This window comes from Mesorhizobium sp. B2-7-3, from assembly GCF_006440715.1.
GTDB classification, from domain to species: Bacteria; Pseudomonadota; Alphaproteobacteria; order Rhizobiales; family Rhizobiaceae; genus Mesorhizobium; species Mesorhizobium australicum.
The window spans coordinates 444386-782614 of record NZ_VFTY01000001.1 but is presented as its reverse complement, the minus strand read 5'-3'; the positions used below and the strand labels follow the sequence as shown (position 1 = coordinate 782614).

The following is a 338229-nucleotide window of genomic DNA, read 5'->3' as shown; positions in this document are numbered from 1 at the left end:
CTTGCTCTCCTTGCAAAGGGCCGAAAGTGTAACCCATCTATCCGGAATGAACTGTCACCCATCTCTCGGGAAGGGCAAAATAGAAAATGCCGGCGGCATCGGCTACCGCCAATTCGCGGGTTCGTCCCCATCCTCGGCGATAATGATCGCCGACAGGCGCTGACATGCGTGCGGCGGGACGCGACCGGCTGTCGCGGGTCGGAAAATAAGAAGCGATGCCGAGGAACCAAAGCATGTCCCTCAAGTTCGATATCCGTTTCCAGGGGAGATCGAGTTCAGCATGCAAGGTCGAGGGCCAATCAAGGCAGCACTTCGAGCACAGGCCGATGAGGTGCGCATCCGCATCGGCATCCTCCAGCAGGAGCTGACCACCAACCGCAAAAGCATGGGAGGCACATTGCGGTTGGGGTACGAGATAAAGTCGAGGAAAGTCCTTCTGGCGCGTCTGGAAAGGGTATTGGCGCAGTACTCGCCGGGCTGCCTGCTTGACGACGTCCCGACGCTGCGGCGCTCCGAGACAGGCCCCCGATCGCAAGGCTCCCATTGCAGCCTCTGACGCTGCAGCCGTTCGAGACAACGCCCAACCCAGACGAATGGTCAGGGCCTGACGGCGCTCCCGGCAGACACCTGTGCCGCACGGCAGCCTTCGCCGACGCGCTCGCGGGAACCTGCGTTACCGTGGAAAGTTCCTGCTGATGGCAAATCACCCCATTACCGGCGCGCTCACCTCGATCGGCACGTGGACCTCTCGTCCGGCAGCATTCCTGGCCCTGCTGGCCTATGCGATCTTCTGGATCGTTTTCGACCGGCAAAGCTTGAATTGGCATGGCGCGGCCACGCTCCTCACCTGGGCCATGACGCTCTTCATTCAGCGGGCTGAACATCGCGATACCCAGGCCATTCATGCCAAGTTGGACGAAATGCTGAGATCAAACAGTTCGGCTTCGACCATCACCCGCATCGACGATGAAGAGCCCGAGGACATCGAAAAACATCGCGATCGCAAGCAGCAGGGCGACTAACATGCGCGCTGCCGGTCTCGTGGCGTTCCTGAGGGGCGCGAAGCCAACGCGGTTGGATCGAAAATTCAGCCCGCTGCTCAAGGGATTAAGCTATGTGGCCGTTGCGGTTGTCGCCGGTCTGGCCACGTTGGCGGCCATAAACCTGACCCCTGAACCGCGGGTTTTGCGGACGATTGTCCCGCATCGCTTCGACGCATCGGATCCGCAGTTCGCGAGGTCGATGAGCAGCTACTCGCTGGGACAGATGTCAAACGCGAACGCGGTGCAGACCCTTGTGAACGGCGACGAGATTTTTCCTTCGATGCTCCGGGCAATCGGCGCGGCCCGGTCCACCATCGATTTTGAGACCTATATCTATTGGTCTGGGGCCGTTGGATACGAATTCGCACAAGCCTTGGCGGCCAAGGCGCGGCAAGGTGTGGAGGTCCGCGTGCTTGTCGACTGGGTCGGCAGCCTGCCTTTCGACGAAAACCTGATCCACATCATGACAGGAGCCGGCGTGAGGTTCCAGCGCTACCGGCCGATCCATTGGTATACGTTGGACCGTATGAACAACCGGACCCATCGCAAACTGCTCATTGTCGACGGACGAGTGGCCTTTACGGGCGGCGTCGGCATCGCCGACAAATGGCAGGGAGACGCCCGCAATCCGGATGAATGGCGCGAAACGCACTATCGGATCGAAGGGACCGCCGTACCTGCTTTCCAGGCAGCCTTTGCCGAAAATTGGTTGGAGACGACCGGTGAGACATTGCAGGGTCGGAAGTTCTACCCTCCGCCCGAACCGGCAGGGTCGCTCGGCGCCCAGCTGATACTTTCTTCGCAGCCAAATGGCTCGGAGAACATGGAATTGATGATGCTGGCCGCGATAGCCGCCGCGAGGGATCACCTGCGAATCGGAATGGCCTATTTCGTCCCCGACGACATCGCCCTCCAGCAGATCCTGGACGCCAGGAAGCGAGGCGTGTCTGTCGATGTGATCGTTCCGAACGCGCTCACCGACGTGCCTTTGGTTCGGAAGGGCTCGCGCTATTTCTGGGGCGACTTGCTTAGAGCTGGAGTGCGTATCTACGAGTTTCAACCCACCATGTATCATCCCAAGCTGCTGATCGTTGACGACATCTGGACGAGCTTTGGTTCCACCAATCTGGACGAACGCTCCTTGCGGCTGAACGATGAAGCCAGTCTGAACGTCTACGGCAGGGATTTCGCGAACACGCAGATCGACCTGTTCAACCAAGACCTTGGGAGATCCCGGCAAGTTACCCTGGCCGAATGGGAAGCGCGTCCCCTGCGGGAAAAAATTTCGGACTGGCTGGCCAGCAGGCTGCGCTCCCAACTTTGATGCCCTGGCTTTTACTGCTCATTCGACCAGCCTGATCAGCCCTACCGCTCGCCATCAAGCTTTCAATCAGGCTGTTGCGCGGCGATCGCGGCCAGGAAAACCGCGCCGAACTCCTTGAGCTTGGCCCCTCCCACGCCATTCACTTCGGCAAAGGCGTCGAGGTCGCGCGGGCGGCGGTCGGCCATGTCGATGAGCGTGCGGTCGGAAAACACCACATAGGCCGGGACCTGTCGCTCCTTGGCGAGCCGTAGCCGCAGCGACTTGAGCGCCGCCAGCAGCGAAGCATCGACGCCCTCGGCTCCGGCGGCGGCGCCTTCCCCGGAACGCTTCCTGCCGCGCGCCAGAGGGTCCCGCGTCTCGACGCGATACTGGAATGCAATCTCGCCACGGCCGAGCGCGCGGCCGCTTTCGGAGATGGCGAGACCGCCATGGCCCTCGGGATCCGGCATCAGGAACCCGCCGGCCACCAGTTGCCGGACCAGCGACAGCCACACTGTCTTTCTGTGCGCGGCGCCGGTGCCGAAACTGCTGAGTGTTTGATGAGCTCTCGCCAGCACCTTCTCGGTCTCGTGGCCAAGCAGGATATCGATGACATGGGCCGCGCCGAAGCGCTCGCCGCTCTCTGTGACCGCCGCCAGGATCTTCCGCGCTTCGGCACTGCCATCGGCGCGCGGCGCCTGGTCGAGGCAGTTGTCGCAATTGCCGCAGGCCTGGGCCTCTTCGCCGAAATAGCCGAGCAGCACCTGGCGGCGGCATTGCGCCGTCTCGCAATAGCCGATCAGCGTGTCGAGCCGGCGGTGTGACCGCCTCTTGTGCTCTGACGAGGCATCCTCGTCGTCGATGAACAGCCGGCGCATGCGGATGTCGCCAAGGCCGTAAAGCATATGCGCCTCGGCCTCGCGTCCGTCGCGGCCGGCACGGCCGATTTCCTGATAATAGGCTTCCAGGCTGCCCGGCATATCGGTGTGGAAGACAAAGGCGACATCAGGCTTGTCGATGCCCATGCCGAACGCGATGGTTGCCACCATGACGACGCCGGACAAGGTCATGAAGGCGTTTTGATTGGCTTCACGCGCCTCCTTGCTCATGCCGGCGTGGTAAGCGAGCGCGGTGACGCCGTTGCGCTTCAGAAAGGCCGCGATCTCTTCCGTTTTCTTGCGCGACAAGCAATAGATGATGCCGCTCTTGCCCGCATGGCGCTCGATGAAGCCGAGCAGCTGGCGCTTGCTGTCCTGCTTGGGCGCGATGGCCAGCTTGATGTTGGGCCGGTCGAAACCGAGCACCAGCGTTTCGACCTGCTCAGCGAACAGGCGGGCGGCGATGTCGGTACGCGTGCTCTCATCGGCAGTCGCCGTCACCGCGATGATCGGCACATTGGCAAAGATACCGCGCAACCGGGACAGATCCTCATATTCGGGCCGGAACGCCGGACCCCATTGCGAGATGCAATGCGCCTCGTCGATGGCGATCAGGCTGACGTGGAGCCTGGAAAGGGCGTCCAGCATGCGCTCGGTCATCAGCCGCTCCGGCGCCAGATAGAGCAGCCGCGTCTGGCCAGATGCCACACGGCGCCAGGCCGCGACATTGGCCTCGCGGTCGAGCGAGGAATTGATCGTATCGGCCGCCACGCCGGCAAGCCGCAGCGCCGCGACCTGGTCCTGCATCAGAGCCACCAGCGGCGAGACGACGAGGGTGAGCCCGCCCAGAACCAGCGCCGGAACCTGGTAGCAGAGCGATTTGCCCGCGCCCGTCGGCATGACGGCCAGCACATGGCGCCCGCTAAGCAGTGTATCCATCACGTCGGCCTGGCCGGGGCGAAAATCGTCGAAGCCGAACACCTCCTTCAGGACGCGCCGCTTGGGATCCCCGGCCCTGATGCCCGCCGCCTGAGCCGGCATCAGACAGTCACCTGGCGGCAAGCGATTTTTCGCGTACGGGAGAGATCGGGGAAGACGGTCAAGGGCAACTCCTTGTGAGGCCTTGGAGTAGCTCACCGCTCATCCCATCACAACAGCCCTCTCAATGCCCTCGGCAACACCGCCGGCGACGCCTTCCCCAGCGGCACACGCACCCCTGATGGATTCCGCCGCGTTGCGATGTAAGCTTGCCCTCGCCGATACGCCACGGAGGGCGCGATGCTGCAGGTGAGACAGGATTTGCTGGGCGAGCGGTTCCGGCTGCAGCGCGCCGCCTTCAAGGCACAACCCTTTCCCGACCTTGGCGTCCGCAAGGACCGGCTGAGGCGCCTGCTGGCGCTGACCGAGCGGCACGAGACCGAAATCTGCGCTGCGATCGATGCCGACTTCGGCGGCCGCTCGGCGCATGAGACCCGCCTGGCCGAACTGTTCGTCGTGCGCGCCGGCATTCGCCATGCGCTCGCCCATGTCGGCGGCTGGATGCGGGAGCGCCGCGTTGCCACCACCTTGCCGTTTCTGCCAGGCAGGAACCGCCTCGTGCCGCAGCCGCTCGGCGTCGTCGGTATCGTGTCTCCCTGGAATTATCCTTTTCAGCTCGCCGTCGCGCCGGTTACGGCCGCGCTTGCCGCCGGCAACCGCGTGCTGGTCAAGCCTTCCGAACTGACGCCGGCTTTTTCCGGGCTGCTGACCAGGCTGGCTGGCGAACATTTCGCCCCGGATGAACTCAGCGTCATCGCCGGCGATGCCGATACGGGGAAAGCCTTCGTCTCGATGCCGTTCGATCATCTGCTGTTCACCGGTTCGACGGCGGTCGGACGCCAGGTTGCGATCGCCGCCGCCGCCAACCTGACCCCGGTCACGCTCGAACTCGGCGGGAAGTCGCCGGCGATCCTCGACCCCTCCTGCGATCTTGACACCGCGGTTGCCAGCGTCGCCTATGGCAAGCTGTTGAATGCCGGGCAGACCTGCATCGCGCCGGACTATTTGCTGGTGCCGAAGGGACAAGCAGGTACGGTCGCCGCGAAGCTCGCAATCGCCATGGCGCGGCTCTACCCCTCGCTGCGCGACAACCCCGACTATACCGCCATCATCAGCGATCGGCATTACCAGCGTCTGCGCGCCATGATCGCGGAAGCGCGCGACACGGGTGCCGATGTCACCGAGATCAACCCGGTCGGCGAGGACCTCGGCAATGCGGGCCGGAAGCTTCCGCCGACCCTGGTCAGCAACGCAGGCTCGGACCTGAAGCTGATGCGCGAGGAGATTTTCGGCCCGGTGCTGCCGATCGTCGAATACGCCACGCTCGACGACGCGATCGCTTATGTGAACCAGGCCGACCGGCCGCTGGCGCTCTACTGGTTCGGCAACGACGGCGGCAACCGCCAGCGCATCCTGCGCGAGACGGTCGCCGGCGGCGTCACCATCAACGACTGCATGCTGCATCTGGTGCAGGAGAACCAGCCCTTCGGCGGCGTCGGCGCCAGCGGCATGGGCGCCTATCACGGCGAATGGGGTTTCCGCACCTTCAGCAAGGAGAAACCGGTCTTCCTGCAGTCGCGCTTGAGCGCAGGGAGCCTTCTGCGGCCGCCCTACGGCAAGACGTTCGAACGGCTTTTCGGCCTGCTCAGGCGCATCACCTGACGCGCATTAAGTCTATCTTCACCATGATGCGGCAGCTTTCGCACTCTGCGGTGATGTTTTGAGTACCGCGGCGCCATTGGCGCCCAGGCAACAACCCGCGCTTCCCTGGAGGCGCGGGTTTTTCGTTGGCCGAGAAATCGTCGGCGACCCGGTCAGGCGAGGAAATCGGCGCGGTGCGGCGTAAAACTGTCGACCAGCCGCCCCGCCTCGAGCGCCTTGACGCCGTGCACCAGGCCGGACGGCACGATGAAGCTGCCGCCGGTCTCGACGATTTCGGTCCGGCCGCCGATGGTCACCTCAAAACGGCCTTCGGCGACATAGCTCGCCTGCACATGCGGATGCGAGTGCAAGGCGCCGACACCACCCTTGTCGAAACCGAATTCGACCATCATCAGTTCGTCGGTGGAGAGGAGAACCCGCCGGCGATTGCCGTCGGGGGTCGGCGTCCAGGCACCCTGGCCGGCATGCGCGAAAATCTTCGGCTCGGTCATCGTCTTCTCCTCATCGCGCCAGCCATCCCCCATCCACCGGCACCACCGCGCCATGCATATAGTTCGAGGCCGGCGCCAGCAGGAAGACGGCAGCATCGCCAATGTCTCCGGGCTCGCCCCAGCGGCCGGCGGGAATGCGCCCGAGGATGGCCGCGCTGCGGTCGGGATCGGCGCGCAGCGCCTGCGTGTTGTTGGTGTCGATATAGCCCGGCGCTATGCCATTGACGTTGATGCCCTTCGCCCCCCACTCGCAGGCGAGCAGTCTGGTGATGCCGAGCACGCCATGCTTGGACGCCGTGTAGGACGCGACGCGGATGCCGCCCTGGAAACTCAGCACCGAGGCGATGTTGACGATCTTGCCCTGGCGACCACCGGCAAGGAGGCGCCGCGCAAAGGACTGACACAGCAGGAAGACGGACTTCAAATTGACGTCGATCACGTCGTCCCAGTCGGCTTCGCCGAGATCGACGGCATCGGCGCGCCGGATGATGCCGGCATTGTTGACCAGCCCGTCGATCGGACCGTTTTGGTCCCAGACGCGGTCCAGCATCGGTCCGACTGCTGCCGTGTCGGCAAGATCGATGCTCACCGCCTCGAATTGGCCGCCCACCGCGCTGACCTTGCTCGCGGTGTCGCCCATCGATGAGCGGCCGACGCCGATCACGGCGCCACCGGCGCGCGCGACCGAGATGGCAATGCCTTGGCCGATGCCGGTGTTGGCGCCGGTCACCAGGATGCGCTTGCCGGCCAGGCTGAAGGCGGAGAGGTCGCTCACCGCAGCATGTCCATCGCCACCGGATCGACATCGGTATAGTCGACATTGTCGCCGGCCATCGCCCAGATGAAGGCATAGTTGGACGTGCCGGCGCCTGAGTGGATCGACCAGCCCGGCGACAGCACCGCCTCCTCGTTGCGCATGACGATGTGACGTGTCTCGTCCGGCTCGCCCATGAAGTGGAAGACGCGGGCCGCCTCGGGCAGGTCGAAATAGAGGTAGGCCTCCATGCGCCGGTCGTGCACATGGCATGGCATGGTGTTCCAGATCGAGCCCGGCGCCAGCTGCGTCATGCCGACGACGAGCTGGCAGGTTTTTGTTCCCCCGGCATGAATGAACTGGAAGATCGAGCGCTCGTTGCAGGCCTCCTTGCTGCCGAGATCGAGGCGCTTGGCGTCATCGAGGCGGATCAGCCGGCTGGGATGAGCCTGATGCGCCGGGGCGCTGAGCAGATAGAACTTGGCGGGGTCGTTCCTATCAGCAGAAGCGAAGGAAACCGTGTCGGTGCCCAAGCCGAGATAGAGCATGTCGCGCGCCCGCAGGTCGAAGGACTGGCCGCCGGCTTCGATCGTGCCGGCACCGCCGATGTTGACGGCGATCAATTCGCGCCGGTCGAGAAACCCCTTGGTGCCGGTCGGCTTGATCGCTTCCAGTGGCAATGCCGTTGCCGCAGGCACGGCGCCGCCGACGATCATGCGGTCGTAGTGCGTGTAGGTCAGGCTGATGCGCCCGGGCTGGAAGAGATCCTCGATATGGAAATTATGGCGCAGCTCATCCGTTCCCATGGCGGCGGCGGCCGCCGGGTCTATGGCGAAGCGCGATGTGTAGTCGGTGTGGTTCTGGCTCATTTCTGTCCTGGCTTTCGGTGGATCATTCGCCCGCGGCCGCCTTGACCGAGCTGGCGTAGTAGGCCTGCCGCGCCTGCAGCCGCTCGCGGTAACGCTGCTGGCTGGCGCCGAGATGGGTGCGCATCGCCTCGCGCGCGGCTTCGGCATCGCCCGCCGTGATCGCGTTCAGGATCACCAGATGCTCGCGCTGCAGCCCGCGCTGGTAGCTGTCGGACTGCGCCAGTTCGGTCGACCAGGGCGAGGTCACGTCGCACGGAATGGCGCGCCGGCCGAGCACGTCGAGCATCTCGACATAGAAGGGGTTATTGGTGGCGCTGGCGATGGCGCGATGGAAGGCGAGGTCGGCCGGACCGGTCGGCTGGCTGTCGAGCAGCAGCCGCTCGAACTCGAAGAAGGCTTCCTGGATCGCCGCCTCCTGCGCGGCGTTGCGACGGATGGCAGCGAGCCCAGCCGATTCGATCTCGATCGCCAGCCGCACCTCGAGCACGTTGAGCGCGACCGAATCCTTGGCTCCCATGTCGGCGGCGAGCGCCCCGAACATGGTCGAAATATGCTCTGTGACGAACACCCCGGCGCCCTGCCGCGGCTCGACCAGACCGTCGGCGGCAAGCTTGGCCAGCGCCTCGCGGATGACGGTTCGGCTGACGCCGAAGGTTTCGGTCAGCTGGCCCTCGGTCGGCAGCTTGTGGCCGGGCGGGATCTCGCCCGCCTGCAACTGCTTGCGGATCGCCCCCACGACGGTTTCCGACAGCTTGGGTTTTCTCTCGACCCTGAGGTCGTTTGCGGTATCGGACACCTCGGTGACCTCCTAGTGCAATTCCACGAAAAGTGCGTAGCGGCTTTCCGCCTGGAATTGCGTAAACACAAAGAGTTAGAGCGGTTCAACGATTCTAACGATCGCCGAACCGCTCTAATGGAACAGGCCCGGCAGCCACAATGAGATTTCCGGCACGTAGGTGACAAGCATCAGCACGGCGAAGGCGGCGCCGTAGAATGGCCAGATCGAGCGCATCGCGGTCCAGATCGGAATGCGCCCGATGGCGCAGCTGACGAACAGAACAGCGCCGACCGGTGGCGTGCAAAGCCCGATGCCGAGATTGAGGATGAGGATCACGCCAAAATGCACGGGATCGACCCCGTAGGCCATGACCACAGGCAGGAAGATCGGCGTCGTGATGATGATCAGCGGCGACATGTCCATGAAGGTGCCGAGAATGAGCAGGACGACGTTGATCAGCAGCAGGATCACCAGCTTGTTGTCGGACACCGACTGCAGAAAGGCGACCAGTGCCGCCGGCACCCTGAGATAGGCGAGCAACCAGCCGAAGGCCGCCGCGCAGCCGATGATCATCAGCACCATGGCCGTGGTGCGCACCGAGGCCGTCGTCGCCGCGACGAAGTCGCCCCAGCTCATCGAGCGGTAGATGATCAGCGTCACCAGGAAGGCGTAGACGATGGCGATGCAGGAGCTCTCGGTCGCGGTGAAGACACCGGACCTGACGCCGCCGAAGATGATGGCTATCAGGATGAGCCCGGGAATGGCCGCGACAAGCAGCTGCAAGGCCCGGCCGAAGCCGGCGAAGGGCTCCGTCGGATATCCCCGGCGGCTGGCGACCCAATAGGCCGTTATCATCAGCGAAAGCGCCAGCAGCAGACCCGGCAGCACGCCAGCCGTGAACAGGTCGGCGATCGAGATACGGCCGCCGGCGGAGATCGAATAGATGATCATGTTGTGGGACGGTGGAATGAGAAGCGCGATGATGGCCCCGACCGAGGTGATGTTGACGGCATAGTCGACGCCGTAGCCGCGCGCCTTCATCTGCGGGATCATCAGGCCGCCGACCGCCGACGCATCCGCCACCGCCGAGCCGGAGATGCCACCGAACATGGTCGATGCGGCGATGTTGACCTGCCCCAGGCCGCCGCGCAAATGACCGACCAGGGAGCCTGCCAGCGCGACCAGCCGCGCGGCGATACCACCGCGCACCATCAGGTCTCCGGCGAAGATGAAGAACGGGATGGCCATCAGCGAAAAGACGCTGACGCCGGAATTCAGCCGCTGGAACACCACGACCGGCGGCAAGCCAAGCGTGAGGATCGTGGCAAAGCTGGCAACGCCGAGACAGAAGGCGATCGGCGTGCCGATGACCAGCAGGAACACGAAGGTGCCGAAGAGGACGATCAGGGCCATGGTTCACGGCTCCTCGCCGGTTGCATGTATGTCGGCGTCGACGGGCAGGCCGGCAAAGCGCCCGGCCAGCCGTTCCAGCGAAAACAGGCAGACCAGCGCCCCACCCAGGATGACCGGCAGGAAGCTGACGCCGCCCGGCAGGGCAAGTGACGGCATGACCGTGTTCCAGGTCAGCCTGGCCAATTGCACGCCATAGACGATCATGCCGGCGCCGAAGGCCAGCACGACAAGGTCGGAAATGCTGCGCAGTACCGCCTTGGCCGAAACAGGCAGGACATAGAGCAGCACGTCGAAGCCGAGATGGGTGCGTTCGCGCACGCCGACGGCGGCGCCGAGAAAAATGAACCAGCCCATCAGCAGAACCGAGAAGGATTCCGTCCAGCTCGGCGAACGGTTCAGCACATAACGCGAGAAGACCTGCCAGAAGATGATGATCGTCATCAGCGTCAGGCCGGCGCCGCTGATCCAAAGCGCCAGCCTGGCAAGCCCTGACAGGACCCGCTCCGCACCCAGCCAGAATCCTCGCATGGCCGACACGTCCGAAGGCAGCGCGGGGGCCTCCGCGCTGCTCGATCCATTGCCCTTGCTGTTCATTTCTCGGCCTGTATGCGGGCGGCCAGGTCCTTCAGTTCGGGCGTCGACAAGTACTTGTCGTAGACGGGCTTCATCGCGTCGATCAGCGGCTGTTTGTCGATCTCGCTGACCTTGACGCCCGCGGCCTCGACGATGCCGCGCGACTTCTTCTCCTGCGCGTCCCACAGTTCGCGCATCTTGACGACGCTGTCCTTGGCTGCCTGGCGCACGATCGCCTGGTCTTCCGGCGAGAGCTTGTCCCAGCTTGCCTTCGACATGACCAGCACTTCCGGCACGATCTGGTGTTCGTCCATCGTGTAATGCTTGGCCACTTCGTAGTGCTTGGCGGATTCGAAGCTCGGCCAGTTGTTTTCGGCGCCGTCGATGACGCCGGTCTGCAGCGCCGAATAGACTTCGCCATAGGCCATCGGCGTGGCGTTGGCGCCAAGCGCGTTGACCATGTCGACGAACACATCGGACTGGATGACGCGGAACTTCATGCCTTTCATGTCCGCCATCGAGGTAATGTCCTTCTTGGTGTTGTAGAAGGACCGAGCACCGGAATCGTAGAAGGCGAGGCCGACGAGATCATGCGCCTCGAACGCCTTCAGGATCTGGTCGCCGACAGCGCCGTCCATGACGTGGCGCATGTGCTCGACGGAGCGGAACATGTAGGGCAGCGACGGCACGGCGGTCTCCGGCACGATGCCGTTGAACGGTCCCATCGAGACGCGGTCGAGGTCGATGACGCCGGCCTGGGTCTGCTCGATTGTGTCCTTTTCCTCGCCGAGCTGCGCCGAGTGATAGACCTCGATCGAATAGCGGCCGGCGGTGCGCTGCTTGATCAGGTCGCCCATGTACTTGACCGCCTCGACGGTCGGGTAGCCGTCCGGATGGGTATCCGAGGATCGCAGCACGGTTTCGGCGTTGGCAGCGCCGATCAGCAGCGAACCGATGGCGAATGTCGCCGCCGCCGTCAATTTCGAAAAATGCAACATGACTTCCTCCCTTTGAAAATCGAAACGCCCGGCTCAGAGCCGGTACGCATTCTTGGCAAGCGTGTAGGCAAGCTCCTTCGCGAGTTCATGCGCCTCGTCCTCACGCAGCCTGTGCTCGGCGACGAGACGCGCCAGGAACGCACAGTCGACCCGCCGCGCCACGTCGTGGCGGGCCGGTATCGACGGAAAGGCGCGCGTGTCGTCGTTGAAGCCGACCGTGTTGTAGAAGCCGGCGGTCTCGGTGGTCATCTCGCGGAACCGGCGCATGCCTTCCGGGCTGTCGTGGAACCACCAGGCCGGCCCGAGCTTCAGCGCTGGATAGACGCCGGCCAGCGGCGCCAGTTCGCGCGCGTAGCTGGTTTCATCCAGCGTGAACAGGATGACGGTCAGGTCGCGCTCCAGCCCGACGCAGTCCAGTAATGGCTTCAATGCGGTCACATAGTCGGTCCGGGTCGGGATATCGAAACCCTTGTCCCTGCCGAATTTCTGGAAAGCGGAAGCCGAATGATTGCGCATGGAGCCGGGATGGATCTGCATGACCAGCCCGTCGTCCCGGCTCATCTTGGCCATCTCGGTCAGCATCTGCGCGCGAAACAATTTTCGCTCGCGCTCATCCTGCGAGCCGGCGCGAACCCGGTTGAACAGCTCCTGCGCCGCCGCATCGGAAAGATTGGCGGTCTCCGCCGTGGGATGACCGTGATCCGACGAAGTAGCGCCGAAGCTCTTGAAAAAGGCGCGCCGCTGGCGATGTGCGTCGAGATAACCGGCCCAGGTCCCGGTGTCGCAGCCGGTGATCTCGCCGAGCCGATCGAGATTGGCCGAAAAGCCTTCGAATTCGGGATCGACGACGGCGTCCGGCCGATAGGCGGTGACGACACGGCCCTCCCAGCCGCTGTCGCGGATCATCTGGTGCCATTTGAGATCGTCGAGCGCGCCTTCGGTGGTCGCGATGACCTCGATGTTGAAGCGCTCGAACAGCGCGCGAGGGCGGAAGTTCTCCCACTGCAGCAGCGTTGCGATCGTATCGTAGTGGCGGTCGGCGGTCGCGGCGCTCAACGGCTCTTCGATGCCGAACAGATGCGCAAGGACATGGTCGAACCACAACCGGGTCGGCGTGCCGCGGAAGAGATAATAGTGTTCGGCGAACAGCCGCCAGATAGCTCTGCCGTCGGTCTCGACGGGCGCACCATCAAGGGTCGGCACGCCGAGAGCCTCCAGCCGCACGCCCTGACTGAACAGCATGCGAAAAATATAGTGGTCCGGCACGATGAGCAGTTGCGCGGGATCGGGGAACGGCTCGTTCAGCGCATACCAGCGCGGGTCGGTATGGCCGTGCGGGCTGATGATGGGCAGGTCCTTGATGCCGGCATAGAGAGCGCGGGCGATCGAGAGCGGACGCGCCTCGGCTGAAAACAGCAAATCCGCATTGGTCAGTCCCACGGCCATCCTCCGGCTCCATGGGTAGGATCGGTCAGAAATAATGTCAACATACAAAAATCAGATTGTTGTATGATGACTCCTAGGCAAAGCAGAGCATTGTCGGCGGACGCCGTCAGTGTTACCCCGCAAACCGTTCCACGAGATGAGTGCCCACCGATGACAGACCGCCGCCTTTCCAACCGCACGGCGCAGGCATTGCCGGCCAAGGTCGCCGCGCCTCGATATGATCGTGGCGCAATCACGCCGGGCATCGTGCATCTGGGCGTCGGCGCCTTTCACCGCGCCCACCAGGCCGCTTATATCGATGAATGCCTGGCGGCCGGAGAAACGGACTGGGGCATATCAGGCGTGTCGCTGCGCAGCGCGGAAACGCGCGACGCGCTGGCGCCGCAGGACGGGCTCTACACCTTGGCTGTGCGCGGCAGCGGCGGCGAGAAGCTGCATGTCATCGGCTCGATCGGCTCGCTGCTGGTGGCGCCGGAAGACCCGGAAGCGGTGCTGGCGGTGCTGGCCGATCCGCGTACCCGCATCGTGACGCTGACGATCACCGAGAAAGCCTATTTGCGGGCGGCCGGCGGCGGATTGGACGCAGCGCATGCCGACATCGTCCACGACCTGGCCAATCCGCGAACACCGAAGACGGCGCATGGTTTTCTGACCGAAGCGCTCGCCCGGAGGCGGGGCGCTGGCACCCCGCCCTTTACCGTGCTTTGTTGCGATAACCTGCCGGCCAACGGCGCCACCTTGCACCGGCTGCTGATCGAATTCGCCACGCTGCGCGATGGCAGTGCCAGTTCGGCGGGCAATGCCGGAATGGCCGACCACATCGCCAGTCACGTCGCATTTCCCTCAAGCATGGTCGACCGCATTGTGCCAGCCACGACCGACGCCGACAGGGCGCGGATAGCGGGCGAACTTGGTATTGAGGACGCCTGGCCCGTGATGACGGAACCCTTCCGCCAGTGGGTGATCGAGGACGATTTCCCCATGGGCCGTCCCACCTGGGAAAAATTCGGCGTCACCATGGTTGGGGATGTCGCTCCCTTCGAGGACATGAAGCTGAGGCTGCTCAACGGCGCGCATTCGGGCATCGCCTATCTCGGCCTGCTCTGCGGCCACGCGACGGTCGACAGTGCCTTCGCCGATCCGGCGATCCGGCGGTTCGTCGACGCGCTATGGCAAGAGGCCATAACAACATTGCCGGACGATGCCGGCCTCGACCCATCAGCCTATACCGCCGAGCTTGCCGAGCGTTTTTCGAACACGGCACTTGCCCACCGCACGGCGCAGATCGCCAATGACGGCAGCCAGAAACTGCCGCAGCGCATTATCGCCTCGGCTGTCGAGTGCCTCGAAGCCGGCACCGAGCTGGTCCATCTCACGCTGGTGGTGGCTGCCTGGATCGCCGCCTGCGCGGCGCGCGGAAAGACGTTGCCGGAAGGCCATTTCACCGATCCGCTCGATGCGCCGATGACCGCGCTTTTGGACCAGCAGCTGCCGGCGAACGAAACCGCGACGGCGGTGTTTGACATGGCCGGCTTCGCCCGGGATCACGCCGAGCGCCAGACGCTGATCGAACTCGTGGCCGTCCATCTCGTCCACCTGCGACGAGACGGTCCGACGCTGGCCTTCGCCGCGCTCGGCATAGAAGCCGAAGGACAGTAATGCGCGAGCGGTACAGAACCTTGATGTCGGCGGCGCAGAGCCCCCTCTGTCCTGCCGATGTCGCGCAACTCCGGCACCGCCGCCACATCAACTCTCACGCCATAATGTCCCGACAAACAAAAAAGCGGGGCAATGCCCCGCTTTCAATCCGTTGTCCCGCGACGCGTTTCAGGCCGGCAGGATCGCGCCTTCCAGCGTGGTGAGCTGGCTAAGGAATTGTTCGGCCTTGCTGCGCGCCTGGTCGTCCTTGGCGTCGGCAGCATCTTCCCTGGCTTCCTGGATGCGGCGGGCGAGATCGGCGCGGTCGACATCCTTCACCGCGACAGCCGATTCCGCCAGCAGCGTGCAGCCGGCCGGGACGATGTCGGCGAAGCCGCCGAACACGACATAGCGTTCTTCGCTGCCCGAGGCGCTCTTCACCGTGACGACACCCGGCTTGATCGTGGTCATGACCGGTGCGTGATGAGCCATGACGGTCATCTCGCCTTCGGCGCCTGGAATAACGACGGATTCGACCTCGGCGGAAACCAGCAGGCGTTCCGGGGAAACCAGTTCGAACTTGAAAGCTTCAGCCATGTCAATTTAGTGAGTAGGGAATAGTGAGTAGGAAGTAGGGCGAGAGACAACTATCCGACTCGCCCAGCTGCTATTCACTACTGACTACTGACTACTCCCTATTCGCTTTATTTACGCCGCTTCTGCCGCGAGGCGCTGTGCCTTCTCGACCGCTTCCTCGATGCCGCCGACCATGTAGAAGGCGGCTTCCGGCAGGTGGTCGTAATCGCCGTTGCAAAGGCCCTTGAAGCCCTTGATGGTGTCGGCGAGGTCGACCAGCTTGCCCGGCGCGCCGGTGAACACTTCGGCGACGAAGAAGGGCTGCGACAGGAAGCGCTCGATCTTGCGGGCGCGGGCCACGGTCTGCTTGTCCTCTTCCGAGAGCTCGTCCATGCCCAGGATGGCGATGATGTCCTGCAGCGACTTGTAGCGCTGGAGGATCGACTGCACCTGGCGGGCGACGCCATAATGCTCGTCGCCGACGACCAGCGGGTCGAGCATGCGCGAGGTCGAGTCCAGCGGATCGACGGCCGGATAGATGCCCTTCTCGGCGATCGAACGGTTGAGGGTCGTCGTCGCGTCAAGGTGAGCGAACGAGGTCGCCGGCGCCGGATCGGTCAAGTCGTCGGCCGGCACGTAGATCGCCTGCACCGAGGTGATCGAGCCCTTGGTGGTGGTGGTGATGCGTTCCTGCAGCGCGCCCATGTCGGTGGCGAGCGTCGGCTGGTAGCCCACGGCCGACGGGATGCGGCCGAGCAGAGCCGACACTTCGGAACCCGCCTGCGTGAAGCGGAAGATGTTGTCGACGAAGAACAGCACGTCCTGGCCCTGGTCGCGGAAATATTCGGCGACCGTCAGGCCGGTCAGGCCGACACGGGCGCGCGCGCCCGGCGGCTCGTTCATCTGGCCGTACACCAGCGCTGCCTTGGAGCCTTCACCGCCGCCCTTCTTGTTGACGCCGGATTCGATGAACTCGTGATAGAGATCGTTGCCTTCGCGGGTGCGCTCGCCGACGCCGGCGAACACCGAATAGCCGCCATGTGCCTTCGCGATGTTGTTGATCAGTTCCTGGATCAGCACGGTCTTGCCGACGCCGGCGCCGCCGAACAGGCCGATCTTGCCGCCCTTGGCGTAAGGCGCCAAGAGGTCGAGCACCTTGATGCCGGTGATCAGGATCTGGGCTTCCGTCGACTGCTCGACATAGGTCGGAGCCGGCTGATGGATCGAGCGCATTTCGATTGCGTCGACCGGGCCTTCTTCGTCGACCGGCTCGCCGATGACGTTGATGATGCGGCCGAGCATGCCCGGGCCGACCGGCACGGTGATCGGAGCGCCGGTGTCGCGCACTTCCTGGCCGCGCACCAGGCCTTCGGTGGAGTCCATCGCGATGCAGCGCACGGTGTTTTCACCCAGATGCTGGGCCACTTCGAGCACCAGGCGGTTGCCGACATTGGTCGTCTCGAGCGCATTCAGGATCGCCGGCAGGTGATCGCCGAACTGCACGTCGACAACGGCGCCGATGACCTGGCGAACCTTGCCGACAACGCCGGTGGCTTTCGTGGCCACGGCCTGCGTCTTGGCGGCCACGGCCTTGGCCGGCGCCGCTGCTGCCTTGGCCGGAGCAGCCTTTGCCGCCGCTGCCGGAGCCCTGGCCGCTTTCACGGGGGCTGCTGCCTTGGCGGCTGCCGCCTTCGGAGTTGCCTTCTGGGGGGTCGCTGCTTTCGCCATCGTCTTTACCCTTTTCGTCCTTTGTTTCTCACGCGGTCCGGTTCGCGGGACAGTCACCCGCGGACCGCGCCTAGAGCGCCTCGGCGCCCGAAATGATTTCGATCAGTTCCTTGGTGATCTGCGCCTGCCGCTGGCGGTTGTAGGTGATCGACAGCTTGTTGATCATCTCGCCGGCGTTGCGCGTCGCATTGTCCATGGCGCTCATCTTGGCGCCCATTTCGCCGGCAGCGTTTTCGAGCAGCGCCCGGAAAACCTGCACGGAGATGTTGCGCGGGATGAGGTCGGAGAGGATTTCGCCCGGCTCCGGCTCATATTCATAGACGGCGCTGCCGCCATCCACCGCCGCGGCTGGAGCCGAAGCGGCGCTGGCCGGGATGATCTGCTGCGCGGTCGGGATCTGGCTGATCACCGACCTGAACTGCGAATAGAACAGCGTGCAGATGTCGAAGGCGCCCTCGTTGAAGAGATGGATGACCTTCTTGGCGATCGCGTCGGCATTGACGAAGCCGAGCGTCTTGACCTCGCGCAGATCGACACGGTCGATGATCATCGATGCATAGTCGCGGCGCAGGATGTCGAAGCCCTTCTTGCCGACGCAGATGATCTTGACCTGCTTGCCGTCGGCCAGAAGCCGGCGGATGTGATCGCGGGCAAGACGGGCGATCTGCGAATTGAAGCCGCCGCACAGGCCGCGCTCGGCGGTGCAGACCACGAGCAGATGCACGGCGTCCTTGCCGGTGCCCGTCATCAGCGCCGGGGCATCGCCGCCACCGCCGATCGCCTGGGTGATGTTGGCCAGCACGGAACCCATGCGCTCCGAATAGGGGCGCGCCGCTTCCGCCGCCTCTTGCGCACGGCGCAGCTTCGCCGCGGCGACCATCTGCATCGCCTTGGTGATCTTCTGCGTCGCCTTGACCGAGGCGATACGGTTACGAAGGTCTTTTAATGAAGGCATGCTTCAAACCTGATCCCGTCTTGTCTCATCCGGACTGGCGCTTCGCTTAGGCGAAGGTCTTGGCGAAGGCGTCGATCTCGGCCTTGAGCTTGGCGCGCAGATCGTCCGAAAGCGCCTTTTCCTTGCGGATGGCGTCGAGAACGTCCTTGCCCGCCGCACGCATGTGGCTGAGCAGGCCGTGCTCGAACTTGCCGACCTGGTTGACCGGCAGCTTGTCGAGATAGCCGTTGACGCCGGCAAAGATCACCGCGACCTGCTCTTCCGTCTTCAGCGGCGAGAACTGCGGCTGCTTCAGGAGTTCGGTCAGGCGCGATCCGCGGTTGAGCAGGCGCTGCGTGGCGGCGTCGAGATCCGAGCCGAACTGCGCGAAGGCAGCCATTTCGCGGTACTGCGCGAGCTCGCCCTTGATCGAGCCGGCGACCTGCTTCATCGCCTTGATCTGCGCGGCCGAGCCCACGCGGCTGACCGACAGGCCGACGTTGACGGCCGGACGGATGCCCTGGAAGAACAGGTTGGTTTCGAGGAAGATCTGGCCGTCGGTGATCGAGATCACGTTGGTCGGGATATAGGCCGACACGTCGTTGGCCTGCGTCTCGATGATCGGCAGGGCGGTCAGCGATCCGCCGCCCAGATCGTCGTTGAGCTTGGCAGCGCGCTCGAGCAGGCGCGAGTGCAGGTAGAAGACGTCGCCGGGATAGGCTTCGCGGCCCGGCGGGCGGCGCAGCAACAGCGACATCTGGCGATAGGCGACAGCCTGCTTCGACAGATCGTCATAGCTGATCAGCGCATGCATGCCGTTGTCGCGGAAATATTCGCCCATGGTGCAGCCGGCGAACGGCGCCAGGAACTGCATCGGCGCCGGGTCGGAAGCGGTGGCGGCGATGATGATCGAGTATTCGAGCGCGCCGCGCTCTTCCAGAACCTTGACGAACTGCGCGACGGTCGAACGCTTCTGGCCGACGGCGACGTAGACGCAGTAGAGCTTTTCCTTTTCCGGGCCGTTGTCGTGCACCGACTTCTGGTTGAGCATTGTGTCGAGGATGATGGCGGTCTTGCCGGTCTGGCGGTCACCGATGACCAGCTCGCGCTGGCCGCGGCCGACCGGGATCAGCGCGTCGATGGCCTTGAGGCCGGTCGACATCGGCTCGTTGACCGATTTGCGCGGAATGATGCCCGGCGCCTTGACGTCGACACGCTTGCGTTCGGTCGCCTTGATCGGGCCCTTGCCGTCGATCGGGTTGCCGAGCGCGTCGACGACGCGGCCGAGCAGGCCGGGGCCGACGGGAACGTCGACGATGGCGCCGGTGCGCTTGACGATGTCGCCTTCCTTGATGTCGCGGTCGGCACCGAAGATGACGACGCCGACATTGTCGGCTTCGAGGTTGAGCGCCATGCCGCGGATGCCGCCGGGGAACTCGACCATTTCGCCGGCCTGCACATTGTCGAGGCCATAGACGCGGGCGATACCGTCACCGACGGACAGCACCTGTCCGACTTCGGAGACCTCGGCCTCCTTGCCGAAATTCTTGATCTGGTCTTTCAGAATTGCGGAAATTTCCGCGGCGCGGATGTCCATCAGCCGACCTCTTTCAGTGCAAGCTTGAGCGAATTGAGTTTGGTTTTGAGCGACGTATCGATCTGGCGCGAGCCCATCTTGACCACCAGCCCGCCGAGCAGCGACGGATCGACGGTGACGGAAATGGTCACGTCCTTGCCGGCAACGCCCTTCAGCGCCGCCTTGAGTTCGGTCTGCTGGGCTGCGGTCAGCTCATGAGCCGACGTCACCTCTGCGGCAGCCTCGCCACGGTGTTCAGCGGCGATCTGGCGGAACGCCTTGATCATGCCGGGCACCGCGAACAGGCGGCGGTTCTTGGCGACGACGCGCAGGAAATTGCCGGTCAGGCCGGTGATGCCGGCCTTGTCGGCGATCGCGCCGATGGCCTTGGCCTGGTCCTCGCTGGAGAATACCGGGCTGTTGATCAGCCGGGTCAGGTCGGCACTGCCCGCGAGCATGGCCTCGAAACTGGTGAGGTCGGCCTCGACCTTGGCCACGGAATTTGCCTGCGATGCCAGTTCGAACAGCGAACCGGCATAGCGTTCTGCGACACCTGAGATTGGCGATGACGATTGAGCCACGGACCGTCTTTTCTCTTGTCTGACAGGCCGCAGATTGTTGGCGCGAGCAAAAACTCTGGCTAAATCTTTGACCTTACTGCATTTTTTCAAGCACGGAGGCGCGGCTTCCGCTATCCCCGGCCGAAAGTCGATTGCCGTCTAGCACAGGCATTTTAAGACCGCAATGCGTCGTTCCGCATGGTTTTCAGGCACTATTGTCGCATCCGGCGAAAGATCAGCGTCCTGCGCGCCTGAATACCCCAGGATTCAGGGCACAAAGCCGAAGGCAAAGGCGAGCGGCAAGGCCGCGAGCGCCAATTCCACCACAATGGAAACCCAATTGAAAGGTGTATTGGCGCCATCCGACATCATCGACAGCAGCCGGCCGAAGGCGGTGAACAGCCACGAAAATCCGAGCGCCATGTAGACCAGCGGCTGCGCGAGCAGGATGCAGCACAGGCCGACTCCGAGATAAAAGCCCGACATGCGGCCGCGCCCCTCGGCGATCGCCGCCGCCTTCTCGGGTTTCGCCTGCAGGCGCAGGATACGGAACGCCAGCCCCGGCGCCAGGAAAAACAGAAGACCGAGCAGCACTGTGAAGACCGCGCTCGACCAGGCCAGCCATTCGCCCTGGCTCGTCGGCCATGGAAGCGCAAAATCCATCGTGTCCCTCGAAATGCCTGTTTTGAAAATCGCTGACATTCTAGCGAAGGAAAGAACCGGCGCCAGATGGCTTCAGCCACTTTAGGAGACGCGCATCAACCGAGTGCGAATTCCACCGCCGCCCCGGCATGGATGCGCGTCGTGTCGAAAACCGGGATGTCGAAATCATCCTGGCCGATGAGCATGGTGATCTCGGTGCAGCCCATGATCAGGCTGTCGGCGGCTTCGTCGCGGCGCAAGCGGTTTGCCTCGGCGACATAGGCCGCCTTCGAGGCTTCGGTGACGATGCCCTGACAGAGTTCCTCGTAGATAACGCGATGCACCATGTCGCGCCCGGCCGAATCCGGCACCACTGGCGACAGGCCATATTTGTCGGCGAGCCGGCCCTTGTAGAAGTCCTGCTCCATGGTGAACCGCGTTGCCAGCAGCGCCGGCCGCCGCAGGCCGGCCTGCCTGACCGTGGCCGCGGTGGCGTCGGCGATATGGATCAGCGGGATCGACACAGCCGCCTGCACCTGGTCGGCCAGTCTGTGCATGGTGTTGGTGCACAGAAGCAGGCCCTCCGCACCGCCGGCCTCAAGTTTGTGCGCGGCATCGATCAGCAGCGCACCGGCACCGTCCCAGTCGCCATCATGCTGCCGTTCGGCGATCTCGGCGAAATCGAACGACCAGAGCAGCAGCTTCGCCGAATGCAGACCGCCCAGCCGCTCACGCACGATCTCGTTGAGCAGGCGGTAGTAGATGGCGGTCGATTCCCAGCTCATACCGCCGAGCAGGCCTAAGGTTTTCATGAGATCTTCCGTTTCTCTCGTCGAGGCAGCTGTAGCTGAATTTGTGTTCCTACAAAAAGCTCTGCGGGTCGATGTCGACTTGCACCCGAACCGAGCCGCGCTGTTTCGGCCCGTTGGCCAGCATGGTGCGGATGAACCCCTGCATGTCGGCGCGCCGTTCGCCCTGGATCAGCAGGCGGAAGCGATGACGACCGCCGAGCAACGATAATGGCGCTTCCGCCGGCCCGAGCACGAACAGATCCGGCGCCTCCGGTGCGGAGCGGCGCAGGCCGCGTGCATGGCCTTCCGCTTCCGCCCGCGTCACCGCGCTGACGATGACGCCTGCCAGCCGGCCGAAGGGCGGCAAGGCAGCGCGTTCGCGCTCTGAAATCTCGCGCTGGTAGAAAGACTCGGCATCGCCGGAGACGATCGCCCGCATCACCGGATGGTCGGGCTGGAAGGTCTGCAGCAGGCCAAGGCTCTTCTTGCCGGTGCGGCCGGCACGGCCGGTCACCTGGCTGAGCAGCTGGAAGGTGCGCTCGGCGGCGCGCGGATCGCCATTGGCAAGGCCCAGATCGGCATCGACGACGCCGACCAGCGTCATGTTCGGGAAATTATGACCCTTGGCGACCAGTTGCGTGCCGATGACGATATCGGCCTCGCCGTTGGCGATAGCCTCCAGTTCCAGCCGCAACCGTCGTACACCCCCCATTATATCCGACGACAGCACGATGGTACGCGCGTCCGGGAAATGCGTGACGACCTCTTCGGCGATGCGCTCGACCCCCGGCCCGCAAGCGACCAGGTGGTCGAGCGTGCCGCATTCGGGGCAGGCTTCCGGACGGCGCTCATTGTGACCGCAATGATGACACACCAACTGGCCGCGAAAGCGGTGCTCGACCAGCCAGGCCGAGCACACCGGGCAGCCGAAACGGTGGCCGCAGACCCGGCACAGCGTCAGCGGCGCATAGCCGCGCCGGTTGAGGAACAGCAGCGACTGTTCCTGCTTCTCCAGCGTCTTGCGCATATGGTCGATCAGCACCGGCGACAGGAAGCCGCCACGGGCCGGCGGCGCGCGGCGCATGTCGATCGACTTGAGATCGGGAAGTGCCGCCTCGGCGAAGCGGGCGGAAAGAACAGCCCTGGCATAGCGGCCCTGGCTTGCGTTGACCCGGCTCTCGACCGACGGCGTCGCCGACGCCAGCACCACCGGAAAGCTGCCAATATGCCCGCGCACGACAGCCATGTCGCGCGCATTGTAGAAGACACGGTCTTCCTGCTTGTAGGCCGGGTCGTGCTCCTCGTCGACCACGATCAGGCCAAGTTCCTTGAACGGCAGGAACAGCGCCGAGCGTGCGCCGGCGACGACACGCACGCCCCCTTCCGCCACTTGCCGCCAGACTTTTTCGCGCATCCTGGGCGGCAGATCGGAATGCCATTCCCCCGGCTTGGCACCGAAGCGCTGCTGGAAGCGTTCGAGGAAAGCATGGGTCAGCGCGATTTCGGGCAGCAGGATCAGCACCTGTTTTCCCTGATCGAGCGCGGCCGCCACCGCCTCGAAATAGACCTCCGTCTTGCCGGACCCGGTGACGCCGTCGAGCAGCGCTACATTGAACGCACCGGCCGCGACATTGGCGCGCAGCATCGACGCGGCGTCGTTCTGGTCCGGCATCAGATCCGGCACGGCATAGCTTGGGTCGGGTGCGGCCACCACCGGGCGCGGCGGGATCATCACCGTTTCGAACACGCCTTGCGCTTTCAGCCCCTCGATCACCGTCGCCGACACGCCGGCGGCGTGCGCCAGCCCCGAGCGCGTCCAGGCCAGCCCTCCTTCGGCCGTCTCCAGCACCCGCGTCCTCGCATCCGTCATCCGATCCGGCATGACGAGCGTCCGCTGCAGCCCTTCGATCCAAGGTTCGGGATCGAAAGCTTCCGGCGCACGCAACAGCATTCGCGCCACCATGCCCGGCGCCGACAGCGTGTATTGCGCCACCCAGTCGACGAAGCGGCGCATGGCGCGGTCGATCGGCGGACAGTCGAAAACCTGTTCGATCGGGCGCAATTTCCTGGCATCGACCTGCTCGATCACGCCGTCCCAGACGATACCCGCGACCTGGCGCGGCCCGAGCGGCACGCGCACGATCGAACCCGGCACCACCCGCATGCCGGCCGGCACGGCATAGGTGTAGGGGCGTTCGGCCGGCATCGGCACCAGCACCGGTGCGGCTGCGGCAAAGGGCGAATCTTCGATCATGAGGCGTGACCTTGCCCCGACTTTGCTCTAGATCAAAGGGCAACGCTGAACGTGCCTTCGCAGGCACCACGAAATCGTCAGGAGACCGCCATGAAATTTTTTGCCGACACAGCCGATATCAAGGAAATCCGTGAACTGATCGATCTGGGGTTGCTCGACGGCGTCACCACCAACCCGTCGCTGATCCTGAAATCGGGCGGCAAAATCGCCGAGGTCACCAAGCAGATCTGCGACATCGTCGAAGGCCCGGTTTCCGCGGAAGTCGTGGCGACCGAATACAAGCAGATGATGGCCGAGGCCGAGGTGTTGGCCAAGATCGCGCCGAATGTCGCCATCAAGGTGCCGTTGACGCTGGACGGATTGAAGGCCTGCAAGACGATCCGCACCGAGATGAACCGCATGGTCAACGTCACGCTGTGCTTCTCGGCCAACCAGGCGCTGCTCGCCGCCAAGGCAGGCGCCTCCTTCATCTCGCCCTTCGTCGGCCGCATCGACGATACCGGTTCTGACGGCATGGAAGTGATCCAGGAGATCCGTCAGATCTACGACAATTACGATTTCCAGACCGAGATCCTGACCGCTTCCGTGCGCACAGTGAACCACGTGAAGCAGGCGGCGCTCATCGGCGCCGATATCGTCACCGCGCCACCCGCGACCCTGAAGGCGCTGGTCAATCACCCGCTGACCGACAAGGGCCTTGCCGCCTTCCTCGCCGACTGGGCAAAGACCGGCCAGAAAATCGGCTGAGCGAGCTTATGCCCGATACGAAAAAAGGCCGGGCAACCGGCCTTTTTTATGCGTTGCGGATCAAGGGGCCGATCGATCCGTGCCGTCATCCCCAGGGATGGTTACCGGTGGGCGCTTGCCCGCCATGATCTCGCGCTTGCCGACATGGTTCGGTGCGCCGACCAGACCCTCCTTCTCCATCCGCTCGACCAGTGAAGCGGCGCGGTTGTAGCCGATGCCAAGGCGGCGCTGGATGTAGGACGTCGAACATTTCTTGTCGCGCAACACCACCTTGACCGCCTCGTCATAGCTGGAATCGCCGTCCTCGGCGGCAACGGCTCCCTTGTCGAAGACCGCTCCCTGGTCGTCTTCCTCTTCCTCTTCATCCTCGTCGGCCGTTACGGTCTCCAGATATTCGGGGCGGCCCTGCGCCTTCAGATGCGCCACGACATGCTCGACCTCGGCGTCGGACACAAAGGGGCCGTGCACGCGGGCGATGCGCCCGCCGCCCATCATGTGCAGCATGTCGCCCTGGCCGAGCAGCTGCTCGGCACCCTGCTCGCCCAAAATGGTGCGGCTGTCGATCTTGGAGGTGACCTGGAAGGAGATGCGGGTCGGGAAGTTGGCCTTGATCGTGCCGGTGATCACGTCGACTGAAGGCCGCTGCGTTGCCATGATCAGGTGGATCCCGGCGGCGCGCGCCATCTGCGCCAGGCGCTGGATGGCGCCTTCGATCTCCTTGCCGGCGACCATCATCAGGTCGGCCATCTCGTCGACGATGACGACGATGTAGGGCATCGGCGCGAGGTCGATCTCCTGCTGTTCGAACAGCGGCTCGCCGGTGCCCTTCTCGAAGCCGGCCTGCACGGTCATGACGACCGTCTCGCCCTTGTCGCGGGCAGTGGCGGCGCGCTCATTGTAGCCGTCGATGTTGCGCACGCCGAGCCGCGCCATCTTGCGATAGCGGTCTTCCATCTCGCGCACCGCCCATTTGAGCGCGGTAACCGCCTTCTTGGGATCGGTGACGACGGGCGTCAGAAGGTGCGGGATACCGTCGTAAACTGACAGCTCGAGCATCTTCGGGTCGACCATGATCAGCCGGCATTCTTCCGGCTTCAACCGGTAGAGCAGCGACAGGATCATGGTGTTGATGGCGACCGACTTGCCGGACCCGGTGGTGCCGGCGACGAGCAGATGCGGCATTTTCGCCAGCTCGGCGATGACAGGTTCGCCGCCGATCGTCTTGCCAAGGCAAAGCGCCAGCTTGCAGCTGGTCTTGCGGAAGCCCTGCGATTCGATCAGTTCACGGAAATAGACGGTCTCGCGTGTCTCGTTCGGCAGCTCGATGCCGATGACGTTACGGCCGGGCACCACGGCGACGCGCGCCGAGACCGCCGACATGGAGCGGGCGATATCGTCGGCAAGACCAATCACGCGGGAGGATTTGACGCCCGGCGCCGGCTCGAACTCATAGAGGGTAACGACCGGGCCGGGGCGAACATGGATGATTTCGCCGCGCACGCCGAAATCCTCCAGCACGCTTTCCAGGAGATCGGCATTCTGCTCAAGCCGCTCCTGCGACATGTAGAAGCCCTGCCCTTCCGGCGGCTGCTGCAGCAGCTCCTCCGAGGGAAGCGCGTAGCCTTCGCCCGTCACCGGCTGCACAACCTTTCCGGCCATGGGCAGCGACGGCGAACGCACGGCGGGAACGGTTTCCTCCACGCGTTGCAAAAGTGGCGCCGGGGCGGCGCTGGCTGCGGCAGGCGCCGTCGCGGCCGTTGTCCGACCCAGCCGGGCGGCTCTGCCCGCCGGGACGGCCGGCTCGACCACCACCTTGTTGGAGTTGGCCGGAAAGACGTCCGGCAGGGCAGGTGGAACCTGGCCAGGAAGGCATTCGATGACACGGAACAAGGCGGTGACATCGGCCACCGCCGGTCCGGAGACATCGGCCCGCGCGGTGGCAACCGGCGGAGCCGGGACCGGTGCACGCGGGACCGGGCTGACTTGGCGGGCCGGCGTCACGTCGACCAGAAGCGGCGCCAAGCCCTCGAAGAAGGCGTGATCCGAAAGATAGGGCCGCCGGGCTTTTTCAGCGGGGGCTGCTTTGACCGGCGCGCCATTCCCGCCAACGGGCGCCGGGCGCGTGGCCGCCCGTGCCGTTGCTGGCACCTTTAGAGCCGCCGGCGCAACGCCTTGCGCCATCTCCCCGCTACGCGCCGGCTGAGCGGGCCCGGCCGGTGCCGGTCCGCGATGCATGACGGCCCCAGGACCGACCTCCTGCGTCGGGAGCGCCTGCCGTGCGTCCTGCTCGGCAACGTCGTCCTGCGGTTGGCGGTGCTTTGGCTCATAGTCCGGCGTGCGTGTAAAACGCACATTGGGTGCAAGGAAAAAATACTCTTGCCAGGCCGGGCTTTCGGTGTCGCCACCATGCGGGAAAGAAGCGCCGGACTGGCGGACATCGACCTTGCCGCGCGGGCCGCCGGAACGCTCTCCTTGGGGGTCATCGGGCGCAGCTGTGTGCAACGAATTGATCCGAGAAAAACGCCTGGCTTCCATGCTCAAGACTCACTGTGAAACGACTGCCGAGCAATAGGGAGCGAGTGGTTAACAGTTGCTTCCCGTCAGCGTCGCTGGAGCGATCGAGACGCATCTTTCGCGGCGAAGCGCTGGGCTGGAAAGCGGGGCGAACCTTGGTCACGGGAAAAACCCGCGGACAGCATTCACATGGCGCCAAAAGCCCAGCTGCCGGCGCGTTTCCGTCGCCCGGACACAGGATCGGGACATCGAGAGAATGAAAGAGGGCGTTCGGCCCTCTTTGAGACGGCGAACGCGCTAGCTGGCCGCCTTGCCGTGCCGGGCCAGATCCTGGGCGATCGACAGCTGCAGGGCTTCAGCCAGTTCGCGCGCGGCGCGGTTCTCGGCGTCGATCTGCGCCCGGTAGGAGGCAAACTCCTGACGCGGCCTGTCGAAGGACGAGGTGATCGCCCGCTTGCCGACGGCGATCACCGCGCCGGTTTTCACATCGGTCAGCGTGTAGCCCGCGGTCAACGTCACCGAACCGGCGGTCGGCTCGTCCTGATCGGTTCCATTCTGTACCAGCGCCGAGGATTCAACGCCTTCGCTCACGCCGAGGTCGAGGGAATAAAGCGGCGAGGCGGGCTCGCCTGCGCCGCGCCCGAACCCGAAGATCAGATTGTTACGCACCTGCTGGGCATAGCGCGTCCGGACCGGCTTGACGGCGATCGATGCCATCTCGGCATTGGCGGTCGAGCCCGTCGACAACGGCGCGCTCGAATAGAGCGGCCGCACCTGACAGGCCGAAATGAGCGCCAGCGAACCGACGAGGCCGGCAAGCGCGATGCGGCGCAGCAGACGGCCCAGCTCTGTCTTTTCCCGATCAGGCAACGACATTGACGATCCTCTGCGGCACGATGATCACCTTGCGCGGAGCCTTACCTTCAAGTGCTTTCTGCACGAAGTCGAGAGCCAAGACCGCTTTTTCGACCGCACCTTGGTCCGCGTCGCGGGCAATTGTCAAATCCCCCCGCTTCTTGCCGTTGACCTGCACCGGATAGGTGACTTCGTTGTCGACGACCAGTGCCGGATCGAAGACCGGCCACGGCCGTTCGGCCACCAGATCGACGCCGCCCAGCGTCTCCCAGCACTCTTCGGCCAAGTGCGGCATCACGGGCGCGATCAGATGCACCATGATATCAATCGCCTCGCGGCAGGCGCTTTTCAGCGCCGGAACGGCCTTGCCTTCCGCCACTTCGTTAAGCGGGGCCGTCAGCACGTTGGCAAGTTCATAGATGCGAGCAATGGCGCGGTTGAAGGCGAGCTTCTCGATGTCTTCGCCAACCGCCTTCAGGATCTTGTGCGCGGCCTTGGAAACCGCCCCGGCCTCGCCATCATTGGCCGCCTCGGGCGCAACCCCTGCCAGCGTCTCGGCCGCCGTCGACACCAACCGCCAGATGCGCTGCATGAAGCGATGCGCGCCGGCGGCACCGTCGTCGGTCCACTCGACATCGCGCTCGGGCGGCGAATCCGACAGCATGAACCAGCGCGCCGTGTCGGCGCCGTAGCCATCGGTGATGTCTTCCGGGCTCACCGTGTTCTTCTTCGACTTCGACATCTTCTCGAGCGGGCCGATGGTGACCGCCTCGCCGGTGGCGACGTCGATGGCGCGGCGCTTGCCGTCGACGTCATCCAGACGAACCTCGGTCGGCGCCAGCCAGCGCCCATTTGACGCCGAGCCGACACGGTAGGTTTCGTGAACCACCATGCCTTGCGTGAACAGGCCTTTGAACGGCTCGGCCAGGGCAACATGGCCGGTCTCGCGCATGGCGCGGGTGAAGAAGCGCGAATAGAGCAGATGCAGGATCGCATGCTCGATGCCGCCGATATATTGGTCGACCGCCAGCCACTCGTTCGCTGCCTTGGGATCGGTCGGCTCATGCGCCCACGGCGCGGTGAAGCGGGCGAAATACCAGGACGAATCGACGAACGTGTCCATCGTGTCGGTTTCGCGCCGCGCGTCCTTGCCGCATTGCGGACACTTCACATGCCGCCAGGTCGGGTGACGGTCGAGCGGATTGCCTGGCCGGTCGAAATCGACATCGTCGGGCAGCTTGACCGGCAGATCGGCCTTCGGCACCGGCACCACACCGCAATCCTCGCAATGAATCATCGGGATCGGGCAGCCCCAGTAGCGCTGGCGCGAAATGCCCCAGTCGCGCAGGCGGAAATTCACCTTGCGCTCGGCCATTGGCCGGTTGCCGATGGTCTTTTGCTCCAGCAGCCTGGCGACTTCATCGAAAGCGCTGTCCGGCGTCATGCCGTCGAGGAACCGCGAATTGATCATCGCGCCATCGTCGACATAGGCCTCGTCGACGATCTGGAACGTCTTGGGATCGGCGCCGTCAGGCATCACCACCGGCACCACCGGCAGGCCGTATTTGTTGGCGAAGTCGAGGTCGCGCTGGTCATGCGCCGGACAGCCGAAGATGGCGCCGGTGCCGTACTCCATCAGCACGAAATTGGCGACGTAGACAGGCAGCGTCCAGCTGTCGTCGAAGGGATGGACGACGCGGATGCCGGTGTCGAAGCCCTTCTTCTCGGCCGTCTCGAGCGCCGCCACCGAAGTGCCCATATGGCGCACTTCGTCGATGAACTTCGCCAGGGCCGGATTGGTCTCCGCGGCCTTCTTGGCCAGCGGATGATCGGCGGCGATTGCCATGAACGAGGCGCCGAAAATGGTGTCCGGCCTTGTCGTGTAGACTTCCAGCTCATGCTCGCCGGCGATTTCCGAGGCCAGCGGCCAGCGGATCAGCAGGCCTTCCGAACGGCCGATCCAGTTCTGCTGCATCAGCTTCACTTTTTCGGGCCACTCGTCGAGACCGTCCAATGAATCCAGCAAATCCTGGGCAAAGTCGGTGATCTTGAAGAACCATTGCGTCAGCTCGCGCTGTTCAACTAGCGCACCGGAGCGCCAGCCGCGCCCGTCGATGACCTGCTCGTTGGCGAGCACCGTCATGTCCTCCGGATCCCAGTTGACCTTGGAGGATTTGCGCGTCACCAGCCCCTTCTCGACGAAGTCGAGGAACAGCATCTGCTGGCGGTGGTAGTAATCGACGTCGCAGGTGGCGAATTCGCGCGCCCAGTCCAGCGACAGGCCCATTACCTTGAGCTGCTCGCGCATGGCGGCGATGTTCTGGTAGGTCCATTCCTTGGGATGCACCTTGTTCTGCATCGCGGCGTTCTCAGCCGGCATGCCGAAGGCATCCCAGCCCATCGGATGCAGCACGTTGAAACCCTTGGCGCGCTTGTAGCGGGCCACCACGTCGCCCATCGTGTAATTGCGGGTATGGCCGATATGGATGCGCCCCGACGGATAGGGGAACATTTCCAGCACGTAGTATTTCGGACGCGGATCGTCATTGTGCGCTTCGAAAAGCTTCTTCTCGGCCCAGACCTTCTGCCATTTGGGTTCTGACGCGCGCGGGTTGTATCGTTCGGTTGCCATGGGACGTTTTTCACTTAAAAGCATACGGACTGCGGGCAAGAGCCCGGCAGTTCATGAAATGTGGTCCGGGTGTTCACCATGGTTTGGCAAACCCGTCAACCATATGGGCACCGCGGCTGACAAAAACGCGGGTCAAAACAGCGGGATTTGCATATGGGCGACACCGTTCAGCAGTTTTTCGCGGTCAAGGCGAAGATCGCCGCCGCCGAGCGGGAGGCCGGCCGTAAAGCCGGCGCGGTGACGCTGGTGGCAGTCTCCAAGACCTTCGACGCCGCCGACATAGGCCCGGTCATCGAGGCCGGCCAGCGCGTCTTCGGCGAAAACCGCGTGCAGGAAGCGCAAGGCAAATGGCCTGACCTGAAGGAAGCTTTCCCTGGCATCGAACTGCACCTGATCGGCCCGCTGCAGTCGAACAAGGCGAGGGAAGCGGTGGCGCTGTTCGAGGTCATCGAGACGGTCGACCGCGACAAGATCGCCGCGGAGCTCGCCAAGGAAATTGTCCGGCAAGGCCGTGCGCCAAAACTCTATGTCCAGGTGAACACCGGTTCCGAACCGCAGAAAGCCGGGATCGAACCGAGCGAGGCGGTCGCCTTCGTCAGACGCTGCCGGGAAGTGCACGGCCTCGGCATCGAAGGCCTGATGTGCATCCCGCCGGCGGACGAGAACCCCGGCCCCCACTTCGCCTTGTTGGAGAAACTCGGCAAGGAAGCCGGGGTCGCCAAACTGTCGATGGGCATGTCCGGCGACTTCGAGACCGCGATCGCCTTTGGCGCCACCAGCGTCAGGGTCGGTTCGGCGATTTTTGGAAGCCGGTAGTCCGAATTTCCAGCTTGCCGTGCATATCGCTGGGCCTGATCCACAAGCACCATTATACCAGTGCTTGAAACGAAACGTGCCGTTCCTATTTGCCTTGATGTCACCGCACATCCTCCTGGAGTCTCACGATGCGTTACAATCAGCTTGGAAACACGGGGCTATTCGTCTCCGAACTTTGCCTCGGCACCATGACCTTCGGCGCCGCCGGCCAGAACGCCCAATGGGGCCTGATCGCCAGCCTCGACCAGAAGGGCGTCAACGAGATCGTCGGCCGCTCGATCGCCGCCGGCGTCAACTTCTTCGACAAGGCCGACGTCTATTCCGTCGGCGAGTCCGAACGCCTGCTTGGTCAGTCGCTTAGGGATCTCGGTGTTACCCGGTCAAACGTGGTCATCGCCACCAAGGTCCACGGCGCCATGGGTGAGGGACCAAACCAGCGCGGCTCCTCGCGCGGCCATATCATGGATTCGGTCGACGCCAGCTTGGAGCGGCTGCAGCTCGACCATATCGATCTCTATCAGTTGCACGGCACCGATGCGGTGACGCCGATCGACGAGACGCTGCGGGCACTTGATGATCTCGTCTCCAGCGGAAAGGTCCGCTATGTCGGCGTCTCCAACTGGCAGGCTTGGCGCATCGCCAAGGCGCTCGGCATCGCCGACCGCAAGGGCTTTGCCCGCTTCGAGACCGTCCAGTCCTATTATTCGATCGCCGGCCGCGACCTCGAACGCGAGATCGTGCCGCTGATCAACGAGGAGAAGCTCGGCCTGATGGTGTGGTCGCCGATGGCTGGCGGGCTGCTGTCCGGCAAATATGGGCCCGGCGCGCCGGGCAATGGCGAGGGCCGCCGCGCGTCCTTCAACTTCCCGCCGGTCAACGAGGACCGCGCCTGGGCGGCGGTCGCCGTCATGCGGGAGGTCGCCGAGAAGCATGATGTCGGCGTCGCGACCGTGGCGCTCGGCTATGTCCTGGCCAAGCCTTTCGTGATGAGCGTGATCATCGGCGCCAGCCGCATGGACCAGCTCGAGCAGAACCTTGCCGCCACCAGCCTCAAGCTCGATGCCGACGATCTCGCCAGGCTTGACGAAGTGAGCGCACTACCCGCCGAATATCCCGGCTGGATGGTCGAACGCCAGGGCGCCGGCCGTCGTCCGGCGCCTTTCGTGCCGAAGGCATAGCGCGTACCGCTGGCAAGCCGGTCCTTCTACGCCGCGCGTCTCATCGACGCGCGGCTTCGATTACAGCCGAACGGTCTCGGCAAGAAAGTCGAGAAAGGCCCGCACACGTGCCGGCAGGTGTTTGCCCTGGCCGACATAGACAGCATGCGTCGGCTCTTCGTCGCCGGGGTTGAAATCTTCCAGCAGCGGCACCAGCCTGCCGGCGGCGATGTCGGGCTCGACATGCCAGCGCGCCAGTCGGGCAATGCCGGCCCCGGCGACGGTCGTTTGGCGCATCGCCTCGCCATCGGTCAATGCCAGGTTTCCGACAACCGGGGTGATCACCGGCGCGCCTGCCGTATCGATAAAAGGCCAGCCGTCGATATGCCGCGCGAAACTGAAGGCGAGCATGTTGTGACGCCCGAGATCGGACAGCGTGCGCGGCGTGCCATGTGCTTCGAGATAGGAAGGTGCCGCGACCACCACCATTCGGCTTTGACCGAGCTTGCGCGCCACCAGCCTCGATTCGCGCAGCGGCCCGGCGCGGATCGCGACATCGGCCCGCTCTTCCAGCAGGTCGACCACGCTGTCGGTCAGCACAGCCTCGACGAAAATTTCGGGATAGCGCTCCAGAAAGCGCGGCAGCAGTTCCATTAGCCGGTGTTGGCCGAACGGCACGTAGCTGTTAACTCTCAGCCTGCCGCGCGGCGCGGCTCCTGCCGCCGCTTCACGCTCGGCCTTATCCATGTCGGCGAGCACGCGCACGCCGCTGTCGTAGAACGCCGTCCCTTCCGGCGTGAGCTGGAGCTTGCGCGTCGAGCGGCTGACAAGCCGCGCCCCAAGCCGGGTTTCGAGCCGTGCTATCAGCTTGCTCACCGCCGATGGCGTCATCCGCAGCCGCCGCGCCGCGGCCGAAAAACTACCCGCCTCGACGACGCGCACGAAGACTTCGATCTCGCCGGAACGGTTGATGTCGGGCCTGGCCATCTGTGAATCTATTTCACAAGAAGTATGCCTTGGGCAAGTCTGGTTCACAACATCGCGGATCATGATCTTCAGGGCCGGGGCGCGGACTGAGCGTCCTTCGCCGACAGATGGGACCATCGCCATGCCTCTTGCTCTTTATGCCCTCGCCGCCGGTGCTTTTGGCATCGGTGTTACCGAATTCGTCATCATGGGCCTGCTTATCGATGTCAGCAAAGACCTCGGCGTGTCGATCTCCGCCGCCGGCCAATTGATCTCTGCTTATGCGCTCGGTGTCGTCATCGGTGCACCCTTGTTGACCATTGCCACGGGCAACTGGCCGCGCAAAACCGTGCTGCTGGCGCTGATGGCGATCTTCACGATTGGCAACCTCGCTTGTGCGCTGGCGCCCGATTACTGGACGCTGATGGGTGCCCGCATCATCACCGCCTTCGCCCACGGCACCTTCTTTGGCGTCGGCTCGGTCGTCGCCACTGGTCTGGTCGCGCCCAACAGGAAGGCTTCGGCGATCGCGCTGATGTTCACCGGCCTGACCATCGCCAACATCTTAGGCGTGCCCTTCGGCACCTGGCTCGGCCAAGCCTTTAGCTGGCGTGCGACCTTCTGGGCGGTGACCGCCGTCGGCCTGGCGGCCTTCGCCGTCATCCTCGCCCTGGTGCCGCGCGGCCAGGCAGCGCCCGAGAAGAGCGATCTGCGCGCCGATCTCGCCGTTCTGCGCCGCACGCCCGTCCTGCTCGGCCTCGCCACCACGGTGCTCGGCTATGCCGGCGTCTTCGCCGTCTTCACCTACATCGCCCCGTTGCTCACCGAGATCAGCGGCTTCAGCGAAGCCGCTGTATCGCCGATCCTGCTCGTCTTTGGCGGCGGCCTCATCGCCGGCAATCTCGCCGGCGGCAAGATCGCCGATCGCTGGCTGGTGCCGGCGGTGCTCGGCAGCCTCGTGGTGCTGGCGCTGGTGCTTGCCACGATGAGCTTCGCCATCCACAGCCAGGTCATGGCCGTGATCTATGTCGGCCTGCTCGGCGCCGCCGCCTTCGCCACAGTGGCGCCGCTGCAGATGTGGGTGCTGGAAAAGGCGCAAGGCGCCGGCCAGAGCCTGGCCTCATCGTTCAACATCGCCGCCTTCAATCTCGGCAATGCGGCCGGCGCCTGGCTTGGCGGCGCGGTCATCGCCCATGGCCTTGGACTGGGTTCGCTCACCTGGGTCGCCGCCCTGCTGCCGCTCGCGGCGCTCGCCGTGGCCGGACTGGCGCTCCGCCTTGATGGTGGCACCACATCAGGTGCGCCTGTCTCCGTCCGGTCGTGACGCCAGCCGACACCCGAATCCTCTCGACCTCTTCACAAAACACCAGGAGCAAGAAAATGGACTATCGACGTCTCGGCGCATCGGGCCTGAAGGTCCCGGCGCTTTCATTCGGCGCGGGCACCTTCGGCGGCTCCGGCCCGCTGTTCGGCGCCTGGGGCAACAGCGACGCGCAGGAAGCGCGGCGGCTGATCGACATCTGTCTCGAGGCCGGCGTCAACCTGTTCGACACGGCGGACGTCTATTCGAACGGCGCCTCGGAGGAGGTGCTCGGCGAAGCGATCAAGGGCCGTCGCGACGCGGTGCTGATCTCGACCAAGACGGCGCTGCCGATGGGCGACGGGCCGGGCGACTACGGCTCCTCGCGCTCGCGGCTGATCAAGTCGGTCGACGCCGCGCTGAAGCGCCTCGGCACCGATTATATCGACCTGCTGCAACTGCACGCCTTCGATGCCGGCACGCCGATCGATGAGGTGCTGTCGACGCTGGATGACCTCGTTCGCTCGGGCAAGCTGCGCTATGTCGGCGCCTCCAACTTCTCCGGCTGGCAAGTGATGAAGTCGCTCGGCTTGGCGGAGAAGCACGGCTATCCCCGCTACGCCGCGCATCAGGTCTACTATTCGCTGCTCGGCCGCGATTACGAATGGGAACTGATGCCGCTTGGCCTCGACCAGGGCGTCGGCGCGCTGGTCTGGAGCCCGCTCGGCTGGGGCCGCCTGACCGGCAAGATCCGCCGTGGCCAGCCTCTGCCGGAAAAGAGCAGGCTGCACGAGACGGCTGATTTCGGGCCGCCGGTCGGGGACGAGCATCTCTATCGGGTCATGGATGAGCTCGACGCGGTGGCGCAGGAAACCGGCAAGACCGTGCCGCAGATCGCCATCAACTGGCTGCTGCGGCGTCCGACCGTTTCCTCCGTCATCATCGGCGCCCGCAATGAAGAGCAGCTGCGGCAGAACCTTGGCGCCGTCGGCTGGGCGCTGACGCCGGAGCAGGTGAAGAAGCTCGACGCCGCAAGCGAAGTCACCGCGCCTTACCCGTACTTCCCCTATCGCCGTCAGGAAGGCTTCGCCCGGCTGAACCCGCCGGCGGTTTGAGCCGCGCTGGCGTTGAAGCTGCCAATCTCCCCCGCAAAAGGGGGGAGATCAGCTGTATCACCGCTCAATGCAGCACGAACTCCCCATCCACCTTGCGCCATTCATTCGGCGCGATCAGCTTCTGGTGCGTGTAGAGCACCGAATGCAGCGGCCCGTCGAGCTTGGCTTTCCAGAATTCGATGAACCGGATCAGCACCGGAAACTTCGGAGCGATGTCGTAGTCCTGCCAGACGAAGCTCTGCAGGAGATGCGGGTGGTCGGGGAAATGATAAAGAATCTTGGCCGTGGTCAGGCCGTAGCCTTTGAGCATCAGGTCCATTTCAAGATGGTCGTGCATTATGGTCCCCTTGGGCGGTCCCCTGGTTGATTCTCCTTTCCTCCCAGCTGCCAATTGTGCGCGCCGTTACTTAACTGTCTATTGATTTTTGTTGATCTCAAAGGGAAGTTTTCGCGTAAAAACATGCGGTTAGCAGCGAACCACGTCGAGTGCTGACAGTTCCGGAAAGCGCCCCTGCGGCATCCCGCCGCGCGAATCCAACGTCTAATGTTGCCGTCGCGACGGAACTGGTAATAATGCCGCCGAATTCGCGGCTGCGTCGCCGCGATCCCGCGGGCGTTTCAAGCCGGCGGACTGTTCGGGAGGAAAGCCAAGAAATGTCCGAGGTTCATGTCCATCGCGTCCAGCCGGCGTGGAAGAAGAACGCCCTGATCGACAATGACACCTACCTCAAATGGTATGCCGACAGCGTGAAGAACCCGGACAAGTTCTGGGGCAAGCACGGCAAGCGCATCGACTGGTTCAAGCCCTTCTCCAAGGTCAAGAACACCTCCTTCGACGGCAAGGTCTCGATCAAGTGGTTCGAGGATGGCCAGACCAATGTCTCGTACAATTGCATCGACCGCCACCTGAAGAAGCGCGGCGACCAGACCGCCATCATCTGGGAAGGCGACAACCCCTACGACGACAAGAAAATCACCTACAACGAACTCTACGGGCACGTCTGCCGGCTCGCCAATGTGATGAAGAAGCACGGCGTCAAGAAAGGCGACCGCGTCACCATCTACATGCCGATGATCCCGGAGGCGGCCTACGCGATGCTGGCCTGCACGCGTATCGGCGCTATCCATTCGGTCGTCTTCGGCGGCTTTTCGCCGGACGCCTTGGCCGGCCGCATCGTCGATTGCGAATCGACCTTCGTCATCACCGCCGATGAGGGTCTGCGCGGCGGCAAGCCCATTCAGCTCAAGGAAAACACCGACAAGGCGATCGACATCGCCGCCAAGCACCATGTCAAGGTCAAGACCGTTGTGGTCGTGCGCCGCACCGGCGGCAAGATCGGCTGGGCGCCGGGACGCGATGTCTGGTATCACGACGAAGTCGCGACGGTTAAGTCTGATTGCAAGCCGGAGAAGATGAAGGCGGAGGATCCGCTGTTCATCCTCTACACGTCGGGCTCGACCGGCAAGCCGAAAGGCGTGCTGCATACCACCGCCGGCTACCTCGTCTATGTGTCGATGACGCACCAATATGTCTTCGACTATCATGACGGCGACATCTATTGGTGCACCGCAGATGTCGGCTGGGTGACCGGCCACAGCTACATCGTCTACGGGCCGCTCGCCAACGGCGCCACCACGCTGATGTTCGAGGGCGTGCCGAACTACCCCTCTCAGTCGCGCTTCTGGGAAGTCATTGACAAGCACAAGGTCAACATCTTCTACACCGCGCCGACGGCGCTGCGCGCGCTAATGGGTGCCGGCGACGCGCATGTGAAGAAGACCTCTCGCAAGTCGCTGCGCGTGCTGGGCTCGGTCGGCGAGCCGATCAACCCGGAAGCATGGGAGTGGTATTTCAACGTCGTCGGCGACGGCAGGGTCCCGATCGTCGATACATGGTGGCAGACCGAGACCGGCGGCATCCTGATCACGCCGCTGCCGGGCGCCACCGACCTCAAGGCGGGTTCGGCGACACGGCCCTTCTTCGGCATCAAGCCGCAGCTGGTCGATAGCGAGGGCAAGGTGGTGGACGGTGCGGCCGACGGCAACCTCTGCATCACCGATTCCTGGCCCGGCCAGATGCGCACCGTCTATGGCGATCACGACCGTTTCGTGCAGACCTATTTCTCCGCCTACAAAGGAAAATACTTCACCGGTGACGGCTGCCGCCGCGACGCCGATGGCTACTACTGGATCACCGGCCGCGTCGACGACGTCATCAACGTCTCCGGCCACCGCATGGGCACGGCCGAGGTCGAATCGGCCCTGGTCAGCCATGACAAGGTTTCCGAGGCCGCCGTCGTCGGCTATCCCCATGATATCAAGGGCCAAGGCATCTATTGCTACGTCACCCTGATGGCCGGCGGGCAGCCGAGCGAGGATCTGCGCAAGGAGCTTGTCGCCCATGTCCGCAAGGAGATTGGCGCCATCGCCACGCCGGACAAGATCCAGTTCGCGCCCGGCCTGCCCAAGACGCGTTCGGGCAAGATCATGCGGCGCATCCTGCGCAAGATCGCCGAGGATGATTTTTCCGCGCTCGGCGACACCTCGACGCTTGCCGATCCGGCCGTGGTCGACGACCTCGTTGCCAACAGGCAGAACAAGAAGGGCTGATGCGGGAAGACGCGGTATTGGGCACCGTCACTCAGTTGTGGCGCTATCCGGCAAGTTCGCTCGCCGGCGAGCGCCGGGACACCATCCTGGTTGGACCGGCTGGGATCGAGGGCGACCGCCTGTTCGGCCTTGTCGATGCTTCGGACAATGAGATCGCCCGGCCCGATCGTGACGCCAAGTGGAACAAGGTGCCGCGCATCCGCACCCGGCTGAGCCGCGACAGCGAACTGGAAATCGCCGTCCCCGATGGCGACTGGCTCGCCGCCCCCGGCGCCGAATGCGACCGCGTCGTGTCGGCCTATCTCGGCTTCCGCGCCTCGATCCGGCCGTTCCGCGGGGAGAACGCGGCCGGCTATGCCGGGCCGCTGACCGCGGAGCGCTACCGCAAGGCACCGATCCATCTCCTGACCACCGCCTCGCTGGCACGGCTGGAGGCGCTCCATCCGGAGGGGGTCGCCGATCCGCGCCGCTTCCGTCCCAACATCGTCGTCGACATGGCCTCGGTCGACGGCTCGTTTCCTGAAACCGAATGGATCGGCAAGAAGCTCGCCATCGGCGACCTCGTCCTGACCATCTCCGAGCCGTGCCGCCGCTGCGGCTTCACCATCATCTCCCAGGACGGTTTCGACGATGATCCGGGCATCCTGCGCAATCTGGTCCGCCACAACGCCCACAATCTCGGCGTCTACTGCACCGTCGACCGGCCGGGTCGTGTCGAGACCGGCGCGCCGATGCGGTTCGTCTGACCTTCCGGCCCAAGCCTATCGATAAAGATCCGCCCGCGTCGGTGGCAGGCCGCTCGGGCCTCGCGCGCGTTTGGTGGCGACAGTCTGGAATATCTGCGCCGAGGCGCGTTCGAAGGTGATGGAGCACCCGCTCAGGTAAAGCAGCCACAGCCGCGCCTTGGCTTCGCCGACCTCGGCGATCGCCTCGTCGAACCGCGCCTGCAGACGCTCGGCCCAAAGCCTGCAGGTGCGGGCATAGTGCTCGCGCAAATTCTCGACGTCATAGACGAGGAAGCCGTGTGCTTCGAGATTGCCTGATGTCATGCCGATCGTGTCGAGTTCGCCACCCGGGAAGATGTATTTGATCAGCGCCTTGTATTCCGGCCCCTTGCGCAGGGTCTTCTTGATGTCGCCCTTGCTGCGCCTTGTGATGGCGTGATGCAGATAGATGCCGCCCGGTTTCAGCAGCCGGTGGACAGCGGAGAAATAAGCGGCATGGTTTGCCAGGCCCAGATGCTCGAACATGCCGATGGACGATATCTTGTCGAAGGTGCCGGTGAGCTCCGCATAGGACTTTATCTCGATGGTGATCTTGTCCTCCAGACCCTCGGCGCGAATGCGCTCGCGCGCTAGTGAGGTCTGGGCTTGCGACAGCGAGACGCCGTGTCCGACGACACCATAGTTTTTCGCGGCGTGGATCAGCATCGCGCCCCAGCCGCAGCCGATGTCGAGCAATCTTTCGCCGGGCTTCAGCCGAAGCTTGCGGCAGATATGGTCGAGCTTGTCGACCTGCGCTTCGTCGATGCCGTTTGCGAAATCCTGGAAATACCCGCAGCTATAGACCATGCGCTCGTCGAGAAAGAGCCCGTAAAAGGCGTTCGAGATATCATAGTGATGCTGGATCGCCTCCTTGCTGGAGCCGCTGACGAACGGGTTGCGCCCGGCGAGATCAACTCGCGACGCCATCTGCTTTCTCGAAAACAGCACCGCCGGCAAGTCACGCAGAAGCGCCCGTTTCGGCAATGCCTTCAGCTTCGACCGCAGCTTGCCCGTCGAAGGCAGGGCATAGAAATCGAACAGCGATCCGTCCTCGATGTCGACTGCCTTGGAAATCCACATCTCGATAAGAGTCGACAGGGACGGTCGGCGAACGATCTGCCAGACAATATCGTGGTCGTTGATGATCAGCACGGGGCCGGTGGCGGGGCCGATCCGCTCGCCGGTCCACAGCCTGACCGCGAAGCCGGGCTTGATCGCCTCGACTACCGTTCGAACGATGCGCGCAGCTCTTTCGGTGGCGTCCATGCCCTTCCCCGCAGTCGATGACGCGATGTTGTCTTTTTGGGCCGCGGATCGCAAGCACGTCACGCTTTTTCCACCCGGCATCTTGTCATTTGCTGCAACGCACCCCATCATGAGTGTGTGTTCAACAAATCGAAAGGAGGTGATCCGATGTCGAGTGATTTCGTTTTCCAGAACGTGGGCTCAGCGGATTGCACTTTCGGGAAGCAGTCTTCCCGTTAAGGCGCGAGATGCGCGGTCGGTGACGTAAGCGTCACCACCATTGAGCCGCGCCATGGACGGAAACACGGAAGGCCGCCGGCTTCGAAAGAAGCGGCGGCCTTTTCCTTTTTACGGTCTATTGGGTCAGTACGACCTTTTCGGTGTTGCGGATGATTTCCTGAAAGGCATTATCCAATTCCAGCCCGGTGGACACCTCGAAATAATGTCTCTCGGCGGCGGAGGCGTCTTTCGAAGAACAATCCTTTAGCACCGCCTTTGCCTGATCCCTCTCGGTTGCCGACATATCCTTTTCGTTGAGGTCGAAGCCGATGGTGAAAATCTCGATGTCGTCATTTTTCATATTGTCGCACAGCGTTTCAGCATTGCCGCGCGCAAGATTGCCCTGGCTGTTGTATCTCCCAGCAACACCCGCGAAGGCGGTATTGAACTGGCCATCGGTCATCAGGATCGCAACCTTGGCGACCTTCTTCGCATCGGCGTTCGAAGCGCCGTTGCCGAGACCGGCATTCTCGATCGCAGCGCGCCATTGCGGCGACAGCATGTAATAGGTCCACTGAATGGCGATCGCGCCGGCCGTATAACCATCGGCCTGGAAGTCGTCGATCGAATCAAGCAATGCCTCCGAATCCGCGGTCAGCGGGATCACTTGCGCGTCAGGACACTTGTTCATTCCCTGGTCGCTGAGATGATCGTCCCGATTCACCAGGGCATAATATTTCTTGCCGTTCCTGTCTGTGCGAACCGTGTCAGGGCCATCGGCGCTCAAGTCGGCATCGCCGTTCTTATTCTTGCGCTCTGTGGCGCAATTATCCGGGTGTGGCATGGCCGCCCCAACTATGGAGACGTAGTCGCTGAAGGTCGGCAGCAGATTTTTGCCCGTCTTGGCAACGAGAAGCGAACTGCCGGCGACGGGTGGTAGTTCGGAACTCCCTTGCTTCTCGGCATAGACGTTTTCGGCCAGTTTTCCGGCGTTCACGCCAGATGCGTAGGGCACAATCGCGACACGGACGCGGGGGTTCTTCGGGTCTTGGTTCTCGAGCATCGTCTTGACGGCGTTCGTCGCAGCGACTTTCAGATCGCCGATCTTGTTGACGTTGCCCCGCTTGGCCATCGATCCCGTTATGTCGAGCATCATGGCCACCTCTATCTGCTTGTCGGAATAGAGCGCTTTGGTGGAAGCGCCGACGCGCTGCATGTCACCGGTGCTGAACAACGGGAAATAGAGGCCGACATCGACGTGGGCATCCGCCTGGACCGTGTTGGCGGTCCTGTCGACGATCAGCTTGTCGAGCACGATCTGGCCAGCGTGCAGAATGCCCCCCGTGCCGTTGGCGTCGAGAAAGGCCTGCACGGATTTGTTTGCGTCGGCCTCCTTGATGGCGCCGGTGGTCAGGTCACGTGCCGTCGATGTCACTGCCGCGTCGATCACGCCCTGCAGGCTCGATCTGGCGTTGTAGAGCTGCGTGATATTGACCGAGAAGCCTGCGGCCAGCGCCAAGACCGAGGCAGCAAAGCCGAACAGGACCGCGAAATTTCCACTGCGGTCTCTGGCGAAGCCGCCGACCGCGTGAACAAGACCCCCGTAATTCCGCATCCAACAGCCTCCACTTGCCTCGGCCTCGTCGCCGCATCGGGGGCAATGCAGGATTCCAGCCGGAACGGGAGGCGACCCGATCCGCGATCGGGAATTCACCAGCAGAACATTGCTTTTATTGGATTTTCACGGGGTAAGAAGGTGAACGGTCGGTAAACGTCAGCGTGTATCCGCGCGCACCTTTACCGGACGCTTACCATGCCCATAGCGAAGTGCTGGTCCGGTGTCTGGCGACGTCTTGTTGCGGCACAGCATCTCTGTGCCGAAGCGGGCCAACTGTCCCAGGATTGCGAAGCATGTCGAGGCACAAACCCGGCCAGGTGTGTTGAGATTCATGTCAGGCCAAGCCATTTGCAGCCCGGCCTCACCTGAATATCAACGCAGTTAGGCCAGCATCCGCGCGCTGACCGTCCTGTCGATGCCGTGATAGGGTGGATTGAACAGCCTGCCTTCCTGTTCGTAGGTCCATACCTTGAACAAGCTCAGCCGGTGCGGGCCGAAACTGTGCAGCAAGGGAACGTCGGTGGCGTCGCGGCCGCGCGCAATGACGACGCGACCGGTCCTCGGCCGGTTGTGGCGCGGGTCGAACGTATACCACTTGCCGTCCAGGAAGGCTTCCATCCAGGCCGAGAAATCCATCGGCGCGGGATCCGCCGGCACGCCGATATCGCCGAGGTAGCCGTTCACGTAGCGCGCCGGAATGTTCATGCAGCGGCAGAGCGTGATCGCCAGATGGGCAAAGTCTCGGCACACCCCGACACGTTCCTCGTGCGCTTGCGCGGCGGTGCGGGTCGAACGGGCATAGCCGTAGCCGAAGGACAGGCGGTTATGGACATAGTCGACGATCGCCTGCACCCGCGCCCAGCCGGAAGGAAGATGGCCGAAGAGCTGCCAGGCAAGGTTACTCAGATGATCCGTCTCGCAATAGCGGCTGCCCAGGAGATAGAACAGCACCTCGTCAGGCAGCTCGGCGACGGGCATTTCCCGGGCCAGCGTATTGACCTCATCCGTCTCGCCGCTGTCCTCCACGACCGCGTCATAAAGGATGCGAAAGCCGCCGGCCGGCGCCGTGAAGCGGCGGCAGGCATTGCCGTGCAGGTCATGATAGAGTCTGGTCGGCACCGAAGGCGAGGTCAGGACACGCGTCTGCCGCTTGATGTCGGCCTGCCTGTCCTTGTGAATCTCGAGCAGCGAAATCACCGGAGTGGCCTCGGCGCATTCGATGGCAATCTCATAGCCGAGGCGTATCAGCATGGGCGTCGTCCCTTGGTTCGCGTGGTGGGAATTGTACGTTTGAAACGTTGCAAGGTGACGGTGGTTCCCTGGATCGCGCCCCAAATGCGCTCGCGCGCCTTTCCATGTCACCGCCTTGGCGTTACGGTTGCGTCCTCCCTCGACCCCTCCCCCGCACTTCAAGGAAAATCATGTTTGCTGGCAGAAAATTCGCCGCCTTCCTCTTCGATATGGACGGCACGCTCATCAATTCCATCGCCTCGGCGGAGCGGGTCTGGGGCGATTGGGCGCAGCGCCACGGCCTCGATGTCGCGGCCTTCCTGCCGACGATCCACGGCGTACGGGCGATCGAGACCATCACCGCCCTGGCGCTTCCGGGCGTCGACCCGAGACACGAAGCGGATCTGCTGCTGAAGGCCGAGGCCGACGATCTCGACGGCATCGTCCAGATCGCCGGCGCCGTGGCATTCCTCAAATCCCTGCCGCCGGAGCGCTGGGCGATCGTAACCTCGGCGCCACGCTCGTTGGCGCTTGCACGCATGAAGGTCGCCGGCATTCCCGTCCCCGCGGTCCTCGTCGCGGCGGAGGACGTTTCCCGCGGCAAGCCGGCGCCAGATTGCTTCCAGCTCGGCGCAAGACGCCTTGGCTTCGACGCGCGCGATTGCCTGGTGTTCGAGGACGCCCCGGCCGGCATCGCGGCGGCGGAGGCGGCGGGCGCTTCGGTCATGGTGATCAACGCCACGCACCAGCACCCCCTGGCAACACAGCACGCCGCGATATCAGGTTATGACGCAATCGGCATCACCGTCGACGAGCGAGGCTGGGTTGCGCTCGAGCCGCAGCGCAACGCTGCTTGAGATCAGTCGCTAGAAATCACTGGTCAGGCCTTTGACCTCCCAGTCACCATAGCGGCCGGGCTCCTTGCCGCCACGGCCGCCGATCTCCCGCGGAAGTGCTGCTTCCTTGCGGCGGTAGTCCTGCCGCCTTGCCTCGGCTTCCTGCAGCGCGCGGCGGGCGGCGGGCGTCAGCTCCCGTGGCGGCGTGCCATCGTCCGGGCCGGGCGGCGTTTTACTGGTTTCGTCGTTCATGCGATATTTCCAGTGGATTGAAACGGGAACGGGCGTTTCCCATCATATAGCGATGACCTCACGAGGATCGAGCCTTTTTCACCACCATCCGGACAGGAGCAGACGATGAATACCATTCGCACCGCCATGCTTCTCGCCGCCATGACGGCGCTGTTCATGGGCGTCGGCTTTTTGATCGGCGGTTCGGGCGGCATGATGATCGCGTTGGTCATTGCCGCCGGCACCAATTTGTTCAGCTACTGGAACGCCGACAAGATGGTGCTGTCGATGAATCGCGCCGTCGAGGTCGACGAGAAAAACGCGCCGGAATATTACGCCATCGTCCAGGCGCTGGCCAAGCAGGCCGGCCTGCCGATGCCCAGGACCTATCTGATCGACAATCCGCAACCGAATGCCTTTGCCACCGGACGCAATCCGCAGAACGCGGCGGTCGCCGCCTCCACCGGCCTGCTGCAGCGGCTGACCCATGAGGAGGTCGCCGCCGTGATGGCGCATGAGCTCGCCCATGTCCAGCACCGCGACACGCTGACCATGACCATCGTGGCCACCTTTGCCGGCGCCATCTCGATGCTCGGCAATTTCGCCTTTTTCCTCGGCGGCAGCCGCGAAAACAACAATCCATTCGGCTTTGTCGGCGTGCTGGCGGCGATGATCGTGGCGCCCTTCGCCGCCATGATCGTGCAGATGGCGGTCAGCCGTACTCGCGAGTACGAGGCCGACCGGCGCGGCGCCGAAATCTGTGGACACCCGCTGTGGCTGGCCTCCGCGCTTGACAAGATCGCCAGCGGGGCCGAACGCATTCCCAATCCCGATGCCGAGCGCAATCCGGCGATGGCGCATCTCTTCATCATCAACCCCCTGCATGGCGAGCGCATGGACAGTCTGTTCTCCACCCATCCGAGCACCGACAACCGCATTGCCGCGCTGCAGGCGATGGCACAGCGGATGGGCGAAGGCGCTCCGCCAGCCACGCAGCGCCAAGCGCCGATGTCAACGCAGGCTGACGAGCCGGAGATGACCGGACCGTGGGGCAAGCCAACCGCGCCAGAACCGGCGACCGGGCCGGCCAGCCCAAAATCCAATCCGTGGGGTCGCAATCCGACCGGGCCCAAGGGCCGGTGGTCGTGAGTGTCGCGGGCAGGGCACCTCGACGCACGGTTCCAGGCGATCAGGATCACAATGCCGGCGGCGAATTCGTTGCCGGCCTTGCCGCGCGCAAGGCGGCGGCACGGCTGCTGGCCGCCGTCATCGACGCCCGCACGCCGCTCGACGGCCTGACCGATCACGAGAACGGCCATCCGCAATACAAGGCGCTCGATCTGCGCGACCGTGGCCTGGTACGCGCCATACTGGTCACCGCGCTGCGCTACCGCATGACCATAGCGGGGCTCCTGGCGCGGCGCCTGGAAAAGCTGCTGCCGCCCAACGCGACCGCCTTGTCGCATATCCTGCATGTGGCGGCGGCGCAGATCCTGTTCCTCGATATTCCCGACAGCGCCGCCGTCGACCTCGCGGTGACCCACGCCAAGTCCGATCCTCGCACGCAGCGCTTTTCCGGCCTGGTCAACGGTGTGCTGCGCACGCTCGCGCGGGCCAAGGAATCCGAGCTTCCGGCCGCGCTTGCCGCCACCGACGAAGCGCCGAAATGGTTTTCCGACCGGCTGAAGGCCGCCTATGGCGCCGAGAAGGCCCGGCAGATCCTGGCTGCCCACCGCCACGAGGCGCCGGTTGATTTCTCGGTCAAGGCCGATCCCGAACTCTGGGCCGAAAAGCTTGGCGGCATTGTCCTGCCGACGGGCACGGTTCGGGTGGAGAAGCTTGCCGGCGCTGTCACCGAATTGCCGGGCTTCGCGGAGGGTGCATGGTGGGTCCAGGACGCGGCCGCCAGCTTGCCGGCAAGACTGTTCGGCGATGTCAGCGGATTGCGCGTCGCCGATCTCTGCGCCGCGCCCGGCGGCAAGACCGCGCAGCTCATTCTCGCCGGTGCCAAGGTCACCGCCGTCGACACTTCGAAGAACCGGCTGGCGCGGTTGACGCAGAACCTTGCCCGCCTCGGCCTCTCCGCCGAAATCGTCCAGGCCGATCTGCTCAAATACGAGCCGGCGGAGTTGTTCGACGCCGTGCTTCTCGACGCGCCATGTTCCTCGACCGGCACCGTTCGGCGACATCCCGACGTGCCGTGGACCAAGACGGCGGCGGACGTCGAAAAACTCGCCGACCTGCAACGCAGGCTGCTCGCCCGCGCCGTGATGCTGGTCAGGCCCGGCGGCCAGATCGTCTTTTCCAATTGTTCGCTCGATCCGCGGGAAGGCGAGGAACTCTATCGCGCCTTCCTGGTCGACAATCCGGGGGTGACCACCGATCCGATCCGGCCGAATGAATTTGCCTGTCTCGACCCGTTCCTCACATCCGATGGCACGCTGCGCACCACGCCCGCCGACATGGTGCTGGGCGCACCCGAGATTTCCGGTCTCGACGGCTTCTACGCGGCCCGCATGCGACGCGCAGGCTAAAGCAATCCCAGGAAAAGCGTGTAACGGTTTTCCGTCCGGAATTGCGTGAAGACAAAGAGTTAGAGCGGGCGGCGATTCCATCGAACGCTGAACGCTCTAAAGCATGTCATCAAGGCTCCAATGATTGCCCCAGCGGGCATCGATTTCGTCGTCGACATTCTGGTAGCGGATATCCGTCGACAGCCGGATCAGCCCATCGAGGCTCTGGTTGGTCGTCGAGGCATGGATCATGTAGGGCGAGTGAAGGACGATGTCGCCCGCTTCGAAATCCGCCATCAGCCAGCGCGTGTCGAACCGCTCCGCCATATCGGGCAGGTCCTTCGACACCCAGCCGCCCTCACTCATGTTGCGATTATAGGCACTGATGCGCTCCTGCGGACTGAGAGCGGAATTGTCCTTGTTGAACTGTCTCTCCAGGGCGGCGCCGACGGCGTGTGATCCCTCCAGGTAGACCAGGCCGCCCATGTCGATGGTCGTGTCGCCGATCGGTATCCAGGTCGTCACCACCCGGTCGGTGCCTCCGCGCAGATAGACGAGATCGTAATGCGCCGGCGTCGCGGTGGCCGTTCCAGGCAAGGTGAAGCGCATGATCTTGCGTTTGTGCAGATAGGATAGGCCGCCCACGAAAGCGTCCATCAAGCGCGACAGGCGCGGCTGCGCGCAAAAGCCTTCATAGCCGGTTGACCGGACCACCGACATCAGCCGGCGCTCGGCGAGCTGACGGTCGATGGCACGATCCGAAGCGATGCCGAGCGAGGGATCCGTCCCGGGTTCCAAAAGCCCGCTCTCGGCAAGATGGGAAAGCACCCAGCCACGAAAATCGATCACTTCCCTGCGGGGCAAAAGGCCCTTCAGCCAGACATAGCCTTGGGTCGCATAAAGATGCCGGATGGCTTCAATGCCGACGGACGGGTCGGTCGCGGAAAGGTATCCGAGCCTGTTCGGCATTGTCGACAGCAGCTTGCCGTCAGCTGTGAGGGCAACCGGCGGGGTGTCCGGAAATGCCTGCTCATCCGTTGATACCGACATTTCAATCACCTGGATCGGTTCGACCTTGGCCGGAGAATACCTTATCATTCGGAGCGCTCCTATGGATAGGAAACCGACCTCCATTTGCTCATGCCGTTTCAGCCGCGCATCCTGTTGGCCAGGCAATTGCTGGCGGCGACCGATTCGATCGAACGGTCGCGACGAGGGTCGGTATCGGCGATGCCCTCCGCGTCCCGCGGCCCTTTCTGGACCACGAAAACTGCTGGCCCAGCGCGTTTGGCCGCCGCCGCAAGAGGACATAAGTCGCAGGAAAACCGGCTGTATGGCCCGGAAAAGACGTGACTTTTTTTAGGGCGACCCGGCCACGGCCCCGTTGCGCGCCTTACCGAGGCGAAATCCGCCTTCGCATAAGTTCTTGAATCATATAAGCTTGTGCTTGGGATAGAGGACGATCAGGAGGGGTTTTGGCACTTGCTGCCGGCAACACGACGCGTCTGTGGACGCTGGTCGCGAAGGAGTTCTGGCGCAAGACGCGCCGGCGCCTGCGCGCCGGGCCGATCTATCGCTGGCGCTATTCGGGCCGCACGCCCGAACGTGTCCTGATCGCACCGCCGGACCTGCGCCTCGCCGATCCGCAGATCGCGCTCGAGATCTACTACGGCCGTTATCCCCTGTCCGGCCACCTGGTCGAGACCGGCGGCAAATCCCCTTTCCAGATCAATGTCCCCAATCACGGTTGGCAGAAAACGCTGCATGGCTTCCGCTGGCTGCGCCATATGCGCGCCGCCGGCACCGAGCTTGCCGCCGCCAACGCCCGTGCCCTGGTTTCGGACTGGATCGCCATGCATGGCAATCATATTTCGGGCGTTGCCTGGGAGCCAGGCACGACCGCCAAACGCATCATTGCCTGGCTGCAGCACTCCTCCATCGTGCTGCAGGGTGCCGAGTTCCCCTTCTACCGCGCTTTCCTGAAATCGCTGGCCATGCAGATCCGCTATCTCAGGTCGATGGCGCGCGAAATGCCCGACGGCAAGGACCGGCTGCGCGCCCGCATCGCGCTGGCCTTCGCGGCGCTGTCCCTGCCGGCGCCGGCTTCGGCGCTGCGCGGCGCCACCCGCAACCTCGCGGGGGAACTCAATCGCCAGATCCTTGCCGACGGCGGTCACATCTCGCGCAATCCAATGGCGGTGCTGGAAATCCTCGCCGACCTCCTGCCGCTGCGCCAGACCTATGCCAACCAGGCCGAAGCGCCGCCGCAGGCGCTGATCGGTGCCATCGACCGCATGCTGCCGGCATTGCGTTTCTTCCGCCACCAGGACGGCAGCCTCGCCCGGTTCAACGGCATGGGCGCCACCATCCATGACCGCATCGCCACCATCCTGCGCCATGACGACACCGCCGGCGCACCGCTGCTGCATGCGCCGCATTCGGGCTATGAGCGGCTGGCGATGGGCGGCACCACCGTCATAGCCGATACCGGCCTGCCGCCACCGGTCGACGTGTCCAATGCAGCGCATGCCGGCTGCCTTGCCTTTGAACTGTCGTCGGGCCGCCAGCACTACATCGTCAATGCCGGCATCGACACCTACGGCGCCGCCGAGTTCCGGCCGCTGGCCCGCGCCACCGCCGCGCATTCGACGGCCACCATCAACGACACGTCTTCGGCGCGTTTCACCCACGCGCTGCGGGTAAACGACCAGTTGGGTTCACCGTTGATCGGCGGCCCGCAGCAAGTGCAGTGCAAGCGCATCGACCAGAAGGGCGTCCACGGCTTCATCGCCCGTCATGACGGCTATCTCCAGCGTTTCGGCTTCCTGCATGAGCGCGAGCTGAAACTCTCCTCGGACGGCAATGTGCTGGTGGGCCGGGACCGGTTCCAGCGGCCGGGCAGCACAGCGATCCGCAACAATGGCCGCGATTTCATCACGGTGCGCTTTCACATCCACCCCGACATCAATCTGCTGCAGGACGAGCAGGAGCGGCTGGTCCTGACCGGCGATCAGGCCGATACCTGGGTGTTCACCTCCAGCGAAGTGGTGCCCGAAGTTGAGGAATCGATCTATTTCGCCGGTCTTGGCGGTCCGCGCCGCAGCCGCCAGATCGTGCTCGCCTTCAAGGCGTCCGAAATTGCCGACGTCCACTGGCAGCTGACCCGCACAAAGATCGCCGGTTATTCCGAAAACAATTGAGCTTGCGGCGGCAATGGCATGCCGCGAAAAGCCAACGCTTGATTTCCGAGCCTCATGTGCTACGGCGCGGGCACGCTCCTCCAGACATGAAAGGCCGCCAGCCATGGCCGTTCCTGCCAAAAACATTCCCGCCCCGGACCTCGTTCCGGTCCGCCGTGCGCTGCTCTCCGTCTTCGACAAGACGGGCTTGATCGACTTTGCCAGGGCACTGGCCGCGGCCGGCGTCGAGCTGGTCTCCACCGGCGGCACGGCAAAAGCGATCGCCGAGGCCGGCATGGCGGTGCGCGACGTCTCCGAGCTCACCGGCTTCCCCGAGATCATGGATGGCCGCGTCAAGACGCTGCACCCGTCCGTGCATGGCGCGCTGCTTGGCGTGCGCGACGACCCCGAGCACGCATTGGCGATGCGCAAATACGGCATCGAGCCGATCGATCTCGTCGTCTCCAATCTTTACCCGTTCGAGGAAGTCCGCCGCTCCGGCGCCGACTACGCGGCGATCGTCGAGAACATCGACATTGGCGGCCCGGCGATGATCCGCGCCTCGGCCAAGAACCACGCCTATGTCGCCATCGTCACCGACCCCGGCGACTACGCCGCGGTGCTCAACGCGCTGGAGATGAACATCGGCTCTCTGTCGTTGGATTTCCGCAAGAAGCTGGCGGCGAAGGCCTTCGCCCGCACCGCTACCTACGATGCGGCGATCTCGGGCTGGTTCGCCGAGGCGCTGGAAATCGAGCATCCAACCTGGCGCGCTTTCGGCGGCAGGCTGGCCGAGGTGATGCGCTACGGCGAGAACCCGCACCAGGGCGCCGGCTTCTACGTCAATGGCGACAAACGGCCGGGCGTCGCCACGGCGCGGCAGTTGCAGGGCAAGCAGCTATCCTACAACAACATCAACGACACCGACGCCGCCTTCGAACTGGCCGGCGAATTCGATCCCAATCGCTCGGCCGCCGTCGCCATCATCAAGCACGCCAATCCGTGCGGCGTAGCCGAAGGCACATCGCTGAAAGCGGCCTACGCCAAGGCGCTCGCCTGCGACCCGGTCTCGGCCTTCGGCGGCATCGTCGCCTTGAACCGCACCCTTGACGCCGAGGCGGCCGAGGAAATCGTGAAAACCTTCACCGAGGTGATCATCGCGCCCGACGCGACCGACGAGGCTGCTGCAATCATAGCTGCCAAGAAGAATTTGCGCCTGCTGGTCACCAGCGGCCTGCCGGACCCGCGCACGGCCGGCACGACGGTCAAGTCGGTTTCAGGCGGCCTGCTGGTCCAAGGCCGCGACAATGCCGTGGTCGACGACCTCGAACTGAAGGTGGTGACGAAGCGCGCGCCGACGCCTAGTGAAATGGCCGATCTCAAATTCGCCTTCCGCGTCGCCAAGCACGTCAAGTCGAACGCCATCGTCTACGCCAAGGACGGCGCCACGGTCGGCATCGGCGCCGGCCAGATGAGCCGGGTCGATTCCTCGCGCATCGCCGCGCGAAAGGCGATCGACGCGGCGGAGGCGGCAGGCATGGCCGAGCCGTTGACCAAGGGCTCGGTGGTCGCGTCGGATGCCTTCTTCCCCTTCGCCGACGGCCTGCTGTCGGCCATCGAAGCCGGTGCCACCGCCGTGATCCAGCCGGGCGGTTCGATGCGCGACGACGATGTCATCGCCGCCGCCGACGAACATGGCATTGCCATGGTGTTCACAGGCATTAGGCATTTCAGGCACTAACCTGCCGCTCGGCGGCCAGTGGGGTGAATTATCGAAGCATCTACTCCGGCCGATCCGCCGGATACGGTGTGCGAACCAGGATCGCCATGCCAATGGCCAGGAACAAAATAATCGCCGCCATGCCAAGCCGGGCCGAGCCGCTGGTTGCGGTAATCGTCGCCACCATGAACGGCGCCAGGAAACTGGTCGCCCGACCGGCCAGCGCATAGATGCCGAAATAGCGACCGGATTCGGCTGCGGTCACGCTGCGCGCCATGTAGGAGCGCGACGAGGCCTGCACCGGCCCGAAGGCCAGGCCGATCAGCAGGCCGTAAATGATGTAGGCCTTTTCGGCCGCCGTACCGAACAGGCCGCCTGAATCGGCGGTCGAAAGCTGGATCAGGCCGAGCAGCGTGAACCCAGGGCCGGTCGAGACCACGCCGATAGTGGCGATGGACAGCATGACCAGCGAAATCATCACCACCGCCTTGGAGCCCAGCGCGGTGTCCAGGCGGGCGGCGACCCAGCAGCCGAAGATGGCGACGATATTGAGGATGATGCCGAACATCCCGATCTCGGTGATCGACCAGTGGAACATGCCCGCCGCGAAGGTGCCGCCCAGCGCCAGCAAGGCATTGACGCCATCCTGATAGATCATGCGGGCGACGAGAAAGCGGAAGATGCCGCCGCGCTTGCGCACCTCGGCCAGTGTCGATTTCAGCTCCGACAGGCCTTCGCGCACCGCCGGCCCGATCGGGATGCCCTTGATGGCGTCGGGCGTAAAGAAAAACATCGGCAGGATGAACAGGAAATACCAGCCCGCCGACAGCGGCCCGGTGGCGCGAGCATCCTCGCCCAGTTGCGGATCGAGCCCGAACAGCGGGGTGATGCCGATGATCGTCTTGCCGGTCTCCGGCGAGCCGGCTAGGCAGGTGACGACGAAGATCAGTGCGATCATGCCGCCGAGATAACCGAGGCCCCAGGCCATGTTGGAGATGCGGCCGATCTCGCTCTTTGGCACCAGCCGCGGCATCATGGAATCGTTGAAGACAGTGGAGAACTCCGCCGCCACCGACGCCAGCGAGAACAGCGCCACGACCAGGAACAGGTTGGAACCCGGCGCGGCGAACCAGAGCAAGGTGAGACTGGTGATCTTGATCGCCGCGAAAAACGCGATCCACGGCTTGCGCGGCCCGGTCTGGTCGGCGATCGATCCGAGGATCGGCGATAGCACCGCGATGACCAGCCCGGCCGCGGCGATGCCATAACCCCAGACGGCCTGGCCAGTGGTTGGATCGCCCGCCATGCGCGAAACGAAATAGGGGCCGAAGATGAAGGTGGTGACGACCGTGAAGAACGGCTGCGCCGCCCAGTCGAAGAACATCCAACCCCAGATGCCGCGCCCGGATGCCCGCTGCACTGTCTCTACCGCCATAGTGATTCCCCCGGCGTCCGCTCCGCCCATTTCGGGCGCCATGTCTGCATGTTTCGAATGATCATGCAAACGGACAACCGCTGGCTCACATGCCCGTCAGATCGCTCATCAGCCCCGACGCAACCGACAGCCGCGACACGGTGATGTCGCCGCCCTCCGTCAACGCCTGCAGCCGTTCGCGGATGCGCGCCACCCGCTCGCCACCAGCTTCGAGCCAGGCCGCCACCGGATCGGCCGCCTCGGCATGGCCGGTAAGCGCGGCGATAGCGATACCGCGCCGCGCCGCGCCGATCGTGTCGGTGGCGCGGGACAGAGCGAGCTGGTCATAATAGTCCGATGGCGTGATCGAGCGCGCGGCATCCTCGACGCGCGGGATGCGGAAGGCATCGCTGACGGCGAAGAACGCCTTGGCCGCCGCGACGATATCGGCGCCGGCGATGCGGGCCGTCAGCGCGACGTCGGGGATGAGTTCCGCCGCCTCGCTCATCGCCAGCTGCTCGGCCAGCTTTTCCGGTGCGCCCGCCTTGAACAGCCCGTGCCGCTTCTCCTCGATCCGCTCGCGCGAAAAAGCCGGCAGCAGCGAAACGAGCTTGGGCTCCAGCGCCTTGCGCGCATCCTGCAGTTCGGCGATGCGCTGGCCGAGCGGTGCCGTGCCGGCATCGTTCTTCAGATACCAGCCGCTGCTCATGTAGATAAGCCGGCTCACCATCTGATAGAGATCGAGTTGCACCTGGCCGTCGATCTGGTTGTCGAGCGCGTCGATCTCGCGATAGAGCGCGGGCAGCGCAAAGCCATCGCGCACCACGGCGAAGGTGCGCACTACATCTGCTGCGGTGCGCCCCGTCGCCTCCTGAAGCCGGTTGACGAAGGACGGCCCGCCGCGATTGACCAGATCGTTGGCGACGACGCGCGCGATGATCTCGCGGCGCAGCCGGTGGCCGTGGATCTCGGAAGCGTATTTCTTCGCCATCCGGTCCGGGAAATAGCCCATCAGGTCGCGGTCGAAATGCGCATCGTCAGGCACGTCGCTGGCGACGATGTCGGAAAACAGCACGATCTTGGCATAGGCGAGCAGCACGCCGAGCTCGGCCCGGGTCAACGGCTCGCCGCGCGCCTCGCGCTCGGCAAGGGCTGACGGCGACGGCAGTGTTTCCACGACACGATCGAGCAGGCCGCGTGCCTCCAGCGCCGTCATGAAGCGGCTCTGATGCGCGATGTCGGCGAGGCCGCGCTTGCGGGCGATCGAAAGCGCCAGCGTCTGCTGGTAGTTGTTGGACAGCACCAGCCCGCCGACCTCGTCGGTCATCTCGGCCAGCAGCTTGTTGCGCGCCGGCCGCGTCAGCGATCCCTTGCGCATTGCCGACGCCAGCGCGATCTTGATGTTGACCTCGACGTCGGAGCAGTTGACGCCGCCCGAATTGTCGATCGCGTCGGAGTTGCAGCGGCCGCCATTCATGCCGAACTCGATGCGCGCCCGCTGCGTCACACCCAGGTTGGCACCCTCGCCGATCACCTTGGCGCGCACCTCGAGCGCCGTGATGCGGATGGCATCGTTGGCACGGTCGCCGACCTCGGCATTGGTCTCGGTCGATGCCCTGAGATACGTGCCGATGCCGCCGAACCACAAGAGGTCGACCGGCGCCTTGAGGATGGCGGTCATGATCTCGACCGGCGTGGCGGTCGTCTTGGCAAGTCCGATCGCCGCCGCCGCGGCAGCCGGCAAGGTGATCGATTTCTGGCTGCGCGAAACGATGACGCCGCCATCCGACAGCTTGGTCTTGTCATAGTCCTGCCAACTCGAACGCGGCAGCGCGAACATGCGCTCGCGCTCTGCCATCGAGGCCGCCATGTCGGGATCGGGATCGATGAAGATGTCGCGATGGTCGAAAGCGGCGATCAGCCGCGTTTTCGGCGACAACAGCATGCCATTGCCGAACACGTCGCCCGACATGTCGCCGACGCCCACGACAGAGAAGGGCGAGGTCTGGATGTCGCGGTTCATCTCGCGGAAATGCCGCTTGACCGCTTCCCAGGCGCCCTTGGCGGTGATGCCCATCTTCTTGTGGTCGTAGCCGGCCGAACCGCCGCTGGCGAAGGCATCGTCGAGCCAGAAGCCGTGCTTTTCGGAGATGGCGTTGGCGGTGTCGGAGAAGGTTGCCGTGCCCTTGTCGGCGGCGACGACGAAATAAGGATCGTCCTGGTCGCGGCGCACGACACCTGCCGGTGGAATGACGCCGTCCAGGCCGATATTGTCCGTGATCGAGAGCAGGCTGGAAACGAAGTTCTTGTAAGCCGATGTGCCGGCCTCGAAGATCGCGTCGCGTCCGGCGCTCATCGGCAGTTTCTTGGGATAGAAGCCACCCTTGGCGCCGACCGGCACGATGACGGCGTTCTTGACCTGTTGCGCCTTGACCAGGCCGAGCACCTCGGTGCGATAGTCCTGGGCGCGGTCGGACCAGCGCAAGCCGCCACGCGCAACCGGGCCGAAGCGCAGGTGCAGGCCTTCGACCTCCGAGCCGTAGACGAAAATTTCGCGCCATGGCCGCGGCGCCGGCAATCCCTCGACCGCCTGCGACTCGAGCTTGATCGCCAGCGACTGGCCTTTCTCTTTCGTATCGGCAACGAAATGATTGGTGCGCAGCGAGGCTTCGATCAAATTGAGGTAGCGGCGGATGATGGTGTCGTCGTCAATGTTAGGCACATCCTCCAGCGCATCCTTGATCTTGGCCTTGAGGTGCTTTGCCGCCACCACGCCTTCGGTTTCGGCCGTCGGGCCGAGCCGGGCGATGAACAGCGCGTGCAGGCCGCGCGCGATCTCGGGATAGCGGTTGAGTGCGGCGGCGATGAAATCCTGGCTCTGCGGGATGCCGACCTGCTGCAGGTAACGGCCATAGGCACGCAGGATGGTGATCTCGCCCGACCACAGGCCGGCGGTCTGGGCGAGGCCGTTATAGCCGTCATTGTCGACGTCGCCCCGCCACACCGACAGGAAGGCGTCCTCGAACAGCGCGCCGCCGTCGGCGAGGTCGATCGGCTTGCCGTAGCTGTTCTCCAGTTCCATGTCGTGGATGAAGACCAAGCCCGACTGGTCGTCGCCGACTTCGAAAGTCCGCTCGCTGATGACGCGGAAGCCGATGTTCTCCAGCACCGGAACGCGCCGCGACAGTGCCACCGGGCTGCCATGGTGATAGATCTTCAGCGCCGCCTGGTGCGGCTTCTGCTCGGCATGGCGGTAATAATCGATGGCGATCGGATTGCCGGCGCTGATCTTGGCGATTCGTCCGGCATCGGCCAGCGCCACGCCAGCGCTGAACGTATCCCGGTAGCTCTCTGGCAGCCGCGCGGCGATGGCTTTCAACGCCGGGTCGCTGCCGCTGGCTTCGGCCGCATCGGCAAGCGCATCTTCCCAGGTGCGCACGATGTCGCGGATCGCCGCCTCTATCGTCGCCTGCTCGACCTTCGGCGTCTTGCCGCCGGAGCGGCCGATGATGAAGTGCACGCGCGCCAGCCCGCCTTCCGGGAAAGCCGGGTAATAGGCCGACAGCCGGCCCTCGAACGCGGTTTTCAGATAGGTGCCGATCTTCTCGCGCACGACGCTGTCGTAGCGGTCGCGAGGCACGAAGACGAGGATCGAGACGAAACGGTCGAACTGGTCGACGCGCACCAGCGCCCGCACGCGGGGCCGCTCGACCAGGCCCAGAATGGCAGCGGCATGCTTGCGCAGGATCGGCACCGGAACCTGGAACAGCTCGTCGCGCGGATAGCTTTCCAGCACGTTGATCAGCGCCTTGCCGGAGTGGTCGTGGCGGTCGAACCCCGACTTGGCGATGATGGTTTCGGCCTTGGACCTGAGATACGGGATCTTCATCACCGAGCGCGTGTATGCGGTCGAGGTGAACAGGCCGACGATGCGCAGTTCGCCCGCCAACGCACCTTTGGCGCTGTAGGTCTTGACGCCGATGTAATCGAGATAGATGCGCCGGTGCACCAGCGACTTGGCATTGGCCTTGGTGACGATCAGCGGCTCCGGTCCGTGCAGGAAAGCGCGGATTTCCGGCGTCGTCGTCACCGCCTCGGTGCCGCGTCTCAGCACCAGCACGTCCGGGTCGGTCAGGATGCCGAGGCCGGGTTTTTCTGCCCGCTCCAGATTGCCGCTTTCCTCGCCGCCGGTGTATTTGAATTCACGCATGCCAAGGAAAGTGAAATTGTCGTCGCGCAGCCACTCCAGGAAGGCGATCGCCTCGGCGACGCTCTTTTTGTCGAGCGGCACCGCCGAATAGCGGAATTCGGAGATGGCCTGATCGAGCCGGGCCAGCATCGGCCGCCAGTCGTTGACGGCGGCATGGACCTGGCCGAGCATCTTGCGCAGCCGCTCGGCCAGGCCATTTGCTTGTTCGGGCGTCAGCCGGGGAATATGGACATGGATCACGCTGAGCCGGTCGTGGCTGCCGTCATCCCTGGCGAAATTGCCATCGCCGAGGATTTCGTCGACACCCGTCTTGCCATGGCGGACCGTAATCACCGGATGGGTGACCAGGGTCGGTTCGCCGGCGGTTTCTGTAACCTCGCCGAGGATGGAATCGAACAGGAATGGCATGTTGTCGTTGACCACCGTGATGACGGTCACCGGACGGCCTTCGCGAACCACGCCCGAATCGGCGTCGACGGCGACGACGCACTCACCCTTTTTGTGGGCGGCGACCGCCTGGCCGGCGAGATCGGCGGCACGCTCGAGGTCGGCCACGTCATAGGCGGCGATATCCTCCGCCGGCGCGCGGGCGAGCAGGTAATCGGCGAGCCTGGCCGGTCTGTCATCGGCCTTTGCCGCAGGTGCCTTCTTCTTCGACTTAGCTGCGGATTTTACGCTGGCCATGACGCTTCTTCCCTCCCGTCGCATGCTTTTACGACTATGGTAGCAGATGACCACTGTTTGGCGACAAAGGTTTGACGGCTTGCCAAGAATTCTCGGAATTCGGCGGCAAGGCTTCGCATGACGAGGAGAAATGACACGATGACCGGCAAAATCACCGCGCTAGACCTGGCCGCCGGAGAGCTGAGCGAGCCGACAAAAGCCTATTTCGCCAAATGCGAGGAAAAGCTCGGCCTCGTCCCCAACGTGCTCAAGGCCTATGCCTTCGACGACAAGAAGCTGCGCGCCTTCACCGACATGTACAATGATTTGATGCTGGGCGAGTCCGGCCTGTCGAAGCTGGAACGCGAGATGATCGCGGTCGCCGTCTCCTCCATCAACCACTGCTACTACTGCTTGACCGCGCATGGCGCGGCGGTGCGCCAGCTCTCGGGCGATCCCCTGCTTGGTGAGATGATGGTGATGAATTTCCGCGCCGCCGACCTTTCGCCGAAGCAAACGGCAATGCTCGAATTCGCCGTCAAGCTGACCGAGGAGCCGGCCAGGATCGTCGAGGCCGATCGCGCGGCCCTGCGCCAGGCCGGCTTCAGCGATCGCGACATCTGGGATATCGCCTCGACCGCGGCCTTCTTCAACATGTCGAACCGTGTCGCGGCCGCGATCGACATGCGGCCGAACGACGAATACCACGCCATGGCGCGATAGGGCCACGCGCGTTCCACCATCGGTCCTACTTCGCATCAAGCGTTGACAGGCGAATGCCGCCGGCTAGTTTTCCGGGAAACAAAATTTCCGAGGGGTGAACTTGATGCCCGAGGCCAACGCTTCGTGAATGGGAGTCCCCCTATGCTTGATGCAATTGCCAAACCCAGGATTTTTCTCCGCGCCCTGACCATGACGCTGGCGCTTGCCGCTCCACCCGCCCACGCCTTCGAGGCGGTGACAGCCTACCAGCCCATTTTCGAGACAGCCGCGGCCAAGACGATAACGCTGACTGGCCATGACCTGACCGTCGAACAGATCATCGACATCGCCCGCAACGGCGCCAAGGTCGAGCTCAGCCCCGAGGCGCTGCAACGTTCGGCGGACGCTTATGGCCTGCTGCTCGAAGGTGCTGCCGAAGGTGTCACCATCTACTGGTTCAACCGTGGCGCCGGCGACCAGCGCGAGACGGTGATCTTCTCGGGCGATCCGACGACGCCGGAAAACAGTAAGCTGCTCAAGGATCAGCAGCTCGCCCGCTTCAAGGGCGGCGTCAACAGAGGCTACGGGCCGGAGCTGCAGGAAGAAGCGCTGGTACGCGCCATCATGGCGACCCGCGCCAACACCATGTCCTACGAGGCTGCCAGCCCGCAGCTGACGCATATGCTGGTCGACATGCTGAACAAGCGGGTGACGCCGGTCGTGCAATCGCGCGGCACGCTCGGCGAAGGCGACCTCGCGACGCTGGGCAATATCGGCGCGGCCATGGTCGGCGAAGGCGAAGCCTATCTCGATGGCGTCCGCATGCCGGCCACACAGGCCCTTTCGCAGGCCGGTCTGAAGCCTCTCGAGCCTTTCGCCGCCGACCAGGCCGCGCTGATCAGCACCAACGCCTACGCACAGGCACAGGCCGTGCTTTTGCTGGAGGACGCGCGAAAATTGCTGGAGTGGACCGACCTCAGCTACGCCATGGGGCTGAACGGCATGAATTCCAGCGTGACGCCGATTTCCGCACCCGTGCAATCCATGCGGCCTTACCCATGGCTGACATGGGATGCCGCGCGGGTCATGGACATGATCAAGGGCAGCTATCTCTTCGACGAGGATCAGGCCCGCATCATCCAGGATCCGGAAAGCATGCGCGCCTCCAGCCAGCGTCAGGGCTCGGCCTGGCAGGCCTGGGCGGATCTGCGCCAATCCGTGCTGCTCTCCATCAATTCGTCGGATCACAATCCGGCCGTGCTGCCGGGCCTGACGCCGCAGAGCTCGCCTGAGCTGAGCACGCCGCAATTCATGAAATATTATATCAAGGGCGGGCCGCTGAGCGGCGGCAAGTCCGGCTATATCTTCTCCAACGCCAACTGGGATCCCTATCCCATGGCCAATCAGGTCGAGGCTTTCACCATCTCTCTCACCAATCTCGGTGTCGCGGTGGCGCAGCGCATCGAGCGCTTCCGCAATCCCTTCTTTACCGTGATCAAGCCGATCGATGTGCTGAAGCCCGACGAGCGCAAGGACATCCCGACCTTCGATGGCTATTTGCCGACCGATCTCTGGCAGGAACTGGCCGACCTCGGCACGCCGGTGACGCCGAATGGCCAGGCGATCGTCGCCACCGTCGAGGACCTGGAAGGGCAGACCCGCATCAAGACGCAACGCGCCCGCGAAGCGGTCGACATATCCTTCCATCTCTTGGCGCAAGACCTGTTGACGGCAAGCTATTGGATGGAAATCCGCAAGGCGCAGAACCCGCAGCGGAAATTCGGCGAGGCGCCAACCGCGGCGCTCGAGGCGCTGCGCCAGGTGATCCCCTGGCATCAGGCGGCATCGGAACGGCAAAAGCGGCCGCTCGGCATGGTTGCCTACGATTTCATGCAGGAGAACCCGGCCTCGAAATTCTATTCCGGCGGACCGCAGGCGCCAAAGGCGGCCGCCATGCCTGCGGCCGGCGTCTTGCCCAAATAGCCTTACCGCGCCGCGATGGCCGCCGCCGCACCGGCCATCGTCGTGGCGCTGACGCGGTTGGCGATCTTCATGGCGCGCTTGCTCCTGAGGAGCTTGCGCGCCTGCGAGGCGGCGAGCACCCAGGCGAGATCGATGGCGATCAGCACCACCGCCATGGTCGCCGTCAGTTCGACCCAGCCGACGAGACTGACCGAAGCGAGGTCGATGATGGTCGGCAACAGCGCCAGGTAAAACATCATGATCTTGGGATTGCCGAGCGTGACGGCCATGCCGGCGAAAAAAAGCTTGCCGGCCGAATCCTCACGCGGCATCTCGCCCTCCTTGGCGTCGACAGGCGCCGTCCACATTTTCCAGGCGAGATAGGCAAGGTAGAGAACGCCGGCCCATTTCACGACGACGAAAGCGAGATGGAAGGTCTGCGCCACCACGGCCAGCCCAAACACCGCCAGCGACAGCCAGATGCCTTCGCCGATCCACATGGCAAGCAGGAACGGAAACACATCGCGAAACCCCTTCGAGATAACGCGCGCGACAAGCGCCGCGATCGATGGGCCAGGCGAACCGGCGGCCACGAACAAGGCGGCGGCGAAAATCAGCAGCGAGGCGAGGTGCATGGCGAGGGTCTCCGCGTCAGGGCTTCACCAACCACAATAACCCGACTGCTGCGTCTCTGGCAAAGGCAAGACAATATGGGCCATGGGCGCCGACCCCTACGGCGTGACTTGCGGAGCCCCTTGCAGCCCCAGCGTCACGCCGCTAGAAGGGCCGCCGCGAAACAATTTCGAGCTTCACTTTGCCCCAGTAACCACCGGTCTCGTCAACTCCCCCGACACACCTGCATGGCGCTGCATCAGCGGTGCCTGTTTGTTTTTTTTATGTGTTCCTCTGGGCGGCGGTTCGAGACCGGTTTGGCACTGCTGAACCGCTGTCGCTCGGCTTACCGCCAGCGACACCTGATGTCACAATCTCCGCAGCCACCCGCCACGCCGCGCCCGCATGGGCATCTCGATAGCGCCGACCGGATGAACTTCCCAACGGGAAGGACTTACCGGCATGTCTTGCGCCCTGCGCGTCCACTGGACGATCGCGCCTGAAATCGCACCACGACCCCTGATCAACTGCAATCGCTGTGGCTTCGTGAAAGCCTACCGCTGCAGCGAGAAATTCCGCGTCAACGCCAACGGCAAGCGCATCGACGTGTGGCTGATCTATCGCTGCGTCGACTGCGACAATTCCTGGAATTTCGGCATTTTCGAGCGCTGCAACCGGCGCGATATCGCGCCGGCACTGCTGGCGGCGCTCGAAAGCAATGATCCGGCACTGGTCCGGAGCCATGCCTTCGACATCGTCGCCCTGCGCAACCAGGTGGGACGCGTCGAAGAGTTCCCTGACGCCGTCGTGCGCAAGCAGGTGATCGGCAGGATTAAGCAAGGCGCGACGGTGCTGGATCTTCGGCTTGGTCTGGAAATACCGGTTTCGTTGAGGCTCGACCGGCTGCTTGCCAACGAACTCGGCATCTCGCGGTCGCGCCTTCGGGCGCTGGACGAGCGGAGGCTGCTGACCATCGAGCCGGATGGAGCAAAGGCCCTGCGCAAACCGGTCCGAGAGGGAGCGACAATCCGCATCGATCTCGCCAGCGAGCCCGACCGGCGGACCATCATCTCGGCCGCTGGTGGATGAACGAAAGAGGGCGGAGAACAAGTGCTCCGCCCTCTCAAACTCTCGGAAAGGGAAACTTTACGCCGCGCCGACCGCCTTCGACGACTTCTCGAAACGCTTGCGCTCGTTCGGGTCGAGATAGAGTTTGCGTAGGCGAATGGTCTTCGGCGTCACCTCGACCAGTTCGTCGTCCTGGATCCAGGCCAGCGCGCGCTCCAGCGTCATGCGGATCGGCGGGGTGAGCTTGACCGCCTCGTCCTTGCCGGCGGCGCGGATGTTGGTCAGCTTCTTGCCCTTCAGCACGTTCACTTCGAGATCGTTGTCCCGGCTGTGGATACCGATGATCATGCCCTGATAGACCTTGACGCCGGGATCGATGACCATCGGACCGCGATCTTCAAGGTTCCACATGGCGTAAGCCACCGACTCGCCCTGTTCGTTGGAGATCAGCACGCCGTTGGTGCGGCCAGGCAACTCGCCCTTGTAGGGCTCGTAGGCATGGAACAGCCGGTTCATCACGGCGGTGCCGCGCGTATCGGTCAACAGTTCCGACTGGTAGCCGATCAGGCCGCGCGTCGGCGCATGGAAGACGATGCGCTGGCGGTTGCCGCCCGAGGGACGCAGCTCGACCATTTCGGCCTTGCGTTCCGACATCTTCTGCACGACGACACCGGCATGCTCCTCGTCGACGTCGATGACGACTTCCTCGACCGGCTCCAGCAATTCGCCATTCTCGCCCTTCTGCATGACGACGCGCGGACGCGAGACGGCGATCTCGAAACCTTCGCGGCGCATGGTCTCGATCAGGACGGCGAGCTGCAATTCGCCGCGGCCGGAAACGAAGAACGAATCCTTGTCGGGCGATTCTTCGATTTTCAGCGCGACATTGCCTTCGGCCTCGCGCAGCAGACGGTCACGGATGACGCGACTGGTCACCTTGTCGCCTTCGGTGCCGGCCAACGGGCTGTCGTTGACGAGGAAGGACATGGTCACGGTCGGCGGATCGATAGGCTGTGCATGCAGCGCCTCGGTCACCGCCAGGTCGCAGAACGTGTCGGCGACGGTGCCCTTGGACAGGCCGGCGATGGCGACGATGTCACCCGCCTGCGCTTCTTCGATCGGCTGACGCTCAAGGCCGCGGAAAGCGAGAATCTTTGAAATGCGGCCGGTCTCGATCTGGGTGCCGTCATTGTGCAGCACCTTGACCGCCTGGTTAGACTTCAGCGTGCCGCTCTCGATGCGGCCGGTGATGATGCGGCCGAGGAACGGGTTTGCTTCCAGGATGGTGCCGATCATCCGGAACGGGCCGGGATGAACGGTCGGCGCCGGCACATGCTTGATGACGAGGTCGAACAGCGGCGCAAGCTGCTGGTCCTTCGGGCCTTCCGGATTTTCCGACACCCAGCCGTCGCGGCCCGAACCATAAAGGATCGGGAAGTCGAGCTGCTCGTCGGTGGCGTCGAGCGCGGCGAACAGGTCGAACACCTCGTTGACCACCTCGACATGGCGCGCGTCCGGCCGGTCGATCTTGTTGATGACGACGATCGGTCTCAAGCCGACCTTGAGCGCCTTGCCGACGACGAACTTGGTCTGCGGCATCGGCCCTTCGGCGGCGTCGACCAGCACGATGGCGGAATCCACCATCGACAGGATGCGCTCGACCTCACCACCGAAATCGGCGTGGCCGGGCGTGTCGACGATGTTGATGCGCGTCTCCTTCCAGTCGACCGAGGTCGCCTTGGCCAGGATGGTGATGCCGCGTTCCTTTTCGAGATCGTTGGAATCCATGGCGCGCTCGGCGACGCGCTGGTTGTCGCGGAAGGAGCCGGACTGTTTCAAAAGCTGGTCGACCAGGGTGGTCTTTCCATGGTCGACGTGCGCGATGATCGCGATATTACGGAGGTTCATGATTCTGGTCTCGGAAGCGTTGCAGGCAGCAGGCCAAGGGCGCTGCCTCTTTCGGTTGCGCGGCTCATACAGGGTTTTTCGCAGTTGCGAAAGGGGACGCGCGACACCAAATACTCATCAAATCTTAAGCATCTGCGTGTGAAATGATTTTGTTAACCAAGGCGGGAACCTTTTCAGGGCCCGGACAGTTCGAACGTGATGACCGATAGACTCAATCGATTTTGGCCACTTATCGCGTCCGCCGCCTTTGCGATGCTGCTGGCGGCCAACGCAGCGCAGTCGGCCGCGACGCTGAAGGAAACGCGGCCTGCCCTGCCGACCGATGCGCCTTCCGCGCAACAGGCCTTTGCCGACGCGCCCGACGGCGTCGACCCCGTGGTGACCGGGCCGGTCAGTGCCGCCTTCAAGCAGAGACAGGCGAGCGCCAACTGCGACGCGGCGGTCTGGCCCAACATTCCAATGGTCTGCTACCCCGACTGACCGTTCGCGCCCGTTCTTACACGCTGAGGTGTGTTGAGATTCAGGTCAGGCCGGGCCGAAAATAATGGTTTTCGAGAATCCGAGCGGAGCGTACATTTTGTACGTGAGCTCCGTTCTACTGCGACGCAGTAGAACGGAGAAGCGCAGGAATCCGCCGTTTGCAGGCCGGCCTCACCTGAATTATCGACGCGCCTCAAGCCGCCTGCGGTTCGGGATCGAAGGCCGGCCGGCTGGTGTTGATCAGGAGCGAAATACAAGCCGCCGCGATCGCCGTCATGCCGGCAATCAGGAACGCCAGTTCGTAGTTGCCCTGCAGTTCGCGCATGGTGCCGCCGAAGGCAGCAGCGGTGGCGGCACCCACCTGATGGCCGGCCACGATCCAGCCGAACACGATCGGCCCGCTGCGGTCGCCGAAGGCTTCGTTGGCGAGCCTTAAAGTCGGCGGCACGGTGGCGATCCAGTCGAGGCCATAGAGCACCGCGAAGATGATCAGGCTGGTTGCCGAGAAACCTGAATAGGGCAAATAGATCAGCGACAGGCCACGGATGGCATAGTAGACGCCGAGCAGCTTGCGCGGATCGTAGCGGTCGGTGAGCCAACCGGACAGCGTGGTGCCGATCAGGTCGAAAATGCCCATCATCGACAACAGGCCGGCGGCCTGCACCTCGCCGATGCCCATGTCGCCGCAGAAGGCGATCAGATGGGTGCCGACCAGCCCGTTGGTGGTGAAGCCACAGACGAAGAAGGTGGCGAACAGGTACCAGAAAACCCGCGTGCCAGCGGCGCGGCGCAGCGTGCTGAGCGTATGCGCCAGGAAATTGCCCTGTGACGCGGGCGAAGTCGGCGGCACATCATCCGCCTCGGCGCCATAACGCACCATGCCAATCGAGGCCGGGCGCTCCGGCACCAGCAACCAGACCAGAGGGATCAACGCCGCGGTGGCGATCGCGACAGCGATGACGACAGGCTGCCAGCCGCCTGTCTGGGCGAGCGAGGCGATCAGCGGCAGGAAAATCAGCATGCCGGTGGCGCTGGAGGCCGACATCAGCCCCATGACAAGACCGCGATTGGTCTTGAACCAGCGGTTGACGATGGTGGCGCCAAGGACGCTGGCGACAGCGCCGGATCCGATGCCGGAAAAAACGCCCCAGGTGATGAACAGATGCCATGGCTTGGTCATCAGCAGGCTGAGCGTGGTCGAAGCCGACATCACCACCAGCGACGCCAGCAGCGTGCGGCGCAGCCCGATGCGTTCCATGAGCGCCGCGGCGAACGGACCGGTCAGCCCATAGAGCAGGATGCCGACGCCCGCGGCCAGCGAAATGACGTCGCGCCGCCAGCCGAAGCTGTTTTCGAGCGGCAGCATCATGACGGAAGGCGCCGAGCGCAGGCCGGCCGCGATCAGCAGGCAGAGGAAGATGACGCCCACCACCACGAAAGCGTAGCGCTGGCCAAAGGGACGGGATTGAGCTATCATGTTACTGACCGGTACGTTGCAAGATGGGAGCATGTATACGTACCGATCGGTAACATTGTCAATCGAGTCCCATGATGCCAAGCGACAAAAATATTGAACTGACCATCAGCGACGGTCATGCGTCGGCGCCACCGAAGGCCGCCAAGAAGATCCTCGACGTGGCCTATGACCTGTTCTACCGGCGCGGTATCCGGGCGATCGGCGTCGACGAAATCGTCAAGCGTGCCGGCGTCACCAAGCCCAGCCTCTATCGCAGCTTTCCCTCCAAGGACGAGCTGGCCGCTTCCTACCTCAGGCAATACGATCGTGAATATTGGGAGCGTTTCGACGAGGCCGTCGCCGCCAATCCCGGCGACCCGCGCGCTCAGATCAAGGCTTTCCTGACCCGCATCGGCAAGCGAACGCAGGTGGCGGACTATCGCGGCTGCGGCATGACCAATGCGGCGGTCGAATATCCCGACCACAGCCATCCGGCTCGCGTCGTCAGCGAGGCCAACAAGCAGGAATTGCGCCGCCGCCTGCGCGCCATGGCGGCTGCGATGGGCGCGCAAGACCCCGACACGCTGGGCGACGGGTTGCTGCTGCTTATCGAAGGCGCCTATATCAGCGGCCAACTGTTCGGCCTCGGCGGACCCGCGCAGTCGGTTGCCCGCAACGCCGACCTGCTGATCGAAGCCAGCTTGAAGAAATAGCGATTGGCGATACGCTGGGACGACCTCCAACTGAGATCTCCGCCATGCGCAGCCTGTTGATCCCGCTCACCTTCGCCGGCCTTTGCCAGGCGGCACAGGCCGGCGACATATCCAGCACCTACACCGACCTCGACTGGAAGAAGGACTGCGTGACCTATGCGCAGGCCGGGCAGGGCGACGGCGACTGGGCCGACCTCGCCTGCTCCGGCTATCGCGGCTATCCCGTGCTGGTCGGATATGACGACGCCCGCGAATCGCTGTTCTATGGTTTTCCGCCCGGCGGCGACATGACGTCCACCTGGGAAAGTTTTTCCGCCTTGAATTCGTCCGGAGCCAAGGTCGAGTGGCGCGTCGAAACCAATGGCGACAAAGCCGTGCCGTTCGCGGTCATCCACCGCCGCTCGATCAGCAATGGCGAGGACGAGACCAAGAAGACCGAGGTGCTGCTCGTCGCCAAGGTCGCCCAGATGGACGCCCGGGACGGCTGCACCGTCGGCCTGGTGTTGGCCACCGGCAACCCCGCCGCCAACGACCAGGCGCGCAAGATCGCCGACGAGAAGGCGAGAGGCTTCGCCTGCGGCAAGGACAAGCGCGTGGTGATTGGCGACGTGCCGGCTTTCGGCCGGGTCGATAACTGAGCGCTCGAGCTACTTGCTCGCCTTCGCCCGGTCGATCGCGTCCATGATCATCTTCTTGGCGTATTTGGAATCATGCCAGCCCTCGATCTTGACCCATTTGCCGGGTTCCAGATCCTTGTAGTGCTCGAAGAAGTGCTGCACCTGCTGGCGCGTGATGTCGGGCAGCTGCGTGTATTCGGTGACGTTCTCGTAGCGCAGTGTCAGCTTCGGTGACGGCACCGCGATGATCTTTTCATCCTGGCCGGCATTGTCTTCCATGATCAGCACACCGATCGGCCGCACGTTGATCACGCAGCCCGGCACCAAGGCGCGCGTGTTGCAGATCAGCACGTCAATCGGGTCGCCGTCGCCCGAAAGCGTGTGCGGCACGAAACCGTAATTGCCGGGGTAGCGCATCGAGGTGTGCAGGAAGCGGTCGACGAACAGCGTGCCGGCCTCCTTGTCCATCTCGTACTTGATCGGCTCGCCGCCGATCGGCACCTCGATGATGACATTGACGTCCTCAGGCGGATTCTTTCCGGTGGCTATAGCTTCGATGCGCATGTCTTTTGTCCCTCTCTCGGTCGGCAGGAGATAGCGGGCGGCGCAAAATGGTGCAATGCGGCGAATGGTGCTTACAGGCGTCCGGCGAGACGCGATGGCGGTCGACCCGTTCAATCATCGGCACAAGATGTTTCAAGGTCGTGATGTGCGTGAGCCCGGGACCACGCGTTCCGCGATTACCCCCAGGCGGTCACTCCCAGACGAAGGCGACCTTCTTCAGCGCCTTCTGCTCGAAAATCTCGACCCCTTCGGCGATGTCGCGGCCGCCGGCCCCGGCATAGAAGGCAAGTGCGTTCTGATTGTCTTCCAGCGCCCACACCACCATGCCTTTCAGCCCATGGTCGGCGAGACGTGCCCTGGCCGCCGAAAACAGCCGCCTGCCGAGCCCTATGCCCTGATATTCCGGGCGCAGGTACAATTCGTAGATCTCGCCCTGCTGCTTGAGTTCCTTGGCGCGGTTCTTGCCGATCGTCGCGTAGCCGGCGATCGTGCCGCCGATCTCGACGACCAGGACGGTGGCGGCGCGGCGGATGGCGTTGGCCCACCAGTCGCTTCCGCGACGGTTGATCATAGATGTCAGCGTGCGGTGCGGAATGATTCCGCTATACGCGCCGCGCCAAGCCTCGAGGTGCACTTCGGCGATGGCGCCGGCATCGCGCGGGTCTGCCTTCCGAATGTCGATCGTCAGCGTATTCATGATTTGTTAACCATAAACCCGCATCGCCCGATTGCAAGAGTCCCGGCGGCCGATGGTCCGCTTTCGCACAGACGATCATGACACTGCCGACATTGGCCAAAGCCTGCCTGAAAACGCGCTCAGCCGAGGCGGATGGCGCGGCTTTCGAGTATCGAAACCCAGCGGACTTTTAGGTCCGTGGGCATCGGAAGCGCAGAAAGCCGCGTCAGGCGTCCGGCTGAGTAGCGTTTGCAGGTAGGGCTTTTCAGATTTCGACCAGATGGTCGTCGAGCTCGTTGGTATCGCCCGAAGTAACCGGAAAGTGCTCGGCCAGCACGGCCCCGACCCCCTCGATCGCCTTGACGAAACCGTCGGCAAGCCGATCGTGGCCGGCATGCGCGGTCAGATCGCGCACCACGCCGTCCCAGACATGCTGGCCGACCTTGGCAGCGATGCCCGAATCGGCGAGCACTTCGGCGTAGCGCTCGGCGATCGAGACGAAGATCAGCACGCCGGTGCGCGCCGTGGTGCGGTGGACGTTGCGGGCGAGGAACTGCTTGAGCGCATTGGCGTGCGCAGCCTGATAGCGCAGCCGACGCGGCACCATATGGATGCGCAGGCCGGGCAGCGTCCACAACAGGGCCAGCACGCAGGCCATGGCCAGCAACTGAGCGATGACGAAATGTGGCAGGCGGATGGTGAGCCACCAGGCCTCCAGCCCATAGGCGACCGCGAGGCTGACGACCAGCATGCCGAGGGTCGCCATCAAGGCTGCGGGAGCTAAGTAGCCATCGCTGGCATGCGCCACGACGCAGTAGATCTCGCCGTCGGTTTGCGCTTCGGCGGCGCGGATCGCAGCGGCGATGCGCTCATGATCCTGCGGGCTGATCGGTCGTGTCGCCATGATCTTGTCTCACCAGCTTCCTGAAGAACCGCCACCGCCGGACGAGCCGCCGCCACCGGAAAACCCGCCGCCACTGCTTGACCCCGACGACCAGCCACTGCCGGAACCACCCGAGGACCAGCCGCCGCCCGACGACCTTGTCGTCCAGCCGCTGGTTCCGGATGATCCGCCCGCACCCTGGCCATAACGAAACGTCATACCCAGCCATCGATACACGCCCGGCGACAGCTTTGTGCCGAACATCGGCGGCAGGAAGGCCATTGCCAGGCCACCGAAGAACATCGTCGCCCACAGGATCAGGAACACCGCGACGACCGGATCCATGGGGGTGCTGCTGTCGGCGGGATTGCGCCGGCCGCGCGCCTCCAACTCCTCCGGATTGCCGTTCAGCACCATGATCATGTCGTCGACGGCCTTGGAGATGCCGCCGGAGAAATCGCCGGCGCGGAAGGCCGGCACCATGTCGTTCTCGATGATCAACTTGGTGTGCAGGTCGGTCAGCGTGCCTTCCAGCCCATAGCCGACTTCGATGCGCATCTTGCGGTCGTTTGGCGCGACCAAAAGCAGGACACCGTTATTCTCCTTGGCCTGGCCGAGCTTCCAGAAGCGGAACAGCCGGTTGGCGTAGGGCTCGATCTCCTCGCCGCCGAGGCTGGGAATGGTGGCGACGACGATCTGGTCGGAGCCCTTGGTTTCGAAGTCCGCCAGCTTCTGCGTCAGCGCGGCACGTGTGCCGGCATCGATGATGCCGGCATTGTCGACCACGCGGCCGGTGAGAGCCGGAAGGTCGGCGGCCACGGCGGCGATCGAGGCAAGCAGCAGAGACGCCAGGATGATTAAGGCCAGGCGCAGCCGCGAAGCGCATTGGCCGGGCATTGAAGGGACGGCAGCTCTGGCCATGGCCTTACCAGCCTCCCGAGGAGCCGCCGCCGCCGGACGAACCGCCGCCGCCCGAAAAACCGCCACCGGAGGACCCTCCGCCGGAGGACCAACCGCCGCCGCCGGACGACCAGCCGCCGGACGATGATCGCCGGTGCGGCTCGAAGGTCATGCCGAGCCAGCGATAGCGTCCGGGCCCGAGTTTCTGGCCGAAGATCGGCGGCAGGACCGAGGCCGCGATGCTGCCGAAGAAAATGATCGCCCAGATGCCGATAAAAATGGCGAAGAACAGGTCGTCGGAATTGAATGGTGCCTGCTCGTTGCGCTTGCCGCGCGCTTCCAGTTCTTCCGGATTGCCCTCCAGCACCATGATCATGTCGTCGACGGCCTTGGAGATGCCGCCCGGGAAATCGCCGGCGCGGAAGGCCGGCACCATGTCGTTCTCGATGATCAGCTTGGTGTGCAGGTCGGTCAGCGTGCCTTCCAACCCGTACCCGACCTCGATGCGCATCTTGCGGTCGTTTGGCGCGACCAAAAGCAGGACGCCGTTGTTCTCCTTGGCCTGGCCGAGCTTCCAGAAGCGGAACAGCCGGTTGGCGTAGGGCTCGATCTCCTCGCCGCCGAGGCTGGGAACGGTGGCGACGACGATCTGGTCCGAGCCCTTGGTTTCGAAGTCGGCGAGTTTTTGGGTCAGCGCCGCACGTGTGCCGGCATCGATGATGCCGGCATTGTCGACGACGCGGCCGGTCAGCGCCGGAAGATCGGCGGCGAAGGCGGCGAACGGGAGGAAGAGGATGCCGGCAAGAAGGCCAAGAAAGGAAAGGTGGGCGTTCCGCAGCGCCCCCCTTGAGGAGGAGATGTCCGGCAGGACAGAGGGGGGTGTTTGCACGCCGGCGGTCCGTCTTTTCGGGAATTCGTTCCGAGGACAGTCGCCGTTCACCCGCCCTGCTTCGTGCCGAAATCGACCTTCGGCGGCTGCATCTTGTCTTCGTCGACGGTGAAGTTGGCGAAGGGCTCGTTGCCGCGGAACCAGAATGTCGCCCACAGTACCGACGGGAAGGTCTTCAGCGTCAAATTGTAGTCCCTGACCGCCTGGATGTAGTCGCGCCGCGCCACCGCGATGCGGTTCTCCGTGCCTTCGAGCTGCGCCTGCAGCGCCAGGAAATTCTGGTTGGCCTTGAGGTCGGGATAGGCTTCCGACACCGCGATCAGCCGCGACAGCGCGCTGGTCAGCCCGGCCTGGGCATCCTGAAACTTCTTGAGGGCTTCCGGATCCTTCAGCGTTTCGGGCGTCACCGTGATCTGCGTCGCCTTGGCGCGCGCTTGGACAACCGCGTCGAGCGTGTCCTTTTCATGCGAGGCATAGCCCTTGACCGTCTCGACCAGATTGGGAATGAGGTCGGCGCGGCGCTGATACTGGTTCAACACCTCGCTCCATGCCGCCCTGGCGTTTTCTTCCGCCGTCGGGATCGTGTTGTAGCCGCAGCCGGCAAGCAGCGGCAGCACGATTGCCATCATCAGGAAGGCGGGCAACGTGCGAAATGTCGATGGTCGAGCAAGGCGCTGGGCAAGCATGAAGGGATCCCTCGATAGAAGTTGCATCCGAAGCATTACCACAATCGGCGCGCAAGAAAACGGCCTCGGCCTCTGAAGCAGGCTCGGCATGAATTGTGCCCGCGCAAGGCCCTGTGATTGGCCCGGTGAACGCGATAAGGTTCGATCAGAACGGGATATCATCATGGCGAAACGCCAGGACAGCGAGAGCGAATCGCGCCGTATCCTCCAGCGCGTCGCGCAGGAGACCGATCCGGCCGGCAATTCTTTCGTGGCACGGACGACGAAAGGCATGCGCGACCACGTCTCCGCGGCCGATGCCGATCGCACGGATCCGATCGAAGTCTGGGGTACGCGTGTTGGCAGGATACTCGGCCTGCTTCTGGCGCTGGGCCTGATGGTCTGGCTCGTGCTTTTCCTCACCCGGGGCAGCTAGGAATCAAGAGACAATGAGCGCCGAAAAAGCCGACGCGCCGCGCGCGGTCATCGTCATATCCAGCCATGTCGCCCGCGGCTCCGTCGGCAACCGCGCGGCCGTCTTCGCGCTGGAGACACTGGGCTTTCCGGTCTGGGCCGTACCTACGGTCACCCTGCCCTGGCATCCCGGCCATGGCCGCGCGACCCGCATCGTGCCGCCGCTCGACCAGTTCAAGGCGCTGATGGCCGATCTGGAGCGCGCGCCGTGGCTGGGTGAGGTCGGGGCCGTGCTGTCGGGTTATCTCGGCGAGGCCGGCCAGGCCGAGGCGGTCGCCTCGCTGGTCGCCGCGGTCAAGGCGAGGACGCCCGATGCCGTCTATATCTGCGATCCGGTGATGGGTGATTCCGGCGGCCTCTACGTGCCCGAGCCCACCGCCGCCGCCATGCGCGACCGGCTGATGCCGATCGCCGACATCGCCACGCCCAACCGCTATGAGCTGGAATGGATGGCCGGCGCGCCGCTGCCCGATCTGAAATCGGTGATCTCGGCCGCACTCCATGCCGGACCGTCGACCATGCTGGTCACCTCGGCTCCGTCGATGATGTCAGGCGGAACAGGCAATCTGCTGCTCGACGGCACCCAGGCGCTGCTGGCCGAACACCGCCTGATCGACAAGCCGCCGAACGGCCTTGGCGACTTGACGGCAGCGGTCTACCTGGCGCGCATCCTGTCCGGCCAGCCGGCGATCAAGGCGCTGCAGTCGACGACGGCGGCGGTCTACGAAATCCTGGCGCGCACCGCAAAACGCGGCGGCGACGAGTTGCAGCTCGAAACCGACGCGCAGAGCCTGTCGCACCCGATGGCCATGGTCCAGCTTCGCCACCTCACGCATCCGGGGCGGGACCGCCGGGCGTGACCCCGGCCAAGGTCGTGCTCGTCGGCGCCGATGGCTGCAAGGCCGGCTGGATCGCCGTGCGGAGCGAACCCGGTTCGACACGTCGTGACCCAGACACGGCGCCTTCGGTCGATGTGTTCCCTTCGTTCGCCGCCCTGCTGGCGGCGATCCCCGATGACGCGATCGTCGCCGTCGACATGCCGATCGGTCTACCGGAATTTTCGCAAAAGGGCGGACGCGGGCCGGAAGCGCTGGTGCGGCCGCTGCTTGGCCCTCGCCAGTCCAGCGTCTTCTCGATTCCGTCCCGTGCCGCGCTCTATGCCGACACCAGCGGCTTCACCACGATCGAAGCCTGGTACGCCGCGCATATTAGGGCAAGCGAAGCGGCCAAGGCCACATCCAACCCGCCGCGCGGCGTTTCCATCCAGGCCTTCGGCATCTTTTCGAAAATCCGCGAGATCGACACATTGCTGATCGCGCGGCCCGAACTGCGCGGCCGCATCTTCGAATCGCATCCGGAAGTCGCCTTCTGTCGCCTGAACGGCGATCAGGCCATGCGGTTGCCGAAGAAGATCAAGGGCAGCGTCAATCTGGCCGGCATGGCGGAGCGCAAGGAGCTGCTTTGCCGGCACGGCTATGACATGGATTTCCTCGACCAGCTGCCGCCACGTGGTGCGGCCGCCGACGATTTCCTTGATGCGGCGGCCATGATGCTGATTGCCGGCCGCATCGCCAGCGGCGACGCGAAGCCGTTTCCCGACCCGCCTCGCGCTGACGGTTTTGGCATACCGGTCGCCATTTGGGCGTGACAACGTCGGCGGGCGTCCCGCTCTGGCGCATGGCATTTATAGCTAGCCCCTACAATTCTGCATTGCTCGTAACGGGTTTTTGCCGTTAGAGGCTTTCCTCGACCGCAACGAGCTGCCGCCTCCAACCCGGAAAGGCCTTAGCCGCCCATGCCTCATCTTCCCGAACACCTCCTCGCCGGCTACCGCAATTTCATGAACGGCCGCTACCTCACCGAGAGCGGCCGCTATCGCGAGCTCGCCCGCGAAGGCCAGGCGCCCGAGACCATGATCGTCGCCTGTTGCGACTCGCGATCCGCGCCCGAGGCGATCTTCGACGCCGGCCCCGGCGAACTCTTCGTCTTGCGCAATGTCGGCAATCTGGTGCCGCCTTACGAGCCGGACGGCGAGTTCCATTCGACCTCGGCCGCGCTCGAATTCGCGGTGCAGAGCCTCAAGGTCAAGAATATCGTTGTCATGGGCCACGGCCGCTGCGGCGGCATCCGGGCCGCGCTCGACACCAACTCCGCGCCGCTATCTCCCGGCGACTTCATCGGCAAGTGGATGAGCCTGATCGCGCCGGCCGCCGAGACGGTGTCGGCCAGCACCTTCATGACGGCGACGGAACGCCAGACGGCCCTGGAGCGCATCTCGATCCGCTACTCCCTCGCCAATCTCAGGACCTTTCCCTGCGTCTCGATCCTCGAGGGCAAGGGGCGGCTGTCATTGCACGGAGCCTGGTTCGACATTTCGACCGGCGAGCTCTGGGTGATGAACAAGGAGACCGGCGATTTCGAGCGGCCGGTGCTGGAATGAAGGGTAGGGCGCGCCAGGCGATGAGCGTCCGGCCGGTCGTTTTCTCGGCGGCCGCGCTGATGATAGCGATCGTTGCCGCTCGCGCCGATGACCGCGCCATCATAAGCCGCTGGTATTCGGCGCTGCTGGTCGCCGATCGCACCGAGCTGGCGGACCTGCTCGCCGACGACGTCCGCATCAAGCTCGACGACCTCGGCGTTGTCCAGAGCAAGCAGGAATTCATCGCCTCGCTCGACGAATGGAAAGGCGCGGTTGCGGGAGCCGCGATCCGCCACCGCATCGAGAAGACCGAAGGCGGGGTCACCACCGTGATCGCCTGCTACGACTTCCCCGACAATGACATGCTGATGCAGGAGACCTTCGCGGTGAGCGACAACCGCATCACCGCCAGTTCGCAGGCGGCAATCGCTGAAAACTGCGAGGGCTACTGAGGCGGAGCGGCCAACTGGCATATTGCGGGCCCGCGGACCGCGCCCTACATCGGTGACACCCTCCTTCCTGACGCCAGCGAAAGACCCTCCATGCCCTCTCCGAAAGCCGTCGATCTCGCCGCCCATCCGTTGACCGCGTGGCGAGGGCCGCTCGGCCTGCCCGATTTCGCCCATATTGGCGACGGTGATTTTTCTCCCGTCTTCGACGCCGCGCTGAAGGCGCATGAGGCCGAGATCGACGCGATATCAGGCAACAAGGATGCGCCGAGCATCGAGAACACGCTTGCCGCGCTTGAGCTCGGCGGCGAGGCGCTGGATCATGTCTCATCGATCTTCTGGTGCCGCGCCGGCGCCCACACCAACGAAACCATCCAGGCCCTGGAGCGTGACATTTCGCCGAAGATGTCGCGGCACTTCTCGGCCATCTCGATGAACGAGAAGCTGTTTGCCCGCATCGACGATCTCTACCAGCGCCGCGAGAGCCTTGACCTCGATCGCGAGACGCTGCGCGTCCTGGAGAAGACCTGGAAAGGCTTCGTCCGTTCCGGCGCCAAGCTCGACGCCGACGGCAAGACGCGGCTGGCCAAAATCAACGAGGAGCTGTCGTCGCTCGGCACGACTTTCGGTCAGAACGTGCTCGCCGACGAGCGCGACTGGGCGCTGTTCCTCGACGAGGCCGATCTCGCCGGCCTGCCGGATTTCGTGAAAAGCTCGATGGCCGAGGCCGCCGAGATGCGCGGCCAGAAGGGCCGCTACGCCGTCACCCTGTCGCGCTCGATCTATGAGCCGTTCACAACCTTCTCCGAACGCCGCGACCTGCGCGAGATCGCCTATCGCGCCTTCACCATGCGCGGCCAGAACGGCGGTGCGTCCGACAACACGTCCGTGGTGCGCGACATGCTGAAGCTGCGCGCCGAAAAGGCGAAGCTGCTCGGCTACGCCTCCTTCGCCGCGCTGAAGCTCGACGACACCATGGCCAAGACACCGAAGGCGGTGCACGCGCTGCTCGACCCGGTTTGGGAAAAGGCATTGGAAAAAGCCGCCGCCGACCAGAAGGAGCTGGAGCGTCTGGCGGCCGAGGCCGGCAGCAACGAAAAATTCGCCGCCTGGGACTGGCGCTTCTACCAGGAGAAGCTGCGCGCCGAGAAGTTCGCTTTCGACGAGGCGGAGCTGAAACCCTATCTGCAGCTCGACCGCGTCATCGACGCCTGCTTCGACGTCGCGACACGGTTGTTCGGCATCACGTTCGAGGAGAAGAAAGGCATCGCCGCCTGGCATCCGGACGCGCGCGTCTTCGTGGTCAAAAATGCCGACGGCAGTGAGCGCGGCCTGTTCCTCGCCGACTATTTCGCGCGGCCGTCAAAACGCTCCGGCGCCTGGATGAGCGCGCTGAAGTCCGGTTACAAGCTTGGCCATGGCTCGAAGCCGGTGATCTACAACATCATGAACTTCGCCAAGCCGCCAGCGGGCGAACCGGCTTTGCTGTCGGTCGACGAAGCGAAGACCTTGTTCCACGAATTCGGCCATGCGCTGCATGGCATGCTGACCGACGTCACCTGGCCGTCGGTGTCAGGCACCTCGGTCAGCCGCGACTTTGTCGAACTGCCTTCGCAGCTCTACGAGCACTGGCTGACTGTGCCGGCGGTTCTGGAAAAGCATGCGCTGCATGTCAAGACCGGCAAGCCGATGCCGAAGGCGCTGCTCGACAAAATGCTGGCCACACGCACCTTCGGCGCCGGCTTCGCCACCGTCGAGTTCACCGCCTCTGCCTTGATGGACATGGCCTACCATGCACGGCCCGACGCGCCGGAAGAGCCGCTTCGTTTCGAGGCCGAAACGCTTGCGACGCTGCATATGCCGGATACGATCGCCATGCGCCATCGCACCCCGCATTTTGGCCATGTCTTCGCCGGCGAGGGCTATTCGGCCGGCTACTATTCCTACATGTGGTCGGAGGTGCTGGACGCCGATGCTTTCGCCGCCTTCGAGGAAACCGGAGACCCCTTCAACCCGGCGCTGGCCGAGCGGCTGAGGAAGAACATCTACGCCGCCGGCGGCTCGAAGGATCCGGAAGAGCTCTACACGGCGTTTCGCGGCAAAATGCCGTCGCCGGAAGCGATGATGGTCAAGCGCGGATTGGTGTAGGCAATCGCCGAAGTCGGCGCCGACGTTAACCTCGTTGTCCTTGGCTGCCGACCCAAGGATCCCTTACCCTTGGCCACACCGGCCGCGTCAGCTTCGTGTAATTCGTCGCCGCCGGATTGCTGGGATAGGAACTCGGCGCCGCGACATAGATGATCTCGGCGGCGATCGGCTCGAAGCCGGCGTAGAAATGGTTTGTCGACTTGATCAGCAAAATGTCTTTCGACAACGGATCGACGCCGATGTTGGAGAAGACATCCGGCTCGAAGGTCTGGGTGCGGTTGGTGTTCAGGATCACATCGACTTCGGTGCCCTCGATGCGCACCACCGCTGATGGTCCCAATGTCACCCGGCTCGGGCCAAAACTCTGCCAGCCCTCGGCAACCGCTTTCAGTACCTTGACGCGTGCATCGATCGGTTCGCCCGCCTGCGGGCCGGCCTTGCCGCCGAAACGCAGGTCGATGACGGCGCCCTCGCCGGCCGCCTGGCAGAAAGTCACCGCGATCGGATCCCAGATCGTCGCCACGCCGAACTTGTCCAGGCCCCGCGCCAGCATCTGGCGTAGCACGAAGGTGCCGTCGCCGGGAACGCCTCCGCCGGGGTTGTCCCAGATATCGGCAATGACCACCGGCTTGCCCGGTCTTTGCTTGCGCACGGCCAGCGCCCGATCGATGCCGTCGGCCGTACTCAGCATCGTCATCGCGGTCGTTTCGCGCATGCCATAGAGCTCGCGTCCAAGCCGCTCCGCCAGCGCATCGCCCCTGGCCTTGTCATTGTCGGTAACGACAAGGATGCGCGTGCCCATTTCGGGCACGTCGGCGGCCATGAAGCCGTGGATGACCGAGACCGACAGCACGCCGTCCTTGCCGTGCAGCGCCTTGATGCGGTCGACGAAGGAGCGCATCGGTTCGCGGCTGGTCGGCAGCACCTGGATCATGCGGCAGTCGAAAGTTGAGATGACCGGCTTGATCTCGCCGCGCGCCGCGGCCAGGCCAAGCGCGACCACATGCTCGCCGCGCTCGTAGAAATCGGTGTGCGGGAATTCGAGGAAATAGGCCATGATGTCGGACGCCGCCACGCGCTTCGGCGTCAGATGGCTGTGCGGATCGAACTCGCAGGCAATCACCACGCTTGGCCCGACAATGCCACGCACGCGCTCCAGCAGGTCGCCCTCGCAGTCGTCATAGCCTTGCGCCACCATGGCACCGTGCAGGCCCAGAATGACGGCATCGACCGGCAAGGCGGCCTCGAGCTGGCCGAGGATCTCGTCGCGGAGCGCCTCATAGGTCTGCCGCTGCACGAGGCCGCCGGGCTCGGCCCAGGTGGCGGTGCCCTCGATCACGGTCAGGCCTTCGGCGGCCGCGCGGCGGCGCAGCGCCACGATCGGCGAGGAGCACAGGGTCGGCGTTCCCGGATGCTTGCCCGGCCCGGCATAGAACGCCATCTCGAAAGAGGCCCGGTCGGTTGGCACAGGCGAGAAGGTGTTGGTTTCCGTCGCCAGCGAGGCGGTGAAGATACGCATGAAAACTCCGTGGACTTCTTGTTTTCGCAATTCCGGACGGATAACCGCTGGGCACTTTTCCTGGAATTGCTGGGATTGCTATTTGACAGCCCCGAGCGCCAAGCCCCGGACAAGATAGCGCTGCAGCCAGATGAACAGGATCGCCACCGGCAGCGTCGCCAGCAGCGTCGCCGCCATGACATGGTGCCATTCGATCGTGTACCGCCCGGCAACCAGCGAGAACACCTGGATCGGCAGCGTATAGCTCTCCTGGCTGCGCAGCATGGTGAGCGCCACGACGAATTCGTTCCAGGCATTGATGAAGGTGAAGATCGCCGTCACCGCGATCGCCGGCAGGCAGAGCGGCAGGAACACTTTTCGCAGCGTCAGCCAGCGGCCGGCGCCTTCCATCCAGGCGGCTTCCTCGAGATCGCGCGGAATGGTGTCGAAATAGCTCTGCAGCATCCACACGGTGAAGGCGACGTTGAAGGCCATGTAGATGAAGCCGAGCGCGGTGGTCGATTCGACCAGTCCCCAGGCAGCCATCAGCCGGAACAGGCCGAGCACCAGCACGATCGGCGAGATCATCTGTGAGATCAGCAGGAACTGGCGGAACGCTCCATATCCGGCAAAGCGGAAGCGCGACATGGCATAGGCCGCCGGGACGGAGATGAGGATGGCGCCAACGGTGGCGATGACAGACACGTAGAGCGAATTGGCCAGCGCCCGGCCGAAGCCGGTCGCCACCCACATGTCGGCAAAATTCGACCACCGGAACTCGCTCGGCCACCAAGTCGGCGTCAGCACTTCGGTACGCGGCTTGACCGCTGTCAGGAACATCACCGCGAAGGGAAAGATCGTCACCACGATCAAGGGCGCCAGCAGCAGCCAGGCGATGATGGTGCGCTTCAGCTTGGCCTTCATGCGCGTTGCTCCCGCATGGCAAGGCGCACATAGATCATGGTGAAGATCAGCAATATGGCGAACATCACCAGCGAGACCGCCGACGCCTCGCCGAGTTTGCCGATACGGAATGCCAGCTTGTAGAGGTGGGTGACCAGTATGTCGGTCGAGTTGGCCGGCCCGCCCTGCGTCATCACCCAGATGATCGGGAACGAGTTGAAGACGTAGATGGTGTTGAGCACGATGGCGATGTTGATGAAGGGTTTCAGGAGCGGAAAGGTGATCTCGCGGAACTGCTGCAGCGGCGTTGCCCCTTCGAGCGCCGCCGCCTCGTAGAGATCGTCCGGGATCGACGACAGGCCGCCGAGAAAGATCGTCGTGGTGAACGGCACCGTCACCAATATGCCGATCAGCACCTGCATCGGAAACGCCGTCTCGGCGCTCGCAAGCCACTGGATGTTGTGGTCGATCAGGCCAAGTCCGATCAGCGCCGAATTCAGCATGCCGCTTTCACCGCTCAGCGCCCAGCGCCAGACCACGGCCGTCATGGTCAGCGACACTGCCCATGGCAGCATGATGATGACGCGGGCAAGGCCACGGCCATAGAAATCGGTGTTGAGGATCATCGCCACCGGGACCGAGAGGAGCAGCGCGCCGCCGACCACCAGCACCGTCCACAGCCCCGTGCGCCAGAGCGCGGCGACGAAGTCGGGATCGGCGGCCAGCGCGGCGAAATTGGCAAGACCGCTGAACTCGCGCAGCTGACCAAAGCGATTGACGTCATGCGTGGCGATCTGGATCAGGTCCCAGACCGGCCAGAAGATGACCACCGCCGCCAGGAACAGACTGGGCAAGGTCAGGAGGTAGGGCAGGAAGCGATTTTGCATCGGCTGATTTTACACCGCGTTGCGAGGCATCAGTAGCACTGGTTGGCCAGTTGACCTGTTCTTCCCAGGCGCTCGGTTTCGAACTCTTCCCCGGCGGCGGCGCCGCCCCTCACCTGCCTGCCGGCATCCTCTCCCGTATAGAGACGGGGAGAGGGGCGCTTTCATCACCGCTTTCGCCAGTCACCAGCGTCCAGAAAGGGCTCCGAGATGCCGGCCGCCCTTTCTCCCCGTCTCTATACGGGGAGAAATGCCCGGCAGGGCAATGAGGGGCGGCGCTGACGTCGACAATTCGTCCAAAGTGGTTGCTTGTCAGTCTTCGTTATTTACGTGGAGCGCAGCCAAATGTCTGTTTGGAAATGTGGCGCGCCCCACCTGAGTCGGGGGCGCGCCACGGGCGCAGGGAGATACGCCCTATTTGTGGGGCGCGGCCCCTACTTCTTCAGCACTGCGTTGGCCTTCGCCGCCGCTTCCTTCAAGCCTGCCTCGGGATCGCCGCCGAGATAGATCTTCTGCATGGCATCCGACGTGATCTGGGCAACTTCTTCCCAGCCTGGGATGACCGGCGCGAAACGGGCATCCGGCAGCAGGGCGGTAAAGGCGGCCAGGTCGGCGTTGTTGACGTAATAGTCCATCTTGGCCTCTTCCTTGTTCACCGGCAGGAAGCCTTCGCCCTGCGTGAACTTGGCGCGCTGTTCCGTGGTGAACAGGAAGTCCATCAGCTTCCAGGCCTCGTCCTTGTTCTTGGAGTTCTTGAACATGATCATGGAGTCTGTGACGCCATAGGTGCCGCGCGCACCGGTCGGACCGGCCGGAATGGCGGCAACGCCATATTTGAGGCTCGGCGCCTCGTCCTTGATCTGGTTGGACAGGAAGGGCGCCGTGATCATCATGCCGACCTTGCCCTGCTTGAACAGGTTCTGCACGTCCTCGCGATTGTTGGAGGTGACGCCGGGCTCCGTCAGCCCCTCGTCGATCATCGACTTGTAGAGCTTGGCCGCTTCGAGCGCGCCCGGCGTGCTCAGGCCCGACGTGCCGTCCTTGTTGAGGATCTCGGTGCCCTGCGACCACATCGCGTAGTAGTAATAGACGTCGGTCTCGATCTCCTTGCCCTGAAGGCCGAAACCGAAGGCACCCTGCGCCTTGATCTTGCGAGCATCCTCCTGCAATTCGGTCCAGGTTGCCGGTGGCTTGGCGATGCCGGCCTTCTCGAACAGCTCCTTGTTGTAATACATGGCGCGCGCCGAGGCGGCGATCGGCAGGCCGTAGGTCTTGCCGCCCATGATCGAGGGCGACAGGAAGGTGTCGATGAAGCGACCCTTGAATTCGGGCGTGATGTAGCTGTCGAGCGGCTCGGCGACGTCCTGCTGGACGAAGTCTATCAGCCAGCGCGTGCCTATGATGGAGAGATCGGCGTTGGTGCCGGCGGTGATGTCGGTGGTCAGCTTCTGCAAGAGCACATCCCACGGCACCACCTCGAACTTGACCGTGATGCCAGGGTTCTTCGCCTCGAACTCCTTCTTGACCTGCTCGAAATACGGACCGGTCTTGGCGCTGTATTCGGCGACGGTAACCCGCACTTCGCCAGCCTCTGCCTGCGCCGCGAAGGCCAGAATGCCCATTCCGGCCATCAGGCCGGCAGTCCATTTCGCAAGGTTCATCCGATCTCTCCCATTTGTTTCGCGCATTCGCGCTCCTTGTGCCGTGCCGGCACAAGATTTATGTGACTTTCCTACATTATCGATGAATTCGCCGCGCGCAAGCGGATTAATATGTTGCTTAATTACATCCTGTTCTTTAGCCTCTCCGGCATCTGCCTGACCTGCGGGAGGAGCAAGCGCCGTGGTTTCGAGAGCCGAATTCGAAGGCAGGACCGCCGTCGTCACCGGCGCCGGTGGCGGCCTTGGCTCGGCGATCGTCGCACTGCTGGCCAGCAGGGGCGCGCGGGTGGTCGGCTGCGACCAATCAGAGGAGGCACTGGCGAGCCCGCACCTTGCCTCGCGGCATGTCTTCGACCTTCTCGACCGGGCTTCCATCGAGGCGGGGATCGCCGCCGTTCTCGACCGGGACGGCGTGCCCGATATCCTGGTCAACAATGCCGGCTGGACGCGCGCCGAAACGCTCGATGCGCTGACGGCGGACACGATCGAACATGAGCTCGACCTCAACCTGACCGGTGTGATGACTTTCGCCGACGCGCTGGTTAAGGCGATGGCTGCACGCGGTTCGGGCAGCGTCGTCTTCATTTCTTCCGTCAACGCCATCGCGCATTTCGGCAATCCGGCCTACGCCGCCGCCAAGGCCGGCATCAACGCCTATGCCAAGTCGATCGCCGTCGAGCTCGGCCGTAGCGGCGTGCGCGCCAATGTCGTCTGCCCCGGATCGATTCGCACCGCCGCCTGGGACCATCGCCTTGCCAAGAACCCTGACATAATCGGCAAGCTGCAGCGGCTCTATCCGCTCGGCCGCATCGTCAACGCCTCCGAAGTCGCCGAAGCGGTGACTTTCCTTGCCTCCGACCGCGCCTCGGGCGTAACAGGCGTGGTGATGCCCGTGGATGCGGGATTGACCGCCGGCTGCCTGCCGTTCATCGACGACATACTGGGAGCGTGACCATGACCGACGTCGAGTTTCGCAACCTCTCGAAATCCTTCGGCCAGCACAAGATCCTCGAGGAGATCAGCCTCGACATCAAGAGCGGCGAGTTCGTCGTGCTCGTCGGCCCGTCCGGCTGCGGCAAGTCGACCTTGCTGCGCATGCTGGCGGGCCTGGAGACCATCAGTTCCGGCGACCTCTTGATCGGTGGCACGCGCGCCAACGACCTGCCACCACAGCAGCGCAACATCGCCATGGTGTTCCAATCCTACGCGCTGTTCCCGCACCTGAAGGCTTCCGACAATATCGGCTTCGGTCCCAAAATCCGGGGCGAGAGCCGCGCCGCCATCGACCAGAAGGTCAAGAAGGCGTCCGGCGTCCTCAACCTGTTCTCCTATCTCGACCGGTATCCCCGCCAGCTCTCGGGCGGCCAGCGCCAGCGTGTCGCCATGGGCCGCGCCATCGTGCGCGAACCCTCGGTGTTTCTGTTCGACGAGCCGCTCAGCAATCTCGACGCGCAGTTGCGCGTGCAGATGCGCACCGAGATCAAGGCGCTGCACCAGCGGCTGAAATCCACCATAGTCTACGTCACCCACGACCAGATCGAGGCCATGACCATGGCCGACCGCATCGTCGTGATGGACCGCGGCAGGATTCAGCAGGTCGGGCCGCCGCTGGAGCTCTATGACAGGCCGGCCAACAAGTTCGTCGCCGGCTTCCTCGGCTCGCCGTCCATGAGTTTTGTATCCGGGGCACTGAAGACGACGCCCGGGACGACCTGGTTCGAGTCGGTCGGCGGCGGCCGGCTTGCGCTTGCCGGCGACCCGGTGCCGGCAGGCAGTGCCGTTGAGGCGGGGATCCGGCCGGAGCATTTCATCGTCGGTGAAGCCACCGACGCCATGACGCTCAAGGTTGACGTGGTCGAGCCGACCGGCTCCGAAACCCATGTTTACGGCGCCATTGGCACCGATACGGTGCGCGCCGTGTTCCGCGACCGGGTGCCGGTGCGGCCGGGCGACCTGCTGCCGGTCTCGGTCGACCCCGGCAACATCCATCTGTTCGACACGGCGACGGGCCTGCCGCTGAGATGACGACGGAAACGCGGATATGAAGACGCCGGCCGATATCATCACGCGGCTGCAGCTGATGTCGCAGGACGGCACCAAGTCGGATCGCCGGCTGGCGAGCCTCGTCCTGTCCGACCTCGACTTCGCCTCCAAGGCCGCGATCTCCGAGATCGCCGCGCGGGTCGGCGTCAGCGAACCGACGGTCACCCGCTTCTGCCGCAATCTCGGCTGCGAGGGGTTGCGCGACTTCAAGTTCTACCTGGCCCAGGCCATCGCCATCGGCGGCCAGTATCTGTCGCCGGAGCCACTGAGCCGCGACGCCCGCGAACAGCGCATTGCCTCGACCATCACCGAAGCGGCGGTTACAGCCATCCAGCGCGCCAGCGAGAACCTCGACATGACGACGCTGGTCGACGTCGCCGCGCGCCTTGCGGCATCAGGCAATGTGCTGTGCATAGGTTCGGGTGGCATTTCCTCGATGATGGCGACCGAAATGCAGAACCGGCTGTTCAGGCTCGGCCTGCCGGTTCTGGCACAGATCGACGGACAGTTGCAGCGCATGTATGCCGCCGTTGCCACGCCAGACACCACGGTGGTCGCCTTCTCGGTCTCCGGCTATGCGCGCTCGGTCATCGAGGCGGTGCAGGTCGCCCAACAATATGGCGCCGCCACGGTGGCGGTCACCGCGCCCGACTCCGCACTGGCCAAGGTCGCCGACACTGTCATCCACCTGCAGCCGTTCGAGGACGGCAACATCTACAAGCCGACATCGTCACGTTACGCGTTGCTGGCGATCGTCGACATGATCGTGACCTCGGTCGCCGAGACACGCGGCCCGAAGGTGCTGGAGAACCTGCGCCGCATCAAGCAGAGCGTGAACACGCTGAAGGTCGACGACCCGCGTTTGCCGCTGGGCGATTGACGAGCCGGCGCCGAAATTGCCAATTCCCCCCAAAAGCGTGAGTGAGGAGTGGTCCGCGCAGCGGACGGGAAGCCAATTGCTTGGCTTTCCGAACGACGACCACCCGGAGCGACAGCGCAGGACCGGGTCCGGCAGGGCAGAGGGGGCGATGTCCCGCCTGCATCTCAATTTTGGAAAAGCGCTTCGACACCTGTTACCAGCGCCTCCGGATCACCCAATATCCGCAACGTCTTGAGGCGGGCCGTACCGCCGGCGACGACGGAAACGGCCGATGCCGGAACACCTAGCGTCTTGGCGACCAGCCTCTCCAGCGCTTGATTGGCGGCGCCATTTTCCGGCACGGCGCGGACCCGCGCCTGCACGTGACTTCGTCCGTCCGCCAATGTTTCGACAACGTCGAGCCGGTCCACGGAAGACTTCGGCGTCAGCCGCACGAACAGATCGACGCCGTTCTCGCGCATGCGGAACGGCGCGCTCATGCGATCGTCAGGCCAGCAGCAGCGGCGCGACCGTGGTGAGAATGAACTGCCTGAGGAAGAACAGGATCAGCAACAGGATGATCGGCGAGATGTCGATACCGCCAAGGTCGGGCATGAAGCGGCGGATCGGCCGCAGCGCCGGCTCGGTCAGGCGGTAGAGCATGTTCCCGATGCTGCCGACGAACTGGTTGCGCGAGTTGACGACATTGAAGGCGTAGAGCCAGGAAAAGATCGCCGAGGCGATGATCACCCACCAATAGAGGTCGAGCGCCATGACGATGGTTTGTATGAGGGCGAGCATGCCGGACTCCAATTGTTGCCGACATGTAGCCATTACGCGCCAAACCGGCAAGGGCAGGGTTCCGCCACGCGACCGGCAGCCGGTTTTCGGTGAAGCGCCGCCTTGACAGGAAACCGCGGCGCCCGATAAATGCGCCATCCGCTGGACGGGGCTGTAGCTCAGCTGGGAGAGCGCGTCGTTCGCAATGACGAGGTCAGGAGTTCGATCCTCCTCAGCTCCACCAGCGGAATAATCGTCTGCTTTTGATCGTCCCGGCAAGGCGCGGCCGGCATCCGCCACGGCGCGATGCAAGGCGTAGCCCCGATCCCCCCAAAAATGGCCAAACGGCATTTCGCCGTTTCCGAGGCGAAATGGTTGTCAATTGGACTTATGGCGATGGCCGGTGTCCGGTAGGCGCTATTTTTTTTGGAAGCCGCCCCATTAGAGTGGCGTTCTCAAATCAGTTTTTTCTGTGTGTTGTGACAGGGCGTTTCGGCGGGGGCGACCGAAAGCGCTATACGGATTCCGAGTCGAAATGAAGTATCCGCCTGCGAAAGCAAACTAGTGTCCATTCGCCAGAATCTTGCTGCAAATCTCAGGCGGCTCTGCAAGGACCATGCTTCTGTCAGCGCGGTATGCCGCGAGCTTGGCATCAACCGCACACAATTCGAGCGTTACCTGCAAGGGCAGACCGTGCCCAACAAGGCCACCGCCAAGCTGATCTGCGATTATTTCCGCGTCGACGAAGCCGAGCTGTACCGGGACCCCGGCGCCCCCTCGCCCGCGGCTCCCGGTCTGCCGCCGATCTCCGAAAGCCTGTTCACCCAGATGATCCGGCCGCCCGCTCCGTCGATTGCGGGCGGCACCTATTTCACCTATTTTTCGATCCCCGGCAGATCCGATCTGCTGGTGCGGGCGATCACCTTCGTGCGTCGCGAAGCCGAGCTGGTCACGTTCCGCAGGGTCACCGGATGGTCGGAGCATCATCGCTCGACATGGGCGCGGGCACGCGGCAATCATTATGGCGTGGCGATCTCGCGCCTTAACTGGATCTATTTCAGGGGCGTCAACCGCCGCCAGACAGGCGAGCCGTCGCTGATCTCGGTGCAATGGGCGCCTATCTCCGAACCGGTGCTGACAGGCAAGGCCATGCTTCTGACCGAAGCCGGGCCGGCATTCGTGTCGGTCATCATGCGGCAGGATAGGTCCAATATCCGGCCCAGGCATGCGATCCGCATGGCGCATGTCGTCAGGCTCGATGATCCCAGCCTCGACCAGCTCGTCGTCAGCCTCGCTCGGGACGGGCTGGGTTAGCCGCTTGCTTACGCTGAATAAGAACAAGAATATCCCGAAAAAGCGTATGCCAGCGATTGCCTACTCCATAACCGAGTAAAATCGATTTTTTTAGACTTTCTAGCCAAGAAAGATATTTTAGCTCATGGCTGATTTACTACAGTTTTAACAAACCAGTAACTCTTCCGACCTTACCTTTCTTCCCGCGGATCCCTTTCCGGGATCTTTCAACAGATCCCTGGGGGTCGGGGAAAGGGACGAAAATGACCAAGAAAGTGAACATTGGCCAGAACATGATGTTGGCGGCAACCAGGCACGGCTTGTCGGCCTGCCCCACGGCGGCGCTGAGCCATTCGGCGATCAAGCGCCTTCTGGGCCTCGACCGCCTCACCGACGCGCCCATCTATGCGTTGACCCTCTCAATCCCGGAACTTGATCCGCATTCGGCCGGTCGATCGATCAATTAGCCGGCGTAGTACATCTAGTGCAGCCAGTACGCATTCCCTAAAGTTCATTCGATGACAGGAGCAGAACATGTCAAATCAGGCCTTACGTCAGTCAGAGCTCGACAGTCTCCAATATATCGCGACGATGACCAATGAGCTGGTGCAGATGGCCGAAGCGAGCCGCTTCCCCATGATCTCCTATCTGCTCGGTATGGCCTATGCCGAAGCCTTCGACGTCTTGCGCGGCGCACGGCCGGCACGACACGCGCAGCTCAGCGGCAATCCGATGCACCCCAAGGCACACCCGAAAGACAACCACGCTCAGCCAAGAACAGCGTAGCGCGATGCAATTGTCGGGCTTGCGGGACGGCTGGCACGGATTTGAGGGGCATTAGTCCCGCAAACTGAACACGAATGGCGCTGTACGGCTGACGCGCGGGCCGAGTTCCGCCGGTGGCGCCGGCACGGTCGCGCCCTGCAGCACCGCAAGTGCTGCTCGGTCGAGTTCGGCATCGCCGGACGAACGGGCGACCCGGGCCGACAGGACCCGGCCGGATGGGTCCATTGTAAAAGTCACGTTCACATTGCCCTGCGCGCGCCGGGATTTCGCGGCGCTCGGATAGCGCTTGTGGCGATTGATCCACGCCGTCAGCCGCGATTCCCATTTGGCCGGGCTGACACCCGAGAACCCGGCCGCCGATTTCGGCGCCGCCGCCTTGGCGGCAGGCTTGGCCTCGGCTCTCGCGGCACTTGCCGTCTTCGGTGGCTCGGCCTTTTCCTTCTTCGGCCTTGGCTTGGGCTTGTCGACCGGCTTTTTAACCTTGGCTTCGGCCGGTTTCTTTTCCTTGCGCCGTTCCGTCGGCTTTGCCCGCGGCAGCGGAACGACAGCCTCCGGCGCGACGGTCTCGACAATATCGGGGACGACCTGTTCCAGCGGCGGCTGTTCGACCGGTTCGGCCTTCGTCATCTCCGTAGGCTCGTTCGGCGGCACCATCTCGGCCTCGGCAACAGGCTCCGCTTGCTCGACCGCCTTGTCAGGCTCGGCTTCGGCTGCCTTCACGATCTCTTCGACCGGCTCGGTCCGGTCGGGAATGGCCGCGTCGGGCATCGCGGCCTGTTCGGGCACCGCCGGCGTCACCATCATCGGTGCCATCTCGACCACCAGGGCCGGCGGCGGTCCGCCATCCGACAGGTCGACTGGACTGAAATTCTGCACGGCATAAGCGACCGCGCCATGAGCCCCAAGCATCAGCACCGCCGCGCATGCCCATAAGCCAAGGTCGCGCCAGTCGAGGCGCGGCAGTACCACCGTGGGGGAGGCGGCGGATTGCGTCATGGAGCGGCCGTTTTGCCTGACGCCGGTGCGGCGATATCGGGCGGCGCGGCCTCCAGGCCGACCAGCGCGATCTTCAGATAGCCGGCGGCCCGCAGCAGGTTCATCGCCTCCATCAGGTCGCCATAGGCGACCGCCTTGTCGGCGCGCAGGAATATCCGCGTCTGCTTGTCGCCCTTGGTGCGGCTGTCGAGCGTGGCGGCAAAAGCCGGGCGCGGCACCGTGTCGTTGCCGATCGCCAGGCTGAGATCGTCCTTCAGCGTCAGGAACAGCGGCATCTCCGGTCGCGGCGCCGGCGTCGCGGTCGAGCCGGGCAGGTCGACATTGACATCCACCGTCGCCAGCGGTGCGGCGACCATGAAGATGATCAGGAGCACAAGGATGACATCGATGAAGGGCGTGACGTTGATCTCGTGGCTTTCCTCGAGGTCGTCGTCCAGGGTCTGTCGCATTCTGCTCCCCATGGCGTCGCTCCCGCTACTCCGCCGCCAAGGCCGTCGCCGCCGCTATCGTGCGGAAATCGAGGTCGCGGCTGACCAGCCGTTCGACGCCGGCCGAGGCGTCGGCGAGGATCTGCCGGTAGCCGGCTATCGAGCGGGCGAAGACGTTGTAGATCACCACCGCTGGGATTGCCGCGACGAGACCCATCGCGGTGGCCAGCAGCGCTTCGGCGATGCCCGGCGCGACCACGGCGAGATTGGTGGTCTGAGCCTGCGAGATGCCGATGAAGGCGTTCATGATGCCCCAGACGGTGCCGAACAGGCCGACGAAAGGCGCGGTGGAACCAATCGTCGCCAGCAGGCCGGTGCCGCGCGACATGCGCCGCGACGCAGCCGCCTCGATGCGCGACAGGCGCGAGCTGACCCGTTCCTTCAGTCCGTCGCCGCCGACATGGTCGAGCGCATCGGCCGAAAGCGCGGCCTCTTCTTCCGCTGCCCGCACCAGGAGCGCGCCGGGACCGCCACCGCGGTCGAGCGCGCGGCTCGCCTGCTTCAGCGTGGCGGCATCGCCGATCGCGCGGACGGCACGGCGGAGGCGCAGCTTGCCGCCGAAAATCTCCAGCGATTTGGCCAGCCATATCGTCCAGGTAACGAGCGACGCGAAAGCCAATCCAGTCATCACCGCCTTCACGATGATGTCGGCGGCCTTGAACATGCCCCATGGCGACAGGTCATGCGGCAGGTTCAGGTCCATCGCCCCGGCAGGCGCGACCTCGGCCGGCGTTGTCGCGCTCGTCTGGCCGGCTGGTTGCGCGGGGGCAGCCGGTGCAGCTTGTGCCGGCGCGGCAGGGGCCTCAACCGCTGGAGAAGAGCCGGCCGGTTGCTCCTGGGCCGTGGCGCCGGTCGCCCCCAGGACAAGCGATGCGACCAACGCCGCCAACAAACCATATCTCGACATGAGCTTCTTCCTTGTTCTCACGGCGGCCAGCCGCTTGCCGGTTCCTGCAACCGCCGGCGACGACTTCACTGCACATAGCCGACGGGTTGGCCGGTGACGGGATGCGCGAACACACCCATCTCGACGCCGAAAATGTCCTTGAGCACATCGCTCAGCATGATCTCGCTCGGTGTGCCGCGCGTCAGCAGCCTGCCGTCCTTCAGCGCGATCAGCTCATCGCAGTAGCGCGCCGCCATGTTGGGGTCGTGCAGCACCACGACGACGCACAGGTCGCGCTTGCGGCTGAGCTCCCTGACCAGGCCCAGCACCTCGACCTGATGCGCGATGTCAAGCGCCGAGATTGGCTCGTCGAGCAGCATGACGCCGGCATTCTGCGCCACCAGCATGGCCAGCCAGGCGCGCTGGCGCTCGCCGCCGGATAATTCATCCACCAGCCGCTCAGTGAACCCTTCCATGTCGGTCAGCATAAGGGCCTGCTCGACATGGCGCCTGTCCTCGGCGCCGAAACGGCCAAGCGCGCCATGCCATGGATAGCGTCCGAGCGTTGCCAGCTCGCGCACGGTCAAGCCCGTCGCCGCTGGCGTCGTCTGCGGCAGATAGGCAAGAGCCCGCGCCAGCTCGCGTGCGCCCCATTGCGATAGCGGCCGTGCGGCGAAAGTGATGGCGCCGGAGCTTGCCGGCTGCTGGCGCGCCAAAAGCTTGATCAGCGTCGATTTGCCCGAACCGTTATGGCCGATCAGCCCGTAGACGCGCGCGCGCCGCAATTCGAGCGAGACCGGACCGAGCAGCATCCGTTCGCCGACGGCGAAACGCACGGCATCGATATCGAATGCGGTCTGGCTATCGGCTTCGGCCATGGTCACGGCATTTCTCCAGCCCCGCCGCCGCATTCCCATCCTGGCTGCGGAGGCAGGTGCCCGGTTGACTATGAAACATGATCTTATTAGTCAAGATTTAAGATGACTGCAACACTCGGCAATTTGGCAATGCGCCGCAAGAACCTGAAACACTCCGGGGCCGGTGGCATTGTTGCCGCGTACGCGCCGTCATTCGCGCAGCCGGCCGATCCGCGCCGGCGATCTCGGTCCCGGGCCACACGATGTCGGCATCCGGTGTCGCCGCATCGATGCGGACACGCTAGGGTGAGCCGGCGGCAAGGAGCTCCGGATGATCAAGGCGACACCCTTCGACTACCCCTATGACGGCAGGCTGGTTGCCGAAAACACCGCGCTCGTCGTCATCGACCTGCAACAGGATTTCCTGTCGACATCGGGCTATTTCGCCAGGAAGGGGTATGACCCCTCGCCGCTGCGGGCGATCCTGCCCGCCGTGAACCGCCTGATCGCGGCCGCGCGCAAAGCCGGCATCACGGTCATCCACACAAGACAGGGTTACCGCGCCGACATGGCGGACATGACGCCCTACGAGAAATGGCGCCGCAAGCGTTCCGGCCTCGACGGCACCGACGTCCTGCTGCGCTCAGGCGCTGGGTTCCAGATTGTCCCGGAGATCGACGTCGCGCCGCACGACATCATCGTCGACAAGACCTGCAACAGCGCCTTCACCTATACGGATTTCGAGCTTGTGCTGCGGGCGCAAGGCATCACGCATCTGATGTTTTCCGGATGCACGACGGATGTCTGCGTCCACACCACGCTGCGCGAGGCCTGTGACCGCAATTTCCAGTGCCTGACGATTTCGGACGCCTGCGCCAGCGGCGACAGACAAGCGCATGAAGCGGCGTTGCACATGGTGACGGTCGAGGACGGCGTCTTCGGCGTGCTGGCCGATTCGGACGCCGTCATTGAAGGCCTGTCGCGGCTTGGCGACAGCCTGAAGCAGCAGACGATTGATGGGCTTCACCCCGCTGCTCGCGTCTCCAATCCTGGGCGAGGCGCATAAGCTCCAAGCTGGAACTCGCTGGCCTCCCGGCGCGCCAGGGAGTTGCGCAGCAGCGCCAATGTTTCCCGGCCGGCCGTCGCGATCTCGCGCGGCGTGTCGACGCCGACGATCATGAACTCATCGATCCCGAGCCCGGCATAGGCGAGCAGCGACAGCGCGGCCTGAGCAGGCGGGCCGGATAGGTCGACCGCCTTGTGGCCGGCGGCGGAAACACCCTGGTGGATCCTGACCGGAAGCGCGAAGCGCAGTTTGCCCGCACGGCCATGTTCGGCCGCGGCGCCACGTGCCCGCTCCATCAATTGCCTGATGTCGTCGATCGGCCCCGGCGCCAGTTCGAAGACATCGGCATGCCGGCCGGCCACCTTCAGCGCCGTTCCGGATTGCCCGCCCATGCGGACCACGAGGTCGGCGCCATGCGGGCCCTTGCGCGGCACATAACCGCTTTTGATGCTGTAGAAAGCGCCTTCGTGATCGAAGGGCCGGTCGTTCGACCACAGCCGCTTCAACAGCACCAGATATTCGTCGATGCGCTGCCAGACGACGCCATGTCCGACCGGCCGTGTCTCGGCATCGTCGTCGTTCAAGGGCTCGCTGATCATCCTGAGCGTCAGCCGTCCGCCGCTCTCCCTGTCGATGGACGCCAGCTGGCGGGCAGCCACCGTCGGTTCGATCACGCCGGCCCAGTGGGTGAGCACCACTTGCAGCGAAGCGGTGCGGTTGAGCACCTGCGAGGCCAGATCCATGTTGGTCAGCAGCCCGGCCGAATCGTCGACGACGATCTTCTGGAAACCGCCGTCCTCGATCAGCCCGAGCTTGGTCGAGGTCTCGGCGAAGTCATAGAAAAAGGGAACCGCCGCGTCGGCGGTCTTGCCGGGTACATGCGTGAATTCGATCGGCATTGTGATCTCCTCCATCACTGGAATCACTGATGCTGTGAAATGGGAATCCTCAGGCGCGCGAAAACGCCCCGGGATCCGGCTCATTCAACTCCGATTGCCTGAAAGCTGTGGGGCAGCAGCCCCTGTCGATCCCGCGCCTTAGGGAATAAGGCCCAGCACGACTGCCCCGGTGAACACGAACGCAAGGGCAAAGACGAGATAGGCGAAAGCGCCGGCATAGGCCGGGCGAAAGCCCTGGGCATTGGCCACTCGCTGGCCGTTGCTGTCGGTCTGGGCGTTCTGGAAATAGGACATGTCGACCTCCGTCTCGCCGCTTAATCTATAAAACTTGTAGACTTTGTCGATTGCTATTTTTGGGCAACTGACAGAATTATTTTCTCGTTGACCGCCAAAAATTGGTGTGAAGTTGCTGTGAGCATGGGTTCCAGGCAATCGATCGGAAGAGCGCGGGGGTATCGATGTGAGGCGTCCCAAGGTCCAGCTTCTTCATTCCGGGACAGCTTGACGCCCTTCCTCTCCCCTCCGGAGGGATAGGAAGGACACCAAATCCTACTCGTCTAACGCTCTTCCCTTCGAAACGGCCTGAGCAGCGCCGATGGCGCCACAGCGTTGCGCGACATGACGGCCATGGCGACGATGGTGAAGATGAACGGCAGCATCAGGAACGCCTCGTAGGGGATGTGTCCAAGCCCACTCGCCTGCATGCGCAATTGCAAGGCATCGACGAAGGCGAACAGCAGCGCGGCCCCTGCCGAGCGCCAGGGATCCCAACGGCCGAAGACGACCAGTGCGATCGCCACCCAGCCGCGCCCGGAAACGACGCCGAAGGTGAAGGCGTTGAACTGCGCCATCGACAGGAAAGCACCAGCGAGCCCCATCAGGGCGCCACCGAGAATGACGGCCTGAAAGCGCGTGGCGATGACGCTGACGCCGGCGGAGTCCGCGGCGCGCGGGTTCTCGCCGACCATGCGCACCGACAGCCCCCACGGGGTGCGGTAAAGGATGAAGCCCGCCAGAGGAATGGCCAGGATGGCCATGTAGACCAGCGCGAACTGGTCGAACACCGCAGGACCCAGCACGGGAATGTCCGAGAGAACCGGGATCGGCAGCGTCTGAAAACCCTTGATGCTCGGCGGCACCGATTGCTGGCCGAAGATCAGCCGGTAGAGGAAATAGGCCAGCCCCGACGAGAACAGGGTGACGCCGATACCGCAGACATGCTGGCTGAGGCCGAGAACCACCGTGAACAGCGCATGCAGCGCGCCCATCAGCATGCCGGTCAGCACCGCCACCAGGACACCCAGCCACAGGCTTCCACTGAGGCTGGTGGCGGTGAAGCCGGTCATGGCGCAAAGCAGCATGATGCCTTCGATGCCGAGATTGAGCACGCCGGCCCGTTCGGAGAACATCTCCCCGAGCGTGGCAAAGGCCAGCGGCGTGGCGATGCGGATGATGGCGGCGAGAAAGCCGACCTGAAAAATCTGCTCGAACACCGCGCTCATCCGACGGCTCCGACGCGGCGGATGCGATAGGCCGTGAACAGCAGCGCCACCAGCATGGCGAGCAGCGCCGTGCCCTGGATGACGTCGCTGAGGAAGGCCGGCACGCCGGTCGCCCGCGACATCGCCTCGGCGCCGGTCATCACGGCTGCAAGGAAGATCGCCGCCGGCACGACGCCGAGCGGGTTGAGCCGCGCCAGCATGGCGACGACTATGCCGGAATAGCCGTAGCCCGGCGAAATATCGCTCATCACCTGGAAATGCACGCCGCCGACCTCGCCGACGCCGGCCAGCCCCGCCAACGCGCCCGACAGCAGCGCCGTCGACAGCAGCACGCGCTCGACATGGATGCCGCCATAGCGTGCCGCTTCCGGGTTTTCGCCGGTGACCCTGATCCGGAAGCCCAGCGTCGTGCGCACGATCAGGAACCAGATCAACGGGGCCGCGATCAGCGCCGCGACGACACCGAGATGCAGCCGCGTGCCTTCGATCAGCACCGGAAAGTTCGCCGAATCCTCGATCGGCGGCGAGATCGGATAGCCGCTGAAGCTGTCCTTCCACGGTCCCTCGATCAGTGCCATCAGGGCATAATAGATGACCGAGTTGAGCAGCAAGGAGCTCACGACATCGTCGACCTTGAACTTTACCCGCAGCGTCGCAGGCACCAGCGCGACCGCCGCGCCCGCGGCCGCCCCCGCCAGCGCCATGAAAAGCATGGCAAGCGGTCCGGGCATCGGGATCGTACCAACGAAACAGCTCGCCACCGCGCCGGCCAGCAATTGCCCTTCCGCGCCGATGTTCCAGAACTTTGCGCGGAAGGCGACCGCCACCGCCAGCCCGGTAAAGATCATCGGGGCGGCGCGGACCAGCGTTTCGGTGACGGCGTAGCTGTCGCCAAGCGAGGCCGTGAACATCACGCCGTAGGATTCGAACACCCCGGCCCCGGCCAGCGCGATCAGGCCGCTGCACAGGATGAGCGTGGCGACAATCGCCAGCAAAGGCAGCGCGAGGTTGAACCAGGCGGGCGTGGACGTGCGGACTTCGAGGCGGAACATCAGTGGCCCTCCGCGCCGGTCATCAGCAGGCCGAGCCGGGCGACGGTCGCATCGGCACTGTCCAGCGTGCCGACGATGCGGCCCTCATACATCACCGCGATGCGGTCGCACAGCACCAGCAGTTCCTCCAGATCCTCGCCGATGACGATGATGCCGCAGCCCTTGGCGCGCATGTCGAGGAATTTTTCATGGATGAAGCGCGCCGCACCGATGTCGAGGCCACGTGTCGGTTGTGAGACGATCAGCACCTTCGGATCGAAAGCAAGCTCGCGCGCCAGAAGCGCCTTCTGCAGATTGCCACCGGACAGCGCGCCGGCGCGCGTCATCGGCCCGGGACATCTGATGTCGTAGGCCTTGATCTGTTCCTCGGCGAAAGCGCGGATCGCATCCGGCTTCAGCAAGCCCTTCGCGGAGAAGGCTGAAGTGCCGATGCGCGGCAGCACCATCGAATCGGCGAGCGGCAAATTGGTAACCAGCCCCGTCGTCATGCGGTCTTCCGGGATGCGGCCAAGGCCGAGTGCCTGCACTTCGCGCGGCGAGAATTGCACGACCTGTTTGCCGGCTATCGTCATTTGACCGCTGTCGGGCGCGCGCGTGCCCGAGATAATCTCCGCCAGCGCCCGCTGGCCATTGCCGGAGACGCCGGCGATGCCGAGGATTTCGCCTGCACGAACCGCAAGCGACACGTCGCGCAACGCCGTGCCGGAATGCTTCGAGGTTGAAATACCGTCGAGCGTCAGCACATCGGCGCCGGGCGTCGACGATCCCCTTGCTGGCGGCACGATCTCATGGCCGCACATCAGTTCAGCCATTGCAGCCGACGTCGTGTTGGCGGGGTCGTCGACGCGGCCCGCGACGCGGCCGTGCCTCAGCACGGTGCAGCGATGCGTCAGCGCCCGCACCTCGTTGAGCTTGTGCGAGATGAAGATGATGCCCAGGCCTTGCGCCGCCATCGAGCGCAGGGCCGAAAACAGTCCGTCGACCTCGCTCGGTGCCAGCACCGCCGTCGGCTCGTCAAGGATCAAGAGCTTGGCACCGCGAAACAACGCCTTGACGATCTCCAGCCGCTGCTGCTCGCCGACCGACAGCGCCGAGACCGGCAGATTGGGATCGAGCGTCAGCCCGTGCCGGCTGCTGATTTCAGCATGCCGCGCCAGCCCGCCGCTGCGGTCGATCCGTCCCGATTTGCCCGGAATACCAATGAGCAGATTTTCCAGCACGGTGAGCCGTGGTGCCAGATGAAAATGCTGATGCACCATGCCGATGCCGGCGGCGAGCGCATCGGCCGAGCTGGTGATCCTGACTGGCTGGCCCTGGATCAGGATCTCACCGGCATCCGGCGCGTAGGCCCCGAACAGCACGTTCATCAATGTCGTCTTGCCGGCGCCGTTCTCGCCGAGCAGCCCGAGGATTTCGCCCGGCGCCACGCTGAGATCCACAGCCTCGTTTGCCTTGACGGCGCCGAAGGTCTTGGTGATGCCGCGCATTTCGATGAGAGGGGCGGACAAGAATGCTCCTGATTTTTCCGATCCGGCCTTAGCTGCGGAGGGCGGCGCTGTACCCCCCTCTGTCCTGCCGGACATCTCCCCCTCAAGTGGGGAGATTGGCAGCTTCGCCGACTTCGCTTATGTTAAGGTCGGCGATTGGCGAAAGCCGAAGTGACATCTGATCTCCCCCCTTGAGGGGGAGATGGCCGGCAGGCCAGAGGGGGGCGCCACGCGCCAGCCCCTCAATCATGGCGTCAATCCGAAACCGGCGTGTTCTCGTCGACGTCGACGCGGAAATTGCCTTCCAGGATCTCGGCCTTCTTCTTCTCGACCAGATCCTTGACCTCGGCGGGCAAAGTCTTGTCGAACTTGTGGAAGGGCGCCAGATACGAGCCGCCCTTGGCCATGCGCGAGAAATCGCCATAGTCCTGCGCGGTGTAGACCCCAGCCTTGACCAGCTTGATCGCCTGCTCGACCGTCGGGTACATGTCCCAGACCGGACCGGTGATGACGGTGTCGGGGCCGAGGCTCGACTGGTCGGACATGTTGGAGATGGCGAAGATCTTCTTTTCCACCGCCGCCTCGATGACGCCGAAGCGTTCGGCATAGATGACATCGACGCCGGCATCGATCTGCGCCACCGCGGCTTCCTTGGCCTTCGGCGGATCGAAAAAGGAGCCGATGAAGGCGACCTTCTTCTTGACGTTCGGGTTGACCTCCTTGGCGCCGGCGAAGAAGGCGTTGACCAGCCGGTTCACTTCCGGAATGCCCATCGCCGCCACCGCGCCGACCGTGCCCGATTTCGACATCTTGCCGGCGATCATGCCGGAGAGATAGGCGGGCTCGTGGATCCAGTTGTCGAACACGCCGAAATTCGGCTCGGCCGGCCCGGCGCCGGAGCCGAACAGCCAGGCTGTCTTGGGGAACTGCTTGGCCGTGCGGCGCGATTCACGCTCGGCGGCGAAGGCATCACCCAGCACCAGCTGGTAGCCGCCCTGCGCATATTCGCGCATGACGCGGCTGAAGTCGGCGGTCTGGACCTTCTCCGACCATTTATATTCTATGCCCAGTTCCTTCTCGGCCTTCTGCAGGGCGACGTGGATCTGGTTGTCCCAGGGTTCCTCGATCGGCGTGGCGAAGATCGCCGCCACCTTCAGTTTTTTGCCCGCCGCGAAGGCCGCACCCGGCAGCATCGTCGCGGCCAGGCCAAGCGCGCCCAGCTCCAGCACGTTGCGTCGCGACAGCCCTTCGCGCATCGAATGAGATCTGTTCTTCCGGTCTTCCATTGAAGTGCCCCTCTGTTTGACAGCCGTGTCGAGCCGGCCGTTCCTGAAATCAGACGGGGAACTATGGAACGGGTCCGGACTTTTGTCCACATGGTCAAATTTGGCAGGATCGAGCATATCCACTCTCCTGGCCTGCCAGGAAGAGCGATTGCTCAGGCCCGTTCGAGCGCGATGGCAATGCCCTGGCCGACGCCGATGCACATGGTGGCCAGCGCATAGCGGCCGCCGCGCTCGCGCAGCTCCAGCCCCGCCGTGCCGGAGATGCGCGCGCCCGACATGCCCAGGGGATGGCCAAGTGCGATGGCGCCGCCATTCGGGTTCACATGCGGCGCATCCTCGGCAATGCCGAGTTGGCGCAGCACGGCGATGCCTTGCGAGGCAAAGGCTTCGTTGAGTTCGATGACATCGAATTGTTGCGGCGTCAGGCCAAGCCGCGCACAAAGTTTCTGCGTCGCCGGCGCCGGACCGATGCCCATGATGCGCGGCGCGACCCCGGCGGCGGCCCCACCCAGAATACGGGCGATCGGCGTCAGCCCGCATGTCTTCACCGCCGCTTCCGAGGCAACAATGAGCGCCGCAGCGCCGTCATTGACACCAGACGCATTGCCGGCCGTCACCGTGCCACCTTGCCGGAACGGCGTCGGCAATTTGGCCAGCGCCTCGACGGTTGTGCCGGCGCGAGGATGTTCGTCCTTGCTGATAGTGACCGCATCTCCCTTGCGCTGTGGGATGGTCACCGGGGTGATCTCCTTCGCCAGCCGGCTATTGGCTTGGGCCGCGACCGCCTTGTCCTGGCTGCGCACGGCAAAGGCATCTTGGTCCGAGCGGGAAACAGCGAAGTCTTCCGCCACATTCTCGCCGGTCTCCGGCATGGAATCGACGCCGTATTGCTTCTTCATCAGCGGGTTGACGAAGCGCCAGCCGATGGTGGTGTCATAGATCTCGGCATTGCGCGAGAACGCCGTGTCGGCCTTGGGCATGACGAAAGGCGCGCGGCTCATCGATTCGACACCACCCGCGATCATCAGTTCCGCCTCGCCGGCCTTGATGGCACGCGCCGCGATGGTCAGCGCGTCCATGCCCGAGCCGCACAGACGATTGACCGTCGAGCCTGGTATCTCCTTCGGCAGCCCAGCTAGCAGCAAGGCCATGCGCGCCACGTTGCGGTTGTCCTCGCCGGCCTGGTTGGCGCAGCCATAGACGACGTCGTCGATCCGCTGCCAGTCGATGCCGGGATTCCGCTCAAGCAAAGCCTTCAGCGGGATGGCGGCAAGGTCGTCGGCCCGAACCGAAGACAACGAACCGCCGAAGCGGCCGATCGGCGTGCGGATGTAGTCGCAGATATAGGCCTCGGCCATTTTATGCAGCCTTTGTTTTTCCGGTTCCCTCATGCGCCGCCTTGGTGCGGGCCTGCAGGTCGCGCAATGTCTTCAGTTCGAGTTCGCTTGGCGCGGGTGTTTCGTCAAGCGCCTCGGCGAACTTAACAACCCAGCCACAGCGCTCCTGCACCTGCTGACGGGTGACGCCCGGATGCAGCGACACGACCGTGAATTCCTTGGTCACCGGATCCGGCTTCCAGAGGGCGAGATCGGTGACCAGCAATGTCGGGCCGGATGTATGGATGCCCAACCGCTGTCGGTGATCGCCGCCCTCGCCATGGCCGAAGGAGGTGACAAAGTCGATCTTCTCGACCATGCCGCGCTTGGTCTGCGCCATGGTGATGTAGATCTCCTTCGACGACGTCGCGATCTCCGGCGCGCCGCCGCCGCCGGGCAGTCGGGTCTTGGGATGGAAATAGTCGCCGATGACAGTGGTGTTGATGTTGCCGAACTTGTCGAGCTGCGCCGCACCGAGGAACCCGATGGAAATGCGGCCGCCCTGCAGCCAGTAGCGGAACATCTCCGGTACGGCGACGGTGGTGACGGCGGTTTCGCACAATTCGCCATCGCCGATCGACAGCGGCAGCACGTCGGGCGCCGTACCGATCGTGCCGCTCTCATAGATCAAGGTGATGTCGGGCGCATGCGTCAGCCGCGCGACGTTGCAGGCCGCGGACGGCGCGCCGATGCCGACGAAGCAGACATCGTCATTCCTCAGCGCCCGGCTCGCGGCGATCGTCATCATCTCGTTGGGGGTGAAGCCCAGCTGATTCTCGCTCATGCCGCGTTCCGCAGATGCGAGACCGGGCCGCGAAATCGTCGGGACTTTTCTCGATCACGTTTGCCTGCATCCAGGCCCGGAATTTCTCGCGGTCGGCCGCGACCTCGTCCCATTCGATATAGGCGGCATTGTCGCGCGCATAATAGCCATGGGCATAGGAGGGGTGCGAGCCGCCGGGCACGACCGAGATCGCCGCGATCGTCCAGCGGGGCAGCACAGTCAGATTGGGGTGAAGATCGTCAAAACTGTCGACCACCTCCTCCACCGTCACCACCGCGCGCCTCGCCGCCAATACCGCCTCCTTCTGGACGCCGATGATGCCTTCGACCAGCACATTGCCTTTCCGGTCGGCTTTCTGCGCATGGATGAAAGTGACATCGGGCCGGATGGAAGGCACGGCCGCCAGCATCTCGCCGGTGAACGGACAGGTCACCGCTTTGATGTTCGGATTGACATCAGCCAGCCCCGTGCCGCGATAGCCACGGAACACCGCGCAGGGCAGGCCGGCCGCACCCGCCTCATAGCCATTGGCCATGCCGGCATGGCTGTGTTCCTCGACCGCGATCGAGCGGGGAAAACCGTTCTCGATCGCATCGCGGGCGCGCCGCAGCAGGCCGACACCGGGATTGCCGACATAGGAGAAGACGATTTTCTGGGCCATGCCCATGCCGATCATCTGGTCGTAGATCAGGTCCGGCGTCATGCGGATCAGGGTCAGGTCGCGATATCCCTGGCGGATCGCCTCATGCGCCGCAGCCGTCGGGATCAGGTGGGTGAAACCTTCGAAGGCAGCGGTGTCGCCATCGTTCAGGTTCTCCGCCACGGCCTGTTTGAGCGGCAGGAACTTGACCATCGCGGCGACTCCCAGAGTCCAAAAAGTTCGTATTGCGAACACATGTATTGAATGCGATACTTTCTAAACTCCGTTGAGCCGGGGTGTCAATCGTGGCGAGATCGCCCGGACCGAGAGATGAGATGGACGACGAGACCGTTTCCCGTGATCACGTCGGCTCGCTCGAGCGCGGACTCGGCGTGATGGAGATATTGGCCCGCCATCCCTCCGGCATGACCCTGACCGAAATGGCCGAAGAAGCCGGCCTGACCCGTGCCGGCGCCCGGCGATTCCTGCTGACGCTCACCGCTACCGGCTATGCGACGCAATCCGGGCGTGTATTCTCCCTGTCCCCGCGCTTGCTGACCGTTGCCCGCACCTGGCTCGGCGGCGCCTCGCTGTGGAGCTTCGCCGCGCCGATCATGCGCGCGGTCGCCGCGCAGCTGAACGAGGCCTGCTCTGCAGCGATCCTGTCGGGCCAAGATGTCGTCTATGTCGCCCGCATTCCTGGCCGGCGGATCCTGAGCGTATCGCTCGATGTCGGCACCAGGCTACCCGCTTATTGCACCTCGATGGGGCGGATGCTGCTGGCGGGGCTGACACCGGCGGAATTGGACGCCTTCTTCCGTAAGGCAACGGTCGAGCGGCGGACGCCGAAGACAATTGTTGAAAGACCGTTGCTGGCAAAGGCCATTGCCAAAGCCAGAATGGATGGCTTCGCCATCGTCGACGAAGAGCTGGAACTCGGGCTGCGCTCCATCGCCGTGCCGATCCGCGACCGCGCTGGGCGCACGGTCGCGGCGATCAATGTCTCGACCCAGTCGGCACGGTTTTCCGTCGCGGATATGGAGCGGGAGATCTTGCCTGCGCTGCTTGAGGCCAGACAGCGTGTCGAGGATTTCTTTGTCGTCTGATAGAGGCCTGTTAGGCTTCCCTGGCGTTGGCCCGCCAGCGTCTAAATAGCGCCCTCAATGCTTGATCCGGTCCCGCATCGCGTACCACAGCATGCCCAGCACATAGAGCGGCCCGCGCAGCGCCGTGCCGCCCGGGAACGGCATTGGTGTCAGCGTCGAGAACAGGTCGAGCCGTGAGGCATCGTCGGTGATCGCCTCGGCCAAAAGCTTGCCCGAGAGCGTCGACAGGATGACGCCCTTGCCTGAATAGCCGTGCGCGAAATAGACCTCGCCATAGTGCCCGACATGCGGCAGCCGCGACGTCGTTACCGACACCAGCCCGCCCCAGGCATGGTCGATGCGGCAGCCCTTGAGTTGCGGAAAGGTGCTCTCCATGTGCGGCCGCACGAATCCGGCAATGTCGGCCGGCGGTGACGGCGTGTAGCGCTCGCCTCCGCCGAACAGCAGGCGTCCATCGGCGGACATCCGGTAATAGTTGACGACGAAGCGTGTATCGGACACCGCGACATTGGCTGGGATGACGTTGCGCGCGCCCTCCAGCGGCTCGGTGGCGACAATGTAGTTACCGACCGGCATGATGCGACTGTTGACGCGCGGCTCCAGCCCGTTGAGCAGCGCGTCGCCCGCCAGCACGACATGTCTGGCCCGCACCGATCCTTTTGCAGTCGAGACCCGGATCGAGGGTTCGCGCTCCAGCTTCACGGCCACCGAGTTTTCGTGGATGACCACGCCGGCCGCGACAGCCGCTCGGGCAAGCCCAAGCGTGTAGTTGAGCGGATGCATGTGGCCGCCGAGCGGCTCATACATGGCGCCATGATAAGGCGTGTCGACCTTGGCCCGAGCCGCCGCCGCCGAGAGTATCTCGACATCGCGGAATTTCATCACGCTTTCGAGGCACTTGGCCTCTTCTTCCAGATCCCTGAGGTCGGATCCGTTGACCGCGCCGACCAGATGGCCGGTCAGCCTGAGATCGCACTCGATGGCATTGCGCTCGATGATGTCGAGCACCAGGCCGCGCGCCTCGAAAGCGAGATCGAACAGTACCTTGGCGCGCTCGGCTCCATAGAGCTTGACCAGGCCCTTGGCGCCCTTGCGCAGGCCGGGGATCATCTGGCCGCCATTTCGGCCCGATGCGCCCCAGCCGATCTTGCCGCCTTCGAGCAGCACCACCTTCAGCCCGCGTTCGGCGGCGTGAAGGGCGGCCGACAGCCCGGTGCAGCCGCCGCCGACGACGACCAGGTCGGTTTCGGCATCGCCGACGAGCGCCGGATGGTCCGGCGCCGGATTGGCGGTGGCGACGTAGTAGGATTTGCCGATGTCGAGACCGGAATTGAAACCCGTTGAAGATGCCATGATCACACCTTCAGCAAGAGATGGTCGCGTTCCCAGCTCGTCACCACGCTTTGGAACAGGTCGAGTTCGACGGTCTTGACGCGCAGATAGGTCTGGAAGAAGTCCTCGCCGAGCAGCTCTCGCACCGGGGCACAAGCCTCGAAACGATCCAGCGCCTCCTCCATGGTCTTAGGCAGCGTGCTCCTGATCTTGTAGGCATTGCCCGACGCCTCGGCCGAGCGCGCCAATTTCTGCTCGACGCCCAGATAGCCGGCAAGCAGCGACCCGGCGATCGCCAGATAGGGATTGCAATCCGCCCCAGGCAGCCGGTTCTCCACCCGCCGCGCCGCGCGTCCCCCCGCCGGCACACGCAGGCCGCAGGAGCGGTTGTCATGCGACCACTCGATATTGGCGGGTGCGCTGTGGTTGGGCCTTATGCGGCGGAAAGAGTTCACGTTTGGCGCGAACAGCGGCATGATTTCCGGAACATATTTCTGCAATCCGCCGATGAAGTGGCCGAACATCCCGGTGTCGGCATCGTCGCCGCTGGCGAAAAGCGCATTGCCGGCCTCGTCGACGACCGACATGTGCAGATGCATCGAGCTGCCGGCCTGGGCCGCGATCGGCTTGGCCATGAAGGTCGCATGCATGCCGCATTGCTGCGCGGCCTGGCGCGTAAACCGCTTGAACAAAAGCACCTGGTCGGCCAGCGGCAGGGCGTCACCATGCAGCAGGTTGATTTCCAGCTGCGCCGTGCCCGATTCATGGATCAGCGTATCGAGCGGCAGACCGGCCGCCGCTGAATAGTCGTAGATGCGCCGGATCACCGGCTCGAATTCTTCCAGCGCGGCCATGTCATAGGGATGCTGCACACCCTCGGCGCGGCCATTGGCGCCGACCGGGGCGGTGAGGGGCTTGTCCGGATCGGGATTCGGCGCGGTCAGGTAGAATTCGAGTTCCGGCGCCACCACCGCGCGCCAGCCGCGCTGGCGGTAGAGATCGAGCACGGCGCGCAGTACATGGCGTGGCGAGGCCATCCATGGCCTGCCGTCCATGTGGAAGGCGTCGGCGAAGACATAGGCCTTGCCCGCCCCCGCACCCGGCGCCAGGCACAGCGTCGAGACATCGGGCACCATGCGCATGTCGGGGTCCGCATAGGCAAAACCCTCGTCGATAGAGCCGGAATAGCGACCGTCGATGCTGACCAGGAAGGCGCTGCTCGGCAGATAGAGCGCGCGGTCTTCCAACGCCTTGAGGAATTTGGCGGTCGGCAGCGCCTTGCCACGCAACACCCCGTTCATGTCGGGCACCAGGCACTCGACCTCGGTGATGCCGTGCTGCGTGAGCCAGGCCTTGGGGTCGTTGGTTGCGGTATTCGTGTTCTTATCAAGCATTTCGTTCATGTCCGTATCATGGAGACAATGGCTTGCGCGGCCACGTCCGTTCCGGATTTCAGCGCCATCTTGGCTGCATGAGGCGGGCGCGCATGGCGTCATCGGCCAGCAGGCCGAGAATGGCTCTCTTCAATCCCCCTTCGGTCCAGCCGTCGCGGCCGATATGATCGCCGACGCCGGTCTCTCCGGCTCGTTGCGCATTGTCGTGCCGGTCCCAGCAATAGGGCATGATCAGCGACGGCACGCCGAAGCGCAGCGCCTCGCAAAAGCTGTTAATGCCGCCGTGGTGGATAAACAGGTCAGACTTCGCCGCCACCGAGGGCTGCGGAAACCAGGCGTCGAGATAGACAGTGTCGGCCACCGCGCAATGGCGGATGAAGGCTGGGCGCCCCGGGCGCGCAAGGCCTGTGCGATGCCGATGCAGTTCAGCGCGGCGCCAGAGCCCGCCTTGGAAAACAGCGCGATGGTCGGGCTGGCTTTACGCGTCAATTCATCCTCTTCAATCCGGCCGGCTGATCACGCCGAACAGTGCGGCTCCTTGCCTGGCCGCCTGCGGTCCCTGGCTGCGGGAGAGGCGCAGGGGATGCGAACAGATCGGCACCCATTTCATATCGCCGGTTGTCGAGATGGTCGAGTGTATTGAGGTGCTCGCGCAACGATTGCTTCAGCCGGAAGACGTTGATGCATGACCCGGAACGGCTGGATGTGTGTGAAACCGGCGGCGCGGCAGAGCCGCGCCGTTCAGGCTCTGCTCGTGCCGGTCAGATAGATCGACATCAGAACCGGATTGCCCGAGGCCGGCCAGATGACGGCGGCATCATTGGTACTGCCGCGCTCGCCGGTCCCGGTCTTGTCGCCGCATTTCAAGCCTCTCGGCAGGCCCGCCCTGATGCGCTCACCACCGGTCTTGTTGGCCACCAGCCAGTCGACAAGCCGCGCTCGGCTTTTTTCGCCGACAATCAGGTCGAAGCGAGAAGCGGTTCTGCGTTGTCGTTGAACGGGAACGGCTCCAGGAGGAAAACGATGCCGCCAGGCCAAGCCCAGCGGCATCTCCTCTGGTGACTACGGGCCTTTTCAGCGACGAACCGCTACGGCGTCGTTCCCGCCTGAAGCTTGGCCGCCGTCTGGTCGATCTTGCCGGCAAGAACACCTTGGGCCCAGGCCGTGACCTCGGCGTCGACCGGCTTGTTGGCCATGTCGGTCAGCGCCGCATCGAGCGATGCATCATCGGTGCCGACCGCTGCCGCCGCAGCCGCGGCCGCAGCCTCATCGGCCGCAGTATTGTCGGCGTCGACCACCGCCTGCTGGGCAGTGATGTCAGCCTGCAGAGCCGATATCTGGCCGGGCAGGGCCGCCTGCTGTTCGGCTGTCATGGCGTCGATTTCGGCCTGAGACAGCGACGTCAGTGCGCTCAACTGCGAATTCAGCGTATCCAGTTGAGCCTGGGCCGCGGCAGCTGTGGCAGCGGCCGCCGCAGCCGCGGTCTGCGCGTTCTTGGCTTTCGCCGACTGCGTCACGAATGCCTGAACGGCGGCGAACTTCTTGCTCTTGGAGTTCATATAGGCGTTGACGTTGCGCTGCAGCGAGTTCAGCCGGCCAAGCTTGGCGTGGATATTCTTCTCCTTGGGCACGGACGAGACCTTTGTGTTCGTATCGACCGTGGCGTCGGCCGTTGTGTCCGTGTCCGTCTTGGCTGCCCGTCCCGGTGCCGACGACTTGCCGTGCGAAGCACCGCTGTTGCCGTTGCCATTCCCATGGGTGCCGCCATTGCCGCCGCCATTGCCGTTGCCGCCGCCATTGCCTCCAGCATTGCCGCCGCCATTGCCATGCCCATTGCCGGCGAGCGCCGGAGACGCCAGAAGCGCCAATGCGGCCACGGCCGCGAACAGTGTTTTCCGGTTTGTCATGCTAATCTCCTCGGGAATCGCCGCACTCGCCCACCGCTGAACCACCTGCGTATGAGAAATCGCTAATCATACCCGGTAAACTTTAGACAAATGCGGTCTCAATCCGAGAGCGCGCGCTGCGTCGGATCAACAACCACTTGAAAAGATAAGGAAATATACCGCTTTGACCTGGCTTGGCACTGAAGTCCCATGCCCGCCAGACCATGGTCTTGTGCCGTCCGGCATCCCGCGAAACGACAGAAAAAGCGGGGCTGAACTGGGAAAGGTCGATCGATGAAAGCAGCGTCAGCCGATGCTCTCGCCGCCATCGATCACCAGCGCTTGCCCGGTCATGAAGGATGAACGGTCCGAGACCAGGAACAGGATCGCCTCGGCGATCTCTTCGGCCACCGCCCAGCGCCCCATCGGGATCTTGGTGCGGACATAGGTTTCGATCGCCTCGCGTCCGCCCATCTGGGCGATGAACGGCTCGTTGAATGGGGTGTCGACCCAGCCCGGGCAGAGCGCGTTGACGCGCACATTGTGCCGGGCATAGTCGAGCGACATCTGTCTGGTCATCGCCACCACGGCATGTTTCGACGTCGCATAGGCGATCATCTCGCGGTCGTAGAACACACCCGAATTCGAAGCCGTGTTGAGGATGACGCCACCGCCTTGCGCGATCATCGACGGCATCACGATCCTCGCCGCGAGGAATTGCGCCCGCACATTGACCCGCCAGGATGCGTCCATGCCGGCGGTCTCGACCTCGGTCAGCGTGCCGCCGACCTGGATGCCGGCATGATTATGCAGGATGTCGATGCGCTGATGTCTGTCGAGCGTGCCGACGATGAGCTGGTCGATCGCATTGTCGTTCGAGACGTCGGTCGCGATCGCCTCGGCCCGGCCGCCCGCCGCCCGGATATCCGCGGCCGTTGCCTCGCCGGCGGTCCCGTCCCTGTCGGCGATGACGACCACCGCGCCTTCCCTGCCCATGATCATGGCGCCGGCACGTCCGATGCCGGAGCCGGCGCCTGTCACCACGGCGATGCGGTCTTTGAGGATCATGGAGCGGCTTTCAGTTTGACGGCTTGCGCTGGCGCAGCTGCCATTGGGCAAGCACCACGAGCAGGACGGAGGCGACGAGCACGATCGTCGCGATGGCGTTGATCTCCGGCGTTACGCCGCGCCGGATAGAGGCAAAGACATAGATCGGCAGCGTCGTCTGCGCGCCGGCGACGAAGAAGGCGACGATGAAGTCGTCGAAGGAGAAGGTGAAAGCGAGCAGGAAACCGGCGACCACCGCCGGGATGATCTGCGGCAGGACGATCGAGCGGAAGGTCGTCAACGGCGTGGCGTATAGATCGCTGGAGGCCTCGACCAGATTGCGATCGAGGCTGCCAAGCCGCGTGCCGACGATCATCGTCACCAGCGCCATCGAGAACAGGCCATGCGCGGCGATGATCGAGCCGTAGCCGAGCGACAGGCGCGGCGGCTGGTCGCCCGGCCAGACCGAGGCGAGGAACGGATTGACGACCGCGAACAGCTGAACGAGCGCGACCAGCGTCGAGATGCCGATGACGACGCCCGGAACGACGATCGCCGCGCCAAGCAGGCCGTCGAAGACGGCGCGGGTTCTGGCGCCGACACGCGCCAGGCCAAGTGCCGCCGCGGTGCCGAACACCGCCGCCAGCAGGGCGCTGGTGCTGGCGATGAACAGGCTGTTCTTCAGCGCCTCGACCAGGAACGGGTTGGACAGGGCCTTGCCATACCACTGCACCGAGAAACCGGTGAACTCGCTGGCGTGGTGGCCGGCGTTGAAGGAAAACAGCACGACCAGCACGATCGGCAGATAGAGGAACGCAAAGACGGCGATGACGAAGGCGCGCATCAGATGAGGTCCACCCGGCGAGCGCCCGCAACGCGGTTCGAAATGCGGTTGGCGACAATCAGCACCACCACCGAGACCAGCACCAGCGTGATCGCGATGGCCGACCCGAACGGCCAGTTGCGCGATTGCAGGAAGAGGTCGACCAGCGCGTTGCCGATGAAGAACACTTTGCCGCCGCCAAGCAGCGTCGGGATCAGGTATTCGCCGAGCAGCAGGATCATGACCAGCGAGAAGCCGGTCATCACGCCCGGCAGCGACAGCTTCAGGGTTACGCCGAAAAAGGTCGACAACGGCCTCGCGCCGAGATCGGCGGAGGCCTCCAGCAGCCTTCGGTCGAGCCGTTCGAGGCTGACATAGATCGGCAGGATCATCAGCGGCAGATAGCCGTAGACGATGCCGAGCAGGACCGCGCCCGGCGTGTTGATCAACCGGACATCCTCGATGCCGGCAAAGGCGAGCAGCGCCGGGATGCCGCGTCCACCCAGAATGTACATCCACGCATATGTCCGCATCAGAAGGCTGGTCCAGAACGGAATGACGACCAGCGCGAGCAGGATCAGCCGCCAGCGCTGCGGCGCCTGCAAGGCGAGGTAATAGGCGACCGGATAGGCGACAAGCAGGCAGGCGAGCGCGCCCACTGGCGCCAGCACCATCGTGTTCCAGAACGCGGTCGCCCGTGCCGGGAGATTGGCATATTGCGCCAGCGTGAAGGCTGCCTGGTAGCCGCCCTCCGGCGCCCGCTCGCCGACGCTGAACACGGCGATGGCGATGAATGGCAGCACCAGGAACACCACCAACCATGCCGTCGCCGGCGCGAGCAGCAAGGCGGTCAGGAAATTACGCCGAAATCTGTTGCCGTGCATCGAAACCGCCCCGGTGCCGGCGGGCATGGGCCCGCCGGTCGATTGTCTTTATCCAGGCCAGTCTCAAGCCGATTTGAAGCGCGCCATCAGTTCGGCACGGCCCGGGTCGGTCAGCGTTGCCGCCGCGCCGAATTCAAGCGGCGTCAACAGCTCCGCCGCCGGATAGAGGATCGGATTGTCGAGCACTTCCTTGGGCAGCAGCTTGTTGACGCGCGCATCCGTCGAAGGCGCGCCGTTGGCGAGGTGCTCCTTCACTGCGACCTGCGGGTTCATCAGATAGTTGAGCAGCGCATAACCGGCGGGCTTGTTGGGCGCGTCCTTCGGGATGGCATAAAAATCGGTCCAGATCTCGCCGCCTTCCTTGCCCAGCACATAGGCGATCTCGGGAATGTCGCGATGCAGTTGCGCGCCGTCATTGGTCCAGCACATCGTCATCCACGCGTCGCCCGCACGCATACCCGGCTGGTAGTCGGACGAGACGGCGAACAGATGCGGCTTGACCTTCAGCAGCAGTTCCTCTGCCTTGGCGAGCTCGTCCTGCTTCAGCGAATTGAACGAATAGCCGTAATATTTCAGCGCGTTGCCGATGGTGGTGAGCTGGTAGTCGTGCACCATGGTGCGGCCATCGCCCTCGGCCACGGCGGTATCCCAGAACTCCTTCCAGCTCGTCATCGGCTTGGTCAGCTTCTTGGTGTTCACTGCAAAGCCCGTGGTGCCCCAGTTCTTCGGCACGGCGTAGATCACCTTGTCGATCGTGCCCTCGGAGGTGAAGCGCGGATCTTCCTGCGTACCGTCGAAATTCGGGAGCTTCGCCATCTCCAGCGGCTCGATAATGCCGAGCTTCTTGTAGGTCGAGATCGTATAGTTGGTCGGCACGAACAGGCTCCAGCCCGAGGCGCCGGCCTGCAGCTTGGCCAGCATCTCCTCGTTGGAGCCGAACACGTTGACCTCGACGGCGACACCGGTGTCCTTTTTGAAGTTCTCGAAGGTCTGCGGGTCATGGTAATTCGGCCAGGTGGCGATCGACATGCGGTCGCCAAGGCTTTCGGCGGCGAAGGCAGGGGTCGGCATGATGCCGATCTCGCGCGCCATCACCGCCGTTGCGATGCCAAGGCCGGTGAGGCCAAGGAAGTCGCGGCGGCCGATCGAGCCGCGCTTCAGGCGCATCAGCTGGTCGACGAAATTCTCGGGGCTTATCGGCAGTCCGTCACGATATGATTTCGACATGTTTGTTTACCCTCTGGTTGGTCCCGTTGTTCTTGGTTTCCGGAAACGCCAGCGGCGTTCCCATGGCATAGCCGATGGCGACGGGTTCACCCGGCTTGAAGAGATTGCCTTGGCCGATCAGGTGATCGGCCTTGGCGAGCAAAGTGCCGATGCCCTGCACTTCGATCGCGTATTCCGCGGTCGAGCCGAGGAATATCCGGTTGCGGACGATGCCTTTGAGCGGACCGCTTTCGGGAGCGCCAAGGCTGAGTGATTCGGGACGCAGACTGACCGAGACGGTCTCGCCTTGTCGAAGCGCGGTTCGCTTGCGCGCCGCGACCACAGTGCCGTCCGCCAGCGCCACGTCCACCAGGTCGCCCGTGTGCCCGGCGACGGTGCCGCTCAACAGATTGGTCTTGCCGACGAAATCGGCGACGAACAGGTCGGCCGGCTCGTCATAGATCTCGCTCGGCTGGCCGAGCTGGACGATGCGCCCGCCATTCATGACGCAGACGAAATCGCTCATCGACAGCGCTTCCTCCTGGTCGTGGGTCACCAGCACGAAGGTGATGCCGATCTCGCGCTGCAGGTTCTGCAGCTCGATCTGCATGTCGGTGCGCAGCTTCTTGTCGAGCGCCGCAAGCGGCTCGTCGAGCAGCAGCACCGCCGGCTTGTTGACCAATGCACGCGCCAGCGCGACACGCTGCTGCTGGCCGCCGGACAGTTCGTGGATCTTGCGGCCGCCATAGCCGGCGAGCCGCACCATTTCGAGCGCTTCGCCAGCCCGCCGGCCGATATCGCGCGACGACAGCCGTGGCCTTGCCTGGCGCAGCCCGTAGGAAACGTTGGCTTCGACATCGAGATGCGGAAACAGCGCGTATTGCTGGAACACCATGTTGACCGGCCGTCGGTAGGGCGGCGTGCCGGCCATGTCCTGGCCACGGATGAACACCTGGCCTTCGCTCGGCTGTTCGAACCCGCCGATCATGCGCAGGCAGGTGGTCTTGCCGCAGCCGGACGGTCCAAGCAGCGCAACGAAGGCGGAGGGCGGCACGGCAAGGTCGATGCCGCTGACCGCGGTCACCGCGCCATAGCGCTTGGCGACGCCGCGAAATTCGATGTCGGGCACTGCGGTCAAGGCTGCGGGCTCCAGGACGATGCGATTTCAAGACGCTACCAGAGCTAATGGCAGCTAGTATATACCTCGCAGGTGGTATATCTGATCTATTTTCCCGTTTAAGGGGGTATTGGATTGAGCGCTTCCCGCAGCGACGAATACCGCCGGCTCGCCACGCTTGTCGCGGCGACGCGGGAGACGAGCGGGGATGTCTTCGGCCAAGCGATGGTCGATTGGCTGCGGCAGCATGTCGGCTTCGACCATTGCGTGATCTTCGGTTATCGGGGTGCCGCGCGCCCGCCACTGCTGTTCGAGACCTTCACGCCGGCCGAAAGCCACGTCTTCGTCGCGCTCTATCAGGAAGGCCCCTACCTGCTCGACCCCTTCCACCACGCGGCGGTCGAGCGCAAGGAAGGGTTCTGGCGCATGCGCGAACTGGCTCCTGATCGTTTCTACGCCAGCGAATATTTTCGCTCCTATTACAGCCAGACCAGGCTGGCCGAGGAAGTCGGCTTCTTCGTGCCGCTGCCGGGCAAGGACGCGCTGGTGCTGTCGCTGATGCGGCTCAGCGCTTCCGGTCCGTTCGGCACCGCCGATGCCAGGCTGCTGCGCGACATGGCGCCGGCGGTGATCAGCTTCACCAGGTTGCGCTGGCCAACTCTTCCCGCCGACGAGCCGGCCGAGATGAAGCAGGACGAGGAAATCACCGAGGTCAACGAGTTCGACCGCGCCCATATCTGGAAAAGCCTGTCGCTGACGCCGCGCGAAAAACACGTCGTCGACCTGGTGCTGCAGGGCCATTCGACGGAATCGATCGCCAGGGCCATGCGCATCGTGCCGGGAACCGTGAAGGTCCATCGCCGCAACATCTACCGCAAGCTCAAGATCAAGTCGCAGGCCGGCCTTTTCGCCCGCTTCGTCGAGATCATCGACGCGCGGATCCGGTGATTCCCGCAGGCCGCTGACTACCCCGGGTCAGGCTTCCCACGAGTCGGTTTTGGCCATCCGCTCGAGCAAGGGCGCCGGTTTGAAAACATCCTTGCCCGTCCGCTCATGCCAATACCTGAGTCGCCCGACGATCCTGGCCGCGCCTTCGAGGCCGGCCCAGAACATCGGGCCGCCCTTGCCGATGGGAAAGCCATAGCCATTGACCCAGACGACATCGATGTCGGACGCACGGGCCGCGATTCCCTCCTCCAAAATCTTCGCGCCTTCGTTGACCAGGGGATAGAGTGTGCGCTCGATGATTTCGTCGGCGTCTATCGTGCGCGGCACGATGCCCTTTTCCGCCGCCTTGTCGCGGATCAGCGCCTCGACCTCTGGATCGGGCACCGGCGTGCGCGAGCCGTTCTCGTAGAGATAGAAGCCGCGGCCGGTTTTCTGGCCGAAACGCCCCTGTTGGCAGAGCGTGTCGGCGATGGGGGCCGTGAGGCCCCGCGCCTTGCGGTTACGCCAGCCGATGTCGAGACCGGCAAGGTCGCCCATCTGGAACGGACCCATCGGCCAGCCAAAATCGGTGAACGCCTTGTCGATCTGGCTGGGGGTTGCGCCTTCGAGCAGCAGCGCTTCGGATTCCGAGCCGCGCGCGGCCAGCATACGGTTGCCGACGAAGCCGTGGCAGACGCCGACGACGACAGCCACCTTGCCGATCCGGCGCGCAAGGTCGATCACGGTCGCCAGCGCATCAGGCGCCGTTTTTTCGGCGCGCACGATCTCCAGCAGTTTCATGACGTTGGCCGGCGAGAAGAAATGCAGGCCGAGCACATCCTGCGGCCGCGAGGTCGAGGCGGCGATTTCGTCGATGTCGAGATAAGAGGTGTTGGTGGCGAGGATGGCGCCCGGCCTCGCCGCTGCGTCGAGCTTCCCGAAGATTTCTTTCTTGACCGCCATGTCCTCGAACGCTGCCTCGACGATCAGGTCGCAATCGGCGAGATCGGCATGGTCGATCGTGCCTTTGAACTGGGCGAGCCGCTGCCGCTTGGCATCCTCGCTCAAGGAGCCGCGTGCAACCGAGACGGTGTAATTCTTCTCGATCGTCGCCAACCCGCGCCGCAGCGCCTCCTGGCTGGTTTCCAGCAAGGTGACGGGAAAGCCGCCATTGGCGAAGGCCATGGCAATGCCGCCGCCCATCGTGCCGGCGCCGATGACGCCGACGCGGGCGATCCTGCGCTTGACGGCGTCCTTGCCGGGAAGCTTGGCCGCCTCGCGTTCGGCGAAAAACAGGTGCCGTTGGGCGCGCGACTGGTCGCTGGCGACAAGCTTGACGAACAGCGCCCGCTCCTCCGCCAGCGCCTCGTCGAAGGGCAGCGTGACGGCATCGCGCACCGCCTGCGCACAGGCGATTGGCGCTTCGAGGCCACGCGCTTTGCGGGCAAGATCCGCGGCCTCCGCATCGAAGGCGGCAAGGTCGGTCTCCTTCAGGACGTCGTCGCGGTCGCGCACCGGCGGGAACGGACCGCCCTTGCGGGCCATTTCGCGGGCGAAATTCACGGCGTGGGTGGTCAGATCGCCTTCGAAAACGGCATCCACCAGGCCGGCGCCGTAAGCCTCATCGGCACCGATCGGTGTGCCGGAAACGATCATCTTCAATGCCTTGGCTGCGCCAACCAGGCGTGGCAGCCGCACCGTGCCGCCGCCACCGGGCAGGATGCCGAGCTTCACCTCGGGCAGGCCGAGCCTGGCGCCTTGATCGGCAACGCGGAAATGGCAGCCGAGCGCCAATTCCAGCCCGCCGCCGAGCGCGGTACCGTGGATGGCGGCGACCGTTGGCCTGGCGATGGCTTCCAGCACAGCCACGATGGCGCGCAATTCCGGCTGCTGCATCGGCTTGCCGAATTCGGTGATGTCGGCGCCGGCAACGAAGGTCCGGCCGGCGCAAGCGATGACGATGGCCGTGACCGATGCGTCATCGCGCAAAGCGACCAGAGCCTGCATCAGCGGTTCGCGGACGTGGAAACTCAGCGCGTTTACCGGCGGATTGTCGATGGTGACGATGGCGACGCCACCCTCGTTCGCGACGCTGACAGAACTGGACAAGTGGGGGCCTCCCAAGACCGACTGAGATCGGGGACCGGTTTACAAGGCCACGCCGCGAATGGGAACCGGCTGGTCCAATGGTTGGCGGATAGGCTGCGGTCGCGCCGGAGACGTTGCGGTCAGCGCACCGCCTTCTCGCCGCCCGCAGCCGTAATCACCCCTACGATGATAAGCCCGGTCAGCAGGAGACGCACCCCGGCGCTGACGCCGAATGTGTTGAGCATGGTGAGCAGCAGCACCAGGAACAGCGCCGCGCCCCAGACGCCCGGCACATTCGCCTTGCCGCCCGCCACCGACGTGCCGCCGATGACGACCACGGCGATCGAAGCGAGCAGGTATTCGTTGCCGATGTCGACATTGGCGCCGCGGAAATAACCGGCGAGCAGCGCGCCATCGATGCCGCCGAGCGCGCCCGACAGCGTATAGGTGAGAAAACGGATCCGCCCGACATTGACGCCGGCGAGCCAGGCGGCGCGGATGTTCTGGCCGATCGCCAGCACCGAGCGGCCATAGATCATGCGCTGTAAGGCGATGGCCGCACCGATGGTGAACAGCACGGTGAGGATCGCCAGCACGGGCACGCCCAGCACCTGCCAGTTGGTGAAATCGGCGAAGCCAGGCGGCGGCTTGATCTGCAGTCCGCGCCCATAGCTGATGTCGACCGACTGGATGATGAAGCTCGCTGACAGCGTGGCGATGATCGGCGGGATGCGCAGCGCCCAGATCAAGAGATAGTTGATGGTCCCGATCGCGGCGCCACAGGCGAGCGCCGCCAGCAATCCGACCAGGATCATGGCATCGCTGCCGCCCATCACCTTCATGGCGACCGCGCTGGCGAGGCCGATATTGGCCGGCAGCGACAGGTCGACATTGCCAGGTCCAAGCGTAATGACGAACATCTGGCCGACGCCGACGATGACGGTGAACACGGCAAGCGACAATGCCGCCGTGACCATGCCGCCGCCGCCATAGCCCCCGGTGAAGGCGATCGTCGCCAACCACACCAGCAGCGCACCGACAAACGACCAGATCCAGGGTTTTGTGAGCAGGGTTTTCAGCGAAGCCATCGCTCACCTTTCCCTGCGGCTGATCAGCACCCGCGCCGCAAGCACGATGATCAGGATGGCGCCGTTGGCGGCCACCTGCCAGTCGGGCGGAATGTGCATGAAGGTGAGCAGCGGCGAGGCGGCCAGCGCCAGCGTCAGCGCGCCGATGACGGCGCCGATCGGCGAGACCCGGCCGCCGACGAACTCGCCGCCGCCGAGGATGACGCCGGCGATGGCCAGCAGCGTGTAACCATTGCCGATATTGGCATCGGCCGAGGTGGTGATGCCGATCAGCGCCATGCCCGACAGAACGCCGAACAGGCCGGCCAGCGCAAACAGCACGATCTTGGTCTTGAGCAGCGACCAGCCGGCGCGCTTGAGCGCCGCGGGATTGCCGCCCGAGCCGCGCAGGATCACCCCGTAGGAGGTACGCATCAGGCCGAAATGCACGACGGCCGCGATCAGCAGCGCGGCGATGATCGGAAACGGAATGAAAGGCGGCTTGAACGACATGATCGCCAGCAGCCAGTCCGGCGCCTTGCCGCCCGGTTTTGGCAGGACGAGAATGGCGAGGCCCTGCCAGACGAAGCTCATGCCGAGCGTCACCACGATGGAGGGCAGGTTGCGCAGATGGATCAGCGCGCCGAGCAGCGCATAAATGCCGATCGATCCGGCGAGAATGAGGATGCCGATGAGCGGCGCATCCTTAAGCCAGGTCGCGGTGACGCAACCGACAAAACCGACAAAGGTGCCGATCGAGAGATCAAGCTCGTTGCCGGCGATGACGAACATCTGCGCGATCGTCGCCAGCGCGATCGGAATCGCCAGGTTCAACATCAGGCTGAAGCCGAAATAGCTGATGGCGCGCGGATTGAGCCAGGCGATCGCGAGCAACACCAGCGCCAGCGATAGCGCGGGCAGCAGGCCGCGCAACAGCCGCGCCCGCGCCGCCGCATTGCGTGCCGCCGATCCCTTGAAGCCATTGTCGATTGGCGTCGCCGTCATCTCAGGCCGCATCGCCGAAGGAGGACTGGATGATCTTCTCTTCGGTCAGCTCGTCGCGCGTCAGATTGGCGACGATGCGGCCGTTCTTGAAGACATAGATGTGGTCGCAATTGTCGAGCTCTTCGGTTTCGGTCGTGTACCAGAGGAAGGTGCGTCCGCGGCCCGCCTCCTCGCGCACTTGATCGTAGACCTCCAGCTTGGTACCGATGTCGACGCCGCGCATCGGGTCGTCCATCAGCACGATCTGGGCATCGGAGCCGAGCGCCCTGGCGAACAGCGCTTTCTGCTGGTTGCCGCCCGACAGCGAGAAAATATTGTTGTTCATGTCAGGCGTGCGGATGCCGATCTTCTTCTGCCAGAACGCGGCCAATTCGGCCTCACGCTGGGGTGAAATCAACAGCCCGTTGCGCAAGCGCGCCAGCGAGCGGATGCCGATGTTTTCGGCAATCGACCATTGCGGGAAAATGCCATCGGACTGGCGGTCGCCTGCCACCAGGGCCACCGGCGCCGTCACCTCGATGCCGGTCTTGGCGCGTGCGGCGGCATCAAAGATGCGCAGCAGCAAGTCGGTCTGTCCGTGACCGGCCAGCCCGGCAAGGCCGATGATCTCGCCCGCGCGCGCGACGAGGTCCTTGCCATCCGCCTGTCCGGCCGGCCGCGCCCGCACGCGCAGCGGATTGGCGCCTGTCTTGGCGGCGGCGGCCTGCGCGGCGGTCTTCGCACGCGCCTCGGCTCCGCCCATCACGGCTACCAGCCGGTCGCGATCGAAGGCACCAGCCGCGTCCGACGCCACCACCTTGCCGTCGCGCATCACAACGATCCGGTCGGCGTTCCGCAGCACCTCGCCCAGCACGTGCGAGATCAGGATGCAGCTTTTGCCACCAGCGACGAAGCGGCGCACGAAGGCCAGCAACTGGCCCGATGTGTGCGCGTCGAGCGACGAGGTCGGTTCGTCGAGGATAACCAGGTCGAGCCGGTCGTGCGTCACGGTGAAGGCACGCGCCACCTCGACCATCTGGCGCCGGCCGATCGACAGATCGCCGACAATGTCCCAGGCCGAGATGCCATGGTCCGGAAAGATTTCGTCCAGCTTGGCGGCGATCAGCTCTGCCGCCTTGCGCCGCCAGCCGAAGCCGGAAAGCGACGCATGGTTGATACGCGTGTTTTCGGCGACGCTGAGATTGGGGCACAGCGACAGTTCCTGGAACACGCAGCGTATGCCGCGCTGCTGCGCCCGCGACACCGAGTAGTTGTCCTCGATGCCGCCATGCACGGTGATCGTGCCGCTGTCGGGCGTCGAGGTCCCGGCCACCATGTGCATCAGCGTCGACTTGCCGGCGCCGTTATGGCCGACGAGGCCGACGCACTCGCCGGGCCCGACATGAAAATCCACCCCGCCCAGCGCCCTGACGGCGCCGAAATGCTTTTCGGCACCGTCAAGTCTTACGATGTCAACACTGGCGGCGCCGAATTGGTTTTCGGCGCCGTCCGGTCTGATGATGTCCGTGTCGCCTGCAGCCATGCTCAACGATATCCGCTCGGTGATGCCCGCGGCAACGCGTCTGCGACTTTCACTTGATATTGGCTTTGATCGCCGCGATGGCATCTTCCTGCGTGTATTCGTGGGTGGCGACACCGCCCTCCTTGATCTTGGGCAGGGCCGCCTCGAAATCGTCCTGGGTGAAGGCCAGATACGGCACCAGCAGATCGTGCGGAATGTCCTTGCGGCCATCGAGCACCTGCTGCGCCACCCAGAAGGCGAGCGTCGATACGCCCGGCGCGATCGAAGCCGACCAGGTCTGGTAGCCGTCCTTGTCCTTCTGTTCCTTCCACCACTTCAATTCATCTTGCCGGTTGCCCATGATGATGGTCGGGCGCGGCTTGCCGGCGGCGGCGAAGGCTTGCGCGGCGCCATAGCCGTCACCGCCCTGGTCGACGATGCCGACGACGTCGGGCAGCGACGGCAGGATGGTCGCCACCGCCTTCTGAGCCGTGGTCTGGTCCCAGTCGCCGGTGACAGAACCGACGATCTTGAATTCGGGATGCGCGGCCACGCCTTCGAGGATGCCTGCATGGATGGCATCATCGATCGAGGTGCCGGCAAGCCCCCGGATTTCAAGCAGATTGCCGCCCTTGGGCTGGAACTTGGCCATCTGCTCGACTTCCTGCTTGCCCATGTCCTTGAAGTCGACGACGACGCGGTAGGCGCAGGGCTCGGTGACGGTGCCGTCGAAGGAGACGACGGTGATGCCGGCATCGCAGGCCTGCTTGATGGCACCGTTGAGCGCATCCGGCGAGGCGGCGTTGATGACGATGGCGTCATAGCCCTGCAGGATCAGGTTCTGCACCTGGGCGGCCTGGGTCGGCACCTCCTTGTCGGCAGTGGTGAAGACATCAGCCGCGCCGACGATCTTGTCGTCGACGGCCTTCTTGGTGACGATGCCATAGCTGTCGAGCATCGCCTGCCGCCACGAATTGCCGGCATAATTGTTGGAGAACGCGATCTTCTTGCCGCTGGTGTCGGCAAAAGCCGTACCGGCCGCGAGCACCGCCGCAAGCGTGCTGAGAACCAATAGTTTCTTCATGTGATACTCCTCCCGAGAGTTGCTGATCAGTTTGATTGTCGACGAATTTCGCGATTGAGATCCTGTTTTTTATCTATTGTCAGACAAAAGTGCAGAAGGCCGGCGGGCTGTCAACTGCAATCCGATGTGCGCCGGCGATCAACTTGCGGTGCGCTGATTGAAATGGCTTCGTTTGATGGCTAGGCATGCGGGCCAGGAGAGCGAACAAGCATGGCAGTGACGCCGACTGTGCCGCCGGGCGCACCGGGAATTCCCGCGCGCTGGACCTCAAGCGCCAAGAGCGGAGTCGGCTCGGCGCTTTCGCCGTCCAGCCGCGTCTGGTTCACCACCAGCCACGGCATCCTGAACGAGGTGTACTATCCGCGCGTCGACAGCGCCTGCACGCGCGACCTCGGCCTGATCGTCACCGGCATGGATGGCTATTTCTCCGAGGAGAAGCGCGATGCCTCGCACGGCATAGAGCCGTTCGAGGACGGCGTGCCCGCCTACAGGCTGGTCAATACAGCCGACGACGGCGCCTACCGGATCGAGAAGCGTATTCTGGCCGATCCGGCGCGCCCGACCTTGCTGCAGGAAATCACCTTCAGCCCGCTCAAGGGCTCCGCGGCCGATTACCGCGTCTACGCGCTTCTGGCGCCGCATCTGGTCAATGCCGGCATGAGCAACACCGCCTGGGTCGGCGAGTACCAGGGAAAGCCTGTCCTGTTTGCCTCGGGGCGCGGCACCTGCCTGGCGCTGGCCTCCTCCCTGCCCTGGCGGGATTGCTCGGCCGGCTATGTTGGCTTCTCCGACGGCTGGCAGCAACTCAACAATACCGGCAAGCTCGATACGGCTTGCCGGCGTGCCGAGGACGGCAATGTCGCGCTGACCGGCGAGATCGGCTTCACCGCCGCCAACACAAAAACCGTGCTGGCGCTGGGTTTTGGGACGACACCGGACGAAGCCGCCGACAACGCCTTCGCCAGCCTGAAGCGGGGTTTTGAACCGGCGGCGAAATCCTACGTCGAACAATGGCGCGAATGGCAGGCGGGGCTGCTGCCACTGGACCGCCACGCGGTCCCCGGAGTGAACAGCTACCGCGTCTCCACCGCGGTGCTGGCAACCCACCGGTCGTCGGCAATGCCCGGCGCGGCGGTGGCCAGCCTGTCGATCCCATGGGGATTCAACAAGGGCGACAATGATCTCGGCGGCTATCATCTTGTCTGGCCACGCGACCTGGTCGAAACAGCGGGCGGCTTTCTCGCCGCCGGCGATGCCGCCTCGGCATTGCGGATCCTGGAATATCTCCGCTCCATCCAGCAGCCGGACGGCCATTGGCCACAGAACGCCTGGCTCGACGGCTCCGCCTATTGGCCCGGCATCCAGATGGACGAATGCGCCTTTCCCTTGCTGCTGGCGGATGCCCTGCATCGCGCTGGCCACTTGCCGCGTGCCAGGCTGAAGGCCTTCCTGCCGATGATCGAGCGCGCCGCCTCCTATGTCGTGCGCAATGGTCCGGTCACCGGCGAGGACCGCTGGGAAGAAGACGCCGGCTACAGCCCGTTCACGCTGGCCGTCGAGATCGCGGCACTGCTTGCCGGCGCCGACCTGCTCGATGCCAGCGGCAAAGCGGCGGAGGCGGCCTACCTGCGCGAAACCGCCGACTGCTGGAACGACCAGGTCGAACGCTGGACCTATCTCACCGGCACCGCCATCTGCAAGACCGTCGGTGTCGGCGGCTATTACGTCCGCATTGCGCCGCCAGACGACCCCGATGCCGGCTCGCCGAAGGACGGCTATGTGCCGATCAAGAACCGGCCACCCGGCGACACCGACCGGCCGGCCGAGGAAATCGTCAGCCCGGATGCGCTGGCCCTGGTGCGCTTTGGCCTGAGAGCCGCCGACGATCCGCGCATCGTCGATACCGTCAAGGTTATCGACGCGCAGCTGCGCTGCGAACTGCCGCAAGGGCCGCTCTGGTACCGCTATAACAGCGACGGCTATGGCGAGCACGAGGATGGCACGCCCTTCGACGGCACCGGCCAGGGCCGGCCTTGGCCCCTGCTTGCCGGCGAACGGGCTCATTACGAGCTGGCCGCCGGGCGCAAGGACAAGGCGGCCAGCTTGCTCGATGCGCTGGAACGGTCGGCCGGGCCTGGCGGCCTGCTGCCCGAACAGGTGTGGGACGGCGCCGATATTCCCGAGCGCGAGCTGCTGCATGGCAAGCCATCGGGCAGCGCCATGCCACTGGTCTGGGCGCATTCCGAACACATCAAGCTGCTGCGCTCGCTACGCGACGGCGCCGTCTTCGATATGCCGCCGCAAGGCGTGAAGCGCTACATCCAGGGCAAGACCGTATCGTCGTTCAGGGCATGGCGCTTCAACAACAAGATCCGCGCACTGCCCGAGGGCAAGACATTGCGCGTCGAGCTGCTGACGGCGGCCATCGTGCATTGGAGCACGGACAATTGGGCAACCGCCCACGACAGCCGGACAGCGGAAAACGCTTTCGGCCTTCACCTTGTCGATCTGCCCACGGCCAGCCTCCCCAACGGAAGCACGCTGCTCTTCACTTTTTTCTGGCCCGGAACCGGCGATTGGGAGAATGTCGACTTCTCCGTCATGTCAGGCGCGCAGGACAGCCAGTAGATCCTTCCTCGACAACCCCAGAAAATCTCTAGGAAACAGGGACGAAACCATGCAGATCGGAATGATGGGACTGGGCCGGATGGGCGCCAACATGGTGCGGCGGCTGATGCGCGACGGCCACGAATGCGTCGTCTATGACATCAACCCGGCCAGCGTCGCGGCGCTTGTGAGCGACGGCGCCTTGGGGGCGGCATCCCTGGAGGAATTCGTCGGCAAGCTGGCCAAGCCGCGCTGTGTCTGGCTGATGCTGCCGGCGGCGATCACCGGCAGGATCATCGATCAGGTCGCGGCGCTGATGGAGCCTGGCGACATCGTCATCGACGGCGGCAATTCCTACTATCACGACGCCGTCGACCAGGCCGCGAAACTGGCCACCAAGGGCATGCATCTTGTCGATGTCGGCACCAGTGGCGGCGTCTGGGGGCTGGAGCGCGGCTACTGCCTGATGATCGGCGGTCCCGACGTGGCGGTGCAGCACCTCGATTCGGTCTTTGCCACGCTGGCGCCTGGCGCTGATGCCGGCGCGCCCACCCCGGACAAGACCGCCGGCACCGCGCCCTATGGCTACCTGCATTGCGGACCGAGCGGCGCCGGCCATTTCGTCAAGATGGTGCACAACGGCATCGAATACGGCGTCATGGCCGCCTATGCCGAAGGCATGAACATCCTGAAGTCGGCCAATGCCGGCAAACGGCAGCGGACGGCGGACGCCGAGACAAGCCCGCTGGAAAACCCGCAATACTACCAGTTCGACATCGACCTTCCGCAGGTGGCCGAGGTGTGGCGGCATGGCAGCGTCATCGGCTCCTGGCTGCTCGATCTCACCGCCGGCGCGCTGAAGAGCGATCCGGGTCTGGCGCAATTCGGCGGCCGGGTCTCGGATTCCGGCGAGGGCCGCTGGACGCTGAAGGCGGCGATCGACACCGGCGTGCCGGCACCGGTGCTGTCGTCGGCCCTGTTCGACCGCTTCTCCTCGCAAGGCGAATCTGAATTCGCCGACAAGCTGTTGTCCGCCATGCGCTATGCCTTTGGCGGACACATCGAAAAGCCGAAGGGCGGCAAGTGACGGCGACAGGGGAGACGCACGCATGAGCCAGGAACGGTCCGATACGCTGGTGCTCTTCGGAGCGACCGGCGACCTCGCCCACAAGAAGATATTTCCAGCGCTTTACCAGATGGTCGCCAAGGGCACGCTCACCGAACCGGTGATCGGCGTCGCCTTCGACGCCTGGGATTTGAAGCAGTTGCAGGACCGCGCCCGCGACGGCATCGTCCATGCCCTCGGCGCCGTCGATGAGAAGGTCTTCGCCAAGTTCGCGTCGCTGCTGCGCTATGTCAGCGGCGACTATCGCGATCCCACGACCTTCGAGAAGCTGAAGACGGCACTCGGCAGCGCCCAGCGGCCGCTGCATTACATGGCGGTGCCGCCGTCCATGTTCGAGACCGTCGTGCAAGGGCTGGAGCAATCCGGCACCGCGCATGGCGCGCGGCTGATGGTCGAAAAGCCGTTCGGCCACGATCTGCAGTCGGCACGCTGGCTGAACCGGGTGCTGCACCTGGTGTTCGACGAACAGTCGATCTTCCGCATCGACCACTATCTCGGCAAGGAGGCGATCCAGAACCTGCTCTATTTCCGCTTCGCCAACTCCCTGCTGGAGCCGATCTGGAACCGCAATTACGTCGAGAGCGTGCAGATCACCATGGCCGAGGATTTCGGCGTCGAGGGGCGCGGGCGGTTCTATGACGATGTCGGCGCCATCCGCGACGTCATCGAGAACCATCTGCTCAACATCCTGCTGCTCCTGGCCATGGAGCCGCCGGTCGGCCGCTCCGCCGACGACCTGATCGACGAGAAGGTGCAGGTGTTGCGCGCCATCCGGACATTGACGAAAGACGATGTCGTGCGCGGCCAGTTCACCGGCTATCTCGCCGAGCCCGGCGTGGCGCCGAACTCGCCGGTCGAGACCTTCGCGGCGGTGCGCTTCTTCGTCGACACCTGGCGCTGGCAGGACGTGCCGTTCTTCATCCGCGCCGGCAAGAACATGCCGGTGCATGTCACCGAGGTGGTGGTGCGGCTGAAACGGCCGCCGCTCGACGTCTTCGACCCGATCAAGCCCGCCGACCAGAACTACGTCCGCTTCCGCATCGACCCGCAGGTGATGATCGCCATCGGCGCCCAGCGCAAGGCGCCCGGCGACGACATGATCGGCGAGCAGGTGGAACTCACCGCGCTCGACGATTCCAAGGGCGACATGCCGCCCTATGAACGGCTGATCGGCGACGCCATGAACGGCAACGGCCAGCTCTTCACCCGCCAGGACGCCGCCGAACTCGCCTGGCGCATCGTCGGTCCGGTGCTCGGCGACACCACGCCGCCGCATCTTTACGAACCGAGGACGTGGGGGCCAGCGGACGCCATGGCCGGCTTCGGGCCGCCCAATGGCTGGATCGACCCGGTCGCATGAGTGGAGGGGACGAGATGGCCAAGGTGGTTAAGAAGGCTGCGTCGGACACCGGGCAGGTAGTCCTTTCGATCGATATTGGCGGGTCGCACGTCAAGATCCTGACCAGCGACGGTGGCACCGAGCGCCGCACCGATTCCGGGCCTGACCTGACGCCAAGGCAGATGATCGACAAGGTGAAGAAGCTCGCCGACGGCCTGTCCTATGACGTCATTTCGATGGGCTATCCGGGCCCCGTGCGTCAAAACAAGCCGGTGCTCGATCCCATGAATCTCGGCAAGGGCTGGGCCGGCTTCGATTTCACCGCTGAGTTCGGCAAGCCGGTCAAGGTGGTCAATGACGCGCTGATGCAGGCCCTCGGCAGCTATGAGGGCGGGCGCATGCTGTTCCTCGGCCTCGGAACCGGCCTCGGTGCCGCGATGGTCCTCGACAATGTCGGCCAGCCGATGGAACTCGCCCACCTTCCCTACAGAAAAGGCCAGAGTTTCGAGGACTATGTCGGTGAACGTGGCCTCGTAAAGCGCGGCAAGAAGAAGTGGCGCGGTCATGTCTTCGACGTCGTCAACCGGCTGCGCGCCGCCCTGCAGCCAGACTATGTCGTCATCGGCGGCGGCAATGTCGACAAGCTGGACGAATTGCCCCCCGACTCCAGGCGCGGTGACAACACACGCGCCTTTGAAGGCGGATTTCGTCTGTGGCGCGACAAGGCCCTGATCGTCTGATATTATTACAACTTAGTATAGTTGTTCAAAATGCCGTGTTATGTCCCGGCGATAGATTGCATTGTGCAGATTTGCCGACTAGGAAGTCATCCCCACTACATCGCGTCGCGCGCGACACACGAAGACGACCCACTTTAATTTTGCGCATCATCCTTTTTGAAAACGGCCCCATTTTCGAGGTTATGCGCCATGGATGGAGGAAATAGATTGACCGACGAAAACAGCCACGCCAGCAAGACACTCGACCTTCTCGAGCTGACGGCCCATATCGTATCGGCCTATGTCGAGAAGAATCGCCTGCCTGCGTCCGGCCTTCCCGAGCTGATCGCCAGCGTCAGCGCCTCGATCAGCGGGCTCGGCCAGCCGGTCGCCCCGGTGGCGGCACCGCTGGTCCCGGCCGTCAACCCGAAGAAGTCGGTGACGCCGGATTTCATCATCTGCCTCGAGGACGGCAAGAAATTCAAATCGCTGAAGCGTCATCTCGGCGTGCATTTCGGCCTGACGCCGGACGCCTATCGCGCCAAATGGGGCCTGCCTTCCGACTATCCGATGGTTGCCCCCAACTACGCGGCTTCGCGCTCCGAACTGGCGAAGTCGATCGGCCTCGGCCGCAAGGCCGCCGTGGTCGCCGCCGTCAAAGGCAAGGGCCGAAAGGCCAAAGTCTCGGCCTGAGGCGATTTGGACGCTGAGCCAATTGTTAGGACGACTGGAATAGAAGCCTGCCGGCGAATTCGCCTTGGCAGGCTTCGTGCTTTTGTGGCTTGGATAACCTGGGACAAGACGATCTGGGGGAAGCCATGAACTACACCAGGATGGTGATCGAGAAAGAAGCGCCGGAGGAGTACGGTTACGACCGCATCCGTTACAACCTCTCCGAAAGTTCGATCGCCGATCAGAAACTCTCCGATATCGGCCTCTCGCTGCCTGATCTGACCCTCTTCTATGGCGAGCATCGCGGCGACAGGGAATTGCGCGCGCTGATCGCCGCGCAGGACGCCGGCATCGCGCCCGACGACGTGCTGGTCACGGCCGGTGCGGCCGGCGCGTTGTTCATCATCTCCACCTCGCTGCTCTCGGCCAGCGATCACCTCGTCGTCATCAGGCCCAACTACGCCACCAACATCGAAACGCCGCGGGCGATCGGCTGCGCCATCAGCTTTGTCGACCTCGCCTTCGACGAAGGCTTCGCCATCGACGTCGAGCGCGTCAGGGCCGCGATGCGGCCGAACACGAAGCTGATCAGCGTTACTTGCCCGCACAATCCGACCGGCACCATGATGAGCCGTGCCGAATTGGACGCGCTGGTCGCGCTCGCCGAGACCAGCGGCTGCTATCTGCTGGTCGACGAAACCTATCGCGATCTCTCCTATGGCAGGCGCCTGCCTTTGGCGGCCTCGCTGAGCAAAAAAGCCATCAGCGTCTCGTCGCTGTCGAAAGCCTTCGGCATTCCCGGCATCCGCATCGGCTGGCTGATCACCAGGGATGCGGCCCTTCAGGAGACATTTCTGGCCGCCAAGGAGCAGATCGGCATCTGCGGCAGCGTCATCGACGAAGGCATAGCGCGCGGCGTGCTGGAGGGCCGGGACGCTTTCCTGGCAAAGCTGCTGCCCGAAATGGCCAGGCGCCGGGACATCGTCCAGGCCTGGATCGACCGCGAGCCGCTGGTCGACTGGGTGCGGCCCGAAGGCGGTGTCGTCGGTTTCCCGCGCCTCGATGTCGAACCCGGCTTCGACCTCGATCGCTTCTATGTCAGGCTGCTGGAAGATCACGGCACCTATGTCGGGCCCGGCCACTGGTTCGAAATGGAAAAGCGCTTCTTCCGCGTCGGCTTCGGCTGGCCGAGGGAGGCCGAGTTGAAAGGCGGGCTGGACGCGATTTCAGCTGCGCTGCGGCAGTAACTTCCGCGTGCTATCGGTGGTGCGGATCGAAAGTCCCTTGATCCGGATCTGATTTTAAAGCATATCCGCCCCGAACTTTACCAAGTTCCATTGGTCGAACAGCGCCCATTCGGGAAGTGCCCCGCGAGCCGATGCCCACCGCAACGGGGCCTCACTTCATGATACCAGAACAAACCTTGCCGGAGCAGCGCTATGCCGCTTTCCGGCACAGAGCCTTCCTCAGCTACTGGACGGCGCGCTTTCTCACCACTTTCGCGACCATGATCGTTTCGGTGGCCGTCGGCTGGCAGGTCTATGATCTGACGCGCGATCCGTTCGATCTTGGCATTGTCGGCATCGTCCAGTTCCTGCCGTCGCTGCTTCTGGTGCTGGTTACAGGTGTCGTCGCCGACCGTTTCGGCCGCCGGCTGATCATGACCCTGGCGACCTTGGTCGAAGGCGCCTGCGCGCTGGCTCTGCTGTTTCTGACCCTGCGCGGCCTTACAACCCCGCTGCCGATCTTCGCCGTGCTGGTCATGTTCGGCATTGCCCGCGCCTTCTACGGGCCGGCTTCGTCCTCCCTGTTCGCCAATCTCGTGCCGCAGCGCGATTTCGCCAATGCCATCGCCTGGAACTCCTCCGCCTGGCAGACCGCGACGATTGTCGGCCCGGTCGCCGGCGGCTTGCTCTATGGTGTGTCGGCGGAAGTGGCCTATGCGACGGCCGCAGTCCTGATGCTCGCCGCCGCGTTGCTGATCTTCACCATTCCCAAGCCCGCGCAACAGACCGCCACCGACAAGCCGACGATGGAGACGCTGTTTGCCGGCTTCCGCTACATCTGGAGCGAGAAGATCGTACTCGGCGCCATCTCGCTCGACCTTTTCGCCGTGCTTCTGTCCGGCGCCTCGGCACTGCTGCCAGTCTATGCGCGTGACATTCTGCAGCTTGGACCCTGGGGCCTCGGCCTGCTGCGCTCGGCACCGGGGATCGGCGCCATCTGCGTCGCCGTCTGGCTTGCGGGCCATCCGATCCGCGACCGTGCCGGCAAGATCATGCTGAGCTTCGTGGCGGCGTTCGGCGCCTGCACCGTGCTGTTCGGCCTGTCGACGCTCACCTGGCTCTCGATCGTAGCACTTGCCCTGATCGGAGCCACCGACATGTTCAGTGTCTACATCAGGGAGACGCTGATCCAGCTGTGGACGCCCGACGAGGTGCGCGGCCGCGTCAACGCCGTCAACCAGGTCTTCGTCGGCGCCTCCAACGAGGTCGGCGAATTTCGCGCCGGCACCATGGCGGCGCTGATCGGCACGGTTCCGGCGGTGGTGATCGGCGGCGTCGGCGCCGTCGCGGTTGCCGGCCTGTGGGCCTATCTGTTTCCGGCGCTGCGCAAGGTGAGGCACCTCAAAGGACGAAACTGACGGGGCAGCGAATCTATGCTAAGCCGCCGCCGAACCAACCAAAGGACGACACAAGTGAGTGAACCGACCGTGGCCGAAGCGACCGAAAATATCTACGCGTCGCTCAGGGCGGACAATGCCGACATCGACGCCCATATCGCGACGCTCAAGGCAGCGCTGGCGCGAGAGGGGATAAAACAGGCGGTGTTCGATCCTGCCAAATTGGCGCAGAGCAACCGCTCGGGCCGCAAGTTGATGCAGGCTTATTTTCGGCAGCGCGGCGTGAGCGTAACGTTTTCGGACTAGTTTTTAGGCGTCGGCGGTTCAGAGCACCGGCCCGGCACTACCGCGCCACAGGCTCGCCAAAAATCGTGCGCAAAAACTCGTCGAGCCAGCGCTTCAAATGCATGTCCCAGATCAGCCGGCCGCCGAGATGGTCGCGGCCGGGCTGCGCACCGGGCAGCTCGAAGCGGTGGGCGCCGCGCACCACCCAGCGCTGCATCATCACTCGGGTCAGTTCGCCGTGGAACTGGATGCCCCAGGCATTATCGCCATAGCGGAAGGCCTGGTTGGGATAGGTCTCGTTCGTGGCCAGCAGCGTCGCGTCGCTCGGCAGCGAAAAGCCTTCACGATGGAACTGGTAGACCATCTCTGGCCAGTGCATCAGTTTCTTGCCGGCCTCGGTCGCTTTCAGGGGATACCAGCCGATCTCGACCAGCCCTTCGCCATGGCCCTCGACCTTGCCGCCGAGATGATTGGCCAGCATCTGCGCCCCAAGACAGATGCCGAGCAGTGGCCGGTTCTCCCTGAGTGGAATCTGCAGCCAGTTGGTCTCGCGACGGACGAACTCGTCCTCGTCATTGGCGCTCATCGGACCGCCGAAGACGACTGTGCCGGCGTGGCCATCCAGCGTTTCCGGCAAGGCGTCGCCGAGCGGCGGGCGGCGGATGTCGAGATCGAAGCCCTCTTCGAGCAGCATGTGACCGACGCGTCCGGGGCTCGAATTCTCCTGATGCAGCACGATCAGGACTTTTGGTTTCGACCTCGTCTGGCGCGGCATGGGACGGCGAAAATCCTATTCGTCCGAGGATGTTCCAGTGGCGCCCGGCGCGTGCGCCGCCGCCTTGCGGCGCGCCTCGACGCGGTCGTGGCGTTCGACGCCGATCAGCTCGGCGACACGCCACACCGTGTTGTCCTCCAGCTCATGCAGCTCGCCATCTGCATAAACGATCTCCCACATCAGGCCGATGAACGCCTTGCGCCCCTCCGCGTCGAGGTGGCGCTTGAGCACGCTGGTGAAGGCGTAGAGGTCGATTGCCTCGTTGTCGGCCCGCTCGCCGGCGGCGGCGAGTGCTTCGAGTTCGGCGCCGCTGATCGAATAGCTTTGCGCCAGCACCGCCTTGAACCGCTCCCATTCGACATCCTGGCGCACGCCGTCGGCATTCATCACATGATAGAGCAGCGCCGAGGCCGCGACGCGCGGATCGTCCGTGCTGGCATGGCTCCCGGAGCCGGCCGGCAAATCCCTGAGAAACGACAGAACGCGCTCGAACATCAATTCATTCCCAAACGGCCCAACGGCCTGCCCAAATCAAAACAGCCGGAACCGGCGTGTCGACTTTTCCGCCTCGTCGTCCGGATCGACGCCTGGATCGTCCGGCAGCCGCGCCAGTTCTTCCGCCGGCTCGACCGCCTCGGCGTCGGCTGGCACCGCGGCAAAGGCGGCGGCCGTGACCGGTGTGACATGATCCTCGCGGCTTTCGGCGTCTTTGCCCGTCGCCTCGTCGCCCGGTGCGGCGTGATCGATCACCTCGACCGGCCTTTCCGGCCTGCCCGGCGCCTCGATGGCCACTGCCGGGGCGTCCGGCTCATCGTGGCTGTCGATCAGCTGGCCAAGCCGCTCCATCGGCGCGCGCCATTCGAAGGCGTCGAGCCGGCCGGTGACCGGCGAGACCGGCGCCCAGCGCTCGGAGACGACGCCGTCGGCGACCCAGGCCGGATCGCGCGGGGCTCGCACCGCCTTGGACAGCAGCTGCCGCACCTTGCCCTGGTCACCGGTCTCGGCCTCCTCGATGTCGGCGAGCAGCAGATAGGCGCCCTCGCGTCGGTCCATCCGGATCGCGGCCTCCGCCTCGCGGCGGGCGGTTGAAAAATCCTGCGCGTCGAGCGCGGCACGCGCCACCGTCATTGACGATTCAGCGTGGTTCTTCTTCATCTCCTGCAGCTTCTTTGCCCGGTTGAGCCGATCGAGCACGGCGTCACCCGGCCTCGCATGGGTGTAGAGCTCGGCAATCTCGGGATGCGGGTCGGCCTTCCACGCTGCTTCGAGGATCTTCGAACCCTTGCGCACGTCGTTCTGCTTGAACAGCGCCGCGGCGGCGGCAACGGCGGCGGGGGCAAAATCCGGCTGCAATCTGTTGGCCTCGATCGCCGCTGTCCTGGCAGCCGCGGGATCGCTGTCGGCGAGCGACTGCGCCTTGGCGGTCAACAGCACGGCGCGGCGGCGGTTGGCGGCGTCACGCTCGATCTGCCGCGTCGACTTTTGCGCGTCGACCAGTTTCAGCGCGCCATCCCAGTCGCCGCGCGCGGTCAGTTCCTCCAGCGTCGATTCGGCCGCCCAGGCCAGTTGCGGCGCTACTGCGGCGGCACGGCCGGCATAGTGCCGGGCGGCGTTGCGGTCGCCCAGGCGTTCGGCTTCCAGGTAAAGCCCACGCAGGCCAAGCAGCCGCATTTCGGGATCGTCGAGCATGCTCTCGAATTTTTGGCGCGCGCCTTCATGGTCGCCTTCGAGCAGCGATGCCTGTGCCTCGAGCAGATGGATCAGCGGCTCCTGGTCGGAGCGGATCAGCTTGGCCGCTTCCTTGGTCTTCTTGCGGGCGAGCGCCCCGTCGCCGGCGCCGGCGGCGATCATGCCGGTCGACAGCGCCTGATAGCCACGGTCGCGGCGGCGCACGCGAAAATAGCGCGAGATGGTGTAGGGACTGTTCCACAGCGACTTGATGAGCCACCAGACAATCATCACCGCGGCGACGACAGCGACGACGGCAACCGCCGCCACCATCAGGCTCACCTGGTACTGATAGCCGTTGAAGGTGACGACCATGTCGCCCGGCCGATCGGCCAGCCAGGCAAAGCCCAGCCCGAGCGCGAAGACGACGATGAGGAAGGCGAGCAGGCGGATCATCGTGTTGCCCTCATGCCTTCATCGCGCCGGAGATCAGCGCGTCGACCTGGGTTTCGACCTCGATGCGCGCCTTCAGTTTGCCGGCAAAGTCGGCGCCCGCTGCCTTCGCGGCTTCCGGCAGCGTGTCATATTCGCTGAGTGCCTTGGCATAGTCGCCCTGCGTGACCGCAGCCTCCATGCGCGCCACGGTTTCCGGTGCGCCGGGGCCTTCGACGGCACCGATCGGCCGGACCTTGACCAGCGATTCAGCGCTCGACATCAGGTTCTGAAGGAAGCCGGCATTCTGATCGACCGGCGTGGCGGCGGCGACCATGGCATTGGCGGCGGCGTCCATCCGCGAGGCGATCTCGGTACGGGTCGGCACGCCCTTTTCCGCATAGGGCCGCAAGGTCGCGAGTTCGGGCGCATCAGGCGAAATCGCGGCCAGCGTATCGAGTTCGGCTGAAAACGGCGCGCCGCGATCGAGCGCCGCCTTCAGCGCCGAGGCAGCGATGGCGAGTGCGATCTTTGGCTGGGACGCCTGCGCATCGACCTTGCCGGAAAGCTGCGACACCGACTGCTCCAGCGCGGAGAGACGGCCTTCCTGTGCCTTCGCCGCCTCGCCCGTCGACTTCACCAGCGCATCGAGACCCGCCAGCTTTTCGTTGAGCGGGCCGAGATCGACAGGCGCCGCGCTGCCGGCTTTGCCGAGGGCCGCCACCGTGGTTTCGATCTGCTTGACTTTGTCGCCCATCGCGGCAAGCCCGGCATTGTCGCCCGCGCCCCCCTGTTCGACCGCCGATTTCAGCGCCGCGACATCGCTCTTGACCTGATCCAGCGCCGACGACAGGCCGTCGACCTTGGCCGATGCACCGCCGCTGCCGCCGGCTTCCCTCATATCCGCGATTTCGCTTTTCAACGAGGCGATCTCGCCATTGACGCCGTCGAGCGAGACACCGGGAGCGGCACCCGGCGCACCGAGCAGGCCGGCAAATTGCAGGCCACCGGCCCCGACCAGGGCGATGACACCACCGATGACGCCGGCGGCGATGCCGTTGAGGCCGCCCCGCTTCGGCTGCGTGACCATCGGTTCGCTCCTTGCGTCGGTTTTACCGGAAGCCGCCTTGGTCTCCGCGGTTTTGGCGGTTGCATCCTCGAAATTGTAGTCGGAAGCCTTGGCGCGGTTGGGGGGTGTATCCGAACCGGGATAAAGCATTTCCGGCTCAGTGGATTTGGCCTCGGCTTGCGATGGCGCGTGGGTGCCAGGCTGCCCGGCGGCTGCATCGCCATGCTCCCAAGGTTCGAGATCCGCCTGATCGGCATGTACCGGCTCGTCCGGCGGCTCTGGCCGCGAGGCGTTCGCCGCTTCCTCGGCCTTCGCCTCATCGGTCTGGGCGGTATTCTTGGCGGCATCCTCGTCGACGATGCGTGAGACGGCGCCCGGATCGAGATCGATGGTCACCGGCTCGCGGCGGCCTTTCGAGTGTCGCATCTTCGGCGTCTTGACCATGCAGGGGCTCCGCAAATTCGCTTCGTCTCAACGCCTGGCGGCGCGTGATGGTTCAGAAAGGGTCTAGCACATCACCAAGCGGTGAAAAGGGGCGGTGTGATGACGCGGGTCAGGGCCGTGCCCGCAAAAGTGCCAGCAGCGCCTCCTCGTCGGGCCGCGCGGCAACGTGCATTGCTTTGCCGGTGCCGTCGCCGAAAGCGGCGGCAATGCGCGCGGAAAGAGCAAAAAAACGGGTCTTTTCAAAGGCCTGCTGCAAGGTAAGTCGCCTGGCCAGTGTCTGCATTTCGGCAGCGGCCATGGCCGAATAGAGCAGCACCGCATCGACGGATTGACCGGATATCAGAGGAAGGATCGCTTCGTCCGAATAGCTCACCGCAAGCGTGTCATAAGTCTCGACGGCATGGACCTGGGCGTGAGCTGCTTCCAGCTTCTGCTCGAAGGCGGGAAATCGCACGCGCCCGCAGAAATAGACGATTGTTTTGCCGGAAAACGCGATTGCCATGCCGTCGGCCAGCGCCTCGGCATCGCCGAGCCCCTCATTGACCGAGAGAAAGCCGGCTTTGCGCGCGGCCTCCGCGGTCCTCCTGCCGACAGCATGACAAGGCAGATTGGACAGCACCGCAATCAGATCTCTGGGGGCGTGGCGCACCGCATTAGCGCTGGTGATGGCGACGACTGCCACGTCTTCCGGAATCGCCTTGGCATCGACCGGCAACGCCTTCGTCTCCGTCAAGGGCAGGAGAAGAGGCTCAAAACCCATCTCCTCCAGCTTTCGCGCGGTGCGCGACGCACCCGGCTCCGGTCTGGTGACCAGCACGCGGAGCATCTTCAGAGCCAGCCGTGGAAGAACTTTTCGCCGGCCTTGGCACGCACCGTCCGCGCCGCTTCATCACCGATGCGGGCGGCGTCCTGTGCCAGCCCTTGTAGCTCGACCGCGTGCGACTGCGTGCCGTCGGGCGAGATGATCAGCCCGGCGAAAGAGAGCTTTCCGGCCTTGATCGCGGCATAGCCGGCGATAGGCGTGCGGCAGGAACCATCGAGCGCCGCCAGGAAAGCGCGCTCGCAGGCGAGTGCCTGCCCTGTCGCCACATCGTGGATCGCCACCAGCATCTTCCCGACATCGCGGTCGCCGATCCGTGTCTCGATGCCGATCGCACCCTGGCCTGGTGCCGGCGGGAAGCTGTCTAGCGGCATCAAATCGGTGGCAACATCTTCCAGGCCCAGCCGCTTCAGGCCGGCATAGGCAAGGATGGTGCCGCTCACGACCTCTTCGTCGAGCTTGCGCAGCCGCGTCTGCACATTGCCGCGGAACATCACCACGTCGAGGTCCGGCCGCATGCGGCGGATCAACGCCTGCCGCCGCAGCGACGAGGAGCCGACTTTCGCCCCTTGCGGCAGTTCCGCGATCGTCTTCGCCGCCCTGCCCACAAAGGCATCGCGCGCATCCTCGCGCGGCAGGAAGGCGGAGAGTTCCAGGCCGGGCGGCAATTGCGTCGGCATGTCCTTTGACGAGTGCACGGCGATGTCGATCGCGCCGGCGAGCAGGGCTTCCTCGATTTCCTTGGTGAACAGGCCTTTGCCGCCAGCCTCCGACAGCGGCCGGTCCTGGATGCGGTCGCCGCTGGTCGAGATGACGACGACCTCGAACGCCTCCGCCGGCATGCCGTGCGCGGCCATCAGCCGCGCCTGTGTTTCATGCGCCTGCGCCAATGCCAGCGGGCTGCCGCGTGTTCCGATTTTCAAGATTGTTTGCATGGCGCGCGGTCCGTGATAACCCCCGGCTGGCTTTGCGTTTCCGGGCACTCTCCTAACGAGGAACGCCCTGACATACAATCTCTGGAGAGAGCGACGAATTGATCCGCGTTCTGGGCATTGAGACGAGTTGCGATGAGACCGCCGCCAGCGTCGTGGCGCTGGAGGGCGATGCCGCGCCGAAAATCATGTCCAACATCGTGCTCTCCCAGATCGAGGAACATGCAGCGTTCGGCGGCGTCGTGCCGGAGATCGCCGCGCGCGCCCACGTCGAGGCGCTGGACGGCATTATCGAGGCCGCACTCGCCGATGCGGGCGTGGCGCTGGCCGAGCTCGATGCGATCGCCGCGACCGCCGGACCAGGCCTCGTCGGCGGACTGATCGTCGGCCTGATGACGGCTAAGGCGATCGCCGCGGCGGCCGGCAAGCCGTTGATCGCCGTCAATCACCTCGAAGGCCATGCCCTGACGGCGCGGCTGACCGACGGGCTCGAATTCCCCTATCTCTTGCTGCTGGTCTCCGGCGGCCATACGCAGATTCTGGCCGTGCGCGGCGTTGGCGACTACCAGCGCTGGGCCACCACCATCGATGACGCGCTCGGGGAAGCCTTCGACAAGACCGCCAAGATGCTCGGCCTGCCCTATCCCGGCGGTCCCAATGTCGAGAAGGCAGCGCTGTCAGGCAATGCATCGCGTTTTGCCTTCCCACGGCCGATGAAAGGCTCGGCACAGCCCGATTTCTCCTTCTCCGGCCTGAAGACCGCGGTGCGCCAGGCGGCGACCGCGATCGAGCCCTTGAGCGACCAGGATGTCGCCGACATCTGCGCCTCGTTCCAGGCGGCCGTCGCCGATGCGCTCGCCGACCGTGTTTCTCGCGCGCTGGAACGCTTTCGCGAAACATTCCCTGGCACGAAAAACCCGGCGCTGGTCGTCGCCGGCGGCGTCGCCGCCAACCGCACGGTCAAGACAACGCTGGAGCGGCTTTGCACTGACGCCGGTTTCAGCTTCGTCGCGCCACCCCTGAAGCTTTGCACCGACAACGCGGCGATGATCGCCTGGGCCGGTATCGAACGTCTGCGAGAAGGCATGGCGCAGGAGAACGGCTTCGATTTCGTGCCGCGCTCGCGCTGGCCGCTGGACAGCGTCTCGGCGCCAATGGTCGGCTCCGGCCGTCGCGGAGCCAAGGCATGACCGATCGAGCCACGAACAGCGAGGGTCCGGACAAAAGCGGCTGGCATGTCGCCGTGCTGGGCGGCGGCGCCTGGGGCACGGCGCTGGCGCTGGCCATGCTGCGCGCCGGCCATACGGTGCGGCTGTTCGCGCGTGATCCTGAAACCGTGGCCGCGATCGGCCGGGGCGAGAACCCACGCTATCTCCCGGGCATCGCCATCGCGCCCGGCATCGAGGCGACGAGCGACATGGAGGCAGCCCTCACTGGGGCCGATTGCGTGCTGACGGTGACGCCGGCTCAGGCGTTGCGGGCCACGCTGGCCGCCGCCAGGAATCATATGCCGGCCGGCATTCCGCTTGTGCTTTGCGCCAAGGGCATCGAGCGCGACACCGGCGCCTTGCTGTCGGCAATCGCTGCCGAAGTCTTGCCGCCAAACCCGGTCGCAGCCCTGTCGGGGCCGAGCTTTGCCAGCGATGTCGCCCGCGGCCTGCCGACGGCGGTGGTGGTGGCCGCCGGCGACGAGGCGCTTGCGGCCAACCTTGCCGCCCGTTTTTCGGCTGAAAACCTGCGCTGCTATTCGAGCGACGACTTGATCGGCGTCGAGATCGGCGGCGCCTTGAAGAACGTCTTCGCCATCGCCTCCGGCGCTGTCACCGGGGCCGGGCTCGGCGCCAGCGCACAGGCGGCCATGGTGACGCGCGGCTTTGTCGAACTGCGCCGCATCGGTGCCGCCTTCGGCGCTAGGCCCGAGACCCTGATGGGGCTTTCCGGGCTTGGCGACCTGCTGCTTACCTGCTCGTCGGCGCAGTCGCGCAATTTCGCCTATGGGCTGGCGCTCGGACAGGGCAAGGCACTTTCCGGATTGCCGCTGGCCGAGGGCGTGCCGACCGCGGCGATCGCCGCCCGCATCGCCGCCGAGCGCGAAATCGATGCGCCGATCATCGCCGCGGTCGCCGCCATACTGGACGGCACCATCACCATCGGGCAGGCCGTGACGGCGCTGATGACCCGGCCGCTGAAGACCGAAACCAACGATTGATCCCCACACTCTGATCCAACCACCCAGGAGAAAGACCATGCTGTTTGCTCTGATCTGCAAGGACAAGCCCGGAAGCCTGCAGGTGCGCCTCGACACGCGGCCCGAGCATGTCGCCTTTCTCGAAGGGCTGAATGGCGACAAGAAATTGGCCTTTGCCGGTCCGTTCCTCGACGCCGACGGCAAGCCCAATGGCAGCCTCGTGGTGGTCGAGGCGCCTGATCTGGCCAGCGCGCAGGCTCTGTCGGCCGCCGACCCCTATGCCAAGGCCGGCCTGTTCGAAAGCGTCGAAATCCGCCAGTGGAACTGGACGTTCAACAAGCCGGCGGCTAGTTAATTCGCGGCGCCCGCGACTGGGCCGCAAGGAGGAGAGAAAATGAACTACTGGCTGTTCAAATCCGAACCCTCGGTTTTCTCCTTCGAGGCGTTGAAGGCCAAGGGCAATGCCGGCACCCAATGGGACGGCGTACGCAACTACGCTGCCCGCAACAACATGAAGGCCATGCAGGTCGGCGATCTCGGCTTCTTCTACCATTCCAACGAGGGGCTGAACGTGGTCGGCATCGCCGAGGTCTGCGCGCTGGCCCATCCCGACACCACGTCGGATGATCCGCGCTGGGAGTGTGTCGACATCCGCGCCGTCAGGGACATGCCGAACCCGCCGACGCTGGAAGAAGTCAAAGCCAATCCGAAACTGGCCGAGATGGCGCTGGTGCGGCTCGGACGGCTTTCCGTGCAGCCGGTGACCCCGGCCGAATGGAAGGAAGTCTGCCGCATGGGCGGCCTGATGCCTGCGCCGTGACGGCACTTACACCCGATAGCGCCAAGCAATTCATTCTCGACAACACGGCGCTGATGGCGCCGCCGCATGTGCCAGAAATTCGCCTTCACCTCGCCGACGAAGCGCATGATCTCTGGCAGCGAACAGAGGACGAACTTGTCGAGATCGGCCTGCCGCCGCCCTTTTGGGCGTTTGCCTGGGCGGGCGGCCAGGGCCTCGCCCGCTATGTCATCGACAATCCCGATATGGTCCGAGGCAAGCGCGTGCTCGATTTCGCTTCGGGCTCCGGACTCGTCGCCATCGCCGCCGTCAAGGCGGGCGCTGCCGAGGTAACCGCCGCCGACATCGACCCGTTCTGCGCCACCGCGATCCGCCTCAACAGCGAGACCAACGGCGTCGGCATCGCGTTCCTCGGCACGGACTGTGTGGGCACCGATGCGGGCTGGGACGTGGTCCTGGCAGGCGACGTCTTCTACGACAAACCCTTCGCCGACCGGCTGATGCCGTGGTTTTCGACGCTCAAACGGCGTGGCGCCGACATTCTGGTCGGCGATCCCGGCCGGTCCTATCTGCCGCGATCGGGGCTGGAGCCGCTTGCCGTCTATCAGGTGCCGGTGACAAGGGCGCTGGAGGATGCCGAAGTCAAACGCACCACGGTATGGCGACTGCTTGACGCCATCGCCGAACAGGCGTTTCCATAAAACCGCACAGGAGGGGAACGCATGGATTTTTCAGCGGTGAATTGGCTGGCGGTGATCGCCGCCGCCGTCGTGGCCTGGCTGTTCGGCGCCGCCTGGTACATGGCGTTGAGCAAGCCCTGGCTGAAGGCCGCCAGGCTCGATCCGGCGACGATGAAGAAATCGCCTCTGCCCTTCGTCATCTCCTTCATCGCCGAACTGCTGATGGCCTACATCATGGCCCTGGTCGTCGGCGCGATGACGGGTGGTGAGCCGACCTGGCTGGCCGGACTGATCTTCGGTTTCGTGCTTTGGCTGGGTTTTGTCGCCACGACGCTGTCGGTCAACCATCGCTACGAGAATTTCGGCTGGGACCTGACTGTCATTGATGGCGGTCACTGGCTTGGCGTGCTGTTGATCATCGGCGCGGTGATCGGCTGGTTCGGCGCCGCTGCAAGCTGACGGTGCGTTGACGATGGCGGATAAGTCCGGATTTCCCCGCGACCTGGTGTTCACCAGGATTTGTCACGTCAAGCAGGGCTACGACGACCGGCGCCGGCACATCGTGCGCGAGTTCGACCGGCGCGGCGTGCCGGTCACCTTCTACACAGACTGGGACAGGGCGGATATCACCCCGGAAATCCGTGCTGAATTGGTCGCCCCCGATTTTGTCCACCCGGCGCAGGTCTCGCTGGCGCTGAAGCATGTCGGCATCTGGCGCGACTTCCTCGAAACCGACCTGCCCTATTGCCTGGTCTTCGAGGATGACGTCTTCCTCGCGCGCGACTTCGTCGCCAAATTCCGGCAAGGGCTGGCCGAACTCGGCAGCCCGATGCGCAAGGCCGTCATCTATCTCGGCAACGGCAGCAACTACTACACGCCGAGCTGGAAATTGCGCAGGGGCCAGAGGCTCTACCCGGCACTGCATGCCAGGTGCGCGGATTCCTATCTCATCACCCGTCCGGTCGCCGAAGCCCGCTGTGCCTGGATCGATCAACACAAGATCTACACCGTGATCGACCACCAGATCGAGCAGATGGACGAAAAACTGGGCGTTGAGATGCTGTGGTTCGAGCGGCCGATCGTCGAGCAAGGCAGCGAAAACGGCGCTTTCCAGACTTCCGTCGCCGGCAAGATGCAGCCGCTGCTCTACAAGAAGCTGAAATGGAACGTGAAGAAATACCGACGCATGATCTTCGGCCACAACGCCAGGTCCTGAAGGTCTAAAGTTTTTCCGTCGTTCGCGTCCTGGAAACTTCCTCGAGGATCCATTCGCGGAAGGCGACGACGCGGGGATCGTCGGCCATGGCCTGGGGATAAACCAGGAAATAGGCGTATTCCGGCGCAACCCTGATGCTAAGTTCGAAGGGCCGCACCAGCCGGCCCTCGGACAGGTCGTTTGCCACCATGGCGAAATCGGCGAGCGCGACGGCATTGCCGTCGAGCGCCGCCTGGACCGCATCCGTCGATGTGCCGAAGACCACGGTGCGGCTGTCGTCGAAATCGTTGATGCCGGCCGCCGCCATCCACATGCGCCAGTTCGGCCATGTCACGCCCTGTCGGGCCCATTCGATATGGGCAAGCGTGTGGTTGAACAGGTCGCGCGGCTCGCGCAGGGGCGGCCCCGATGTCAGGAGGCCCGGACTGCACACCGGAATGATGATGTTGTCGAACAGGCGGTGTGCGCTGAGCCCCGGATATTTGCCGGCGCCGAAGCGGATGCCGACATCGACGTCGTCGAGATCGAAATCGCGCAAGCCATAGGCGATGTCGAACCTGAGTTCGATGCCCGGCCGCTGCTGGCGGAAATTCTCGACGCGCCGCATCAGCCATTTCGCCGCGAACTGCGCGTCCAGCGTCACCTTCAGGAATTCGGTGCCGCGCGCCATCTTGCGCGCCCGCATCACGGCGCGGCCAAGCAGGTCGAGCGTGTCGGTCGCCGCCTCGTAAAGCACCGTGCCCGCCTCCGTCAGCCGGATGGTGCGGCTGGTGCGGGTGAACAGCACGATGCCGAGCTGATCCTCGATTTCCTTGATCTGGTGGCTGACGGCGGCAGGCGTCAGGCCGAGCTCGTCGGCGGCGCGGGTGAAGTTGAGGTGCCGGGCCGCCGCCTCCAGCGTCCTGAGCGCCCGCGTTCCCGGCAAGAGCGCTGCCATCAGCGTGCGGCCTGATCGAAGCGGCTCATGGAGCCTTAATCCTCAAATTAAACTTGATGATCAGACAAGAACTACTCGTTTCCCGTTGGTTTATCAATACGGCATGATTGCAGCACCAAAGACACCATCAAACCGGATTTGATCTCCGGGGAATACGGATCACCTCATGTCTCACATCGCTCTTCGCCCTGCATACATCGCCCGGCCAGACTGGCTGTCGGCTGCCCGTACCTGGCTGCGGCAGGCCAGGGTCGCGGTCAACCTTCCTCACCAGAACGTCGAGGATCTCTCCGATCGCCAGTTGCGCGATATCGGGGCCGGTCGCAGGGACATCGCCCGGGCCATGGACCGCGAGACAGGCCGGTTGGGCCTTCTCGATATCGGCTGGCAGCGGAACAGGAAGGGATAAGCGAGCAGGGGAATAGGATGATACAGTTTGAGCGTGTCTGCTGCCGCTGAAGACTTCCCTATTCCCTATCCCCCCTATCTCACCACCCTTACCACCGTCCGGTCCGACAGCAGCGGCAAGAGCCGCGCCATCGTGCGCGCGGTCACCGCCACGCAACCTTCCGTCGGCGTGAAGCCGGGACGCGCCAGATGGAAGAAGATGGCGCTGCCGCACCCGCGCCGGCGCGGCGCGATGTTCCAGTCGAGCACCAGGCAGGCGTCATAGAGCCGGTCGTCGCGCCGCATGCGTTCGTGGCTGGCGCCGTAGGGAATCTTGACCGGCCTGTTATAGTTGCGGTCGTCAGGCACTTCGCACCAGCCGAGGTCCGGCCCGATCGGCGCCATCGCCAGCCGCGTTCTGCGCCCGGCGGCAAACTGATCTCCCCGGAAATAGCCCGTCAGTATGCGCATCGAAGCGAGCGGCGTGGCACCGTCGCCTTCGCGCTTGCCGGCCGAGATGCCGCCACGCCCCAGCGCGCACGCAAACACCGTTTTGCCGGCCTGCAGCAGGCCCTGGCTTGGATGGCCGGGCCGAGCCCGCACGGTCAGCACGCGCAGCCCTTTTGCCAAAATTGCGCCGGCTGCATTGCGATCGCGTTTTTTCTTGTATGATCGTGCCACGGAACAAATCACTGTGATCGGCTATTGTGCCGGCCAGCTTCCGCATAAATACGCAGCGGTCAACTGAATTCACTTTTCAAAACAACGGATTGATCCATGACCTCACGTACCATCCTGATCGTCGATGACGATGACGACCTGCGCGGCACACTGGTCGAGCAACTGTCCCTCTACGAGGAATTCGATGTGCTGCAGGAAGCGACTGCGGCAAAAGGCGTCACCGCTGCGCGCGGCGGGCTCATCGACCTGCTCATCATGGATGTCGGTCTGCCCGACATGGACGGCCGGGAGGCGGTGAAGATCCTGCGCAAGGGCGGCTACAAGGCGCCCATCATCATGCTGACCGGCCACGATACCGATTCGGACACGATTCTGGGTCTCGAGGCCGGCGCCAACGACTATGTGACCAAGCCGTTCCGCTTCGCGGTGCTGCTTGCCCGTATCCGGGCGCAACTGCGCCAGCATGAGCAGAGCGAGGACGCGACCTTCTCGGTCGGCCCCTACACCTTCAAGCCCAGCCAGAAACTGCTCATCGACCAGCGCGGCGGCAAGGTGCGGCTGACGGAAAAGGAAGCCTCGATCATCAAGTATCTCTATCGCGCCGACCAGAAGGTGGTGACCCGCGACGTGCTGCTGGAGGAAGTGTGGGGATACAATTCCGGCGTCACCACGCATACCCTGGAAACCCATGTCTACCGTCTGCGCCAGAAGATCGAGCGCGATCCTTCCAATGCTGAAATTCTTGTGACAGAAAGCGGCGGCTACAAGCTGGTTCCTTAAACATTTCACCATTCAAATGAGCGGTTCGGGCGGGGCCGCTTTCGGGTACGATCCTGTTGGAGGGGGATTCTGGGATCGTACCGCAGAGGAGGGATTGGACTGACCGTTCGGGGACACAGCTAGATGGCGCTGGATGACGACATCCGCATCCTGTCCGCCGTGAGGCTTTTCGAGGGCTTCACGCAGGAACAGTTGCGCCTGCTCGCCTTCGGTGCCGAGACCACTTTGGTGCAGGCCGACCACAAGCTTTATCGCGAGGACGATGTGGCCGACTCGGCCTATGTCGTGGTCAGCGGGCGCATCGTGCTCTATCGCGAGCAGGATGGCGAGCGCATCCCGATCGGCAAGGTCGGCCCAGGCACGATGCTTAGCGAGCTGGCGCTGATCGCCGATACCAACCGGCTGACCAGCGCCTCGGCCGAAATCGACTCGGAAGTGATAAGGCTGAGCCGCAAGATGTTCCGGCGCATCCTGGAGGAATACCCGGAATTGGCGGTGAAGCTGCATCAGCGCATCTCCGAGGAATTCCACGACATGATCCGCCGCATCGAGGAATTGGCGCCACGATTTTCGGGTTGACCTGGCATTTGACGCCGCAGGTGTCGAGATTCAGGTCAGGCCGAGGCGAAAACGGCGGACTCCGAGAAGCGTACTAAAGTACGTGAGCACAGTTCTACTGCGACGTAGTAGAACTGGGAAGCGCAGGAAGCCGCCGTTTGCAGGCCGGCTTCACCTGAATATCATAAACTTAATCCAGGGCGAACCGGGCAATCACTGGCACATGGTCCGACGGCCGGTCCCAGCCACGGGCGGCTCTAAGGATCTCATAGCCGGCAAAACTGGGCAGCAGGTTTGGCGACGACCAGACATGGTCGAGCCGCCGGCCGCGATTGGACGCCTCCCAATCCTGCGCGCGATAACTCCACCAGGTATAGAGCTTCTGTTCCGGTGGCACGTTGTGCCGCATCAGGTCGACCCAGCCGCCGGCGCGCCGCATCGCCTCGAAGTTTTCGGTCTCGACCGGCGTGTGGCTGACCACGTTGAGCAGTTGCTTGTGCGACCAGACATCATGCTCCAGCGGCGCGATATTGAGGTCCCCGACCAGCACCGACGCCGATACCTCGCCATGCTCGGCCCGGATGGCGTTCATCTCGGCGACGAAATCGAGCTTGTGCCTGAACTTCCTGTTGATCTCGGGATCCGGCTCGTCGCCACCCGCGGGCACGTAGAAATTGTGCACCAGGATGGTCTTGCCGCCGGCCTGTACCGTCACCGACAGGTGCCGGCTGTCCTCGATGTCGCAAAAGCGGCGCTTTTCGACCACCTCGATCGGCCGCCGCGCCACCGTCGCCACGCCGTGATAGCCCTTCTGGCCATGAAATGCGATGTAGGGATAGCCGACCTTGCGAAAGGCTTTTTCGGGAAAGAGCTCGTCCGGGACCTTGGTTTCCTGCAGGCAGAGCACATCGGGCGCGTACTCATCGAGCAGGCGTTCGACGATCGGCATGCGCAGGCGCACGGAGTTGATGTTCCAGGTGGCGATCGAAAAGGGCATGCGGAGGGTCCGGCAGGAGATCGCCATTCTACTGCCAGCCGCGCGCCGCAAAAACAAGCCAGCCCGCTCCGCTAACGGGCCTGGCTATATCGGCGGGCCTACCGCGTCTTGGTGTTCAGCTCGCGATTGGCCGTATAGTCGATGGCGAACGTGTCGGGCGCGAAGCTGACGCCTTCCTTGGTGTTGAAGATCATCACCGTCGTGTCCTTGCCCTGCGCGTCGGTGATCGTCCACTGCCGCAGATCATAGGTTTTCGGGTCGAACATCATGGTGATCCGCGCATTGCCGAAAACCGACTTGTCGGAAAGCTGGATGGTGGTGAGGTCGTCTTCTTCCTTGACGCTCTTGACGCGGTTGCCGGAGAGGTCGATGCGGTCGTCGAGCAGCAGTTTCAGCGGCGTCTTCGACAGCGGATAAAGGTCCGACGTGTTCAGTTTCTTGTTGAGTATGGCAACCGATCTGCCGTCGGAAATCACCCGGAAATTCGAAGACCCGTCATAGTTGAAGCGGATCTTGCCCGGCCGTTCCAGGAAGAATTTTCCGCCGGTCTGCTCGCCCTTGGGGCCGAACTGGACGAATTCGCCGCTCATCGATTTGACCGCCGAGAAATGGTCGGCGATCTTCTGTGCCGCCGCGGGCACGGCCGCCTGCGCCGAGGCCAGCAACTCGAATCCGGGCACCACGTTGAGTGCGGCGGCACCCGCGAATACCAGGCCCAGGCCAATCAATTGGCGGCGTGTCGGGGCAAAATCGCTGAGCGCTGAAAGATCGTTTTTCATATCGGTCACTCTCGTCCGGTTCCTGATTTGGTCGCTGTCGTGAACCCCCAGTTGGGCTGAAGTTTGGCGAGGCGATCGCTGCTCAGTCGGTGAACGCGCCAGAAGGTTCAAAGTTGCCGCGAACTCTGCGCTATCAGAACTTGTCGTCTTCTGTCGGCACCAGGATTTCGCGTTTTCCGGCATGGTTGGCCGGGCCGACAATGCCTTCCTTTTCCATCTTCTCGATAATCGAGGCGGCTCTGTTATAGCCGATGCCCAGACGCCGCTGGATGTAGCTGGTCGAGGCCTTGCCGTCGCGCAGAACCACCGAAACCGCCTGATCGTAAGGGTCGTCGGAATCCTCGAAATTGCCACCGCCGCCGCCGCCGCCCGAACCGCCCTTGCCGGACGACTCGTCGTCGTCCTCGCCGTCGTCCTCGGTGATGGCGTCGAGATATTCCGGCACGCCCTGCAGCTTCAGGTGCCCGACGATCTTCTCGACCTCGTCATCGGAGACGAACGGCCCGTGCACGCGCTGGATGCGGCCGCCGCCGGCCATGTAGAGCATGTCGCCCATGCCGAGCAGCTGCTCGGCGCCCTGCTCGCCCAGAATGGTGCGGCTGTCGATCTTGGACGTCACCTGGAAGGAGATGCGGGTCGGGAAATTGGCCTTGATGGTGCCGGTGATGACGTCGACCGAGGGACGTTGCGTGGCCATGATGACGTGGATGCCGGCGGCACGCGCCATCTGCGCCAGGCGCTGGACGGCTCCTTCGATGTCCTTGCCGGCGACCATCATCAGGTCGGCCATTTCGTCGATGATGACGACGATATAGGGCATCGGCTCGAGATCGAGATCCTCGGTCTCGTAGATCGCCTCGCCTGTCTGGCGGTCGAAGCCGGTCTGCACAGTGCGCGAGATCTTTTCGCCCTTCTTCTCGGCCTGCTGCACGCGTGCGTTGAAGCCGTCGATGTTGCGCACGCCGACCTTGGACATCTTGCGGTAGCGGTCCTCCATCTCGCGCACGGTCCATTTCAGCGCCACCACCGCCTTCTTCGGGTCGGTGACCACGGGCGTCAGCAGATGCGGAATGCCGTCATAGACGGAGAGTTCGAGCATTTTCGGATCGATCATGATCAGCCGGCACTCCTGCGGGGTGAGGCGGTAGAGCAGCGACAGGATCATGGTGTTGATGGCGACCGACTTGCCCGAACCGGTGGTGCCGGCGACCAGCACGTGCGGCATCTTGGCGATGTCGACGATGACGGCTTCGCCATTGATGGTCTTGCCCAGCGCCAGCGCCAGCTTGGCCTTGGTCGTCTCGAAGTCGCGGCTGGCCATGATCTCGCGGAGGTAAACCGTTTCGCGCTTGGCGTTGGGCAGTTCGATGCCGATGGCGTTGCGGCCCGGCACCACGGCGACGCGGCAGGCGATCGCGCTCATCGAACGGGCGATGTCGTCGGAAAGGCCGATGACGCGCGACGACTTGATGCCCGGTGCGGGTTCGAGTTCGTAAAGGGTGACGACCGGACCCGGGCGAACGGCAATGATCTCGCCCTTGACGCCGAAATCCTCCAGCACGCCTTCGAGCAGGCGCGCGTTCTGTTCCAGCGCGTCCTTGGAAAGACTTGGGTCGCGCGCGACATTCTTCGGTTCGGACAGGAAATGCAGCGACGGCATTTCGAACGTGTCGGAGCCGATCAGCGAGGTTTGCGCCTCGCGCTGGACGCGGGCGCCCGGCACGGGTCGCGCCGCCGGCGCCTCCACCCGGGTGGCGGCATCGGAACGGAACTGCTGGACCTTGGCCGTGGGAGCACGCCGCTGCGCGACGGGCTCGTCATCGAAATCCATATCCGCGTCGTCGCGGCCGAAGACATCGTCGTCGTCCGGGTCGACGGAGACGCTGCGGTCGTTGACCATGGCGGCGAAGAATTCCGGTTCGACACGGGCGCGGCCGTCATGGCTCATGCGCTGCTCGGCGAACTCGGCCGACTCGACGCGTTCGGCGGCCTGGCGCCAGGCGCTGGCGCGCGGCTCCATCTCCGGTTCGAACTCGTCGCGCTCCTGCCTGCGGCGCACCGCCCGGCGATGCATCCACGCGCGGAAAGAAAGCCACCAATGGGTGATTGCGCCGAGCGCCAGTATACCCTCGTCGCCCTCGTCCTCGTCATTGTCGAACAGAAGCTCGTCCTCGCGCGGATCCGCGGCGGCCGGTTCTTCCATCACGGCGAAGCCGTTCTTGCGCCCGAGCAGCGCCGCGCCATGGGCGAACAGCCAGAGCGCGGGCGCAGCCAGCACTATGGCGAGCACGCTGGCCACCAGCCCGGTTGGATAGCCGCCGATGAGAACACCGGGGATCTTGAGCACCATGTCGCCGAAGACGCCGCCGAGGCCGGTGGGCAGCGGCCAGGTCTTGGGCGGAACGATGCAGCCGGCGATGGCGGCGGCGAGCAGCGCGAAACCGAACCAGAACAGCCCGCGCCTGGGCAGCCGGTCGACGCCGCGCGCCGAAAACAGGAGGTATCCCCAGATCACTGCCGGAACCAGCGCGGCGACCGCGGCAAGGCCGAAGAACTGCATGGCGAGGTCGGAGAACACCGCGCCGGCATAGCCCATGGCGTTGGTGACAATGTTGGCGGTGGCATGCGAGAAGCTTGGATCGGCGACGTTCCAGGTCGCGAGGCTGGCGACGGCGAAGGCCGTGAACGCGAACAGGCCGGTGCCGATCAGCCGGCCGACCTGGCGCCGCGCGAATGCCTGGATGCCGTGCCCCGTATCGGTCAGCGCGAGCCGTGCTGAAGCCCCTGAACGCATGCTCTTCCCCGTCAGTGATTGCCTGGCCGCAGCGCATGACGCACTCCGGCAGATTCGGATGCCAGACTAGGCGTGGGAAGGTTAAGGGCGCATTAACTATAAGACCGTGGGGCCGTCCTTTGGCACCGACATCTACCAGTGACCGCACCATAAGAAAAATGGCGGGCGCCCTGGCCCGCCATCCATTCGTTGGGCCGGGCAGCGTGCTACTTGCTGGCGCCGCCGAGCATCTTCACATTGGCGCAGAACTCGGCGTGCGGCTTGCTCATCGCAGCGTCCTGGCATTCCTTCATCATGGCGTCCTGCTTCTCCTTCGGCATGGCCATGAAAGCTGCCTTGAATTCCTCCATTGGCTTCATGGTCTTCATGCTGGAATCGGTGAAGAACGGCGCCATGTTGTCCGGCTCGTCCAGTGCGCCGGCAAATGCAAAGCCGCTGACCATGGAAAGTGCGAGTGCCCCGAGGCAGATATTCTTGAGGTTCATGAGAAAATTCCTTCCCTGTTTCAAAATCACGAGCGTCAGAACGACGATCGCCTCCTGAGTTCGGCGACAGAGCGGTCGATGTTTCCTCGAAAAGCTTCTTCACGCGAACGTGATTGCGTGGACTCGGACGAAGCGACAACGAATTTGCAAAAAAAAGAGGCCCGGAGCGATCCGGGCCTCAAGGCGTGACCTCCTTGCGGGAGCATCACGACGGGATGCTTTCAAAGCAATTCCAGCAGAAGGGATTCGCGGTTTTCCCTCCGGAATTGCGCGGCAAACATGGGGCCGGCGGGAGGAGGGTTCCGCCGGCCCGTTGGCAAGGATGCCTTACGGCACCACTTCGCCATGCTGGGAGATGTCGAGGCCTTCGACTTCTTCCTGGGTCGTCGGACGCAGGCCGACCAGCGCCTTGACGACGTAGAGGATGACGAAGGTGGCAACCGCCGTCCAGACAATGGTGACGGCGACACCGTAGATCTGCTTGCCGAGAGAAGCGCCCGACGAGAGGCTGTTGATCGCCGGGTCGGCAAGCACGCCGGTCAGCAGGGCGCCGACCACGCCGCCGACGCCATGCACGCCGAAGGCATCGAGCGAGTCGTCATAGCCGAACATGTGCTTCACCTTGACCGCCGAGAGGTAGCAGACGACGCCGGCGACGATGCCGACGATGAAGGCACCGGTCGGGTTGACGAAACCGGAAGCCGGCGTCACCGCGACGAGGCCCGCGACGGCGCCCGAGATGATGCCGAGCACGGAAGGCTTCTTGGCGATGATCCATTCGGCGAACATCCAGGCCAGTGCCGCGGCGGCGGTGGCAACCTGGGTGTTGAGCATGGCGGCACCGGCAAGGCCGTCGGCCGCCAGTTCCGAACCGGCGTTGAAGCCGAACCAGCCGACCCACAGCAGCGATGCGCCGATGACCGAATAGACGAGGTTGTGCGGCGCCATGTTGGTGGTGCCATAGCCTTCGCGCTTGCCGAGAACCAGTGCACAGACGAGGCCCGCGACACCGGCATTGATGTGAACGACCGTGCCGCCGGCGAAGTCGAGCACGCCAGCCGTACCGAGGAAGCCGCCACCCCAGACCCAATGCGCGATCGGCACATAGACGATCAGCAGCCACAGTGCCATGAAGATCAGCAGTGCCGAGAACTTGAAGCGTTCGGCGAAGGCGCCGGCAATCAGCGCCGGCGTGATGATGGCGAAGGTCATCTGAAACATCGAGAAGACGAATTCAGGGATGTTGGCCACACCCGGCAGCCACAGGCTGGCGGTGGTGATGCCGTGGTGGAAGAATTTCGAGGTGCCGCCGAGATAGGCATTCATGCCGCCGCCGTCGGAAAAGGCCAGCGAATAGCCGAACATGAACCATAGCACCGTCACCAGGCAGGTGATGGCGAAGCTCTGCATGACGGTGGCGAGCACGTTCTTCTTGCGCACCATGCCGCCGTAGAACAGCGCCAGGCCCGGGATGGTCATCATCAGCACCAGCGCCGTGGAGGTCAGCATCCAGGCGGTGTTGCCGGTATCGAGCACCGGGGTGGGTGCGGCGGCAGGTGCCGCGGCAGCGGCAGCGGGTGCGGCTTCCTGCGCGAAGGCGGCGACGCTGCCCAGCGCTGCGAGAGCGAGCGTGCCCAGAAGGGCCGCTCGTCCCGTCGTCTTCAAGGTGGAAGGAATATTCATTGAACTCTCCATTGGAATACGTGTTCGCCGCTCAGAGCGCGTCGCTGTCTGTTTCGCCGGTGCGGATGCGCACCGCCTGGTCGATGCCGAAAACGAAGATCTTGCCGTCGCCGATCTGGCCGGTCTTGGCCGCGGCGGTGATGGCTTCGACGGCCTTGTCGACCATGTCGGCCGCGACCGCGACCTCGATCTTGATCTTCGGCAGGAAAGAGACCGCGTATTCCGCCCCCCGATAGATTTCCGTATGCCCCTTCTGACGCCCGTAGCCTTTGACTTCGGTGACGGTCAGGCCCTGGATGCCGACGGCGGTAAGCGCTTCGCGTACCTCGTCCAGCTTGAACGGCTTGATGATTGCCATCACGATTTTCATAGGTTCACCCTTTGCTGTTGCGGTGCCCCGCGTTTGCACGACTTCACCGATCCCAAAGAGCCGGAGAGTGCCCCCAAGGATTCAAGCTCCGTGCCAAGTGCCGAAGCAGGGCGTTAACCTATTGGAAACAAAGGGAATGGAGCGCCCGCCGCCAATTGCTGTATGCATGTGCGGCACGCCGCATGCTCAAAATTTAAGCAATTTTGTGAAATTGCCTAATTTGCCGGCTTTGAGCATGATCAGGAAAAATGGATCGGCTTTCGCAAAGAATCTTGCTCAAACAAGACTCGCGAATGCTCAACGCTTGAGCCGGATCAACCCTTCCTGTGCCATCGAGGCGATCAGCGTGCCGTCACGGGCATAGAGCGTGCCGCGGCTGAAACCGCGCGATCCCGAACTCGAGGGGCTGTCCTGCGCATAAAGCAGCCAGCCGTCGAGCGAATGCGGCCGATGGAACCACATCGAATGGTCGAGGCTGGCGGCCTGGATGTCGGGATCGAACAGGCCGCGCCCATGGGCGAAGGTCGAGGTGTCGAGCAGCGTCATATCGGAGAGGTAGGCGAGCAGCACCGACTGCAGCGCGCGGTCGTCGGGAACCGGCCCGGCAAGGCGGATCCAGACGTTCTGCCGGGGCGGCAGCTTGTCGCGGCTTTCATAGTGCTGGAGGTTGACCGGCCGCAACTCCAGCGGCCGCTCGCGCGCCCAGAAACGGCGAACCGCCTCCGGTACCCGGTCGGCCGTTTCGAGCAGCTGGCGCTGCGTCTTCAGCCCTTCCGGCGGCGGCACGTCGTCAGGTAGCGCGAACTGGTGCTCGAGCCCCTTCTCGTCGACCTGGAACGAGGCTTCCAGCGAAAAGATCGCCTGTCCGTGCTGGATTGCCAGCACCCTCCGCGTGGTGAAGGAACCGCCGTCGCGGATGCGATCGACCTCGTAGATGATCGGCACCTTGATGTCGCCCGGGCGCATGAAATAGCCATGCAGCGAATGCACGAAACGGTCGGGCTCCACCGTTCGCTGCGCCGCCACCAGCGCCTGCGCGATGGTCTGGCCGCCGAACACGCGCTGCCACTCCACCTGGGGGCTGCGACCACGATACAGATTGTGTTCCAGCTTCTCGAGGTCGAGAATGCGCAGAAGCTCGTCGATCGCCGCCGTCATGTTTTGTGACCTCGCCGCAAAATTGCTATGGCGGTTTCCGACAGGAAGAACGAGCCGTCAAGGGCGCAAGCCCCGTAGCCGCGCAAGGAGCCAAGACAATGGAACGCAAGGCGGACGCCAAGGCCAGATCCGGGATCGATGTTCTCGTCGCGGGTGCCGGCTATGTCGGCCTGGCCGCCGCGGTCTCGCTGAAACAGGCTCGCCCGGGCCTCGCCGTGGCGCTGGTCGACGCGGCGCCCGCCGGTTCCTGGCAAAGGGATGGCCGCGCTTCCGCCATCGCCGCGGCGGCCTGCCGCATGCTCGACCAGCTCGGCGTCTGGGCCGAGATCGCGCCGAAGGCGCAGGCGATCACTGAGATGATCATCACCGATTCACGCAGCGCCGATCCGGTGCGCCCGGTCTTCCTGACCTTCGGCGGCGAGGTGGCGCCGGGTGAGCCTTTCGCGCATATGGTCGCCAACAGGGCGTTGAACGGCGCCTTGCGGGCCAAAGCCGAACAGCTCGGCATCGACATCATCGAAGGCGTGGCGGTGCAAGGTTTTGAGACCAATGGAGCCGGCATGTCAGTGCATCTGGCGGACGGCGCCACGTTGGCGGCGCGGCTGCTGGTCGCCGCCGACGGCGTCAATTCGAAGCTGCGTGACATGGCTGGCATCAAGACGGTGAAGTGGGACTATGGCCAATCGGGCATCGTCTGCACCGTGGCGCATGAACGCCCGCACAATGGCCGCGCCGAAGAGCATTTCCTGCCCGCCGGCCCGTTCGCCACGCTGCCGCTGATACCCGACGAGGACGGCACCAACCGCTCTTCGATCGTCTGGGTCGAACGGGCGGAAGATGCGAAAACGCTCGTCGAAGGCGACGATCTCGTCTTCGAACACGAACTTGAACAACGTTTTGGGCTGAAACTTGGAGAAATCCGCGTCGCCGACAAGCCGCGCACCTGGCCGCTTGGTCTCACCATCGCGCGCGCCTTCGTGGCACCGCGCATCGCGCTTGCCGGCGATGCCGCCCACGGCATCCATCCGATCGCCGGCCAGGGGCTCAATCTCGGCTTCAAGGATGTGGCCGCCCTTGCCGAGGTGATCGTCGAGGCCGACCGGCTCGGCCAGGACATCGGCGCGCTCGACGTGCTGGAACGCTATCAGCAATGGCGCCGTTTCGACACGGTGCAGATGGGCATCACGACCGATGTGCTGAACCGGCTGTTTTCCAACGACATCACCCCGCTGCGCACCGTCCGCGACATCGGCCTCGGTCTCGTCGAGCGTATGCCGCGGCTGAAGGAGTTCTTCATCCGCCAGGCATCGGGACTATCCGCGGGCACGCCGCGCCTGCTGAAGGGCGAGGCGATTTGATCGTCTCGCTGACTTGACGTCGCGGCCTGTGGGCTGCGCCGCGTCGCTTCGCTCCTTGCTCCGCCATGGGGATGAGAATGCAGCGGGAGTTTCGCGCCAATCGCCGAGGCTGGCGATCTCAGTTCACTTCAAAACCAAGCTTCTGGCGCAGCCGCAGCATGCGCTGGTCGGGTATCTTCAGGCTCTGCTCTCCGCCCTGAGCCACCCGGTTCAGCATTTGCAGCAGATCGTCCCGTTCGTTCGGGTCGAGGCGTTCGCGCAGGAAGGGCGCCAGCTTGTCGATGACGATGGTAGTGTCGTCTATCTGGGTCGCGGCCCACTTGGCATAGACAACCGCCTCGTCGGTCTTCTTCGGCCCGGCTGCGATCTGCGAAATCACCTCGCGAATGACGGCCTCGCGCCGCGGCAGAACAGGGCCATCTTCCGAAACGATCGCGGTGATCAGCGTCGCTGCCGCCACCACCGGATCATCGATCGCCGTCAGCGGCGAAAGCGCGGCCTGCTTGCGCAGCTTCTTGCGCCGGATGTTGCCTTGAACGCGCCCGACGACTTCGGCGACCTCGCGCGCGGCGTCGTTCATCGCCTTCATCCGGTACCACCACAATGCCGCCGCTCCGAGCACGCCAAGGACAGCAATCAGGAAAGGCATGTCCAAATCCCCCAAAGTCTTGGGCGACGATAGGAGAACTCGTGGCTTGCTTCAACACGCAAGAATTGAGTCCCGGCAAGGCAGGACCTTCGCTCAACCGAACGCCCAGGTTTATAAGGGAGCGCAACGCATGACAGGGAATTAAGCCCCCGGCACGTTGTAGATCGCGCGCACTTCGATCGTACCGATTTCGGCCAGCGGAATCTCGCCGGCGATGTCCAGCGCCTCGTCGAGATCCTTCGCTTCGATCATGACGAAACCGAGCAACTGCTCCTTCGTTTCCGCGAACGGGCCGTCGGTGATCAGCTGCTTGCCCTTGCGCCGCCGTACGGTCTTCGACGTCTTCACCGATTGCAGTGCCTGCGCGATGATCAGCTTGCCTTGTTGATCCAATGACCTGTCATAGGCCAGCGAGTCGGCATCGAGCTTGGCGGCACCCTCGGCGGTCATGGCATGGAGCTCTTTTTCCTCACCATAGACCAGGCAGACATATTTCATTTCGAGCTCCCTTCTTTTGAAAAACCATAGGCTGCGGCGACAGCCATGTCAGCCTGCCCGCGGCCGTTGCCGCATGGTCGAGAAGGCATGCCGCGACCGTGATGATGGCAAGCGCCGCCAGCAGCCTGCCGAGGCCGGACGCCGGCGGGTCCAGCCAGAAGTCCTCCTGTCGCCCAGGCCCGCGGCCTGGCCTCTTCCACAGCGCGAAAAACAGATTGTCCATGTCAACCTCCATCGGGCCACAAATCCCGTGGCCTCCCGCAGGACGGCCGGCCCGGATGGAAGCCGACATTTTTGCGTGGGTATTTTTTCGGCGGAAAGGGCCGTCATCGTGCCGTGGTCCAAACAGCGCAGTGGTCTTCGCCGACGTCCGCGCTATAGTTGGCCGGACGCTGGCTCACCCAGGACAAGTTCACGACAACCCAGGAGGACTTCATGGACCGCACCGCAAACGCCGTCTGGAAAGGCAATTTGAAAGACGGCAAGGGCACGCTCGACACGCAGAGCGGGACCCTGAAGGGTACGCCCTATTCGTTCAAGGCGCGCTTCGAGGACGAAAGCGGCAAATCCGGCACCAATCCGGAAGAACTGATCGCGGCCGCCCATGCCGGCTGCTACGCCATGCAGCTGTCGCATTTCCTCGCCGAAAACGGCACGCCGGCGCAAGAACTCGACGCCAAGGCCGTGGTCACGCTGGTTCCCGGCACCGGCATCACCGGCAGCGCCATCACCCTGGTCGGCAAGGTGCCCGGCATCGATGCGGCGAAGTTCAAGGAATTGGCCGAGAAGGCCAAGGCCGAATGCCCGGTCTCTCAAGCGCTCGGCGCGATCAAGGTTTCGCTCGACGCCAGGCTTGGCTGAAGGGCTTGGCCTGAAGTGACAAACGCCGGCTCCAGGGCCGGCGTTTCTGCATCGGAGATTGGCGAAAGCGGTCGCAGCATCCAATGTTCCCCTCGTGGGGAGATGCCCGGCAGAACAGAGGGGGGCGCCGTCCCGCCGACGTCTCGGATTGGTGGCCTCAACCCCCCAGCGCATCAAGCCGGGCGCGAAGGGCCGCGACTTCCTGCTCCAGCGCCTCCAACCTCGCTTCCAGATGGGAGGCAGGCGCGGCCGGCGCACTGCGCTGAGCCGAGAGGGCGGCAACATCCACTGGACCGGCGAGCAGATGCACGTAGCGGTCCTCGCGCTGGCCCGGCCCGCGTGGGATTTCCTGGACCAATGGCGGCCGGCGGCCGATCAGCATGTCGAGTTCGCCGCGCAGGTCTTCGATCGATGAAAACCGCGCCATGCGCTCAGCTCGCGCCAGGAGTTCATGTGCCGTCTGCGGTCCGCGCAGCAAGAGCAGACCGAGCAACGCGGTCTGCGGCGTGGTCAGTGAGAAACGCTGCGCCATCTGATGCTCGTAGCGCTCGACGCGCGAACCGAACATCTGCCGGACCAGTCCTTTCTGCTCCAGCAGCTTCAACGCCCTGTGCACCTCCGTCTGTTCCAGCGTCATGACAGGCTCGCGCGCCGTCTTCTGGTTGGCCGCGGCAAGTGCCGCGTTGAGCGTCAGCGGATAGACGTCCGGCGTCAGCTCCTTCTTCTCGATCAAGCAGCCGAGCACGCGGGCTTCGGCGGGAGAGAGGATGGGAAGGTCTTCGCTCATTGAAGTTCAGCCTCCCGACGATAAAAATCGATTGCAAGTGCCTGTGCGCGCGCCTGGCGGGCCTCGTCCCTGACCATGGCGGCAAGATTCATATGATGGTGACCATAGCGCGCTTCGAGATAGCGTGCGATTGCAATTGGGATGGGACCGGACCCCATCTCCCGCGTCTGGCTTTTCAGCTCGATCAGGCGACGGATTTCCTCGCCCGCAGGGGCCGGCACGTCCGTCTCGTCAAGGCATTGGCCAAGGTTCATCGGCGGTAGGCTGGCGAAGCGGCGCCGTTCCATCCAGTCGAGAGCCACCAGCGGGCGGATCAGGTAGAACAGCTTCTTCAGCTTCACTTCGCCAGAAAAACTGCCGATCTTGGCGACGTGCGAGCGCGCCAGGCCGAGATAGTGGTGCGATACCTTTCCCGGATCGACGATCTCGGCCAGCAGGTCGAGAAGGCGCGCGCGAAATCCCTCGACTTCTTCATAGACGATAGGCGATTTCGTCCATTCGACGATGACCGCATTGCCGCCGAGTGCCAGAAGCAAAGCCTTGCGCAGATCCCAGCCACCGGCATCGATCTCGCCTTCAATCGGGAACTCGATCACGTCGCGCGGCTGCTGCAGGACCAGATGATCCGAGATCGGCCTGATATAGACAAAACGGCAATCATAGTCGCTGTCTGGCGACGGAAACCCCCAGGCGCGACTGCCACTTTCGATGGCGAAAAGGATTCTTACACCTTGCGCTCGCACCAGATCGAGTCGTGCCCGAATTGCTGCGACGGAGTCCAGGGAGAAATCAGCGGGTAACGTCAGCTTCAGACTATTCTCTCCACCATCATTTTCTTGATCTCGGCAACCATGTCGCCGAAGGCGCACAAAAAGAAAAACGATCGCCGTCAGACGCGCCGCTCCACCATCATCTTCTTGATCTCGGCGATCGCCTTCGCGGGATTGAGCCCCTTCGGGCAGGTCTGCGCGCAGTTCATGATGGTGTGGCAGCGATAGAGCCGGAACGGGTCTTCGAGATTGTCGAGCCGTTCCCCCTTGGCCTCGTCGCGGCTGTCGATCAGCCAGCGATAGGCCTGCAGCAGCGTCGCCGGGCCGAGATAGCGGTCGCCGTTCCACCAGTAGCTCGGGCACGAGGTCGAGCAGCAGGCGCACAATATGCACTCGTAAAGCCCGTCGAGCTTTTCGCGGTCCTCGTGGCTCTGCAGCCATTCCTTGGCCGGCGTTGGCGACACCGTCTTCAGCCATGGCTCGATGGAGGCGTGCTGGGCGTAGAAATTGGTAAGATCGGGCACCAGATCCTTGATCACGGGCATATGCGGAAGCGGATAGATCTTGATCGCGCCCGATATGTCGTCGCAGCCCTTGGTGCAGGCGAGCGTGTTCGAGCCGTCGATGTTCATGGCGCAGGAACCGCAAATGCCTTCGCGGCAGGAGCGGCGCAAGGTCAGCGTCGGGTCGATCTTGTTCTTGATCCACAGCAGCGCGTCGAGCACCATCGGCCCGCAATCGTCCATATCGACGAAGTAGGTGTCCATGCGCGGGTTCTCGTCGTCGTCCGGCGACCAGCGATAGATGCGGTATTCCCTGAGATTGGTGGCAGCCTCCGGCTTCGGCCAGGTCTTGCCCTGCTGGACCTTCGAGTTCTTTGGGAGCGTGAGTTCGACCATTACCTCAGGTCCTTTCGGATGACGAGCTTCAGTCCGGACCAGATTTCGTTCACGGCGGCGATCTTGACGTCGACAAGGTCGAGCTTGAGCGCTTCAGCACGGACAACGCCCTCGGTGACGTCGGTGGCCACTTTCGAGGCCTTCTTTGGCCAGGAGACCCAGACCATGCCGTCGCGCTTGATCGCCACCTCGAGTGCGCCGAGGCGATCCTCGATCTCGGCGCGCTGTCTGGTGAAGGCGTGGATGGCGTCGTATTTCAACACCACGCCCGAAATGTCGGACCATTCGGCCAGCCGGTCGACCTCGGCGAAATCGACGGCCTCGGCGAGGTCCGTGAGTTCCGGCGGCAGGGCGATGAAGGCAGCCATCATCCCATCCTTCAGGCCGAGCTTGGCCGGAAGGGACGTACCGGAATATCCCGCCGCCGTCGCCATCCTCAGTACACCCTGGCCTTCGGCGCTATCTTGGCCAGACTGATGCCGCCGTCCTTTTCGGCCAAAAGCGGCTCGGTGTGCACCGGCCTATAGGTCAGCGTCACCGCGCCGTCCTCACTGAGATGGGCGAGCGTATGCTTGCGCCAGTTGGCGTCGTCGCGGGCGGAAAAATCTTCCCGGGCATGCGCGCCACGGCTCTCCTTGCGCGCCTCGGCGCCGTAGACGGTGGTGATGGCGTTGGCCATCAGGTTTTCCAGTTCCAGCGTCTCGACCAGGTCCGAGTTCCAGATCATCGAGCGGTCGAAGACTTTGACATCCTTGAGCTCGGTCCAGATTTCCGAAATGCGCTTGCAGCCGTTTTCGAGCGATTCCTGCGTGCGGAACACGGCGGCATCTTCCTGCATCGCCTTTTGCATCTTTTCACGAAGGACAGCCGTCGGCGTCGAGCCGTTGGCGTGGCGGAGCCGGTCGAAGCGATCCATGATCTTGTCGACCGAAGCCTTGTTGGGCGACGGGATCGCCGCCTTGCGGTCGATGACCTGGCCGGCGCGGATCGCCGCGGCGCGGCCGAACACCACCAGGTCGATCAGCGAGTTCGAGCCAAGCCGGTTGGCGCCGTGCACGGAAGCGCAACCGGCCTCGCCGACCGCCATCAGGCCGGGCGAGACCCGGTCGGGGTTGTCCGCGGTTGGATTGAGCACCTCGCCCCAATAGTTGGTCGGCACGCCGCCCATATTGTAGTGCACCGTCGGCAGCACCGGGATCGGCTCCTTGGTCAGGTCGACGCCGGCGAAGATTTTCGCCGACTCCGAAATGCCTGGAAGCCTTTCGTGCAAGACCGCCGGATCGAGATGATCGAGGTGCAGGAAGATGTGGTCCTTGGCCTTGCCGACGCCGCGGCCCTCGCGAATTTCCAGCGTCATGCAGCGCGAGACGACATCGCGCGAGGCGAGGTCCTTGGCCGACGGTGCGTAGCGCTCCATGAAGCGTTCGCCCTCGGAGTTGACGAGATAGCCGCCCTCGCCGCGCGCGCCCTCGGTAATCAGGCAGCCGGCGCCATAGATTCCGGTCGGGTGAAACTGCACGAACTCCATGTCCTGCAACGGGAACCCCGCCCGCGCCGCCATGCCGCCACCGTCGCCGGTGCAGGTGTGCGCCGAGGTCGCCGAAAAATAGGCGCGCCCATAGCCGCCGGTCGCCAGCACCACCATCTTGGCCGAGAAGCGGTGGATGGTGCCGTCGTCCAGATTCCACGCCACGACGCCGGTGCAGGTGCCGTCCGGTTCCATGATCAGATCGAGCGCGAAATACTCGATGAAGAACTGCGCGTTGTTCTTCAGCGACTGGCCGTAGAGCGTGTGCAGGATGGCATGGCCGGTGCGGTCGGCGGCCGCACAGGTGCGCTGCACCGGCGGCCCGTCGCCATAGTTCATCATGTGGCCGCCGAACGGCCGCTGGTAGATCTTGCCCTCTTCGGTGCGCGAGAACGGCACGCCGTAATGTTCGAGTTCGTAAACGGCGGCCGGGGCTTCGCGCACCAGATATTCCATGGCGTCGACATCGCCCAGCCAGTCCGAGCCCTTGACGGTGTCGTACATGTGCCACTGCCAGGAATCCGGGCCCATGTTTGACAGCGACGCGGCGATGCCGCCTTGCGCGGCAACCGTGTGCGAGCGGGTCGGGAACACCTTGGTGATGCAGGCGGTGCGCAGGCCCTGTTCAGCCATGCCAAGCGTGGCGCGCAGCCCGGCGCCGCCGGCGCCGACGACGACCACGTCGAACTTGTGATCGACAAAGGTGTAGCCTGCCGCGTTGGCTGATTTCGTGTCCTGGGCCAAGACTTCAGCCTCCGAATGCCAGTTTCAGCAGGGCGAACAGCGAAGCGACGCCGACTGCTATGGTGAAGAATGTGTTGAGGGCGATCAGCGCCAGCTTCATGCCTTCGCCATGCACATAGTCCTCGATGATCACCTGCATGCCGATCCGCATATGATAGAGCGGCGAGATGAGCACCAGGGCCATCACCAGCGCCACGAACGGGTTGGCGAGCGCAGCCCGCACCTGTGCATAGCCGGCGCCGTTGAGCGCGATCAGGAACCCGGTGAAAAACAGGATCAGCGGGATGTTGGCGATCGCCGTCAATCGCTGGCGCCAGAAATGCCCGGTGCCTTCGCGGGCAGAGCCCAGGCCGCGCACCCTGGCCAGCGGGGTACGCATGTCGGTGTTCTTCGCACTCATCACAAGGCTCCCCGCGCCATGGTGCCGGCGACCCAGATCAGCAGCGTGAGCAGAACCGAGCCGGCAAGCGTCGCCCAGGCGATCTTCGAGGCCGTGTGTTTTTCCAGCCCGGCCCCGGTGTCCCAGATCAGATGGCGGACACCGCCCAGCATGTGATGCATCAGCGCCCAGCTATAGCCGAACAGGATCAGCCGCCCGATCCAGGTGCCGAAGGCCCAGTTCACCCAATCGAAAGCCGGCTGCGAGGATGCCGCCGCCATCAGCCAGACGGCAACCAGCAGCGTGCCGAAGTAAAGCGCGCCCCCGGTGATGCGATGGATGATCGACATCGTCATGGTGATCGGCGGCCGGTACACGCTCAGGTGCGGCGAAAGCGGCCTTTCGCGTCTGGCTTGGGTGGCTGGTGATTTACTCATGGCTGCCCCAGTTCGGCGTCTGCCGCCTCAGGTGGAAATGCGGCATTGCCGCTTCCGGTTGCGACTTCGGACAGCCGGTTTCTAATGCTCTTTTTGCACCGCGTCAAAGCCAGAAAACCGTTTCGAAAACGTAATTTAGTCTGACTAAAAGCCCGGATGCGGCTTCAATCGATTAGCGGGCGAACGGCCGAAGCCGGCTTGATATCGCTGCAGTGCAGCATGTCTCGCCAGGGGCGCGGCCGTGTCGAGATTTGGCTCACCGGGTGCAGGTCTGCGGCGTCGATCCCTTCTTCATCACCAGCGCCTCGCGTCCGTCGATCACGATTGCGTCATGCGTGACCGCCTGGTAGCGGCTGCTCTGGTTTGCCGGTGACGCCGCGAACTCCTCGGTGGCGCCTTCCTGGCCGACCACGCGCAGCAACGTGCCGAGATTCTGAATGGTGATCATGCCGCCATTGCCGCATCTGTAGGTGGCCGTGCCCGCGGTGAAGCGCGGGGCGGTGAGGTCGGTGGTGATCTTGGTCGATGGTCGCGCGGACTGTGGCTGGACGGGAGCAGCAGGCGCCACCACGGGTGTCGCTGTGTTGGCGGCCTTGGGCGCGCCGTCCTCCGGCACACAGGCGCCGGCCGCGAGAAGCAGCGGAATAGCGAACGACATCCGAAGCGTTCGGTCAAACATCATGTGCTGCCCCCTCATGGCCGGGCACGCTAGCCACGCGGCGCGCCAAGATCAAGTTACCCCGGATTCGAGCGGCCATGTCGTCCCGTTGGGACATCGGCGGCGACCGCGAAATTAACCATGTTCATTAAGAAACGGCCGTTGGACCGCTCCTCCCCTTAACAAAGGTTAAGAAAGGGTTAATTTCCGATTAGGACCAGATCGGGGCGCGATCTCTCTCGCGCCGACAAAGGGAGAGCGACATGCGTTCTAGATCAGTGCTCACCAAATCAGTGCGGACAAGCCTCGCGGCCCTCACGCTGGCAGCGCTTGCCGTCACGGTGGCCGCGCCGGCCGAGGCCGGTTTGCGCCATCATGACCGCGTCTACGCCGATTCGCTCGGCAATCTCGTCATCGACAGCGCAGCCGGCTACAAGCGCATCATCGTCGGCGAAGGCAAGCTGGCCAGGCAATTGTCCGACTACACCAGCGCCGGCCAGCCCAAGGTGATCTACCAGAACGAATCCGACGACATATCGGGCGAAGGCGACTGCTACCGCCCGCCGGTGTTCGTCAAGGGCCGCTCCTATATGTACGGCCTGTCCGACGGCGAAATGCCGGAGCTCAGCCCCTGCCGTTGATGCGGGCCTGACCGATTTTGAACACGGCCAGCCCATCGGCTGGCCCGGTGGAGACACGCACGCAGTCGCGCCCGGCATTCTTTGCCAGGTAGAGCGCTTCATCCGCGCGCCGCATCAGGTCGGAAAACCCCTCGCTCACGTGGAGCTCGGCAATCCCGAAGCTCGACGTGCAGCGGCTGTCGGCCGGCAACCCGCTGATGGGCAATGCGCCGAACGCGTGGCGGGTGCCTTCCGCGAACAGCCGGGCGGCTGCAAGGTTGGCGCCTGTCAGGATAACGGCGAACTCCTCGCCACCGATGCGGCCAACCACGTGATGGCCCTCGGCCGCTTCTCGCAACAGGCCGGCAAAGGCCTCGATCACCCGGTCGCCGGAGGCATGGCCGAAGCTGTCGTTGACGGACTTGAAATGATCGAGATCGGCAATGACCATCGCCACCGGCACGCCCAGGCGCGTGGCGTCGTGTACGGCCAGCTCCGCATGACGCGTGAAGCCGCCACGGTTGAGCAGGCCCGACAGCGTGTCCACCTCCGACTTCGACGTCACTTCGGCAAGCACATCGCGAACGAGAATGCCCAGCGTCAGCAGCGCCAGTGCCAGGGCAAAGACAGTGCCCAGCGATTGCGACACCAGCGCGTAGCTGCTTTGCAGATAGGCCTGCGGATTGGCGCCCCAGCCGCCGAGCGCATGCGCGATGAACGGCTTTGAGGCAAACTGCAGGCCGCTGGCCGCCAGCACCGCCATCAAGATCAGATCGAGGCGACCGCGGCTTTGCCTAGACGTCCAGACGATGCCAAGGCCAACGACCTGCATGGCGGCGTAGGGAAGCTGGTAGGCCATGATGCGGGTGAGCGACTGGCGCGGCAGATCCTGCACGAAATAGACCGCGAGGGTGGTTGCGGCCAGGAAGAACAGCATCGGCGTCCATGGCGGCGCCACGCCATATTTGCGGGCAAGTCCGCCGTTGAAGGCAATGGTGGCGCCGAGGAAAACGGCAAAGGCCGTAACCACAGGAAGCCGCGCATCGTTGAAGGCCGGAATGCTGAATTCGATCGCCGAATAGACCACGCCCAGGACATAAGCTGACGCCATCCAGCGCGCCGGCGCGCGGCCGGCATCATGGAACGAGACAGCCATGAAGGATACCGCCAGCAGGCCGGCAACCGCCAGATTGATCAACAGGATGAAGTTGGCGCCGCTCATCTATCCTCAAACCCCCGCCGACAGCTAAACATCGACGGGCGAAAAAGACGTTAACGCGAAGCGCGGACGCGGCGGTCAGCTGGCCCTGAGCGGCTCCGGCACGAACACCGTCTCCGGTCGCTCGTAGGAGAGGCGCACGCTGTCGCGACCGTTTTTCTTGGCCTTGTAAAGCGCCTCGTCCGCCCGTCGCATCAACGGTTCCAGCGTCTCGTCGCCGCTGCGGGCCGCCACGCCGAAGCTGGCGGTGACCTTGGTGCCGGCGGGAAGCCCGTCGACGCCGCCAGCCGAATAGAGTGTGCGCACCGCCTCGGCGAAGAGCCGCGCCGCGGCGAGATCGGTCAGCGGCAAAAGCACGGCGAATTCCTCGCCGCCGATGCGCCCCGCGGCACCTCGCGCTCCCGTGGCCGAGCGCAGCTTCCCGGCGAAATCCGCGATCACGCGGTCGCCGGCGGCATGCCCGTGCATATCGTTGAGCGCCTTGAAATGGTCGAGGTCCGCCAGCACCAGCGCCACCGGGAATTTGGCCACGGCGCAACGCTGCAGCAGCATGGCGGCGCGCTCCTCGAAACCCCGGCGGTTGAGCAGCCCCGAAAGCGGATCGGTGTGGGTTTCCGTCTTAAGCGCCTTCATCACGTCGAGCGCGGCGGCGGTGAAGAGGCAAAGCGCGATCAGCAGCGACAGCAGCGCGTGCGACAGCAGCGCCGTCGTCCAGTAGGACGAGCCGTAGAAGCCGTCATAACCGGCGAAGGGCCCGTGCGCGATGACGACCGCCAGGGTGCGCACGAAGAAATTGACGCTGGACAGCAGCGACAGCACGAACAGGATCTTTTCCGTCGGGCCGTTGTTGCGCACCGGGCGCAGTTCGGCGGCGACGAGCAGGCTGACGCCGCCGAAACCGAAATTCATCGCCAGGATGCGCCAGGTGAGATCCGGGGTGACGAACAGGAACCACGCGAATGCCGCAAGGCCGCCGCCCGCCAGCACGGCGATCCCGACGCCGGGCACCTTCCGGCCGTAGCGGGCGATGATGGCGCCGGACAGGCAGCAGGCGGCGATGGTGAAGCAGATGTTCGACACCAGCTTGGTCAGCGTCACACCGATGGGCAAGGTGAAATATTGGAACAGGAAGCCGGGCGCCGAGACGCAGTAGCTGAGCGCCAGCACCGCCAGATAGGGGCGATGGCGCTGATGGAACCACAGCATGAGGAAGGCCGCGCCGAGCGCCAGCGCGATCGTCGGATTGAGCAACGCTATGAACAGGCCGGTGTCCAAAGGACTGTGACTTCCCCTCTGCTGACGTCGCGGAAGACCTTAGAGGGCAAGCCCAAACAAGCCGTTAAGCCTGGGCTGTCGGCGCCGTATGTTTGCGGGAACCCGGTGCTGTCGGAAGCGTTCCTGAACTCACAATCCAGGAGCAGGCCATGGCCGACACGATCATATTGACCGACCACGATGCAATCCGTTCATGGGCTGCCGGGCGTGCCGGCTTTCCCGCCATCGTCGACATATCGCCAGAGGCTGGGACGCAGCCCATGCTTAGGCTGGTCTTCGGCCAGCACGCCTATCAGGACCAGGACCAGCCGGAACGGCCCGTCAACGCCGGCGGCTATGAGCTTGTCGAATGGGACGAGTGGTTCAAGCTCTTTGACGAAGAGCAGCTGGCGCTCGTGGTCGCGGCGGACGAACCTGGGCGCCGCGAGGAATTCCACGAACTCATCCGGCGCGACAGGAAGGCTTGACCCGAGCCCTGCAAAGGCTCGGGTCAACTCCAGCCTGGCTTATTTCCAGTCGCGAATGTCGACGAAGTGGCCGGCAATCGCCGCCGCCGCCGCCATGGCCGGCGACACCAGGTGGGTGCGACCCTTGAAGCCCTGGCGGCCCTCGAAATTGCGGTTCGAGGTCGAGGCGCAGCGCTCATGCGGCTTCAGCCGGTCGTCGTTCATGGCCAGGCACATCGAACAGCCCGGCTCGCGCCAGTCGAACCCGGCGGCGCGGAAGATCTTGTCCAGCCCCTCGGCTTCGGCCTGCTCTTTGACCAGGCCGGAGCCCGGCACGATCATGGCATCGACATGCGGGCTGACTGTCTTGCCCTCGACCACCTTGGCGACGGCGCGCAGATCCTCGATACGGCCGTTGGTGCAGGAGCCGATGAAGACGCGGTCGAGCGTGATGTCGGTGATCTTCGTCCCCGGCGTCAGGCCCATATAGTCGAGCGCGCGCAGCTTGGAGGTGCGCTTGTTCTCGTCGGTGATGTCTTCCGGGTTCGGCACGATGCCCTGCACGGAGACGACATCCTCGGGCGAGGAGCCCCAGGAGACGATCGGCGGCAGCTTGGCCGCGTCGAGCACGATCACCTTGTCGAAATGCGCGCCTTCGTCGGTCCGCAGCGTCTTCCAGTATTCGAGCGCCGCGTCCCAGGCAGCGCCCTTCGGCGCGCGCGGCTTGTCCTTGACATAGGCGAAGGTGGTCTCGTCGGCCGCGATCAGGCCGGCGCGCGCGCCGCCCTCGATCGACATGTTGCAGATCGTCATGCGGCCTTCCATCGACAGCGCACGGATCGCCTCGCCGGCATATTCGATGACATAGCCGGTGCCGCCGGCGGTGCCGATCTCGCCGATGATGGCAAGGATGATGTCCTTGGCGGTGACCCCTTCCGGCAGCTGGCCGTCGACGCGCACCAGCATGTTCTTGGCCTTGCGCTGGATCAGCGTTTGCGTCGCCAGCACATGCTCGACCTCGGACGTGCCGATGCCATGCGCCAGCGCGCCGAAGGCACCGTGCGTCGAAGTGTGGCTGTCGCCGCAGACGATGGTCATGCCGGGCAGCGTAAAGCCCTGCTCGGGGCCGATGATGTGGACGATGCCCTGGCGGATATCGTTCTCGGAATAATATTCGACGCCGAAGTCCCTGGCGTTCCTGGCCAGCGCTTCGACCTGGATGCGGCTTTCCTCGTTCTTGATGCCGAACTTGCGCTCGGGCGAGGTCGAGACGTTGTGGTCGACCACGGCCAGCGTCTTTTCCGGGTGACGGACTTTCCGGCCGCTCATGCGCAGGCCTTCGAAGGCCTGCGGACTGGTCACCTCATGGACGAGGTGGCGGTCGATGTAGAGCAGGCAGGTGCCGTCGTCCTGGCGGTCGACGACATGGTCGTCGAAAATCTTGTCGTAGAGGGTGCGCGGTGCGCTCATGTGCGTAAATCCGTAGATATGAGAATGGGAAGGTGCTGATGCCGCAAGCCCGCGGCAGGCCGGCAGGGATCAGCGAAGTCGGCTGGTCAGGGCGCCGGACACGCGCGCGGAAAAGCGCGACGGCAGGCGTTTTCTGTCCTGCAGCACGAACCCCTTGTAGGCAGGATCGCTGAAAAGCTTTTCCATGGCGGGCTAGATAGCAATGTTTTGGCTTTTCGGCAATTGCGGCGTGGCGCCAGCACTTCTCCCTCGGCTTACATCACCTCAAACACAAAAGTCTTCACCAGTGCGTCGGGCTCGGCGATGGCGTAACAGCGAAACCACGGGCTTGCCTCAACCGCCCGCCATTTCGCTGCCTGTTCCAATTCGTCGAACACGGCCTGAAACCCGCCGCTCTCAAACACCTGGTCGCGCACCGTGAAGATGGCGTGGCCGCCCTTTTTCGTGATGCGCACCAGTTCGTGCAGGCCGGTGGCCGGCGCGTGGCTGATGGTGAACACACCGGTGGAGAAGAAGGCGCGGAAATACCCGTCCGGCCATGGCAGCGGCCCGCCCAGGATTGCCTGCTTCAGCTCGCTGTAGGCACTGCGGCTGCCGGCGATCTTGAGCATGTCGTCCGACAGGTCGAGTCCGGCAATGTCGCTATAGCCGAGCGCCTTCAGCGACGGTCCCGACAGGCCCGTGCCGCAGCCGGCGTCGAGCAGCGGCCCTTCTCCCGCAGGCACGTGGCGGGTAACCCAGGCGGTGATCAGGAACGGCAGGAGATACCCGAGCGAGGCGGTTTCGCCATCATAGGTCGCGGCCCATGCGGCATAGGCCCGCGCCAGCGTTTCGGGCGTATCGGCCGTGTAGACCGAATCCAGCGCCGCATTGGCCTTGTCGATGTTCACTGGCAGCTCCTCCTCCGGCAAGCACCGAGCGTAACGCTGTCCCGGCCCAAAAACTATTCCTCGTGCTGGCGGCGCAAACGCCGCTCCAGCGCCCTGAGCGCCAGCGACAGGCCGACGGTGAGGATGAGATAGATATAGGCTGTTATCGAATAGGTCTCGAAGAAGCGGAACGAGCCGGCGGCATACACTTTGCCCATCTGCGTGATGTCGGCGACGCCGAGCACCGAGACCAGCGAGGAATCCTTGACCAGGGCGACGAAATCATTGCCGAGCGGCGGCAGGATGGTGCGGATCGCCTGTGGGAACACGACCAGCCGGAAGCGCTGCGCACGGCTCAGCCCCAAGGCCTTCGCTGCCTCGATCTGTCCTTTCTCGACCGACTGGATGCCGGCGCGAAAAACCTCGGAGATAAAGGCCGAATAGCCGATGGTCAGCGCCATGATGGCACGCCACAGCAACGACACGTCACGCACCAGCAATTCGCCGAGGACGCCGGCATTCTGCAATGGCGCGGTCAGCCCGTTCCAGGCCGCGACGAAGGCCGGCGCGCCGGCAAAGGCTATCCAGAACAGCAGCACCAGGATCGGCACGCCGCGAATGATCTCGACATAGAAGCGCGCGATCTGCCGCAGCCAGGCCGAACCCGACAGTCCCATCAAAGCGATGCCGAGGCCGATCACCGACGCCAGGACAAAGGCGATCACGGTGACGAAGACGGTGATGCCGATGCCCTTGGCGACAGTGGCGAAGACCTGCGCATAGAGATCGCTGGCGGCGATGGCGAGGGCCGCCGCCAGCGCAAGGACACCGGCAACGGCGAGCCACCAGGGGAAGTCTGGTTTGGAAATGGTGGGGGCTGCCATTAGCAGAGGTCGGCGACGCAAGAACTGCGAGAGGGACGCGCCAACGCAAATCCCTGCCCATCAGACCACGCCCTCAACAAGATTGGCTCACTGCCCCATCTTGTAATCAAGGAACCACTTCTTGTTCAGCGCATCGAAGGTGCCATCCGCCTTCAGCGCTGCGATCGCCGCGTTGACCGGCTTCACGAGGTCGGAGCCCTTGGGGAAGATGAAGCCGAAATCCTCGGTGCCGAGCGGGCCGCCGATCAGCTTCAGCTTGCCCTCCGAAGCATCGACATAACCCTTGCCGGCGGTGCCGTCGGTCAGCACGACATCGACGTCGCCGGACTTCAGTGCCTGGACGGTGGCGCCAAACGTCTCGAACAGTTTGATGCGCGGGTTCTGCTCATTGCCGTCGAGCACACTGTAGACGGCGGTGTAGAAAGGCGTGGTGCCGGCCTGTGCGCCGATCAGTCCGTCCTTGAAGGCGCCGAAGGTCTTGGCGTCGGTGAAGCGGCTTTCATCGCCGCGCACCAGCATGAACTGTTCCGAGCGCATATAGGGGTCGGAGAAATCCACCTTCTGCTTGCGGTCGTCCTTGATGGTGATGCCGGTCATGCCGATGTTGTACTGGTTGTCGGAAACCGCCTGGATCATCGCATCCCAGGAGGTGTTCTGGTACTCGACCTTGAAATTGAGCCGCTTGGCGATCTCGTTCATCGCGTCATATTCCCAGCCGATCTGTTTTCCCGTCTTGGCGTCGATGAACTGCAGCGGCGGATAGGCGTTCTCGGTCACCACCACCACTTGTCTGCCGCCGAGATCGGGCAGCGCCTGCGCGAAGGCGGCAACGGGCGCCAGGACCAGGGCCAACAGGCCGGCCAACAGCAATTTCGATTTGGTCATGACACACTCCCCGAAATGATTGGCCGCGCGATGCATGCGCGGCAGAGAAATCCGGCGCCGACTTTAGCTTTCCGCAAGCGCCTTGCAAGACGGGTCCAGCGCGACCTTGCGCGTTGACGTGGATTCCAGTGCTTCCGGGAGGCGGTTTTTGAGGACGATCCTTGCCGCGATCAATCTTGCTCGGTCGCGGCTTCGCGCAATCCCGCGACAAGGCGGGTGAGCGTGCCGTGAAGGGTTTTGAGCTCAGCCCGCTCCAGCGGCATGCCGCAATCGAGCGCCGCCTGCACATCCTTCATGTTCGCGCGCAGCGCCTGGCCCTTGGCCGTCGGCTCGACCAGCACCCGGCGCTCGTCGTCGGCATCGCGCCGGCGGGTGACGAGGCCGCCCGCTTCCATTCGCTTGAGCAGCGGGGTCAGCGTCGCTGAATCCAGGCCGAGCGCTTCGCCAAGGTCGCCGACCGTGCTCGGCGCGCGTTCCCACAGCGCCAGCATCACCAGATATTGCGGATAGGTCAGGCCGAGCGGATCGAGCAACGGCCGGTAAAGCTTGGTCATCAATCCGCTCGCCGAATAGAGCGCGAAACAGAGCTGTTGATCGAGCCGTGGCACCGGGTGCGCCCGGGCGGCCTCCGCCGGGGCTTCTCTGGCTTTCGTTTCGACTTTTGTCGTCATGCCACCTTTACCGAAAGCGCCACCTCGACATTGCCCCTGATGGCATTCGAATAGGGGCAAATCTGATGCGCCGCCGATACAAGCGCTTCAGCCGCCGCCTGATCAAGGCCTTTCGTCTCCGCTGCCAACGCGACGCCGAGCTTGAAGCCTTCGCCATTGGGGAGCAGGCTGACGGTGGCCGCTACCGCTGCATCCTCGAGCGGCAGCTTCTGCTTGCGCGCCACGAAGCGGATCGCGCTTTCGAAGCAGGCGGCATAGCCGATGGCGAAAAGCTGTTCGGGATTGGTCGCGCCACCTGGTCCGCCGAGCTCCTTGGGCATTGCCAGATCGACCTTGAGCAGGCCATCGCTGGTTTCGCCATGGCCGGCGCGACCGCCCGTCACGTGGGCCTGTGTGGTGTAGAGTGCCATCTTCCATTCTCCAATTAGATTGTGCACGATTAGTTAATACACAATATGATTGGGCGTCAATTGCCGACCCCGATCTCCGAGGCTGAACCCGTTCACAGTTCGGTGAAACGAAAAAAAGGCGGCCGAAGCCGCCTTTTTCAAATTCCTTCGTCAAACTCTTATTCGGCCGGGGTCGCTTCGGCGGCAGCCTTGGCTGCTGCTTCAGCCTCGGCGGCTGCCTTCTTCTCGGCGGCTTCCTTGGCGGCCGTCTCGGCGGCCAGCGCCTGGGCGGCTGCGACCTTCTCGGCCTCGATGCGCGCCTTCTCGGCGTTCAGCGCGTCGCGCTCCTCATCATTGAGCTTGCGGGCGCGCACGCCGGTGTTTTCCGAAATACGGGCCGACTTGCCGCGACGATCGCGAAGGTAATAGAGCTTGGCGCGACGTACCTTGCCGCGGCGCACGATCTCGACGCCTTCGACCATCGGCGAGTAGACGGGGAACACGCGCTCGACGCCTTCGCCGTAGGAGATCTTGCGGACGGTGAAATTTTCCTGGAAGCCGGAACCGGCGCGGGCGATGACGACGCCCTCATAAGCCTGGACGCGGGTGCGGGTGCCTTCGGTCACGCGGACCTGGACGCGCACGGTGTCGCCGGGCTGGAATTCGGGAAGCTTGCGCTTGGCTTCGATCTTGGCGGCCTGTTCGGCCTCGAGCTGACGGATGAGATCCATCTAAAAATCCACTTCTTGTTCTTCCGACAGTCAGAGCGCCCTACGCTCGCCTTGCAGTTCCATTGACCGCTCGGCTATGTCCTTTGTCTCCAAGACATTTGTCTCCCAGACATCGGGCAGGGGCGACTACACCGTCATTGTTGACGGGTCCGGCAGATTTGTTCTTGCCGGTACGGGCGGGCACATACAGCTATTTCGGCGCTTTGTCACGCCTTGCCCATGCATTTTTTGCCGGCATGGCTCCCGGCATGGCACCATCTTAATCCTGCCGTGCCGGGTTGCGTCTGTCCACCAAGCTTCCTAAGCCAGAATAGCACACTTCTTGACGGCGGCCATCCATGTCTGTTTTCGACGCCATCCTGCTCTTCCTGGCGGGCTTTCTGTCAGGCGCCGCCAATGCGGTCGCCGGCGGCGGCACCTTCATCACCTTCGGCGCCATGACACTGGTCGGCGTCCCCCCGATCGTGGCCAACGCCACCTCCTCGGTGACGCAGTTCCCCGGCTACATCACCTCGACCCTCGCTTACTGGGCCGACATCAGGCACTTCTGGCGCGGCGCGCTGCTGCTCTGCCTGATCTCGGCCGTCGGCGCGCTAGCCGGCGCCCTGATCCTGCTGGCGCTCGACAATCCGTCCTTTCGCGTCCTGGTGCCGTGGCTGCTTTTGGGCGCGACGGCACTGTTTGCCGCCGGGCCCTGGCTGAAGCCGGCGCCGAAACCCGGACACGAAGCGGCTGTCGGCTCACTCGCCGGCTCCCTGGCGCAATTCGTCACCGCCATCTATGGCGGCTTCTTCGGCGCCGGCATGGGCGTGATGATGCTGGCCACCCTCGGCCTGACTCAAGCCGGCGACTACCACCGCCTGAACGCGCTGAAGAACATGCTGGCCGTGGTCATCGCGGCTGTCGCCATCGTCGTCTTCGTCTCGGGCGGCGTCGTCGCCTGGCCGGAGGCGATCGTCATGATCCCAGGCGGGGCGCTCGGCGGCTATGCCGGTGTCTGGATCGCCAAGCGCGTACCGCAGAACGTGGTGCGCGGCTTCGTCATCGCCGTCGGCCTGTTCCTGGCTCTTTACTATTTCGGCAAAGGCTGATCGCGGAACAGATCGGGTCGCCGCTCTTTCGTCAGCGTCTCCGACTGCGCGCGGCGCCAGGCGGCGATCTTCTTGTGATTGCCGGAGATCAGCACTTCGGGAATCTCCCGGCCCTCGAATTCCTGCGGTCGCGTATAGTGCGGATGTTCGAGCAGGCCGTTTTCGAAACTCTCTTCTTCCCCGGAGACCGCATTGCCCATCACCCCGGGCAACAGCCGCACCACGGCGTCGAGCAGCACTAGGGCCGCCGGCTCGCCGCCGGACAGGATGAAATCGCCGATCGAGACTTCCTCCAGTCCCCGTGCATCGATCACCCGCTGGTCGACGCCTTCGAAGCGGCCGCACAGGATGACGGCACCCGGCCCGGCGGCGAGTTCGCGCACGCGAGCCTGCGTCAGTGGTCTTCCGCGAGGGCTCATCAGCAGGCGCGGACGCAAATCGCCCTCCGGCGAGGCATGGTCGATCGCCTTCGCCAGGACATCGGCGCGCATCACCATGCCGGCGCCGCCGCCGGCCGGCGTGTCGTCGACGGTGCGATGCCGGTCGGTGGCGAAGTCGCGTATCTGTATCGCCTCCAGAGACCATGTCCCCGCCTCCAGTGCCCGCCCGGCCAGCGACAGGCCAAGCGCGCCCGGAAACATCTCGGGATAGAGCGTCAGCACCGACGCGGCAAAACTCACCGGTTGCCTCCGGCGTCGCGCGGCCCGCGCGGCCGGCCCTTCGGGTCGAAATCCTCCTCGCGCGGCGCGTCCGCGTCCTCGTCCTCGTCCTCGACCAGTCCAGCCGCCACCGGATCGACGCGGACAAAGCCCTCGGCGATCGACACGGCAGGCACGGCGGCTTGCGTGAACGGGATCAGCACGCCCTTGCGCCCGGCGAGCGTCACATCGAGGATGTCGCCGCCGCCGAAATTGTGCACCGCGACCACCTTGCCGATGGCGGCGCCGGTATCATCCCGGATCTCCAGCCCGATCAGGTCGGCATGGTAGAATTCGTCCTCCTCGCCATCATCGGGCAGCATCGAACGGTCGACGAACAGCTCCGTGCCGGCGAGCGCCTCGGCCGCATTGCGGTCGCTGACACCCTTGAAGCGCACCACGACAACGGTGTTGGCAGGCCTTATGTCGGTTATCTGAAAGGCTCGTCCATCCCTGGCGTAGAGCGGCCCATAATCCGCCAGCGCCATTGGCTCGCCGGTGAAGGTTTTTACCCTGAGTTCGCCCTTGATGCCGTGCGCGGCGCCGATTACGGCCATCTGGACGGGGTTCTGCGGCTTGCTCATGGGCGAAAATCCTTTGTCCCTGCTCTAGCGCCGCCTCGCCGTCATTTCAATAACGGGCTCTTCACCGCTTCCTAACCCGGCTGCCGGAAAATGACGGCGAACCGGAACAGACCCGATGCAGGAATTCCTCATACCGGCAAAGGCCGATCTCCAGGCCGCGCGCGAAAGCTGGCTGAAGATGCTCGCGCGTGAACGTCGCCTGTCGCCCGAGACAGTGGAAGCCTATGAGCGCGATTCACGCCAGTTCCTGCATTTCCTCACCGGCCATATCGGCGGACCGCCCGGCATTTCCGATATCGCCGATCTGCGCCCGGCCGACCTGCGCGGCTTCCTCGCCGCCCGCCGCAATGCCGGCGCCGGCGCACGCACGCTTGGCCGTGGCCTGGCCGGCATCCGCTCGCTGCTGCGGTTCCTCGAGCGGCGCGGCCTCGCCAATGCGGCAGGTGCGGCGGCCTTGCGCGCGCCGCGACAACCCAAATCCCTGCCCAAACCTTTGACGGCGAGCGATGCCAAACATGTCGTATCGGTGGAAGGCCAACTGGCGGAAGAACCCTGGATCGCCGCCCGCAACGCCGCCGTGCTGACGCTGCTCTACGGCTCGGGCCTGCGCATTTCGGAAGCGCTTGGCCTCAATGCCGCTGATCTGGCGTCGGAAGCCGACACCGTGCTGCGCGTCATCGGCAAGGGCGGCAAGACACGGCTGGTGCCGGTGTTGCCGGTGGCGCTCAGGGCGATCGCCGAATACCGCCGGCTCTGCCCCTATCACCTCGATCCGAAGGGTCTGCTGTTTCGCGGTGCGCGCGGTGGCCCGCTCAACCCGGCCATCATCCAGCGTGACATGGCGAAGCTGCGTTCGGCGCTCAACCTGCCGGACACGGCGACGCCACATGCCTTGCGCCATTCCTTCGCCACCCATCTGCTCGGCCGAGGCGGCGATCTGCGCACCATCCAGGAACTCCTGGGCCACGCCAGCCTGTCGACGACGCAGATCTACACCGGCGTCGACACCGCAAGGCTGCTCGAAATCTACGAATCGGCCCATCCCAGGGCATGAACGTCGGTAAAGCCATGCAGTATCGGTGGCCCATTATAAACATTCGCGATTGGCCGAAGCCTTCCCAACTTCGTCATCCTAGGGCGAAGCAGGAGCGAAGCTCCGTCGCGGAGACCCTGGGATCCATGCCGTGACATCAGCCGTGGAATGCAGCGGAGCTGAATTCTGCACCGTGGGCGGTGCTCTGAAGTCGCGGCATGGATCCCTTGGGCTGCGGAGCAGCTCCAGGGGTCTGCGCCGCGTCGCTATGCTCCTTGCTCCGCCCGTGGATGACGAAGAATGGGCGGTTAGGACAATTTCATAACCCCGATTAACGGTTTTGCCGCTTTTCAGTCCTAGGAATGGGACCATGAAACGTGTCATTGCCATCGCCGACCGTGCGGCTTCCGTCTCGCTGAAACTGCTTGTCGCGCTCAACGTGCTGTTTTTCCTATCCTTCCTTGCTGTCCTGCTGTTCGCCGCCGGCAGGGCGCACGCGGAAATCCCGACCTGTACCGGCGCCGACATGCTGTCGGCCTTGCAGAAGAACAATCCCGCCACCTACGGCAAAATCGAGGCCGAGGCGGCTGCCACGCTGAACGGCAAGGGACTGCTGTGGAAGCTGGAAAAATCAGGCGAACAGCCATCCTACCTGTTCGGCACCATGCACATGACCGATCCGCGCGTCACCACGCTGCCGGCCTATGCGCAGAAGGCCTTCGATGCTGCCGGCACCCTCATCATCGAGACCACCGACGTGCTCGACAAGCAGAAGATGATGGCGGCGATGCTGAAGGAGCCGGACCTGATGATGTTCACCGACTCCACGACGCTTTCGTCACTGCTGTCGCCGGACGAAGCGGCGGCCATGAACGCCGCGCTCGATGCGCGCGGCATCCCGCCGGCGACGGTCGCAAAAATGAAGCCGTGGATGCTGTCGGCCATGATGGCGCTTCCGGCTTGCGAACTCGCCCGCCAGTCCGGCGGCGCGCCGGTGCTCGACGTCAAGCTGGCCGAGAGCGCCAAGGCGGCCGGCAAGCCGGTGGAAGGATTGGAAACGGCCGAGAGCCAGCTGCGCGCCATGGCCTCGCTGCCGCTCGCGTTTCACATGAAAGGTCTGGTCGACACGCTGAAGCTGGGCGACAAGGTCAACGATATCAACGAAACCATGATCGTGCTTTACCAGCGTGGCGACACCGGGATGTTCTGGCCGCTGTTCCGCGCCGCCATGCCCGAGGAGCAGGACGACCCCGCGGGCTACGCCGCCTTCGAGGAAACCATGATCACCAGCCGCAACAAGGTAATGGTCGATCATGCCGGGCCGATCCTGGCCAAGGGCAACGCCTTCATGGCGGTCGGCGCGCTGCACCTTCCCGGTCCAGAGGGACTGGTCGAGGATTTCCGCAAAGCCGGCTATACTGTCACCGCCGTCAATTGAGTCGGATGGCAGCGGAGGCACGCAAACGCCGCGTTTACGGCGTTTTCCTCCGCTAGCGTGAAACCCATTCAACGGTTGCGCGTTGATGGATGTTGATTGACCTTTTTCATTTTCCCGGAGGACACATTTATGGCGAACACACCAAACCCAAACGACCCGTACAATTCGACCACCAATGCCCCTCGGCCGAGCGGCGGTGGCGGCAGCCCCTGGCTGATTGCACTGGTCGTCGTTATCCTGGCGATTGTCGCGTATTATGTTTTCGGAAGAAGTGGTGGCGAGCACCCGGCACCCGCCGAGCCGCCAGCGGCCAGCACACCGGCTCCGGCGCCCGCACCGGCTGAACCGATGAAGCCCGCCGAACCGGCCAAGCCAGCCGAACCAGCTCCTGCACCCGCCCCGGCTCCTGCACCAGCGCCGGCTCCCGCACCAGCGCCGGCCCCGGCACCAGCGCCGGCCCAGTAAGGGGCTCGATATCAAAGACGAACGGCCTGCTGAAAGGCGGGCCGTTTTGTTTTGGGTGATGACCGTTGGGGGGCCTTGGCGCCAAGCCACTCCGCCCTCGGGCTTGACCCGTGGATCCATGCCGCGACCTCGGCCGGTCTACGCCGCGTCGCTTCGCTCCTTGCTCCGCCATAGGACGACGAAGCGTTGGGCACCCTTAGATGTGGATCGGCTTGAAGAAGGTGGCCAGCGCCGCTTCCTTCACCGCTTCCGACATCGTCGGATGGGCGTGACAGGTGCGGGCCAGATCTTCCGACGAGCCGCCGAACTCCATCAGCACCGCCGCCTCATGGATCATCTCGCCGGCGCCGAAGCCGACGATATGGACGCCGAGCACGCGGTCGCTCTGCTTGTCGGCCAGGATCTTCACGAAACCGTCTGTATGCAGCATGGCGCGCGCGCGGCCATTGGCGGTGAAGGGGAATTTGCCGACCTTGTAGTCGATGCCGGCCTTCTTCAGCTCTTCCTCGGTCCTGCCGACCGACGCGATCTCCGGACTGGTGTAGACGACGCTCGGAATGACGTCATAGTTCACATGGCCGGCCTGGCCGGCGATGGTCTCGGCCACCGCCACGCCCTCGTCCTCGGCCTTGTGCGCCAGCATCGGCCCGGCGATGACGTCGCCGATGGCGTAGATCCCGGGAACATTGGTCCTGAGATGCCCGTCGGTCTTGACCCGGCCGCGCTCGTCGACCTCGACGCCGGCTTCCTTCAGCCCGAGGCTGTCCGAAAAGGCGCGGCGTCCCGTCGAGATCAGCACGGCATCGGCCTCGATGGTTTCGGCAGCACCCCCCTTGACCGGCTCGAAGGTCACGGTCGCGCCCGTCTTGGCCTTGGCGACGCCGGTCACCTTGGCGCCGAGCTTGAATTCGAAGCCCTGCTTGGAGAGCAGCCGCTGGAACTGTTTCGACACCTCGCCGTCCATGCCGCCCAGAATGGTGTCGAGGAACTCGACCACAGTGATCTTAGCGCCAAGCCGTGCCCAGACCGAGCCGAGTTCGAGGCCGATGACACCGCCGCCCACCACCACCAAATGGCCAGGCACCTTCTCCAGCGACAGCGCGCCGGTCGAGGACACGATGATCTTTTCGTCGAAATCGACCTTGACGCCGGGAATGCCGGCGACGTCGGACCCGGTGGCGATGACGATGTTCTTGGTCTCGATCTCCTCGACCTTGCCATCCTCGCCGGTCACCGAGACCTTGCCCGCGGCAACCACCTTGCCGGTGCCGCGGAAGGCATCGATCTTGTTCTTCTTGAACAGGAAGGCGACGCCATTGACGTTGGACGACACCGTCGCGTCCTTGTGCGCCATCATTTTCTTCAGGTTCAGCCTGGGTGCCGGAATTTCGACGCCGAGCGTGTCGAAGGAATGGCCGGCCTCGGCGAACATTTCCGAGGCATAAAGCAGCGCCTTGGACGGGATGCAGCCGATGTTGAGGCAGGTGCCGCCGAAGGTCGCGTTCTTCTCGACCACCGCGACCTTCAGCCCAAGCTGTGCCGCCTTGATGGCGCAGACATAGCCGCCGGGTCCCGAGCCGATGATAACCACGTCATAAGCCATGTTTGTTTCCCTTTTGCTTGGGGTTCAGCGGCCGCCGCTGACATTCAGGATCGCGCCCGTCGTATAGGACGCGGCATCGGATAAAAGATAGAGGACCGCACCGGCGACTTCATCCGCCGTGCCCGCCCTTTTCATCGGCAGCAGATCGCGGAACCGTTCTATCCGGTCCGGCTGGCCTCCGGAGGCGTGGATGTCGGTGTCGATGATGCCCGGCCGCACCGCATTGACACGGATGCCTTCCAGCGCCACCTCGCGGGCAAGACCGATGGTGAAGGTGTCGATGGCGCCCTTGGAGGCGGCATAGTCGACATATTCGCCCGGCGAGCCCAGCGTCGCCGCCGCCGACGAGATGTTGACGATCGCACCGCCCGACCCGCCATGCCGCGTCGACATGCGCTTGATCGCCTCGCGGGCGCACAGGAACGAGCCGACGACGTTGATGCGCATCATGCGTTCCAGCCGCGCGACATCCATCTCGTCGACACGCGCCTTGACGTCGACGATGCCGGCATTGTTGACGAAGGCGTCGAGGCGGCCAAAGGCGCGGTCGACGGCGCCGAACATGGCCACGATATCGGTTTCCTTGCCGACATCGCCCCTGACGGCAACGGCTTCGCCGCCGCCGTCCTTGATTTCGGCGACCAGCGCATCGGCGGCGGCCTTGTTGGAGGCATAATTGACCGCGACGCGATAGTCCGCCTCCGACCCCAGCCGGCAGATGGCGGCGCCGATGCCGCGGCTGCCGCCGGTGACCAGCAGCACTTTTTGCGTCGCGCTCATTCCTGGCATCCCTTCATCGCGAACACATCGGACGGCACTTTCGAAAATCCTCCGCCGCCATACGCCCGGGATTGCCTAAGCACCGGCCCGAGATCGGGCAGCATCAGCGTTTTCGGCGCCTCGACGGCCTCGGCCGGCAAAAGCCCGACAGTGCCCTTGTCGTCGGACGTATAGATGACGCCGTTCCACAGCGTACAGGCGGCGAGCTCCTCGCCGGTCACGTCGCCTTCCGGGCACTTGTACATCAGCGCGCCGTTCGGCCGCGCAACATCCGTGGTCCACATGACGATGCCGTTCAGCACCACATTGTTGTCGAGGATCAGCCGGAACGTATTGGTGACAACAGCCGATGTGCCGGTCGGGGTAAAATCGATCTCGCTGCCGCTCTGGCTATCGTCATAGACGGCGAGCTCGATCGGGCAGGCGGCCTGGGCGGCTGCGGTAGCCGTCACGATACCGATCATCAGCCCAACCGGTTTGGTGGCTCCAAGCAAACGCGCCGTCATTGGCCGCTCTTTGCCGCAAGCCGCCATCCGACCGCCTCACAGATCGAGCACCAGCCGTTCCGGATCCTCGAGGCTTTCCTTAACCCGCACCAGGAAGGTCACGGCTTCCTTGCCGTCGACGATGCGGTGATCGTAGCTGAGCGCCAGATACATCATCGGCCGGATCACGATCTGGCCGCCGACCACGACCGGCCGGTCCTGGATCTTGTGCATGCCGAGAATGCCCGACTGCGGCGCATTGAGGATCGGCGTCGACATCAGCGACCCGTAGACGCCACCATTGGAGATGGTGAAGGTGCCGCCCTGCATGTCGGCGACCGACAGCTTGCCGTCGCGCGCGGCGATGCCCAGCCGGCCGATATCCTTCTCGATCTCGGCGATCGACATCTGGTCGGCATCGCGCACGACCGGAACCACGAGACCCTTTTCGGTGCCGACCGCGACACCGATATGGGCATAATTCTTGAAGATGATGTCGGTGCCGTCGATCTCGGCATTGACCGAGGGGATTTCCTTCAGCGCGTGGGTGACCGCCTTGGTGAAGAAGCCCATGAAGCCGAGCTTCACGCCGTGCTTCTTCTCGAAAACGTCCTTGTACTTGGTCCTGAGCGCCATCACCGCCGACATGTCGACTTCGTTGAAGGTGGTCAGCATGGCGGCGGTCGACTGCGCCTCCTTCAGGCGGCGCGCGATGGTCTGGCGCAGCTTGGTCATGCGCACGCGCTCCTCGCGCGATGCATCCTCGCCAGACGACGGCGCCCGAACCGCGATCGGTGCCGGCGCTGCCTTTGGCGTCTCAGCCGGCTGCGACGGCGCACCTTTGGAGATGGCATCCAGCACGTCGCCCTTCAGCACTTGGCCGCGCTTGCCCGAGCCGGAGAGCTGGTCGACCGACAGATTGTTCTCGGCGATCAATTTTGCCGCCGCCGGCGCCGGCGGCATGGTGCGCGGCTCGACCGGTCCGGCATCGCCGGCAACCTTGGCGGTCTCGGCCGCGGCCTGCTTGGTGGTGGATGCCGCGTCGGGGCTGGACGCCTGCGCGACCGCTTGCGGCTTGGTCGCGGGAGCAGCCGCGCCACCGGCCGAAATCGACCCGAGCAGGGCGCCGACGCCGACCGTCTCGCCTTCCCCAACCGTGATTTCACCGAGCGTCCCGGCGGCGGCGGCGGGCACCTCTATCGTCACCTTGTCGGTCTCGAGCTCGACCAGCGGCTCGTCGGCGGCAATGGCATCGCCGACCTTCTTGAACCATTTGCCAACGGTCGCTTCGGTGACGGATTCGCCGAGTGTGGGAACGCGGATTTCGGTAGCCATTGTGCCTGTCCGTTCTTTCGGTTCTGTTCTGCTTATTCGCCGAGCGCGTCTTCGAGCAAGGCGGCGAGCTGGGCGAGGTGCTTCGACATCAGCCCGGTCGCCGGCGACGCGGCCGCCGGACGGCCGGTGTAGCGCACCCGCTGATGCTTGGCGTCGATATGCGCCAGCACCCATTCCAGATACGGATCGATGAACGACCAGGCACCCATGTTCTTGGGCTCCTCCTGGCACCACACCATCTCGGCGTTGCGGAAGCGTGACAGCTCGGTGATCAGCGCCTTGGCCGGGAACGGATAGAGCTGTTCGACGCGCAGCAAGTAGATGTCGTTGATGCCGCGCTTCTCGCGCTCTTCATAGAGGTCGTAATAGACCTTGCCCGAGCACAGCACGACGCGGCGGATCTTGGAATCCTTGGTCAGCTTGATCGCCTGGTTGGGCAACAGCTGGGCGTCGTCCCACAGCAGCCGGTGAAACGAGCTTTCGCCCGAGATTTCCGGCAGCGTCGACACCGCCCGCTTGTGGCGCAGCAGCGACTTCGGCGTCATCAGGATCAGCGGCTTGCGGAAGTCGCGCTTCAGCTGCCGGCGCAAGATGTGGAAGTAGTTGGCCGGCGTCGTGCAGTTGGCGACTTGCATATTGTCTTCGGCGCAAAGCTGCAGGAAGCGCTCCAGCCGGGCGGAAGAATGTTCCGGGCCCTGGCCTTCATAGCCATGCGGCAGCAGGCAGACGAGGCCAGACATTCTGAGCCACTTGCGTTCGCCCGACGAGATGAACTGGTCGAACACCACCTGGGCGCCGTTGGCGAAGTCGCCGAACTGCGCCTCCCACAGCGTCAGCGCCTTCGGCTCGGCCAGGCTGTAGCCATATTCGAAGCCCAGCACCGCTTCTTCCGACAGCATCGAGTTGATGACTTCGTAGCCGGCCTGCGCCGCCGACAGATTGTTGAGCGGGATGTAGCGGGTCTCGTCGCGCTGGTCGTAAAGCACGGAATGGCGCTGCGAGAAGGTGCCGCGCTCGGAATCCTGCCCGGAAAGCCGGATCGGATTGCCGTCGAGCAGGATCGCGCCGAACGCCAGCGCCTCGGCCGTCGACCAGTCGATGCCTTCGCCGGACTCGATCGCCTGGCGCCGGTTTTCGAGGAAGCGGATGATCGTCTTGTGCGCTTCGAAACCCTTGGGCACCTCGGTCAGCTTCTTGCCGATTTCCTTCAGCGTCTTGACCGGTACCGCGGTCTTGCCGCGCCTTGTCTCGTCCTGGTTGTCGGCCGTGCGCAGGCCTGACCAGGCGCCGTCGAGCCAGTCGGCCTTGTTGGGCTTGTAGTGCTGGCCGACTTCCCATTCGGCTTCCAGATGCGCGCGCCAGTCGGCCTTCATCTGATCGAGCTCGGCCTGGGTGATGTGCCCTTCGGCGATCAGGCGATCGCCATAGATCTGCACCGTCGTCTTGTGGGCGCGGATGTTGCTGTACATGAGCGGCTGCGTGAAGGCCGGTTCGTCGCCCTCATTGTGGCCGAAGCGGCGGTAGCAGAACATGTCCACGACCACCGGCTTGTGGAACTTCATGCGGAATTCGATCGCCACCTTGGTGGCGTGCACCACAGCTTCCGGATCGTCGCCATTGACGTGAAAGATCGGCGCCTCGATCATCTTGGCGACATCGGACGGATAGGGCGATGAGCGCGAGAAGCGCGGATTGGTGGTGAAGCCGATCTGGTTGTTGATGATGAAGTGCAGCGTGCCGGCGACGCGGTGGCCACGCAGGCCCGACAGGCCGAGGATTTCGGCGATCACGCCCTGGCCGGCGAAGGCGGCGTCGCCATGCAGCAAGAGGGGCAGCACCTTGGCCCGCTCTTCCAGCGGAACGATCTCTTCGCGGCCGCGGCCGAACAGGGAATCCTGCTTGGCGCGCGCCTTGCCCATCACCACGGGATCGACGATCTCCAGATGCGAAGGGTTCGCCGTCAGCGACAGGTGAACCTTGTTGCCGTCGAACTCGCGGTCCGACGAGGCACCGAGATGGTACTTCACGTCGCCCGAGCCCTCGACCTCGTCGGGGGCCGCCGAGCCGCCCTTGAATTCGTGGAAGATGGCGCGGTGCGGCTTGGCCATCACCTGGGAAAGCACATTGAGGCGGCCGCGATGGGCCATGCCGAGCACGATCTCCTTCATGCCGAGCTGGCCGCCGCGCTTGACGATCTGCTCCAGCGCCGGGATCAGCGATTCACCGCCGTCGAGACCGAAGCGCTTGGTGCCCTTGTACTTGACGTCGATGAACTGCTCGAAGCCTTCCGCCTCGACCAGCTTCTGCAGGATCGCCTTCTTGCCGGTGGCGGTGAACGAGATCTCCTTGTCGGCGCCCTCGATGCGCGCCTGGATCCAGGCCTTTTCCTCGGGATCGGAAATATGCATGAACTCGACGCCCAGCGTCGAACAATAGGTGCGGGTGAGTATCTCCAGCATCTGCCGGATGCTGCCGAATTCCAGCCCCAGTACATTGTCGAGGAAGATCGGCCGGTCGTAGTCGGCTTCGGTGAAGCCGTAATTTTCCGGCGACAGTTCGTTGTAATCCTCGAGCGTGTTGATGCCGAGCGGATCGAGATTGGCGTGCAGATGGCCGCGCATGCGGAAGGCGCGGATCATCATGATGGCGCGCACCGAATCGCGTGTCGCCTGGTGCACATCGGCGTCGGACAGCACGACACCGTTGGTGACGGCCTTGTCCTTGACCTTCTTTTCCAGGTGCTTTTCGACGATGCCCCAATTGCCGTCCAGCGCCGACACCAGCTCGCCATTGGCCTGCAGCGGCCAGGAAGGTTTCGCCCATGAAGCGCCCTTGGCGTTCCTGCGCACATCGCCGGCATCGTCCTTCAGTCCGGCGAAGAACTCCTGCCACTCGGGATTGACCGAGGCGGGATCGTCCTCATACGCCGCGTAGAGCGCGTCGATGTAATCGGCATTGCCGCCATAGAGGAAAGAGGTGAGCGAAAATTGGTCGTTGGCCTGATCTTGTCTTGCCATGTCGTTTCAGCGGAGCCTGGCTCCGTCTCCTTTCGAGGGAACAGTGAGTAGCCGGTAGTGAGCGGAAAATGGAATTTTCGGCTCAGTTGCTACTCACCCGTTCTTCCCTTCTTCACTACTGACTACCTGCTACTCACTACTGGCTTAACCCTTGATCGCCTCGACCAGCGTCGTGCCCAGCCGCGCCGGCGACGGCGAAACTTTTATCCCGGCCGATTCCATCGCCGCGATCTTGTCTTCCGCGCCGCCCTTGCCGCCGGAGATGACCGCGCCCGCATGGCCCATGGTGCGTCCGGCCGGCGCCGTGCGCCCGGCGATGAAGCCGGCCATCGGCTTCTTGCGACCACGCTTGGCTTCGTCCTTGAGAAACTGCGCGGCGTCTTCCTCGGCCGAACCGCCGATCTCGCCGATCATGATGATCGACTTGGTCTCATCATCGGCCAGGAACATCTCGAGCATGTCGATGAACTCGGTGCCCTTGACGGGGTCGCCGCCGATGCCGACGGCAGTGGTCTGGCCGAGGCCGACATTGGTGGTCTGGAACACAGCCTCATAGGTAAGTGTTCCCGAGCGCGAAACAACGCCGACCGAGCCCTTGCGGAAGATGTTCCCGGGCATGATGCCGATCTTGCATTCGTCGGGGGTAAGCACGCCCGGGCAGTTCGGTCCGATCAGCCGCGAGGCCGAGCGATCGAGCCGCGCCTTGACCTTGATCATGTCCATCACCGGAATGCCTTCCGTGATGCAGACGATCAGCGGGATCTCCGCCTCGATCGCCTCGATGATGGCTTCCGCCGCGCCCGCCGGCGGCACGTAGATGACGGAGGCGTTGGCGCCTGTCTTTTCCTTGCCTTCGGCGACGGTGGCGAAGATCGGCAGGCTCTCGCCTTTCGAGCCCGCCCAGGTCTCGCCGCCCTTCTTGGGATGGATGCCGCCGACCATCTTTGTCCCGTGATAGGCCAGCGCCTGCTCGGTGTGGAACGTACCGGTCTTGCCGGTCAGGCCCTGCACCAGCACCTTGGTATTCTTGTCGACGAGAATGGACATGGCCGCCCTTTTTAAAAACCGTTGATCGAGGAAGGCGAGACGCGCCGGTAGACGCCGCTCACCATGTCTTGCCAGCCATCGCTGCCGGCAGGTTTGAAATGCAATCGCATGCGGTAGGTGTCGGCATCGTCGAAAACATACGTCACCCTCGCAAAGCCGCGCGGCGACGACCGCTCCAGCACCAGCTCGCGGCCGTTCCATGTGCCCGTGGCGGGCGAGGACGGCACAAAGCCCATCGAATCGAACTGGTGCATGGTGACGACGCTGTTCTGCTGGTCGAAGCCGAATACGCTGTGCGAACCGAATGAGACCGTGCCATCGCGGCGCTGCTTATAGCGCTGCACCACGAACAGACCGCCGAACTGCGCTTCCGCTGTCACTTCGCTCGTCGCCATGCCGCCATCGGCCCACTGCGTATCCGCGACCTCCTCCTCGCCGCGCCAAGCACCGACCAAAGCCTGCAGGAGCTGGTGATCGGCCGAGAGCGAAGAGAAGGGCGAGGCGTTCATCGGTCAGAGCCGCTTCAGATCGGCGACCGTCAGATCGCTCTTGGCATTGCCGGTGTTGAGTGTCGTCGCCGGTTCGAACATCAGCACCACCGGCTCTGATGTCAGCGAACGCGGCCGATGCTCGACGCCGCGCGGTACGACGATGAAGTCGCCCTCGCCGAGCTCGATCGGCCCGTCGCGAAAATCAATGGCGATCCTGCCGCGCAGCACGAGGAAGGCTTCGTCTTCATTGTCATGCGCATGCCAGTCGAAGACCTCGCCGAACTTGGCGACCTTGGCCTGGCTGTCATTCACGTCGCCGGCGATATGCGGATCGAAGACCTCAGTGATGGTCCGATCCGCCGCCTCGACCAGGTTTATCTTGCGTGGAGGCACCGGCTCAGCCCTTCACCGCCGCCACGATCTTCTTGGCCGCGTCGTCGAGATCGTCGGCCGAGACGACGTTCAGGCCGCTGTCGTTGATGATCTTCTTGCCAAGCTCGGCATTGGTGCCTTCCAGGCGCACGACCAGCGGCACCTTGAGCCCGACTTCCTTGACCGCGGCAATCACACCCTCGGCGATGATGTCGCACTTCATGATGCCGCCGAAGATATTGATCAGGATGCCCTTGACCGCCGGATCCCTGGTGATGATCTTGAACGCGGCCGTCACCTTCTCCTTGGAAGCGCCGCCGCCGACATCGAGGAAGTTGGCGGGTTCGGCGCCGTAGAGCTTGATGATGTCCATCGTCGCCATGGCAAGGCCGGCGCCGTTGACCATGCAGCCGATATTGCCATCGAGCGCGACATAGGCGAGGTCGTATTTCGACGCCTCGATCTCCTTCTCGTCCTCTTCTGACGTGTCGCGCAGTTCGAGCACATCTGGGTGGCGAAACAGCGCGTTGTTGTCGAACGACACCTTCGCGTCGAGCACGCGCAGATGCCCATCCTTCATGACGATCAGCGGGTTGACCTCGAGCAGGCTCATGTCCTTCTCGACGAAGGCCTTGTAGAGGATCGGGAACAGCGTGCCGCCGTCCCTGGCCGCGTCGCCGTCGAGCTTCAGCGCATCGTTGAGCGCCTTGACGTCCTCAGCCGTAACGCCCTTTTCCGGATCGATGGCGACGGTGATGATCTTTTCCGGCGTGTCGTGCGCGACGCCTTCGATGTCCATGCCGCCCTCGGTCGAGACGACAAAGGCGATGCGGCCGACCGAGCGGTCGACCAGAATGGAGAGATAGAGTTCGCGCTCGATGTCGGCGCCGTCCTCGATATAGAGGCGGTTGACCTGCTTGCCGGCCGGGCCGGTCTGCTTGGTCACCAGCGTGTGGCCGAGCATCTCGTTGGCGTTGGCGACCACCTCGGCGACGGACTTCGCCAGCCGCACGCCGCCCTTGGCGTCGGGGCCGAGTTCCCTGAATTTGCCTTTGCCGCGGCCGCCGGCATGGATCTGGCTCTTCACCACATAGAGTGGGCCGGGCAGCGCCTGTGCAGCGGCTTCCGCCTCGCTTGCCTTGAAAACCGGCACGCCTTCGGCCACCGGCGCGCCAAAGCTCTTCAGCAGCGCCTTGCCTTGATATTCATGGATGTTCATCGGGAACTATCTCCAGGTCGTTTTGCCGGGGTGACGTTTGGGCGGGTTATTTCGAGGCGAGCTGCGGCGCGATCTTGACGCAGGCCTCGGTCAGGCCCTGCACGGTCGCCACCGATGCCTCGAACATCTTCTGCTCGGCCTTGTTAAGGTCGATCTCGATGACGCGCTCGACACCGCCGGCGCCGATCACCACGGGCACGCCGACATAGGTACCCTTGACGCCATACTGGCCGGAGAGGTGTGCCGCGCAAGGCAGCACGCGCTTCTTGTCCTTGAGATAGGATTCGGCCATCTGGATCGCCGAGGCCGCCGGCGCGTAATAGGCCGAGCCGGTCTTCAGGAGGCCGACGATCTCGGCGCCGCCGTCACGGGTGCGCTGCACGATCTGGTCGAGCTTTTCCTTCGAGGTCCAGCCCATCTTGATCAGGTCGGGAAGCGGAATACCCGACACCGTGGAATAGCGGATCATCGGCACCATGGAATCGCCGTGGCCGCCGAGCACGAAGGCGGTGACGTCCTCGACCGAAACCTTGAATTCCTCGGCCAGGAAGTAGCGGAAGCGCGCGCTGTCGAGCACGCCGGCCATGCCGACGACATGGGTCTTGGGCAAGCCCGAAAACTTCTGCAGCGCCCACACCATGGCGTCGAGCGGATTGGTAATGCAGATGACGAAGGCCTTCGGCGCGTACTTCTTCAGTCCTGCGCCGACCTGCTCCATGACCTTCAGGTTGATGCCCAGCAGGTCGTCGCGGCTCATGCCCGGTTTGCGCGGCACGCCGGCGGTGACGATGCAGACATCGGCGCCCTCGATGCCGGCATAGTCGTTGACGCCGGTCAGCCGAGAATCGAAACCATCGACCGGCGACGACTGCGCGATATCGAGCCCCTTGCCTTGCGGGATACCCTCGGCGATATCGAACAGGACCACGTCGCCGAGATCCTTGAGGCCGATCATGTGGGCGAGCGTGCCGCCGATCATGCCAGAGCCGATAAGCGCTATCTTGTTGCGTGCCATGTGAGGATGATTTCCCTTTGTCTGTGACGCGCCAACACGGCGTCGAGGAAGAGGCCGGACTGCTGCGGGGAACCGCGAATTTCCCGCACCCAATAACTCTGGTGCGGAATAAATTCAAACGATTATTTCGACCCCTGCAGTTTCAATCGGTTAGTGTCTTCGGGATTTACGTAAACGTCAAAGTTTGTAAGCCGACTTGGGAGAATTTACACAATGGCGATTGAGATCAGAAGGCTTTATCCCGGAGATGACGCCCTTGTGATGCGGATTGCCGACGACGTGTTCGACGAGCCGGTGCGGCCCGATCGCCTGGCAAGCTATCTCGCGCAATCGGGCCATTTCATGATCGTGGCCCTGGCCGAGGACGTTGTCGTCGGCCAATGCGCGGCGGTCATGCACCGCCATCCGGACAAGGCGACCGAACTCTATGTCGACGAGGTCGGCGTCTCGCCAGCCTTCCAGCGCCAAGGCATCGCGCGCGGAATGCTCGACGCCATGTTCGCGCTCGGCCGCGAGCATGGCTGCGAAGAGGCCTGGGTCGGCACCGAGCCGGACAATCTGCCCGCCCGCGCACTTTATGAGGGGCGCAAGGAGGCGCATGGCGAGGCGGAGACCTTTGTGATGTACGTCTATCGGCTGTAGCGATTGGCCGACGCCTCCGGTCCTTCCAGGACGACGACACGATGGCGACCGCTCAATTTGGCGCGAGTCCGCTCAAATTTGGCGCGAGCGGATGAAGGCCGCGAAGGCTGACAGGCCATCGCGAATTGCCCGCACGTTTGCCGGCTCTCGCAGGATACTTTCAACCTCCGCCGGCTTCTTGCCGAGGAGCGAGACCTCGAGCATGGCTTCTTCGCAAAGCGCGAACGACATGGTGCGCATGATCTCCGCCAGCGCCGCGCGGGCGTAGAGCGAGCGTGGCGAGGCGTGCGCCAGCATCGCCGGCTTGCCGACGGCGGCGTCACGCGAGACCAGCCAGTCGAGCGCGTTCTTAAGGCCGCCAGGCACGCCATGGGCATATTCGGGACAGGAGACGACGACACCGTCCGCGCCGGTGACGGCCTCGATCAGATCGGAGGCCTCGCGCGGCGTCCGCTCGCCCTCGTCGTCGGGATTGAAGATCGGCAGCCGGCCAAGCCCGTCATAGACGGTGACGCGACAGCCCGCTGGCGTGTTCAGCGCCAGTGCCGCGACCAGGGCCGAATTGGTGGAGGCCGCCCGCAGGCTGCCGGATATCGCAATGAGGTTGAGCAAGGCGGACCAGTCCAGACGAATCGGGCGCCGACAACCCTACCACATCGTCTGTTTGTACTCGCCGTCGAGCCAGCGGTCGGTCGCCTCGGCCGAATCGGCCAGTGCCAACTGGTCGCGCAGGATCTGGCCGAGCGTCGGCAGCGTGGCGCGATCATGCCAGCTGTCGGGCTTCCACAAATCGGAGCGCATGAAAGCCTTGGCGCAATGCATGTAAGCGGCCTTGACTACGATCACGATAACGCTTTGCGGCTCCTTGCCGTCGACCGCAAGGCGCTCGCGCAAGGTGGCATCGACGGTGATGCGGGCATCGCCATTGACGCGCAGCGTCTCGTTCATGCCTGGTATGAGGAAGAGCAGCCCGACCGAGGGATTGCGGATGATGTTTTCCAGCGTATCCAGCCGGTTGTTGCCGGGCCGGTCGGGGATGGCGATGGTGTTCTCGTCGAGAATGGCGGCGAAGCCGGGCTTGTCGCCTTTCGGGGTGACGTCGGCATTGCCTTCGCCATCGGACGAGCCGATCAGCACGAATGGGCTCTTGCCGATGAAGGAGCGGCAATGGGCGTCCAGCGCCTTCAATTCCTTGCGGATCGAGCCATCGGTCGGGCGCGGCGTCTTGTAGATCGTCCGCAGCTCCTCCTGGGTGGTGACGAATTCCATGGCTCTCCCCTTTACAGCCCTATTTGCCGACTTTCTCTTCGCCGCCGGCCTTGTCGTCCAGCGAGTGGCGCAGGATCAGCGGCATCTGGCTGAAGGTGAAAAGAAGCGTGATCGGCATGATGCCCCAGACCTTGAACGTAACCCAGGCGTCGGTGGAAAAATTCCGCCAGACGACTTCGTTGACGAGGGCCAGGAACAGGAAGAACAGGCCCCAGCGGAAGGTGAGCTTGCGCCAGCCTTCGGCATCGAGCTTGAATGCGGACTCGAAGACATAGCCGAGCAGCGAGCGGCCGAAATACAGGCCGCCAAGCAGCACGCCGCCGAACAGCGTGTTGACGATGGTCGGCTTCATCTTGATGAAGATATCGTCCTGCAGATAAAGCGTCAGCGCGCCGAAGATGAAAACGACGACCCCCGACACCATCGGCATGATCGGCAAGGTGCGGGTGAGCAGCCATGAGGCGATCAGCGCGATGGCGGTCGCGGCCATGAACAGGCCTGTGGCGACGAAGATCGGGCCGCCGAATTCAGCCAGCACGGGCAATTTCTGCGTCAGCCACTCGCCGCGCGCATTGGCGAAGAAGAAGACGAGCAGCGGCCCGAGCTCCAGCGCCAGCTTGAGCACGGGATTGATGCCTTCCTTCTTCTCTTTCTGCGGGTCGGACGGATCGCGTTCGAGAATGGGTGGGTTCATGGTTTCCTTCTAACGCACGATCCAATCCGGAAGCCTCACTTCCGGCATCGTGCCTTGTTCAAGCCACTCCAGCGATCGCCCTGGCGAATTCGCTTGCGGAAAACGGTTCGAGGTCGTCGACCTGTTCGCCGACGCCGATGAAATAGACCGGCAATTTATGCTTTGCCGCGATCGCCACCAGAATACCGCCCCGCGCCGTGCCGTCCAGCTTGGTCATCACCAGGCCGTTGACGCCGGCGATATTGCGGAAGATCTCGACCTGGTTGAGCGCGTTCTGGCCGGTCGTGGCGTCGACCGTCTGCAGCACGGTGTGCGGCGCTTCGGGATCGAGCTTGCCCAGCACGCGGACGATCTTTTCCAACTCCGCCATCAGTTCGGTCTTGTTCTGCAGCCGGCCGGCGGTGTCGATGATCAGCACGTCGGAGCCGGCTTCTTTTGCCCGTTCGAAGGCATCGTAGGCGAGGCCGGCGGCGTCGGCGCCGAGCTTGGAGGCAATGACGGGCGATTTCGTGCGTTCGCCCCAGATCTTCAGCTGTTCGATGGCGGCGGCGCGGAACGTGTCGCCGGCGGCCAGCATCACCGACAGGCCGCCATCGGTCAGCTTGGCTGCGAGCTTGCCGATGGTCGTGGTCTTGCCGGTGCCGTTGACGCCGACCACCAGGATGACATGCGGCTTGTGCGAGAGGTCAAGCTCGAGTGGTTTCGCGACCGGCGCGAGCACCTTCTCCACCTCGGCCGCCATGACGGCGCGCACTTCGGTATCGGAAACATCCTTGCCGTAGCGGCTGGAGGCCAGTGAATCGGTGACGCGCAGCGCCGTTTCGACGCCGAGATCGGCGCGGATCAGCACGTCCTCCAGGTCCTGCAGCGTCTCCTCGTCCAGCTTGCGCTTGGTGAAGACGCCGGCAATGTTGCCGGTCAGTTCGCGCGAGGACCGGGCTAGCCCGTCCCGCATGCGCTGGAACCAGGATTGCCTCGGCGCCGGCTCCGGCGCCTTCTGTGGCTCGGCCTTCTGCTCGACCTTCCTGGCGACCGTCACCTTGCCGGGAACGGGTCTTGGCTCCGGGGTGGGCCGCGGGACCGATTGAGGCTCGGGTGCGACCTCGGCAACGACCGGCTGCGTCTCGACCGGTGCAGGCTGGCGAATGGGAGGGGCGATTTCAGCTGGTGGCGCTTCGAGCCCCGCTTCGACGGCAGGTCCGCGCTTTCCTTCATGCTCTCCCCGCAAACCGGGCAAGGACGGTGCTGACGCCCCTTCCTTCGCCCCGTCCCTATACCGGGAGGTGCCGGCAGGCGGATGAGGGGCAGCGCCGGCCCTTGAAGGCTGCTCGACGGCGGCCGCCGACGGAGGCACTTCAGCCGGCGACGCCGATGGCACCTCGACCGGTGCGGGTATCTCGGCCGGCACTTCGACTGGCGGCGTCGGCACTTCGACGGGCGCGGGTTCCGGTCGCCTCTCCGGAGGCGAGGGAACGATCTCCGGCTCCGATGGCGCCGGCGGGATCTCCTGCGGCTGGGGTTCGGGCGTGGGCTCGGGAGCAACCGGCGGCGGCGGGACCTCTTCGGGCGCAGGCGGTTCAGGCGTCTCGGGCGCGGGTGCCGGTTTCTCTTCCGGCGCAGGCTCCGGCTGCCGCTCCGGTTCTGACGGAACAGTTGGCTCCGGCGCGGGCGGAATGGTCGGCGCAGGCTCGGGTGTGGGTTCCTCGGGTGTGGGTTCCTCGGGCTGCGGTCCGGGCGCGGCCTCGACCGGAGCAGGCACGGTCGCCGGCGCGGCTTCCGCCACAGGCTCCTCGCGCTTCAAAAACTCCGGCAAGGCCTGCTCGGCCGCCGGCTTCAGCGCGTCGAGCTGGTCCCATTTGATCGGCGGCAGCGGGGCGGTCTCGTCGATGCGCTCCTCGACCACCTCCTTCTTGCCGAACGAAAATATCTTCTTGAAAAAACCAGCCATGCTTTTGTGTTCTCAGGCGGCGCGGGCGGCAAGGGGGGTGGCTATCAGCCTGATCCCGTCGTGGCCGGTTATATCAGCCTCAACTATCTCTCCCGGCGCGCCGGTGCCGAGTGCGGCAAGCGTGAACCCTTCGGTGCGGCCAAGGCCGTCGCGCTCGATCAGGACCGACTGACGGCTGCCGGCGAGCGAGGACAGATGGCGCTGGTAGGCCGCTTCGCCGGCGGCGCGCAGCCGGGCGGCGCGCTGCTTGACCAACTCGCGGCGGACCTGCGGCATGCGCGCGGCGGGTGTGCCCTCGCGCGGCGAAAATGGGAAGACGTGGAGATGGGTCAGGCCGCACTCCTCGACGATCTCCAGCGAATTCTCGAACATGGCTTCGGTCTCGGTCGGGAAACCCGCGATAATGTCGGCGCCGAAGACAATGCCGGGCCGCAGCTTGCGCACATCCTCGCAAAAGCGGATCGACTGATCGCGCAGATGGCGGCGCTTCATGCGCTTCAGGATCATGTCGTCGCCCGACTGCAGCGACAGATGCAGATGCGGCATCAGCCTGGGTTCCGTGGCGAGCGCATCGAGCAAGTCGTCGTCGGCCTCGATCGAATCGATGGAGGACAGCCTGAGCCGCTTTACATCGGACACCTGCCTGAGAATGGTCTTCACCAGCTTGCCGAGCTTCGGCGCGCCTGGCAGGTCGGCTCCGAAAGACGTCATGTCGACGCCCGTCAACACGATCTCGGCATAGCCGTTGCCCGCTAGCCGCTTGACCTGCTCGACCACGGCGCCCATCGGCACCGAGCGCGAATTGCCGCGGCCATAGGGGATGATGCAGAAGGTGCAGCGATGGTCGCAGCCATTCTGCACCTGCACGAACGCACGGGCCCGGCCCTCGATGGCATCGACCATGTGGCCGGCGGTCTCACGCACCGAAAAGATGTCGTTGACGCGCGCCTTCTCGGTATCGTTGACGCCAAAATCGGGCAGCGCGCGATAGGAATTGGCCTTCAGCTTCTCTTCATTGCCAAGCACGAGATCGACCTCGTCCATGGCGGCGAATTTTTCGGGCTCGGTCTGCGCGGCGCAGCCGGTGACGATGATGCGCGCGGCCGGGTTGTCGCGGCGCGCCTTGCGGATCGCCTGCCTGGCCTGGCGCACCGCTTCGCCGGTGACGGCGCAGGTGTTGAAGATGACGGCGCCGCCATCCAGCGCGCCGAGGCCGGCATTTTCGGCCTCGCGCCGCATCACTTCGGACTCATAGGTGTTGAGACGGCAGCCGAAAGTCACCACGTCGATGCGGCCGGGCTGCTTCGCCACGTCGACGTCCTTGGCAAGGGCGGACATCACGCCGCGCTTTCGGTGTCGCGGGCCCATTGTCCGGTCGACGGATCGAAGCTGCCGGAAAATTCCCACTCGGCCGCGCCGGTCAGGATGACGTGGTCGTCCTCGCGCCACTCGACATGCAGCGTACCGCCGCCGGGGGTCAAAAGATTGACGCTGCGGCCCGTGCGCCTGGTGCGCGCGGCGGCAACCACAGCCGCGCACGAGGCGGAGCCGCAGGCCTTGGTGAGCCCGGCGCCACGCTCCCAGGTGCGGATGATCATCGAGTCGGGCGAGGTCACCTGCGCGATGGTTATGTTGGCGCGCTCGGGAAAGATCGGATGGTTTTCGAGCAGCGGGCCGAAACGATCGAGTTCATAAGTCCAGACATCGGCGTCGACCCAGAAGATGGCGTGCGGGTTGCCCATCGAGACCGCCGAAGGCGAATGCAGCACCGGCGCGTCGATGGGGCCGACCTGCAATTCGATCATGCGGGTGTCACGGAACTCCTCGGCCAGCGGGATGTCGCGCCAGCCGAAACGCGGTGTGCCCATGTCGACCGAGATCGAGCCGTCCGCGTGTTCGCGGGCATTCAAGATCCCGGCCACGGTTTCGAAGGTGAAGGTCTTCTCGCCGGTCTCGGCGGCCAGCGCCTGGACGACACAGCGCATGCCGTTGCCGCAGGCCTGCGCGCCCGACCCGTCGGAATTCAGGATGTCGACGAAATAGGCGGTGCCCGGCGTCCTGGCGTCGTGGATCGCCATGATCTGGTCGAACCGCGTCGCCGCGTCGGCGTTGAGCGCGATGGCAGCCGCGGCCGTCACCCGATCCGCACGGCCACGCATGTCGGCAACGATGATCTCGTTGCCGATGCCGTTCATCTTGGCGAAAGGGGCCGTGCCTGCCATTGCTCCGAAATTTCCATGTCCGTTCGGCGCTATATGGCGGAAACGGGCAGGAATTACCAGTGCGCAGCCGCTTTCACGGCGAAGGTGCGGGACTTACGTTACCGCAAAGACCCCAAGCAAGATCAACAGGAAGATGATGAGCACGATGCCGATGAGAATGCGCGCGCCAGTGGCGGCCGCGCCCGCCAGCGCCGGCATGCCGAGCAGGCTCGCCGCGGCGGCGATGATCAGGAGAATGATGATCCATTTGAGCATGGGAACGCCTCGCAAGCCGGACACATTGAAACCGGTTGAAAAACGCGGCTGTCGTGCTTGGGTTCCCGATGCCGGGAGATAGCGTCGGCGATGTCGAGGCAGCCGAGGTCGTAGAAAGTGCAGTTCTGATTGATGAAGACATCACGCCCGACGCGGATTTCGTCCCCGCCGGTGCCGTCTCCATCGGACATCGGTGGTTTTCCCGGCATCGCCTCAGCCGGCGATCTCGATATCCGTGCTGAAGGGGGCCGTCTTGCTCGAGTTCTCGTCATGCATGACGAAGTCGCACCGGTATTTGCCGGCCGGCAGGCCGTCGAGGGAGAGGTCGAGTTTGAAGAACAGTTCGCGATTGTGCGAGCGAGAGGCGATCTGAACACGGCCGACCTTCTCCATTGTGCCGAGCGTTTCGCCGGCTGCCGACACGACGGTGATGTCGACAGAGAGCGCGATCATGCTGTTGCCGAGGCCGTCCTTGCCGTAGCCATAGCCGACCGGCTCCATGTACAGCACGATTTTCTCGCCGGGCTTGTAGATGTGGTTGGCGCGCTCGCTGTAGATACCGAAGCCGGAGGCCGTGTCGACTTGCTTGACGTTCAGGACGCCAAGCGGCATCGCTTGCCAGAGCGCTTCCTGGGCGCTGCTGAATTTCTCCAGCGCACCGGCGCCATCACCCGACTGGAGCAGCTTCTCGGCCTCGGCCGCCCGATCGCTGATCTCGCCCGCGAAAGCCGCCGGCACAGAGACCGCCAGCGCCAAAAGACCTGCCATGATTGACTTCATCTGATTCCCCTATCCTGTCCGCGGATGACCATCAGCGAAAACCATGGCAGCGTAAACGGTCATTCCAGCCATCGAGGCGATCATATCCGGGGCACTTCCCAGATCTCGCCGGGCCGCAAGGCGCGAAAGCGCTCCTGTGGGATGCCTCGGCCGTCCAGCGCCTCGGCCAGCTTCCGCACCGGTTCGTCGAACGGCTCGTCGGTGAGCTGGAACGTGCCCCAATGGCAGCCGGCGGCGAAGGCCGCGTTGCACAACGACATGCCCTGGACCGCTTCCTCGGGGTTCTGGTGCTGCGGCGCCATGAACCAGCGCGGCTCGTAGGCGCCGATCGGCAGGATGGCGAAGCGGAAGCCGCCATGCCTCTCCGCCATCAGCCGGTAGTTGATGCCGCCGTGGAAGCCGGTATCACCGGCGAAATAGATTTTTCCGCCAGGCGTCTCGATGACGAAGCCGGCCCACAGCGCCATGCGCCGGTCGCGCGCCCCGCGCGCCGACCAGTGATGCGCGGGCTCGACGTGGATAGCGGTGCCGTCGGAGACATCGACCCTGTCGCCCCAGTCATGCGCGGAAAGCCGCGTCCCGGGCACCGCGGCGGCGATGATGGCATCGTTGCCGAGCGGCGTCACCACCAGCGGATCGTGCTTCTCCTGCAACTGCCTCAGCGTGGCAAGGTCGAGATGGTCATAGTGGTTGTGGCTGACCAGCACGAGGTCGATCGCCGGTAGATCGCCAAGGGCGATACCCGGCGGATTGACGCGCCTGGGTCCGGCAAAGGAGAACGGCGATGTGCGCTCCGACCAGACCGGATCGGTAAGGATGTTCAGCCCGGCTGTCTGGATCAGCAAGGTCGAATGGCCGACCATGGTCACGACCAGATCGGCGCCTTCGACCGCCGCCGCCGGCTTAGCCTGCGCAAAGGGGCTCGGGCTGGCAGCCGGCCATTTCGAGCGCTGGCCGCTGAACTGCCATTTCAGCAGATCCTTGAAGGGGCCGGGCATCCGGCCGCCGGGATTGAAGAACAGGCTGCCGTCGAAATGGTCGCTGGGCGGGCCGCTGTAGTAGCGGTTGGCGGCTTTCTTTCTGGCGGCCAAGGTCTGCGCTCCGGCGGGTTTCGGTGAACTCTTTGTTTTCACTCAATTCCCAGGGGGAAAGTGCTGCGCGTTTTCCCGGGGAAATCGCCACACACCTTTCCTGGAATTGGCCATAGACATAAGCCCTGACGCGGCTGGCGCAAGCGTTTGCCGGCCGAAGGCCAAGGGCGGCAAGGCGGTCTCGGCTAGGATCGCGGCATCAGGAGGAAGACGCCATGGCGATGAAGCGGACCAAGACACCCTGGATGAAGGCCGAGGATTTCGGCCGCTCGCTGCCGCGCGGCATCGGCGTCAATCTGCTGGTATCGGACATGGCGGCGATGGAAGCCTTCTGCGGTGACGTGCTTGGCGCCCGCATCGTCTATGCCGACGAGGATTTCGCCGCGCTCGAGCTTCTGGGATCGGTGTTCATGCTGCATGCGGACCATTCTTATCTCGACAATCCCATGACGGGCTCCATCGCGGGTACGGAGACGCGCGGTGCCGGCATCGAACTGCGTCTCTATGGCGCGGAGCCCGACGCGATCGAGGCGGCGGCGCTGGAGCATGGCCACATCGTGCTGGCCGGCGCGATCGACAAGCCGCATGGTCTGCGCCAGTGCTATATCGTCGGACCGGACGGATATGTGTTCGTGCCGAGTGCGCCGCTCGCCGGGTGAGTGCGATAAATTTGCAACAATTCATACCACAAACCCTATTTTAACCATATCGGGTTGAAATTTCGCCACCTTCTCCATCTTGGTGGAGGTGAGATTGCGCGGACGGTTTCCCCCCAGCCGGATCCGACGGAGGTTGTAATGAATTTTTCGAAAGGCGGCCTGGTGGCCGTATCCCTGGCGGCACTCGTTGCGAGCGGCTGCTCAACCTCACGCTTCTCGTCGATGGACGACCAGCAACCGGCGCCGCTGCAGCCAGCCCCCGCTGGCCAGGTGAGTTCCAACCAGCTGCCGCCGCCGGCCTCACCCGGCACCACCGACCCGTCGCGGTTCCCGACCGCGCCGGCTAACACGCAAGTTGCTTCGCTGCCGCCGGACGGCGCGGCGCCCGCGGGTGCCGCCGATCTCAGCGCGGCGGCCGTCGCCGGTGTCTGGAACGTCAGCGTCTCCGGCCAGAGCTGCAAGGTGGCGACGCCGCAGACCAAGTTCGGCGCCGGTTTCCGCGCCGGGCCGCTGCATTGCCCGGCGCCGATCGACGGCATCAAGTCGTGGAACGTCGCCGGCAAGCAGCTGACGCTTTATGACGAGAATGGCGGTTCGCTGGCGCGGCTCTATTCGTCGGGCGGCTCGAAATTCGACGGCCAGACTTCCAACGGGCAACCGATCTCGCTTACGAGGTAGGAGATGCCGACATTCAGGTGATGCCGGCGGCGTGACCTCAATCTCGGCGCACCCTTTCTCTGGGCATCCTGCTCTGAACAATGACGTGATCGATGCATCTGCGTGACGGCCTTCAGACCCATCCGACCGTCCGGCAGCGCTACGACCATCTGGTGGTATCAGGCGCGATCGAGCGCGATGCTGCGCAGGAAGCGATCGCCGCCGCGCTCGACCGGCTGACCGTCGAGATCTCGGCCAAGCGGCTGGCGCACAAGTCCAGTGCACTGGGCTGGCTGTTTGCGCGCAAGCGCGAGACGCATGAAGCTGTCAAGGGCCTCTACATCCATGGCGGCGTCGGCCGCGGCAAGACCATGCTGATGGACATGTTCTTCGAGCTCCTGCCGGTCAGGCGCAAGCGCCGTGTGCATTTCAACGACTTCATGGCCGATGTGCAGGACCGTATCCAGAAACACCGGCAGGCGCGCAAGGAAGGCACGGTCAGGGAAGACGATCCGATCCCGCCGGTGGCCAAGGCGCTCGCCGAGCAGGCCTGGGTGCTGTGTTTCGACGAGTTCTCGGTCACCGACATCGCCGACGCCATGATCCTGTCCAGGCTGTTCTCGGCACTGTTTGCCAACGGGGTCGTACTGGTGGCCACCTCGAACGTGGCGCCGCAAGACCTTTACCGTGACGGGTTGAACCGCCAGCTTTTCCTACCGTTCATCGCCATACTGGAACGCCACGCGCAGGTGCTGTCGCTGGACAGCGACAAGGATTACCGGCTGGAAAAGCTCGCCCGTACGCCGGTCTATGTCACGCCGGCCGATGCGGCGGCCGACCAGGCGCTCGACGAGGCCTGGCAGGCGATGACGCGCGGTGCGCCGACGGCCGAGACCTCGCTGACGCTGAAGGGACGCAAGGTGGTGGTGCCGGCCGCCGCTGGTGACGCGGCGCGTTTCACCTTCGCCGACCTTTGCGAAAAGCCGCTCGGCGCGCGCGATTACCTGGCGATCGCCGGGCGGTTTTCGACTGTTTTCATCGACCGTGTGCCGGTACTGGGCGAAGGCAAGCGCAACGAGGCCAAACGCTTCATCCTGTTGATCGACACGCTTTACGACCATCATACGCGCCTGGTGGTGAGCGCCGAGGCGCCACCGCACGCGCTTTATGTGGCCAAGCGCGGCGTCGAGGTGTTCGAATTCGAGCGAACCGCATCGCGGCTGATCGAGATGCAAAGCCGCGACTGGCTGGAGAGCTGGGCGAAGCGCCGGCCGGGTGAAGGTACGGTCGGCCGACGCACGGCAGGCGCGGACACGGACGCCGCACCTTCACCTTCCTGAGCAGAGCCCAGGATTTACGGCGCTCATCGCGCCTTGGGATTATTTCTTGCCTCTCAACGTCTCCACGTCGGTCTTGCCGACATACCAGTCGCGGGCGTTGACTTCCTCGAAGACCACCCAGACATCGTCGTTGCTAAGCCCGGTGGCGTCCATGATGGCCGCCGTGACTTTCCTGGCGATGTCAGCCTTCTTGCCGGCCGGATCGGCGGCGATCACTTCCTTGACGATGCGGATGTTGACGAATGGCATGACGCCCTCCCCTTGAATTGTGTCTGATACCGCCGACATGCGGCTTCGAACTCCGCCCCGGCGAACCGCAGGATGGTGGCTGCGGAAGCCGCGGCGAAGCGGGCGCTGTGGCTACCCGCAAAACGGCCAATAAGGGACGCCAGAGAAGCGTTTCCAGCAGACTCAATAGGTCTTGGCCCCATTCACCATCAGCCGCACCGAATAAAGCGAGGTGGTGCCGGCGATGTAGAGACAGTTCAGCTTGGCGCCGCCGAAAACGCAATTGGCGGTCACCTCCGGCACCTTGACCTTGCCGATCAGCGTGCCGTCGGGATCGTAGCAATGGATGCCGTCGGCGGCACTCGTCCAGATGCGCCCATCGGCGTCGAGCCGGAAGCCGTCGAACAGTCCGGCCGTGCAGTCGGCGAACACCTTGCCTCCGGAAACCTTCTTGCCGTGCTTGCCGACGTTGAACACCCGCATATGCGCCGGGTTCTCGGCGCCATGCGTGCGGCCGGTGTCGACGACATAGAGCAGGCTTTCGTCGAGCGAGAAGGCAAGGCCGTTCGGCCTGACCATGTCGGTGATGACAGCCTCGATATCGCCCGTGTCGGGATCGACCCGGTAGACATGGCAGGCGCCGATTTCACTCTCGGCTTTGTCGCCCTCATAGTCGGTGTCGATGCCGTAGGTCGGATCGGTGAACCAGATCGAGCCGTCGGACTTCACCACCGCGTCGTTGGGCGAGTTCAGCGGCTTGCCCTTCCATTTGGCGGCGATGGTGGTGATCGAGCCGTCATGCTCGGTGCGGCTGACGCGCCGGCCCGAATGCTCGCAGGTGACCAGCCGGCCTTGCCGGTCGACGGTGTTGCCGTTGGAATTGCCGGAGGGCTGACGGAAGACACTGACGCTGCCGTCCGTCTCGTCGTAGCGCATCATGCGGTTGTTCGGAATGTCCGACCAGACGACATAGCGGCCGGCGGCGAACCAGGCCGGCCCTTCCGCCCACCGGCAGCCGGTGAACAGCTTCTCCACCTGCGCGTTGCCGTTGAACAGGCGCCCGAAACGCGGATCGAGAACTTCATAATAATCTGCGGCCGCCATGTTTCCTCCAGGCATCAGGTGACATTGGATCAAGCCAGCCCGCAATCGATCTGGCAAGACGGGGTAACGCTAATTTGTAAGACAAAATGGGAGGCGGCTCGCCTGCCGGCCCGGGCCGCGCGTCGTGCGGGAGCTTAGGAAGCCATTAACCGGCTATGCGCTGGCTGCAATGGTGCATTGCAACATCTTCTTTTTGCAACGCACCATTCCTATGTCATGATCCGTACCGATCAAGGGAGGAAGAAACGGCCGCGCCGAATGCGGCACAGAAGGAACCTTGCTATGATCTTCAACGACCTCGTGACCCGCGCTCGCACCAGCATCGCCAAGCGCAAGCACTACAATCGCCTCATCGCCGAAATCGACAGCTTCTCCAGCCGCGATCTGGCCGACATGCGCGCCGACCGTTCGGAAATGCTCTACCAGATCCACAAGCAGATCTACGGCTGAGCAACCCATCACGTTTGTCGTCCTCGGGTCGCCGCGACGGAGCTTCGCTCCTGCTCGCCCGTGGATGACGAAGGTGGGTCGGGCCTACTGAAAATTACGCCCTTTGGGCATGACCCTCTCCGCCTCTTCCGACAGCGTTGCGAGATCCCGTTCGTCTTTCAGCATCGCGGGCCGAATTGCGGGTTGGCCGGAGCGGTCCGAAGAATCGGCGGCCGGCAGTGCGGCCGCACCGACCTTCTCCAGCAGCACGGTCAGCCAGGGCGTCAGGTCCTCGATCTTCTCGGCGACGATATGGACGACACCTGATTCCGACTGCAGTTTTCCGGTGACCTTCACAAACCGGGCACCCATGACGATGGGCCGGAAACGGGTGAAGGTCCTTTCCCAGAAGATGACGTTGGCGACGGCCTTGTCGTCTTCCAGCGTGAGAAAGATCGCGTTGCCCTTGCCGGGGCGCTGGCGCACCAGCACCAGCCCGGCAACGGAGACCCGCCTGCCGTCGCGCACGGAAGGCAGGCTGGCATTGGGAGTGATGCCGGCGCGGTCGAGCCGCTCGCGCAGGAAGGCGACCGGATGCGCCTTCAGCGACAGGCCGAGCGAGCGGTAGTCATGGATGACATGCTCGCCGAGCGGCATTTTCGGCAGCTTCGTCTCGGGCTCCAGCTCGCGCAGGCTGAGCGCCGGCTGGTCGAACAGCGGCAGCTTCTCGGCGGCACTCTTGCCGTCGAGCGCGCGGACCTCCCATAGTGCCGCGCGGCGGTCGAGGCCGATGGAACGAAAGGCGTCGGCTTGCGCCAATTTCTCGATCTCGTCGACATTGAGGCCGGAGCGCAGCCAGACATCCCGGACCGTCGAGTAGCCGGCGCCGCGCCGCTCGACGAAAACCTCCATGCGTTCCTTGGAAAGTCCCTTGATCTGCCGGAAGCCGAGCCGCACCGCATGCTGAGTCTCGATGACACCGCGCATTTCGGCATGGCGCGGCAGGATGCGGGCCGGGTCGAAAAGCGCCTTTTCCAAAGTGCAGTCCCAGACGGAGAAATTGACGTCGACCTCGCGGATGTCGACGCCATGGTCGCGGGCGTCACGCACCAGCTGCGCCGGCTGATAGAAGCCCATCGGCTGCGAATTCAGGATCGCGGCGCAGAACACGTCCGGGTAGAAGGTCTTGAACCAGCAGGAGGCATAGACGAGCAGGGCGAAGGAGGCGGCGTGGCTTTCGGGAAAGCCATACTCGCCAAAGCCCTCGATCTGCTTGAAACAGCGCTCGGCGAAGTCCTTTTCGTAGCCTCGTCCTGTCATGCCGTCGATCATCTGCTGGCGATAATTGCCGATCGTGCCGGTGCGCTTGAAGGTGGCCATGGCACGGCGCAGTTCATCGGCCTTGCCCGGTTTGAAGCCGCCGGCGACGATGGCGATCTTCATCGCCTGCTCCTGGAACAGCGGCACGCCCAGCGTCTTGCCGAGAATCTCTTTCAGCTCCGCCTTGGGATATTCGGGTTTTTCCTTGCCTTGCCGCCGGCGCAGATAGGGGTGCACCATGTCGCCCTGGATCGGGCCCGGCCGTACGATCGCCACCTCGATGACGAGGTCGTAGAATTCGCGCGGCTTGAGACGCGGTAGCATCGACATCTGAGCACGCGATTCGATCTGGAAGACGCCGAGCGTATCGGCACGGCAGATCATGTCGTAGACACGGGAATCCTCCTTGGCGATCGTATCCAGGGTCAATGGCCTGCCATAATCGTCTCTCACGCCGTAATGGGTCTCGAGCAAAGTGAAAGCGCGCTGCAGGCAGGTCAGCATGCCGAGCGCCAGGATATCCACCTTGAGGATTTTCACCGAATCGAGATCGTCCTTGTCCCATTCGACCATCTTGCGCTCGTCCATCGCCGTCTTGACGATGGGGACGATCTCGTCGAGCCGGTCCCTGGTGATGACGAAGCCGCCGACATGCTGGGAGAGGTGGCGGGGAAAGCCCATGATCTCGTTGGCGCGTTCCATCACATGCCGTGACACCGGATCCCTGCGGTCGAGGCCGCCGGCCCTGGCTTCCTTCTCGCCGAGTTCCGAGGTCGACCAGCCCCAGATCGAGCCGGAGAGAGACGCCCTGACATCCTCCGAAAGGCCCATCGCTTTCGACACTTCGCGCAGCGCCGAACGGCCGCGATAGCTGATGACGGCGGCGGCGAGTGCCGTGCGTTTGGAGCTGTATTTCGTATAGATGTACTGCATCACCTCTTCGCGCCGTTCATGCTCGAAGTCGACGTCGATATCCGGCGGCTCGTTGCGTTCTTCGGAAATGAAACGCTCGAAGAGCGTGTCGATCTTGTCCGGCCCGACCTCGGTAATGCCAATGCAGAAGCAGATAATCGAATTGGCCGCGGAGCCGCGGCCCTGGCAGAGAATGCCTTCGCCTCGGGCGAATTTGATGATGTCATGGACGGTCAGGAAATAACGGGCGTAATTCAGCCGCTCGATCAGGGCGAGCTCTTCCTGGATTCGTTTTATCACGCTGGCGGGGATACCGCCGGGAAAGCGCCGGGCCGCACCTTCCCGAGCCAGTCGCTCCAGCTCCGCCTGCGGTCCGAGACCCGATTCCGTCGGCTCGTCGGGATAATTGTACTGAAGGTCGCCGAGCGAGAAGGTCAGCTCTTGCGCAAACCGCAGCGTCTCCGCCAGCGCTTGCGGATACCGGCGGAACAGGCGCGCCATTTCCAGCGGCGGCTTCAGATGGCGTTCGGCATTGGCGGTCAGTTCCAGCCCCACCTCGGCGACCGGAACATTGAGGCGGATCGCGGTCAGCACGTCCTGCAGCGGGCGCCGTTCGGCCGTGTGGTAGAGCACGTCGTTGGTCGCCATCAGCGGGATGCCGGTGCTCTCGGCGAACGCCGCCGCCTGCTCGATCCGGAAGCGATCATGGCCGGCATAACAGGGTGAGACGCCGAGCCGCAGGATCCTGCCGAAGCGATCCCTGAGTTCACGGAGCAAAGCCAGACTGTCTTGCGCGCCGGCCGCCAGATCGGGCAGGACCGCCAGCGACATCCGGTCCCCCCATTCGAGCAGGTCGTCGCGCCGGAGCAGGGTGGCGCCCTTTTCGGTCTCGTCACGCAGATTAGCCTGGGTGAGCATGCGGCACAGATGGCCCCAGCCCGCACGGTCCCTGGGATAGGCGAGAATGTCCGGCGTGCCGTCGCCAAAAACCAGCCGGCAGCCGGGATGGTAGGCAAGCTTTTCGACCTTGGCCTGCTGCCAGGCGCGCACCACGCCGGCGACGCTGTTGCGGTCGGCGAGCCCGACCGCGGAGAAGCCCATGAGCTTGGCCGCGACCACCAGCTCCTCGGGCTTGGAGGCGCCGCGCAGGAAGGAGAAATTCGACTGGATGCCGAACTCGGCATAAGGAATGACGGTCAGCGCGTTCATGCGAAGACCCCATGCATGAACCAGCGCGGCGGGGTTTGCGAGACGCCGCCGTAAAGGCCTTGCCGGTAGAGCCAGTAGCGGCGGCCACCGGCATCCTCGATGCGGAAATAATCGCGTGTCGACGCCGCCGCGTCGCCCGGCGCCTCGCGCCACCATTCGGCGGCGATGCGCTCCGGCCCTTCGGCGCGCGTCACACGGTAAAGCGCGCGGCGCCAACGAAAATGCAGCGGCGGTCCCTCCGGCATTTCGGTGGCCGGCACCTCGATGGGCTCGGGCGAACGGAACAGCCGGATCGGTCGTTCCGGCGGGAAGATGGTCATCGGCGCCTGCATCCTGTCCGGCTTCTTGGGTGGTGTGGTCCGGCGCGGGGCTTCGGTGAAGGGAATGACGGCGACGGCGCGTTCCGGCAGGTGGCTTTCCACGGGAACCGGCTGCAGAACCGCGCCCTCGCCGAGGCGGGCGCGGATACGGTCGGCGAACAGGGCGATGTCGGCGCCGTCATCGGCCGCTTCGCCGGTCAGATCGGCCTGCTGCATGTCGAAAGCGGCGACGGCCAGCACCGAGAGGCGCACCAGGTCGAAGCCAAAGCCGGCATCGATATGCTGCTCGAGTGCCGCCAGCCTTTCATGGAACAATTTCCGGATCAGCAAGGGTTCGCGCATCGGCCGCGAGGTGCCGAGCGCGATGCGGCTGACGGCGCCGTCGACGCGAAAAAGCAGCAGCGCCAGGCTCCTTGCGCCTTCGCCGCGGCGTTCCAGGTCGGTCTTCAAGGTCGTCGCCAGCATGCCCACCAGCCGTTCTATCTCCTCCGTCAGCGTGACGGGCTCGGCGAGATGACGCTCGACCGAAAGCGGCGCGACGGGAAGACGCGGTGAGATCGCCTCGTCGAGACGGCCAAGCGCCTGGTCGAGGCGCTGGAGCAGCAGGGCACCGAAGCGGCGGGCGAGCGGCGCGCGCGGTGCCGCCATGACGGCACCCGCCGTGCGCAGCCCCACGCTTTCCAGGCTGGTCCGGGTTTCCGGCGCTATGCGAAGGGCGGCCAGCGGCAAGGGGGCGAGCAAGGCTTCCTCCTCGCCTGATGGAACGATGCGGTCGCCGCAAAAGCGGGCCGCCGCCCAGGCTGCCCCGGGCGTGCCGGCAAGCCCGGCGCGGACGTCGAAACCCTGCTGGAAGAAGCGCGACAGGATTTCGTCCAGCATGGCGCGTTCGCCGCCGAACAGATGGGTGCAGCCGGTGACGTCGAGGAACAGGCCGTCGATGCCGTCCAGCGCCACCAGCGGCGTGTAGCGGTCGCACCAGTCGGCAAGGCCCTCGAGCAGGCGCCGGTCGGCCTCCGGATCGGCTTCGACGATGTCGATCGACGGATGCATGGCGCGCGCGTCGGCAATCCCCATGTCGCGCTTCAGGTGCAGCGCCTCAGCCCGCGCGTCGAGGGCCGAGATGCGCTGCGCGTTGCCCTGGCGATGGCTGATCACGAGCGGTGGATGAGATGGCTGCGGATGATCCGGCGGCCGGGAACGCCAGGATTTCCCCAGACGCTGCCGCAGGATCCTTTCTGTCGCGAGATAGGGAAACCACAGGGACAGGATTCTCTGCCCATTCGTTGCTTGCCCTGCGTCTTTCCTCGCCCCTTCTTTCGTCGAATCTGCGTTCATCGGGGTTCCACTCCAGTGTGAATTGTCCAGGCAGGGCCGTGCGGCTCTTGCCGATGCTGATGGTGAAGGCCGGGTGGCCGATCGAGCCGGCGAGCGGCCCGGCGACTGTTTCGCGCGGCACGGCCGGCGCCGACGCGACAATCAGACGAACAGGCGCCGCCGTCGGTTCGGGCTCGGCCGCTTGCCGCAGCAGGAACACCGGCCGGCCGGCACCTTGCGCCCGCGCATGCAGGCGGCGTGTCGCGGTCAGGTCCAGCCGCTGCGGATTGCCGCGGATCTCCAGGATGACGGCTGCAAGCGCGGTCATGCGGGCCGCCTCCTCGGCGATCCACAGCGCATCGACAAGCCTGGGCGCCTCGGAAAACAGCAATTGCTGGGGCTCGATGCCGAACGAGGCATGCAGCCCCCTGGCATAGGGAAAGCCGGCCTCATGGAAAATTTCCGATGTCCCGATCCACAGGATGGGCAGCCCCTGCGCCTGGTTGAGGATCAGGCTGACGATCGACAGAGCGAAACCGGCGACGGCGCCCGCATCGCGGGTTTCCAGGCCATGGATTTCGGTCAGGGCGGCTTTCGGCAGGCCGCCGCTGAGCGCGGCATCGAGCCGCTCGACGCCGATGGGCAGGAAAGCGTCCGGCAAGGCCGCGGCAAGCCCGCGCCGGACGATCGTCAGATCGCTGCCGGCGTCAGCATCAAGGGGCGCTCCAGCCGGCGCCTGCAGGCGCTCGGGCAGCGTTCCCTCGATCTTCGCGATCTGGCGGCGCAGGGCAAAAACAGTCTCCCGCGCCACGGCGGTCATCGCCATGACGGTCAGCTTTCACTCACGATTGTTCCTGTTATGTTCCTATAGATTCCAGAGGGGATCGGAAGAGTCAAGCAGGCTTATCAAGGAATTTATTCCTCTTCTTGCGCGACACCGGCGTACAGGCGTCATTTGCCTCGACCAGCGCGAACGCCTATATGCCGGGATCAAAGGACAAAGCATGGCCCGCATCTACAAGACCCGCACCTGGCATGGTGAACTTGCGCCCTCGATGGAGGAATTGGAGTTCCTGGCCCTGGAGGCCTACGCCCACCTGCCGGAGGATTTTCGCAAGCTGACCGGCGAGATCGTCATCCAGATCGCCGAATTCCCGACCGACGAGATCATGGACGACCTGTCGCTGGAAACGCCGTTCGACCTGCTCGGCCTGTTCGAGGGGCGCGGCATCGCCGAACGCTGGAACCCGCAGACAGGCGAAGGCCCGAACCGCATCACGCTCTACCGCCGCGCCATGCTCGACTACTGGGCCGAAAACGAGGAAACGCTGGGCGACATCGTCACCCACGTACTGGTCCACGAGATCGGCCACCATTTCGGCCTGTCGGACGATGATATGGAGAAGATCGAAGAGGCGGCTGAATAGCCCGTACCTTCGTCTTCCTGCTCTATGCCGCTTCGCTTCTTGCTTCGCCCTAGGTGACGAAGAGAGAGGTTACCGCGCTTCCCTTCTCAGTCGATATCCCTAACCATGTTGGTCTCAGCATGGTCGGTGAGCCGCCGCTATGGTCATCGATTGGCCGGATCACCGCCTTGCGCAATTATACAAGTTTTGATATAAATCCACCAATGCCAGTAACAAAGCGCTTAGAGTTTCTCGGAGATTCTCTTGCCCAGCTCCGGGATTTTCCAGAGGCGGCACGCAAGGAAACGGGCGTTCAGCTGCATAAGGTGCAGCTCGGACTGGAGCCAAGCGACTGGAAGCCGATGACGACGGTCGGCCCAGGTGTGCGGGAAATCCGCGTCCGCGACGCCACCGGCGCGTTCCGGGTGCTTTACGTCGCGAGCATAGGCGACGCTGTCTATGTGCTGCACGCCTTCCAGAAGAAGACGCAACAGACAGTGAAACGAAACTTGGATCTTGCCGCATCCCGGTTCAGACAAATCTAGTGGAGGTAAGTACGATGAACCGCCAGAGTTTTGAAAACGTGTGGGACGCGCTGGAGGAGACTCCGGCCGAGTCCGCCAACATGACCATGCGCTCCAACTTGCTGATCGCTATCGAACAGCGGGTGCGGAGTTGGGACGTTACCCAGGCCGAAGCAGCCAACCGGCTCGGGATTACCCAGCCACGCCTTAGCGACCTCCTGCGGGGCAGGATCACGAATTTCAGTCTGGATACGTTGATCAATCTTGCCGCGCTGGCCGGACTTACCGTGCGTCTTGATATTGTCGAGGCCGCCTGATGCTCTCCTTGCCAGCGGCTACCAGTCGCTGAGCTTCGTATCCGGCCCGTATTCCTGGCCATCGACATCCTTCACCACGGCCTGGCCGCAGCGCATGGTCTTGGTCTTCTTGTCGTAGGCGTAGGTCGGCGAGCCGAACAGGTGCCAGCCCTTGTTCAGCGCCGCCGTCACCTTATGGCAGAAGCTGGCGTCGTCCGGGGCGGTGAGAAAGCGGTAGAGTTTCATCGTTCAATTCCTGTCGTGTATCCCAAATCGGCGAATATCATGCGCCGATGGCGGCCGCTTTCGCCAGAAGTTTCTCGGCTTGCGCCAAGTGCAACCGCTCGACCATCCTGCCATTCAGCGCGATGACCCCCTTGCCACTGTTTTGCGCAAGCGCGAAGGCATCCTTCACCGCGCGCGCCTCGGCCAGCGCCTGCGCCGACGGAGCGAAGGCACGGTTGGCCGCCTCGACCTGCGATGGATGGATCAGCGTCTTGCCGTCGAAGCCCATGGCGGCTGCCTGCGTGCACTCACGCGCGAACGCATCCGGGTCGCGGAACTCGTTGAACACCCCATCGAGCATGTCGATCCCGCCGGCGCGTGCCGCCAGCAGCATCTGCATCAGCCATGGCAGCAGATAGGCGCGATCCGGCGTCGCCAGCACGCCGGTATCCTTGATCAGGTCATTCGTTCCGGCGATGAAACAATCCAGGCGTGAGGCGGGGTCGCGGCCGAGTTCGGCGATGGCGCCGATGTTGAGCATGGCCTTGGGCGTCTCGATCATCGCCCATAGTTTCACGCTGTCCGGGGCAAAATTATCGTCCAGCACATCGCCGACTTCGAGCACGTCACGCGGCGTGTCGACCTTCGGCAGCAGGATGCCGTCCGGCTCCGCCTTGGCCACGGCCGCAAGATCGTCAGTGCCCCATTCGCTGGACAGCGCATTGACGCGCACCACCATCTCGCGTCGCCGGCCATTGGCATCAGGGCGGTTGGCGAAAATGCCGGCCAGTTTTTCGCGCGCGGCGATCTTGTCGGCAGGGGCGACGGCGTCCTCGAGGTCGATGATGACGGCGTCGCAGGCAAGCTGCGCGATCTTGGCCAGCGCCTTGTCGTTGGAGGCCGGGACATAGAGCACGGAGCGGCGCGGGCGGTAGATTTCGGTCATGCCAAATCTATGCCGTGTGTGATTGGTCGAGGCAAGCCGCCAGCTCTGCACGAAAACTGCACGCGCCTGCCGAAAACCTCCTCCGATCCGCCGCATCGCTTTCCTGCAGGCCTGCGAGACAGGCGGCATGCACAAGCGAGCAAAACCCCGTCTGCCTTACCGGCTGCGCAGCGAAGGCTGGTGGCTGGTCGACCCGCAACGCGCCAACCCCGCTGCAATTCCCATCCCATTTGTCCGCAAGAGCCCGCCGCCATGGCGAAGGAACGCCATCAGGAAGATCAGGCCGTGACCTCTTTCTTCCGCGCCGCGCCAAGCTATTGCAGCCGCTTCGGCGTCGCCGTGCTGCTGGTCGCGCTCGCCGATTTCCTGTTCTACGGCCAGCCCGCCGGGATCACGGTTTTGCTGTTCGCCACGCTGATTGCCGCCACGGTGATTGCCGTGCATCCCGCCGCCTTCAGCGACGGCAAGGTGTGGCTCAAGTCGGCCGCCTTGCTTGTCGCGCTGTCGCCGCTCGCCGAGACTGTCAGTCCCTTGTCCGTCTCGATCGCCCTTGCCGCGCTGGTGGCGTTCGCGCTTTCGCTGAGCGGCCGGCCGCGACACCGCACGGCGCGCATTGCCGGCCAGATCGTGCTGTTCGGACTGGCGGCGCCGTTCCGGTTCCTCGGCGATTTTCTCCAGTGGCGAAGAGCGGCGCGGCGGTTCGGCGGACATCGCATAAGGCTGGCGGCAATCGCGGTCTGGGTAATGCCGCTGACGCTGGGCGCGGTCTTCGTCGCCCTTTTCGGTGCCGCCAATCCGGTCATCGAAGACTGGCTGTCGCTGATCGACGTCTTCAAGCTGCTCGACCTGATCCAGCTGACGCGGATTGCCTTCTGGCTATTCGTGCTTGCCGGCGTCTGGGCCTTTCTGCGGCCACGCCTGCCGCGCTTTCAGCGCCGCATCGCCAGGCCAAATCACCCTCCTGCCGATGCCCAGCCAGCGGCCGACAGGCACGCCGTCGAGGATATCGTCTTCGGCAAGGCCGCCATCCTGCGCGCGTTGATCGTCTTCAACATTCTGTTTGCGCTGCAGAGCGGGCTCGACGCCACCTATCTGTGGGGCGGGGTCGCGCTTCCCGATGGTTTGAGCTACGCCGCCTACGCGCATCGCGGCGCCTATCTCTTGATCGCCACCGCGCTGCTGGCCGCCGGTTTTGTCCTTGCGGCGCTGAGGCCCGGCAGCGAAACATCGGCCGACCCGCTCATCCGTCGGCTGGTCTATGCCTGGGTGGCGCAGAACATCATGCTGGTCGTCTCGTCGATCCTGCGGCTCGACCTCTATGTCGGCATCTATGCGCTGACCTACTGGCGCGTCGCCACTTTCGTCTGGATGGGACTGGTGGCGGCCGGCCTTGCGCTGATCATCGCCCGTATCGCGCTCGGAAAATCCAGTGAATGGCTGCTCTCCGCCAATCTTCTGACGTTATCCCTAACGCTTTATGCCTGCTCTTTCATCAACTTCGCAGCCATGATCGCCACCTATAATGTCGACCATTCCCTCGAAATGAGCGGCCAAGGCATCCCGCTCGACGCCTGGTATCTCCGCTCGCTCGGGCCGGACGCGTTTCCAGCGCTCGATCGCATCTTCGATCGTCAGCGCGGGACGGCCAATGCCGGTGCCGTCGGCGAACTGGCAAGGTTGCGCGGTGTCGATGAAGGCTGGTATCGCAGCCTGCAGGAAAACTGGCGAAGCTGGAGCTTCCGCGACTGGCGCCTGCTTCGCTATCTCGACAACAGGCGGCCTATTGTTCCCAGCGTCGCAGAACCCGTGCCGGATCGCTAATCCATGCCGCATCACATCCTCGTCGCCGACGACGACCCGCATATCCGCGAAGTGATCTGCTTCGCGCTGGAAAAGGCCGGCATGAAAACGGCTGCCGTCTCCGATGGCGCCGCCGCCCTGCAGGCAATCGAACGAAGCACACCCGACCTTGTCGTGCTCGACATCGGCATGCCGGAGATGGACGGGCTGGAGGTCTGCCGGCGGCTGCGTCACACATCAGACGTGCCGGTGTTGTTCCTGTCCGCGCGCGACGAGGAGATCGACCGCATCCTCGGGCTCGAAATGGGTGGCGACGACTATGTCACCAAACCGTTCAGCCCGCGCGAACTCGTCGCCCGTGTCAACGTCATCCTGCGCCGCGCCCGTCCGGCGGCGCCGGAACCGGCCGACGACAGGCAGTTCGCGCAGGGAAAGCTCACCCTGGCGCCGGCCAGCCACGCGGCCGCCTTCGACGGCAAGCCGCTCGTCCTGACGGCGATCGAGTTCTCGATCCTGAAAGGGTTTCTGGCGCGGCCCACCCATGTGCTCGACCGCGAGGCGGTGATGGCCAATGCCTATGCCGGCAAGATCCATGTCGCCGACCGCACCGTCGACAGCCATATCCGTAATATCCGGGCCAAGCTGGCGGCCGTGGGGTGCCCGGAGGTCATCGAGACCGTGCACGGCGTCGGCTTTCGGCTCGGCCGATGCGGCTGACGACATCAAGCAAGTCGATTGGCAGCAAATGGATCGGCCGCAAATGGCGGCCGCGCCTCGCCACGGTCGTCGTCGCCATCCTGATCCTGGTGATGTCCCTGCCGCTGGTCGGCCTGTTCTTCTTCCGCCTCTACGAGAATCAGCTGATCCGCCAGACCGAGGCGGAACTGATCGCACAGGGCGCGGCCATCGCCGCCATCTATGCGCAGGAGGTCCGCGACGCCGGCATTTCACCGGAAAAGCTTGGCGTGGCGATGCCGCCAGCCAATGGCTATGCGAGCCGAGGCGCCAATCTCGATTCGCCCTATCGGCCGATCGAGCCGCGGCTCGATCTCGCCTCGGACTACGTGCTTGCGACCCGGCCGGCGGGGATCCCCACCACGGTCGATCCCGCTTTCGCCACGATCGGCGCGCGGCTGGCGGGCATTCTCGACGCGACGCAGAAGACCACACTGGCCGGCTTCCGGCTGCTCGATCCCCAGGGTGTGGTGATTGCCGGGCGCGACGAGACCGGGCAGTCGCTTGCCGGGGTCGAGGAGGTGCGCGCAGCACTTGCCGGACGCTATGCCAGCGCGCTCAGGCTGCGCATCCCCAACCAGCCGGCGCCGCCGCTCTATTCGGTCAGCCGCGGCACCAAGGTGCGCGTCTTCGTCGCTTTGCCGGTGGCCGTCGACGGCAAGGTCGCCGGCGTGGTCTATGTCTCGCGGACGCCCAACAACATCATAAAACATCTCTATGGCGAACGCGGCAAGGTGACGGCGGCGGCGATCGCCATTCTCGGCGGCACGCTGCTCATCGGCCTCGTCTTCCTGCGCACCGTCAGCCGGCCGATCTACGCGCTCATCGACCGCACCCAGCGCATCGCCGCCGGCGAGCGCGACGCGATCCGGCCTCTCGACCACCATGGCACGCGAGAAATGGCGGAGCTTTCCGCCGCCTTTCTCGACATGGCCGAAAAACTGCAGGCGCGCTCGGACGCCATCCAGACCTTCGCCACCCATGTCTCGCATGAACTCAAATCGCCGCTGACGGCGATCCAGGGCGCGGCCGAACTGCTGCGCGATTCAGGCAGCGCGATGGACGATGACGAGCGGCGGCGCTTCTCCGACAATATCGTCACCGATGCATGGCGGCTCAACCTTTTGGTCCGGCGGCTGCTCGACCTGGCGCGGGCCGAAAACCTCGCACCCAGCGGCGAGAGCACCTCGGTCGGCGCGGCGCTGGCCCTGCTTCCCGTCGACACCAGGCTGGCGGTTGAAGTCAAGGCCGGTGGCGACCTGGCCTTGCGCATCTCGGCCGAGAACGCGGCGATCGTGCTTGCCAATCTCATCGACAATTCCGCCAGGCACGGCGCGACGCTGGTTTCGATCACCGCCGCAAGCGCCGGCGGCAAGGCGACCGTGCTGGTCGGCGACGACGGCGCCGGCATCTCGCCAAGCAACCAAGCGCGCATCTTCGAGCCGTTCTTCACCACGCGACGCGATACGGGCGGCACCGGCATGGGGCTTGGCATCGTGCTGGCCCTCCTGAAAGCGCATGATGGTACGATCCGGCTGGTTGACTCCGAGCGCGGCACGCGCTTCGAGATCACTTTGCCGGTCGCGTAGATTGCGAACGGCGGATCGGAGAAAAAAGTGCGCTACGACATCGTCATCATCGGCGGGGCCATCGTCGGGTCCTCGATCGCCTACTATCTGCGCGAGGAAGGGTTTTCCGGCTCGATCGCGCTGATCGAGCGCGACCCGCAATTCGCCCATGCGGCGACGACGCTGTCCATGGCCTCGATCCGCCAGCAATTCTCCATTCCGCAAAACATCCGCCTGTCGCAGTTCACGCTGAAACTGTTTCGGCGGCTGAAGGAAGAATTCGGCACCGACGCCGATATCGGTTTTCGCGAGGGCGGCTACCTCATCCTTGCCGGCGAGGCCGGGCTGCCGATCCTGAAAGCCAACCACGAAGCGCAGGTCGCCGAGGGCGCCGACATCCTGCTCGAGGACGCCGACCAGCTGACGCGCCGCTTCCCCTGGCTGTCGGCCGAAGGCATCACCGCCGGCGCCTATGGCCGGACCGGCGAGGGCTGGTTCGACGCGCATGCGATGCTGATGCTGTTTCGCAAGGCGCTGCGGCAGAAGAAGATCGACTTCATCAGCGCGTCGGTCACCGGCGTCGAGCGGCAGGGTGACCGCGTCACCGGCGTCAGCCTCGACAATGGCGATCGGCTCGAGGCCGGCACCGTCATCAATGCCGCCGGGCCGAATGCTGGCAAGGTCGCCGCCCTTGCCCAGCTTTCGCTGCCGGTCGAGCCGCGCAAGCGCAACGTCTTCGTGTTCGACGCGCGGGACAAATTCACTGACATGCCATTACTGGTCGATCCCTCCGGCATCTATGTCAGGCCGGAAGGCTCGGTCTACCTCACCGGCGGCGCCGAGCCGGAAGAGGGCGACGGCCCGGCCGACCCCGGGGACTTCGACGTCGACTGGCCGCTGTTCGAAGAGGTGATCTGGCCGGTGCTGGCAACCCGCATCCCGGCCTTCGAGGCGATCAAGGCGACGCGCGCCTGGGCCGGGCACTACGACTACAACACGCTGGACCAGAACGCCGTGATCGGCCCGCACCCGCAAGTGACGAATTTCCTGTTCGCCAACGGTTTCTCCGGCCATGGCCTGCAACAGGCGCCGGCGGTCGGCAAGGCGCTGGCCGAACTGATCGTGCATGGCGGCTACCGGACGATCGACTGCTCGGCATTTGGCTACGCGCGCGTCGCCGAAGGGCGGGCCTTCCGGGAATTGAATGTGATTTGAGGTCAGGGGCTGCCTCGCGGGTTTGCCAGGCGCTCAGTTTCTTCGTCATTCCAGGGCGGAGCAGGAGCGAAGCGACGTCGCGGAGACCCTGGAATCCATGCCGTTACCGTTGTCGTAGTGTTCTAACGGCGCAGAACGAAGGGGGTGCCGATTGGCGCGTATTGTCGCGACAAGTCGACGTCGCGGCATGGATTCTAGGGTCTGCGCGACGTCGCTGCGCTCCTTGCTTCGCCCTAGAATGACGAAGTCTGGGCGTCAACCTTGAGCGCGTTGCCCAGCGCATTGCCTCCGGCCGTGTTGTCGAAGATTCCCCAGACCTCGGCACCCGAAGCGGCCGCCGCCTCGACTTGCCGGCTGAATCGGTCGAGGCTTTCAGCATCGTAGTCGGAGTAGTAGACGCGCGGCGCGCCGTGCCAGCGGAAATAGGCGATGCCGGGCCAGCCGCCCGGCATCGCCGCAGGTGGCACCGGAGCGGGATCGGCGGCAACGCGCGCGATCCGGCGATCGGCCAGAAGCGCTTCAGCCTCTGCTTCGAACCAGCTGGGATGGCGCGGCTCGCAGACCAGCCTAGTTTCGGTTCGGGTGCCCACCATGTCGAAGAAAGCGCTCGCGACATCGGGCTCGAAGGGCAGGCTCGGCGGCAGCTGCACCAGAAGCACGCTGAGCTTTGCGCCGAGACCTTCGACCTCCTGGAGAAAGCTTTGCAAAATTTCGTTGCAGTCCACGAGACGGCGCTCATGGGTGATCGCCTTCGGCATCTTGACGGCGAAGCGGAAGTGCTGCGGCACGGCGTGTGCCCAGCGTTCGTAAGTCTCGCGACGGTGCGGCTTGTAGAAGGACGTGTCGATCTCGACGATCGGAAAGTGCCGGGCGTAGCGTTCGAGATGCGATCCGGGTTGCGGGAAATTATTCTTGTATCGTGTCGGAATGCCCCAGCCAGCCGTGCCTATGAAACATGCCTGTTTTCCCATGCATGGGATGTGGACCAGAACAGGCGTGGGTCAAGGCGTGCGGAGGGGCGTGACGTCGCTCCGCACGCCGATCAGGCCGCAGCCAGCCTTCCAGCCTCGACATGCGCCTGCAGCCAGGCCAGCACCCGGGCCCAGTCCTCGGCATGTTCAGCCGCCGCCTCTTGCCGCCCGCCAAAGCCGCCATGGCAGATGGTGACGCGCGTGCCGTCGGCGATAGGCTCCAGCAGCCAGGCGACCCTGGTTTGCCGCCGGCCAAGCGTGGGATGGTCCCAGCCATGGGCCCACGTCTGCACGATCCGGCGCGGTGTTTCGATTTCGAGGAATTCGCCGCCGGCCGGCAGGTCCCTACCGCCGGCCGTGCGCACGACAACAGTCCAGCGGCCGCCGACGCGAAGGTCGGCCGACCAGTCGACCATCCGGTAGGTATCGGCTGACCCCCACCATTGCTCGGCTTCCTTGCCGACCAGCGCCTTGAAGACGCGTTCGGGAGGCGCGCCGATCTCGGCCGATGCCATGATCGTCTCGCCATTGGTCATGCTCCGCACCCTGAGAGCGTGCATCATCGATGCCTCCACGTGAAATTTGTTCCGCTAGCGAAACGAGTTCAAGCTTTCGATGGCGGACGCTCGAATCCCTTGCCGGTCTCGAGCAGGCTCTTCAGGCTGGCCAGCACCAGCGGCCAGCCTTTGGCGACATTGCCGATCAGCCTGTGCGGGCCGTCCGCCTCATGGGTGACGGCAAGTTTCATCAGCTCGCCGTCGGGCTCGATGGTGAAGGTGCAGCGCGTGTAGCCGTCTTGCCTGATCTCGGGCATCCATTCATTGCGCCATTTGATGACCAGGCGTCGTGGCGGGTCGATCTCGAGAATCTCGCCACTGTCGGCGACACGGCCGTCCGGGAAGATCAGCTTCCAGCTGGAGCCCACTTTCCAATCGCTCTCCTGATAGGAGCAGAGGAAAAACTGCCGGTTGAACTCCGGGTCGGTCAACGCCTCCCAGAGTTTCTCCGGCGTGGTGCGGATATAGGTCACGTAAACGAAGCTGTTGCTCATCAGTCTTCCCTTTCGAGGCGTTTCTTCAGATCACTCAATGCATCAAGCCGGTGGCGCTCGAATTTGCCGATCCAGCGTTCGGCGATCTCATTGATCGGAACCGGGTTGAGGTAGTGCTCCTTCCCTCGGCCCCGGCGGATGGTGGTGACGAGGTTCGCCTCTTCCAGGATCGCCAGGTGCTTGGTCACCGCCTGGCGGGTCATGGCCATCTCCGCGCACAGCGCATTGAGCGTCTGTCCGTTCCTGGCATGCAGGCTGTCCAGCAATTGCCGGCGTGTCGGGTCGGCCAGGGCGCGAAAGACGGCATCCATGCTCATGGCTTTAATATGCAACCATTTGGTTGCATGTCAAGCGACAAGGTCGCTCACCGTTGACGATGGATGGATCACAGAGGAAAAGTCAGCGCTGGCGGGAGATCCAGAAGGCGTCGGGCATGCGCTTCATGCCGATGCGTTCATAGAATCCGACAGCGTCGGGCATGGAAATCAGGCTGATGGCGACCGACGGTCCGAGCTGCCGGGCCACCTCGTCCATCAGTCCCTTGCCGATGCCCAGGCCTTGCGCCTTGGCCGAAACGGCAAGATCGCTGATGTAGCAGACCCAGGAAAAGTCGGTCAGGCAGCGGGCAACGCCAATCAGCGGCCTGCCTCCCATGTCGAGACCGGCCATGTCGAGACCGGCCCTGTCGAGGTGGGCCATGTCGAGACGGTCGGTCACGATCAGGTTGGCGCCCTCCAGCATCGCCTTCAGTCTTGCCTCGTCGTCGACGGGCCGGGCTTCGCCGAGACCGGATTCCACCAGCACGCGGCGGAATTCGGGAATGCCGAGCGCCGGTTCATGCGCATAGAGAACGTGGGAGTTTTCCACCATTGGACCAGACTGCACCATCGGGCGGTGAATTCGAAGCTGTTTTGCGCAGCGCCCTTGTGGCGGCGCGCACGAACAGTTGCCTTTTATTTGCCCGCGGCTTTGTGTAAACCGGGGCTCAGCAAATCCCCCCGCAACGAAAACACGGGCCAAAGCCATGGAAAAATTCACCAAGCTCACCGGCGTCGCCGCTCCCATGTCGATCGTCAATGTCGACACCGACATGATCATCCCGAAGGATTATCTCAAGACGATCAAGCGCACCGGGCTTGGCACCGGCCTGTTCGCCGAGATGCGCTACAAGGACGACGGCTCCGAAAATCCGGATTTCGTGCTCAACAAGCCCGCTTACCGCAAGGCGCAGATTCTGGTTGCCGGCGACAATTTCGGCTGCGGCTCGAGCAGGGAACACGCGCCATGGGCGCTGCTCGATTTCGGCATACGCTGCGTCATCTCGACCTCGTTCGCCGACATCTTCTACAACAACTGCTTCAAGAACGGCGTGCTGCCGATCACCGTCAGCCCCGAGGACCTGGAGAAGCTGATGGACGACGCATCGCGCGGCTCCAACGCCACCCTGTCGGTCGATCTCGAAGCCAAGGAAATCCGTGGCCCGGACGGCGGCGTGGTCACCTTCGACCTCGACGACTTCAAGCGGCACTGCCTGCTCAATGGGCTCGACGATATCGGCCTGACCATGGAAAAGGCAGGCGCCATCGCCTCGTTCGAGAAGAAGAACGCCGAACTGCGCCCCTGGGCCTGAGCGGCCGCCAGGACCGGCCCTTTCCGGGCCGGGTCGAGGGAGGGACAGTCATGAGACATCAGCTTCTTGCCGGCGTTTGCGGGCTGGCCTTGTTGCTGGCGCCCGCCGCGAGCGGGCTCGCGCAGACCCAGACGCCCGCCGCGCAACAGGCGCCGGCGGTGGAAAAGCCGGCCACCGATCAGGATGCGGGAGCCAACGCCGCCGACGCCGCCGATGACGACAAACAGGCGCCGGTGCCGTTCGAAGGCGGCCACCTCACCATCACGCAGCCGGAGCAGGACGGCGAGAAGGTGCTTGCTTATGACGGTAAGCAGCTGGCCAGCAATTACGATCTCTTCTTCGACAAGATTGTGGAGGTTGGCGGCATCAAGGTGGCCCTGTTCGATGTTGGCGATGGCGGCAATCAATGCGGCCCGGCGACGGTGATCGTCTGGAAGCCGGAAGGCGGCGCCATCCAGAGCACCAAGGTCGAGCAGGACGAGTGCGGAGCGCCGCCCGCGGGAGTGTCCGACAACGCCATCTATTTCGTGCCCTATCTCCTGCCGGGGGACCAGAAGCCGGCCCTGCAGTGGTCGCCGACGGATGGGCTGACGATTTCGGGCAATCTCACCTACATGCCCGAACCCGGCACCGACTGGAAAGACATCGATCCGGAAAAGTACCAGAACATCATCGACGCCTTCCACAATGAGGCTGTCTACAAGGAAGCCGAAAAGCTGCTCGGCAAGGACATGCCCGATATGGCGACCAGCCTGCTGGTCGGCGGCGGCACGGAAAAGACCGCGTCCGGCGCCTTCTTCGCCAGCGGCTGCGTGCCGCATGATTGCGGCGGCAATGACGGTTTCATGGCCGTCGACCCGGCCAAGCACCAGCTCTATTTCGCCCGCCGCGGCGACAATGGCCAACCGAACGCCTGGCCGGCGCTGGCGACATGGCCGGCCGATGTGAAGGAAGCGCTGGACAAGGCGCTGGGGTCGGCGAACTAGCGCTGTCGCCAAGCGCGACGGTCTTCCGTCGCCATTTCCCGACGGAGGCTACGATGCAGAATCAGCGACAAGTGACAGCAGCCGGGCTGCTTCTCGGTGGCGGCTTGCTGACACCGACCCTCGCCCGGGCGGCTGCTCGGCTCAACCACTGGCGGGACGGTTCGCGGCGACATTGAGCGCGGGCGATATCGACGCCTTCTCCGAACTGTTCGCCGACACCTATGTGAATCATCAACAGAGCGCCGCGGCACCGCCGCCGGCCAATGTCAGTCCGAAACAGGCGATGGTCGCTTTCTTCAAGGCGCGGCTGACGGCAATGCCGGATCTCAAAGTCGTCACGGAAGTCGTGGTCGCCGACAAGGACCATGTGGCCGCGAGCTTCGTCTACAGCGGCACACAAGGTGTCTATTTCGGTGTCGCACCGACCGGCCGGACGCTGCACTTCACCTCCTGCGACATTTTTTCGGGTGGAAGACGGTCGCATCATCGGCATTGGGCATGGGTGATATCGCAGGCGTCCTGGCGCAACTGCGAGCCTGATTCATCACCGGCTCACCGTTGTGAGCCCGCCATCGGACCAGTCGGACGACCTCCATGCAACTCCGACGGACAAGCTTATTTCGCTTCGAGGCTGAGCGCTTTCTTGCGGTCGGCCTCGGCGCGTTTGTGGTTTCCCTTGGCTTCCCATGCTTGGCTTCGCGCTTGATAAGCGGCAGCGAAATTCGGCTTCATCCTTATTGCTTGGTTCAGATCGGCAATGGCGCCATCATAGTTCGATTGGCGAACGCCGATCGCTCCTCGGCCGAAGTAACCGAAAACGTTATTGCGATCGAGGCTGAGCACAGTCTCGAAATCGGCAAGTGCTGCTGCGTCTTCTCGCCGGGCCATTCGGAACATGCCTCGACCGGCATAGCTCCTGGCGTTCGTTGGATCAAGACGGACGGCTTTGTCGTAATCCGCCACCGCTCCGTCATAATCCCCTTGATATTTGAGGTTGCGGCCGCGATCGCCATAGGTCTCGCCAATGTCGGGGTTGATCGCGATCGCAAGGCTGAAATCGGCAATGGCCTGAGCATAATCGCCCTTTATCTCCCAAAGGAAGGCGCGGGCCACATATGCGTCCCGGAATGCAGGGAACAGGAGGATTGCCTTGCCATACTGCGCGATGGCGCCGTCATAGTCATTTTCGTTATCCAGCACCCCTCCCTGCTCGAAAGCCACTCTGGCTGCAGGTGGAATAGTGTAGCCACGATCGGTCAAAGCCTTTAGATTCTTCGGCTCAGGCCCAACGGCACCCGATGCAGCAGCGTCTTTTGCCTTCGCGGCCAGAGCCGTAATGCGCTCGGTCACATAGCTGACATTGTAAGGATCGAATTTTATCGCCTGATCGAAATCGGCAATGGCGCCCTCATAGTCATTCATGTCGACTCGTGCCATGCCGCGCCCGAAGTAACTGGCTGCATTTTTCGGGTCGATCTTAATCGCCACTGAGTAGGCCGCGATCGCCCGCTCGGCGTCGCCCCTGGCGCTCCAAGCCGACGCGGAACAGACAAATGCGTCGCTCGCTTCCGGGTCAATCTTGGCGGCCTGGCTACAATCCGCCAAGGCTCCGTCGCCATCGCCCGACATGGTCTTGGCGATGCCCCGGAAAATCCACGCCGACTCTAGGTTTGGGAGGAGATCGATCACCCGATCATAGTCGGCGATCGCTCGACTGTAGTTGCGTTTTGCGGCCCAGGCCTTGCCGCGACCGAAATAGGCGAACGGGCTATTGGGGTCGAGGGCGATCGCCTTCTCATATTGCCCGATGGCTTGCTCGTATTTTCCGGCACCCGAGAAAGTGTCGCCGTTCTGCACTGCGCTCAGGACGCCCGGGCGAGCCGCCTGAGCCAGCTCCGTTATCTTTGACGCGGGCAGCTTTTCGGTTGGCTTTGCTTTACCCTGGCTGAGTTGCCGGGCCAGGATTTCAACCCCGGCCGCGACGGAGGGTTTCGGCTGTTCCACCCTCGGTGGAGTCAACTGCATGCTTTCGCCGCTTGCAACCTGCTCGTCGCAAGCTCCTGCCCATTTCGGATCGAGTTCGACCGCGTGACGGCAATCCGCCGATGCTCCGGCCTTGTCCCCGTTCGTCGCCCTCGCTCGCCCTCGCGCCAGATAGGCTTCAGCATTGTCGGGATCGAGGCGGATCGCAGTGGCAAGATCGATGAGCGCGCTGTCGGCGCTATATTCCGCGAGACGCGCCTTGGCGCGCTCGATCAGGACTTTCGCAGCTGCCGGGTTCCTGGTCCCTCCCGCAGCCGACTCGGCTGGTTCGGCCGACGCATGGTCGTTGCAGGAACCCGTTCGCCTTGGGTCGAGATCAACGGCGCGCCGGCAGTCCTTGGCGGCGACGGCGTCGTTCCCTCGCGATGCCTCGGCGATCGAGCGGTTGTAGAAGGCGTCGGCATTGTAGGGGTCGCGTTCGATTGCAAAGTTGAACGAGTCTATCGCGTCATTGAGATTTCCACGCGCCTGTTGCTCCAGGCCCCGCTTGAGCGTCGAGGCCACGATCTCGGAATGATCCACCTTCTTGGGGTATGGCTGAAACGGCTCATACGTTGGAGGCTCGGCAGGCTTCGCCGCTTGCATCGCGGCTGGGTTGGAGGTGTCGGCGGTCTCGGGACCCTGATTGTCCTCCGTGTCTGGTGCCTGCAGTACGGGTTGCCCCTTCGCCCTGCGCTTGTCGAGCTGGACGCGAAGCCTTTCGTTGCGGTAGCCCACGTTGGCCGGATCGAGCGCGATTGCCTTATCCAGATCGGCGAGTGCCTTGTTGGGATCGCTCGTCTCCCAGACAAGCGCCCTCTCAAAATACGGTTTTGGATCGTCGGCACTGATGGAAATCGCTTTGTCGAGGTCGGCAAAAGCCTCCTTTGAATTGCCGATTCGAGCCATAGTCATCCCGCGCACGCGATAAGCCTCGGCGTTGGCCGGGTTGCGGCGGACGGCTTCATTCAGATCGGTGAGCGCGCGGGTATAATTCTTCTTTAAGCCCCAGCTCTTGGCGCGATTGAAGTAGAAAGCGGAACTTGTTGGATTGAGCCGGATAGCCTCGTCGAATGCAGCGATGGCGCGGGTATGGTCGCCCTTTTCCTGCCACCCCACTCCAATCGCATTTTGAGCAGAAGCGGGGTTTGAGCCGGGGCCGCCGTCGCGCGGGTCGCCGAGAGCTTTCACGATCAGGTGGCTGCAAGCGCGTCCTTTGCTCACGTCGACGCCAGCTATGTACTTGCAGTCGGCTTCAGCGCGCTTGCGCTCGCCCTTCGCGATCCACGAGCGGACGCGGTCTTGATAAGGCGCGACCGGGTCGGTACGGACGCTCTCCGCTTTGTCATAGTCGGCTTGGGACCGCGCCGCGTCGCCCTTGTCTTCCCATTGGACACCGCGCACGCCATAGGCGATCTCGTTGGCGGGGTCGATGTCGATCGCCTTGTCGCACTCGGCAATAGCGCGATCATGCTCGCCTCCTTTGCCGAGTGCCCTGGCGCGATAGGCGTAGAGGTTGGCGTCGTTCGGCGTGAGCGCGATCGCGCCCGTATAGTCCGCCACGGCTCGGTCGAAGTCCCCCTTGCTCTCCCAGGCAATGGCGCGGTTGGTAAAAGCGCGCACGTAAGTCGGATCGAGCGCTATCACCTCATTCATGTCAGCGATGACATGGTCGATATCATTCTTTTGCGTATAGGCAAGGCCACGCCAGAAATAGGCATTCACGCGCAGATCGGGTATCTCGCTGCTGTCCTCGGCGATGGGCGTGCAGGCGGCGATCTGCTGGTCGGTGCCAACCTTGCCGTCGCTGAAACAGGTGGCGTAATCCATGCCCGCGCCAAGCGCCGTAGAGCCAAGCCCGGCCTGGGCCGCCATCGCTGTCAAGACTACCACCGGCACGCGCGAAAACCGTACCACGAAGGCGCGAGCGAGCGCGACGGTGCGGCTTGACATAATGATTCCTCCCCCCGGAGTGACCGCATCTGCTCTCGCGGATACATATATAGTTCTCTTTTTGTTCCTGAATGCAAGCAGAAATTGTGGCGGCGGTTGACTTTGCCGATTTCCCTTTGTGGCGTCCGGGCACAAGCTGGCCCGTCGAGGCCACAGTTTCTGCACCGCCGATCCATCTGCATTGGCCCATGGCAGGATCGGGTTTTCGCTCCAAAGTAGCTGCAACAATGCGAGGCTCCCCCATGCGCAAGCTCATCTCAACCGGCTCGCCATTCGAAAAGACCGCCGGCTATTCACGCGCCGTGGTGCAGGGCGACTGGTGCTTCGTGTCCGGGACGACCGGCTACGACTACGCCACCATGACGATGCCGGACAGTGTCGAGGCGCAGACGCGCAATTGCCTGGCGACGATCGGCAAGGCGTTGCAGGACGGCGGCTTCGAGATATCCGACGTGGTGCGCGCGCACTACTACATCACCGACCAGGCCTTCGTGGATGTCGTCTTCCCGATCCTTGGCGAGACATTCGGCGACATCAGGCCGGCGGCGACGATGATCGTCTGCCAGCTCAACAAGCCGGAAATGAAGATCGAGATCGAGGTGACGGCGCTGCGGCGTACCGTGTGAGGAGACTTCCGCCATGAAGGTCCGGCGTATCGTGGCCAATATCGAAACGCCGGACGTGGCCGCGGCGAACCGTTTCTACCATGACGTGCTTGGCCTCGACATCCTGATGGATCAGGGCTGGATCGTAACCTACGGTTCCGAGGACATGATGGAGCTGCAGGTCAGCTTCATGACGCAAGGCGGGTCCGGTACGCCGGTGCCGGATCTGTCGATCGAGGTGGACGATGTCGATGCGGCATTCGAAGCCATGAAGGGCGCCGGCTTCGCCGTCGAATACGGACCCGCCGATGAACCCTGGGGCGTGCGGCGCTTCTATGTGCGCGATCCGCTGGGCCGGCTGGTCAACATTCTCTCGCACCGGTGACCGCATCTTCCGCGGCCACTAACTTGGACATGCCGGCGGGACAGCGGCGACAGGTCCTTCGTCCTCCCCTTGCGCTGCAACCGCTTGGCGTTTAGCAAGGCCGCGTCGCACAGCGCCGCGCGCCTCTTTGGCGCGCGAAGGACGCCGTGCAAACCGAAACGCATTCTTTCTAGGACGGCTCACCATGGCAACGAAGCATCTTTTCCTGCTCCCCGGCGACGGCATCGGCCCCGAGGCGATGGCCGAGGTCAAGAAGCTGATCTCGGCCATGAACGCAAAGCTCGGCAGTGGCTTCGTCACCGACGAGGGCCTGGTCGGCGGCTGCGCTCACGATGCGCACGGCGCGGCGATTTCCGACGCCGACATGGAAAAGGCGATGGCTGCGGACGCGGTGCTGTTCGGCGCCGTCGGCGGCCCGAAATGGGATGCCGTGCCTTACGAGGTGCGCCCCGAAGCCGGCCTGCTGCGCCTGCGCAAGGACATGGAGCTGTTCGCCAATCTCAGGCCCGCCATCTGCTATCCAGCGCTGGCCGCGTCGTCCTCGCTGAAGCAGGAAGTCGTCGAAGGCCTCGACATCCTCATCGTGCGTGAGCTGACCGGCGGCGTCTATTTCGGCGAGCCCAAGCAGATCATCGATCTCGGCAACGGCCAGAAGCGCGGCATCGATACCCAGGTCTACGACACGTTCGAGATCGAGCGCATTTCGGGCGTCGCTTTCGAGCTCGCGCGGACCCGTAAGAACCATGTCACCTCGATGGAAAAGCGCAACGTCATGAAGTCGGGCGTGCTGTGGAACGAGGTCGTCACCCAGACCCACAAGGCACGCTATTCCGACGTCAAGCTCGACCACATGCTGGCCGATGCCGGCGGCATGCAGCTGGTGCGCTGGCCAAAGCAGTTCGACGTCATCGTCACCGACAATCTGTTCGGCGACATGCTGTCCGACATCGCCGCCATGCTGACCGGCTCGATCGGCATGCTGCCGTCGGCCTCGCTCGGCGCGCCTGACGCCAAGACCAAGAAGCGCAAGGCGCTGTACGAGCCGGTGCACGGTTCGGCACCCGACATTGCCGGCAAGGGCATCGCCAACCCGATCGCCATGATCGCCTCCTTCGCCATGTGCCTGCGCTATTCCTTTGGCATGGTCGACGAAGCCGACAAGCTTGAAGGCGCTATCGCCGCCGTGCTCGACCAGGGCCTGCGCACCAAGGATATTTTCTCACCCGGCATGACCGAGGTCGGCACGGTCGAAATGGGCGACGCGATCATCGCCAAGTTCCTGGGATAATCAGCGGATCTCGCCGGCAAGCTGCCGCAGCAGACCGACGAGCCGCGCCTCGTCCACCGGCTCGAAAAACGCTGAGTCGGCGGCCTCGACGGCGACGATCGCTTGCTGGGCGGCCGCCGCCCCGGCGGCGGTGACGCGGATCACCTTGGCCCGGGAGTCCCGGGAATCGGCTTCGCGTGCGATCAAACCCTTGGCCTCCAGCCGGGCGACGACGTCAGAGGTCATCTTCACCTCCGTGCCGGCCTGGGCGGCGAGCTGCACCTGGTTGGGCGGTTCGCCATTGCGGCCAAGCCACATCGCCGAGGCGAGCAGCACGAACTGGACATGCGTCAGGTCGAGCGGCGCCAGCGCCGCCGTCATGACGCGCTGCCAGCGCATGGTGGTTCGCCAGAGCAGCAAGCCGGGGCTCTCCGACGGCCCGCCCTTGAAGCGCGTGTCGAGTTCAGCCATGGTTCGCCAACGCCTCCGCCTGCTCGAACAACTTGGCCATCGACACGTCGAAATCGCCACTGATCTGGGGCCCGAGTTCCGGGCCGACCTCGGCGGCCGAAGGACCTGAGATATCGAGCCGGTGCGTCACCTGCGTGCCGCCTTCGACAGGCACCAGAGTGTGCCGGAACAGCAGCTTGGTGTCGCCGAACGAAGTTTCATCGGCATAGGTCACGTTTTCGACGAGATCGACGATGGTCGATTCGAACGTGTCCTGACCGACCGGCGTCACCGAGACGCGGGTGCCCTTGGCGAATGGCCCATGCAGCACGAAGGTATCGGAGCCTTCATAAGTCAGGCGGCCTTCATGCAAGGCCTTGAGCGCGTTCCAGATGGCTTGCGCAGGAAGGGGGGAAGTCGCGGTGTATTCATTGGTCCACATCGTCTTGCTCCATTCACCTATTTAATCTGCACACAGACTATCTGTGCACGGATTAAATAGCAAGCGGAATCTTCGTCTGTGACGAAGATCGGCTGAACCGTCGTTTTTGGAGTGACTTTTCTCGGGAACTGACCGCTAAACCCTGACTCCAGCAGGCACCGGTCCCCACTGGTTTTCACGCGCCTGGGTCGGGATCAGCGCGAAGACCAGGATGATCAGGCTGCCGATGCTGGGGATCAGGATCACCAGATAGAGCCAGCCCGACAGGCCGATATCGTGCAGCCGGCGCACGGTCATGCCGAGGCCGGGCAGGAGCGTCGCCAAGAGGAAGGTGCCGCAGAGGCCGACCGTCACCGCCGCCGAGACATCTGTGTCGAAATTGCCCATTTCGATATCGGTGAAGATGCCGATGCCGCCGACGATCAGCAGGCAGACCACCCAAAACAGGCAATAGCCCCAATATTCCTTGCGGCGGGCGCGGCCGGCGAAGTTGAAGTAGTTCTGCGTCAGTCCACGCCAGAAATAGCCCCAGAGATCACTGGGTTCGGCGGTTGCGCTCTCGCTGGATCGGCCGAAATGCTGCGCCTGCGGTGCGCGGGCTGTGGATGCGGTGCCGGCTTGGGCCGGTGCCGCATCTATGCCTGCGCCAACCGTCGAGTTCACGGCCGGACCTGCGGTGGTTTGGCCAGCGATCGAAAAGACGTCGCGCGCCTGGCCGCCGCCCGGCTGGAACTCGACCGCCGTCCCGTTGGGCATGGCGGTTTGCCGGCGCAGGTTCTCGCGGGTGAAAGTGTAGCTGCTGCCGTCGGCTCCGGTGATGAAGCCGAAGCCCTGGTCCTCGTCATAGTGAAGCACTTCACCGCGCATCCGCCCGCCCCTTGTAGCCCGTTCCCTGCCAAGATGTGGCACAGGCCCAAGCCCATGGGCAAGCCGCCCATAGCTATGACAGCCAAGCGTTCCGATGCCTGCCGCGCGTCCCTGGCCGGGCACATCGCCAGACAGCACCGGCCGACACTGGCGTCGGCAAGCTGGGCGGCGATCATCCGGGCCGGCCTGAAGCAGAGCGCGGCCAGTCTGGATTCTTACGAAGGCCGCTTCTTCGCCTTCTTGTTTTTTGGCGGACCGGCGTTGTCGAATTTCGGCTTGCCCGGCTTCTTCGCCCACGGCTTTGCCTCATGCGTGGTGGCCGGACGCTGGTCGACTGAAGCCGGTGCGCGCTTCTCGAATTTGCGCTTCGGCGCGTTCGGGTCGAACGGCGCCTTGCCGCGATGCGGCTTCTTGTCCGGGCTCGGCGGCTGATAGCCGGCCCGCGACAGGTCCGGCGTGCCGTCCAGCCGCTTGACCACGATGTTGCCCTGCAATTTGCGGTCGGGACCGATCGCGGCGAGAAAGCGCTCCGCCCAGTCGGCGGCGATCTGCACGAACGTCTCTTCCGGCTGCATCTTGATGGCGCCGATCTCGCGCTTGGAAATGCTGCCGGCACGGCACAGCATCGGGATCAGCCAGCGCGGCTCGGCATTCTGCCGGCGCCCCACCGACAGCGAGAACCAGACGCTGGCGCCGAAATCGTCGCGACGGCTCGGTGCCTCGTCGCGAGGGCTGAATTTTTCGCCCGCCGCTCTTTCACGCGATGGTGTGAAAGGCGCGACGTCCATGAGATCCTCGGGCGCCGAGCGGCTGGCGCGGCACTGGCGCACGAAGGCGGCCGCCACCTGTTCGGCGCCGTGCCGGCTAAGAAGCGCGTCGATGAATGCACGCTCGTCATCCTTGACCGGTTCGTCGAAAGCCGGGTCGGCAAGAATGCGCTCGTCGTCGCGCCGCATCACGTCGTCGGCCGAGGGCGGGCTCGCCCAGGTCGCCGTCAGCTTGGCGCTTTGCAGCAGCCGCTCGGTGCGCCTGCGGGCGCTGTTAGGCACGATCAGCGCGCTGACGCCCTTGCGCCCGGCACGTCCCGTGCGGCCGCTTCGGTGCAGCAGCGTTTCGGGATTGGTCGGCAGGTCGGCGTGGATCACCAGCTCGAGATTGGGCAGGTCGATGCCGCGCGCCGCGACGTCGGTGGCGATGCAGACTTTCGCGCGGCCGTCGCGCATCGCCTGCAGCGCGTGGCTGCGTTCGTTCTGGCTGAGTTCACCCGAGAGCGCCACGACGGAAAAATTGCGGTTGTTGAAGCGTGCGGTCAGATGGTTGACGGCGGCGCGCGTGTTGCAGAACACCAGCGCGTTCTTGGCCTCATAGAAGCGCAGCACGTTGATGATGGCGTTCTCGCGGTCGGCCTGGGCTACATTCAGCGCCCGATACTCGATGTCGAGATGCTGCTTTTCCTCGCCGGCGGCCGAGATGCGCACGGCATCGCGCTGATAGCCCTGTGCGAGCGTGGCGATGGAGCGCGGCACGGTGGCCGAGAACATCAGCGTCCGGCGCTCGGCCGGTGCGGCATCGAGGATGAATTCGAGGTCCTCGCGAAAGCCGAGGTCGAGCATCTCGTCGGCCTCGTCGAGAACCACGGCCTTCAGCGTCGACATGTCGAGCGAATGCCGCGTGATGTGGTCGCGCAGCCGGCCGGGCGTGCCGACGACGATATGGGCGCCGCGCTCCAGCGCGCGCCGTTCGGTGCGCATATCCATGCCGCCGACGCAGGACGCCACCGTGGCGCCGGTTGGCTCATAGAGCCATTCGAGCTCGCGCGTCACCTGCAGCGCCAGTTCGCGTGTCGGCGCCACCGCCAATGCCAGCGGCGCCGCTGCCGGGCCGAAACGTTCCGCGCCGTCGAGCAGCGTCGGCGCCATGGCAAGGCCGAAGGCGACGGTCTTGCCCGAGCCGGTCTGCGCCGACACCAGCGCGTCGGCCTGGCCGAGCTCCAGCACCGCCTTCTGCACCGGTGTCAGGTCGGAATAACCGCGTTTTTCCAGCGCTTGTGCCAGCGCGGGAACAATACCATCGAAGTTGGACATCTCGTTCTTTCGGAATTCAGGGTTCTGCGCTCATCATGGAGCACATGCCGGGGGGCTGGCGACGCCAGCCAAACAATCTTGGCCGTTCGTACTTCCTGCCGCCCTTCTTGTACAGGGTGCCGTGAAGGCTATGCGGCGTACCGCCAATTGACTCCTGCCGCAAACCGCGTAAAAGCCCGCTTCGAACGGGATCGTTTTTCGATGCGCGGCCTTTTGATGGCTCTTCTTGCATTCGATGCCCCCAGCCTCAATGCGAACCATTGGGCCGGGCGCGTCTCTGCGTCGCCTCGTTCCGGCAAAACCCCATTCTTGGCCAAGAAAACCACCAAAACCACCACCAAAACGGTGTGATTCCCTTGGCCTAACCACCCTCTCCCGGGTCCGGCCCGGGGGACGGAACCCGCACTTGGCCGGCGGGTTTTCTCCAAAAACCAAGCGGAGAGGGACAGGAGATTTTTATGAGTTTCAAGGTTGCGATAGTCGGCGCCACGGGCAATGTGGGCCGGGAAATGCTCAACATCCTGGAAGAGCGCGGCTTTCCAGTGAGCGAAGTCGTGGCGCTCGCCTCGCGGCGCAGCATGGGCACGGAAGTGTCGTTCGGCGACCGCACGCTGAAGGTCAGGCCGCTCGACCAGTATGATTTTTCCGACACTGACATCTGCATCATGTCGGCCGGCGGCAATGTCTCCAAGGAATGGTCGCCGAAGATCGGCAAGCAGGGCTGCGTCGTCATCGATAATTCGTCGGCCTTCCGTTACGACCAGGACGTGCCGCTGATCGTGCCCGAGGTTAACCCGGACGCGATCTCGCTGTTCACACGCAAGAACATCATCGCCAACCCGAATTGCTCGACGGCGCAGCTCGTCGTGGCGCTGAAGCCGCTGCATGATTTCGCCACCATCAAGCGCGTCGTCGTCGCCACCTACCAGTCGGTGTCCGGCGCCGGCAAGGAAGGCATGGACGAGCTGTTCACGCAGACGCGTGCGGTGTTCGTCGCCGACAGCGTCGACGTCAAGAAGTTCACCAAGCGCATCGCCTTCAACGTCATCCCGCATATCGACGTCTTCCTCGATGACGGTTTTACCAAGGAAGAATGGAAGATGGTCGCCGAGACCAAGAAGATGCTCGATCCCAAGATCAAGCTGACGGCGACCTGCGTGCGCGTGCCGGTGTTCATCGGCCATTCGGAAGCGGTCAACATCGAGTTCGAGAAGCCGATCACCGCCGATGAGGCGCGGGAGATTCTCCGGGACGCCCCGGGCTGCCAGGTCTTGGACAAGCGCGAGGATGGCGGCTACATCACGCCGCTGGAATCGGCCGGCGAGGACGCCACCTTCATCTCGCGCATTCGCGAGGATTCGACCATCGACAACGGCCTGTCGATGTGGATCGTCTCCGACAATCTGCGCAAGGGCGCGGCGCTGAACGCCGTGCAGATCGCCGAGCTCCTGGTCGAGCGCGGCCTTATCCAGCCGAAGAAGAAGGCGGCATAATCCCGCTCACGGGCCGCACCGCCGCTGCCGCGGCTGGCCCTCCGCGAGGGCGCCGGACGACCGGCGGCCCGCTGTCGCGGGCCCGGCCTCCGGCCGTTAGCCCTCTTCTCCCCGTCACTATACGGGGAGAAGGTCCCGGCAGGGGGATGAGGGGCGGCGCTGGCCTGTCCATTTTGGCGCTGCGACTCATGAGATTAGCCGCTTTGCGCCGATTTCAACTCGCACTATCCACACTCAGTTCGCGCAGCATCGCCATCGCCTCCTCCGCCCGCCCAGCCGGCACGAACAGATGGTCGTGGTAAAAACCCGAGACCGGATTGACGCCCATGCCGGCGGCGGCTAGGCGCGCGGTGATGGCGGCAAGGAAGCCGACGGCTTCCAGCGATGAGTGGACGTTCAGCGTGATCATCCGGCAGCGGAACGAGGCGGTCAGCTCAGTGCTCCGGGCGGCTTCCTCCGTCACGATCAGCGTCGTGCCTTCGCGCTCCCGAAACGCCATGACCGGTTCGAGGCCTTCGGGCTGTGGAACGCCAGGCGCCAGCGTGGCGAAGACATAGATGCCATCGCGCAGTTCCGGCATCATCGACGCCAACAGAGTGCTCAGATCGGTCTCGCCCGTCATTTTTTTCCTCGCCTGCATCGGCAAGGCAGCAGCTTCTCAATATCCGCAAACAGCACACACCGGTAGTCGACACACGGACGACATGGCAATGTCGCTGGCGGCCGGGCTTGCATGGCCGCCGCATCGCACAATACAGGAGCTGAGGGCCGACGCTCGCCCGTGAAAGGCTCCCGAATGATCGTTCGTCCGCGCCCCACCTTCCTGCAGCTGTTCTTCATCATGCGTGGTTCGGTGGTGCCACGCATCCTGCCGCAGATTTTCGGCTTCGCGATCTATTCGGTGGTCATCCTCGTCGTGGCGCGCCGGTTCCAGCTCGATCTCGGCGTCTTCAACATCACGCCTTTCGGACTGGTGGGCGTGACCTTGTCGATCTATCTGTCGTTTCGCAACAACGCCGCCTATGATCGCTGGTGGGAGGCGCGCAAACTGTGGGGCGCGCTGGTCTTCGAAATCCGCAATCTGGCCCGCGCCACGACAAGCCTCATTCCCGATCGGGCCGAGCAGCGCGCCCTGCTGATGGAAGCGCTGGCCTTCTGTCATTTTCTGCGCGGCCAGTTGCGCAAGATCGACAGCGTCAAGGAGGTCCATGCCTTCATCGAGGCTGAAGCCGGGACGGCCGCTAGTTTCGCCAATCCGGCGGACGAGATGGTCAGGCGCATGGGCCGCCGTGCCAATGCGCAGCGCCGGGCTGGCGACCTCGACACGATCGGTTTCCGCATTCTGGATGAGAGGCTGGCGTCAATCACCGCCATCCAGGCCGGCTGCGAGCGGATCGCCGGCACGCCCTTGCCCTTCGCCTACACGCTGCTGGTGCACCGCACGGCCTACATCGTGTGCCTGCTGCTGCCGATTGGCCTGATCTCGACCACCGGTTGGGCAACGCCATTGTTCACGGCGCTGATCGCCTACACCTTCTTCGGCCTCGACGCGCTTTCGGAAGAGCTTGAGGATCCGTTTGGCACCGAAGCCAACGACCTCGCGCTCGACGGCCTGTGCCGGGTCTGCGAAATCTCGGTGTTCGAGGCCTTGGGCGAGACGCCACCAAAGATGCTGTCGGCCGAAAAGTTCTATCTTTCGTAACGCCGCACCGTCAAAAATCCGAACATTTGTCGGATCGACGCCTCATGGAACGTCCTTGGGTCGACCCCACCGAAAAAGGGGCTGACCATCAGGAGGACACCCAATGAGCATTTCTCAAACCGCGCCCGTCTCGGCTGGCGCCCTGTGGACCGGCCGGGCGCTCAGCGGCCTCATCGTCCTGTTCATGATCTTCGACGGCGCCATCAAGCTGCCGCCGCTCGACGTGGTCACCCAGACGATGGTGCCGCTTGGGTGGCCAGCCGATCCCAACGTCGCGCGCATGCTGGGCGTCATCGGCCTGGTCTCGACCGCGCTCTACGCGCTGCCGCGCACCTCCGTGCTCGGCGCCCTCCTGCTCACCGCCTATATGGGCGGCGCCATCGCCACCAATGCGCGCATCGGCAATCCGCTGTTCTCGCACATGCTGTTCGGCGTCTATCTCGGCATCATCCTATGGGGCGGCCTCTATCTGCGCGACCCCAGGGTTCGTGCGCTGATCCCGTTCAGCCGATAGCTGTTCCGAGCCAAGAACAGCGTCCACTTCGCCTGCACGCCATCGGGTGGCAATACCGCCGATGCGGTCTGTTTGGGCGAGCAGCGTCGCGATCTTCGTTCTCCTCGGGATCAAATTAGCCGTCTGAGAGTTAAGCACTTGGCGGCGAGACGGCGATCCGCGTGTGAGAGGAACGACAAATGAAGAAAATACTGACCATTCTGGTGCTGACGACGGCACTGGGTGCATGTTCGCAAACGGAAAAAGGGGCTGCCGTGGGCGGCCTGGGCGGTGCTGCGGTTGGCGCGGCCGTGGCCGGAGATCCGGTGCAGGGCGCTGTTGTCGGCGGTGCGGTCGGCGCCGTGGCCGGCGCGCTGATCGGCCATGCCAGCGAAAGCGGCCAATGCCGGTACCGCGATCGCCATGGTCGGGTCTATGTCGATCGCTGCCCAAGCGGTTATTGATCGGCCTCAGTCCAAACATGAAGAGCAAAACGGCGGGCTTTTGACCCGCCGTTTTGTTCCCGCAAGGAATAGGACGCGATTACTCGGCGGTAGCGGCTTCCGCTTCGGCCGGTGCGGCAGCGGCCGAGGCGACGGCGGCAGCGGCGTCTTCCTGGGCCTTCTTCAGCAGGGCGGCGCGTTCCTGCGCCTTCTTGCCGGGCTCGGCCTTCTTCGGGTTGGAGCGGGCTTCGCGCTTGGCAAGGCCGGCCTCATCGAGGAAGCGCAGCACGCGGTCGGTCGGCTGGGCGCCGTGCGACAGCCAATGCTTGACGCGGTCGGCGTCGACCTTGATGCGCTCGCCGTCCTTCGGCAGCAGCGGGTTCCACGAGCCGAGCGACTCGATGAACCGGCCGTCGCGAGGCGAACGGGCGTCGGCAACGACGACGTGGTAGTAAGGACGCTTCTTCGAGCCCGCACGGGCCAGTCTGATCTTCAGTGCCATTTCTTTTCTCCTAAAAGCTCTGATTTCGTTTGATAAGTCAGGGTTTCTTCAACCCGTTTTCGTCACGCCGTTGGCAGCGGCGATCTGTTCGTGGTGCCGGATCACTTCGCGGACGACGAAGTTGAGGAATTTCTCCGCGAAATCCGGGTCGAGATGCGCGTCATGCGCCAGCTGGCGCAGGCGGGCGATCTGCTGCTGCTCGCGCGCCGGGTCGGCCGGCGGCAGGCCATGCTCGGCCTTGAGCACGCCAACCGCCTTGGTGCAGCGGAAGCGCTCGGCCAGCATGTGAATGAGGGCCGCGTCGATGTTGTCGATCGAGGCGCGGTAGCCGGCCAGGATGGTGCGGGCGTCGGCCATGTCCTTTTCTTCGTTCATAGCGTCCTCACTTTTTCTTGCCGAGACCGGGCAGGCCGCCACCGCCGCCAAGGCCGGGAAGCTTCATGCCGCCGGGCAGGCCTGGCAAGCCGCCGCCGGGAAGACCGCCCGGCAACCCCTTCATGCCGCCGAGGCCGGCGGCCTGCGCCTGCTTCTGCAAGGCTTCGAGCTGCTTGGGGTCCATCTTCGACAGATCGGGCATGCCGCCCATGCCGCCGGGCATCATGCCGCCCCCCAAACCACCAAGGCCCATCTTGGAGGCAAGGCCGCCCATCATGCCGCGCATCAGGCCGCCGCCTTTGCCCTTGCCGCCCATCGCCTTCATCATGTCGGCCATGCCGCGATGCATCTTCAGGAGCTTGTTGATCTCGGCGGCATCGGTGCCGGAGCCAGCGGCGATGCGCTTCTTGCGCGAGTGCTTGAGAATGTCGGGATTGGCGCGCTCGGCCTTCGTCATTGAGGAGATGATGGCGAGCTGGCGACCGAACATCTTGTCGTCGAGGCCGGCGGCGGCCATTTGGTCCTTCATCTTGCCCATGCCGGGCATCATGCCCATGATGCCGCCCATGCCGCCCATCTTCGACATCTGCTGAAGCTGCTGGGCGAGGTCGTTCAGGTCGAACTTGCCCGACTGCATCTTCTTGGCCATCGCCGCCGCCTGCTCGGCATCGATGTTCTCGGCGGCTTTTTCGACCAGGCTGACGATGTCGCCCATGCCCAGGATGCGGTCGGCGATGCGCTTGGGGTGGAATTCCTCCAGCCCGTCCATCTTTTCGCCGGTGCCGATCAGCTTGATCGGCTTGCCGGTGACGGCGCGCATCGACAGCGCGGCACCGCCACGGCCGTCGCCGTCCATGCGGGTCAGCACCAGGCCGGTGATACCGACGCGCTCGTCGAAGCTCTTCGCCAGGTTGACGGCGTCCTGGCCGGTCAGCGAATCGGCGACCAGCAGGATCTCGTGCGGGCTCGACACCTTCTTGATGTCGGCCATCTCGACCATCAGCGGCTCGTCGATATGGGTGCGGCCGGCGGTGTCGAGGATGACGACGTCATGGCCGCCGAGCTTGGCCGCCTGCACGGCGCGCTTGGCGATATCGACCGGGTTCTGGCCTGCGATAACAGGCAGCGTCGCCACCTTGACCTGCTCGCCGAGCTGGCGCAGCTGCTCCTGCGCGGCCGGACGCCGCGTGTCGAGCGAGGCCATCAGGACCTTCTTGTTCTGCCGCTCGGTCAGCCGCTTGGCGATCTTGGCCGACGTGGTGGTCTTGCCGGAGCCCTGCAGGCCGACCATCATGATGACGACCGGGGCCGGTGCGTTGAGGTCGATGGCGACACCCTCGGCGCCGAGCATGTCGACCAGCTCGTCATGGACGATCTTGACGACCATCTGCCCCGGCTTGATCGACTTCAGCACCGCGGCGCCGACGGCCTTCTCGCGCACCTTGTCGGTGAAGGATCGCACCACTTCCAACGCCACGTCGGCCTCGAGCAGCGCACGGCGCACCTCGCGCAGCGCTGCCGAGACATCAGCCTCCGACAGCGCGCCGCGGCCGGTCAGGCCGTTCAGGATGGAGCCAAGACGCTCCTGCAGCGATTCAAACATTCGTTTTCCTTTTCCCTGGCACCGAATGGTGCCCGAGAGGTAATGCGTTCGCGCCCAGTCTCCAAGCAAAAGCCAGTCCAAGCAAAAGCCCAAAACCAAAAAGCACCCGGGGGCGCACAGCGCTGCCGGGTGTTGGCCTCCAGGATCTGTTTACAGCACTCGGCCTCAAAGAGGTTTCGGCATCCTGGTCGGCTTGCTCGGAGGGATACTCGTCGCGGAATTGGTGGGCTGTAGACAGGAATTTGGCGCGAGAGTCAAGGCAAGGCCGGTGTTGCGATGTTTTCCGGGCAGCGATCAAGCAGCACCCACGGCGTTTGGAACCTCGGCCGTGACCTTCAGCGGCGAGCGCGGATGCAGCAGCAAGACAATCGTCAGCAGGCTGCAGGCAATACCGATGAGCGCAATGAGGATCGCATCCGATATCATCCAGCCCGGCCCTTCGAGCGGCTTTGCGGTGAACAAGGCGAAGGAATTGTAGCTCTCCTGATGCGAGATCAGCAGGAAGCCGGTGAGGTTGTTGCCAAGATGAGCGCCAAGGGCCGCGCCGAGATTGCCGGTGGCGTAGACCACGAGCGTCAGCAGCAGCGCGAAGGCAGCGATCGACACCAGCACGCTGGCGTTGATGGCGGCCGACGAACCGCCGCCCCAGTGCAGCGAGGTGAACAGCAGGCCGGGCAGCAGCGCCCAGACGCACGGGCTTCTGAACCGATTGGCCAGGCCACGCAGCAGATAGCCGCGAAACAGCACCTCCTCCGACGAAGTCTGCAGCAAGGTGAGCGCGGCGATCGGGATCGCGAACACCAGCCATGACGACAGGCTGATCGTGCCGCGCGCAATGCTGGGCTGCAGCAGATAGAGCAGGATTTCGGACAAGGCCGAGGTGATCAGCACCGCGATCAGCCCCTTGAGGAAGTCCGGTCGCGCTATGCGGCGGCCGGCGCCAAGCAGTGCCGACAGCGGCTCGCCATGCACCCAGCGCATGGCGATCCACAGGCCAATCCAGATCCCGGCGAAAGAGGCGAGCGCGCAGAGGATGCCGATGGGCGAGGCGAGAAAACCTTCAATGCCGTATGGCGAAGCCGCCGCCCCCTGCCAGGCGAAGTAAACATGGGTGCCACCGAACAGCACGGCCGCGGTGGTGGCGGCCCAGAACAGGACGACGATCAGCGTTCCCAGCAACAGGCGCGGCAAAGTCGTCCTGGCGTTCGGCGTGTTGCGATAGCGCTCGAAGGCGGTGTCGTCGATCGTCACGCTTGTTCTCGATCCCAATCCATCGCTGCTTGATCCAGCTGATGGCTTCGGAACCGGAATCGATATCAGCAGGAATACGCGCACTCCGATTGCCCCGGAACGCAGGCGCAGGCCAGCCTGCCGCGGTCGCCAATCCAGGTTTCGCCGGCGGCCGCTTCGGCGGCCGCCGGCATCGCGTCAACGCACGACGTACATGATGCGCCGTGTCTGCGGATCGATCAGCGCCCGCTGGCCGTTCACATAGACATAGCGGTAGTTGTAGTCAGGAATTTCGCGCAGCTCGACCGTATCGGGCAGGGTCGCGCCGGTGACCACCTCGCCGTCGAGATAGACGGGGTCGAGGCGATGGGTGTCGACATAGGTCCGTACCGCGGCCGGCGGCGCTGGAAAGTCGCCAACCACCGGATCGCTGGAAATGATCGCACCGGTATAGTCGGTCGAATAGTTGCCGATGTCGTCCGGCGGCGAGACCACGGCAACGGCGGAGCGGCGCTGCGTCAGCACCACGCGGCTGCCGCCGAAATCGGCGGTGACGTAGTCGGAATAGACCCAGCCCTGGCCGCCAGCTTCGGCGATGGTGCACCATTTGCTGTTTTCGATGCAGCCGTTGAGCGTCGCCGACTGGCCTGCGGCGAGAACGCCAATGACAGGATATTGCGGGCCGGGACCGGCACGCACGTTGAGATCGGTGACTGCCGAGACAGCGGTATCGGCCAATGCCGCGCCCGACATTGCGGTCAGCATCCCGGCTATTGCGGGAAACAATAAGGATTTCATGGGTTCTCTCCGTTTCACAGTCCCTCGGCGGTGACAACGGGACAGCAGCGCATGCGTTCCGGCTAAAATGCGCGAGCCAACTCACGATTTGTTCCGGCCTCCATCGGCAAGCCGGTCAGAAGATCGTGTACGAACGCCAGTTTCCGCGCGGTCGCGTCCGAAATGACGAAGGGGTAGAGGTCGGGTAGGCCCATGCAGCGGTTGATCGAATTGGAGGCTTCCGACAGCACCAGCCAGCGGGCAAGGATCTTGTCGAAGGGCTCGGGTGTGTTGGCGGGCTCCGAGGGTGCTGCCTGCGGCTCGCCCCCGGTATCGCCCTGCGGCAGTTCGTTCGTCTCCACCGTCTCCAGCCGGCCGAGCGGGAAGTTCAACGCATGGACCATCTCCAGCGTGTCGGTAATGTGCAGGTGGTGGGCCCAGGTCTCGGCCCAGTCCTCCCACGGATGCGAGGTGGCGTAGGCCGAGATGTGGTCTTGCTGCCAATCGGGCGCCGCGCCATTGGCGTAATAGGCCTTCAGCGCCTGTTCGTAGTCGGCACGCTCGTCGCCGAACAAGGCGCGGAAAGCTTCCAGCCTTTGCGGATCGTCGCGGATCAGGCGGTCCCAGTAATAGTGGCCGAGCTCGTGGCGGAAATGGCCGAGCAGCGTGCGGTAATTCTCACCCATCTGGACGCGACGTTTTTCGCGCTCGGCTGAATCGGCTTCGGCGACGTTCAGCGTGATCAGGCCGTTGTCGTGACCAGTGAGAATCCGTTCGCCGCCCGGGCCGCCGCCGATCGGATCGGCGAGGAAGTCGAAGGCCAGCCCGATCTCGTCCGTCGGGCTCTGCTTGGGCGCCACCGGCAGGCCGAAGGCGAGCAGCGAATAGATGGCGCGCTTCTTCGCCGCCTCGACGCGAATCCAGCGGCGGCGATTGCCGTCGACCGAGAGATCCGGGATCAGCTGGTTCAGCACGCAGGCACGGCAGAAGACCTGTCCCGGCTCGGCCATCCAGTTGCAGGCGCATTCGTCGGCATTGGTGCACTGGATCGCGCCGTCGACGCCGGACAAGACAAAGCGCGCGCCCTCGGGATCATAAAGCACGAGACTGCTGCAGTTCAGGCACTGGGCATTCTCGAAATAGAGACGGTGGCCGCAATGCGGGCAGTCGAAAAGTTTCATCTCGGTCTCAATTCGTCAGAAGGGATGCATGATTCATCTGAAAGGGATGCATGATTCATAGGAAGGGATCATGGCGGCCCGTGCCCAAACGCGAACCACCGGCCGGTGTTCCGCGGTCCATCGCGACTATTTTGCTTCGCCGGTCCAGGCGCGCCTGCCCCGGTCCATGGGCGGCATCAACATCTTCCATGCCTGCCACTGCCATAATAATCACTTGATCGTAGGCAAATTCCCCGGCATTCGCCAGCATCGCGCCACAGACGGTGACAAATGCGCGTTTCGCTGGCAAATTCGCAAACGGGACGTGAATCAGGCAACCAGGAGAACAACATGGCATTTCGTGCCAAGGGTAGGATTTTAGCGGCGGCGGTGGTGGCAGTGCTCGGGCTGGCAACCGGCGCGCAAGCGGCGGCCAGCTGCGGCAAGACCGGCGCCGGCTTCGACGCCTGGAAACAGGACTTCGCCGCCGAGGCCAAGTCCGAAGGTGTCGGGTCGAGGGGTCTGGCCGCTCTGGCCGGCGCGACCTACGCAACAAGGACGATCTCCGCCGACCGCGCCATCCACAAGGCTTTCAGCGGCTCGGTGGACGATTTCATGAAACGCCGCGGCGGGTCGGCGATCATCTCCAAGGGCCGTTCGCTGAAGAAGTCGAACGCGGCGCTGTTCAACCAGATCGAAGCCAACTACGGCGTGTCGCCGGGCGTGCTGCTCGCCATCTGGGGCATGGAAACCGGCTTCGGTGCTTCCATGGGCAACCAGAACACGGTCTCCGCCATTGTGACGCTTGCCTATGATTGCCGCCGTCCCGACTATTTCCATCCGCATGCCATCGCGGCCCTGAAGCTGGTTGACCGCGGGGCGTTGACCTCGTCGTCGGTCGGCGCCATGCATGGCGAGATCGGCCACACGCAGTTCCTGCCCGGAAATGTCTTGAAGTATGCGGTCGGCAGCGGAAACCTGCGCGACAAGGCCACAGCTTTGGCCTCCACCGCCAACTTCCTCAAGGGTCACGGCTGGCGGGCTGGCGCCAGCGCGCAGTCGAATATGGGCGCGATCGCCGGCTGGAATTCCGCAAGCGTCTATCAGCAGGCCATCGCCCGCATCGCCACCGCGATCGATGCCGATTGATCGAACCGCACGGCCATTGAATGAAAAACCCGGCTCCGCGCCGGGTTTTTCATTTCACGTCGAGCGCATAGGAGCAGCCGGCCAGCGTCCTGCCGGGGTGGGATTCGACGGTCGAGACGTTGAGCGTGATGCGCGTGGCAAGGCTCACGCCGCCGGCGTCCTCGCTGCTTTCGGCCATGACCTTCTCGCCGAGGAACTTGTCCGGCGTCGAGACCGTCGCCGGGGCGTCGAACTGGCGGGCGAGGTCCGGCGCGGCGATGCCATCAAGCACGGCCATCGGCCCTGTCGCGGTAAAGACGATCGTCGCGGTCTCGCGCCCGAAGACATGGACCGGGGCCGGCAATCGATATTGCCGCAGGAAGGGATTGCCGGAAGCGACCTCCTTCCAGCCAAGGGTCTGCGACGCGTCCGGCTCACCGGCCAGCCAGAGGGCAAGACCATTATACGCCGGCACATCGGCCCTGCATTCGATGATGGCGGCGAGGTCCAGGGAGGCGGGGTCGAAGTTCCCGGCGGCGACCGGTGCCGCCAGAAAGAGCAGCGGCACCAGCCATCGACCGAGACAGCGCATTCCGTCTAACTGTTGCGGTTACGCGCGGCCAATGTCCGCAGCCTCAGCGCATTGAGGCGGATGAAGCCGGCGGCGTCCTTCTGGTCATAGGCGCCACGGTCGTCCTCGAAGGTGACCAGCGCGTCGGAATAGAGCGTCTTCCCAGACTTGCGGCCGGTGACCATGACATTGCCCTTGTAGAGCTTCAGCCGCACCGTGCCTTCGACGTCTTCCTGGCTCTTGTCGATCATCGCCTGCAGCATCAGGCGCTCGGGCGAGAACCAGAAGCCGTTGTAGATGAGCTCCGCGTAGCGCGGCATGAACTCGTCCTTGAGGTGCGCGGCACCCCGGTCGAGCGTGATCGATTCGATGGCGCGATGGGCCGCGAGCAGGATGGTGCCGCCCGGCGTTTCATACACGCCTCGCGATTTCATGCCGACGAAGCGGTTTTCGACCAGGTCGAGCCGGCCTATGCCATTGTCACGGCCGAGATCGTTGAGCGCCGCCAGCATGGTGGCCGGCGACAGCTTCTTGCCGTTCAGCGCGACCGGGTCGCCCTTCAGGAATTCGATCTCGATCTCGGTCACGGCATCAGGCGCGTCCATCGGCGACACGGTGCGCTGGTGCACGAACTCCGGCGCCTCGCTCCACGGATCTTCCAATACCTTGCCCTCGGACGAGGAGTGCAGGAGGTTGGCGTCGACCGAGAACGGCGCATCGCCCTTCTTGTCCTTCGGCACCGGGATCTGGTGCTGTTCGGCGAAGTTCATCAGGTCGGTGCGCGACTTGAACGACCAGTCGCGCCACGGCGCGATGACCTTGATGTCGGGGTTGAGCGCGTAGGCCGAAAGCTCGAAGCGAACCTGGTCGTTGCCCTTGCCGGTGGCGCCATGCGCGATGGCGTCGGCGCCGGTTTCCCTGGCGATCTCGACCAGGTGCTTGGAGATCAGCGGCCGCGCGATCGAGGTTCCCAGGAGGTAGGTGCCTTCGTAGACGGTGTTGGCGCGGAACATCGGGAAGACGAAGTCGGCGACGAATTCCTCGCGTACGTCGACGATGCGGATGTCCTTGATGCCCATCATCTCGGCCTTCTTGCGCGCCGGTTCGAGCTCCTCGCCCTGGCCGAGGTCGGCGGTGAAGGTGATGACTTCGGCGCCGAGTTCGGTCTGCAGCCATTTAAGGATGATGGATGTGTCGAGGCCGCCGGAATAGGAGAGCACGACCTTCTTGACGTCTTTGAATTTGGACATTTCTGCTCCGTGGAAAAGCGGACGCCTGAGGCAAGGCGTCACGGATTGTCGGAGCGCCTTTTAGCAGGAACGGCAAAGCGAGCAAGCGCACGCGGCGCAAGGTTGCTGATCCAGCGCGGCAGTGCGACGCCGGGCTTGATCGGGAGGACCGATCCCGGGGCCATGCCGCCGGTCACCAGACGCTCAAGACGGCCGCCTGTAAGCTGGCGAAATGTAAGCTGGTGAAACTGGCCGAACCGCTCCAACTCCACCGGAGGACGCGCCGGCCCCATCTGGCGCCGGCGAGACGGGTCCTGTATAGCCGACGCGTTCCCCCGGGGCCCGCCATGTCCTTCATTCCCGACACGACCACGCTGATCCAGTTCGCCATCGCCACCGTCATCCTGGCAATCACGCCAGGCCCCGACATGACGCTGTTCGTGTCGCGCACGCTGAGCCAGGGCCGCGCCACCGGCTTTGCCTCGATGGCCGGCGCGCTGTGCGGCACGCTGATCCACACCACGCTGGTGGTGGTCGGCGTCTCGGCGCTGATCGTCGCCTCGCCGATGGCTTTTTTCGTGCTGAAGATCTTTGGCGCCGGCTATCTCGTCTTCCTCGCCTGGCAGGCGATCGCCAAGGGCTCGGCTTTCTCGCCGGAAAAGAAGACCGGTCCGCAAATTTCCCTGTTGCGCAGCTGGGCGGCGGGGCTCGGCGTCAATTTGCTCAACCCGAAGATCATCCTGTTCTTCATGACCTTCCTGCCGCAATTCGTCTCCGCGCACGATCCGAACGCGCCGGGGAAACTGTTCTTCCTCGGCTCCATGTTCATCGTGCTGTCGATCCCGGTGACGGTGCCGATGGTGCTGGCGGCGGAAAAATTCTCGGCGGCAATGAAAGCCAGCCCCCGTGTGACGCGGGTGGTCAACTATCTCTTCGCCGGCGTGTTCTCGGCGTTCGCGCTCAAGATCCTGACGGCCCAGGCGAAGTAGAAACCTTCCACCAGCTTCCCGCCCAGCGCCCGGCGGCAAGCCAATAGAAGATCCCACCGACCATGCCGCCACCGAGCACCGCCATGATGGCGCTGGCTTCGGTGACCGCGAAAGGGGAATCGCGGACATTGTCGACGAGGCCGAGGAAAACCCCCGCCACCACCGCGCCGGCGAGCGCGTAGAACAACCAGTCGCGCCGGCCGAGGATTTCGGCAATCAGGATGACGATCGCCGCCGGCATGAAGCCGAAATAGGCGACGAACAGGGCGACGAAGGGAATTGAAAAATAGAGCGATGCCGTTGCCGCCGGATGCGCTTGCGCCGGCGCGTAGCCGAGCGAGGCCAGGAACAGGATGTTGAGGAAGGCGCTGGCGGCCAGCGAGGCGACGGCATAACCGAACAGGATGATGGCGAAGCGCACAATGTAGGCGACGAGACGGTTCATCGGGGATCATGGCCCTTGAGACGACCGGAGCTGCGTCCGGCCAGAAGCCAGTAGACCCAGCCGGCGGCAATGCCGGCGGCGGCCAGAAAACCCAGGAAGCCCGGATTGAAAACAAAGCCTCCAGCGGAGCCCGGCACAAAAACACCGAAGGCGATCGACGTGACCGCGCCCGTGACGGCGAAGTAGAACCATCCTCGCAGCGCCAGCCGTTCGGCGACGAAGATCGCCGGGCCGACGATCAGCAGCGCGCAGATCGCCACGGTCAACACGGCGAGCGGGAAGGAGGCCAGCCAGTCGAATGTGAAAATGATCGACCAGTTGCCGTCCTCGATCCCTGCCAGAAGAACGATCAGCAGTACCGGCACCAGGATTGAGGTCAGCACGGCGGCGAGGTAGCCGACTGCGATCATGGCGAAGCGTGTGAGGCCGGCGGCGAGACGGCTCACACCTCGCCGTGCCCCGCGATCATCATGGCTTCCAGCGCCAGCCGGTCGACCTTGCGCATGCGTTCCGATTCCGACTTCAGCTGGCCGCAGGCGGCCAGGATGTCGCGGCCGCGTGGCGTGCGGATCGGCGAGGCATAGCCGGCATTGTTGATGTAGTCGGCGAACTTCTCGATCGTCTCCCAGTCCGAGCACTGGTAGTTGGTGCCCGGCCACGGGTTGAACGGGATCAGGTTTATCTTGGCCGGAATCCCCTTGAGCAGCTTGATCAGCCCCTTGGCGTCCTCGATGGAATCGTTGACGTCCTTCAGCATCACATATTCGAAGGTGATGCGCTTGGCGTTGGAGAGGCCGGGATAGGCGCGGCAGGCGGCGATCAGCTCCTTCAGCGGATACTTCTTGTTGATCGGTACCAGAAGGTCGCGCAGATCGTCATTCGTCGCATGCAGCGAGATCGCCAGCATGACGCCGATCTCCTCGCCGGTGCGGAAAATCTCGGGCACGACGCCGGAGGTCGACAGCGTGATGCGGCGCTTCGACAGGGACAGGCCGTCGCCGTCGGAGGCGATCAGCAGCGCCTTCTTCACCGCCTCGAAATTATAGAGCGGCTCGCCCATGCCCATCATGACGATGTTGGACACTTTCCGGCCCTCGGCCGGCACGATGGCGCCATCCGGCGTGTCGCGGTCGGGGAAGTCGCCGAGCCGGTCGCGCGCGGTGAGCAACTGCGCCAGGATTTCTTCCGCGGTCAGGTTGCGCACCAGCTTCTGCGTGCCGGTGTGGCAGAACGAACAGGTCAGCGTGCAGCCGACCTGCGAGGAGATGCAGAGCGTGCCACGGCCTTCCTCGGGGATATAGACGGTCTCGATCTCGACCGGCCGGCCGGCGCCGCGGGGCGGAAAGCGGAACAGCCACTTTCGCGTGCCGTCGGCGGAAATCTGCTCCTCGACGATCTCGGGCCGGGCGACGGTGAAATGCTTGTCGAGTTCGGCGCGCAGATCCTTGGAGATGTTGAACATGCCGGCGAAGTCGGAAACGCCGCGCACATACATCCAGTGCCAGAGCTGCTGGGCGCGCATCTTTGCCTGGCGCTCCGGCACGGTGCCGGATTCGACAAGAGCGGCGGCGAGTTCCGTCCGCGTGAGGCCGATCAGCGATGGCTTTTCGGTCCGCGCGGCACGGCCGCGCAAGGCGTCACGGGCGCCTTCGGCGGTAAGGTCGAATGAAAGGGTCATGGTTGCACAGATATAAGCGGTTTGCGGCCGATTTCATCCATCGGCCCGATATGAAGCGCGGCGCATAGCACAGGTTGAGCACGAAGTCATGCGGTGCACGCCAAACCGGGGTCCGCCGTCGGTGTCCCGATCGCCACCGTCCCCGTGAAGGACGATCGCCGCCGGTGGACGCGATGTCGTTGGCGGCGATCACTTAGTCGTGTTGGCGTAACGATCCCCATCGCGCCTTCGAACCCTGAATGGGGCAACTGTGCCCCTACAGAATGGGAGTATGCAGGATGAAATCGATCAAGCTCGCCGTCGTTGCCGGCTTCGCCGCTCTTTGCGCCTCGCAGGCGTTTGCCGAGGACGCGATGGGCACCATGAGCATGATGAAAGGCGGACAAGTGACGGCGATCATGCCCGACGGGCATATGGGCACCATGACGCCGGACGCGAAGATGGGCGCCGACATGATGAAGATGGCCAAGCCGATCAAGCACTGCATGATGATGATGACCGACGCCAAGGGCAAAGCCTACATGATCGACACCTCGACCAAGAAGGCCCAGGCCGAATGTGAAAAAATGGCTATGTGACGATCCCGCAAGGATGTTCCCGCCGGCTTGGAGGCCGGCGGGACGAGCAACTTCCATATTATCCGCGCGTCTCCCCGCGCCTACCTGTCGATGGAGAGCGTATCGATCCCGGTGCTCTGGTCGGTTTCCGGTGGCGGCGGCGCGGCCCCGCGGGCTCGGTAGGACGGCAGGTCGGGAGCGCCGGCCGCTACGGGATTCGCTTCGAGCCGCGCGATCAGACGCTTCATTTGCGTGATCTCGCGCACTTGGGCGTCGATGATGCCGTCCGCGAGCTTTCGCACCTCCGGGTCGCGGATATGGGCGCGTTCGCTGGTCATGATCGCGATCGAGTGGTGCGGGATCATGGCCTTCATGTAAGAGACGTCGCTCACGGTTTCCTGGCTTCTGACCAGCCACAAGGCACCAGCGAATACGAGCATGCCGCCGATGACGATGCCGACATTCGCGGCCACGCTCCCGTACATCCCCCACATGAAGCCGATCATGACGATGGCCATGGCGGCGCCCATCACGATGGCCATCCACACCCGGGTCTGGCTGAAGAAAACATGATCCAGCGCATAGGTGTTCAGGTACATGAGCCCGTACATGAGGACCGTGGAAACCAGGATCATCGCGGCGAATCTGACATAGCTCATGACTGCGGGCTCCTTGTTCAAAGGGACACAACCGCGACGGTGGGCTTTTTGATCCCGTGATCGGCAGACTCACACTTGATCGGCGTCATGCCTGTGTTAGGGCTGGGTTTTCCCCCCGAGGGCAGACATGGCCGGCCAATCGCGAAAACACCCCATGCTGCGGCGTTCGCGCGCCATGTGGGCCTCGCGCCGCGTCTGGCAGCCACGTCTGGTGTTCTGGGCCGGTGCGATCTCGATCGGCCTGATCAGCGTGCTCTTTGCCGTGCTGGCCGATAAGGCGCAGGCGCTGTTTCATGTCGTGATCGGCAATGACGGCGGCTGGCGTTTCTATCTGCCGCTGGCCATCACGCCGCTCGGCTTTGTGCTGTGCGCCTGGCTGGCGCACGCCTTCTTCCCGGGCTCGCAAGGCAGCGGCATTCCGCAGGCGATCGCCGCCCGCCACCTGCGCGACGATGACGACCGCAGCCATATCCTGTCGCTCAGGCTGGTGGCGGGCAAGATCGCGCTCACCCTTGTCGGCCTGTTCTGCGGCGCTTCGATCGGCCGCGAGGGACCGACCGTACAGGTCGGCGCGTCGCTGATGCTGCAGGCGGCGCGTTGGGGCGGCATGGCGCAGGCGCGCGGCCTGATCCTGGCCGGCTCAGCGGCGGGCATCGCGGCGGCGTTCAACACCCCGCTCGCCGGCATCGTCTTCGCCATCGAGGAGATGGGCCGCACTTATGAGGCGCGCACCAACGGGCTGGTGCTGACGGCGGTCATCCTGGCCGGCCTCGCCTCGCTCGGCGTGCTCGGCAACTACACCTATTTCGGCGTGTCCAAGGAGACGATCTCGTTTGCCGTCGACTGGCCGCTGGTGATCGCCTGCGGCGTCATCGGCGGCGGCTTTGGCGCCTTGTTCTCGTTGCTGGCGTTGAAGGCGACGCGGCGTATCCGACGCTGGAACGCGCTGCAGCCGCTGTGGCGCGCGCTGCTGGTGGCCGCGATCTGCGGACTGGCGGTCGCGGTGATCGGTATCGCCTCGGGCGGGCTGACCTTCGGCACCGGCTACGCGCAGGCGCGCAGCGCGGTCGAAGGCACGCCGCTGCCCGGGTTCTTCTTTGCCGAGAAATTCGCGGCCGGCCTGCTGTCGATGATCTCAGGCATTCCCGGCGGCATCTTCGCGCCCTCGCTGGCGGTCGGCGCCGGCATCGGCAGCTCGCTCGGCCTGATGTTCGGGAGCAGCGCGGGCGTCGCGGCCCTGCTCGGCATGGCGGGCTATTTCGCCGGCGTCGTGCAAGCGCCGATGACGGCTTTCGTCATCATCCTCGAAATGACCGGCAATCACGACAATGTCATCGGCCTGATGCTGGCTTCGATGCTGGGCTACGGCACGGCGCGGCTGATCTCGCACGAGCCGCTTTATCACGCCCTGTCGCGGGTGTTCATCGCCGAGGCGATCCGGCGGCGGCGGGCGGAGGCCGCACCGGAATCAGGGCTGGGCTGAAAAAGCAAAGGCCGGGCGTTACGGCCCGGCCTTCGGTTCAAAAACGAAGATGGCCTATTTGCACTTGGCGATCGAGGACAGCGCCGCCGAAATGCCCTTAAGCGAGAAGACATAGTTCGTGGGATTGCCGCGGCCCGACTTCGCCGACACCTTCATGTCGGTTCCGGTCTTCATCGCGGCGATCAGCACTGGCTCTTCCGCCGCGTTCTCGACCCAGGCCGATTTCCCGCGCGTGAACATCGAGAAGCTCTTCTTGTCGATGGTGACGGTGGCCTTGGAACCTTCCTGGAAATTGTAGCCGGCGATGAACTGAGGCTCATAGGACACTTGCTGGCCGGGCCGCTGGCTGACGAAGAAGAACATGTCGCCGTGGTCGAGCGTCGGCGGCTGCTTGTCGGTCGGCACGGTCAGCACGTAGCAGACCTTGCCGCCCGAAGCCTGGTAGCTGTAGGTGCCCCAGGCATTGTGCTGGCCGATCTTGGTCGCCTGCTGCGCCAGCGCCGGCGCCGCCGAGGCCGCCAGGACCAGGCTAGAAACTAGTGCAATCAATCCGCGCATCGTTTTTCCCGTATTCCAAATGGTGCGGAGGCGGGCCGCGTGGCGTCCTGCCGTCGCTTCATTTTGATTTAATCTGGGTTACCAAACGGTGAATTTCCCAAGAGAAAAGGACCTTCACCCCAGGAAACCGCCGCCATTTCCGCGCCGCCGCCTTGTCAGCGGCCGGCTCGGTGTCCCTTTGGCGACTTGGAGGCCACGAAAACGGCAAGAGTTTGACTTCTAACCCGCCGCTGAACGCCCCTGTCCAGCGGTCGAGCCGTCGCGGCGGGATCGGCCGGCGGGACTTCAGCTCTTATCGGCGATGGCGTCCTTGGCGGCTTGCCGGTGCGCGGGCGTGATATGGGCGCTGACGGCGGTGATTGCGGCGGTCAGCACGGCGATGTCGTCGGTGAAGCCGAGACCGAAGATGAAGTCGGGGATGAGATCGACCGGCAGGACGAAATAGCCGAGCGCGGCCACCAATATGCCCTTGGCGCGCAGCGGCGTCTTCTTGTCCATGGCGCAGTAATAGGCGGCGACGACATCTTCCATGAACGGAATCTGCCGAGCGGCCTTCCTGGCCGTGCGCCAGAACTTTTCGCGCACTTCGCCTTCGCCGGCCAGCTTGTCGCCAAAGCCGAAGAAATCAAAACCGGATTCTTGCGCCATCAATCTCTCCTTGCGGGCCTCATGCGCGTCTCAGCGCACGTCCGCCGATCAAAATGTGGTGAAAGCTTAACCCGGCTGCAAGATGCGGGCGCCGATTTGCCGGGTCCGCGCCGGGCCTGGACGTTGGACAGCCCGTGTTCAGCCGCCGAAATAGCGGTTCATCTTCTTCGCCAATTCGATGTCGAGCGCCGTCACGCCGCCGGCGTCATGCGTGTTCAGGGTAACGCTGACGGTCTTGTAGACATTCGACCAATCGGGATGGTGGTCCATCTTCTCGGCGGTCAGCGCCACCCTGGTCATGAAGGCGAAGGCTTCGGAGAAATTGGCGAAGGTGAAGGTGCGGCCGATCGAGGCGCCGTCGTCCGCCAGTGCCCAGCCATCAAGCCCTGTGAGCGCTGCTTCGGCGGCCTCCCTGCCCAGTTTCTCTCTCGTCATGTCCGCTTCCCGTGCTATTGGGCTGAAGTCGTCACCATAGCGCCGGATCCATGATCGCGAAGCCCATAAATTCCATTCTTTTCGTCTGCCTCGGCAACATCTGCCGGTCGCCGCTGGCCGAAGGCATCCTTGGCGCCGTGCTGGCTGAGCGCGGATATGGCGGCGATATCGTGCTCGATTCGGCCGCGACCAGCGGCTGGGAGGTCGGCTCCGCTCCCGACCCGCGCTCGATCGCCATCGCGTCTCACCATGGCATCGACATCTCGCGGCAGCGGGCGCGCAAGATCATGCCGGAGGATTTTCACCGCTTCGACCTGATCTTCGGCATGGACCGGTCCAACGTCGCCGACCTGAAGGCGCTGGCGCCGGCGGCGGTGCGCGACCGTATCCACCTGTTCCTGGAATTCGCCGAGGGAAGGCCGCGCGATGTACCGGACCCCTACTATGAGGACCAGCAAGCGTTTGCCGAGGTCTATCGCATGATCCGCGAGGCGTCGGAGGTGCTGGCGACACGGCTGGCGGCACGCGTATCGACGCCGGACAGCGGCCATGCCTCCTCGACAATATAGGGGCCGCCACCCACCGAATCGCGCGACGACATCAGCACGAAACGGCCGATGCGGAACGGCAGCGTCGAGAAATTGCCGCGCGCCGACAGATATTGGGCGACGTCGAGCGGGCTCGAATTGCGCAGCCGCGCCAGCGTCACATGCGGCATGAACCTGCGCGGATCGGCGGGAATGCCGAGCCGCTGGCAGATGCGCTCGATTTCGGCCTGAAGAGCCGCCATATCGGGCGAGGGCGAAGCGCCGGCCCACACCGCATGCGGCTTCTTCTGGCCGAAAGCGCCGACACCGGACAAGGTCAGCGAGAAGGAAGGGCGATGCACCCGGTCGAGCGCGTTGGCGATCTCGTCGGCGACATGGCCCTGGACGTCGCCGATGAAGCGTAGCGTCAGATGGTAGTTTTCGACGTCGATCCAGCGGGCCCCGGGCAGGCCGCCCCGGAGCAGGGACAGCGAAAGGGCGGCATCACGCGGAATTTCGAGGGCGGTGAAAAGACGCGGCATGAAGAGCCTCCCTTCCTCGAATCGAAACTGTCATCCCTAGCGAATCATCGATAATCAAATGGAGCAAGTGGTTTGTTGGTCGCGGATGCAATCTACATGCAATCTAAAGCTTCCGCGGCGGAACCGGTTCCATCCGACGTCACGATCCGCCTGGCGCCGCCGCCATGGCCTTCTCGACGGTAGGCAGGATGCGTTCGACCATCAGGTCGACGCCGCGAGCACTCGGATGCAGGCCGTCCTCGAGCTGCAGGCCGGGCTGGCCGGCGACGCCGTCGAGGAAGAACGGGTAGAGCGGAACATCGTATTTGCCGGCCAGGTCGGCAAAGATGGCGTCGAAGGCGCTCTGGTAGTCGGCCCCGAGATTGGGCGCCGCCCGCATGCCGGCCAGCAGCACGGCAATCTTGCGCTCTTTGAGCCTGCCTAGCATCTCGTCCAGGTTCCGTTTCGTAATGTCGGGCGCGACGCCGCGCAGCATGTCGTTGGCGCCGAGTTCGAGGATCACCAGCTGCGTGCCCTCAGGCACCGACCAGTCGAGCCGCGCCAGGCCGCCGCTGGAGGTGTCGCCGGAGACGCCGGCATTGGCGACGATGACGTCATGGCCCTTGGCGCGAAGTGCTGCCTGCAATTTGTCGGTAAAGCCCTCGCCCGGGCCAAGGCCGTACCCCGCCATCAGGCTGTCACCGAAGCCGACGATCTTGAAAGGCGCGGCGCGCGCCGACGAAATGCCGCCGCAGATGGCGAGGAAAACGACCAGACCTGCGGCAAAGCGGCGTTTGAAAGACATGCGGCAGGCCCCATATGACAGAGAATTCTTCCGGCGATGGCTTCCGACAGGCAGAGCCTCCCTTTCCATATAGGACGCTTTCATTTTGACAGAAGCCGTCATCGCGCTGAAAGACGTATCCCTGACACTCGGCGAAGGCGCTTCGTCGGTTCATGTATTGAAGGGCGTCAGCCTCGACGTCGCGCGCGGCGAGGCGACGGGTATCGTCGGTCCGTCGGGGTCCGGCAAGTCGACATTGCTGATGGTGCTGGCCGGGCTGGAGCGGGTCGATTCCGGTACGGTGCGCCTTGCCGGCGAACTGCTCAACGGTAAAAGCGAGGACCAGGTCGCTTCGTTTCGCGGCCGAAACATTGGCATCGTGTTCCAGTCCTTCCACCTCATCCCCAATATGACGGCGCTCGAAAATGTCGCCGTGCCGCTGGAACTGGCCGGCCACGCCGATCCCTTCTCGGTGGCGGAGCGGGAACTGGCGGCCGTCGGCCTCAGCGACCGCGTCACCCATTATCCTGGCGAACTCTCCGGCGGCGAGCAGCAGCGCGTGGCGATCGCCCGGGCGCTGGCACCATCGCCGCGCATCCTGATCGCCGACGAGCCGACCGGCAATCTCGATCAGGCGACGGGGCGGCAGGTCGCCGATCTGCTGTTCGCCAAGGCCGCCGAACGCGGCATGACGCTGGTGCTGGTCACCCACGATCCGGCGCTCGCGGCGCGCTGCTCGCGCCAGGTTTCGATGCGCTCCGGCCGGATCGAGGCGCCGCCGCCGGTCAGGATCACCGCCTGATGCCGCTGGCGCGGACCTTGAAGCTTGCCATCCGCTTCTCGCTGCGCGAGATGCGCGGCGGCCTGTCCGGCTTCCTCATCTTCCTCGCCTGCATCGCGCTCGGCGTGGCGGCTATCGGCGGCGTCAATTCGGTGGCCCGCTCCATCACCGCCGGTGTCGCCGATCAGGGCCAGACGCTGCTCGGCGGCGATCTTCGCTTCCAGATCAACCAGCGCGACGCCAGCCAGGCAGAACTTGGCTTTCTCGACGGGCTGGGCGTGGTTTCGCATACCGCCGGCATGCGCTCGATGGCGCGCCTGGCTGACGGATCCGACCAGGCGCTGGTCGAGGCCAAGGCTGTCGACGAGGCCTATCCGCTCTATGGCGCGCTGGAAACCGAACCGGTGCTGACGAAGCAGGAACTGTTCGGCAGGCAGTTCGGCGTTTTCGGCGCCGCGGCACCCGATCTCTTGTTCGAACGGCTGCATCTCAAGATCGGCGACCGGCTGAAGCTCGGCACCGCCACGTTCGAACTGCGCGCCAGGCTGGTGGCCGAGCCCGACGCGGTCTCCGATGGGTTCGGCTTCGCGCCAAGGCTGATGATCTCGACCGAGGGCCTGGCCGCCACTGGGCTGATCCAGCCTGGCAGCCTGGTCGAGAACGCCTACAAGGTCCGGCTGCCCGCCGGTGCCGACGAGGCGCGGCTCAAGGCCATCCAGGACCAGGCGGCCAAGGATTTTCCGCAGGCCGGCTGGTCGATCCGCACGCGCAGCAACGCCGCACCGGCGTTATCCTCCAATATCGAACGCTTCTCGCAGTTCCTGACGCTGGTCGGGCTCACCGCGCTGGTGGTCGGCGGCGTCGGCGTCGCCAATGCGGTGCGCGCCTATCTCGACGGCAAGCGCGGCGTCATCGCCACCTTCAAGAGCCTGGGGGCGTCCGGCGGCTTCGTCTTTGCCGTCTACCTCGTGCAGATCCTGATCATCGCGGCACTTGGCATCGTGCTCGGCCTGGTGCTCGGGGCGCTGATGCCGTTCGCGGCGAGTGCCGCGCTTCAGTCGGTCATTCCGGTGCCGGCGCAGGGCGGCTTCTATCCCGGCGCGCTCGCCATGGCGGCCCTGTTCGGCCTGCTGGTGACGCTGGCCTTCGCGCTGCTGCCGCTCGGTCGCGCCCGTGACGTGCCGGCAACCGCGCTGTTCCGGGAGATGGGACTGGAAGGCCGGGGCCTGCCGCGCCCCGTCTATGTCGTTTGCGCGCTCGGCATCGCGCTTTTCCTGGCAGCGCTGGCGATCCTGTTTTCGGGCGACCAGCGCATCGCCTCGATCTTCGTCGGCGCCACCGTTTTTGCTTTCCTGGTGCTGCGTCTCGTCGGCGGACTGGTGCAATGGGCAGCCAGGAAAAGCCCGCGCGTGCGCTTTGTCGCGCTCAGGCTCGCCATCGGCAACATCCACCGGCCCGGGGCGCTGACGCCGTCCGTGGTGCTGTCGCTGGGGCTTGGGCTGACGCTCTTGGTGACACTGGCGCTGATCGACGGGAATCTCAGGCGCCAGATCTCCGGCAGCCTGCCGGAGCGGGCGCCGAACTTCTTCTTCGTCGACATCCAGGGCAGCGAAGTCGATGCGTTCTCCTCGCTGATCGCGAAGGAGGTGCCGCGGGGAACGCTGGCCAAGGTGCCGATGCTGCGCGGCCGGGTCATGGCTCTCAACGGCGTCGATGTCGACAAGGTCAAGGTGCCGGCCGAGGGCGCCTGGGTGCTGAAGGGAGATCGCGGCCTGACCTATGACACCAGGCAACCGGAAAACGCGACGCTGACAGAGGGCAAATGGTGGCCCGACAACTATGCCGGCGAGCCGCTGGTTTCGTTTTCCGACAACGAAGGCAAGGAAATCGGGCTGAAGCTCGGCGACACCATCACCGTCAATGTGCTCGGCCGCAATGTCACCGCCCGCATCGCTAATTTCCGCCAGGTCGAGTGGGAGACGATGGGCATCAATTTCGTCATGGTGTTCTCGCCCAACACATTCGCCGGCGCCCCGCATGGCTGGATAGCCACGCTCACCGAAAAGAACGCCTCGGCGGCCGACGACGCGCGCGTCCTCAACGCCGTCACCCGCGCCTTCCCCGCCGTGACGACGGTGCGGGTCAAGGATGCACTCGACATCGTCAACCGGCTGGTCGGCCAGCTCGGCACGGCGATCCGGGCCGCGGCCGGCGTGGCGCTGATCGCCTCGGTTCTGGTGCTTGCCGGCGCGCTTGCCGCCGGCAACCGGGCGCGCATCCACGACGCGGTGGTGCTGAAGACGCTGGGCGCCACCAGGCGAACGCTGATCACGGCATTCTCTCTGGAATACATGCTGATCGGACTGGCCACCGCGATCTTCGCGCTCGCCGCCGGCAGCGCCGCCGCCTGGTTCGTGGTCGCACGCATCATGACGCTGCCATCGCATTTCATGCCCGAGGTGGCGGTGGCGACGATTGCCTTTTCGCTGGTGATCACGGTCGGCATCGGCCTTGCCGGCACCTGGCGGGTGCTCGGCCACAAGGCGGCACCCGTGCTGCGAAACCTCTGATTCGCCTGCGGGCGCCGCCTGCCCGGGTTAAATCTTGGTAAGGATGCCGTCCGAAACGGCCGGCGAAGCGGCATTTTGGCCTGTCACGAACCGTTACACCCGGTTACGGTCTTGTTCTTGACGCGAATAACCATCATATTCCGCGCAGGCATGCTGGAGCCCCCCAGCGGCGCCTGGGCCCGCAAGAGGCCCGACACCGGACGGGGCAGAAGCAACGAGGATTTCCAATGGCTGATCCCATTCGCAACTATCAGACGTCGGCGGTGCCCGGCGTCCGCGCCGACATCGACCAGGGTCTGCGCGCCTACATGATCAAGGTCTACAATCTGATGGGGCTTGGCCTGCTCATCACCGGCCTTGCCGCCATCGGCACGATCATGCTGGCCACCACCACCGATCCGGCTTCGGCCGTCGCGACGCTGCCGAGCGGCGAGATGCTGACCTCCTTCGGCTACGCGATCTTCGGTTCGCCGCTGCGCTGGGTTGTAATGCTGGCGCCGCTGGCCGCCGTGTTCTTCCTGTCGTTCAGGATCCAGTCGATGAGCGTCGCCGCCGCGCAGACCACCTTCTGGGTCTATGCTGGTCTGGTCGGCCTGTCGCTGTCGTCGATCTTCCTGGTCTACACCACGGCCAGCATCTCGCAGACCTTCTTCGCCACCGCCGCGGCCTTCGGCGCGCTGTCGCTGTTCGGCTACACCACCAAGCGCGACCTGTCGGCGATGGGCTCGTTCCTAATCATGGGCGTGTTCGGCATCATCATCGCCTCGGTGATCAACATCTTCCTGCAGTCGTCGGCACTGACCTTCGCCGTCTCGGCGATCGGCGTACTGGTCTTCGCCGGCCTCACCGCCTACGACACGCAGAAGATCAAGGAGATGTATTTCGAGGGCGACGCTTCCGATGTCGCGGGCCGCAAGGCCATTATGGGCGCGCTGTCGCTCTACCTCGATTTCATCAACCTCTTCATGTTCCTGCTCCAGTTCATGGGCGACCGCCGCTAAGCGGTATTGGACCATCGACTCCTGGAAGGGCGGCCCAACGGCCGCCCTTTTCTTTTAAGCAGGCCTCTGCTGTTATCGAAAGCACAAAAGAGGCTTGCATAAAGAATGAGCAACATCGCGATCAGGCTGGCGACCCCGGCCGACCTCGACGCCATAACCGAAATCTACGCCGACGCGGTCGCCAACGGCACGGCGAGCTATGAACTGGAACCGCCCAGCCGCACCGAGATGGGGACGCGATTCGCCGCACTCGCGGCCGGCGGCTTTCCCTATCTGGTGGCGGAAAAGGCAGGCGCCGTGCTTGGCTATGCCTATGCCGGCGCCTTCCGGCCGCGCCCGGCCTATCGCTTCATCGTCGAGGATTCGGTCTATGTCGCGCCTGACGCCAAGGGCCAGGGTGTCGGCCTGAAGCTGATGCAAAGCCTGGTCGCGGCGGTCGAGGCGGCGGGCTTTCGCCAGATCGTCGCGGTGATCGGCGATGGCCGCGCCGACAGCGCCTCGGTCAGGTTGCACGAGAAGCTCGGCTTCCGTCATTCCGGCCGCCTCGAAGGCTCCGGCTACAAGCACGGGCGCTGGTTGGACACGGTATTCATGCAGCTGTCGCTCAACGGCGGGGCATCGCTGCCACCTGATCCGGATTCGCTGCCGGAGCGGAAGTTCCGGAAGGGGGAACTGAAGAATTGAGGAACAGGACACGCGGCGCCTGACGTAAGCGCCCCTTTTCCTTCGTTCCTCAATTCTTCAGTTCGCAATTCACCCCTATACCAGCTTCAGCTTGCTGTCGAAGACGCCGAGCACGCGGCCAAGCTCCTGGCCGCGTTTGAGGATGCGCCCGCCCGCCGCGATGACGGCGAAGGCGCCTTGCTTGCGCGCCAGTTTCGGATCCTTGACGATCTGGAACAGCGGCACTTCGCTGGCACGGCGGAAGACGGAAAAGACAGCGCGGTCGGTGAGGTGATCGATGGCGTAGTCGCGCCATTCATTGGCCGCGACCATGCGTCCGTAAAGCCTGAGGATCTGGTCCAGTTCGCGCCGGTCGAAGCGGACCGGCTGGTCGAGGCGTGCGCTGCGCGCCTCGTGCAGCGGGATCAATATTGCGGATGCGTCTCCATCCCCCATCCCGCCGCCGTCATCGATCATGCCTGCCTCGATCCTTCAAAATGAATCTTTGCCAACCAAAGTTGGCCCCTTCGCATCGCAATTGCAAGAGCCGGAGAAGCGAAGGCAGCGGCGCGCCGTTTCCGTTGCGTCCAGTCACGTTTGTGAAACGCGTGTTGGAATTGGTGATGCTTCGCCACATTTCCGCCTTTTTTTATCCGCGCTCCTGCCCCAATGTCCGACGAATTTACCGGCGTTGCCTGAGACGGTTCGGTCCGGCACCGGCTCGTAAACCCCAAGCCCCCCGCCCACGGGTCTGCGTCGGATCGAACCAACCTCGGCCTTTCCTCGGAAAAGCCAGGTGCGACGATCCCAAAACCTAAATGACCGACGTCAGAAGCAAGCTGACGTCGGTTTTTTCGTTTTTGGGCCTTGCACCCGGGACTGCGCGCCGACGGCATCGGCGTAGGGCCGAAAGCGGCCAACCCCGCGTCGCCATTCAATTCTGCCGACCGTGCTTGCCATTTTCCGTTTCACTTAATAGGGTGTTAAGTGGAAACGGAGACGACAATGCCACACGCATCGGGCTCCCCAGTAAAACAGTTGAATGGCGGGGCGGCCGTGCCGGAGGCCGGCGGCGTCGGCCCTCGTATCAAGGCATTGCGCATGGCGCGGCGCGTCTCGCTGCGCCAGCTTGCCGACATGACGGGCACCACGGCGAGCTTCATCAGCCAGCTCGAGCGCAATCTGTGCGGCGCCAACACCGGCACGCTGCTCAAGATCGCCGCCGCTCTCGATCTCGGCATCAACGATCTGTTCGAGGACAATGCGCGTCCCCTGCACAAGGTGCTGAGGCGCGAGGAGCGGCCGGTCGTTCCGGTCGGCCTCCAAGGCCGCAAGATGCTCCTGTCGCGGCGGCCGATCCATCAATTCGAAGTCTATGCCGGCCATTTCGAGGTTGGCGGCTCGACCGGCGACGAGACCTATGTGCATGGCGGCGAGCACGAAATGTTCATGGTGCTCAAGGGCACCGTCGAACTGACGCTTGCCGACGAGCGCCATCTGATGCGCGAGGGCGACAGCGTCGAATACGCAACCTCGGTGCCGCACCGGACCGTCAATGTCGGCGACACGCCGGCCGAGGTGCTCTGGATCATCGCGCCGCCGACGGCCGGCGCGCTCGAACTCGATCGATACAGGCCCGGAAACCGCTCGCATCCGGGTGAATGAAAACAATGCGAGTTCTGCAAATGGGAGAGATGATCATGAAACTGAGATTTGGACATGCGGCTGCCGTCGCCGTGCTTATGGCGGCCACCGCCGCGCTCGCGCAATCCAAGCCGGTGGCGGGAGAGGTCGCCGAAGGCTCGCTGAAGGGCAAGACGCTGACCCTCGTTTCCTATGGCGGCATCTACCAGGACGGCCAGGCGGCGGCACTCAAGGAGTTCGTCGACAAGTCCGGCGTCAAGCTGCTCAATGACGGCCCGACGGAGATCGCCAAACTGCAGGCGCAGGTCGAGTCCGGCAATGTGACCTGGGACGTCGTCGATACCGACGACCTGCCGCCCTATGTCTATTGCGGCAAGCTGTTCCAGAAGCTCGATCTGACGAAGCTCGACGTCTCGAAAATCCCGGAAGGCCAGGTCGGCGAATGCTCGGTGCCGGCGATGAACTACGGTGTCGTGCTGATGTACAACAAGGAAAAGTACGGGGATAATCCGCCCAAGAGCTGGGCCGACTTCTTCGATACCCAAAAATTCCCCGGCGTGCGTGGCATCGACGGCTCCGGCAGCCCGACCGGCGGCCTGCTGGAACAGGCTTTCAAGGTTGCCGGCGGCGATCCGAAGGCGATGACGGTGGCCGATATCGACAAGGCCATCGATGTGGTCCGCAAGCTCGGCCCCGACACGATCTTCTGGAAGACGGGTGCCGAATCGCAGCAGCTCGCCGAATCCGGCGAGGCCGACATGCTGATGATGTGGACGGGCCGCGCCATGACGGCGGTCAAGAACGGTGCCAAGTACGCGCCCGCCTGGCAGGATTGGCTGGTGGTGATGGACCAGATGACGATTCCGGTCGGCGTCAAGGATACGGATGCGTCCTACGCGCTGCTCAATGCCTATCTCGGCAAGCATGCCCAGGAGATATTGGCGGAGAAGACCTCCTACACGCCGATCAACAACGACGCGCAGCCCAAGGTCGACGCTTCTGTTGCCGCCTACCTGACCAATACGCCTGAACGCCAGAAGCAGGGCTACAAGCAGAACTTCAAGTTCTGGGTCCCGAACTTTGCGGTGGCGCAGGAGAAGTGGTCGGCGCTGATGGCCGGCAACTGACCGGCTGACGGGAAGCAAGGGCCGTGAGCGCGTCCGAGCCAACCATTCCGGCCGCCGAAAGGCGCAGGGCATGGCGGCCGTTCGCGCTCGCGTTGCCGGCCCTGGTCCTGCTTTTCGCGGTGATCGGCTATCCGCTGCTGACCATCGTGCTGCGCAGCCTGTCGGAACCGGAGTGGGGAGCGCAGAACTATGTCTGGTTCTTCAGTGCGCCGATCAACCTTGTCGTGCTCCAGCGGACCTTCGTCATTTCGGCGTGGGTCACGCTGGTGTGCGTGGTTTGCGCTTATCCCTACGCCTATCTGATGACCGCGGTCGGGCCGCGCGTTCGGCTGGTGCTGCTCTTGTGTGTGCTGATCCCGTTTTGGGTGAGCGGCGTGGTGCGCACCTTGTCCTGGGTGATCCTGCTCCAGGATTCAGGCGTCATCAACTCGGTCCTGCGGTCGCTCGGGCTTGGTGGCGTCAGGCTGATCCGCACCCAGACGGGCGTGGTCATCGGCATGGCGCAGGTGCTTTTGCCGTTCATGATCCTGCCGCTCTATTCGGTCATGAAAGGCATCGATCTCAGGCTGATGCGCGCGGCGCAAAGCCTTGGCGCGCGGCCGTCCCGCGCCTTCTTCACCATCTACCTGCCGCTGTCGCTGCCGGGCGTCTATGCCGGGGCGATCATCGTCTTCATCCTGGCGCTCGGCTTCTACATCACGCCGGCTTTGCTCGGCGGTCCGCGTTCGACCATGCTGTCCACCCTGGTGCAGACACAGGTGCTCAGCCTGCTGCAATGGGGCCGTGGCGGCGCCATGGGCGTGGTGCTGCTGGTCACGACCTTCGTGCTGCTGGCGCTCGCCGCGCCCGTCATGCGGTCCCGGTACCGGGAAGCGGAGCGGCGCTGATGGAGATGAAGCCGCTCACCCGCGTCATCCTCGGCCTTGTCTGCCTGCTGGTGGCCATATGGCTGGTGGCCCCGACGCTGGTCGTGGTGCCGATGTCGTTCAACGAGAACAAGTCGCTGGCGTTTCCGCCGCAGGGCTTTTCCTGGCAATGGTACCAGAATTTCGCCACCAGCCCGGACTGGTCGAGCAGCTTCCTCAATTCGCTGAAGGTCGCCTCGATCGTTGCCGTGCTGGCAACCGTGCTCGGCACGCTTGCCGCCTTCGGCCTCGACCGCATGAAGGCGCGGCCGGCAAACCTGCTGCGCATGCTGATGTTGACGCCGATGGTGGTGCCGGGCGTGGTGCTGGCCATCGGCATCTACGCGGTCTATCTCGATACGCGGCTTGTCGGCACGCTGCTCGGCTTCGTGCTCGCCCACACCATCCTTGCGCTGCCTTTCGTGCTGATTGCCGTCTCGGCCAATCTCGAAGTGTTCGACAGGCGGCTCGAGACAGCCGCGGCGAGCCTCGGCGCCAACGCGCTCACTACCTTCCGCACGGTGACGCTGCCGCTGATTGCACCCGGCGTGCTGTCGGGCCTGCTGTTCGCCTTCGCCACCTCCTTCGATGAGATCGTCGTGTCGCTGTTCATCACCAATCCCTACCTCAAGACATTGCCGGTGCAGATCTTCGCTTCCATCACGCGCGACGCCGACCCGACGGTCGCGGCCGTCGGCACGATCCTGTTGTTTGCCACCACGATCCTGATCGGCGGCGGCATGCTTCTTCTTGGCCGCGAGCGGAAAGGACGCCAATGACCTCGGGGCAAGAGAGCAGGGGCGCGGCGATCGATCTCAGGTCGATCAGCAAGGCCTATGGCAGCTTCAAGGCGCTGGACGGCGTGTCGCTGCACATCGAGGCCGGCGAGTTCATGACGCTGCTCGGACCAAGCGGCTCCGGCAAGACGACGACGCTCAACGTCGTCGCCGGCTTCACCGAGGCCAGTTCCGGCGCGCTGGAAGTGGGCGGCAAGAGCGTCGTCGGCGTGCCGGCGCACAAGCGCAACATCGGCGTCGTCTTCCAGCATTACGCGCTGTTTCCCCATATGACGGTGAGCCGCAACGTCGCCTATCCGCTCGCCTTGCGCGGCGTGGCGGGAGCCGAGCGCGAACGCCGGGTGCGCCAGGCGCTCGACATGGTCAAGATGGCGGATTTCGGCCATCGCTTCCCCAGCGAGCTTTCGGGCGGCCAGCAGCAACGCGTGGCGCTGGCCCGCGCCATCGTCTTCGATCCGCCGCTGCTGTTGATGGACGAGCCGCTCGGCGCGCTCGACAAGAAACTGCGCGAATGGCTGCAGCTCGAGATCAAGCGCATCCACCGCGAACTCGGCACCACCTTCGTCTATGTGACGCACGACCAGGAAGAGGCGCTGGTGCTGTCGGATCGCATCGCCGTGTTCAACCGGGGCCGGATCGAACAGATCGGTACCGGGCGCGAGCTGTATGACGAGCCGGCGACGCTGTTCGTCGGCAAGTTCATCGGCGATTCCACCGTGCTGCGCGGGGCCGCCGCCACCTCTGGCCAGGAGACGGCGATCGAGATATCAGGCCAGATGGTGACGACGGCCAAGCGTCTCGCCAATGGCGGCACGCCGGTCATGCTGCTGCGCCCCGAAAAGCTGGCGCTCGCCCGCCCTGGTGTGGGCGGCGACGGCCGCAACCGGCTCACGGGCCGTATTGGCGAAGCCATCTATCTCGGCTCCGGCTCAAAATACGAGGTCGACCTGGCCGACGGCTCGAAAGCCATCGTGCGCTCGACGCTGGAAGCAGACAGTTTCGCCATCGGGGACGAGGTCGAGGTGCTGTTCGCCGGCGCCGACGTGAAGCTGCTCGCCGACGACGACAAGGCTGACCTGACGCTCACCTGATTTCGGAACGGATTTCAAAAATGCAAGCCAAGCACAATGGCGACGTGTCGTTCTGGTATGCCGATATCGGCGGCGTGCCGGCCTATCGGCCGTCCTTGCCCGGCGACATCGAGGCCGATGTCTGCATCGTCGGCGCCGGCTACACCGGCCTGTGGACCGCCTATTATTTGAAGAAGGCGCAACCTGCGCTGCGCATCGCCATGGTCGAGAAGGAGTTCGCGGGCTTCGGCGCGTCGGGCCGCAATGGCGGCTGGCTGTCGGGCGGCTTCAGCTGGTCGCGTGAGAAATACGCAAAGACCTCCTCGCGCGGCGCGGTGATCGATATGCAGCGCGCCATGTTCGGCACGGTCGATGAGGTCATCGCGGTGACGGAAGCCGAAGGCATCGACGCCGATATCCGCCGCGTCGACAACATCACCGTCGCCACCAACGCGGCACAATTGCAGCGTGCTAGGGCCGAATACGAGGAGCTGCTGCGCTGGGAGATGCCGCCGGAGCGGCTCGCCTTCCTCGACGCGCGGGAGGCGCGCCAGCGCATCGCCATCGACAAGGTGCTGGGCGCCTTCGTCGTGCGCAACGTCGCGCGTGTCCAGCCGGCCAAGCTGGTGCAAGGCCTGGCGGCGGCTGTCGAGCGGCTTGGCGTGCCGATCTACGAGCAGACGCAGGTGCTGGCGATCGAGAAGGGCAAGGTCACCACCAGCAGAGGCATCGTGCGGGCAGGGAAGATCGTCCGCGCCACCGAAGGCTTCACGGCTGGCATTCCCGGCTACGAGCGTCTCTGGCTGCCGCTGAACAGCGCCATCGTGGTGACCGAGAAGCTGCCGCAAGAACTGTGGGACCAGATCGGCTGGAACGGTTACGGGGTGCTGGGCGATGCCGCTCACACCTATTGCTACGCGCAGCGCACGCGCGAGGGCCGCATCGCCATGGGCGGCCGTGGCGTGCCCTACCGCTTCGGTTCGCGCACCGATGTGCGCGGCCGGACCCAGCAGGCGACCATCGACCAGTTGCACGAGGTGCTGACCAGGCTGTTGCCGCAGACCAAGGGCGTGCGTCTCGACCATGCCTGGTGCGGGACGCTTGGGGTGCCGCGCGACTGGTGCACCACTTCAGGCTTCGACCGGGAAAGCGGCATCGGCTGGGCCGGCGGCTATGTCGGGCTCGGGGTTTCCAGTTCCAACCTGTCAGGCCGCACCTTGCGCGACCTCGTGCTCGGCCACGACACCGAGTTGACCCGGCTGCCCTGGGTCAACCGCACGGTCAAGAAATGGGAACCGGAACCACTGCGCTGGCTCGGCGTGCACACAATGTACCAGCTCTATCGCATCGCCGACCGGCGTGAAGCAAACGGCCTGGACCGGACCTCGCGCCTTGCGGCCTTCGCCGATCGCCTGACCGGACACTGAAAGCATTCGAGCAGGATATGTAGCGGTTTCCGTCTGGAATTGCGCCGAGCCCGTGACCTTACAGCTTACGATCGAGGGAGGCCTCGGATCCCGGTTTGTGGATGAAAGCCGCACCCAGGATGGGGCCTGGCAGGCCATCCTTGCCGACCGACTGCAAAAGCACGGCGCAGCCGCCTTTCTTGGTGATCTCGCTCAGCGGAAATTCGTAGCGCTGCGCCTTGCCATGCCACATGCCGGCGGTCTGGATCCCGGTGACGGCGTTCCAATAGGTCATCTTGCGGCCGGAGTTCTCGCCCTGGCCGATCTTGACCGTCTGCGGCGCGTCGAAATAGACGATGACGACATGGGCGTCGTTCGGGCCGGCGCCGGCGTCACCTGCATCGATGATCACACGGTCGCCGGTGCGGCTGACCTTGATGGGCACACGCATGCCTTCGCCGGCACGGGCCATGCGGGCAAGCGCGCCGTCGACCTCACCGCGATTGGCGCCGTTGACATGCATGCGGCCGTTCAGGACGGCCTGCGGCGTATAGACCGAACGGCTGCTGAAATAGCGCATATAGTCATATTGCCGCTCGGTGTTTTCCTTGTGGCTCAGCGTGTCCTTCCAGCCGAGATAGTCCCAGTAATCGACGTGATAAGCGAGCGCGACAAGGTCTTGCCTTGTGGCGAGTTCGGCGAAGAACGCGTCCGCCGGCGGGCAGGAACTGCAGCCCTGGCTGGTGAACAGTTCGACCACGCCGAGCGGCCTGTCGGATTTTTCGGCCTGGGCCCTTTCGGGCTCGCTGGCATGCCCAGCGCCGGCAAAAGCCGAGAAGGCCAGCGCGAAGGCTGCCAGCCACAATGATCGTCGCGAGGCCATGACCATTCCAATTCCCGCCGGTGATGCCGGCTTTGTTCTGCTTTGCCGAAATATGTGGCAGAACGGGAAGTCAACGGGAAGTCACGTTGCGGTGAAATTTTACCGCTGCAATCGTGAGGTAAGGCCGCAATAGGAGCAGCCGCTGCATTTCAAGGCGTGGTTCGATTGAGCGGCGGCATCATCGCCATGCGGCAGGTTCTCCTCACCGCCATCGATCTCTATTGCGAACGCACCGGCCCTGGACTTTGGTCTGGGCCGGTCAATGCTTTGACGACCTTGCCTTCATCGCGGCAGGACTGTGCGGCATGCTGGTCTGCTGTGCCGCGGCAGGGGAGTAGTGAGTAGGGGCGTCCTCTGCATCCCACTCACTACTCACTGTTTTCTAAGCCGCCAGATCGCGCAGCACGTACTGCAAGATGCCGCCGTTCTTGAAGTAGTCGAGCTCATCCAGCGTATCGATGCGGCAGATGATCGGCACGTTCTTCACCGTGCCGTCGCCATAGGTGATCTTGGCGGTCATCGTCTGGCGCGGCTTGATGGTGCTCAATCCGTCGATCTCGACCAGCTCGTCGCCCTTGAGGTTGAGGGAAGCCCATGAGGTGCCTTCCTCGAAGACGAAGGGGATGACGCCCATGCCGACCAGGTTCGAACGATGGATGCGCTCGAAGGACTGGGCGATGACGGCACGGACACCGAGCAGGTTGGTGCCCTTTGCCGCCCAGTCGCGCGACGAGCCGTTGCCGTATTCGACGCCGGCGAAGATGACCAGCGGCACGCCTTCCTTCTTGTACTGCATCGCCGCGTCGTAGATCGATTCCTCTTCCTTGCTGGGATAGTGGATGGTGTAGCCGCCCTCGCGGCCGTTCTCGCCCAGCATGTGGTTGCGGATGCGGATGTTGGCGAAGGTGCCGCGCATCATCACCTCATGGTTGCCGCGCCGCGTGCCGTACTGGTTGAAGTCGGCGACGCCGACGCCATGGTCGGTGAGGTATTTGCCGGCCGGCGAGGCGGCCTTGATCGAACCCGCCGGCGAGATGTGGTCGGTGGTGATCTTGTCGCCGAACAGGCCGAGCACCCGGGCGCCCTTGATGTCGCCGATCTTGCCGAAACCCGTGGTCATGCCGGCGAAGTAGGGCGGGTTCTGCACATAGGTCGAATTGTTGTCCCAGGCATAGGTCTGGCCTTCCGGCGCCTTGACGTTCTGCCAGTACTCGTCGCCCTTGAAGACGTCGGCATATTTGCGGGCGAACAGCTCGCGGGTGACGTTCTTCTCGATGAACTCCTGGATCTCGGCCGAGCTCGGCCAGATATCCTTGAGATAGACCGGATTGCCGTTCCTGTCGTCGCCGAGCGGCTCCGTGGTCAGGTCCTTGGTCACGGTGCCGGCCAGCGCATGCGCCACGACCAGCGGCGGCGACGCCAGGTAGTTCGCCTGCACGTCGGGCGAGACGCGGCCTTCGAAGTTGCGGTTGCCGGAGAGCACCGCGGCGGCAATCAGGCCCTTGTCGTTGATGGTTTTTGAGATCGGCGCCGGCAGCGGGCCGGAATTGCCGATGCAGGTGGTGCAGCCGAAGCCGACCAGGTTGAAGCCGATCTGGTCGAGCTCATTCTGCAGGCCCGACTTTTCCAGATATTCCGCCACCACCTGGCTGCCGGGGGCCAGCGAGGTCTTTACCCACGGCTTCTGCTTCAGGCCAAGGCGGTTGGCGTTGCGGGCAAGCAAGCCCGCGCCGATCAGCACTGATGGGTTCGAGGTGTTGGTGCAGGAGGTGATGGCGGCGATGACGACGTCGCCATGGCCAAGGTCATGGTCGGTGCCTTCGACGGCATAGCGTTTGGAGATTTCCGCCGCCTTCTTGTATTCGGTGTCCATCGCCTTGGCGAAGCCGGCGGGAATGCCTTCCAGCGCGACACGGCCCTCGGGGCGCTTGGGGCCGGCCATCGACGGCACGACGCTGTCCAGCTCCAGTTCGAGCAGGTCGGTGAAGACCGGGTCGGCGGAGCCGGCCTCGCGCCACATGCCTTGCGCCTTGGAATAGGCCTCGACCAGTGCGATGCGGTCCTCGCTGCGGCCCGACATTGTGAGATAGCGGATGGTTTCGGAATCGACCGGGAAGAAACCGCAGGTGGCGCCGTATTCGGGCGCCATGTTGCCGATGGTGGCGCGGTCGGCCAGCGTCATGTTGGACAGGCCGGGGCCGAAGAACTCGACGAACTTGCCGACGACGCCCTTCTTGCGCAGCATCTGGGTGACGGTCAGCACGAGGTCGGTGGCGGTGACGCCCTCCTTGAGCTTGCCGGTGAGGCGGAAGCCGATGACTTCCGGCAGCAGCATGGAGACCGGCTGGCCGAGCATGGCCGCCTCGGCCTCGATGCCGCCGACGCCCCAGCCGAGCACGCCAAGGCCGTTGATCATGGTTGTATGCGAATCGGTGCCGACGCAGGTGTCGGGATAGGCGGTGGTTTCGCCGTCCTCGGTGTTGGTCCACACCACCTGGCCGAGATATTCGAGATTGACCTGGTGGCAGATGCCGGTGCCGGGCGGCACGACGCGGAAGTTGCGGAACGCCTGCTGGCCCCATTTCAGGAACTTGTAGCGCTCTTCGTTGCGCTCATATTCGAGCTCGACATTGCGGGCGAACGCCATCGGCGTGCCGAACTCGTCGACGATGACGGAATGGTCGATGACAAGGTCGACCGGCACCAGCGGGTTGATCTTCTGCGGATCGCCGCCAAGCGAGGCCATGGCGTCGCGCATGGCGGCGAGGTCGACCACGGCCGGGACGCCGGTGAAATCCTGCATCAGCACGCGGGCCGGGCGATAGGCGATTTCGACGCCGGCGGTGCCCTTGTCGGTCAGCCAGCCGGCCACCGCCTGGATGCTCTCCTTGGTGACGGAGCGGCCATCCTCGTTGCGCAGCAGGTTTTCCAGCAGCACCTTCATCGAATAGGGCAGCTGGGCAATGCCGGTGAGGCCGTTCTTCTCGGCCTCGACGAGGTCGAAATAGACATACTCGGCGTCGCCCGCTTTCAGCGTGCGGCGGCAATTGAAACTGTCGAGGGATTTTGACACGTGCGATCCGTCCTTGTCTGTTCAGCCTGAAAGGGAACGGACGCCGATGGCATGCAATCACGCGCAAAGGTGCGGGTACGGCCATTTCCGCTGTCCGTTCCCAAGCAACCCGAGCCGTTCAAGGCGGCGCGTGCGCTGGTTCGGCGCTAATTCTGTTCCCGCGCCGACCGCTGGCACGGATGACCCGCATATAGAGAATTTTCTGGAATAGTTCTAGACAGTTGCAGAGCAAATTTGTGCGATGCGGCAGCGCTCGCGAAACATTGATTTCAGGGCAGGCGAGGGATGCGGCTTATCGCCGAAAATCTGGGCGGCGAACGCGGCGGCGAGCCGGTTTTCTCCGGCATCGGCTTTGTCCTCGATCAGGGCCAGGCCCTGGTCGTCACCGGGCCGAACGGCTCGGGCAAATCGACCTTGCTCAGGGTGGTCGCCGGGCTGCTGCCGAAAACCGAGGGCCGGCTGCTGCTCGAAGGCGGCGGCGACGAGTTCCCCTCGATCGGCTCGGCCTGCCACTATCTCGGCCACCAGAACGCGATGAAGACGGCGCTGAGCGTGACTAAGAATTTGCGCTTCTGGCGGGAGTTCCATGGCGAAGGCCGGCTCGATGTGGAGGAGGCACTGGAAACGGTCGGGCTCGGCGGCATCGGCCATTTGCCGTTCGGCTATCTCTCGACCGGGCAAAGGCGCCGCGCGGCGATCGCGAAACTCTTGGTCAGCCATCGGCCACTGTGGCTGCTCGACGAGCCGACGGCAGGGCTGGACAAGGCTTCGGAGGGGAGATTCGCGGGGCTGATGCGCCGGCATTGCGAGGAAGGCGGGATGATTGTGGCGGCCACGCATCTGCCGCTGGGATTGGAAGGGGCGAAAGAGTTGGCGATGGGGGAGGCCTTTTGATGACTGCACCCCACGGCGCGCCCCTTCTTCGTCAGGGGACCACATCGTAATGTGGTCCCTCTTCCTGCGCGACATCCGCCTCTCCATCCGCGCCGGCGGCGGCGCGCTGACGGGCGTCATCTTCTTCCTCGCCGTCATCGCCACCATCCCTTTCGGCGTTGGGCCGGATCTCAAGCTGTTGGCCCGCATCGGTCCGGCGATCCTGTGGATCGGCGCGCTGCTTGCCTGCCTGCTCGGCCTCGACCGGCTGTTCCAGGCCGATCGCGAGGACGGTTCGCTCGATCTCCTGGTGCTCGGCAACGACCGGCATATGCTGGCGCTGACGGTGCTGGTGAAGTGCGTCGCGCATTGGGCGGGCAGCGTTCTGCCGCTGGTGGTCGCGGCCCCCCTGCTCGGCCTGTTCATGAACATGGAACCGTTGGCAATAGGCGCCACGGCGCTGACGCTGCTGGTCGGCACGCCGGCAATCACCTTCATCGGTGCCGTGGGCGCCGCGGTGGCGGTGGCGCTGCCGCGTGGCGGCCTCTTGATCTCGGTGCTGGTGCTGCCGCTGACCATACCGGTGCTGATCTTCGGCGTTTCGGCGAGCTATGGCGCGACGGCCAATCCCGATCCATTCCTGCAGCCCTTCCTCATTCTTGCCGCGCTGACGCTGTTTCTTGGCGTGCTGGGGCCGACCGCAGCGGCGCTGGCGCTGCGCCACGGCACCGATTGAGGCGCCGGATATCTGAAGGCTGCGGCGTGGCGGCCGATTGCGGAGCCGCCGGCGCGCGGCTAAGGGAAGACATGATCGAACGAGGCGGAAAGACCCGGCTGGAACGAGACGCGGCGATGGAGCGGCGCGCATGAGCGCGCATGCACTCTACGTCGCGGCGGCCTACGCGATCACCGCCGTGGCGCTGGCCGGGCTGATCGGCTGGACCCTCATCGACCAGCGGGCGCGCAAGCGCGAACTCGCCGAACTCGAGGCGGCCGGCGTGCGCCGCCGTTCCGACAAGGCAGCCAAGTCATGAGCACAGAGACGGAAACGCCGGCCCGTCGCCGCCTGTTCGTATTTTTGCCGCTGCTGGTCTTCCTCGGACTGGCCGGACTGTTCCTGTCGCAGCTCTTGTCGGGGCGCGATGTCTCGGAAGTGCCGTCGGCGCTCATCGGCCTCCCGGCGCCACGGACCGAGTTGCCGCCCCTGGAGGGCAGCAAGTTGCCCGGGCTCGATTCGAAAGCCTTCGCCGGCAAGGTCACGCTGGTCAACGTCTTTGCGTCCTGGTGCGCGCCATGCCGGGAAGAGCACCCGGTGCTGCTGGCGCTGGCGCAGGACAAAAGGTTCGCGATGGCGGCGCTGAATTACAAGGACCGGCCGGAAAACGCCCGCCGCTTCCTCGGCGACCTCGGCAATCCGTTCCAGGCGATCGGGGTCGACGAAGCCGGCCGCACTGCGATCGACTGGGGCGTCTATGGCGTGCCGGAAACCTTCGTCATCGGCAAGGATGGCAAGATAGCCTACAAACATGTCGGCCCGCTGACGCCGGAGTCGGCCAAGGAACTTCTGCTGCCGCAGATCGACAAGGCGCTGGCCAGGCCGAACTGAAGCCACGTCGAAGACCTGATCTCTCTTGGTTTGTACACGTATATGGTTGAAGCGGAGCGGATGGCTCTCGCGCCTCCTAATTCGGCCCACCTGGCCGTGGCGGCGACAGCACATCCTCGGCCGAGAGCACCCGCGCTTCCGAGGGCAGCATGATGGGGATGCCGTCGCGCACCGGATAAGCGAGCTTGGCGACCCGCGAGACCAGCTCGCCGCGCTCGGGGTCCCAGGCCAGCGGCCCCTTGGTCAGCGGGCAGGCCAGGAGTTCCAGCAGCTTCGGGTCAACATTCGTCTTCTTTCCGTCGCGCCCATCCGCCATTGGGTCCTCTTCCGGTTTCACGCCCAGCCTGTCAGCCAGGATGCAGGATCTATCGAGATCGGTCGGGCCGTTATTTGCGGGCCGGCTGGATATCGACGCATTCCTACTGCAGGCTCGAGCCAAAATCCTCATTCTCGCGCGCCAGCGTCATCTCGGTGATGGCGATCAGCGTTTCGGCCCTGGTTTTCAGGTCCGCGGCCTCGAGCAATGCCTGCTTCTCGGCCGGTCCGTAGGGCGCCATCATCGACAGCGCGTTGACCAGCATGGCGTTTTCGGCGCGGCTGACGCTCTCCCAGTCGGCTTCCAGGTCATTGGCCTGCAGATAGGCGCGAAAAGCTCTGAGCAGCGCCGGCCGGTCGATTTCATCAGCCGCCTGCTCTTCGTCGAGATCGGCGAGGAAGGGCGCCGGCTTCGCCTGGCGGAACGGCGTCTTGACCGTCAGCTCGTGGGCGACGCGGAACCGGCACACGCCTTGCAGCGAGATCAGGTAGCGGCCGTCGCCGGTCTCGGAAAAGGCGATGATGCGACCGATGCAGCCGACGTTGCAAAGCTCCGGCTCGCCATCCTCACGCAATGCGCCATTGAGGCCGGGCTGGATGACGCCGACGAGCCGCGAGCCGGCGACGGCCTCGTCCACCATCTGCAGGTAGCGCGGCTCGAAGATGTTGAGCGGCATGCGGCCGCCCGGCAGCAGCAGCGCGCCTTCGAGCGGAAAGAGCGGGATCGTCGACGGCAGATCCTTGGCGAGCCGGTAATGCGCGTTTCCCGCTTGCACCTCGTTCCTCCGATCGCTTCCCTTGCGAAGCGTCAATCCTGCCTTGTCCTATCTGGCGCACAGGCCTGGCGCCACAAGCCCTTGCGACAAAACAACCGTAACCGGCTCAGGAAAACAGCAATGCCGACAATTTGCGGCGCGCGGCAAGCGTCGCCTCGTCGGTCATGCCCCAGGCCTCGAACAGCTTCAGCAACTGCGTCCTGGCGCCATCCTCGTTCCAGCTCCGGTCGGCCTTGATGATGGCCAGCAGATTGTCGGCGGCCGCCGTGCGATCGCCCATGGCGTTCTGGATCATGGCCAGGTCGAAACGCGCCTGATGGTCCTTGGGGTTTTCCGCGAGCCGCCGCTCGAACTCGGCCGGATTGCCCAGCGCCGCCGCCTGCGCGGCCAGCGCGATCTTGGCGCGCAGGGCAGCCAGCGGCGGTGCGTCCTTCTTGGCCTCCGGCGCCGTTGCCAGGAGCGCCTCGGCACCCTCGGTGTCGCCGGCCTCGAACAGCAGGTCGCCCAGCCCGCCAATCGCCTCGACCGTTTCCGGCGCCTGCGCCAGGATGGCATCGTAGATGTCGGCCGCGGTCTGCATGTCGCCGGCGTCGCGCGCCTCCGCCGCCGCGGCCAGGGCCTCGGCCACCGGCGGCGCGCCATTGCCCTTGCCGCCGACCTTGGTGATGAATTCGTTGATCTGGCTCTCGGGAATGGCGCCCATGAAGCCGTCGACCGGCTGGCCGTCCTTGAAGGCGATGACCGCCGGAATCGACTGGATGCCGAGCTGGCCGGCGATCGAGGGATGGTCGTCGATGTTCATCTTGACCAGCTTGACCCTGCCGCCGACGGCCTTGACCGCCTTTTCCAGCTGCGGGGTGAGCTGCTTGCAAGGTCCGCACCACGGCGCCCAGAAGTCGACCAGCACCGGCTGGCGGCGCGATTCCTGGATGACGTCGGCGGCAAAGGCCGCGGTCGTCGTGTCCTTGATGACGTCGCCTGTGGCGGTGGGGCCGGCGGCTGGGGGCGCGGACGCCTCGCCGAATCCGGCTTTGGGCTCGGTTCCGCCATACTGCACCGTGGTGGCATACTGGCCGCCCTTGTTTCCGAATGATCCGCCAAACGGATTGCTGTCGCTCATCTCGTCACCCTTTCGGTCGCGCGGCCGGCCCGTGGCCCGGCGCCCTGTCTCAATTGGAAATCGGCTTTGCCACCCATGTGGCGATCATGCCGAGACTTTCAAGATAGCAGCATCATGCCCGGTTGCCTCGACGAATCTGATGAGATCGGCGGCCGCGATCGATGTCGTCGCCTCGTTGGTCAGGGGATGCGCATTGATGACGGAATGGTCCATCAGATCCTTGTCGAGCACCAGTTTGACCCGGTTTTCCCTGTCGTTGACGATACCGAACACCGTGACCGCCCCCGGCGTGACCCCCAGAAGCTCCATCAGCATTTCCGGCTTGCCGAACGAAACCCGGCTGGCGGCGCCGATCAGCTGATGTATCTGCTTGAGATCGACGACCGCGTCCTCGCCGACGGTGACCAGGAAGAAATTGTCCTTCTTGTCCTTCAGGAACAGGTTCTTGGTGTGCCCGCCGGCGATTTCGCCGCGCAGCGCCTGCGAATCGGCAACCGTATAGAGCGGCGGGTGGCGTATCGTCGAAACCGCGATGCCGAGTTCGGCAAGAAAGGCCATCAGGTCAGCTTCGGTCTTCGGCATGGGTCTCTTCTTCGTTGGTTTCTCGGCCTTGCCGTTTACGGCCAATGAGGCGGCCGACACAAGACCGTCGCGCCAGCGGCGATGAAATCGGCGCGTCGCGGGCGGTTTGCCGGCATCGCTCGGAAGGTTGCAAAAAGCCTGCTATTTCCCTGTTGCAATCGCCGCGCTCTTCAGCCATATAGGCCCGGCTTGCGGCCAAGACGCCGTGTGAGCGGGTGTAGCTCAGGGGTAGAGCACAACCTTGCCAAGGTTGGGGTCGAGCGTTCGAATCGCTTCACCCGCTCCAGTTTCCTCAAGGGGAATCAAGCATCGAAAAGCCGCGGTTCGCCGCGGCTTTTTCGTTTTTCGGGGTGATTGAATCGCAACTCCCGAGCGCGGTCGGAAAGGTCCGGGTTACTACGACGGAGCCGAATACGAATAGCTTGGGCGGGAAAGTCCGCGTCAAGCTGCCTTCATTAGATTCGCAATTTCTGCCACAGCACCGGCGTGGCCCACTTGAGTGAGGCGATAACCAGTTTTGCTGTCGCCATGCAGCAGCTTCTCCATCCGCAATTCGCCTAGCCTATTCTTGACCGACCCGCTGCTGCGAGCACTCATGGTCTTCAGGATATCGGCAACAGCGACACGGTCGGGGTAATGGCTATGAAGTAGGATGAGAATCTCACCTCGGACCGAGGTATCCGCATGCACTAGGCGTAGTCCGTCGATTTCCTCAACCAAGGTCCCTACTGGTACCTGGAGCTGAGCAATAAGCGCGCCTGCCTCCTGCATAAGAACGCCTGTTGCGTTGCGCAATAGTTCCGCCATGATCCAAGCTGCAGACTCATGTGCAAGGGCAAGGTCGAATGTATTTGGGTCGATAGGATTTTTGTGCGCGATATTGCGTTTGTTGCGCAGCGTGTAAATGGTCCGAGCCAGCCGAGCTGCACAAATACGGAGGCCTTCCGGGAGTGACCCTTCGTTCTCAACCTTCTTGCTCAAATACTCATCTACCGCTGGCTTAGCCTCAAACTTCCCGCTGGCCACAAACTGGAGACACTGGACGAAGGTCTCCACGAACTTACCCGGCGAAGCGCGCTCTAGGGTGGCTGTAGCCGCGTCGCGGCGCAACTTGATGAAGTCTGCTGTCAGTTCCGCCGAAAGTGCAGGTCCGAGGACAGCCGAAAGGGCCTTCGTCAGGCGAGCTTCATCCATGAATCATGGCCTCCACCGCTTTAACTCCGGCGACCGTGATCTTGTAGGATTTGCGGGCCTGCTGGCTCTTGCCGCTTTTCTTGAGTTGCAGGGCCAATGCGGGTTTCTGATTTTTAAGGCTGTCAATGGCGTTGGTAATATTGGGCGCGGCTTCACCGAGGTGCTTCAATTCAGTGTTTGCTGCTAGCCCGCTAAAACTCTCTGCACCCCCACAGACTTGCAGCCAATAACCCGCGACCAGCGCCTTGTCGGCGTTGCTCTGGGGGTGAGCTGCATCGAACAACTCGGCGAAGGTCGCGAATTTACTTGGGCTCGTCGTAGCCGGCGCGGGTGCCTCTGGCTCTCCATCGCCGAGAGGCTCAACCGCGGGATGTATTGATTTTGCCTGTGGGCTTCCGGCTGCCAGACCAAGCCGAGATGCCGCGTAGCTCAATACGCGCACCCGCGCCTCATCGTCAGGTAGTCCCTTAAGCGCAGTGAACACAGCGCGCATTGCCACGAACTCGTCGTCCTCAGTTCCAGCTTCAGTCATCTGTAGCGCCTCCCAGATTCGATGCGACGACAAGCGTCACGTATCGCGCGCCGGGAGTCAACAGGACAAGAGACATGCTATGACTTTTCAACAGATGATAACTAAGGTCATAAATCCTTGCAATTTCAGATAGCTGACCAGGCCAAACATGCGACCAATGCCATAATGGACATATAATAGCATTCCGATTCTGCCTTCACGTCACGATGAGACTAACGGTAAGTCCCTGTAATTCACTGTGTTTATGCGCATGGTCGCATCGCGCAGTGGAGCACAATGTATACCACTGTCGCTTGCACCGGCTTGAAATAGCAGGTTAAAGACTTTGATAGGGTGTAGGGTAAGAAGCGGAGCGCCTGGCCTGCTCGTTCCGGGCGATAGGTACGGGCGCCATGCGCAGCGGAGCGTAGAGTTAGCCGCCGCCTTGCTCAGCTTTTAAATGATTCGTAGCGGATCTATTCCAATCGCTCTTGCCACAGTGACAAACTCGGCAACATCGAGCCGACGTTCACCCAGTTCAAACTTCGATACGAAGGTCTGGCGCTGTCCCAGGCGCTTTCCGAGCTCTCCCTGGGTGATACCCGCGTCCTTGGAGCCTGCACGAGCAGTTCGATTAATTTCCTGTAGAGGTCTGAACGAAGTGAGGACAATTTAAGCGTCATGCATAGACCAGCGCTTCAATAGAACCCGAAATTCGAGTACCCCAAATTAGGGTATTGTGACATTCTCGCCCGAGCGGGGATTCGGGCGCATGAAGCATCAGTACGTCGGGGACCAACGCCGGCGGTCTTTGGGAAGACAGCGCGGTGGTGACCGATCAGGGGCTCGTCACCAGCCGGTGATCTCGATGCGTTCTGCGACAAAGCGGAGCGTCAGTGTTTGGTACCCGCGCTGTCGCCAGCGGCATCCGCGCCTGGTTGCTTTCGTCCGGCGGTCAGCCGACCGGACTCGAACTCCTCGACCGCCTTGTCCCAGCAGGCCTTCTCACGATCGGGCATCAAGCCTTCCCGTTCCCAGAGTTCGCGGGCCCGCTTGCTGATATGCGCGACACGTTCTTCCTGGCTGATCACCATGGCCGTCTTCCTTCCCTGAGGAAGCAACCGGACAGCGCCTGAAATGTTCCAATTTGGATGTCGTCGACCTCGGCAGGTCGGGCGATGCCGTCAGGCACTCTTCGCGGTGTCCGCCTTGCGAAGCGACGCCTGGTGCACCAGCGAGGTCCAGCTGTTGGTCGAGGCGAGGTGGCAATAGAGCAGGCCGAGCGCGCCTGATTTTCTGAGGTCGAGGAAGGCCTCGTCGCTCAGTTTGTTGAAGGCCGCTTCGCCGATCACCTGGAAGTCGGTGAGGTTGAGCACTTCGCCGCCTTCCAGCGTCACCTTGCTCTGGCGCGGCGAAAACAGACCGTGCGCGTCGATCTTGTCGACCATCTCGCGGGTGGCCCTGAAATCGATCTGAAACTGGTTGCAGAAAGCGAGCGCCTGCCTGGTCGCCTCGGTCGGTTCGTTGCCGCCGAAGAACGGCAGCACCTTGTCGTCGCGGAAGGGCGCCATCAGCTGGTCGACGACACGGTCGCTCGCCCGGTCGACGCACAGCGTCAGCCGGCCGGCCGAGGTCGGATCCTCGGCCAGGATGAAAGGGTAGCGGCGGACATAGGCCGGGATGTAGTGCGGCGCGTTCCACTTGCCGTCGGCATCGACGAACAGGTTCTCGTCCTGGCGGACGCCGGTGATGATGACGGGCGCCTTGGCGGCGCCAATGAAGACGATCGGATAGGAGCGCATCGCCGCCGGCATCTCCGAAGCCACCACCGGGATGGCGTGCGCCGAGCGCGCGAAGGAAAAGTCGCTGCGCGCGGTCAACCCCAGCGAGCCGTGCCGCGCCGGATTGAGCGCCTCCGGCCTGGAGTAGAAAAGCGGCATCGCATCGGCCCCTGCTGTCGCCGCCGTCCCTGTTTTCGCACCTTCAGCCATCGTCGGTCCTTTTTCTCCGGCAAGCCGATCAGGCCGGCCAATCCGCGTCCGGCGCCGGGCTCGTATCGAAACATCCCATGCCGAAACAAAGTACCACAGTGTCACCGGCGCGCATAAAAGGATGCGTTGCTGTATTTTGGGGTTTGCGGCGACGAAATGTCTTGCGCGCCAGCGCTCCGTGCCGATGCGCCAATTCCGAGGAAAAGTGGGCGACGGTTTTCCTGGGAATTTTGGTCGGACAAAGATCCCTGGACAGCCCGCGACGAAGCGGCGACAGTGCCGCGCAAACGGCTTCGAGGCGACAAAATGGCGGCGGCGGCGGATTTCGAACAGGCGATCGGACAGGCGTTCACCATAGAGACCGGAGCGGGACGGATCTCGCTCGAACTGAGCGCCGTCAACCGCATCGCGGCCAGCCCCCGCCCGGGCGGTGGTTTTTCGCTGCTGTTCAGGGGGCCGCGTGAGATCGCGCTGCCGCAGGCGACCTACAGCCTTGCCGGCGCCGGCGGTGTCCACGACATCTTCATCGTACCGGTAGCCGCCGACGCGACTGGCCGGACCTACGAGGCGGTGTTCAACTGATTTTCGGCGGTCCGGCCGGTGAGAGCGACGGCCAGATCACGGGCGGTTCGGAGGCGCGGCTCGACACATGATCGACCATATCGAAATCGCCGACATGTTTGACGAAGCAGCATGCAGCGCGCTGTGCGCGGAAATCCGCGAGGCCGGCGGTCGTCCGGCCGGCCTGCTGGGGCGTACTGACCAGAAACCGGCGTGGCCGGAAGTGCGCAGGACCAGGCGCGCCGAGGTCTCGGAAGCGACCGAAGCACGGGTGAACGGTGTCTTGGCGCAGCAGAGGCCCGTCCTGGAACGGCATTTCGGGCTCGCGCTCGGCACTTGGGAAAGGCCCCAGTTCCTTCACTATCGCGAAGGCGATTTCTTCGTGCCGCACCAGGATGGCAACACGCCGCTCATCCACGACGAGTCCCGGTTCAGGAAGATCTCGGCAGTGCTCTTCCTGAACCGTCAATCGGACGATCCTTCGCGGGCAAACTATGCCGGCGGCTCGCTGGTTCTGCACGGACCGTACAGCGGCCCGCACCTGCGGGTTGCAATGCCGGCGCTGCCGGGCACTCTGGTCGCCTTTCGTTCGAAAACGACGCACGAAGTCACCCCGGTCACCTGTAACGAGCGTTTCACGATCGTCTCCTGGTATCGCGACGCTTGAGGACCGACGCTGCAAGCAGCGCTTATTTTCGGTGCCGATATCGGCAAGTGATCGCGAAATCCAATCACTCTCTTTATGAGCAGGCAAATCGCGTATGACCGCGCCAGCGCCGTAATGCGATTGGTCTGTCCGCCGCACCAGCGGCGGCTTGAAACCCCGGCATGAATCCTCCGCGCGGCATCGCTACAGTCGTTGCCTCGCGTGCAAATAACGAAGACCGAAAGGCGCGTCTGGCAGTCACGGATCGGTCGCGCCACTCGCCATCAGGGGTGGGCACTCCATCAGGTCATAGACGCCTCTGTCCTCGGTGACGGTGAAACCCAGCCGCGTATAGAGCCGTCGCGCCGGGTTGTTCTTCTCGACGTGGATCGAGACGAGCTTGCCAGCGGCGGCAGCCTCGTCGAGGAGGTCTCTAAGCAGTGCGCCGCCACACCCCTTGCCGCGATGCGTTGGCAGCAGCGAAATGTCGACGATGCAGTGCTGGCTCGGCGTGCGCTCGATATAGAGACGGCCGATGTCCTGCCTGGCCTGCTCGATCACCAGCCACTCGGCATCGGCATAATATTTCTGGTAATGGGCGTGCTGCGCCCGGAACTGCATGTCCAGGAACGCCCTCTTCTGTACTTCGGTCCAGGATGTTAAGGCCAGTTCCTCGGCACGCGTCGAGGCATAGACCCGCGCCAAAAACGGCAGGTCGGCATCCGTCATCGCCCGAAACGTCAGGCCGGTCCCAGCCGCACGCCTCCACCCCGCCGTCCCACGAGAGTCATCCATCTTGAATCAGGGACGCTGCGGGAAGACGCCCTGCAACGCGATACAGAAATAGCAGGTGAGATAGGGCTGCAGGTTGTTGTGGGGCTGGCCGCCGCCGGCGGGGGTCAGCGCGTTGCCCGACATCGGGCTGACCGTGAATGTCGGATTGTATGCAGAACCACCATTGGACCGGGCAAGCGAGCGGGCCGGGCTGGGAATCGGCTGGTCGGCGATATCCGTCATCGCACGCAGGGTGTGAAGATGCGACGGCATTTCAGATTCCAGCAGGGTCACCGTATCCGAACCGCCGGTTTCTCCCAGATCATGCCAGGAAAGCCCCGGTCCTTGCCCCGGATGCATGGGTGCACTGCCCTGCAGGTTCGGCAAGGCAAAATTCGACTTGCCGTCGCCACCATATGTGGTGCCAAGCAACGAGAACAGGGCCGTGTTCTGCGATATTGGCAGCAACTGTCCATCGCACCATGCCCATCCTTTGGGCGCGAAATTGAACGGAAAGATGCGGATTTCGGCGACGAACGGGTTGGCCATGACGGACCTCTTAAGTCTGAGACGGGAAAATCCCGAACAGCGAGATGATGAAGTTCACGCACAGATAGGGCTGGAAGTTCGCGTGCGGCTGGCTGCCGCCGACCGGCGAAATCGAGCTACCACCCATATTCACCGTCGGCACGTCCTCTGCATAGAGTTGGACCAGGGTGTTCTGCGCGGTGACGTTGCCTCCGGGATTGGCCTGGTTTCCCGGATTGGTGGAGGCCAGGAAGGCATGCGTGTGCGCGGCAATCTGGCTGACGGTAAGCGTGATCTCTTCGGCGCCTCCCGTCTCCGCCAAGACAAAGGAGTTGCCTTGATGGATGGGAAGGCGGCCACGCAGATCGGGCAGCGCGAAGGTTTCCTGACCATCGCCGCCATAGGTGGTCCCGATCAGGTTGAACAGGGTTTCGTACTCCGAGATCGGTATTAGCTGTCCTTCGCAGAACATCCAGCCATTTATTGGAAAATTGCCGGCGAACATGCGAATTTCGCCAACGTAGGGTTGTCCCATGGCTGCGCTCCCTCAATTCTGAGACGGAAAAATGCCCTGCAAGGCGATGCAGAAACTCAACGTCAGGAAAGGCTGCATATTGAGGTGCGCCTGACTGCCGCCGGCACTGGTAACGGTCTGCGCCGTAAGCGGCGTCAAAGCGGCTGCCGACCCATAGAGCGATGCAGCCGGGGCAAGATAGGCGTTGGTCGGCACGGGCTGCGGGCTGGCGGTTGCCGACGTGCCCTGTGCCAGGTGAACATGCGTTGGCAGTTCGGCAATTGAAAGAGTGTGATTTTGTTCGCCGGCACGCTCGCCAAGTGTATGGCCGCTGCCAACATGAATTGGGGTACGCCCCCGATAATCGGGCAGTGCGAAATTCACACGCCCGTCGCCACCAAAAGTTGTTCCGAGCAAGGAAAACAGGGCTTGATTTTGGTTGATAGGTAAGAGCTGGCCATCGCACAGCGCCCAACCTTTTGGCGCAAATCCGAAAGACATGATCCTGATTTCGGCAAGAAACGGTTCCGCCATAATCTTCCCCTCGCCTTTTCAGGTAACCTTACGTCAACTTACTGGAAATTCAACCGCTTTTTTGACTCAAAAAAATAATTCACGCAAACAGCCTGTACTTTCTATTTACGCACCGTTCGCGCACATGGAAAGATTCTATTCGGCGTACGTATTAACTATACATGACGGTATATGATTTTCCTCAGACTCCAAAGCTCCATCTGCTCGCGCAGGCTCCGTTACGGACCAGGCTGCCAGGTTGCCGACCCTGAGCCATGGCTGGTGACGACATGCGAGTCCTCCCCACCCGAGGTGCTGAGGATGTTGTTGTTGCCAACCCAGGTCGAGACGGCCGCATCATCGGTGGGGCTGCCAGCATAACCATTCAGGTACGTCGTCGCGCTGAACCGCATACGCATGCGTACTTCTTGCAAGTAGGCACCGGCTTGACCGGCGCTGGTCGCAAAATCGTTCTGCAGAGCGCCCGCGCCACCCAGCGTCAGATGAACGATCGAATGATCGCCGCCAGCCTCGCCGGAACTGGTCGTGCCATTGTTCAGTTCGAACGCCGCGTTCGGGAAGCCGCCAAACGCGTCCTTGACCGAGTTGCCGGTGACGGTCGCGAAGATGATGCCGTCCCCGCCTGACGTGTTGTCGCCGTTCTGGATATAGATGCCATCGGTCGCCATCTTGGTGATGGTGTTGTTGGTGATTGCGGTTGCGTGGGTCCCACCCCCGGCGGTGATTATGGCGATGCCGTTCGCGCCACCACTGGTCGCATTGCCGATGATGGTGTTGTTGTTGATGAAGCCGCTGTACGAGCCCGCGGCGGTGCTGCTCGCCATGCTGACATTGATGCCCGAGCCCACCATGCCGTTGATATTATTATCATGGATATTGTATGTCAGCGCCGGATGATTGCCCGTGCCGCCGCTGGTGATGAAAATGCCCGCGGCACCCGAGATCTGCGATGCAGCACCCGTGATCGTGTTGTTGGCGATAACCACGTCGCCCTTTGCGGCGCCGACATTCGAGGTGTCGACGCCCATCGTGTATTGCATGTTGACCGACCGCGAACCGGTGAACGTCGAATTCTGAACTGTCATGTTCAGTGTCGCGGTACCGAGCGCGACCGCGTTGATCTGCTCGTTGCCTAAGCTGGCGCTGTTGGCGCCGAAGGCAACGTTATCGACTGTCAGCCGGTTCAGAACTCCGCTGGAATTCTGCACATGCAGATTGTCTTCCCAGGCGCCACTGATCGAGCTGTTTTGGATGGTGGCGCTGCCAAGCAGTTGCTGCAGCCACACCGAACCCTCGTTGACGACGTCGTTGTTGCCGTTCACGCCGTTAATCGTGGTGTGGTCGATGATCAGGCCGGTGACACCGCTGCCAAGAACGGCGTAGTTCGTAAAGTCGTTGAGCTGCATGCCGTTCAGCTGGACGTCGCTGGTGTTGCGCAGGAAAATGCCGACGCCATCTGTACCGGTGATGACGGCGCTGCCATCCGTGCCTTGCGAGTTGATGTCGCCGCCGGTCTTGCCGGATATGACACCACCGCCCGTCGCGCCAATGTTCGACCCACTGCCGGTCACGTGCAGACCGCCGCTCGAGCCGGTGTTGTCGAGAACAATGCCGGCGCTGGCTCCGCCGCTCGAGCTGATTTTCTGGAATGTGAGATCGTTCACACCGATCGTCGTGTTGGCGACATTGAGCGCGGTGCCGGTTGACGAGCTGATTGTGTTGCCAGAACCCGTCACCGTCACCGTGCCGCCGGTGGTTGCTGCCGGGCCCGCGCCGGTGGCGTTGAAGCCGGTGCCGCTGGTGGTGCTGATGACCAGCCCACCATTGCTGAAGTCGATGATCGCGCCGGCATTGTCGGTGAGGCTGACGCCGGCCGCCAAGCCAGAGGTGATCGACTTCGACGCGCCCGAGAAGGTGATGGTGCCGGCGGCGTTGTCGTCCAGCAGGATGCCGGTCTGGCCGGCGACATTGTGTATGATGTTGCCCGACAGGGTGATGTTTCCGGCGCCGACGGCGCGATCCTGGATGTTGACCGCCTGGCCGGTTCCGCTGGTGATGGTGCCGCCATAGCTGACGGCCACCGTGCCGCCGCTGTTGGCGCCGCCGGCGCCGTCGCCGATGCGGATTGCCGCGAGGTTGCCGCCGAGCAGGGCGCCGGTTCCGAGATTGATGGCTCCCGGGCCGGTGACGGTGTCCAGTATCACGGCGCTGCCGCCGCCGCCCGCGTTCGTGGAGGCGAAGCTCATGCCCCCCACGCCGACGGCGACCGTGTCCAGATTGACCGCGGCGCCGCTGCCGGCGGAAATCGTGTTGCCGGAGCCGGTGACGCTGACGGTGCCGCCGCCGGTGGCATTGAAGCCCTGGCCGCTCGACGTGGTGATCGCCAGCCCGCCGCCGGTGAAGTTAATGGTCGCGCCAGAGTTGGCGGTCAGAATGACTGCGGCGTTGGCCCCGGTCGAGAGCGTCTTCGACGCGCCGCCGAAATTGATCGAGCCGCCGGCATTACTGAGGGCGACGATGCCCAAGCCGCCATCGTTGCGAGCGATGGAGCTGGCGGAGTCGAAATTGACCGAGCCGCCGGCCATGCCGCGGATGTTGGCGACATTGCCACCAGGGTTGGTGATGTCGACATTGTTGAGGTTGACGGTCGCGCTCACGTCGTCGTTGGCCGGCGTGCCCTGGTCGCCATCGACGACGAAGGCCGTATTGGTGGCGCCCGCGGCGGTCTGGATCGCGACATTGTTGAAAGTGTAGGTGCCGGTCGCGTTGTTCGCCGCATCGCCAAGGATGGTGATGCCGGCCGTTCCGGTCAGGCTTGCATTGTTGACGGTGACGTTGCCAGCGGCGCCGTCGATCAGGATGCCGGTGCCGGCGGTATCGTTGAGGCCGTTCGCCACGGCGGTGGTGAAGTTCACCGTGCCGCCAGTGGTGTTGGCGACCGCGATCAATTGCTGGCCGGCCATCGCTTGTGCGATCGTGCCGGCATAGGTGATATTGGCCGAGCCGCCGCTGACACTGAACGCCGTGCCCAAGGCACCGCTCAGCGTACCCGTGCCCAGGTTCACCGTGCCGGTGACATTCGCCAGGCTGACATTGTTGGCGCCGCCGCCTGATGTGGTCGAGGTGAAATTGATGCCGGCGGCGATGCCGTTGAGGTTGATCGCCTGGGCGACCGTCGTGCTGATCGAGCCGGTGGTGACATTGACCGTGCCGCCATTGATTGCGGTGAAGGCTGTGTTGCCGCTGCCCGTCGTGATGGTGAGGTTGGCGAAGCTGACGGTCGAGGCCTGGCCGCCATTGTTGATCGCGACGGCGGCGCCGGTGGCGTTGTTGTGGTTGACGGCACCGGTGAAGCTTACTGTGTCTGCTCCAGTCGCGCCCGAAATGAAAATGGCCCTGGCTCCAAAGCTCGACGTGACCTTGCCAGCAAAGCCGAAGCTGCCGCCGGAGCGGTTGATGATGTTGACAGCAGTGCCGGCGGCGCTGGAGACCGAGCTCATGTTGTCGAAGCTGAACGCAGCATCGCCGCCGACCACGGACAGGCCGCCGCCGCCCGACGTGACGACTTTGGTGGCGGTGACCGTTCCGGAGGCAGCACCAAACTTGATGGCGGTGCCGGCCGCGCCCGTGGAGAAGAGGGAAAGATTGGTGAGCGTCGTCGTGCCGGTGGCGCCGGCGCCGAAGTCGATATCGGTGGCGGTGACGTTCCTGATCGTCAAGTTGCTGATCGTGGCGCCCGATGTCGCGCCGCTGATGCCGATCGCGGCATAGGCGAGGCCAAGGCCATCATCGCCATCGATTGTGAAGCCATCGATGATGTTGCCGCTGGTGGCAAGCGTGATGGCGGTGCTGCCATCGGTGGTCGTCAGCGTGGCGACGCCATTGGGCGTCTGGTCGACGATCGAGATGCTACTGCTGGCCAGCTGGATCGTCGACGGCACGGTCAGCGCCAGGTTGATGTTGCCGTTGCCGAAACCGCGCACCTGCTCGCCTATGGCAAGCGCCAGCGTGTCGTTGCCGTTGCTGCCGGCTGCAGTGATGACGCCGCCATCGTTGACCAGCACGATGATGTCGGTTGAAAGCGCCGCCGCTTCCGCCGTAGTCAGCGTCGCCAGGTTGTTCTGGTCCTTGCCGCTGCCGTCGCCGGTGGCGGTGGCGCCGACGAAATAGATCTTGCCGATGCCGAAGCCGAGGCCGGGGCTGGCCTGGAAGTTCACGTCCTGGACGTTGTAGGTGCCGAGCGTTGGTGCGCTGGAGGCGTCAATGCCGACATTGGCGCTGATCGTCGAACCCTTGTCGGTCGTCGATTCGCCGTCGCCATAGGTGAAGGCAAGGTTCGTCGTGCTGTTCAGGAATATGCCGGTGTTGGTACCGGCGATGCTGGAAAATGCGCCGCCGACCGCGGCGTCACCGAGGCGTACCGTCGATCCGCCGGTCGCGCCGCGCAGGTCGACGCCGATCGAGGAGCCCGCGCCCACGGCGGCATTGGTGACGTCGAAATCGTTGGCCGTGATCGCCGCGTTGATGATCGCGCCATTCAGGTCGAGGGCAACGGCCGAGCCGCTGTTCAGGCCGATGCCCAGATCCGTGAAAGACAGTGCCGCGCCGAGCGTGCCGGAGACATCGATGCCGCGCGAGGTTATGCCCTGCAGGTCGACCGTGCCAAGTGCGATGGCGCCGCCGGAGACATTGGTCAGCGAAATGCCGGTTGCCGCGCCCGTGGCCGAGACGCTGGAGAAGTTCACGCCGCCAGCACCAACGGTCGTACCGCTGAGATCGAGTGCGGCTCCGGACCCGGTCGTGATCCTGTTGCCCGAGCCGGCGACACTGATCGTGCCGCCCGTCGCGCTTATGCCGGTGCCGGTGGTGGTGTCGATGTTGGCCAGGCCGGTGACGTTGAGCGTGCCGCTGGCCCAGCCGATGCCGCCGCCGGTCGTGTTGTTGACCGTCACCGTGTTGAAGTTGAACGTGCCGGTATTGGTATTGATGGCGCTGATGCCGGCGCCCGACGTGCCGGTGATGCTGGTGGCGCCGGTGACGGCGAAGGTGCCGGCAACACCGTCGAAGATGATGCCGCTGGCGCCGCCGGTGGCGGTGACGCTGCCGAGCGTCATGTGGACCGTCAGCGGGTCGAGATTGATGGCAGTGCCGTTCGTGGTGTCGACCGAGCCGCCCGAGCTGTTCAACGTGAAGGTCGTGCCACCCTTTTCGTTGACCAGCAGGCCCGTGCCGCCATTGTTGGCAATGCTGAAGGTGCCAAGATCGAGCGTGCCGCTGGTGTTGAGCAGGTTGAGGCCGTCGCCCTGCACGCGCGCAGCAGTTGTGCCGACGGTGAGGGTGCCCGCGCTGACGGTGCCGCCGCCGCCCGTCGAGTCGAAAGTGGCACCGTCAAAAGCAATGCCGCCGCCGGTGCCGCCGATGACCGTATTGTTGGCGAACGACCGGATCGCGATCGTATTCTGAGTGGCGCTGACGCTCTGGCCGAGGAAATTGGCGGCAAGCGCGGTCCCTGTCGACTGCAGCGTGTTGCCGTCGATCGAAAGCAGAAGCCTGTCGGCAGCCGGCGCGCCGCTGGTGGTGAAATCGAGCGCCCGGCCGCCGGCGGCGATGTCGTTGTTCCTGAGGAAGAAGCTGGAGGCGGTCGCCACGCTGCCCGAGACGCCGGTGCCGCTGCCGGTGTTGCGGATGATCACGTTCTCGATGCCGCCGGTGAGAACGCCGGTGCCGGTCGTCGCGAAATTGACCACCGAGGCGGCGGTGTTGCTCTGCAGGATCGGCCGCAGCGTATCGATGCCGCTCGGCGCCGAGATAATCGGTGAGTTCTGCACCGTCGTGAAATGGAAAACCCCCGATGCGCCACTGCTGGTGTCGACGCCGAGCTGCGAGACATCGACGGCCGCATCGCCGCTCTTGAAGGCAAGCAGCACCTGTCCGTCGTCGAGTTGGAACGAGGTGCCCCCAAGGTCGATCGTCTCCTGGCTGCCGGTGCCGTTCTTGTCGATCAGCACGATGACATTGGCCGTGGAATTCTGGGCGTTCGCATAGGTGCCTGGATTGAGCAGGCTGCCGTCGCCGAGAGCGCTGGCGTCGGCGGTGACATAGTAGACGCTGATCGCCGACAGGTTCGAGGTGTCGCCGGTGAAATTGACGTCGTTGAAATTGTAGTCGCCCGCTGTCGGCAAAGTGTCGGTGGCGTGAATGACCTGGCCGCCGGTGGTGGCGATCGAGGACTCGGCCGGACCTGCCCCGTCGCCGAAGACCAGCTTGGCGTTGGTGGCGCTGGAGAACTGGACGCCATAGCCGACATTCGCGATCTTCGAGGTCTGGCCGGCCAAGTTGTTGTTGACGAGGTCGCCGAGCTGGATCGTGCCGGTGCCGGTCGTGTCGGCCATGTCGATGCCGATCGTGCCGGCGAAGCTGCCGCCGTCGACGTCGAAATCCCCAGCCGTGACGGTGCTGGTGCCGAGCGCGGCGCCGTTGAGGTCGAGGCCGATCGCGTTCGCCGCGCCGAGCCCGACGTTCAGGCTGGTGAAATTCAGCGTCGAGCCGAGCGTGCCGGAGATATCGACGCCATGCGAGGTGATGCCCAGCAAATTCGCGGCGCCAAGGCTGACGGTGCCGCCGGAAACATTGTTCAGCGCAATGCCGGTCGCCGCCCCGTTGACCGAGACGCTGTCGAACGTGACGCCATCGGCGCCGACCGCCGCGCCGTCCAGGTTGAGCGCGGTGCCGGTCGTCGTGGTGATGGTGTTGCCGGTGCCGCTGACGCTGACCGTGCCCGGGCCGGTGGTGCTGGCGGTGAAGCCGGCGCCGCTCGAGGTGGTGATCTTGAGGTTGCCACCGGTGAAGGCGAGCGTGCCCGTGCCTTCGCCCGGGCCGATGCTGGGGGCCTTGACGATGGCGCCGTTGGCGCCGCTGCTGGTGTTGAAGATCTTGGACGTGCCGGAGAAGGTGGCCGTTCCCTTGGACGATCCGTCAAACAGCACGCCAATGCCCTTGCCGGCATGATTGATCGTGCTTGAAATGTTGTAGGCGCCGTTGGCGTTGCCGGTGAAGGTGAAGGCCGCCGTCCCCGCCGCCGCCGCGTCCGTGGTCGAAACGACCGAACCGCTCATGTTCAACTCGGTCCAGTCGCCGCCGGCGGCTTGCAGCACCGTGCCCGTATCGACCTTGATCGAACCGTTGTAGTTCAGCGTCGCATTAACAAGGTCGTTGCCGCCGGAGAGAGCTATGGCCGACCCGGTGGTGCTTGTCGTCGCGCCGATGCTGGCGACGCCGCCGTTGCCGCCGACATTGACGGTCCCGGTCTGGAGGACGGCAAACGCAATGCCGACCTCGCTGCCGTCGATGGTCAGGGTGGATCCGGCGACATTGGCGATGTTTATGGTGCCGACCTGGCCGCTGATCTCGAACCCTTCATGGCTGGTGTCGAGATCGTTCGTGCCGGTGAAATTGACCACGCCGGGGCCGGACAGGCCGGACAGCGAGGCGCCGATATAGCCGGTATCCTTCAGCCCGCCGATGTTGACATTGCCCGCCAGGGTCATGCCTGACAGGAACACGCCGGCGCCGCCGCCCAAGGCGCTCGTGGATACCGCCGAGATGCTGTCGAAGGTGACACCGCCGACGCCGGCATCGGCGCCGACCGCCAGGAGACCGTTGCCGGCGGAATTGATCTTGTTGCCGCTGCCGGTGACGGTGAAGGTCGAGGAGCCGAAGTCCCCGATGGCTATGAAGCCCGCGCCTGTTGTCGTCGTTATGTCGAGGCCGCCATTGGTGAAGTTGATGGCGGAGTTCGTGTTGGGGGTCGGCGTGCCCGAAGGCCAACCGCCGGGGAGGCCGAGATTGACACCATCGGCGGCGCCCGAGCTGATCTGCTTGGTCGTACCCGAGAAGGTGATGGTGATGGAATCGTTGCCGGCAACGAAAATGTTGCCGCCGGCCGCCGCATTGCTGTCTGTCAAATTGCCCGACAGCGCCACCGAGCCACCGGTCATGCTCTGGATCGAGACGGCGGCGCCGCTGCCGTTGGTGGCGATCGTGCCGCCATAGGAGATATCAGCAGTGCCGCCGCTGGCGGCGGTCGCCGAGCCGACATTGAACGACGTGCCCGCACCGGTGTTGGTCAGCGTGCCGGTGCCGAAAGCGGCCGTGCCGGCCAGGTTCTGCAGGTCGATGCCGTTGCCGGCGCTGAACGTCGCGCTGGTGGACGTGAAATGAATGTCGGCCGTGATGCTGTCGAGCGACGCCGCTTGCGCGCCCGTGGCATTGATCGTTCCCGCGTCGACCGTGATCGTGCCGCCGCCGGTGGCGGTGAAGGCCGTCGTTCCATTGGTGGAAACGTCCAGATCGGCGAAGGTGATTCCCGCGCCGCTGTTGTTGGTCAGCGATACGCCATTGCCGCCGATGGTCGCCTTGTCGGTGAAATCGACAAGGCCGCCGGTGCGGTTGACGATCGAGACGCCGCCGCCGGTCAGCGTGCCGGCCGGCCCGCCATTGGGCAGGTTGCCGCGCGTCAGCGTGATGTTGCCGTCGCCGCCATCGGCGTCGAGCAGCGTCCCGGCGACGTTGATGTTGTTGTCGATGATCGAGACGTTGCTGGTGAGGCCGTCGACCTTGAACGCCGTCTGGCCAACGGCGACATTGCTGACCGTGACGCCCTGGATCGTGATGCCGCCGGTGTTGTCGAAGCCGGCCGCACTCTGGTCGAGCAGGAAGACCGAGCCGCTGGCGCCAGTGAAGTCGAAGGCGGTGTTGCGCACCTGATTGCTGCCGAGCAGATGCATAGCGTCCGCGGTGCCGGTGACGACGCCCTCGTCGCCGGTAACGTTGCCGCCGGTGGCGCCGAGATTGCCCTGCACGTTCACCTGCTGGAAGGTGCCGGACACGGCGATGACGTTGCTGTTGCCGAAGCCGGTGATCGACTGGCCGGAATCGAGCGTGAACGGCGTTGCGCTGAGATCGACGGTGCCGACGAAGGCGAAGGTCTGCGTGCCGGTCATGAGATCGGCGTCGGCAAGCGAAATCGTGGTCACCGACTGGCTGAGGCCGTACGTGCCGACGGCGATAACGCCGCCCGACTGCGAGACCATCGTCACCGCGCCGACCGCCGAGGGCAGATTGGCGCTGCCGGTGAAGAACACGTCGTCGAAATCATAATTGCCGAGCGTCGGGTCGAGCCCGACCGTGTTGACGGTGTAGCCGCCGGCCGCCGCGCTGATCGACGACTGCAGTCCGTCGGCCGAAGTGCCGTCGCCGAAGGTGAAGTTGGCGTTGGCGGTGGTCGCCGTGGTGAGGCCGGACGACAAATCGACGCCGATATGGACGTCGCTGATGCTTGAGCCGCGCAGGAAGGTGATGGTCTTGTTGCCTGTCGTCGACGACAGGTCGATGCCGCGCGAGGTGGCCTCGCCGGTGCCGGTGATGGTGGTCACGCCGAAATCGGCCGTCGTCGACGAGCCGCTGAAGTCGATTGCCGTCTGGTTGGCGCCGGCGCCCATCGTCACACTGGTGGTGCCGAAGCTGACATCGGCGTTGGTGCCGCCGAAGTTGATGCCGGCGGTGTTGGCCGCCGAGCCCAGCGTCACATTGGTGGTGCCGAAAGTCACCGAACCGGAATTGCCTGAAATGTCGATGCCATTGCCGGTTGCACCCGACACGGTGACCGCGCCGAAGGTGGCGCTGCCGGCGACATTGGAGACCGACAGGCCGTTGCCGACCGCGTTGGTGATCGAAATTGGGGACGTGGCGTTGAAGGTCGCGGCCGCGCCCAAGCCTGCGATGATCGCGCCACCGCCGCCGCTGGCGGTCAGCGCCGAGTCGGTGAAGCTGATCGTGCCACCCGTCGGCGCGGTGGTCGAGCCGATGGCGAACAGGTTGCCCGCGCCGGTTGAGGTGACCGGACCGGTGAAGGCGACCGAGCCGCCGGTGATGCCGTCGACCCTGACGGCCGTGCCGGGCGCTGTCGCCGAGCTGTTGATGGTCGCGCCGATCGTGATCGCCGCGCTGCCGCCGGAGACGACGACGCCATCGCCCGTGCCGGAATTGGTGATGGTGCCGCCAATGTCGATCGTGCCGGTGTTGTTGGTCAGGCTGGCATCGGCGCCGGCGATATTCGTCGTTACGAGGTTGCTGACGCCGACGGTCGCGGCGCTGTTCTGAACCAGGAAGCCGGAGCCTCCACCCACCACGGTGTCGACCTTGGTCGTGCCCTGGAAGGTGTATCTGCCGCTGGCGACATTGTCGAGACTGATGGCGACGCCGCTGATGCGATACAGGTCGACGCCACCGAAGTTGACGTTGCCGCCGCTGGTGTTGGAAATGGCGATGCCGGTCGAAACGCCGCCGCCCGAGCCGTCCACGGTGACGCTGGAGAAGTTCACTCCGGCCAGGCCGATCGTCATGCCGGCGATTTGGATGCCCTTCTCGTCCGGCCCCAGGCCGGTCGCCACGGTATTGCTTGCCCCGTACACCGTCAGATTGCCGCCATTGACGGCGCTGAAGGCAAAGCCGCCATCGGTTGTCAGATCGAGACCGCCGACGAAAGCAATCGCACCGCCGACATTGCCGGTCAGGTCGATGGCGTTGGCCGCGCCGGTGCTGGCGGTGATCTTGCCGCCGAACCTGGCGAAGCCGCCGTTTATGGCGTTGATCTTGACCGCGCTCGCGGCAGCGGTCTGGTTGATCGTGCCGTTATAGATGAGGTTCGGTGTCGAGGAATCGATGTTGAACGCCACGCCGGTCGTGCCGGTGATGGAGCTCGCGGCATCAAAAGTCAGCGTGCCGGTGGTGCCGCCGGTGATGCTGACGCCCGCGCCGGCGCTGGTGATATCGAAATTGGTGAGCGTGCCTGTGCCGCCGAAATTGTCGAGCGACAGGCCCGTGGCAACGACGCCGACCGACACACCCTGGACCGTCAGACCGGCAATGCCCGTCCCACCAATAGCCGCGCCGCTGCCGCCCGAAATGTTGAAATCCAGCAGCGAGTTGCCGTTGCCCAGCGTGACGACGTCGCCGGCGCCCGAATTGGTCAGCGTCGCCGCCCCGGTGCCGGGATCCGAAACGACCTGGTCGTGCTGGATGTTGGTCCCGGTGACGTTGATCGGCACGCCGCCGAGCGAGAAGGAGCGGCCATTGCCGAAGGACGCCAGCGTCTGGTCGTCGCTGAGCGAGAAGCCGCCCGACGCATTGATCGGCGTGTTGCCGGCGTCGTTGACCAGCACGAAGATCGCGTTGGCGTCGGTAATGCCGTCGGCGGTGCCGATCGACGCCAGGTCCGCAAGCGAGGAGCCGTCGCCGGCACCCGAGGCTGCCGCGCCGACGAAGATCACGTTCTGGACGTCGAACAGCTGCGGGCCGCTGAACGTCGTCGAGCCGAACGCATAGAGGCCGAGCGTCTGGTTCAGCCCACGCGCGTCGAGCGAGGCGGTGACGCCCGCGATCGAGCCGCCGCCGAAGCTGAATTGGGCATTGGCCGAGTGGGCCAGCGAGCCGGCGATGCCCAGGCGCACGCCCGTGTCGACGCCCGAAATGGTGCCGCCATTGGTGATGATGATCGAAGCGCCGCCGGTCGTGTCGGCGAGATCGATGCCGATCGAGCCGGCGCCCGATCCGCTGATGTTGGCCGAGAGCGCCGTGAAGGTCGTCTGGCTGCCCGAGAAGTCGAGGCCGGCATGGCCGAGACCGAGCCCGGAGATGACGATGTTGCCGGCAACCACCGCCGCGTTGACGCCGCTGAACGACATGCCGTCGCCGCCCGGCGCCGTGATGTTGATGTCGCCGAAGCGGATCGTTGCCGGCGAATCGGAAATGGCGATCGCCGGTCCCGTCGTGTTGGAGATCGTGGTGGCGCCGTTGACCGTGAAGCTGCCCGAGACATGGTCGAGCACCACGCCCGATGTGCCGCCGGTCTGCGAGATTGAATCCAGCACCACATGCGCGGTGATCGGGTCGATGAAGATGCCGACGCCGTCGTCGCCCAGCGCCGTGTTGCCCGACACCTGGCCGCCGGTGGTGGTGAAGCTGCCGCCGACGGCGGTGCCCTTCACCGTTATGCCGGCATCCTGATTGTCCTGCGCGTTGAGGATGGCGAAGCTGTAGGTGCCCTTGCCCGTAATATCGAGGCCGTCGTCCTGGTTGCCCGACAGCAGCGTCGTGCCGGTGAAATTGTAGGTGCCGTCGCCTTCGATATGCAGGCCGTCGAGGCCGTTGCCGGTGGCGGTGAAATTGGACGCGCTGACATTGGTCGAATTGCCGGTGAACTCGGCGCCATTGCCGCCGGTGCTCGTTACCGTGACGTTGGTCAGCGTCGTGCCGGTGGCGTTGTTGCCGAAAATGCCGTCGCCGCCGCCGGTGATGGTGATGCCGTTCAGCGTGTTGCCATTGCCCAGCGTGATGACGGGGTTGGCGACATTGGTGCCCTGGATCGTGCCGTCGCTGCCGCCGAGGTTGAAGGTGGCGGTGCCGCCGCCGAAAAGCTTCGCGGTGACGCTTTCGCCGCCGCCGATGACCGTCTGGCCGGCGGCCAGCGTCACGCCCGCGGTGGTCAGGTTGCCATTGCCGCCGAGCGCCACGACGAAGCCGCCGTTGCCGGCCTTGGTGACGGCATCGTCCAATGTCGTCGGGTCGGCCTGCGTGCCGGCGCCGGCCAGGCCGCCATCGGCGAAATAGAACTTTCCGAACGCGGCATTGGTGGCGGCGTTGATGGCGACGCGGGTCGTCGTGCCGCCGGTCTTGTCCTGGCTCTGGATGCGGACGCCGATATCGCCGCGCACCCGCTCGTTGACGCGCTTGCGCAGGCCTTCGCTGACCGGATAGACCGGATCCGCCCCGATGGCCGCGGTGCTGTCCGAGCCGCCGCCGGGATTGAACGGGATATTCAGCCGCACGCTGCCGGCGAACTGGGTGTCGTCGCGATTGTCGTTGCGCACCTCGCCGGTGAAGGTCAGCGACGTTCCGGTGCCGAAGACATCGCCGATCTCATATTCGATGCCGGCCTTGGCGCCGGTGACGCTGCCGTCATCACCGTGCGGATCCTCGAAATGATAGCCGCCAACGTCCAGTCGCAGCGAATGCTTGTCGGGCAGATTGAGCGGCACCTTCGCTCCAACCTCGCCCTCGATGCCCCAGGCCGCGTAGTCGCGATGGTCGAGCACCGAGATCTGCTCGATCAGCTGGTTGGAGACCATCGACAGGGTCGAGCTGGTCGAGTGGTCGGTCGAGTCGCCCTTGATCGGCACGAAGACGTTCACATGCGCGTCGAAATTCGGCGTGATCGCCTCGACGCCCAGCGTGCCCCCGGTGAACTGGGTGCCGCCGTAACTCTCGGCATTGAAATAGGCATAGCCGCCTAGCATCAGGTCCGGGTTGACGATGCGGCGGATGCCGAGGCCGATATCCTGGCCGAAGGCGTCCTTGAAATCGTGCTTGGCCCGCACATCCAGGAACAGCACCGATTCGGCGCTCTGCTTGATCGGGATGAAGCCTTCGAGCGCGGCGTTGCCGCCATTGTTGTCGGCGCCGATGATGGCCCGGACCTGCGGCTGCCAGAGCCCGGCATCGTCGCCATAGGCGGCCACGCCCGAGAGCGCCAGCGCCAGCGACGTAAGCGCCGTCGTCTTCCAGAGCTGCCTTGCAATGCTCGAACGGCGATAACCGGCGCGCATGTGGAACCCCTCCCCACGCGCCGCCATCTCACCAACTTGCCGAGACTTCTCGGTAGTTCCCATCCCTGGCGAGTCCTTCTGGGACTACACGTCCCGCGTGCCGATGTTTAATGGAAATCCATTGTATAGCGAGTCCCCAATGATCAAACTGCTGCTGTGGCCCACCAAAGTGCCTGTCTGTGGCAATATGGGCACAGTAGATTTGCCGGCTTGCTTCGGTGGATTCCTGGCTTTCAGGCTGGATTGGAGTGTTGTATCAAGCCCTACTGCGGGAAATACCGGTGGGGCCTAAAAGAACATGAGAGTTGTTTTAGCTATAGCTAATACTTTGAGCTTGGCCGCAGGTATTGGCGCCCTGTGGCTCATCCTGTCGGGCGCCGGACCCGCACTTGCCGAGGAAGCCGCCAAGCCCCAACCGGCCCAGTCAAAGCCGGCCGACGCCAATCCCTGGGCGGTCAACTGCTCCAGCGGCTCGGCGAGCTCCGAACTTCAATGCCAGGTGTCGCAGAACCTGACCGAGGCGAAGACAGGACAGCGCGTGCTTACGGTGACCGTTCGCCGCGACAACGGCAATGGCAGCCTCGCCATGCTGCTCGCCTTGCCGCACGGCCTCTTCCTGCCGTCCGGCGCCAGCTACCAGATCGACCAGGGACAGAAGACGACCATCGCCATCCAGACCAGCGACCAGAACGGCGCCTATGCCGCCACGCCGCTGCCGCCGGACCTCGTCAAGGCGATGAAGTCGGGAACCAATCTGAACATCGGCATGGAGTCCGTCACCCGCAAGCCGGTCACCATCCCGGTGTCGCTGGCCGGCTTCACCGCCGCCCTGACCAAGCTGGAATCGATCAAGTAGCGGGTCGCCGGCAACCGTGGCCGACATCCTATCCCTTCGTCATCCACGGGCGGAGCAGCCGCGGCGCGGCGTCGCGGAGACCCGAGGATCCATGCCGCGACCGTGCTGGCGGGTGCAGCGGAGCAGAATCTGGACCGTGGCAACGCTCCGGAGTCCCGGCATGGATCCTAGGGTCTGCGCTGCGTCGCTGCGCTCCTTGCTCCGCTCTAGGATGACGAAGTCGTGGGCGTCTCCGCTCCGCACTCAAGGTATCAGTACGTCAATACGAGCAACCGTCTTGATTGTCCGCACCTGCGATGCTCCGTTGTCGCTTCGGACATGCGGAGAAACACATGACGGGTTTTGTCGACCGGCAGCGCGCCACGCAGTTGATGCAACGCGCCGGCATCGCCGCGCTGGTGCTCTCAGCGCCCGAGGCCTTCCATTATGCGACCGGCGCTTCGATCGGTCCGGCCGGACTGTTCCGGCGCGCCGGCGCCGGCTTCGTCGTCGTCCCGGCCAGGCAGGACCTGCCGATCGGCGTCGTGGTCGCCGACTTCAATGCCACGCAACTGCGGACCGCCGCGCCCGAGATGGTCGTGCGCTCGCACCCGATCTGGATCGAAGCAGCGCCGGTCGAGACAGGGCCTGCCGGGCTGCCCCTGGCGGAGCGTATCGAGGCTGGCCAGGCTTTGCCCGGCCGCGCGCCGGATTTCGCGCGTCCCGCCACCTTCGACCTCGCCGGCTCGGTGCGACAGCTGCAGGCAATCCTCGCCGATTTCGGGCTGGAGCGCGCCACGCTCGGCGTCGACCTCGACTTCATTCCCGCCGCCGATTTTGCCGCCATCCAGGCGCTGCTGCCGGATAGCCCTGTTGTGGACGGCTCGCTTGTGCTGGACCGGCTGCGCGCGCTCAAGTCGCAGCGCGAGATCGACCTGCTGCGGCAAGGCATCATCCTGTCGGAAGCCGGCCTGGAGCGGCTGCAGGTCGATGCCATGGCCGGGATGCGCCAGAGCGATCTCGTCGCGCTCTACCGGCAGGGCGTAGCCACGGCGGCGGCCGGCTTGTCCCACCCGGTCATCACGGCCGAATATGTGACGCTGGGCGCCCGGGCCAAGGGCGCCGACGCCAGGGCCGTGGCGGGCGATCCGCTGAAATGCGACATGGTCTGTACGGTCGGTGGCTACGCCTCCGACATGTCGCGCAACTTCACCTTCGGCCCGCCTTCGGCTGATCAGGCCGAACTGCACGCCATTGCCGAGCGCGCCTTCGACGACGGGCTGGCCGAGCTTGTTCCCGGGAACACGCTTGCCCATGTCCACCGCGTCGCCACCGACAGCCTAGCGCGCCAAGGCCTGCGCTCCTACCGCCGCGGCCACTTCGGCCACGGCGTCGGGCAGTCGGTCTTTTCCGAGCAATGGCCGTTCATATCGGCCGGCAGCGAGGTCGTGATCGAGGCCGGCATGGTGCTGGCCTTCGAGATCCCGCTCTATATCGACGGCCTCGCCAGCTTCAACCTCGAGGACCAGTTCCTGATCACGCCGGATGGGCCGGTCGCGATGAACCGGCTGCCGCGACGGCTGGAGGTGATTGGGTAGTGGAGGCTTGAGATCTGCACCTCCGGAAATTGGCTGAGGTCCCTCCACCTTCGTCATCCACGGGCGAAGCAGGAGCGAAGCTCCGTCGCGGAGACCCGAGGATCCATGCCGTGACCTTTCCGTGGGGTGCAGCGGAGCAGAATTTTGGACCGCCGGGAACGCTTTGATGTCGCGGCATGGATCCTGGGGTCTGCGCTGCGTCGCTGCGCTCCTTGCTACGCCCAAGGATGACGACGGGAAAGGTTTTGCCGTCCAGCGATCAAACCTCCGTACAGGCCCCTAAGCGCTCACCGGCGGCCGCCTGTCCCTCCATGGCATTTCCTGTTCCAGCTGTGCCGACGCCGCCAGCACCGTCGCCTCGTCGCCGTAGCGGCCGACCAGCTGCACGCCGACCGGCACGCCGCCGTGCGACCAGCCGAGCGGCAGCGAGATCGCCGGCTGGCCGGAGATGTTGAAGGGGAAGGCAAAGACGGCATCCGTCCATTTGGCGTTGTAGCGGTCGATGTCGGTCTCCGACATGTCGTAATAGCCGAAGGGGCGCGGCAGTTGGGTCAACGTGGGCGTGACGAAGAGATCATAGGCCCTGAGGTCGCCGACAATATCGCGGCCGACCTGCCGGAGCTGCTCGACATCGGAGATGTGCCTGACCCCGCTGGTGGCGCGGCCGCGCTCGATGATCGCCCAGGTCACCGCCTCGACATCGCCTGACGTCACCGGCCGGCCGATCACCGTTTCCAGGGAGTCGAAGGTCGCCGCCGTCTGGACGCAGGTCATGTTGGTGTAGGTTGCCCATACGCCATTGGCATCGAGCGGCATGTCGTGCTCCTCGACATCATGCCCCAACCGCTCGAATGCGGCCACGGTCGCCAGCACCGCCGCCTTCACCTCCGGATCGATGGCGGTGCCGTTGGGCGGCGTGACGGTGAAGCCGATGCGCAGGTTTTTCGGCGCACGCGCCGACAGGCTGAGCCAGGAGGCATCCGGCACCGGCGGCGTATAGGGCTCGCCGGGCAGCGCACCGGCCACCGCATCGAGATAGGCCGCCGTGTCGCGCACCGTGCGCGAGCAGCAGAGGAAGTAGGCACCGCCATACCAATAGTCGCCGAACGGGGCCAGGCTGACGCGGCCGCGCGACGGTTTCAGGCCCACGATCCCGCAGCAGGAGGCGGGGATGCGAATCGAGCCGGCGCCGTCGCTGGCCTCCGCGATCGGCACCATGCGCGAGGCGACAGCCGAGGCCGCGCCGCCGCTCGAGCCGCCTGGCGTGATGCCTTCCTTCCACGGGTTTTTCGTCGTGCCGTAGAGTTTTGGTTCCGTCGTGATCGACCAGCCGTTTTCGGGCGCGTTCGACTTGCCGACCAGCACCAGTCCCGCCGCCTTCATGCGGCGAACGACTTCGGTGTCGAAATCGGCGACGACATCTCTGAGGTAGAAGCAGGAATTGGTGTTGGGCGCACCCGTCCAGGACGAGGCCAGTTCCTTGAGCAGGAATGGTACGCCGGCAAAGGGTGCTGATGTGTCGACCGTCGCGGCCTGCGCGCGCGCCATGTCATAGAGGCGATGGATGACCGCGTTGAGCGACGGATTCAACCGCTCGACCAGCGTGATCGCCGCCTCGACCAGTTCCGCCGGCGAAACCTGGCCGCCGCGGACCAGCGCGGCGAGGCCAAGTGCGTCGGACTCGGCATAGGTTTTCAAAAGACTGTCGGTGACCATGTCTCACTCCCAAATTTGCGTTGCCTCGACATCGCGCTTAGGAATGCGCGAGCTGTCGCTACCGGCTAATTACAAATGTAGGCGCCGCCCCTCATCCGCCTGCCGGCACCTTCTCCCCGTATAGTGACGGGGAGAAGGATGAAATTCCTGCGCTGCCGGTGCCGCCTCCAGCGCCAGCAACCGGATAGCATCAGGCCAGCTCGACCGTCCGTCCCAGCTCTATGCTCTGTTCGGCCGCGAGCACGATGCGCAGGCTGTTGACCGCCGCGTCCATCTGCTCGGTCAGATCGAGGTCCTCGCTTATGGCGCGCAGGAAGAACGCCTGCTCGCGGTCGCACAGTTCCTGGTGGCCGGGCTCGTCCTCCATGCTGACGATCTCGTCGGGCTTTTTGAAATTCTTGTCGCCGTCGACGGCGGCATAATGGATCTTCAGCGCGTCGGTCTTGGTGTGCCGGTCGATGTCGGCGGAGTTCGACACTTCGGCCAACTCGGCCGCGCTGCTCGCCTGCTGGCCGGCGACGATCGAGACCGCGCCTTTCGGGCCGACGACATCCTTCACGAAGTAGGCCGTCTCGCTCATCATCGGACCCCAGCCGGCCTCGTACCAGCCGACCGAGCCGTCATCGAAGGTGACATGCAAGTGGCCGTAATTCTGCTTGTCGGCTTCGGCCCATAGTTTGGCGCCAATGCCATGCACGCGCACCGGCTTGGCGCCGGTCAGCTGGCACATGACGTCGACATAATGCACGCCGCAATCGACGATCGGGATCAGCGAATCGATCAGGTTCTTGTGCCAGTGCCAGGCGCTGCCGCTGCTTTGCTGGTTGAGGTTGAGCCGCATGACCAGCGGCTTGCCGAGCGTCTTGCCAACCTCGATGAACTTGATCCACGAGGGGTGGACGCGCAGGATGTAGCCGAGCACCAGCTTGCGGTTTTTCGCCCGCGCGGCCGCCACCACCTTTTCGGCTTCCTCGATGTTGGTGGCCAAAGGCTTTTCCATGAACACGTGGCAGTTCGCCGCGATCGCCTTCAGCGCGTATTCGGCATGGGTGTTCGGCCAGCTGTTGATCGAGACCGCATCCGGCCTGGTCTCCCTCAGCGCCAGGTCGAAATCCTCGTAGAGCGGATAACCGGCGAGTTCGGCCGGGATTTTCGTGTTGCTCTTGATCGAGCGGCTCATGATGCCGACGATCTCAAACCCCGCCGAGCGATGATAGGCACTGGCGTGCGACGCACCCATATTGCCGAGACCCACCACCAGTACTTTCACCTTGTCGGCCACCGTTATCTCCCAGGTTCTGGATTGAATTGTGCGCGGCGACCGGTTGCCGCGTGTTTATCCGGACAATCACCTCAGGTCAGCGCCGCCGCTCGTTGCCCGGCCCTTTCCTCTCCCCCGTCGATCGGGGGAGAGGTGTCGAGCGAAGCTCGACGGAGTGGGGGTCGACCTTCGCCGCCCGCCTGAGGTTACTTCGCCAGATTGTGCCTGTCCCGCAGCGACTGCGCGTTTAGCGACCGCCTTCCCCCACTCCGTCGCCGCTTCGCGGCGCCACCTCTCCCCCCTCCGGAGGGAGAGGAAAGGAGCCAAGGCAGGGCAATGAGGAGTGGCGTCGTCATGGCCTTCGCTTGCGCGCTTCTACTTCACTGCCGAATCGAACAGGTGCGCCTTGATCTTCTCGACATCGAGCGCGGCAAAGCCTTCCGACAGTTTGACGCCGTCTGCGTCGGCCTTGACCTTGGCCTTGTCGAAGTCGTTGGCGGCCGGGATCAGGTCGTTGCTGCAGACATCCTCGGCCTTCACCGGGTTGGTGATCTGGCCGATCTTGTGGATCTCGTCGAAGAAGCCCTGCCAGCTCGCCATGTCGTGCGACCCCCAGCCGCCGCGCTTGTCCATGTCGCCGCGGAAGACGTTGATCTGCTGCAGGATCGAGGTGGTGCCGAGCTCCGGTCCGAGGTTCTTGGCCAGCGTCGGGAACTGCTCGAACACCGCTTCGACCGCCGCGCGCGGATTTTGATAGCCGAACTCAAGGCCCATCGCCCAGCCGCGCAGGTATTTTTCCAGGAACGCCTTCTTGTCGGGATCCTCGAGATCGGCGGCGCGCACGACGAAGGTGTTGGCCGGCAGTTTCGAGTTCTTCACGCCCAGCCAGTATTCGAAATCGAGACCCTTGGCGATCCATTCGGCGCGCAGCCCTTCCCATGACAGCGCCGCGTCGCCTTGGCCGCCGGCAAGCGCGGTGCCCCAGGTCGGCCAGCCGGCCTCGACATACTTGACCTTCTTGATGTCGACGCCTTGCGCGGCAAGCAGCGGATCGGTGATCGACTGCCAGGCTGCGGAACCAAGCAGGATGGTCTTGCCTTCGAGCTTCTTCAGGTCGTTCGAGCCCTCGCCCTTGCGGAAGGCGATGCTGAACGTGTCGCGCGCGCCCATGTGGAACACCGACTTCAGCTTCATGCCGTTCTGGATGGCGAAGGAGAACACGCCGGGCGAGGGAAAGCCCATATCGGCCTGGCCGACATCGACGAACTTCACCGTCGCCGTGCCGTCGGACGGTCCCGGCTGCATGTCGGTGTCGAGCCCGTCGAAATAGCCGGCCTTCTTGGCCGCCCAGTAGGGATAGTCGTCGAGCACTTCGAGCGTGCCGCGCGGCGAGATCCAGGTGAATTTTCCATAGGCCTCGGCCCTCGCCCTGAGGCCGGTGGCGCCGAGCGCGGTCGCCGTCACCAGCCCGGCGCCGGTCACCTGCAGGAAGGTGCGGCGGCTCATTCCCGCCTGCTGGATGCAATTGTCCTTGGTCATGGCATTCCCCTTTTTTGTTTGATGTCAGTCTGCCTTGCCGCCCGCCTCCCGGGCGTGGTCATTGCTTCTGCGTCAAGCCTCCCAGCTCGCCCATTTCTTGCCGATGAGGAAGAACAGCACGTAGATCAGGATGCCGAGCATCGACAGGATCAGCACCACGGCGAAGAATTGCGGCATCTGGATCATCGACGAATAGGTGGTCAGCCGGTTGCCGAGGCCGAAGCCACCGCCGACCATCTCGGCGCCGACGGCGGTGAGCAGGCCGAAGATGGCGCCGATCATCAGCCCGACCAGGATCATCGGCAGCGCCATCGGCGCGCGGATCTTCCAGAAGATCTGCAAGGTGCTGGCGCCATAGGACCGCGCCAGCGCGATCTTGGCGCTGTCGACGCGACGAAAGCCGGTGGCGGCATTGATCATCACCATCGGCCCGGCGGCCAGGGCCACCGCGATGATACGGGGCGTGTAGCCGAAACCGAAACGCAAGATGAGCAGCGGCACCAGCGCCAGCATCGGCGTGGTGACCAGCAGCAATATATACGGCGCGACGATCTTTTCCGCGAACGGGAACTGGGTGATGACGGCGGCCAGCACCAGACCGACGGCGGCGCCGATGGCAAAGCCGGACACCAGCTCGACCAGCGTATAGCCGAGATGCGGCGCGATCAGCGGAAACTCGTCGAACAGCGCATAGGCGATCGAGCTCGGCGGCGGCATGATGTAGAGCGGCACATGGAACAGCCGCAACGCCAGTTCGATGCCGCCGATGATGATGACGGCGACGGCGAGAATGGCCGCCACCTCCTTGCCCGACTTGATGCCGGGGCCGCTGGCGAAGGCCGAGAGGTTGGTCAGGCTGACGTCTTGCCCATCGCCTGATTTGGGCTTCGAAAATTCGGGAATGGCGTCGCTCACGGCCTGATCCTCACGATCTCGGCGCTCGGGCGCTCCGGCGCCTTCGGTCTGGTACGCTCTCCGACAATGTCCATCTTGATCCGGTTGGTGAGGTCGAACACCTCCTTCGTCGCCATGATCTCCAGCGAGCGCGGCCGCGGGAACGGCACGCGGTATTCCTTGGCGACGCGGCCCGGCCGCGCGCTCAGCACCACGACGCGGTCGGAGAGGAAAATCGCTTCCTCGATCGAGTGGGTGATGAAGACGATAGTGGTCTTGGTGTCGAGCCAGATCTCCTCGACCAGCCGGTTCATCTCCTCGCGGGTAAAACTGTCGAGCGCGCCGAACGGCTCGTCCATCAAAAGCACCGAGGGTTTCAGCGCCAGCGCCCGCACGATCGCCGCGCGCTGCTGCATGCCGCCCGAAAGCTCGCGCGGGAATTTGCCGCCGAAGCCGTCGAGGCCGACGCGGTTAAGCAGATGCGCGATCCAGGCGCGGTCCGGTTTTTCGCCCTTGATCTCGAAGGGGAAGCGGATGTTGGCGTCGAGATTGCGCCAGGGCAGGAGGTTGGCTTCCTGGAAGACGATGCCGATATCGGGATGCGGCCCGGAAATCTCTTTGCCGTCGAGCTTGATCGCGCCGCTTGTCAGGCCGTGCAGCCCCGACATCGACCACAAAAGCGTGGTCTTGCCGCAACCGGACGGGCCGACGATCGAGACGATTTCATTGGCTCTGACGTCGAGGCTGCAGCGGTCCAGCGCCAAGAGGTCCCCGGACGCCGTGTGATAGATCTTGGTCGCTGCCTGCACGCCAAGCTTCGGCGTTGTTATCTCGCCCGCGTTCATCCGCCCCTCGGAGATTGCGTGATGATCCAAAGGTCATCAGACTGTCAAAAATCAGTGTGTAACTATCCTACTTTGCTGTCAAGCGTCGACGACGGCGAGCATGGGACGAGAACCGACTACTAGGAATAACTATCTGTTTTGACGTTGTATTCTTCGCCTTGAAATTCGTGTTGCTTTCCTACATGATTTGGCAGGCGCACACGCGAATGCCCTCGCGGCACGCATCGGTTGCAGCGCCGTCCTGCGCATGGAACGACAGCGTGCAAACATGATAAGAGGTCAGGTCGAAAACGGGCTAGGGAACACCGCCTTCATGACCGAAGCTGCCAGCCATCCGATCGCGGACGAAGAGGGAACCGGGGGCGAACCCGTCCGGCGCATTCCCGACATCATCTCGCTGGTCAAGGATTGCTACGGCGAATTGCGCCCGGCCGAACGCCGCGTCGCCGATGTCGTGCTCGAGAATGTCAAATATGCCGTCGACGCCTCCAACGCGGCGCTGGCTCAGCGCGCCGGCGTCAGCGAACCGACGGTGACCCGGTTCTGCCGCGCCATCGGCTGCGAGGGCGTGCGCGACTTCAAGCTGAAGCTGGCGCAGAGCCTCGTCGTCGGCGCGCTCTACCTGGACACGTCGCCGGCCAGGGAGGGCGACGCCGCCATGCCGTTCTGGAACGCGGTGTTCGGCGAAGCGCGCCGGGCGCTGCAGGAAGCCGAGCGGCAGCTCGATCCGGGTGAGCTGGAAAAGGCCGCCGAGCTGATCGCCCGGGCCCGCCAGGTCACCGTGTTCGGGCTCGGCGGCAGCTCTTCGGCGCTGGCGCAGGAAACTCAGTACCGGCTGTTTCGCTATGGCATCTCGATCAGCGCCCAGTGCGACCCCTATTTGATGCGCATGACCGCCTCGACGCTGAAGCCCGGCGACCTGGTGGTCGCCATCTCGGCGACTGGGCGCACGCGCGAGGTGATCGAGGCGGTCGAACTCGCCAAGCACTACCGCGCCAACGCGATCGCCGTGACGGCACCCGATACCGAGCTCGCCCGCGCCTGCGACGTCAGGCTGACGGTTGCCGTGCCCGAATATCCCGACACGCTGAAGCCGACGGCCTCGCGCTTCGCCTTTCTGGCGATGATCGACCTCCTGGCGGTGGCCTCGGCCTACAAGCTCGACGGCCCGGCCCGCGAGACCGTGCGCCGCATCAAATACAACGCCCAGATCCACCGCACGGGCAAGGAAATGGAGCCGCTGGGAGACTAGTCCCTTCTCCCCGTCACTATACGAGGAGCCCGTCACTATACGAGGAGCCCCACTATACGAGGAGAAGGTGCCGGCAGGCGGATGAGGGGCAGCGCCGACTTCGACGGTTACCGTCCCAATACACGGATCGGACGTATGCAAGAGGGAAGAAATGCTCGAAAAGTCACCATCCAAACAGGCGGCCGCATGGCTTGGCTCGTTTTCGCAGGCGCTTGAATCCGGCGACCTGTCGGCCGCAAGCAACCTGTTCGTCGACGATTGCTATTGGCGCGACCTGCTGGCCTTCACCTGGAACGTCACCACGATGGAAGGCCGCGAGGCCATCGCAGACATGCTGACAGCAACGCTGGCGACCACGAAGCCTGGCGCGTGGCAGCTCACCGGCGAGGCAACCTCGGATGAAGGCACGATCGAGGCCTGGTTCACCTTCGAGACGGCGGCGGCCACGGGCCAAGGCATCATGCGGCTGCGCGATGGCCGCTGCCGTACCCTGTTCACGGCGATGACCGACTTGAAGGGACACGAGGAGCGCAAGGGCGCGGCGCGGCCGCTGGGCGTGCGCCACAAGGCGGACCCGGAACGCGAGACCTGGTCGGAGGCGCGGGCACGCGAGGCGCGCGAACTCGGCGTAACGGAGCAACCCTATTGCCTGGTCATCGGCGGTGGCCAGGGTGGCATCATGCTCGGCGCACGGCTGCGGCAGCTCGGCGTGCCGACCATCGTCATCGAGAAGAACGCACGGCCGGGCGATTCCTGGCGCAACCGCTACCGCACGCTCGTGCTGCACGATCCGGTCTGGTACGACCATCTGCCCTACATACCGTTCCCCGACAACTGGCCCGTCTTCACGCCCAAGGACAAGATGGGCGACTGGCTGGAAATGTACACGCGTGTCATGGAGCTGAATTACTGGGTCGCCACCAGGTGCCTCAGCGCCAGCTACGACGAGGCGGAGAAAGAATGGACCGTGGTGGTCGACCGCGTCGGGCAGCGCATCACGCTGAAGCCGAAGCACATCGTCTTCGCCACCGGCGCCTACGGTCCGCCGCGCAAGATCGATCTGCCGGGTTCCGACCAGTTCAAGGGCGAGCTGCTGCACTCCAGCCAGTATGCCAGCGGCGAGAAATTCCGCGGCAAGAAGGTCGCCGTCATCGGCGCGGCCAGTTCCGGCCACGACGTCTGCGTCGATCTCTGGGAGAGCGGCGCCGACGTCACCATGATCCAGCGCTCGCCGACCACGGTGGTCAAGTCGGACACGCTGATGCAGGTCGGCTTCGAGATCTTCTCCGAGGACGCGCTGGCACGCGGCATCACCACCGAGAAGGCCGACATGATCGTCGCCTCGACGCCGTTCGCGCTGGTGCCCAAGGGCCAGCGCGCGCTCTACGACGTCATCCGCGCGCGCGACGCCGAATTCTACGAGCGTCTGGCCGCCTCCGGCTTCGCGCTCGATTTCGGCGACGACGAAACCGGCCTGCTGATGAAGGCCTACCGCACCGGCTCCGGCTACTACATCGATGTCGGCGCCTCGGACCTGATCATCGACGGCAAGGTCGGCATCCGCAGCGGCGTCGCGATAAAATCGCTGACGGCGAAAGGCATCCTGTTCGAGGACGGCAGCGAGCTCGAGGCCGACGCCATCGTCGCCTGCACCGGCTACCAGTCGATGAACGAGAATGTGGCGGCGCTGGTCTCGCGCGAGGTCGCCGACAAGGTCGGCCCCTGCTGGGGCCTAGGCTCCGGCGTCAAGGGCGACCCCGGCCCCTGGCAAGGCGAATTGCGCAACATGTGGAAGCCGACGGCGCAGGAAGCACTGTGGTTCCACGGCGGCAATCTCGCGCTGTCGCGCTTCTATTCGAAATATGTCGCGCTGCAGATCAAGGCACGGATGGAAGGGATCGAGACGCCGGTTTATGGGGCGGTCAGCAACGCCGGGCGGTAAGGCGGAAGCATGCTTCGGTGAGAGGTCGATCCCCACTCCGTCGAGCTTCGCTCGACACCTCTCCCCCGATCGACGGGGGAGAGGAAAGGCGCAAGTTCACCGGCCTTGGCTCCCTTCCTCTCCCTCCGGAGGGGGGAGAGGTGGCTCGGCGAAGCCGAGACGGAGTGGGGGAAGCCGCTCGTCAATCGCGCAGCCTCCTCGATATCGGTTAATCCTACCGATGCCCGAAATGCCTGGCTGCCACCTCGACATGGGTATGCCCGACATGGGCCACGAAGCGCTCGGTCTCGCCGACATCGTCGGACGCCTCGTTCGGCCACCAAATGCCGCCGACGACGATGCCTTCCGACACCAGCCGCTGGTCGGCGACCAGCGAGGCGCCGACCGCATCGACGAAGGTGAAGCGGCCTGACCGCTGCCGCAGCACGGCCACGTCGCCGGCGGTGCCGATCGTCAGCGTGCCGAGGTCCGGCCGCGCGATCGCCCGCGCCGGCGCCTGCGTCGCGGCACGCAGAACCTCGACCAGCGGCATGCCGAGGGCCATTAGCTTCGACATGCAGACCAGTATGTCGAAGGCCGGCCCGTCGACGCAGTAGAGATGTACGTCGCTCGAGATGACGTCGGGCGCCAGCCCTTCGGCCAGCATGGCGCGGGCGACCTCGAAGTCGAACGAACCCATGCCATGGCCGAGATCGAAGATGACGCCGCGCTCGCGCGCCAGCCGCATGTCGGGCCGCACCGTGCCGGAGGCGAACACCGGCGCATTGGGGAAGGGCCGGAAGCAGTGGGTGAGGATGTCGCCCCGGCGCAGGCGCGGCAGCACTTCGGAGCGGCCGGGCGGCGGCTCGTCTATATGCGCCATCAGCGGCAGGCCGGCCTTGTCGGCGGCCTCCAGCGCCAGGTCGACCGGCGCGATGCCGCTTGTGCCGCCGGCATGCTTGCCGGAGCGAACCTTGACGCCGACGACGATGTCGGCGTGCTCGCGCGCCGCCGCCACCACCTCGCGCGGCTCGCAGAGACGGAGATCGCTGCATTCGCCGACCGACACCGTCTGCGAGAAGCCGAAAATGCCGGCAAAGGAAATGTTGACATAGGCCAGGATGCGCACCTTCGAACGCTCCATGACATGGCGGCGGAAGCCCAGGAAATTGCCCGCGCCCGCGCTGCCGGCGTCGATGAAGGTGGTGGTGCCGCTCTTGGCGGCGAGCCTGTCGGCGTCGACACCGAGCGAAGTGCCGCCCCAATAGACGTGGCTGTGCAGGTCGACCAGGCCGGGCGCGACGATGCACCCCGTGGCGTCGACCACCTGGGCGGCGCTGGTCGCGGGGATGTCGGCGTCGATCGCGGCGACGCGGCCATTGGCGATGGCGACATCGCGCGGCGCATCTATGCCGGCCGCCGGGTCGGTCAGCCGTCCGCCCTTCACGAGGAGGTCGAATTGCATTGTTGGAACCTCCGATTGGCCGCGTTGCCGTCTCAGGCCGGTCTGTAGGCGACGGCCTCGACTTCGATCTTGATGTCGATCATCAGCCGCGATTCGACCGTGGTGCGGGCTGGCGGGTTCTTCGGAAAATGCCTGGCGTAGACAGCGTTGAAGGCGCCGAAGTCGCGCGCGTCCTCGAGCCAGACGGTGGTCTTGACCACGTCGTCCATCGTGCAGCCGGCGAGCGCCAGCGCGGCCTTCACATTGGCGAGCACCTGCTCGGTCTGCTCCGTGATGCCGCCCTTGACCACGATGCCGTCGCCGCCGACCGGAACCTGGCCCGAGACAAATACGAAATCGCCGGCCCGCACGGCGGGCGACAGCGGCACATGGGATGTTCCGAAAGTCTGCTTGGGCAAGGGACGGCTCCTCCGGTGACATGGCCGGACACCGAGGTGGCGCCCGCTTTGCGACGAGGTTTACCGCGATCGCGGCAATCCCGATAGAGGCCCTTGTTGGAAAGCAACATTGTTCGAAATCCGTGTTGCTTTATTACAGATGCGCTTGCATCGTGCGCGTTGCCGGACGGGCTCAACGCCATACGGGCCGGGCGCATTTCCAGAGCGGAGAAACCGACAATGACCTTCGACAAGAACCCGTTCCCTTCCGGCGACGCCGACCGTCACGCGCTGTGGGAGTTGCTGGTGCGGCGCGACATCGACGCCTTCATCGGCCAGGACTGGGCCATGGTCGAGAACGACTTCATCGCCGAAAGCTTCTTCGGCATGCATGCGCACTTCCTGGCCAATGCCGATGCCTGGCGGCTGCAATTCCCGCGGCTGGAGATCTACCGCGACGAGTGGCTGCGCCAGGCCAAGGAAACGGCGGCGACCAAATTCGCCGAGCCGCTGCGCGAGGCGCTGTTTCGCGTCACAAATCTGCGCGACATCGATGTCGATGGCGACCGCGCCGTGCTGCACAAGAAGTTCGACGGCAGCGTCGCCAAGGCGGATGGCAGCGTCGACCGGCTGAAATGGCAGACACTGTATTTCTGCCGAAAGGTCGGCGCGAGCTGGAAGATAGCCGGCTTCGTCGGCTACATGCCTTATCCGCTGGGAAGCTAGTTTCGATTTCCATGAATGGCCATCGACAGTCGCGATGGCCGATCAGCCGCGCAAATTTCCCGAGGCGAGCTACTCAGTACAGCGTGATGAAGGCCGGGAACAGCACGCCTGTCTCCCTGAAATACTCGATCAGCTCGATGGCGGGGAAGATGGCGAGGAAATAGAGCCCGTCGAAAAAGGTGCGCCTCAGCGCCCGGGTCGAGAACCGCAGCTCGTCATTGTCGTGGTAGAGCAGCGGGTTTGGCCAGAACCGGGGCGTCGCCTTGATGTAGGCGCTGTAGGCCGGGCCGAACTTGCCCAGGAGATATTCGGCCTCCCTGCGCGCCGTGACACGGAAGATCAGGAAGCTGGCGACGCCAAGCGCGGCGGCGGCCACCACCGAGCCGTAGAGCAGGCCGATGCCGACCGCGCCGACCGTCGAGAAGAAGTAGAGCGGGTTCTGGCTCATCGAGAATGGTCCCGTCGAGACCAGCTCTTCATTCTTCTTGCCGCCGACATAGAGGATGCTCCACAGCCGGCCGGCGACGCAGCCGAGCACCAGACAGAAGCCGAGGAATTCGAGCGTTTCGTGGCCGTTCGAGCCTTCGCTGAGCGCCGGTTTGGTCAGGAACAAGAGCAGCACCGCCAGCACCGCCGCGACCCGGATGAATATCAGCCGCTTGCGCTGGTCGAAAGCCTGTGAAACCGGCTTGAGGGAAGCGTAGGTCATTTTCGCGTTTTCCTGGGCACTCTGGTGCAGGCCCGGCCACTGGGGCACGCCATTGATGGCGGATACAAGGCGCTCACCCTCTATCAGCGCATCGCGAGGCATTCGTAAAGGCCTTTTGGGCCAGCCACCGCCATCCTTACGCATTTGTATGGCGCCGGACAGGCTGGCGAGAAGTCGCTTGCCTATCATCCGAATGCCGGATCGCTTCCGCCGCCGGCGCAACCATCGGCATCGGGACATCAGCCATGCTCGCACCCCACACACCCCCCGCACCGAGCCAAAACAGGGTGCCGGACGCCACCCTCGATTTCTGGCTGGTCAAGCTGATGGCGGTGACCATGGGCGAGACGGCGGCGGACTATCTCGCCGTCAACCTCGGCCTCGGCTTGACTGTCACCTCGCTGATCATGACCGGCGTGCTGGTCGTCGCCCTCGCTCTGCAGTTCGCGCACAAACGCTACGTGCCGTGGGCCTACTGGCTGGCGGTGGTGCTGATCAGCGTCGTCGGCACGTTGATCACGGACAACCTCGTCGACAATTTCGGCGTGCGCCTGCAGACCACGACGATCGCCTTTTCCGTTGTGCTCGCGGCGACATTCGCGGTCTGGTACGCGAGCGAACGGACGCTTTCGATCCACACCATCTTCACGACCAGGCGCGAGATCTTCTACTGGCTGGCGATTCTCTTCACCTTCTCGCTGGGAACCGCCGCCGGCGATCTGGTCGCCGAAACTTTCGACATTGGCTATCTGACCACGGGCCTGCTGTTCGGCGGCGTCATCGCGCTCATCGCGCTCGCCTGGTATCTCATCCATCTGGATGCCATCCTGGCCTTCTGGCTCGCCTATATACTGACGCGTCCGCTGGGTGCCTCCTTCGGCGATTGGCTGTCGCAGCCAGCCGAATATGGCGGCCTCGGTCTCGGCACCACCTACACCAGCCTGATCTTCCTCGGCTGCATCATTGCGCTCGTTCTCTACATGACGCTCAGGAATAATGCCGATGAGATGGACGACATCCTGCTGGATTCGGAGTGAACCGCGGTCGGACGCCGCAAGGCCTGGCCAGTTGGCGACGATCCTAGGAACGGACCCGAGCCGGTGATAACCTGTCGCCGGTACCGGCAGCCAGGGAACAGCGATGCGGCTACTTCTCGTCGAGGACGACCACAGGACGGCGGACTATATCGTGCGCGGCCTGACCGAGGCCGGCCATGTCTGCGACCTCCTGCGCAATGGTCATGACGGGCTTTTCGCCGCGACCGGCGGCGGCTACGACGTGATCGTCGCCGACCGGATGATCCCGGGCCTCGATGGCCTGTCGATGGTCAAGGCCGTCCGCGCCGCCGGCGTGCGCACGCCGGCGATCTTCCTCACCTCCGTCGGCGGCATCGACGACCGCGTCGAGGGGCTCGAGGCCGGCGGCGACGACTATCTGGTCAAGCCCTTCGCCTTTTCCGAGCTGCTTGCCCGCATCAACGCGCTCGGCCGGCGGCCGGCCGCGCAGGAACAGAAGACCGTTCTGCGGGTCGCCGACCTCGAAATGGACCTGATCATGCGGCGCGTCGTCAGGCAGGGCCAGCCGATCGACCTGCAGCCGAGGGAGTTCAGCCTGCTCGAGGTGCTGATGCGCGGCGAGGGCCGCGTCATCACCCGCACCATGCTGCTGGAGCGGGTCTGGGATTTCCACTTCGACCCCAAGACCAGCGTCGTCGAAACCCATATCAGCCGCTTGCGGACCAAGGTCGACAAGCCGTTCGGTACCCAGCTCATCCACACCATCCGCAACACCGGCTACAGCCTGCACGCGCCGCTCTCCCAGTGATCGCGACCTTCCCATGACCGCGAACTTCCCATGACCGCGACTTTCCGATGACCGTGACCCGGACCCGCCTGCTGCGCAGCACGCCATTCCGGCTTGCCCTGACGTTCGCCTTCCTGTTCATGCTGGCCTTCGTGCTGGCGGGCGCCATCGTCTACCAGATGATGAGCGCCGACCTTGCCGAGCAGCTCGACGACACCATCAGCGAGACCTATGCCGTCATCGCCGCGACCTATGCCGACAAGGATCTCAGGGAGTTGGTGGAGACCGTCGAAAACCACTCCGCGCGCAGCCCTGGGAAGGAGCAGCTCTTTTCGCTGACCGACGCCGCCGGCAACCGTATTGCGGGCAACTTCACCGCGGCGGGGCTTCCCGATGGTTTCTCGATGTTCGGGGCCGAAATGCCGGGCCTGCCGCCGGACACCGAATACCGGGCCTATTCCGGTCCGGTCGGCGCCAACACTTTGACCATCGCCTTCAGCCTCTCCGAGACCGAGGAGCTGGAAACGATCATGCTGATGAGCTTCGGCTGGGCGACGCTGATCATCACCGGCCTGGCCGTCGCCGGCGGCGCCCTGCTCGCCTCGCGCGTCCAGCGCCGTCTCGACGGCATTGCCGCCACGATGGTCGACGTTTCGCATGGCCGCCTCGACACCCGCATCCCGCTGACCGGCAAGGACGATGACATCGACATCGTCTCCAGCCAGGTCAACGCCGCGCTCGACCGCCTGTCGGCGCTGGTCGAGGGCATGAAGCAGGTCAGCGCCGACATCGCGCATGATTTGAAGACGCCGCTCAACCGCCTGCAGATGACCCTGGAGAGCGCCGCCGACAAGGCCGCACGGCGCCAGGACGTCTCCGACGATCTGGCCGACGCGCGCGCCGAGGGCCACCAGATCAACGAGACCTTCGACGCGCTGCTGCGCATCGCTCAGATCGAGGCCGGCGCGCGCAAGGCGCGCTTCACCGACGTCGATCTCGGCGAGATCCTCGGGACCATCGCCGAGATCTACGCCGGCGTGGCCGAGGACGACGGCAAGGTGCTGTCGGCTGCGGAACTGGACAAGACCACGGACCGCATTCATGGCGACCGTGAGCTGTTGACGCAGATGTTCGCCAATCTGGTCGAGAACGCGCTGCGCCATTGCCCTCCCGGCACATCCATCCAACTCTCGGTGACGCGCCGGGACGGCCGCGTGCTTGCCGGCGTCGCCGACAATGGCCCCGGCATTCCCGCCGGCGAGCGCGAAAAAGTGTTCCAGCGTCTCTACCGGCTGGACCACAGCCGCTCGACCCCCGGCAGCGGCCTCGGCCTCAGCCTTGTCAGGGCCATCGCCGAGCTGCACGGCGCGACCATTGCGCTCGAGGACCGCCGGCCGGGCCTGGCCGTGGTGGTGAGTTTTCCCCTGGTGATGGATTAACTTCGGAAGTTAGCGAAAGCCGGCGTCGCGGCCATCTCCCCCGCAAGGGGGGAGATGGCCGTAACGTCACCTGTCGATCCGTGTCGACAAAATAATCGACGACGATGTCCGCTCGACCCCCTCCATGGCGCCGATCTGGTCGAGCAGCGTGTCGAGGTCGCGGATCGATGGCGCGTCGACGATGACGATCATGTCGAAATTGCCGCTGACGGAGTGCAGCGTCCTGGCCGGCGGCAGCGCCTGCAGGCTGCGCACCACCTTGTCGGCGAGCTTCGGCGTGACGGTGAGCAGCACATGCGCCCTGACCAGCCCCTGCTCATAGTCCGGCGCCAGCCGGACGCCATAGCCGGTGATGATGCCGCGCTGCTCCAGCCGCTCGATCCGGCTTTGCACCGTTGTGCGCGACACGCCGAGCCGCCGCGCCAGTTCGGCCGTCGAGGCGCGCGCGTTGGCGCGCAGCAGCGAGAGCAGGGCTTGTTCGGCATCACTGAGCATTTCGACGAAGCCCTTCGGCAGATCGGTAAAAGATAGGGTTCACTTTGCAGAATTCCACGCTTCCTTTCGACAGGCAAGCTGCGATGGTTTTTGGGAAACGCAGATCGCAGGGGAATTTGAACATGAACAAAATCATTATCGTCGGGGCCGGCAAAATCGGCTCGACCATCGCCGAAATGCTTGCCGCGACGGGCGACTATCAGGTCACTCTCCTCGACCGCTCGGCGGCGCAGCTCGCCGCGGCGGAAGTCCCTGTCGGTGTCGAGACGCTGGAACTCGACATCGCGGCGCCCGGTGCGCTGGAAGCCGCGCTCGCCGGCAAGTTCGCGGTGCTGAGCGCCGCCCCCTTCCACCTCACCACGCGCATCGCCGAGGCGGCGGCCAGCGCCGGCGTGCATTATCTCGATCTCACCGAGGACGTCGTCTCGACCAGGCGGGTCAAGGAGCTGGCCCGTACCGCCAAGAGCGCCTTCATCCCGCAATGCGGGCTGGCGCCCGGCTTCATCTCGATCGTCGCCAACGATCTCGCCAGCCGCTTCGACACGCTGGAAAGCGTGCGCATGCGCGTCGGCGCGCTGCCGCAATACCCGTCCAACGCGCTGAACTACAATCTGACCTGGAGCACCGACGGCGTCATCAACGAATATTGCGAGCCTTGCGAGGCGATCGTCGAGGGCGAGCTGGTCGAAGTGCCGCCGCTGGAGGAGCGCGAGGAGTTTTCGCTCGACGGCGTCACCTACGAGGCGTTCAACACCTCCGGTGGACTGGGGACCTTGGCCGAGACGCTGAAGGGCAAGGTACGCACGCTGAACTACCGCACCATCCGCTATCCCGGCCACGCCGCGATCATGAAGGCGCTGCTCAACGACCTTGGGCTGCGCCACCGCCGTGACGTCCTGAAGGATATTTTCGAAAGCGCCCTGCCGGCGACGCTGCAGGACGTGGTCATCGTCTTCGTCACCGTCTCGGGCCGCAGGAACGGCCGCCTGCTGCAGGAGACCTACGCCAACAAGATTTATTCCCGGCGCATCGGCCAGACGGTGCGCAGCGCCATCCAGATCACCACCGCGTCTGGCATCTGCGCCGTGCTCGACATGCTGGCGGACGGATCGCTGCCGGCGACCGGCTTCGTCAAGCAGGAGGAAATCGCGCTCGACGCCTTCCTCGCCAACCGCTTCGGCCGCGCCTATGCCCAGCATGAAATGGTAAGCCGGCTGGCGGGGTGAGCGACGGCGCCTTTCCTCTCCCCCGTCGACCGGGGGAGAGGTGTCGAGCGAAGCTCGACGGAGTGGGGGTCGACCTGGCTCGGGCTTGTTATTTCAAGCCGGGGTGATGCCTCGTCCTGACTGATTGAGGCTTGTGATGAGTTTTCAGCGGCGGTGCGTCTGAGGACCGGCTTCCCCCACTCCGTCGCTGCTTCGCAGCGCCACCTCTCCCCCCTCCGGAGGGAGAGGAAAGGAGCCTGGGGCAATCGAGCAACTCCTCCCCCTTTACGCCTGACGCGGGAGAGGGGGAGCTCTAAATATGCAGCGCGTGGCCCAGCGCCTTGAGCGCGGCTTCCGGAAACCCTTCGCCTTGCGTCGGATGGGCATGGATCGTCCCTGCGATGTCCTCCAGCCTGGCGCCCATTTCCAGCGCCAGCCCAAACACCGCCGACAGTTCCGACACACCCTGACCGACGGCCTGGATGCCGAGCACCAGGTGATTGTCGGCGCGCGCCACGACGCGGACGAACCCGTCTTCGCCGAGCTTGGTCATGGCACGGCCATTGGCGGCGAAGGGGAACAGGCCGATCTTGATCTCGCCGCCTTGCGCCTTGGCCTCTTCGGGCGACAGACCCGCCGTCACCAGCTCGGGATCGGTGAAGCAGACGGCCGGGATCGAGCGCTTGTCCCAGCCGCGCTTGTGGCCGGCGACGATCTCCGCGACCATTTCGCCTTGCGCCATCGCCCGGTGCGCCAGCATCGGCTCCCCGGTGACGTCACCGATGGCGAAGACGCCGCGCATCGAGGTCCGGCACTGGTCGTCGATCCGTATGAACTTTCCGGCCCTGTCGAGATCGATCTGGTCGAGTCCCCAGCCTTCCGTCACCGGCTTGCGGCCGACCGTCACCAGCACCTTGTCCGCGGCGACCTTGGTGCTCTTGCCGTCCGATGTCTCGACCAGCAGGGCATCGCCGTCTGTCGACAGCCCTTTGGCCTTGGCGCCCAGCATCACCTCGACCCCGAGCGCGGAGAGCCGCTTGACGACAGGCCGGGTCAGCTCGGCGTCATACTGCGCCAGCACGCGCGGCAAGGCTTCGACCACGGTGACCCCCGCACCCATCTTGGCGAAGGCCATGCCGAGTTCGAGCCCGATATAGCCGCCACCGACGACAGCGAGTTTCCTGGGAACCTCACTCAGGGCCAGCGCGTCGGTGGACGAGATCACAGGCCCGCCGAAGGGAAGAAAAGACAACTCGACCGGCGCCGAGCCGGTGGCGATCACGATCGTCTCGGCCCGGATCACCTGGCTTCCGGTCTCGGTCTCGACCTCGACGGTCTTGCCATCGCGAAACCTCGCCCAGCCATGCACGGTCTTCACCCCGGCCTTCTTCAGCAGGCCGGCGACACCGCTATTGAGCCGGCTGACGATCCCGTCCTTCCAGGCGATGGTCCTGGCCAGGTCGAGCACCGGTGCGGTGACCGAAATGCCGAGTGGGCTGTTGCCGCCGGCCATGTTCGAAACCTTCTCGAACTCCTCCGCCGCATGGATCAGCGCCTTGGACGGGATGCAGCCGACATTGAGGCAGGTGCCGCCGGGCTTCGCAGCCTCGACGATGACCGTATCGACGCCGAGCTGTCCCGCACGAATGGCGCAGACATAACCGCCCGGACCGGCGCCGATGACGAGCAGCTTGCAGGAGATTTCCTTCATGTTGGCAGCTTCCTTGTCGTGAGAGCCGTCAACGTCCTCCCATCCAACCCAGCGCTGCCCCTCATCCGCCTGCCGGCACCTTCTCCCCGTATAGTGACGGGGAGAAGGGATTGGCCGCGATGTTGGCGCCCTCGTCTGCAACGCTGCCGATTGGCGAAACCATGGATAACGGCGTCTTTCTCCCCGTCACTATACGGGGAGAAATGCCCGGCAGGGCAATGAGGGGCTGCGCGGCGCCCGCCAATGGAAACTCGAGAACGCATCACATCTCCCTCAATCCACGAAAATCAGCGCCGGCGTCTCCAGCAGCGCCTTGATCCGCTGGATGAACACCGCCGCGTCCCAGCCGTCGATGACGCGGTGGTCGAAGCTCGACGACAGGTTCATCATCTTGCGCGGGATGAACTGGGTGCCGTCCCAAACCGGCCGCACCATCATCCTGTTGACGCCGATGATCGCCACTTCCGGGTGGTTGATCACAGGCGTCGTCGCGATCCCACCCATGGCGCCGAGCGAGGTGATGGTGATGGTCGAGCCGGACAGCTCGTCACGTGTCGCCGTGCCTGACTTCGCAGCCTCCGCCAGCCTGCCCACCTCGGTGGCACAGTCCCAGACGTCGCGCGCCTCGGCATGCTTGACGACAGGCACCACCAGGCCCGACGGTGTCTGCGCGGCAATGCCGATATGGATGCCGCCATGCTGGTGGATGATACCAGCCTCGTCGTCGAACAGGGAATTGAGCTGGGGCTGGTCCGCGATCGCCTTGACCATCGCCCGCATCAGGAACGGCAGCAAGGTCAGCTTCGGCCTCTCCGCGCCGCCCTTGGCAACACGCTTTTCCTTGTTGAGCGCGGCGCGCAATTCCTCGAGCGCAGTGACGTCGATCTCCTCGACATAGGTGATGTGCGGGATGCGCGACTTCGACAGCGTCATCTTCTCGGCGATCTTGCGCCGCAGGCCGACCAGTTTGATGTCCTCGACGGTGTCGTCGCGGGCGAGGCCCGGCGCCCTGGCCGATTGCGGCCCGCGCGCCAGGAACGCCTCCAGGTCCTCGTGGCCGATGCGGCCGACCGGACCGGTCCCCGCCACCTGCCTGAGATCGATGCCCGCCTCTTTCGCCCGCAAGCGGACAGCGGGGGAGGCCAACGGCTTTTCGCCTTCCGGACGCGGCGCGCCCGAAGCCGAGGAGCGCGTCACGGTTTTCGGCGCCGACGACGACGATGCGGGTTTCGCCGGTGTCTCGGCGGGTTTTGCCGGCTTGGGCGGCGAAGCGGCTTCGGGCTTCGGGCTCGGCAGCCTGACGGGCGGCTCGGCCCCGGTCGCCGGTTCAGCCTCCTTGCCGGGTTTCACATTGCCGTCGCCCGCCACTTTCAGCCGCACGATCGGTGAACCGATCGCCACCGTGTCGCCGATCTCGGCGCCCAGCCACAGGATTTCGCCATCGACGGGCGACGGGATTTCGACCGTCGCCTTGTCGGTCATCACGGCGGCGAGCACCGTGTCCTCGCGCACGATGTCGCCGATCTTCACATGCCATTCGACGAGCTCGGCCTCGGCGACACCCTCGCCGACATCGGGCAGCTTGATGATGTGTTCGCCCATCTCAGGCCTCCCCCACTCTAGGCTTCCAATGTTTCAAGCAAAGCGCGGCCGACACGCGCGGGACCGGGAAAATACTCCCACTCCTGCGCATGCGGATAGGGCGTGTCCCAGCCGGCGACGCGGGCGACCGGCGCCTCCAGGTGATAGAAGCAGTTTTCCTGCACCAGCGCCGAAAGCTCGGCGCCGAAGCCCGAGGTCAGCGTCGCCTCGTGCACGACGACGCAGCGCCCGGTCTTCTTGACCGAAGCCACGATCGTATCGAGATCGAGCGGCAGCAGCGTCCTCAGATCGATAATCTCGGCGTCGATTCCGGTCTCCTCGGCGGCCGCTTGCGCGACATAGACCATGGTGCCGTAGGCCAGCACCGTGACCGCCCCGCCCGCCCTGCGGATGGCGGCCTTGCCGAGCGGCACCGTGTAATGGCCGTCGGCGACCTCGCCGAGCTCATGCTTCGACCATGGCGTCACCGGCCGGTCGTGGTGGCCGTCGAACGGGCCGTTGTAGAGCCGCTTCGGCTCAAGGAAGATCACCGGATCGGGGTCCTCGATCGCCGCGATCAAAAGCCCCTTGGCATCATGGGGGTTGGATGGAACCACCGTCTTCAGGCCCGACACATGGGTGAACAAGGCTTCCGGGCTCTGGCTGTGCGTCTGGCCGCCGAAAATGCCGCCGCCGGTCGGCATGCGGACAACGATCGGGCAGGTGAAATCGCCGTTCGAGCGGTAGCGCAGCCTTGCGGCTTCCTGCGTCAGCTGGTCGTATGCGGGATACATGTAGTCGGCAAACTGAATTTCCACGCAGGGCTTCAGACCATAGGCGGCCATGCCGATTGCAGAGCCGACAATGCCGGATTCGTTGATCGGCGCGTCGAAGCAGCGGCTCTTGCCATATTTGGCCTGCAGCCCGTGCGTGACGCGAAAAACGCCGCCGAAGAAGCCGACGTCCTCGCCGAACACGACGACCTTGTCGTCGCGCTCCATCGACACGTCCATGGCGTCGCGGATGGCCTCGATCATGGTCCGTCTTGGCATGGCTCAGACTCCCGCCTGCTGGCGCTGGCGCCTGAGATGCGGCGGCATCTCGGCGAACACACCTTCGAACATCTCGCGTGTCGACGGCTTGCCGCCGGCATGCAGCGTGCCGTGGCTTTCCGCTTCCTTCTGCGCCGCGATCACCGTGTCGAGGATTTCGGCCTCGGCCTGCGCATGCCGTTCGTCCGACCAGACACCGAGCTTGATGAGATGGTTCTTCAGCCGCACGACCGGGTCACCGAGCGGCCAGGCGTCGGACTCGGTCTTCGGCCGGTAGGCGGAGGGATCGTCCGAGCTCGAATGGGCGCCGGCGCGGTAGGTGACATATTCGACCAGCGTCGGCCCGAGATTCTCCCGCGCCCTTGTCGCCGCCCATTTGGCCACCGCGTGCACGGCCAGATAGTCATTGCCGTCGACGCGCAGCGACGGGATGCCGAAGCCGAGCCCCCGGGCCGCGAATGTGCCCGAGCCGCCGCGCGCGATGCCCTGAAAAGTCGAGATCGCCCACTGGTTGTTGACGACATTGAGCACCACCGGCGCCTTGTAGGTAGAGGCGAACACCAGCGCCGAATGGAAATCGGATTCCGCCGTCGAGCCGTCGCCGATCCAGGCCGCGGCGATCCTGGAATCGTTGGAGATCGCCGACGCCATCGCCCAGCCGACCGCCTGGATATACTGCGTGGCCAGATTGCCCGAGATCGAGAAAAAGCCGTGCTCCTTCGACGAATACATGATCGGCAGCTGCCGGCCCTTCAGCGGATCGGCCTCGTTGGAATAGATCTGGTTCATCATCGTGACCATCGGATAGCCGTCGGCGATCAGCAGGCCGGCCTGGCGATAGGTCGGGAAATTCATGTCGCCGGGGCTGAGCGCCTTGCGGAAGGCGCAGCTCACCGCTTCCTCGCCGAGATGCTGCATGTAGAAGGAGGTCTTGCCCTGGCGCTGCGCCATCTGCATGCGCGCATCGAAGGTGCGCAGCGTCATCATGTTGCGCAGGCCTTCCAGCAATTCCTCGCTGGAAAGCAGCCCGGCCCACGGCCCGACGGCCTCGCCATTGCGGTTCAGCACCCGGATGATCGAAAAGGCCATGTCGCGGATGGTGCGCGGATCGACGTCGATATCGGGGCGTGGCACGGAGCCGGCCTCGGCGATGGTCACATTGGAGAAATCAGGCGTCCCGCCCGGCCGCACTTCCGGCTCCGGAACGTGAAACCGCAACATCCCAGCATCGGCCATGACCTCGAGTCCTCCAATGTTGCCTGGCAGGGATATTTGCATATCCGCGCCGCCAGTGCGAATGCGTCAGGGTGTCGGTTCCGGCCGCGCCGGCCGCTCCGGCCTCCCCCACTCAAGATGAAGATATGTCCGCGAAATTTCTTGTCGATGTTGGGCGGCCGCGCGCAATTTGGCGCATGGTTGTGCCGTGTTTGTCGCCAGATAAAGTGATTGGCTGGCGAGACTTGGTTCCACGCCTCCTTTTGTGCCTCCGCAGGCAGGGGAAATTGGGGTTCGCCAACCTTGGCGCCCTTCCTCTCCCCCGTCGATCGGGGGAGAGGTGGCGAGCGCAGCTCGACGGAGTGGGGGCGACCTGGCTCGGGCGTTATCTCAAGCCGGGACGACGCCTCGCCCTGAATGAGGCGCTGTGATGAGTGCCAGTGCCTGCGGATTTGAGGACCGGCTTCCCCCACTCCGTCCCGGCTTCGCCGGGCCACCTCTCCCCCCTCCGGAGGGAGAGGAATGGGCCAAGGTTGGCGATCCGAGCTGGAAGCCGTTCACTCCATCCCAGCATCATGCTAACCACCCTCCATGGCACAGAAGAAAGCTTTCGAGGTCGACGGTTGGCTGGCGCGGCCTGATCCGCGCATCTCGATCGTCCTGCTTTATGGCCCCGATCGCGGCCTTGTCTCCGAGCGGGCGAAGGCCTTTGCCGGAAAGACCGGCCTGCCGCTCGACGACCCGTTCTCGGTGGTCAGGCTCGAGGGTTCGGAGGTCGATCGCGACGAGGGCCGCCTGCTCGACGAGGCCCGCACCGTGCCGATGTTTTCCGACCGGCGGCTGCTCTGGGTGCGCAATGCCAGCGGCCAGAAAGCACTGGCCGACGACGTCAAGGCACTGACGGCGGAGCCGGTGCGCGACGCCATCATTCTCATTGAGGCCGGCGATCTGAAGAAAGGCGTCGGGCTGCGCGCCGTGGTCGAGGGCGCGGACAATGCCATGGCGCTGCCTTGCTACGCCGATGAGGCCCGTGACATCGACACGGTCATCGACGACGAACTGCGCAAGGCCGGCATGGCGATGACACTGGAGGCGCGGCAGGCGCTGCGCCGCAATCTCGGTGGCGATCGGCTGGCCTCGCGCGGCGAGATCGAAAAACTCGTCCTCTACGCCCACGGCCTGAAGGAGATCGGGCTGGAAGAGGTGAGAGCCATGTCCGGCGACGTGTCTGGCGCCTCTTACGACGATGCCGTCGACGCGCTGCTCGAAGGCAAGGTCGGCGACTTCGACACCGCTTTCACGCGCCACTGCCAGGGCGGCGGGCAGCCCTTCCAGGTGCTGTCCTCGGCGATGCGGCAGCTACAGCAGATCCAGGCCATGCGCGGCCAGATGGAGACGGGCGGCCGCAACGCCGCTTCCGTCGTTGCCGCCGCGCGGCCGCCGGTCTTTTTCTCCAGGCGCAAGCTGGTGGAGAAGACCCTGGAGCGCTGGAACAGCGAAGCGCTCGGCCGCGCGCTGACCCGGTTGCATCAGGCCGTGCTGCAGACGCGGCGGCGCCCCGACCTGTCCGTCGCGCTCGCAAGGCAGGCGCTGCTCGGCATCGCGGTTGAAAGCGCGAGGCTGGGACAGCGGTAGAGAAATTGGCCAATCTCCCCCCTTGTGGGATTCGGACCCTCCGTGCCAGCTGAGTTCCGCCGGCGCTGCCCCTCACCTGCCTGCCGGCATACCATGGCAAACAGCTTGACTGCCAAGACAGTCGCTCTCCCCGTGAACGGGGCGAGGGACGCTCTTGTCGCTGCTTTCGCCAATCACCAGCGTCGCAAAAAGGCGCCGGCGTCGCACACCCAGCCTCTTCTCCCCGTCTCTATACGGGGAGAAGGTCCCGGCAGGGGGATGAGGGGCGGCGCCGACCGCCGGGAGTAACGCTGTACCGCATAATTTGCCGGCTAAACGTTAATCCTGCTTCAGCCGCCTGCACAGCTCGTCCAGCTGTTCCAGGCTTCGATAGGCGACCCGCAGCACCCCGCCCTTGCCCTTGTGGTCGACCGTCACGATCATGCCGGTCGTGTCGGTGAGCAGCTTTTCCAGCGCCAGCGTGTCGGCGTCTTTTTCGGCGGCAGGCGCGGCTGGTTTGGTGGCGTTGGAACTGGCGCCGGCCGGCATCTGCGCCAGCGCTTCGGCCTGGCGCACGGAAAGCCCCTCCTCGACGATGCGCTTGGCGAGACCGGCCGGATCCTCAGCCGTCACCAGCGTGCGGGCGTGGCCGGCCGAAAGCGCGCCGTCGACCAGCATGTCTCGGATCACGTCGGGCAGCTTCAACAATCTCAACGTGTTGGCGACATGGCTGCGGCTCTTGCCGATGACCTGGCCGAGATCGGCCTGGGTGTAGCCATGGTCGTCGATGAGCTGCTGGTAACCCTGCGCTTCTTCGACCGGATTGAGGTCGGCGCGCTGTACGTTCTCGATGATCGCCAGTTCCAGCGCCGTGCGGTCGTTGACGTCGCGGATGATGACCGGGATCTCGGTCAGGCCGGCGCGCTGCGCCGCCCGCCAGCGCCGCTCGCCGGCAATGATCTCGTAGCGGCCGGCCTGCGTCGGCGAAGGCCGCGCCACGACCGGCTGCACCACGCCATGTTCGCGGATCGACTGCGCAAGGTCGGTCAGTTCGGCATCGCCGAAATGCCGGCGCGGATTTTTCGGATTGGCGCTGATGAACTCGATCGGCACCTTGCCGTCGGCGCTCATGCCGGGCTTTTCCGGGGCCGCCGGGCGATCGATCTCGCCGATCAGTGCTGCCAGCCCGCGACCCAGTCTTTTCCTCGATAGATCTTCGCTCATCTTTATTCCACGTCTATTTCAGATCGTTTCGGCATCGAATCGGCTGTTAAATGTGCATCGGTTCTAATCAAGCGGCGCGCAATTTGCGCTCGCGGCGGATCACTTCAGAGGCCAATTGCAGATAGGCCTGGCTGCCCGAGCATTTCAGGTCATAGAGAATTGCCGGCTTGCCATAGGACGGGGCTTCGGACACCCGCACATTGCGCGGAATGATCGTCTCGTAGACCTTGTCGCCCATATGCTCGCGCACATCCTGCACCACCTGGTTGGCCAGATTGTTGCGGCCGTCATACATGGTCAGCACGATGCCCTGGATGGTGAGGTCCGGATTGATCGAGCGACGCACCTGCTCGACGGTTTCGAGCAGCTGGCTGAGACCCTCCAGCGCGAAGAACTCGCATTGCAGCGGCACGAGAACGGAATCGGCCGCCGCCATTGAATTCAAAGTCAAAAGATTGAGCGAGGGCGGGCAATCGATCAGCACATAGCCGAAGGGTGCCCCGCGCTCGGTCGCGGCACGCAGCGCGTTGCGCAGCTTGAGCACCCGGTCGGGTGCCGAGGCGATCTCCATCTCGATGCCGAGCAGGTCCAGCGTCGAAGGAACGATGGAAAGGCCTGGCACCGCGGTCGCAATGGCGGCGGCTTCCAGGTCCAGTTCGCCCGTCAGCACGTCATAGGACGAGACCGTCCGGTCCTTGCGGTCGATGCCGAGACCGGTGCTGGCATTGCCTTGCGGGTCGAGGTCGACGATCAGCACTTTCTCGCCGATTGCCGCCAGCGCTGTGGCCAAATTGATGGCGGTGGTGGTCTTGCCGACGCCGCCCTTCTGGTTGGCTACGGTGATGATTCGAGGGCCGTTCTTCATCATGGGTCTATGCCAGAAATTCATCTTTGGGTCGCCGAACACTCAGACCCGTCTCGGTCAGGCAGGTCGCACATTGGACAATTCGAGGATGACGCCGCTGGCGTCGGTCACGCTTGGATGTTCTACCAGATCGAAGGTCCACCGGTTAACGCTTTCTTGCACTTCGGCGCGATAATCCCGGCCTTTGTGGAACAGCGCCCGCGCGCCCGAGGTCAGCCACGGCGCCGACAGGTCCAGCAGCACCGAAAGCGGTGCCAGCGCCCGTGCGGTGACGATTTCCGGCTTCGAAACAAGCACATGGCTGTCCTCGATGCGGCGCGCCACGACCCGCGCCGGCAGGCTGAACTGCCCGGCGACGGTCTGCAGGAACGAGGCTTTCTTGCGGTTGCTTTCGACCAGATCGATGCTGGCGCCCGGGCGGTCGCCGAGCAGAAAGGCCATGACAAGCCCGGGAAACCCGCCACCAGAACCGATGTCGACCCAATGCCTGGCATCGGGCTCTATCCCAGCAAGTTGCGCGCTGTCCAGAATGTGGCGCTGCCAGACATCGCCCGAGGTGGACTGCGCCACGAGATTGATGCTGCGGTTCCATTTCTGGAACATCGCTTCGAACGCCACCAGGCGATCGAATGTTTCACGTGAAACCGGGCCGGCGGCCTCCTGCAGGCGCTCGCGAGAGAAGGAACTCACGCAACATCCCTCTGCTCGGCTTTCTGCACCGATTCCCAATGGCGGACATGCGCGACGATGATCGCCAACGCCGCCGGCGTCATGCCTTCCATGCGCTGCGCCTCCGCGATGGAGCGCGGCCGCCGCGCCTGCATCTTCTGCTTCAGCTCATTGGACAGGCCGGGCACCCCGGCAAAATCGACGCTGTCCGGGATCAGCCGGCTCTCTTCACGCCGGATCTGCTGGACATCGGTGCTCTGGCGATCCAGATAAACCGAATATTTCGCTTCCGTTTCGAGCCGCTCCGCGGTCCTGGCATCGATATCGTGAAATTTCGGTTCAACCCCCGCCAGCCAAGCCACATCGACACCGGGATAGGCCAGCAATTCAAAGCCGGACCGGCGTACGCCGTCGCGATTGATCTCCAAACCGTGCCGTGCCGCCTCGTTCGGCGTCATGGCCAGCGAAAGCGCCATCTGGCGCGCTTCATCCAGCCGCTGCATGACATCGCCATAACGCTGCATCCGCTCCGCCGAGGCGATCCCCAGTGTCTGCGCCAGCGGCGTCAGCCGCTCATCGGCATTGTCGGCGCGCAGCGAGAGCCGGAACTCGGCCCGCGAGGTGAACATCCGATAGGGTTCACTGATGCCGCGACTGGTCAAATCGTCGACCATCACACCGATATAGGCCTGGGTGCGGCTGAGCACGATCGGTGCTCCGCCCGCCGCCCGCCGCGCCGCATTGAGGCCGGCGAGCAGGCCCTGGCCGGCGGCCTCTTCATAACCGGTCGTGCCGTTGATCTGCCCGGCCAGAAAAAGCCCGGCAACGCGCCTGGTTTCAAGTGTGGGATGCAGTTCGCGCGGATCGACATGATCATATTCGATGGCATAGCCAGGCTGCAGCATGGCCGCATGCTCCAAACCGGGAATAGTCTTCAATATCTCCAGCTGAACGTCTTCCGGCAGCGAGGTCGAAATGCCGTTGGGATAGACGGTGTGGTCGTCGAGCCCCTCCGGCTCGAGGAAGATCTGGTGCCCGTCCCGGTCGCCGAACTTGACGATCTTGTCCTCGATCGACGGGCAATAGCGCGGCCCAACCCCTTCGATCGAGCCGGAATACATGGCCGAGCGGCCAAGATTGGCGCGGATCAGCTCATGCGTGGCTGTCGTCGTGCGGGTGATGCCGCAATCGATCTGCGGCGTCACGATACGCTCGGTCATCAGCGAGAATGGCACGGGATTCTCGTCCGCCGCCTGGCTTTCCAGCGACGCCCAATCGATGGTTCGTCCGTCCAGTCGCGGCGGCGTGCCGGTCTTGAGCCGCCCGAGCTTGAAGCCGGCGCGGTCCATCGTTGCCGACAGCCCCATGCTGGCCTTCTCGTTCATGCGGCCCGCGACGATCTTCTTTTCACCGATGTGAATGAGGCCGCGCAGGAAGGTTCCCGTCGTCAGCACCACGGCGCCGCAGGCAAGCCGGCGGCCGTCAGCCAGGAGAACCGCTACGATATTTCCATCGGAGATCTCGAAATCGAGAACTTCGCCCTCCAGGACCTCGAGATCGTTCTGCTGCCGAATCGCTTCCTGCATGGCAAGGCGATAGAGTTTTCTGTCGGCCTGCGTGCGCGGGCCGCGCACCGCCGGGCCCTTGCGGCGGTTGAGCAGGCGGAACTGGATGCCGGCGGCGTCCGCCACACGGCCCATCAGCCCGTCCATGGCGTCGATCTCGCGCACCAGATGCCCCTTGCCGAGCCCGCCGATGGCAGGGTTGCACGACATCACGCCGATCGTGTCGAAACGCAGCGTCACCAGCGCGGTTCTCGCGCCAGCGCGCGCAGCGGCGCTGGCCGCCTCGCAACCCGCATGGCCGCCGCCCACCACAACCACATCATAGTGATCGGTCATTCCATATAGGTCCCGGACTCAAAGAAGATGAGCGACACATGTCCCCGCGAGGCGGGACTGTCAAGAAAACTTCCGCACAGGCGTTTCACGTGAAACAGCGAAACCCCACTTTTATCGGCGTTTCACTTGAATCACCGCCTGATTGTTTCACGTGAGTCAGCACGAGCTCCGGCAGCCATCATGTTTCACGTGAGTCATTTTCCTATGCAGAACTGGGAAAAGATCACGTCGAGCAAGTCTTCGACGTCCACCGCGCCCACTATCCGTCCCAGGCGATCCGCTGCCAGGCGCAGCTCTTCGGCGCGCAATTCCTGAGGCATGCGTTCATCGGCGGCGCGGTGCAGATGCCGGTTCGCCGCGTCGAGCAACTCGACATGGCGTAGCCGTGACGGCAGCACATCGCCGCTAACGCCGGCCGCCTCGGCAGCGCGGCGACCGATCTCCGCCAGCAATCCATCCACACCCGTCCCGTCGACCACCGATAAACCAAACTCGTAGCGCCCAGTTGCATCCTGGGTCGCTCTCCTATCGAGCAGGTCGAGCTTGGTGCCGACGCGCAATGCCGGCGTCGGCATCGGCAGCGGACCGGCGTCCTTGGGGTCCGCGGCGTCCTCGAGCAGCAGCAGCAGATCGGCGCGATCCGCCTTGGCTCTTGCCTTCTCGATGCCGATCGCCTCGATTTTGCCAGGCGCTTCCCGCAACCCGGCCGTGTCGGTCAGTCGGACACGCAAGCCTCGGAGATCCAGCACCACCTCCAGCAAATCTCGGGTGGTGCCGGGTTCATCCGTTACAATAGCGGCATCGCGCCGCGCCAAGGCATTGAACAGGCTGGACTTGCCGGCATTGGGCGCGCCGAGAATGACGACTTCGAAGCCGTCGCGGATGATCTCGGCGGCATGGAAGCCGGCAATGTGGCGGTCGATCTCCGATATCATCGACCTCACATCGGACCAAACCGTATCCGAAACGGAACCCGGTACATCGTCTTCATCGGCGAAGTCGATTTCGGCCTCGATCATGGCCCGCGCATGGATCAGGCGCCGACGCCAGCCGAGGTAGAGCGCGCTCTGCGCGCCCCCGGCGTTCTGGATGGCAAAACGCCGCTGCGCCTCGGTTTCAGCATTGACGAGGTCGGCCAGCGCCTCAGTCTCGACCAGATCGACCTTGCCGTTGAAGAAGGCGCGGCGCGTGAATTCCCCCGGCTCGGCATGCCTGACGCCGTCGAAACCAGCGATCGTTTCCAGTATCCTGGCCACCACGGCACGCCCGCCATGAACATGGAACTCGGCGACATCCTCGCCGGTGAAGCTCGCCGGACCGGGAAAGAACAGAACCAGGCCGTTATCGAGCACGGTTCCATCTGGAGCCCTGAACCTACGCAGGACCGCGGATCGTGCCTTAACCATGCCGCCGGCGATCGTTTCGATTACGAATCGAGTTTGCGGGCCGGATATGCGCAACACCGCAACGCCGGCCGGAAGCCGGCCGCTCGACAGCGCCACGATAGAATCGCCTGAAATCATTTGCCCGCTCTACCGAACCGCCCTAGCTTTCGCCTCATCACCGTCCCGGATTGCTCCTGAAAGTTGGCCATTGTGACATTGCCCGCGCAAAACCTGCTTGCCGAAGAGGCCAGCCCCTATCTGCAGCAGCACAGCGGCAATCCCGTGCATTGGCGCGGATGGTCACCGGCGTCGCTCGAGGAGGCAAAAGCCCTGGACAGGCCAATCCTGCTCTCCATCGGCTATGCCGCCTGCCACTGGTGCCATGTCATGGCCCATGAAAGCTTCGAGAATGACGACGTCGCCGCCGTCATGAACCGTCTGTTCGTCAATATCAAGGTCGACCGGGAGGAGCGCCCCGACATCGACCAGATCTATATGGCGGCCCTGTCCTCGATGGGCGAGCAAGGCGGCTGGCCGCTGACCATGTTCCTGACCCCCGATGGCAAACCGTTCTGGGGCGGCACCTATTTCCCGCGCGAGCCGCGCTATGGCCGTCCGGGGTTCATCCAGGTGATGGAAGCGGTCGACAAGGCATGGCGCGAGAAACGGGCAAGCCTGCACCAGAGCGCCGACGGCCTGACTTCGCATGTCGAGGCGCGGCTCTCGGCCACGCATTCCAAGGCACTTCTCGATCGCGATATGCTGTCCGACCTTGCCGGCCGCGTCAGTGGCATGATCGACCGCGACCGCGGCGGCCTCGCCGGCGCGCCGAAATTCCCGAACGCGCCGTTCATGCAGACGCTGTGGTTGTCCTGGCTGCGCGACGGCAATGCCGCGCATCGCGACGACGTCCTCGTCAGCCTCGAACATATGCTGAGCGGCGGCATCTACGATCACATCGGCGGCGGGCTCAGCCGCTACTCGACGGACGCCGAATGGCTGGTGCCCCATTTCGAGAAGATGCTCTACGACAATGCGCAGCTCATCCGCTTCTGCAACTGGGCCCTCGCGGCGACCGGCAATGATTTGTTCCGGGTCCGAATCGAGGACACGGTCGACTGGCTGCTGCGCGAAATGCGTGTCGAAGGCGGCGCCTTCGCCGCCAGCCTCGATGCCGATAGCGATGGCGAGGAAGGCCTGTTCTACACCTGGAGCAGGGGGGAGATCGAATCTGTTCTTGGAGACGATTCAACGTTGTTTTTCAAGTACTTCAGCCTTTCCAGCCCGCCCGGATGGGAAGGTAAGCCGGTGCTCCATCAGACCCTCTCCCAGCAGGCGTTTGGTGTTGCCGACCGGGAGCGGCTTGTCCCGCTCAAGACAAGGCTTCTCACTGTCCGGGAACAACGCGTCAGGCCGGGCCTGGACGCAAAGACCCTTACCGACTGGAACGGCCTGATGATCGCCGCCCTCGCCGAGGCGGGTCGTTCGCTGGCGCGACCGGATTGGATCGAGGCCGCGGCCAAGGCCTTTGCCCATATCGGCAAAGCCGGCCGCGACGGTCGCTTGCCGCATTCCATGCTTGGTGTCCGGAAACTGTTTCCCGCACTGTCGAGCGACTATGCCGCCATGACCAACGCGGCGATCTCGCTGTTCGAGGCCACTGAGGACTGGAGCTATGTCGAGCAGGCCAGCCAGTTCCTTGAACAGCTCGACCATTGGCACGCCGACGCGGAAGGCACGGGTTACTATCTGACCGCCTCGGACAGCACCGACGTGCCGATCCGCATCCGGGGCGATGTCGACGAGGCCATCCCCTCGGCCACCAGCCAGATTATCGAGGCGCAGGTCCGGCTGGCTTCTATTACCGGCAACCTCGACTTGCAGGAGAAGGCGTGGAAAACGGCCGAGCATGCTGCCGGCCGAGCGGCGCACCAGGCCTATGGCCAGGCGGGTATCGTCAATGCCTGCGCGCTTGCCCTCGAGCCGCTGAAACTGGTCATCGTGGACGGGCTGGAGGATCCGAAGCTCATTCCGGTGGCGAATCGAAACCCAGATCCGCGTCGCGTCGATATCGTGGTGCCAATCGGTACGGCGGCGAATCGACCCTTGCTCCCCGTCGGAATCCTGCCTCCGACCAACCGGCCCGGCGCCTGGTTGTGCACCGGCCAGGTCTGCCTGCCGGTGGTTACGGATGCTGACGAATTGGAAGGATTGTTGCGGCGAAAGTGATTCGTCATCCTCGGGCTTGATCCGAGGATGACGAAGATAAGGCTCTGCCGCGCCTCGATTACGTGTTCATCGAATCGAAGAAATCGCCGTTGGTCTTGGTCTGCTTCAGCTTGTCGATCAGGAACTCGATCGCGTCGGTGGTTCCCATCGGCGCCAGGATGCGGCGCAGCACGAAGATCTTCTGCAGGTCCTGGCGCGACACCAGCAGGTCTTCCTTGCGGGTGCCGGATTTGAGGATGTCGATGGCCGGATAGATGCGCTTGTCCGCCACCTTGCGGTCGAGCTGGATTTCGCAGTTGCCGGTGCCCTTGAACTCTTCGAAGATGACTTCGTCCATGCGGCTGCCGGTGTCGATCAGCGCGGTGGCGATGATGGTGAGCGAGCCGCCTTCCTCGATGTTGCGCGCGGCGCCGAAGAAACGCTTCGGGCGCTGCAGCGCATTGGCGTCGACACCACCGGTCAGCACCTTGCCGGAGGACGGCACGACGGTGTTGTAGGCGCGGCCCAGGCGAGTGATCGAATCCAGAAGGATCACCACGTCGCGGCCGTGCTCGACCAGCCGCTTGGCCTTCTCGATGACCATTTCGGCGACCTGGACGTGGCGCACCGCCGGCTCGTCGAAGGTCGAGGAGATGACTTCGCCTTTGACCGAACGCTGCATGTCGGTGACTTCCTCGGGCCGCTCGTCGATCAGCAGCACGATCAGGTAGCATTCCGGATGATTGGCGGTGATCGAGTGCGCGATGTTCTGCAACAGCACCGTCTTGCCGGTGCGCGGCTGTGCGTTGATCAGCGCGCGCTGGCCCTTGCCGATCGGCGCCACCAGGTCGATGACGCGAGGCGAGATGTCCTTGCCGGGCGGATTGTCGACCTCCATCTTCAGCCGCGAGGTCGGATAGAGCGGCGTCAGATTGTCGAAGTGGATCTTGTGGCGGATCTTCTCGGGATCGTCGAAATTGATCGTGTTGACCTTGAGCAACGCGAAATAGCGCTCGCCCTCCTTCGGGCTGCGGATCGGCCCTTCGACCGTATCGCCGGTCTTCAGCGAAAAGCGCCGGATCTGCGACGGCGAGATGTAGATGTCGTCGGGACCTGGCAGATAATTGGCATTGGCGGAGCGCAGGAAGCCGAAACCGTCCTGCAGCACCTCGACCACGCCGTCACCGATGATCTCGATGTCCTGGGCGGCGAGCTTCTTCAGGATCGCGAACATCAGTTCCTGCTTGCGCATGACGCTGGCGTTCTCGACCTCGAGCGATTCGGCATAAGCGATCAGCTCTGGCGGCTTCTTGTTCTTGAACTCAGTGAGTTTCATTTCTTGCATTAGACGGACTCTGGGTAGGCTTTGGGGGAAAGATCGGCGGGGTGCGACAAATGCCGGGCGCGGCCGAAAGCAATGACGGGCGGCGCATGACGGGAAGGAAGACCCGTCTTGTATCGTCGGTCGGCTGAAAGAGCAAGCCGCCTTTTGAGCGGGTCCGATGAAGCCTCAGAAGGGCTTCACGACGACCAGGATCACGATTGCGATCATCAGCAATGTGGGGATCTCGTTGACGATCCGCCAGTGCCTTGCCGGTTTTTCGTTGCGGTCCTCGGCGAATTTGCGCACCGCGGCGGCCAGATAGCCGTGAACGCCCGACAAAATCAGCACCAGGCCGATCTTGGCATGCAGCCAGCCGCCCTGGAACGCAAAGATCTTCCAGGCCAGCCACAGCCCGAACACCCAGGTGAGGATCATCGCCGGATTGATGATGCCGCGCAGCAGACGCCGCTCCATCACTTTGAAAGTCTCCGACTGCACGGAGCCTTTCTGCGCATCGACGTGATAGACGAACAGCCGCGGCAGATAAAGCATCCCAGCCATCCAGGAGATGACGGCGAGGATATGGATCGCCTTTGCCCAGGGATAGAAGCTTTCGGGCGCGAAGAAAAACAAAAGCGCGGTGAGAACGATCAGGACAGCGATGCCAACGACCATGCGCTTCACCGCCTGGCCGGTGCTGTTGGTGTTATCTCTGTCAGCCATCAGCGTGCGGCGCTCCGAACCTGTTTCACCATCGCCTCGACATGCGCCACCGGCGTCTCCGGCGTGATGCCGTGGCCGAGATTGAAGATCAGCGGCCCATTCCCCAGCGCCTGGAGGATCGCCTCGACGCCATCGGCCAACGCCTGCCCGCCGGCGACCAGCCGCAACGGATCGAGATTGCCCTGGACGGCGCCTTGCCGCTGCAACGCCTTCGCGGCCTCCAGCGGCACCGTCCAGTCGATGCCCAGCCCCGTCACGCCGGTCTTCTCGCGGTAGCTCTGGTAGCGGGCGCCGGCGCCCTTGGGAAAACCGATGATCGGCACGCCGGGATGAACCGCCCGAACCTGCCTGACGATCTCGGCCACCGGCTTGACGCAGAAGCGTTCGAACGAGGCATCGTCGAGCACCCCCGACCATGAGTCGAAAATCTGCACGACATCCGCACCGGCCTCGATCTGCCGGATCAGATAGGACGCCGAATGGTCGGCGAGCACTTTCAGCAGCTGCCGAAACGCCGCCGGCTTGCGGTAGGCGAACAGCCTCGCCGGCGCCTGGTCCGGGGTGCCGTGGCCGGCGATCATATAGGTCGCCACCGTCCACGGCGCGCCGCAAAAGCCGATCAGCGCCGTCTCGTCGGGCAATTTCGCCCGCAGCCGGCGAAGAGTCTCGTAGACCGGTTCGAGATTCACGTGAAACACATCGCTTCCCAGCGCCGGAATCTCGGCCGCCGAAATCGGCGTCAGGAGCGGCCCACGCCCTTCCTCGAAGCGCACGTCGCGGCCAAGCGCATGGGGAACGACAAGGATGTCCGAAAACACGATCGAAGCGTCGAAGCCAAAGCGCTCGATCGGCTGCAGCGTCACTTCCACGGCAAGCTCGGGGTCGTAGCAGAGATCAAGAAACGAGCCGGCCCGTCTCCGCGTCTCACGATATTCCGGCAGATAGCGCCCGGCCTGTCGCATCATCCAGAGCGGAGGAGGAAACACCGCCTCGCCTTTCAGCACATCCAGCATGATCCGTCTTGCAGGCATCGAGCGCTCGCCTCTCCCGGCTTCCTCTTAATCAAATATCTTATTTTAAAAGAGTCTTCTGATTCTAAGAGTCTGTTGGTTGTGGTGGTTGTCACCTGTCCCGCTTTGGCCGCCAAAACGCCAGCAAGCATATTGTCGCGCACTCCCGATCCCGGCTGGCAGGGTTCTGGGGACAATCAGGAATCCGCCACTGGAGTCAATGCGCTAGGTCTGATGCCCTGGAGACCTGCCCTGTGGACGAGCAAAAGGCAAAATGCTTCGTCCACGGACTTGTCCCCAGCCGCCAGGAGAAGCTGACAGCGCATCGAATTGTGGACAAACCGGCATCTGATACAGTCGCCTCAGGCCGGCCCGTCGGCCCGTCCGATCTTATCCACATCCGCCCACAGCCCCAGGTGATCCCTGTGAACAAACCCCAGAGCTTCTTCCACCTGCATCTGATTTCCGATGCCACGGGCGAAACCCTGCTCGCCGCCGGCCGCGCGGCTTCAGCGCAATACAAGGATGCACGCGCCATCGAGCACATCTACCCGCTCATCCGCACCGAAAAGCAGATAGCCAAGGTGTTCGAGGACATAGAGGAGGAGCCGGGCATCATCCTCTACACGGTGGTCGACCAGAAGCTGGCACGCGGCATCGACGAACGCTGCGCGGCCATGGGCCTGCCCTGTGTGTCCGTGCTGGAGCCGGTGCTGACGGTCTTCCAGTCCTATCTCGGGACGCCGGCCGGCCGCCGCGTCGGCGCCCAGCATGTTCTCGACGCCGAATATTTCCGGCGCATCGATGCGCTCAACTTCACCATGGACCATGATGACGGCCAGCTGCCGGCAAACATGGATGACGCCGATGTCGTGCTGATCGGCATTTCACGCACCTCGAAGACGCCGACCAGCATCTATCTCGCCAACCGCGGCATCAAGACCGCCAACATCCCGATCGTGCTCGGCGTGCCGGTGCCAGAAAGTCTGGTCAGCGCCAGGGCGCCGCTGGTCGTGGGGCTGATCGCCACCGCCGAGCGCATCTCGCATGTGCGCCAGAACCGCATCCTCGGCAATTCGAGCACCTATGTGCCGACCGAGTATGTCGACCGCGCCGCCATCAACGAGGAACTCGCCTATGCCCGCCAGATCTGCACCCGCCACGGCTGGCCGATGATCGACGTAAGCCGCCGCTCGATCGAGGAAACGGCGGCGGCGATCGTTGCCCTGCGGGGGAAGACGCGATAGATCAGCCAAGAGGTTTTCCGAGGCTTGCCGCGGAAGGTTAGCGCCGCCCCTCACCTGCCTGCCGGCATCCTCTCCCCGTATAGAGACGGGGAGAGGGGGCCTGTCATCGATGGCTTCGCCAATCACCAGCGTGGCCGAAAAGAGGGCCCGCGTTGAAGCTGCCCTTTCTCCCCGTCTCTATACGGGGAGAAATGTCCGGCAGGACAATGAGGGGCGGCGCTAACTTTACAAAGTAAAACAGCTCACACTCCAACCGCGCCTGTGTCTGCGCCCGAGTGCAAAATGACAGAAAAAATCATCCTCGCTTCAGGCAGTCCGTTCCGCAAGGCGATGCTGGTCGATGCCGGCGTCGACATCGAGGCGGTTCCCGCGACGCTGGACGAGCGGGCGCTGGAGGCGCCGTTGCAGGACAGCGGCGCCTCGCCCGAGGACGTCGCCCTGGTGCTCGCCGAAGCCAAGGCCACCGAAGTCAGCGAGCGCCGACCCGGGGCACTGGTGCTTGGCTGCGACCAGACGCTGTCCTTGGCTGACGAGGTCTTTCACAAGCCGGCGGACATGGAGGGCGCGCGCCGCCATCTCCTGGCGTTGTCGGGCAAGACCCATCAGCTCAACAGCGCCGCCGTTCTGGTGCGCGACGGCAAGGTGCTGTGGCGCCATGTCGGCATCGCCTCGATGACCATGCGCAAGCTCGACCCCGCCTTCATCGGCCGGCATCTGGCCCGGGTCGGCGTCAAGGCATTGTCGAGTGTCGGCGCCTACCAGGTCGAGGGCGAAGGCATCCAGCTATTCGAAAAAATCGAAGGCGACCATTTTACCATTGTCGGCCTGCCGCTGCTGCCGTTGCTGGCGGAACTGCGCGCACTGGGAGCCATCGATGGCTGAAACCCCGAAAAAGGCCTTCGTCACCGGCCACCCCATAAAACATTCGCGCTCGCCGATGATCCACGGTCACTGGCTGGCCGAGCATGGCATTGACGGCAGTTATCAGGCGATCGATGTGGCGCCCGAAAATTTCGCCGAATTCCTGGCGACGCTGCAGGCGAACGGTTATCGAGGCGGCAACGTCACCATCCCGCACAAGGAGGCGGCTTTTGCCGGGGTCGCGCGCCGCGACCATGCGGCCGACGAGATCGGCGCCGTCAACACGCTCTGGTTCGAGGACGGCACTTTGTGGGGCGGCAACACCGACGGCCACGGCTTTGCCGCCAATCTCGACGACCACGCTCCGGGCTGGGCGGCCAATGGCCCTGCCGTGGTGCTGGGTGCCGGGGGCGCCGCCCGTGCCGTCATCCATGCGCTGAAGGCGCGCGGCCTCGGTGATATCCGCATCGTCAATCGCACGCTCGCCCGGGCAATCGAATTGCGCGACCGCTTTGGCGCCGGGGTGTCCGCGCATCCGTTGGCGGCGACCGGCGAATTGCTGCGCGACGCCGGCCTGCTGGTCAACACCACGGCGCTGGGCATGCAGGGCAACGGGGATCTGGCCGCCGACCCCAGGGGTCTGCCCGCCCACGCCGTGGTCAACGACATCGTCTATGTGCCGCTCGAGACCCCCCTGCTCGCCGCCGCGCGGGCACGGGGGCTGAAGACGGTCGACGGGCTCGGCATGCTGCTCAACCAGGCGGTGCCCGGCTTCGAACGCTGGTTCGGCGTCAGGCCGAAGGTGACGGCTGAACTGCGCGCACTCATCGTTGCCGATCTGGTGCCCAAATCCCGGGTGCCGAAATCATGATCGTGCTCGGCCTCACCGGCTCGATCGGCATGGGCAAGTCGACCACGGCCAGGATGTTCGCCGAAGCAGGCGTGCCGGTGCATGATTCCGACGAGACGGTGCACCGCCTCTATGCCGGCAAGGCGGCCCCGCTGGTCGAGGCCGCCTTTCCCGGCACCACGGTTGGCGGAAGCGTTGACCGCGCAAAACTCGGCGCTCGCGTGCTCGGCGATGCCGCGGCGCTGAAAAAACTCGAAGCCATCATCCACCCGCTGGTCCGTGCCGATGCCGATGCCTTCCTGGCCAGGCATCGTGAAGCGGGCGAATCGCTCGTGGTCCTCGACATCCCGCTGCTGTTCGAAACCGGCGGCCGTGGCCGCGTCGACAAGGTCGTCTTGGTGACGGCGCCGGCCGAAGTCCAGCGCCAACGCGTGCTGGCGCGGCCCGGCATGAGCGAGGAAAAACTGGCGTCGATTCTGGCCAGGCAGGTGCCGGATGCCGAAAAGCGCCGGCTGGCCGATTTCGTCATCGACACCGGCGAGGGGCTGGCCGCCGCGCGTGCGGCGGTTGCTTCGATTGTTGCCGAAATCAAGGGATAAGTCGGGCTCCTGACGGCAGGCCGTCAGCATTGCCCATTGCCATTTTGTTCCGGTCTGGCGATTCTCCTCCCAGGAGCGACCTGATTCGATGCGTGAGATCATTTTCGATACGGAAACCACCGGCCTCGATTCGCGCGACGACCGCGTGATCGAGCTTGGCGGCGTCGAGCTGGTCAATCGCTTTCCGACCGGCAGGACCTTCCATCATTATATCAACCCGCAAGGCCGCGCGATCCATGCCGAGGCGCAGTCCGTGCACGGCATCAGCGCGGCCGATCTCGCGGGCAAGCCGAGCTTCGCCGAAATTGCCGAGGAATGGCTGAAATTCACGGAAGGCGCCAAGCTGGTCGCCCACAACGCCACCTTCGATATCGGCTTCCTCAATGTCGAATTCGGGCGGCTTGGCCACCCGCCTGTCGATAACGGGCTTGTCGTCGACACGCTGGCCCTGGCGCGCCGCAAGCACCCGATGGGACCCAATTCGCTCGACGCGCTGTGCCGGCGCTACGGCATCGACAACACCAAGCGCACCAAGCACGGCGCCCTGCTCGATTCCGAATTGTTGGCAGAAGTCTATATCGAGCTGATCGGCGGCAAGCAGGCCGCATTGATCCTCGACAGCGCCACCGCGCCGGCCCAGGGCGGCAACAATGTCAGGCATATTGAGATCATCGTTGCCGAGCGTCCGGCGCCGCTGCTGCCCCGCCTGACCGAAGCGGAGCGCGCCGCGCACGCCGCCATGGTCGCGACGCTGGGCGAAAAGGCGCTGTGGCTGAAAGCCTCCCCCCAGGAAGCAGCCCAGGCGCTGTCCTCATAAAGCCATCCGAGGAGCGGCCTCAGTACGGCCATTCCCCCCGGCCCAGCGCGGCAGCGGCCGCAATGATGCGCGCAAAAGCCTCCGCAGCGGCCGGCACGGTCGTGCGGGCGCGCAGGAAACTGTGCACGAGGCGGGGCTCCTCGTGCCACCAGGCCTTGCCGCCGGCCTCCAGGATATGGTCGCGATAGACTTCGCCGTCCGACGACAGCGGATCGCATTCGGCCGTGATGATCACCGTCGGCGGCAGGCCGGAAAAGTCGCGGTCGCGCAGCGGCGAGAAGGTCGGATCGCCGGGCGATTGCTTCCGGGCCGAGCGGACGTCGCGGTAGAAGGCGGCGTCGCTTGTCGACAGCAGCGGCGCATCGGCGTGTTCCACGTAGGAGCCGATCGCCTCGTTGCCGCCGAGGTCGGGATAGATCAGCACCTGGCCGATCGCGGCGCGCGGATGGCGACGCGTGGCCTGTGCCACCGCCGCCGCCAGATTGCCGCCCGCACTTTCACCGCAGAGCACGAGCGGCGGCTCGCTGGTCGCCGCCGCCCATTCGAAAGCCGCCAGCGCATCGTCGAAGGCGGCGGGATGAAGATGCTCGGGCGCCAGCCGGTAATCGACCGACACAATGTCGAAGCCGGTGCCGGCGCAGATTTCGGCGCAGATGTCGTCATGGCTTTCGAGCCCGCCGAGGATGAAACCGCCACCGTGGAAATAGAGCACTGTCGCGCGCGGTGTGGCGCTGGCGAGCCGGTAACGGCGGACCGGGATATCATGGTTCGAAGCGGCGACCAGGCTGTCGGTGGCCTTGACCCCGGGCGGACGGCCCTGGTGGAAGGCCCGGCACATCCTCGCATAGACCGCGCGCTGCTTGTCGATGGGCAGGCCGGCAATCTCCGGCGGGTACCAGGCGTTGACGCTGTCGATATAGGCCCAGAGCGCCGGGTCGAGCCATGGTCCATATTTGCCGCGGCTGGTCATTTCAATCCGAGCGGCACGTCAAAGCTCGGCATAGAGACGCGCGGCGTTTTCAAAAGTGAAGCGCAGGGGTACCGAGCCTTCGACCTGCCAGACGGTGACCGGCTCGCCGGCCAGCAGCCGGCA

General features: G+C 64.2%; 321 protein-coding genes and 2 tRNA genes (1 of these 323 running past the window's edge). 122 read left to right on the top strand and 201 right to left on the bottom strand.

Annotated elements, in window-relative coordinates:
- Nucleotides 1–695 precede the first annotated feature (695 nt).
- Together FJW04_RS03945 and FJW04_RS03940 are read left to right on the top strand one after the other, a co-directional pair.
- Nucleotides 696–1022 (top strand): low affinity iron permease family protein, encoded by a 327-nt coding sequence (locus FJW04_RS03945; protein WP_140712509.1) that lies wholly within the window; start codon nt 696–698, stop codon nt 1020–1022.
- A 1-nt stretch (nt 1023) separates the two neighbouring features.
- Complete coding sequence (locus tag FJW04_RS03940; RefSeq protein WP_210241298.1) at nt 1024–2367, top strand: phospholipase D-like domain-containing protein; 1344 nt, start codon at nt 1024–1026, stop codon at nt 2365–2367.
- A 62-nt stretch (nt 2368–2429) separates the two neighbouring features.
- Here the strand turns inward: FJW04_RS03940 and recQ are convergent, their stop codons facing one another.
- Complete coding sequence (gene recQ, locus FJW04_RS03935) at nt 2430–4265, bottom strand: DNA helicase RecQ (RefSeq protein ID WP_140712437.1); 1836 nt, start codon at nt 4263–4265, stop codon at nt 2430–2432.
- A gap of 237 nt (nt 4266–4502) precedes the next feature.
- On the opposite strand from recQ, the gene FJW04_RS03930 reads away from it, so the two are divergent.
- Nucleotides 4503–5924 carry a coniferyl aldehyde dehydrogenase gene (locus FJW04_RS03930; protein ID WP_140712435.1) on the top strand — a complete coding sequence of 474 codons (1422 nt, stop codon included), beginning with the start codon at nt 4503–4505 and terminating at the stop codon, nt 5922–5924.
- A gap of 152 nt (nt 5925–6076) precedes the next feature.
- Here FJW04_RS03930 and FJW04_RS03925 read toward each other — a convergent pair whose 3' ends face one another.
- The 8 genes from FJW04_RS03925 to uxaC form a co-directional block, all read right to left on the bottom strand.
- Nucleotides 6077–6415, bottom strand: coding sequence for a cupin domain-containing protein (locus FJW04_RS03925; RefSeq protein ID WP_140712433.1), 339 nt, complete (start codon nt 6413–6415; stop codon nt 6077–6079).
- Between the two features lie 10 nt (nt 6416–6425).
- The gene (gene kduD, locus FJW04_RS03920; protein ID WP_140712431.1) at nt 6426–7190 is read right to left on the bottom strand and encodes a 2-dehydro-3-deoxy-D-gluconate 5-dehydrogenase KduD; all 765 of its coding nucleotides are present in this window, start codon (nt 7188–7190) and stop codon (nt 6426–6428) included.
- Nucleotides 7187–8038: a 5-dehydro-4-deoxy-D-glucuronate isomerase gene (kduI, locus tag FJW04_RS03915; protein WP_140712429.1), complete on the bottom strand. Its 852-nt coding sequence runs from the start codon at nt 8036–8038 to the stop codon at nt 7187–7189. The genes kduD and kduI overlap by 4 nt, the downstream gene beginning before the upstream one ends.
- 22 nt (nt 8039–8060) lie before the next feature.
- Entirely contained in the window at nt 8061–8834 is a 774-nt protein-coding gene (locus FJW04_RS03910) for a FadR/GntR family transcriptional regulator (RefSeq protein WP_015315180.1), read from the bottom strand.
- A gap of 114 nt (nt 8835–8948) precedes the next feature.
- Entirely contained in the window at nt 8949–10229 is a 1281-nt protein-coding gene (locus FJW04_RS03905; RefSeq protein ID WP_140712427.1) for a TRAP transporter large permease, read from the bottom strand.
- Between the two features lie 3 nt (nt 10230–10232).
- Nucleotides 10233–10757 (bottom strand): TRAP transporter small permease, encoded by a 525-nt coding sequence (locus FJW04_RS03900; RefSeq protein WP_041163297.1) that lies wholly within the window; start codon nt 10755–10757, stop codon nt 10233–10235.
- A 62-nt stretch (nt 10758–10819) separates the two neighbouring features.
- On the bottom strand, nt 10820–11800 hold the full coding sequence (locus FJW04_RS03895) for a TRAP transporter substrate-binding protein (protein ID WP_140616581.1): 981 nt from the start codon (nt 11798–11800) through the stop codon (nt 10820–10822).
- A 33-nt stretch (nt 11801–11833) separates the two neighbouring features.
- Nucleotides 11834–13246, bottom strand: a complete 1413-nt coding sequence (uxaC, locus tag FJW04_RS03890; RefSeq protein WP_181172865.1) for a glucuronate isomerase — start codon at nt 13244–13246, stop codon at nt 11834–11836.
- Nucleotides 13247–13396: 150 nt separating this feature from the next.
- On the opposite strand from uxaC, the gene FJW04_RS03885 reads away from it, so the two are divergent.
- On the top strand, nt 13397–14905 hold the full coding sequence (locus FJW04_RS03885; protein ID WP_140712425.1) for a mannitol dehydrogenase family protein: 1509 nt from the start codon (nt 13397–13399) through the stop codon (nt 14903–14905).
- A gap of 168 nt (nt 14906–15073) precedes the next feature.
- Here the strand turns inward: FJW04_RS03885 and FJW04_RS03880 are convergent, their stop codons facing one another.
- From FJW04_RS03880 to FJW04_RS03840, 8 genes are all read right to left on the bottom strand, one after another.
- Nucleotides 15074–15481 carry a F0F1 ATP synthase subunit epsilon gene (locus FJW04_RS03880; RefSeq protein WP_015315174.1) on the bottom strand — a complete coding sequence of 136 codons (408 nt, stop codon included), beginning with the start codon at nt 15479–15481 and terminating at the stop codon, nt 15074–15076.
- A gap of 111 nt (nt 15482–15592) precedes the next feature.
- Nucleotides 15593–17188 carry a F0F1 ATP synthase subunit beta gene (gene atpD, locus FJW04_RS03875; RefSeq protein ID WP_181172864.1) on the bottom strand — a complete coding sequence of 532 codons (1596 nt, stop codon included), beginning with the start codon at nt 17186–17188 and terminating at the stop codon, nt 15593–15595.
- 70 nt (nt 17189–17258) lie between these two features.
- A complete protein-coding gene (locus FJW04_RS03865; protein ID WP_140616579.1) occupies nt 17259–18143 on the bottom strand; it encodes a F0F1 ATP synthase subunit gamma in 885 nt (294 codons plus the stop codon).
- 46 nt (nt 18144–18189) lie between these two features.
- Nucleotides 18190–19719, bottom strand: a complete 1530-nt coding sequence (gene atpA / locus FJW04_RS03860) for a F0F1 ATP synthase subunit alpha (RefSeq protein ID WP_015315171.1) — start codon at nt 19717–19719, stop codon at nt 18190–18192.
- Entirely contained in the window at nt 19719–20279 is a 561-nt protein-coding gene (locus FJW04_RS03855; RefSeq protein ID WP_140712423.1) for a F0F1 ATP synthase subunit delta, read from the bottom strand. Before FJW04_RS03855 ends, atpA begins: the two co-directional genes overlap by 1 nt.
- Before the next feature lie 246 nt (nt 20280–20525).
- Entirely contained in the window at nt 20526–20921 is a 396-nt protein-coding gene (locus FJW04_RS03850; protein ID WP_127275645.1) for a DUF4345 family protein, read from the bottom strand.
- Nucleotides 20922–21016: 95 nt separating this feature from the next.
- The gene (locus FJW04_RS03845) at nt 21017–21712 is read right to left on the bottom strand and encodes an aspartate/glutamate racemase family protein (RefSeq protein ID WP_015315168.1); all 696 of its coding nucleotides are present in this window, start codon (nt 21710–21712) and stop codon (nt 21017–21019) included.
- Nucleotides 21713–21761: 49 nt separating this feature from the next.
- Nucleotides 21762–23945: a primosomal protein N' gene (locus tag FJW04_RS03840; RefSeq protein WP_140712421.1), complete on the bottom strand. Its 2184-nt coding sequence runs from the start codon at nt 23943–23945 to the stop codon at nt 21762–21764.
- A 90-nt stretch (nt 23946–24035) separates the two neighbouring features.
- Here FJW04_RS03840 and fsa point away from each other — a divergent pair, with 90 nt between their 5' ends.
- Nucleotides 24036–24692, top strand: coding sequence for a fructose-6-phosphate aldolase (gene fsa / locus FJW04_RS03835; RefSeq protein WP_015315164.1), 657 nt, complete (start codon nt 24036–24038; stop codon nt 24690–24692).
- Nucleotides 24693–24752: 60 nt separating this feature from the next.
- Here fsa and FJW04_RS03830 read toward each other — a convergent pair whose 3' ends face one another.
- The 3 genes from FJW04_RS03830 to leuS form a co-directional block, all read right to left on the bottom strand.
- Nucleotides 24753–27227 (bottom strand): DNA translocase FtsK, encoded by a 2475-nt coding sequence (locus tag FJW04_RS03830; RefSeq protein ID WP_140712419.1) that lies wholly within the window; start codon nt 27225–27227, stop codon nt 24753–24755.
- A 276-nt stretch (nt 27228–27503) separates the two neighbouring features.
- On the bottom strand, nt 27504–28082 hold the full coding sequence (locus FJW04_RS03825) for an LPS assembly lipoprotein LptE (RefSeq protein WP_015315162.1): 579 nt from the start codon (nt 28080–28082) through the stop codon (nt 27504–27506).
- Nucleotides 28069–30693, bottom strand: a complete 2625-nt coding sequence (gene leuS, locus FJW04_RS03820; protein WP_140712417.1) for a leucine--tRNA ligase — start codon at nt 30691–30693, stop codon at nt 28069–28071. The genes FJW04_RS03825 and leuS overlap by 14 nt, the downstream gene beginning before the upstream one ends.
- Before the next feature lie 153 nt (nt 30694–30846).
- On the opposite strand from leuS, the gene FJW04_RS03815 reads away from it, so the two are divergent.
- Nucleotides 30847–31509 carry a YggS family pyridoxal phosphate-dependent enzyme gene (locus FJW04_RS03815; RefSeq protein ID WP_140712415.1) on the top strand — a complete coding sequence of 221 codons (663 nt, stop codon included), beginning with the start codon at nt 30847–30849 and terminating at the stop codon, nt 31507–31509.
- Nucleotides 31510–31637: 128 nt separating this feature from the next.
- On the top strand, nt 31638–32687 hold the full coding sequence (locus tag FJW04_RS03810) for an aldo/keto reductase (protein ID WP_140712413.1): 1050 nt from the start codon (nt 31638–31640) through the stop codon (nt 32685–32687).
- Nucleotides 32688–32747: 60 nt separating this feature from the next.
- Here FJW04_RS03810 and FJW04_RS03805 read toward each other — a convergent pair whose 3' ends face one another.
- Complete coding sequence (locus tag FJW04_RS03805; RefSeq protein WP_140712411.1) at nt 32748–33653, bottom strand: LysR family transcriptional regulator; 906 nt, start codon at nt 33651–33653, stop codon at nt 32748–32750.
- Nucleotides 33654–33774: 121 nt separating this feature from the next.
- Between FJW04_RS03805 and FJW04_RS03800 the strand changes: the two genes are divergently transcribed.
- Both FJW04_RS03800 and FJW04_RS03795 read left to right on the top strand, forming a co-directional pair.
- Complete coding sequence (locus FJW04_RS03800; RefSeq protein WP_140712409.1) at nt 33775–34956, top strand: MFS transporter; 1182 nt, start codon at nt 33775–33777, stop codon at nt 34954–34956.
- A 56-nt stretch (nt 34957–35012) separates the two neighbouring features.
- Nucleotides 35013–36047 (top strand): aldo/keto reductase, encoded by a 1035-nt coding sequence (locus tag FJW04_RS03795; RefSeq protein WP_140712407.1) that lies wholly within the window; start codon nt 35013–35015, stop codon nt 36045–36047.
- A 64-nt stretch (nt 36048–36111) separates the two neighbouring features.
- On the opposite strand, the gene FJW04_RS03790 is transcribed toward FJW04_RS03795, so the two are convergent.
- On the bottom strand, nt 36112–36384 hold the full coding sequence (locus FJW04_RS03790; RefSeq protein WP_140712405.1) for an aspartate-semialdehyde dehydrogenase: 273 nt from the start codon (nt 36382–36384) through the stop codon (nt 36112–36114).
- Between the two features lie 317 nt (nt 36385–36701).
- On the opposite strand from FJW04_RS03790, the gene acs reads away from it, so the two are divergent.
- Both acs and FJW04_RS03780 read left to right on the top strand, forming a co-directional pair.
- Nucleotides 36702–38657, top strand: a complete 1956-nt coding sequence (gene acs / locus FJW04_RS03785) for an acetate--CoA ligase (RefSeq protein ID WP_140712403.1) — start codon at nt 36702–36704, stop codon at nt 38655–38657.
- Nucleotides 38657–39403, top strand: a complete 747-nt coding sequence (locus tag FJW04_RS03780; protein WP_140712401.1) for an MOSC domain-containing protein — start codon at nt 38657–38659, stop codon at nt 39401–39403. The genes acs and FJW04_RS03780 overlap by 1 nt, the downstream gene beginning before the upstream one ends.
- 15 nt (nt 39404–39418) lie before the next feature.
- Here the strand turns inward: FJW04_RS03780 and FJW04_RS03775 are convergent, their stop codons facing one another.
- The 3 genes from FJW04_RS03775 to FJW04_RS03765 form a co-directional block, all read right to left on the bottom strand.
- On the bottom strand, nt 39419–40687 hold the full coding sequence (locus FJW04_RS03775) for a cyclopropane-fatty-acyl-phospholipid synthase family protein (RefSeq protein ID WP_140712399.1): 1269 nt from the start codon (nt 40685–40687) through the stop codon (nt 39419–39421).
- A gap of 334 nt (nt 40688–41021) precedes the next feature.
- Nucleotides 41022–42500, bottom strand: coding sequence for a TadE/TadG family type IV pilus assembly protein (locus FJW04_RS03770; RefSeq protein ID WP_140712397.1), 1479 nt, complete (start codon nt 42498–42500; stop codon nt 41022–41024).
- Nucleotides 42501–42884: 384 nt separating this feature from the next.
- Nucleotides 42885–43754, bottom strand: coding sequence for a transglutaminase family protein (locus FJW04_RS03765; protein ID WP_015315150.1), 870 nt, complete (start codon nt 43752–43754; stop codon nt 42885–42887).
- A 170-nt stretch (nt 43755–43924) separates the two neighbouring features.
- Between FJW04_RS03765 and FJW04_RS03760 the strand changes: the two genes are divergently transcribed.
- A complete protein-coding gene (locus FJW04_RS03760) occupies nt 43925–44590 on the top strand; it encodes an HAD-IA family hydrolase (protein ID WP_140712395.1) in 666 nt (221 codons plus the stop codon).
- Nucleotides 44591–44599: 9 nt separating this feature from the next.
- Here FJW04_RS03760 and FJW04_RS03755 read toward each other — a convergent pair whose 3' ends face one another.
- Entirely contained in the window at nt 44600–44821 is a 222-nt protein-coding gene (locus FJW04_RS03755; RefSeq protein WP_015315148.1) for a DUF1674 domain-containing protein, read from the bottom strand.
- 105 nt (nt 44822–44926) lie between these two features.
- Here FJW04_RS03755 and htpX point away from each other — a divergent pair, with 105 nt between their 5' ends.
- Both htpX and FJW04_RS03745 read left to right on the top strand, forming a co-directional pair.
- Nucleotides 44927–45949, top strand: coding sequence for a zinc metalloprotease HtpX (gene htpX / locus FJW04_RS03750; RefSeq protein ID WP_140712393.1), 1023 nt, complete (start codon nt 44927–44929; stop codon nt 45947–45949).
- Nucleotides 45946–47334 carry an RsmB/NOP family class I SAM-dependent RNA methyltransferase gene (locus tag FJW04_RS03745; RefSeq protein WP_181172863.1) on the top strand — a complete coding sequence of 463 codons (1389 nt, stop codon included), beginning with the start codon at nt 45946–45948 and terminating at the stop codon, nt 47332–47334. The genes htpX and FJW04_RS03745 overlap by 4 nt, the downstream gene beginning before the upstream one ends.
- 96 nt (nt 47335–47430) lie before the next feature.
- Here the strand turns inward: FJW04_RS03745 and FJW04_RS03740 are convergent, their stop codons facing one another.
- Nucleotides 47431–48363 (bottom strand): phytanoyl-CoA dioxygenase family protein, encoded by a 933-nt coding sequence (locus FJW04_RS03740; RefSeq protein WP_140712505.1) that lies wholly within the window; start codon nt 48361–48363, stop codon nt 47431–47433.
- Between the two features lie 425 nt (nt 48364–48788).
- On the opposite strand from FJW04_RS03740, the gene FJW04_RS03735 reads away from it, so the two are divergent.
- Together FJW04_RS03735 and purH are read left to right on the top strand one after the other, a co-directional pair.
- Nucleotides 48789–50513 (top strand): heparinase II/III family protein, encoded by a 1725-nt coding sequence (locus tag FJW04_RS03735; RefSeq protein WP_140712389.1) that lies wholly within the window; start codon nt 48789–48791, stop codon nt 50511–50513.
- Nucleotides 50514–50616: 103 nt separating this feature from the next.
- Nucleotides 50617–52233 carry a bifunctional phosphoribosylaminoimidazolecarboxamide formyltransferase/IMP cyclohydrolase gene (gene purH, locus FJW04_RS03730; protein ID WP_140616559.1) on the top strand — a complete coding sequence of 539 codons (1617 nt, stop codon included), beginning with the start codon at nt 50617–50619 and terminating at the stop codon, nt 52231–52233.
- Nucleotides 52234–52273: 40 nt separating this feature from the next.
- Here purH and FJW04_RS03725 read toward each other — a convergent pair whose 3' ends face one another.
- Nucleotides 52274–53647 (bottom strand): MFS transporter, encoded by a 1374-nt coding sequence (locus tag FJW04_RS03725; protein ID WP_140712387.1) that lies wholly within the window; start codon nt 53645–53647, stop codon nt 52274–52276.
- Between the two features lie 85 nt (nt 53648–53732).
- Nucleotides 53733–58520, bottom strand: a complete 4788-nt coding sequence (locus FJW04_RS03720) for an NAD-glutamate dehydrogenase (RefSeq protein WP_140712385.1) — start codon at nt 58518–58520, stop codon at nt 53733–53735.
- A 138-nt stretch (nt 58521–58658) separates the two neighbouring features.
- On the opposite strand from FJW04_RS03720, the gene FJW04_RS03715 reads away from it, so the two are divergent.
- Nucleotides 58659–59222, top strand: a complete 564-nt coding sequence (locus tag FJW04_RS03715; RefSeq protein ID WP_015315140.1) for a peroxidase-related enzyme — start codon at nt 58659–58661, stop codon at nt 59220–59222.
- A gap of 141 nt (nt 59223–59363) precedes the next feature.
- On the top strand, nt 59364–61184 hold the full coding sequence (locus FJW04_RS03710; RefSeq protein ID WP_140712383.1) for an aromatic amino acid ammonia-lyase: 1821 nt from the start codon (nt 59364–59366) through the stop codon (nt 61182–61184).
- A 2-nt stretch (nt 61185–61186) separates the two neighbouring features.
- Here the strand turns inward: FJW04_RS03710 and FJW04_RS03705 are convergent, their stop codons facing one another.
- Nucleotides 61187–61798, bottom strand: coding sequence for a LysE family translocator (locus FJW04_RS03705; protein ID WP_140712381.1), 612 nt, complete (start codon nt 61796–61798; stop codon nt 61187–61189).
- Between the two features lie 439 nt (nt 61799–62237).
- Here FJW04_RS03705 and FJW04_RS03700 point away from each other — a divergent pair, with 439 nt between their 5' ends.
- Nucleotides 62238–62864: a DUF1062 domain-containing protein gene (locus tag FJW04_RS03700; RefSeq protein ID WP_140662512.1), complete on the top strand. Its 627-nt coding sequence runs from the start codon at nt 62238–62240 to the stop codon at nt 62862–62864.
- A gap of 57 nt (nt 62865–62921) precedes the next feature.
- Here the strand turns inward: FJW04_RS03700 and typA are convergent, their stop codons facing one another.
- A complete protein-coding gene (gene typA / locus FJW04_RS03695; RefSeq protein ID WP_140712379.1) occupies nt 62922–64751 on the bottom strand; it encodes a translational GTPase TypA in 1830 nt (609 codons plus the stop codon).
- Nucleotides 64752–64949: 198 nt separating this feature from the next.
- On the opposite strand from typA, the gene FJW04_RS03690 reads away from it, so the two are divergent.
- On the top strand, nt 64950–65231 hold the full coding sequence (locus FJW04_RS03690; protein WP_140712377.1) for a hypothetical protein: 282 nt from the start codon (nt 64950–64952) through the stop codon (nt 65229–65231).
- Nucleotides 65232–65424: 193 nt separating this feature from the next.
- Here the strand turns inward: FJW04_RS03690 and FJW04_RS03685 are convergent, their stop codons facing one another.
- A complete protein-coding gene (locus FJW04_RS03685; RefSeq protein WP_181172862.1) occupies nt 65425–66708 on the bottom strand; it encodes an MFS transporter in 1284 nt (427 codons plus the stop codon).
- A 74-nt stretch (nt 66709–66782) separates the two neighbouring features.
- Between FJW04_RS03685 and FJW04_RS03680 the strand changes: the two genes are divergently transcribed.
- Nucleotides 66783–67400 carry a TetR/AcrR family transcriptional regulator gene (locus FJW04_RS03680; RefSeq protein WP_140712373.1) on the top strand — a complete coding sequence of 206 codons (618 nt, stop codon included), beginning with the start codon at nt 66783–66785 and terminating at the stop codon, nt 67398–67400.
- Nucleotides 67401–67444: 44 nt separating this feature from the next.
- Entirely contained in the window at nt 67445–68038 is a 594-nt protein-coding gene (locus FJW04_RS03675; protein ID WP_140712371.1) for a hypothetical protein, read from the top strand.
- A gap of 9 nt (nt 68039–68047) precedes the next feature.
- Here the strand turns inward: FJW04_RS03675 and ppa are convergent, their stop codons facing one another.
- The 6 genes from ppa to FJW04_RS03645 all read right to left on the bottom strand — a co-directional run bounded on the left by ppa (nt 68048) and on the right by FJW04_RS03645 (nt 72615).
- Entirely contained in the window at nt 68048–68581 is a 534-nt protein-coding gene (ppa, locus tag FJW04_RS03670; RefSeq protein WP_140616548.1) for an inorganic diphosphatase, read from the bottom strand.
- A gap of 190 nt (nt 68582–68771) precedes the next feature.
- Nucleotides 68772–69278, bottom strand: a complete 507-nt coding sequence (locus tag FJW04_RS03665) for a GNAT family N-acetyltransferase (protein WP_015315131.1) — start codon at nt 69276–69278, stop codon at nt 68772–68774.
- Nucleotides 69279–69522: 244 nt separating this feature from the next.
- Nucleotides 69523–70161 carry a TPM domain-containing protein gene (locus FJW04_RS03660; RefSeq protein ID WP_140712369.1) on the bottom strand — a complete coding sequence of 213 codons (639 nt, stop codon included), beginning with the start codon at nt 70159–70161 and terminating at the stop codon, nt 69523–69525.
- A gap of 9 nt (nt 70162–70170) precedes the next feature.
- Nucleotides 70171–71061: a YgcG family protein gene (locus FJW04_RS03655; protein WP_181172861.1), complete on the bottom strand. Its 891-nt coding sequence runs from the start codon at nt 71059–71061 to the stop codon at nt 70171–70173.
- Nucleotides 71062–71065: 4 nt separating this feature from the next.
- Nucleotides 71066–71878 carry a YgcG family protein gene (locus tag FJW04_RS03650; RefSeq protein ID WP_181172877.1) on the bottom strand — a complete coding sequence of 271 codons (813 nt, stop codon included), beginning with the start codon at nt 71876–71878 and terminating at the stop codon, nt 71066–71068.
- Between the two features lie 98 nt (nt 71879–71976).
- Nucleotides 71977–72615: a LemA family protein gene (locus tag FJW04_RS03645; RefSeq protein ID WP_015315127.1), complete on the bottom strand. Its 639-nt coding sequence runs from the start codon at nt 72613–72615 to the stop codon at nt 71977–71979.
- Nucleotides 72616–72778: 163 nt separating this feature from the next.
- Here FJW04_RS03645 and FJW04_RS03640 point away from each other — a divergent pair, with 163 nt between their 5' ends.
- The 6 genes from FJW04_RS03640 to FJW04_RS03615 all read left to right on the top strand — a co-directional run bounded on the left by FJW04_RS03640 (nt 72779) and on the right by FJW04_RS03615 (nt 78084).
- Nucleotides 72779–73030 (top strand): hypothetical protein, encoded by a 252-nt coding sequence (locus FJW04_RS03640; protein WP_140712367.1) that lies wholly within the window; start codon nt 72779–72781, stop codon nt 73028–73030.
- A 13-nt stretch (nt 73031–73043) separates the two neighbouring features.
- Entirely contained in the window at nt 73044–73928 is an 885-nt protein-coding gene (gene pdxY, locus FJW04_RS03635; protein WP_015315125.1) for a pyridoxal kinase PdxY, read from the top strand.
- Nucleotides 73925–74716 carry a DUF429 domain-containing protein gene (locus tag FJW04_RS03630; protein ID WP_140712365.1) on the top strand — a complete coding sequence of 264 codons (792 nt, stop codon included), beginning with the start codon at nt 73925–73927 and terminating at the stop codon, nt 74714–74716. Before pdxY ends, FJW04_RS03630 begins: the two co-directional genes overlap by 4 nt.
- Before the next feature lie 147 nt (nt 74717–74863).
- Complete coding sequence (locus tag FJW04_RS03625) at nt 74864–75508, top strand: carbonic anhydrase (RefSeq protein WP_140616544.1); 645 nt, start codon at nt 74864–74866, stop codon at nt 75506–75508.
- Entirely contained in the window at nt 75505–75939 is a 435-nt protein-coding gene (locus tag FJW04_RS03620; RefSeq protein ID WP_140712363.1) for a nuclear transport factor 2 family protein, read from the top strand. The genes FJW04_RS03625 and FJW04_RS03620 overlap by 4 nt, the downstream gene beginning before the upstream one ends.
- Before the next feature lie 90 nt (nt 75940–76029).
- Nucleotides 76030–78084, top strand: a complete 2055-nt coding sequence (locus tag FJW04_RS03615) for a M3 family metallopeptidase (RefSeq protein ID WP_140712361.1) — start codon at nt 76030–76032, stop codon at nt 78082–78084.
- A 25-nt stretch (nt 78085–78109) separates the two neighbouring features.
- Here FJW04_RS03615 and FJW04_RS03610 read toward each other — a convergent pair whose 3' ends face one another.
- From FJW04_RS03610 to FJW04_RS03590, 4 genes are all read right to left on the bottom strand, one after another.
- The gene (locus tag FJW04_RS03610) at nt 78110–79603 is read right to left on the bottom strand and encodes a M81 family metallopeptidase (RefSeq protein WP_140712359.1); all 1494 of its coding nucleotides are present in this window, start codon (nt 79601–79603) and stop codon (nt 78110–78112) included.
- A 78-nt stretch (nt 79604–79681) separates the two neighbouring features.
- Entirely contained in the window at nt 79682–80506 is an 825-nt protein-coding gene (locus tag FJW04_RS03605; protein WP_015315119.1) for a carbohydrate ABC transporter permease, read from the bottom strand.
- The gene (locus FJW04_RS03600) at nt 80503–81372 is read right to left on the bottom strand and encodes a sugar ABC transporter permease (protein ID WP_015315118.1); all 870 of its coding nucleotides are present in this window, start codon (nt 81370–81372) and stop codon (nt 80503–80505) included. Before FJW04_RS03600 ends, FJW04_RS03605 begins: the two co-directional genes overlap by 4 nt.
- A 431-nt stretch (nt 81373–81803) precedes the next feature.
- Complete coding sequence (locus tag FJW04_RS03590; protein ID WP_140662496.1) at nt 81804–83030, bottom strand: sugar ABC transporter substrate-binding protein; 1227 nt, start codon at nt 83028–83030, stop codon at nt 81804–81806.
- Between the two features lie 181 nt (nt 83031–83211).
- Between FJW04_RS03590 and FJW04_RS03585 the strand changes: the two genes are divergently transcribed.
- Genes FJW04_RS03585 through FJW04_RS03575 form a run of 3 tightly spaced genes read left to right on the top strand, consistent with a single transcriptional unit; the run spans nt 83212 to nt 85953 of the window.
- A complete protein-coding gene (locus FJW04_RS03585; RefSeq protein WP_140712357.1) occupies nt 83212–83982 on the top strand; it encodes an SDR family oxidoreductase in 771 nt (256 codons plus the stop codon).
- 2 nt (nt 83983–83984) lie between these two features.
- Entirely contained in the window at nt 83985–85055 is a 1071-nt protein-coding gene (locus FJW04_RS03580; RefSeq protein ID WP_140616538.1) for an ABC transporter ATP-binding protein, read from the top strand.
- A 16-nt stretch (nt 85056–85071) separates the two neighbouring features.
- Nucleotides 85072–85953 (top strand): MurR/RpiR family transcriptional regulator, encoded by an 882-nt coding sequence (locus FJW04_RS03575; RefSeq protein WP_140662492.1) that lies wholly within the window; start codon nt 85072–85074, stop codon nt 85951–85953.
- Nucleotides 85954–86117: 164 nt separating this feature from the next.
- On the opposite strand, the gene FJW04_RS03570 is transcribed toward FJW04_RS03575, so the two are convergent.
- Both FJW04_RS03570 and FJW04_RS03565 read right to left on the bottom strand, forming a co-directional pair.
- Nucleotides 86118–86432: a DUF167 domain-containing protein gene (locus tag FJW04_RS03570; RefSeq protein WP_140712356.1), complete on the bottom strand. Its 315-nt coding sequence runs from the start codon at nt 86430–86432 to the stop codon at nt 86118–86120.
- A 7-nt stretch (nt 86433–86439) separates the two neighbouring features.
- Nucleotides 86440–86733: a YggT family protein gene (locus FJW04_RS03565; protein WP_015315112.1), complete on the bottom strand. Its 294-nt coding sequence runs from the start codon at nt 86731–86733 to the stop codon at nt 86440–86442.
- 147 nt (nt 86734–86880) lie between these two features.
- On the opposite strand from FJW04_RS03565, the gene FJW04_RS03560 reads away from it, so the two are divergent.
- The 4 genes from FJW04_RS03560 to FJW04_RS03545 all read left to right on the top strand — a co-directional run bounded on the left by FJW04_RS03560 (nt 86881) and on the right by FJW04_RS03545 (nt 88791).
- A tRNA-Ala gene (locus tag FJW04_RS03560) sits at nt 86881–86956 on the top strand.
- Between the two features lie 320 nt (nt 86957–87276).
- On the top strand, nt 87277–88026 hold the full coding sequence (locus FJW04_RS03555; RefSeq protein WP_140712354.1) for a helix-turn-helix transcriptional regulator: 750 nt from the start codon (nt 87277–87279) through the stop codon (nt 88024–88026).
- Nucleotides 88027–88268: 242 nt separating this feature from the next.
- Entirely contained in the window at nt 88269–88472 is a 204-nt protein-coding gene (locus tag FJW04_RS03550; RefSeq protein ID WP_224529567.1) for a nitroreductase family protein, read from the top strand.
- Nucleotides 88473–88539: 67 nt separating this feature from the next.
- On the top strand, nt 88540–88791 hold the full coding sequence (locus FJW04_RS03545; protein WP_015315110.1) for a hypothetical protein: 252 nt from the start codon (nt 88540–88542) through the stop codon (nt 88789–88791).
- A 51-nt stretch (nt 88792–88842) separates the two neighbouring features.
- Here FJW04_RS03545 and FJW04_RS03540 read toward each other — a convergent pair whose 3' ends face one another.
- The 4 genes from FJW04_RS03540 to FJW04_RS03525 form a co-directional block, all read right to left on the bottom strand.
- Nucleotides 88843–89787 carry an energy transducer TonB gene (locus tag FJW04_RS03540; protein ID WP_140712352.1) on the bottom strand — a complete coding sequence of 315 codons (945 nt, stop codon included), beginning with the start codon at nt 89785–89787 and terminating at the stop codon, nt 88843–88845.
- On the bottom strand, nt 89784–90248 hold the full coding sequence (gene exbD, locus FJW04_RS03535; protein ID WP_140712350.1) for a TonB system transport protein ExbD: 465 nt from the start codon (nt 90246–90248) through the stop codon (nt 89784–89786). The genes FJW04_RS03540 and exbD overlap by 4 nt, the downstream gene beginning before the upstream one ends.
- A gap of 13 nt (nt 90249–90261) precedes the next feature.
- A complete protein-coding gene (exbB, locus tag FJW04_RS03530; RefSeq protein ID WP_140712348.1) occupies nt 90262–91182 on the bottom strand; it encodes a tonB-system energizer ExbB in 921 nt (306 codons plus the stop codon).
- 65 nt (nt 91183–91247) lie between these two features.
- Nucleotides 91248–92039 (bottom strand): ATP-binding cassette domain-containing protein, encoded by a 792-nt coding sequence (locus FJW04_RS03525; RefSeq protein WP_181172876.1) that lies wholly within the window; start codon nt 92037–92039, stop codon nt 91248–91250.
- A 310-nt stretch (nt 92040–92349) separates the two neighbouring features.
- Between FJW04_RS03525 and FJW04_RS03520 the strand changes: the two genes are divergently transcribed.
- Nucleotides 92350–93084 (top strand): isochorismatase family cysteine hydrolase, encoded by a 735-nt coding sequence (locus FJW04_RS03520; RefSeq protein ID WP_140712343.1) that lies wholly within the window; start codon nt 92350–92352, stop codon nt 93082–93084.
- On the opposite strand, the gene FJW04_RS03515 is transcribed toward FJW04_RS03520, so the two are convergent.
- The 9 genes from FJW04_RS03515 to FJW04_RS03470 form a co-directional block, all read right to left on the bottom strand.
- Nucleotides 93042–93983, bottom strand: a complete 942-nt coding sequence (locus FJW04_RS03515) for an LLM class flavin-dependent oxidoreductase (RefSeq protein WP_140712341.1) — start codon at nt 93981–93983, stop codon at nt 93042–93044. The two genes, FJW04_RS03520 and FJW04_RS03515, sit on opposite strands and share 43 nt — an antisense overlap.
- Nucleotides 93984–94121: 138 nt before the next feature.
- Nucleotides 94122–94277 (bottom strand): hypothetical protein, encoded by a 156-nt coding sequence (locus tag FJW04_RS03510; RefSeq protein ID WP_015315103.1) that lies wholly within the window; start codon nt 94275–94277, stop codon nt 94122–94124.
- A gap of 263 nt (nt 94278–94540) precedes the next feature.
- On the bottom strand, nt 94541–95485 hold the full coding sequence (locus FJW04_RS03505) for an ABC transporter permease (RefSeq protein WP_140712339.1): 945 nt from the start codon (nt 95483–95485) through the stop codon (nt 94541–94543).
- On the bottom strand, nt 95482–96537 hold the full coding sequence (locus FJW04_RS03500; RefSeq protein WP_140712337.1) for an ABC transporter permease: 1056 nt from the start codon (nt 96535–96537) through the stop codon (nt 95482–95484). Before FJW04_RS03500 ends, FJW04_RS03505 begins: the two co-directional genes overlap by 4 nt.
- Nucleotides 96537–98045, bottom strand: a complete 1509-nt coding sequence (locus FJW04_RS03495; RefSeq protein ID WP_140712335.1) for an ABC transporter ATP-binding protein — start codon at nt 98043–98045, stop codon at nt 96537–96539. Before FJW04_RS03495 ends, FJW04_RS03500 begins: the two co-directional genes overlap by 1 nt.
- Before the next feature lie 233 nt (nt 98046–98278).
- The gene (locus FJW04_RS03485; RefSeq protein WP_140662476.1) at nt 98279–99310 is read right to left on the bottom strand and encodes a BMP family protein; all 1032 of its coding nucleotides are present in this window, start codon (nt 99308–99310) and stop codon (nt 98279–98281) included.
- 152 nt (nt 99311–99462) lie between these two features.
- The gene (gene pcaF / locus FJW04_RS03480) at nt 99463–100668 is read right to left on the bottom strand and encodes a 3-oxoadipyl-CoA thiolase (RefSeq protein WP_140712331.1); all 1206 of its coding nucleotides are present in this window, start codon (nt 100666–100668) and stop codon (nt 99463–99465) included.
- A 1-nt stretch (nt 100669) separates the two neighbouring features.
- Nucleotides 100670–101470, bottom strand: a complete 801-nt coding sequence (locus FJW04_RS03475) for a CoA-transferase subunit beta (protein WP_140712329.1) — start codon at nt 101468–101470, stop codon at nt 100670–100672.
- Entirely contained in the window at nt 101397–102323 is a 927-nt protein-coding gene (locus FJW04_RS03470; protein WP_246673702.1) for a CoA transferase subunit A, read from the bottom strand. Before FJW04_RS03470 ends, FJW04_RS03475 begins: the two co-directional genes overlap by 74 nt.
- A gap of 122 nt (nt 102324–102445) precedes the next feature.
- Here FJW04_RS03470 and FJW04_RS03465 point away from each other — a divergent pair, with 122 nt between their 5' ends.
- Entirely contained in the window at nt 102446–103216 is a 771-nt protein-coding gene (locus tag FJW04_RS03465) for an IclR family transcriptional regulator C-terminal domain-containing protein (protein WP_140712327.1), read from the top strand.
- A gap of 54 nt (nt 103217–103270) precedes the next feature.
- Here FJW04_RS03465 and FJW04_RS03460 read toward each other — a convergent pair whose 3' ends face one another.
- From FJW04_RS03460 to FJW04_RS03415, 10 genes are all read right to left on the bottom strand, one after another.
- Nucleotides 103271–104569, bottom strand: a complete 1299-nt coding sequence (locus FJW04_RS03460) for an FAD-binding oxidoreductase (protein ID WP_181172860.1) — start codon at nt 104567–104569, stop codon at nt 103271–103273.
- 2 nt (nt 104570–104571) lie between these two features.
- Entirely contained in the window at nt 104572–105942 is a 1371-nt protein-coding gene (locus FJW04_RS03455; protein WP_140712499.1) for a glutamine synthetase family protein, read from the bottom strand.
- Nucleotides 105943–106000: 58 nt separating this feature from the next.
- Nucleotides 106001–106303, bottom strand: a complete 303-nt coding sequence (locus FJW04_RS03450; RefSeq protein ID WP_246673699.1) for a nucleotide disphospho-sugar-binding domain-containing protein — start codon at nt 106301–106303, stop codon at nt 106001–106003.
- 380 nt (nt 106304–106683) lie between these two features.
- Nucleotides 106684–106860, bottom strand: a complete 177-nt coding sequence (locus tag FJW04_RS30205; RefSeq protein ID WP_246673697.1) for a serine hydrolase — start codon at nt 106858–106860, stop codon at nt 106684–106686.
- A gap of 170 nt (nt 106861–107030) precedes the next feature.
- Nucleotides 107031–107849, bottom strand: coding sequence for a hypothetical protein (locus FJW04_RS03440; protein WP_015315092.1), 819 nt, complete (start codon nt 107847–107849; stop codon nt 107031–107033).
- Nucleotides 107850–108134: 285 nt separating this feature from the next.
- Nucleotides 108135–108896, bottom strand: coding sequence for a glucose 1-dehydrogenase (locus tag FJW04_RS03435; protein WP_140660489.1), 762 nt, complete (start codon nt 108894–108896; stop codon nt 108135–108137).
- A 10-nt stretch (nt 108897–108906) separates the two neighbouring features.
- The gene (locus FJW04_RS03430) at nt 108907–109719 is read right to left on the bottom strand and encodes an ABC transporter permease (protein ID WP_140712323.1); all 813 of its coding nucleotides are present in this window, start codon (nt 109717–109719) and stop codon (nt 108907–108909) included.
- Nucleotides 109719–110582, bottom strand: a complete 864-nt coding sequence (locus tag FJW04_RS03425) for an ABC transporter permease (RefSeq protein WP_140712321.1) — start codon at nt 110580–110582, stop codon at nt 109719–109721. The genes FJW04_RS03430 and FJW04_RS03425 overlap by 1 nt, the downstream gene beginning before the upstream one ends.
- A 63-nt stretch (nt 110583–110645) precedes the next feature.
- Nucleotides 110646–111809, bottom strand: a complete 1164-nt coding sequence (locus FJW04_RS03420) for a spermidine/putrescine ABC transporter substrate-binding protein (protein WP_140712319.1) — start codon at nt 111807–111809, stop codon at nt 110646–110648.
- Nucleotides 111790–112926 (bottom strand): ABC transporter ATP-binding protein, encoded by a 1137-nt coding sequence (locus FJW04_RS03415; RefSeq protein WP_015315087.1) that lies wholly within the window; start codon nt 112924–112926, stop codon nt 111790–111792. Before FJW04_RS03415 ends, FJW04_RS03420 begins: the two co-directional genes overlap by 20 nt.
- Nucleotides 112927–113040: 114 nt before the next feature.
- Between FJW04_RS03415 and FJW04_RS03410 the strand changes: the two genes are divergently transcribed.
- Nucleotides 113041–113853 (top strand): LuxR C-terminal-related transcriptional regulator, encoded by an 813-nt coding sequence (locus FJW04_RS03410; protein ID WP_140712317.1) that lies wholly within the window; start codon nt 113041–113043, stop codon nt 113851–113853.
- Between the two features lie 27 nt (nt 113854–113880).
- Here FJW04_RS03410 and FJW04_RS03405 read toward each other — a convergent pair whose 3' ends face one another.
- The 5 genes from FJW04_RS03405 to FJW04_RS03385 form a co-directional block, all read right to left on the bottom strand.
- Complete coding sequence (locus FJW04_RS03405; RefSeq protein ID WP_140712315.1) at nt 113881–115941, bottom strand: 3-hydroxyacyl-CoA dehydrogenase NAD-binding domain-containing protein; 2061 nt, start codon at nt 115939–115941, stop codon at nt 113881–113883.
- A gap of 119 nt (nt 115942–116060) precedes the next feature.
- On the bottom strand, nt 116061–117008 hold the full coding sequence (locus tag FJW04_RS03400; RefSeq protein ID WP_015315084.1) for an ABC transporter permease: 948 nt from the start codon (nt 117006–117008) through the stop codon (nt 116061–116063).
- Nucleotides 117009–117011: 3 nt separating this feature from the next.
- Complete coding sequence (locus tag FJW04_RS03395) at nt 117012–117992, bottom strand: ABC transporter permease (RefSeq protein ID WP_015315083.1); 981 nt, start codon at nt 117990–117992, stop codon at nt 117012–117014.
- A gap of 1 nt (nt 117993) precedes the next feature.
- A complete protein-coding gene (locus FJW04_RS03390) occupies nt 117994–119514 on the bottom strand; it encodes a sugar ABC transporter ATP-binding protein (protein WP_246673696.1) in 1521 nt (506 codons plus the stop codon).
- Between the two features lie 49 nt (nt 119515–119563).
- Nucleotides 119564–120577 (bottom strand): ABC transporter substrate-binding protein, encoded by a 1014-nt coding sequence (locus FJW04_RS03385; protein WP_015315081.1) that lies wholly within the window; start codon nt 120575–120577, stop codon nt 119564–119566.
- Between the two features lie 210 nt (nt 120578–120787).
- Here FJW04_RS03385 and FJW04_RS03380 point away from each other — a divergent pair, with 210 nt between their 5' ends.
- The 8 genes from FJW04_RS03380 to FJW04_RS03345 all read left to right on the top strand — a co-directional run bounded on the left by FJW04_RS03380 (nt 120788) and on the right by FJW04_RS03345 (nt 129969).
- Complete coding sequence (locus FJW04_RS03380) at nt 120788–123205, top strand: glucan 1,4-alpha-glucosidase (protein WP_140712313.1); 2418 nt, start codon at nt 120788–120790, stop codon at nt 123203–123205.
- A gap of 49 nt (nt 123206–123254) precedes the next feature.
- Entirely contained in the window at nt 123255–124271 is a 1017-nt protein-coding gene (gene gnd, locus FJW04_RS03375; protein ID WP_140618400.1) for a phosphogluconate dehydrogenase (NAD(+)-dependent, decarboxylating), read from the top strand.
- Between the two features lie 22 nt (nt 124272–124293).
- Nucleotides 124294–125670: a glucose-6-phosphate dehydrogenase gene (gene zwf, locus FJW04_RS03370; protein ID WP_140618399.1), complete on the top strand. Its 1377-nt coding sequence runs from the start codon at nt 124294–124296 to the stop codon at nt 125668–125670.
- Between the two features lie 14 nt (nt 125671–125684).
- On the top strand, nt 125685–126389 hold the full coding sequence (locus FJW04_RS03365; protein ID WP_015315077.1) for an ROK family protein: 705 nt from the start codon (nt 125685–125687) through the stop codon (nt 126387–126389).
- Between the two features lie 207 nt (nt 126390–126596).
- Nucleotides 126597–127061, top strand: coding sequence for a MucR family transcriptional regulator (locus FJW04_RS03360; RefSeq protein WP_041163289.1), 465 nt, complete (start codon nt 126597–126599; stop codon nt 127059–127061).
- Between the two features lie 125 nt (nt 127062–127186).
- Complete coding sequence (locus tag FJW04_RS03355) at nt 127187–128287, top strand: aminotransferase class I/II-fold pyridoxal phosphate-dependent enzyme (protein WP_140712311.1); 1101 nt, start codon at nt 127187–127189, stop codon at nt 128285–128287.
- 158 nt (nt 128288–128445) lie between these two features.
- Nucleotides 128446–129684 (top strand): MFS transporter, encoded by a 1239-nt coding sequence (locus tag FJW04_RS03350; RefSeq protein ID WP_140712309.1) that lies wholly within the window; start codon nt 128446–128448, stop codon nt 129682–129684.
- A gap of 15 nt (nt 129685–129699) precedes the next feature.
- Nucleotides 129700–129969 carry a hypothetical protein gene (locus FJW04_RS03345; RefSeq protein WP_051041236.1) on the top strand — a complete coding sequence of 90 codons (270 nt, stop codon included), beginning with the start codon at nt 129700–129702 and terminating at the stop codon, nt 129967–129969.
- A gap of 37 nt (nt 129970–130006) precedes the next feature.
- Here FJW04_RS03345 and FJW04_RS03340 read toward each other — a convergent pair whose 3' ends face one another.
- The 6 genes from FJW04_RS03340 to hemC form a co-directional block, all read right to left on the bottom strand.
- Nucleotides 130007–130723, bottom strand: coding sequence for a glutamine amidotransferase (locus tag FJW04_RS03340; protein ID WP_015315072.1), 717 nt, complete (start codon nt 130721–130723; stop codon nt 130007–130009).
- Between the two features lie 15 nt (nt 130724–130738).
- A complete protein-coding gene (locus FJW04_RS03335) occupies nt 130739–131218 on the bottom strand; it encodes a TerB family tellurite resistance protein (protein ID WP_015315071.1) in 480 nt (159 codons plus the stop codon).
- 36 nt (nt 131219–131254) lie between these two features.
- Nucleotides 131255–132847, bottom strand: coding sequence for a heme biosynthesis protein HemY (locus FJW04_RS03330; protein WP_140712307.1), 1593 nt, complete (start codon nt 132845–132847; stop codon nt 131255–131257).
- A 10-nt stretch (nt 132848–132857) separates the two neighbouring features.
- Nucleotides 132858–134336 (bottom strand): COG4223 family protein, encoded by a 1479-nt coding sequence (locus FJW04_RS03325; RefSeq protein ID WP_015315069.1) that lies wholly within the window; start codon nt 134334–134336, stop codon nt 132858–132860.
- Between the two features lie 109 nt (nt 134337–134445).
- On the bottom strand, nt 134446–135162 hold the full coding sequence (locus tag FJW04_RS03320) for a uroporphyrinogen-III synthase (RefSeq protein ID WP_140618386.1): 717 nt from the start codon (nt 135160–135162) through the stop codon (nt 134446–134448).
- Nucleotides 135163–135164: 2 nt separating this feature from the next.
- Complete coding sequence (hemC, locus tag FJW04_RS03315; RefSeq protein ID WP_140618384.1) at nt 135165–136091, bottom strand: hydroxymethylbilane synthase; 927 nt, start codon at nt 136089–136091, stop codon at nt 135165–135167.
- 101 nt (nt 136092–136192) lie between these two features.
- On the opposite strand from hemC, the gene tsaD reads away from it, so the two are divergent.
- The 7 genes from tsaD to FJW04_RS03280 are packed head-to-tail and all read left to right on the top strand — an operon-like array spanning nt 136193 to nt 140971.
- A complete protein-coding gene (gene tsaD, locus FJW04_RS03310) occupies nt 136193–137278 on the top strand; it encodes a tRNA (adenosine(37)-N6)-threonylcarbamoyltransferase complex transferase subunit TsaD (protein ID WP_181172875.1) in 1086 nt (361 codons plus the stop codon).
- The gene (locus tag FJW04_RS03305) at nt 137275–138297 is read left to right on the top strand and encodes an NAD(P)H-dependent glycerol-3-phosphate dehydrogenase (protein ID WP_140712303.1); all 1023 of its coding nucleotides are present in this window, start codon (nt 137275–137277) and stop codon (nt 138295–138297) included. Before tsaD ends, FJW04_RS03305 begins: the two co-directional genes overlap by 4 nt.
- A gap of 37 nt (nt 138298–138334) precedes the next feature.
- Entirely contained in the window at nt 138335–138631 is a 297-nt protein-coding gene (locus tag FJW04_RS03300) for a YciI-like protein (RefSeq protein ID WP_140618378.1), read from the top strand.
- 39 nt (nt 138632–138670) lie between these two features.
- Nucleotides 138671–139096 (top strand): EVE domain-containing protein, encoded by a 426-nt coding sequence (locus FJW04_RS03295; protein ID WP_140712301.1) that lies wholly within the window; start codon nt 138671–138673, stop codon nt 139094–139096.
- Nucleotides 139093–139776, top strand: coding sequence for a methyltransferase (locus FJW04_RS03290; protein ID WP_140712299.1), 684 nt, complete (start codon nt 139093–139095; stop codon nt 139774–139776). Before FJW04_RS03295 ends, FJW04_RS03290 begins: the two co-directional genes overlap by 4 nt.
- Nucleotides 139777–139797: 21 nt before the next feature.
- Nucleotides 139798–140214 carry a DUF1761 domain-containing protein gene (locus FJW04_RS03285; protein WP_015315061.1) on the top strand — a complete coding sequence of 139 codons (417 nt, stop codon included), beginning with the start codon at nt 139798–139800 and terminating at the stop codon, nt 140212–140214.
- Nucleotides 140215–140227: 13 nt separating this feature from the next.
- On the top strand, nt 140228–140971 hold the full coding sequence (locus tag FJW04_RS03280; RefSeq protein WP_140618372.1) for a glycosyltransferase family 25 protein: 744 nt from the start codon (nt 140228–140230) through the stop codon (nt 140969–140971).
- A 4-nt stretch (nt 140972–140975) separates the two neighbouring features.
- On the opposite strand, the gene gcvA is transcribed toward FJW04_RS03280, so the two are convergent.
- Entirely contained in the window at nt 140976–141908 is a 933-nt protein-coding gene (gene gcvA / locus FJW04_RS03275) for a transcriptional regulator GcvA (protein ID WP_140712297.1), read from the bottom strand.
- Between the two features lie 166 nt (nt 141909–142074).
- Here gcvA and FJW04_RS03270 point away from each other — a divergent pair, with 166 nt between their 5' ends.
- A complete protein-coding gene (locus FJW04_RS03270) occupies nt 142075–142317 on the top strand; it encodes a hypothetical protein (protein ID WP_140618370.1) in 243 nt (80 codons plus the stop codon).
- 74 nt (nt 142318–142391) lie between these two features.
- Here FJW04_RS03270 and FJW04_RS03265 read toward each other — a convergent pair whose 3' ends face one another.
- Complete coding sequence (locus tag FJW04_RS03265) at nt 142392–142928, bottom strand: L,D-transpeptidase (RefSeq protein ID WP_181172874.1); 537 nt, start codon at nt 142926–142928, stop codon at nt 142392–142394.
- Between the two features lie 144 nt (nt 142929–143072).
- Between FJW04_RS03265 and FJW04_RS03260 the strand changes: the two genes are divergently transcribed.
- Together FJW04_RS03260 and FJW04_RS03255 are read left to right on the top strand one after the other, a co-directional pair.
- Entirely contained in the window at nt 143073–143756 is a 684-nt protein-coding gene (locus tag FJW04_RS03260) for a response regulator transcription factor (protein ID WP_015315056.1), read from the top strand.
- Between the two features lie 123 nt (nt 143757–143879).
- Nucleotides 143880–144335 (top strand): cyclic nucleotide-binding domain-containing protein, encoded by a 456-nt coding sequence (locus FJW04_RS03255; RefSeq protein WP_015315055.1) that lies wholly within the window; start codon nt 143880–143882, stop codon nt 144333–144335.
- Between the two features lie 169 nt (nt 144336–144504).
- Here FJW04_RS03255 and FJW04_RS03250 read toward each other — a convergent pair whose 3' ends face one another.
- The 7 genes from FJW04_RS03250 to tesB form a co-directional block, all read right to left on the bottom strand.
- Nucleotides 144505–145311 (bottom strand): exodeoxyribonuclease III, encoded by an 807-nt coding sequence (locus FJW04_RS03250; RefSeq protein ID WP_140618367.1) that lies wholly within the window; start codon nt 145309–145311, stop codon nt 144505–144507.
- Between the two features lie 98 nt (nt 145312–145409).
- Nucleotides 145410–146090 carry an outer membrane lipoprotein carrier protein LolA gene (locus FJW04_RS03245; protein ID WP_140712495.1) on the bottom strand — a complete coding sequence of 227 codons (681 nt, stop codon included), beginning with the start codon at nt 146088–146090 and terminating at the stop codon, nt 145410–145412.
- A 133-nt stretch (nt 146091–146223) separates the two neighbouring features.
- The gene (locus tag FJW04_RS03240; protein WP_140712293.1) at nt 146224–148884 is read right to left on the bottom strand and encodes a DNA translocase FtsK; all 2661 of its coding nucleotides are present in this window, start codon (nt 148882–148884) and stop codon (nt 146224–146226) included.
- 206 nt (nt 148885–149090) lie between these two features.
- A complete protein-coding gene (locus FJW04_RS03235; RefSeq protein WP_015315051.1) occupies nt 149091–149369 on the bottom strand; it encodes a hypothetical protein in 279 nt (92 codons plus the stop codon).
- A 327-nt stretch (nt 149370–149696) separates the two neighbouring features.
- On the bottom strand, nt 149697–151052 hold the full coding sequence (locus FJW04_RS03230) for an ammonium transporter (RefSeq protein ID WP_015315050.1): 1356 nt from the start codon (nt 151050–151052) through the stop codon (nt 149697–149699).
- 31 nt (nt 151053–151083) lie between these two features.
- Nucleotides 151084–151422, bottom strand: a complete 339-nt coding sequence (locus FJW04_RS03225) for a P-II family nitrogen regulator (RefSeq protein ID WP_015315049.1) — start codon at nt 151420–151422, stop codon at nt 151084–151086.
- A gap of 297 nt (nt 151423–151719) precedes the next feature.
- Nucleotides 151720–152580 (bottom strand): acyl-CoA thioesterase II, encoded by an 861-nt coding sequence (tesB, locus tag FJW04_RS03220; RefSeq protein WP_015315048.1) that lies wholly within the window; start codon nt 152578–152580, stop codon nt 151720–151722.
- A gap of 98 nt (nt 152581–152678) precedes the next feature.
- On the opposite strand from tesB, the gene FJW04_RS03215 reads away from it, so the two are divergent.
- Entirely contained in the window at nt 152679–153938 is a 1260-nt protein-coding gene (locus FJW04_RS03215; RefSeq protein WP_140712291.1) for a ubiquinone biosynthesis hydroxylase, read from the top strand.
- 118 nt (nt 153939–154056) lie between these two features.
- Here FJW04_RS03215 and FJW04_RS03210 read toward each other — a convergent pair whose 3' ends face one another.
- Both FJW04_RS03210 and FJW04_RS03205 read right to left on the bottom strand, forming a co-directional pair.
- Nucleotides 154057–154587, bottom strand: coding sequence for a hypothetical protein (locus FJW04_RS03210; RefSeq protein WP_015315046.1), 531 nt, complete (start codon nt 154585–154587; stop codon nt 154057–154059).
- 141 nt (nt 154588–154728) lie between these two features.
- Nucleotides 154729–155085 (bottom strand): YciI family protein, encoded by a 357-nt coding sequence (locus FJW04_RS03205; RefSeq protein WP_140712289.1) that lies wholly within the window; start codon nt 155083–155085, stop codon nt 154729–154731.
- A 435-nt stretch (nt 155086–155520) separates the two neighbouring features.
- On the opposite strand from FJW04_RS03205, the gene FJW04_RS03195 reads away from it, so the two are divergent.
- Nucleotides 155521–155946 (top strand): OsmC family protein, encoded by a 426-nt coding sequence (locus tag FJW04_RS03195; RefSeq protein WP_015315043.1) that lies wholly within the window; start codon nt 155521–155523, stop codon nt 155944–155946.
- Between the two features lie 157 nt (nt 155947–156103).
- Here the strand turns inward: FJW04_RS03195 and FJW04_RS03190 are convergent, their stop codons facing one another.
- The 8 genes from FJW04_RS03190 to FJW04_RS03155 form a co-directional block, all read right to left on the bottom strand.
- On the bottom strand, nt 156104–156733 hold the full coding sequence (locus FJW04_RS03190) for a DUF480 domain-containing protein (RefSeq protein WP_140618358.1): 630 nt from the start codon (nt 156731–156733) through the stop codon (nt 156104–156106).
- Nucleotides 156730–157602, bottom strand: a complete 873-nt coding sequence (locus FJW04_RS03185; protein WP_246673695.1) for a nucleotidyltransferase domain-containing protein — start codon at nt 157600–157602, stop codon at nt 156730–156732. Before FJW04_RS03185 ends, FJW04_RS03190 begins: the two co-directional genes overlap by 4 nt.
- Before the next feature lie 20 nt (nt 157603–157622).
- Complete coding sequence (locus FJW04_RS03180; RefSeq protein WP_140712285.1) at nt 157623–158402, bottom strand: succinate dehydrogenase iron-sulfur subunit; 780 nt, start codon at nt 158400–158402, stop codon at nt 157623–157625.
- Nucleotides 158402–158836 carry a DUF3052 domain-containing protein gene (locus FJW04_RS03175; RefSeq protein WP_140712283.1) on the bottom strand — a complete coding sequence of 145 codons (435 nt, stop codon included), beginning with the start codon at nt 158834–158836 and terminating at the stop codon, nt 158402–158404. The genes FJW04_RS03180 and FJW04_RS03175 overlap by 1 nt, the downstream gene beginning before the upstream one ends.
- Nucleotides 158837–158838: 2 nt before the next feature.
- A complete protein-coding gene (gene sdhA, locus FJW04_RS03170; protein WP_140712281.1) occupies nt 158839–160674 on the bottom strand; it encodes a succinate dehydrogenase flavoprotein subunit in 1836 nt (611 codons plus the stop codon).
- A 4-nt stretch (nt 160675–160678) separates the two neighbouring features.
- Nucleotides 160679–161074, bottom strand: coding sequence for a succinate dehydrogenase, hydrophobic membrane anchor protein (sdhD, locus tag FJW04_RS03165; protein WP_023771889.1), 396 nt, complete (start codon nt 161072–161074; stop codon nt 160679–160681).
- Nucleotides 161074–161490, bottom strand: a complete 417-nt coding sequence (gene sdhC, locus FJW04_RS03160) for a succinate dehydrogenase, cytochrome b556 subunit (RefSeq protein WP_140712279.1) — start codon at nt 161488–161490, stop codon at nt 161074–161076. The genes sdhD and sdhC overlap by 1 nt, the downstream gene beginning before the upstream one ends.
- Nucleotides 161491–161746: 256 nt before the next feature.
- Nucleotides 161747–162172 carry a hypothetical protein gene (locus FJW04_RS03155; protein ID WP_181172857.1) on the bottom strand — a complete coding sequence of 142 codons (426 nt, stop codon included), beginning with the start codon at nt 162170–162172 and terminating at the stop codon, nt 161747–161749.
- A 254-nt stretch (nt 162173–162426) separates the two neighbouring features.
- Between FJW04_RS03155 and FJW04_RS03150 the strand changes: the two genes are divergently transcribed.
- Nucleotides 162427–162789 carry a hypothetical protein gene (locus tag FJW04_RS03150; protein WP_140712491.1) on the top strand — a complete coding sequence of 121 codons (363 nt, stop codon included), beginning with the start codon at nt 162427–162429 and terminating at the stop codon, nt 162787–162789.
- Here the strand turns inward: FJW04_RS03150 and FJW04_RS03145 are convergent.
- Together FJW04_RS03145 and FJW04_RS03140 are read right to left on the bottom strand one after the other, a co-directional pair.
- Nucleotides 162773–163990, bottom strand: coding sequence for a GGDEF domain-containing protein (locus FJW04_RS03145; RefSeq protein ID WP_140618345.1), 1218 nt, complete (start codon nt 163988–163990; stop codon nt 162773–162775). The genes FJW04_RS03150 and FJW04_RS03145 overlap by 17 nt on opposite strands.
- A gap of 75 nt (nt 163991–164065) precedes the next feature.
- On the bottom strand, nt 164066–165262 hold the full coding sequence (locus FJW04_RS03140) for a GGDEF domain-containing protein (protein WP_140618344.1): 1197 nt from the start codon (nt 165260–165262) through the stop codon (nt 164066–164068).
- A 149-nt stretch (nt 165263–165411) separates the two neighbouring features.
- Here FJW04_RS03140 and FJW04_RS03135 point away from each other — a divergent pair, with 149 nt between their 5' ends.
- Nucleotides 165412–165729 carry a hypothetical protein gene (locus FJW04_RS03135; protein WP_140712277.1) on the top strand — a complete coding sequence of 106 codons (318 nt, stop codon included), beginning with the start codon at nt 165412–165414 and terminating at the stop codon, nt 165727–165729.
- Nucleotides 165730–165768: 39 nt separating this feature from the next.
- Here FJW04_RS03135 and leuC read toward each other — a convergent pair whose 3' ends face one another.
- From leuC to rplS, 7 genes are all read right to left on the bottom strand, one after another.
- Nucleotides 165769–167178, bottom strand: a complete 1410-nt coding sequence (leuC, locus tag FJW04_RS03130; RefSeq protein ID WP_015315030.1) for a 3-isopropylmalate dehydratase large subunit — start codon at nt 167176–167178, stop codon at nt 165769–165771.
- 254 nt (nt 167179–167432) lie between these two features.
- Nucleotides 167433–168068, bottom strand: a complete 636-nt coding sequence (locus FJW04_RS03120; protein WP_140712275.1) for a class I SAM-dependent methyltransferase — start codon at nt 168066–168068, stop codon at nt 167433–167435.
- Nucleotides 168069–168121: 53 nt separating this feature from the next.
- Complete coding sequence (locus FJW04_RS03115; protein ID WP_140712273.1) at nt 168122–168931, bottom strand: amino acid ABC transporter permease; 810 nt, start codon at nt 168929–168931, stop codon at nt 168122–168124.
- A gap of 87 nt (nt 168932–169018) precedes the next feature.
- Nucleotides 169019–169816, bottom strand: a complete 798-nt coding sequence (locus FJW04_RS03110) for a transporter substrate-binding domain-containing protein (RefSeq protein WP_015315026.1) — start codon at nt 169814–169816, stop codon at nt 169019–169021.
- A 170-nt stretch (nt 169817–169986) separates the two neighbouring features.
- Nucleotides 169987–170487: a MarR family winged helix-turn-helix transcriptional regulator gene (locus tag FJW04_RS03105; RefSeq protein WP_015315025.1), complete on the bottom strand. Its 501-nt coding sequence runs from the start codon at nt 170485–170487 to the stop codon at nt 169987–169989.
- A complete protein-coding gene (locus tag FJW04_RS03100; protein WP_140660458.1) occupies nt 170484–170897 on the bottom strand; it encodes an organic hydroperoxide resistance protein in 414 nt (137 codons plus the stop codon). Before FJW04_RS03100 ends, FJW04_RS03105 begins: the two co-directional genes overlap by 4 nt.
- 158 nt (nt 170898–171055) lie before the next feature.
- The gene (rplS, locus tag FJW04_RS03095) at nt 171056–171607 is read right to left on the bottom strand and encodes a 50S ribosomal protein L19 (RefSeq protein ID WP_013892267.1); all 552 of its coding nucleotides are present in this window, start codon (nt 171605–171607) and stop codon (nt 171056–171058) included.
- 338 nt (nt 171608–171945) lie between these two features.
- Between rplS and FJW04_RS03085 the strand changes: the two genes are divergently transcribed.
- Nucleotides 171946–172698 carry a sulfite exporter TauE/SafE family protein gene (locus FJW04_RS03085; protein WP_140660457.1) on the top strand — a complete coding sequence of 251 codons (753 nt, stop codon included), beginning with the start codon at nt 171946–171948 and terminating at the stop codon, nt 172696–172698.
- On the opposite strand, the gene trmD is transcribed toward FJW04_RS03085, so the two are convergent.
- Together trmD and rimM are read right to left on the bottom strand one after the other, a co-directional pair.
- Nucleotides 172680–173378 carry a tRNA (guanosine(37)-N1)-methyltransferase TrmD gene (trmD, locus tag FJW04_RS03080; protein WP_140712271.1) on the bottom strand — a complete coding sequence of 233 codons (699 nt, stop codon included), beginning with the start codon at nt 173376–173378 and terminating at the stop codon, nt 172680–172682. The two genes, FJW04_RS03085 and trmD, sit on opposite strands and share 19 nt — an antisense overlap.
- On the bottom strand, nt 173375–173980 hold the full coding sequence (gene rimM, locus FJW04_RS03075; protein ID WP_140660455.1) for a ribosome maturation factor RimM: 606 nt from the start codon (nt 173978–173980) through the stop codon (nt 173375–173377). The genes trmD and rimM overlap by 4 nt, the downstream gene beginning before the upstream one ends.
- Nucleotides 173981–174095: 115 nt before the next feature.
- On the opposite strand from rimM, the gene FJW04_RS03070 reads away from it, so the two are divergent.
- Nucleotides 174096–175034: a tyrosine recombinase XerC gene (locus tag FJW04_RS03070; protein ID WP_140712269.1), complete on the top strand. Its 939-nt coding sequence runs from the start codon at nt 174096–174098 to the stop codon at nt 175032–175034.
- A 349-nt stretch (nt 175035–175383) separates the two neighbouring features.
- Nucleotides 175384–176451, top strand: coding sequence for a TraB/GumN family protein (locus FJW04_RS03065; protein WP_140712267.1), 1068 nt, complete (start codon nt 175384–175386; stop codon nt 176449–176451).
- 661 nt (nt 176452–177112) lie between these two features.
- Here FJW04_RS03065 and lpdA (FJW04_RS03050) read toward each other — a convergent pair.
- From lpdA (FJW04_RS03050) to mdh, 10 genes are all read right to left on the bottom strand, one after another.
- A complete protein-coding gene (gene lpdA, locus FJW04_RS03050; protein ID WP_140712265.1) occupies nt 177113–178519 on the bottom strand; it encodes a dihydrolipoyl dehydrogenase in 1407 nt (468 codons plus the stop codon).
- A 24-nt stretch (nt 178520–178543) separates the two neighbouring features.
- Nucleotides 178544–179299 (bottom strand): SDR family oxidoreductase, encoded by a 756-nt coding sequence (locus tag FJW04_RS03045; RefSeq protein WP_140712263.1) that lies wholly within the window; start codon nt 179297–179299, stop codon nt 178544–178546.
- Nucleotides 179296–179805 carry a hypothetical protein gene (locus tag FJW04_RS03040; RefSeq protein WP_140712261.1) on the bottom strand — a complete coding sequence of 170 codons (510 nt, stop codon included), beginning with the start codon at nt 179803–179805 and terminating at the stop codon, nt 179296–179298. Before FJW04_RS03040 ends, FJW04_RS03045 begins: the two co-directional genes overlap by 4 nt.
- 36 nt (nt 179806–179841) lie before the next feature.
- On the bottom strand, nt 179842–181119 hold the full coding sequence (gene odhB, locus FJW04_RS03035; RefSeq protein WP_140618315.1) for a 2-oxoglutarate dehydrogenase complex dihydrolipoyllysine-residue succinyltransferase: 1278 nt from the start codon (nt 181117–181119) through the stop codon (nt 179842–179844).
- Between the two features lie 32 nt (nt 181120–181151).
- Nucleotides 181152–184136, bottom strand: a complete 2985-nt coding sequence (locus tag FJW04_RS03030) for a 2-oxoglutarate dehydrogenase E1 component (RefSeq protein ID WP_140618313.1) — start codon at nt 184134–184136, stop codon at nt 181152–181154.
- A gap of 144 nt (nt 184137–184280) precedes the next feature.
- Nucleotides 184281–185183, bottom strand: coding sequence for a succinate--CoA ligase subunit alpha (gene sucD / locus FJW04_RS03025; RefSeq protein WP_140712259.1), 903 nt, complete (start codon nt 185181–185183; stop codon nt 184281–184283).
- Between the two features lie 11 nt (nt 185184–185194).
- Entirely contained in the window at nt 185195–185692 is a 498-nt protein-coding gene (locus FJW04_RS03020; protein WP_140712257.1) for a DUF1579 family protein, read from the bottom strand.
- Nucleotides 185693–185695: 3 nt separating this feature from the next.
- Nucleotides 185696–186067 (bottom strand): cupin domain-containing protein, encoded by a 372-nt coding sequence (locus tag FJW04_RS03015; protein WP_015315011.1) that lies wholly within the window; start codon nt 186065–186067, stop codon nt 185696–185698.
- 4 nt (nt 186068–186071) lie between these two features.
- Nucleotides 186072–187265, bottom strand: coding sequence for an ADP-forming succinate--CoA ligase subunit beta (sucC, locus tag FJW04_RS03010; protein ID WP_140712255.1), 1194 nt, complete (start codon nt 187263–187265; stop codon nt 186072–186074).
- Nucleotides 187266–187311: 46 nt separating this feature from the next.
- Entirely contained in the window at nt 187312–188280 is a 969-nt protein-coding gene (gene mdh, locus FJW04_RS03005) for a malate dehydrogenase (RefSeq protein WP_015315009.1), read from the bottom strand.
- Nucleotides 188281–188493: 213 nt separating this feature from the next.
- Between mdh and FJW04_RS03000 the strand changes: the two genes are divergently transcribed.
- Nucleotides 188494–188922, top strand: coding sequence for a GNAT family N-acetyltransferase (locus tag FJW04_RS03000; RefSeq protein WP_140712253.1), 429 nt, complete (start codon nt 188494–188496; stop codon nt 188920–188922).
- 72 nt (nt 188923–188994) lie between these two features.
- On the opposite strand, the gene FJW04_RS02995 is transcribed toward FJW04_RS03000, so the two are convergent.
- From FJW04_RS02995 to FJW04_RS02950, 9 genes are all read right to left on the bottom strand, one after another.
- Nucleotides 188995–189534 (bottom strand): NADPH-dependent FMN reductase, encoded by a 540-nt coding sequence (locus FJW04_RS02995; RefSeq protein ID WP_140660443.1) that lies wholly within the window; start codon nt 189532–189534, stop codon nt 188995–188997.
- Between the two features lie 36 nt (nt 189535–189570).
- Nucleotides 189571–190191: a pyridoxamine 5'-phosphate oxidase family protein gene (locus tag FJW04_RS02990; protein ID WP_140660442.1), complete on the bottom strand. Its 621-nt coding sequence runs from the start codon at nt 190189–190191 to the stop codon at nt 189571–189573.
- 19 nt (nt 190192–190210) lie between these two features.
- Entirely contained in the window at nt 190211–190885 is a 675-nt protein-coding gene (locus FJW04_RS02985; RefSeq protein ID WP_015315005.1) for a septation protein A, read from the bottom strand.
- A gap of 58 nt (nt 190886–190943) precedes the next feature.
- Nucleotides 190944–192833 (bottom strand): signal recognition particle-docking protein FtsY, encoded by a 1890-nt coding sequence (gene ftsY, locus FJW04_RS02980; RefSeq protein WP_140712251.1) that lies wholly within the window; start codon nt 192831–192833, stop codon nt 190944–190946.
- Between the two features lie 12 nt (nt 192834–192845).
- The gene (gene mtaB / locus FJW04_RS02975; protein WP_140712249.1) at nt 192846–194171 is read right to left on the bottom strand and encodes a tRNA (N(6)-L-threonylcarbamoyladenosine(37)-C(2))-methylthiotransferase MtaB; all 1326 of its coding nucleotides are present in this window, start codon (nt 194169–194171) and stop codon (nt 192846–192848) included.
- Complete coding sequence (gene dapF, locus FJW04_RS02970) at nt 194171–195055, bottom strand: diaminopimelate epimerase (RefSeq protein WP_015315002.1); 885 nt, start codon at nt 195053–195055, stop codon at nt 194171–194173. The genes mtaB and dapF overlap by 1 nt, the downstream gene beginning before the upstream one ends.
- Before the next feature lie 93 nt (nt 195056–195148).
- Nucleotides 195149–195310, bottom strand: coding sequence for a DUF1328 family protein (locus tag FJW04_RS02965; RefSeq protein ID WP_015315001.1), 162 nt, complete (start codon nt 195308–195310; stop codon nt 195149–195151).
- Between the two features lie 213 nt (nt 195311–195523).
- Nucleotides 195524–196090 (bottom strand): hypothetical protein, encoded by a 567-nt coding sequence (locus FJW04_RS02955; RefSeq protein ID WP_015315000.1) that lies wholly within the window; start codon nt 196088–196090, stop codon nt 195524–195526.
- Between the two features lie 80 nt (nt 196091–196170).
- The gene (locus FJW04_RS02950; RefSeq protein ID WP_140618297.1) at nt 196171–197181 is read right to left on the bottom strand and encodes an MBL fold metallo-hydrolase; all 1011 of its coding nucleotides are present in this window, start codon (nt 197179–197181) and stop codon (nt 196171–196173) included.
- 215 nt (nt 197182–197396) lie between these two features.
- Between FJW04_RS02950 and FJW04_RS02945 the strand changes: the two genes are divergently transcribed.
- From FJW04_RS02945 to zapE, 3 genes are all read left to right on the top strand, one after another.
- Nucleotides 197397–197840 (top strand): VOC family protein, encoded by a 444-nt coding sequence (locus tag FJW04_RS02945; protein WP_140712247.1) that lies wholly within the window; start codon nt 197397–197399, stop codon nt 197838–197840.
- 138 nt (nt 197841–197978) lie between these two features.
- Complete coding sequence (locus tag FJW04_RS02940) at nt 197979–198518, top strand: protease inhibitor Inh/omp19 family protein (protein ID WP_015314997.1); 540 nt, start codon at nt 197979–197981, stop codon at nt 198516–198518.
- Between the two features lie 92 nt (nt 198519–198610).
- Entirely contained in the window at nt 198611–199837 is a 1227-nt protein-coding gene (gene zapE / locus FJW04_RS02935; RefSeq protein ID WP_140712245.1) for a cell division protein ZapE, read from the top strand.
- A 39-nt stretch (nt 199838–199876) separates the two neighbouring features.
- On the opposite strand, the gene FJW04_RS02930 is transcribed toward zapE, so the two are convergent.
- Nucleotides 199877–200086, bottom strand: a complete 210-nt coding sequence (locus FJW04_RS02930) for a 4-oxalocrotonate tautomerase family protein (RefSeq protein ID WP_015314995.1) — start codon at nt 200084–200086, stop codon at nt 199877–199879.
- A gap of 162 nt (nt 200087–200248) precedes the next feature.
- Nucleotides 200249–201169 (bottom strand): SMP-30/gluconolactonase/LRE family protein, encoded by a 921-nt coding sequence (locus tag FJW04_RS02925; protein WP_015314994.1) that lies wholly within the window; start codon nt 201167–201169, stop codon nt 200249–200251.
- Nucleotides 201170–201451: 282 nt separating this feature from the next.
- Here FJW04_RS02925 and FJW04_RS02920 point away from each other — a divergent pair, with 282 nt between their 5' ends.
- Complete coding sequence (locus FJW04_RS02920) at nt 201452–201619, top strand: hypothetical protein (RefSeq protein ID WP_015314993.1); 168 nt, start codon at nt 201452–201454, stop codon at nt 201617–201619.
- Between the two features lie 84 nt (nt 201620–201703).
- On the opposite strand, the gene FJW04_RS02915 is transcribed toward FJW04_RS02920, so the two are convergent.
- Genes FJW04_RS02915 through FJW04_RS30200 form a run of 3 tightly spaced genes read right to left on the bottom strand, consistent with a single transcriptional unit; the run spans nt 201704 to nt 207499 of the window.
- Complete coding sequence (locus tag FJW04_RS02915; RefSeq protein WP_140712243.1) at nt 201704–205039, bottom strand: error-prone DNA polymerase; 3336 nt, start codon at nt 205037–205039, stop codon at nt 201704–201706.
- The gene (locus FJW04_RS02910) at nt 205036–206514 is read right to left on the bottom strand and encodes a DUF6504 family protein (protein ID WP_140618291.1); all 1479 of its coding nucleotides are present in this window, start codon (nt 206512–206514) and stop codon (nt 205036–205038) included. The genes FJW04_RS02915 and FJW04_RS02910 overlap by 4 nt, the downstream gene beginning before the upstream one ends.
- Nucleotides 206456–207499, bottom strand: a complete 1044-nt coding sequence (locus tag FJW04_RS30200) for a hypothetical protein (protein ID WP_140712241.1) — start codon at nt 207497–207499, stop codon at nt 206456–206458. Before FJW04_RS30200 ends, FJW04_RS02910 begins: the two co-directional genes overlap by 59 nt.
- A gap of 178 nt (nt 207500–207677) precedes the next feature.
- On the opposite strand from FJW04_RS30200, the gene FJW04_RS02900 reads away from it, so the two are divergent.
- The 3 genes from FJW04_RS02900 to FJW04_RS02890 all read left to right on the top strand — a co-directional run bounded on the left by FJW04_RS02900 (nt 207678) and on the right by FJW04_RS02890 (nt 208920).
- Nucleotides 207678–208100 (top strand): metallopeptidase family protein, encoded by a 423-nt coding sequence (locus tag FJW04_RS02900; RefSeq protein ID WP_140618287.1) that lies wholly within the window; start codon nt 207678–207680, stop codon nt 208098–208100.
- A 203-nt stretch (nt 208101–208303) separates the two neighbouring features.
- Nucleotides 208304–208624: a type II toxin-antitoxin system RelE/ParE family toxin gene (locus FJW04_RS02895; protein WP_140660510.1), complete on the top strand. Its 321-nt coding sequence runs from the start codon at nt 208304–208306 to the stop codon at nt 208622–208624.
- Nucleotides 208625–208638: 14 nt separating this feature from the next.
- A complete protein-coding gene (locus FJW04_RS02890) occupies nt 208639–208920 on the top strand; it encodes an XRE family transcriptional regulator (RefSeq protein ID WP_140712239.1) in 282 nt (93 codons plus the stop codon).
- A gap of 18 nt (nt 208921–208938) precedes the next feature.
- Here the strand turns inward: FJW04_RS02890 and FJW04_RS02885 are convergent, their stop codons facing one another.
- On the bottom strand, nt 208939–209145 hold the full coding sequence (locus FJW04_RS02885; RefSeq protein WP_015314987.1) for a DUF1737 domain-containing protein: 207 nt from the start codon (nt 209143–209145) through the stop codon (nt 208939–208941).
- A gap of 37 nt (nt 209146–209182) precedes the next feature.
- Nucleotides 209183–210070 carry a CoA ester lyase gene (locus tag FJW04_RS02880; RefSeq protein ID WP_140712237.1) on the bottom strand — a complete coding sequence of 296 codons (888 nt, stop codon included), beginning with the start codon at nt 210068–210070 and terminating at the stop codon, nt 209183–209185.
- Nucleotides 210071–210355: 285 nt separating this feature from the next.
- Between FJW04_RS02880 and FJW04_RS02875 the strand changes: the two genes are divergently transcribed.
- Genes FJW04_RS02875 through FJW04_RS02860 form a run of 4 tightly spaced genes read left to right on the top strand, consistent with a single transcriptional unit; the run spans nt 210356 to nt 215388 of the window.
- The gene (locus FJW04_RS02875) at nt 210356–211891 is read left to right on the top strand and encodes a DUF4173 domain-containing protein (protein WP_140712235.1); all 1536 of its coding nucleotides are present in this window, start codon (nt 210356–210358) and stop codon (nt 211889–211891) included.
- A gap of 3 nt (nt 211892–211894) precedes the next feature.
- The gene (locus FJW04_RS02870; RefSeq protein ID WP_140712233.1) at nt 211895–212587 is read left to right on the top strand and encodes a response regulator transcription factor; all 693 of its coding nucleotides are present in this window, start codon (nt 211895–211897) and stop codon (nt 212585–212587) included.
- Nucleotides 212578–214194 carry an ATP-binding protein gene (locus FJW04_RS02865; RefSeq protein ID WP_140712231.1) on the top strand — a complete coding sequence of 539 codons (1617 nt, stop codon included), beginning with the start codon at nt 212578–212580 and terminating at the stop codon, nt 214192–214194. The genes FJW04_RS02870 and FJW04_RS02865 overlap by 10 nt, the downstream gene beginning before the upstream one ends.
- 27 nt (nt 214195–214221) lie before the next feature.
- Nucleotides 214222–215388, top strand: coding sequence for an FAD-binding oxidoreductase (locus FJW04_RS02860; RefSeq protein WP_015314982.1), 1167 nt, complete (start codon nt 214222–214224; stop codon nt 215386–215388).
- A 233-nt stretch (nt 215389–215621) separates the two neighbouring features.
- On the opposite strand, the gene FJW04_RS02855 is transcribed toward FJW04_RS02860, so the two are convergent.
- From FJW04_RS02855 to FJW04_RS02835, 5 genes are all read right to left on the bottom strand, one after another.
- Nucleotides 215622–216359 (bottom strand): DUF72 domain-containing protein, encoded by a 738-nt coding sequence (locus tag FJW04_RS02855; protein ID WP_140712229.1) that lies wholly within the window; start codon nt 216357–216359, stop codon nt 215622–215624.
- Nucleotides 216360–216430: 71 nt separating this feature from the next.
- Nucleotides 216431–216922, bottom strand: a complete 492-nt coding sequence (locus FJW04_RS02850; protein WP_140712227.1) for an SRPBCC domain-containing protein — start codon at nt 216920–216922, stop codon at nt 216431–216433.
- A 41-nt stretch (nt 216923–216963) separates the two neighbouring features.
- Nucleotides 216964–217410, bottom strand: a complete 447-nt coding sequence (locus FJW04_RS02845; RefSeq protein WP_140660427.1) for an SRPBCC family protein — start codon at nt 217408–217410, stop codon at nt 216964–216966.
- Nucleotides 217410–217727 (bottom strand): helix-turn-helix domain-containing protein, encoded by a 318-nt coding sequence (locus FJW04_RS02840; RefSeq protein WP_140660426.1) that lies wholly within the window; start codon nt 217725–217727, stop codon nt 217410–217412. Before FJW04_RS02840 ends, FJW04_RS02845 begins: the two co-directional genes overlap by 1 nt.
- 82 nt (nt 217728–217809) lie before the next feature.
- A complete protein-coding gene (locus tag FJW04_RS02835) occupies nt 217810–218280 on the bottom strand; it encodes a GNAT family N-acetyltransferase (RefSeq protein ID WP_140712225.1) in 471 nt (156 codons plus the stop codon).
- A 154-nt stretch (nt 218281–218434) separates the two neighbouring features.
- Between FJW04_RS02835 and leuD the strand changes: the two genes are divergently transcribed.
- Both leuD and FJW04_RS02825 read left to right on the top strand, forming a co-directional pair.
- Nucleotides 218435–219040, top strand: a complete 606-nt coding sequence (leuD, locus tag FJW04_RS02830; protein ID WP_140712223.1) for a 3-isopropylmalate dehydratase small subunit — start codon at nt 218435–218437, stop codon at nt 219038–219040.
- Nucleotides 219041–219090: 50 nt separating this feature from the next.
- A complete protein-coding gene (locus tag FJW04_RS02825) occupies nt 219091–220026 on the top strand; it encodes a hypothetical protein (RefSeq protein ID WP_015314975.1) in 936 nt (311 codons plus the stop codon).
- Nucleotides 220027–220641: 615 nt separating this feature from the next.
- Here the strand turns inward: FJW04_RS02825 and FJW04_RS02815 are convergent.
- Complete coding sequence (locus FJW04_RS02815; protein WP_246673692.1) at nt 220642–224001, bottom strand: tetratricopeptide repeat protein; 3360 nt, start codon at nt 223999–224001, stop codon at nt 220642–220644.
- 242 nt (nt 224002–224243) lie between these two features.
- On the opposite strand from FJW04_RS02815, the gene FJW04_RS02810 reads away from it, so the two are divergent.
- From FJW04_RS02810 to leuB, 3 genes are all read left to right on the top strand, one after another.
- Entirely contained in the window at nt 224244–224627 is a 384-nt protein-coding gene (locus FJW04_RS02810; protein ID WP_140712221.1) for a RidA family protein, read from the top strand.
- A gap of 13 nt (nt 224628–224640) precedes the next feature.
- A complete protein-coding gene (locus tag FJW04_RS02805) occupies nt 224641–224991 on the top strand; it encodes a VOC family protein (RefSeq protein ID WP_015314972.1) in 351 nt (116 codons plus the stop codon).
- A gap of 184 nt (nt 224992–225175) precedes the next feature.
- The gene (leuB, locus tag FJW04_RS02800; protein ID WP_140660421.1) at nt 225176–226279 is read left to right on the top strand and encodes a 3-isopropylmalate dehydrogenase; all 1104 of its coding nucleotides are present in this window, start codon (nt 225176–225178) and stop codon (nt 226277–226279) included.
- Here leuB and FJW04_RS02795 read toward each other — a convergent pair whose 3' ends face one another.
- The 4 genes from FJW04_RS02795 to FJW04_RS02780 form a co-directional block, all read right to left on the bottom strand.
- Nucleotides 226280–226729 carry a MarR family winged helix-turn-helix transcriptional regulator gene (locus FJW04_RS02795; RefSeq protein WP_015314970.1) on the bottom strand — a complete coding sequence of 150 codons (450 nt, stop codon included), beginning with the start codon at nt 226727–226729 and terminating at the stop codon, nt 226280–226282.
- Nucleotides 226722–227150 (bottom strand): polyketide cyclase, encoded by a 429-nt coding sequence (locus FJW04_RS02790; RefSeq protein WP_015314969.1) that lies wholly within the window; start codon nt 227148–227150, stop codon nt 226722–226724. Before FJW04_RS02790 ends, FJW04_RS02795 begins: the two co-directional genes overlap by 8 nt.
- 135 nt (nt 227151–227285) lie before the next feature.
- Nucleotides 227286–228017 (bottom strand): DUF805 domain-containing protein, encoded by a 732-nt coding sequence (locus FJW04_RS02785; RefSeq protein ID WP_140712219.1) that lies wholly within the window; start codon nt 228015–228017, stop codon nt 227286–227288.
- A 215-nt stretch (nt 228018–228232) separates the two neighbouring features.
- The gene (locus FJW04_RS02780; RefSeq protein WP_140712217.1) at nt 228233–230101 is read right to left on the bottom strand and encodes a DEAD/DEAH box helicase; all 1869 of its coding nucleotides are present in this window, start codon (nt 230099–230101) and stop codon (nt 228233–228235) included.
- A 458-nt stretch (nt 230102–230559) separates the two neighbouring features.
- On the opposite strand from FJW04_RS02780, the gene FJW04_RS02770 reads away from it, so the two are divergent.
- Nucleotides 230560–231594, top strand: coding sequence for an aspartate-semialdehyde dehydrogenase (locus tag FJW04_RS02770; protein WP_015314966.1), 1035 nt, complete (start codon nt 230560–230562; stop codon nt 231592–231594).
- A 214-nt stretch (nt 231595–231808) separates the two neighbouring features.
- On the opposite strand, the gene FJW04_RS02760 is transcribed toward FJW04_RS02770, so the two are convergent.
- Nucleotides 231809–232216, bottom strand: coding sequence for an ACT domain-containing protein (locus tag FJW04_RS02760; RefSeq protein ID WP_140712215.1), 408 nt, complete (start codon nt 232214–232216; stop codon nt 231809–231811).
- Between the two features lie 174 nt (nt 232217–232390).
- Here FJW04_RS02760 and FJW04_RS02755 point away from each other — a divergent pair, with 174 nt between their 5' ends.
- The 3 genes from FJW04_RS02755 (at nt 232391) to FJW04_RS02745 (ending at nt 234253) form a co-directional block, all read left to right on the top strand.
- The gene (locus tag FJW04_RS02755) at nt 232391–233296 is read left to right on the top strand and encodes a bestrophin family ion channel (protein ID WP_140712213.1); all 906 of its coding nucleotides are present in this window, start codon (nt 232391–232393) and stop codon (nt 233294–233296) included.
- 103 nt (nt 233297–233399) lie between these two features.
- Nucleotides 233400–233810, top strand: coding sequence for a DoxX family protein (locus FJW04_RS02750; RefSeq protein WP_140618262.1), 411 nt, complete (start codon nt 233400–233402; stop codon nt 233808–233810).
- Nucleotides 233811–233989: 179 nt separating this feature from the next.
- Nucleotides 233990–234253, top strand: coding sequence for a YMGG-like glycine zipper-containing protein (locus FJW04_RS02745; protein WP_015314961.1), 264 nt, complete (start codon nt 233990–233992; stop codon nt 234251–234253).
- A gap of 79 nt (nt 234254–234332) precedes the next feature.
- Here FJW04_RS02745 and rpsP read toward each other — a convergent pair whose 3' ends face one another.
- From rpsP to FJW04_RS02715, 6 genes are all read right to left on the bottom strand, one after another.
- Entirely contained in the window at nt 234333–234734 is a 402-nt protein-coding gene (gene rpsP, locus FJW04_RS02740; RefSeq protein WP_023774471.1) for a 30S ribosomal protein S16, read from the bottom strand.
- Nucleotides 234735–234782: 48 nt separating this feature from the next.
- Entirely contained in the window at nt 234783–235109 is a 327-nt protein-coding gene (locus FJW04_RS02735) for a chorismate mutase (protein WP_015314959.1), read from the bottom strand.
- A gap of 7 nt (nt 235110–235116) precedes the next feature.
- Nucleotides 235117–236712 carry a signal recognition particle protein gene (gene ffh / locus FJW04_RS02730; protein WP_015314958.1) on the bottom strand — a complete coding sequence of 532 codons (1596 nt, stop codon included), beginning with the start codon at nt 236710–236712 and terminating at the stop codon, nt 235117–235119.
- Between the two features lie 294 nt (nt 236713–237006).
- Nucleotides 237007–237963 (bottom strand): type II CAAX endopeptidase family protein, encoded by a 957-nt coding sequence (locus FJW04_RS02725; RefSeq protein WP_140712211.1) that lies wholly within the window; start codon nt 237961–237963, stop codon nt 237007–237009.
- 177 nt (nt 237964–238140) lie between these two features.
- On the bottom strand, nt 238141–238740 hold the full coding sequence (locus tag FJW04_RS02720; protein WP_015314956.1) for a DUF1236 domain-containing protein: 600 nt from the start codon (nt 238738–238740) through the stop codon (nt 238141–238143).
- Nucleotides 238741–238802: 62 nt separating this feature from the next.
- Nucleotides 238803–239900, bottom strand: a complete 1098-nt coding sequence (locus FJW04_RS02715) for a putative zinc-binding metallopeptidase (protein ID WP_140712209.1) — start codon at nt 239898–239900, stop codon at nt 238803–238805.
- A 330-nt stretch (nt 239901–240230) separates the two neighbouring features.
- On the opposite strand from FJW04_RS02715, the gene FJW04_RS02710 reads away from it, so the two are divergent.
- Complete coding sequence (locus tag FJW04_RS02710) at nt 240231–241028, top strand: lytic transglycosylase domain-containing protein (protein ID WP_140712207.1); 798 nt, start codon at nt 240231–240233, stop codon at nt 241026–241028.
- 49 nt (nt 241029–241077) lie between these two features.
- Here FJW04_RS02710 and FJW04_RS02705 read toward each other — a convergent pair whose 3' ends face one another.
- Both FJW04_RS02705 and FJW04_RS02700 read right to left on the bottom strand, forming a co-directional pair.
- Nucleotides 241078–241599 (bottom strand): hypothetical protein, encoded by a 522-nt coding sequence (locus FJW04_RS02705; protein ID WP_140712205.1) that lies wholly within the window; start codon nt 241597–241599, stop codon nt 241078–241080.
- Nucleotides 241600–241604: 5 nt separating this feature from the next.
- The gene (locus FJW04_RS02700; protein WP_140712203.1) at nt 241605–242828 is read right to left on the bottom strand and encodes an argininosuccinate synthase; all 1224 of its coding nucleotides are present in this window, start codon (nt 242826–242828) and stop codon (nt 241605–241607) included.
- Nucleotides 242829–243154: 326 nt separating this feature from the next.
- Between FJW04_RS02700 and FJW04_RS02695 the strand changes: the two genes are divergently transcribed.
- Nucleotides 243155–243796 (top strand): LysE family translocator, encoded by a 642-nt coding sequence (locus FJW04_RS02695; protein ID WP_140712201.1) that lies wholly within the window; start codon nt 243155–243157, stop codon nt 243794–243796.
- Here FJW04_RS02695 and FJW04_RS02690 read toward each other — a convergent pair.
- Genes FJW04_RS02690 through rlmN form a run of 3 tightly spaced genes read right to left on the bottom strand, consistent with a single transcriptional unit; the run spans nt 243768 to nt 245919 of the window.
- Nucleotides 243768–244241 (bottom strand): hypothetical protein, encoded by a 474-nt coding sequence (locus tag FJW04_RS02690; RefSeq protein WP_015314950.1) that lies wholly within the window; start codon nt 244239–244241, stop codon nt 243768–243770. The genes FJW04_RS02695 and FJW04_RS02690 overlap by 29 nt on opposite strands.
- Nucleotides 244238–244687, bottom strand: coding sequence for a hypothetical protein (locus tag FJW04_RS02685; protein WP_015314949.1), 450 nt, complete (start codon nt 244685–244687; stop codon nt 244238–244240). Before FJW04_RS02685 ends, FJW04_RS02690 begins: the two co-directional genes overlap by 4 nt.
- Nucleotides 244684–245919 (bottom strand): 23S rRNA (adenine(2503)-C(2))-methyltransferase RlmN, encoded by a 1236-nt coding sequence (gene rlmN / locus FJW04_RS02680; RefSeq protein ID WP_140712199.1) that lies wholly within the window; start codon nt 245917–245919, stop codon nt 244684–244686. The genes FJW04_RS02685 and rlmN overlap by 4 nt, the downstream gene beginning before the upstream one ends.
- A gap of 278 nt (nt 245920–246197) precedes the next feature.
- On the opposite strand from rlmN, the gene FJW04_RS02675 reads away from it, so the two are divergent.
- A complete protein-coding gene (locus FJW04_RS02675; RefSeq protein ID WP_015314947.1) occupies nt 246198–246497 on the top strand; it encodes a hypothetical protein in 300 nt (99 codons plus the stop codon).
- An 80-nt stretch (nt 246498–246577) separates the two neighbouring features.
- Here the strand turns inward: FJW04_RS02675 and FJW04_RS02670 are convergent, their stop codons facing one another.
- Nucleotides 246578–247135, bottom strand: coding sequence for a DUF305 domain-containing protein (locus tag FJW04_RS02670; protein ID WP_140712197.1), 558 nt, complete (start codon nt 247133–247135; stop codon nt 246578–246580).
- 127 nt (nt 247136–247262) lie between these two features.
- Between FJW04_RS02670 and FJW04_RS02665 the strand changes: the two genes are divergently transcribed.
- Complete coding sequence (locus FJW04_RS02665; protein WP_140712195.1) at nt 247263–248618, top strand: chloride channel protein; 1356 nt, start codon at nt 247263–247265, stop codon at nt 248616–248618.
- A gap of 54 nt (nt 248619–248672) precedes the next feature.
- On the opposite strand, the gene FJW04_RS02660 is transcribed toward FJW04_RS02665, so the two are convergent.
- The 3 genes from FJW04_RS02660 to FJW04_RS02650 form a co-directional block, all read right to left on the bottom strand.
- Complete coding sequence (locus FJW04_RS02660) at nt 248673–249176, bottom strand: invasion associated locus B family protein (protein ID WP_015314944.1); 504 nt, start codon at nt 249174–249176, stop codon at nt 248673–248675.
- Nucleotides 249177–249461: 285 nt separating this feature from the next.
- Nucleotides 249462–249824 carry a YkvA family protein gene (locus FJW04_RS02655; protein ID WP_015314943.1) on the bottom strand — a complete coding sequence of 121 codons (363 nt, stop codon included), beginning with the start codon at nt 249822–249824 and terminating at the stop codon, nt 249462–249464.
- A gap of 138 nt (nt 249825–249962) precedes the next feature.
- The gene (locus FJW04_RS02650; RefSeq protein WP_015314942.1) at nt 249963–250259 is read right to left on the bottom strand and encodes a 4a-hydroxytetrahydrobiopterin dehydratase; all 297 of its coding nucleotides are present in this window, start codon (nt 250257–250259) and stop codon (nt 249963–249965) included.
- A gap of 50 nt (nt 250260–250309) precedes the next feature.
- On the opposite strand from FJW04_RS02650, the gene FJW04_RS02645 reads away from it, so the two are divergent.
- On the top strand, nt 250310–250828 hold the full coding sequence (locus tag FJW04_RS02645; protein WP_015314941.1) for a low molecular weight protein-tyrosine-phosphatase: 519 nt from the start codon (nt 250310–250312) through the stop codon (nt 250826–250828).
- Here the strand turns inward: FJW04_RS02645 and thpR are convergent.
- Both thpR and FJW04_RS02635 read right to left on the bottom strand, forming a co-directional pair.
- On the bottom strand, nt 250732–251328 hold the full coding sequence (gene thpR / locus FJW04_RS02640; RefSeq protein WP_140618242.1) for an RNA 2',3'-cyclic phosphodiesterase: 597 nt from the start codon (nt 251326–251328) through the stop codon (nt 250732–250734). The two genes, FJW04_RS02645 and thpR, sit on opposite strands and share 97 nt — an antisense overlap.
- Nucleotides 251329–251467: 139 nt before the next feature.
- Nucleotides 251468–252112 carry an arylesterase gene (locus tag FJW04_RS02635; protein ID WP_015314939.1) on the bottom strand — a complete coding sequence of 215 codons (645 nt, stop codon included), beginning with the start codon at nt 252110–252112 and terminating at the stop codon, nt 251468–251470.
- Nucleotides 252113–252197: 85 nt separating this feature from the next.
- Here FJW04_RS02635 and FJW04_RS02630 point away from each other — a divergent pair, with 85 nt between their 5' ends.
- From FJW04_RS02630 to FJW04_RS02615, 4 genes are all read left to right on the top strand, one after another.
- Nucleotides 252198–252893, top strand: a complete 696-nt coding sequence (locus tag FJW04_RS02630; RefSeq protein WP_140712193.1) for an ABC transporter ATP-binding protein — start codon at nt 252198–252200, stop codon at nt 252891–252893.
- Nucleotides 252893–255442: an ABC transporter permease gene (locus tag FJW04_RS02625; protein WP_140712191.1), complete on the top strand. Its 2550-nt coding sequence runs from the start codon at nt 252893–252895 to the stop codon at nt 255440–255442. The genes FJW04_RS02630 and FJW04_RS02625 overlap by 1 nt, the downstream gene beginning before the upstream one ends.
- A gap of 227 nt (nt 255443–255669) precedes the next feature.
- Entirely contained in the window at nt 255670–256443 is a 774-nt protein-coding gene (locus tag FJW04_RS02620) for a Bax inhibitor-1/YccA family protein (protein ID WP_140703759.1), read from the top strand.
- A 105-nt stretch (nt 256444–256548) separates the two neighbouring features.
- Complete coding sequence (locus tag FJW04_RS02615) at nt 256549–257127, top strand: GNAT family N-acetyltransferase (RefSeq protein ID WP_140712189.1); 579 nt, start codon at nt 256549–256551, stop codon at nt 257125–257127.
- Nucleotides 257128–257202: 75 nt separating this feature from the next.
- Here FJW04_RS02615 and FJW04_RS02610 read toward each other — a convergent pair whose 3' ends face one another.
- The gene (locus FJW04_RS02610; RefSeq protein WP_015314934.1) at nt 257203–257583 is read right to left on the bottom strand and encodes a DUF2794 domain-containing protein; all 381 of its coding nucleotides are present in this window, start codon (nt 257581–257583) and stop codon (nt 257203–257205) included.
- Nucleotides 257584–258111: 528 nt separating this feature from the next.
- Between FJW04_RS02610 and FJW04_RS02605 the strand changes: the two genes are divergently transcribed.
- The 6 genes from FJW04_RS02605 to FJW04_RS02580 are packed head-to-tail and all read left to right on the top strand — an operon-like array spanning nt 258112 to nt 264076.
- Nucleotides 258112–258771, top strand: coding sequence for an XRE family transcriptional regulator (locus FJW04_RS02605; RefSeq protein ID WP_015314933.1), 660 nt, complete (start codon nt 258112–258114; stop codon nt 258769–258771).
- A 35-nt stretch (nt 258772–258806) separates the two neighbouring features.
- Complete coding sequence (locus FJW04_RS02600; protein ID WP_181171355.1) at nt 258807–259877, top strand: extracellular solute-binding protein; 1071 nt, start codon at nt 258807–258809, stop codon at nt 259875–259877.
- Nucleotides 259878–259900: 23 nt separating this feature from the next.
- Entirely contained in the window at nt 259901–260764 is an 864-nt protein-coding gene (locus tag FJW04_RS02595; RefSeq protein WP_140712187.1) for an ABC transporter permease, read from the top strand.
- Nucleotides 260764–261561 (top strand): ABC transporter permease, encoded by a 798-nt coding sequence (locus tag FJW04_RS02590; protein WP_140712185.1) that lies wholly within the window; start codon nt 260764–260766, stop codon nt 261559–261561. The genes FJW04_RS02595 and FJW04_RS02590 overlap by 1 nt, the downstream gene beginning before the upstream one ends.
- A complete protein-coding gene (locus FJW04_RS02585) occupies nt 261558–262670 on the top strand; it encodes an ABC transporter ATP-binding protein (protein WP_015314929.1) in 1113 nt (370 codons plus the stop codon). Before FJW04_RS02590 ends, FJW04_RS02585 begins: the two co-directional genes overlap by 4 nt.
- A 20-nt stretch (nt 262671–262690) precedes the next feature.
- Entirely contained in the window at nt 262691–264076 is a 1386-nt protein-coding gene (locus FJW04_RS02580; RefSeq protein ID WP_140712183.1) for an FAD-binding oxidoreductase, read from the top strand.
- A gap of 58 nt (nt 264077–264134) precedes the next feature.
- Here FJW04_RS02580 and FJW04_RS02575 read toward each other — a convergent pair whose 3' ends face one another.
- Nucleotides 264135–264944 carry a thioredoxin family protein gene (locus FJW04_RS02575; RefSeq protein ID WP_140712181.1) on the bottom strand — a complete coding sequence of 270 codons (810 nt, stop codon included), beginning with the start codon at nt 264942–264944 and terminating at the stop codon, nt 264135–264137.
- 376 nt (nt 264945–265320) lie between these two features.
- Nucleotides 265321–268011, bottom strand: coding sequence for an aconitate hydratase AcnA (acnA, locus tag FJW04_RS02570; RefSeq protein WP_140712179.1), 2691 nt, complete (start codon nt 268009–268011; stop codon nt 265321–265323).
- A gap of 285 nt (nt 268012–268296) precedes the next feature.
- Between acnA and ccmA the strand changes: the two genes are divergently transcribed.
- From ccmA to FJW04_RS02550, 4 genes are all read left to right on the top strand, one after another.
- Complete coding sequence (gene ccmA, locus FJW04_RS02565; RefSeq protein ID WP_140712177.1) at nt 268297–268905, top strand: heme ABC exporter ATP-binding protein CcmA; 609 nt, start codon at nt 268297–268299, stop codon at nt 268903–268905.
- A 49-nt stretch (nt 268906–268954) separates the two neighbouring features.
- Entirely contained in the window at nt 268955–269620 is a 666-nt protein-coding gene (gene ccmB / locus FJW04_RS02560) for a heme exporter protein CcmB (RefSeq protein WP_023774435.1), read from the top strand.
- A 130-nt stretch (nt 269621–269750) separates the two neighbouring features.
- A complete protein-coding gene (ccmD, locus tag FJW04_RS02555; protein WP_140712175.1) occupies nt 269751–269918 on the top strand; it encodes a heme exporter protein CcmD in 168 nt (55 codons plus the stop codon).
- Complete coding sequence (locus FJW04_RS02550) at nt 269915–270490, top strand: DsbE family thiol:disulfide interchange protein (RefSeq protein ID WP_140712173.1); 576 nt, start codon at nt 269915–269917, stop codon at nt 270488–270490. Before ccmD ends, FJW04_RS02550 begins: the two co-directional genes overlap by 4 nt.
- Nucleotides 270491–270566: 76 nt before the next feature.
- Here FJW04_RS02550 and FJW04_RS02545 read toward each other — a convergent pair whose 3' ends face one another.
- The 4 genes from FJW04_RS02545 to FJW04_RS02530 all read right to left on the bottom strand — a co-directional run bounded on the left by FJW04_RS02545 (nt 270567) and on the right by FJW04_RS02530 (nt 273283).
- Nucleotides 270567–270806 (bottom strand): Trm112 family protein, encoded by a 240-nt coding sequence (locus FJW04_RS02545; RefSeq protein WP_140618229.1) that lies wholly within the window; start codon nt 270804–270806, stop codon nt 270567–270569.
- A 103-nt stretch (nt 270807–270909) separates the two neighbouring features.
- The gene (locus FJW04_RS02540) at nt 270910–271581 is read right to left on the bottom strand and encodes an LON peptidase substrate-binding domain-containing protein (protein WP_015314920.1); all 672 of its coding nucleotides are present in this window, start codon (nt 271579–271581) and stop codon (nt 270910–270912) included.
- 106 nt (nt 271582–271687) lie between these two features.
- Entirely contained in the window at nt 271688–272701 is a 1014-nt protein-coding gene (gene trxA, locus FJW04_RS02535) for a thioredoxin (protein ID WP_140712171.1), read from the bottom strand.
- Between the two features lie 84 nt (nt 272702–272785).
- Nucleotides 272786–273283, bottom strand: a complete 498-nt coding sequence (locus FJW04_RS02530; RefSeq protein ID WP_015314918.1) for a prolyl-tRNA synthetase associated domain-containing protein — start codon at nt 273281–273283, stop codon at nt 272786–272788.
- Between the two features lie 211 nt (nt 273284–273494).
- Here FJW04_RS02530 and FJW04_RS02525 point away from each other — a divergent pair.
- Nucleotides 273495–273569, top strand: a tRNA-Gly gene (locus tag FJW04_RS02525).
- 155 nt (nt 273570–273724) lie between these two features.
- Here the strand turns inward: FJW04_RS02525 and FJW04_RS02520 are convergent.
- The 4 genes from FJW04_RS02520 to FJW04_RS02495 form a co-directional block, all read right to left on the bottom strand.
- Nucleotides 273725–274477 carry a hypothetical protein gene (locus FJW04_RS02520; RefSeq protein ID WP_140712169.1) on the bottom strand — a complete coding sequence of 251 codons (753 nt, stop codon included), beginning with the start codon at nt 274475–274477 and terminating at the stop codon, nt 273725–273727.
- Nucleotides 274470–275009 carry a hypothetical protein gene (locus FJW04_RS02515; protein WP_140712167.1) on the bottom strand — a complete coding sequence of 180 codons (540 nt, stop codon included), beginning with the start codon at nt 275007–275009 and terminating at the stop codon, nt 274470–274472. The genes FJW04_RS02520 and FJW04_RS02515 overlap by 8 nt, the downstream gene beginning before the upstream one ends.
- Nucleotides 275010–275881: 872 nt before the next feature.
- Nucleotides 275882–276082 (bottom strand): DUF2934 domain-containing protein, encoded by a 201-nt coding sequence (locus tag FJW04_RS02500; protein ID WP_140618224.1) that lies wholly within the window; start codon nt 276080–276082, stop codon nt 275882–275884.
- 90 nt (nt 276083–276172) lie between these two features.
- Nucleotides 276173–276979: a SapC family protein gene (locus FJW04_RS02495; RefSeq protein ID WP_140712165.1), complete on the bottom strand. Its 807-nt coding sequence runs from the start codon at nt 276977–276979 to the stop codon at nt 276173–276175.
- 306 nt (nt 276980–277285) lie between these two features.
- On the opposite strand from FJW04_RS02495, the gene FJW04_RS02490 reads away from it, so the two are divergent.
- Both FJW04_RS02490 and FJW04_RS02485 read left to right on the top strand, forming a co-directional pair.
- Complete coding sequence (locus FJW04_RS02490; RefSeq protein ID WP_140712163.1) at nt 277286–277561, top strand: hypothetical protein; 276 nt, start codon at nt 277286–277288, stop codon at nt 277559–277561.
- A gap of 67 nt (nt 277562–277628) precedes the next feature.
- Complete coding sequence (locus tag FJW04_RS02485; RefSeq protein WP_140712161.1) at nt 277629–278207, top strand: 2OG-Fe(II) oxygenase; 579 nt, start codon at nt 277629–277631, stop codon at nt 278205–278207.
- A 237-nt stretch (nt 278208–278444) separates the two neighbouring features.
- Here the strand turns inward: FJW04_RS02485 and FJW04_RS02480 are convergent, their stop codons facing one another.
- The 5 genes from FJW04_RS02480 to FJW04_RS02460 form a co-directional block, all read right to left on the bottom strand.
- A complete protein-coding gene (locus FJW04_RS02480) occupies nt 278445–278981 on the bottom strand; it encodes a GNAT family N-acetyltransferase (RefSeq protein ID WP_281405538.1) in 537 nt (178 codons plus the stop codon).
- A gap of 6 nt (nt 278982–278987) precedes the next feature.
- Complete coding sequence (locus FJW04_RS02475; protein ID WP_140660393.1) at nt 278988–279509, bottom strand: tail fiber protein; 522 nt, start codon at nt 279507–279509, stop codon at nt 278988–278990.
- A 10-nt stretch (nt 279510–279519) separates the two neighbouring features.
- A complete protein-coding gene (locus tag FJW04_RS02470; RefSeq protein WP_140660392.1) occupies nt 279520–280023 on the bottom strand; it encodes a tail fiber protein in 504 nt (167 codons plus the stop codon).
- A 12-nt stretch (nt 280024–280035) separates the two neighbouring features.
- The gene (locus FJW04_RS02465; protein WP_140660391.1) at nt 280036–280536 is read right to left on the bottom strand and encodes a tail fiber protein; all 501 of its coding nucleotides are present in this window, start codon (nt 280534–280536) and stop codon (nt 280036–280038) included.
- Nucleotides 280537–280754: 218 nt separating this feature from the next.
- Nucleotides 280755–294200 (bottom strand): hypothetical protein, encoded by a 13446-nt coding sequence (locus FJW04_RS02460; protein ID WP_181172854.1) that lies wholly within the window; start codon nt 294198–294200, stop codon nt 280755–280757.
- A gap of 328 nt (nt 294201–294528) precedes the next feature.
- Here FJW04_RS02460 and FJW04_RS02455 point away from each other — a divergent pair, with 328 nt between their 5' ends.
- A complete protein-coding gene (locus FJW04_RS02455; RefSeq protein ID WP_224531571.1) occupies nt 294529–295056 on the top strand; it encodes an invasion associated locus B family protein in 528 nt (175 codons plus the stop codon).
- Nucleotides 295057–295388: 332 nt separating this feature from the next.
- On the top strand, nt 295389–296633 hold the full coding sequence (locus FJW04_RS02450) for a Xaa-Pro peptidase family protein (protein ID WP_140712155.1): 1245 nt from the start codon (nt 295389–295391) through the stop codon (nt 296631–296633).
- Nucleotides 296634–296912: 279 nt separating this feature from the next.
- On the opposite strand, the gene FJW04_RS02445 is transcribed toward FJW04_RS02450, so the two are convergent.
- The 5 genes from FJW04_RS02445 to FJW04_RS02420 form a co-directional block, all read right to left on the bottom strand.
- Nucleotides 296913–298349, bottom strand: coding sequence for an amidase (locus FJW04_RS02445; protein ID WP_140712153.1), 1437 nt, complete (start codon nt 298347–298349; stop codon nt 296913–296915).
- Nucleotides 298350–298539: 190 nt separating this feature from the next.
- Nucleotides 298540–299631 carry a Gfo/Idh/MocA family oxidoreductase gene (locus FJW04_RS02440; RefSeq protein ID WP_140712151.1) on the bottom strand — a complete coding sequence of 364 codons (1092 nt, stop codon included), beginning with the start codon at nt 299629–299631 and terminating at the stop codon, nt 298540–298542.
- Between the two features lie 354 nt (nt 299632–299985).
- Complete coding sequence (locus tag FJW04_RS02430; protein ID WP_140712149.1) at nt 299986–301149, bottom strand: ABC transporter substrate-binding protein; 1164 nt, start codon at nt 301147–301149, stop codon at nt 299986–299988.
- A gap of 72 nt (nt 301150–301221) precedes the next feature.
- Nucleotides 301222–302064 carry an ABC transporter permease gene (locus FJW04_RS02425; protein WP_140712147.1) on the bottom strand — a complete coding sequence of 281 codons (843 nt, stop codon included), beginning with the start codon at nt 302062–302064 and terminating at the stop codon, nt 301222–301224.
- Nucleotides 302061–302888, bottom strand: a complete 828-nt coding sequence (locus tag FJW04_RS02420) for an ABC transporter ATP-binding protein (RefSeq protein WP_140618202.1) — start codon at nt 302886–302888, stop codon at nt 302061–302063. Before FJW04_RS02420 ends, FJW04_RS02425 begins: the two co-directional genes overlap by 4 nt.
- 313 nt (nt 302889–303201) lie before the next feature.
- Between FJW04_RS02420 and FJW04_RS02415 the strand changes: the two genes are divergently transcribed.
- Nucleotides 303202–304140: a MurR/RpiR family transcriptional regulator gene (locus tag FJW04_RS02415; protein WP_140712145.1), complete on the top strand. Its 939-nt coding sequence runs from the start codon at nt 303202–303204 to the stop codon at nt 304138–304140.
- A 151-nt stretch (nt 304141–304291) separates the two neighbouring features.
- Nucleotides 304292–306082, top strand: coding sequence for an NAD(P)/FAD-dependent oxidoreductase (locus FJW04_RS02410; protein ID WP_140712143.1), 1791 nt, complete (start codon nt 304292–304294; stop codon nt 306080–306082).
- A 214-nt stretch (nt 306083–306296) separates the two neighbouring features.
- Here the strand turns inward: FJW04_RS02410 and FJW04_RS02400 are convergent, their stop codons facing one another.
- Nucleotides 306297–307526, bottom strand: a complete 1230-nt coding sequence (locus tag FJW04_RS02400) for an amidohydrolase/deacetylase family metallohydrolase (RefSeq protein WP_140712141.1) — start codon at nt 307524–307526, stop codon at nt 306297–306299.
- Nucleotides 307527–307558: 32 nt separating this feature from the next.
- On the bottom strand, nt 307559–307924 hold the full coding sequence (locus FJW04_RS02395) for a RidA family protein (protein ID WP_140618195.1): 366 nt from the start codon (nt 307922–307924) through the stop codon (nt 307559–307561).
- 219 nt (nt 307925–308143) lie between these two features.
- On the opposite strand from FJW04_RS02395, the gene FJW04_RS02390 reads away from it, so the two are divergent.
- Nucleotides 308144–308629, top strand: a complete 486-nt coding sequence (locus FJW04_RS02390; protein WP_140712139.1) for a hypothetical protein — start codon at nt 308144–308146, stop codon at nt 308627–308629.
- Nucleotides 308630–308702: 73 nt separating this feature from the next.
- Here FJW04_RS02390 and FJW04_RS02385 read toward each other — a convergent pair whose 3' ends face one another.
- Nucleotides 308703–309338: an isoprenylcysteine carboxylmethyltransferase family protein gene (locus tag FJW04_RS02385; protein WP_140712137.1), complete on the bottom strand. Its 636-nt coding sequence runs from the start codon at nt 309336–309338 to the stop codon at nt 308703–308705.
- Between the two features lie 245 nt (nt 309339–309583).
- Between FJW04_RS02385 and FJW04_RS02380 the strand changes: the two genes are divergently transcribed.
- The 3 genes from FJW04_RS02380 (at nt 309584) to FJW04_RS02370 (ending at nt 312580) form a co-directional block, all read left to right on the top strand.
- Nucleotides 309584–310375, top strand: coding sequence for a hypothetical protein (locus FJW04_RS02380; RefSeq protein ID WP_140712135.1), 792 nt, complete (start codon nt 309584–309586; stop codon nt 310373–310375).
- 103 nt (nt 310376–310478) lie between these two features.
- A complete protein-coding gene (locus FJW04_RS02375) occupies nt 310479–311162 on the top strand; it encodes a winged helix-turn-helix domain-containing protein (RefSeq protein ID WP_140660379.1) in 684 nt (227 codons plus the stop codon).
- Between the two features lie 47 nt (nt 311163–311209).
- Nucleotides 311210–312580, top strand: coding sequence for an ATP-binding protein (locus FJW04_RS02370; RefSeq protein ID WP_140712133.1), 1371 nt, complete (start codon nt 311210–311212; stop codon nt 312578–312580).
- 66 nt (nt 312581–312646) lie between these two features.
- Here the strand turns inward: FJW04_RS02370 and FJW04_RS02365 are convergent, their stop codons facing one another.
- Entirely contained in the window at nt 312647–313075 is a 429-nt protein-coding gene (locus tag FJW04_RS02365; protein ID WP_140712131.1) for an Lrp/AsnC family transcriptional regulator, read from the bottom strand.
- 44 nt (nt 313076–313119) lie between these two features.
- On the opposite strand from FJW04_RS02365, the gene FJW04_RS02360 reads away from it, so the two are divergent.
- Nucleotides 313120–314301, top strand: coding sequence for a saccharopine dehydrogenase family protein (locus tag FJW04_RS02360; RefSeq protein ID WP_348641949.1), 1182 nt, complete (start codon nt 313120–313122; stop codon nt 314299–314301).
- A 292-nt stretch (nt 314302–314593) separates the two neighbouring features.
- On the opposite strand, the gene lpdA (FJW04_RS02350) is transcribed toward FJW04_RS02360, so the two are convergent.
- From lpdA (FJW04_RS02350) to FJW04_RS02330, 4 genes are all read right to left on the bottom strand, one after another.
- Complete coding sequence (lpdA, locus tag FJW04_RS02350; protein WP_140712127.1) at nt 314594–315991, bottom strand: dihydrolipoyl dehydrogenase; 1398 nt, start codon at nt 315989–315991, stop codon at nt 314594–314596.
- A gap of 273 nt (nt 315992–316264) precedes the next feature.
- Nucleotides 316265–317593: a dihydrolipoamide acetyltransferase family protein gene (locus FJW04_RS02340; protein ID WP_140712125.1), complete on the bottom strand. Its 1329-nt coding sequence runs from the start codon at nt 317591–317593 to the stop codon at nt 316265–316267.
- A gap of 17 nt (nt 317594–317610) precedes the next feature.
- Nucleotides 317611–318624, bottom strand: coding sequence for an alpha-ketoacid dehydrogenase subunit beta (locus tag FJW04_RS02335; protein WP_140660373.1), 1014 nt, complete (start codon nt 318622–318624; stop codon nt 317611–317613).
- A 3-nt stretch (nt 318625–318627) separates the two neighbouring features.
- Nucleotides 318628–319860 (bottom strand): 3-methyl-2-oxobutanoate dehydrogenase (2-methylpropanoyl-transferring) subunit alpha, encoded by a 1233-nt coding sequence (locus tag FJW04_RS02330; RefSeq protein WP_140712123.1) that lies wholly within the window; start codon nt 319858–319860, stop codon nt 318628–318630.
- Between the two features lie 570 nt (nt 319861–320430).
- On the opposite strand from FJW04_RS02330, the gene holA reads away from it, so the two are divergent.
- A complete protein-coding gene (gene holA / locus FJW04_RS02325; protein ID WP_140712121.1) occupies nt 320431–321474 on the top strand; it encodes a DNA polymerase III subunit delta in 1044 nt (347 codons plus the stop codon).
- A 318-nt stretch (nt 321475–321792) separates the two neighbouring features.
- Here holA and FJW04_RS02320 read toward each other — a convergent pair whose 3' ends face one another.
- The 5 genes from FJW04_RS02320 to mnmE form a co-directional block, all read right to left on the bottom strand.
- Nucleotides 321793–322677 carry a ParB/RepB/Spo0J family partition protein gene (locus tag FJW04_RS02320; RefSeq protein ID WP_140712119.1) on the bottom strand — a complete coding sequence of 295 codons (885 nt, stop codon included), beginning with the start codon at nt 322675–322677 and terminating at the stop codon, nt 321793–321795.
- Between the two features lie 67 nt (nt 322678–322744).
- A complete protein-coding gene (locus FJW04_RS02315; RefSeq protein WP_140712117.1) occupies nt 322745–323545 on the bottom strand; it encodes a ParA family protein in 801 nt (266 codons plus the stop codon).
- A 54-nt stretch (nt 323546–323599) separates the two neighbouring features.
- Nucleotides 323600–324232, bottom strand: a complete 633-nt coding sequence (gene rsmG / locus FJW04_RS02310; protein WP_140712115.1) for a 16S rRNA (guanine(527)-N(7))-methyltransferase RsmG — start codon at nt 324230–324232, stop codon at nt 323600–323602.
- Entirely contained in the window at nt 324229–326112 is a 1884-nt protein-coding gene (gene mnmG, locus FJW04_RS02305; protein WP_140712113.1) for a tRNA uridine-5-carboxymethylaminomethyl(34) synthesis enzyme MnmG, read from the bottom strand. Before mnmG ends, rsmG begins: the two co-directional genes overlap by 4 nt.
- A gap of 194 nt (nt 326113–326306) precedes the next feature.
- The gene (gene mnmE / locus FJW04_RS02300; RefSeq protein ID WP_140712111.1) at nt 326307–327635 is read right to left on the bottom strand and encodes a tRNA uridine-5-carboxymethylaminomethyl(34) synthesis GTPase MnmE; all 1329 of its coding nucleotides are present in this window, start codon (nt 327633–327635) and stop codon (nt 326307–326309) included.
- A 72-nt stretch (nt 327636–327707) separates the two neighbouring features.
- Between mnmE and FJW04_RS02295 the strand changes: the two genes are divergently transcribed.
- The gene (locus FJW04_RS02295) at nt 327708–329726 is read left to right on the top strand and encodes a thioredoxin domain-containing protein (protein ID WP_140712482.1); all 2019 of its coding nucleotides are present in this window, start codon (nt 327708–327710) and stop codon (nt 329724–329726) included.
- Nucleotides 329727–329784: 58 nt separating this feature from the next.
- On the opposite strand, the gene rho is transcribed toward FJW04_RS02295, so the two are convergent.
- The 3 genes from rho to hemE form a co-directional block, all read right to left on the bottom strand.
- Nucleotides 329785–331050: a transcription termination factor Rho gene (gene rho, locus FJW04_RS02290; protein ID WP_015314810.1), complete on the bottom strand. Its 1266-nt coding sequence runs from the start codon at nt 331048–331050 to the stop codon at nt 329785–329787.
- 165 nt (nt 331051–331215) lie between these two features.
- Nucleotides 331216–331752 carry a protoporphyrinogen oxidase HemJ gene (gene hemJ, locus FJW04_RS02285; RefSeq protein ID WP_140712109.1) on the bottom strand — a complete coding sequence of 179 codons (537 nt, stop codon included), beginning with the start codon at nt 331750–331752 and terminating at the stop codon, nt 331216–331218.
- A complete protein-coding gene (gene hemE / locus FJW04_RS02280; protein WP_140712107.1) occupies nt 331752–332783 on the bottom strand; it encodes a uroporphyrinogen decarboxylase in 1032 nt (343 codons plus the stop codon). Before hemE ends, hemJ begins: the two co-directional genes overlap by 1 nt.
- A gap of 404 nt (nt 332784–333187) precedes the next feature.
- On the opposite strand from hemE, the gene FJW04_RS02275 reads away from it, so the two are divergent.
- From FJW04_RS02275 to dnaQ, 5 genes are all read left to right on the top strand, one after another.
- Entirely contained in the window at nt 333188–334009 is an 822-nt protein-coding gene (locus FJW04_RS02275) for a pyruvate, water dikinase regulatory protein (protein ID WP_140618160.1), read from the top strand.
- Nucleotides 334010–334291: 282 nt separating this feature from the next.
- A complete protein-coding gene (locus FJW04_RS02265) occupies nt 334292–334891 on the top strand; it encodes a Maf-like protein (protein ID WP_140712105.1) in 600 nt (199 codons plus the stop codon).
- Nucleotides 334884–335741, top strand: coding sequence for a shikimate dehydrogenase (locus FJW04_RS02260; RefSeq protein WP_140712103.1), 858 nt, complete (start codon nt 334884–334886; stop codon nt 335739–335741). The genes FJW04_RS02265 and FJW04_RS02260 overlap by 8 nt, the downstream gene beginning before the upstream one ends.
- Entirely contained in the window at nt 335738–336319 is a 582-nt protein-coding gene (gene coaE, locus FJW04_RS02255) for a dephospho-CoA kinase (protein WP_140712101.1), read from the top strand. The genes FJW04_RS02260 and coaE overlap by 4 nt, the downstream gene beginning before the upstream one ends.
- An 88-nt stretch (nt 336320–336407) precedes the next feature.
- On the top strand, nt 336408–337136 hold the full coding sequence (gene dnaQ, locus FJW04_RS02250; RefSeq protein ID WP_015314803.1) for a DNA polymerase III subunit epsilon: 729 nt from the start codon (nt 336408–336410) through the stop codon (nt 337134–337136).
- 19 nt (nt 337137–337155) lie between these two features.
- On the opposite strand, the gene FJW04_RS02245 is transcribed toward dnaQ, so the two are convergent.
- A complete protein-coding gene (locus FJW04_RS02245) occupies nt 337156–338106 on the bottom strand; it encodes an alpha/beta hydrolase (protein ID WP_140712099.1) in 951 nt (316 codons plus the stop codon).
- A gap of 18 nt (nt 338107–338124) precedes the next feature.
- Nucleotides 338125–338229, bottom strand: the final stretch of a protein-coding gene (locus FJW04_RS02240) for an isochorismatase family protein (RefSeq protein ID WP_140712097.1). It continues 576 nt past the right edge of the window; 105 of the gene's 681 nt are visible here — the last part of the coding sequence; the start codon falls outside the window, past its right edge — the gene reads right to left on this strand; its stop codon occupies nt 338125–338127.

What these genes read in the sequence shown, in the direction of transcription:
- FJW04_RS03945 (WP_140712509.1), top strand. Translation starts at nt 696, where the DNA reads ATGGCAAATCACCCCATTACCGGCGCGCTCACCTCGATCGGCACGTGG.
- FJW04_RS03940 (WP_210241298.1), top strand. Translation starts at nt 1,024, where the DNA reads ATGCGCGCTGCCGGTCTCGTGGCGTTCCTGAGGGGCGCGAAGCCAACG.
- recQ (WP_140712437.1), bottom strand. Translation starts at nt 4,265, where the DNA reads ATGCCGGCTCAGGCGGCGGGCATCAGGGCCGGGGATCCCAAGCGGCGC.
- FJW04_RS03930 (WP_140712435.1), top strand. Translation starts at nt 4,503, where the DNA reads ATGCTGCAGGTGAGACAGGATTTGCTGGGCGAGCGGTTCCGGCTGCAG.
- FJW04_RS03925 (WP_140712433.1), bottom strand. Translation starts at nt 6,415, where the DNA reads ATGACCGAGCCGAAGATTTTCGCGCATGCCGGCCAGGGTGCCTGGACG.
- kduI (WP_140712429.1), bottom strand. Translation starts at nt 8,038, where the DNA reads ATGAGCCAGAACCACACCGACTACACATCGCGCTTCGCCATAGACCCG.
- FJW04_RS03905 (WP_140712427.1), bottom strand. Translation starts at nt 10,229, where the DNA reads ATGGCCCTGATCGTCCTCTTCGGCACCTTCGTGTTCCTGCTGGTCATC.
- FJW04_RS03900 (WP_041163297.1), bottom strand. Translation starts at nt 10,757, where the DNA reads ATGCGAGGATTCTGGCTGGGTGCGGAGCGGGTCCTGTCAGGGCTTGCC.
- FJW04_RS03895 (WP_140616581.1), bottom strand. Translation starts at nt 11,800, where the DNA reads ATGTTGCATTTTTCGAAATTGACGGCGGCGGCGACATTCGCCATCGGT.
- uxaC (WP_181172865.1), bottom strand. Translation starts at nt 13,246, where the DNA reads ATGGCCGTGGGACTGACCAATGCGGATTTGCTGTTTTCAGCCGAGGCG.
- FJW04_RS03885 (WP_140712425.1), top strand. Translation starts at nt 13,397, where the DNA reads ATGACAGACCGCCGCCTTTCCAACCGCACGGCGCAGGCATTGCCGGCC.
- FJW04_RS03880 (WP_015315174.1), bottom strand. Translation starts at nt 15,481, where the DNA reads ATGGCTGAAGCTTTCAAGTTCGAACTGGTTTCCCCGGAACGCCTGCTG.
- atpD (WP_181172864.1), bottom strand. Translation starts at nt 17,188, where the DNA reads ATGGCGAAAGCAGCGACCCCCCAGAAGGCAACTCCGAAGGCGGCAGCC.
- FJW04_RS03865 (WP_140616579.1), bottom strand. Translation starts at nt 18,143, where the DNA reads ATGCCTTCATTAAAAGACCTTCGTAACCGTATCGCCTCGGTCAAGGCG.
- atpA (WP_015315171.1), bottom strand. Translation starts at nt 19,719, where the DNA reads ATGGACATCCGCGCCGCGGAAATTTCCGCAATTCTGAAAGACCAGATC.
- FJW04_RS03850 (WP_127275645.1), bottom strand. Translation starts at nt 20,921, where the DNA reads ATGGATTTTGCGCTTCCATGGCCGACGAGCCAGGGCGAATGGCTGGCC.
- FJW04_RS03845 (WP_015315168.1), bottom strand. Translation starts at nt 21,712, where the DNA reads ATGAAAACCTTAGGCCTGCTCGGCGGTATGAGCTGGGAATCGACCGCC.
- FJW04_RS03840 (WP_140712421.1), bottom strand. Translation starts at nt 23,945, where the DNA reads ATGATCGAAGATTCGCCCTTTGCCGCAGCCGCACCGGTGCTGGTGCCG.
- fsa (WP_015315164.1), top strand. Translation starts at nt 24,036, where the DNA reads ATGAAATTTTTTGCCGACACAGCCGATATCAAGGAAATCCGTGAACTG.
- FJW04_RS03830 (WP_140712419.1), bottom strand. Translation starts at nt 27,227, where the DNA reads ATGGAAGCCAGGCGTTTTTCTCGGATCAATTCGTTGCACACAGCTGCG.
- FJW04_RS03825 (WP_015315162.1), bottom strand. Translation starts at nt 28,082, where the DNA reads ATGTCGTTGCCTGATCGGGAAAAGACAGAGCTGGGCCGTCTGCTGCGC.
- leuS (WP_140712417.1), bottom strand. Translation starts at nt 30,693, where the DNA reads ATGGCAACCGAACGATACAACCCGCGCGCGTCAGAACCCAAATGGCAG.
- FJW04_RS03815 (WP_140712415.1), top strand. Translation starts at nt 30,847, where the DNA reads ATGGGCGACACCGTTCAGCAGTTTTTCGCGGTCAAGGCGAAGATCGCC.
- FJW04_RS03810 (WP_140712413.1), top strand. Translation starts at nt 31,638, where the DNA reads ATGCGTTACAATCAGCTTGGAAACACGGGGCTATTCGTCTCCGAACTT.
- FJW04_RS03805 (WP_140712411.1), bottom strand. Translation starts at nt 33,653, where the DNA reads ATGGCCAGGCCCGACATCAACCGTTCCGGCGAGATCGAAGTCTTCGTG.
- FJW04_RS03800 (WP_140712409.1), top strand. Translation starts at nt 33,775, where the DNA reads ATGCCTCTTGCTCTTTATGCCCTCGCCGCCGGTGCTTTTGGCATCGGT.
- FJW04_RS03795 (WP_140712407.1), top strand. Translation starts at nt 35,013, where the DNA reads ATGGACTATCGACGTCTCGGCGCATCGGGCCTGAAGGTCCCGGCGCTT.
- FJW04_RS03790 (WP_140712405.1), bottom strand. Translation starts at nt 36,384, where the DNA reads ATGCACGACCATCTTGAAATGGACCTGATGCTCAAAGGCTACGGCCTG.
- acs (WP_140712403.1), top strand. Translation starts at nt 36,702, where the DNA reads ATGTCCGAGGTTCATGTCCATCGCGTCCAGCCGGCGTGGAAGAAGAAC.
- FJW04_RS03780 (WP_140712401.1), top strand. Translation starts at nt 38,657, where the DNA reads ATGCGGGAAGACGCGGTATTGGGCACCGTCACTCAGTTGTGGCGCTAT.
- FJW04_RS03775 (WP_140712399.1), bottom strand. Translation starts at nt 40,687, where the DNA reads ATGGACGCCACCGAAAGAGCTGCGCGCATCGTTCGAACGGTAGTCGAG.
- FJW04_RS03770 (WP_140712397.1), bottom strand. Translation starts at nt 42,500, where the DNA reads ATGCGGAATTACGGGGGTCTTGTTCACGCGGTCGGCGGCTTCGCCAGA.
- FJW04_RS03765 (WP_015315150.1), bottom strand. Translation starts at nt 43,754, where the DNA reads ATGCTGATACGCCTCGGCTATGAGATTGCCATCGAATGCGCCGAGGCC.
- FJW04_RS03760 (WP_140712395.1), top strand. Translation starts at nt 43,925, where the DNA reads ATGTTTGCTGGCAGAAAATTCGCCGCCTTCCTCTTCGATATGGACGGC.
- FJW04_RS03755 (WP_015315148.1), bottom strand. Translation starts at nt 44,821, where the DNA reads ATGAACGACGAAACCAGTAAAACGCCGCCCGGCCCGGACGATGGCACG.
- htpX (WP_140712393.1), top strand. Translation starts at nt 44,927, where the DNA reads ATGAATACCATTCGCACCGCCATGCTTCTCGCCGCCATGACGGCGCTG.
- FJW04_RS03740 (WP_140712505.1), bottom strand. Translation starts at nt 48,363, where the DNA reads ATGTCGGTATCAACGGATGAGCAGGCATTTCCGGACACCCCGCCGGTT.
- purH (WP_140616559.1), top strand. Translation starts at nt 50,617, where the DNA reads ATGGCCGTTCCTGCCAAAAACATTCCCGCCCCGGACCTCGTTCCGGTC.
- FJW04_RS03725 (WP_140712387.1), bottom strand. Translation starts at nt 53,647, where the DNA reads ATGGCGGTAGAGACAGTGCAGCGGGCATCCGGGCGCGGCATCTGGGGT.
- FJW04_RS03720 (WP_140712385.1), bottom strand. Translation starts at nt 58,520, where the DNA reads ATGGCCAGCGTAAAATCCGCAGCTAAGTCGAAGAAGAAGGCACCTGCG.
- FJW04_RS03715 (WP_015315140.1), top strand. Translation starts at nt 58,659, where the DNA reads ATGACCGGCAAAATCACCGCGCTAGACCTGGCCGCCGGAGAGCTGAGC.
- FJW04_RS03710 (WP_140712383.1), top strand. Translation starts at nt 59,364, where the DNA reads ATGCTTGATGCAATTGCCAAACCCAGGATTTTTCTCCGCGCCCTGACC.
- FJW04_RS03705 (WP_140712381.1), bottom strand. Translation starts at nt 61,798, where the DNA reads ATGCACCTCGCCTCGCTGCTGATTTTCGCCGCCGCCTTGTTCGTGGCC.
- FJW04_RS03700 (WP_140662512.1), top strand. Translation starts at nt 62,238, where the DNA reads ATGTCTTGCGCCCTGCGCGTCCACTGGACGATCGCGCCTGAAATCGCA.
- typA (WP_140712379.1), bottom strand. Translation starts at nt 64,751, where the DNA reads ATGAACCTCCGTAATATCGCGATCATCGCGCACGTCGACCATGGAAAG.
- FJW04_RS03690 (WP_140712377.1), top strand. Translation starts at nt 64,950, where the DNA reads ATGACCGATAGACTCAATCGATTTTGGCCACTTATCGCGTCCGCCGCC.
- FJW04_RS03685 (WP_181172862.1), bottom strand. Translation starts at nt 66,708, where the DNA reads ATGATAGCTCAATCCCGTCCCTTTGGCCAGCGCTACGCTTTCGTGGTG.
- FJW04_RS03680 (WP_140712373.1), top strand. Translation starts at nt 66,783, where the DNA reads ATGCCAAGCGACAAAAATATTGAACTGACCATCAGCGACGGTCATGCG.
- FJW04_RS03675 (WP_140712371.1), top strand. Translation starts at nt 67,445, where the DNA reads ATGCGCAGCCTGTTGATCCCGCTCACCTTCGCCGGCCTTTGCCAGGCG.
- ppa (WP_140616548.1), bottom strand. Translation starts at nt 68,581, where the DNA reads ATGCGCATCGAAGCTATAGCCACCGGAAAGAATCCGCCTGAGGACGTC.
- FJW04_RS03665 (WP_015315131.1), bottom strand. Translation starts at nt 69,278, where the DNA reads ATGAATACGCTGACGATCGACATTCGGAAGGCAGACCCGCGCGATGCC.
- FJW04_RS03660 (WP_140712369.1), bottom strand. Translation starts at nt 70,161, where the DNA reads ATGGCGACACGACCGATCAGCCCGCAGGATCATGAGCGCATCGCCGCT.
- FJW04_RS03655 (WP_181172861.1), bottom strand. Translation starts at nt 71,061, where the DNA reads ATGGCCAGAGCTGCCGTCCCTTCAATGCCCGGCCAATGCGCTTCGCGG.
- FJW04_RS03645 (WP_015315127.1), bottom strand. Translation starts at nt 72,615, where the DNA reads ATGCTTGCCCAGCGCCTTGCTCGACCATCGACATTTCGCACGTTGCCC.
- FJW04_RS03640 (WP_140712367.1), top strand. Translation starts at nt 72,779, where the DNA reads ATGGCGAAACGCCAGGACAGCGAGAGCGAATCGCGCCGTATCCTCCAG.
- pdxY (WP_015315125.1), top strand. Translation starts at nt 73,044, where the DNA reads ATGAGCGCCGAAAAAGCCGACGCGCCGCGCGCGGTCATCGTCATATCC.
- FJW04_RS03625 (WP_140616544.1), top strand. Translation starts at nt 74,864, where the DNA reads ATGCCTCATCTTCCCGAACACCTCCTCGCCGGCTACCGCAATTTCATG.
- FJW04_RS03620 (WP_140712363.1), top strand. Translation starts at nt 75,505, where the DNA reads ATGAAGGGTAGGGCGCGCCAGGCGATGAGCGTCCGGCCGGTCGTTTTC.
- FJW04_RS03615 (WP_140712361.1), top strand. Translation starts at nt 76,030, where the DNA reads ATGCCCTCTCCGAAAGCCGTCGATCTCGCCGCCCATCCGTTGACCGCG.
- FJW04_RS03610 (WP_140712359.1), bottom strand. Translation starts at nt 79,603, where the DNA reads ATGCGTATCTTCACCGCCTCGCTGGCGACGGAAACCAACACCTTCTCG.
- FJW04_RS03605 (WP_015315119.1), bottom strand. Translation starts at nt 80,506, where the DNA reads ATGAAGGCCAAGCTGAAGCGCACCATCATCGCCTGGCTGCTGCTGGCG.
- FJW04_RS03600 (WP_015315118.1), bottom strand. Translation starts at nt 81,372, where the DNA reads ATGCAAAATCGCTTCCTGCCCTACCTCCTGACCTTGCCCAGTCTGTTC.
- FJW04_RS03590 (WP_140662496.1), bottom strand. Translation starts at nt 83,030, where the DNA reads ATGAACCTTGCGAAATGGACTGCCGGCCTGATGGCCGGAATGGGCATT.
- FJW04_RS03580 (WP_140616538.1), top strand. Translation starts at nt 83,985, where the DNA reads ATGACCGACGTCGAGTTTCGCAACCTCTCGAAATCCTTCGGCCAGCAC.
- FJW04_RS03575 (WP_140662492.1), top strand. Translation starts at nt 85,072, where the DNA reads ATGAAGACGCCGGCCGATATCATCACGCGGCTGCAGCTGATGTCGCAG.
- FJW04_RS03570 (WP_140712356.1), bottom strand. Translation starts at nt 86,432, where the DNA reads ATGAGCGCGCCGTTCCGCATGCGCGAGAACGGCGTCGATCTGTTCGTG.
- FJW04_RS03565 (WP_015315112.1), bottom strand. Translation starts at nt 86,733, where the DNA reads ATGCTCGCCCTCATACAAACCATCGTCATGGCGCTCGACCTCTATTGG.
- FJW04_RS03550 (WP_224529567.1), top strand. Translation starts at nt 88,269, where the DNA reads ATGACCAAGAAAGTGAACATTGGCCAGAACATGATGTTGGCGGCAACC.
- FJW04_RS03545 (WP_015315110.1), top strand. Translation starts at nt 88,540, where the DNA reads ATGTCAAATCAGGCCTTACGTCAGTCAGAGCTCGACAGTCTCCAATAT.
- FJW04_RS03540 (WP_140712352.1), bottom strand. Translation starts at nt 89,787, where the DNA reads ATGACGCAATCCGCCGCCTCCCCCACGGTGGTACTGCCGCGCCTCGAC.
- exbD (WP_140712350.1), bottom strand. Translation starts at nt 90,248, where the DNA reads ATGGGGAGCAGAATGCGACAGACCCTGGACGACGACCTCGAGGAAAGC.
- exbB (WP_140712348.1), bottom strand. Translation starts at nt 91,182, where the DNA reads ATGTCGAGATATGGTTTGTTGGCGGCGTTGGTCGCATCGCTTGTCCTG.
- FJW04_RS03525 (WP_181172876.1), bottom strand. Translation starts at nt 92,039, where the DNA reads ATGGCCGAAGCCGATAGCCAGACCGCATTCGATATCGATGCCGTGCGT.
- FJW04_RS03520 (WP_140712343.1), top strand. Translation starts at nt 92,350, where the DNA reads ATGATCAAGGCGACACCCTTCGACTACCCCTATGACGGCAGGCTGGTT.
- FJW04_RS03515 (WP_140712341.1), bottom strand. Translation starts at nt 93,983, where the DNA reads ATGCCGATCGAATTCACGCATGTACCCGGCAAGACCGCCGACGCGGCG.
- FJW04_RS03510 (WP_015315103.1), bottom strand. Translation starts at nt 94,277, where the DNA reads ATGTCCTATTTCCAGAACGCCCAGACCGACAGCAACGGCCAGCGAGTG.
- FJW04_RS03505 (WP_140712339.1), bottom strand. Translation starts at nt 95,485, where the DNA reads ATGAGCGCGGTGTTCGAGCAGATTTTTCAGGTCGGCTTTCTCGCCGCC.
- FJW04_RS03500 (WP_140712337.1), bottom strand. Translation starts at nt 96,537, where the DNA reads ATGTTCCGCCTCGAAGTCCGCACGTCCACGCCCGCCTGGTTCAACCTC.
- FJW04_RS03485 (WP_140662476.1), bottom strand. Translation starts at nt 99,310, where the DNA reads ATGGAAGACCGGAAGAACAGATCTCATTCGATGCGCGAAGGGCTGTCG.
- pcaF (WP_140712331.1), bottom strand. Translation starts at nt 100,668, where the DNA reads ATGGCCGAGGCCTATATCTGCGACTACATCCGCACGCCGATCGGCCGC.
- FJW04_RS03475 (WP_140712329.1), bottom strand. Translation starts at nt 101,470, where the DNA reads ATGAGCGAGAATCAGCTGGGCTTCACCCCCAACGAGATGATGACGATC.
- FJW04_RS03470 (WP_246673702.1), bottom strand. Translation starts at nt 102,323, where the DNA reads ATGGTCAAGTTCCTGCCGCTCAAACAGGCCGTGGCGGAGAACCTGAAC.
- FJW04_RS03465 (WP_140712327.1), top strand. Translation starts at nt 102,446, where the DNA reads ATGGACGACGAGACCGTTTCCCGTGATCACGTCGGCTCGCTCGAGCGC.
- FJW04_RS03460 (WP_181172860.1), bottom strand. Translation starts at nt 104,569, where the DNA reads ATGGCATCTTCAACGGGTTTCAATTCCGGTCTCGACATCGGCAAATCC.
- FJW04_RS03455 (WP_140712499.1), bottom strand. Translation starts at nt 105,942, where the DNA reads ATGCTTGATAAGAACACGAATACCGCAACCAACGACCCCAAGGCCTGG.
- FJW04_RS03440 (WP_015315092.1), bottom strand. Translation starts at nt 107,849, where the DNA reads ATGACAAACCGGAAAACACTGTTCGCGGCCGTGGCCGCATTGGCGCTT.
- FJW04_RS03435 (WP_140660489.1), bottom strand. Translation starts at nt 108,896, where the DNA reads ATGATCCTCAAAGACCGCATCGCCGTGGTGACAGGCGCCGGCTCCGGC.
- FJW04_RS03430 (WP_140712323.1), bottom strand. Translation starts at nt 109,719, where the DNA reads ATGCGCGCCTTCGTCATCGCCGTCTTTGCGTTCCTCTATCTGCCGATC.
- FJW04_RS03425 (WP_140712321.1), bottom strand. Translation starts at nt 110,582, where the DNA reads ATGCACGGCAACAGATTTCGGCGTAATTTCCTGACCGCCTTGCTGCTC.
- FJW04_RS03420 (WP_140712319.1), bottom strand. Translation starts at nt 111,809, where the DNA reads ATGTCGAAATCATATCGTGACGGACTGCCGATAAGCCCCGAGAATTTC.
- FJW04_RS03400 (WP_015315084.1), bottom strand. Translation starts at nt 117,008, where the DNA reads ATGGCTTCGCTGAAAACCCTGCTCACAAAACCCTGGATCTGGTCGTTT.
- FJW04_RS03395 (WP_015315083.1), bottom strand. Translation starts at nt 117,992, where the DNA reads ATGACGGCGACGCCAATCGACAATGGCTTCAAGGGATCGGCGGCACGC.
- FJW04_RS03390 (WP_246673696.1), bottom strand. Translation starts at nt 119,514, where the DNA reads ATGGCTGCAGGCGACACGGACATCATCAGACCGGACGGCGCCGAAAAC.
- FJW04_RS03385 (WP_015315081.1), bottom strand. Translation starts at nt 120,577, where the DNA reads ATGAAGAAACTATTGGTTCTCAGCACGCTTGCGGCGGTGCTCGCGGCC.
- FJW04_RS03380 (WP_140712313.1), top strand. Translation starts at nt 120,788, where the DNA reads ATGGCAGTGACGCCGACTGTGCCGCCGGGCGCACCGGGAATTCCCGCG.
- gnd (WP_140618400.1), top strand. Translation starts at nt 123,255, where the DNA reads ATGCAGATCGGAATGATGGGACTGGGCCGGATGGGCGCCAACATGGTG.
- zwf (WP_140618399.1), top strand. Translation starts at nt 124,294, where the DNA reads ATGAGCCAGGAACGGTCCGATACGCTGGTGCTCTTCGGAGCGACCGGC.
- FJW04_RS03365 (WP_015315077.1), top strand. Translation starts at nt 125,685, where the DNA reads ATGGCCAAGGTGGTTAAGAAGGCTGCGTCGGACACCGGGCAGGTAGTC.
- FJW04_RS03355 (WP_140712311.1), top strand. Translation starts at nt 127,187, where the DNA reads ATGAACTACACCAGGATGGTGATCGAGAAAGAAGCGCCGGAGGAGTAC.
- FJW04_RS03350 (WP_140712309.1), top strand. Translation starts at nt 128,446, where the DNA reads ATGATACCAGAACAAACCTTGCCGGAGCAGCGCTATGCCGCTTTCCGG.
- FJW04_RS03345 (WP_051041236.1), top strand. Translation starts at nt 129,700, where the DNA reads ATGCTAAGCCGCCGCCGAACCAACCAAAGGACGACACAAGTGAGTGAA.
- FJW04_RS03340 (WP_015315072.1), bottom strand. Translation starts at nt 130,723, where the DNA reads ATGCCGCGCCAGACGAGGTCGAAACCAAAAGTCCTGATCGTGCTGCAT.
- FJW04_RS03335 (WP_015315071.1), bottom strand. Translation starts at nt 131,218, where the DNA reads ATGTTCGAGCGCGTTCTGTCGTTTCTCAGGGATTTGCCGGCCGGCTCC.
- FJW04_RS03330 (WP_140712307.1), bottom strand. Translation starts at nt 132,847, where the DNA reads ATGATCCGCCTGCTCGCCTTCCTCATCGTCGTCTTCGCGCTCGGGCTG.
- FJW04_RS03325 (WP_015315069.1), bottom strand. Translation starts at nt 134,336, where the DNA reads ATGGTCAAGACGCCGAAGATGCGACACTCGAAAGGCCGCCGCGAGCCG.
- FJW04_RS03320 (WP_140618386.1), bottom strand. Translation starts at nt 135,162, where the DNA reads ATGCTCCGCGTGCTGGTCACCAGACCGGAGCCGGGTGCGTCGCGCACC.
- hemC (WP_140618384.1), bottom strand. Translation starts at nt 136,091, where the DNA reads ATGCAAACAATCTTGAAAATCGGAACACGCGGCAGCCCGCTGGCATTG.
- FJW04_RS03305 (WP_140712303.1), top strand. Translation starts at nt 137,275, where the DNA reads ATGACCGATCGAGCCACGAACAGCGAGGGTCCGGACAAAAGCGGCTGG.
- FJW04_RS03300 (WP_140618378.1), top strand. Translation starts at nt 138,335, where the DNA reads ATGCTGTTTGCTCTGATCTGCAAGGACAAGCCCGGAAGCCTGCAGGTG.
- FJW04_RS03295 (WP_140712301.1), top strand. Translation starts at nt 138,671, where the DNA reads ATGAACTACTGGCTGTTCAAATCCGAACCCTCGGTTTTCTCCTTCGAG.
- FJW04_RS03285 (WP_015315061.1), top strand. Translation starts at nt 139,798, where the DNA reads ATGGATTTTTCAGCGGTGAATTGGCTGGCGGTGATCGCCGCCGCCGTC.
- FJW04_RS03280 (WP_140618372.1), top strand. Translation starts at nt 140,228, where the DNA reads ATGGCGGATAAGTCCGGATTTCCCCGCGACCTGGTGTTCACCAGGATT.
- gcvA (WP_140712297.1), bottom strand. Translation starts at nt 141,908, where the DNA reads ATGGCAGCGCTCTTGCCGGGAACGCGGGCGCTCAGGACGCTGGAGGCG.
- FJW04_RS03270 (WP_140618370.1), top strand. Translation starts at nt 142,075, where the DNA reads ATGTCTCACATCGCTCTTCGCCCTGCATACATCGCCCGGCCAGACTGG.
- FJW04_RS03260 (WP_015315056.1), top strand. Translation starts at nt 143,073, where the DNA reads ATGACCTCACGTACCATCCTGATCGTCGATGACGATGACGACCTGCGC.
- FJW04_RS03255 (WP_015315055.1), top strand. Translation starts at nt 143,880, where the DNA reads ATGGCGCTGGATGACGACATCCGCATCCTGTCCGCCGTGAGGCTTTTC.
- FJW04_RS03250 (WP_140618367.1), bottom strand. Translation starts at nt 145,311, where the DNA reads ATGCCCTTTTCGATCGCCACCTGGAACATCAACTCCGTGCGCCTGCGC.
- FJW04_RS03245 (WP_140712495.1), bottom strand. Translation starts at nt 146,090, where the DNA reads ATGAAAAACGATCTTTCAGCGCTCAGCGATTTTGCCCCGACACGCCGC.
- FJW04_RS03240 (WP_140712293.1), bottom strand. Translation starts at nt 148,884, where the DNA reads ATGCGTTCAGGGGCTTCAGCACGGCTCGCGCTGACCGATACGGGGCAC.
- FJW04_RS03235 (WP_015315051.1), bottom strand. Translation starts at nt 149,369, where the DNA reads ATGAACCTCAAGAATATCTGCCTCGGGGCACTCGCACTTTCCATGGTC.
- FJW04_RS03230 (WP_015315050.1), bottom strand. Translation starts at nt 151,052, where the DNA reads ATGAATATTCCTTCCACCTTGAAGACGACGGGACGAGCGGCCCTTCTG.
- FJW04_RS03225 (WP_015315049.1), bottom strand. Translation starts at nt 151,422, where the DNA reads ATGAAAATCGTGATGGCAATCATCAAGCCGTTCAAGCTGGACGAGGTA.
- tesB (WP_015315048.1), bottom strand. Translation starts at nt 152,580, where the DNA reads ATGACGGCGGCGATCGACGAGCTTCTGCGCATTCTCGACCTCGAGAAG.
- FJW04_RS03215 (WP_140712291.1), top strand. Translation starts at nt 152,679, where the DNA reads ATGGAACGCAAGGCGGACGCCAAGGCCAGATCCGGGATCGATGTTCTC.
- FJW04_RS03210 (WP_015315046.1), bottom strand. Translation starts at nt 154,587, where the DNA reads ATGCCTTTCCTGATTGCTGTCCTTGGCGTGCTCGGAGCGGCGGCATTG.
- FJW04_RS03205 (WP_140712289.1), bottom strand. Translation starts at nt 155,085, where the DNA reads ATGAAATATGTCTGCCTGGTCTATGGTGAGGAAAAAGAGCTCCATGCC.
- FJW04_RS03195 (WP_015315043.1), top strand. Translation starts at nt 155,521, where the DNA reads ATGGACCGCACCGCAAACGCCGTCTGGAAAGGCAATTTGAAAGACGGC.
- FJW04_RS03190 (WP_140618358.1), bottom strand. Translation starts at nt 156,733, where the DNA reads ATGAGCGAAGACCTTCCCATCCTCTCTCCCGCCGAAGCCCGCGTGCTC.
- FJW04_RS03180 (WP_140712285.1), bottom strand. Translation starts at nt 158,402, where the DNA reads ATGGTCGAACTCACGCTCCCAAAGAACTCGAAGGTCCAGCAGGGCAAG.
- FJW04_RS03175 (WP_140712283.1), bottom strand. Translation starts at nt 158,836, where the DNA reads ATGGCGACGGCGGCGGGATATTCCGGTACGTCCCTTCCGGCCAAGCTC.
- sdhD (WP_023771889.1), bottom strand. Translation starts at nt 161,074, where the DNA reads ATGAGTGCGAAGAACACCGACATGCGTACCCCGCTGGCCAGGGTGCGC.
- sdhC (WP_140712279.1), bottom strand. Translation starts at nt 161,490, where the DNA reads ATGAGTAAATCACCAGCCACCCAAGCCAGACGCGAAAGGCCGCTTTCG.
- FJW04_RS03155 (WP_181172857.1), bottom strand. Translation starts at nt 162,172, where the DNA reads ATGATGTTTGACCGAACGCTTCGGATGTCGTTCGCTATTCCGCTGCTT.
- FJW04_RS03145 (WP_140618345.1), bottom strand. Translation starts at nt 163,990, where the DNA reads ATGAGCGGCGCCAACTTCATCCTGTTGATCAATCTGGCGGTTGCCGGC.
- FJW04_RS03135 (WP_140712277.1), top strand. Translation starts at nt 165,412, where the DNA reads ATGGCCGACACGATCATATTGACCGACCACGATGCAATCCGTTCATGG.
- leuC (WP_015315030.1), bottom strand. Translation starts at nt 167,178, where the DNA reads ATGAGCGCACCGCGCACCCTCTACGACAAGATTTTCGACGACCATGTC.
- FJW04_RS03115 (WP_140712273.1), bottom strand. Translation starts at nt 168,931, where the DNA reads ATGGCAGCCCCCACCATTTCCAAACCAGACTTCCCCTGGTGGCTCGCC.
- FJW04_RS03110 (WP_015315026.1), bottom strand. Translation starts at nt 169,816, where the DNA reads ATGACCAAATCGAAATTGCTGTTGGCCGGCCTGTTGGCCCTGGTCCTG.
- FJW04_RS03105 (WP_015315025.1), bottom strand. Translation starts at nt 170,487, where the DNA reads ATGACGACAAAAGTCGAAACGAAAGCCAGAGAAGCCCCGGCGGAGGCC.
- FJW04_RS03100 (WP_140660458.1), bottom strand. Translation starts at nt 170,897, where the DNA reads ATGGCACTCTACACCACACAGGCCCACGTGACGGGCGGTCGCGCCGGC.
- rplS (WP_013892267.1), bottom strand. Translation starts at nt 171,607, where the DNA reads ATGGATCTCATCCGTCAGCTCGAGGCCGAACAGGCCGCCAAGATCGAA.
- FJW04_RS03085 (WP_140660457.1), top strand. Translation starts at nt 171,946, where the DNA reads ATGTCTGTTTTCGACGCCATCCTGCTCTTCCTGGCGGGCTTTCTGTCA.
- rimM (WP_140660455.1), bottom strand. Translation starts at nt 173,980, where the DNA reads ATGAGCAAGCCGCAGAACCCCGTCCAGATGGCCGTAATCGGCGCCGCG.
- FJW04_RS03070 (WP_140712269.1), top strand. Translation starts at nt 174,096, where the DNA reads ATGCAGGAATTCCTCATACCGGCAAAGGCCGATCTCCAGGCCGCGCGC.
- FJW04_RS03065 (WP_140712267.1), top strand. Translation starts at nt 175,384, where the DNA reads ATGAAACGTGTCATTGCCATCGCCGACCGTGCGGCTTCCGTCTCGCTG.
- lpdA (WP_140712265.1), bottom strand. Translation starts at nt 178,519, where the DNA reads ATGGCTTATGACGTGGTTATCATCGGCTCGGGACCCGGCGGCTATGTC.
- FJW04_RS03045 (WP_140712263.1), bottom strand. Translation starts at nt 179,299, where the DNA reads ATGAGCGCGACGCAAAAAGTGCTGCTGGTCACCGGCGGCAGCCGCGGC.
- FJW04_RS03040 (WP_140712261.1), bottom strand. Translation starts at nt 179,805, where the DNA reads ATGACGGCGCGTTTGCTTGGAGCCACCAAACCGGTTGGGCTGATGATC.
- odhB (WP_140618315.1), bottom strand. Translation starts at nt 181,119, where the DNA reads ATGGCTACCGAAATCCGCGTTCCCACACTCGGCGAATCCGTCACCGAA.
- FJW04_RS03030 (WP_140618313.1), bottom strand. Translation starts at nt 184,136, where the DNA reads ATGGCAAGACAAGATCAGGCCAACGACCAATTTTCGCTCACCTCTTTC.
- sucD (WP_140712259.1), bottom strand. Translation starts at nt 185,183, where the DNA reads ATGTCCATTCTCGTCGACAAGAATACCAAGGTGCTGGTGCAGGGCCTG.
- FJW04_RS03020 (WP_140712257.1), bottom strand. Translation starts at nt 185,692, where the DNA reads ATGAACGCCTCGCCCTTCTCTTCGCTCTCGGCCGATCACCAGCTCCTG.
- sucC (WP_140712255.1), bottom strand. Translation starts at nt 187,265, where the DNA reads ATGAACATCCATGAATATCAAGGCAAGGCGCTGCTGAAGAGCTTTGGC.
- mdh (WP_015315009.1), bottom strand. Translation starts at nt 188,280, where the DNA reads ATGGCACGCAACAAGATAGCGCTTATCGGCTCTGGCATGATCGGCGGC.
- FJW04_RS03000 (WP_140712253.1), top strand. Translation starts at nt 188,494, where the DNA reads ATGGCGATTGAGATCAGAAGGCTTTATCCCGGAGATGACGCCCTTGTG.
- FJW04_RS02990 (WP_140660442.1), bottom strand. Translation starts at nt 190,191, where the DNA reads ATGGAATTCGTCACCACCCAGGAGGAGCTGCGGACGATCTACAAGACG.
- FJW04_RS02985 (WP_015315005.1), bottom strand. Translation starts at nt 190,885, where the DNA reads ATGAACCCACCCATTCTCGAACGCGATCCGTCCGACCCGCAGAAAGAG.
- ftsY (WP_140712251.1), bottom strand. Translation starts at nt 192,833, where the DNA reads ATGGCTGGTTTTTTCAAGAAGATATTTTCGTTCGGCAAGAAGGAGGTG.
- mtaB (WP_140712249.1), bottom strand. Translation starts at nt 194,171, where the DNA reads ATGTCCGCCCTTGCCAAGGACGTCGACGTGGCGAAGCAGCCCGGCCGC.
- dapF (WP_015315002.1), bottom strand. Translation starts at nt 195,055, where the DNA reads ATGGCAGGCACGGCCCCTTTCGCCAAGATGAACGGCATCGGCAACGAG.
- FJW04_RS02965 (WP_015315001.1), bottom strand. Translation starts at nt 195,310, where the DNA reads ATGCTCAAATGGATCATCATTCTCCTGATCATCGCCGCCGCGGCGAGC.
- FJW04_RS02955 (WP_015315000.1), bottom strand. Translation starts at nt 196,090, where the DNA reads ATGAAGTCAATCATGGCAGGTCTTTTGGCGCTGGCGGTCTCTGTGCCG.
- FJW04_RS02945 (WP_140712247.1), top strand. Translation starts at nt 197,397, where the DNA reads ATGGCGATGAAGCGGACCAAGACACCCTGGATGAAGGCCGAGGATTTC.
- FJW04_RS02940 (WP_015314997.1), top strand. Translation starts at nt 197,979, where the DNA reads ATGAATTTTTCGAAAGGCGGCCTGGTGGCCGTATCCCTGGCGGCACTC.
- zapE (WP_140712245.1), top strand. Translation starts at nt 198,611, where the DNA reads ATGCATCTGCGTGACGGCCTTCAGACCCATCCGACCGTCCGGCAGCGC.
- FJW04_RS02930 (WP_015314995.1), bottom strand. Translation starts at nt 200,086, where the DNA reads ATGCCATTCGTCAACATCCGCATCGTCAAGGAAGTGATCGCCGCCGAT.
- FJW04_RS02925 (WP_015314994.1), bottom strand. Translation starts at nt 201,169, where the DNA reads ATGGCGGCCGCAGATTATTATGAAGTTCTCGATCCGCGTTTCGGGCGC.
- FJW04_RS02920 (WP_015314993.1), top strand. Translation starts at nt 201,452, where the DNA reads ATGATCTTCAACGACCTCGTGACCCGCGCTCGCACCAGCATCGCCAAG.
- FJW04_RS02915 (WP_140712243.1), bottom strand. Translation starts at nt 205,039, where the DNA reads ATGAACGCGCTGACCGTCATTCCTTATGCCGAGTTCGGCATCCAGTCG.
- FJW04_RS30200 (WP_140712241.1), bottom strand. Translation starts at nt 207,499, where the DNA reads ATGGCGATGACCGCCGTGGCGCGGGAGACTGTTTTTGCCCTGCGCCGC.
- FJW04_RS02900 (WP_140618287.1), top strand. Translation starts at nt 207,678, where the DNA reads ATGGCCCGCATCTACAAGACCCGCACCTGGCATGGTGAACTTGCGCCC.
- FJW04_RS02895 (WP_140660510.1), top strand. Translation starts at nt 208,304, where the DNA reads ATGCCAGTAACAAAGCGCTTAGAGTTTCTCGGAGATTCTCTTGCCCAG.
- FJW04_RS02890 (WP_140712239.1), top strand. Translation starts at nt 208,639, where the DNA reads ATGAACCGCCAGAGTTTTGAAAACGTGTGGGACGCGCTGGAGGAGACT.
- FJW04_RS02885 (WP_015314987.1), bottom strand. Translation starts at nt 209,145, where the DNA reads ATGAAACTCTACCGCTTTCTCACCGCCCCGGACGACGCCAGCTTCTGC.
- FJW04_RS02880 (WP_140712237.1), bottom strand. Translation starts at nt 210,070, where the DNA reads ATGACCGAAATCTACCGCCCGCGCCGCTCCGTGCTCTATGTCCCGGCC.
- FJW04_RS02870 (WP_140712233.1), top strand. Translation starts at nt 211,895, where the DNA reads ATGCCGCATCACATCCTCGTCGCCGACGACGACCCGCATATCCGCGAA.
- FJW04_RS02865 (WP_140712231.1), top strand. Translation starts at nt 212,578, where the DNA reads ATGCGGCTGACGACATCAAGCAAGTCGATTGGCAGCAAATGGATCGGC.
- FJW04_RS02855 (WP_140712229.1), bottom strand. Translation starts at nt 216,359, where the DNA reads ATGGGAAAACAGGCATGTTTCATAGGCACGGCTGGCTGGGGCATTCCG.
- FJW04_RS02850 (WP_140712227.1), bottom strand. Translation starts at nt 216,922, where the DNA reads ATGATGCACGCTCTCAGGGTGCGGAGCATGACCAATGGCGAGACGATC.
- FJW04_RS02845 (WP_140660427.1), bottom strand. Translation starts at nt 217,410, where the DNA reads ATGAGCAACAGCTTCGTTTACGTGACCTATATCCGCACCACGCCGGAG.
- FJW04_RS02840 (WP_140660426.1), bottom strand. Translation starts at nt 217,727, where the DNA reads ATGAGCATGGATGCCGTCTTTCGCGCCCTGGCCGACCCGACACGCCGG.
- FJW04_RS02835 (WP_140712225.1), bottom strand. Translation starts at nt 218,280, where the DNA reads ATGGTGGAAAACTCCCACGTTCTCTATGCGCATGAACCGGCGCTCGGC.
- leuD (WP_140712223.1), top strand. Translation starts at nt 218,435, where the DNA reads ATGGAAAAATTCACCAAGCTCACCGGCGTCGCCGCTCCCATGTCGATC.
- FJW04_RS02825 (WP_015314975.1), top strand. Translation starts at nt 219,091, where the DNA reads ATGAGACATCAGCTTCTTGCCGGCGTTTGCGGGCTGGCCTTGTTGCTG.
- FJW04_RS02815 (WP_246673692.1), bottom strand. Translation starts at nt 224,001, where the DNA reads ATGTCAAGCCGCACCGTCGCGCTCGCTCGCGCCTTCGTGGTACGGTTT.
- FJW04_RS02810 (WP_140712221.1), top strand. Translation starts at nt 224,244, where the DNA reads ATGCGCAAGCTCATCTCAACCGGCTCGCCATTCGAAAAGACCGCCGGC.
- FJW04_RS02805 (WP_015314972.1), top strand. Translation starts at nt 224,641, where the DNA reads ATGAAGGTCCGGCGTATCGTGGCCAATATCGAAACGCCGGACGTGGCC.
- leuB (WP_140660421.1), top strand. Translation starts at nt 225,176, where the DNA reads ATGGCAACGAAGCATCTTTTCCTGCTCCCCGGCGACGGCATCGGCCCC.
- FJW04_RS02795 (WP_015314970.1), bottom strand. Translation starts at nt 226,729, where the DNA reads ATGGCTGAACTCGACACGCGCTTCAAGGGCGGGCCGTCGGAGAGCCCC.
- FJW04_RS02790 (WP_015314969.1), bottom strand. Translation starts at nt 227,150, where the DNA reads ATGTGGACCAATGAATACACCGCGACTTCCCCCCTTCCTGCGCAAGCC.
- FJW04_RS02785 (WP_140712219.1), bottom strand. Translation starts at nt 228,017, where the DNA reads ATGCGCGGTGAAGTGCTTCACTATGACGAGGACCAGGGCTTCGGCTTC.
- FJW04_RS02780 (WP_140712217.1), bottom strand. Translation starts at nt 230,101, where the DNA reads ATGTCCAACTTCGATGGTATTGTTCCCGCGCTGGCACAAGCGCTGGAA.
- FJW04_RS02770 (WP_015314966.1), top strand. Translation starts at nt 230,560, where the DNA reads ATGAGTTTCAAGGTTGCGATAGTCGGCGCCACGGGCAATGTGGGCCGG.
- FJW04_RS02760 (WP_140712215.1), bottom strand. Translation starts at nt 232,216, where the DNA reads ATGACGGGCGAGACCGATCTGAGCACTCTGTTGGCGTCGATGATGCCG.
- FJW04_RS02755 (WP_140712213.1), top strand. Translation starts at nt 232,391, where the DNA reads ATGATCGTTCGTCCGCGCCCCACCTTCCTGCAGCTGTTCTTCATCATG.
- FJW04_RS02750 (WP_140618262.1), top strand. Translation starts at nt 233,400, where the DNA reads ATGAGCATTTCTCAAACCGCGCCCGTCTCGGCTGGCGCCCTGTGGACC.
- FJW04_RS02745 (WP_015314961.1), top strand. Translation starts at nt 233,990, where the DNA reads ATGAAGAAAATACTGACCATTCTGGTGCTGACGACGGCACTGGGTGCA.
- rpsP (WP_023774471.1), bottom strand. Translation starts at nt 234,734, where the DNA reads ATGGCACTGAAGATCAGACTGGCCCGTGCGGGCTCGAAGAAGCGTCCT.
- FJW04_RS02735 (WP_015314959.1), bottom strand. Translation starts at nt 235,109, where the DNA reads ATGAACGAAGAAAAGGACATGGCCGACGCCCGCACCATCCTGGCCGGC.
- ffh (WP_015314958.1), bottom strand. Translation starts at nt 236,712, where the DNA reads ATGTTTGAATCGCTGCAGGAGCGTCTTGGCTCCATCCTGAACGGCCTG.
- FJW04_RS02720 (WP_015314956.1), bottom strand. Translation starts at nt 238,740, where the DNA reads ATGAAATCCTTATTGTTTCCCGCAATAGCCGGGATGCTGACCGCAATG.
- FJW04_RS02715 (WP_140712209.1), bottom strand. Translation starts at nt 239,900, where the DNA reads ATGAAACTTTTCGACTGCCCGCATTGCGGCCACCGTCTCTATTTCGAG.
- FJW04_RS02710 (WP_140712207.1), top strand. Translation starts at nt 240,231, where the DNA reads ATGGCATTTCGTGCCAAGGGTAGGATTTTAGCGGCGGCGGTGGTGGCA.
- FJW04_RS02705 (WP_140712205.1), bottom strand. Translation starts at nt 241,599, where the DNA reads ATGCGCTGTCTCGGTCGATGGCTGGTGCCGCTGCTCTTTCTGGCGGCA.
- FJW04_RS02700 (WP_140712203.1), bottom strand. Translation starts at nt 242,828, where the DNA reads ATGTCCAAATTCAAAGACGTCAAGAAGGTCGTGCTCTCCTATTCCGGC.
- FJW04_RS02695 (WP_140712201.1), top strand. Translation starts at nt 243,155, where the DNA reads ATGTCCTTCATTCCCGACACGACCACGCTGATCCAGTTCGCCATCGCC.
- FJW04_RS02690 (WP_015314950.1), bottom strand. Translation starts at nt 244,241, where the DNA reads ATGAACCGTCTCGTCGCCTACATTGTGCGCTTCGCCATCATCCTGTTC.
- rlmN (WP_140712199.1), bottom strand. Translation starts at nt 245,919, where the DNA reads ATGACCCTTTCATTCGACCTTACCGCCGAAGGCGCCCGTGACGCCTTG.
- FJW04_RS02675 (WP_015314947.1), top strand. Translation starts at nt 246,198, where the DNA reads ATGAAATCGATCAAGCTCGCCGTCGTTGCCGGCTTCGCCGCTCTTTGC.
- FJW04_RS02670 (WP_140712197.1), bottom strand. Translation starts at nt 247,135, where the DNA reads ATGAGCTATGTCAGATTCGCCGCGATGATCCTGGTTTCCACGGTCCTC.
- FJW04_RS02665 (WP_140712195.1), top strand. Translation starts at nt 247,263, where the DNA reads ATGGCCGGCCAATCGCGAAAACACCCCATGCTGCGGCGTTCGCGCGCC.
- FJW04_RS02660 (WP_015314944.1), bottom strand. Translation starts at nt 249,176, where the DNA reads ATGCGCGGATTGATTGCACTAGTTTCTAGCCTGGTCCTGGCGGCCTCG.
- FJW04_RS02655 (WP_015314943.1), bottom strand. Translation starts at nt 249,824, where the DNA reads ATGGCGCAAGAATCCGGTTTTGATTTCTTCGGCTTTGGCGACAAGCTG.
- FJW04_RS02650 (WP_015314942.1), bottom strand. Translation starts at nt 250,259, where the DNA reads ATGACGAGAGAGAAACTGGGCAGGGAGGCCGCCGAAGCAGCGCTCACA.
- FJW04_RS02645 (WP_015314941.1), top strand. Translation starts at nt 250,310, where the DNA reads ATGATCGCGAAGCCCATAAATTCCATTCTTTTCGTCTGCCTCGGCAAC.
- thpR (WP_140618242.1), bottom strand. Translation starts at nt 251,328, where the DNA reads ATGCCGCGTCTTTTCACCGCCCTCGAAATTCCGCGTGATGCCGCCCTT.
- FJW04_RS02635 (WP_015314939.1), bottom strand. Translation starts at nt 252,112, where the DNA reads ATGTCTTTCAAACGCCGCTTTGCCGCAGGTCTGGTCGTTTTCCTCGCC.
- FJW04_RS02625 (WP_140712191.1), top strand. Translation starts at nt 252,893, where the DNA reads ATGCCGCTGGCGCGGACCTTGAAGCTTGCCATCCGCTTCTCGCTGCGC.
- FJW04_RS02620 (WP_140703759.1), top strand. Translation starts at nt 255,670, where the DNA reads ATGGCTGATCCCATTCGCAACTATCAGACGTCGGCGGTGCCCGGCGTC.
- FJW04_RS02615 (WP_140712189.1), top strand. Translation starts at nt 256,549, where the DNA reads ATGAGCAACATCGCGATCAGGCTGGCGACCCCGGCCGACCTCGACGCC.
- FJW04_RS02610 (WP_015314934.1), bottom strand. Translation starts at nt 257,583, where the DNA reads ATGATCGATGACGGCGGCGGGATGGGGGATGGAGACGCATCCGCAATA.
- FJW04_RS02605 (WP_015314933.1), top strand. Translation starts at nt 258,112, where the DNA reads ATGCCACACGCATCGGGCTCCCCAGTAAAACAGTTGAATGGCGGGGCG.
- FJW04_RS02600 (WP_181171355.1), top strand. Translation starts at nt 258,807, where the DNA reads ATGAAACTGAGATTTGGACATGCGGCTGCCGTCGCCGTGCTTATGGCG.
- FJW04_RS02590 (WP_140712185.1), top strand. Translation starts at nt 260,764, where the DNA reads ATGGAGATGAAGCCGCTCACCCGCGTCATCCTCGGCCTTGTCTGCCTG.
- FJW04_RS02585 (WP_015314929.1), top strand. Translation starts at nt 261,558, where the DNA reads ATGACCTCGGGGCAAGAGAGCAGGGGCGCGGCGATCGATCTCAGGTCG.
- FJW04_RS02580 (WP_140712183.1), top strand. Translation starts at nt 262,691, where the DNA reads ATGCAAGCCAAGCACAATGGCGACGTGTCGTTCTGGTATGCCGATATC.
- FJW04_RS02575 (WP_140712181.1), bottom strand. Translation starts at nt 264,944, where the DNA reads ATGGTCATGGCCTCGCGACGATCATTGTGGCTGGCAGCCTTCGCGCTG.
- ccmA (WP_140712177.1), top strand. Translation starts at nt 268,297, where the DNA reads ATGCGGCTTATCGCCGAAAATCTGGGCGGCGAACGCGGCGGCGAGCCG.
- ccmB (WP_023774435.1), top strand. Translation starts at nt 268,955, where the DNA reads ATGTGGTCCCTCTTCCTGCGCGACATCCGCCTCTCCATCCGCGCCGGC.
- ccmD (WP_140712175.1), top strand. Translation starts at nt 269,751, where the DNA reads ATGAGCGCGCATGCACTCTACGTCGCGGCGGCCTACGCGATCACCGCC.
- FJW04_RS02550 (WP_140712173.1), top strand. Translation starts at nt 269,915, where the DNA reads ATGAGCACAGAGACGGAAACGCCGGCCCGTCGCCGCCTGTTCGTATTT.
- FJW04_RS02545 (WP_140618229.1), bottom strand. Translation starts at nt 270,806, where the DNA reads ATGGCGGATGGGCGCGACGGAAAGAAGACGAATGTTGACCCGAAGCTG.
- trxA (WP_140712171.1), bottom strand. Translation starts at nt 272,701, where the DNA reads ATGAGCGACAGCAATCCGTTTGGCGGATCATTCGGAAACAAGGGCGGC.
- FJW04_RS02530 (WP_015314918.1), bottom strand. Translation starts at nt 273,283, where the DNA reads ATGCCGAAGACCGAAGCTGACCTGATGGCCTTTCTTGCCGAACTCGGC.
- FJW04_RS02520 (WP_140712169.1), bottom strand. Translation starts at nt 274,477, where the DNA reads ATGGATGAAGCTCGCCTGACGAAGGCCCTTTCGGCTGTCCTCGGACCT.
- FJW04_RS02515 (WP_140712167.1), bottom strand. Translation starts at nt 275,009, where the DNA reads ATGACTGAAGCTGGAACTGAGGACGACGAGTTCGTGGCAATGCGCGCT.
- FJW04_RS02500 (WP_140618224.1), bottom strand. Translation starts at nt 276,082, where the DNA reads ATGGTGATCAGCCAGGAAGAACGTGTCGCGCATATCAGCAAGCGGGCC.
- FJW04_RS02495 (WP_140712165.1), bottom strand. Translation starts at nt 276,979, where the DNA reads ATGGCTGAAGGTGCGAAAACAGGGACGGCGGCGACAGCAGGGGCCGAT.
- FJW04_RS02490 (WP_140712163.1), top strand. Translation starts at nt 277,286, where the DNA reads ATGGCGGCGGCGGCGGATTTCGAACAGGCGATCGGACAGGCGTTCACC.
- FJW04_RS02485 (WP_140712161.1), top strand. Translation starts at nt 277,629, where the DNA reads ATGATCGACCATATCGAAATCGCCGACATGTTTGACGAAGCAGCATGC.
- FJW04_RS02480 (WP_281405538.1), bottom strand. Translation starts at nt 278,981, where the DNA reads ATGGATGACTCTCGTGGGACGGCGGGGTGGAGGCGTGCGGCTGGGACC.
- FJW04_RS02475 (WP_140660393.1), bottom strand. Translation starts at nt 279,509, where the DNA reads ATGGCCAACCCGTTCGTCGCCGAAATCCGCATCTTTCCGTTCAATTTC.
- FJW04_RS02470 (WP_140660392.1), bottom strand. Translation starts at nt 280,023, where the DNA reads ATGGGACAACCCTACGTTGGCGAAATTCGCATGTTCGCCGGCAATTTT.
- FJW04_RS02465 (WP_140660391.1), bottom strand. Translation starts at nt 280,536, where the DNA reads ATGGCGGAACCGTTTCTTGCCGAAATCAGGATCATGTCTTTCGGATTT.
- FJW04_RS02460 (WP_181172854.1), bottom strand. Translation starts at nt 294,200, where the DNA reads ATGCGCGCCGGTTATCGCCGTTCGAGCATTGCAAGGCAGCTCTGGAAG.
- FJW04_RS02450 (WP_140712155.1), top strand. Translation starts at nt 295,389, where the DNA reads ATGACGGGTTTTGTCGACCGGCAGCGCGCCACGCAGTTGATGCAACGC.
- FJW04_RS02445 (WP_140712153.1), bottom strand. Translation starts at nt 298,349, where the DNA reads ATGGTCACCGACAGTCTTTTGAAAACCTATGCCGAGTCCGACGCACTT.
- FJW04_RS02430 (WP_140712149.1), bottom strand. Translation starts at nt 301,149, where the DNA reads ATGACCAAGGACAATTGCATCCAGCAGGCGGGAATGAGCCGCCGCACC.
- FJW04_RS02420 (WP_140618202.1), bottom strand. Translation starts at nt 302,888, where the DNA reads ATGAACGCGGGCGAGATAACAACGCCGAAGCTTGGCGTGCAGGCAGCG.
- FJW04_RS02415 (WP_140712145.1), top strand. Translation starts at nt 303,202, where the DNA reads ATGACCGAAGCTGCCAGCCATCCGATCGCGGACGAAGAGGGAACCGGG.
- FJW04_RS02410 (WP_140712143.1), top strand. Translation starts at nt 304,292, where the DNA reads ATGCTCGAAAAGTCACCATCCAAACAGGCGGCCGCATGGCTTGGCTCG.
- FJW04_RS02400 (WP_140712141.1), bottom strand. Translation starts at nt 307,526, where the DNA reads ATGCAATTCGACCTCCTCGTGAAGGGCGGACGGCTGACCGACCCGGCG.
- FJW04_RS02390 (WP_140712139.1), top strand. Translation starts at nt 308,144, where the DNA reads ATGACCTTCGACAAGAACCCGTTCCCTTCCGGCGACGCCGACCGTCAC.
- FJW04_RS02385 (WP_140712137.1), bottom strand. Translation starts at nt 309,338, where the DNA reads ATGACCTACGCTTCCCTCAAGCCGGTTTCACAGGCTTTCGACCAGCGC.
- FJW04_RS02380 (WP_140712135.1), top strand. Translation starts at nt 309,584, where the DNA reads ATGCTCGCACCCCACACACCCCCCGCACCGAGCCAAAACAGGGTGCCG.
- FJW04_RS02375 (WP_140660379.1), top strand. Translation starts at nt 310,479, where the DNA reads ATGCGGCTACTTCTCGTCGAGGACGACCACAGGACGGCGGACTATATC.
- FJW04_RS02370 (WP_140712133.1), top strand. Translation starts at nt 311,210, where the DNA reads ATGACCGTGACCCGGACCCGCCTGCTGCGCAGCACGCCATTCCGGCTT.
- FJW04_RS02365 (WP_140712131.1), bottom strand. Translation starts at nt 313,075, where the DNA reads ATGCTCAGTGATGCCGAACAAGCCCTGCTCTCGCTGCTGCGCGCCAAC.
- lpdA (WP_140712127.1), bottom strand. Translation starts at nt 315,991, where the DNA reads ATGAAGGAAATCTCCTGCAAGCTGCTCGTCATCGGCGCCGGTCCGGGC.
- FJW04_RS02340 (WP_140712125.1), bottom strand. Translation starts at nt 317,593, where the DNA reads ATGGGCGAACACATCATCAAGCTGCCCGATGTCGGCGAGGGTGTCGCC.
- FJW04_RS02335 (WP_140660373.1), bottom strand. Translation starts at nt 318,624, where the DNA reads ATGCCAAGACGGACCATGATCGAGGCCATCCGCGACGCCATGGACGTG.
- FJW04_RS02330 (WP_140712123.1), bottom strand. Translation starts at nt 319,860, where the DNA reads ATGGCCGATGCTGGGATGTTGCGGTTTCACGTTCCGGAGCCGGAAGTG.
- holA (WP_140712121.1), top strand. Translation starts at nt 320,431, where the DNA reads ATGGCACAGAAGAAAGCTTTCGAGGTCGACGGTTGGCTGGCGCGGCCT.
- FJW04_RS02320 (WP_140712119.1), bottom strand. Translation starts at nt 322,677, where the DNA reads ATGAGCGAAGATCTATCGAGGAAAAGACTGGGTCGCGGGCTGGCAGCA.
- FJW04_RS02315 (WP_140712117.1), bottom strand. Translation starts at nt 323,545, where the DNA reads ATGATGAAGAACGGCCCTCGAATCATCACCGTAGCCAACCAGAAGGGC.
- mnmG (WP_140712113.1), bottom strand. Translation starts at nt 326,112, where the DNA reads ATGACCGATCACTATGATGTGGTTGTGGTGGGCGGCGGCCATGCGGGT.
- mnmE (WP_140712111.1), bottom strand. Translation starts at nt 327,635, where the DNA reads ATGATTTCAGGCGATTCTATCGTGGCGCTGTCGAGCGGCCGGCTTCCG.
- rho (WP_015314810.1), bottom strand. Translation starts at nt 331,050, where the DNA reads ATGCAAGAAATGAAACTCACTGAGTTCAAGAACAAGAAGCCGCCAGAG.
- hemJ (WP_140712109.1), bottom strand. Translation starts at nt 331,752, where the DNA reads ATGGCTGACAGAGATAACACCAACAGCACCGGCCAGGCGGTGAAGCGC.
- hemE (WP_140712107.1), bottom strand. Translation starts at nt 332,783, where the DNA reads ATGCCTGCAAGACGGATCATGCTGGATGTGCTGAAAGGCGAGGCGGTG.
- FJW04_RS02265 (WP_140712105.1), top strand. Translation starts at nt 334,292, where the DNA reads ATGACAGAAAAAATCATCCTCGCTTCAGGCAGTCCGTTCCGCAAGGCG.
- FJW04_RS02260 (WP_140712103.1), top strand. Translation starts at nt 334,884, where the DNA reads ATGGCTGAAACCCCGAAAAAGGCCTTCGTCACCGGCCACCCCATAAAA.
- coaE (WP_140712101.1), top strand. Translation starts at nt 335,738, where the DNA reads ATGATCGTGCTCGGCCTCACCGGCTCGATCGGCATGGGCAAGTCGACC.
- dnaQ (WP_015314803.1), top strand. Translation starts at nt 336,408, where the DNA reads ATGCGTGAGATCATTTTCGATACGGAAACCACCGGCCTCGATTCGCGC.
- FJW04_RS02245 (WP_140712099.1), bottom strand. Translation starts at nt 338,106, where the DNA reads ATGACCAGCCGCGGCAAATATGGACCATGGCTCGACCCGGCGCTCTGG.